The 444629-nt window shown below is 62.1% G+C and carries 465 protein-coding genes, 12 tRNA genes, 2 pseudogenes and 1 riboswitch (2 of these 480 running past the window's edge); of the genes and pseudogenes, 325 read left to right on the top strand and 154 right to left on the bottom strand.

Features of this window, described 5'->3' with window-relative positions:
- Positions 1-526, bottom strand: partial view of an ABC transporter permease subunit gene (locus OCA5_RS12650; protein ID WP_012562641.1) — the 5' portion only. It extends 389 nt beyond the left edge of the window; 526 of the gene's 915 nt are visible here — the first part of the coding sequence; its start codon is at positions 524-526; the stop codon falls past the left edge of the window.
- A 228-nt stretch (positions 527-754) separates the two neighbouring features.
- Between OCA5_RS12650 and OCA5_RS19300 the strand changes: the two genes are divergently transcribed.
- Positions 755-898 carry a hypothetical protein gene (locus OCA5_RS19300; RefSeq protein WP_012562642.1) on the top strand — a complete coding sequence of 48 codons (144 nt, stop codon included), beginning with the start codon at positions 755-757 and terminating at the stop codon, positions 896-898.
- 178 nt (positions 899-1076) lie between these two features.
- Positions 1077-1589, top strand: a complete 513-nt coding sequence (locus tag OCA5_RS12640) for a hypothetical protein (RefSeq protein ID WP_012562643.1) — start codon at positions 1077-1079, stop codon at positions 1587-1589.
- Positions 1590-1598: 9 nt separating this feature from the next.
- Here OCA5_RS12640 and pcaD read toward each other — a convergent pair whose 3' ends face one another.
- A complete protein-coding gene (gene pcaD, locus OCA5_RS12635; protein WP_012562644.1) occupies positions 1599-2381 on the bottom strand; it encodes a 3-oxoadipate enol-lactonase in 783 nt (260 codons plus the stop codon).
- A 170-nt stretch (positions 2382-2551) separates the two neighbouring features.
- Here pcaD and OCA5_RS12630 point away from each other — a divergent pair, with 170 nt between their 5' ends.
- From OCA5_RS12630 to OCA5_RS12615, 4 genes are all read left to right on the top strand, one after another.
- On the top strand, positions 2552-2884 hold the full coding sequence (locus OCA5_RS12630) for an XdhC family protein (protein ID WP_012562645.1): 333 nt from the start codon (positions 2552-2554) through the stop codon (positions 2882-2884).
- A gap of 2 nt (positions 2885-2886) precedes the next feature.
- Positions 2887-3603: an XdhC family protein gene (locus OCA5_RS12625; protein WP_012562646.1), complete on the top strand. Its 717-nt coding sequence runs from the start codon at positions 2887-2889 to the stop codon at positions 3601-3603.
- The gene (locus tag OCA5_RS12620) at positions 3600-5207 is read left to right on the top strand and encodes an NTP transferase domain-containing protein (RefSeq protein ID WP_012562647.1); all 1608 of its coding nucleotides are present in this window, start codon (positions 3600-3602) and stop codon (positions 5205-5207) included. Before OCA5_RS12625 ends, OCA5_RS12620 begins: the two co-directional genes overlap by 4 nt.
- Before the next feature lie 75 nt (positions 5208-5282).
- On the top strand, positions 5283-5663 hold the full coding sequence (locus tag OCA5_RS12615) for a DUF4189 domain-containing protein (RefSeq protein WP_012562648.1): 381 nt from the start codon (positions 5283-5285) through the stop codon (positions 5661-5663).
- A gap of 6 nt (positions 5664-5669) precedes the next feature.
- On the opposite strand, the gene bcsS is transcribed toward OCA5_RS12615, so the two are convergent.
- From bcsS to OCA5_RS12600, 3 genes are all read right to left on the bottom strand, one after another.
- The gene (bcsS, locus tag OCA5_RS12610) at positions 5670-6416 is read right to left on the bottom strand and encodes a cellulose biosynthesis protein BcsS (protein ID WP_012562649.1); all 747 of its coding nucleotides are present in this window, start codon (positions 6414-6416) and stop codon (positions 5670-5672) included.
- Between the two features lie 121 nt (positions 6417-6537).
- On the bottom strand, positions 6538-6999 hold the full coding sequence (locus OCA5_RS12605; protein ID WP_013913238.1) for a DUF488 domain-containing protein: 462 nt from the start codon (positions 6997-6999) through the stop codon (positions 6538-6540).
- A gap of 24 nt (positions 7000-7023) precedes the next feature.
- Complete coding sequence (locus tag OCA5_RS12600) at positions 7024-7827, bottom strand: DUF72 domain-containing protein (protein ID WP_012562651.1); 804 nt, start codon at positions 7825-7827, stop codon at positions 7024-7026.
- A 321-nt stretch (positions 7828-8148) separates the two neighbouring features.
- On the opposite strand from OCA5_RS12600, the gene OCA5_RS12595 reads away from it, so the two are divergent.
- Positions 8149-9285 (top strand): glycosyltransferase, encoded by a 1137-nt coding sequence (locus OCA5_RS12595; protein WP_012562652.1) that lies wholly within the window; start codon positions 8149-8151, stop codon positions 9283-9285.
- Positions 9286-9303: 18 nt separating this feature from the next.
- On the opposite strand, the gene OCA5_RS12590 is transcribed toward OCA5_RS12595, so the two are convergent.
- On the bottom strand, positions 9304-9756 hold the full coding sequence (locus OCA5_RS12590; protein ID WP_012562653.1) for a carboxymuconolactone decarboxylase family protein: 453 nt from the start codon (positions 9754-9756) through the stop codon (positions 9304-9306).
- Between the two features lie 133 nt (positions 9757-9889).
- On the opposite strand from OCA5_RS12590, the gene OCA5_RS12585 reads away from it, so the two are divergent.
- Positions 9890-10210: a hypothetical protein gene (locus tag OCA5_RS12585; RefSeq protein ID WP_013913237.1), complete on the top strand. Its 321-nt coding sequence runs from the start codon at positions 9890-9892 to the stop codon at positions 10208-10210.
- 67 nt (positions 10211-10277) lie between these two features.
- Here the strand turns inward: OCA5_RS12585 and OCA5_RS12580 are convergent, their stop codons facing one another.
- Both OCA5_RS12580 and OCA5_RS12575 read right to left on the bottom strand, forming a co-directional pair.
- Positions 10278-10526 (bottom strand): hypothetical protein, encoded by a 249-nt coding sequence (locus tag OCA5_RS12580; RefSeq protein WP_012562655.1) that lies wholly within the window; start codon positions 10524-10526, stop codon positions 10278-10280.
- A gap of 172 nt (positions 10527-10698) precedes the next feature.
- Positions 10699-11778: an acyltransferase family protein gene (locus OCA5_RS12575; RefSeq protein ID WP_012562656.1), complete on the bottom strand. Its 1080-nt coding sequence runs from the start codon at positions 11776-11778 to the stop codon at positions 10699-10701.
- Positions 11779-12034: 256 nt separating this feature from the next.
- Here OCA5_RS12575 and OCA5_RS12570 point away from each other — a divergent pair, with 256 nt between their 5' ends.
- The 6 genes from OCA5_RS12570 (at position 12035) to OCA5_RS12545 (ending at position 16000) form a co-directional block, all read left to right on the top strand.
- Positions 12035-13138, top strand: a complete 1104-nt coding sequence (locus OCA5_RS12570) for a transporter substrate-binding domain-containing protein (RefSeq protein WP_244396158.1) — start codon at positions 12035-12037, stop codon at positions 13136-13138.
- A 914-nt stretch (positions 13139-14052) separates the two neighbouring features.
- Positions 14053-14361 (top strand): Lrp/AsnC family transcriptional regulator, encoded by a 309-nt coding sequence (locus tag OCA5_RS12565; protein WP_013913235.1) that lies wholly within the window; start codon positions 14053-14055, stop codon positions 14359-14361.
- A 2-nt stretch (positions 14362-14363) separates the two neighbouring features.
- A complete protein-coding gene (locus OCA5_RS12560; RefSeq protein ID WP_012562659.1) occupies positions 14364-14570 on the top strand; it encodes a hypothetical protein in 207 nt (68 codons plus the stop codon).
- A 5-nt stretch (positions 14571-14575) separates the two neighbouring features.
- Positions 14576-14782: a lipoprotein gene (locus OCA5_RS12555; RefSeq protein WP_012562660.1), complete on the top strand. Its 207-nt coding sequence runs from the start codon at positions 14576-14578 to the stop codon at positions 14780-14782.
- A complete protein-coding gene (locus OCA5_RS12550; RefSeq protein ID WP_012562661.1) occupies positions 14779-14958 on the top strand; it encodes a helix-turn-helix domain-containing protein in 180 nt (59 codons plus the stop codon). The genes OCA5_RS12555 and OCA5_RS12550 overlap by 4 nt, the downstream gene beginning before the upstream one ends.
- Positions 14959-14962: 4 nt before the next feature.
- Positions 14963-16000 (top strand): CHAT domain-containing protein, encoded by a 1038-nt coding sequence (locus OCA5_RS12545; RefSeq protein ID WP_012562662.1) that lies wholly within the window; start codon positions 14963-14965, stop codon positions 15998-16000.
- A gap of 120 nt (positions 16001-16120) precedes the next feature.
- Here OCA5_RS12545 and groL read toward each other — a convergent pair whose 3' ends face one another.
- Together groL and OCA5_RS12535 are read right to left on the bottom strand one after the other, a co-directional pair.
- Positions 16121-17764 (bottom strand): chaperonin GroEL, encoded by a 1644-nt coding sequence (groL, locus tag OCA5_RS12540; protein ID WP_013913234.1) that lies wholly within the window; start codon positions 17762-17764, stop codon positions 16121-16123.
- A 161-nt stretch (positions 17765-17925) separates the two neighbouring features.
- Positions 17926-18240, bottom strand: coding sequence for a co-chaperone GroES (locus tag OCA5_RS12535; protein WP_012562664.1), 315 nt, complete (start codon positions 18238-18240; stop codon positions 17926-17928).
- 479 nt (positions 18241-18719) lie between these two features.
- On the opposite strand from OCA5_RS12535, the gene OCA5_RS12530 reads away from it, so the two are divergent.
- On the top strand, positions 18720-19031 hold the full coding sequence (locus tag OCA5_RS12530; protein WP_012562665.1) for an usg protein: 312 nt from the start codon (positions 18720-18722) through the stop codon (positions 19029-19031).
- Positions 19032-19188: 157 nt separating this feature from the next.
- Here OCA5_RS12530 and OCA5_RS12525 read toward each other — a convergent pair whose 3' ends face one another.
- On the bottom strand, positions 19189-19941 hold the full coding sequence (locus tag OCA5_RS12525; RefSeq protein ID WP_012562666.1) for an SDR family oxidoreductase: 753 nt from the start codon (positions 19939-19941) through the stop codon (positions 19189-19191).
- Between the two features lie 137 nt (positions 19942-20078).
- Positions 20079-20828: a proteasome-type protease gene (locus OCA5_RS12520; RefSeq protein WP_012562667.1), complete on the bottom strand. Its 750-nt coding sequence runs from the start codon at positions 20826-20828 to the stop codon at positions 20079-20081.
- A 210-nt stretch (positions 20829-21038) separates the two neighbouring features.
- Here OCA5_RS12520 and OCA5_RS12515 point away from each other — a divergent pair, with 210 nt between their 5' ends.
- From OCA5_RS12515 to OCA5_RS12485, 7 genes are all read left to right on the top strand, one after another.
- Positions 21039-21785: a competence/damage-inducible protein A gene (locus OCA5_RS12515; RefSeq protein WP_012562668.1), complete on the top strand. Its 747-nt coding sequence runs from the start codon at positions 21039-21041 to the stop codon at positions 21783-21785.
- A gap of 209 nt (positions 21786-21994) precedes the next feature.
- Positions 21995-22498: a xanthine phosphoribosyltransferase gene (gpt, locus tag OCA5_RS12510; protein WP_012562669.1), complete on the top strand. Its 504-nt coding sequence runs from the start codon at positions 21995-21997 to the stop codon at positions 22496-22498.
- 274 nt (positions 22499-22772) lie between these two features.
- Positions 22773-23831, top strand: coding sequence for an NAD(P)-dependent alcohol dehydrogenase (locus tag OCA5_RS12505; protein WP_013913233.1), 1059 nt, complete (start codon positions 22773-22775; stop codon positions 23829-23831).
- A 137-nt stretch (positions 23832-23968) separates the two neighbouring features.
- Positions 23969-24055: transfer RNA gene (locus OCA5_RS12500), tRNA-Leu, on the top strand.
- A 22-nt stretch (positions 24056-24077) separates the two neighbouring features.
- Positions 24078-24848 (top strand): glycosyltransferase family 25 protein, encoded by a 771-nt coding sequence (locus tag OCA5_RS12495; RefSeq protein ID WP_012562671.1) that lies wholly within the window; start codon positions 24078-24080, stop codon positions 24846-24848.
- Positions 24849-24858: 10 nt separating this feature from the next.
- Positions 24859-25452, top strand: coding sequence for a GNAT family N-acetyltransferase (locus OCA5_RS12490; protein ID WP_012562672.1), 594 nt, complete (start codon positions 24859-24861; stop codon positions 25450-25452).
- Positions 25453-25526: 74 nt separating this feature from the next.
- Positions 25527-25895, top strand: a complete 369-nt coding sequence (locus OCA5_RS12485; protein ID WP_012562673.1) for a hypothetical protein — start codon at positions 25527-25529, stop codon at positions 25893-25895.
- A 4-nt stretch (positions 25896-25899) separates the two neighbouring features.
- Here OCA5_RS12485 and OCA5_RS12480 read toward each other — a convergent pair whose 3' ends face one another.
- Together OCA5_RS12480 and OCA5_RS12475 are read right to left on the bottom strand one after the other, a co-directional pair.
- On the bottom strand, positions 25900-27084 hold the full coding sequence (locus OCA5_RS12480) for an FAD-dependent monooxygenase (RefSeq protein WP_012562674.1): 1185 nt from the start codon (positions 27082-27084) through the stop codon (positions 25900-25902).
- 5 nt (positions 27085-27089) lie between these two features.
- A complete protein-coding gene (locus tag OCA5_RS12475; RefSeq protein ID WP_012562675.1) occupies positions 27090-27335 on the bottom strand; it encodes a zinc-finger domain-containing protein in 246 nt (81 codons plus the stop codon).
- A 341-nt stretch (positions 27336-27676) separates the two neighbouring features.
- On the opposite strand from OCA5_RS12475, the gene OCA5_RS12470 reads away from it, so the two are divergent.
- From OCA5_RS12470 to OCA5_RS12455, 4 genes are all read left to right on the top strand, one after another.
- Positions 27677-28813 (top strand): hypothetical protein, encoded by a 1137-nt coding sequence (locus tag OCA5_RS12470; RefSeq protein ID WP_422836355.1) that lies wholly within the window; start codon positions 27677-27679, stop codon positions 28811-28813.
- A gap of 84 nt (positions 28814-28897) precedes the next feature.
- The gene (locus OCA5_RS12465; protein WP_012562677.1) at positions 28898-29650 is read left to right on the top strand and encodes an alpha/beta fold hydrolase; all 753 of its coding nucleotides are present in this window, start codon (positions 28898-28900) and stop codon (positions 29648-29650) included.
- Between the two features lie 106 nt (positions 29651-29756).
- Positions 29757-30581, top strand: coding sequence for a serine O-acetyltransferase (cysE, locus tag OCA5_RS12460; protein WP_012562678.1), 825 nt, complete (start codon positions 29757-29759; stop codon positions 30579-30581).
- A gap of 115 nt (positions 30582-30696) precedes the next feature.
- The gene (locus tag OCA5_RS12455) at positions 30697-30918 is read left to right on the top strand and encodes a DUF3126 family protein (RefSeq protein ID WP_012562679.1); all 222 of its coding nucleotides are present in this window, start codon (positions 30697-30699) and stop codon (positions 30916-30918) included.
- Between the two features lie 104 nt (positions 30919-31022).
- Here the strand turns inward: OCA5_RS12455 and OCA5_RS12450 are convergent, their stop codons facing one another.
- Positions 31023-31721 (bottom strand): hypothetical protein, encoded by a 699-nt coding sequence (locus tag OCA5_RS12450; protein ID WP_012562680.1) that lies wholly within the window; start codon positions 31719-31721, stop codon positions 31023-31025.
- A 210-nt stretch (positions 31722-31931) separates the two neighbouring features.
- On the opposite strand from OCA5_RS12450, the gene OCA5_RS12445 reads away from it, so the two are divergent.
- Both OCA5_RS12445 and OCA5_RS12440 read left to right on the top strand, forming a co-directional pair.
- Positions 31932-32261, top strand: coding sequence for a DUF6949 family protein (locus OCA5_RS12445; protein ID WP_012562681.1), 330 nt, complete (start codon positions 31932-31934; stop codon positions 32259-32261).
- 67 nt (positions 32262-32328) lie between these two features.
- Complete coding sequence (locus tag OCA5_RS12440; protein ID WP_012562682.1) at positions 32329-32859, top strand: gamma carbonic anhydrase family protein; 531 nt, start codon at positions 32329-32331, stop codon at positions 32857-32859.
- 46 nt (positions 32860-32905) lie between these two features.
- Here OCA5_RS12440 and OCA5_RS12435 read toward each other — a convergent pair whose 3' ends face one another.
- Together OCA5_RS12435 and OCA5_RS12430 are read right to left on the bottom strand one after the other, a co-directional pair.
- Positions 32906-34096 carry a glycosyltransferase family 9 protein gene (locus tag OCA5_RS12435; protein ID WP_012562683.1) on the bottom strand — a complete coding sequence of 397 codons (1191 nt, stop codon included), beginning with the start codon at positions 34094-34096 and terminating at the stop codon, positions 32906-32908.
- A 198-nt stretch (positions 34097-34294) separates the two neighbouring features.
- Positions 34295-34942, bottom strand: a complete 648-nt coding sequence (locus OCA5_RS12430) for a transglutaminase-like cysteine peptidase (protein WP_012562684.1) — start codon at positions 34940-34942, stop codon at positions 34295-34297.
- Positions 34943-35434: 492 nt separating this feature from the next.
- Here OCA5_RS12430 and OCA5_RS12425 point away from each other — a divergent pair, with 492 nt between their 5' ends.
- Positions 35435-35770, top strand: a complete 336-nt coding sequence (locus OCA5_RS12425; RefSeq protein WP_012562686.1) for a carboxymuconolactone decarboxylase family protein — start codon at positions 35435-35437, stop codon at positions 35768-35770.
- A gap of 127 nt (positions 35771-35897) precedes the next feature.
- Positions 35898-36431, top strand: coding sequence for a GDSL-type esterase/lipase family protein (locus tag OCA5_RS12420; RefSeq protein WP_013913230.1), 534 nt, complete (start codon positions 35898-35900; stop codon positions 36429-36431).
- Between the two features lie 19 nt (positions 36432-36450).
- Here OCA5_RS12420 and OCA5_RS12415 read toward each other — a convergent pair whose 3' ends face one another.
- The 22 genes from OCA5_RS12415 to OCA5_RS12310 all read right to left on the bottom strand — a co-directional run bounded on the left by OCA5_RS12415 (position 36451) and on the right by OCA5_RS12310 (position 50290).
- Positions 36451-37080, bottom strand: a complete 630-nt coding sequence (locus tag OCA5_RS12415; RefSeq protein WP_012562688.1) for a hypothetical protein — start codon at positions 37078-37080, stop codon at positions 36451-36453.
- Between the two features lie 156 nt (positions 37081-37236).
- The gene (locus tag OCA5_RS12410; RefSeq protein WP_012562689.1) at positions 37237-37851 is read right to left on the bottom strand and encodes a PilZ domain-containing protein; all 615 of its coding nucleotides are present in this window, start codon (positions 37849-37851) and stop codon (positions 37237-37239) included.
- A 138-nt stretch (positions 37852-37989) separates the two neighbouring features.
- Positions 37990-39204 (bottom strand): tyrosine-type recombinase/integrase, encoded by a 1215-nt coding sequence (locus OCA5_RS12405; RefSeq protein ID WP_012562690.1) that lies wholly within the window; start codon positions 39202-39204, stop codon positions 37990-37992.
- A 268-nt stretch (positions 39205-39472) separates the two neighbouring features.
- Positions 39473-39772, bottom strand: coding sequence for a hypothetical protein (locus OCA5_RS12400; protein ID WP_148261430.1), 300 nt, complete (start codon positions 39770-39772; stop codon positions 39473-39475).
- A gap of 186 nt (positions 39773-39958) precedes the next feature.
- Positions 39959-40375 carry an SLOG family protein gene (locus OCA5_RS12395; RefSeq protein WP_012562693.1) on the bottom strand — a complete coding sequence of 139 codons (417 nt, stop codon included), beginning with the start codon at positions 40373-40375 and terminating at the stop codon, positions 39959-39961.
- A complete protein-coding gene (locus OCA5_RS12390; protein ID WP_012562694.1) occupies positions 40372-40671 on the bottom strand; it encodes a DUF4326 domain-containing protein in 300 nt (99 codons plus the stop codon). The genes OCA5_RS12395 and OCA5_RS12390 overlap by 4 nt, the downstream gene beginning before the upstream one ends.
- Positions 40671-41357, bottom strand: a complete 687-nt coding sequence (locus OCA5_RS12385; protein WP_013913227.1) for an ASCH domain-containing protein — start codon at positions 41355-41357, stop codon at positions 40671-40673. Before OCA5_RS12385 ends, OCA5_RS12390 begins: the two co-directional genes overlap by 1 nt.
- The gene (locus OCA5_RS12380; RefSeq protein ID WP_012562697.1) at positions 41354-42277 is read right to left on the bottom strand and encodes a DUF5131 family protein; all 924 of its coding nucleotides are present in this window, start codon (positions 42275-42277) and stop codon (positions 41354-41356) included. The genes OCA5_RS12385 and OCA5_RS12380 overlap by 4 nt, the downstream gene beginning before the upstream one ends.
- A complete protein-coding gene (locus OCA5_RS12375; protein ID WP_244396159.1) occupies positions 42277-42705 on the bottom strand; it encodes a hypothetical protein in 429 nt (142 codons plus the stop codon). Before OCA5_RS12375 ends, OCA5_RS12380 begins: the two co-directional genes overlap by 1 nt.
- Positions 42702-43187: a single-stranded DNA-binding protein gene (locus OCA5_RS12370; protein WP_012562699.1), complete on the bottom strand. Its 486-nt coding sequence runs from the start codon at positions 43185-43187 to the stop codon at positions 42702-42704. Before OCA5_RS12370 ends, OCA5_RS12375 begins: the two co-directional genes overlap by 4 nt.
- Before the next feature lies 1 nt (position 43188).
- On the bottom strand, positions 43189-43887 hold the full coding sequence (gene rnhA / locus OCA5_RS12365; RefSeq protein WP_244396160.1) for a ribonuclease HI: 699 nt from the start codon (positions 43885-43887) through the stop codon (positions 43189-43191).
- Positions 43888-43959: 72 nt separating this feature from the next.
- A complete protein-coding gene (locus OCA5_RS12360) occupies positions 43960-45345 on the bottom strand; it encodes a recombinase RecT (RefSeq protein ID WP_012562701.1) in 1386 nt (461 codons plus the stop codon).
- 26 nt (positions 45346-45371) lie between these two features.
- Positions 45372-46190: a hypothetical protein gene (locus tag OCA5_RS12355; protein ID WP_244396161.1), complete on the bottom strand. Its 819-nt coding sequence runs from the start codon at positions 46188-46190 to the stop codon at positions 45372-45374.
- Complete coding sequence (locus OCA5_RS12350) at positions 46177-47112, bottom strand: YqaJ viral recombinase family nuclease (RefSeq protein ID WP_012562703.1); 936 nt, start codon at positions 47110-47112, stop codon at positions 46177-46179. Before OCA5_RS12350 ends, OCA5_RS12355 begins: the two co-directional genes overlap by 14 nt.
- Positions 47109-47396: a hypothetical protein gene (locus OCA5_RS12345; protein ID WP_012562704.1), complete on the bottom strand. Its 288-nt coding sequence runs from the start codon at positions 47394-47396 to the stop codon at positions 47109-47111. The genes OCA5_RS12350 and OCA5_RS12345 overlap by 4 nt, the downstream gene beginning before the upstream one ends.
- A 73-nt stretch (positions 47397-47469) precedes the next feature.
- Positions 47470-47763 carry a hypothetical protein gene (locus OCA5_RS12340; protein ID WP_012562705.1) on the bottom strand — a complete coding sequence of 98 codons (294 nt, stop codon included), beginning with the start codon at positions 47761-47763 and terminating at the stop codon, positions 47470-47472.
- Positions 47756-47959, bottom strand: a complete 204-nt coding sequence (locus OCA5_RS12335; protein ID WP_013913225.1) for a hypothetical protein — start codon at positions 47957-47959, stop codon at positions 47756-47758. Before OCA5_RS12335 ends, OCA5_RS12340 begins: the two co-directional genes overlap by 8 nt.
- On the bottom strand, positions 47956-48318 hold the full coding sequence (locus tag OCA5_RS12330) for a hypothetical protein (RefSeq protein ID WP_012562706.1): 363 nt from the start codon (positions 48316-48318) through the stop codon (positions 47956-47958). The genes OCA5_RS12335 and OCA5_RS12330 overlap by 4 nt, the downstream gene beginning before the upstream one ends.
- The gene (locus OCA5_RS12325) at positions 48318-48533 is read right to left on the bottom strand and encodes a hypothetical protein (protein WP_012562707.1); all 216 of its coding nucleotides are present in this window, start codon (positions 48531-48533) and stop codon (positions 48318-48320) included. Before OCA5_RS12325 ends, OCA5_RS12330 begins: the two co-directional genes overlap by 1 nt.
- Positions 48533-48829, bottom strand: a complete 297-nt coding sequence (locus OCA5_RS12320; RefSeq protein WP_244396162.1) for a hypothetical protein — start codon at positions 48827-48829, stop codon at positions 48533-48535. The genes OCA5_RS12325 and OCA5_RS12320 overlap by 1 nt, the downstream gene beginning before the upstream one ends.
- A 319-nt stretch (positions 48830-49148) precedes the next feature.
- Positions 49149-49556: a hypothetical protein gene (locus OCA5_RS12315; protein ID WP_244396163.1), complete on the bottom strand. Its 408-nt coding sequence runs from the start codon at positions 49554-49556 to the stop codon at positions 49149-49151.
- Between the two features lie 29 nt (positions 49557-49585).
- The gene (locus OCA5_RS12310) at positions 49586-50290 is read right to left on the bottom strand and encodes a S24/S26 family peptidase (protein WP_013913222.1); all 705 of its coding nucleotides are present in this window, start codon (positions 50288-50290) and stop codon (positions 49586-49588) included.
- 18 nt (positions 50291-50308) lie between these two features.
- Here OCA5_RS12310 and OCA5_RS12305 point away from each other — a divergent pair, with 18 nt between their 5' ends.
- The 23 genes from OCA5_RS12305 (at position 50309) to OCA5_RS12200 (ending at position 67225) form a co-directional block, all read left to right on the top strand.
- On the top strand, positions 50309-50623 hold the full coding sequence (locus tag OCA5_RS12305) for a hypothetical protein (protein ID WP_244396164.1): 315 nt from the start codon (positions 50309-50311) through the stop codon (positions 50621-50623).
- Between the two features lie 38 nt (positions 50624-50661).
- Positions 50662-51264 carry a GcrA family cell cycle regulator gene (locus OCA5_RS12300; RefSeq protein ID WP_244396165.1) on the top strand — a complete coding sequence of 201 codons (603 nt, stop codon included), beginning with the start codon at positions 50662-50664 and terminating at the stop codon, positions 51262-51264.
- A 66-nt stretch (positions 51265-51330) separates the two neighbouring features.
- On the top strand, positions 51331-51567 hold the full coding sequence (locus OCA5_RS12295; RefSeq protein ID WP_012562713.1) for a hypothetical protein: 237 nt from the start codon (positions 51331-51333) through the stop codon (positions 51565-51567).
- Positions 51568-51623: 56 nt separating this feature from the next.
- Complete coding sequence (locus tag OCA5_RS12290; protein WP_012562714.1) at positions 51624-51986, top strand: hypothetical protein; 363 nt, start codon at positions 51624-51626, stop codon at positions 51984-51986.
- A gap of 78 nt (positions 51987-52064) precedes the next feature.
- A complete protein-coding gene (locus OCA5_RS12285; RefSeq protein WP_012562715.1) occupies positions 52065-52589 on the top strand; it encodes a crossover junction endodeoxyribonuclease RuvC in 525 nt (174 codons plus the stop codon).
- On the top strand, positions 52589-55159 hold the full coding sequence (locus OCA5_RS12280) for a DNA methyltransferase (protein WP_012562716.1): 2571 nt from the start codon (positions 52589-52591) through the stop codon (positions 55157-55159). Before OCA5_RS12285 ends, OCA5_RS12280 begins: the two co-directional genes overlap by 1 nt.
- Positions 55159-55437, top strand: coding sequence for a hypothetical protein (locus OCA5_RS12275; protein WP_012562717.1), 279 nt, complete (start codon positions 55159-55161; stop codon positions 55435-55437). Before OCA5_RS12280 ends, OCA5_RS12275 begins: the two co-directional genes overlap by 1 nt.
- The gene (locus OCA5_RS12270; protein ID WP_244405953.1) at positions 55437-57173 is read left to right on the top strand and encodes an AAA family ATPase; all 1737 of its coding nucleotides are present in this window, start codon (positions 55437-55439) and stop codon (positions 57171-57173) included. The genes OCA5_RS12275 and OCA5_RS12270 overlap by 1 nt, the downstream gene beginning before the upstream one ends.
- Positions 57174-57184: 11 nt before the next feature.
- Positions 57185-57391 (top strand): hypothetical protein, encoded by a 207-nt coding sequence (locus OCA5_RS12265; RefSeq protein WP_244396166.1) that lies wholly within the window; start codon positions 57185-57187, stop codon positions 57389-57391.
- Positions 57388-57804, top strand: a complete 417-nt coding sequence (locus OCA5_RS12260; RefSeq protein WP_012562720.1) for a hypothetical protein — start codon at positions 57388-57390, stop codon at positions 57802-57804. The genes OCA5_RS12265 and OCA5_RS12260 overlap by 4 nt, the downstream gene beginning before the upstream one ends.
- A gap of 11 nt (positions 57805-57815) precedes the next feature.
- Positions 57816-59519 (top strand): helicase HerA-like domain-containing protein, encoded by a 1704-nt coding sequence (locus tag OCA5_RS12255; RefSeq protein WP_012562721.1) that lies wholly within the window; start codon positions 57816-57818, stop codon positions 59517-59519.
- On the top strand, positions 59516-59953 hold the full coding sequence (locus OCA5_RS12250) for a hypothetical protein (protein ID WP_012562722.1): 438 nt from the start codon (positions 59516-59518) through the stop codon (positions 59951-59953). The genes OCA5_RS12255 and OCA5_RS12250 overlap by 4 nt, the downstream gene beginning before the upstream one ends.
- A complete protein-coding gene (locus OCA5_RS12245) occupies positions 59946-60314 on the top strand; it encodes a hypothetical protein (RefSeq protein ID WP_013913220.1) in 369 nt (122 codons plus the stop codon). The genes OCA5_RS12250 and OCA5_RS12245 overlap by 8 nt, the downstream gene beginning before the upstream one ends.
- Entirely contained in the window at positions 60311-61153 is an 843-nt protein-coding gene (locus OCA5_RS12240; RefSeq protein WP_012562724.1) for a hypothetical protein, read from the top strand. Before OCA5_RS12245 ends, OCA5_RS12240 begins: the two co-directional genes overlap by 4 nt.
- On the top strand, positions 61150-63408 hold the full coding sequence (locus OCA5_RS12235; RefSeq protein WP_012562725.1) for a DNA cytosine methyltransferase: 2259 nt from the start codon (positions 61150-61152) through the stop codon (positions 63406-63408). Before OCA5_RS12240 ends, OCA5_RS12235 begins: the two co-directional genes overlap by 4 nt.
- Before the next feature lie 8 nt (positions 63409-63416).
- Positions 63417-64085 carry a hypothetical protein gene (locus OCA5_RS12230; RefSeq protein WP_244396167.1) on the top strand — a complete coding sequence of 223 codons (669 nt, stop codon included), beginning with the start codon at positions 63417-63419 and terminating at the stop codon, positions 64083-64085.
- Positions 64075-64398, top strand: coding sequence for a hypothetical protein (locus OCA5_RS12225; RefSeq protein ID WP_041559564.1), 324 nt, complete (start codon positions 64075-64077; stop codon positions 64396-64398). The genes OCA5_RS12230 and OCA5_RS12225 overlap by 11 nt, the downstream gene beginning before the upstream one ends.
- Before the next feature lies 1 nt (position 64399).
- Positions 64400-65251, top strand: coding sequence for a hypothetical protein (locus OCA5_RS12220; protein ID WP_244396168.1), 852 nt, complete (start codon positions 64400-64402; stop codon positions 65249-65251).
- A 199-nt stretch (positions 65252-65450) separates the two neighbouring features.
- Positions 65451-65678, top strand: coding sequence for a hypothetical protein (locus OCA5_RS12215; RefSeq protein WP_041559565.1), 228 nt, complete (start codon positions 65451-65453; stop codon positions 65676-65678).
- Complete coding sequence (locus OCA5_RS12210; RefSeq protein ID WP_013913218.1) at positions 65675-66226, top strand: Lar family restriction alleviation protein; 552 nt, start codon at positions 65675-65677, stop codon at positions 66224-66226. The genes OCA5_RS12215 and OCA5_RS12210 overlap by 4 nt, the downstream gene beginning before the upstream one ends.
- Entirely contained in the window at positions 66223-66561 is a 339-nt protein-coding gene (locus OCA5_RS12205; protein ID WP_041559566.1) for a hypothetical protein, read from the top strand. The genes OCA5_RS12210 and OCA5_RS12205 overlap by 4 nt, the downstream gene beginning before the upstream one ends.
- A 4-nt stretch (positions 66562-66565) precedes the next feature.
- Positions 66566-66736, top strand: a complete 171-nt coding sequence (locus OCA5_RS19295; protein WP_012562730.1) for a hypothetical protein — start codon at positions 66566-66568, stop codon at positions 66734-66736.
- A complete protein-coding gene (locus OCA5_RS12200; RefSeq protein WP_012562731.1) occupies positions 66737-67225 on the top strand; it encodes a hypothetical protein in 489 nt (162 codons plus the stop codon).
- A 9-nt stretch (positions 67226-67234) separates the two neighbouring features.
- Here OCA5_RS12200 and OCA5_RS12195 read toward each other — a convergent pair whose 3' ends face one another.
- On the bottom strand, positions 67235-67474 hold the full coding sequence (locus OCA5_RS12195; protein ID WP_012562732.1) for a hypothetical protein: 240 nt from the start codon (positions 67472-67474) through the stop codon (positions 67235-67237).
- The gene (locus OCA5_RS12190) at positions 67474-67710 is read right to left on the bottom strand and encodes a hypothetical protein (protein ID WP_013913216.1); all 237 of its coding nucleotides are present in this window, start codon (positions 67708-67710) and stop codon (positions 67474-67476) included. The genes OCA5_RS12195 and OCA5_RS12190 overlap by 1 nt, the downstream gene beginning before the upstream one ends.
- Positions 67711-68213: 503 nt before the next feature.
- On the opposite strand from OCA5_RS12190, the gene OCA5_RS12185 reads away from it, so the two are divergent.
- The 32 genes from OCA5_RS12185 to OCA5_RS12035 all read left to right on the top strand — a co-directional run bounded on the left by OCA5_RS12185 (position 68214) and on the right by OCA5_RS12035 (position 93516).
- On the top strand, positions 68214-68747 hold the full coding sequence (locus OCA5_RS12185) for a hypothetical protein (protein ID WP_012562734.1): 534 nt from the start codon (positions 68214-68216) through the stop codon (positions 68745-68747).
- A gap of 236 nt (positions 68748-68983) precedes the next feature.
- The gene (locus tag OCA5_RS19160; RefSeq protein WP_012562735.1) at positions 68984-69547 is read left to right on the top strand and encodes a hypothetical protein; all 564 of its coding nucleotides are present in this window, start codon (positions 68984-68986) and stop codon (positions 69545-69547) included.
- Positions 69447-71396, top strand: a complete 1950-nt coding sequence (locus tag OCA5_RS12175; RefSeq protein WP_244396188.1) for a terminase gpA endonuclease subunit — start codon at positions 69447-69449, stop codon at positions 71394-71396. Before OCA5_RS19160 ends, OCA5_RS12175 begins: the two co-directional genes overlap by 101 nt.
- 5 nt (positions 71397-71401) lie before the next feature.
- Entirely contained in the window at positions 71402-73015 is a 1614-nt protein-coding gene (locus OCA5_RS12170) for a phage portal protein (RefSeq protein ID WP_013913213.1), read from the top strand.
- On the top strand, positions 73015-73269 hold the full coding sequence (locus OCA5_RS12165) for a hypothetical protein (RefSeq protein WP_012562739.1): 255 nt from the start codon (positions 73015-73017) through the stop codon (positions 73267-73269). The genes OCA5_RS12170 and OCA5_RS12165 overlap by 1 nt, the downstream gene beginning before the upstream one ends.
- A 12-nt stretch (positions 73270-73281) precedes the next feature.
- Positions 73282-74580 (top strand): S49 family peptidase, encoded by a 1299-nt coding sequence (locus OCA5_RS12160; RefSeq protein WP_012562740.1) that lies wholly within the window; start codon positions 73282-73284, stop codon positions 74578-74580.
- A 47-nt stretch (positions 74581-74627) separates the two neighbouring features.
- Positions 74628-75302, top strand: coding sequence for a head decoration protein (locus OCA5_RS12155; protein ID WP_012562741.1), 675 nt, complete (start codon positions 74628-74630; stop codon positions 75300-75302).
- The gene (locus OCA5_RS12150; RefSeq protein ID WP_244396169.1) at positions 75224-76399 is read left to right on the top strand and encodes a major capsid protein; all 1176 of its coding nucleotides are present in this window, start codon (positions 75224-75226) and stop codon (positions 76397-76399) included. Before OCA5_RS12155 ends, OCA5_RS12150 begins: the two co-directional genes overlap by 79 nt.
- Positions 76400-76418: 19 nt before the next feature.
- Positions 76419-76817, top strand: coding sequence for a hypothetical protein (locus OCA5_RS12145; protein WP_041559567.1), 399 nt, complete (start codon positions 76419-76421; stop codon positions 76815-76817).
- Positions 76814-77623, top strand: coding sequence for a hypothetical protein (locus tag OCA5_RS12140; RefSeq protein ID WP_012562743.1), 810 nt, complete (start codon positions 76814-76816; stop codon positions 77621-77623). Before OCA5_RS12145 ends, OCA5_RS12140 begins: the two co-directional genes overlap by 4 nt.
- Before the next feature lie 4 nt (positions 77624-77627).
- Positions 77628-78260: a phage baseplate assembly protein V gene (locus OCA5_RS12135; RefSeq protein WP_012562744.1), complete on the top strand. Its 633-nt coding sequence runs from the start codon at positions 77628-77630 to the stop codon at positions 78258-78260.
- Positions 78260-78682, top strand: coding sequence for a GPW/gp25 family protein (locus OCA5_RS12130; protein ID WP_012562745.1), 423 nt, complete (start codon positions 78260-78262; stop codon positions 78680-78682). Before OCA5_RS12135 ends, OCA5_RS12130 begins: the two co-directional genes overlap by 1 nt.
- Positions 78679-79578 carry a baseplate J/gp47 family protein gene (locus tag OCA5_RS12125; RefSeq protein WP_012562746.1) on the top strand — a complete coding sequence of 300 codons (900 nt, stop codon included), beginning with the start codon at positions 78679-78681 and terminating at the stop codon, positions 79576-79578. The genes OCA5_RS12130 and OCA5_RS12125 overlap by 4 nt, the downstream gene beginning before the upstream one ends.
- Entirely contained in the window at positions 79575-80195 is a 621-nt protein-coding gene (locus OCA5_RS12120) for a phage tail protein I (protein ID WP_012562747.1), read from the top strand. The genes OCA5_RS12125 and OCA5_RS12120 overlap by 4 nt, the downstream gene beginning before the upstream one ends.
- An 8-nt stretch (positions 80196-80203) precedes the next feature.
- Positions 80204-82474 (top strand): hypothetical protein, encoded by a 2271-nt coding sequence (locus tag OCA5_RS12115; protein ID WP_012562748.1) that lies wholly within the window; start codon positions 80204-80206, stop codon positions 82472-82474.
- Between the two features lie 10 nt (positions 82475-82484).
- Entirely contained in the window at positions 82485-82655 is a 171-nt protein-coding gene (locus OCA5_RS19290; protein ID WP_012562749.1) for a hypothetical protein, read from the top strand.
- Positions 82656-82751: 96 nt separating this feature from the next.
- On the top strand, positions 82752-83645 hold the full coding sequence (locus OCA5_RS12105; protein WP_244396170.1) for a phage tail protein: 894 nt from the start codon (positions 82752-82754) through the stop codon (positions 83643-83645).
- Between the two features lie 10 nt (positions 83646-83655).
- Entirely contained in the window at positions 83656-84279 is a 624-nt protein-coding gene (locus OCA5_RS12100) for a hypothetical protein (RefSeq protein WP_012562751.1), read from the top strand.
- 75 nt (positions 84280-84354) lie between these two features.
- The gene (locus OCA5_RS12095) at positions 84355-85620 is read left to right on the top strand and encodes a phage tail sheath family protein (RefSeq protein ID WP_012562752.1); all 1266 of its coding nucleotides are present in this window, start codon (positions 84355-84357) and stop codon (positions 85618-85620) included.
- Between the two features lie 49 nt (positions 85621-85669).
- Entirely contained in the window at positions 85670-86203 is a 534-nt protein-coding gene (locus OCA5_RS12090) for a phage major tail tube protein (RefSeq protein ID WP_012562753.1), read from the top strand.
- Between the two features lie 24 nt (positions 86204-86227).
- Positions 86228-86626: a phage tail assembly protein gene (locus tag OCA5_RS12085; RefSeq protein WP_012562754.1), complete on the top strand. Its 399-nt coding sequence runs from the start codon at positions 86228-86230 to the stop codon at positions 86624-86626.
- 96 nt (positions 86627-86722) lie between these two features.
- Positions 86723-88888, top strand: coding sequence for a hypothetical protein (locus OCA5_RS12080; RefSeq protein ID WP_012562755.1), 2166 nt, complete (start codon positions 86723-86725; stop codon positions 88886-88888).
- 6 nt (positions 88889-88894) lie between these two features.
- The gene (locus OCA5_RS12075; protein WP_012562756.1) at positions 88895-89317 is read left to right on the top strand and encodes a phage tail protein; all 423 of its coding nucleotides are present in this window, start codon (positions 88895-88897) and stop codon (positions 89315-89317) included.
- Positions 89314-89535 (top strand): tail protein X, encoded by a 222-nt coding sequence (locus OCA5_RS12070; RefSeq protein WP_012562757.1) that lies wholly within the window; start codon positions 89314-89316, stop codon positions 89533-89535. Before OCA5_RS12075 ends, OCA5_RS12070 begins: the two co-directional genes overlap by 4 nt.
- 4 nt (positions 89536-89539) lie before the next feature.
- Positions 89540-90580, top strand: coding sequence for a phage late control D family protein (locus tag OCA5_RS12065; protein ID WP_012562758.1), 1041 nt, complete (start codon positions 89540-89542; stop codon positions 90578-90580).
- A gap of 54 nt (positions 90581-90634) precedes the next feature.
- Complete coding sequence (locus tag OCA5_RS12060; protein WP_012562759.1) at positions 90635-91432, top strand: glycoside hydrolase family 19 protein; 798 nt, start codon at positions 90635-90637, stop codon at positions 91430-91432.
- Entirely contained in the window at positions 91429-91593 is a 165-nt protein-coding gene (locus OCA5_RS19285; RefSeq protein ID WP_012562760.1) for a hypothetical protein, read from the top strand. The genes OCA5_RS12060 and OCA5_RS19285 overlap by 4 nt, the downstream gene beginning before the upstream one ends.
- A complete protein-coding gene (locus tag OCA5_RS12055; protein WP_012562761.1) occupies positions 91590-91781 on the top strand; it encodes a hypothetical protein in 192 nt (63 codons plus the stop codon). Before OCA5_RS19285 ends, OCA5_RS12055 begins: the two co-directional genes overlap by 4 nt.
- Positions 91778-92182: a hypothetical protein gene (locus OCA5_RS12050; protein ID WP_013913211.1), complete on the top strand. Its 405-nt coding sequence runs from the start codon at positions 91778-91780 to the stop codon at positions 92180-92182. Before OCA5_RS12055 ends, OCA5_RS12050 begins: the two co-directional genes overlap by 4 nt.
- Positions 92179-92613 (top strand): hypothetical protein, encoded by a 435-nt coding sequence (locus OCA5_RS12045; protein ID WP_012562763.1) that lies wholly within the window; start codon positions 92179-92181, stop codon positions 92611-92613. The genes OCA5_RS12050 and OCA5_RS12045 overlap by 4 nt, the downstream gene beginning before the upstream one ends.
- Positions 92597-92899 carry a hypothetical protein gene (locus tag OCA5_RS12040; protein ID WP_012562764.1) on the top strand — a complete coding sequence of 101 codons (303 nt, stop codon included), beginning with the start codon at positions 92597-92599 and terminating at the stop codon, positions 92897-92899. Before OCA5_RS12045 ends, OCA5_RS12040 begins: the two co-directional genes overlap by 17 nt.
- A gap of 35 nt (positions 92900-92934) precedes the next feature.
- A complete protein-coding gene (locus tag OCA5_RS12035; RefSeq protein ID WP_012562765.1) occupies positions 92935-93516 on the top strand; it encodes a TIGR02594 family protein in 582 nt (193 codons plus the stop codon).
- A gap of 127 nt (positions 93517-93643) precedes the next feature.
- Here OCA5_RS12035 and OCA5_RS12030 read toward each other — a convergent pair whose 3' ends face one another.
- Both OCA5_RS12030 and OCA5_RS12020 read right to left on the bottom strand, forming a co-directional pair.
- Positions 93644-94069 (bottom strand): hypothetical protein, encoded by a 426-nt coding sequence (locus tag OCA5_RS12030; protein ID WP_013913210.1) that lies wholly within the window; start codon positions 94067-94069, stop codon positions 93644-93646.
- Between the two features lie 208 nt (positions 94070-94277).
- Positions 94278-94847, bottom strand: coding sequence for a PAS domain-containing protein (locus tag OCA5_RS12020; protein WP_013913209.1), 570 nt, complete (start codon positions 94845-94847; stop codon positions 94278-94280).
- Positions 94848-95391: 544 nt separating this feature from the next.
- Between OCA5_RS12020 and OCA5_RS12015 the strand changes: the two genes are divergently transcribed.
- Together OCA5_RS12015 and OCA5_RS12010 are read left to right on the top strand one after the other, a co-directional pair.
- Positions 95392-96141, top strand: coding sequence for a rhomboid family intramembrane serine protease (locus OCA5_RS12015; RefSeq protein WP_042200972.1), 750 nt, complete (start codon positions 95392-95394; stop codon positions 96139-96141).
- Positions 96142-96307: 166 nt separating this feature from the next.
- On the top strand, positions 96308-96736 hold the full coding sequence (locus OCA5_RS12010) for a CBS domain-containing protein (protein ID WP_012562769.1): 429 nt from the start codon (positions 96308-96310) through the stop codon (positions 96734-96736).
- 67 nt (positions 96737-96803) lie between these two features.
- Here the strand turns inward: OCA5_RS12010 and OCA5_RS12005 are convergent, their stop codons facing one another.
- Positions 96804-97847, bottom strand: coding sequence for a patatin-like phospholipase family protein (locus OCA5_RS12005; protein WP_012562770.1), 1044 nt, complete (start codon positions 97845-97847; stop codon positions 96804-96806).
- Between the two features lie 218 nt (positions 97848-98065).
- On the opposite strand from OCA5_RS12005, the gene OCA5_RS12000 reads away from it, so the two are divergent.
- Positions 98066-99127, top strand: coding sequence for a hypothetical protein (locus OCA5_RS12000; protein ID WP_012562772.1), 1062 nt, complete (start codon positions 98066-98068; stop codon positions 99125-99127).
- 82 nt (positions 99128-99209) lie between these two features.
- On the opposite strand, the gene OCA5_RS11995 is transcribed toward OCA5_RS12000, so the two are convergent.
- The 6 genes from OCA5_RS11995 to yidD form a co-directional block, all read right to left on the bottom strand.
- Positions 99210-99773, bottom strand: a complete 564-nt coding sequence (locus tag OCA5_RS11995) for a nitroreductase family protein (RefSeq protein WP_012562773.1) — start codon at positions 99771-99773, stop codon at positions 99210-99212.
- Between the two features lie 134 nt (positions 99774-99907).
- Positions 99908-101950 carry a threonine--tRNA ligase gene (gene thrS / locus OCA5_RS11990; protein ID WP_012562775.1) on the bottom strand — a complete coding sequence of 681 codons (2043 nt, stop codon included), beginning with the start codon at positions 101948-101950 and terminating at the stop codon, positions 99908-99910.
- 241 nt (positions 101951-102191) lie between these two features.
- Positions 102192-104393, bottom strand: coding sequence for a xanthine dehydrogenase family protein molybdopterin-binding subunit (locus OCA5_RS11985; RefSeq protein WP_012562776.1), 2202 nt, complete (start codon positions 104391-104393; stop codon positions 102192-102194).
- A gap of 11 nt (positions 104394-104404) precedes the next feature.
- Positions 104405-105409 carry an FAD binding domain-containing protein gene (locus OCA5_RS11980; RefSeq protein ID WP_012562777.1) on the bottom strand — a complete coding sequence of 335 codons (1005 nt, stop codon included), beginning with the start codon at positions 105407-105409 and terminating at the stop codon, positions 104405-104407.
- A 9-nt stretch (positions 105410-105418) separates the two neighbouring features.
- Positions 105419-106048, bottom strand: coding sequence for a (2Fe-2S)-binding protein (locus tag OCA5_RS11975; protein ID WP_012562778.1), 630 nt, complete (start codon positions 106046-106048; stop codon positions 105419-105421).
- A gap of 190 nt (positions 106049-106238) precedes the next feature.
- Complete coding sequence (gene yidD / locus OCA5_RS11970; protein WP_012562779.1) at positions 106239-106577, bottom strand: membrane protein insertion efficiency factor YidD; 339 nt, start codon at positions 106575-106577, stop codon at positions 106239-106241.
- 225 nt (positions 106578-106802) lie between these two features.
- Here yidD and OCA5_RS11965 point away from each other — a divergent pair, with 225 nt between their 5' ends.
- A complete protein-coding gene (locus OCA5_RS11965) occupies positions 106803-107765 on the top strand; it encodes a COG3904 family protein (RefSeq protein WP_012562781.1) in 963 nt (320 codons plus the stop codon).
- Between the two features lie 17 nt (positions 107766-107782).
- Here OCA5_RS11965 and OCA5_RS11960 read toward each other — a convergent pair whose 3' ends face one another.
- Positions 107783-108253, bottom strand: a complete 471-nt coding sequence (locus OCA5_RS11960) for an iron-sulfur cluster assembly scaffold protein (protein ID WP_012562782.1) — start codon at positions 108251-108253, stop codon at positions 107783-107785.
- Between the two features lie 271 nt (positions 108254-108524).
- On the opposite strand from OCA5_RS11960, the gene folE reads away from it, so the two are divergent.
- From folE to OCA5_RS11940, 4 genes are all read left to right on the top strand, one after another.
- Complete coding sequence (gene folE / locus OCA5_RS11955) at positions 108525-109208, top strand: GTP cyclohydrolase I FolE (protein WP_012562784.1); 684 nt, start codon at positions 108525-108527, stop codon at positions 109206-109208.
- A gap of 32 nt (positions 109209-109240) precedes the next feature.
- Positions 109241-109678, top strand: coding sequence for a phosphoribosyl-AMP cyclohydrolase (gene hisI / locus OCA5_RS11950; protein ID WP_012562785.1), 438 nt, complete (start codon positions 109241-109243; stop codon positions 109676-109678).
- Between the two features lie 289 nt (positions 109679-109967).
- Positions 109968-110909: a transglycosylase SLT domain-containing protein gene (locus tag OCA5_RS11945; RefSeq protein WP_012562786.1), complete on the top strand. Its 942-nt coding sequence runs from the start codon at positions 109968-109970 to the stop codon at positions 110907-110909.
- A 134-nt stretch (positions 110910-111043) separates the two neighbouring features.
- Complete coding sequence (locus OCA5_RS11940) at positions 111044-112492, top strand: DUF2336 domain-containing protein (RefSeq protein ID WP_012562787.1); 1449 nt, start codon at positions 111044-111046, stop codon at positions 112490-112492.
- 181 nt (positions 112493-112673) lie between these two features.
- Here OCA5_RS11940 and OCA5_RS11935 read toward each other — a convergent pair whose 3' ends face one another.
- The 3 genes from OCA5_RS11935 to OCA5_RS11925 all read right to left on the bottom strand — a co-directional run bounded on the left by OCA5_RS11935 (position 112674) and on the right by OCA5_RS11925 (position 114792).
- Positions 112674-113252 (bottom strand): Hpt domain-containing protein, encoded by a 579-nt coding sequence (locus tag OCA5_RS11935; RefSeq protein ID WP_012562788.1) that lies wholly within the window; start codon positions 113250-113252, stop codon positions 112674-112676.
- A 6-nt stretch (positions 113253-113258) separates the two neighbouring features.
- Entirely contained in the window at positions 113259-113804 is a 546-nt protein-coding gene (locus OCA5_RS11930) for a response regulator (protein ID WP_012562789.1), read from the bottom strand.
- A gap of 208 nt (positions 113805-114012) precedes the next feature.
- Positions 114013-114792 (bottom strand): NAD kinase, encoded by a 780-nt coding sequence (locus tag OCA5_RS11925; protein ID WP_012562790.1) that lies wholly within the window; start codon positions 114790-114792, stop codon positions 114013-114015.
- A gap of 308 nt (positions 114793-115100) precedes the next feature.
- Here OCA5_RS11925 and OCA5_RS11920 point away from each other — a divergent pair, with 308 nt between their 5' ends.
- The gene (locus OCA5_RS11920; RefSeq protein WP_012562791.1) at positions 115101-115349 is read left to right on the top strand and encodes a His-rich protein BRANT; all 249 of its coding nucleotides are present in this window, start codon (positions 115101-115103) and stop codon (positions 115347-115349) included.
- A gap of 94 nt (positions 115350-115443) precedes the next feature.
- Here OCA5_RS11920 and OCA5_RS11915 read toward each other — a convergent pair whose 3' ends face one another.
- Positions 115444-117693, bottom strand: coding sequence for a TonB-dependent receptor (locus tag OCA5_RS11915; protein WP_012562792.1), 2250 nt, complete (start codon positions 117691-117693; stop codon positions 115444-115446).
- A 173-nt stretch (positions 117694-117866) separates the two neighbouring features.
- Positions 117867-118121: riboswitch (cobalamin riboswitch) on the bottom strand.
- A 32-nt stretch (positions 118122-118153) separates the two neighbouring features.
- On the opposite strand from OCA5_RS11915, the gene OCA5_RS11910 reads away from it, so the two are divergent.
- From OCA5_RS11910 to OCA5_RS11900, 3 genes are all read left to right on the top strand, one after another.
- On the top strand, positions 118154-118642 hold the full coding sequence (locus OCA5_RS11910; protein ID WP_013913208.1) for a hypothetical protein: 489 nt from the start codon (positions 118154-118156) through the stop codon (positions 118640-118642).
- Entirely contained in the window at positions 118639-119127 is a 489-nt protein-coding gene (locus OCA5_RS11905; protein WP_012562794.1) for a TspO/MBR family protein, read from the top strand. The genes OCA5_RS11910 and OCA5_RS11905 overlap by 4 nt, the downstream gene beginning before the upstream one ends.
- Before the next feature lie 223 nt (positions 119128-119350).
- A complete protein-coding gene (locus OCA5_RS11900; RefSeq protein WP_012562795.1) occupies positions 119351-120799 on the top strand; it encodes an Nramp family divalent metal transporter in 1449 nt (482 codons plus the stop codon).
- A gap of 392 nt (positions 120800-121191) precedes the next feature.
- Here OCA5_RS11900 and OCA5_RS11895 read toward each other — a convergent pair whose 3' ends face one another.
- Entirely contained in the window at positions 121192-121392 is a 201-nt protein-coding gene (locus OCA5_RS11895) for a hypothetical protein (protein WP_012562796.1), read from the bottom strand.
- 205 nt (positions 121393-121597) lie between these two features.
- Positions 121598-121672, bottom strand: a tRNA-Thr gene (locus OCA5_RS11890).
- A 188-nt stretch (positions 121673-121860) separates the two neighbouring features.
- Here OCA5_RS11890 and OCA5_RS11885 point away from each other — a divergent pair.
- Both OCA5_RS11885 and OCA5_RS11880 read left to right on the top strand, forming a co-directional pair.
- Complete coding sequence (locus tag OCA5_RS11885; RefSeq protein WP_013913207.1) at positions 121861-122322, top strand: hypothetical protein; 462 nt, start codon at positions 121861-121863, stop codon at positions 122320-122322.
- 66 nt (positions 122323-122388) lie between these two features.
- Positions 122389-122955, top strand: coding sequence for a hypothetical protein (locus OCA5_RS11880; protein ID WP_012562798.1), 567 nt, complete (start codon positions 122389-122391; stop codon positions 122953-122955).
- A 63-nt stretch (positions 122956-123018) separates the two neighbouring features.
- Here OCA5_RS11880 and rlmB read toward each other — a convergent pair whose 3' ends face one another.
- The 3 genes from rlmB to OCA5_RS11865 form a co-directional block, all read right to left on the bottom strand.
- Entirely contained in the window at positions 123019-123843 is an 825-nt protein-coding gene (gene rlmB / locus OCA5_RS11875; protein ID WP_012562799.1) for a 23S rRNA (guanosine(2251)-2'-O)-methyltransferase RlmB, read from the bottom strand.
- Positions 123844-124027: 184 nt separating this feature from the next.
- The gene (locus OCA5_RS11870; protein ID WP_012562800.1) at positions 124028-124285 is read right to left on the bottom strand and encodes a GlsB/YeaQ/YmgE family stress response membrane protein; all 258 of its coding nucleotides are present in this window, start codon (positions 124283-124285) and stop codon (positions 124028-124030) included.
- Between the two features lie 208 nt (positions 124286-124493).
- Positions 124494-124567: transfer RNA gene (locus OCA5_RS11865), tRNA-Gly, on the bottom strand.
- Positions 124568-124844: 277 nt separating this feature from the next.
- On the opposite strand from OCA5_RS11865, the gene OCA5_RS11860 reads away from it, so the two are divergent.
- Positions 124845-124930 (top strand) — tRNA-Tyr (locus tag OCA5_RS11860).
- 113 nt (positions 124931-125043) lie between these two features.
- Here OCA5_RS11860 and OCA5_RS11855 read toward each other — a convergent pair.
- Together OCA5_RS11855 and OCA5_RS19590 are read right to left on the bottom strand one after the other, a co-directional pair.
- Positions 125044-125568 (bottom strand): IclR family transcriptional regulator, encoded by a 525-nt coding sequence (locus tag OCA5_RS11855; protein ID WP_244396191.1) that lies wholly within the window; start codon positions 125566-125568, stop codon positions 125044-125046.
- A 69-nt stretch (positions 125569-125637) separates the two neighbouring features.
- Positions 125638-125820 (bottom strand): annotated as a pseudogene (locus OCA5_RS19590) (helix-turn-helix domain-containing protein); the annotation flags it as partial.
- 208 nt (positions 125821-126028) lie between these two features.
- On the opposite strand from OCA5_RS19590, the gene OCA5_RS11850 reads away from it, so the two are divergent.
- Complete coding sequence (locus tag OCA5_RS11850; protein WP_422836354.1) at positions 126029-127708, top strand: cobaltochelatase CobT-related protein; 1680 nt, start codon at positions 126029-126031, stop codon at positions 127706-127708.
- 121 nt (positions 127709-127829) lie between these two features.
- On the opposite strand, the gene OCA5_RS11845 is transcribed toward OCA5_RS11850, so the two are convergent.
- A complete protein-coding gene (locus OCA5_RS11845; protein ID WP_012562804.1) occupies positions 127830-128258 on the bottom strand; it encodes an aconitase X swivel domain-containing protein in 429 nt (142 codons plus the stop codon).
- A 24-nt stretch (positions 128259-128282) separates the two neighbouring features.
- Positions 128283-129560 (bottom strand): aconitase X, encoded by a 1278-nt coding sequence (locus OCA5_RS11840; RefSeq protein ID WP_012562805.1) that lies wholly within the window; start codon positions 129558-129560, stop codon positions 128283-128285.
- A gap of 325 nt (positions 129561-129885) precedes the next feature.
- On the opposite strand from OCA5_RS11840, the gene OCA5_RS11835 reads away from it, so the two are divergent.
- The 5 genes from OCA5_RS11835 to OCA5_RS11815 are packed head-to-tail and all read left to right on the top strand — an operon-like array spanning position 129886 to position 135609.
- Positions 129886-131154 (top strand): ABC transporter substrate-binding protein, encoded by a 1269-nt coding sequence (locus OCA5_RS11835; protein WP_244405950.1) that lies wholly within the window; start codon positions 129886-129888, stop codon positions 131152-131154.
- A 38-nt stretch (positions 131155-131192) separates the two neighbouring features.
- The gene (locus OCA5_RS11830) at positions 131193-132053 is read left to right on the top strand and encodes an ABC transporter permease (protein ID WP_012562807.1); all 861 of its coding nucleotides are present in this window, start codon (positions 131193-131195) and stop codon (positions 132051-132053) included.
- Positions 132050-132814, top strand: coding sequence for an ABC transporter ATP-binding protein (locus tag OCA5_RS11825; protein WP_012562808.1), 765 nt, complete (start codon positions 132050-132052; stop codon positions 132812-132814). The genes OCA5_RS11830 and OCA5_RS11825 overlap by 4 nt, the downstream gene beginning before the upstream one ends.
- Positions 132815-132862: 48 nt before the next feature.
- Positions 132863-134434 (top strand): thermosome subunit alpha, encoded by a 1572-nt coding sequence (gene thsA, locus OCA5_RS11820; protein WP_012562809.1) that lies wholly within the window; start codon positions 132863-132865, stop codon positions 134432-134434.
- 8 nt (positions 134435-134442) lie between these two features.
- Positions 134443-135609 carry a YncE family protein gene (locus OCA5_RS11815; protein ID WP_012562810.1) on the top strand — a complete coding sequence of 389 codons (1167 nt, stop codon included), beginning with the start codon at positions 134443-134445 and terminating at the stop codon, positions 135607-135609.
- 72 nt (positions 135610-135681) lie between these two features.
- Here OCA5_RS11815 and OCA5_RS11810 read toward each other — a convergent pair whose 3' ends face one another.
- Positions 135682-137379, bottom strand: coding sequence for a sensor histidine kinase (locus OCA5_RS11810; protein ID WP_012562811.1), 1698 nt, complete (start codon positions 137377-137379; stop codon positions 135682-135684).
- A 175-nt stretch (positions 137380-137554) separates the two neighbouring features.
- On the opposite strand from OCA5_RS11810, the gene OCA5_RS11805 reads away from it, so the two are divergent.
- The 13 genes from OCA5_RS11805 (at position 137555) to OCA5_RS11745 (ending at position 156766) form a co-directional block, all read left to right on the top strand.
- Positions 137555-137630 (top strand) — tRNA-Trp (locus OCA5_RS11805).
- A gap of 141 nt (positions 137631-137771) precedes the next feature.
- Positions 137772-138506, top strand: coding sequence for a metallophosphoesterase family protein (locus OCA5_RS11800; protein ID WP_012562812.1), 735 nt, complete (start codon positions 137772-137774; stop codon positions 138504-138506).
- A 261-nt stretch (positions 138507-138767) separates the two neighbouring features.
- Positions 138768-138959, top strand: a complete 192-nt coding sequence (secE, locus tag OCA5_RS11795; protein ID WP_012562813.1) for a preprotein translocase subunit SecE — start codon at positions 138768-138770, stop codon at positions 138957-138959.
- A gap of 21 nt (positions 138960-138980) precedes the next feature.
- Positions 138981-139511, top strand: a complete 531-nt coding sequence (nusG, locus tag OCA5_RS11790; RefSeq protein WP_012562814.1) for a transcription termination/antitermination protein NusG — start codon at positions 138981-138983, stop codon at positions 139509-139511.
- A gap of 175 nt (positions 139512-139686) precedes the next feature.
- Positions 139687-140115, top strand: a complete 429-nt coding sequence (gene rplK / locus OCA5_RS11785; RefSeq protein ID WP_012562816.1) for a 50S ribosomal protein L11 — start codon at positions 139687-139689, stop codon at positions 140113-140115.
- 6 nt (positions 140116-140121) lie between these two features.
- On the top strand, positions 140122-140814 hold the full coding sequence (gene rplA, locus OCA5_RS11780) for a 50S ribosomal protein L1 (protein ID WP_012562817.1): 693 nt from the start codon (positions 140122-140124) through the stop codon (positions 140812-140814).
- Positions 140815-141521: 707 nt separating this feature from the next.
- Positions 141522-142040 (top strand): 50S ribosomal protein L10, encoded by a 519-nt coding sequence (rplJ, locus tag OCA5_RS11775; protein ID WP_012562818.1) that lies wholly within the window; start codon positions 141522-141524, stop codon positions 142038-142040.
- A gap of 52 nt (positions 142041-142092) precedes the next feature.
- A complete protein-coding gene (rplL, locus tag OCA5_RS11770) occupies positions 142093-142470 on the top strand; it encodes a 50S ribosomal protein L7/L12 (protein ID WP_012562819.1) in 378 nt (125 codons plus the stop codon).
- Positions 142471-142978: 508 nt separating this feature from the next.
- Positions 142979-147112 (top strand): DNA-directed RNA polymerase subunit beta, encoded by a 4134-nt coding sequence (gene rpoB, locus OCA5_RS11765; RefSeq protein WP_012562820.1) that lies wholly within the window; start codon positions 142979-142981, stop codon positions 147110-147112.
- 126 nt (positions 147113-147238) lie between these two features.
- On the top strand, positions 147239-151438 hold the full coding sequence (rpoC, locus tag OCA5_RS11760; protein WP_012562822.1) for a DNA-directed RNA polymerase subunit beta': 4200 nt from the start codon (positions 147239-147241) through the stop codon (positions 151436-151438).
- A 347-nt stretch (positions 151439-151785) separates the two neighbouring features.
- Positions 151786-153837, top strand: coding sequence for an FAD-dependent oxidoreductase (locus tag OCA5_RS11755; RefSeq protein ID WP_012562823.1), 2052 nt, complete (start codon positions 151786-151788; stop codon positions 153835-153837).
- A 105-nt stretch (positions 153838-153942) separates the two neighbouring features.
- On the top strand, positions 153943-155916 hold the full coding sequence (locus OCA5_RS11750) for an ABC transporter ATP-binding protein (protein ID WP_012562824.1): 1974 nt from the start codon (positions 153943-153945) through the stop codon (positions 155914-155916).
- 34 nt (positions 155917-155950) lie between these two features.
- Positions 155951-156766, top strand: coding sequence for a glycosyltransferase family 2 protein (locus OCA5_RS11745; protein WP_012562825.1), 816 nt, complete (start codon positions 155951-155953; stop codon positions 156764-156766).
- A gap of 70 nt (positions 156767-156836) precedes the next feature.
- Here OCA5_RS11745 and OCA5_RS11740 read toward each other — a convergent pair whose 3' ends face one another.
- Entirely contained in the window at positions 156837-158084 is a 1248-nt protein-coding gene (locus OCA5_RS11740) for an O-antigen ligase family protein (protein ID WP_013913203.1), read from the bottom strand.
- Positions 158085-158355: 271 nt separating this feature from the next.
- Between OCA5_RS11740 and OCA5_RS11735 the strand changes: the two genes are divergently transcribed.
- The 34 genes from OCA5_RS11735 to OCA5_RS11570 all read left to right on the top strand — a co-directional run bounded on the left by OCA5_RS11735 (position 158356) and on the right by OCA5_RS11570 (position 180973).
- The gene (locus OCA5_RS11735; protein WP_012562827.1) at positions 158356-159528 is read left to right on the top strand and encodes a carboxylate--amine ligase; all 1173 of its coding nucleotides are present in this window, start codon (positions 158356-158358) and stop codon (positions 159526-159528) included.
- Positions 159529-160152: 624 nt separating this feature from the next.
- Positions 160153-160524, top strand: a complete 372-nt coding sequence (gene rpsL / locus OCA5_RS11730) for a 30S ribosomal protein S12 (protein ID WP_012562829.1) — start codon at positions 160153-160155, stop codon at positions 160522-160524.
- Between the two features lie 17 nt (positions 160525-160541).
- Positions 160542-161012, top strand: coding sequence for a 30S ribosomal protein S7 (gene rpsG, locus OCA5_RS11725; RefSeq protein WP_012562830.1), 471 nt, complete (start codon positions 160542-160544; stop codon positions 161010-161012).
- Between the two features lie 34 nt (positions 161013-161046).
- The gene (gene fusA / locus OCA5_RS11720) at positions 161047-163119 is read left to right on the top strand and encodes an elongation factor G (RefSeq protein ID WP_012562831.1); all 2073 of its coding nucleotides are present in this window, start codon (positions 161047-161049) and stop codon (positions 163117-163119) included.
- 39 nt (positions 163120-163158) lie between these two features.
- Entirely contained in the window at positions 163159-164349 is a 1191-nt protein-coding gene (gene tuf / locus OCA5_RS11715; RefSeq protein ID WP_012562832.1) for an elongation factor Tu, read from the top strand.
- 105 nt (positions 164350-164454) lie between these two features.
- Positions 164455-164763 (top strand): 30S ribosomal protein S10, encoded by a 309-nt coding sequence (gene rpsJ, locus OCA5_RS11710; RefSeq protein WP_012562833.1) that lies wholly within the window; start codon positions 164455-164457, stop codon positions 164761-164763.
- A 50-nt stretch (positions 164764-164813) separates the two neighbouring features.
- Positions 164814-165545, top strand: coding sequence for a 50S ribosomal protein L3 (gene rplC, locus OCA5_RS11705; RefSeq protein ID WP_012562834.1), 732 nt, complete (start codon positions 164814-164816; stop codon positions 165543-165545).
- Entirely contained in the window at positions 165545-166165 is a 621-nt protein-coding gene (rplD, locus tag OCA5_RS11700; protein WP_012562835.1) for a 50S ribosomal protein L4, read from the top strand. The genes rplC and rplD overlap by 1 nt, the downstream gene beginning before the upstream one ends.
- On the top strand, positions 166162-166461 hold the full coding sequence (locus OCA5_RS11695) for a 50S ribosomal protein L23 (RefSeq protein WP_012562836.1): 300 nt from the start codon (positions 166162-166164) through the stop codon (positions 166459-166461). Before rplD ends, OCA5_RS11695 begins: the two co-directional genes overlap by 4 nt.
- A gap of 12 nt (positions 166462-166473) precedes the next feature.
- On the top strand, positions 166474-167310 hold the full coding sequence (rplB, locus tag OCA5_RS11690) for a 50S ribosomal protein L2 (protein WP_012562837.1): 837 nt from the start codon (positions 166474-166476) through the stop codon (positions 167308-167310).
- 12 nt (positions 167311-167322) lie between these two features.
- Entirely contained in the window at positions 167323-167598 is a 276-nt protein-coding gene (gene rpsS / locus OCA5_RS11685; protein ID WP_012562838.1) for a 30S ribosomal protein S19, read from the top strand.
- 17 nt (positions 167599-167615) lie between these two features.
- Complete coding sequence (gene rplV, locus OCA5_RS11680; protein WP_012562839.1) at positions 167616-168002, top strand: 50S ribosomal protein L22; 387 nt, start codon at positions 167616-167618, stop codon at positions 168000-168002.
- A gap of 18 nt (positions 168003-168020) precedes the next feature.
- A complete protein-coding gene (rpsC, locus tag OCA5_RS11675) occupies positions 168021-168722 on the top strand; it encodes a 30S ribosomal protein S3 (RefSeq protein ID WP_012562840.1) in 702 nt (233 codons plus the stop codon).
- A 32-nt stretch (positions 168723-168754) separates the two neighbouring features.
- The gene (rplP, locus tag OCA5_RS11670) at positions 168755-169168 is read left to right on the top strand and encodes a 50S ribosomal protein L16 (protein WP_012562841.1); all 414 of its coding nucleotides are present in this window, start codon (positions 168755-168757) and stop codon (positions 169166-169168) included.
- Between the two features lie 4 nt (positions 169169-169172).
- Positions 169173-169385 (top strand): 50S ribosomal protein L29, encoded by a 213-nt coding sequence (rpmC, locus tag OCA5_RS11665; RefSeq protein WP_012562842.1) that lies wholly within the window; start codon positions 169173-169175, stop codon positions 169383-169385.
- A 12-nt stretch (positions 169386-169397) separates the two neighbouring features.
- A complete protein-coding gene (gene rpsQ / locus OCA5_RS11660; RefSeq protein ID WP_012562843.1) occupies positions 169398-169646 on the top strand; it encodes a 30S ribosomal protein S17 in 249 nt (82 codons plus the stop codon).
- 124 nt (positions 169647-169770) lie between these two features.
- A complete protein-coding gene (gene rplN, locus OCA5_RS11655) occupies positions 169771-170139 on the top strand; it encodes a 50S ribosomal protein L14 (protein ID WP_012562844.1) in 369 nt (122 codons plus the stop codon).
- Positions 170139-170453: a 50S ribosomal protein L24 gene (gene rplX, locus OCA5_RS11650; RefSeq protein ID WP_012562845.1), complete on the top strand. Its 315-nt coding sequence runs from the start codon at positions 170139-170141 to the stop codon at positions 170451-170453. Before rplN ends, rplX begins: the two co-directional genes overlap by 1 nt.
- On the top strand, positions 170446-171003 hold the full coding sequence (gene rplE, locus OCA5_RS11645) for a 50S ribosomal protein L5 (RefSeq protein WP_012562846.1): 558 nt from the start codon (positions 170446-170448) through the stop codon (positions 171001-171003). Before rplX ends, rplE begins: the two co-directional genes overlap by 8 nt.
- Before the next feature lie 48 nt (positions 171004-171051).
- On the top strand, positions 171052-171357 hold the full coding sequence (rpsN, locus tag OCA5_RS11640; RefSeq protein WP_012562847.1) for a 30S ribosomal protein S14: 306 nt from the start codon (positions 171052-171054) through the stop codon (positions 171355-171357).
- A 10-nt stretch (positions 171358-171367) separates the two neighbouring features.
- Positions 171368-171766 carry a 30S ribosomal protein S8 gene (rpsH, locus tag OCA5_RS11635; protein WP_012562848.1) on the top strand — a complete coding sequence of 133 codons (399 nt, stop codon included), beginning with the start codon at positions 171368-171370 and terminating at the stop codon, positions 171764-171766.
- A 13-nt stretch (positions 171767-171779) separates the two neighbouring features.
- Positions 171780-172313, top strand: coding sequence for a 50S ribosomal protein L6 (gene rplF, locus OCA5_RS11630; protein ID WP_012562849.1), 534 nt, complete (start codon positions 171780-171782; stop codon positions 172311-172313).
- A gap of 11 nt (positions 172314-172324) precedes the next feature.
- Positions 172325-172687, top strand: a complete 363-nt coding sequence (rplR, locus tag OCA5_RS11625; RefSeq protein ID WP_012562850.1) for a 50S ribosomal protein L18 — start codon at positions 172325-172327, stop codon at positions 172685-172687.
- 70 nt (positions 172688-172757) lie between these two features.
- Complete coding sequence (gene rpsE, locus OCA5_RS11620) at positions 172758-173336, top strand: 30S ribosomal protein S5 (protein ID WP_012562851.1); 579 nt, start codon at positions 172758-172760, stop codon at positions 173334-173336.
- Between the two features lie 26 nt (positions 173337-173362).
- Positions 173363-173569, top strand: a complete 207-nt coding sequence (rpmD, locus tag OCA5_RS11615; protein ID WP_012562852.1) for a 50S ribosomal protein L30 — start codon at positions 173363-173365, stop codon at positions 173567-173569.
- An 11-nt stretch (positions 173570-173580) separates the two neighbouring features.
- A complete protein-coding gene (gene rplO, locus OCA5_RS11610; protein ID WP_012562853.1) occupies positions 173581-174072 on the top strand; it encodes a 50S ribosomal protein L15 in 492 nt (163 codons plus the stop codon).
- A 125-nt stretch (positions 174073-174197) separates the two neighbouring features.
- Positions 174198-175529, top strand: coding sequence for a preprotein translocase subunit SecY (gene secY, locus OCA5_RS11605; RefSeq protein ID WP_012562854.1), 1332 nt, complete (start codon positions 174198-174200; stop codon positions 175527-175529).
- Complete coding sequence (locus OCA5_RS11600) at positions 175526-176578, top strand: adenylate kinase (RefSeq protein ID WP_012562855.1); 1053 nt, start codon at positions 175526-175528, stop codon at positions 176576-176578. The genes secY and OCA5_RS11600 overlap by 4 nt, the downstream gene beginning before the upstream one ends.
- A gap of 178 nt (positions 176579-176756) precedes the next feature.
- Complete coding sequence (gene rpsM, locus OCA5_RS11595) at positions 176757-177125, top strand: 30S ribosomal protein S13 (protein WP_013913202.1); 369 nt, start codon at positions 176757-176759, stop codon at positions 177123-177125.
- Positions 177126-177287: 162 nt separating this feature from the next.
- The gene (gene rpsK, locus OCA5_RS11590) at positions 177288-177677 is read left to right on the top strand and encodes a 30S ribosomal protein S11 (RefSeq protein ID WP_013913201.1); all 390 of its coding nucleotides are present in this window, start codon (positions 177288-177290) and stop codon (positions 177675-177677) included.
- A gap of 113 nt (positions 177678-177790) precedes the next feature.
- Positions 177791-178810 carry a DNA-directed RNA polymerase subunit alpha gene (locus OCA5_RS11585; RefSeq protein ID WP_012562858.1) on the top strand — a complete coding sequence of 340 codons (1020 nt, stop codon included), beginning with the start codon at positions 177791-177793 and terminating at the stop codon, positions 178808-178810.
- Between the two features lie 126 nt (positions 178811-178936).
- Positions 178937-179356 carry a 50S ribosomal protein L17 gene (gene rplQ / locus OCA5_RS11580; RefSeq protein ID WP_012562859.1) on the top strand — a complete coding sequence of 140 codons (420 nt, stop codon included), beginning with the start codon at positions 178937-178939 and terminating at the stop codon, positions 179354-179356.
- A complete protein-coding gene (locus OCA5_RS11575) occupies positions 179353-180063 on the top strand; it encodes an ankyrin repeat domain-containing protein (RefSeq protein WP_013913200.1) in 711 nt (236 codons plus the stop codon). Before rplQ ends, OCA5_RS11575 begins: the two co-directional genes overlap by 4 nt.
- Positions 180064-180178: 115 nt before the next feature.
- Positions 180179-180973: an SDR family NAD(P)-dependent oxidoreductase gene (locus tag OCA5_RS11570; protein WP_012562861.1), complete on the top strand. Its 795-nt coding sequence runs from the start codon at positions 180179-180181 to the stop codon at positions 180971-180973.
- A gap of 11 nt (positions 180974-180984) precedes the next feature.
- Here OCA5_RS11570 and OCA5_RS11565 read toward each other — a convergent pair whose 3' ends face one another.
- Complete coding sequence (locus OCA5_RS11565; protein ID WP_012562862.1) at positions 180985-182031, bottom strand: acyltransferase family protein; 1047 nt, start codon at positions 182029-182031, stop codon at positions 180985-180987.
- Between the two features lie 312 nt (positions 182032-182343).
- Positions 182344-183354, bottom strand: a complete 1011-nt coding sequence (locus OCA5_RS11560; protein WP_012562863.1) for a zinc-binding alcohol dehydrogenase family protein — start codon at positions 183352-183354, stop codon at positions 182344-182346.
- A 134-nt stretch (positions 183355-183488) separates the two neighbouring features.
- Between OCA5_RS11560 and OCA5_RS11555 the strand changes: the two genes are divergently transcribed.
- The 9 genes from OCA5_RS11555 (at position 183489) to OCA5_RS11515 (ending at position 191474) form a co-directional block, all read left to right on the top strand.
- Entirely contained in the window at positions 183489-183869 is a 381-nt protein-coding gene (locus OCA5_RS11555; RefSeq protein WP_012562864.1) for a winged helix-turn-helix transcriptional regulator, read from the top strand.
- A gap of 69 nt (positions 183870-183938) precedes the next feature.
- Positions 183939-185339, top strand: coding sequence for a DegQ family serine endoprotease (locus tag OCA5_RS11550; RefSeq protein ID WP_012562865.1), 1401 nt, complete (start codon positions 183939-183941; stop codon positions 185337-185339).
- 34 nt (positions 185340-185373) lie between these two features.
- Positions 185374-186705 (top strand): replication-associated recombination protein A, encoded by a 1332-nt coding sequence (locus OCA5_RS11545; RefSeq protein WP_012562866.1) that lies wholly within the window; start codon positions 185374-185376, stop codon positions 186703-186705.
- Positions 186702-187940: an RluA family pseudouridine synthase gene (locus OCA5_RS11540; protein WP_012562867.1), complete on the top strand. Its 1239-nt coding sequence runs from the start codon at positions 186702-186704 to the stop codon at positions 187938-187940. Before OCA5_RS11545 ends, OCA5_RS11540 begins: the two co-directional genes overlap by 4 nt.
- 9 nt (positions 187941-187949) lie before the next feature.
- On the top strand, positions 187950-188327 hold the full coding sequence (locus OCA5_RS11535; protein WP_012562868.1) for a hypothetical protein: 378 nt from the start codon (positions 187950-187952) through the stop codon (positions 188325-188327).
- 17 nt (positions 188328-188344) lie between these two features.
- Positions 188345-189121, top strand: a complete 777-nt coding sequence (locus OCA5_RS11530) for an ATP12 family chaperone protein (protein ID WP_012562869.1) — start codon at positions 188345-188347, stop codon at positions 189119-189121.
- A gap of 68 nt (positions 189122-189189) precedes the next feature.
- Complete coding sequence (fliK, locus tag OCA5_RS11525) at positions 189190-190851, top strand: flagellar hook-length control protein FliK (protein WP_012562870.1); 1662 nt, start codon at positions 189190-189192, stop codon at positions 190849-190851.
- The gene (locus tag OCA5_RS11520; protein WP_012562871.1) at positions 190848-191123 is read left to right on the top strand and encodes an EscU/YscU/HrcU family type III secretion system export apparatus switch protein; all 276 of its coding nucleotides are present in this window, start codon (positions 190848-190850) and stop codon (positions 191121-191123) included. The genes fliK and OCA5_RS11520 overlap by 4 nt, the downstream gene beginning before the upstream one ends.
- 87 nt (positions 191124-191210) lie before the next feature.
- Positions 191211-191474 carry a twin-arginine translocation signal domain-containing protein gene (locus OCA5_RS11515; RefSeq protein WP_012562872.1) on the top strand — a complete coding sequence of 88 codons (264 nt, stop codon included), beginning with the start codon at positions 191211-191213 and terminating at the stop codon, positions 191472-191474.
- An 81-nt stretch (positions 191475-191555) separates the two neighbouring features.
- On the opposite strand, the gene OCA5_RS11510 is transcribed toward OCA5_RS11515, so the two are convergent.
- Complete coding sequence (locus OCA5_RS11510; RefSeq protein WP_012562873.1) at positions 191556-192416, bottom strand: hypothetical protein; 861 nt, start codon at positions 192414-192416, stop codon at positions 191556-191558.
- Positions 192417-192534: 118 nt separating this feature from the next.
- Between OCA5_RS11510 and OCA5_RS11505 the strand changes: the two genes are divergently transcribed.
- From OCA5_RS11505 to OCA5_RS11495, 3 genes are all read left to right on the top strand, one after another.
- Complete coding sequence (locus OCA5_RS11505) at positions 192535-193356, top strand: isocitrate lyase/PEP mutase family protein (RefSeq protein ID WP_012562874.1); 822 nt, start codon at positions 192535-192537, stop codon at positions 193354-193356.
- Positions 193353-193643 (top strand): hypothetical protein, encoded by a 291-nt coding sequence (locus tag OCA5_RS19390; RefSeq protein ID WP_158306803.1) that lies wholly within the window; start codon positions 193353-193355, stop codon positions 193641-193643. Before OCA5_RS11505 ends, OCA5_RS19390 begins: the two co-directional genes overlap by 4 nt.
- Before the next feature lie 346 nt (positions 193644-193989).
- On the top strand, positions 193990-194919 hold the full coding sequence (locus tag OCA5_RS11495) for a dihydrodipicolinate synthase family protein (RefSeq protein WP_012562876.1): 930 nt from the start codon (positions 193990-193992) through the stop codon (positions 194917-194919).
- A gap of 21 nt (positions 194920-194940) precedes the next feature.
- Here OCA5_RS11495 and OCA5_RS11490 read toward each other — a convergent pair whose 3' ends face one another.
- Positions 194941-195138, bottom strand: a complete 198-nt coding sequence (locus OCA5_RS11490; RefSeq protein WP_012562877.1) for a DUF3606 domain-containing protein — start codon at positions 195136-195138, stop codon at positions 194941-194943.
- A 191-nt stretch (positions 195139-195329) separates the two neighbouring features.
- Here OCA5_RS11490 and OCA5_RS11485 point away from each other — a divergent pair.
- Positions 195330-195406 (top strand) — tRNA-Arg (locus OCA5_RS11485).
- A 227-nt stretch (positions 195407-195633) separates the two neighbouring features.
- On the opposite strand, the gene OCA5_RS11480 is transcribed toward OCA5_RS11485, so the two are convergent.
- The 3 genes from OCA5_RS11480 to OCA5_RS11470 all read right to left on the bottom strand — a co-directional run bounded on the left by OCA5_RS11480 (position 195634) and on the right by OCA5_RS11470 (position 198308).
- Positions 195634-196269 carry an SDR family oxidoreductase gene (locus OCA5_RS11480; protein WP_012562878.1) on the bottom strand — a complete coding sequence of 212 codons (636 nt, stop codon included), beginning with the start codon at positions 196267-196269 and terminating at the stop codon, positions 195634-195636.
- A 67-nt stretch (positions 196270-196336) separates the two neighbouring features.
- Positions 196337-197305 carry an alpha/beta hydrolase gene (locus OCA5_RS11475; protein ID WP_012562879.1) on the bottom strand — a complete coding sequence of 323 codons (969 nt, stop codon included), beginning with the start codon at positions 197303-197305 and terminating at the stop codon, positions 196337-196339.
- A gap of 58 nt (positions 197306-197363) precedes the next feature.
- Positions 197364-198308 (bottom strand): alpha/beta hydrolase, encoded by a 945-nt coding sequence (locus tag OCA5_RS11470; protein ID WP_012562880.1) that lies wholly within the window; start codon positions 198306-198308, stop codon positions 197364-197366.
- Between the two features lie 144 nt (positions 198309-198452).
- Here OCA5_RS11470 and OCA5_RS11465 point away from each other — a divergent pair, with 144 nt between their 5' ends.
- The 3 genes from OCA5_RS11465 to OCA5_RS11455 all read left to right on the top strand — a co-directional run bounded on the left by OCA5_RS11465 (position 198453) and on the right by OCA5_RS11455 (position 202439).
- Complete coding sequence (locus OCA5_RS11465) at positions 198453-199346, top strand: LysR family transcriptional regulator (RefSeq protein ID WP_012562881.1); 894 nt, start codon at positions 198453-198455, stop codon at positions 199344-199346.
- A 174-nt stretch (positions 199347-199520) separates the two neighbouring features.
- Positions 199521-200051 carry a hypothetical protein gene (locus OCA5_RS11460; RefSeq protein ID WP_244396172.1) on the top strand — a complete coding sequence of 177 codons (531 nt, stop codon included), beginning with the start codon at positions 199521-199523 and terminating at the stop codon, positions 200049-200051.
- A 186-nt stretch (positions 200052-200237) separates the two neighbouring features.
- A complete protein-coding gene (locus OCA5_RS11455; RefSeq protein ID WP_012562883.1) occupies positions 200238-202439 on the top strand; it encodes a CHASE2 domain-containing protein in 2202 nt (733 codons plus the stop codon).
- 29 nt (positions 202440-202468) lie between these two features.
- On the opposite strand, the gene OCA5_RS11450 is transcribed toward OCA5_RS11455, so the two are convergent.
- On the bottom strand, positions 202469-202735 hold the full coding sequence (locus OCA5_RS11450) for a PilZ domain-containing protein (protein ID WP_012562884.1): 267 nt from the start codon (positions 202733-202735) through the stop codon (positions 202469-202471).
- 268 nt (positions 202736-203003) lie between these two features.
- Between OCA5_RS11450 and OCA5_RS11445 the strand changes: the two genes are divergently transcribed.
- Positions 203004-203450 (top strand): hypothetical protein, encoded by a 447-nt coding sequence (locus OCA5_RS11445; RefSeq protein WP_012562885.1) that lies wholly within the window; start codon positions 203004-203006, stop codon positions 203448-203450.
- 9 nt (positions 203451-203459) lie between these two features.
- Here OCA5_RS11445 and OCA5_RS11440 read toward each other — a convergent pair whose 3' ends face one another.
- Entirely contained in the window at positions 203460-203933 is a 474-nt protein-coding gene (locus OCA5_RS11440) for a MarR family winged helix-turn-helix transcriptional regulator (RefSeq protein ID WP_012562886.1), read from the bottom strand.
- 138 nt (positions 203934-204071) lie between these two features.
- Between OCA5_RS11440 and OCA5_RS11435 the strand changes: the two genes are divergently transcribed.
- Together OCA5_RS11435 and OCA5_RS11430 are read left to right on the top strand one after the other, a co-directional pair.
- On the top strand, positions 204072-204491 hold the full coding sequence (locus OCA5_RS11435; protein ID WP_012562887.1) for an organic hydroperoxide resistance protein: 420 nt from the start codon (positions 204072-204074) through the stop codon (positions 204489-204491).
- Between the two features lie 34 nt (positions 204492-204525).
- Positions 204526-205569, top strand: a complete 1044-nt coding sequence (locus OCA5_RS11430) for an alpha/beta fold hydrolase (RefSeq protein ID WP_012562888.1) — start codon at positions 204526-204528, stop codon at positions 205567-205569.
- A gap of 35 nt (positions 205570-205604) precedes the next feature.
- On the opposite strand, the gene OCA5_RS11425 is transcribed toward OCA5_RS11430, so the two are convergent.
- A complete protein-coding gene (locus tag OCA5_RS11425; protein WP_012562889.1) occupies positions 205605-206732 on the bottom strand; it encodes an S-(hydroxymethyl)glutathione dehydrogenase/class III alcohol dehydrogenase in 1128 nt (375 codons plus the stop codon).
- 113 nt (positions 206733-206845) lie between these two features.
- Between OCA5_RS11425 and OCA5_RS11420 the strand changes: the two genes are divergently transcribed.
- A complete protein-coding gene (locus OCA5_RS11420; protein WP_012562890.1) occupies positions 206846-207745 on the top strand; it encodes a DMT family transporter in 900 nt (299 codons plus the stop codon).
- 30 nt (positions 207746-207775) lie between these two features.
- Here OCA5_RS11420 and OCA5_RS11415 read toward each other — a convergent pair whose 3' ends face one another.
- Positions 207776-209239 (bottom strand): cryptochrome/photolyase family protein, encoded by a 1464-nt coding sequence (locus OCA5_RS11415; RefSeq protein ID WP_012562891.1) that lies wholly within the window; start codon positions 209237-209239, stop codon positions 207776-207778.
- Positions 209240-209344: 105 nt separating this feature from the next.
- Positions 209345-210004 carry a peroxiredoxin gene (locus OCA5_RS11410; protein WP_013913197.1) on the bottom strand — a complete coding sequence of 220 codons (660 nt, stop codon included), beginning with the start codon at positions 210002-210004 and terminating at the stop codon, positions 209345-209347.
- Between the two features lie 406 nt (positions 210005-210410).
- On the opposite strand from OCA5_RS11410, the gene OCA5_RS11405 reads away from it, so the two are divergent.
- The 4 genes from OCA5_RS11405 to OCA5_RS11390 all read left to right on the top strand — a co-directional run bounded on the left by OCA5_RS11405 (position 210411) and on the right by OCA5_RS11390 (position 213734).
- A complete protein-coding gene (locus tag OCA5_RS11405) occupies positions 210411-211004 on the top strand; it encodes a hypothetical protein (protein ID WP_012562893.1) in 594 nt (197 codons plus the stop codon).
- A 111-nt stretch (positions 211005-211115) separates the two neighbouring features.
- Positions 211116-211415 carry an acylphosphatase gene (locus tag OCA5_RS11400; RefSeq protein ID WP_012562894.1) on the top strand — a complete coding sequence of 100 codons (300 nt, stop codon included), beginning with the start codon at positions 211116-211118 and terminating at the stop codon, positions 211413-211415.
- Between the two features lie 108 nt (positions 211416-211523).
- Positions 211524-213113 (top strand): glycosyltransferase family 39 protein, encoded by a 1590-nt coding sequence (locus OCA5_RS11395; RefSeq protein WP_012562895.1) that lies wholly within the window; start codon positions 211524-211526, stop codon positions 213111-213113.
- A 237-nt stretch (positions 213114-213350) separates the two neighbouring features.
- Positions 213351-213734, top strand: coding sequence for a VOC family protein (locus OCA5_RS11390; protein WP_012562896.1), 384 nt, complete (start codon positions 213351-213353; stop codon positions 213732-213734).
- A 118-nt stretch (positions 213735-213852) separates the two neighbouring features.
- Here OCA5_RS11390 and lipB read toward each other — a convergent pair whose 3' ends face one another.
- Positions 213853-214587: a lipoyl(octanoyl) transferase LipB gene (gene lipB / locus OCA5_RS11385; protein WP_012562897.1), complete on the bottom strand. Its 735-nt coding sequence runs from the start codon at positions 214585-214587 to the stop codon at positions 213853-213855.
- A gap of 54 nt (positions 214588-214641) precedes the next feature.
- Here lipB and OCA5_RS11380 point away from each other — a divergent pair, with 54 nt between their 5' ends.
- From OCA5_RS11380 to OCA5_RS11365, 4 genes are all read left to right on the top strand, one after another.
- A complete protein-coding gene (locus tag OCA5_RS11380; protein ID WP_012562898.1) occupies positions 214642-214884 on the top strand; it encodes a FliM/FliN family flagellar motor switch protein in 243 nt (80 codons plus the stop codon).
- Positions 214885-215016: 132 nt separating this feature from the next.
- Positions 215017-215101: transfer RNA gene (locus OCA5_RS11375), tRNA-Leu, on the top strand.
- A 204-nt stretch (positions 215102-215305) separates the two neighbouring features.
- Positions 215306-216007: an MOSC domain-containing protein gene (locus tag OCA5_RS11370; RefSeq protein ID WP_012562899.1), complete on the top strand. Its 702-nt coding sequence runs from the start codon at positions 215306-215308 to the stop codon at positions 216005-216007.
- Between the two features lie 337 nt (positions 216008-216344).
- Positions 216345-216548 carry a dodecin family protein gene (locus OCA5_RS11365; RefSeq protein ID WP_012562900.1) on the top strand — a complete coding sequence of 68 codons (204 nt, stop codon included), beginning with the start codon at positions 216345-216347 and terminating at the stop codon, positions 216546-216548.
- Positions 216549-216659: 111 nt separating this feature from the next.
- Here the strand turns inward: OCA5_RS11365 and ggt are convergent, their stop codons facing one another.
- The 4 genes from ggt to OCA5_RS11345 form a co-directional block, all read right to left on the bottom strand.
- Positions 216660-218327: a gamma-glutamyltransferase gene (gene ggt / locus OCA5_RS11360; protein WP_012562901.1), complete on the bottom strand. Its 1668-nt coding sequence runs from the start codon at positions 218325-218327 to the stop codon at positions 216660-216662.
- A 73-nt stretch (positions 218328-218400) separates the two neighbouring features.
- Positions 218401-219054, bottom strand: a complete 654-nt coding sequence (locus OCA5_RS11355; RefSeq protein ID WP_012562902.1) for a peptidoglycan recognition protein family protein — start codon at positions 219052-219054, stop codon at positions 218401-218403.
- 123 nt (positions 219055-219177) lie between these two features.
- On the bottom strand, positions 219178-220275 hold the full coding sequence (locus tag OCA5_RS11350) for a polysaccharide deacetylase family protein (protein WP_012562903.1): 1098 nt from the start codon (positions 220273-220275) through the stop codon (positions 219178-219180).
- Positions 220276-220336: 61 nt separating this feature from the next.
- On the bottom strand, positions 220337-221131 hold the full coding sequence (locus tag OCA5_RS11345) for a polysaccharide deacetylase family protein (protein WP_012562904.1): 795 nt from the start codon (positions 221129-221131) through the stop codon (positions 220337-220339).
- Between the two features lie 218 nt (positions 221132-221349).
- On the opposite strand from OCA5_RS11345, the gene OCA5_RS11340 reads away from it, so the two are divergent.
- The 3 genes from OCA5_RS11340 (at position 221350) to OCA5_RS11330 (ending at position 223454) form a co-directional block, all read left to right on the top strand.
- Positions 221350-221667 carry a helix-turn-helix domain-containing protein gene (locus OCA5_RS11340; protein ID WP_012562905.1) on the top strand — a complete coding sequence of 106 codons (318 nt, stop codon included), beginning with the start codon at positions 221350-221352 and terminating at the stop codon, positions 221665-221667.
- 69 nt (positions 221668-221736) lie between these two features.
- Positions 221737-222552, top strand: a complete 816-nt coding sequence (locus tag OCA5_RS11335; RefSeq protein ID WP_012562906.1) for an aldo/keto reductase — start codon at positions 221737-221739, stop codon at positions 222550-222552.
- 107 nt (positions 222553-222659) lie between these two features.
- On the top strand, positions 222660-223454 hold the full coding sequence (locus OCA5_RS11330) for a YdcF family protein (protein WP_012562907.1): 795 nt from the start codon (positions 222660-222662) through the stop codon (positions 223452-223454).
- A gap of 80 nt (positions 223455-223534) precedes the next feature.
- Here OCA5_RS11330 and OCA5_RS11325 read toward each other — a convergent pair whose 3' ends face one another.
- Together OCA5_RS11325 and OCA5_RS11320 are read right to left on the bottom strand one after the other, a co-directional pair.
- Positions 223535-223813, bottom strand: a complete 279-nt coding sequence (locus tag OCA5_RS11325) for a hypothetical protein (RefSeq protein ID WP_012562908.1) — start codon at positions 223811-223813, stop codon at positions 223535-223537.
- Between the two features lie 185 nt (positions 223814-223998).
- Entirely contained in the window at positions 223999-224283 is a 285-nt protein-coding gene (locus OCA5_RS11320) for a DUF3253 domain-containing protein (protein WP_012562909.1), read from the bottom strand.
- A gap of 148 nt (positions 224284-224431) precedes the next feature.
- Between OCA5_RS11320 and OCA5_RS11315 the strand changes: the two genes are divergently transcribed.
- The 4 genes from OCA5_RS11315 (at position 224432) to OCA5_RS11300 (ending at position 227105) form a co-directional block, all read left to right on the top strand.
- Positions 224432-225088 carry a glutathione S-transferase family protein gene (locus tag OCA5_RS11315; RefSeq protein WP_012562910.1) on the top strand — a complete coding sequence of 219 codons (657 nt, stop codon included), beginning with the start codon at positions 224432-224434 and terminating at the stop codon, positions 225086-225088.
- 276 nt (positions 225089-225364) lie between these two features.
- Complete coding sequence (locus tag OCA5_RS11310) at positions 225365-225556, top strand: hypothetical protein (protein WP_012562911.1); 192 nt, start codon at positions 225365-225367, stop codon at positions 225554-225556.
- 87 nt (positions 225557-225643) lie between these two features.
- On the top strand, positions 225644-226603 hold the full coding sequence (locus OCA5_RS11305) for a hypothetical protein (RefSeq protein WP_012562912.1): 960 nt from the start codon (positions 225644-225646) through the stop codon (positions 226601-226603).
- Between the two features lie 64 nt (positions 226604-226667).
- The gene (locus OCA5_RS11300; RefSeq protein ID WP_013913195.1) at positions 226668-227105 is read left to right on the top strand and encodes a DUF1489 family protein; all 438 of its coding nucleotides are present in this window, start codon (positions 226668-226670) and stop codon (positions 227103-227105) included.
- A 139-nt stretch (positions 227106-227244) separates the two neighbouring features.
- Here the strand turns inward: OCA5_RS11300 and panC are convergent, their stop codons facing one another.
- Positions 227245-228099, bottom strand: a complete 855-nt coding sequence (gene panC, locus OCA5_RS11295) for a pantoate--beta-alanine ligase (protein ID WP_012562914.1) — start codon at positions 228097-228099, stop codon at positions 227245-227247.
- A 331-nt stretch (positions 228100-228430) separates the two neighbouring features.
- Between panC and OCA5_RS11290 the strand changes: the two genes are divergently transcribed.
- On the top strand, positions 228431-229264 hold the full coding sequence (locus OCA5_RS11290; protein ID WP_013913194.1) for an alpha/beta fold hydrolase: 834 nt from the start codon (positions 228431-228433) through the stop codon (positions 229262-229264).
- A 65-nt stretch (positions 229265-229329) separates the two neighbouring features.
- Entirely contained in the window at positions 229330-230064 is a 735-nt protein-coding gene (locus OCA5_RS11285) for a DnaJ domain-containing protein (protein WP_012562916.1), read from the top strand.
- Between the two features lie 217 nt (positions 230065-230281).
- Here OCA5_RS11285 and OCA5_RS11280 read toward each other — a convergent pair whose 3' ends face one another.
- The gene (locus tag OCA5_RS11280) at positions 230282-232045 is read right to left on the bottom strand and encodes a D-alanyl-D-alanine carboxypeptidase (RefSeq protein WP_012562917.1); all 1764 of its coding nucleotides are present in this window, start codon (positions 232043-232045) and stop codon (positions 230282-230284) included.
- A gap of 347 nt (positions 232046-232392) precedes the next feature.
- Between OCA5_RS11280 and OCA5_RS11275 the strand changes: the two genes are divergently transcribed.
- Positions 232393-232725: a phasin family protein gene (locus tag OCA5_RS11275; RefSeq protein ID WP_012562918.1), complete on the top strand. Its 333-nt coding sequence runs from the start codon at positions 232393-232395 to the stop codon at positions 232723-232725.
- An 88-nt stretch (positions 232726-232813) separates the two neighbouring features.
- Here the strand turns inward: OCA5_RS11275 and OCA5_RS11270 are convergent, their stop codons facing one another.
- The gene (locus OCA5_RS11270; protein WP_012562919.1) at positions 232814-234616 is read right to left on the bottom strand and encodes a TadE/TadG family type IV pilus assembly protein; all 1803 of its coding nucleotides are present in this window, start codon (positions 234614-234616) and stop codon (positions 232814-232816) included.
- A 545-nt stretch (positions 234617-235161) separates the two neighbouring features.
- On the opposite strand from OCA5_RS11270, the gene clpS reads away from it, so the two are divergent.
- Both clpS and clpA read left to right on the top strand, forming a co-directional pair.
- A complete protein-coding gene (gene clpS, locus OCA5_RS11265) occupies positions 235162-235494 on the top strand; it encodes an ATP-dependent Clp protease adapter ClpS (protein WP_041559644.1) in 333 nt (110 codons plus the stop codon).
- Positions 235495-235721: 227 nt separating this feature from the next.
- Complete coding sequence (gene clpA / locus OCA5_RS11260; protein ID WP_012562922.1) at positions 235722-238103, top strand: ATP-dependent Clp protease ATP-binding subunit ClpA; 2382 nt, start codon at positions 235722-235724, stop codon at positions 238101-238103.
- A gap of 235 nt (positions 238104-238338) precedes the next feature.
- Here clpA and OCA5_RS11255 read toward each other — a convergent pair whose 3' ends face one another.
- Positions 238339-238596: a hypothetical protein gene (locus tag OCA5_RS11255; protein WP_012562923.1), complete on the bottom strand. Its 258-nt coding sequence runs from the start codon at positions 238594-238596 to the stop codon at positions 238339-238341.
- Between the two features lie 170 nt (positions 238597-238766).
- On the opposite strand from OCA5_RS11255, the gene OCA5_RS11250 reads away from it, so the two are divergent.
- A complete protein-coding gene (locus tag OCA5_RS11250) occupies positions 238767-239708 on the top strand; it encodes a lytic transglycosylase domain-containing protein (protein ID WP_012562924.1) in 942 nt (313 codons plus the stop codon).
- Positions 239709-239713: 5 nt separating this feature from the next.
- Here OCA5_RS11250 and OCA5_RS11245 read toward each other — a convergent pair whose 3' ends face one another.
- The 3 genes from OCA5_RS11245 to OCA5_RS11235 all read right to left on the bottom strand — a co-directional run bounded on the left by OCA5_RS11245 (position 239714) and on the right by OCA5_RS11235 (position 242203).
- Positions 239714-240880, bottom strand: coding sequence for a GNAT family N-acetyltransferase (locus tag OCA5_RS11245; protein WP_012562925.1), 1167 nt, complete (start codon positions 240878-240880; stop codon positions 239714-239716).
- A gap of 88 nt (positions 240881-240968) precedes the next feature.
- Positions 240969-241736, bottom strand: coding sequence for a glycerophosphodiester phosphodiesterase family protein (locus OCA5_RS11240; protein ID WP_012562926.1), 768 nt, complete (start codon positions 241734-241736; stop codon positions 240969-240971).
- On the bottom strand, positions 241736-242203 hold the full coding sequence (locus tag OCA5_RS11235; RefSeq protein WP_012562927.1) for a RidA family protein: 468 nt from the start codon (positions 242201-242203) through the stop codon (positions 241736-241738). Before OCA5_RS11235 ends, OCA5_RS11240 begins: the two co-directional genes overlap by 1 nt.
- Before the next feature lie 102 nt (positions 242204-242305).
- Here OCA5_RS11235 and OCA5_RS11230 point away from each other — a divergent pair, with 102 nt between their 5' ends.
- Entirely contained in the window at positions 242306-243166 is an 861-nt protein-coding gene (locus OCA5_RS11230) for a cell envelope integrity EipB family protein (protein ID WP_012562928.1), read from the top strand.
- Between the two features lie 103 nt (positions 243167-243269).
- On the opposite strand, the gene OCA5_RS11225 is transcribed toward OCA5_RS11230, so the two are convergent.
- On the bottom strand, positions 243270-244577 hold the full coding sequence (locus OCA5_RS11225) for a DNA polymerase IV (RefSeq protein WP_012562929.1): 1308 nt from the start codon (positions 244575-244577) through the stop codon (positions 243270-243272).
- Between the two features lie 15 nt (positions 244578-244592).
- The gene (locus OCA5_RS11220; protein ID WP_012562930.1) at positions 244593-244883 is read right to left on the bottom strand and encodes a DUF3572 domain-containing protein; all 291 of its coding nucleotides are present in this window, start codon (positions 244881-244883) and stop codon (positions 244593-244595) included.
- Positions 244884-245012: 129 nt separating this feature from the next.
- Between OCA5_RS11220 and OCA5_RS11215 the strand changes: the two genes are divergently transcribed.
- Both OCA5_RS11215 and OCA5_RS11210 read left to right on the top strand, forming a co-directional pair.
- Positions 245013-245378, top strand: coding sequence for a response regulator (locus OCA5_RS11215; protein ID WP_012562931.1), 366 nt, complete (start codon positions 245013-245015; stop codon positions 245376-245378).
- An 11-nt stretch (positions 245379-245389) separates the two neighbouring features.
- A complete protein-coding gene (locus OCA5_RS11210; protein ID WP_012562932.1) occupies positions 245390-246763 on the top strand; it encodes a PleD family two-component system response regulator in 1374 nt (457 codons plus the stop codon).
- 87 nt (positions 246764-246850) lie between these two features.
- Here the strand turns inward: OCA5_RS11210 and rpmG are convergent, their stop codons facing one another.
- The 6 genes from rpmG to topA form a co-directional block, all read right to left on the bottom strand.
- The gene (rpmG, locus tag OCA5_RS11205; RefSeq protein ID WP_002712167.1) at positions 246851-247018 is read right to left on the bottom strand and encodes a 50S ribosomal protein L33; all 168 of its coding nucleotides are present in this window, start codon (positions 247016-247018) and stop codon (positions 246851-246853) included.
- A gap of 189 nt (positions 247019-247207) precedes the next feature.
- The gene (locus OCA5_RS11200) at positions 247208-247912 is read right to left on the bottom strand and encodes a hypothetical protein (RefSeq protein WP_422836353.1); all 705 of its coding nucleotides are present in this window, start codon (positions 247910-247912) and stop codon (positions 247208-247210) included.
- A gap of 125 nt (positions 247913-248037) precedes the next feature.
- Positions 248038-248769, bottom strand: coding sequence for an NUDIX hydrolase (locus tag OCA5_RS11195; RefSeq protein ID WP_012562934.1), 732 nt, complete (start codon positions 248767-248769; stop codon positions 248038-248040).
- A gap of 13 nt (positions 248770-248782) precedes the next feature.
- Positions 248783-249229, bottom strand: a complete 447-nt coding sequence (locus tag OCA5_RS11190; protein WP_012562935.1) for a DUF983 domain-containing protein — start codon at positions 249227-249229, stop codon at positions 248783-248785.
- Positions 249229-251577, bottom strand: coding sequence for a ribonuclease R (gene rnr / locus OCA5_RS11185; protein WP_012562936.1), 2349 nt, complete (start codon positions 251575-251577; stop codon positions 249229-249231). Before rnr ends, OCA5_RS11190 begins: the two co-directional genes overlap by 1 nt.
- On the bottom strand, positions 251577-254318 hold the full coding sequence (gene topA, locus OCA5_RS11180; protein WP_012562937.1) for a type I DNA topoisomerase: 2742 nt from the start codon (positions 254316-254318) through the stop codon (positions 251577-251579). Before topA ends, rnr begins: the two co-directional genes overlap by 1 nt.
- 231 nt (positions 254319-254549) lie before the next feature.
- Between topA and OCA5_RS11175 the strand changes: the two genes are divergently transcribed.
- On the top strand, positions 254550-254765 hold the full coding sequence (locus OCA5_RS11175) for a hypothetical protein (protein ID WP_012562938.1): 216 nt from the start codon (positions 254550-254552) through the stop codon (positions 254763-254765).
- A gap of 49 nt (positions 254766-254814) precedes the next feature.
- Here OCA5_RS11175 and dprA read toward each other — a convergent pair whose 3' ends face one another.
- The 5 genes from dprA to OCA5_RS11150 all read right to left on the bottom strand — a co-directional run bounded on the left by dprA (position 254815) and on the right by OCA5_RS11150 (position 259441).
- On the bottom strand, positions 254815-255948 hold the full coding sequence (dprA, locus tag OCA5_RS11170) for a DNA-processing protein DprA (RefSeq protein ID WP_012562939.1): 1134 nt from the start codon (positions 255946-255948) through the stop codon (positions 254815-254817).
- Positions 255949-256056: 108 nt separating this feature from the next.
- Positions 256057-256659, bottom strand: a complete 603-nt coding sequence (gene plsY / locus OCA5_RS11165; RefSeq protein WP_012562940.1) for a glycerol-3-phosphate 1-O-acyltransferase PlsY — start codon at positions 256657-256659, stop codon at positions 256057-256059.
- Between the two features lie 4 nt (positions 256660-256663).
- On the bottom strand, positions 256664-257965 hold the full coding sequence (locus OCA5_RS11160) for a dihydroorotase (protein WP_012562941.1): 1302 nt from the start codon (positions 257963-257965) through the stop codon (positions 256664-256666).
- Between the two features lie 3 nt (positions 257966-257968).
- Positions 257969-258922 (bottom strand): aspartate carbamoyltransferase catalytic subunit, encoded by a 954-nt coding sequence (locus tag OCA5_RS11155; RefSeq protein WP_012562942.1) that lies wholly within the window; start codon positions 258920-258922, stop codon positions 257969-257971.
- Positions 258923-259141: 219 nt separating this feature from the next.
- Entirely contained in the window at positions 259142-259441 is a 300-nt protein-coding gene (locus OCA5_RS11150) for a hypothetical protein (RefSeq protein ID WP_148261429.1), read from the bottom strand.
- 173 nt (positions 259442-259614) lie between these two features.
- On the opposite strand from OCA5_RS11150, the gene OCA5_RS11145 reads away from it, so the two are divergent.
- Both OCA5_RS11145 and OCA5_RS11140 read left to right on the top strand, forming a co-directional pair.
- Positions 259615-261258 (top strand): acyl-CoA dehydrogenase family protein, encoded by a 1644-nt coding sequence (locus tag OCA5_RS11145; RefSeq protein WP_013913191.1) that lies wholly within the window; start codon positions 259615-259617, stop codon positions 261256-261258.
- A 23-nt stretch (positions 261259-261281) separates the two neighbouring features.
- Positions 261282-262064, top strand: a complete 783-nt coding sequence (locus OCA5_RS11140; RefSeq protein ID WP_012562946.1) for a CPBP family intramembrane glutamic endopeptidase — start codon at positions 261282-261284, stop codon at positions 262062-262064.
- 2 nt (positions 262065-262066) lie between these two features.
- On the opposite strand, the gene ruvX is transcribed toward OCA5_RS11140, so the two are convergent.
- The gene (gene ruvX / locus OCA5_RS11135) at positions 262067-262555 is read right to left on the bottom strand and encodes a Holliday junction resolvase RuvX (protein ID WP_041559645.1); all 489 of its coding nucleotides are present in this window, start codon (positions 262553-262555) and stop codon (positions 262067-262069) included.
- A gap of 253 nt (positions 262556-262808) precedes the next feature.
- On the opposite strand from ruvX, the gene gatC reads away from it, so the two are divergent.
- The 10 genes from gatC to OCA5_RS11095 all read left to right on the top strand — a co-directional run bounded on the left by gatC (position 262809) and on the right by OCA5_RS11095 (position 269997).
- Positions 262809-263096, top strand: coding sequence for an Asp-tRNA(Asn)/Glu-tRNA(Gln) amidotransferase subunit GatC (gatC, locus tag OCA5_RS11130; RefSeq protein ID WP_012562948.1), 288 nt, complete (start codon positions 262809-262811; stop codon positions 263094-263096).
- 17 nt (positions 263097-263113) lie between these two features.
- On the top strand, positions 263114-263293 hold the full coding sequence (locus OCA5_RS11125; RefSeq protein ID WP_012562949.1) for a hypothetical protein: 180 nt from the start codon (positions 263114-263116) through the stop codon (positions 263291-263293).
- Positions 263293-264768 carry an Asp-tRNA(Asn)/Glu-tRNA(Gln) amidotransferase subunit GatA gene (gene gatA, locus OCA5_RS11120; protein ID WP_012562950.1) on the top strand — a complete coding sequence of 492 codons (1476 nt, stop codon included), beginning with the start codon at positions 263293-263295 and terminating at the stop codon, positions 264766-264768. The genes OCA5_RS11125 and gatA overlap by 1 nt, the downstream gene beginning before the upstream one ends.
- Entirely contained in the window at positions 264768-265064 is a 297-nt protein-coding gene (locus OCA5_RS11115; RefSeq protein WP_012562951.1) for a hypothetical protein, read from the top strand. Before gatA ends, OCA5_RS11115 begins: the two co-directional genes overlap by 1 nt.
- Positions 265064-265363, top strand: coding sequence for a chorismate mutase (locus OCA5_RS11110; RefSeq protein WP_012562952.1), 300 nt, complete (start codon positions 265064-265066; stop codon positions 265361-265363). Before OCA5_RS11115 ends, OCA5_RS11110 begins: the two co-directional genes overlap by 1 nt.
- A 98-nt stretch (positions 265364-265461) precedes the next feature.
- A complete protein-coding gene (locus OCA5_RS11105) occupies positions 265462-266850 on the top strand; it encodes a patatin-like phospholipase family protein (RefSeq protein ID WP_012562953.1) in 1389 nt (462 codons plus the stop codon).
- Between the two features lie 51 nt (positions 266851-266901).
- Positions 266902-268386 (top strand): Asp-tRNA(Asn)/Glu-tRNA(Gln) amidotransferase subunit GatB, encoded by a 1485-nt coding sequence (gene gatB, locus OCA5_RS11100; RefSeq protein WP_012562954.1) that lies wholly within the window; start codon positions 266902-266904, stop codon positions 268384-268386.
- 101 nt (positions 268387-268487) lie between these two features.
- Positions 268488-268904, top strand: a complete 417-nt coding sequence (locus OCA5_RS19150) for a hypothetical protein (RefSeq protein WP_151202188.1) — start codon at positions 268488-268490, stop codon at positions 268902-268904.
- Positions 268905-268915: 11 nt separating this feature from the next.
- A complete protein-coding gene (locus tag OCA5_RS19275) occupies positions 268916-269056 on the top strand; it encodes a hypothetical protein (protein ID WP_012562957.1) in 141 nt (46 codons plus the stop codon).
- A 674-nt stretch (positions 269057-269730) separates the two neighbouring features.
- Positions 269731-269997 carry a hypothetical protein gene (locus tag OCA5_RS11095; protein ID WP_012562958.1) on the top strand — a complete coding sequence of 89 codons (267 nt, stop codon included), beginning with the start codon at positions 269731-269733 and terminating at the stop codon, positions 269995-269997.
- A gap of 217 nt (positions 269998-270214) precedes the next feature.
- On the opposite strand, the gene OCA5_RS11090 is transcribed toward OCA5_RS11095, so the two are convergent.
- Positions 270215-271138 (bottom strand): LysR substrate-binding domain-containing protein, encoded by a 924-nt coding sequence (locus OCA5_RS11090; protein WP_012562959.1) that lies wholly within the window; start codon positions 271136-271138, stop codon positions 270215-270217.
- Between the two features lie 117 nt (positions 271139-271255).
- Here OCA5_RS11090 and OCA5_RS11085 point away from each other — a divergent pair, with 117 nt between their 5' ends.
- From OCA5_RS11085 to OCA5_RS11070, 4 genes are all read left to right on the top strand, one after another.
- Complete coding sequence (locus OCA5_RS11085) at positions 271256-272125, top strand: pirin family protein (protein ID WP_012562960.1); 870 nt, start codon at positions 271256-271258, stop codon at positions 272123-272125.
- Positions 272126-272272: 147 nt separating this feature from the next.
- Complete coding sequence (locus tag OCA5_RS11080) at positions 272273-272959, top strand: hydrolase (RefSeq protein WP_012562961.1); 687 nt, start codon at positions 272273-272275, stop codon at positions 272957-272959.
- A 381-nt stretch (positions 272960-273340) separates the two neighbouring features.
- On the top strand, positions 273341-274513 hold the full coding sequence (locus OCA5_RS11075; protein WP_013913190.1) for an ABC transporter substrate-binding protein: 1173 nt from the start codon (positions 273341-273343) through the stop codon (positions 274511-274513).
- A gap of 73 nt (positions 274514-274586) precedes the next feature.
- Positions 274587-276704, top strand: a complete 2118-nt coding sequence (locus OCA5_RS11070; RefSeq protein WP_013913189.1) for a HAMP domain-containing methyl-accepting chemotaxis protein — start codon at positions 274587-274589, stop codon at positions 276702-276704.
- Positions 276705-276726: 22 nt separating this feature from the next.
- On the opposite strand, the pseudogene OCA5_RS11065 reads toward OCA5_RS11070, so the two are convergent.
- The 3 genes and pseudogenes from OCA5_RS11065 to OCA5_RS11055 form a co-directional block, all read right to left on the bottom strand.
- A pseudogene (locus OCA5_RS11065) lies at positions 276727-277062 on the bottom strand (O-linked N-acetylglucosamine transferase family protein); the annotation flags it as partial.
- A 460-nt stretch (positions 277063-277522) separates the two neighbouring features.
- Positions 277523-278590, bottom strand: coding sequence for a nucleotidyltransferase family protein (locus OCA5_RS11060; RefSeq protein ID WP_244396174.1), 1068 nt, complete (start codon positions 278588-278590; stop codon positions 277523-277525).
- Positions 278577-279704 (bottom strand): PqqD family peptide modification chaperone, encoded by a 1128-nt coding sequence (locus OCA5_RS11055; RefSeq protein WP_244396175.1) that lies wholly within the window; start codon positions 279702-279704, stop codon positions 278577-278579. Before OCA5_RS11055 ends, OCA5_RS11060 begins: the two co-directional genes overlap by 14 nt.
- Positions 279705-279847: 143 nt before the next feature.
- Between OCA5_RS11055 and OCA5_RS18850 the strand changes: the two genes are divergently transcribed.
- Entirely contained in the window at positions 279848-280120 is a 273-nt protein-coding gene (locus tag OCA5_RS18850; protein WP_151202189.1) for a hypothetical protein, read from the top strand.
- A gap of 590 nt (positions 280121-280710) precedes the next feature.
- Here OCA5_RS18850 and OCA5_RS11050 read toward each other — a convergent pair.
- Positions 280711-281067 carry an H-NS histone family protein gene (locus tag OCA5_RS11050; RefSeq protein ID WP_012562969.1) on the bottom strand — a complete coding sequence of 119 codons (357 nt, stop codon included), beginning with the start codon at positions 281065-281067 and terminating at the stop codon, positions 280711-280713.
- A gap of 481 nt (positions 281068-281548) precedes the next feature.
- Here OCA5_RS11050 and OCA5_RS11045 point away from each other — a divergent pair, with 481 nt between their 5' ends.
- Positions 281549-281926 (top strand): H-NS histone family protein, encoded by a 378-nt coding sequence (locus OCA5_RS11045; RefSeq protein ID WP_012562971.1) that lies wholly within the window; start codon positions 281549-281551, stop codon positions 281924-281926.
- A 94-nt stretch (positions 281927-282020) separates the two neighbouring features.
- On the opposite strand, the gene OCA5_RS11040 is transcribed toward OCA5_RS11045, so the two are convergent.
- The 3 genes from OCA5_RS11040 to OCA5_RS19635 form a co-directional block, all read right to left on the bottom strand.
- Positions 282021-283478, bottom strand: a complete 1458-nt coding sequence (locus OCA5_RS11040) for an exopolysaccharide biosynthesis polyprenyl glycosylphosphotransferase (RefSeq protein ID WP_012562972.1) — start codon at positions 283476-283478, stop codon at positions 282021-282023.
- Positions 283479-283597: 119 nt separating this feature from the next.
- Positions 283598-285625 (bottom strand): hypothetical protein, encoded by a 2028-nt coding sequence (locus OCA5_RS11035; protein ID WP_012562973.1) that lies wholly within the window; start codon positions 285623-285625, stop codon positions 283598-283600.
- A gap of 105 nt (positions 285626-285730) precedes the next feature.
- Entirely contained in the window at positions 285731-286279 is a 549-nt protein-coding gene (locus tag OCA5_RS19635) for a hypothetical protein (protein ID WP_012562974.1), read from the bottom strand.
- Here OCA5_RS19635 and OCA5_RS18845 point away from each other — a divergent pair.
- Positions 286262-287403, top strand: a protein-coding gene (locus OCA5_RS18845; RefSeq protein WP_148261419.1) for an IS3 family transposase whose coding sequence is annotated in 2 segments (ribosomal slippage) — positions 286262-286526 and positions 286526-287403 — 1143 coding nt in all. Because the reading frame shifts where the segments join, the coding sequence is not laid out codon by codon here. The genes OCA5_RS19635 and OCA5_RS18845 overlap by 18 nt on opposite strands.
- 71 nt (positions 287404-287474) lie before the next feature.
- On the opposite strand, the gene OCA5_RS18840 is transcribed toward OCA5_RS18845, so the two are convergent.
- Both OCA5_RS18840 and OCA5_RS11015 read right to left on the bottom strand, forming a co-directional pair.
- Entirely contained in the window at positions 287475-288032 is a 558-nt protein-coding gene (locus OCA5_RS18840; RefSeq protein WP_013913186.1) for an acyltransferase, read from the bottom strand.
- A gap of 179 nt (positions 288033-288211) precedes the next feature.
- On the bottom strand, positions 288212-288736 hold the full coding sequence (locus tag OCA5_RS11015; protein ID WP_244396176.1) for a hypothetical protein: 525 nt from the start codon (positions 288734-288736) through the stop codon (positions 288212-288214).
- A 328-nt stretch (positions 288737-289064) separates the two neighbouring features.
- Between OCA5_RS11015 and OCA5_RS11010 the strand changes: the two genes are divergently transcribed.
- Entirely contained in the window at positions 289065-289895 is an 831-nt protein-coding gene (locus OCA5_RS11010) for a hypothetical protein (RefSeq protein WP_244396177.1), read from the top strand.
- Between the two features lie 537 nt (positions 289896-290432).
- Here the strand turns inward: OCA5_RS11010 and OCA5_RS11005 are convergent.
- A tRNA-Ser gene (locus OCA5_RS11005) sits at positions 290433-290524 on the bottom strand.
- A 626-nt stretch (positions 290525-291150) separates the two neighbouring features.
- On the opposite strand from OCA5_RS11005, the gene OCA5_RS11000 reads away from it, so the two are divergent.
- Positions 291151-292593 (top strand): porin, encoded by a 1443-nt coding sequence (locus OCA5_RS11000; RefSeq protein WP_012562979.1) that lies wholly within the window; start codon positions 291151-291153, stop codon positions 292591-292593.
- A 415-nt stretch (positions 292594-293008) separates the two neighbouring features.
- On the opposite strand, the gene OCA5_RS10995 is transcribed toward OCA5_RS11000, so the two are convergent.
- Both OCA5_RS10995 and OCA5_RS10990 read right to left on the bottom strand, forming a co-directional pair.
- Positions 293009-293899: an alpha/beta fold hydrolase gene (locus OCA5_RS10995; RefSeq protein ID WP_012562980.1), complete on the bottom strand. Its 891-nt coding sequence runs from the start codon at positions 293897-293899 to the stop codon at positions 293009-293011.
- A 117-nt stretch (positions 293900-294016) separates the two neighbouring features.
- Positions 294017-296206 (bottom strand): lytic transglycosylase domain-containing protein, encoded by a 2190-nt coding sequence (locus OCA5_RS10990; RefSeq protein ID WP_013913183.1) that lies wholly within the window; start codon positions 296204-296206, stop codon positions 294017-294019.
- 273 nt (positions 296207-296479) lie between these two features.
- Here OCA5_RS10990 and dapA point away from each other — a divergent pair, with 273 nt between their 5' ends.
- Genes dapA through OCA5_RS10970 form a run of 4 tightly spaced genes read left to right on the top strand, consistent with a single transcriptional unit; the run spans position 296480 to position 298963 of the window.
- A complete protein-coding gene (gene dapA / locus OCA5_RS10985) occupies positions 296480-297370 on the top strand; it encodes a 4-hydroxy-tetrahydrodipicolinate synthase (RefSeq protein WP_012562982.1) in 891 nt (296 codons plus the stop codon).
- A 46-nt stretch (positions 297371-297416) separates the two neighbouring features.
- Positions 297417-297833, top strand: a complete 417-nt coding sequence (gene mscL / locus OCA5_RS10980) for a large conductance mechanosensitive channel protein MscL (RefSeq protein WP_012562983.1) — start codon at positions 297417-297419, stop codon at positions 297831-297833.
- Positions 297834-297855: 22 nt separating this feature from the next.
- Positions 297856-298329: an SsrA-binding protein SmpB gene (gene smpB / locus OCA5_RS10975; protein WP_012562984.1), complete on the top strand. Its 474-nt coding sequence runs from the start codon at positions 297856-297858 to the stop codon at positions 298327-298329.
- A 55-nt stretch (positions 298330-298384) separates the two neighbouring features.
- Positions 298385-298963, top strand: a complete 579-nt coding sequence (locus tag OCA5_RS10970; RefSeq protein ID WP_012562985.1) for a peroxiredoxin — start codon at positions 298385-298387, stop codon at positions 298961-298963.
- Between the two features lie 115 nt (positions 298964-299078).
- On the opposite strand, the gene OCA5_RS10965 is transcribed toward OCA5_RS10970, so the two are convergent.
- Complete coding sequence (locus OCA5_RS10965) at positions 299079-299795, bottom strand: uracil-DNA glycosylase (protein ID WP_013913181.1); 717 nt, start codon at positions 299793-299795, stop codon at positions 299079-299081.
- Positions 299773-300414 (bottom strand): LabA-like NYN domain-containing protein, encoded by a 642-nt coding sequence (locus OCA5_RS10960; protein ID WP_012562987.1) that lies wholly within the window; start codon positions 300412-300414, stop codon positions 299773-299775. Before OCA5_RS10960 ends, OCA5_RS10965 begins: the two co-directional genes overlap by 23 nt.
- A gap of 300 nt (positions 300415-300714) precedes the next feature.
- Here OCA5_RS10960 and rpoZ point away from each other — a divergent pair, with 300 nt between their 5' ends.
- The 10 genes from rpoZ (at position 300715) to recO (ending at position 309280) form a co-directional block, all read left to right on the top strand.
- On the top strand, positions 300715-301107 hold the full coding sequence (gene rpoZ / locus OCA5_RS10955; RefSeq protein ID WP_012562989.1) for a DNA-directed RNA polymerase subunit omega: 393 nt from the start codon (positions 300715-300717) through the stop codon (positions 301105-301107).
- Between the two features lie 199 nt (positions 301108-301306).
- A complete protein-coding gene (locus OCA5_RS10950) occupies positions 301307-303571 on the top strand; it encodes a RelA/SpoT family protein (RefSeq protein ID WP_012562990.1) in 2265 nt (754 codons plus the stop codon).
- 17 nt (positions 303572-303588) lie between these two features.
- Entirely contained in the window at positions 303589-304359 is a 771-nt protein-coding gene (locus OCA5_RS10945; protein WP_012562991.1) for a pyridoxine 5'-phosphate synthase, read from the top strand.
- Positions 304356-304769 (top strand): holo-ACP synthase, encoded by a 414-nt coding sequence (gene acpS / locus OCA5_RS10940; RefSeq protein ID WP_012562992.1) that lies wholly within the window; start codon positions 304356-304358, stop codon positions 304767-304769. The genes OCA5_RS10945 and acpS overlap by 4 nt, the downstream gene beginning before the upstream one ends.
- Positions 304770-304938: 169 nt before the next feature.
- The gene (gene lepB / locus OCA5_RS10935; protein ID WP_012562993.1) at positions 304939-305700 is read left to right on the top strand and encodes a signal peptidase I; all 762 of its coding nucleotides are present in this window, start codon (positions 304939-304941) and stop codon (positions 305698-305700) included.
- Complete coding sequence (gene rnc / locus OCA5_RS10930; RefSeq protein ID WP_012562994.1) at positions 305697-306563, top strand: ribonuclease III; 867 nt, start codon at positions 305697-305699, stop codon at positions 306561-306563. The genes lepB and rnc overlap by 4 nt, the downstream gene beginning before the upstream one ends.
- Positions 306564-306582: 19 nt before the next feature.
- The gene (gene era / locus OCA5_RS10925; protein WP_013913178.1) at positions 306583-307497 is read left to right on the top strand and encodes a GTPase Era; all 915 of its coding nucleotides are present in this window, start codon (positions 306583-306585) and stop codon (positions 307495-307497) included.
- On the top strand, positions 307494-307880 hold the full coding sequence (locus OCA5_RS10920; RefSeq protein ID WP_012562996.1) for a hypothetical protein: 387 nt from the start codon (positions 307494-307496) through the stop codon (positions 307878-307880). The genes era and OCA5_RS10920 overlap by 4 nt, the downstream gene beginning before the upstream one ends.
- A gap of 139 nt (positions 307881-308019) precedes the next feature.
- The gene (locus tag OCA5_RS10915; protein WP_012562997.1) at positions 308020-308478 is read left to right on the top strand and encodes a hypothetical protein; all 459 of its coding nucleotides are present in this window, start codon (positions 308020-308022) and stop codon (positions 308476-308478) included.
- Positions 308479-308530: 52 nt separating this feature from the next.
- Complete coding sequence (recO, locus tag OCA5_RS10910) at positions 308531-309280, top strand: DNA repair protein RecO (protein ID WP_012562998.1); 750 nt, start codon at positions 308531-308533, stop codon at positions 309278-309280.
- Positions 309281-309353: 73 nt separating this feature from the next.
- On the opposite strand, the gene OCA5_RS10905 is transcribed toward recO, so the two are convergent.
- On the bottom strand, positions 309354-309632 hold the full coding sequence (locus OCA5_RS10905; RefSeq protein WP_012562999.1) for a hypothetical protein: 279 nt from the start codon (positions 309630-309632) through the stop codon (positions 309354-309356).
- 185 nt (positions 309633-309817) lie between these two features.
- Between OCA5_RS10905 and parC the strand changes: the two genes are divergently transcribed.
- From parC to OCA5_RS10890, 3 genes are all read left to right on the top strand, one after another.
- Positions 309818-312073: a DNA topoisomerase IV subunit A gene (gene parC, locus OCA5_RS10900; protein ID WP_012563000.1), complete on the top strand. Its 2256-nt coding sequence runs from the start codon at positions 309818-309820 to the stop codon at positions 312071-312073.
- Positions 312074-312331: 258 nt separating this feature from the next.
- A complete protein-coding gene (gene tsaA / locus OCA5_RS10895) occupies positions 312332-312826 on the top strand; it encodes a tRNA (N6-threonylcarbamoyladenosine(37)-N6)-methyltransferase TrmO (RefSeq protein WP_012563001.1) in 495 nt (164 codons plus the stop codon).
- Between the two features lie 51 nt (positions 312827-312877).
- Positions 312878-314239, top strand: a complete 1362-nt coding sequence (locus OCA5_RS10890; RefSeq protein WP_422836352.1) for an Nramp family divalent metal transporter — start codon at positions 312878-312880, stop codon at positions 314237-314239.
- A gap of 54 nt (positions 314240-314293) precedes the next feature.
- Here OCA5_RS10890 and OCA5_RS10885 read toward each other — a convergent pair whose 3' ends face one another.
- The 4 genes from OCA5_RS10885 to hemB form a co-directional block, all read right to left on the bottom strand.
- Positions 314294-315283, bottom strand: coding sequence for an HD domain-containing protein (locus OCA5_RS10885; protein WP_012563003.1), 990 nt, complete (start codon positions 315281-315283; stop codon positions 314294-314296).
- A 155-nt stretch (positions 315284-315438) separates the two neighbouring features.
- Entirely contained in the window at positions 315439-316197 is a 759-nt protein-coding gene (locus OCA5_RS10880) for an arginyltransferase (protein ID WP_012563005.1), read from the bottom strand.
- 95 nt (positions 316198-316292) lie between these two features.
- Positions 316293-316832 (bottom strand): RDD family protein, encoded by a 540-nt coding sequence (locus OCA5_RS10875; RefSeq protein ID WP_013913177.1) that lies wholly within the window; start codon positions 316830-316832, stop codon positions 316293-316295.
- 113 nt (positions 316833-316945) lie between these two features.
- Complete coding sequence (gene hemB / locus OCA5_RS10870; protein WP_012563007.1) at positions 316946-318019, bottom strand: porphobilinogen synthase; 1074 nt, start codon at positions 318017-318019, stop codon at positions 316946-316948.
- Between the two features lie 110 nt (positions 318020-318129).
- Between hemB and OCA5_RS10865 the strand changes: the two genes are divergently transcribed.
- The 12 genes from OCA5_RS10865 to OCA5_RS19270 all read left to right on the top strand — a co-directional run bounded on the left by OCA5_RS10865 (position 318130) and on the right by OCA5_RS19270 (position 329156).
- Complete coding sequence (locus OCA5_RS10865) at positions 318130-318624, top strand: DUF6163 family protein (RefSeq protein WP_013913176.1); 495 nt, start codon at positions 318130-318132, stop codon at positions 318622-318624.
- A 281-nt stretch (positions 318625-318905) separates the two neighbouring features.
- Positions 318906-319418 carry a transcriptional regulator LdtR gene (gene ldtR / locus OCA5_RS10860; RefSeq protein WP_012563009.1) on the top strand — a complete coding sequence of 171 codons (513 nt, stop codon included), beginning with the start codon at positions 318906-318908 and terminating at the stop codon, positions 319416-319418.
- A gap of 189 nt (positions 319419-319607) precedes the next feature.
- The gene (locus tag OCA5_RS10855; protein ID WP_013913175.1) at positions 319608-320114 is read left to right on the top strand and encodes a hypothetical protein; all 507 of its coding nucleotides are present in this window, start codon (positions 319608-319610) and stop codon (positions 320112-320114) included.
- A 453-nt stretch (positions 320115-320567) separates the two neighbouring features.
- Positions 320568-321869, top strand: coding sequence for a serine hydroxymethyltransferase (gene glyA / locus OCA5_RS10850; protein ID WP_012563012.1), 1302 nt, complete (start codon positions 320568-320570; stop codon positions 321867-321869).
- A gap of 59 nt (positions 321870-321928) precedes the next feature.
- A complete protein-coding gene (nrdR, locus tag OCA5_RS10845) occupies positions 321929-322405 on the top strand; it encodes a transcriptional regulator NrdR (RefSeq protein WP_012563013.1) in 477 nt (158 codons plus the stop codon).
- Complete coding sequence (gene ribD / locus OCA5_RS10840) at positions 322405-323544, top strand: bifunctional diaminohydroxyphosphoribosylaminopyrimidine deaminase/5-amino-6-(5-phosphoribosylamino)uracil reductase RibD (RefSeq protein ID WP_013913174.1); 1140 nt, start codon at positions 322405-322407, stop codon at positions 323542-323544. The genes nrdR and ribD overlap by 1 nt, the downstream gene beginning before the upstream one ends.
- 11 nt (positions 323545-323555) lie before the next feature.
- Positions 323556-324164, top strand: a complete 609-nt coding sequence (locus OCA5_RS10835; RefSeq protein WP_012563015.1) for a riboflavin synthase — start codon at positions 323556-323558, stop codon at positions 324162-324164.
- 120 nt (positions 324165-324284) lie between these two features.
- Positions 324285-324776, top strand: coding sequence for a 6,7-dimethyl-8-ribityllumazine synthase (ribH, locus tag OCA5_RS10830; protein ID WP_012563016.1), 492 nt, complete (start codon positions 324285-324287; stop codon positions 324774-324776).
- A complete protein-coding gene (gene nusB, locus OCA5_RS10825; RefSeq protein WP_013913173.1) occupies positions 324776-325267 on the top strand; it encodes a transcription antitermination factor NusB in 492 nt (163 codons plus the stop codon). The genes ribH and nusB overlap by 1 nt, the downstream gene beginning before the upstream one ends.
- Before the next feature lie 113 nt (positions 325268-325380).
- Positions 325381-326352 (top strand): thiamine-phosphate kinase, encoded by a 972-nt coding sequence (thiL, locus tag OCA5_RS10820; RefSeq protein ID WP_012563018.1) that lies wholly within the window; start codon positions 325381-325383, stop codon positions 326350-326352.
- Positions 326353-326557: 205 nt separating this feature from the next.
- On the top strand, positions 326558-328678 hold the full coding sequence (locus OCA5_RS10815; protein WP_012563019.1) for a sodium-translocating pyrophosphatase: 2121 nt from the start codon (positions 326558-326560) through the stop codon (positions 328676-328678).
- Positions 328679-329003: 325 nt separating this feature from the next.
- Positions 329004-329156 carry a hypothetical protein gene (locus OCA5_RS19270; protein ID WP_012563020.1) on the top strand — a complete coding sequence of 51 codons (153 nt, stop codon included), beginning with the start codon at positions 329004-329006 and terminating at the stop codon, positions 329154-329156.
- 124 nt (positions 329157-329280) lie between these two features.
- Here the strand turns inward: OCA5_RS19270 and OCA5_RS10810 are convergent, their stop codons facing one another.
- On the bottom strand, positions 329281-330558 hold the full coding sequence (locus tag OCA5_RS10810; protein ID WP_012563021.1) for an MFS transporter: 1278 nt from the start codon (positions 330556-330558) through the stop codon (positions 329281-329283).
- 209 nt (positions 330559-330767) lie between these two features.
- Positions 330768-331307 (bottom strand): amino acid synthesis family protein, encoded by a 540-nt coding sequence (locus tag OCA5_RS10805; RefSeq protein WP_012563022.1) that lies wholly within the window; start codon positions 331305-331307, stop codon positions 330768-330770.
- Positions 331308-331446: 139 nt separating this feature from the next.
- Between OCA5_RS10805 and OCA5_RS10800 the strand changes: the two genes are divergently transcribed.
- The gene (locus OCA5_RS10800; protein ID WP_244396178.1) at positions 331447-332046 is read left to right on the top strand and encodes a helix-turn-helix domain-containing protein; all 600 of its coding nucleotides are present in this window, start codon (positions 331447-331449) and stop codon (positions 332044-332046) included.
- A 93-nt stretch (positions 332047-332139) separates the two neighbouring features.
- Here the strand turns inward: OCA5_RS10800 and OCA5_RS10795 are convergent, their stop codons facing one another.
- The gene (locus OCA5_RS10795; protein WP_012563024.1) at positions 332140-332616 is read right to left on the bottom strand and encodes an outer membrane protein assembly factor BamE; all 477 of its coding nucleotides are present in this window, start codon (positions 332614-332616) and stop codon (positions 332140-332142) included.
- Between the two features lie 125 nt (positions 332617-332741).
- Here OCA5_RS10795 and OCA5_RS10790 point away from each other — a divergent pair, with 125 nt between their 5' ends.
- The 7 genes from OCA5_RS10790 (at position 332742) to OCA5_RS10760 (ending at position 339428) form a co-directional block, all read left to right on the top strand.
- Positions 332742-333287: a ubiquinol-cytochrome C chaperone family protein gene (locus OCA5_RS10790; RefSeq protein WP_012563025.1), complete on the top strand. Its 546-nt coding sequence runs from the start codon at positions 332742-332744 to the stop codon at positions 333285-333287.
- A complete protein-coding gene (locus tag OCA5_RS10785; protein ID WP_013913171.1) occupies positions 333284-333874 on the top strand; it encodes a YceD family protein in 591 nt (196 codons plus the stop codon). Before OCA5_RS10790 ends, OCA5_RS10785 begins: the two co-directional genes overlap by 4 nt.
- Positions 333875-334058: 184 nt before the next feature.
- Positions 334059-335120: a phosphate acyltransferase PlsX gene (gene plsX, locus OCA5_RS10780; RefSeq protein WP_012563027.1), complete on the top strand. Its 1062-nt coding sequence runs from the start codon at positions 334059-334061 to the stop codon at positions 335118-335120.
- On the top strand, positions 335117-336094 hold the full coding sequence (locus tag OCA5_RS10775; RefSeq protein WP_012563028.1) for a beta-ketoacyl-ACP synthase III: 978 nt from the start codon (positions 335117-335119) through the stop codon (positions 336092-336094). Before plsX ends, OCA5_RS10775 begins: the two co-directional genes overlap by 4 nt.
- A 129-nt stretch (positions 336095-336223) precedes the next feature.
- On the top strand, positions 336224-336568 hold the full coding sequence (locus tag OCA5_RS10770) for an integration host factor subunit alpha (RefSeq protein WP_012563029.1): 345 nt from the start codon (positions 336224-336226) through the stop codon (positions 336566-336568).
- Between the two features lie 120 nt (positions 336569-336688).
- Entirely contained in the window at positions 336689-337438 is a 750-nt protein-coding gene (locus OCA5_RS10765) for a MerR family transcriptional regulator (RefSeq protein WP_012563030.1), read from the top strand.
- Positions 337439-337490: 52 nt separating this feature from the next.
- Positions 337491-339428 carry an acyltransferase family protein gene (locus OCA5_RS10760; RefSeq protein ID WP_012563031.1) on the top strand — a complete coding sequence of 646 codons (1938 nt, stop codon included), beginning with the start codon at positions 337491-337493 and terminating at the stop codon, positions 339426-339428.
- A 41-nt stretch (positions 339429-339469) separates the two neighbouring features.
- Here the strand turns inward: OCA5_RS10760 and OCA5_RS10755 are convergent.
- Positions 339470-339547, bottom strand: a tRNA-Pro gene (locus OCA5_RS10755).
- A gap of 206 nt (positions 339548-339753) precedes the next feature.
- On the opposite strand from OCA5_RS10755, the gene OCA5_RS10750 reads away from it, so the two are divergent.
- Entirely contained in the window at positions 339754-340191 is a 438-nt protein-coding gene (locus OCA5_RS10750) for a lipid-binding SYLF domain-containing protein (RefSeq protein ID WP_012563032.1), read from the top strand.
- Between the two features lie 6 nt (positions 340192-340197).
- Here the strand turns inward: OCA5_RS10750 and OCA5_RS10745 are convergent, their stop codons facing one another.
- Positions 340198-341718: an ArnT family glycosyltransferase gene (locus OCA5_RS10745; RefSeq protein ID WP_012563033.1), complete on the bottom strand. Its 1521-nt coding sequence runs from the start codon at positions 341716-341718 to the stop codon at positions 340198-340200.
- Positions 341719-341912: 194 nt separating this feature from the next.
- On the opposite strand from OCA5_RS10745, the gene OCA5_RS10740 reads away from it, so the two are divergent.
- Together OCA5_RS10740 and lptF are read left to right on the top strand one after the other, a co-directional pair.
- Positions 341913-343025: a glycosyltransferase family 9 protein gene (locus tag OCA5_RS10740; protein WP_012563034.1), complete on the top strand. Its 1113-nt coding sequence runs from the start codon at positions 341913-341915 to the stop codon at positions 343023-343025.
- A gap of 29 nt (positions 343026-343054) precedes the next feature.
- Positions 343055-344212 carry an LPS export ABC transporter permease LptF gene (gene lptF, locus OCA5_RS10735; protein ID WP_012563035.1) on the top strand — a complete coding sequence of 386 codons (1158 nt, stop codon included), beginning with the start codon at positions 343055-343057 and terminating at the stop codon, positions 344210-344212.
- A 30-nt stretch (positions 344213-344242) separates the two neighbouring features.
- Here lptF and OCA5_RS10730 read toward each other — a convergent pair whose 3' ends face one another.
- Positions 344243-345766, bottom strand: coding sequence for an undecaprenyl-phosphate glucose phosphotransferase (locus OCA5_RS10730; RefSeq protein ID WP_012563036.1), 1524 nt, complete (start codon positions 345764-345766; stop codon positions 344243-344245).
- Between the two features lie 122 nt (positions 345767-345888).
- Positions 345889-347019 (bottom strand): glycosyltransferase family 4 protein, encoded by a 1131-nt coding sequence (locus tag OCA5_RS10725; RefSeq protein ID WP_012563037.1) that lies wholly within the window; start codon positions 347017-347019, stop codon positions 345889-345891.
- A 136-nt stretch (positions 347020-347155) separates the two neighbouring features.
- Here OCA5_RS10725 and OCA5_RS10720 point away from each other — a divergent pair, with 136 nt between their 5' ends.
- Positions 347156-349267 carry a GumC family protein gene (locus tag OCA5_RS10720; protein ID WP_012563038.1) on the top strand — a complete coding sequence of 704 codons (2112 nt, stop codon included), beginning with the start codon at positions 347156-347158 and terminating at the stop codon, positions 349265-349267.
- 45 nt (positions 349268-349312) lie between these two features.
- On the opposite strand, the gene OCA5_RS10715 is transcribed toward OCA5_RS10720, so the two are convergent.
- Positions 349313-350500, bottom strand: coding sequence for a GNAT family N-acetyltransferase (locus OCA5_RS10715; RefSeq protein WP_013913169.1), 1188 nt, complete (start codon positions 350498-350500; stop codon positions 349313-349315).
- A 148-nt stretch (positions 350501-350648) separates the two neighbouring features.
- The gene (locus OCA5_RS10710) at positions 350649-350864 is read right to left on the bottom strand and encodes a DUF2842 domain-containing protein (protein ID WP_012563040.1); all 216 of its coding nucleotides are present in this window, start codon (positions 350862-350864) and stop codon (positions 350649-350651) included.
- Positions 350865-350972: 108 nt separating this feature from the next.
- Here OCA5_RS10710 and OCA5_RS10705 point away from each other — a divergent pair, with 108 nt between their 5' ends.
- On the top strand, positions 350973-352064 hold the full coding sequence (locus tag OCA5_RS10705) for a COX15/CtaA family protein (RefSeq protein WP_013913168.1): 1092 nt from the start codon (positions 350973-350975) through the stop codon (positions 352062-352064).
- Positions 352065-352225: 161 nt separating this feature from the next.
- Entirely contained in the window at positions 352226-353035 is an 810-nt protein-coding gene (locus tag OCA5_RS10700) for an FTR1 family iron permease (protein WP_012563042.1), read from the top strand.
- Between the two features lie 81 nt (positions 353036-353116).
- On the opposite strand, the gene OCA5_RS10695 is transcribed toward OCA5_RS10700, so the two are convergent.
- A complete protein-coding gene (locus OCA5_RS10695) occupies positions 353117-354397 on the bottom strand; it encodes an O-acetylhomoserine aminocarboxypropyltransferase (protein ID WP_012563043.1) in 1281 nt (426 codons plus the stop codon).
- A 51-nt stretch (positions 354398-354448) separates the two neighbouring features.
- Complete coding sequence (locus tag OCA5_RS10690) at positions 354449-355063, bottom strand: CoA-binding protein (RefSeq protein WP_012563044.1); 615 nt, start codon at positions 355061-355063, stop codon at positions 354449-354451.
- A gap of 120 nt (positions 355064-355183) precedes the next feature.
- Between OCA5_RS10690 and OCA5_RS10685 the strand changes: the two genes are divergently transcribed.
- The 6 genes from OCA5_RS10685 (at position 355184) to OCA5_RS10660 (ending at position 358849) form a co-directional block, all read left to right on the top strand.
- Positions 355184-355612 (top strand): PaaI family thioesterase, encoded by a 429-nt coding sequence (locus OCA5_RS10685; protein WP_012563045.1) that lies wholly within the window; start codon positions 355184-355186, stop codon positions 355610-355612.
- Between the two features lie 151 nt (positions 355613-355763).
- Positions 355764-356228, top strand: coding sequence for a 50S ribosomal protein L13 (gene rplM, locus OCA5_RS10680; protein ID WP_012563046.1), 465 nt, complete (start codon positions 355764-355766; stop codon positions 356226-356228).
- The gene (rpsI, locus tag OCA5_RS10675) at positions 356228-356704 is read left to right on the top strand and encodes a 30S ribosomal protein S9 (RefSeq protein WP_012563047.1); all 477 of its coding nucleotides are present in this window, start codon (positions 356228-356230) and stop codon (positions 356702-356704) included. Before rplM ends, rpsI begins: the two co-directional genes overlap by 1 nt.
- 248 nt (positions 356705-356952) lie before the next feature.
- Entirely contained in the window at positions 356953-358197 is a 1245-nt protein-coding gene (locus OCA5_RS10670) for a GGDEF domain-containing protein (protein WP_012563048.1), read from the top strand.
- Between the two features lie 60 nt (positions 358198-358257).
- Positions 358258-358479, top strand: a complete 222-nt coding sequence (locus tag OCA5_RS10665) for a hypothetical protein (protein ID WP_012563049.1) — start codon at positions 358258-358260, stop codon at positions 358477-358479.
- Positions 358480-358552: 73 nt separating this feature from the next.
- The gene (locus tag OCA5_RS10660; protein WP_012563050.1) at positions 358553-358849 is read left to right on the top strand and encodes an antibiotic biosynthesis monooxygenase family protein; all 297 of its coding nucleotides are present in this window, start codon (positions 358553-358555) and stop codon (positions 358847-358849) included.
- A 45-nt stretch (positions 358850-358894) separates the two neighbouring features.
- Here OCA5_RS10660 and OCA5_RS10655 read toward each other — a convergent pair whose 3' ends face one another.
- The 3 genes from OCA5_RS10655 to OCA5_RS10645 all read right to left on the bottom strand — a co-directional run bounded on the left by OCA5_RS10655 (position 358895) and on the right by OCA5_RS10645 (position 362086).
- Complete coding sequence (locus OCA5_RS10655) at positions 358895-360025, bottom strand: AI-2E family transporter (RefSeq protein ID WP_012563051.1); 1131 nt, start codon at positions 360023-360025, stop codon at positions 358895-358897.
- A 226-nt stretch (positions 360026-360251) separates the two neighbouring features.
- Positions 360252-361661, bottom strand: a complete 1410-nt coding sequence (glnA, locus tag OCA5_RS10650) for a type I glutamate--ammonia ligase (protein ID WP_012563052.1) — start codon at positions 361659-361661, stop codon at positions 360252-360254.
- A gap of 86 nt (positions 361662-361747) precedes the next feature.
- Positions 361748-362086 (bottom strand): P-II family nitrogen regulator, encoded by a 339-nt coding sequence (locus OCA5_RS10645; protein ID WP_012563053.1) that lies wholly within the window; start codon positions 362084-362086, stop codon positions 361748-361750.
- A 296-nt stretch (positions 362087-362382) separates the two neighbouring features.
- Here OCA5_RS10645 and OCA5_RS10640 point away from each other — a divergent pair, with 296 nt between their 5' ends.
- Positions 362383-363882, top strand: coding sequence for a bifunctional ADP-dependent NAD(P)H-hydrate dehydratase/NAD(P)H-hydrate epimerase (locus tag OCA5_RS10640; protein WP_012563054.1), 1500 nt, complete (start codon positions 362383-362385; stop codon positions 363880-363882).
- Here the strand turns inward: OCA5_RS10640 and OCA5_RS10635 are convergent.
- The gene (locus OCA5_RS10635; RefSeq protein ID WP_012563055.1) at positions 363879-365192 is read right to left on the bottom strand and encodes a multicopper oxidase family protein; all 1314 of its coding nucleotides are present in this window, start codon (positions 365190-365192) and stop codon (positions 363879-363881) included. The genes OCA5_RS10640 and OCA5_RS10635 overlap by 4 nt on opposite strands.
- 145 nt (positions 365193-365337) lie before the next feature.
- Between OCA5_RS10635 and OCA5_RS10630 the strand changes: the two genes are divergently transcribed.
- From OCA5_RS10630 to OCA5_RS10605, 6 genes are all read left to right on the top strand, one after another.
- Positions 365338-365422: transfer RNA gene (locus OCA5_RS10630), tRNA-Leu, on the top strand.
- Positions 365423-365587: 165 nt separating this feature from the next.
- Entirely contained in the window at positions 365588-366946 is a 1359-nt protein-coding gene (tig, locus tag OCA5_RS10625) for a trigger factor (protein WP_012563057.1), read from the top strand.
- Positions 366947-367172: 226 nt separating this feature from the next.
- Entirely contained in the window at positions 367173-367805 is a 633-nt protein-coding gene (locus OCA5_RS10620) for an ATP-dependent Clp protease proteolytic subunit (RefSeq protein ID WP_012563058.1), read from the top strand.
- A 357-nt stretch (positions 367806-368162) separates the two neighbouring features.
- Positions 368163-369437: an ATP-dependent Clp protease ATP-binding subunit ClpX gene (gene clpX, locus OCA5_RS10615; RefSeq protein ID WP_012563059.1), complete on the top strand. Its 1275-nt coding sequence runs from the start codon at positions 368163-368165 to the stop codon at positions 369435-369437.
- Positions 369438-369833: 396 nt separating this feature from the next.
- Positions 369834-372257: an endopeptidase La gene (lon, locus tag OCA5_RS10610; protein WP_012563061.1), complete on the top strand. Its 2424-nt coding sequence runs from the start codon at positions 369834-369836 to the stop codon at positions 372255-372257.
- A gap of 96 nt (positions 372258-372353) precedes the next feature.
- A tRNA-Val gene (locus OCA5_RS10605) sits at positions 372354-372430 on the top strand.
- A 407-nt stretch (positions 372431-372837) separates the two neighbouring features.
- Here the strand turns inward: OCA5_RS10605 and OCA5_RS10600 are convergent.
- On the bottom strand, positions 372838-373281 hold the full coding sequence (locus tag OCA5_RS10600) for an SGNH hydrolase domain-containing protein (protein ID WP_244396193.1): 444 nt from the start codon (positions 373279-373281) through the stop codon (positions 372838-372840).
- Between the two features lie 26 nt (positions 373282-373307).
- Entirely contained in the window at positions 373308-374078 is a 771-nt protein-coding gene (locus OCA5_RS10595; RefSeq protein WP_013913164.1) for a class I SAM-dependent methyltransferase, read from the bottom strand.
- Between the two features lie 720 nt (positions 374079-374798).
- Between OCA5_RS10595 and OCA5_RS10590 the strand changes: the two genes are divergently transcribed.
- Positions 374799-376523, top strand: a complete 1725-nt coding sequence (locus OCA5_RS10590; RefSeq protein ID WP_012563065.1) for an outer membrane protein — start codon at positions 374799-374801, stop codon at positions 376521-376523.
- Positions 376524-376560: 37 nt separating this feature from the next.
- Here the strand turns inward: OCA5_RS10590 and pepT are convergent, their stop codons facing one another.
- Together pepT and OCA5_RS10580 are read right to left on the bottom strand one after the other, a co-directional pair.
- A complete protein-coding gene (pepT, locus tag OCA5_RS10585; protein WP_013913161.1) occupies positions 376561-377814 on the bottom strand; it encodes a peptidase T in 1254 nt (417 codons plus the stop codon).
- A gap of 268 nt (positions 377815-378082) precedes the next feature.
- Positions 378083-378159: transfer RNA gene (locus OCA5_RS10580), tRNA-Asp, on the bottom strand.
- Positions 378160-378378: 219 nt separating this feature from the next.
- Between OCA5_RS10580 and OCA5_RS10575 the strand changes: the two genes are divergently transcribed.
- From OCA5_RS10575 to OCA5_RS10430, 30 genes are all read left to right on the top strand, one after another.
- Positions 378379-378678 carry an HU family DNA-binding protein gene (locus OCA5_RS10575; protein ID WP_012563067.1) on the top strand — a complete coding sequence of 100 codons (300 nt, stop codon included), beginning with the start codon at positions 378379-378381 and terminating at the stop codon, positions 378676-378678.
- A gap of 360 nt (positions 378679-379038) precedes the next feature.
- Positions 379039-379344: a hypothetical protein gene (locus tag OCA5_RS10570; protein WP_012563068.1), complete on the top strand. Its 306-nt coding sequence runs from the start codon at positions 379039-379041 to the stop codon at positions 379342-379344.
- 191 nt (positions 379345-379535) lie between these two features.
- The gene (locus OCA5_RS10565; protein ID WP_012563069.1) at positions 379536-380624 is read left to right on the top strand and encodes a tartrate dehydrogenase; all 1089 of its coding nucleotides are present in this window, start codon (positions 379536-379538) and stop codon (positions 380622-380624) included.
- Between the two features lie 206 nt (positions 380625-380830).
- The gene (locus OCA5_RS10560; protein ID WP_012563070.1) at positions 380831-381196 is read left to right on the top strand and encodes an NADH-quinone oxidoreductase subunit A; all 366 of its coding nucleotides are present in this window, start codon (positions 380831-380833) and stop codon (positions 381194-381196) included.
- The gene (locus OCA5_RS10555) at positions 381187-381783 is read left to right on the top strand and encodes a NuoB/complex I 20 kDa subunit family protein (RefSeq protein WP_012563071.1); all 597 of its coding nucleotides are present in this window, start codon (positions 381187-381189) and stop codon (positions 381781-381783) included. Before OCA5_RS10560 ends, OCA5_RS10555 begins: the two co-directional genes overlap by 10 nt.
- A 9-nt stretch (positions 381784-381792) precedes the next feature.
- A complete protein-coding gene (locus OCA5_RS10550; protein WP_013913160.1) occupies positions 381793-382440 on the top strand; it encodes an NADH-quinone oxidoreductase subunit C in 648 nt (215 codons plus the stop codon).
- Entirely contained in the window at positions 382437-382868 is a 432-nt protein-coding gene (locus tag OCA5_RS10545) for a thioesterase family protein (protein WP_012563073.1), read from the top strand. The genes OCA5_RS10550 and OCA5_RS10545 overlap by 4 nt, the downstream gene beginning before the upstream one ends.
- Positions 382865-384082: an NADH-quinone oxidoreductase subunit D gene (locus OCA5_RS10540; protein ID WP_012563074.1), complete on the top strand. Its 1218-nt coding sequence runs from the start codon at positions 382865-382867 to the stop codon at positions 384080-384082. Before OCA5_RS10545 ends, OCA5_RS10540 begins: the two co-directional genes overlap by 4 nt.
- A 77-nt stretch (positions 384083-384159) precedes the next feature.
- Positions 384160-384912 carry an NADH-quinone oxidoreductase subunit NuoE gene (nuoE, locus tag OCA5_RS10535; RefSeq protein ID WP_012563075.1) on the top strand — a complete coding sequence of 251 codons (753 nt, stop codon included), beginning with the start codon at positions 384160-384162 and terminating at the stop codon, positions 384910-384912.
- Entirely contained in the window at positions 384912-386237 is a 1326-nt protein-coding gene (nuoF, locus tag OCA5_RS10530; RefSeq protein WP_012563076.1) for an NADH-quinone oxidoreductase subunit NuoF, read from the top strand. The genes nuoE and nuoF overlap by 1 nt, the downstream gene beginning before the upstream one ends.
- 5 nt (positions 386238-386242) lie before the next feature.
- Positions 386243-388315, top strand: a complete 2073-nt coding sequence (gene nuoG, locus OCA5_RS10525) for an NADH-quinone oxidoreductase subunit NuoG (RefSeq protein ID WP_012563077.1) — start codon at positions 386243-386245, stop codon at positions 388313-388315.
- Between the two features lie 10 nt (positions 388316-388325).
- Complete coding sequence (nuoH, locus tag OCA5_RS10520; protein WP_012563078.1) at positions 388326-389396, top strand: NADH-quinone oxidoreductase subunit NuoH; 1071 nt, start codon at positions 388326-388328, stop codon at positions 389394-389396.
- A gap of 7 nt (positions 389397-389403) precedes the next feature.
- Positions 389404-389892 carry an NADH-quinone oxidoreductase subunit NuoI gene (gene nuoI / locus OCA5_RS10515; RefSeq protein ID WP_012563079.1) on the top strand — a complete coding sequence of 163 codons (489 nt, stop codon included), beginning with the start codon at positions 389404-389406 and terminating at the stop codon, positions 389890-389892.
- A gap of 7 nt (positions 389893-389899) precedes the next feature.
- Positions 389900-390538: an NADH-quinone oxidoreductase subunit J gene (locus tag OCA5_RS10510; RefSeq protein ID WP_012563080.1), complete on the top strand. Its 639-nt coding sequence runs from the start codon at positions 389900-389902 to the stop codon at positions 390536-390538.
- Complete coding sequence (gene nuoK, locus OCA5_RS10505; RefSeq protein WP_012563081.1) at positions 390535-390843, top strand: NADH-quinone oxidoreductase subunit NuoK; 309 nt, start codon at positions 390535-390537, stop codon at positions 390841-390843. The genes OCA5_RS10510 and nuoK overlap by 4 nt, the downstream gene beginning before the upstream one ends.
- Before the next feature lie 7 nt (positions 390844-390850).
- Positions 390851-392950 carry an NADH-quinone oxidoreductase subunit L gene (gene nuoL, locus OCA5_RS10500; RefSeq protein ID WP_012563082.1) on the top strand — a complete coding sequence of 700 codons (2100 nt, stop codon included), beginning with the start codon at positions 390851-390853 and terminating at the stop codon, positions 392948-392950.
- Entirely contained in the window at positions 392950-394455 is a 1506-nt protein-coding gene (locus OCA5_RS10495; protein WP_012563083.1) for an NADH-quinone oxidoreductase subunit M, read from the top strand. Before nuoL ends, OCA5_RS10495 begins: the two co-directional genes overlap by 1 nt.
- Before the next feature lie 15 nt (positions 394456-394470).
- On the top strand, positions 394471-395904 hold the full coding sequence (gene nuoN / locus OCA5_RS10490) for an NADH-quinone oxidoreductase subunit NuoN (protein WP_012563084.1): 1434 nt from the start codon (positions 394471-394473) through the stop codon (positions 395902-395904).
- The gene (locus OCA5_RS10485) at positions 395904-396683 is read left to right on the top strand and encodes a biotin--[acetyl-CoA-carboxylase] ligase (protein ID WP_012563085.1); all 780 of its coding nucleotides are present in this window, start codon (positions 395904-395906) and stop codon (positions 396681-396683) included. Before nuoN ends, OCA5_RS10485 begins: the two co-directional genes overlap by 1 nt.
- Positions 396683-398353, top strand: coding sequence for a ribonuclease J (locus OCA5_RS10480; protein WP_012563086.1), 1671 nt, complete (start codon positions 396683-396685; stop codon positions 398351-398353). Before OCA5_RS10485 ends, OCA5_RS10480 begins: the two co-directional genes overlap by 1 nt.
- 10 nt (positions 398354-398363) lie before the next feature.
- The gene (mce, locus tag OCA5_RS10475) at positions 398364-398765 is read left to right on the top strand and encodes a methylmalonyl-CoA epimerase (protein WP_012563087.1); all 402 of its coding nucleotides are present in this window, start codon (positions 398364-398366) and stop codon (positions 398763-398765) included.
- Complete coding sequence (locus tag OCA5_RS10470; RefSeq protein WP_012563088.1) at positions 398766-399041, top strand: DUF1467 family protein; 276 nt, start codon at positions 398766-398768, stop codon at positions 399039-399041.
- A 520-nt stretch (positions 399042-399561) separates the two neighbouring features.
- A complete protein-coding gene (locus OCA5_RS10465; protein WP_012563090.1) occupies positions 399562-399939 on the top strand; it encodes a DUF2946 domain-containing protein in 378 nt (125 codons plus the stop codon).
- Positions 399940-400024: 85 nt separating this feature from the next.
- Positions 400025-402439 (top strand): TonB-dependent receptor family protein, encoded by a 2415-nt coding sequence (locus OCA5_RS10460; RefSeq protein WP_013913158.1) that lies wholly within the window; start codon positions 400025-400027, stop codon positions 402437-402439.
- On the top strand, positions 402436-403659 hold the full coding sequence (locus OCA5_RS10455; protein WP_012563092.1) for a sialidase/neuraminidase family protein: 1224 nt from the start codon (positions 402436-402438) through the stop codon (positions 403657-403659). Before OCA5_RS10460 ends, OCA5_RS10455 begins: the two co-directional genes overlap by 4 nt.
- 5 nt (positions 403660-403664) lie before the next feature.
- Positions 403665-404159 (top strand): TlpA family protein disulfide reductase, encoded by a 495-nt coding sequence (locus OCA5_RS10450; RefSeq protein WP_013913157.1) that lies wholly within the window; start codon positions 403665-403667, stop codon positions 404157-404159.
- The gene (locus OCA5_RS10445) at positions 404159-404686 is read left to right on the top strand and encodes a copper chaperone PCu(A)C (RefSeq protein WP_012563094.1); all 528 of its coding nucleotides are present in this window, start codon (positions 404159-404161) and stop codon (positions 404684-404686) included. Before OCA5_RS10450 ends, OCA5_RS10445 begins: the two co-directional genes overlap by 1 nt.
- A gap of 130 nt (positions 404687-404816) precedes the next feature.
- Positions 404817-406142 carry a proline--tRNA ligase gene (proS, locus tag OCA5_RS10440; RefSeq protein ID WP_012563095.1) on the top strand — a complete coding sequence of 442 codons (1326 nt, stop codon included), beginning with the start codon at positions 404817-404819 and terminating at the stop codon, positions 406140-406142.
- Between the two features lie 136 nt (positions 406143-406278).
- Entirely contained in the window at positions 406279-407547 is a 1269-nt protein-coding gene (locus OCA5_RS10435) for a lipoprotein-releasing ABC transporter permease subunit (protein WP_012563096.1), read from the top strand.
- A gap of 8 nt (positions 407548-407555) precedes the next feature.
- The gene (locus tag OCA5_RS10430) at positions 407556-408251 is read left to right on the top strand and encodes an ABC transporter ATP-binding protein (RefSeq protein ID WP_013913155.1); all 696 of its coding nucleotides are present in this window, start codon (positions 407556-407558) and stop codon (positions 408249-408251) included.
- A 33-nt stretch (positions 408252-408284) separates the two neighbouring features.
- Here OCA5_RS10430 and OCA5_RS10425 read toward each other — a convergent pair whose 3' ends face one another.
- Positions 408285-408680, bottom strand: coding sequence for a DUF3551 domain-containing protein (locus tag OCA5_RS10425; RefSeq protein WP_012563098.1), 396 nt, complete (start codon positions 408678-408680; stop codon positions 408285-408287).
- A 2-nt stretch (positions 408681-408682) separates the two neighbouring features.
- Positions 408683-408940, bottom strand: a complete 258-nt coding sequence (locus OCA5_RS10420; RefSeq protein ID WP_012563099.1) for a DUF3551 domain-containing protein — start codon at positions 408938-408940, stop codon at positions 408683-408685.
- Positions 408941-409486: 546 nt separating this feature from the next.
- Between OCA5_RS10420 and dnaE the strand changes: the two genes are divergently transcribed.
- The 17 genes from dnaE (at position 409487) to OCA5_RS10330 (ending at position 432499) form a co-directional block, all read left to right on the top strand.
- Positions 409487-412960, top strand: a complete 3474-nt coding sequence (dnaE, locus tag OCA5_RS10410) for a DNA polymerase III subunit alpha (RefSeq protein ID WP_012563101.1) — start codon at positions 409487-409489, stop codon at positions 412958-412960.
- Positions 412961-413035: 75 nt separating this feature from the next.
- Positions 413036-415546, top strand: coding sequence for a caspase family protein (locus OCA5_RS10405; protein ID WP_012563102.1), 2511 nt, complete (start codon positions 413036-413038; stop codon positions 415544-415546).
- A 325-nt stretch (positions 415547-415871) separates the two neighbouring features.
- Positions 415872-416870: a 30S ribosomal protein S2 gene (locus tag OCA5_RS10400; protein ID WP_012563103.1), complete on the top strand. Its 999-nt coding sequence runs from the start codon at positions 415872-415874 to the stop codon at positions 416868-416870.
- Between the two features lie 117 nt (positions 416871-416987).
- Entirely contained in the window at positions 416988-417911 is a 924-nt protein-coding gene (gene tsf, locus OCA5_RS10395) for a translation elongation factor Ts (protein ID WP_013913154.1), read from the top strand.
- 42 nt (positions 417912-417953) lie between these two features.
- Positions 417954-418670, top strand: a complete 717-nt coding sequence (gene pyrH, locus OCA5_RS10390) for a UMP kinase (protein WP_012563105.1) — start codon at positions 417954-417956, stop codon at positions 418668-418670.
- Positions 418671-418686: 16 nt separating this feature from the next.
- Positions 418687-419238 carry a ribosome recycling factor gene (gene frr, locus OCA5_RS10385; RefSeq protein ID WP_012563106.1) on the top strand — a complete coding sequence of 184 codons (552 nt, stop codon included), beginning with the start codon at positions 418687-418689 and terminating at the stop codon, positions 419236-419238.
- 9 nt (positions 419239-419247) lie between these two features.
- The gene (locus OCA5_RS10380; RefSeq protein WP_012563107.1) at positions 419248-420006 is read left to right on the top strand and encodes an isoprenyl transferase; all 759 of its coding nucleotides are present in this window, start codon (positions 419248-419250) and stop codon (positions 420004-420006) included.
- A gap of 8 nt (positions 420007-420014) precedes the next feature.
- Positions 420015-420854, top strand: a complete 840-nt coding sequence (locus OCA5_RS10375) for a phosphatidate cytidylyltransferase (protein ID WP_042200967.1) — start codon at positions 420015-420017, stop codon at positions 420852-420854.
- 4 nt (positions 420855-420858) lie between these two features.
- On the top strand, positions 420859-422082 hold the full coding sequence (gene dxr / locus OCA5_RS10370; RefSeq protein ID WP_012563109.1) for a 1-deoxy-D-xylulose-5-phosphate reductoisomerase: 1224 nt from the start codon (positions 420859-420861) through the stop codon (positions 422080-422082).
- A 47-nt stretch (positions 422083-422129) separates the two neighbouring features.
- Entirely contained in the window at positions 422130-423278 is a 1149-nt protein-coding gene (gene rseP / locus OCA5_RS10365; protein WP_012563110.1) for an RIP metalloprotease RseP, read from the top strand.
- Positions 423279-423446: 168 nt separating this feature from the next.
- Positions 423447-425966, top strand: a complete 2520-nt coding sequence (gene bamA / locus OCA5_RS10360) for an outer membrane protein assembly factor BamA (RefSeq protein ID WP_013913152.1) — start codon at positions 423447-423449, stop codon at positions 425964-425966.
- A 140-nt stretch (positions 425967-426106) separates the two neighbouring features.
- Positions 426107-427186 carry a UDP-3-O-(3-hydroxymyristoyl)glucosamine N-acyltransferase gene (gene lpxD, locus OCA5_RS10355; protein ID WP_013913151.1) on the top strand — a complete coding sequence of 360 codons (1080 nt, stop codon included), beginning with the start codon at positions 426107-426109 and terminating at the stop codon, positions 427184-427186.
- 5 nt (positions 427187-427191) lie between these two features.
- Positions 427192-427650 (top strand): 3-hydroxyacyl-ACP dehydratase FabZ, encoded by a 459-nt coding sequence (fabZ, locus tag OCA5_RS10350; protein ID WP_012563113.1) that lies wholly within the window; start codon positions 427192-427194, stop codon positions 427648-427650.
- Positions 427651-427653: 3 nt separating this feature from the next.
- Entirely contained in the window at positions 427654-428457 is an 804-nt protein-coding gene (gene lpxA / locus OCA5_RS10345) for an acyl-ACP--UDP-N-acetylglucosamine O-acyltransferase (protein WP_012563114.1), read from the top strand.
- Positions 428458-428469: 12 nt separating this feature from the next.
- On the top strand, positions 428470-429324 hold the full coding sequence (locus OCA5_RS10340; RefSeq protein WP_012563115.1) for an LpxI family protein: 855 nt from the start codon (positions 428470-428472) through the stop codon (positions 429322-429324).
- Positions 429325-429326: 2 nt separating this feature from the next.
- On the top strand, positions 429327-430511 hold the full coding sequence (gene lpxB, locus OCA5_RS10335; protein WP_012563116.1) for a lipid-A-disaccharide synthase: 1185 nt from the start codon (positions 429327-429329) through the stop codon (positions 430509-430511).
- Between the two features lie 296 nt (positions 430512-430807).
- Positions 430808-432499 (top strand): methyl-accepting chemotaxis protein, encoded by a 1692-nt coding sequence (locus tag OCA5_RS10330; protein ID WP_012563117.1) that lies wholly within the window; start codon positions 430808-430810, stop codon positions 432497-432499.
- 248 nt (positions 432500-432747) lie between these two features.
- Here OCA5_RS10330 and gltA read toward each other — a convergent pair whose 3' ends face one another.
- Positions 432748-434052, bottom strand: coding sequence for a citrate synthase (gene gltA / locus OCA5_RS10325; RefSeq protein WP_012563118.1), 1305 nt, complete (start codon positions 434050-434052; stop codon positions 432748-432750).
- Positions 434053-434188: 136 nt separating this feature from the next.
- Entirely contained in the window at positions 434189-435610 is a 1422-nt protein-coding gene (gene gltX, locus OCA5_RS10320) for a glutamate--tRNA ligase (protein WP_012563119.1), read from the bottom strand.
- A 387-nt stretch (positions 435611-435997) separates the two neighbouring features.
- Here gltX and OCA5_RS10315 point away from each other — a divergent pair, with 387 nt between their 5' ends.
- Together OCA5_RS10315 and OCA5_RS10310 are read left to right on the top strand one after the other, a co-directional pair.
- Complete coding sequence (locus tag OCA5_RS10315) at positions 435998-437674, top strand: glutamine--tRNA ligase/YqeY domain fusion protein (RefSeq protein ID WP_012563120.1); 1677 nt, start codon at positions 435998-436000, stop codon at positions 437672-437674.
- Between the two features lie 338 nt (positions 437675-438012).
- Positions 438013-440280, top strand: a complete 2268-nt coding sequence (locus tag OCA5_RS10310; RefSeq protein WP_013913150.1) for a ComEC/Rec2 family competence protein — start codon at positions 438013-438015, stop codon at positions 440278-440280.
- On the opposite strand, the gene aat is transcribed toward OCA5_RS10310, so the two are convergent.
- From aat to accC, 5 genes are all read right to left on the bottom strand, one after another.
- Positions 440277-440960: a leucyl/phenylalanyl-tRNA--protein transferase gene (gene aat, locus OCA5_RS10305; protein ID WP_012563122.1), complete on the bottom strand. Its 684-nt coding sequence runs from the start codon at positions 440958-440960 to the stop codon at positions 440277-440279. The genes OCA5_RS10310 and aat overlap by 4 nt on opposite strands.
- 51 nt (positions 440961-441011) lie before the next feature.
- A complete protein-coding gene (locus OCA5_RS10300; RefSeq protein ID WP_012563123.1) occupies positions 441012-442100 on the bottom strand; it encodes a sensor histidine kinase in 1089 nt (362 codons plus the stop codon).
- On the bottom strand, positions 442097-442537 hold the full coding sequence (locus OCA5_RS10295) for a response regulator (RefSeq protein ID WP_012563124.1): 441 nt from the start codon (positions 442535-442537) through the stop codon (positions 442097-442099). Before OCA5_RS10295 ends, OCA5_RS10300 begins: the two co-directional genes overlap by 4 nt.
- Positions 442530-444068, bottom strand: a complete 1539-nt coding sequence (locus OCA5_RS10290) for a sensor histidine kinase (RefSeq protein WP_013913149.1) — start codon at positions 444066-444068, stop codon at positions 442530-442532. The genes OCA5_RS10295 and OCA5_RS10290 overlap by 8 nt, the downstream gene beginning before the upstream one ends.
- An 83-nt stretch (positions 444069-444151) precedes the next feature.
- Positions 444152-444629, bottom strand: partial view of an acetyl-CoA carboxylase biotin carboxylase subunit gene (gene accC / locus OCA5_RS10285; protein ID WP_012563126.1) — the final stretch only. It continues 878 nt past the right edge of the window; 478 of the gene's 1356 nt are visible here — the last part of the coding sequence; its start codon lies beyond the right edge, outside the window; its stop codon occupies positions 444152-444154.

Genomic DNA, 444629 nt, shown 5'->3' with positions numbered 1-444629 from the left:
GCCGCGTGCGCGTCACCACCCACGAGAAAATTGCGAGCAACACCACGGTCGTCAGCACGACGATGATCTGGATGTTGGAGAGTCGCACCACGAAGCCGTTGCTCTCAAAGAGCGTATAGCCGCCGGTCACGATCGGCGGCACCGGCTTGACGCGTGCGCCCTGGGCGACCTGCGAGAAGTTCGACAGCACGAACGACATGCCGATGGCCGAGAGCATTGGCGCGAGGCGGAAGGATTGGCGTAGCGGCCGATAGGCGATCCGCTCGACCGTCCATCCATAGAGTGCGGTGATTGCCATCGCGATCAGCACGACGAGCAACAGCACGAGCGGCACGGCAGTCATGCCGAGCGAGACCAGCACCAGAAACGAGATCAGCGCAATGAAGCCGCCGATCATGAAGATGTCGCCGTGGGCGAAGTTGATCATGCCAACGATGCCGTAGACCATCGTGTAGCCGATCGCGATCAGCCCGTAGATCGAGCCGAGAACCAGTCCGTTGATGAGTTGCTGGGCGAAATAATCCATCGGCTGCCGTGTTGGCGTTGTCGTTCGGCGTCACCGGCTCCGGCAGCCAAGACGTTGGAATGGGACATTTTTTATCAGCGGGAACCGGGTGCGGCAACTGCGGCGGCGTGTCTGATGCGGTGTTGTGGAGGATATCGCGGGATCACGCATTCCTGAGACGGAACCTGATTTCGTTCGGAACGAAGTTTGCGGATGGCAATTGAGGGGGCGTTCAACAGGAGATTTCCTATGTCGAACCAGAACCAGCAGTCCCAGCAGAACCAGAAGCCCGGCCAGCAACAGCAGGGCGGTGGCCAGAAGGGTGGCCAGCAGCAACAGCAGCAGGGCTCCCAGCAAGGCGGCCAGAAGAGTGGTCAAAAAGGCGGCCACTAGCCGGCTGTGGAAAACTTCACTGAAAAACTTGAGGAAAACCCCGTTTCGCACGGGGTTTTTTTCTTGGTCTCGGCCATTGGCCCAGCCCGTTAACGTAAACAGACGGTTTATATTGCCCGCTCCTGGCCTGCGTGGCACCTGCGCTAGAGGCCTTCTCAGGGGCGCGAAGGGGTGGGCGATGAAGGAATGGCGGCTTGGCATATTCAACGGAATAATGCTCGCCTGCTACTTCATCCCGGCCTGGACCATTGCCGCGCTTCGCATTGTGATGTCGCCCGTTCGCGGGATGTATGAACCCGCCAATATCGCACCTGCGATGTTCGCCAGCGATCACCTTGCGTGGTCGGCGCTGGGGCTCGCGCGCTTCGCGTGGCTGTTTGCATTGTCGCGCGTTCTGGTCGTGGCGTTTTTCTTCACGTTTCTGCTGCTCGTCATTCGCGAAGCGCTCTCCCATAAGCGCGGCGCGGAGGAAGCGCTCGGCTTTGCGCTCGTCTTCGGCAGCCTCCTTTGTTTCGGCTGCATGGTGGCGGCGTCGCTCGTCGGTGAGGCGGCTGCCGTCAGGCTGCACGCGACCGAACTTTTGCTGCTGCTGGCAGCAGGCATCGTGATGATCGTCGAAGGCAGTGCGCATGAAGCGCCGCGCACGATCAACGTGCCGGAGCGCGTATTCCCTGCCGGCCGGCCGGCTTGATCCGGTTCTCTATTGCTGCGTGAGAAAGCCCGTCACGGCTTCGTTGAAACCGTAGGCCGCTTCGATATTGGAGAGATGCGCCGCCTCCAGAATGGTCAGGCACGCATTCGGAATTCCCGCACGGATCGTTGCGGCCATCTGCACCGATGAGGACATGTCGTAGCGCCCAGCGATCACCATCGTTGGCGCCTTGATGCTTGGCAGGAGATCCCGCAGATCGAGCCCGATCAGCGCGGCGCAGCTTGCGGCATAGCCGGCGGCGGGATTGGAGACGAACATGGTGCGGATGCGGTTCACCGCTTCCGGGTCGCGGTCGCGGAACTCATCGGTGAACCAGCCGGCCATGACGCCGTCGACGATGGCGTCGAGGCCTTTCTCAGTGACCGTTTTGATCCGCGCATGCCAGGGCGCGGCATCGGGGACATGACAGGTGGTGTTCGACAGCACCAGCCGGTCGATCCGCTTCGGAGCGTTCGCTGCGACCCATTGCCCGACCGCGCCGCCGATCGAGAGGCCGCACCAATGCACCCGGGCGATGTTGAGGTCGTCGAGGATCGCGAGCGCATCGCGCCCGAAATCCGCGATGCTATAGGGTCCCGGAGGGGCGCCGGACTTGCCATGGCCGCGCCGGTCATAGCGGATGACGCGGAAGAACCGGGTGAGGGCGGCGATCTGCGGGTCCCAGACGGCCAGCGTCCCCCCAAGCGGATTGGAGAGCATCAGCGTCGGCCCGCCGTCGCGTCCTTCCACCGAGACGTTGATGAGGCAGTCCCCGGTGTCGATCATAGGCATGGCGAAAGTCTCTCACCGGCTTTGGCAAATGGCATATCTGCTAGCTTTAACAAGTAGTTATAGCTGTATATCCAATTGCGTCGGCGGCTTATATAGTTGATGTGGAAGAGGGTATCTGTGGCGTGACTCGAAGCGCAGGATATCATCGGGGAGGGCGGCTGGAACAAATCATGTTGGAGCGTGATGAGGACCTTCTGCAGACGACAGAAGGTTGGGTCAAAGCCGGCCATAGCGCAGCGCTGGCAACAGTCGTAAAAACTTGGGGTTCGGCGCCTCGCCCGGCGGGCTCGAACCTCGCTGTCAGGGCGGACGGCGTGTTTCTGGGCTCGGTGTCCGGCGGGTGCGTCGAGGGTGCGGTGATCACCGAGGCTCTCGATGTCATTGCGAGCGGGGAACCGAAGCTGCTTGAATTCGGGGTCGCCGATGAGGCGGCGTGGAAGGTCGGTCTGTCCTGTGGTGGGACCATCCGGGTGTTCGTCGAGAAGATCGAAGTGAAAGACTGATTGTGAAACGGGAAACGCTCTCGCAATTGAATGCTGAACGCAGTGCGCGCCGTCCCGCGATCGTTGTCACCAACATCGCGACCGGAGAGCAGCGCCTCGTCAAGGCTGCCGATATTGCGAAGGACCCGCTGCACGCCGAGCTCGACAAATATCTTCGGATGGGCCGCAGCGAGCTTATTCAGGTCGGCGACGATAATCTGTTCCTGAACATTTATGCGCCCACGGCGCGTCTCATCATCATTGGTGCGGTTCATATCAGCCAGACGCTCGCGCCGCTCGCGCAGTCGCTCGGCTATGACGTCTGTATCGTCGATCCGCGCACCGCGTTCGCATCACCCGAGCGTTTTCCTGACGTGCAGGTCATTGCGGATTGGCCCGAGGCCGTGTTGCCGTCCATGAATGTCGATCGCTACACGGCGCTCGCCGCACTGACCCACGATCCCAAGGTCGACGACTTCGCGCTCCTGCATGCGCTTGAGCGGGGCTGCTTCTACATCGGCGCGCTTGGCTCGCGCAAAACCCATGCAAAACGCCTCGCGCGCCTCAAGGACGCGGGCGAAAGCGACAACTCGCTGTCCCGGATACGATCGCCGATCGGCATCGATATCGGGGCAGTGTCTCCCTCCGAGATCGCGGTCTCCGTTATGGCCCAGATCACGGCTTCATTGCGATTGCCGACCGCTGGCGTTGGCGTCCCACGAGAGAGTGTTCCGGCATGAAATTTGGACCTGTTTCACCCAAGGAAGCAATCGGCGGGGTTGCAGTTCATGCGATCCGCCAGAGCGGTGTCGTCCTCAAGAAGGGGACGCTGATCACCGGCGCAGATGCCGAGGCATTGGTTCATGCCGGCGTCAAAGAGATCGTGGTTGCGCGGCTTGAGGCGAACGATGTCTCGGAAGACGAGGCAGCCTCCGGTGTCGCGCAGATGATTGCGGGTGAGGGCATCCATGTCGAGAAGGCCTTTACCGGCCGTTGCAATCTGTTTGCTGCCCGTCCTGGTATCTTGATGGTTGATCGCAAGGCGGTCGATGAACTGAATCGTGTCGACGAGTCGATTACGTTTGCGACCCTGCCGGCTTTCAAGGCCGTCACCGAAGGCGAGATGATCGCGACCGTGAAGCTCATTCCTTTCGGTATCGACCGTGCGGTCTACGACAAGGCGGTGGACGCTGCGCACCAGCGCCGGATTGATGTCGTGCCCTTCACCGTGAAGCGGGTCGGTGTCGTGTCGACAATGCTGCCCGGCCTCGCGCCCAAGGTGATCGACAAGACCGTGCAGGTGACGAAGGAGCGCCTTGCGCGTGCCGGTGCCGAGGTGATCGCCGAGCGGCGCGTCCAGCACACCGAGCCGGCGCTGCGGGAGGCCGTCAAGGAGCTCGTTGATCTCGGCTCGGAGCTTGTCCTGATTTTCGGCGCGTCCGCGATTGCGGACCGGCGCGACATCATTCCGCTGGCAGTCGAAAATGTCGGCGGCAAGGTCGAGCATTTCGGCATGCCGGTCGATCCGGGCAATCTGCTTCTCGTCGGGCGCATCGGAAAGGTGCCCGTGATTGGCGCGCCGGGCTGCGCCCGTTCGCCGAAGGAAAACGGTTTCGACTGGGTACTGATGCGCCTTCTCGCGAACCTCAAGATGACCCGCGAGGAAATCACTGCGATGGGCGTCGGCGGGTTGCTGATGGAAGTTATCCAGCGTCCGCATCCTCGTGTACCGGAGCCGGATGTGATCGAAACCGATGTCACCGCCATCATTCTCGCCGCCGGCCGCTCGACGCGGATGGGCGGGCCGAACAAGCTCCTCGAGAAGATCGACGGCAAGCCGCTGGTGCGCATCGTCGCCGAGCAGGCGCTGGCCTCGCGGGCGGAGTCCGTCGTTGTAGTGACAGGTCATCAGCACGAGCGGATCGAGGAAGCGCTGTGCGGCCTCGATGTCGGCTTCGTGCACAATCCTGATTTTGCGGAAGGGCTGGCGACGTCGCTCAAGGCCGGTATCAAGGCGGTGCCGTCGTCGAGTGGTGCCGCGCTGGTCTGCCTCGGCGACATGCCGCTGGTGGACAGCAAGGTGCTCGACCGCCTCATCGAGTCTTTCGCGCCGGAGAAGGACGGTTTGATCGCCATCCCGGTGGCGGAAGGCCGTCGTGGCAATCCGGTGCTGTGGTCGCGTCGGCTGTTCAAGGAGTTGCTGACGCTCGAAGGCGATATCGGTGCGCGCCACATCATCATGAAGCATAACGAACTGGTGGTCGAAGTCCCGACGACCGGCGTCGGTGTCTTCCTCGATGTCGATACGCCCGAGGCGCTGGCCGACGCGTTGAAGCACCGCTGAGGCCCGGTGACGGTTTATTCACCAAGTTGAAACCGGTTTTCGGATAGCGTTGCCCCCGCTTTTGGGGGAAGCGATATGCGAAGCACCTTGACCTTGCGTTTTGCCGGGCTGTTTCTGGCCGCGCTGTGTTTCAGCGGCGTGTTGCCTGCATCGTCTTATGCGGCCGGTGCGCTCGCGGTCGGCAAGTGCGGCGCTTACGGGCAGGCCTTTGACCATGCGCGGCAGGAGGCAGCCATCGCCTCGGCGCGCAAGCAGTGCAAGGGCGACTGCACGGTGGTGACGATGCGGCGCGCCTGTGCCGCTTTCGTCGTCGATATGAAAAATCCCTGCGGCGCCTTTGGCTATGCGGTCGAGCCGCGCATTTCGAGCGCGCTCAACGCTGCAAGCAAGAAGTGCTACGCCTATGGCGGCCAGGAATGCGTAATCCGCGCCTGGGCCTGCGATGCGCGCGGCTGAGATTCGTTATCGCCGTATCAGGACGCTGAAGCGGCCGTAAAGGCCGGAGCGGCGGCTGTTGTCTTGAACGTAGCCTCCGCCGAATGCCCATTCGTAGCCCGCAAACTGCAACGATGTGAGATGCGCGCCCACGCGGTATTGCTGGTAGTTACGATCACCTGACGTTTCGATTTCGGGCCCCGCCCAAAACCGATCGAGCAGCCGCCAGCCGGTGGCCGCACGCGCACCATAGCTGCCGCCGATTGTAGAGGCCGTGAGCGTCGTCGCCACCATCATCCGGGCGGGCAGGGGCTCCCACCAAGCGTCGAGATTGACGCGTGCGCCGAGATGGGTACCGCGCAGCCGGTTTCCGGGATCATCCGGCAGCGTCCAGTGGTGCTGGACGTCGAGCCCGGCATAAATTTTCACTTCGAGGTCGCCGCGCTTGATGCGATAGCCGGGCAGAACCGAGGCGGCGAGGCCGATGCCGCGGATGTCGGTGGTCCACGACCGATAAAGGTAGTCGCCGCCCGCGAGCAGCATTTTCAGGGTGAAGCCGTCGGCGTTGAGTCCGCCGGGCGACCACAGCGCGCCGCCATAGCTCGTCCCACCCTTTCGCCAGAGGTCGGCGCCGGTAAAATAGAGGAAGGTCGCATCGCGATGGTTTGTCGCGTCGGCTTCTCCGTCATCAGGTAAAGGCTCGCCGAGCGCCGGTCCTGCAAAGACCGAGGTTACGCCAATCCACGCCACTGTGAGACTGCGGACGCAACGCATACTGCCCTGGCTCTCGGGCTATGTGAAAAACTTACGTAGAATTACGTGAGCCAGTAAACCGGCAGCGCGTGCTGACGTCCAGCAGCAAGGGAAGAACGTCTAAGGAACGAACGGAAAAAATTTAAAACTGCGGCGCAACAAGATGTTCGGGAGTGACGTCATCGCGCTCCTCGATGATCTCGGCAATGAAGTGGCGATGGCAGTTGGTATGATCGCGTTCGAAACATAACAGGCACACCGGCCCCGTCTTTTTGACGAGCTCCGCGAGTTCGTCCATTTCGTGCTTCGCTTCTGCTGTCTTCAGATGCGCGGTGTAGATCTTCTTCATGGTGGCGATATCGCCTTTGCGCACGGCCTCGCGGCCTTGCTTCGGCGTGCCGAGCCCGCGGAATTGGACGTAGCCGATGCCGCGTTCGTCGAGACTTGCGGCAAGCTGGTTCTTCGAGAAGCCCGCGCGGCGCGACGAAGCGATGGCGCGCACGTCTGCAAGGATCTTGACGCCGGCGCGCTCCAGTTCGTCGAGCACGGCGCGGGAGCTGACATGCTCATAGCCGATAGTGAAAATCTTTTTCTTCTTTGCCATGGTCATGGTCCTTCCGGTCTTCAATTACTTTTCGGAAACGCGGCCGATCAAATCCATTGCGCCGGCCGGCGCATGAACTTTTCCTCCGTGAATGATGTAGGCGAACACGTCGCGGGGCTTCTTCTTCGCGGCAGGCTTACCGATGCGGGGCAGATCGTCCGGCTCACCGCCGTCTGCCCAGGTCCGCAGGCGCTCCGCCCATTGCCCGAGCTGTTTCGGAGGATAAGCTGTTTTCACGCTATCCTGTCCGGTCTGCAAGCGGGCATAGACGAAATCGCCGGTGATATCCGCGATTGCGGGGTAGGTCGCATGGTCGGCATAGACGACCGGGACCGCGAATTTCTTCAGAAGCGTGATGAAGGCGTCGCAGCAGAAGCTGTCATGACGGACTTCCACGACATGCCGCAGTTTGCGCCCGTTGAGCTCGCGCGGCAGGAGTTCGAGGAATGCGCCGAAATCCGCCTCATCGAAGCGCTTGGTCGGCATGAACTGCCAGAGCACCGGGCCGAGCTTGTCGCCGAGTTCGAGCACGCCGGAATCGTAGAACCGCCGTACGGAGTCGCCGGCTTCGGCCAGCACCTTGCGGTTGGTGGCAAAGCGCGGCCCTTTCAGTGAAAAGATGAAGCCTTCGGGCACCTCGGAGGCCCATTTGCGGAAGCTCGCGGGCTTTTGCGAGCCGTAATATGTACCGTTGATCTCGATCGAGGTGAGCTTCGAGGCCGCGTAGCCAAGCTCTTTCGATTGGGCGAGCTTTTCCGGGTAGAACACCCCGCGCCACGGGGCGAATGTCCATCCGCCGATGCCGATGTAAATTTTGCCTTTATTCATGCGGTTCCCCTGCGTCCTTTTGGCCCCCTTGCGGAAGGGGTCCTGCGCCCCCATCTCCCATTCAACGGCGATGTTGTTGCCCCCGCACCGTCGCCGAAACGACCACGAAAGACCGGCAAATCTTCGTGATTTGCCCGGGCGAGCGCCGGATGTACGCGCAGCCCGCGTCATTCGTGGTCGTTACCATTTTCAACCCTAAATTTACTCTGCGCCACCGCGATTTCCGCGGATTACCATTCTGGCAACGTGTTGCTGCGAAGGTGAAGGTCACATGGCCGCCCACGGGCGAGGCCGATCGTCTGCCCTGGACCTGCCAACGACATGACTTCGCTCGCGCCCCTCAGTGCCAATCCCGCAGCTATTCGTGCTGACAGTGTCGCGCCGCAGCTTTGCATTGTGGTGCCGACCTTCAACGAGCGCGACAACGCGCCGGTACTGTTCGAAAAGCTCGACGCTGCGCTGCAGGGCATTCCTTTTGAGGTCATCTTCGTCGACGACAATTCGCCCGACCGCACCTGGGAAGTCGTACGTCGCCTCGCGCAGCAGGACACTCGCGTGCGCTGCGTTCGCCGCATCGGCCGCCGTGGCTTATCTGGCGCGTGCATCGAAGGTATTCTGGCTTCCTCGGCGCCGTTCGTTGCGGTGATGGACGCCGACTTGCAGCATGACGAAACGCGACTGCCGACAATGCTTGCGCTGCTGCAGAGTGGCGAGGCCGAGCTCGTGGTCGGGAGCCGCTATGTCGGCGGTGGCAGTGCTGACAGCTTCAGCAGCACCCGCGCAGGCGGCAGCAAATTCGCGACCGTGCTCGCCAAACAGCTTCTGCACATCGAGATCGCCGATCCGATGAGTGGGTTCTTCATGGTCCGCCGCGATCGTTTCGAGGCGATTGCACCCTCGCTCTCCGAGCAGGGGTTCAAGATTCTGCTCGACCTGATCGCGTCCGCGAAAGGTCGCCTGCGCACGGTCGAAGTTCCGTTCACGTTTGGCACACGACTGCACGGCGAGAGCAAGCTCGATTCGCTCGTGGTGATGGATTTCCTCGGCCTCGTGTTGGCGAAGCTCACCCTCGATACCGTGTCGCTGCGGTTTCTGATGTTCGCCTTCGTCGGTGGCATCGGCCTTCTGGTGCACCTGGCGACGCTCTACCTCGCGCTTGCGATGAACGCGCCGTTTGCGGTCGCACAGGGGATTGCGGCGTTTACCGCGATGACCGGAAACTTCCTCCTCAACAACCGCCTGACCTATCGCGATCAGCGGCTGCGTGGCGCGAAGCTCATTCGTGGATTGATCGCGTTCTACATCGTCTGCAGCGTCGGGCTGCTCGCCAATGTCGGCGTTGCTTTCTCGGTCTATGACCAGAACGCTGTGTGGTGGCTTGCGGGTATCGCTGGCGCGTTGATGGGCGTGGTGTGGAACTACGGCATCTCGAGCCTTCTGGTCTGGCGCAAGCGATAAACGCATCGGTCGCGAGCCTCAGCTCGCGACTTTGATAGCTGGCGCGAGCCGCTGGCCGATGCCGAGCCGGTTCATCGCATTCATCAGTGCGATGACGACGGTAACGTCCGCGATTTCCTTCTCGCTGAAATGCGCTTTCATCTCCTCATAATCGGTATCCGGCGCGCCGGTATCTGCGACGAGGGTGAGGCTCTCCGCCCAGTTCAGCGCCGCGCGCTCGCGTTCCGAGAAGAACGGCGCCTCGCGCCAGGTGATGATGCTGTTGAACTTGCGGGCATCGTCGCCGGCCTTCATCGCGTCGCGCCAGTGCAGGTCGACGCAATAGGCGCAGCCGTTGATCTGCGAAATACGCATGAACAGCATGTCGATCAGCGCGCGGTCGAGACCGCACGCGCCGACATACTGATAGAGCGGGCCGAACGCTTTCATGGCATCCGGCGCGACTTTCTTGATTTCCACGCGGTGGGACATCACTGATTCTCCGGTTGGGGATGACGTATTTTAGCACCATGCGGAACTGTTGCATCGGCAGGCGAGGGGCTTTCGCGCAAGCGATGAGCGTGTTTAGCTTGGCGTCGACATCGCAAAGCCTTGGGAGACCATGATGGGATTCGGACTGGGATCGCGTGCGGCTGGATGGGTAACCGCTTCGATGCTGCTATGCGTGCCGGCGAGCGTGCAGGCGCAGGGTACGACAGATGAGCGCGAGGCCTGTACACCGGATGTCTTCCGGTTGTGCAGCCACTACATTCCGAATGCCGATCACATCGCGAACTGCCTGCAGCAGGCAGGGCCACGATTGAGCCCGGCATGCCACGCGGTGTTTTATCCGCCGCGTACCTCAGCGCGAAATATCCGTGCCACCAAGCGTCGCTATGCACCGCCGCCGCGCCGGAGCATTGCCGATGACGACGATGACGATTGAGATTTGATCCTGTGATTGAATAAAGAACGCCACGCATGATGCGTGGCGTTCTTCTTGAGGACTGCGATTAGCGGCAGAAACGCTTCGTGGTGACGATGCGCTGCCCGTAAGGACCACGGCGCACGATCTTGCGCACGGTACAGTGCGGGCCACGGCGAACGACACGACGCGTAACGTAGGCATTCGTGACGCCGGGATGCGGGATGTTGGTCAGGCCGAATGCAGGCGCTGCCGCCGGAGCAGCTGAGGCCGGAGCGGCAAGGGTGGCAAGGCCCAGCGCAAGGGCTGCAGCAAATCCGAAAGCAATTTTTTTCATGGCGGGTCTCCTCGGTGAGGTGGACGAATAATCGTGTGACGATATTAATCATCGCCGCCGGCCATTGTTTCTGAGTGGTGATGACCGGAGCATGAACAGGCGATACAGGATGGGCGTGCTTGCGATAAATGTGCGTGAACGAATTTTCATGTTCGTCGTTTGTCGCTCGCATTCATCGCGTTGAAGCTGCGAATTCAACGGCGGCCTCTCGGGTACGAGATGGATGCTTGCCGATGTGCCGGCATAGTGCGAGCAGGGGACGCTCCAGCACGATGTTGAGCGCAAGGCCCGCGGCGATCACCAGTGTGCTTGCCAGCAAGACCAGTGACCATGGATGGATCGTCGGAGACAGCGCCGCCACGCTCTGCGCGGCGAACACGACGAGCGGCGCCTGCACCAGATAGATCGAGAACGATGCATCGCCGAGCCGCTCGCATGCATGCTCGATCCGCGACGGCTGCGTGCGCTGGCGGCTGATCCACGCTGCGATGAGCACCAGGGCAGCCGACGGCAGACCATAAATTAGCGCGCGGTTGGTGGGTTCTGTCGCCAGCAGCACAATCGTCGTGCAGGCCGTGGCCACCAGCAACGCGCGATGACTTTTGTTCGCGCGCATACCCTCGATGAACAGAATAGCTGCAATGATGCCGTAGATGAATTCCAGAATCAGCGGATCGGTGAAGAACGTGTAATGCCCCAGCGCCTCCGCGACCCCGGGAATTTTCCCGATCATGACGAGACCGCAGAACGTCACCACCACGGCGCGCCATGCATCCTGCGTCAGTGCCATCAACAGCGCGAGTGCGAGATAGAAAAACATCTCGTATTCGAGCGACCAGCCGACGAACACCACCGGCATCTCGCCGCTCGTGAAGGAGATGAAGGCGAGCGACTTCAGAACGTGAGGCAGCGTGTACCAGCCCGGCGCGTCAAAGATGGCGGGCAGCACCATCGCAAGCGCCGTCATGATGACGATCATCGCCGCGTAGAGCGGCACGATGCGTTCGACACGGCGACGCAGGAACGCCGATGGCGTGAGTGGCTTGCCGCGCGCAAGGGCTGCCTGCGTCGCGTAATACATGATGAAGCCGGAGATGACGAAGAACAGATCGACGCCATGGCCGAAATGCCAGAGGCCGAGCGTGGGTGTCTCCGCGGGTACGTTGATGTGGTCCGGCGCGATGCCCCAGACATGAAACGCCACCACGGCGGCTGCAGCGAGAAATCGCAATATCTGGATGTGGACGAGCATGCGCCTCCTTGCGCCCGGAGGGACACGCGAAGTGGAATGAATGGGGGCGGGCATTGTTCCGCGCGGAATCGCATGGGACGAATGTCGCCAAAGCTCCTTTGTTAAAGAGGCTCCACTGTTAAATTGCCGGTCAGCATGTTCGCGGGTGCAAGATTGGCAGTCATGCAGGGTTCCCGTAACATGCGCGAATCCGACCTTTCGCGATAAAGGCCTCAAATTGAACATTTCACGGTTGCGCGGTGCTTGCCGGTGCTGGTTGGCTCTTTTGCTGTGGCTCGCGCTGATGCCGGCTGCGATCAGCCTCTTGTCCGCAACGCCATCCTTCAGTCAGACGCGCGCCGCCAATCCCGCGCCGGTGGATCGTGAGCTCGTCATCGGCACCAAGGTCGCGCCGCCATTCGCGATGAAGGACGAGAACGGCAACTGGAGCGGTGTCAGCATCGAACTCTGGCAGCATCTCGCCAGCCGGCTGAAATGGAATTACCACTTCGTCGAGGCCGATACTGTGCCGGCGCTTCTGGACGGTGTGAAAACCGGACAGTTCGATGTTGCCATTTCCGCGATCAGCATCACGGCGGAGCGCGAGCAGGCGCTTGATTTCACGACGTCGTATTTCCACGCCGGCACCGGCGTTGCCGTTCAGGCGGACCGCATCACCAACTGGATTCCGGTGATCAAATCCATCGCATCGTGGAGCTTCCTGCAGGCGGCACTGACCTTGCTCGGACTCGCGGTCACTGCGGGCGTGGTGATCTGGCTGTTCGAGCGCAAGGCGAACGATGGATTCGGCGGCACCGTGGTGCGCGGCCTGTCCTCCGGCGTGTGGTGGTCGACCCACACGATGACGCAGCGCGCGGCGGGCGGCATCATGCCGTTGACGCTGCCGGGGCGCATCATCGCGATGATCTGGATGGTGACGTCGGTCATCGCGATTGCGGTGTTCACCGCAGGCATCACTTCGTCGCTGACGACGAAACGGCTGCACGGCATGGTCAATTCGGTGGCCGATCTGTCGTCCATCAAGGTCGGCGTGCCCGGTGGAACGTCGTCGCAAGACGGGCTGACGCGGCTGCGCATCGTTCACTCGGTGCTGCCGTCGCCGCAGGATGGGCTCAAAGCGCTGCGCAGCGGCAAGATCGATGCACTTGTTTACGATCGTCCGCTGCTCGCCTGGATGATCCGCCAGCAGGGACTGTCGTCGCTCGATCTGACCGACCTGATGCTGGAGCCGCAGCGTTATGCGATCGCCATGCGCCCGAACAGCAAGCTGCGCAAGCCGCTCAACGTCGCGATGCTGCAGGTCACCGAATCCGACTGGTGGCGTGACACGCTGTTCCGCTATCTCGGCTCGACGTATTAGACGCACGCATTCTCGCCCCTGTTCTTTGCGGCGCGTGCGTAGGGGCTTGCCCCGTTCGCACCAGAATCAACCGCGCCATTGACAGGATATGCAACATCGCCTCTGTTCTTTGCGGCCGTGCGTAGGGGCTTGCCCCGTTCGCACCAGAATCCAACCCGCGCCATTGACAGGGTATGCAACATCACCCCTGTTCTTTGCGGCGCGGGGACGCCGTCGCTCTCAAACCAATCGTTCACGCCCAAGAAAGAGGGCGCGCGGAACGCCGGATGCTCGCCGCATCCGCAGCCTCGCGTGCGATATATAGTTGTGCACACGAGCTTCAGTCACCACGGTTGCGCCGGAGACATCCGGCGTTCCGCACGCAATGGTTTTAACGGCTTGCTTCGTGCTCTCCCCGGCGAACGCCCGCAGGCTGTCACCGTCGTCTCCGCTGAGGCCGACGCCTCCGGTTGGAAGCGAACGGGGCAGGGCGGATTTCGCAGGACCACACGACTTGGGCCGTCCGCACAGCGCCGCCGTCAGCGCATTCTCCGCAGGTCACGCCGCCCGTTGAAAACAAGGCGACGCCCTCCCGCTTCAAACCGCGCCTGACGCTGCCGCGTCCACCGCATCCCGCCTCGCGTTCGTGACGATCGCGATCCGCCCCTCGAGTGAGACGGGATGAATAGGAATATAAACCTATATATCTCATTGTCAAGTCCGCAAGAGTAGGCGATCCACTATATCTTAGAGCGACTATTCGTGTTGATAACTAATGACCGAATCGGTACAAATATTTTATGCAATAAATACAATAGATTATGAAGTAATAACAACCATAGGTAGGTTACCCAAAAAGGAGATTGAATAAACTCTGCCTTGAATTGTCTACCCGCATGCTTATGTCGAAGAAATTCTATTCATAGGAGGGTTGAGTGAATACGACAGATGCACTGTTGAAGGGCATCCTAGCCACGCTGGGCCGCACAGCATTTCCTCCGGAAGTGCTTCGCAAAATCGTCGCTCCTACCAAAGGCAGCGCCAAACAAGTCTTGGCATACAACTTGTGCGACGGCGAGACGCCGCAGGCCGACATCGGAAAGCGCGTCAAGCTCGACAGCGGAAACCTTAGCCGCACAATTGCGAAATGGGTTGAGGCGGGCATCGTAATTCGCATTGGTGCGGACGACCATCCGCTGCATCTTTATGCTTTGCCCCTCAAACCCGAGAAAGAAACTGCTTAGTCATGGCCGATGATATTTCCTCGAAACTCGACATCCTCATCAAACTGCAAGCTGCCGCCCTGACGGCCTCGATGCCGTCCAGCAAGGACAAAATCCTGTTCTTGGATTCCGCAGGTTTGCGGCCAACGCTGATTGCCGAAATCCTGGGTACCACCGCAAACCACGTCAACGTGACGCTCTCGAAGGGGCGCAAGCCAAAAGGGAAATAAACGCCATGGACAAGAACTCTGGGAACGAAGTCGTCGAAGAACTTCGCTCCGTCAAAATGCTTCTCATTTTGCAAGCGCTGGCGATTGGTTGTCAGCAAAAGCATATTGCCGCCGCGCTATGCGTCAGTGAAGCCACCCTGAGTCGCATGTTTCCGAAAGGCTTCGCCAAGGAAATCGCCAAGATTGCCGGGCGTCCGGAGGCGCGCGCATGATGACTGAAGAACAAGCCGCCGCTATCCTCAAAGAGCTTGAGATATTACGGAAGCTAAAATTGCTTGAATTCCTCGATAAGGGATACTCGCAGGGGCAACTTGCGAAGGTGCTAGGCGTGAGCCAGCCGACCATCAGCCGTATGGTGCCGAACGTCACGTTGAGCAAAAAGGGTTGAGCCAGTGATTCGCCAATCCGTCATCGACCCGACAGGCAACCATGAAGAGAATGTCGAACGTCTCGGAAAAGACTTGGGCAAGGCGCAACTGCGCCGCAAACTTTTCAATACCGTCTATGGTCGCGGTTCTAGACCCCGCTCGAAAAAGGAACTTATGGCTCAGGCGCACATCAAGGCCAAGGATTCCCAGCAGGCACAAAATGAGATTGAGTACCTTTACAAAAAACACCTCATCGACCGGGCAAAGAACGAGGGTTACGCTGCCGACAGGAGCCAGTACGTTTATTCAAAAAACGAGTTTGTCCGCGCCAATCGGGAAAAGATCGTCCGTGTTGCCGATAACCCAAAATTCGCTGCAAGGATTCCGACCAAACGTAAGCCGGTAGTTCGGGGCGGAAAGACAATCGTCGTCAAAACCATTACACGCCGCGCTTTGAAGGGAAAAAAGCGCCTCGACGTTCTTTATTCGACTGCGAACCCCGACCTGCAAAGTCCGCTACGCGTCGATGCCGAAATACGCCAAGTGCAGGAAGTCGTTCGTGGCTCCAAGCTCCGTGACAGCGTCGCGCTTCACTATCGGCCTGCTGCGAATTTGACATCTATCATGGATGGTTTGAATGACCTTGAGCCGGGCATTGTTCATTTTTCTGGGCACGGCTTCAGCGGTGGCATCGCTGTGGATCATGCCAAAGTAAAGCCGGCGTTGGGCAAGGTCGTAACCTTCGATCTTCTCGCGAAAGCCGTTAGCGCAGTCGATAACCCGCCTCAGGTTATTGTTCTGAACTCCTGCCATAGCGCTGGCGCGAAGAGCGCGTTTCTGCCGCCGGCGAAGGCGATTGTAGTAATGGGGGACTCAATAAGCGATTTAGCGGCGACGGCGTTTGCCGCCCGCTTTTATGCCGCTATCGCTTCGGGACAATCACTGCAAGCCGCTTTCGAGCAGGGCCTCGTAGCCATCGAGGCGGTTTCTATCAGCGAGGCTAAAACGCCCCAATTGTTGGTGGCGAATGGCGTAAACGCAAAAAAACTAGTTCTTGCTTGATCGAGTTTGGAATATGAAGGGCGCGGTTTGCACCGCGCCCTTCATGTTTTGTGGAGCGAGATTCCGGGTCTGCGGAGCGGCATGAAGAATGCCGCACCGCGCCCGGAATGACCGGATTTCTTAGAAATCCATGCCGCCCATGCCGCCGCCGGGCATGCCGCCCGGTGCGCCGGCGCCGCCCTTCTTGGGCAGTTCGGCAATCATCGCTTCCGTCGTGATGAGGAGCGAGGCAACCGAAGCCGCGTTCTGGATCGCAGCGCGCACGACCTTGGTCGGGTCGATGATGCCCTTCGAGACCAGGTTGCCGTACTCGTGGTTCTGCGCGTCGTAGCCGTAAGCGTACTGCTCCTTCTCAAGCACCTTGCCCACGATCACCGAGCCGTCGTCGCCGGCGTTGATGGCGATCTGGCGGGCCGGCGCGGAGAGAGCCTTGCGCACGATCTCGACGCCGGTCTTCTGGTCGTCGTTCTGGGTCTTGATGCGCTTCAGGCCTTCGCTGGCGCGCAGGAGAGCGGTGCCGCCGCCCGGAAGAATGCCTTCCTCGACAGCCGCGCGGGTCGCATGCATCGCGTCGTCCACGCGATCCTTGCGTTCCTTCACCTCGACCTCGGTCGCGCCGCCGACGCGGATCACCGCGACGCCGCCCGCGAGCTTGGCGAGACGCTCCTGCAGCTTCTCACGGTCGTAGTCCGAGGTGGTCTCCTCGATCTGCGCCTTGATCTGCGCCACGCGCGCCTCGATGTCGGCCTTCTTGCCGGCACCGTTGACGATCGTGGTGTTCTCCTTGTCGATCATCACCTTCTTGGCGCGGCCGAGCATCTGCAGGGTCACGTTCTCAAGCTTGATGCCGAGGTCTTCCGAAATCGCCTGGCCGCCGGTCAGGATCGCGATGTCCTGCAGCATGGCCTTGCGGCGATCGCCGAAGCCCGGCGCCTTGACGGCGGCAACCTTCAGACCGCCGCGGAGACGGTTGACGACGAGGGTGGCGAGAGCCTCGCCTTCCACGTCTTCAGCGACGATGACGAGCGGCTTGCCGGTCTGCACCACGGCCTCGAGCAGCGGCAGCAGCTCGTTCAGCGAGGAGAGCTTCTTCTCGTTGATGAGGACGTAGGCGTCGTCGAACTCGACGCGCATCTTGTCGGCGTTGGTGACGAAGTAGGGGGAGATGTAGCCGCGGTCGAACTGCATGCCTTCGACGACGTCGAGCTCGGTGTCGAGGGACTTCGCTTCCTCAACGGTGATGACGCCTTCGTTGCCGACCTTCTGCATCGCCTTGGCGAGGAACGCACCGATTTCGGTGTCGCCGTTGGCCGAGATGGTGCCGACCTGGGCGATCTCGTCGTTCGAGGTGACCTTCTTGGAGTTCTTCTGCAGGTCCGCAACGACAGCCTCGACCGCGAGGTCGATGCCGCGCTTGAGGTCCATCGGGTTCATGCCGGCGGCAACCGCCTTGGCGCCTTCCTTGACGATCGCCTGCGCGAGCACGGTCGCGGTGGTGGTGCCGTCGCCGGCGAGGTCTGCCGACTTCGAGGCGACTTCGCGCACCATCTGTGCGCCCATGTTCTCGAACTTGTCCTCAAGCTCGATGTCCTTGGCGACGGTGACGCCGTCCTTGGTGATGCGCGGCGCGCCGAACGACTTGTCGAGCACGACGTTGCGGCCCTTCGGGCCGAGGGTGACCTTCACCGCGTTGGCGAGAATGTCGACACCGCGCAGCATCTTGTCGCGCGCGTCGACGCCGAATTTTACTTCTTTGGCTGACATAGTTTGATCTCCTGAAATCTCGATTGCGACGTCATGGCCGGACTTGTTCCGGCCATCCACGTCTGGATGCGTGGAATGAAGGGAAGACGTAGATCACCGGGATATCGACGCGAAGACGTGCTTCGCACTTCAGCCCGGTGATGACGGCTCCCGTAAATGCGTTAGGCCGCCTTCTTCTTGGAGCCGACGTCGGTGAGGACGCCGAGAATGTCGCTTTCCTTCATGATCAGGAGATCCTGACCGTCGATCTTGACCTCGGTGCCGGACCACTTGCCGAACAGCACGATGTCGCCGACCTTGAGATCGATCGGGATCAGCTTGCCGGCCTCGTCGCGGCCGCCGGGGCCCACCGAGAGGATTTCGCCCTGCGAAGGCTTTTCCTTCGCGGTGTCGGGAATGATGATGCCGCCTGCGGTCTTCTCTTCGGCGTCGATGCGCTTGACCACGACGCGGTCGTGAAGCGGACGGAATTTCATGCAGTCCTCCTAAGATATTGAAATTGTTGTCTGTCTTTAATTGGCAGTCGTTCAGTGGGAGTGCCACCGCCGACCCTCGGGACATAGGCGAGCTTTTGTCGCCGACAAGAGGAACATAGCAAATTTTCTGGCACTCAAAAATGACGACTGCCAGAAATCGTTAATGCGAGGCGCGGGGAGTCCTGCGGCGTGGGGACAAGGCCGGAGCGCGGAAGGCTACATCGCTCCGGGCCGTGACCGGCCGCCTTGATCCGTTTGTCAGCAGTATTGCTGGCCTGCTGCTAATTTATTGATATTTAACAATTTATTTAACTTTGAGGCTTGAGATCAGGGAAGTTCATGCGTCAGATTCACCTGTGCGTCGCGAGGGGCACGGGCTTGAGGCGAGACGCGGAGCCATTCCGAAGCTTTTCGGAAGGCTCGCGCCATCGGCGGCCCGCCGCCCTCCCGGGATGCACGTCCCCTGAACGGAGGCTGGAATGGCGTTGCAGAAGGCATCGGAAACAAGGGCATCGGAGACATCGGTCAGCTCCGATTTTCAGAAGCAGCTCAAGGGCTACGGGCTGACCACGGCGGAGATTCTCTATCGCCGGCCGGACCATCACTGGCTGCTGCAATCCTACGTCTGGCAGAACTACGACCTGTTTCCGAACTTCCCGGCGCTCAACGCCTTCCTCGAATTCTGGCGCGACAAACTCGAGGGGCCGCTGTTCGCGGTGACGGTCGCGCATTCGCGGCTGATCAAGCCCGCCGAGATGAAAGCGATCGACGGCGTGTTTCGGCTGCATTGAAGTTTACCCGTGTCCCGAGCGCAATGCAGCGCGCAAGCGCTGCGTTGCAGAACCGGGACCGTCTCGTATCCGGTCTGGCGCGGCCCCGGCTCTGCGGAGCGGCATGAAGTATGCCGCACCGCGTCCGGGGCACACCCGTGTAATTGGCAGGGCGGTCCTAACCCCGCCCGACGAACGGCATCTTGGTCGCCATCACGTTCATGAACAGCACGTTGGCGTCGAGCGGGCGCGTGGCCATGAACACCACCGCGTCGGCGACGTTCTGCACATCCATCGTCGGTTCGACCATCACGTCGCCGCGCGGCTGGCGGATGCCTGCCGCCATCGGCTTGGTCATCTCGGTCGCGGCATTGCCGATGTCGATCTGGCCGCCCGCGATGTCGTAGGCGCGGCCATCAAGCGCGATCGAGCGGGTGAGGCCGGTGATCGCGTGCTTGGTGGAGGTGTAAGGCGCGGAGAATGGCCGCGGCGCATAGGCCGAGATCGAACCGTTGTTGATGATGCGGCCGCCGCGCGGCGTCTGGTCCTTCATGATGCGGAAGGCATGCTGTGTGCACAGGAACGGAGCGGTGAGATTGGTCGCGACCGTTGCCTGCCACTGCGCCAGCGTGAGTTCTTCCAGCGGCACCGGCGGCGTGCCGACGCCCGCATTGTTGAACAGCACGTCGAGCCGTCCGTATTCCTTCACGATGCGCGCGAACAGCGCATCGATCGCGGCCGGGTCGGTCATGTCGGCGGGCACGGCGAGACAGGTGCCGAGCTTGCTTCCCTCGGCTGCCGCTTCATCGAGCTTGTCCTTGCGGCGCGCGGTCAGCACCACGGTGAATCCCGCCTTGATGAGCGCGAGCGCGCAGGCCTTGCCGATCCCGGCGCTCGCACCGGTGACGAGGGCGACTTTGAGTTCAGACATGTTTTGCTTCCCGATTATATTTGAAGTTATTATTTCGCATTTCACTTTGTCATGGCCGGGCTTGTCCCGGCCATCCACGTCTTTCATTTTGAAAAGAAGACGTGGATGCCCGGCATTAAGCCGGGCATGACGAAAAACTACGCTTTGCTATGCCCATAAGGCGGGCGCGGAATGCTCTGATAGGCCGCGCGCAACGCTTCGCTCCACTGGCGGCGCAGCGCGCGGAAATAGGGATCATCGTCCTCAATGCGTATATTGAGTTCGGCCGTGCAGGCATCGTTCCGCAACAGCAGGGCGTCGATCGGCGGGCTGACGCCGAGATTGGAGCGCATGGTCGAATCCATCGAGATCAGGCCGATCTTGAGCGCATCATACAATTCGACATCGTAGGAGATCGCGCGGTCGAGCACCGGCTTGCCGTATTTGTGCTCGCCGATCTGCAGGTAAGGCGTATCGGTGGTGCAGGCGATGAAGTTGCCGGCGGGGTACACCATGAACAGGCGCATCGGCGCGCCCTTGATCTGGCCGCCGAACAGGAACGACACATCGAAGTTGATGTCTTCCGCCTTGAGCGCCGGACCCTCGATGCGGCTGACGGTGCGGACCGCGCGGCCGATGCGTTGCGCGGCCAGAAACAGGCTCGGCGCGTTCATCAGGGTTTCGATCTCGCCGGTCAGCGGATTCTCGATACCGTCGGTGAGCACCGTGAGCACCGACTGCGTGATCGCGAGATTGCCGGCGGAGGCGAGCGCCATCACCCGCTCGCCCGGCTGTTCGAACACGTGCAGCTTGCGGAAGGTCGAGATGTTGTCGAGTCCCGCATTGGTACGGGTATCGGCAAGCATCACGAGGCCGTCCTTGACGAGGATGCCGCAGCAATAGGTCATGAGGGGTCTCCGCGCGGTTTTTTACGCAAACCCGCGGTGGCGGGCAACCGTCGCCGGTGTTGTCGTTCCGGTAAAGAGAGGTGGAATGCCGCAAACGGACGGTGGAAAGAACGCGGGCCCCGCGATATGCAAGTGGTGGAACAATCGCGGGTTGCTCCGCTCCGGAGCATGCAGGTGCAGACGCGCCGCCCGTTTTAATCGAGGTGCGACATGACCGAGATCGTCACTGCCGGCATTCTGGTGATCGGCGATGAAATTCTGTCCGGCCGCACCAAGGACAAGAACATCGGCTTCATCGCCGAGTACCTCACCAATCTCGGCATCGACCTCAAGGAAGTGCGTATCGTCGCCGACGACGAAGACGATATCGTCGCCGCGCTCAATGCACTGCGGCAGCGTTACGATTACGTGTTCACAACCGGCGGCATCGGGCCGACGCATGACGACATCACCGCCGACGCGGTGGCGAAGGCGTTCGGCGTGCCGATCGATTATCACCCCGCGGTGGTGGCGCGCTTCCGCGAGCGGTTCGGCGATGCGCTGAACGAAGCGCGGCTGCGGATGGCGCGGATTCCCGAGGGGGCGGAGCTGATCGAAAGCGCGACCATTCTCGCGCCGGGGTTCAAGGTCGGCAACGTCATCGTCATGGCGGGCGTGCCCTCTATCATGCAGGCGATGATGGATATCGTCGCGCCGCGGCTGCGTGTCGGCCAGCGCATGCTGTCGGATTCGGTGCGGGCCAATGCCAAGGAGGGCGACATCGGCTCGCCACTGCGCATGATCGCCACCGCCCATCCCGAAACCAGCATCGGCAGCTATCCCTATATCGACGATGCGGGCCGGCCGAACACCAACGTCGTGGTGCGCGCGCGCGACCCTGAGAAGCTGAAGGTCGCGATGGACGAGGTCAAGGAGATGCTGGCCGGACTGCATGGTTCGCGCAATCCGGTGCAGTGAGCGGCTTGTCACGCAGGCATAAGAGCGCCGTCGGGCACGATATACTCCCTCTCCCCAGTGGGGAGAGGGTTGGGGTGAGGGGGGCTGGATTTAGCGAGAGCGTACGCCCTCACCCGGATTGCCATAGCGCGGCGCAAACGCGCGTCAACGCGCTTATGACAATCCGACCTCTCCCACGGGAGAGGTGAAAGAAAGTCTGGAGTCGAACGATGAGTGAGAACGCCGCGCAAAAGCCGTTTCCGGTGTCGTGGGATCAGTTTCATCGCGATGCCCGCGCGCTGGCATGGCGGCTCAACGGAGCCGGGCCGTTTCGTGCGCTGGTGGCGGTGACGCGCGGCGGGCTGGTGCCGGCGGCGATTGTCGCACGTGAGTTGGGTCTGCGCGTCATCGATACGCTGTGCGTGGCGAGCTACGAGCACACCACGCAGACCGAGATGCGGGTTCTGAAAGGTCTGTCGGAGACGGTGACGCGGCTCGGCGGCGACAACGGCGAGGGGCTTCTGATCGTCGACGATCTCGTCGACACCGGCCGCACTGCGCGCATCATTCGCGAGACGGCGCCGAAGGCACATATCGCCGCGGTCTATGCCAAACCGATGGGCAAGCCGCTGGTCGATACCTTCATCACGGAAGTGTCACAGGACACCTGGATATTCTTTCCGTGGGACACCGGGCTGTCGTTTCAGCCGCCGATCCGCGAGAACGGCGCGTAGGCGTTTCCCACTCCCATTCCCTCCCCCGCAAGTGGGGGAAGGTTAGGATGAGGGCGTTCGCGCTATCTGCATCGAGTGATCGATAGTGGGCGTGATGAGTCACCATTGCTGCGCGCGCTCGATGATCCCTGTTGCTCTTTGGTCGCTAGCTCTTTCGTAGCTCTTGGCGATGCCAAGTGGCGTTCCTATCTCAGGCGCGGCTGGCGGGCGCTGCGTGAGCGCGCATCGCGTTTTTGCGGAAGGCGTTCCGTTCATTCATTTGTGGGGAAGTTCTATGCTGAAGGTGCGCGGTTACGCAGTTCATGATTCCAAATCGCCGCTGGTCCCGTTTTCGTTCGAACGCCGTGATGTCGGGCCGGGCGATGTCCAGATCGAAATTCTCTATTGCGGCATCTGCCATTCCGATCTGCATCAGGCGCGTAATGATTGGGCGAATTCGCTCTATCCGATGGTGCCGGGCCACGAGATCGTCGGCCGCGTGGTGCGCGTCGGCGCCAATGTGACGAAGCTGAAGGCCGGCGACTTTGCCGGTGTCGGCTGCATGGTGGATTCCTGCCGCCGCTGCTTCGCCTGCGACGAGGGGCTCGAGCAGTATTGTGAGCATGGCGCGACGCTGACTTACAATGCCCGCGAGCGGGGCAGCGATGCGCTGACCTTCGGCGGCTATTCGGAGCAGATCGTCGTCGAACAGCGCTTCGTCGTGAAGATTCCCGACACGCTCGACCTCAAGGCGGTGGCGCCGCTGCTGTGCGCGGGCATCACCACCTATTCGCCGTTGCGCCACTGGCGCGTCGGGCCGGGGCAGAAGGTCGGCATCATCGGCCTTGGCGGGCTCGGGCACATGGGCGTGAAATTCGCCAAGGCGTTCGGCGCACGCGTGGTGATGGTCACGACCTCGCCGGAGAAGGGCAAGGATGCGCGGCGTCTCGGCGCCGACGAAGTGCTGGTCTCGCGCGATGCGGAGGCGATGGCCGCTCATGCCGGGACGTTCGACTTCCTGCTCGACACCATTCCGGTCGGCCATGACGTCAATCCGTATATGAGTCTGCTGAAGCTCGACCGCACCATGGTGCTGGTCGGCGCGCTGACCGAACTTGTGCCGCCGGTGGCTGGCGCGAGCGTCATCCTCGGCCGCAAGAATCTCTCCGGCTCGGCGATCGGCGGCATGGCCGAGACGCAGGAGATGATCGATTTCTGCGCGCGCCACGACATCGTCAGCGATATCGAGATGGTGAAGATGCAGGACGTCAACCAGGCCTATGAGCGGCTGGTGAAGAACGACGTGAAATATCGCTTCGTTATCGACATGGCTTCCCTGAAAGAGGCGGCTTAGGCCAGTCTGCGGCGGATCGGGGCATGGGTTTGCCTCGGTCGCCCCGGCAGCGGCCGGACGTTCGTCCCTTCGTTGCGGATTTCGGCGCTCCGCATCGCTTTTCCTTTGGGGGGAGCGGGTGCTACAAGGCGCGACGTGCGGACGTGGCGGAATTGGTAGACGCAAGGGACTTAAAATCCCTCGATGGCAACGTCGTGCGGGTTCGATCCCCGCCGTCCGCACCACCTCTTGGACTCGCCGGCCTTCATGACCATCCCGCCCTATCTCATCAATCTCGCGCGTGATCCGGAGCGGCTTGCCGAGATGCAGGCGCGTTTCCGCGCGCTCGGGATTGCATTCACGCGTGTCGATGCGGTCGATGGAAAGGCGATGACCGCTGCGGAGCTCGACACCGTGCGCGCGCCTCATCCGGCGTGGCTGCCGCTCAAGCCCAACGAGGTCGCCTGCGCTCTCAGCCACCGCAAGTGCTGGCAGATGATCGCTGATGGGGCGGCGAGCCATGGCTGTGTGTTCGAGGACGACATGCTGTTCTCGCCGCGGCTGCCTGCATTTCTGTCGGATACAGCGTGGATTCCGGTGGATGCGGATATCGTCAAGATCGAGGAAAGCTTCAACCGCGTCTGGATCGACGTGCCGCCGCGCGAGGTCGGGCAGGGCTTTCGGCTCGGGCGGGTACGCAGTACGCATTATCGCGCGGGCGCCTATATCGTGTCGCGAACGGGTGCGAAGCGGCTGCTTGCGATGACGGAGCGCATCAGTCTGCCGCTCGATCTGATCATTTTCGATTATGCGCTGGGCAAGGCGTCGCGTCTTGCGACCTATCAGATGTTTCCCGCGCTCGCCGTGCAGAAGAAGGGTCCTGCACTGGAGGAGGCCGGCAGCGCGGTCGGGCGCAGCGACTTCAAGCGCCGGGGCGAGCTTGCGCGTCAGGGCCGCCGCTATGCCGAGGAGTTGCGCAAGCTTGGGCACCGCTTGCGTGGCCGCCGCCGCACCGCGATCGGTTTCGACGAATCCTGAGGATTGAATCATGACGACGCCAGCACCCGCTCCCGATCTTGTCGGCGCTCACGTCCGGCTCCGCCTGATGCGCGAAGACGACGCGGACGCGCTGGTGCAGGCGGCATCCGACGGCGAGTTGTGGACGCTCAAGGTCACGACGGTGCCCTCGGCTGCGACTGTTGCGGATTATATGGCCCCCGCGCTCGACGGCTGGCGCAGCGGCTCGGTCATTCCTTATGTCATCGAGCATCGCGCGAGCGGCAAGCCGATCGGCTCGACGCGGTTCTGGAGGCTGGATCACAAGAACCGGCAGGTGGAGATCGGTCACACCTGGATATCGGCGTCGCATCAACGAACGGTGGTCAACACAGAGATGAAGCTTCTGATGCTGACCTATGCCTTCGAGACGCTCGCCTGTGTCCGTGTGCAACTGGAGACCGACGAGCTCAATGCGAAATCGCGCGCGGCGATTGCGCGGCTCGGCGCGAAGGAGGAGGGCATCCTGCGCAATGAGCGCATCATGCCTGACGGGCGGGTGCGCAACACCGTGATGTTCAGCATCATCGATAGCGAATGGCCAGAGGTGAAGCACACGCTGACGGCCCGGCTGGCGTTGCGATAGGACGCCCGATGGATTCCATCGGACACGATAATGCTCTAGGGTGCCATCCTCATTTGCTTCGGATGATTGAACGCATGCGCGATCGGACGTCTCTCTTTCTTGCTGCCATCCTCGTGTGTGGCGCGCCCGCTGCCGCGCAGGCGGCGAGCTTCTTTGTCGATCCCGCGCATTACGCGCTCTACAACTGCGAGCAGTTGAACACCGCGCGCAAGGCTGTCGCCCAGCGCGTTGCCGAGTTGCAGGGGTTGATGGCGAAGGCCGAGACCGGCTTTGCGGGGTCGCTGATGTCGGGGCTTGCCTACCAGAGCGAGTTCGTCACCGCGCGCGGTCAACTCGAACAGATCGACGAGAACCGGCAGAAGCTGAACTGCGGCCCGGTGCCGATCGAAAAGCCGGCCACGCCCACGCATCCGGACAGACGCAAATCCCATCCGAAACGCTGATGCCTCAGGGGCGCCAGCCGTAAATCCAGTTCTGCCGGGCGAGCAGGCGCTTGCCGCCGAGCAGCCGCATGGTCTGGTCGCGCGCGGTGCTGGCGACACCCTTGAGGTGGTAGATCTGCCCGTTCTGGCGCGACAGGCGCTGCACTCTTGAGACACGCGCACGGCGCGCCGTCTCGTAATGGCGGAAGGCGGCTGTGAGATCGTCGGGATGCGTCTCGATGCTGCGTGCGAGCACGGCTGCGTCCTCGATTGCCATCGCCGCGCCCTGTGCCGCGAACGGCAACATCGCATGGGCAGCGTCGCCGAGCATCGCAACAGCGCCTTTGGCGAAAACCGGGTTCGGGACCTCGAACAGCGCCCATTTGCGCCAGCTCGGCGTCGCGTTGATGAGCGCGCGCGCGAAATCGTCCCAGGGTTTTGTGAAGTGTCGGGCAAGTTCGGCGGCGTGGCCGGGCTCGCTCCAGCCCGGCTTGTTCCATTCGCCGGTGACGATGGCGACGAGATTGATGCTGCCGCTGCCGACGACCGGATAGGCCACGAGATGCGCGTTCGGCCCCATCCACAGATGCACGTTGCGCTTTTCAAAGAAGCGGGGCGCATGCGCCGCATCGATCATGCCGCGCCATGCGATGCGGCGACTGAACCGCGGGCCAGCCTCGGGGAATACCTGCTGGCGCACGGCGGACCAGACACCGTCGGCGCCGATCAGTGCCTGCACACGCTCTGCCCGGTACGACATCCCGCGCCGCTGGATGACGGTGACGCCGCTTGCCTCATCCGTTACTTCGTCGAAGCGCCAGCCGAGCCGTAGTTCGATGCCGGGCGTTGCGCGCACTTTCGCGGCGAGCGTCGCCTGCAGGGCGGCGCGGTGGATCAGCCAGTAGGGCGCACGGAAGCGGGTGGAGACGCGCTCGCCGAGCGGCAGGCGCGCAATGTCACGACCACTGCGCGCGTTGATGACGCGGATGGCTTCCGGTGTGATTGCGGTGGAGGCAAGGCTTTGCTCGAGCCCAAGATCGATCAGGACACGGCTTGCATTGGGAGAGAGTTGAAGGCCGGCGCCTGCTTCGGTGAGTTCGGTTTCGCGTTCAAGAATGATGACGCGATAGCCGATGCGGTTCAACGTGAGCGCGGCGGTGAGGCCCCCGATGCCAGCCCCCGCGATGGCAAGCGTGCGGGCGGGCTCCACGCCGCTCAGAGAACCTTGTCTTCCACCACGCACTGCGGCGGCCGCGCTTCACCGGCCGCGAGATCCGGTGCGAAGCGATACAGCGTCGAGCAGTACGGGCAGATGATCTCGTCGTCATTGCCGAGATCGAGGAAGACGTGCGGGTGATCGAACGGCGGGTTCGCGCCGATGCACATGAACTCGCGCGATCCGATTTCGATGACGCTGACACCCGGGCCATTGTGGAAGTGAGGAACGATGTGGTCGGCCATTGGATTTAACCTTGGGATTGCCTTGGAACTTTCCGGGTCGTCGAAGCGCTTGGTGAAGCAGAGCGTCCAGATTGTCGATGAGTGCGTAGTCACCCGCGAGGGCGGGAACCTCTTACCCCTATGATACGCGCAATACCAGATGGGTCAGCACGGGTCCCGTCGGATTCACAACAGAAATCACGAGGGCGGAGTAAATTGTTCGATCAGGATTCCATACGCTCTCCAGGGTTGCGGAAAGCCCTCCTTTCGGAGGGACTGCTTTCGACGCACGTCTGAAGGGGGAGCTCTGGTGAACCCGCCGCAGAATTGCCACATCAATACGCATGACCTTTGGCTTGTGCATGCAAACCAATAAAACCGGCCTTGCGATTGGATGCGTTGGCGCTCTGGCCGTCTGTGTGACGGCCCTGGCGCTGCTGTTTCCGCGCGCCGAGACCTCCCTCGCCATTCTCATGGCGCAGGACGACCCTGCGCGATTGTCGGATGTCCGGCTGGAGCAGGCTCTCCCGGTAGGTGAGACGCGCGCGTCCGTGATCGACGGACATATTCGCCAGGCGCTGGAAGCGGGCGATCCCGAGCTTGCGGAGAGCTTCGTGGCTGTCGCGGCTGCGAAGGGCATTGCTCTCCCGGAGCAACTGACGGATGAGGTTCGCGCGGCGGTGGCCGCGCATGATGGAGCCTCTGCGGTCGCCGGGCGGTTTGCGCGCGGACTTGTCACCGGCGAGGGTGACGATGCGGCGAGCCTGTCGGGTACGCTCGTGGGCGATCTGTTCGTGTTCGGCGACGTGCGCGATGTGTTGCGCGAGGGCAAGCGGCTTGTGATGGGCGAGGAGGCCGACAGGCTGATCCTCGGTCTTGCGGCGACCGGCATCGTGGTGACGGCCGCGACTTATGTATCGGCCGCGGGCGTCGCACCTTTGCGCGCCGGGCTTACCCTCGTGAAGGATGCACGCAAGACCGGCCGCCTCGGCGCGGGTCTCACGGCATGGACGGGCCGCGCCGCGCGCAACATGATCGATACGCCCGCTCTCACGCATGCTGTTCAGAACGTCTCGCTGACGCGCCCGGCACAGAGCGCGCATCTCATCAAGGCCGCGTTCAAGGCGGAGAAGGCGGGCGTGCTTGTTCGCCTTGCCAAGGACACCGGTCGCGTCAACGCCAAGATCGGCGCGAAGGGCACGCTCGATGTGCTACGCATTGCCGATGGTCCGAAGGATGTTGCGCGCGCGGCGCGACTTGCGGAAGCCAAGGGCAAGGAAACCCGCGCGACGCTCAAGCTTCTCGGGCGCGGTGCGCTGTTGCTCGCGAGCGGCGCATTCAATCTTGCATGGTGGGTATTCGCCGCGCTGATTGCACTGATCGGCACGCTCGCTTCGATCAAATCGACGACGGAAAGACTGACGCTCGCCTGGCTTCATCGCCGCAAGCGCGTGAAAGCCCGGCGCCTCTTCCTCGCAACGCAAGCCTCATCTGCATAAATTGCCGGGCGTCAAGCACTGGCAAAGCCCTACCGACGCGGTTAGAACGGCCGCCGTCTTGTTTTTACCTACACTGGAAGTGCCATGCCGAGTTTTCACAACGGCCCCGTCGAGATTGCCTATATCGATGAAGGCGAGGGCAATCCGATTTTCCTTGTCCACGGCTTCGGTTCGTCTGCGGGTGTCAACTGGGTTTATCCGGGTTGGGTCTCGGCGCTGACCAAGGCAGGCCGCCGCGTCGTCGCGCTCGACAATCGCGGCCATGGTGCGTCCAGCAAGCTTTATGATCGTGCGCAATATTCGCTGGAGATCATGGCGAGCGACGTGCGCGCGCTGATGGATCATCTCGATATTCCGCACGCCGACATCATGGGTTATTCGCTCGGCTCGCGCATTGCCTCTGTACTCGCGCTGCATCATCCGGAGCGGTTGCGCACGCTCATCATCGGCGGCCTCGGTTATGGATTGATCGAAGGCGGTGGGCCCGGCGAGGATGTTGCGGTGGCGCTCGAGGCGCCGTCGCTTGAAGACGTCACCGATCCGATGGGCCGCATGTTTCGCGCATTCGCAGAGCAGACCCGCTCGGACCGCCGCGCGCTTGTGGCCTGTCTGCGCGGCTCGCGCCAATGGCTGACGCCGGAGCAGGTTGCTTCGATCAAGACACCGGCGCTGATCGCGGTCGGCACCAATGATGATGTGTCGGGTTCGCCGCAGCGGCTGCATGAGGTGATGCGGGGTGCGGAAATGCTCGACATTCCGGGCCGCGACCACATGCGGGCGGTCGGAGACCGGGTTTACAAGGAGGGCGTGCTCGCCTTCCTTGCCCGTCATGATTGAGGTTTATTATCCGTATGGGCCGGACGGTGGCATTGTAGCGTTGCCATCGGCCATTATGTGGTAAACTGCGCCTCCCGCAGGCGGGCACAACACCCGGAAGAAACCTATGGCTAAAGTCCACGTCGATGCAAAAGCAGCCCTCTCGCGGGTCGATCCGGTCTGGAGCCGGATTCGCGAGGAGGCAGAAGAAGCAGCCCGGCACGAGCCCGAGCTTGCGACCTTCCTTTATTCGAGCGTCCTTCATCATGACACGCTCGAAGATGCGATCGTGCATCGCATTGCCGAGCGGCTCGATCATGCGGCGCTGTCGGCAGGCTTGATCCGTCAGGCGTATCAGGATGCACTGCGCGACGATCCCGATCTCGGCAACGTCTTCCGCGCCGATCTCGTAGCTGTTTACGACCGTGATCCGGCGACCTCGCGCTTCATGGACCCGCTGCTGTACTTCAAGGGCTTCCATGCCATTCAAGCGCACCGTCTTGCGCATTGGCTGCACAAGCAGGGCCGCAAGGATTTCGCTTTCTACATTCAGAGCCAGTCGTCGTCGGTGTTTCAGACCGACATCAATCCGGCGGCGCGGATCGGCCGCGGCATCTTCCTCGATCATGCAACTGGCTTCGTCGTCGGCGAGACGGCGGTGATCGAAGACGACGTTTCGATCCTGCACGATGTCACGCTCGGTGGCACGGGCAAGGAGAACGAGGATCGCCATCCGAAAATCCGCCGCGGCGTGATGATCGGCGCGGGCGCGAAGATCCTCGGCAATATCGAGGTCGGGCATTGCGCGCGCATCGCGGCCGGTTCGGTCGTGGTGAAGCCGGTGCCGAACAACGTCACGGTGGCGGGTGTGCCGGCGCGTGTGGTGGGAACGGCCGGTTGCTCCGAGCCGTCGCGCACCATGGACCAGATGCTTACCGCGCTCGGCTTGTAAAAGACATTCTCTGCACTTGGTTCATGACGCACGTTGCGCTATTGGCGTGCATGAGGCCCGGCGCTAAGCTTGGCCGCGCGTAAGAGGGGCGCCGTCGCCCTCACTGGAGATTGCCGTGGACGTTACCGAAGTCAGAAAGCTCGACGCTTACCTCAAGCGCACGTTCGGCAACTCGAAGATCCGCGTCGTGCCGCGCCCGAAGAAGGACGATTCCGCCGAGGTCTATATCGGCGAGGAGTTCATCGGCGTGCTGTTCGTCGACGATGAGGACGATGACCGTTCCTATCAATTCCAGATGGCGATCCTCGAGGACGATCTCGCCGATCAGGAAGACTGACGCTGCCTCACGAAAGGCGATGCGGTGGCCGGTTTTTACCGGCCATTTTCATTTCTTGCTTCACCTCTCCCCAACGGGGAGAGGGAGCGCATCGCGAGCGCCGCCTATTTCCTCGGCCCCTGCAGCTGTCCGGCGAGCTGGTCCATCGCATCAGCGACATCCTGCCATTGCGACAACCATGCGCGCGGGAAGCGGAAGTGCAGATCGGCGTCACCGATCCGGCGTTCGCTGAGACACATGCCGGGCGTGCGCGCATCGCGTGAGCAGCGTGCGGTGAAGTGCGCACCGTCCGCCATGAACAGGTCCTCGCCCGCATAGGGCGTGCCCTCACGGAAGGACTGCATCATCAGCACGCCTTCGACACTCGTCGCCTCGGACTCGAGATAGCGCGGATAGATCGTGGCGGTGCGCTCCTTCGGCGACAGCGCGTCATGGTGCGCGATGAGGGAGACGAAAATCCGGTCGATCGGCTCGGGCTTCTCCACGGCATCGGCGGCGGCGGTCTGCGGCCGCGGCGGTGGCGGCTGTAGCGAGGGGTAGAGGAACGACAGGTCGACGCGCTCCTGCGGCCCGGTGCGCTTCTGCAGCTTCACCCGGATCGCGGCGGTCGGCACGTTGAATAGCGTCTGCCCGATCGTCACTGGCAGGGTGTCGGGCTCGGCGCCCTGCTGCTGCGGACGCCAGGTCGGCTGCAGGAGGTAGATGATCGCGGCAAGCGCGCCCGCCCCGAGGAGCACCGAGGCGACGATCGGCCCATAGGGGCGGCGGGGTTTGCGGGGGCGCGGCGGCGGAGAGGCGGCCATACGGGAGGAGTTCCAGAGCGGAGCGAATCGCGGCGGACAATGCCCTGTCATAGAGCAGCTTGTGTGGCGATGGCGAGACGGCCGTGCGGCTATGTTTGCTCCGGCCGCGGGAGGGGCAGGCCGATGCTGTTAACCCTTTCTTAAGGATGAAGTGGCAGCCGAACCGGGGTTCTGCGAAAGCGAAGGGCACGTCTTGCGTGAGGCTTGAAGATGTCGCCCGAGGCCCTGAGTTCCTTTTTCGCGTTGATGATCGGCTTTGCCGTCGCCGGTGCGCTGGTGAGTGGCTATCAGGCCTTCGTGGACCGGCCCGCCGGGTTCGGTCTCCTCGACGACGGCGAGGCCTCGCGCGCGATGATCGCCGTGCCGTTCCTGGTCTTCGCCGCGCCCTTCATCATCATGCGGAACACGATCCGCGGCCGGCGGATCGAGCAGCGCCACATGCTGTTCGTGATGATGGCTACGGTCATTGCCGGTATCTGGAGCCTGATGTCCGGCACTTGCGTCGTTATGCTGCTCCAAGCCACTGGAATCGTAGCCTGATCTGCCTTTCGCCGCTCGCATCGCCGGTCTGTTCGTGGCATAGTGGTCTGACCACAAGGAGAACAGAATGGCGACCTACGAGCTCGACGGCGTGAAGCCGCAACTGCCGGCCGACGGCGACTATTTCATTGCGGAATCTGCCGAGGTGATCGGCAACGTGCGGCTGCAGAAGGGGGCGAGCGTCTGGTTCGGCAGCGTGATCCGCGGCGACAACGAACTGATCGATATCGGCGAGGGTTCGAGCGTGCAGGATAACTGCACCTTCCATTCCGATCCCGGCTTTCCCCTGACCCTCGGCAAGGGTGTTTCGGTCGGCCACAACGCCATTCTGCACGGCTGCACCATCGGCGACGGCGCGTTGATCGGCATGGGCGCGATCGTGATGAACGGTTCGCGCATCGGCAAGGAAAGCGTCGTCGGCGCAGGGGCACTGGTGCCCGAGGGCAAGGAGTTTCCCGAGCGCTCGCTCATCATCGGCTCGCCCGCCCGCGCGGTGCGCACGCTTGATGACGAACAGGTCAAGCACCTCACGCGGGCCGCGCCGCATTACGTCGAGAACAGCCGCCGCTTCAAGGCCGGCTTGAAGAAGATCAGCTAAGCGATCATTGGCCGCAGCGGACTGCCTGACGCCGCGATGCGCGGCGTCAGCGCGCGTCCGCCTGCGGCGTGATGTTCAATGCGCGGCTGACTGCATCCCACACAGCCTCGATGCCGATCTGACTCACGCAATAGAGCGGCTCGTCGTCGGCGCGTGGATAGATGCATTTCCAGCTGCAGTTGAAGCACGGCATCTGCTCGAACACCGCGAACATCACCGGCGTGTCGGCGGTTGCGAGTGTCGGGTAGGGCAGGAAGCGGCCGTAGTGATAGCCGCCGCACGGCACCACCACGGGCGTATCGACGGCGGCCGCGATATGCGCCGCGCCGGTGTCGTTGCAGAGCAGGAGCTTTGCGTCGCGCAGCACGCCCGCGAGCGCGGGAAGATCGGTGCGGCCGCAGGCATCGACGATGCGATGCCGGCCGGTGAGGTCGAGGATCGCCTGCGCGTCACGCTTCTCCGCATTGGTGCCGCAGATCACCGCGATCCAGCCGGTGCGCTGCTGCAGCCGTTGCAGAATGGCGGCGAAACGCTCGGCCGGCCATTTCTTCTTCACGGACGCGCTGCCGGGGAAGACCACGAAATAGGATTCATCCGGCAGCCAGTCCGGACGCGCGATCAGGCTTTTGTCGAGACGCGGACGTCTGGGCGGCATCGCCGGATCGAAAGTGCGCGCGACAATCGCATTCGCCTCGATCTCGTGAATGCCGGGCGTGATCCGGATAAGGTCGGTGTACCAGAGATCGGACTGTTGCTGCTTCTTCTCGGTCTGCGCCTTCGGGTCGCCATCGACGCCGATGCGCGTCGTCGCGCCGCTGACATGGACGAGCCGGTCGCCGTAACGGTCGCGCGAGATGCCCGGATTGATTGCGACCTCGGCGCGCAAGGCCGCAACGCGCTTCAGGATTGACCGGCTGTAGGTGTTGTCGTCGATGTAACGCTTGGTATCGACCGCGATCACGTCGTCAAACAGGCCGGTCGAGGCCGCGAAGTTGCTGAACACCGACGAGGCGATGAGCGTGATGCGATAGTCCGGCTGCGGGTAGCGCACGCGGATCGCCCGGGCGCAGGCAAGCCACAGCACGAAATCCCCGATGCCATCGAGCCGCACCACGACGACGGAGCCCTTGTCACGCGGCAGCTTGCGGCTGCGCCGGGCCTCGATCGTGAGATCGAGCTTCTGCCGGTTCTTGCCGAGCTTGCGGAAGAGTTTGCGAAGCGGCTTCGACAACGCCATGCGTCCGGATAGGGCTGCGGGAGCCGGGGATAATCGGGGCACAGGATTCGCATGGCGGCGCGCCCGACATCAAGCCTTGTCTGGCTTGACGCGGGCGGGACAAAAAAGTGCGGCCAACTTCCGGGGGAGAAGCTGGCCGCGCGCGACCCGGTCGGGGACGGGAAGGGGTGGGGATGTGACCGGACGCGTTTCTAAACCTCAGTTCGATGCGGCGGTGACGGCTGCGGGGCGGCTGTCGCCGAGCGAGACCCACACATTCGGGTCGGTTTGCGACTGGCGTTTGACGAAGCGATAACCGGTGTCGGTCCAGGCCAGGACGTCCTCGTTCTGGTTGTCGAGAACGAATTCGCCCTTGTCGGACTTCACAGTCAGCACGGCATGGCCTTCGCCCTTCTTGTCGCGCACCACGGTGATGAGCAGCGCCTCGCGCGGCCAGCCGGCATCGACCAGCATCTTGCGCTTCAGGAGAACGTAATCCTCGCAATCGCCGTAGCCGTCGGTGGGGTACGACCACTTCTCGATCACGCCCCAATGCTCCATGTCGGTCATCGGCTTGATGGTCTCGTTGACCCAGCGGTTGACGCGGACGAGATCCTTCCAGGCGGTCTGGGTCATGACGATGTCGCGCGCTTCGCTCGGACGGCTCATGCAGTCGGCGGCGTGCGCGGTGCAGAACTCGGTCCAGCCGATCGGCGCACGTGCAGTGTCGCCAAGGCTCGCATAGAGCACGCGTGCGTGTGACATCGCGGGCTTTGCCGCCGCACCTGCAGCGAGCGAGCTTTGCGGAAAACCTGCGAGCCCGACGAAGATCGCCAGACACGTACCCCATCCACGGATCGAAACCATTTGCGGCCCCTCTTTTTTTGTTGGGGCCACCTTCCCATGGAGGCTTTGCGCCGCAGCTAAACCGCGGCAGGGCAATTGAGTGAAATGAAAATCAAATCAAAGGCTTGTTTGAATCAAATGCAGTTCAAATAAAGCTCAAATTTTAACTATCCGGATTTGATTCAAATTTGAATCATCACCCGCTAACCGCTTGAACGGACAGGCACCGGCGTTGCTTTAACGAGGCGGGAGGCTGCGCTCTCATCCATGCAGCGGGCCGAAAGACGCGGTGTCCGGCAAGGCAACGCGGCTTGAAGGAAGCGCGTGGTGAGAAAGCGCTAACCGAGCGGCTTTACCGCGCGGTGACGCTATCCGGAAAGCACACGCTGAACACATCCGAGCAAGCAGCATGCTGTGAGCCGCATGTTGCGATCGCCACGCGATTTCTTGGGGGACGCGCATCGATGATCTACCATGCCGATGGCTCCAAAGAGCCGCGAAAGGAAGATCGAGATGTCTGAAGGAATGTACCCAACCGCAACCGGCGAGTTTTCAAAGATGCGCCGGGAGCTCACGCCCGAAACCCAAGCCGCCTTTGAGGCCTTCAGCCAGAAGGTTTTTGCCGAAGGTGCACTGCCGGTGAAGGTGAAGCAGCTTATTGCGGTGGCCGTCGCGCATGTCACGCAGTGCCCTTATTGCATCAAAGGCCATACCAAGGCGGCTATGCGCCATGGAGCGACGCAGCAGGAATTGATGGAGGCGATCTGGGTCGCCGCGGAGATGCGGGCCGGTGGTGCCTATGCCCATTCGGTGCTTGCGCTCGAACAGGCCAAGGCTGCCGGCGGCTGAGCGACGCCGATCCGGCTCCGGGGCGGCCGATCGCCTTCCCGTTATCGTGAGGCGACACTTCATCCCGCCGTCTTTACGGCTTTTTCGACGAGGCCTAGCGTTCGGGACGGGCTAAGGGGGCTGTCTCATGAAGGGCTGGGCTTTGGGCATGGTCGCGGCTGTGGCGCTGTTTGCATGCGCCGCGGAGGCGGCGGAAGTAAATATCGTCGCGCTGGGTGCGAGCAACACCTATGGGGCGGGGCGAGGGCGTACCAACGGCGGTGTGCCCTCGTCGCAGGCTTATCCGGCGCAATTGCAAGCGCTGCTCGCAGCGAGGGGCGTGAGCGCCCGCGTCACCAATGCCGGAATTCCCGGCGACACCACGGGCGGCATGCTGGCGCGGCTCAATTCAGCCGTGCCCAACGGTACGAAGATCGTCATCTTCCAGCCGGGCGGCAACGATGCGCGGCGGGGAGAGGGCGCGTCGCGACAAAGCAATATCGCCGAGATCAAGCAGCGGCTCGCCGCCCGCCATATCAAGGTGATCATGCTCGGCCATCTCGGTCAGATCGCGCCGACGGGCACGCGCGATCCCGACGGTCAGCATTTCAATGCGCAAGGGCACGCGGCGTTCGCAGCATGGCTTGCGCCGAAAGTGATCGCGGCCGCGCGCGGGCAATAATGAAGCGAGGCGAGGGCTCTTAGGCGGCCGCCGCTTTCCACTCCTCGACCTGCACCAGTGCCGGATCGTCAGCATGCTGGATCAGCATCCGCTCGACGCGATCCTGCCAGAGCGCCGCGAAGCGGGCCTCTTCATCCTCGCTTGCCTGCTCCGCGACAACGCGCGGAAACACTGCCTGCATCTCGGGAGCAGCGGGCACTGCGGCGGTGTTGAGGTCGAGCGTAACGCCACGGCCGTTATCCTTGCGCCGCAGCGCCATCAGGCCATCGATCGCTGCTCCAAAATGCTGTAGGTCGCGCCGCGCAAAACGGCGCTTGGCACCGATGCCGCCGAAGCCTGTTTCAGGTGCTGCGCCGGTGAGAAGCGTTGCAACAGCGGCGATGACGCCCGTCGTGCCTTCGTCGCGTGGCTCGCGGAGATAAACCTCGATGTCACCGCGCTCGGGCATCTCGTTGCCATAGAGCGCGCGCAGACCGCCGCGCACCATCAGGTACGCACCGGCAACGGTCGGGCAGGAGTGGCCTGCGAGTTTCACGGCATCGGCGTAGGTGTAGGTGATGACGCCATCGTCGGAGGCGCCGAGAAAGATGGCCAGAGGATCACGCAGTGTGATCGTCGGGGCATCGGCAAAGAAGGCGGGAAAACCCATCGCGTCCTCCGGAAGTGGTCGAGAGGTGTCAGGCCGCGCTCGGGCGTGGGAGCGCGGGTATAATATGTATTTTTAATGAATGTTTATGCGGCCGGCAATAAGGCGCCGGCGTTTCCGGGCCTGGAATCGCCCGAAATGACCCGGAGTCGGGGAGGTTTAGATGCGGGCGGTGACGTTGTCCTCGACAGTCTCGAGCGACTGCGGGTGATTGAACTCGATCGCGAAGCCTTCCTCGAGGTGACGCACGACGCGCGCGGCCACTCGGCCGAGCATGACGTCGGTGCCGACGAGGGGCCGCATCGCGCCGGAGAGCGCTGCACCGGAGAGCGACAGGTCGATGATGCGGCACGGCATCTCGCTGCCGTCGGAGAGTTTGAGCAGGCCCGAGGCGTTGCGCGGCACGATACGGTCGTGGCGGCGGTCTTCGGGCAGGTTGAGGATCTCGCGGTTGGCAAGCCAGGTGAGCTGGGCGGCAAGCTTCTCGCGCTTGCGCGGCGTCGCGTTCACCGTCATGGCGAAGCCGTTGTCGAGCAGGCGCGTGATCTTGCCTTCGACGCGGCCGATATGATCGAGATAGGCGACAACCCGCTCGCCGATGCTGCCGATGCCGGGCGCCAGCAGCGCAAGACCGCCGGGTGACATGTTGATGGCCTGACAGGGATATTCGCGCCGATCCGACAGCATATAGCGGCCGAGCAGGTGAATCCTCACCCGCTGGAAGCGACGACGCTCTTCAGCCTGAGGCTGAAATTTTCGCTGGACCAATGCCATGAAACGCCCGGGACACGGTAAAAGCGAACCATACGGGCGTCAGGGTTAATGCGGAGTTAAGAAAATTTGTCGCTAACGTATTGATTTTTCGTGTTGTTTTGCGCCGATGTGCGCCGCGTGTGCGGCGACGACAACGCACTATTTCTCGGTAGTTTTCCGGAAGGCGACGCGCGACGCGGCGATCCGCCGGTGGGCCTCAAGATCGGCAAGGTCGTACACATCCTGCGTCACCTTGCTGCCCTCGACATGCCCCATCAACTTCTGAAGGTCATCGACCGATGCGCCGGATCGGCGCGCCTCTGTCGATCCCGATTTCCGCAGATCGCGGTTCCAGACTTTCTTGCTGATACCGGCAGCGGTGGCGGCCTTGCGCCATATCGTTTCAAAGGGCTGGCTCAGAAACGGCTGGCCTGTTCGGCGATCTACCACCAGCGGTCCGCTCAAAGGCTTTCCGGCCGCCAGCGTGAGCTCCAATTCCTCCATGACCATCGGGCATGCGCGGAGGTCGATAACGATCTCTTCGCCGGAACTCTCTTCTGTCTTCGTCGGCTTCCAGCGCAGGATCAGATTGTCATCGACATCGTTCCATGTTGGACCGAACCACTTCTTCCCGTTGTGGTGGATTGCTGAGGGTCGTGGGTCCGACATATCGACCCACTGGCCGATAACATCCCACTGTCGAAGCGTGCCTTCAAACTGCAGGGCGTAGGCGAGCGCGGCTCCGGGCTGTTGTTGTTCGTGCGCGGCGGCGCGCGCCTTCGCAACTTGCCCGGCAGGAATGGCGAACCTTCGCGCCTTCGGCTTCTCGAGGTTCTTAGGAATGCAGGCCCGGAATTCGACGCATCCCGGCTTACGGCATTCGATGGCGAACTGAAGCGATGATTTCAGGACCGCAAGCGCCATATTCGCTTTCGCGATGGTTCGCGGATCGCCTTCCTTTTCCGGCTTTGTCCATTCCTTGAACCAGTCCCGAACGTCGCGGCCGTCGGTTTGGTCGATATGACAGTGACCAATATGCGCGCGCATCATCCGCATATAGGTCTTGTAGGGATGCTTTGTCCCCGGCTTCAGTCTGTGAAACGGGCTCTGCGGATCGGTTTCGTATAGATCGAATACGCTCCGAAACGTGCCGTCGAATTCGATGATGGAGCGCTTAACGCCGGTGATCCATTCCAGCATTTCGCGCTGAAGCTTGGCGCACCGTTCGCGCAACAATCGCTCGTCGCCGGCAAGGGCTGTCAGGTTTGCTGACTTGACCGGGTAGCCCTTTGCAATGGCGGCCTTCGAAGCTCTCCAAAGGAGGCGCGAGCCCTGCCGCCTCAAGCCGGGGATTGGTTGCTTCGCTTCTTCCATGAACTGGCGAACTCCGCAGGACGGTGGGGTTCTCTCGCGGGCGGCCCATCGCTCCTTACTCGGTACTGTGCATCATAGAATGCCCGGATGGCTGGAACGTACCGCCCGCCGTGAAGGCCATCAATCCCCGGGAACCCTCGTTTTTCGAGAAGTGGGGCTATCCCACGCCAATCGACGGTCCGTCCCGGCCCCAAAATGGCGGCTGCGATCTGCTCTTCGCTGGCGAAAAGCGGCAGATCATCCAGCTTTTTGAAGCGGGCGGTCATGATCAGAGCCCCATCGCCCGTTCGGTGGCCTCGCGCTTGCACCGTCGCCAGAGCGCAGCGGATAGGTCTGTGGCCGCGAGCGCGCGGTTGAGTTGGATTTCCGCCCAGCCGCCCTGATCCCGGTATTGCTGTTCGAACCGACGATTTGCGCGATCCTTCGCGCGAACGGCGAGCCGACGGCGGCGCTTCGTCGTCTTCGACACCAGCGCCCAATGCTTTCCGCAAATCCATTCGGCGAAGCCGCTGTCGTTCCGGCAGGTGCGCCGGCAGTACGGGACGCAGCATGCAATCCGGTCAGGCATTGTCGTTGCCTCCGCACTCCGGGCACGGCTCGTATTCGATGGTCTCTTCTGGAATAGGGATGGCGTTGCCGCAGCAATCGCCCGTTCTAGTCGGGTTACCGCAGCATCCGGCAACCGCGATGACGCGCGTCACCGGGACGGCCCCGACGCCATGACACGTCAGGCATTCTGCAGTCTTCGCCGGCGTCATGCGAATGTCTCCCGATAGTCGATGACCTCGACGCCAGCCTTCGTCGCCTGGCGCACCATGTCTGCCGTCCCCGTGCGGCCGGGGAAGGCGACGACGAAGTCGGGTTTCAGGTCGAGCATCTTGCCGTTGCGGATCGGCCCCGCCGCGTGGCCGTACCGACGCCATTCGGCTTTCACGACGATGCAGGCGAGGCAGCGAGAGCGCGCCCAATGGTAGGCCGTGGCATCCGCGCCGGTGGCGCCGCCAGAAATGACTTTCGTTACGCCACGCCCCTGCCGAAGGTGGTCGAGCGCCTCGCGCATCATGAAGTTCTGCTTCGCCGCGCGCTCCATTTCCGCGCGCAGATCCTCCCGCGGCGTCAGGAAGTGGACGTGCCCGAAATATCGGCCGCCGCATACGATCATCGTCGTCATTCGGCGGCCTCGCTATTTGCGAGTTCAAGCAGAACGTCCGCATGGCATGGTTGGTCGAGCGGACACCAGCAAGCGAGGTTCTTGCCGCGGAGTATGCGCCTCGCTGCGGCCGCCAGCGGGCTCTTCGGAGGGCAATACTGCCGGAATTGGATGACCGCGTGCGCGCGCCCCAAGGCGTCGCGTGTCAATGCCTTGTGCGGATTGCCCCAATCCGAGCCGCGGCCGACGTAGGCCGTGTTCGGCGGCATCGTCCAGCCCTTGGTGCGCTTGCGCTGGATGCGGACCGGCTTCGCCATCACCAATTCCAGAAGCCCTGCGCGCCAGCGGCCTTCACAGGCTTCTTCCACGCGTCGATGTCGGTCAGCGGCCATGCATACATGTGCTGGTCGATCCGGTCGCTGTCGGCCACCTTGTCGAACAGCTTCGATGCCTTGACGGGCTCACCGATGACGGCTGTCCCCAGCGCCGCGGCGAGCGGTGCGCCGCCGACCTTCTTTTCCAGAATGGCCCAATGCAGCCCTTCGAGCCATGGCCGGGCGCGATCAGCTTCGAGCGCGCTTTCGCCGCCTTCGATCCGGGCGAGAATGTCGCGGACCTCGCTCGGCTTCGGCGGACGCGCGCCGGCATGGATGACGATGCGCTGGCCGACCAGCTTTCGAAGCCCGGGCCGGTCGGTGAACGACCATCTCCGAAACTCCCAAGGCCTCGCGCCGATCATCACCAGCGATGCCCACGGCTGCCAGATCGTTAGTGCTTTCGTGCCAGTGGGCAGATCGGGCGCGATACCGCCTTCGAACTCGCCGATAATGCGGATCGCCTCGTCACAGTTTGCGCGGTACGGGCTGCCGCCCCCCATGGACCAGCCTTCGCTGATCGCCTGGCGGAGCGGCTTCGGCAGCGCGCGCCAATGGCGCGCGCACATGAAGACGTTGTGCGGTACCATGGCTGAGCAGTTGGGGGCGTGACAGCGGTGCTCCGTCATGGGCTGCCTCCGACGTCGGCAGCAAAGGCGGTCCGCGGTGCCGGAGAAGCTTCCAACGCGGCGGGAAATTCCTTGTGTTCGCGGCCGTCGAGCAGGTCGCCTGCTCGCTTCTTTCCAACGCGATCCATCTCCGCGCCGCCACCGCCGTTTTCGTTCGCTCCGCCGATGCCGGCGCCTTCGCGCCCGTTCGGCCAAAGACAAATCTGACCGCGGCTTCCCGGCGAGATCTTATGCGGGGCCCATTCGCCCCATTGCTTGAAGTGGAAGGCGACGCCGGCTGCGGCGCACTGATCGCGCAGCGATCGAGGCCACGATGGATGCATCGGCCGCGCGTGCGGGCCGCTCTCGCCGCCGCAGATCACCCAGTCGAGGCCGATGCCCTCGTGCCCCGTCAACCAATGCGAGATGTCGACTGGCCCAAGCATCGGCTCGATCGAAAGGCCGCGCCACGTAGCCGGCGTCATCATCAACTTCGGAATGTCGCGATCAGCCTCGGCCTGATTAACGACCGTCGCCATCAATCCCGCGTTCGGATAAGGCCAATCCGGCGGCAGCATCTTTGCCGCGTTGCCGATGCGTTTGGTCAGCAGCATCCACCGCAGGTTCGGTGTGGCACGGATCAGCGCCCATAGGTCAGTGCGCCAAGCCTGCTCGACCTCGTTGTCGAACACGTCGGCCAGTGACGCGCAGAAGACACGCGGGCGCTGCCCCGAAAGCGCAGCGGCTCGATCCCATCGAAGCGGAGCATCCCACGTCTTGGTGCGCCGGCGCGGCACGCCCGGGCCCCAGCCATCCACCCATTTACGCCTGCCGTTGTCGCGCTCGGCGTAGCAATGGTCGCAGCCCGGCCCGACCTTGGTGCAGCCGATCCACGGATTGAACGTCGCATCGGCCCATGAGATTTCGGTGCGCTCAGCCATTATGCGACCTCACGCTCGAACCGACTGCGATGATAGCAGCGGGCGCATTCCCACTTGATTTTGCGGAGCGGTTGCTTCGGATCAACGGCGATGCCGAAGACATTCTCCTTCGCACCGCATGCGCAGACGCCACGCTTCAGCTTACCGTCGCGGATCGCATTGTTGATCGCGTTCTGCGCAAGGTAGAGGTCCGGGTTGACCTCGCGCCAACGGGCGACAAGGGCTTTCGCCATGGCTCGCCGGTGCGGCTGCTTCGCGCGCGCACGGTCCCGCTCTTGAACGTCAGGGTTTTCGCGGCGATTGCGCTTCATCGCGGTTTTGTGGCATTCTTTGCAAATGCCTTGCAGCCCGTCTGATTTGTGCGGGTGCTTATAAAAGCTGGTTCGAGCCTTCGTCTCTCCGCAAGCTGGGCAAAATTTCCCCATCATCGGAATTCCGGGCTGAAAGGGATGTCGTCGTTCATGTCGTCGTTGCCGCGGTAGCCGCTCGAAGATCCTTTCCGCGACGTTTGCCGCTCGCCGAAGCCGTCGTCGTCATCGTCGCTGCGATTGCCGCCGTTGCGGCTGTCGAGCATCGTCAGCGTCGAGTTGAAGCCCTGCAGCACGACCTCGGTCGTGTACTTGTCGCGGCCGTCCTTGTCCTGCCACTTCCGGGTCTGCAGCGCGCCTTCAACGTAGACCTTCGCGCCCTTGCGCAGGTATTGCTCTGCGACCTTTGCGAGACCTTCGTTGAAGATCACGACGCGATGCCACTCGGTCTTTTCTTTGCGCTCACCGCTGTTTTTGTCCCGCCAGGTCTCCGACGTCGCAATGCTCATGTTGGCGATCGCACGTCCGTCCTGCGTGCGCCGAATGTCCGGGTCGGCACCGAGGTTGCCGACCAAGATCACCTTGTTAATCGATCCGGCCATTTCAAAATCCCTTCGTGATGTTGTGGCGAGCGAACTTTGCGAGCTCGTCCGCTCGCTCGTTCAGGCGAATGCCTACGTGGGCCTTGACCCATTTCCATGTGACTGTGTGGCTTAGGCGCGCGGCGTCGAGCCGCCGCCAGAGGTCTTCATTCTTCACCGGCTCCCGCGCGACCGTCAGCCAGCCGTTGCGCTTCCAGCCATCAATCCAATTCGTGATGCCGTTGCGAAGATATTTGCTATCCGTGTGCAGTTTGACGACGCACCCGGCGGGCAGGATTTCGAGGGCAACAACGGCCGCGATAATTTCCATGCGGTTGATGGTTGATGCTTCCGCGCCGCCGAATATCTCGACGATGTCGAACCCGGCACGGATGATCGCAGCCCAGCCGCCGCGGCCCTTGCCGCCGCGCTCTGCTGAACCATCCGTGTAGACGATGGCTGTCTTTGCCTTCGCGAGGCGTTCGCGCGCGCAGGCGTGATCGACGACGGGCAAGGTAAGCGTTGTGATCGTCGCCACGCGAGGTGGCTTCGGCTCTTCGCCGGCGGGCGAGGCCGCCAGAGCCTTTCGAAAGTTGATGAAGTGCTGCGACGCTTCGCCGGAAAGCGTCAGGCTGCCGTTCTTCCGGCGAGAGACCGCGCCGTATGACAGGCCGAACCGGAAGCGCAGCAACTCCCCGGCGGGGCCGTGCGCTTCCAGCATGTCGCACCCCGCGGCTTCGAGAAAGCCGCGGAACGCGTTGATATCGAGTGATGCTGCGGAAAGGCGCATCTATCAGCCCTTCAGCAGTTCGGTTTTTCGTGACGCCGCTTTGTTGCGCAGTTCGTCATGACGCTGCTTGCTGATACCGCAGGCCTCGCGCAGCTTCTTTTCTTCCGCCGACTTCCACCAATCGGGGATTTTATCGGCCGTCTCGCGCGTATAGTCCGACAGCTTCGTCTCGACATAGAACTCGTATTCGTCGGGATCGGACGGGACTGCGCCAGGCGGCCAGCGGCGGACCTCTTCACCGACGTGAGGATCGAATTTCGCAGCGGGCTTGCCGTCGTTCGCGGTGGTCTGCTCGGCCTGCGTCTGCTGCTGAGGCTCCGCGTGCTGCTGCTGTTCGTCCTTGCTGTTGACGGCCGCTTCTTCGCGCTGATCGGCCGCGCCGCCAGTCTCGGGCTTGCTGTTGGCAGACGTCCGGTCGGTCTCATCCGCGCCGGTTTCATCATGGCTCGGCTCATCTTCGGCGAATTCGTCGTCGCCATCCTGATGAACAGGATCGGAAGCCCGGTGATCGATCGTTTGCCCGTTTCGCGCAAACTCATCGAATGCTGAAGTCGTGGACACGAGGCGGCGATGCTGGCGCTGCTGCACCAAGGCTTCATCTTGCCGGTCGAAGTCGTAATCGTCGTCGTCGCGCTGGATCAGCTTGTCCATCCCAGCGGAATGCGGAAGCTGCTTGTAGTGGCGGCGCGCAACCACCTTCTTGCACATTTCAGGATAGAAGGCGCTGTCTTGCCACGGACCGTTCTTCGCCTTCGATTTTGTGCGGACCTTCTCGATCTCCTCGATCCACATAACTTCAGGCGCGGACTTTGACCCGTCAGTGAAGACTGCGATTGAATACGCCGCGACAATCCCGTGGAACGGCGTGTTCGGCGTTCGCTGGCTTGGCGGAACAGGTTCATGCTCAAGCCGCGGATCATCGCCCTTGCGATAACGAAAGAAGTCGCCGGCGTAGACCAGTTCGACATACCAGTCTTTGATCTGCCCGCTGTTGCGGACCTTCTTGCGAAGTCCCTCGACCATCGGCATCCACGTGGCGATTTCAGCCACGCGTTTGCCGTCAGCGTTTTCGCCATAGGGAACGATCGCGCCTTCGCGTCCATCGGGCAGAAGCCCATCTTGTGCTGCTAGAACACAGGCATTCCAAAGAGACTGTGGCGTGCACCTCATCAGGTCTGGCTTGCGCTGGATCGCAGTGAGCGCAACGCTTAGAAGTTGCTGCGGATCGATGTGGGGCAGTTCCTGCAGAGTGCTGATACGCTGCATCGCGTATTCCCTGAATACCGCGACCGGATGGTTGCTCTTCTGAGCCGGAACATTCACGTTCGGCGCGGGCTCTGCCGAGCGGTGGTCCGCTTGAGTGCGCTCTCTCGTTTCAGTTTTTGCCATGCGGCATTCTCCTATTCGGGGTGGGGTTAGCGGCGACGGAACGTCGCCTTCTCGTCTTCGAAGAAGCGGACGCCTTCGATTTTCGCGGTATTCTTGCGAAGCTTGACGTAGGCCTTCAGCGCCTTGTCGACCGCTTCCGGCGCGATGAAATCGCGCAGCGCGTTCAGGTCGATCTTCGAGAAATCTTCAATCTCGAAAGCCCACTCCGTGCGGGAGCGTGCAGTGCCGCCGCTCGCGCCGCGCACGGTCATGTCTTCGGCCGGGATGGCAGGCGCCGACGCAACTTCCTCGATCTTCGTTTCGACCGTGGCGGCGGTCTGCAGATGCTCGATCGCCTCGTCCTGATCGCCAAACTCAGCGGCCTCAGCCGCCTTCTTGCGGGCTTCTTCAGCCTCGCGTTCAAGTCTCTCGCGTTCGACGCGAGCAGCTTCCTCCGCCTTGCGCCGCTTTTCGCGGTTGTAATCGGTGGCGCGCTTGGCGAAGGCGTCCTTGATCCGGGTCAGGCGCTGCAGCGGTGGGCGGAAGAAGTCATCGACTTCCTCGCCGCCGCGCTTAAACGGGTCCTTCTGATTTTTCCGCAGCTTTTCGAACTCGTTCCACGCCGCCTGTGCGTCGTTCACAATCTCGGTCGCTGCCGCCAGGTCTTCATCGCTGGCAAAACGCTCCGGGGCCTCGTTCGCGCGGTTCGCGATCGGTTCGACTTCGTCGGCGATACGTTTTGCGAAGGCCTCGGCGAGTGTGGCTGGCAGGGCAGTGACCAAGTCCTCCAGCGAGAATTCGGCTGGCGGGTTGTTGCCGCCAATCCCAAGCCGAGGATCTTCAGTAGCGGTGTCAGAAGGGGCCATTGTTCAATTCCTCTTTCGGTCGAGTTTCCTTGATGCGCAGCACGCGAGAGCGGCTTTCGGCGTGGAAGCCGGCCTTGCGCGTCTGTTCTTTGAGGGTCAGGCGGAAGCCATCGATCATCGCGATCTCGGCGTCGCCCATCTTGAAGCGAACCTCTGTTTCGATGGCATCGATACGATCGAGGTCGGGCTTCACACGCGCCTTGAGCTCCGCGCGCTCCGCGAGCAGGACCGGCAGGTGATTGTCGCCGGTCAGATCGATCCGCTTGCCTTCGATCACGTCGGGCTCAATCGCGGCGAGCAGGTCGGCGTCCTTGCTGAAGTCCGGGTTGGGGACCTCGCCGAAGGCCACGGCATCCCAGAAATCGCTTACGCCTTCTCGAATGCGCTGCTCGACGCCGGCGTGCCGCGGGATATCGAAGATCGGGCATTCGAGCTTGTAGGGATCGATCACGAGCGCCGCGACGGCGCCGAACGCTGCGTTCTGCTCGAGCATGAGCTCGGTGGCGTTCTGCAACGCTATCCAGAATGGCGGCTGTTCCTGCCAATGGAGCCTGAAGCCGCGGGGATCGACAGTCTTCGTCTGTAGAACCCCGAGCCCGCGCGGGTCGCCGTGAATGTAAAAGTCCGGCGTCGCGCCGATGCGTGTCTCGGGATCACGCAGGTACTCCGTCGCCTTTACGATCTTCCATTCCGGCCGCTGACGCTCGACCGCGGCTGCGACCGCGCTTTCGAGGATCAGTCGCCACTCAAGGAACGGCGTCTGCTCGTCCGCAGGCGCGCCGCCGGTCTTCTCCAGAAAGAGGCCGTACAAGCTCACATACGGGTGGCAGCCGAAGAGGGCGCCGACCACGGACGCGGTCACGTCCTGCTTACGCAGGACGAGCCAGCTATCGCGATCAGTGACAGGGATGCGCTGGATCACTGACGTTTCCCCATCGTGTGAGCCTTGGCGATAGCGGCATCGAGCTTTGCGCGCGCCGCCGGCGGCATCTGCGGCAGCCCGTCCTTCCGACAGTCTTCGTCAGCGTCGCGAACCATTTCGACTGCCTTCAAAAGACAGGCGATAACTCCGTCGCGCTTTTTTAGTGTTTGGGTTACGGCGAGCGCGGCCTTGCCTTCAAATACGACAGCTTCATTGTCGAGCCGAAGGGCCACGGTCACGGGCGCGGCTCTCGCTGCTGTTTTGTGACTGCGGATCACGCCCATAGCCGCTGATCCTCGCGAATAACGTCCATGAAGGTTGCGTATTCGTGGCCGCGCGGGCAGTGAGTTAGGACCCTCATGACGCAAGCTGCCTGCGCTGCCAGAGGAAGCCTCGCGCGGCGTTGCCGGTCTGGCGCAGGATGTTCCAAGCGGCCCGCGTCTCGGGTTCGGCAAGGCCGCGATTGTCCGCGATCACGCAATAATTGTATTGGGCGCGCTGCAGGCCATCCAGCAGGCGAACGAGTTGAGCGTTCTCGCACTTCGCGCCGAGGCTTTCGCTAGCGATGCGTCGAAAGCGGATAGCAGTAAGCCACACGCCGGCAATGAGGCCAGCACCGAGGCCGCAGAGATAGGTTGCGAGGTCAATCATGATGCAGCGCCTCGCTGCTCTGAGCGTCGATGCGAGCCTTCTCGACCGCTCGATCCATCAATGCGATGACGTCGCCAGACCTGAAGCGCGCGCCGACCAGCGCTTGAATTACTTCGCGCTCATCGCCGAGATCAGTCCCCATCGTTCGCAGAAGGATCGACATCTGCAGAACGAGATCGCCGTTGGTTTCTGTCACAGCTTGCCCCCACGTTGTTCAAAGACGCGACGATGCCCACGCTGCCGAGCAATGCTGTCGGCCTTGTCCCGGGCTGCGAACGCCTCGCCCTCTTTGGTCAGAAACACCTGGCTTTCGTCGACATCGACCAGCGGCGGTTCTTCCATCGCGAGTTCGATGCATCGTTGCCGGTACCACTCACCCATGCCGGTGAGGTCGAGCGGTCCATTGTCGAGGATCTTGCGAAGCACCATGCACTTCGCCAGCGTCACGTCAGAACGCCAACGCGCATCGAGTTTGCGATCATGGGTTTCGCTGACGTACTGGCGTGCCGGCCTGCGGCTCGCACGCATTTCAACGTGGTTGCTGTGCGGAGGCATCACGCACCGCCCGTCTTGGCGAGGGCGGCGCAGTGGTAGCAGCGACGGCGCTTCGCTTTGGAAGGCTCCATCGCAAATTCACCGAGCGAAAGCGGGCGCGTGATCGAGTGGCCGCATTCGAGCGTTTCGGTGTTCGCGATCAAATTTCGCGAGACGATGCTGCGCAATGGATCGGGGGCCGTCCGCGCGCCCGCTGCTGTGGTTTGGCTGGTCATCACGCGGCCGCCTTTCCGTCGCCGGGCAGATCGCTGATGCGACGGTCGAGATCGGCGATGGTTTCGACAAAGTCAGCCGCCGTCGGCCAGCCGAAAATGGGATCGCGCTTCGCCGTCGCGCCGCGCTTTGCAACGAATTCTCCGTACTGCTGTCGGAAAACCTCGCGCTGGCGGATCAAGAACACGCGGCGGGCATGGTCGCTCTGCAGGGTGGGGAGATATCGATCGAGGCGGGCGCGGAAGAAACCGGCGCGGGATGCGAAGTCTGCTTTGGAAAGGGCGCTGCTGGCGTCCATGGTTGCCTCCGATGCCCGGGGTTGGGCAGGGCCGCGGGATGCGGCGTCGGAGGTAACCATAAAACCGGTTTTCTAACCGGGTCAACATAAAACCGGTTTTCTAACCGGATTATTTTTTTGTCCGATCGATCGAAGGGACGCCGTCAGGCGTCCGCCCCGTCTGGAAATGTCCCCTAAGTAGCGATCAATCTTCTACTACAGGGGGCCTCTTACGAGGCCCCTGTAAGAATAGAATATAAAATCCGCGCGCTCGCGCGCGTAGCACTTCTCGTGCCATGTCCCTCTGTCCCCGGAAAATGTCCCCCGGATTGTCCCCTGCCTATGACGCGGTTTTTCTGGTGATGAGGACCGTGACGAAGCCGTTCGCGCCGGATTTTGCATTGCATGTCAACTCCAGCCCAAGACTGTCGAGGTGATGCAGGCCGTCTGGGTCTTTCAGTGCGAGACGCGTGCACTTCACTGCGGCATCGCGGAGCTTCTGAGGGCGAGCCTTAACCACGATGGAGCCGGCGGCGCCGATGAAATCGAAGAACGTTCCCTGTGGATAGGCGGTGTCGATGGTGGCGTCGAAGCCTGGCTTCGCCGTGGCGCAGTAACTCACGCCCGCACTCCCCACCCATGGATGCTTCACGGTGAGAACGTTCACTTTCCGCTCGACCACTGCGTTAGTTCTTTGCGATAGGTCGAGGCCAAGCATGTCGCACTGGTCCGCTTGCGCTGCGGTCATCGTCGCAAGCGATCCGAACAAAGAAATCGCTACTGCGGTGAGAGTTGTTTGACCCTTGCTGCCCATTCTACTTGCACTCCCTCAATGGGCGGTTCGGTCTCGGAAAGAAGATCGAACCGTCCCTCTGTTTTTGCCCGTTTGATTTTTTTCACCAGAATTCGATCATCGTTAAGCCCGACGACACAGAGCCGGCCGATTAAGTCGTGGGTCACGGGCGAGCGCACGTCGTCGTAATAGACCAGCCATCGATCGAACATCGACCCGATGCTCGTTCCGCGAATTTCAACGCATACCGTCGACGGCGTGGCATCGGTAGGTGCGGGCGCAGTGTCGAGGCTTCCCTGCGCGACTGCGTAGAAGTGAGCTGCGGCGCCGGCTCCAACGTAGCCGACAATCGGCACCGTGGCGGGCCTCGCGCGGCTCGAGTCCATTTCTGCTGCTATCTGAGAACTGTCGACGTGCCCAGCGTCACCGCTAACGAGCCAATCCGTGGTGGTCTCAAGTTCTCTTGCCAACGCAATAAGCTTCTCCGAGCCAGGTGAGTGGCGCTTCCCCTCTGCCTCTTTGCGAAAAATGTTCCTGATGAAGTCTTCCTTCGCGCCTATTGCGAGGCTGACAGACATCGCCGAGCGGTCGAGCGCGGTTAGGCGTTCTTGAATTCGGCTGCCCAAACTCGGCTGCGATACGTGCGGCCGCTTCAGGCCGGTTTTCTTTCGCTGCACAGATTTTTTCATAACGGTCATCCTACCGGCTTGCGGGCGGTTAAAAAACCGGTTAATAAACCGGTAACGCAACCGCGATTTGAGAAGATCATGCACTCCATTGAGAACCTGACGGCCGTGGCGAACGCGTATTCGGGTGCCACGGACACCCCGCTCAAAACGCTCTCGTGGCGCATCTTCAACGACGGAAAGAAGCTGGACGCGGTCGTTTCAGGCAAAAGCGACCTGACGACGTCGCGGTACGACCTTGCGATGCAGTGGTTTTCCGACAACTGGCCGCCGCGCTGCGCTTGGCCGAAGGGCATCGCACGCCCGGCAAAGAAACCGGCTGAGGCTGAGCAATGAGCGTTCGTCAAGATCATAACCGGTTTATCAACCGGAAAGTGGACGAGGCGCAAGCCGAGCCGCCTGCCATGGTTACCAGCGGCTTGCCGCTTAAACCGATTTGGAACGAGCAATTCGATGCGTTCCTGCGTGTGAACGGGCCGTGGAAGACGGCAACTGAACTCACTCGTGCTCTCAACGCCGCGCACGGCACGGAGTTTACCCGCAGCGCTGTGCTTGGCCGGTCGTTCCGGATCGGCGTGAGGATAGGCTCTGCGGTCCCGAGGGCACCGCAACCCGAACCCGCTCGCAAGGCTGCGCCGTCGAGCAAGGGTAACAACTATAGCTCGGAGGGCGCGAAGGCCGCCGGCGTGCTGGCGCGGATCGAGCAAGCGAAAAGCGGCGAGGTGCCGAGCTGCGATTTTAAGCCGCGCACGGCGGACGCTCAGTCGCGTCACGTCCCGCTGCTCAACCTCGGGCCGTTTGGACTTGAATGCCGCTGGCCCGACAACGAACTCAACGATGCCAGTCAGCAGACCTTCTGCGGCGCGCCAACTGCACATGGTGCAAGCTACTGCTGCGCGCACATGGCGATTGCGTGGGGCATCGGCACCGCGTCCGAGCGCAGCGCTCTGAAGACGCTTTTGGAGGCATCGCGATGATGCCTGTCGCTCCGACGAGCCGCGGCGCTGATCGCGCGCACCAATCCATCTCAGGAGGCAAAGCTCATGGCTAAGAAGGCAATGACGGCCGCTGCGCGGCGGAAAAAAACGCGCAACTCAGCAAAATCAAGCAATCCACCGACGTTCAATCGTCTCGACCCGGTTCGCCTGGTCGCAACGGGTGAAGTCGGGACCGTGACCGGTGCTGCGCAGTACGACGTTCCTGCGGCGACCGAATACCTCGTCCGCTTCCCCGACGGGAGTTCCACGTGGGTGAAGTGCCGCGACCTGACGGCGGCCTGATGTCGGCGAGCCGCGCGATTGCGGCTTCGCTCCAACCCTGAATACGAGAGGTCCAAATGGCATCCGAAGCAAAGCCGTCGAACGGCTACGACATCAAGAAGATCGACGGGTATCTCGACCGCATGCAGAACATCGAAGATGAGTGCGCTTCGATCATGGGCAAGGCGATGCAGGAATGCAAATCGCTGCGCGAGGATCAGAAAGAGATCAAGGAAGAGGCCAAGAACGCCGGCATCCGGTCGAAGGTCTTCAACGAGCTCTGGAAGGCTCGAAAAGCCGTGTTGAAATCGGAAAGCAGCCTCTCCGACCTTGACGGAGACGATCGCGAGCAAATTGAGGAAATCCTCCGCCACGCCAACGACGACAAGTCGTTCGGCGACACGCCGTTCGGCGCGCATCTGCTGTCCGTTTTTTCCTGACATTCGAACAACAAACGCCGCGGCGAAGGGCGCCGCGGCCGCGAGGCGGCTCTGGCTGTCTGGGGGAAGTCGCATCCAATGCGCATCGACGGCATCATCCTTTCGCTTGACGTGGCAACGAACACCGGATGGTGCGCGGGCGAGCCGGGTAACCCCAATCCTGACTTCGGACATTTCACGATCCCGCCGACCGGCGACGATGTCGGTACGTACGGGCTCAAATACTCGGCATGGCTGAAAGGCCAGCTTGAAGGGCTAAAGCCCGCGCTCGTCATTTTTGAAGCTCCGATCCTGCCGAAGAAGACAACGCCGACAACGGCGCGGAAGCTGATGGGCCTCGCCATGCTGACAGAAATGGCGGCCCGTCATCGCGGCATCACCGTGCGCGAGGGCAGGGCATCGACCGTCAAAAAACATTTCACCGGCAACGGGTGGGCCAAGAAGGCCGACACGATGGCGATTGCTCGCCGTTACGGATGGGCTGTGCGTACCGATGACGAGGCGGATGCCTGCGCCCTCTGGGCGTACGCGGTCTGCTGCTACGCCCCTGAGCACGCCACGCGCTTTGCGCTCGGCCCGATTGCAGCGAGGCAGATGTTCTGATGAACGACTATCGCTCATTCATCGAGGGAAAGGTGGCGGTTGCGGGTGAGGCAGGCTTCGACGTCGCGCCTCACGAAATCAACCCGCAGCTTAAAGACTTCGTTCGCGCCATCGTTGCTTGGGCGGCGCAGGGCGGCCGCCGCGGAATTTTCTCAAGCTTCGGCCTGCACAAGACTAGCGCGCAGATCGAGTTGGCGCGGCTGTGCCGGATCAAGACCGGCTCTGTGCCGCTGATCATCCTGCCGCTCGGTGTCAGACAGGAGTTCTTCGACGATGCCGAGCAGTATTTCAAAGGCGATTATCGTGTCCGTCTCAAATTCATCCGGTCGACCGTGGGCGAGCTCGAGGAAGGGAACGAACAAGATCTTCCTCTGATCTACCTGACGAACTACGAGAGCGTTCGCGAAGGAAAGATCGATACGTCGAAGTTTGGCTTCGTATCGCTCGACGAGGCTGCCTGTCTGCGCGGCTTTGGCGGGTCGAAGACGTTTCGCGAGTTCATGGCGCGGCTCGCCGGCGACGCGCGCGGTGGCGCGGTGGAGAACGAAATCCGCTATCGCTTTGTTGCAACGGCGACGCCTGACCCGAACGAGCACATCGAACTGCTCGCGTACGCCGCGTTCCTCGGCATCATGGATGTCGGGCAGGCCAAGACCCGCTTCTTCAAGCGCAACAGCGAGAAGGCGGACGAACTCACGATCCATCCGCATAAGGAGCGTGAGTTCTGGCTTTGGGTGGCGTCGTGGGCTCTGTTCGTCTCGAAGCCGTCCGACCTCGGTTTTTCGGACGAAGGCTATGTGCTGCCCGAGCTCGATATCCGCTGGCACGAAATCCCGGCAGATCACACCAAGGCGGGCACGGAGCGCGACGGCCAGGCGAAGTTTTTCGCCGATGAGGCGATCGGCGTTCAGAACGCCTCGAAGGTCAAGCGAGACAGCCTGCCGCAGCGCATAGACTTGATGGCTGGCCTGATCGCTTCCGATCCTGATGATCATTGTCTGCTCTGGCACGACCTCGAGGCCGAGCGGCTTTCGATTGAGAAGACGATCCCGTCGGTGCGCTCGATCTTCGGATCGCAGGACCTCGACGTGAATGAGGCCAACGCCATCGGCTTCAAACGCGGCGAGTTTCCTTATCTCGCAACGAAGCCTTCCATGAGCGGGGCCGGGTGCAATTTCCAGTATTTCTGCCACTGGATGATCTTCCTCGGCATCGGCTTCAAATTTCACGACTTCATTCAAGCCGTTCACCGGCTGATGCGTTTCGGCCAGACCAAGAAGGTCCGCCTTGATCTGATCTACACCGAGCAGGAGCGGTCGGTTCGGCGCAAGCTGGAAGAGCGCTGGAAGCGCCATGACGAGCAATCGGCCATCATGGCCGACATCATCAAAGAATATGGCCTGACGCGGATTGGCATCGCGGGCGCGCTGAAGCGGACCATCGGAGTGAACCGGGTTGAGGTGCGCGGCGATCGGTTCGTGTGCGTGAACAACGACTGCGTTGAGGAAACGCGTTCGATGGCCGGCGACAGTGTCGACCTGATCGTGACTTCGATCCCCTTTTCGACGCAGTACGAATACACGCCGAGCTACAACGATTTCGGTCACACCGATGATGACGTGCACTTCTTCCGTCAGATGGACTTCTTGACGCCAGAACTGCTGCGCATTCTGAAGCCGGGCAGGATCGCCATGATCCATTGCAAAGACCGCATCGTACCAGGCGGCCTGACCGGCCTCGGCTTCCAGACCGTTAGTCCGTTCGGTGCTGAGACCATGCTGCATTTTCGCAAGCATGGCTTCGCCTACATCGGAACGAAGACCATCATCACCGACGTGGTCAGGGAGAACAACCAGACCTACCGGCTGGGGTGGACCGAGCAATGCAAGGATGGCACCCGGATGGGCTTTGGCCTGCCGGAATACGTTCACGTCTTCCGCAAGCCGCAGACCGACCGCTCGAAGGGCTACGCCGATGATCCAGTGGTCAAGGACAAGGCGGAGTACAGCCGCGGTCGCTGGCAGCTAGACGCGCACGGCTTCGGAAGGTCGAGCGGCAACCGTCTTCTGTCGCCAGTTGAACTTCTGGGGCAGGAAGCCAAGGTCATATATCGTCGATGGCGCGAGCATTCCCTTTCGCAGGTCTACGACTTTGAGCATCACGTCGCGGTCAGCGACACGCTCGACGCGAACAACCAGCTCCCGCCGACCTTCATGCTGCTGCCGCCGCATTCGTGGCACCCCGATGTCGAGACGGACGTGGCCCGCATGCGGACGCTCAACGGCTTGCAGCATGCCAAGGGTCGAGAGCTTCATCTGTGCCCGTTGCAATTCGACATCGTGGATCGTGCGATCACGCAATACACGATGCCAGGTGAGACGGTTTTTGATCCGTTCGGCGGCCTCATGACCGTGCCCTACCGAGCCATCGCGTTGAAGCGCCGCGGGATCGGCGTCGAACTGAGCCCGTCATACTTCCGCGACGGCGTCACCTATTGCCAAGAGGCGGAGCGCGAGGCCGACGTGCCGACGTTGTTCGACCTTCTCTCGGAAGAGGGGGCGGCAGCCTGATGAGCGACTATCCCGCCATCGACAAGATGATTGCAGATGCCGTTGAGCAGGCCGGCAACCCGAAGCCGAAGCTTGCGGACATGATGATGGCTGTCACCTTCGAGGCGCTGAACCTCGAAATGTCACAGCGCGCTTTCCTGATTGCGGCACTTCGCTCAGAGCCGTCCGCCGCGGAAATCAAACGCATCGCGCTGCTGCGCTCGACCGCACGCTTTCTCGATGCCTGCCTGTATCAGCCAAACGAAGTCGCCAAGCGGCTCAGCAAGAAAAAGGCCTGATGGTGGACACAGAAGTGACAAGCCCGCCCACTGAAGACGCGCCTGTCGAGCTTCCGACCGGCGATCTGTTCGACGCCGGCGGCGCGCCGCTGACCGATATCGAAGGTGAGCGCCTGCTGCTCGGTTACCTGCTGATGTCTCCTGACGCCATCGGTGACGTCGTTCAAGAGGTGACAGAAGGCGACTTCTTTGACGTTTTTCACCGCCGCATCTTTTCGACCTTCGTTAAGGCTGCCGAAGAAGGCTGGAAGGCCACCATGCCGTCGGTTGCGGCCGCGCTCGGCATCGATCCGACCGAAGTCATCGTCGGTGGACTGACCGTCAATCAATATCTCGCCCGCCTCATGGCGGCGTCTGACATGACGATCGACGTGGGCGAGCTTGCGGGTCATATCCAGCAGCTTTCCGAGCGGCGAGCCATCGGTGCCATCAGCAACGAAGAAATGCAGGTCAACCTGCCGTTCGTCTCGAAGATGGGGCTGACGCTTTGGACCGATCAGAACGACCCCGGCGAAGAATACGAATACCTGGTCGAGGATCTTATCCCCGAGCATGAGGGCGCGCTCATGATGGGCGAAAGCCAAACGGGCAAGTCTTTCCTGACCTATCACCTTGCTATGTGCGTCGCGCGCGGCGTCCCGTTCTTCGGCCGGCGAGTGCTGCGGCCGCGCGGCGTGATTTGGTGTGCCTACGAGGCGTCACGTGGCGCGAAGGCGCGCATGCGAGCCTACCGCAAGCACCACGGCTTAGAAGTCGCGGACCTTCCCTTTGCCGTCCTGACCAAGCCTCTTTCGATGTGGCCAGCGGACAACGTCGTCGAGCGGCTCTCAGAAGAGATGAATGGGATTGCGCGGACCTATTTCGGGGAGGCCGGGCTCGGGTTGATGGTGTTTGACACCTACAACGCGGCAACGCCAGGCGCGTCAGAGATCGACAGCGAAGTGGTGTCGAAAATCCGCGTAAACTTCGATCGGCTCCGTGAACTCACGGGCGCTGCATCGCTTCTTGTCGGGCACACCAATTCCGTCGGTAAGCACCGTGGCAACGAGCAGCTTACGAACAACATCGACACCGTGATCGTCGTGTCTCGAAAGATGGGCGGTAACGCCCGTCAGCCGGTGCAGTTGAAGGACGACGACGGTCGCGATCTGCGCGCAATGAAGGTCAGAAAGCAGCGCGAAGGTAGGGATGGCGAAGAGACAGAGTTCGTTCTGCGCGAGGTTGCGGACGGGACGTTCAATAAATTCGGACGGGAGCGCACATCCTGCGTCGTCACCTCGCCGAACATCGCCGAGCCTCTGAAAGACGGTGAGGGCGCTCGGCGCGAAGACGGCCAGCAGGGCGCGCACGCGACGAAGCAGGAGCAGCAGTTCGTTGAGGTGCTTCTTGAATGCCTCGATGAACAAGGCATCGCGCCGCCGGCGGAACTTGGTTTGCCCAAATCGATCGGCAAGGTCGTGGACTACGACATTGTGAAGCGAGAGATCGCGAAGCGCATGCTTCGCGAGGATGACAACACGCCTGAAGGCGAGAAGGCGCACCGCGAGCGCGTCAAGAAGGCGTTGAAGCGCTGCCGCCAGAACATGATGCACGTTCGCGTCGTCGATGGCCGCGACCAGCTCATCTGGTGGACCGGAAAACCGGTGCGCGGGATCAAGCGCACCCAGCCAAAGAAAAGCAGGGACATGTTTGCTGACGAGCCCCCGATGCCTGTCGGCATCGAGGACTTCTTCTGATGGGAGCCGCCATGAAGGAATTCACGCTCGAAGAGAAGCTGGAAGAGATAGAGCGCGAGATCGCGCAGCGGCATCGGGTCTATCCGCGCCTGGTCGCAGCCGGGAAGCTACGACAGACGAAGGCAGACAAGCAGATGGCTCTGATGATCGCGGTTCGCGACGACTATCGAACGAAGATCAGTCAAGGCCCGCTCTTTCGTGAAGGAAACGCACTATGACGCTTGAAACGCTGACTAAAGACGAGCGGAAAGAAATTCAGGCCATTGTTGAGGGTCTGGACAATGCCGCCGAAGAAATCCGCAAATCGATTGCTCCGCAGGTTCACGCGATTGGCGCCATTGAAGGCATCCGCGATGAATTTCTGATGGCTAGGGGAGACCTTGAGGTCGCCGGATATTGCGTCGGGTGCGAATGCATCCTGTTTCACGGAGACCGTGGCTACCACTACGAGGACGGCGAAATTTCTTGCATCGATTGTTCGCCGACATGGGCCGATGCCGAGGAAAGCTTTAAGGCAGCCGCCGGCGACGATGAAGAACACGCAGAGGCCTATGCGGACTTCAAGTCGCGCATGGAAGAGCACGTCGCCGGCGGCGGCAGCGTCAACGAAAAAATCCCGTACATCATTTGAAAGGGGCGACCATGTCGAGCGAAGTCGCGCTATTGCCTGAAGCGTATCTGGAAGAAGATGTCGCTGTTCTCGGACGGAAGGGCGGCGGCAAGACGTACACGTCGAAGGGCATCGTTGAGCGCCTGCTCGAGGGGAAGCGTCGCGTCCTGATACTCGATCCGCTCGGCGTCTGGGCCGGATTGCGTACGGCAGCGAACGGCCGGGACGCCGGCTTTCCGATCGCGATCTTCGGCGGCGTGCACGGCGACCTGCCGCTCGAGCCTGCCGCCGCCGTGCCGATGGCGGACGTCATTGCGCGGAACAACATCCCTGCGGTGCTGGATATCTCGGACCTGTCGAAGACGGCGCAGCAATCGTTCTTGCTCGCGTTCCTGCGGGAGCTCCGCCGCGTCAACACCGAAGCCCTGACGCTGGTGCTGGAAGAGGCTGACGTCTTCGCCCCTCAGAACCCGATGGGCGATGACAGCAAGGCGCTCCATGCAGAGATCGACTGGATTTGCCGACGCGGCCGCTTCCGCGGCTTCCGCCTCATCACCATCACGCAGCGGCCTGCTCGGCTCTCCAAGGACGTGCTGACGCAGGCGGCCACGCTGATCATGCACCGCTTGCCGGCGCCGCAGGATCGCGACGCGGTCAAGGCGTGGGTTGATGGAAACGGCGACCGCGACCAGGCGAAAGAGGTGTTTGACACGCTGGCCCGCCTCGATGTCGGCGAGGCGTGGGTGTGGTCCACCACGGACAACCAGCTTCAGCGCATGCGCTTCCCGAAAATCAAGACGCTCGACACCTCGGCCACGCCGAAGGCTGGAGAGAAGCGTGTCGAGCCGAAGACGCTGGCGCAGGTCGACCTTGGCCCGATCAAGACGGCGATGGATGCTGCAGCCGCCGAACGGCTCCAGAGAGCCGAGCCTAAGTCTGGCGGCAAGAATGGAAGTGCGATCGATCCGGCCGCCCTGAAGGCGGCGGAAGATCATGGCTATGCGCGCGGCCTTGCCGATGGTGGGGTTCGATCGGCGCGGGCCGTGTTCGATGCGTTGCTGAGTTACATGGCACAACCTCAGACCTATGAAGAGGTCACCCGGAACCTACTGACCGACCTGCCTAGCGACGTGGCGGTCCCCTATGGAAAAGGTGGACATGGCCGTGGTTTTATCGCGCTCGATCTACCGAGGGTAGTTACCAACCCGGCCGATCTGCCAAAACCGACGCCGCAGGCACCATCGAAGCCGAAGCCTGCCGCGAGCGGCGAACTCGACGGCGGGGCGATGAAGCTGCTGGCAGCGATTTGTCGTTACCACGACCTCACGTGGGATAACGCCTGCATCGTCGCGGGCATCCTCCCGGGTAACGGCTACTTCTATAAGGCGAAGCGATCTCTCGTCGACGGTGGCTATGTGCGAGAAGCCGAAGGGATGGTTGCGCATTCCGCCGCAGGTCGCAAAGCGAATGGCGGGACCGGGTCGCCTGCGACGCTCGGTGAGCTCGTCTCGCTGTGGGCCGGGAAGGTCGGCGCGCCTGGCGGCCAGATGCTGCAATTCATCGCGAACCATCGCGGGCACCAAGTCACCACCGAGCAGATGTCCGCGGCGATCGGCGCGAAGCCCGGTAATGGATACTGGTACAAGGGCGTCAAATCGATCCGAAAAGCCAATCTGATCGACCAAGACAAGGGCTCGTTCAGGCTCTCGGCTTTCCTCTGTGAGGCGCCGCGATGATCGTGAACGATTACGATCCGATCCTTCAGGAGATCGAGCGCCAGGCGCAGGCACGCAACGCTCGCGTGCGCCAGCTTCTCGTGGAGAGCGGCCGAGACGACGTACTTGCCGAATTCGACTTGGCGATGCGCGAGATCGCCAACGGCGTCATGGGCGCGCGGGCGACGTGGCACAGCCTGTCGAGCGTTCAGCGGTTCGTGCTGCGCACGATGGCTGGCGGCCGCTATCTCTCCCGCGCAATCCGATCCAAGGCGCAATACGACGCGATCGGTCGGGCCCCGGTTGTTCTCAACATCTGCAAGCTCTCGACTGCACGAAAGCTTTGCGCGCACGGGCTGATCCACGTCAACGGTGGCGCTACCGACCCAGAGGCGGCGTTTCTCGTCACCGAGCGCGGCCGCTTCGTTTGGAGGCATGGCGAGGCCAATGGTTGACACGCGCATCCATATGACCGACGCGCAGCGCGCCGCCGCGGCCGATGTTCGGCGGCTTCTGGTCCGCCTGCAGAACGGCGAGGGCGAGGACAGGGCGCTTGGCGCCGACATCCTCAATGCACTCGATGCGCCGAGCCTGACGCTTTGTCCGGTCAGCTTCATGGATGGCGCGGCGCAATTGACCGGGCTTCTCGGCTATCCGCGCACCGAAATCTGTAACGCCGCAGCGAAGGTGCTGCGCGAGCGCGTTCTGTCCGGCTGGAAAGACGGTCGCGATATCACGGCCGCCGACCTGGCGCGCGCGATGACAACGGTTCTCCTGAAACTTCACCTCGCAAAACTGGAAAGGGCGCCGGCGTGACCAAAGCCCCGCCCACGGCAGACGATGAACTGAAGCGTACCGCGCGCGAGGCGCGGCGTGCGGAAATCCGCCTTGAGAAGGCCGCGAAGGCAAAGCGGAAGGCCGCCAAGGAAGCGAAGCGGAAGGCGCGGGCTGCCGCGATGGAGCGGCACGCGGCGATCATGGCTGCGCAGCCCCATCCGCAGGCGCATTGGGATGAAGAGCGCGAGGCTGAGGCAAGGCGGATCAAGAAGCTGAAGCGACAACTCGAGCGGCGCACGTCGAAGGACAAGTCGCCCCGGTGGTCGATCGCGGAAAAGCCGATCAAGCTTCCCGACCCCATCCAGCAGCCCGATCTCGACAGCGAGGAAGATCCTGCGCCGCCGCCACGGCCCGGGTTGATCCCCGGCACATACCGCGTTGTCGACGCTGCTCGCCTGCGTGGCGGCCTTCTGGATCGCCCGCGGCTGCCTGCGCAATGGACCGCGCGACGCGTCGGTGAGCGCCTTATCGAGGCGCACGCGGTGCTGCGCCGGCTGCCCATGAATGTTTGTCCAAAGGAATTCGGCGCGGCGTGGCCGTCCTATCGCTACGAGGCGGGTGAGCTCGCGCATCAGGCCGGAAATCAGACCCTATCGATCGGTCGCAACGTCATCGCTCGGACCGCCACCGCGGACGAAATCGCGCGCATGAACGAAGCTCTGCCGTGGCCAATGCAATTCCTTAGCGGCGGGTCTGGAGCCGAGACGCTGAATTGGTGGGCCAGCCACACCGAAGAATACGAGCACGAGAAGGCCCCGCTCGGCCTTCTTCAGGTCATTGCCGACATGCTGAACGCTGCAAAGGAGGCCGTTCGATGAATGTGAGAGTTGATCCCGGGTCTGAGCTGATCGAAGAAATCGTCATCGACAGTTTCGCAGGTGGTGGCGGCACGTCGGAAGGCATCGTTGCCGCGCTCGGCCGCGACCCGGATATCGCGATCAATCACGACAAGTTCGCGCTCGCGATGCATCGGATCAACCATCCGGGCACCGAACATCTGATCGAGGACGTCGTGACGGTCGACGCCATCAGCATGTGCGCCGGTCGGCCCGTTGGCATGCTCTGGATGTCGCCCGACTGCAAGGATCACAGCAAGGCCAAGGGCGGCAAGCCGCGCGACAAGAATATTCGCGGGCTGGCGTGGGCCGTGTTCGGCTGGGTGAAGGCGCTTCCGAAATGGCAGCGGCCGCGCGTGGTATTCCTCGAGAACGTCGAAGAATTTCAGGATTGGGCGCCGCTCGACGAGAATGGAAAGCGTTGCGCTCTTCAGAAGGGAGCCATCTTCAAGAACTTCGTCGCCTCGTGGGAAGCGCTCGGCTACGTCGTCGAGTGGCGCGAGCGCCGCGCCTGGCGCGCGGGTCGGAAGATGCAGGCGGCCACGATCCGCAAGCGGCTTTACATGATCATGCGGCGGGACGGCGAGCCGATCGTGTGGCCCGAGCCGACACGCGGCAACCCCAACGATGTCGAGGACGCGGCGAAGATAGCGGCCGGGCTCCTGACACCTTGGAAGACGGCGGCCGATTGCTTGGACTGGTCGTTGCCGTGCCCGTCGATCTTCGAGACATCGGCGGAGATCAAGGCGAAGCACGGCATCCGAGCGAACCGTCCGTTGGCGGCGAGCACCATGGCGCGCATCGCCAAGGGCACCTCGCGTTACGTGCTCGAAGCGCTCCGCCCATTCCTCGTTCCTGTGACGCACAGCGGCCCGCCGCGCGCCAACAGCGCGGATGAGCCGCTTCGAACGATCACGTCGGCGCATCGCGGCGAGATTGCGATAATGACGCCTTTCGTCACGAAATTTCAGACTGGATCGGTCGGCCATCCGGCGAGTGAGCCACTTCATACGATCACCAGCCACGCCAGCGACCACCATGGCGGCGGTGCGGCGCCGCTCGGCATTGTCGCGCCGGTGCTGGTCAGGACAGCGCACGGCGATGTGGGAGCCGATGGCAAGCGGCGCGGTCGCGGCGACCATGATGCTCAGCAGCCGATGCCGACCGTGCTCGCGACCAATGACGTTGCCGTTGTTGCCCCCGTGCTGGTCGGCTGTGGCGGACGTGCCGCGCAGACCGAGCCGCGTGCGGCCGATGATCCGATCATCACCCAGACCGGCAAGGCTGACCTGTGCGTCTCAACCGCGTTCATGGTGCCGCGATATCAGGAGCGGCCCGGACAGGAGCCGCGGACGCGTTCAATCGAACAGCCGGTCGGCACCATCGTTCCTGACGGTAACGAGGGCAGTATCGCTGCGGTCCACCTCGCGACGATGCGGAATTCTCAGAAGCCGTTCAACGACGCGGACAAGCCGGTCCACACGCTGACGGCTGGCGGCGCGAACATCAGCGTCGTGTCCGCCTTCATGGCGCAGCACAATATCGACGGCAGGACCGGGCAGGGTAATCCGGGCCATCCAGTTGACGATCCGGTATCGACCATCACGACAGCCGGTAGTCAGCAATCGGTCGTAACCGCGCACATGATCAATCTGCGAGGCGAAGATCGGCGGGACTCGCCGGCTGATCATCCGACGCAAACCGCCACCGCTGGCGGCACCCATCTTGGCGCTGTGCTCGGCTTCCTCGCGAAGTATTACGGCGAGGGACTTCCGAGCCAATCGGCGGGCGAGCCGCTGCACACCGTCACGGCGAAGCCGCGGTTTGGGCTGGTCGAGGCCTCGGCCGCGCTGCCGCCGTTCGGCCCCGAGCACGAAGCGCGCGCCCGCCAGGTTGCCGATTTTCTGCGCGCGCATGGCTATTGGGATGAGCGCGAGTTCGTCACTGTCGAGATCGACGGCCTCACATTCGTCATCGTTGACATCGGCATGCGCATGCTCACGGCGCGCGAGCGCTTCACCGCGCAGGGCTTCCGGCCGGATTACATCATCGACCGCGGCATCCTCGAGGACGGCACGGTCATCAAGTTCACCGCTGAACAGCAAGGCTACATGTGCGGGAATTCGGTCTGCCCGCCCGAGGCAGAGGATCTGATCTTCGCGAACTACCAGCGGCGCAAGGTGAAGCGGCCGCGGCGAACCGCCAGCGCGATGCCATTATTGGAGGCTGCAGAATGACAGATCATTTGGCGCTCGCCGCCGAGTTAGACGCAATGGCGTCGGAAAAGACGCTGAAATGCTGGGAGCCGCGCCACGGCGCGTGGATGATGAAGATGCGGGAGGCCGCATCAGCGCTCCGCCACGCCGCGCAGTCGCAGGAGCCGGTGGCTTGGCGGTGGCGCTATGAAGGCGAAAGCAATTGGAGCTTACGCAAAGATTGTCCAAGTCACGCCAGCGATCACGATGTGCAATGTGAACCTCTCTACACCGCCCCTCCGCAATCCGCGAGCGACGGCGCGCTGCTGGAGGCAGCGGCAAAGATAGCGTCAACCTATGACGGAGTGAACTTCCCGCCAGCACATAGGCACGCCAACATAATCGCCCAAGCCATCCGCGCACTCGCCGCGAGCGAGGCGACGAAATCTGACGGCGGCGCTCTACCGACCAACCTTGCCGAGATCATCGAACTCGAATTGATGGCATGGCGCGGTGCAAACGGCGGCGTGTACACCATTCGTGCGGCTGCGCTCGGCGTTTCGTGCGCAATCAGATCGGCGGTGTTCCGCGCGATCAATACCAGTTCTGACGGCGGCCACGGCGGCCAGCCTTACGCCTCTACGGACGCGGTAGAGGGAGCGTCGGCACCGAACGCGATATCGGGCAAACAAGAAGGCCGAACCGGGCATGAACGATGAACTGTTGGCGCTGGCGGATAAGCGCATCAATGTCGGATCACGTGTAAAACATTCTGCCAAGTTTATCAGATCGCTTGGAAATATCGGGATTTGGCGCGCCGAGGTAATCGGAACGGTTGTTGAAAAACTTCGACTGCCCGGAATGTGTCTTGCGTTAGTTGAATGGAACGGCGGCAACGGCTTTTCCGAGGTGAACGTCGCAAACCTCGTCGCGATAGCTGATGTGTACAAAGAGGCTCGTCACGTCGAACACATAGATAACATTCCTGGCATAGTCATTGGGAGCAACGCATATGCCAAGACCGCGATTTGATTTGGCAGACCGCCTCGAACACCAAGCAGGCAACGTCGAGAATGACGGGCACCTCAATGCCGCACGTTACATGCGGGAGGCCGCATCCGCCATCCGCCTCGCCGCGCAGTCGCCGGAGCCGGTGACAGTGAAGCCGCTTGTGTGGGTTGATCATCGTCCAGATTCCTTCCCCGAGCCAGCATGGTCCGCGCAAACTCCTTTCGGCTTTTACAACATTGAAGAAGTGTCGGCCAGTGATTGCCCTGCATACGTTGTGCGCCTACATGCCCATCGTTTTGTTGCGGATAAAGACAGCTTGGATGCCGCCAAAGCCGCCGCGCAGGCCGACTACGAGCAGCGCATCCGGTCGGCGCTTGTGAACGTGCCGATGTCGGCCAGCGACGGCGCGCTGCGGGAGGCGCTGGAGCAAATCAGAACGGTCTGCATCGATAACGCTGGCGATACGGTGCGTCATGATCTTGCACTAAAGTTTATTGGCAAGATTGCGAGCCGGGTCCTCGCCGCGAGCGAGGCGACGAAATCTGACGGCGGCATGAAAATTCCCTTCGGCGCGATGAACGATGACCCGTCTGCACCGGGGTTCAAGCCCGTCCCGTCAGACCTCGATGCAAGGCTCGAACGGTTACAGGACGAAGCAACTGACCTTGGCTATGTCCTAACACCAGAGCCCGAGCATCCCGACAGTCCACACTCGTCAGACACCCGCCCCGCCGATGTGACGGTGGATGAGTTGGCGCAACTCATAATCAAAACAGTCGAGACAAGCGCGGAAGGTTGTAGCAACGGCGTTTGGGTGAATGCACACCCAGCCGCCCGCGCGCTTCTCGACACCTACAAGATCGGAGCGAAGTGATGGCGAGCGTAAAAAAGAGCAAAGTCCACACTCTTCAAATCAAGGTGCGCTTCGATAGACCGTGCTCAGTCACTACTGCCGTTCGCGATGCAGGAAATTGTCTCAAAGAAGGCGAGTTCTATCCATCGCCATATCGTGATGGAGAACCAGAGACGATGACCATTCTGTCTATCACTCGTAAGCCGGGAAGAATCCGCCCATGACCGCGAGACCTAAAGAAATGACGCGCCGCGAACGTCTTGAAGATGCCTTCAATGCATATAACGACGGCATCATGTCCGATGAGCAACTAGCGACCGCTTACAAAGCTACGTCCGAAATGGTCGAAACGATGTTCGCTATGGGGATCAAAGGCGCAGCTATTCTCGGATATGTGATGCAAGAGAACACGTTGCGCGGATACATCGACGCGAGGAAGCGCCCATGACCGCGAGCATCAAGGAGACGCTGGAGCTTAAGCCGTGCCCGTTCTGTGGGAGTGCGCCGATCCTATGCGATCAGGGAGACGGCGACTTCGCTGTTACCTGCAAGGAGTGTGGGGCTGGCTCGCGGTTCTCCGACGAGGCTGGCGACGCGGCTAAAGCCTGGAACACCCGCGTCACACCGGCCTCGCTCTCCTGCGGTGAGGCAAGGGAGAGGATCGCGCGGATTATCCGCCGGGCCATGATCGACAACCCCACCGGTGGAACGTCGGAAGAAAGGGCAGCCAAACGCGCGAGTATCGCAGACGAGTACGCTACCGCCTATCTGGCGGACCTCGCGACCGGCTGCGTGCCCGACGAAGCCTCGATCCGCGCCGATCAAATCATCATGCCGCGCGCTCTTGTTGAGCAAGCCCATGCCGCGATGCTCGAAACCGGATGGCACCTTGCACCGGCTCACGCCACGTCTGGCGATGGCGTAATCGAGGCCGCTGTCGCGGAGATCGAGGAACGGTTTGCCGCCGCTATCCGGGCCGGGAGGGGTGAGGGATGAAGCTGGCAGAGGCGCAGCGTTCTGAAGTGGAAAAGTACGTGCGCGACTATCTCAATGACCTATCTCAGCGGGGAAATATCTTCTTCTGTGATCCGACGCCAGAAGCGCTCCGAAGCGGCATACTCACTATTGAGTTCGCACTGTCGCCGGCGTTGCGGTGGATTGGCCCTATCAAGACTGAACACAAGAGCAACCCGTACAGTCGCATTGTTGCGAAGCGATCGAAGCGACGGAGCAGGCGTCTGCGGGCTAAGTTCTTCATGAAGATCAGCCGCGCTCTTGCCGCGACACAGTGCGGAACGCACAGAGCGCCCGCGCCACGTTCGATTGGGTGAGACCATGCCTACGCCGCTTCACCAGTGGGTGCTGAACTGGCACTCAATTCTCGATCAGTTTCCGCGAGGCAATGCGATAGTGGTCGCTACAGATGCGATCTTCGTCGGCACCTTTTCTGACGAATTGATATCGGACCATGACAACGACAACGGCAAGCGGCCGGAGCCCGCGTGAATGCCGACGCGGAATGAACGCCTCGCCGAGCACTACATCGCGCAGACGGGCATCGTGGCGGTGCAGATCGATCGTATCAATTTAGCTTCGTTCAAGGCGACGTGGTCGCCGGTGGTGACGCTCGCACCGCCGCCGACGTCGCGCCGCATTTTCTGTTGTGCCGCTGCCAATGACGCCGCTCACTTGGTCGCTCGCTTGTCGCAGGAGATCGGCTCCGCGAGCGACTTCCCGGCGGCCACGGCGGCGCTGCACAGGATCGCGATCGCGGAGGGGGTCGGCATCACGCCTCACGAGATTGTCGCGGATCGTGCGCGCGCGGTGGTGGCCGAGGTCAACGAACGCTTCGATCTCATGCGGAAGAACTATAAAATCCGGCACATCAACCGCGAGTTCAAAGCGCTCCGCGCAAAGGGCGCGGTGACGAACTACGCCGAGTTCGTCCACGGCAAGAAGGCCGAAATGCTGACGGCGTTGGCCCGGGCTGTCTAAAATATTCTCCTAGTCCGCCGACCTCAGCCGCCGCATCGTGAACGTGATGAGGTCGCCAGGTTCGGCGGACCAACTCTCGACCTCGCTGTCATAGGCGGCCTTGGGCCAGCGCCGGAAGAAGGCCTCGGCCGCCTCGCGGGCCTCGTTCCGCGGCAGCCGCTCATAGCTCTCCCTGACATAACCATCGAGACTGTCGCTGCGCCTGCGGCGCGCCATCCGGTCGGCGAGGTCTCGCGGCGTCCGCTTCATCATGGCTTCCGGCTTCCGATTGCGGACAGCATCTTCCTCATGCCGATCTCGGCTATCATGGGCGGCGCGCCGTGCTCGACGACGACCTGCAGGGCCTCGGCCGCGGCCTGCACGGCTGGGTGGTCATGCTTCTTTTTTGGAAGTTGCAGAAGGTATTCACCCGCCTCTTTCAGGGTGCGGATGGCTCGCCCGTCCGGCAGGGTGATCGGCTTATCGAACTTCCGGTTCCACGACATACGCAACTCCGAACGCAACGCTTACGCGGGGACGGAAGGTGAAAATGTCCCCTTGTCCCCCTGAAATGTCCCCTAAAATGTCCCCGCTGATTTGCGAGTGAGGCCGGTGACCGCCTTAAAATGGGGGACAAAAGGGGGGACAAAAAGCGGTTTTTAACAGCCGATGAAAATAAATTTTGGGCGGTGGTCGGCGCGCGAGGAAATCACCTCATAACGCCCGCAATCATTGGGAAAGTCAGCCGGTGGCGGTGGCGAGGAAATCACCATTGCGCCGGGGACATTCGGGGACAAAACAGCAAAATGTCCCCTTTGTCCCCTTTGACAGGCGCCAAAAACAGGCAGTACACGTGCGCGCACGGTTGGGGGGCGTGTGGGCTAAGCGCAGCGGAGCGCGTCAGCGCTCCCAGCAAGCGGATAGATTGCTCACCCAGCCGATAGCTCAGAGTTTCAGAAGAGGCCCGTTCGTAAGAGCGGGCCTTCTTCGTTCCAGAAGGTCATCGCCGATGGAAATCCGCGTCGATGTCCGCGACGACGTTCTGAAGAGGTTCGGAAACAAACTCGCCGCTCTCGGCGACGGTCAGGCCGCCGTCGTCATGTCCCGCGCTCTCAACCACGAAGGCGACAAGGGGCGCACTCAGGTCAAGCGCGTGCTGGTGAAACAAACCGGCATCAAGTACGGCCTGATCCACAAGGCTATGAGGACGGTCTACTCGACACCGGCGACGCTGACGTACACCCTCGTCGCGCGTGGTGACGAAACGAACATCGCTCTGTTCGGAGCGAGGCAAGGCAAGCGCGGTGTCTCCGCAGCACCTTGGGGAAGGCGTCACGTTTTCAAATCGACATTCATCGTCGGAAGATACGGCGGCAAGGTCTACAAGCGCATCGGCCCCGCTCGCTTCCCGCTGAAGCAAGTCTTCGGACCGAACATTGCCCGCGAACTTCTGAAGGGCGAAACCGTGGCGACGTTCAAGGCGGGGTCATCCTCCATCGCTGATCGAGTTGCGCACGAACTGTCGCGTGTCATCGAGGAATGATACCTCTCCGAGGGACAGAGAGGTCGCGCTGATCGCGCGCCTCTAGGGTGCATTGCGCTGCGGACTTTCAGAACGAACGCACCACGCGCCACGACAGCCCCGAGGCGGTGGCCTCTCGCAGAACTTTTTAGGGACCGTACAAACGGGCGAAAGAGGTGCGGGCGGCGCAGCCCCCGAAATTTGAGCATTTTCGGAAAAGCAAAAATTCGATTTTCCTTTCGGTCGGGCGGGGCGTGATGGCGGTCGACGAGGCGACGACGGTTTCGGCGAAGGTCTTGGGCTCGATGCTCGGTCTGTCGGCGATGCGCGTGCAGCAATTGGTCGCCGATGGCGTGATGAGCCGGGAGGCCAAGGGAAAGTTTCCGCTGGTCGCAAACGTCGCCGCCTACGTTGCGTGGCTGAAGGACGACCAGCGGAGATCGGTGAAGTCTGCGGCCGCATCCGAGTTCCAGCAGGAGCGGGCGGAAGAGGTTCGGCTGCGGAATGCTGACCGCAAGAAGGTGATGATCGAGCAGGCTCAGCAGGAAGCGATCCGCGTTATCGACGAGATCGCTGGCCCGTTGCGGTCCGACCTGATGGCGATCCCTGCGCAGGTGACCGATGACCTGGCCCTGCGCCGGAAGATCGAGGAACGGGTCGATGGAGCTTTCGGAGCCGCAAGCAAGCGGGCCTTCGCTGCAGCAAAGCGCGTTCCAACGGCTGGCAACGCTTTGGGAGCAGCGGGAGCGGAAAAGCCCGCCAGAGTGGGGAAGGGAAAACCGGGTCTATCCGCCAAGCGCAGGCGTTCCCGGGCCGCGTAACCCGGAGCTGACGCCCTACATCATCCGCTTCGAGGAATTCTTCGACGATCCGCGATACGAGGTTTGCGCCCTGATCACCGGGACGCAGATGTCAAAGACGGACGGCATCCTTGACGTGATGGGCTGGCGGCTGGCGACAAAGCCGCGGCCGCAGTTGTACGTCGGTCCCTCAAAGGACTTTGTCAGCAATCAGTTCGAACCGCGGCTGATGAAGCTGTTCGACGAGGCGAAGGCTCTTGCGCCGTTGGTGGCGCGCGGAAAGAGGAACAAGAAGACCCTGAAGACTGTGGCGGGCGTGAACGTCCGCCTCGCATGGGCCGGATCGGCAACGTCGCTGGCATCGGACCAGGCCGGTGATGTCTACATCGACGAATTCGACAAGATGGTCGGTGGCGTGAAGGGCGAGGGCGGCCCGTTCGGCCTCGCGAAGGCGCGCGCCGATACGTACCGCGATCGCAAGATCGCTGTGACCTCGACGCCGAAGCGGGGCTCGGTTGAAACCGAGAGAGATCCTCGCACCGGCTTGGAGTTCTGGAAGATGGCGGACCCGGCCGACATCGAAAGCCCGATCTGGGCGAAGTGGCAGTCGGGGACGCGGCATCACTGGGCTTGGAAATGCCCGCACTGCGGAGAGTGGTTTATCCCGCGGATGTCGCTCCTGCGATACCCGAAGGACGCCACGCCATCACAGGCGCGGGCGAGGACTTGGTTGCAGTGCCCGAGCAGCAACGGCTGCGTCATCGAGGAAGAGGACAAAGCCGCGATGAACGCCGGCGGCCGGTTCGTGGCGCCGGGTTGCACGATCAACGAGGACGGCACGGTCTTTGAGGCCGACATGCCGGACAATTCGATGCTGTCGCTTTGGGTGTCAGGCCTTGCCTCGCCGTTTCTGTCGTGGGGCGAGCGCGTCGAAGAAGTTTTGAACGCCGAACTGAGCGGGGATGCTGAAGAGCGGCAGGGAGCCGTCAACAAAACCGGCGAGCTTTGGACGCCTACGGCGACCGGCGACGTTCCGACCTGGCAGGTCATCTTGAACCGGGCCGAACCGTACGCAAAGGGCGCGATGCCCGATGCTGCGATCCATCCGATCATCACCGTTGACGTGCAGCGCGATCGGCTGGTGTTCGTCATCCGCGGGTGGGGCGCTCGATCATCGTCATGGCTGATCGAGCAGGGATACCTCTACGGCGACACAGCGACTGTCGATGTCTGGAACGACCTCGCGGAGAAAGTCACGACGCCGATCGGCGGCGTTCCGATCAAGCTGGGGTTCATCGACAGCGGCTTCCGTCCCGGTAAGCCGCTGACGCTGCCGCTGAACCGGGTTTATGCGTTCTGCCGTCGTTTCCGCCGCTTCATCTATCCGACGAAAGGTTCGTCGAGGCCGATGCTGCGTCCGCTGGTGAAGGTGAAGCCGGACGTCAACCGTAAAGCGGACGTCGCGAAGTACGGTCTGGAGTTGATCCGCCTCGACACGGATCACTGGAAATCGTTCGTGCACGAGCGTCTAGCTTGGCCGTTGGATCAGTCGGGCGCGTTCCATCTGCATCAGGACATCGACGAGGACTATTGCCGGCAGCTTGTCGCCGAGGTGCGGGTGGTGACCGACAGCGGCAAGCCGCAGTGGGTGGTGAAGTCGACTTCGAACCACTTCCTCGACTGCGAGGCGATGAACGCCGCGGCCGCCTACATGCTGAACGTGCATCACATCCGTGATGGCGCGCGGCGCAAGGCTGACGAGGCGATGTTGCCGAAAGTGGTGGTCCCCGACACGCCGGAAGCGGCGGCCATTGCGAAGTCGGAAAAATTTGCGCGGTTTGCGAATATCGCGGCTCAACTCAATCGGTAATCGGCATGGCGAACGTTACGAAACCGCGGCTGCGCGTGAACACGCGCGGCGCCGTCGTCGGCACGTATGTCGAGGGCGAGCTCGTTCGCCCGTCGCATCAGTCCGGCTATATGCGCGGAAACGCTTCGCCGTTCTTCTTCGACTGGAACCCGGCGCTGCGTGACCAGCGCGATGATGTGTTCGTGAGCTACCAACAGGCTGCGGCGCGTGCGATCGACGCAATTCACAACTCGGGCTGGATTTCCGGCGCTGTGGAGCAGGCGGTGTCGGCAACCGTCGGCGCAGGCGGGCTCCGCCTGGCAGCGCGGCCCAATCCGCAGCGGCTTGGCTGGGATGCGGAGAAGACGAACAACTGGTCCGAAATCGTCGAGGGGCGCTGGAAGGAGTGGTCCGAACGTCCTTTCGAATGCGACGCGGCAGGAAAGTCATCGATCGCGCAGCAAACCGAGAATGTCCTTCGAGCCTATTTTTCTCACGGCGAGGCGCTTGCGTTGCTCCCGTTCATCAATCGCGCGGGCCGCCGCGGCACCAAGGTGCAGCTTCTGCCGCCGCACCGGCTGACGCAGGATACGAACCTCGCCACGCGGATGTTTCAGGGCGTATCGATCGACAGCTACGGCATGCCGGTCAGCTATCGCATCCGCAATCACAAGGACGATTTCTTCCTTGCCTCCTACTCGCCTTGGGTGGACGTGCGCGCGCGTGACGCCGCGGGGCGCCCGCAAGTCATCCACCTCTTCGAGGGGCGCGAGGGTCAGATGCGTGGCATCACGCCGATGGCGCCGGCGCTTCAGACCGTTCGGCAGTACGACCAGCTTTCGGACGCCACGCTTCAGACGGCGCTGATCCAAGCAATCTTCGCTGCGACGATCACCAGCGAGGGGCCCACGCAACAGGTACTCGAGGCGCTGCAGTCTGAGGAAGAGCAGCACACCGACGCTCCGTCGATTGGCACGCTGCTAGGCGCGCAGGCGGCTTGGTATCAGAACACGAAAATCGATCTCGGCGGAGCAAGCCGGATTGCGCACTTGTTCCCGGGCAACAAGCTGGAGTTCCTGCGTTCGGAGCAGCCGAACGGCACCTATGAGGCGTTTGCAAAATTCCTTCTGCGCGAGATCGCGCGCGCTCTCGGGTTGTCGTTCGAAACGATGACCGGCGACTACACTGGCGCGACATATTCGTCTGTGCGGATGGCGACTTCGGAGAATTGGCCGATCATCCTGCGCCGGCGTGCGAATATCTGCGGCCGCTTTTTGCAGATGATCTACGAGGCGTGGCTCGAGGAAGAGATCGATAGCGGTCTCATTCCATTCGATGGCGGCTTGATGGGTTTCATTGCGAACAAGCCCGCGGCCGTCATCGCAAACTGGCGCGGGCCTGCGAAGCCGCAGGCCGACGATCTGAAAACGGCGAAGGCGCACGAGGTCTACAAGAACCTGCGGCTGATGAGCGACGAGCGTATCGCCGATGACCTCGGCTACGACATCGGCGACGAGTACGAGCGCATGGCGCGCGAGGCGGCGCTTCGGAAGCAATACGGCATCCCGGATCCTGTGCCGGTGCAGGATGATCCAGTCGCGAACGCTCTGTTGAATGACAAGCAGAAGGAAGCCGCGTGATGGTCGATTGGACAAACCCATGTGAGCGCGCCGCGGCTCTTCGCGAGGCCTACTTTGCGCGTCTCAATGGGCGCGCGGTGACGCTCATCAAGGAGAGCGCTGGCGGCGGCGAGCGCGAAGTGCGCTACGCCACGATGGATATCTCCATTCTGCGCGCGGAAATGCAGACCGCGGAGGACGAGTGTCGCAAATCTCAAGGCTTGCCGCCGCAGCCGCGTCGCTTTGCGATCACTGCCGGCTCGCGTCGGCGCTGAGGAACATCGATCATGAACGATCTTGTGATGATTGCTGACCTCGTACTGAACCGGCCGCTGCTGGTGACGCCCGACAAGGCCGAGGTCATTCTGTCAGTTCTGGCCGGGCGCATCGGAGTTAACGTGCCGGAGGCGAGCCGCTTCGTCGGCGATGACACGCAATATGACGAGAACGGCCGACCGGTTCTTGGGGATTGGGGCGAGAAAAAGCGGAAGCCCTACAGTGTTACGAAGGAAGGCGTGGGCATCATCACGATTACCGGCTCGCTGGTGAACCGGGGCGCGTGGATTGGCGCGAAGTCTGGCCTTACGTCTTACGAAGGCATTCAGCATCAGCTTAAGAGCGCTCGCGACGATGCCGCAGTGAAGTCGATTATTCTCGACATCCATTCGCCAGGCGGCGAAGCCGTAGGCGCCTTCGAAACCGCAGCGATTGTGCGTGAGGTGGCGTCGAAGAAGAAGGTGGTTGCCGTCGTGAATGGCATGGCAGCTTCTGCGGCCTATGCAATCCCCTCGGGAGCGACCGAGATCGTGACGACCGAGACCGGGGTATCAGGATCGATTGGCGTCGTCCTGCTTCATGCCGACTTCAGCCGAAAGCTCGACCACGACGGTATCACTCCGACGTTGATCCACGCCGGCGCTCACAAGGTCGACGGCAACTCTCTCGAGCCGCTTACGGATGCCGTGAAGTCCGACCTGCAGGCCGAAGTCGACGCCTTCTACGAGACGTTTCTTGCGACCGTCGCCAAGGGCCGTGGCGGTCGCCTCTCTGTTGCGGCCGCGCGCAAGACTGAGGCGCGCACGTTCATTGGCAAGGCGGCTGTCGACGCGGGTTTGGCCGATCGCGTCGGCTCCTTCGAAAGCGTCCTTGCCGAGCTCTCCCGCGCCGGTGCGCGCAACCTTGTCCACGAAAGGAAAACATCCATGGACACCAACGAACAGCCTGCCGCGGACGCCCCGAAGGGCATTTCCAAGGCCGATCATGACACCGCCGTCAAAACTGCGCGCGCGGAAGGCGTGAAGTCCGAGCGCGAGCGGTTCAAAGCCGTGATGGGCTCGGAGAACTACAAGGGGCGCGAGAAGTCGGCTCATCACATGCTGATGAACACCGACCTGTCCGCGGAAGCGATCGACGGCGCGCTCGCAGGCCTCGACGTCGCACAGCCCGCGGCGGTCGCGCCGCAAGGTGATCGTTCCAAGGACGCTATCGGTGGCCTCGTTACTGTCGGCGCCGATGGCGCGAAGCCGGAAGGCACCGCGGCTTCGTGGGATAAGTCCGTCGAGCGGATGAACGCTCGCGTTTCGTAACGCGGGCGCTACTGCAACCAAAAATCTCTCACAAGAAGGAATTCACAATGACCCCCTTCGTTGAAGGCCGGCATCCGGCCGAGTTTGTGCTCGCGGAGGCCAATGGCAACCGCAGCCGCGACAACCTCAAGATCGGAGCTTCACAGACTATTCTCGCGGGCACCGTTCTCGGTGTGAGTGCCGCAAAAGCCATGGCTGCAGCGTCTGCCGTGAAGGCTGGCGGCGCAAACACGGGCGACGGCACGATGACCCTCGATGCGAACACGCCGATCCTGCCGGGTGCGAAGCTCGGTGTGTACACGGTCCGCTGCATCGCGGCCGCCGCAAATGGTGGCACCTTCCGCGTCGAAAATCCGAACGGTGACGTGATCGGCGACGTCGCGGTGGGCGCGACCTTCGCTGACGACATCAAGTTCGTCATCGCCGATGGCGCTGCGGACTTTGTGGTCGGGGATGGCTTCGATGTTACCGTGACCGAGACCGACGCCACGCTGGCCGAGTTCGGCGCCCTCAATCTCGCTGACGCTGCGGGGCTCGCCATCGCCGTGGCGATCGCGCTCTATCCCGCGACCACCGGCGCCGGCGAAAGCGTTGAGATTGCGGGTATCACCCGCGACTGCACCGTCAACGGCAAGTGCCTCGAGTGGCCGGCTGGTATCACCGACCAGCAGAAGGCCGCCGCTGTCTCGCAGCTCGCCGAGCGCGGCATCATCGTTCGCTAACGCTCCCGAAAAGGGCGCTCGCGTCAATCCATCAACACGGCCGCCGCGGGCGGCCTTTTTCATTGGAGCTACCGATCATGTTAGACCTTTTCCGCAATCCGGCGTTCGGCGTTGTCCCGCTGACTGACGCCATCAACAAGCTGAAGTTCGTGCCCGGCCGGATCGGCCAGTTGGGCATCTTCCGCACCCGCTCCGTCGCCACAACTTCGATCCTGCTCGAAGAGAAGAACGGCATTCTGACGCTCGTGGCGCCCACTCCGCGCGGCGGACCGGGGCAGACGGCCGAAAAGCCGAAGCGTTCGGTGCGCTCCCTCGCCGTTCCCCATTTCGAGATCAATGACGCGGTCATGGCGGAGGAGGTGCAGGGCGTCCGTGCTTTTGGGCAGGAGAGCGCTGTCGAGATGGTGATGGACAAAGTGTCCGAGCGCAGCCAAGCGCACTCGCAGTCAATGGACGCGACCGAAGAGTACGCCCGCCTCGGTGCTGTCAAAGGCATCATCACCTACGCCGACGGGTCCACGCTCAACCTTTTCAATGAGTTCGGCGTGACGCAGATCGATGAGATCGCGTGGGACTTCGCAAACAAGAAGGACGGGAATGTCCGCGCGCAATGCGGTGCCGTGTATCGTCTGATGGCGGCCGAGCTCGGTGCGGTGCCGTTCAGTGGCATCCATGCGCTGTGCGGCGACGCCTTCTTTGATGCGCTGATCAAGAACAACGAAGTCCGCGCCACATATCTGCAGCAGCAGGACGCCGCGCAGCTTCGTGAGGCCTATGTCAACAACGGTGCGAGCGGATCCTTCGGCAGCTTCAATTTCGGCGGCATCCACTTCGAAAACTACCGCGGCCAGGTCGGCAATACGGCCTTCGTCGACACCGACAAGGCGCATTTCTTCCCGGTCGGTGCGCCGGGCTTGTTCAGCACCGTCTATGCGCCGGCCGACTACAACGAGACGGTCAACACGATGGGCAAGCGCCTGTACGAGAAGATCTATCCGATGCAGAACGACAAGGGCATGCATCTCGATGTGCAGATGAATGCCCTGTCGTACTGCACCCGTCCTCGTGTCCTCATCAAGGGCAAGCAGGGCACGTAAGGTCTGCGAGGGCAGCGACATGACGTCAGCATTCACCGAGCTCGGAAGCCAGCTTTCGAACGCGGTGGATGCTGCGTTCGGCCAGCAGTTGACGTTCACGCCAAAGCGGCCGACTGACAATTTCGGAAACCCCACAGCTGGAGATAATCGCCAGTCTGGCGTTGTAACCGGATCATTGCTGCGCGGCGTCGCGCAGATGTCATTCGCAGACGGCGATCGGCGGAAAACAGAATTTAACGCTCGCGCTTCGCGGCAAGATGCACATGCCACGTTCGATAGGTCGCAGTTTACGAACGGGCTCCCGCGACAAGGTGACGTCATCGCGACAACGGCGCCAGACCCTATCGAGCGCTTTGAGGTGGTCGACACGTACGACAGCGGGTCGCGCATCATCTGCGCGTTGGTGGTGACGAAATGAGCCTTTCGCAGCTTGTCCTTCGTCACCTGACGGTGCTTGCGCTGCTCAACAAGACGCTTGCCGGGTTAGAGGTCAAGTCTTCGTTGCTTGATCCTAACATCACTGAAGACAGCGCCGCTGTTCCGGCGATCGCTGTGTTCACAGACAGTCGCTCAACCGAGCGCGGCGACATTCATGGCAAGGACATCATCGGCGGGGATAGCACGGTCACGCTGGCGCTCGAGATTGCCTGCGTCGCCAAGGCCCCCGACAAGGATGCCGAGGGCGGCGAGACGTTCATCCCACAGACTGATGAGGGGATGGAAATGACGCTCGATCTGATCGAGCGGCAAGCCGTTGTCGAGCTTCAGGCTGGTCAATCAGTTTGGGCCAACCTGTGGCGGACGTTCGCCTGTGAAGTCATAGGCCTTCGTGCGGAGCGCGGAGCTGCTGCCGAGAAGGGAATTCGGTTTGCTGCACGTCGGCTCGAAATCCAGTGCAAACCGCTGACTGATCCCGTGCCTGGCGCGCCACTGCCGCCAGCTTGGGAGACTGTGTTCGCGGCGTTCGAAGGCGAGGACACGGTGAAGAAATTTGCTCCGCTGCTTCGCGCTGCAGCGACCGGGCAGCCGGTCCCAGATTGGGCGCAGGTGCAGCAGTCGCTTGGCCTCGCGCTCGATGAGGTGACGGCGCTCGGCATCGTGCCAATGGCATCTGAGGTGCCGAGCCTTGCCAGCGAGATCGTGGCCGAGGATGACGATTTGAATGTCGATATCGCCGTGACGCCTGAAGGCTCGAGCGTCGGCGGGGTGCCGACGCGGGAGTAGCGGTATGGACTTTTGGGACCGCATTGCGAACCTCGAGGAAGAACTCACGCGGCTGCTGATGCGCGTGGCTGAGCTCGAGCGAAAGCAAGACAACACGATCCGCCACGGCAAGGTGACCGATGTTGACGCCAAGAAGCACCTGGCGCGCATTGAGATTGGCGAGAGGGACGGGACGCCTCTGAAGTCGGCATGGGTGCCTTACGGGCAGTTCGCCGGCGCCTACAAGGCGCACCGGCCGCCGACGGTCGGGCAACAGATGACGATGTTCGCCCCGAACGGCGAGGCTCGGCAGGCCGTGCTGCTGCCGATGACGTGGAGTGATCAGAACAAGTCGCCTTCCGATCAGCCGGATGAGCACGTCACGACTTTCGGCAAGCTGAAAATCGTCGAGAAGGCGGACAGCTACACGATTTCGATCGACGACAAGGCCACGCTGTCGCTGACTACCAGCGCAGCGACGCTGAAGTTCGGCAGCGCCGAGGTCGAAATTGTCGATGGCAAGGTCAACGTTACCGCCCCGACCGTGAGCGTTGCGGGTGCAACGTATATCGGCCAGCGCGACAAGGGGCGCACGGAAGGCCCCGTCATCATCACGGACGGCGGCCCGGCCGAGCGGGCTTACGCGAAGGTCGGATAATGCCGCAGATCGCTCCATTCCCCGGCGCAGGCGTCGATCGCACCACCGGCAAGGTGATCTCTGGCTGGGCACATGTCGTTCAATCGATCTGCGTGATTTTTACGACGTGCTTCGGTGAGAGGGTGATGCGCCGCTGGTTCGGCTCGTTCGTGCCAAATGTACTCGGCAGAAAGATGGTGCCTTCCACGGTGCTGAAATTCTGGACCGCGGTGTGCGTCGCGATCGACCTGTGGGAGCCGCGGTATCGCGTCACGCAGATCACGCCGTTTGGAGACCCCGACGCTATGCGCCTCGGGAGCTTGGGATGGCAGATTGACGGGATTTATATGCCGCGAGGTCATCTTGGCGATTTTACCCCAGAGCGCGGCGTGCGGACGGTTCGGTTCACTAGGTCCGATATCGGTTTGACGGTGACCCCATGACAGCGCCGACAGCTATCGATCTTTCTCGCCTGCCGTCGCCGCAGGCGATCGAGCCGCTCGACTACGAGCAGCTATTCTCGGCATTTCGCACACGATTTTTGACGGTTTGGGATGATGCGCGCGAGGCCGATCCGTCTTTGCCGCCCTACGACGTTGGTGCTCTGGAAACCGACCCCGTTGTCATCGTCGGTCAGGCGTGGAGCTATCTGCGACTGCTCGACCGCGCACGCGTCAACGATGCCGTCAAGGCGGTTCTGGCACCTCTCGCGAAGGGCGCAAACCTTGATGCCGTAGTGGCGCGCCAGAACATCGTTCGCCTTGAGACCGCGCCAGGCATTCCGGAAACTGACGCTCAGCTTCTCAACCGCTACCTGTTGAGCTTCGACAAGGCATCTGCGGGTAGCGCTTCGAGGCTGCTGTACGAAGCCTACACGGCGTGGCCTGCGATGGCGGCTGCTGCAGTGAACGGTTGGGCGATACATGGTCGACGCGGCGAAACCGATGTCGTCATTGCCGGCGCCGATGGCATCACGACGGCCGACGATATCGCGGCGGTTCGCAATGCTGTCACGAGCGACGCCTCCAAACCGGAGGCGATCGGCATTTCGGTGCTGCCGGCGGAGCGACTGGCCTACACCGTGTCGCAGGTCATTCGCGTCCCGGTCGGTCCGGACGCTGAATTGGTGCGGCTCGAAGCCGTGTCCCGGGTGCGTGCGGCTACGCAAGGGCGTTTTCTCATTGCCGCCACGGTGCAGCGCGATCTGCTCGCTGGTGCAGCCTATGGAGCCTCCATCATCGGCGTCGAGCATATCTCGCCGCCGGCAGACGTTGTCGCATCGCCGTATCAAATCCCGGTCTGCACCGACATCGACATCACGGTCGAGGTCGCCACATGAGCGAGGATCTGTTGCCGGCGAACGCCACAGCCTTCGAGCGTGGCGTTACGCTCGCGATGACGGACGTGTTGCCGGTCCCGATCCGCGAACTGCTCGATCCCGCGCAGACGCTTATTCCGTTCATTCCATTCTTGGCCGAGCACGAGAGCGTCGACCTTTGGTTCGATGATTGGACCGTCGCGCGCAAGCGCACAATGATCGAAGATGCGTTGCGATTGGCCGGGCTCAAAGGAACACGGCTCGGACTGCGCAGCTTTCTGACGTATGTCGACGCCTTGCTTATCTCGACGGTAGCTCATCCGCGACGCTTCGTGCTGGGCCGGTCGGCCCTTGGTGTCCAGCCGCTCAAGTTTCCGGCCTACACCGCGCTCTACCTCATCAAGGTTGGCCTGAAGCGACACCGCCGCGGCCTCGTGCTTGGCCGTGGCGCTCTCGGCCGCCATGCACTCGTCCGTGTCGATCGAGAGCCGATCCGACGCGCGAATATCGCTGCCACGGTCTCGAAAGCGCCAGGCACGCAATACACCGCCACGTTCGCCCATCGCCGTCGGCCTTTTTTTGACGAAATGGCCTTCGGTATGGGCTTCGACGAATTCATCGATCGCAAGAGCTTGTAGGAGCGACCATGTCGCAGCGCATTCTTTTTAATGATGCAGAGGTCCTCGAGAACGAGGATGTCGAAGGTATCGGTGCATCCGCGCAGGGTGCGCTCGACAACGTTGTCAGCGACGCGATCGGCTATCCCGCGCATTGGGCTGGCTTCACCGCGACCCAGCAGTCGGCACAGATCGTGCGCCTGACGCCCGGCCGTTATTACACCGACGATATCGTCTACGCCGCCGACGCCTCGACCGATATCAATCTGCAGGTGCACATCCCGCTGGCCGCCTCGGATCAGCGATGGGTGGCAATCATCATGCGCGGCAACGTCGAGACGGAGACCGCGCTGCGAATCTTCGAGACATCGACCGACGTCGAGACGTCTGTGCCTGTCCAGCAGACCGCGCCGAAGCGCGAGGTGCGAGCAGCGACATTCACCGTTCAGCAGGGCGTGGCGTCGCCGGCGCCGGCGTTGCGTCCGGTGGTCGCCGGCACCGACGCGATCGTCGCATGGGTGTTGCTGTCTTCGCAGGGCATTGCGCTGATCGAGCCCGGAGAGGGCTCTCGTGTCAAATCGCTCTACGAGGTCGAAAAGCGCGTGAGCGTGAACGAGGCTGATCTGACGAACATCAAGCGTCGGACCACTGCGATTGAGACCGACATCGTCAATATCACGCAACGCTTGAGCGATATTCCGCACCCGACGATCATTCGCCAGCTCAAGCGCGACGTCGCTGCCACACGACGCCTGCTCGCCCTTCCGGACGAGGCTCGAGCCTATTGGTACGATCCGGGGTTGCTTCAGGAAGAGTGGGACAAGACGCATGCCAGTTGGCTGGCGCGCGTGCGTGAGGGCATCCGCTTTCCGTGGGCTGCCGAGCGAGACGCGCAACTCGCGTTGCTCGATCCCGGTTCACCGGCAATTCGTATGGCGGGCACGCTGCTGATGCCGGCATGGACGGAGGTGACGCGCCTCGAAGTCCTCAGCGATGGTTCGAACGTCAATATCAGCCAGACCACGCACACCGTCGTTACCGCGATCCGCAAGGAGATTGCGCGGCAGGTCATCGAATACGGCCCGACTGTCACAGTCTGCGAGAACAACGCCGAATGGGCGAACACGGCGCATCTGTCGGTAGGCGAACTGTTCACGCATAACGGTGAGACGTTCGAGGTCGTCAACATCGCTGGCAACGTGGGATGGGCTGGCCATGTGCTCCGTGCGGTCCGAAAAGTCATCACCCGGACCGTCAACGATGTGTATTGGGAGTACGTGAGGGAAGAAATCGGCGTGAACGGGTCGGTTCATGGTCAAACGTGGTTGTGCTCGCAGCCTATGATCTTGACTTCAATCGACCTCGATTTTGCAAAGGTCGGGGCGACCGGCGACGTGCATCTTTTCGTTTGCGAGTGCGACGAAGGCGGCGCTCCGAATTTCAAATCTGTCGTCGTTTCCACGGTCAAGGCGCCAGGCGATCTTTCGCTCGATTGGGTCAACTTCTCGTTCCGGCCGACACTTCTTGAGAGCGGTAAGCGGTACGCGTGGTTCACGGTAACAACCGGAAACCACGCCCTCGGGACGGTCGCAGGCAATAGCTACACGCAAGGTTCGCGCTTCGTCTGCACTGACGGCGTCTGGTCGCAGGTTGTCATCGACAGCGATTTTGCGATGCGTCTCAACGGTGCGTCTTTCGCTGCGACGCGCACCGTCGTCGAGTTCGATGCGCTCACGCTCGAAAACGGCATGACCGAGGTTCGTCTGTTGCACGGCGGCTGGCAGCCGGGCGGCACGTCACTCATCTGGGAAATCCAGCCCTCGGGGTCGGATGAGTGGCAGGCGATGACGTTCGACAATGCGAACGGTGCCGATAGCATGGTCGGCCTACCAGCGCTGGTTCGGCTGCGCGCCATCTTCGTCGGAACGACCGACCTTCAGCCAGCCATCGTCATGGACGCAACGGCGCGCGGCTATACGTTCCGGCCGCGCGGAGACATGGTCGCCGTGTCGGTGGATCATGAGTTCGGTGTCTCGACCACCTCGGTTCAGATCGAGGCTGTTCTCGACTGTTATGATCCCGGTAAGCACACGGCTGCGCCGAAGCTGATCATCGGCTCGACCGTCTACACGCCGACCGCGACTGTGGTGACGCCCGATCTGATCAATTCTGAGAAGCGGACGTTGCTTGCGAGCTTCACTGTGCCGGAAACTACTTCGGCCCGGGCCCGGATCGATATGACATCGAGCGAAGTGACGGATGAGCCATTCGTCCAGAACATCGCGATGTATGCGCTGTAAGGAAATCACAATGACGACAAAAACCTACAAGCCGACGGCGCAGTATCGCGTCGAACTGTCCCGCGTTGTGAAATTCGACGGCCTGTTGCTGCGCGGTGAGATCACGCTGACCGGCGAAGCCATTGATCGTCTGATCGCCCGCGAGGGCGCTGACGTCGTCGTCTCGGCCACGAAGCTTTAAGGGAGAGTAGCGGTGGCAGATATCTCTCCGGGTCCCGAGAACGACTATCAGGCCACGCCGACCCTGACTTTCAGCCGCGAGGTCTGGAACGTCGTCATGGCATCGATCTCCGCGCGCCTCAAGGCGCGCGAACTGCTCGAAGCGACGTTCGAAGCGATGATCGAGGACGGCACGCAAGCGGCGCTCGACCTGATCAGCACTAATGTGGCCCCGCAACTCTCGGAACTTTCGACGCAGATCACATCACTGCAGGGGCAACTCGAAGACCTTCTCGACGCCGGCACGGCGCCGAACGCTTTGCAGTTGGGGGGCGAAGACCCTGCGTTCTACCTGTCTCTCGCCAATGCAACAGGGACACTGCCTGTTGCCAAAGTCGATGGTATCGAGACGTCGATTGCTGCTGCTATCGACGCATTGGTCGCTGGAGCGCCAGGTGCTCTCGACACTCTGAAAGAGATTTCGGACGCGCTCGGCAACGATGCAGATTTCACCGGCACGATGATGGCTGCGCTGGCGGCACGTCTTGTGAAGGCAAACAACCTTTCCGATCTCCCGGACGTGACTGAAGCGCGCACCAATCTCGGGCTCAAGTCGGCGGCGACGAAGGACGCGGGCACGGCTTCGGGCAACGTCTTGCTGCTCGACGCCAACGGCAAGGCCGCGTCATCGGTACTCGACTTCGCATCAACCGTAGAGGCGCAGGCTGGCGTCAATACGGCCAAACCCATGAACGCCGCGCGGGTGAAGGAAGCGATCCAAGCTCTCGCGTCACCACCAACTGACCGCGTGACGCAACTGCGGTTGGCGTATGCGGGCGATAAAACTGCGAACGACTTCGCGACATCGGTTTCAGAGCCGTTTAGTGGGGCTGCGGTAACTGGCTTCTCGGCGACTGGTGACGGGCTGAACAATGTCTATTCTAAGGTTCGCTTCCGCTACCTCCAATACTACACCCCCGCCTCCGGGTGGGTGACATCGGCATTCGCGTAAGGACCACGCCATGAGCCTTTCTTTCGTAGAGGACCACGGCGAGTGGTTCGCATTCATCCCCGATCCTTTCCCAGAGAACTTTCCTCCGGGCGTCATGTTCACCAAGCGTGCCTCAGACCCGAGCGACGGCAGTGGATGGTACGGCTACAAGGAAGCCGCGTTCCAAGCCAACACCCTCAAGATGACGGTAGCGCCGAGCGGCGAAGACTGGATCGTGCAGGCCACGTCGCGCGATCCGTCGATGCTCTTTCCGCAAGGCGGGATGAAGGTTGTCGAGTTCGATGACAGCAGTTCCGATCCCGTCGAGCCCGATGCCTACACCGGGAAGGTCTACGATCCGGTGGCGCACACGATCAGCGATCCACCAGCCGCACCGCCTCCGGTTCTTTCATGCACGCCGTGGCAATTGCGAAGGTCGCTCAACCACTTCGGGCTTCGCGAGGCCATCGAAGGCTTCGTCGCGAACAGCGGTGATCAGGACATCAAGGATGCGTGGGAATTCGCCACGGAGTTTCGCCGCAATCATCCGTTTGTCGCGGCCTGCACGGCTGCGCTCGCACCCGCGCTCGCTATCACGCCGGAAGCGGCGGATACGTTGACCGATCAAATTTTTGAGTACGCGGTGACTGCGTAGCAGCCACGCGCGACGAACAACCCACATTCACCAAAGGCCGTCCGCAAGGGCGGCCTTTTTGCTTGGAGAAAGCCTATGACCGAACCGACTTTTGGCATCACGTTTGTCCGAGACAACAACGAACCGCGTCCGGTTGTCCCGTCCGACCTCTCACCGGTGGGCCTCGTTCTGCCGTCGGAAGACGCCGACGCTGCGGTGTTCCCGCTCAACGGACTGGTTGAGTTCAATTCGAGCGATCAGACCTATCTCACCGCGCTCGGTACCGGCGACCTCTTCAAGGCCGTCTCGATCATCAATGCGCAGCTTGCTGACTTTCAGCTTGCCGCGCGGATCGTGGCCGTCCGCGTCGCCAAGGGCGCCAACGATGCGGCGACGATGACGAACATCATCGGCAACCAGGCGGCCGGCACCGGACTGTACGCGCTGCTGCGCGCGGGGCAGGTCCTCGGCGTGATCCCCCGCATCCTCGGCTTTCCCGGCTATACCGGCATCTTCACGCGTGACGAGGACGACGTGGCGGAAGCGAACCCGATCTGCGCGGTTCTTCCCGCGATCTGCTCGGCGCTGCTCGCACACGCTGTCGTCGGCGGGCCCGGTACCACGAAACAGGATGCTCTCGATTGGCGCGAGACGATCAATTCCGACCGTCTCATTCCGGTCGACAATTACCTCAAGGTCAGCGACGGCACGGACACGACGGAAATCGATGCCGCGGCGTCGGTCATCGGCATCGGCGTGCGCTGCGACTTCAAGCTCGGCGCCGGCGTTCCGTCTCACTCGTGGGCCAACCAGCCCGTTCACGGCATCGTCGGCCTCCGTCGGTATGACGCGTTCAGCCTGACCGACGGCGCCAACGATGCGCAGGAAATGCTCGCGCAGAACATCGGCGTTGTCCTTCGTGGTGAACTCGGTGTCGAGACCGCGATTGCGGAGGCCGGCTTCAACTTCGTCGGCACCGATAACGCCGGCATCGATCCGCTGTGGCAGTTTTATAACGTCACCCGCATGCGCGACTTCATCCACCTCTCGCTGTTGAAGTCGCTTCGCAAGCGGCTCGGCGTGTCCAACATCACGCCGCACGCGGTGCAGGCGCTGGAGAACGACATGACGAATTTCATGTCCGATCTGAAGGCGAACGAGCACATCCTCGGCTTCCGCGTCGGCTTCGAGAAGGACAAGAACTCGCCCGAGAACCTGCGCCTCGGCAGGCTGCGTATCTTCTTCCGAGCGGAAGAACCGCCGGTGCTGCGCCATCTGACGATCGACAGTCGCCGGTACCGCCCAGCGCTCGAGGAAATGCTCGACACCCTCATCACGCAGGCAAACTCGCTGGTCGCTTAACAGCGGCTGGCTTGCGGGCCGCTAACCTCTAACACTTGGAGCAATACCTATGCTTATCATTCACGAAGCCGGCGCCCTGTTTGTTGGCGACGATGGTCCGGACAACGGCAAGCATGTGAACCTGCTGACCATCAAGCTGCCGACACTTGAGGAAAAAACGTCAACCCATTTTGCGGGTGGCGCGATCGGTGAAATCTCGGTGGGCGGGCTAGGCCTGTCGCCGCTTGAGGCGACCTTCAAGCTTGCTGGCTATGATCCGCAGACCATGAGCCAGTTTGGGTTGGGCGCGGCTGGCAGCCGGCCATACACCTACTACGGCGCATTGCGCGACAAGCAGGGCGGTCGCGTGATTGAGCTCAAGTCGATCATGTACGGCCGCTTGACCAAGATCGAGGGTGATGAATACCAGCGCGGCGATCTTCTTGGCCATGATCACGCAATCTCAGAAATTCTGCGCTATCAGGTCTATTACGACGGCAAGGAGAAGTATTTTTACGACTTCTTCAACTCCGACTGGCGCGTCGATGGCGTTTCGCAGAACGCCGACGTCCGCAACATTCTCCGCATCGGCGGCGGCCAGTGAGCGTTGGCATCGGGAGGTAAGAAAATGGAAAATGCTGAGAGTGTGAAAGAGGCGGCGGCTTCGAGCGAAGCCGCCGCAGCGCCGCAGATCGATCCGCCGCGGTTTGTCGAAGAGGCGAGGCGCTTCCGATCGGTCCCGCTTGAGTGGCCGATCACCTATGGCGGCCAGGTCTATGACCAGATTACGATCCGCCGCATGACCGCTGATGAGGTTCGGCAGTTCGTCGACGCGGCGGCCAACGGGCTCAAGCCATCGCTGCCGATTTTCGACGTGCCTGATGCTGTCCTCGCAGCCCTTGATGCCGATGACGATGCGGAGGTCGAAAAGGCGGTGAACGATTTTTTGCCCCGAAGCTTGCGAGCGGAGATCGAGCAGACATCCGCCGCTGGCAGCACTACGTCAGCATCGCAGCCGCAGGATTAGGCGGCGCGAATATTCCTTGGTTGTTGGCCGAGGATTGGTGGTCGTTGTTGCGCTGGTACGAATGCGGTGCCGCGCTTCTGGGGTTGAGGTCGAAGAATGGGTAGTCTGACGAGCAGCCTCATCATTTCGCTGATCGACCGGGTCAGCGGCCCCGCAAAGGGCGTCGGCGCCGCGCTGAAGGGCGTGGCCGCGGCCGAGAAGAAGCTGGGAAGCGGCGGCACGTCGAAGAAGTTCGACGGCCTCGCCGGTTCTCTTGAGCGGGCGCAGAAGGCCGCAAAGGGCTTGGAGTTCGTCGACCTTCGGAAGACGTTCTCCAGCTTCAACCTGACCAGTCGCGAAATCCGGGCCATCACAAAGGACTTCGACGCGCTTCAGCGCGCTGTCCGCGGGATGAAGGCATCCGACCAGCTCGGGGCTCTGAGGATCTGGCGCGACGCGACCGTTCGCGATTTGCGCGCTGTGAGGCACGAAACGCATCGGCTTCAGGCGGTGCGCGAGCGGGCCGCCAGCACGTTCCGCCGAAGCGTTCGCAACGGCGTCGGCTACATGACCGGCGGCAGCCTCACCTATGGCGCATATCGCGCCGGCCGCGCAGGCGTTGAGGCAACCGCCGGCAATGTTCGCGAAGGCGCGCGCGACTATCTCGCTGGCTTGTCGCCGACGGAAAGCGCCCGCCTGAAGGCAACCGCGCTCGGACTGTCTGGTCGGTATCCATCCGTCAGCATGGAGAGCATGCATCAGAGCTTGCGCGAAACGGCGACGTCGATGCGTTCGGTAGATAAGGCCGTCGAGATGGGTGACACGCTCGCCCGCGGGCTGGTCGTTCTGCAGAGCCTCAAGGGTAAGGACGAAGCCTTGAAAGAGAGCGCGAAATTCTTCAGCGCACTCGATACCCTCGGGAAAAATCTTGACCCGGGCGAAGTGCGAGAACTGTTTCACGGATACCTCAAGGCGCTCGGCGTCGAGGGCGTCGACCTGAATATGGCCGATCTGAAGCTGATCGCGCAGAAGTCGAAGTCCGCGGGCCCGGGGCTGTCCAATCGTTTCCTGATGGCGACGGCGCCAGGCCTGCAGGGCGACATGGGCGCTGCGCGGCTCGGCACGGCGCTTGGATCAGAGGTTGCCCAAATCATCGGCGATCGCGCCACGAAGAAGGCGAAGGCGGCGCAGAGCCGGTACGGGCTGCGTAATGGCAGGGGCTGGATCGATAGCCGCAAGATCATGACCGATCCCGACAAGTTCGCTTGGGAAAATCTGATCCCGGCGCTGAAGAAGAAAGGGATCGACCCCGACGACGTCCCCGCCGTCACGAAGGTGATGAACGAGATTTTTAGCAACCAGATGGTGTCCGATCTCTTCACGAAGATGATCACACAGCGGCAGCAGTATCAGGGGAAGTCGGAGCAGTACGAGAAGGCACCGGGGCTCGATGCTGCCCAAGCGCTTCGCGGGAAAGACCCGTTCGTTGCGCTCCAAGGTTTGACGTCGTCGCTTCTCAATTTTGTCAGCGTCGCCGGCGAGGGCGGTATGAAGTCGGCCGTGAGCGGCCTCAACTCGCTGGCCGATGCCATCGGCAACCTGACGCAGAAGCTCGCCGACAATCCGAAGCTTGCGACCGGCGCGGCGCTTGGGACCGGAGCCGCTGCGGTTGGTGGAGGTATCGGTACGGCCCTTGGGTTGCGCGGCCTCTACCGGTGGTTCACGAAGCCAGCAGCTGGCGGTGCAGGCGCTGCGGCAGCAGGGAGTGGCGCGCTCGGCGCTGCCGCCAAGTTCGGCCTAAAGCGGGTGCTTGGCCCGATCGGCCTTGCTTGGGGGCTCTATGAGCTGGTGAACGGTTTCACCGGCGACAATTCCCGCGGTGGCGGGGATGCCTCGAGCAGGGCGGCATCGGCGAGCCGGGCGAAGGCCGCCTACAGCAGCGGCATGAACCCGTGGATGACGGGCGAGACGCTGCCGACTGGCAAGGGGTCGGATATCTGGGGCGGCGGGGCCAAGCCTGTCGATTTCCTCGATGGCTCCGTGAAGGCCGCCGGTGCAGGCCAGAAGACGGGAGAGGCTTTCAAGAGCGCTCTCGAAGCGGAGTTAAGCCGGGTCGATGCAACGATCGCGGCGGCTGTGCAGCGGTGGACCGGGATGCTGGGCTTCAGCGTCAGCCCGACGATCACGCCGAACATCAGCAACCCGCCTGCGCAGCGACAAGGCGGCCTCAGCGGCAGCAAGCACGCGATGCATGCCGACTACGGTTTCGGAACGACGGGGTAGGCCAGCATGCTCTGCCAGCTTGGTGCGACGCAGTTCACCGTCGCTCCCTTCAACATGCACGAAACCGAACACGAGGCCGGCGCCTCGTTCGCCTCGCATGAGGTGCTCGGCAAAATGCCGACGCTCGAGTTCGTCGGCGAGGCTGCCGAGACGTGGACGATCCGCGGCAAGCTATTTCCGAAGCGGTTCGGCGGGATGGACGAACTGAGTGTCCTTCATGCAATGCGCCGATCTGGGGCATCGCAGTTCTTCATGCGCGGCGATGGCATACCGATGGGCTGGGTCGTTATCGAGCGCGTTGTGGAAAGGTCCTCCTACATCGCGTCCGACGGCGTCGGAAAGGTGATCGAATTCGACATCACCTTGAAGCGTGCGGACGGTCCGAGTGCTGACGGCATCTTCAACGCGCTGCTGAGCATCTTCACATGAGCATTGAGACGTACATCGTCGTCGGCGACATGATGCTCGACCAGATCCTCTGGCAGCGCTTTCGCCGGAAGACGCCCGGGCTGATCGAGCGCGTGCTCGACATGAACCCGGGCTTGGCCGGTCTTGGCCCGGTCATTCCGAACGGGACGTCGATTTCGATACCGATAGACACGCCGTCGTCGCCGGCCGCCGTTCCTGTCGTGAAGCTGTGGGATTGACTGGATGCCCCAAGCGATCTTTCAGGCCTTTGTCGGCGGAAATGCCGTCAGCGAAAGCTTCAACCAGCGCCTAGAAAGCCTGACGGTCACGGACAAGGCCGGAACGACCTCTGACGCAGCTTCAGTGACGCTCGACGACAGTGACGGATGCTTGCTGATGCCCGGCGTCGGCGATCCGATGACCCTCAACCTAGGCTGGGACATCAGCGGCGTTGGCTTAGTGTTCGACGGCATCATCGACACGATCCGCTCGGCCGGCACGCACGGCGGCGGCCGAACGATGACAATCACGGCGAAAGGCTTCGATCCGAAGGGGAAGGCGAAAGAACCCCTCGAATTTCACAAGGACGATGCATCGCTTCAGGACTTCATGAGCGAGGCCGCGGGGAAAGCAGGGCTCACCTTTAAGGCGCACGGCTCTGTCGGGTCGATACAGCGCCCGTATTGGTCGGCCGGGACCGAGAGCTTCATTCACCTCGGACAGCGGATCGCGAACGAGATCGGCGCGCAGTTTAAAATCCACGGCACGGTCGGGATTATGTACCCGAAGAATGCCGGTCTGGCCGTCTCAGGGGCGGCGCTGACGGGCATTACAGCGCTCTGGGGCGACAACCTGATTGATTGGGATATCTCGCCGGTGCTCGCGCGTCCGCGCTTTGAGCGCGCTCGGGCGCGCTTCTACGACCCTAACAAAGCGAAGTGGATGGAGAAGATCATCGAAATCCAGCCGCAAGGGCCGTCTTCTTCCGCGACACATACGCACCGCATCACCCGTGCGGACGATGGTGAAGCGCAGGAGGCCGCGACGCAGAACCAGCGTTCATCGGAGCGGGAGCGCGGCGGCGGCTCGGTGACCATCGTCGGCAATCCGGCGGCGCAGCCGGAAGGTTCTTGCACCGTTATCGGTGCCCGACACGGCATAGATGGCACCTACAAGATTGAGGGCGTCGAGCACACGCTGGTACGTGGCAGCGGGTATCGCACGCGGCTCGACCTGAAACACCCCGAAGGGGACGTTGGATCGGACAATCGATCCAACAATTAGCGCCACGCCCGATTGTGCGGGCGCGCGCTCACTTTGCTGCACATGGAGAAATCGATGACCAACACGGCCACGCCGGCGCGCGAGTTCTTTCGCGTGCCGATCGATGTCATGGAAAAAATCTTTCCGCGCGCCTCGGGAGACATCCTGCAGGCATTCGTCGAAAAGCAGGATGTTCTCTCTGCCGTCGGCGTTGATGGAACGCGCCAGCGCCTTGCCTATCTGTTCGCCAACCTTCACGCGGAGACATCGGGCTTCGCGCTGAAGGGCCTGACGGAGAACATCAACTACACGGCGGCACGAATGGCGCAGGTGTGGGATAACCGATTTTCATCGGCAGCGGCTGTGCAGGCCAAGTACGGCACCGCGCCGGGCTGGCAGAAAAAGGCGTTCGACGACATCTATGGCAACCGGATGGGTAACCGGCCCGGCACGTCGGACGGCTCACGCTATATCGGCCGCGGTGGTCCGCAAATCACGGGGCGGGATGGCTACGATCAGATCGGCCGGCGTATCGGCGTTGATCTTGTCTCGAGCCCGGAGCGGGCCTGCGAGGCCGCGCTGCAGCCGGATATCGCCGCAGCATTTTGGGATTGGAAGGGGATGAACCGCTACGCAGACGCTGGCGACTTCCTCGGCTGCGTCAAGGCGTGGAATGGCGGGACAAATGGGCTTGCCGAGCGACAAGCGCAACTCGTGCGCATCACCGGCATCCTGCAGGGTGTGAAGATCGAGCTCGCCCCGCCGGTCACGAAGCCGCCGGCGGCGCCGGTGATTGAGAACGACACCAAGCCGTCCGTCTGGGCGGCTTTTTTCATGGCGATCGCGAACATCTTCAGGAGGAACCAAGCATGAGTGGACTTCAAATCACCTTCAGCATCGCTCTCTTCGTTGGCGGCTACGTCGCGTCGATCTACACATGGACCCGCCTCAAGGTCATCGTGAACGGCGCGCAGGCGGAAGCCGAGAAGCTGCGCGCCAAGGCGAAGGCCATTGTCGAGGCGGCGCAGAAATGATCGGGCCGATCTCCCGCATCCTGCTGCGCTATGTGGTCGGCTACCTGGTCATTCGCGCATTGATCCCGCAGGATATTGCCGACCAGATCGCAAACGATCCTGACATCGCGGCGGCTATCGGCTTTGCGATCGCCGCGGTTGTCGAAGGCTTCTATGCACTGGCGAAAAAGCGAGGATGGCGGACATGACCGCCATCCTGTCGTGGCTTGCGTCGCTGCTGTCCGGGCCAATCGTCAACGGCGTAATCGATGGCTACAAGGCCAAGCTCGCGGCCGGAAACGACAAGGATCGCATTGCAGCCGACCTTGCGCAGCGTGAGCTCGAGGTGCAGCGCGCGGAAATCGAGGCGCAGGCGCAGATCAGAATTGCGACCGTCGGGCGTTTCTACGAACCCGAGAAGATCATGGGCTACGCCGTGGCGATCTACATCGCCAAGCTGCTTGTCTGGGACAAGGTGCTCGGGCTGGGTTCGACCGATCCGCTTGGTGGCTGGATCGAGACCACAGCAAATCTCGTGGTCGCCTTCTACTTCGGTAAGCGCGGCGCGGAGAGCGTGGCGAAAATCGTGACGGGAGCATTGCGCAAATGACCTGTTCACTCCGGGATATCTTGCGGCACTTCGATAATCGTATTTCCGAGGTCGCAACCGCATCGATCATGATCGGGATCGGCCTGCAGATTATCGCAGCGCCGGTGCCCGGCGACTATCGTGCGCTTGATGATTTGCTGCGATGTATGTCAGGTGATTTTATCGCAGCCTTCTTCATCGCCGTAGGAGCGATCCGGGTCGCTGCACTTATCGCGAATGGGCATTGGCGAACTGTCGGGCCATGGATGCGCTCTGCAGGCGCAGCGATCGGTGCGCTGATCTGGTCGCAGATGTTCCTCAGCCTGATCGTGGTTTCGCCCGATGACCTCACGTCACTCGGTGCGCCGGTCTACTTTGTTTTCACATGGATCGAACTGATCTCGATCTACCGGGCACTGGCGATGAGGGGTCATCATGGACGCGGTGGCTAAGCAGGCGTTTGAAGCCCTCGGGCCGTTCATCATCGTTCAGTTCGCTGTTGCGGCTGCCGTGTTCTACGGCATCTGGACTGCCGCCACACGCGGGGTGCGGGACAGTCGAACCGAAGCCGTTCCGCAATGGCTGCTTATCGCGCCCGCGCACGACGCGATCGAGGATTTGTCGGAAATTTCCGAGCATATGCGCCGGCAAACCAAGCTGCTGGAAAAGATCGAGGCAAGCCTAACGGCCTGCAAGGTCGCGCTCGAACTGATCCGCGACGAAAGCCGTCTGCGGTAATCCTCCGCATCCCTCCAACAACCGAAGGACCTCCCATGATCCGCACCGTTATGGTGGCGGCGCTCGCGCTTGCCTGCGTCTCCGCGACTGCTGAAGCTCGCCCGCGGCATTACCGGGCTCAGCCCGTCAATCACTGCGTCGAGACAGGCACCGTCCTGCATCCGGTGTGCGGCAGCACCTCTTTTTCCGTCGAGAAAATTAACACGAGCCGCAGTGATCGTCGGGGCGTCCCCGATCGGCGCGTCGTCGCGACGTCATTCGGTGGCGGCGGCATAGTCGCTTACGCCCGCACCCAGATCGGCAACGGTGCGATCTACGGCCGGCGCAATCTCTGGTGCGCGCGCTTCATGAACTACGTTCTCGAGCGGACCGGATACCGCGGCACAGGATCTGATATGGCGCGCTCGTTTGCGAGCTATGGGCGCCGCATCTCTGGCCCGCAGGTCGGCGCGATCGCCGTGATGTCGCGCGGCCGCCGCGGCGGTCATGTTGGCGTGGTGAGCGGCGTCGATGCTCACGGCAACCCCATCATCATTTCCGGCAACCACAACCGGCGCGTGGCCGAGGCGGTTTATCCGCGCGGCCGTGTCTACGCTTACGTGATGCCGGCAGACTGAAATCGGCGCGCCGCCCGCGCGCCGTAACGAACGTCGTCGGATGCCTCCGCTGACGTAGGGCCGAAAGGCCCCCTCCCTAGACTGGCCCCGCTGTCCCTCGTTGAGGGCGGCGGGGCCTTTTTTGCGTTTAAGGGGTCGCCTTATAGGGCATGCGCAGGCCGAGCAGGCGCGCGCGAAGCTTCCATCGCTGCGGGCCGCAGGTCTTGCAACTTATGCCGGTGTCATCCAGTGAGGCGATGGGCATGTCCGGTGGCCTTCGGATAGCCGCCAGGTCGATTGTCTTGGTGGTCCCGCATTGCTTGCACTGTAGGTCGACGCCCGTGTAACCCGCCGTGATGGCATCCTCCATGGTCGGGGAGGGGTACATCGGTCCGCCTTGGAATATCTGCGCGTGCCATGCGTCGCACTCGAAGCGGGCGGCGGCGCTGCGCGCCTCGGCGGCCTTCAGCTTGTTAACCGAGTAGGCGTGATCGGCCTCGCGGATTGCCTTGGCGAGGGCTTTCCGATCACCGCCGGAAACGGGCCAACGAGGACGGCGAGGGATGCTCTTCAACGATCGTTTCCATGAGCCGGGAAAGCCCGATTTTAACGGGCTTCCGTAGGGAACGCATCGAAAACATCTGGCGCACAAAGGACCCGTCTGGGCGCATCGACTTTAACGAAATCAATGGTTTCGCATTAATGCGGAGTTATCGTCTCCTGGGGTGCGATAAGAGCGCGCTAACCATCGCTTTTGGCGCAGGTCGAGCGACAATCGGAGCCTAGCGCAGTCCCTCATAGACCAGGAGGCCGCGCGCGATTTCGATCTTTCGCAGGATGCGGGGGCCGCGTGGACCGGGGTCCGGCTGGATATGCCGCCAGGAGGTGAGGCTGAACTGCGACAGCGTTCCCGTTACATCGCCCAGCGCCACGATCTGGCCGGTGAGGCTGAGCGGGGTATGGGCGCGGGGAGAAAAAGGCAGCAGCAGAAGTTCGAGGGGCAAGAGGCCGCCATCGCTCGTCATCGCGGTGACGCCTGCCACGGTCGGCAGTGTTTCTTCGGCCACGATGCCGACCAGATCCTCCATCTCCCGATGGGCCTCGCCGGTGAAAAGGGCGGTGAAGCTTTCGCCCTTCACGTCGCGGCCGAGCCGCGCACAAAGGCGGGTGCCTGCGATGCGGAACGGGTATCCGGCCCAGGGCTCGTAAGCGAGGACGAAGATGTCGCTGAGCAGGTGGCGGATCGGCTCAGGGGCAAGGGTGTTGCGGTCGGGTGCGGCGGCGTGCCCCCGCGCCTTGTCCCAATAAGCGAAGAATTCCTGATTTGATGGATGCTTCACGGTCCAACCCATCCGCCGGGTCCAGGGGCGGGACAGGTCTGTCTCGCACCCGCACGCCGCGCGGCCCTTTTGCAGTAGTGCGCAAGGATCGTTGCACCGTCCATGCCGAAAGGCGGATCGGGCCAGTTTAGGCCCATATTTGTCGCGTTAAGATTAATTTAACTATGAAGTTGAGCGTTCCCGGATGCTGGCTAGTATGGATTTACTCCACGGGCGGCGGCGACTTTCTCCAGAAGCGCCGCAGTTCCAGACCTCAAGTTGAAGACCAAGTTGAATAACGGGTGGCTGTCGCAGATCGGCCAATGTGCGGGAAGGGGTGGGGAATTTCCTTCGCAAATGGCTGTCGCCGATCAGGGGAGAACCGGTCAGGTTCTCCCCTTTTTCGTTCCCGGCTCGCTTTTTCGCCCTTCCGCCGCATTCATTGCTTGCGCTAGGACCCAGAACCCGTATCTGAAGGACTGGCCTTGGTCCCTCGCGATCCGGGCGAACCAGGTCAAAATCATTGCTGGCACCCCCCGAACGCACCCGTGAACCGATTTTGACGCTGCCGCGTCCGATGACGCTTCTGCTGGTCGTTCTGTTCGGGATTCACGCGCTGCGTGCCTTGCTGCCGGCCGAGATCGATCAGGAAATTATCTGGACGTTCGGCTTCGTGCCCGCGCGCTACGAGGCGACGCTAATGGCCGAGCAGATTCCGGGCGGGATCGGCGCCGGGGTCTGGAGCTTCGTCACCTATTCGCTGCTGCATGCCGATCTCACCCATATCGGTTTCAACATGCTGTGGATGCTGCCGTTTGGCAGCGCGGTGGCGCGTCGCTTCGGTGGCATGCGGTTCTTCCTGTTCTTCGCTGTGGCCTCGATTGCGGGTGCGATCGTGCATCTGCTGACGCATGTCGGCGAACTCGCGCCGATGATCGGCGCGTCGGCCGCGGTGTCCGGCACCATGGCGGCGTCGCTGCGCTTTGCGTTTCAGCGCGGCAGCTTCCTGTCATTTGGTCGCAGCCACGATGCCGATGAGGCTGCACGCATTCCGGCGTTGCCCCTGTCGCAGGCGCTACGCAACGGCCGCGTGCTCGCCTTTCTCGGAATCTGGTTCGTGCTCGACCTCATGACCGGCCTCGGCGCGATTGAAATCGGCCTGGAGTCGCAACAAAGTATCGCATGGCAAGCGCATGTCGGCGGGTTCCTTGCGGGACTTCTGCTGTTCTCGCTGTTCGATCCCGTCCCGCGCGCCAACGCCGATTCGGCAAACTTATCGTCCGCCGAGTTTCCTTCAGGCGAAAACCCGCCGTCGCGCGACGTCTGATTTTCTTTCCCTTGCGGTGGCAGCCGCATTGATCCATCATTTCACAATCGAGACCGGAAGACTCCTCGCCGGTGATGCAACCAAATCGCGGCTCGGCGGGTTGGTCTGACTGGTGGCAAGATCGCGCGTACCAGAATGCGATCGCATAGATAAGGAGGCGCTGACGATGACGGTTCAGGCAGTTCTCGGTACCAAGGGGTTCGAGGTCATCAGCATCCACTCGGATGCGACTCTCTCCGAGGCCATCGCACTTTTGAGCTCGCGGCATATCGGCGCAGTCCTGGTGATGAAAGACCACCACATCGAAGGCATCCTGTCCGAGCGTGACGTCGTGCGCGTCCTCGCCAAGCGCGGCGCAGAGGCACTCCAGGAGCCGGTCGGTGATGTGATGACGCGCAAGGTCGTGACCTGCAGGCGCGCCGATACCGCCGCCTCGATCATGGAAAAGATGACGAACGGCAAATTCCGCCATCTGCCGGTGGTGGAGAACGATCGCGTCGTCGGCCTGATCTCGATCGGCGATATCGTGAAGTGGCGCGTCAAGGAGTTCGAGCACGAGCAGGAAGTGCTGCGCGACTACATCAAGACCGCCTGACGATCCATCGCATGAGGCTTTGCCCTTGGCATGAGGCTGCGCCCTTGGGCGCGCCTCATGTTGCGATTCATGTCTGCGCGGTGCCGGGCGGCACGCTGACGTCCGCCGGGGCGATAGCCGCATCCGGCGCCAGCATGGTGATGGCGTCCTGAACCGATTCGACGGCGCGCTCGGCTGCACGCGCGCCGAGTGCGATACATTCCTCCGCGCGATGGAAATCGAACCAGCCGATCCGCCCGACGCGCGGCGAGATCAGCACGTCCGGCGGATCGCCCGCGAGGCGTGCGCGCGTAATGCGATCCTGCATGATGTTGAAAGCATCCACCATCACGGTGGAAATGCCGGGGCGGTCCGGCGTGCCGAAGAATTCGCGCTTCATCGTCCGCTCGGCGGAGAAGAATCCGAACCGCTTCTTTTCCGGCGCAGGCTCGGACTCCTGCTGCTCCTCCGGCGTGCCATGCGAGATGATGGTGCCGTGGCCGGTGATATCGGTGGAGACGTTGCAGGCGATCACGATTTCCGCACCGAGTGCCCGCGCCGCCGACACTGGCACCGGATTGACGAGCGCGCCATCGACGAGCCAGCGGTCACCGATCAGCACGGATGCGAAAATGCCCGGCAGCGCGTAGGAGGCACGCATCGCATCGACGAGTCGTCCATGCGTGAGCCAGATTTCGTGACCGGTCTTCACCTCGGTGGCGACGGCCGCATATTTCAGCGGCAGCGACTCGATGCTGGTGTGGCCGAAGGTCGCGCTGAGCTGCGCGGCGAGCTTGTCGCCGCCGATCAGGCCCGAGCCGTTGAGACGAAGATCAAGATAGCCGAACACGCTGCGCGGGCCGAGATGGCGCGCCCATTCTTCGAGAGCGTCGAGATGCCCGGCTGCGTAGGAGCCGCCGACCACCGCTCCGATCGAGGTGCCGGCGATGATGTCCGGCACGATGTTGTTGGCGAGCAGGGTGCGGAGAATTCCGATATGGGCGAAACCGCGCGCGGCACCGCCGCCGAGCGCGAGGCCGATCTTTGGCCGCGGCCGGGGAGAGGGAGCAGCAGGCTCGCTTTTCTCCTCGGGCACGAGCCTGTCGCTGATTCCTTTCAGAACTTCGAGCAACGCTCAAATCTCCCGATGATTGCCGTTGCCTGCCAGCTTGGGGACACGCATCCACACGCCCGCAGGCTGGTTCGTCCGCAGGCAAACGGGGGATATTGCCGGAATGTGACTGAAGCGGGACGTTTTATCCAGATATGTTCGCAACCGCAGGAAGGCGAGGGCCGCCGGTGGCCCAAGAGGCTTGAATTTGCCGCCTTTTCGGGGAAGAAGCTAACGCCATGATGACAATCCGGCATGGCAGTCCTGTCGCAGGATGCATGAGGGGTCTTGGCGCGCGCGTGGGGCGCGCCTGCCTGCCTGTCGTGCTGGCCGGAATGCTGCTCGGCGCGCCTGCCCATGCCCAGTTCCCCGGTGACAATCCGGCGCCGGTTCCGCCGGCGAGTATTCCCGAGGCCGAGCCATCCAGCCCCGCGATCAGCCTCGCACCGCCGTCCGCACTTCCCGTGCCGCCGGATCTTCCGGCGCAGCTTGTGCAGCCGCCGCTCATCCCGCCGCCGTCGGCACAGGCCGCGCCGCAAGGATCGCTCGCTCTGTCGGCCCGCTTCGGCAAGGATCTGCCGGTGATCAATGGCGGACTGGTCTGGCGGATCTATTCCGACAAGCCGAGTCTCAACGGCGCGATGCAACTCGTCCGCGAGGAGCATGCCGCGGGTCCGACGATACCGCTGCCACCGGGTGGTTATGTCGTGCATGCGAGCCTTGGTCTTGTCAGCGACGTGCATTCGCTGACCGTGAAGCAGGATGAGACGGCACGCGAGACGTTCGAACTTCCCGCGGGCGGATTGCGGATCGAGGGGCGTGTCGGCACGTCCAAAATCCCGCAAGGCCAGATCGTGTTCTCGGTCTACAAGGGCAGCCAGTTCGAGATCGGCACCGGCGACCGCGCGCCGATCGCGCAGAACATCCCCGCGGGCGACGTGCTGATGCTGCCGGCCGGAATTTATTATCTCGTTTCGAACTACGGCGACGCCAACTCCATCGTCCGCTCCGACATTCGCGTGCAGGCGGCGAAGCTCACCGACGTCGTCGTCACGCACCGCGCCGCGGTGATCACGCTGAAGCTTGTCGGCGAGAAGGGCGGCGAAGCGCTCGCCAACACCTCGTGGTCGGTGATTACGCCTGCAGGCGACGTCATCAAGGAATCGACCGGTGCGTTTCCGCGCGTGATGCTTGCCGAGGGCGAATATCGCGCCATCGCCAAGAACGAAGGCAAGGTGTTCGAGCGCGACTTCGAGGTGAAGAACGGGGTCGACGGTGAAGTCGAAGTGCTGATCCGCTGAGGGGAAGCAGATTCGTCATTCCTGCTTCGAGACCTGTCATTGCCGGGCTGACCCGGCAATGCATCTTCCAAGCAACTCTGCCTTAGAACCGCGTGACGATCTGATCGAGCGGTGGACGCGGGCGATCCTCGATCGTCCGTGTCGGCTTGCCGATATGGATGAAGCCCGCGATCTTTTCATTCGGCGCAAGGCCAAGCGCATCCATCGCATCGCGGTCGAAGGCCATCCAGCCCGTGACCCAGTCGCAGACGTAGCCGAGCGCAGTCGCGGCGTGAACGATGTTCATCGCGCTCGCGCCGGCCGACAATTCCTGCTCCCACGCGGGCACCTTGAAGTGCTCGACAGTCTTGCTCACAACCGCGATCACGAGCGGGGCCTGCGAGAACCGCGTACGTTCCTTGTCGACCTGGTCCGGCGTCGCCTTCGGATTCTTCTGCGCGAACAGTTTTGCGAAAATTTCGCCCGCGCGATCGCGGCCGTCGCCCTCGAATACGATAAAGCGCCAGGGCGACAGCTTGCCGTGATCTGGCACGCGTGAGCCGATGGTGAGAATGGTGTCGAGTTCGGCGGCATTGGGGCCGGGGCCCGTCATCTCCATGGGCTTGAGCGAACGGCGGGTTTTCAAAAGTTCAAGTGCGTCGGGCATTCACGGCATCCAGAATATGTGTTTCGTCATGGCCGGGCTTGTCCCGGCCATCCACGTTTTCGCGTGACAAAACCAAGATAAGACGTGGATGCCCGGCATAAAGCCGGGCACGACGATTTCATCATGGAATTGCCCTAAGCAAGGCCCTTCACGCGCTTCACGTCCGGCGGAATTGCTTCCGTGGTGAGGGCCTTCAGCGCTTCATCGAGCGGCACCACGCTCGAGCCTTCCTTGCCGAGGCGGCGGATCGAGACCGCGCGCGTCTCGGCTTCCTTCTTGCCAACGACGAGCAGGGCGGGGACCTTTGCCAGCGAATGTTCGCGCACCTTGTAGTTGATCTTCTCGTTGCGAAGATCGATATCGACACGCAACCCCGCGGCACGGCAGGCCTCGAACACCTCGCGAGCGTAATCGTCACCATCCGACGTGATGGTGGTGATAACGGCCTGCACCGGCGCGAGCCAGAGCGGGAAGTGCCCGGCATAATGCTCGATCAGGATGCCGGCAAAACGCTCGAGCGAGCCGCAGATCGCGCGATGGACCATCACCGGCGCGACCTTGTTGGAATGCTCGTCGATGTAGAACGCGCCGAACCGCTCCGGCAGGTTGAAGTCGACCTGCGTGGTGCCGCACTGCCATTCGCGGCCGATGGCGTCGCGCAGCACGTATTCGAATTTCGGCCCGTAGAAGGCGCCTTCACCGGGATTGATCGAGGTGGTGATGCGATTGCCGGACTTTGCCTTGATCTGCTCCAGCACGGTCGTCATCACGCTCTCGGCGTGATCCCACGCGGCATCCGAGCCGACGCGCTTGTCGGGGCGGGTGGAGAGCTTGACCGTGAGCTCGCCTTCGAAGCCGAAATCGGCGTAGGTCGAGAGGATCAGGTCGTTGATCTTGAGGCATTCCTCGGCGAGCTGCTGCTCGGTGCAGAAGATGTGCGCATCGTCCTGCGTGAAGCCGCGCACGCGCATCAGACCGTGCATCGCGCCTGACGGCTCATAGCGATGCACGACGCCGAACTCGGCAAGGCGGATCGGCAGTTCGCGATAGCTCTTCAGCCCGTGCTTGAAGATCAGGACATGGCCGGGGCAGTTCATCGGCTTGATCGCGAACCAGCGCTTGTCCTCGGCTTCGTCGCCGGCGGACTGCGCCGCGAACATGTTTTCGCGATACCACTCCCAGTGCCCGGAGGTCTCCCACAGCGACTTGTCGAGCATCTGCGGCGCGTTGACCTCGTCGTAATCAGCGGCGAGGCGGCGGCGCATATAGGCGATGATCTCCTGGAACACCGTCCAGCCCTTGGCGTGCCAGAACACGACGCCGGGGCCTTCCTCCTGGAAGTGGAAGAGGTCCATCTCGCGCCCCAAGCGACGATGGTCGCGCTTCTCGGCTTCCTCAAGCTGCTTGAGGTAGGCGTCGAGCGCCTGCTGGTTGGCGAACGCCGTACCGTAGATGCGCGTCAGCATCGGATTGTTGCTGTCGCCGCGCCAGTATGCACCCGCGACCTTCATCAGCTTGAAGGCGTTGCCGATCTTGCCGGTTGAGGTCATGTGCGGGCCGCGGCATAGGTCGAACCACTCGCCCTGCTTGTAGATCTTGATCGACTGGTCCGCCGGGATCGCATCGACGAGCTCGACCTTGAAGGCCTCGCCCTTGTCGGCGAACACTTTCTTGGTGTCGTCGCGCGTCCACACTTCCTTGGTAAAGGGGGCATCGCGAGCAATGATCTCGCGCATCTTCTTCTCGATGGCGGCGAAGTCTTCCGGCGTGAACGGCTCGTTGCGGAAGAAGTCGTAATAGAAGCCGTTCTCGATCACGGGGCCGATCGTCACCTGCGTGCCGGGCCACAGCGTCTGCACGGCTTCGGCGAGCACGTGCGCGCAGTCGTGCCGGATCAGCTCCAGTGCGCGCGGGTCGTCGCGGTTGATGAGTTCAAGCGTGGCATCCTGCTCGATCGGATCGGCGAGGTCGGAGACGACGCCGTCGAGCGCCATGGCCACGGTGCGCTTGGCAAGCGAGGGCGAGATGCCCCTGGCGATCTCGAAGCCGGAGATGCCTTTGGGAAATTCGCGCTTGGCGCCGTCGGGGAAGGTGATGGTGACTTTCGCCGCGTGTTCGACTGCTTTGAGGTTGGCGAGGCCGAACTGGAATCCGGGTGCGGGCGTATCTTCAGACATAGTGCTCTCCTGTGGCTCACTCCTGCGAACGGGCGCAGGTAAGCAATAGGAGAGGGATATAGCAGCGGAATCGCCGCGGGCAAAGGTTTGACTCCCTCTCCCCGCTTGCGGGGAGAGGGCTGGGGGTGAGGGGCTCGGCGCTCAAAATAAGCATCGAATCCCCCTCACCCGGATAGCCAGCGCGCGCTATCGACGCGCTATGGCTATCCGACCTCTCCCCGGCGGGGAGAGGTGAAGATCATCAGACAGCCAGCAGATCCTCGATCATCGCAGGCAGCTTGCGCACGCGCACGCCGCTGGCGTGATAGGTCGCATTGGTGATGGCGGCGGCGACGCCGGCGAGGCCGATTTCTCCCAACCCGCGCGCCCCGAGTTCGTTGAAAATCGTATCGGGGTGATCGAGGAAGGTGACGTCGATCTCCGGTGAGTCGGCGTGGGTCGCGACCACATAGTCGGCGAGGTTGCTGTTGATCGGCGCGCCGTTCCGCGGGTCGTACCAGGTGTGCTCGAACAGCGCCATGCCGACGCCCATCACCACCGCGCCCTCGATCTGGTTGGCGGCGGTCTTGCGGTTGATGACGCGGCCGCCGTCGATCACGGTGACAACACGCTCGACGCGGAGCCGTGCGATCTCCGGCTGCCAGCTCACCTCGACGAAATGCGCGCCGAAGGAATGCAGCGAATACTTCTTCTTCAGCGGATCATTGAAGCCGCCCGGACTCTTGCCGTGGCCGGAGACGGAAGCAGAGCCTGCCATTTCGATGGCACGATCGAACGCGATCCGCTCGCTCCCTGCGCCAATCGCGCCGCCGACGAATTCTACTTCACCCGCCTTGCGGTTCAGAAGCGGCGAGTTCTCGGTTTTGATCGCAAGATCGATTGCGGCTTTCTTCGCCTGACGCACCGCCTGCAACACTGCCGGGATGACAGACGCTGTGGCAGCGGAGCCACCCGAGAACGGACCCGGCGGCAGATCGGTGTCGCCAAGCACGACCTCGATTCTGTCGAGGGGGATGCCGGTCTCCTCGCTGACGAGTTGGGCGATCACGGTGTAGGTGCCGGTACCGATATCCTGCGTTGCGCAGACGGCGCGCACGGTGCCGTCCGACTTCAGTTCGACTGCGGCTTCGGTCGGCATCCGAAATGCAGGCCACGAGCAGGCGGCCATGCCCCAGCCGAGAATTTTGCCGTCGCGCGTCATCGAGCCGACGCCCGGCGTGCGTTTGCTCCAGCCGAATTTGTCCGCGCCGGTCTTGAGGCATTCCACCATGTGGCGCGAGGAGAAGGGCAGGTTGCTGCTCTCGTCGACCTTCGGCTCGTTGATGAGGCGGAATTGCACCGGGTCCATCTTGAGCTTGATCGCAAGTTCGTCCATCGCGGATTCGAGCGCGAACAGGCCGGGCACGGCGCCGGGGCCGCGCATCGAGGTCGGCGTGCCGACGTTGCGCTTCACCAGCGCGGTGCGCACCCGCAGGTTCGGCACCGAGTAGAGGAACGGCGTCGCCTCGCCGCAGTTCTCGTGATAATTGTCCGACACCGAAGTATGGTTGAGATAATCGTGGTTGACGCTGACGAGCTTGCCGTCCTGCGTCGCTGCCAATTGCATGTGCTGCTGCGTGATCGGCCGATGCCCGGCCGACTGGAAGTTCATCTTGCGGCTGAGCACAAGTTTCACTGGCTTGCCGAGTTGTTTTGCGGCTGCCGCTGCCACGAAGAAATGCGGCCACGGCCAGAGCTTGCTGCCGAAGCCCGAGCCGATGAAGCGCGAGACGATGCGCATGTTTTCCTTCGGCTCGCCGAGGCCCGCCATCGCCACCGCCTGCGCATTCACCACCGCCTGGCTGGCCTCGTAGATCGTAAAGGCGCCGTGCTCGTAGGTTGCAAGCGTGGCGTGCAGTTCGATCGCGACATGGGTTTCGGTCGGCGTGATGTAGGTCTCGTCGATCTTCACCGGGGCTGAGGCGAATGCCTGCTCCACGTTGCCGCGCTCGCTTTCCGCTTTGAGCTTGTTCGACTCGAGATGTTCGCTGACGTCGAACGGCTTTGCGGCGTAACTCACCTTGATGGCGTTTGCGGCGGCGCTCGCCTGCTCGAACGTGTCGGCCACAATGGCGGCGACATACTGGCCGTAATAGCGCACTTCCTTGTCGGCGAACGGCGGGCGCTTCTCGTCGATCATGATTTTCGGATTCGAGACGCGATAGAGCTTCATCATATTGTCGGCGTGCAGCACGAGACGCACGCCCGGCATCTTCTCCGCCTCGGAAGTGTCGAGCGTGGTGATGGTGCCGCTTGCGATGGTGCTTGGCACCGGTACGGCATAGAGCATGCCGGGGAAATGATGGTCGGACGTATAGACGGCGCGGCCGCTCACCTTCTTCGGCCCCTCGATACGGTTGACGGGGCCGCCGATCATCTTGCCGTTGCGATCCATGTAATTCATGAGCGTTCTCTTCAGGCGAGCTGTGAGGCGGATTGCAGCGAATGGACGAGGCAACGTTTCGCGAGCTCGATCTTGAAGCCGTTGCCGCTTTGCGGCTTGGCGTCTTTCAGGAATAGCTCCGCAGCGGTCTGAAACGCGGCCTTGTCCATCCTGGCACCACGCAGGTGGTCTTCCGCGTCCTTCACGCGCCACGGCCGCGTGCCGACGCCACCCATGGCGAAGCGGACCTCGCTGATGGCGTTGCCCTCGCGGACCAACACGATGGCGGCGGACGCGAGTGCGAATTCATACGACGCGCGGTCGCGCAGTTTGAGGTAGAGCGATTTCGCGCCCGTCGGCAGCGCCGGCAGCGTGACGTGAGTGATGAGGTCGCCGGGCTGCAGCACGTTCTCCTTGTCCGGCGTATCTCCCGGCAGGAGAAAGAAGTCCGCAATCGGCACCGCGCGCCGGCCTTCGGGTCCGAGAATGTGGATGGTGGCATCGAGCGCCATCAGCGCCACGTTCATGTCGGACGGGTTGGTCGCGATGCACTGATCGCTGGTACCGAGAATGGCGAGATTGCGGTTGAAGCCGCCGATCGCCGCGCAGCCGGAGCCGGGCTCGCGCTTGTTGCAAGGCATATCCTGATCGCGGAAATAGACGCAGCGTGTTCGCTGCAACAGGTTGCCTCCCGTGGTCGCCATGTTGCGCAGCTGTGCCGACGCGCCTGACAGCAGTGCCTGCGACAGCACCGGATAGTCGCGTTGCACGCGCGCATCGTTGGCGAGATCGGAATTGCGCACCGTTGCGCCGATGCGCAAGCCGCCGTCGGGGAGGGCTTCGATCTTGTCGAGTGGCAGGCGGTTGATGTCGATCAGCTTCTGTGGGCGTTCGACGTTGAGCTTCATCAGGTCGACGAGCGTGGTGCCACCCGCGAGAAAGCGAACGTTGGCGCCTTGCTGCGCGGTGTTTGCCGTCGCGCCGCCCGAGACGGCCGCGTCGATGTCTTTCGGGTTCTGAATCTGGAAGACGTCCATGGGCCGCTCCTATGTGCCCTGACGCACTTGCTGGATCGCGGCAACGATATTGTTGTAGGCGCCGCAGCGGCAGATGTTGCCACTCATCAGTTCGCGCACGTCGGCATTGGTCGGTCCGCACGGCTCATGCAACAGCGCGACCGCCGACATGATCTGCCCCGACGTGCAGTAGCCGCACTGATAGCCGTCGTGCTCGACGAAGGCCGCCTGCATCTCATGCAGATGCTCGGGCTCGCCGAGGCCTTCGATGGTGGTGATCTCCTCGCCCTGATGTGTGGCGGCGAAGGAGAGACACGAATTGACGCGGCGGCCGTTGACGTGAACGGTGCACGCGCCGCACTGGCCGTGATCGCAGCCCTTCTTGGTGCCGGTGAGATGCATGTGCTCGCGCAGGAAATCGAGCAGCGTGGTCCGCGGATCGATCCGCATCGAGACGGGCTGTTTGTTCACCCGCATCTCGACCTCGACGTAATCGTTCGGCACAGGTAGGGAGGGAGGCGTGGCCGCCTCGGCGCGCGCATTCTCGGCGCGCACGTTGCCTTGCCATGTGGCTGCGACGCCAGCGGCGCCTAATGTTTGCAAAATGGTGCGGCGATCCGGGCCGGATGATGCGCCCGGTTTGGGGGTGATGTCCGTCATGCATCCCTCGATGCTGAGTGAGCCAATTGTCGGCAAGCCGCGCCTCGCGGGCAGCGGCATCCGGGACAAATTTTAGAAGTGTTCTTGGTTCCCTGCCAACCTCCGCCCGAGGGAGATCGTCAGACACAATAATGTGTGGGTGCGCGGTGCAGATGTGCGGTTGGGTGCGAATGCAAGGCGACGCGTCGGCTCAGTCGCTCTTGTCGTTGACGCCGCACCAGCGGCCATAACGCCACGGCAGGTACCAGCGGGAGCGTGGAGGCTTTTGCTTCGGCACGAAATCGAGGCCCGACGTGCCCCAGGGGTGACATCGCAACAGCCGGGCGAGTGTCATCCATCCGCCCGCCCATAATCCGAAACGTCCGATCGCTTCGTCGCCATAGGCAGAGCAGGTCGGAACATGACGGCAGTTGAATCCGATCAGCGGCGAGAACGTCGCGCGATAAAGCCAGATCAGGCCGCGCCCGGCCTTGCGGGGCGCGTTGCGAGCCGCTTCACATGCGGGACAGTGAGAGTGATCGGAATGCATCGCTTTGGCCTTGCGCCATTGTGCATGGTTCCGGTTCCCGGAACCAGCATTGGTTTTTGCGCCACACTTCCACATCATCGCATGTGTTTGAACGCAGCGCGGCAATTGTTTCATGGACGCTGCCGCCCCGGCATGGTTACGGTTTTGGTGATGATCGTGTGACAGGATTCGTCCCACGCTCCGGCTTTGTGCCGTTGCCCATTTGGGCATGGAAGGAACTCGAAGTTGGCTTTCGTGGGGTCGCTCACGTTCGTTGGCTTGGCGCGGATCGGCGCCATGGCCGTTTTGCTGACGCTGCCCGGTGCAGTCGCGCGCGGTGAGGCGACGCATGCACCCACCGCCTCGCAACCTTCTCAGAATGCACATGCGCCGGAGGCGAACCGTGCGACCGATGTGATCGAACCGCGTCGTCAGCCGATGACCTTCACCTGGCATCCCGCGCCGAAGCATTCGTGCATAGGCGATTGCCGCGATTGGATCGAAGCGGTCGGCGTCATCACCAGCGATACGCCAGCGCTGTTCGAGAAGATCGCGAACGGGCACGATCTGTCTTCGGCGACTGTCGTGCTGAACTCGGGCGGTGGCTCGGTGCTCGATGCGATTGCGCTCGGCCGGGTCTGGCGCGCGGCGGGGCTTCACACCACGGTCGGCCATGCCGTCACCTCCGAAGGGCCGAACGGCAAGACGCGCACGATCAAGCCCAACGCCTATTGTGAATCGATGTGCGTGTTCCTGCTGCTCGCAGGCGAGAGCCGCTTCATTCCGAATGAGGCGCATGTCCGCGTGCATCAGATCTGGATGGGCGACCGCGCGAGCGATGCCAAGGCGGCGGCCTATGCGGCGCAGGACCTGATGATCGTCCAGCGCGATGTCGGGCGGCTTGCAAAGTACACCTTCGACATGGGCGGCACAGGCGATCTTCTGTCGCTCGCGCTCAGCGTTCCGCCGTGGGAGCCGCTGCACGAACTCACGCGCGCCGAACTGCGCCTGAGCAACCTCGTCACCGATGAGGCGGTGGCGGAGCATGCTCCGGCGCGGGCGACGGGCGCACAGGCGACAACTGCGCTCACCTCGGCGCAGAAGCCGGTGCAGGAGCGTTTGCCGAAGACGGATGCGGTGGTGAAGTCGACCAAGACCGCGGAGGCTGCGCCGCCGACGGGCGGAGCAGCGCTGACGCCGGAGCAATAAGCCCGGCGCGCGCGGCGTTACTCGGCTGAAGCGGTGGCAGGGCTGGATGGCTCGGCGTTTTGCTTCGCCTCGATCTGATTGATCGCATCGACCACGGCCTCGAAGGTCAGCAGCGTCGAGGCATGGCGGGCCTTGTAGTCACGCACGGGCTCCAGCACCGCGATGTCGGCCCATTTGCCGGTCGGCGGGGCGCCGTTTTCCTTCAGCATCCTGGTGACGGTCTCGCGCAGCTCTCGCAATTCCTGGGCGTTCGAGCCGACGATATGGCGCGCCATGATCGAGGACGAGGCCTGGCCGAGCGCGCAGGCTTTCACATCGTGACCGAAATCGGTCACGACGCCGTCCTTCATGTTGAGGTCGATCTTGACGGTCGAGCCGCACAATTTGGAGTGAGCCATCGCCGACGCATCGGGATGGGGGAGGCGGCCGAGCCGCGGAATATTACCGGCCAGCTCGATGATTTTCTTGTTGTAGATGTCGTTCAGCATCACGTTACCCGCACGGACGGGAGGCGGAAGAGGCGGGGAACCCCTTGGCGCATTTGTCCTGTCGTCCTATATAGTCGCTGGATCGCAGGAATAAACCTGCCTGTTGGCCGGTTAACCCGGAAAATGCCGATCTGACTTCCGCCGATCCGTTTTCGGGAAGCCGTCCAGAACTCACGCAAGGCGTCCGTGGTCCGATTGGGCTTCGTGGCGACCCCGGTGACACTCCGGCCCTGTTTTTTGGCAAAGGGGCCGGTCGAACGGAGAGCCACTTATGGATGCTGTTATCAAGCCGCTGCGCAGCAAGCTCGACAAGACTGAAGTCCCTGCCGCCGAAATCGATCAGGCCGGCGTCCGCCCGGACCAGCCGCGTCCCACGCGCGAGGAGGCCGAGAGCGCGGTCAAGACGTTGCTGTCCTATATCGGCGAGAACCCCTCCCGCGAGGGCCTGCTCGATACGCCGCGCCGCATGGTCGAGGCCTATGACGAGCTGTTTCAGGGGTATCACCAGTGCCCGGCCGAGGTGCTGAACCGCACCTTCGGCGAGACCGCGGGCTATGACGATTTCGTGCTGATCCGCGATATCGAATTTCACTCGCATTGCGAGCATCACGTCATGCCGTTCTACGGCAAGGCGCACATCGCCTATACGCCGGTGGACCGCGTGGTCGGCCTGTCGAAGATCGCGCGTCTCGTCGATGCGTTCGCGCATCGCCTGCAGACCCAAGAGCATCTCACCGCCCAGATCGCCGCGGCGCTCGACAAGGTGCTGCAGCCGCGCGGCGTTGCCGTGCTGCTCGAGGCCGAGCATACCTGCATGTCGGTGCGCGGCATCGCCAAGCACGGCGCCAAGACGGTGACGTCGCGCTTTACCGGAATGTTCTATGACAATCCGGATGAGCAGAACCGTTTTCTCCATATGGTGCGGGGCATTAGCGCGCCATTTGCAGGCGCTTGAAGTTTCGCCCGAACCTTGAATGTTGACCGCAAGTGACGACCGAACCTGCATCGCTGCACGCTCATGATGAAGGTGAAGAAGGCCTGGCCTTCGCACCGCGCTATGATGCTGCGGGTCTCGTGACTTGCGTTGCGACCGATGCGGCCTCGGGCGAGGTGCTGATGGTCGCCCATATGAACGAAGAGGCGTTGCGCCGGACCATCGAGACCGGCGACGCCTGGTACTATAGCCGCTCGCGCAAGGCGCTGTGGCGCAAGGGCGAGACCTCCGGCCACACCCAGCGCGTCGTCGAGATGCGGATGGATTGTGATCAGGACGCGGTGTGGATTCGTGTGACCCAGGCGGGCGGCGCCTGCCACACCGGCCGGCGCTCCTGCTTCTATCGTGCGGTGGCAAACGAGGCCGGTGGGGCGAAGCTCGTGTTCGTCGATGCCGACAAGACGTTCGATCCGGCGGCGGTCTATAAGTAGCGGCTGCTGCCTTTCTTTCCTGCCGAAGCTCTTTGTTATCGTCCCCGCGCAGGCGCGGACCCGGCTTCTCGTCACCGCGAGCTCAGCGAAGCAATCCAGAATCGATCTGATGTGAGGGCGGCATCGAGACGGTGTGCTTTCACCTCTCCCCAACGGGGAGAGGGAGTCGTTCAGTGCCCTGTTAACACTCTATTAACCATAATCTTCCACGGTGCAGACGGGCCGGAAGGCCAAGCGCGCGTCGGGAGCTGTGCGCGTCATCACAGCGTGTCGCCGGGGAGCGGGACACATGGCCATCGACAGCACAGCGGCCGCCTCGGTCCTCGACCAGGCGCGCGCAAAAATCGCCAGCACCATCAGGCAGGCCGCCGACGCGACCGGCGCGAGCTTCGATTATCTCGTTTCCGCGGCCAAGATCGAATCCAACCTCAACCCGAAGGCGCAGGCCTCTACCTCGTCGGCGCGCGGGCTTTATCAATTCATCGAGCAGACCTGGCTCGGCACCGTGAAGCAGGCGGGGGCCGCGTTCGGCTTCGGCCATTATGCCGATGCGATCTCGCAATCGCCTTCCGGCACTTACTCCGTCAACGATGCGGCGACGCGCGAGCAGATCCTCAAGCTGCGCGACGATCCGGCCGCCAACGCGGCGATGGCGGGCGTGCTGACGCAGACCAACAGCTTTCGTCTGACCTCGGAGCTTGGGCGGCGGCCGACCGAGGGCGAACTCTATATGGCGCACTTCCTCGGTGCGGGCGGCGCGGCGAAACTGATCGGCGCCGCGCAGGACAACCCGCGCGCCTCGGCGGTTGCGCTATTTCCGAATGCGGCCGCGGCGAACCGGCCGATCTTCTACAATAGCAACGGCAGCGCGCGCAGCGTCTCGGAGGTCTACGCCGATCTCGATCAGCGCTTTGCCCGTGCCGCGAACTCTCCGGCGGCGCGCTTTGCAATGGCATCCGCCGGTGGCGCGTCCTCGTCCACGATGGACAACGCTGCGTTTCTCGCGAGCTTCCCGCAAGGGAGCCGGGCACCTTCGGCCGCAGGTGCGATGGGTCCAACCTTCCACTCTTTATTTCAGGCGGGCGAACGCGCTGAACCATTGTCGCTGACGGTGCGTCAGCTGTGGGGAAGCGGCGCACAGGCGAGCGCGGAGGAAGCGCAGCCCGCGCCGAACCCCGCGCAATCGCGCTTCAATCTGTTCAGTGATCCGAACGGACGGTTCGCCGGGTGACGCGGGGAGTTAACAAAAACTCAACGGCTGCAGCGGTTTTATGGTGAACCGTTTCTTAAGTGTCATGGTTTACGCTTTCTGACAGTCGCGTCGTATCAGGCGCAGTCAGCAAAGTTGCGTAAGCCGGAACACCCATGATCGTTCGGCAGTTCATTAGTTGGGTTCGCACCGCTCCCGCCGGGGAGCGCGCCGAGGCGACACGGGCGTTAGCCCGCGCCTGGCTCGTTTCAGATTTGTCGGATGACGATCGCCTCGCTGCCGAAGGCGCGTTGCTGATGTTGCTCGACGATGCCTCGCCGTTGGTGCGGCAGGCGATGGCGGACGTTTTCGCAGCGAGCGCCGACGCGCCGCCCGCCATCATCGCAGCGCTTGCGGCCGATCAGCCCGACATCGCGCTGCCTGTTCTCGAATTCTCGCCGCTTCTCGCTGATGCCGATCTGGTCGATCTCGTCGCCACCGGCAGCGCTGCCGTGCAGTGCGCTGTGGCGCGCCGGGTGAATTTGCCGGTGCCGGTCGCTGCTGCAATCGCGGAAGTGAGTGATGCGGCTGCGGCCCTTGAGCTTGTCGAAAATCCGCACGTGACGCTCGCGCCGTTTTCGCTCGCGCGCATCGTCGAGCGTCATGGCGATCTTGCAGCGATCCGCGAGGCGATGTTGCAGCGGGACGATCTGACGGCGTCCGTGCGCGTCGCGCTGGCGACGAAAGTCTCGGCCACGCTCGCAAGTTACGTCGCGGCGCGCGACTGGATCACGCCCGATCGCGCAAGCCGTATGGCGGCGGAGGTGACAGAGCGCTCGCTGCTCGATATCGCAAGCCTCGCCGAGGGCGAGGATCTCGCGGCACTTGTCCATCATCTGCGCGAGAGCGGCGAACTTAATGCGGGCTTGATGCTGCGTGCCTTGTTGTCGGGCCGCACGAATGTGTTCACGGCGGCGCTGGTCGAACTGACAGGTCTACCGTCGCAGCGTGTGGCTGCGCTGGCCTATGGCCGCGGCGCAGGCCTCGATGCGCTGCTGACCAAGGCGGAATTTCCTGCCGCGACAGTGCCCGCCTTCCGTGCGGCGGTGGCGGCGATGACAGAAATTGGTATCGCGGAGCTGCAAGGCGTCGCGCGGCTGCAGCGCGGCCTGGTCGAGAGGGTACTGGCGCAATGCGAGAGCGGGGCAACCTCCGCTCACGATCCGCTTCTGGTGCTGCTGCGGCGCTTTGCGGTGGAAGCCGCGCGCGAGGATGCGCGGCTGTTCTGCGACGATGCGGCGACCGAGATCGACGCCCAGCGCTTTGTTGCGATGATCGAGCAGGCCTCACCGGTCGCGGATGAGATGTCCGAGGACGAGGGTCTTGAGGATCCCGTCACCGACGACTGGATGGGCGAAGAGAGCTTTGTCGAGGATAGAATCTTCGCCGATGCCGAATCCTGGTCCGCGGATGGCGACAGCGAATTCTTCTATGAAAGCGATTTCGACGATTATGCACCGATGGATGAGCATTACGTCGCGCTGAACGATGACAATGCCGCCATTGCCGCGGCCAACCTCGATGCGGAAATCGCTCTTCTTGTCCGCGAGCGCGTCGCGGCCTGAATTTTTGTTGTCATTGCGAGCGCAGCAATCCAGAAGCGCCGTACAAGGTGGAAGTATATGACTCCGTCATGGCCGGGCTCGTCCTGGCCATCTACGTCTTCCTCGGTGAGATTCTAAGACGTGGATGCCCGGCATAAAGCCGGGCATGACGAGTTCCTGACTTCGTCTAAACTACATCCTCTCAGTCGCCCGGAACGATGCTCGGTGCCAGTACGGCTTCGAGATGCTCGGGCCGGTTTTGGTTGGCGGCGATCAGAAATTCGTCGGCAAGCCGGCGCAGGCGGGTCGAGAGTTCGTCCGCCGTATCTTTCGCGCGCGCCCGCGGGGATTCCCGCACGATCGCCTGAATGGCATGAACGTGGTGAGCGATCAGATCGGACGGCACCGTCGTGAGCTCGGGCGCATGTTCGAGGATGCGGCAGAGACTGTCGGCCGCAATCGCCGCCATCGGATAGCCGAACGTCGCGGCATCACCCTTGATGTCGTGCGCCGCGCGAAACAGCTCCTCGCGGTTCGGGCCCGTGAAGCCGTCCTTCGCCACGGTCTCAAACGCACAGGCGAGGCGGTGGCATTCCTCGTTCATCCAGCCCTGGAATTCGCCGGATAGACCAGCCAGCGCTTCCTCGGCGCGGGTGACCGGATCGTCGGCATTGCGCTCGTCCACCCGGCGGATGATCTTCCGGAACGGGTTCGGCTGGGTGATGACCTGATGCTCGGCAAAGGTCTCGACCTTGAGGTCGTTGCTGGTGTCTTTCGCCATCGCCGTTTATCCGGGGCTGCGGGCTTTATCGAGCAGCGAGGGCTGCTGCAGGATTTCAGCCTTGCCGCCATTGCGGCGATCGATGCCGATATAGGTGTTCGTGGTGTTGCGGCGGCGGTCTGGCCCGAAATAGCTCTTGGTGCGGATGAACGGGCGCGGGGAGACCACCACGTTGAGGATGCGCTGGTAGAGGCCTTTCGCGGAGATCGGTTTGGCAAGAAATTCGGTGACGCCGGCATCGCGCGCGGTCATGACGCGCCGCTTTTCGGAGTGGCCGGTCAGCATGATGATCGGCGCATAAGGATTGCCGACGCCATCCGGCTGGCGGATCATCTGCGCAAGCTCGAGCCCGTCGAAGATCGGCATCGACCAGTCGGTGATGACGATGTCCGGCACGTAATGGCTGTACATTTCGAGCGCTGTCGCGCCGTCCTCGGCCTCGTAGACTTCACGCGCGCCGAAAGAATGCAGAAGCGTGCGCAGAATGCGCCGCATATGCGCGTTGTCGTCGCAGACGAGAAACCGCAGCTTGTTGAAATCAATACGAAACATGACTCGCCGGACAGGGTGAGCGAAGACCCGGAAAGTCTAGGCGAGCGGCCGTTAACGCGCGGTTAAGCATAAGCCTGTCGCCCGGGGTTTATGCCTGTTTAGAAAATCGCTGTTTTCCCGGACGCGGCGCGGCATGAAATGCCGCTCCGCAGACCCGGGACAAGGAAGAAAAATGGAGGTCGAGCGTGGCGTTGCTTCGGTGGTCGCCCTAGACGCCGAACTGCTCGCTGAGGATGCGGTCTTCCAGGCTGTGGCCGGGGTCGAACAGCATGCGGATCGAGATGCTTTTGTCGGTCAGCACCTCGACGCGGGTGACGTAGCGCACCTCGTTGTGGTCGGCGACGGCTGCAACCGGCCGCCGCTCATCCTCCAGCACCTCGACGGTGATGTGAGCGGAGCTTGCAAGCAGGGCACCGCGCCAGCGCCGCGGACGGAAGGCGTTGATCGGCGTCAGCGCCAGAAGGTTGGCGGTGATCGGGATGATCGGCCCCTGCGCGGAGTAGTTATAGGCGGTCGATCCGGCCGGCGTTGCGACCAGAATGCCGTCGGAGATGAGCTCGGGCATCCGCACCTGATCGTCGATCAGGATACGCAGCCGTGCCGCCTGGTAGATCTGGCGGAAGAGGGCGACCTCGTTGATCGCGTGGTGCACGTGCACTTCGCCTGCAGCATCGGTTGCACGCATCAAAAGTGGGTTAATGACGGTCTCGCGCGCAGCGTTGAGGCGCTCGATCAGCCCCTGCCGGCTATATTCGTTCATCAGAAAGCCGACGGTGCCGCGGTGCATGCCGTAGATCGGCGTGCCCGTACGCATCCGCTCGTGCAGCGTGCGCAGCATCAGCCCATCGCCGCCGAGCGCCACCACGACGTCGGCGTCGTCGACTTCGCGATTGCCGTAATCGGAGGACAGTTGCGCCAGCGCGCGCTGGGCCTCCAGCACCGGGCTCGCGACAAAGGCTATGCGTTGGTATTTGCTCTCGATGGTCATGGGAAAGGCTGATTGACCCGGCGGGCGGTTCTGGCGCGGACAGGCGTAGTCTATCCGGTCTTTCCGGCCCGCGGTACTGGCGGGACAGCAAACCGCAGGCTGCCCCGCAACAGCGTTAACGCTGTTGCTTCCCTTGCCAGTCTGAAGGGTGAGGCACCGCCGACATTAACAAGATGTCACGCAAATGAACAGAAGCCGTTTGCGGGCTTCAGTTTGAGTTCAGCGCGCCCGCGCCATCATCGCTCTCATGATCACCGCCCCCACCATACGGTTTGAGGCGTCGTGGTCCCGGAATTAAGGAGCTTACGATGTTCAAAATCCTGTCCGCCGCTGTTGTCGCCGCTTCGGTGATGGTTGCTCCGGCAATGGCCGCGACCGTCATCAAGACGGAAAGGACCGTCACGACCTCGCGTATGATGGCGCCGTCAGTCGCGAACGCGCATGCGAAGGTGATCGTCGTGAAGAAACATCACCGCCACGTTCGCCCGCATCATCGCGTCGTCAAGAAGCGGGTGATTGTGAAGCATCCCCGTTACCATCATCACCGCTTCCATTAAGGAGCGGCAGCGGCGCGGTTCTCCCCCAAACCGTTCCCGCTGATGTGAGCCCGCGGCATGCATCGCATGTCGCGGGCCTTTTTATGCGCGCACCTTAGAACGTCGCTCCGACTTTCAGCATGTAAGTGCGGCCCGGAAGAGGGTAGGCGCTGAACACGCCGACATTGGCCAGGCTCGCGCTGGCGACGGCGTAATCGTAATACTGCGCATTGAAGGCGTTGAGTACGCTGAAGGACCAGAAGTAACGCTGATACTCGCCGCTGAGCTTCAGATCGAGCGTGGCATTCGCGGGAATTTCCGGCTGGAAGTTAGCCTGGTCGTTATCCATGCGCCGTTTGCTCCAGGCGCGCAGAGTTGCGTCAAACACCACGTATTTCTGCCAGACATTCCACGAAATGCCGGCGCTGCCCGTGAAGCGTGATACCAACGGCACGTCGTTTCCGGCATACTGACCCTGCTCGAACACTGCGCGCATGTAAGTAAAGCCGCCCTTCAGGCGCAGGCTATCGTTGACGTGCAGCGTCATGCTCGTTTCCGAACCATAACGATGGGTCGGATCGAGATTGTAGTTGACGAAAAACACGGGATCGAAGTGGATCTCGTTTTTCAGATGCATGTCGAAATAGCTCGATTGCAGATCGAAGCCATTACCATGCACCTTGATACCGCCTTCGACGTCATAGGACGTCTGGGTTTTCAGATTGAAATTGGCGTTGAAGTTGGAATCGAGTGCGACGCCGATGCGCTCGTCGACATTCGGCGTGCGGAAGGCGCGGGCAGCACGGGCAAACACGGAGAAGTTCGGGCTTAGCCGTTGCTCGATCCCGATATGCAGCGCGTGCTGGGTTTCGTCATTCTTCAGGGGCAGATGCTGCATGTCGTAGATCGAAGCGCCCGGCGCGGACGGATTGAGCGTGTCTTTGGCGTTCAGGCGCGTGTTCTGGAGTCGCCCGCCGTAGGAGAAGACCGTGCCCGGAAACAAATCGATCGTCTGCTGCCAGTAGCCTGCCAGCGTCTGCTGGTTGAGATCGTAGGCGTGGATTGCGGGCAGACCCAGCAACTGGCTGCGATCGGAATCGTAGCTGGCATTGTAATAGTCGATGCCGGTCAGGATGCTCGAGGGCATTCCGAACACTGGCGTCCGAATGTTGAGGCGTGGCGTCACCGACCATGTCTGCAGCACGGTGTCGACGGCGCGAGGGTAGGGCGCGCGCGGGTCGTCGAAATAGGAGGCCTGCTGGCGTTTGTCGCGAACGCCGGCATCGACGATCAGGTCAATGTCGTTCGACAGGGCTTTAGTGAAGCCAGCAGTAACGTTGATGCCCTGCGTGTCGCCATGGTCGAACGGCATGAACGATGCACGACGGTTGGCAGCAAGCTGGTTGGCATTGTCGAGATAATACCGGGTGGAGAGGGCGCCCGGCAGGCCGAGGTGCTGGTTGTCGCCCGAGACGCTGAAGAACGCTTTCAGGTCAGGCGTGTTGTAGCGCAGTTCGCCGGAGCCGGCCTGTGCGTCGAGCTTGTTGTTGGCGCGGTAGCCATCGGAGTGGATCGCGGTGGCGAATACGGAGGTGGACCAGGGGCCAGTGTTCGTCGTGGAAGAGACGCTGCCGAACCGCTGGCCGAGGGAGCCGATACCAGCTTCGACGCGGCCGCTCAACGGCGGTCCACCGGCACCGGCTTTCGTGACGATGTTGATGACGCCACCCACCGCGTTGTCGCCGTAGAGCACCGCGCCGCTATTGCCGCGCGTGATTTCGATCCGCTCGATCGACTGCAGCGGAATGGTGGAGAGATCGACACCGGCGAGATCGACATCGTTCAACCGCCGTCCATTGACGAGGATAAGGGTATTCGCTGTCGAGAATGCGCCGAAGCCGCGCATATCCACCGATGTGCCAGCACCGTTGACGCCGCCGAACAGGGATCGCAACTGAATTCCCGGCTGCGTTGCCAGAATATCCTGCACCGTCTGGCCGGGCGCGCGCGCGATATCCTGTGCCGTGATGACGGTAGACGATGCACCGGCAATGCCGCCTACCTCAGCGGTACGGCTGGCTTCGGGATTTGGAGAGGCCGCGTTCATGGCGGCGGGAGACCATGCGATTGGCGGAGCTGCCTGCTGCACGCGTGGTTTTGCGTCGACGCGCTTGTTGCGCTTTGGCAGGCGATGATTCGGCTTCTTCGCGGCAGGACTCACCTGAATCGCCGGAAGCGATGGGTCGGCCTGCTGCGCCTGCGCAGATGGCATGAAGGCTACACTCACGAGCGCCGCGAGCAGAGCAGGCGATATGCGCTTGCGTGTGAATAATTGATCTTGCGCAAAGAATTGATGCGATGTCACGTCCAGTCCCCGCCCATAGTGTGCTGGCGGAAACCGAACTGCCTTCCAGACGCATGATGGAGGCGGCTTGCCGCTTCGCATCGCGCCCGGAGAAAGCCCTTCGGTATTCGCCGCAACGATACCCGTTCACGTCATCGCTGCGGAAACCGCTCCTTCGCACACCCCGTGCGACGGATGGATGACCGGAACAGGCAGGTCTCCTGGCTCGCGGGTCGTCGCTGCTGTCCGCCTTCCCGAGCAAAACCTCGCGTGCGCAATATCGCATGCGTGCTCAGTGGCTTGATGGACAGCCGCTCACCGCTGACAGTTGCGGGGGCAGCTTCGGATTTGCCGCGTCCGGCGAGTTGTGCAACAGATTCGCCCGGCGCGGCGGCACCGAATTCCCTATTATGCCGGCTCGCGCCAGCACCTGTGCCGTGTCACCAATCAAGCGGCGCGACGGTGCCATGTCAACGCCACAATGCTTGAGAATCCCCGCGTAATGGACTTCGCCAACCTGCGTTGCAAATCGGAGACAGCGTGCCTGAGCGTGCTACGCCGCGTCGCGCCGCTTTTGGCGGTCGCGGTTGTGCTCGGCGGCTGCGCGTTCGGCAGTACGGACGAGGCGATGATGGCCTACACGACCGATCCGGGCGTGAGCGATCAGCCCTATCCGAAGAACTATCGCGCCGAGCTGCTCGCCTTCCTGCGCACCTATCTCAACGACCCGACCAACGTCCGCAGTGCCGCGCTGATGGAGCCGGCATTGCGCGAGGTCGGCGGGCGGCGGCGTTACGTCACCTGCGTGCGCTACAGTGCGAAGTCGTTCGACGGTGCCTACGGGCCGCTGCAGGATCGCGCTGTGATCTATGTCGACGGCCGACTCGACCGGCTGGTCGAGAAGCCGGAGGATGTCTGCGTCGGTGCGGCTTATGCGGCGTTTCCCGAACTCGAGAAGCTGACGCGATGAAAATCGTGCAGCAATTCCGTACGACGACGCGACTTGCCGCATGCCTCGTGCTCTGCCTTGGCATTGCTGCAGTGCAGGGCGTGGTGACGCGGCCAGAGATTGCAGGCTGGTACGCAGGGCTCGTGAAGCCGTCATGGACGCCGCCGCCGTTCGTCTTTCCGGTTGTCTGGACAGCGCTTTACATCCTGATGGGCGTAGCGTTGTGGCGGTTGTGGGAGCGATGCGAGCCTTCAACAGCGCGCACGCGTGCCATCGCGCTGTTTCTCCTTCAGCTTGTGCTCAACGCAGCGTGGTCGCCCTTGTTTTTCGGCGCGCATGCGATACGCTTTGCACTTGCCGACATCATCGCGCTTCTCGTCGCGATCTCATTCGCAATTGCAGCAAGTGCAAGAGTCGATCGACTCGCGGCATGGATGCTTGTGCCGTATGTCTTATGGGTTGCCTATGCGGCAACACTCAATGCGGGCATCGCCTGGATGAATTAGATTCCGGGCGCATTAGATCGTGTTGAGACATAATTAGAAGTTTTCCACTGCAAAACCGGGAGAATATCGCATCGTTCTGCGACCGATGCGCGCATTCGACTTTGTGAGCCTTGTTAAGGCGCCCTCTTAGACATGTTGATTGGGATTGCGAACACCAGGGTGATAGCCGTGGCCGCAAGGAAATGGCCACTGGTGCAGCTTCATATTCGGAAGGGTATTGCACATGGTCGATCAAACTTCGTCCAACATCGCTACGGAGATATCCAGCAAAAATCTCCCCCCCGTTACCTATCGAGATCTCCCCGAACCGCTACCATTCAAGCAAGTCGTCGGCCCCAGCGTGATCCTGCTCGCCGGCGCGATCGGCTCGGGTGAGTATGTTCTCTGGCCGTACATCACCACCCAGACCGGAATGGCGCTGGTATGGCTCGCAACGATCGGCATCCTGACCCAGTACTTCCTCAATATGGAAATCACCCGCTACACCTTGGCGACCGGTGAGACCGCCATCACCGGGTTCACCCGGCTATGGAAACCATGGGGCTTCCTCTTCATCTTCATGGTCGTGATCCCGTGGATGTGGCCGGGCTGGGCCACGGGCAGCTCGACGGCCATCACCTACACCTTCGGCCTTTCGGAAGCGGCGGTGGTGCCGATCACGATCGCCTCGCTGGTGCTGATCGGAATCGTGCTGACCGTCTCGCCGGTCGTCTACAAGACGGTGGAGAAGATCCAGTTCTTCCTGGTCGGCCTCATCGTGCTGTTCATGATCTACACGGTGTTCGGTTTGCTGACGGGCAAGAGCTGGAGCGCGCTGTTCGCGGGCTTCACCACTGAAATCCCGAATATGCCAGCCGCGATGACCTCGATCCCGGTTGCGCTGCTGCTCGGCGCCATCGCTTTCGCCGGTGCCGGCGGATCGCTCAACCTCGCGCAGTCGAACTGGGTTCGCGACAAGGGTCTCGGCATGGGTGCGCATCTGCCGAAGATCGTGTCGCCGATCACCGGTGACGAAACGAGAAGCGGTGCGATTGGCTACTTCTTCCCGCAGGACGAGAAGAACCTCGCCCGCTGGCGCGGGTGGTGGAACGTGGCCGACCGTGAGCAGTTCATCACCTTCTTCGTGCTGGGCCTGCTCGCCATTCTGTTGTTCATGGCTCTCGCCTTCACCTATGTCGGTGTTGGCAGCAAGGCGCAGAACTTCGACTTCGTCCGCTTGCTGGGTGAGAACCTGAGCGCACAGGTCAGCCCATGGGTGGGTGCCGCGTTCTGGGGCACTGGCGTGGTCGTTCTGATGTCGACCAACCTTGCGGTGATCGACATGGTCAGCCGTCTGGTTGCCGACATCATCAAGACCAACTGGACTCGCGACAGCAAGACCTGGACCGAAAGCCGCGTCTACTTCATCGTGGCCTGGCTGATGATCGCCTTCGGTTCGATCATCCTGCTGACCGGCGTGAAGCAGCCGCTTCTGCTGCTGATCATCGCATCGGCGCTCAACGGCCTCGTGATGTTCGTGTACTCAGTGCTGCTGATCCAGTTGAACCGCGGCATGCTCCCGAGGAGCATCGGGCTTGGTGGTGTGCGCTACGTGGCGTGCCTGTGGGCCGTGCTGTTCTACGGCGGCTTCTCGATCTACCTGGTCGTCACGCAATTCGGAAAGCTGTTCTAGGCAGCAGGCCGAACAACGCAGAGGAGGGAGAATCGGTAGACGGACTCGGAACGGCGTTTTCCGCAAGCCTTACGCGGAAAAACAAAGCACGAGACTCCGACCCCGAATCTCCCTCAAATCTCGGCAACCAAGCGGGGCGATAGCGCGCCCCGCAGATTGCCGAGCAAATCATGATGATGGATCGTGCCCTGACTTTTGCTTTGACCATTGCGGTGGTGACGAATGGCTTCTGCCTCTGGTCCTACCTGTAACGGTGACTACCGCGCCTCGTGGCCAATGGCCTGATTGAAGAGGGGTGCTGCGCAAGGGATAAGTCTTCGTAAGGAAGATGGCCTTGCAGGTTCGATTCCTGGATTGGATTCGTAGCCTCGATATCAGCGAAGCATATTTCGTCAGTGCAGATAGTTCTGACGCGCGCCATCCAGCCGTGCTGAGGCGCGTGCGAAATCCCGGAGCTGGGACACTTCGGCTTCCAGATGCTCGTTAGCGATCAGAAGCGCGCGCACGGCGCTCCGCAGGTTGCCATCGCAGCTTGCGATGGTCTCCTCGACCAGCATCTCGTAGTTGTCTGCCGCACGCTTGGAAGCCGCCATTCGGACTCTCCGTTTTTTCAATCGCCTGTTGATAGAGGCCAAGTCCAACGCCCATGAGGCGGTTCGGCGCATTTTCGCCCTTTGCCCATTATCCACAGCGCGCCTGTGGATAACCGTGACGGTGGGGAGGCGGTATGGCTAAGAGAGCATTTGGGACAGGCTAAACGGCTGATTAACCAGAGGCTTGGTGCCCGACTGGCTTTTATGGTGCCGGCGGAGAGGATCGAACTCCCGACCTTCGGTTTACAAAACCGCTGCACTACCGCTGTGCTACGCCGGCAACGTGGCAACAGCTATCAGCGCTTTCCGAACTGGACAAGACCGGGAATCCGCCGGGCGCCATTGTTTTTGCTTTCTTTTTTTACTCACTGCTAGTGAACGCAGCCTTATGCTTTGCGTTAGCCTTATTGCCTGATGGGGATGGTCCCTTAACGAATGGCAATCGCGGTGGCGTTAGGATTGCGCCAGATGCGGAAGGTGGTTCCGATGCGTTTGCGTATTCTTGCGTCCCTTGCCGTCCTGGTGGGCAGCACGGCCTGCGCCGTGGCCGATAGCGGCGGAGCGTTCGCCATTCCCGGCAAGGCGGGTGTCCCGGTTGTCATCAACGGGCGCATTGCCTCGTTTGCGATGGTGGAAGGCGATTGGGGCCTCGCGCGCGGTGTTCATGTCCAGCCGACGGTTTATGGCGGATGGGATCGTTACGAGCGCCCGCCGGTCGGCCATTATTATCCTTCGCTCGGCCGCCGCCCTGGCTATGGCCGGCTTGAGGTCGAGCCGCCTGCGAACCGCAAATTGCCGCAGCCCGCGGAGAGCTATCATCAGTCATGGTCGGCGCGATCGGCTCCGCCGGCACCGCCGCCTGCGGCCGTACCGATGGACCCGCCCGCCGTCATCGTCGCGCCACGGCCGTATCAGGAGTTCAGGAACTGACGTCGCGCGCCCGCGGCGGACACAACAATAAACAGACCACAACAGATGGCTGACAGGAGAGTGCGTATGCGTTTCAAGGTTCTGGGCCTCGCCGCGATGGTCGGGGCAATGGTCAGCGCCGCCCCGGCAATGGCCTGTTACACCGGCTGCAATGGCGGACTGTTCGTGTCCGGTGCCGGTTATGGCTGCGGCTATGTCGCGAGCGGTTGCGGCGTCGCATTCCGCGAGCATCTGCCGAGCCTCGATGGCGTCTCTTACGGCGGGCCGCAGTACTATTACGTCAACCAGGGCCCGACCTACACCGGCCCGGGCAACGTCGCGCCGGTGCCGACCTATCAGGAGCGTTCGGTGTCGGGCTGGGCCGCTTACAGCCAGCCTTATTACTACGGCTACAATGGCGGGCCGTATGCTCATGCCACCAGCCATTATTACGACGGGGCGCATCTGCGCGGGCCGGTGGTCTATTCCTATCGCTGGGGGCATCGGAAGCGTGTTCACCGCGTGCATCAACGTCCGCATCAGCAGCGCTACCAGAAACCGCGCACGCGCTACTACTACACCGAGCGTCCCGGCGTGCAGCGCGGCACTGTTGCACAGCGCTCCAGCCAGCGGGCCCATCCGCACAAGATGTGACGGCCTGACAGGCTCGATATTATCTCGCCTCTCTTCGCTGCAAGCGGAGGGAGGCGGCTTGTTTTAAGGCTGCTTCATCAGGCCGAGCCGCGTCGCGCCGATGTAGAGCGCAAGGGCGGTCGCGTTCGAGACGTTGAGGCTCTTGATCTCGCCCGGCATGTCGAGCCGGGCGACGGTGCCGCACGTCTCTCGCGTCAACTGGCGCAATCCTTTGCCCTCGGCACCGAGCACGAGCGCAAGCGGCGCGCGCAGTTCCGTCTCGGCAAGATCGGCGCTGCCTTCACTGTCGAGCCCGACGGTGAGGAAGCCGTGCTCCTTCATCTCGTTGAGCGCGCGGGCGAGGTTCTGCACGGTGACGAGCGGCACGAGTTCCAGCGCGCCGGAAGCGGATTTTGCGAGCACGCCGGTCGCCTCCGGGCTGTGGCGGGCAGTCGTCACAACGGCCTTCACCGCGAACGCCGCCGCCGAGCGCAGGATTGCGCCGACATTATGCGGATCGGTGATCTGGTCGAGCACCAGCACGATGCCGTCTTGCGGCAGCTTCGCGATGTCGAGCGCGGGCAGGGGATCGGCTTCTGCGAGGAGTCCCTGATGCACGGCGTCCGGCCCCAGCCGCTGGTCGATGACGCTGGGGCGCACGATCTCCGGCGCAGGCCGCAGCGTGATGTTTTCCTCGGTGAGACGGCGTAACGCGTTCTCGGTCGCGAACAGCTTGCGGATCTTCCGCTTCGGATTGAGAAGCGCGGCGGTCACAGTGTGCCAGCCATAGAGAATGACGGGGGCATTGTGGTCGTCCCGATCGCGCCAGGCTGGCCGTCCGCCGCGGCCGTGCGGCGGTTTGCGATGCGAGCTTTTGCCTTTGAAAGAGGAGTATTCGCGCTTGCCCATGGGCGGCTTGTCTCACGCCGCCTTTGCCATGGCAATTGGGAAGACATGGCAATCTCGAAGGTTTGGCAATCGAGAGGAAAGGGGCGCTGTTTTACACGCACGAAAAAAGCGCACGGGCGTGTGCGTCGCGCCGCGAGGTTTTGCAGTCCGGCCGCACTGTCACTGCAGCCGGACCGAAAGAGGGCTAATTGCGTCCCTTGATCGCGCGCCAGACGAAAATGAGGATGCAGGCGCCGATGAAGCCGGCGATCAGGTAGCCGATCCATCCGCCGAGGCTGACGCCGACAAGGCCGAGCAGAAAGTTGGCCACCGCCGCGCCGACAATGCCGAGCACGATATTTGCCAGAATGCCGGTGCCGGTTTTCATGAACATTCCGGCAAACCAGCCGGCGAAGCCGCCGACGATGATTGCAGCGATCCATCCAATCTGAGCGTCTTGCATCGCGATTCTCCTTCGGTTGAGAACGAGAATGGGCACACTCACTGGCCCTGCAGGGCTTTGACAACCGTCCCACGCCCGCCCATCCACAAGAATGGATTTTATCGCGTCTTTGGCGCGCGCACATCAAGCGGACGTGACAGGCCGGTTACCTGAATCGGCATGGCAATACCGATTCGTGCACGGATTATGTCGGCGATGTCCGGAAAAATGGAGCGGGTGAAGGGAATCGAACCCTCGTATTCAGCTTGGAAGGCTGCTGCTCTACCATTGAGCTACACCCGCATGCCGCAAGATATGCAATGCCCCCGGCACAATGGCAACCGGGGAATTCCCGCACGGTTTCGCCGATCGTATCGGCGAGGCGCTCACCCTGGCCGAGGCGCTCGCGGAGCCTTCCCACAGGCCGCATTCCCGAAATAACCACACTGGATTGGTTGACTTTTCCCCGCCGCTTCGCTCATAAACGCGCCGACCGGGCTGCCCGTGAACGGGCTCGCTTTTCACCGTCATGCTGGATTGTCTTACCGCCTTGCGGCGGAGCGCTCCGATGACGCTGATTGGGGGAGTGTCCCGAGTGGCAAAGGGAGCTGACTGTAAATCAGCCGCCGTATGGCTTCGAAGGTTCGAGTCCTTCTTCCCCCACCATATTGAAAACGCTCGCGAAATTGAATTTTCGCGAGCGTTTTCTGTTTTTGACCTGTAAGCAATCGCGTTTCCGCACCGACCGTGCCGTGGTCGCGGGGCGTGGCGTTGTCTCCCTACGCCGCCCCGATCAGCTTCTGGAACTGATCGGCAAACGGGCGCAGCATGGCGGCGTGCTTTTCCGCATCCTTGCCCTTGACCGAAAAACGGAAGGTTGCGCCCTGCGCCGACAAGGCGGCGCAGAACCTGCCGCGAGAGTCCTTGATGGGAACTGCGACCGCGGCCATTCCCTCCTGCAAAATCTGGTCGTCGACGCTGAAGCCCTGCGCGCGAATGGCATCGAGTTCTTTCTGCAGTTTTTTTCGCTTGTCCGCACCTGAGGACTTGGCGATCGCGGTGAGAATTCGGCTCTTGGAGGCTTTGGGGAGGCTCGACAAAAAGAGTTTGCCGGACGCCGATGTTTCCAGCGGAACGCGGGTGCCGACATCGAAAGCCGCACGCACGGCCCAGTTGGATTCGACGCGATCCGCGATCACCATCGTGCCGTGGTCGTGGACAACGATGTTGCAGGTCTCGCCGATATTCTCGGTCGCCTGTCTCAATAGCAGAGAGCGTTCCGCCATCATGGCGCCGCCGGCCATGATGTCCATGCCGAGCCGGCAGAGCCTTGCACCGTAGGTGTAGCTCTTTCCATCGATGGCGCGCGAGACCAGACCTTCCTCCTGAAGCGTCTGACATAGGCGGACCACGCTGGGGCGAGAGGTGCCTGTCAGGTCGCTCAATTCCGTCGCGCTGAGCGGCGTCGATGAGCGGGCGATGGCTTCCATCAATTTGAAGGCGCGAAGAAATGACTGACCCTTATCCCGATCGCGTTGATCCAGTTTTTTAAGCATTGCCCCATCTTCCGTTACCTTCCGGCACTATAAGCAGAAAAACTACAGAAACGAGCAAAAAGTGTCCAATTTCGTCCATTTCTAATATAGATGAGCGATCCTTGCGTTTAACGGGGTTGAAAGCGGTTTGGAGAGTGGTGAGCGAAGGGCTTCGGCCTCTTTGAACGAGGTCTTGCTGGCTACGGAGAGGTCGCTGGCGCCGCCCGCTGTGTCTGTTGGCGCGGACAAAAAAGCGCCGCGAGTGAACGTCCCGGGAGGCTTGGCGCCGGCGGAAGCTCAAACGCGCGCCGCTCTCGTCCTGCGCGGTCAATCCGACCGAAGCGCGGTCTATCAACTCTATCATGACGAAGAGCTCCACAGCCGTCTGCTCCCGGATGAGAATTCGGCACGGGCCGCTTTTCATGCAGCCGAGCGTGCGCGGGTGGAGAGTTGCGGCACCCGCCGCTGGCCTGGAATGCGCTCCAATTTTCGGGCGCTATTCGCTGCCGAATGTGAGCACGCGATAGCGGATCAGTATTTTTCCGATCGCCCCGAGGCGAAGCTCAGCCTTGCGTTCTCCATCGTTGCAACGGAGAGGCTGCTCGATTTTGCGATCCCTTCGTCGATCCGCGCCGTGCTCGAACCGGAAATTGACGACGTCGAACGTGTTTTCTCAGGGAAAGACATCGGGCTCAGGCACGCTGCCAAAGATCAGTTCGCCTTTGCCTATCTTGCGCATGCGCTTCTTGCGGATAGCGGACTTGAGCGGAGGCGTTACACGAAAGAAGAGCTGCGTCGCAGGGCCGGCGATGGACGTGAGGAGTATGACCCGTCCGAGCTGATGAAAAAACGCCGGAAGACCGAGCAGTACTTCCCCGACGATAGCGGAAAGCTCGAACATGGCAGGGAGGTGCTGCGGCCCCGCAGGGTGCGGCCCGCTATGACGATGGCTGCGGGCGAGGCCAGGCGGTTTGTCTATAAGCCATACACGCGAGACTATGACGAAGTGGTGCGGGCTGTCGATCTGGCCAATGCCAGTGAATTGGCGGAGCTGCGCGCAAAGCTCGATGTGCACCTTCTCTCGGCACGCTCCACCATCGGCGCATTGGCCAATCGCCTTCAGCGCCGGCTGCAAGTCCTGCAACGCAGCGAATGGGACTACGACGTTGAAGAAGGTCTGCTGGATGTCTCGAAGCTGACGCGCGTCATCACCGATCCCGTGTTGTCGGCATCCTACAAGATCGAGAAAGAGTCCGAACTTGGCTCCGTTGTTGTCTGCGTGCTGCTGGACAATTCGGCTTCGATGAAAGGGGAGCCGATCACGGTCGCGGCCTGCTGCGCCGACATTCTGTCACAGGCGCTGGAGCGATGCGGCGTCAAGCTCGAGGTGCTCGGCTTCACCACCGCGGCATGGAATGGCGGGCGGTCACGAAACCAGTGGTCGTCGTCGAGCCGCGAGACCGCGCCGGGGCGGCTGAACGATCTTCGGCATATCGTTTACAAATCCGCGGACGAGCGATGGCGCCGTTCCAAACAGGCCTTCGCCTTGATGATGAAGGACGACATTCTCAAGGAGAACATCGATGGCGAGGCACTGGCGTGGGCGCATGAGCGACTCCTGAAGCGTGGGGAAGACCATCGCATTCTGATCGTGGTGTCGGACGGCGCTCCCGCGGATCATTCGACCCTGACGCTGAACGGCCGTGATTATCTTGCGAACAATCTGCGCGATGTGATCTCACGTATCGAAGGCGAGGGAGCGATTGAACTCGTGGGCATTGGCGTCGGTCATGACCTCAGTCCGTTCTACAAGAAATCGATACGGATCGAGGGTATCGCGACGCTGGCGTCGGCGCTGACCTCGGAACTGGTCGCGCTGCTGGAACGCGCAATCCGCAAGAGGCTGTAGGCGAGCGAGACATAAGAGAGCGATCTCTTATGTCAGCGCGCGCTGTCATAAGCGCGGTCAAAAAAAGGCGTGTACATCGCTGTACACGCCAGTCAAAGCGAGCCTCAGATACAATGGAAGGTTAGGCCCGCTTTGTGACTTCGATCACGCCGCGGTCGGCGTCGATCTTGACCCAGTCGCCGGTCTTGATGAATTCCCACGGCTTTCCTTCCTCGATCTTATGGACGGCGGGAATCCCACTGTAGATCGCGCCGCTTGCACCGATACCGTGAGCCTTGCGCCAGATGATGCCGGCGGGCGCCGAATTGAACACGGTCTTTTTGGTGTAGAGGCTGAGTGTCGCGCCGGTCGTGTAATAGTCGGTGTCGTAGATCAGGATCTTGTCCTTGATGCAGTGACCCGAGAGCGGATGATCCTGGATTCGCACGAAGCCTGTTTCATTGGCGATCGCGCCGGCATGGAGGCTGAGAGCTTTGTCGGTCACCAAGGCCTCACCCTCGGCCACGCCTGCGGACACCATGCGGCCGTGCAATGTGGTTTTTGTCGTCATCTTGTCGTCTCCTGATTGCCGGACTCAGTTCCAGGCGGGCAGTTCGAATTCACCGGTCACGGCAGCGTCGACGCAGTTTGCGAGCGTGCCGTAGCGCCAGCTTGGCTTGCCTTCTCCAGCGACAAGGCGCCGCATCTTCATGCTGTCGGTCGCGATATTGATCTCCGGTCCGAACATCGTCTCGATCGGCATGCAGAACTCGCAGGTGTCGCGGGTCAGAAGCGCGCCGGCCGACTCGATCCTGCTGACGAGACCCATTTCTTCCGCAAGCGAATAGGTCGGGTGGTCGGTGTGGATGTAGAACTTGATCCCGCTCTTCACCTTGCGGTCGCCGAGGAGGTCGGCGACTTCCCGAATTTCTTCGATGGTTTTGAACGGGCAACCGGAGACCACGACGTCGACCTTGGACTTCTTGGTCGTCGAGAGATCCTCATACATGCGACGAAGCGCTTTGCGGTCGACGTAGAGAGTGTCGATGTCCTTCGGCACCTTGCCGCCGAATGCCGCTTCCAGAGTGGGCGCCTCGGGGCTGACGCCGACATACAGCAGCAGGGTGGTTGTCATGGCCGGTGAACAGGCCGCACTGAGCGCTTTATATTCTTCCTTGCCGAGCCCGAGCGGCATGCCGCTCACCACAGGAATGCGGTCATAGGCAAAGTCGCCGATGATCGCACCAAGCGCTTCGAAGTCGCCGGTCTTGGCGCCTTCGCCGCCGATCGAGGCCATCAGTTCGGGATCGAGCTTGACCAGGCATGAGCCCACACGATTACGTGGATCGAGCATGCCGTGCTTCGGAATGCGCTTGGTGATGCTGGCCATCGGGCAGTTCACGCTGTCTTCGCGGTTTCCGCGCGCGCCGATCAGGGAGTTGGCAAAGCCTGTCGCGTTGCCCTCGATCCAGGCGATATTTTCTCCGAAGCGAACCAGATTCTGGGTGAGGTAGGGGGTGCAGGTGTAGGTTAGCACCACGTTCATGCGACGCAGGCAGTCGATGATCGCGTTCTGTTTTTCCTCGTAGCCCTCGGGCCAGTTGAATTCGTGCTTGTGCTTCAAGTCCATCGAAATGGGCTCGCACGTCGTCATAACGCCCATCTTCGCGCCCATGTCGGCTAGTCGCTGATAGAAGGCCAGCCCGCCATCTCCGATCGTGCGGTAATCGGAGAAGATATGCGCGCTGTGGCAGTCGACCATTTCCTCTGCTTCGAAGGCCTCGCCGAATTTGACGAGGTGTTCCATCGCATGCTGCACGGCCGGACCGTATTTACCGTCCAGTTTTCTTTTGTCTTCGTCGGTCAGTTTCATCGTGCGCTCCTTGTGAGTTCCCAGTCGCAGTCGCCGTTTTTTCCGGCGGCTGGAATATTGTCGATTCGGTTCCGAGATATGCAAAACCAAACGCAATACGATTAATGTTGCATCAAAACGCGACGCATGCAACAGTTGGCTTGTCGGGGCCTGGCGTGGACCTCGTGTCACAGGCTGCGGGAGTTGGAGAAGGAGCAAGATTGTTCGATTGAGTCCGGTCGTCAGAAGAGACTCATTGCAAAGCTAAAACTCGGAGGAGGGAACCATGGACACAAGAAGCGCGACATCCGATCGTCAGAGAACGAAAGGGCTTTGGGACATGATCATGGACGATCAGGTCTCGGAGACGGACTTCAGAAAACTCCACCGCAATTATCTCGCGCACCGCGACGAACTCGAGCGCATTTCGAAGCGCCGAATTTCCCGGCGCGAGTTCGCGCAGATCTCGGCGTCGATCGCTGCAAGCTTCGGGATTGCATCGACCATCGGCAATCTCGGGCTCGGTGTGTCGAAGACCTACGCAGCCGAGAAGGGCGCGAAGAAGGGCACCATCCGGATCGGCTACATCAACACGCTCGACTGCTGCCTCTTCGACTACATTCTCGAGAAGAAGGGCATCTTCCAGAGCATGGGTTGGGACGCGAAGTTCCTCGGCGCTGCAGGCGGTCCTCAGGTGATGGAAGCCTTCATCGGCAACGAGATCGATTTTGCTTATGTCGGCTCGAACACGCCGGGCCTCGCTGCACAGAAGGGCATCAACTCGCGGCTGATCGTTGGCGGCATGTTCGGCATGGGCGGTCTCGCCGTGAGCGACAAGCTCTACAATGAAGGCGTCACGGATATTCCGAGCTTCTTCGAGAAAGCAAAGAAGCGTGCGGCCGAAGGCAATCCGATTGGCATGTCGACCCAGGTCCCGGGCACGTTGACGCATGCCTGCGCGATGATTGCCGCGAAGGACAACGGTCTCGATGCCGACAGGGATCTCGACCTGAAGTATCTGCCGCCGCCGGAAGTCTCCTCATCCATGATGTCGGGCGTCGTTGAAAGCCAACTGATCTGCGAACAGTTCGGCTCGTATCCGGAATATTTCAAGAAGGGCAAAGTCATCGCGCACTGCCTCGACAGCGGCAAGAACATGATGCCTTGCGACGGACTTCCTGAGCAGACTTACACCCAATGCACGGCGCTCGCCGCGCGTCCCGGTCTGCCGGACGAAATGGTGCAGGCCTGTATCGAAGGCCACCGGCGGGCGGCGCAGTTCATGAAGGATAATCCCGCGGAGACGATCAAGATCGCCGCGGCGGTGTCCGGCACGAAAGGCCCGCTTGAATACGTTGCGATGTTCAATCGTGCGCGCTGGCACTACGGCATCAACTGGGAGTCGTGCGACAGCGTGTGGAACAACACGATGCGGAAGATCGGCTTGGCGAAGAAGAACCTCAAGCTCGATGAACTCATCGATACCAAGAACTCGATGGAGCTGAAGGCCGGTTTCGAGTCGACCGCCGGTGTCACCCAGAAGGGCCCCGTGGATGTGACGTCCCAGGATTTCCGGAATCGGGTCTGGGCCGAGGCCATGTCTAAGTTTGGATAATGCAGCCAGGCGCGAGTTGGATGAAGGAAAGGAAGGTTATGAGTTCACAATCTCAAGCTGCATCCGCGACGAAGGATGTCGCCAGTCTCGCCTCGCCGACGCAAGAGGCTGATCCCGCCCAGGTCGCTCGCACTGCGAGGATCTGGGGGAATGTACGAATCTACGGCGTTCTCACAGGCCTGATCGTGGTCTGGGAAATCCTCGGCAAGTCGGGTCTGTTCGAACCCATTATCCTCCCGGCTTTCACCGACGTGTTGAAGTCGGTCTGGGTCAATGCGGTTGAGGGCGATCTCTTTCTTGCGATTGGATGGAGTTGCTATCGCGTCTTCATGGGCTTCGGGCTTGGTATGCTGCTAGCCGTTCCACTCGGTGTGGCCATCGGCTGGTCTCGCGTTTGTGAGGATCTGTTCAACCCAATTGTCGAAATCTTGCGGCCCATTCCTCCGCTGGCATGGATTCCGCTCAGCATCATCTGGCTTGGCGTAGGGTTCAAGTCGGTGCTGTTCATCACCACGCTGGGATCGTTCTTCCCGATCCTGGTGGCAACGATCGCCGGCGTTCGTAACGTCGATCGGCGGATGATCGAGTTCGCCAGAACGCTCGGCGCCAGCACGGGGCAGATTTTGTTGAAGGTCGTCATTCCCGCCGCGATGCCTCAGACATTTGTCGGCATGCGGATCGCCGTCGGCTTTTCGTGGATGGTGGTGGTTGCGGCGGAGATGATCTCGGTGAAGTACGGCCTCGGCTGGTTGATCTGGAAGGCACGCTTCTCCTTCGACACCGCGACCGTCATGGCCGGCATGGCGATCATCGGCCTGCTCAGCGTGCTGATGACAAAGGCCATGATCTACCTTGAGGGTATGCTGTTCTCCTGGAAGAAAGGGATCGTAAAAGGATGATGATGGAACCAGCTATCAGCGTTCGCGGCGTCAGCAAGATTTTCGGAGGCTTCCAGGCGCTCCGCGACGTCGATCTCGATATCCGGCAGGGGGAACTTCACATCTTCCTCGGACCCAGCGGTTGCGGCAAAACGACCTTGATGCGGATGATTTCCGGATTCGAGCTTCCGTCCAACGGACGGATTCTCCATTGCGGAACGCCGATCACGGGCCCCGGTCCGGATCGTGGCCTGATCTTTCAGGAAGGCGTCAACTTTCCCTGGCGTACGGTTCGCCGCAACGTCGAGTTCGGTCTCGAAATGAAGGGTATGCCGAAGGCGCAGCGCGCCGAGGTTGCCCAGAAATTCATCGACCTCGTCGGGTTGACGGAATTTGCGTCACATTATCCGTCGCAGATTTCCGGCGGCATGAAGCAGAAAATGGCTCTCGCCACTGCGCTTGCCAACGATCCTGAAGCGTTGCTGATGGACGAACCGTTCGGCGCACTCGATGCGCAGACGCGCTCGGTGATGCAGCGTGAGTTGCTGCGAATCTGGAGCGAGACAAACAAGACCATCATCTTTGTCACGCACTCGATCCGCGAAGCGCTGTTGCTCGGTAACCGGATATCGTTGTTCAAGACCCGCCCGGGCGAGATCGCCAAGATCTACGATCTGGACGAAGAACTCGGCAAGCCGAATATCGAGCGGGATTCAACGGACCGCAAACTGGTTGACATGGAGGGGGAGATATATCGTGTTATGCGAGACGGGGAATACTGAAGCAGACTGATCGGTATTCCGCATTTCACGAGTGGTGTTGGAGACAAGATGAGCGAATCTGAATCGTCGGTAGGTCGGACCAAAGGTAAAGACGCTCATCGCACCAACATCGCCGTGGTTTGCAGCCTCGCTGACGATATCCGCTCGACGATGGGCCCCAAGGGCATGGACAAGATGATTGTCGATGGCCTTGGGGACATCATTGTCACCAACGACGGCTATACGCTGTTGACGAACATGCGGATCAAGCATCCGTCGGCCAAGCTTGCGATCGAAGCGGCGATTACCCAGCAGGAAAAGGTCGGAGACGGCACGACGTCTGTCGTTGTGCTGGCTGGCGAGTTGCTCCGCAGGGCGCAGCATCTTCTGGAAATGAACATTCATCCCTCCCTCATTGCCCAGGGGTATCGTCTGGCCGAAGGGATGGCACAGACCATTCTCAAGCAGATCGGCGAGCCTGCATCCATTGACACGCCGCAGCTGCTTCTGTCGGCCGCGCAAACCGCCATGATCGGAAAAAGCGCGGAGAGTGCCAAGGATCATCTGTCCCAATTGGCGCTCAAGGGCATCGAGCAGACGATAGATACCAAGGCGGGGCGACAGGATGTCGACCTGAGGTCGCTCAAGCTCGAGCGCATGATCGGCGGGTCTCTCGATCAGAGCGAATTGTTGAACGGCGTGCTGATTTCGCGGGAGCGTGCGCATCCGCATATGCCGCGGGAAGTCCGGCAGGCGAAAATCGCGATCATCGAGCAAGCGCTGGAAATCCGAAATCCCGAAATCACCGCGCAGATCCAGATCAGCGATCCGGCGCAGATGCAGGCTTTCATCGAGCAGGAACAGCGCACGCTGGCCGAGATCACGGCCAAGTTGGTGGCGACGGGCTGCACGGCGGTGTTCTGCCAGCAGAATATCGAGGAGCCGGCCGATTACTTCCTGAGCAAAGCGGGCGTGCTCGGCGTGCGGCGAGTGCCGCAAAGCGATCTCATCCGCATCGCGCAAGCAACGGGCGCGCGCATCGTCACCAATGCGGTGTCTGTCGAGCCGGACGATCTCGGCTTTGCCGGGAGAATCCGTGAAGACAACCAAAGCGGTCGCGCGATGATCTTTGTCGAGGAGTGCAAGGATCCGAAAGCGGTGACACTGGTGATCCGCGGGGCGACCGAACACGCCGCCGAGGAAGCTCGCCGCGCCATGGAGGATGCGATCGGCGATATCGCCAGCATTCTGAGCGACGGCAAGGTGGTGGCCGGCGCCGGCGCTATCGAGATTCGATTGAAGCGTGCTCTCGATACCTGGGCGAAGAGCAGCCTGAAGGGAAAAGAACGGCTGATCGTCGAAACCTTCGCGCAAGCTCTGCTCGTCATTCCGAGGACCCTGATCGAAAGCACCGGGCAAGACCCTATCGAGGTGATTTCCCAGATCGAGGACGAGCACGAGAAAGGACGCGAGTGGGCGGGCTTTGACGCGGTCGAGGGTGACGTTGCCGATTGCTGGAAACGGGAAATTCTCGAGCCGTCCAAGATCAAGGCGCAGGCGCTCGTCTCTGCCACCGAGGTGGCTGTGACGATCCTGCGCATCGACGACATGTTTATCGGAGATACGCGCGACCGGGCGTAGGAGACATCATGTGCGATCTTCATACGATGATGTTGCGGATCGGGCAGATCATTGGCTGCGCACTGTTGCTGCTGGGCCTTGCTGTGCCGGGACACGCAAGCGCCGTAGAGGATTTGCGGCGCTACGCCTATGTCAGGACCGATTCACCTTATGTGATTTTGATCGATACAAAATCCGACAAGGCTGTTCAGGAGATTCGGTTCGAGGACAAGCCGCGCGCGATCTACGTCATTGAAGACGAAAAACTGCTTTTATCGATTCCGGACAATAGCCGTCAGGTTGAAGTCTATGATCTCTCGGCAGGCCGGCTTGCGAGGCCGATCAATATCGGCTCCGAGATTGGTTTCTTTCAGTACGACGCCAAGAGCGGGGTTGTTGCGATTGCCGACACCGAAATCGGGCGGGTGACGCTTGTCGATCTTCGCAGCCGCGCGATCCTCGGCAAAGTCGCCGGGCTTAGCGATATCAGTTCACTCGGCTTTGATCGGACTGGCGAGGAAATTCTCATCACTAGGAAATCGTCGCCCGAGGTGAGTGTCATCAACGTCAGGAATGTGCAGATCGTCGATGCGTTCGCAGCCACGCGCGACGACGTGCGGCGGGACGATAAGAGTCTTGGGCTTCGGTCGCTGGACAAAACCCCAAACGGCCGGTTTGCGCTTGCGATTGCAGAGAACTCGCCGAACGTCTCCGTTGTCGATCTTACCGAGAAAGGTGCGGTCAAGGATATCCGCGTCGGCAAGGGGGCGGTCGATCGGGCCTATAGCACGGCAGACGGTGCCTTTATTCTATTGTCGAGCGACAGGAATCAGAGCGTGTCGCTCGTTTCGATGGCTTCGCAATCGGAAGTCGCCAATTTCCACATCGGCCCGAAAATAGCGAACGTCAGCACGGCGTGGTTCGAGACGATGGCGTTTGCGGTCGATCAGGCCGACAGCAATATCGTGGTGCTCGATCTGGTGAATCGGAGAGTGGCTTCGGTCATCCACCTGTCAGGGCAGCTTGGGAAATCGGCTACTACCCCGGACGGATTAAGAGTGTTCATCCCGTCAAAAGACATGCGATCGATCGCGATCATCGATGCAAGAAAAAATCAGCTATCGGGGATGATCACCGAGCTCAGCTTTGCGCCGGAAGAAGTGGTAATGGCGGGATCGATCGCGTTTTGCCACTGATCGGGGACTTCCTCACAATCGCGTGGTGATCGTAAGGCAGAGCCAGATGCGGCGCTCGCACGTTTCGCGCGATCAATCGCTCGCCGGTTCGCTCTCCGCTGCGACATTGTCGGCGCGGGTGACGAGGCGGATATCGCAGACGACACCGGCAGCCGCGTAGTTCATCTCGTAGCTGCCGCCCATTTGCCGCGTCAGACTGGTGAGGAGGCGGGTACCAAAGCCTTCGCGCTCTGGCGGCTTCACTGGCGGCCCGCCGTGCTCGCTCCAGATGAGGTTGATGAGATTGCCGCGTTCGTCCGGCTGTTTGGTCCACCGCACCTCGACGTGGCCGGTATCGTTACAGAGCGCGCCGTATTTCAGGGAATTGGTGCATAGCTCGTGGAAGATCATCGCGATCGGAACCACGATTGCCGAGCGGAGATCGACGGGCGGCCCGGATAGCGTGAAGCGATGGGCGAGATCCTCGCGCGCGGGCGCAAGCGCTGCTTCGGCGACCTCGCGCAGATCGGCATGCTGCCAGTTGTGGCGGGTGAGCAGATCATGGCTGCGCACCAGCGCCTGCAGTCGCTCCTGAAAGCCGCGCAGCGCCTCCGGTCCCTGATTGTTGCGGAAGCTCATGGTGGCGATGGACTGCACCGTCGCAAGGGTGTTCTTCACGCGGTGGGCCAACTCGTGAACGAGAATCTCACGTCGCGCTTCGGAGAGCTCGCGTTCCTCCTCGCGCCGTGCATTTTCGTCCATCAGGCGATCGAAGGTCTGGCCGAGCACGCCGATCTCGTCATTGCGTCCGTCGAGGTGGTTGCGCACGCTGTCATCGCCACGCCGCCAGCTCTCGGCGGTTTCGACCATCTGCATCAGCGGGCGACGGATGATGCTGTTGCCGACAAGCCATGCGAGCACGAAGGCGGCGGCGCTGCCGAGCACGAACAGCATGATGCTGCTGCGAAGCGCGCGATCGACCGGTCCAAAGGCTTCCGTGCGTGCGATGCCGCTCGAGACGTAAAGTCCGAACGGCGTGTAGGGTGCGGGCACATAACCGACGACGCGCCGAATTCCGTCGCGGCTGCGGATGTCCGCCGTGCCCGGTTCCTCCGATAAAAGATACATATACTGCGTCGGGAAAGTCGTGCCGATGAAACGCTCGGGATTCGGCTCGCGCGCGAGGATGATGCCGTTTCGGTCTGCGACGGTGACGGCGCTGCCGCGCGCAAGCCCGCGCTCGCGCAACTGCCGACCGAGCCATTCGAGATTAATGCCGGCGGCGACGATGAAGTCGACATGGTCGCCGGTCACGGCGGGCAGGGCGACGGGCACGATCTTGCGGTTCGAGAGCCGGCTCGGCGTGTAATCGCCGACGGAAAACTGCCGCGTTGCGAGCGCCTCTTGGAAGTAATAGCGGTCGCTGAGGCTGACGGTCGGCACGGTGCCTTCGCTGAAGCAGCGGCTGTAACCGTCGCGGTCGAGAATGACGATCGACGTCAGCGGCGCGAGTTGGGCGCGCACCCGCGTGAGATATTCCTGACACTGGGTGATGTCATTGCCGCGCACCTCGGCCGCCTGGCCGACGGCGTGGAGCACGCCCTTGATGCCCTCGAAGACCTGGTCGAGCTCCGAGACGGCAAAATGAGCGTTGCGCAACGCCTCGGCGTTGACGTCGTGATAGCGGGTATTGCGCAGGTCGATCGAGGAATAGATCAGAGCGGCGAGGCCCGGCAGGCAGGCGACCAGTACGAGCGACAGGAGGCGAGACACGAGCGACATGCGGCGCATGGAAGGAAAGCTCAAGTCGCGGTTCCCATACTTCCGATCGACCTCATGACCTCGATTCATTAAGAAAGCCGGGAACGGGCGAGTCAAGCCGCGTATCCGCCGGAAATGGCACCGGAAATTTCCGGCGGGAAAGGCGTGACGAACGTCGAACGGTCGGCTATAGAAACCCGCCTGTAGGGGTGTAGCTCAGTTGGTAGAGCATCGGTCTCCAAAACCGAGGGTCGCGGGTTCGAGCCCTGCCGCCCCTGCCAGTTTCCGTTTCCGCCATTCGTTGGTGTGTCTCCACTTGGAGAGCGGATTTGGTTGGCCGGCGGCTGTCCCGCCGATTTGATATCAGCGTTACACGAATCCCTTATGCGGTTCGCCGATTGACTGGCGGACCGGGACACTTTATGACGACTTCAGCTCAACCCATTCCTTCCGGATTTCGCGCGCCTGACGGCATGCGCATCTATGCGGTCGGCGACATCCACGGCCGTGCCGATCTGCTGCAGGAGAAGCTTGCGGCGATCGAGGCGCATCATGCCGCTCACCCCGGCGTGGACGCGTTGCGGGTGTTTGTCGGTGACTACATCGACCGCGGCGCAGATTCGTGCGGTGTCGTCGAGATGCTGATTGAACTTGGCCGCCGGGAGCGCTGCGTCTTCCTGCGCGGCAATCATGAAGCCTATGTGCTGGATTTCCCGCACAACCCGAAGATCATGACGGCGTGGCGCACGCTCGGCGGCATCGAGACGCTGGCCTCCTACGGCATTGCGGCCTCGCCGGAGCCGGACCCCGCAGAATCGCTTGAGCTTGCCAATGCGTTCGAGCGCTCGCTGCCGGAAAGCCACCGCGTGTTCTATCGCGATCTGCTGCTGTCCTATGAGGCGGGCGGCCTTTATTTCGTCCATGCCGGCGTGCGGCCCGGCATTCCGCTTGCGGCACAGTCGGTCGCGGATCGGACCTGGATCAGGCATGAGTTCCTGAACCATGAGGGGCTGTTCGAGAAACTCATTATTCATGGCCACACGCCCGCGACCGAGCCCGAGATTCGGCCGAACCGCATCAATATCGACACCCGGGCCTTTGCCTCCGGCCGCCTGACCTGCATCTGGCTCGAAGGCGGGAATTTCGGCTTTGTTTGAAGAGGCTTGAGACGCCTCAGCCCGCAGCATGGGCGGCTTTGGGCCGAGGAGGGTACCTTGACCTTGCCTCGCGGCCGCAGTAGATAGCTGCGACCTGCTGCCGGCCCGTTTGACGGATATCCGGCGCGGCTTTAACTCCCCGGACAATCGAGCCCGCCTGGCGGCTCTTCCTTCACTTGAGGGTTGGGCGCCGCGAACGGCTGTCCGGAATGCCAAGCATCCGGCCCGACACTTTAACTCATGCGAGTAGGTACACAGACGATGGCGTTCAGCCCTCTCAAATTCCTGCAGGAGGTCAATTCCGAGACCTCCAAGGTGATCTGGCCGACCCGCCGGGAAACCCTCATCACCACCGTGATGGTGTTCGTGCTGGTGATCGTGGCAGCACTGTTCTTTTTCGTGACCGACCAGGTGATCCGGATGCTGATCACCTTCGTCCTCGGTATTCGCTAACGGCGGCGTGGAACTGACATCATGAGCATGCGCTGGTACATCGTTCACGCCTATTCCAATTTTGAGAAGAAGGTTGCGGAGTCGATCCGCGAGCAGGCGAAGCAACGCAATCTTGAAGACCTGTTCGAGCAGGTTCTGGTCCCGACCGAAAAGGTCACCGAGGTGCGCCGAGGCCGCAAGGTCGACACCGAGCGCAAGTTTTTCCCGGGCTACGTTCTCGTGAAGATGGACCTCACCGACGAGGCGTTCCACCTCATCAAGAACACCCCGAAGGTGACGGGCTTCCTCGGCGCCGAAAACAAGCCGATGCCGATTTCGGAAGCCGAGGCGATGCGCATTCTGCATCAGGTGCAGGAAGGCGTAGAGCGTCCGAAGACCTCCGTTTCGTTCGAGGTCGGCGAGAACGTGCGTGTGGCCGATGGCCCGTTCGCTTCGTTCTCTGGCGTGGTCGAGGAAGTGGACGAGGCGCGTTCGCGCGTGAAGGTCGCGGTGTCGATCTTCGGTCGTGCGACTCCGGTCGAGCTGGAATTCGGTCAGGTCGAGAAGGTCTGACCGTCACTGGATGTCATTGCCGGGCTTGACCCGGCAATCCATCTTGTTGATGGATGCGCGGATCAAGTCCGCGCATGACGTTAAGAGGAGGTGGCGAAAGCTGTTTCCTTAAATCCGTGGGAGGTGAAAGGCGGTCGCCAGCCGTCCGGAGCCGAACCACTAACAGGAGTATGATATGGCAAAGAAAGTGACCGGATACCTGAAGTTGCAGGTGCCGGCCGGTGCGGCGAACCCTTCGCCCCCGATCGGTCCCGCGCTTGGTCAGCGCGGCCTCAACATCATGGAGTTCTGCAAGGCGTTCAACGCGCAGACCCAGAAGATCGAGAAGAACACCCCGATTCCGGTGGTCATCACGATTTACGCGGACCGCTCCTTCACCTTCGAGATGAAGACGCCGCCGATGTCCTTCTTCCTCAAGCAGGCCGCCAAGGTGCAGTCCGGCTCGAAGACGCCGGGCCGCGACAGCGCCGGCAAGGTGACGAAGGCGCAGGTGCGCGAAATCGCCGAGAAGAAGATGAAGGATCTCAACTGTGACACCGTCGAAGCGGCCATGAAGATGGTCGAGGGCTCTGCCCGTTCGATGGGTCTGGAAGTGGCAGGGTAAGCGGTCATGGCTGTTGGCAAGAAGCTCGTGAAGGCCCGCGAGGGTATCGACCGCGAAAAGCTTTACGCGATTGCGGACGCGATCAAGCTCGTCAAGGAACGCGCCACGGCGAAGTTCGACGAGACGATCGAAGTTGCGATCAATCTCGGCGTCGACCCGCGTCACGCCGACCAGATGGTGCGTGGCGTCGTCACGCTGCCGAACGGCACCGGCCGCACGCTGCGCGTCGGCGTGTTTGCGCGTGGTGCCAAGGCCGATGAGGCCAAGGCGGCGGGCGCCGATGTCGTCGGTGCTGAAGATCTGGTCGAGATCGTGCAGGGCGGGAAGATCGAGTTCGATCGCTGCATCGCGACTCCGGACATGATGCCGCTCGTCGGTCGCCTCGGTAAGGTGCTCGGCCCGCGTGGCATGATGCCGAACCCGAAGATCGGCACCGTGACCATGGACGTCGCGGGCGCGGTCAAGGGCGCCAAGGGCGGTTCGGTCGAGTTCCGCGTCGAGAAGGCCGGTATCATCCAGGCCGGCGTCGGCAAGGCCTCGTTCTCGGAGGAAAAGCTCGTCGAGAACATCAAGGCGCTCGCCGATGCGGTGGTGAAGGCGAAGCCCGCCGGTGCCAAGGGCACCTATGTCCAGCGCGTGGCCGTGTCGTCGACCATGGGCCCGGGCGTGAAGGTCGAGCCGGGCAGCCTGAACTCCTGATCAGGCAGCTTGAAGTAAATTGCGGGCGGGGCGGATAACATCCGTTCCGCCCTTTGCTTTTTGGAGCTGCTAGCTTTCGGAAGTAGCCCTTAAGTGGTATTATTTGCCTCCAAAAAAAGTTTTGGAAGGCGGGGCTTTTTGGCCCGAAACCTGCTTATCGATCCCAGAATCCCCTTGGCAAAGCTGTCCCGACTCGTTAAGTATCTCTTTCCGGGCGTGCTGGCTGTTGCTGGCGCGTCTGTGCATGCTTTCCAAAACACCCAGCAATAGGAGTCCTTTCCTCGTCGATCAATCCGTTTGGTTTGTTCGATCCGGAAACGAACGATTGTTGGTGCGTCCAGGAAGGCGGCAGAGGCTGCCAATGATGGGTTCGCCCAAGGCGGTGGCTTCGAATCCTGTCCAAGACTGCGGGTGTCTTATCCCTGCTTTTGCAAGGGTTTGACTTAATTTCCTGCACAGACGGGTGAAGACCAGATTTGCATTCCGTCGCGTCATGGCGGCGGGCAGCGGATCGGGTTCGACCTCGACACCTCGAAGGCCCATCGGCGCAAGCCGGATCGGTCCGACGGGAGGGCAGGCTATGAGATGTCGTCCGGCCCGGACGTGTCGAGAGATGTGAGTGTCTCGAGATCTGAGCGGGCAGGACGATCGGTGCAACCCGGCGGCCCTGCTTCCGAGCGAAGGCCGCCAACCGGAAAGAGCTTGCTGTGGAACGAGCGGCAAAAAAAGAGGCGGTCGATGCGCTGAAGGGGACTTTCCAGTCCACGGGCGTTGCGATCGTCGCTCATTATTCCGGCCTCACGGTGGCCCAGATGCAGACTCTGCGTACGCAGATGAAGCAAGCTGGCGCTTCGGTGAAGGTCTCGAAAAACCGTCTCGCCAAAATTGCTCTTGAGGGCACGGATGTTGCCTCCATCGGCTCCCTTCTGAAGGGGCCGACCGTGATCGCCACGTCAAACGATCCGGTGGCAGCACCGAAGATTGCCGTCGAGTTCGCCAAGACGAACGAACAATTCGTCATTCTTGGCGGCGCGATGGGAACGACGGTTCTGAATCCCGACGCGGTGAAGGCGCTTGCCTCGCTGCCGTCGCTCGATGAACTGCGCGCGAAGATCATCGGCCTCCTTGTGGCGCCGGCGACCAAGATCGCTCAGCTCACGAACGCACCCGCGGCGAAGGTCGCGCGCGTGGTTCAGGCCTATGCCTCAAAGGGTGAAGCGGCGTGATGCCATTCTCCATCTCAACTGGTTCGAACTGATACGCTGAAGGAAAACTACAATGGCTGATTTGCAGAAGATCGTGGACGACCTCTCGAGCCTCACCGTGCTCGAGGCTGCCGAGCTCGCGAAGCTCCTCGAAGAAAAGTGGGGCGTGTCCGCTGCCGCTGCCGTGGCGGTTGCTGCCGCTCCGGGTGCTGCTGCTGGCGGTGCTCCGGCTGAAGAGAAGACCGAGTTCCAGGTCGTGCTGGCTGCCGCCGGCGACAAGAAGATCGAGGTCATCAAGGAAGTCCGCGCCATCACCGGCCTGGGCCTCAAGGAAGCCAAGGACCTCGTCGAGGGCGCGCCGAAGCCGCTTAAGGAAGGCGTTGCCAAGGACGAGGCCGAGAAGATCAAGGCTGCCCTCGAGAAGGCGGGCGCCAAGGTTGAGCTCAAGTAATCGCATCAGCGATTGCTTTAAATTCCCGGGCGAGCGTCAGCGAAACCCGGGAATTGCTTCGCCAGAGAAGGTCGGGACCGGAACGCGTCCGGTCATGACGGGAAGGGCGGGGTAAACGGAAATGTGGCGGCCGGGCTTGTCCCGGCCATCACCGTCAGAGCGGGGCCGCAAGGAGCGCCTGACATGGTCGACACAATAAAGTGTAGCGGATCGGGCGACGAGTTCCTCGAAACGCTGCGAAAAGCCACCATATGGGTGGCAGCACGAAAGGGCGTCCCGGCCGGCAAGGCCACGGGACATGGGCGTCGGAGACGAAAGCTATTTCGGGCTGTTCGAGAATTTAGGGTTTGAGTGACGGGCAGACGCGCCAGCGCCTTGCACGTCATTTTGCGTCTTGGGTGCCGCGCATGAGCGCGCAACTCAGGCGATCGATTGAGGTTCAAGCCGGAGGGCGGCCAGGCCGCGCCCGGAGGATGCCGCCGATGAGGCGGCGAAATGAGAGGCCACGATGGCGCAGTCGCAGCAAACGTTCACCGGTCGCAAGCGTGTTCGCAAGTTCTTCGGACATATCAGGGAAGTGGCGGAGATGCCGAACCTCATCGAGGTTCAGAAGGCGTCCTATGACCAATTCCTGATGGTCGAAGAACCCGAAGGCGGGCGGCTGGACGAAGGTCTGCAGGCAGTATTTCGCTCGGTATTTCCGATCAGCGATTTTTCCGGCACCTCGCAGCTCGAGTTCGTGCGCTACGAGTTCGAGCAGCCGAAGTATGACGTCGACGAGTGTCGCCAGCGCGGCATGACCTTTGCCGCGCCGCTCAAGGTGACGCTGCGCCTTATCGTGTTCGATATTGATGAAGAAACCGGCGCGAAGTCGGTGAAGGACATCAAGGAGCAGGACGTCTACATGGGCGATATCCCGCTCATGACGATGAACGGCACCTTCATCGTGAACGGCACCGAGCGCGTCATCGTCTCGCAGATGCACCGTTCGCCGGGCGTGTTCTTCGATCACGACAAGGGCAAGACCCACTCGTCGGGCAAGCTGTTGTTTGCCGCACGCGTGATTCCGTATCGCGGCTCGTGGCTCGACATCGAGTTCGACGCCAAGGACATCGTGTTCGCGCGTATCGATCGTCGCCGCAAGATTCCGGTGACGTCGCTGATGCTCGCGCTCGGGCTCGACGGCGAAGAGATCCTGTCGACCTTCTACAAGAAGATTCAGTACAAGCGCGCCAAGGAAGGCTGGCGCGTGCCGTTCTCGGCCGACCGCTTCCGCGGCTACTCGGCTGCGACCGACCTCATCGATGCCGACTCCGGCAAGGTGGTGCTCGAAGCTGGCAAGAAGCTCACCGTGCGTCAGGCTCGCCAGTTGCAGGAGAAGGGCCTCAAGGCGTTGCGCATGAGCGACGCCGATCTCGTCGGCATGTTCCTCGCCGAGGACCTCGTCAATCTGAAGACTGGTGAGATCTACGCCGAAGCGGGCGAGGAGATTACCGAGAAGTCGCTGAAGGCGCTGATCGAGCAGGGCTACAAGGACCTGCCGATCCTCGACATCGACCACGTCAATGTCGGCCCCTACATCCGTAACACGCTCTCCGCAGACAAGAACGTCACGCGGGAAGACGCGCTGTTCGACATCTACCGCGTGATGCGTCCGGGCGAGCCGCCGACGCTCGAATCCGCGCAGAACATGTTCCAGTCGCTGTTCTTCGATTCCGAGCGCTACGACCTCTCGGCCGTGGGTCGCGTCAAGATGAACATGCGCCTCGAACTCGATGCGCCGGATACGCACCGCACGCTGCGCAAGGAGGACATCCTCGCCGTCATCAAGACGCTGGTGGACCTGCGCGATGGCAAGGGCGAGATCGACGACATCGACCATCTCGGCAACCGCCGTGTGCGTTCGGTCGGCGAACTGATGGAAAATCAGTATCGCGTCGGCTTGCTGCGCATGGAGCGCGCCATCAAGGAGCGCATGTCGAGCGTCGATATCGACACCGTGATGCCGCAGGACCTGATCAACGCGAAGCCTGCCGCTGCCGCGGTGCGTGAGTTCTTCGGCTCCTCGCAGCTTTCGCAGTTCATGGACCAGACCAACCCGCTCTCCGAGATCACCCACAAGCGCCGCCTCTCGGCGCTTGGACCGGGCGGCCTCACCCGCGAGCGCGCTGGATTTGAAGTCCGCGACGTGCATCCGACGCACTATGGCCGTATCTGCCCGATTGAGACGCCGGAAGGTCCGAACATCGGCCTCATCAATTCGCTCGCAACCTTTGCGCGCGTGAACAAGTACGGTTTCGTCGAGACGCCTTATCGCAAGGTCAAGGACGGCCGCGTCACCGACGAGGTCGTGTACCTCTCGGCGATGGAAGAGGGCCGCTACCGTGTCGCACAGGCGAACGTGCCGCTCGATAACCGTGGCCGCTTCACGGAAGACCTCGTGGTCTGCCGTCATGCGGGCGAAGTGATCCAGCTCACGCCGGATCGCGTCGACTACATGGACGTGTCGCCGAAGCAGCTCGTCTCGGTCGCCGCGGCGCTGATCCCGTTCCTCGAGAACGACGACGCCAACCGCGCGCTGATGGGCTCGAACATGCAGCGTCAGGCCGTGCCGCTGGTGCGCGCTGAAGCGCCGTTCGTCGGCACCGGCATGGAAGGTGTGGTGGCGCGTGACTCGGGTGCTGCGATCGCGGCACGCCGTTCGGGCGTGATCGACCAGATCGACGCAACCCGTATCGTTATCCGTGCGACCGAAGATCTCGATCCGACCAAGTCGGGCGTCGACATCTATCGCCTGATGAAGTTCCAGCGTTCCAACCAGTCGACCTGCATCAACCAGCGTCCGCTGGTGAAGGTCGGCGATGTGGTGAAGAAGGGCGACATCATCGCTGACGGTCCGTCGACCGATCTCGGTGAACTCGCGCTCGGTCGCAACGTGCTCGTCGCGTTCATGCCGTGGAATGGCTACAACTTCGAAGACTCGATCCTGCTCTCCGAGCGGATCGTGAAGGACGACGTGTTCACCTCCATCCATATCGAGGAATTCGAGGTGATGGCGCGTGACACCAAGCTCGGCCCCGAAGAAATCACCCGCGATATTCCGAACGTTTCGGAAGAAGCGCTGAAGAACCTCGACGAAGCCGGCATCGTCTACATCGGTGCGGAAGTTCGCGCCGGCGACATCCTGGTCGGCAAGATCACGCCGAAGGGCGAAAGCCCGATGACGCCGGAAGAGAAACTGCTCCGCGCGATCTTCGGTGAAAAGGCCTCCGACGTGCGTGATACTTCGCTCCGCGTGCCCCCGGGTGTGCAGGGCACCATCGTCGAAGTGCGCGTGTTCAACCGTCACGGCGTCGACAAGGACGAGCGTGCGCTCGCGATCGAACGCGAGGAAATCGAACGCCTCGCCAAGGACCGCGACGACGAGCAGGCGATCCTCGACCGCAACGTCTACGGCCGTCTCGCTGATCTTCTCGAAAACCGTCAGGGCATTGCTGGGCCGAAGGGCTTCAAGAAGGACACCAAGATCACCCGTGCGGTGCTCGATGAGTATCCGCGGTCGCAGTGGTGGGCATTCGCTTCGCCGAACGACAAGCTGATGGCCGAGATCGAGGCCATGCGGAAGCAATACGACGAGTCGAAGAAGGGCCTTGAGCAGCGCTTCCTCGACAAGGTTGAGAAGCTGCAGCGTGGCGATGAACTGCCTCCGGGCGTGATGAAGATGGTCAAGGTCTTCGTCGCGGTGAAGCGCAAGATCCAGCCGGGCGACAAGATGGCCGGCCGCCACGGCAACAAGGGCGTGGTGTCGAAGATCGTGCCGATCGAGGACATGCCGTTCCTGGAAGACGGAACGCATGCCGACATCGTGCTGAACCCGCTCGGTGTGCCGTCCCGCATGAACGTCGGCCAGATTCTGGAGACGCATCTCGGCTGGGCGTGTGCCGGTCTCGGCAAGCGAATCGGCCAGGCGGTCGATGCTTATCTCGCCAAGGGTGACGGCAAGTCCGACACCAAGGCGCTGAAGAGCACCCTGAAGGAGGTCTACGGCGACGACGAAGTCGTCAAGTCGCTCAACGACAACGAACTCCTTGAACTCGGCCGGAACCTGAAGCCGGGCGTGCCGATTGCCACTCCGGTGTTTGACGGTGCCAAGGAAGGCGACATCGAGCAGATGCTGGAACTCGCAGGCGTCGACAAGTCGGGCCAGTCGGTCGTCTATGACGGCCGCACCGGCGACCGCTTCGATCGCAAGGTGACGGTGGGCTACATCTACATGCTTAAGCTGCACCACCTCGTGGACGACAAGATCCACGCGCGTTCGATCGGTCCGTACTCGCTCGTTACCCAGCAGCCGTTGGGCGGCAAGGCGCAGTTCGGCGGCCAGCGCTTCGGCGAAATGGAAGTGTGGGCGCTCGAGGCTTACGGCGCGGCCTACACGCTGCAGGAAATGCTGACCGTGAAGTCGGACGACGTCGCGGGCCGCACCAAGGTGTACGAGGCCATCGTGCGTGGCGACGACACCTTCGAGGCGGGCATTCCCGAAAGCTTCAACGTGCTGGTCAAGGAAATGCGCTCGCTCGGCCTCAATGTCGACCTGCACAATTCCAAGATGGGTCCGGCACCGTCCGAGGCGGCCGAGTAACGGAAATTATCTGCTCGGCCGCGAGGCCGGGCATTCGCGCCTCCTGTCACGGGATGCGAGGCGCGTGAACTGACGAGACATTCTCGAATTCGCTGCCGGTGACGATCGGCATGCAAGGAGAAGACGATGAACCAAGAGATTATGAATCTTTTCAATCCGACGACGCCGGCCCAGGTCTTCGACCAGATCCGGATTTCGATCGCGTCGCCGGAGAAGATTCTGTCGTGGTCCTACGGCGAAATCAAAAAGCCGGAGACGATCAACTACCGTACGTTCAAGCCGGAGCGTGACGGTCTGTTCTGCGCCCGCATCTTCGGGCCGATCAAGGACTATGAGTGCTTGTGCGGCAAGTACAAGCGTATGAAGTACAAGGGCATCATCTGCGAAAAGTGCTCGGTTGAAGTGACGCTGTCGCGCGTTCGGCGCGAGCGCATGGGTCACATCGAGCTCGCGGCGCCGGTTGCGCACATCTGGTTCCTGAAGTCGTTGCCGAGCCGCATCGGCCTTCTGCTCGACATGACGCTGAAGGATCTCGAGCGCATCCTGTACTTCGAATATTACGTCGTGCTGGAGCCGGGCCTCACCGCGCTCAAGGACCGTCAGTTGCTCTCGGAAGAAGAGTATCTGAAGGCGCAGGACGAGTACGGCCAGGATTCGTTCACGGCGATGATCGGTGCGGAAGCGATCCGCGAGTTGCTGCGGGGTCTCGACCTCGAGAAGCTCGAGGCGCAGCTGCGCGCCGACATGGCGGAGACGGACTCCGACATCAAGCACAAGAAGTTCGCCAAGCGTCTGAAGATCGTCGAGGCCTTCCGCAATTCGGGCAACAAACCCGAGTGGATGATCATGACGGTTGTGCCGGTGATTCCGCCGGATCTGCGTCCGCTGGTGCCGCTCGATGGCGGCCGCTTTGCGACCTCCGACCTCAACGATCTGTACCGTCGCGTCATCAACCGCAACAACCGCTTGAAGCGGCTGATGGAGTTGCGCGCGCCGGACATTATCATCCGTAACGAAAAGCGCATGCTGCAGGAAGCTGTGGACGCGCTGTTCGACAACGGCCGCCGCGGCCGCGTCATCACCGGCGCCAACAAGCGTCCGCTGAAGTCGCTCGCCGACATGCTCAAGGGCAAGCAGGGCCGCTTTCGCCAGAACCTCTTGGGCAAGCGTGTCGACTACTCCGGCCGTTCGGTCATCGTGGTCGGTCCCGAACTGAAGCTGCATCAGTGCGGCCTGCCGAAGAAGATGGCGCTCGAACTGTTCAAGCCGTTCATCTATTCGCGGCTCGACGCCAAGGGGCTGTCCACCACCGTGAAGCAGGCGAAGAAGCTTGTCGAGAAGGAGCGTCCCGAGGTTTGGGATATCCTTGATGAGGTGATCCGCGAGCATCCGGTGCTGCTGAACCGCGCGCCGACGCTGCATCGTCTCGGCATTCAGGCGTTCGAGCCGACGCTGATCGAGGGTAAGGCGATCCAGCTTCACCCGCTGGTCTGCGCCGCGTTCAACGCCGACTTCGACGGCGACCAGATGGCCGTGCACGTTCCGCTGTCGCTCGAAGCGCAGTTGGAAGCGCGCGTCCTGATGATGTCGACCAACAACATCCTGCATCCGGCGAACGGTCAGCCGATCATTGTGCCGTCGCAGGACATCGTGCTTGGTCTTTATTATCTCTCGATCATGCGCGAAGGCCTCGCGGGCGAGGGCAAGGTCTACGGTGAGATGGCCGAGATCGAGCACGCGCTCTACTCGAAGGTCATCCACCTCCACACCAAGATCAAGTATCGCTGGCACGGAGTGGGCGAGGACGGCAAGCCGGTGACGAAGTGGTATGAGACCACGGCCGGCCGCGTCATGCTTGGTCAGGTTCTGCCGAACCATCCGAAGATTCCGTTTGACGCCATCAACAAGCTGATGACCAAGCGCGAAATCTCGGGCGTGATCGATCAGGTCTACCGCCACTGCGGTCAGAAGGAGACGGTGATCTTCTGCGACCGGATCATGGCGCTCGGCTTCCACAACGCTTTCAAGGCGGGCATTTCGTTCGGCAAGGACGACATGGTCGTGCCGCAGGGCAAGTGGAAGGTGGTCGACGATACCCGCTCGATGGCGAAGGAGTTCGAGCAGCAGTACAACGACGGCCTGATTACGCAGGGCGAGAAGTACAACAAGGTGGTCGACGCCTGGTCCAAGGCGACCGAGAAGATCGCTGACGAGATGATGAAGGAAATCTCGTCCGTGAAGAAGACCACCAAGGGCAACGAAGCGCAGATCAACTCGATCTACATGATGGCCCACTCCGGTGCGCGTGGTTCGCCGGCGCAGATGCGCCAGCTGGCCGGTATGCGCGGCCTGATGGCCAAGCCCTCGGGCGAGATCATCGAAACGCCGATCATCTCGAACTTCAAGGAAGGCCTGTCGGTTCTCGAATACTTCAACTCCACCCACGGCGCCCGTAAAGGCCTTGCGGATACCGCGTTGAAGACTGCGAACTCGGGCTATCTCACCCGCCGTCTCGTCGACGTTGCGCAGGACTGCATCATCAATGCATCCGACTGCGGCACCAACCTCGGCATCAAGATGCGGGCGATCGTCGATGCGGGCACCGTTGTGGCTTCGCTTGGCTCGCGCATCCTCGGCCGCACCGCGTGCGAGGACATTCGTGAGCCGTCGACCAACAACGTAATCGTCCCGCGCGGCACGTTGATGGAAGAGAGCCATGTCGATGCGATTCAGCGCGCCGGCGTGCAGGAGGTGAAGATCCGTTCCGCGCTCACCTGTGAGCTCGTCAACGGCATCTGCGCCATGTGCTACGGGCGCGATCTTGCTCGCGGCACCCCGGTCAACCACGGCGAGGCTGTCGGCGTTATTGCCGCGCAGTCGATCGGCGAGCCGGGCACGCAGCTCACCATGCGCACGTTCCACATCGGTGGTGCGGCGCAGATCAACGAGCAGTCGTTCGTGGAGTCGAACTTCGACGGCAAGGTAACGATCCGCAACCGCGGCATCGCCACCAACTCGGAAGGCGCCAGCGTCGCGATGGTCCGCAACATGGTTGTTGCGATCGTCGATGCCGACGGCACCGAGCGCGTCACGCACCGCGTCCAGTACGGTGCGCGCATGCGCGTCGACGAAGGCGATACCATCAAGCGTGGCCAGCGCATCGCGGAGTGGGACCCCTATACGCGCCCGATCCTCACCGAGGTCGAGGGCACGATTGGGTTCGAGGACCTTGTCGAAGGTCAGTCGATCTCCGAGACGCTCGACGAGTCGACGGGTATCGCCAAGCGCGTGGTCATCGACTGGCGCTCGACCGGCCGTGGCGCGGACCTGCGTCCGGCGATCGTGGTCAAGGGCAAGGATGGCAAGGTGCTGAAGCTGCAGCGTGGCGGCGATGCACGCTACATGCTCTCCGTCGATGCCATTCTGTCGGTGGACATCGGAAGCCAGGTGAAGCCGGGCGACATTCTTGCGCGTATCTCGACCGAGAGCGCCAAGACGCGCGACATCACGGGCGGTCTGCCGCGCGTGGCCGAATTGTTCGAGGCTCGTCGGCCGAAGGACGCCGCGATCATCGCGGAGACGGCCGGCACCATCCGCTTCGGACGGGACTACAAGAACAAGCGCCGCATCTCGATCGAGCCGACCGACAAGACCGAGGAGCCGCGCGAGTATCTGATCCCGAAAGGCAAGCACATCCATCTGCAGGATGGCGATATCGTCGAGAAGGGCGACTTCATTGTCGAAGGCAACCCGGCACCGCACGATATTCTCGCGATCAAGGGCATCGAGGAGCTTGCGGCCTATCTCGTCAACGAGATTCAGGAGGTTTATCGCCTCCAGGGCGTGCTCATCAACGACAAGCACATCGAGGTGATTGTCCGTCAGATGCTGCAGAAGGTGGAGGTCACCGACCAGGGTGATACCGACATGATCTCGGGCGAGCAGGTCGACAAGATCGAGTTCGACCAGAACAACGACAAGGCGAAGGAAGAGGGCAAGAAGCCCGCGACCGGAACCCCGGTGCTGCTCGGCATTACCAAGGCGTCGTTGCAGACCCGGTCGTTCTTCTCGGCCGCCTCCTTCCAGGAGACGACGCGCGTCCTCACCGAAGCCGCCGTCAACGGCAAGGTGGACCCGCTCGAAGGCCTCAAGGAGAACGTCATCGTCGGCCGTCTGATCCCGGCCGGTACCGGCGCCTCGATGGCCAAGATCCGCGAAGTCGCCATGAAGCGCGACAAGCTGATCCAGGACGAGCGCGAAAAGCAGGCGGCGATTACGCCGGCTGCGCCGGAAGCCGAACCGCTGGCGCTTCCGCCGGCCGAATAAAACGGCACTCCGATCTGAAAAGGCCGCCCCTTGGGGCGGCCTTTTTCTTTGCTGGGTTGAGGTGGTGAATGGCCGAGGAGCGCTTTGTCTTGGGCCTTTTCCGTGGGCGTGGGATAGGGTGCCCCCTACATGGTTGCTCCGATTCCTCCCCGAAAGCAGGTCGGCCTCCTTGGCTGCGAAGCTCCGGCGGAGCGAGGGGTTGGGGAAATATATTTTCGAGGTTTCGGGGCGGTTTTGAGGGGCAGGTGAGTTTTGTTCATCTGCCTTTCATGGGAAAGAGGCTTTGAATACTTTGGCATTAGGCCGAACATCCGGCCGGCCGGGGGACGGGGCAAGCAGCTAGAACAATGATCAATCTCGCGATTATCGGGGGCGGGCCTGGCGGTCTCATGTCGGCCTGGTACCTCAGGAAGAAGCTTGGCCCGCTGTGCCGGGTTTCGATCTATGAGGCCTCGAACCGCCTCGGCGGAAAGGTCCAGACGGAACGGTTCGACTCATCCCCTGCGATCTATGAGGCGGGGGTCGCCGAGATTTACGACTACTCGATGACGGGCCCCGATCCGCTGCGCGAACTGATCCAGCATTTCGGGCTGCAGACCGTGCCGATGGATGCGATGCAGGTGCAGCTCGACGGCGAGCTGCTCGACGACATTCCGGGCATGCGCCGCAAATACGGCCCGCAGACTGCGAATGCGATCGCGAACTTCCGCAAGCGTTGCGCCGAGCTCGTTTCGCCGATCGAATATTACGAAGGCGTCGGCGCTCACGACAACGAACACCCCTGGGCGTTCAAGAGCGCCGAGGAAGTGCTGGACGAGGAGGTTTCCGACCCCGTCGCCAAGCGCTTCATCAAGGTGATGGCGCGCTCCGATATCGCGACCGAGAGTCACAACACCAATGGCCTCAACGCGCTGAAAAACTACGTGATGGATATCGATGGCTATATCGGGCTGTACTCGATCCAGAACGGCAACGAGCAGTTGATCCATAGCCTGCGTTCGGAGATCGATGCCGAGATCCATCTCAATCATCGCGTGCTCAAGGTCGGCAAGGCCGATTCCGGCAAGTACGCGCTCGAGATGATGAACGGCAAGGCACCGGTGACGAAGGAGTTCGATCTCGTCCTGATGTGCCTGCCGCATTCCTGGCTCGCGACGATGCGCTGGGACGGCGAGTTGCTGCGTCACTCGATGGTGCGCCACGTCGCATACTTCGACCGGCCGGCGCATTATCTGCGGGTGTCGATCCTGTTCGACGAGCCGTTCTGGGGCGAGAAGATTCCGGGCGCCTGGTGGATGTCGGAAGCATTCGGTGGCTGCTGCGTCTATGTCGAGGGCGCACGCCACGACGTTGGCCGCAATGGCGTTCTGAACTGGCTGATCGCGGGCTCCGATGCGCTCGCCTTTGCGAATCTCTCCGACGAAGAGCTGATCGATGCGGCACTGAAGTCGCTGCCGGCCTCGTTCGGAAAGGCCAAGCCGCATTTCCTCGAAGGCAAGATTCACCGCTGGCTGTCGGCCGTGAACGCGATTCCCGGCGGATTGCCAGTGCGCGATGTCATGACCAACCATCGTCCCGAGCCGAAAGAGCATCCGGGCTTTGTGGTGGTTGGCGACTACCTGTTCGATTCGACGCTGAACGGGCTTCTCGATTCCTCGGACGCGGCGACCGACATCATCACCACCCAGATGATCAAGCTGCGCTACGAGCGCGGCGAGACCGGCAACAAGCCGAGCACCAAGATCGATCGCGGCTATTTCGAAAACTATCGCAACCTCGGCCCCTATCGCGAGGTATGGCAGAAGTTCACCGATCCCGATTATCTGATGGAGACGATCCGGATCGTCTGGGGCGTGAAGAAGGGCTATCGCCTGCTGGTTGCGGGCTCGGCGAGCGGCGAGCTTGTCGGTGCGCTGCGCGAGCGTGGCATCGACGCCTGGGGGGTCGAGAACAACCGCTACATTCACGGCCGGACGCCGAAGGCCCTGCGCAAATACAACAAGCTTGGCTCCGTCACGAAGCTGCCGTTCAAGGCGAATGCCTTCGATTTCGTGTTCGAGACGAGCCTGTGCCATCTCTCGGACAAGCAGGTGCTCAAGGGTGTCCGCGAGATCAATCGCGTGGTGAAGACGGGATTCGTGTTCGGCTCGGTCACGAGCGACATGGCGCCGGGTTTGATCGACCAGTACGACCTTCTGCGCGGCGTGAAGAAGCTTGGAACGTGGTGGGAGTGGTCCGAACTGTTCTTCGGCAACGGGTTCGATCTTGCCGCCCATCGCGAGGACCGCACCGACGAGGTCTGGGACGCGACACTCAAGGCGGGCAAGGGGCCGGGCGATTGGTATGCCGACGCCGACTCCTTACGCTATTCCTTCTTCGACAAGGTTGAGGACGATTGATCGCGTCGCATGGCCGCGCATGACGGTGGCTAGGATGGCGGGCGTTCTCCCGCTATCAATGCCGGAACCGCGCAAGCCGAAACCGCGTATCTGGACAGCCCTCTGATGTCTCCAAAGCCGGACAGCACTGACCCGGTCTCCGCCGCAGACAAGCTTCCCGGCGCGAGCGCGGACGATATTGCCGCTGCGGCTGAGCATTCCGAACCGATTCCGGAGCCGATTGAAGTCGATCTCGACGACGATGACGACGAGGACCTCGTCGCCTTCACCGCGAGCGAGGCGGCGGGTGCGTTCGTCACCATCTATCGCTTCACCTGGCCGTTGATGCGCAACTACAAGCGCTGGATCACCTTCGTTGGTATAGGGCTGTTTGTGGAGACGCTGTTCAACGTCATCATGCCGCTCAGCCTGAAGTATCTGATCGATGATGCGCTCGGCGAAGAGGACTTTCACGCGCTCTACGTTATTCTCTTCGTGCTCGCGGTTGCGGGCATCGTGACGTCGATTGTCGCGGTCTGGTACGAGCTGTGGGATGCGCGCCTTTCCGCCGCAGTGATCTCGGACGTCCGGACCCGTCTTTTCGATCACTTGCAGAGCCTGCCAGCCTCCTATTTCGGCCGAACTAAACGTGGCGAAATTCTGTCCCGCTTCTCGGTGGACATGGCGGGTTATGAAAGCTCGGTCAAATCCTTCGCCAACAGTGCATTGCTGCCGTTGCTCGAACTCATCGCCGGCATTGGACTGATGATCTGGCTGAACTGGCAGCTTGCGGTCGTAGCGCTGCTGATTTTCCCGATGACGCTGATCGGTCCGCGCATTCTCACGCCGAAGGCGGTGCAGGCGAACTACGACCAGAAGGTCAACGAGGCCGCGATCCTCGGCGTGGTGCAGGAAAACATCGCGACACAACTCGTGGTGAAGGCATTCGGCCTGCAGCGCAAGGCGCTCGGCTGGTTCACCTTCCGTAACCTCAACGCCCGCCGCTCGATTGCCGATGCGACGTTCCTGTCCTCGATGGTGGAGCGCACGGTTACGGTCTCGGTGCTGCTGCTGCACCTCGTCGTGCTCGGCATCGGCGCCTATCTCGCGACCAAGGGCCAGATCACGGTCGGCACGTTCGTCACGTTCGAGAGCGCGTTCTGGGAGATTTCCTACAATATCGCGCATTTGATGCACTTCATCCCGCTCGCGATCTCCTCGGCCGCCTCGGTGCAGCACATGCAGGAAATGCTCGACGAGCCGGTGCGGGGTGCTGATCGCCCCGGTGCGCCCGATATGCCGCCGGTTGCGAATGACATCACCTTCGACCGCGTCAGCTTCCATTACGAGGGCAGCGACACCAACGTGATCGAACACCTCACGCTGAAGCTCCAGGCGGGCAAGAGCATCGCCATTGTCGGGCCAAGCGGTTCAGGCAAGAGCACGCTTCTCAACCTCATCCTGCGCCTCTACGAGCCGACGGAGGGCCGTGTCACGATCGACGGCGTCGACGCCCGCAAGGTGACGCGCGATTCGCTGCGCAGCCATATGGCAGTGGTGTTCCAGGAAAACATGCTGTTCAACATGTCGATCCGCGAGAACATCCGGCTTGGCAAGCAGGACGCGACCGATGCCGAAGTCGAGGCGGCGGCCAGAAAAGCCGAGATCCACCGCCACATCATGACGCTGCCGGAACGCTACGACACGCTTGTCGGCGAGCGTGGCGACACGCTGTCGGGCGGCCAGCGCCAGCGCATCGCGATCGCTCGCGCCATGGTGCGAAATCCCTCGGTGCTGCTGCTCGACGAGGCGACCTCGGCGCTCGACCAGACTACGGAGGCCGCAATCAACCACACGCTCCTCAAGGTCGCGCAGGGCCGCACCATGATCTGGTCGACCCATCGCCTGACGTCGGTGGTGGAGATGGACGAGATCATCGTGATGAGCGAGGGCCGGGTGGTCGAGCGTGGCTCGCATCTGGAGTTGATCGCAGGCAACGGCCTCTATCGTCATCTCTGGGACGACCAGATGCATCAGCCGCATCGTGATGAGAGCGATGAAGGCGAAGACGATGATGATGACGAGGATGACGATGAGTGATCCGATCTCATCAGTGGGAGAGACGGAGCCTGCCATGACCGGCCATTCTCGGGTCGCCGCTCTTGTGGCTGCCTACAACGCGGAACGAACGATCCGGGAGGCGATCGATCCTCTGCTTGCGGCGAAGCCGGGTTGTCAGGTTTATGTAGTTGACGATTGCAGTCGTATTCCGGTCAGCGAATATCTTCAAAACACGGATGGCCGCATCACAGTGATCCGGCTTGAGAAGAATGCCGGACCGGCTGCGGCGCGCAATGCTGCGCTGATCAAAATTCTCGCCGCCGGTTTCGATTATGTCGCAATTGCCGACGCGGACGATATTTCAAAGCCGGATCGCATCGCAAAGCAGGTGGCCTTCATGGACGCGAACCCCAAAGTGGGGGCTTGCGGAACATGGACGCGCCATTTCTACGACGACATAGCTGACTCGACCTTTATCAATCGCCGTTCCGGCGATCCGCGTGCGGTCCGCAGACTCATGTTCTTTAACATGGGCGTTTCGCATGCGAGCGCCATGATCCGGTGCGAGGCCTTGCGACGCGCAGGTCTCTATTCACAGGATTATCCGGCTGCTGAAGACTACGATTTGTTTCGTCGGATCGGTCAGCGCTATGAGCTTGCGAATGTCGAAGAGTGCCTGCTGAACTACCGCATCTCGCCGGGCGGACAGTCGATGACGCGCCGACGGCAGCAATTGTATGATCGACTACGGATTCAGCTGCGATATTTCGAAGCTGGAGCCTGGCAGGCGTGGGTAGGGATAGCGCGGACGCTCGTCACGTTGCTGATGCCGAGCGGTTTGTTTCAGACCATCAGATCGGGATTGCGCGCAAGAGGCGGTGGCAGCTAACGCCTGTGAGGGAGTCGCTTCTGTTGGGTGTCGAGGTCGTGTGCGATTTAAATCGTAAGCGAATTGCACGTCAGCTGTGAAGCCGTGCAGCGGTTTTAAACCTGTGTCCAGCGATCACGGTGCCCCAGACCAGGCCGACCAGCAGGAAATAATGACGCCAGTGGTCTGTATCGATGATGAAGCTTTCGCCTAGGGTGACAAGGAAAGTCGCAAATACCGCGATATAGATTGATCGCCACGGTGTGCGCACGAACAATCCGCGAATGGCATAAATCAGAGTGGTGAAAAAAAGCGCCGGGTAAACGACGCCGCTGAGCCAGCCGCCCGACATGAAGGCGTTCAGGAACGAGTTGTGCGTGTCCTCGGGAAAGAACTTGTGAAACTGCAGCGGCCCGATCCCGAATGGGTAGTCGAGCGTCATGACCGCACCGAGAATGTGGCGTCCGAACCGGCCATATCGGCCGCTGTCGTAAGGTTGACTGAGGCTTGCACGTTCACTGAACAAATCAGCTGTCGAGCTGAATGACAGCATGATGAAAATCGCCAGGGCAGCCAGTGCCACGGCGGTGAGAACCAGCATGACGATCTTCACGCGCCGCTTGCGGGTCGTTGCCGTAAGATACATCAGTGTCGTCGTAATAATGCTGGCCGCAACAAAAATTGCCCAGGCGCCGCGCGAGAATGCAAGAAAGATCGCCATACAGATGATGCAAAGAGCAAACGTATTGCGGGCCGCCTTCCAGAACGGCGACTCGATGATCTGGCATATACAATAGATGGCCGGATACACCAGAAATGCGCCGAGCACGTTCGGGTCCTTGAATGTGCCGCGTGCACGAGAGGCGAAGGTGAGAAGGTCGGTGACGCCGGGAATGACTTGGAAATAACCGGCAATGCCTGCAAGAGACGCGATGACGGCACCGATGACATAACCGCGGCTTAATGCGTCGAGGCGCTCTTTTGTATCCTCGAGCATCACGACGGCAAAGAAGATTGCCGTGAGTGCCATGTAACAGGACGTGAGAATCCAGAAGATGATGGCCTGCTGGTCCATCAGCTTGATAGCACTGATCGCATAACCGGCATTCAGAACGATCAGCAATACGGTTGGCACGAGAAGTGGCGGCGCAAATTTCAAACCGGTGGCGACGAAGAAGATTATCGCCAAAAGGACCATGACCTCATAGGGGCTCGGCTCGATGAAGACGATCGAACTGCTGATGCCGATCAGCCAAAGCATGCGCCGCTGCCATACGCGGATGATAGGACGCTCGATGTCTATGGTGAAGCTGGGAGGGGTTGCGGTGGTTAGGCTCATGGTCGCATCAGCCACCGTCGCTGGATTTTGGAATGACTTTCAGCATGGCGCCGATCGCGCGCGGAGGTATGCGCCAGATTCTTGTAGGCAAGCACCGCTTTAACCTTGCTCGACTAAATCTAGGCAGGCGCCATTAACGACTGGTTAAACTTGTGGTGAGCGAACTGCGGCCGGCATGCTCTTATGTCGCAACTGCTGTTAATTCATTTTAAGAAAACGAAACTAATACTTGTCGCGATTGCATGCCGAGAGGGATGCCCCGAGGGGTTCAATGATTAACCAGGCCGCACCGCCAGGTGTTGTTCTTCTTGGCGGTGTTCACGGCGCACTCGCGGCGGCACGCAGCCTTGGCCGCAAGGGGATTCCCGTCATCTACCTGACGGACGATCATCCGCTGCCGAAATTCTCCCGCTATGTTCGCGAAAGTCTGACGTGGCCGGGGCCGCAGGCGCCCGATGCTGCGCAACGCCTACTCGCCATCGCCGCGGAGCGGGGCCTTCGAGACTGGCTCCTTCTGCCATCCGCGGATGGGGACGCGCGGCTCATTGCCGAAAATCGTGCCCTGCTGGGGGAGCGGTTTCGTATCGTATCGCTCGACTGGAGCGCCTTGCAGCAACTTGCCGACAAAAACCATCTTGCCGGACTCGCCGAGCAGGTCGGAATTCCGTTTCCGCGCAGCTATCGTGTGGACACGGTGACCGGGATCGCAGCGCTTAATCCTGCCTTTCCGGTTCTCCTGAAACCGGCCCAGCGCGAGGCGCGCAACAGCTTCAGTCAGGACAAGGTCTGGCGCGCGGAAAACCGCGAAGAACTCACGGCCCTTTATAAGGACGCGGTTGGTTATTCGGGGTCCTCGGGTGTGGTGATACAGGACTATATTCCCGGCGAAGGCAGCCAGTATTCCTACGCGGCCCTGTGGTCGGCCGGTGAACCAGTCGCGGCGATGACGGTACGGCGGACGCGCCAGTACCCGTCCGATTTTGGCATCAGCTGCTTTATCGAGACAGTGGACGAGCCGAAGATCTGCGAGGTTGCGGAAAAGCTATTGCGCACGGCCCGTTATGAGGGGCTTGTCGAGATCGACTTCAAGTTTGACGTCAGGGACAACGAGTTCAAGCCTCTCGATGTCAATACAAGGGTCTGGGCGTGGCTCAGCCTCGGGGAGGTCGCAGGCCCGGATTTTGTGGCGATGCTTTATGACCTCGCGCACGGCAAGGTACCGGTGGTGCCGGCTAGGGTACGCGATTGCCGCTGGATGCACTTTAGCCGCGATATCCTTGCCGTGATGCGGCAGGGGACCGGGTCAGGGCTCTCAAGCTACCTCGCAAGCTTCCGAAGGCCGATTGCCTGGGCGACTTTCGCCCGGGACGATGTCTGGCCGGCTCTGGTCGAGGTTCCGGTGACGGTTTTGCGTATCCTGCGGCGGCGTCTATCCGGCGGTTGAAGGCACTTTCAAACTACCATAGTACCTAATATTGTGATTTCAATTTGTTAGGAAGCTCACACCCGGGCGGTGTTCGAAGCGGCCTGCATCTGCCGCTGTGCAGAATCGGAGAGGAAGCGATTCTGCGCCATGCGGCCCTTGCCGCTGGCGGCGATGTCACCAGTATGACAAAAACGCCGGAATGGCGCGGGCTTTTGAGATAGTGTTTCGCCTTGACTTGGCCCTGCATGGCTTATACAAACCGGCCACTTCACGGCAGGCGGTGAGCTTCCCTGTGTCGGAACGGACCACCTTTCATCCTTTGGGTTTCGGCCCGGTTTGAAACGGCACCAACCTCGACCCATGACGCTCAGACGCTGTCGACACTAACAGGCAATGCCAGAACGAAACTCAATCTCGGGCGCTTGCTGAGATTGGATTTGGATGCATGACCTTGGTGGTTTCGGGTCCTAACCCGGGGCAGGCTACGGTCCTCTGTGGTGTTTCAGCGCTTTCCGGTCAGTGATGGTCGGTTGGCGCGATTTCGTTTTGCGTGGGCGTTTGGCCCCGTGAAGAGAGTGGGGCATCCGCCCCGAATGAATTTGCGGGGCCGCAAGCCTCGCGCGAACAAGGGTGAAGGCGAATATGCCGACGATCAACCAGCTGATCGCAAAACCGCGTGTCCTGCAGAAGTCGCGCAAGAAGGTGCCGGCGCTGCAGCAGTCTCCGCAGAAGCGTGGTGTCTGCACGCGCGTCTACACGACGACGCCGAAGAAGCCGAACTCGGCGCTTCGTAAGGTCGCCAAGGTGCGCCTGACCAACGGCTTCGAGGTCATCGGCTACATCCCGGGTGAAGGCCACAACCTTCAGGAGCACTCGGTGGTCATGATCCGCGGCGGCCGCGTCAAGGACTTGCCCGGCGTTCGCTACCACATCCTCCGCGGCGTCCTCGATACGCAGGGCGTCAAGAACCGCAAGCAGCGCCGTTCGAAGTACGGCGCGAAGCGTCCGAAGTAAGCAGGAGCGGAAAACCCATGTCTCGTCGCCACTCCGCCGAAAAGCGCGAAGTCAACCCGGATCCGAAGTTCGGGAATATCGTTATCTCGAAGTTCATGAACTCGATCATGTACGACGGCAAAAAGTCGGTCGCCGAAAATATCGTTTACGGTGCGCTCGACACGATCGAAGCCAAGACCAAGCAGAGCCCGCTCTCGGTGTTCGAGCAGGCGCTGGAAAACGTGATGCCGACCATCGAGGTGCGCTCGCGGCGCGTCGGCGGCGCCACCTATCAGGTGCCGGTCGAAGTGCGCTCCACCCGCCGTCAGGCGCTTGGCATCCGCTGGATCATCGCCGCCGCGCGTGGCCGTAACGAAAAGACCATGACCGAACGCCTGTCGGCCGAGTTGCTCGATGCGTCGAACAACCGCGGCAACGCCGTCAAGAAGCGCGAAGACGTGCACAAGATGGCGGAAGCCAACCGTGCCTTCTCGCATTACCGCTGGTAACGGCGAAACGAACGGACATTAAGGAAAACGAGCCATGGCCCGCCAGCATCCCATCCAGGACTACCGTAACTTCGGTATCATGGCGCACATCGACGCCGGCAAGACCACGACGACCGAGCGTATCCTCTACTACACCGGCAAGAACCATAAGATCGGCGAGACCCACGAGGGCGCCGCGACCATGGACTGGATGGCGCAGGAGCAGGAGCGCGGCATCACCATTACGTCGGCTGCGACCACTGCGTTCTGGAACGGCAAGCGCCTGAACATCATCGACACCCCCGGCCACGTCGACTTCACCATTGAAGTCGAGCGTTCGCTGCGCGTGCTCGACGGTGCCGTGTGCGTTCTCGACAGCAACCAGGGTGTTGAGCCGCAGACCGAGACGGTCTGGCGCCAGGGCGACAAGTATCACGTGCCGCGCATCGTATTCTGCAACAAGATGGACAAGACCGGCGCCGACTTCTTCAAGTGCCTGTCGGACATCGTCGATCGTCTCGGTGCGAAGCCGGTTGCGATCCAGCTCCCGATCGGTGCCGAGAACAACTTCAAGGGCATGATCGATCTCGTCCGCATGAAGGCGCTCGTTTGGAATAACGAGTCGGCCGGTGCGATGTACGACGTCGAAGAGATTCCCGCCGATCTCGCCGATAAGGCGAAAGAATATCGCGAGAAGCTGGTTGAGGCCGCCGTCGAGCTCGACGACGACGCCATGGCTGCCTACCTCGACGGCAAGGAGCCGGAAGAGGCGACCCTCAAGACGCTGATCCGCAAGGCTGTGATCTCCGGTGCGTTCTATCCGGTGCTGTGCGGCACTGCGTTCAAGAACAAGGGTGTGCAGCCGCTGCTCGACGCGGTGGTTGATTATCTGCCGTCGCCGCTCGACGTGCCCGCGATCAAGGGCGTCGATGCGAACGGCAACGAGGTTCTGCGCCATGCGGACGACAAGGAGCCGATGTCGCTCCTCGCGTTCAAGATCATGGACGATCCCTTCGTCGGCACCATCACCTTCTGCCGCATCTACTCGGGCATCCTGCAGAGCGGCACAGGCGTCATCAACTCGACCCGCGAGAAGCGCGAGCGTATCGGCCGTATGTTGCTGATGCATGCGAACAACCGCGAAGACATCAAGGAAGCCTATGCCGGCGACATCGTCGCGCTGGCTGGCCTCAAGGAAGCGCGCACCGGTGATACGCTGTGCGATCCCGAGAACCCGGTGATCCTTGAAAAGATGGAATTCCCCGATCCGGTCATCGAGATCGCGATCGAGCCGAAGTCGAAGGCCGACCAGGAGAAGCTCGGCGTCGCACTCGCGAAGCTCGCTGCGGAGGATCCGTCCTTCCGCGTGACGACCGATCACGAGTCCGGCCAGACCATCCTGAAGGGCATGGGCGAACTCCATCTCGACATCAAGGTCGACATTCTGCGCCGTACCTACAAGGTCGACGCCAACATCGGCGCACCGCAGGTGGCGTTCCGCGAGAAGATCACCAAGCCCGCGGAAGTCGATTACACCCACAAGAAGCAGACCGGCGGTACGGGCCAGTTCGCGCGCGTCAAGTTCCAGGTCGAGCCGGCTGAGCCGGGCGCGGGCTTCCAGTTCGAGTCCAAGATCGTCGGCGGCGCGGTGCCGAAGGAATACATTCCCGGCGTCGAAAAGGGCCTCAACAGCGTGCTGACCTCCGGCGTCGTCGCGGGCTTCCCCGTGGTGGACGTCAAGGTGACGCTGATCGACGGCGCCTTCCACGACGTCGACTCCTCGGCGCTGGCGTTCGAAATCGCATCGCGCGCGGCTTTCCGCGACGCGCTGCAGAAGGGCAAGTCGGTTCTGCTTGAGCCGATCATGAAGGTCGAGGTGGTGACGCCGGAAGACTACACCGGTTCGGTGATCGGCGACCTCAACTCCCGCCGTGGCCAGATCCAGGGCCAGGACATGCGCGGCAACGCCAACGTCATCAACGCGATGGTGCCGCTCATGAACATGTTTGGTTACGTGAACAACCTGCGCTCGATGAGCCAGGGCCGCGCGACCTTCACAATGCAATTCGACCACTATGCTGAAGCGCCGGCCAACGTGTCGGCTGAAGTCCAGAAGAAGTTTGCCTGATTGTCTTTGGCGAAAGCTGAAGTCTGAACGGAGAGTGTCATGGCTAAAGAGAAATTCGAACGTAAGAAACCCCACTGCAACATCGGCACCATCGGTCACGTCGACCATGGCAAGACGTCGCTGACTGCGGCGATTACGAAGGTTCTGGCCGAGGCTGGTGGCGCTACGTTCACGGCTTACGATCAGATCGACAAGGCGCCGGAAGAGAAGGCCCGCGGCATCACGATCTCGACCTCGCACGTCGAGTACGAGACGCCGAACCGCCACTACGCGCACGTCGACTGCCCCGGCCACGCCGACTACGTGAAGAACATGATCACCGGTGCTGCCCAGATGGACGGCGCGATCCTCGTCGTGTCGGCCGCTGACGGCCCGATGCCGCAGACCCGCGAGCACATCCTGCTCGCCCGCCAGGTCGGCGTTCCGGCGATCGTCGTGTTCCTCAACAAGTGCGACATGGTCGACGATCCGGAGCTCCTCGAGCTCGTCGAGCTCGAAGTTCGCGAGCTGCTCTCGAAGTACAACTTCCCGGGCGACAAGATTCCGATCATCAAGGGTTCGGCGCTTGCCGCTCTTGAGAACTCCGACGAGAAGCTCGGCCGCGATGCGGTTCTCGAGCTCATGAAGAACGTCGACGAGTACATCCCGCAGCCGGAGCGCCCGGTTGACCAGCCGTTCCTGATGCCGGTCGAAGACGTGTTCTCGATCTCGGGCCGCGGCACCGTCGTCACCGGCCGTGTCGAGCGTGGCATCGTCAAGGTTGGCGAGGAAATCGAAATCGTCGGCATCCGTCCGACGCAGAAGACCACCGTCACCGGCGTTGAAATGTTCCGCAAGCTGCTCGATCAGGGTCAGGCTGGCGACAACATCGGCGCGCTGCTGCGCGGCACCAAGCGTGAGGACGTCGAGCGCGGTCAGGTTCTGTGCAAGCCGGGTTCGGTCAAGCCGCACACGAAGTTCAAGGCCGAGGCCTACATCCTCACCAAGGAAGAGGGCGGCCGTCATACCCCGTTCTTCACCAACTACCGTCCGCAGTTCTACTTCCGCACGACCGACGTGACGGGTGTGGTTCATCTGCCGGAAGGCACTGAGATGGTGATGCCGGGCGACAACATTGCGATGGAAGTGCACCTGATCGTGCCGATCGCGATGGAAGAGAAGCTTCGCTTCGCGATCCGCGAAGGCGGCCGCACCGTCGGTGCAGGCGTCGTAGCAAGCATCATCGAGTAACCAGCTTTCGTCATGCCCGGCCTTACGGCCGGGCATCCACGACTTCTTTTCGAGACGTAGATGGCCGGATCAACCCGGCCATGACGGAACAGAGAGATCAAGGCAATGAACGGCCAGAATATTCGCATTCGTCTCAAGGCGTTCGACCATCGGGTTCTCGATACGTCGACCCGCGAGATCGTGAACACGGCAAAACGCACCGGTGCGCAGGTTCGCGGGCCCATCCCGCTGCCGACCCGCATCGAGAAGTTCACCGTGAACCGTTCGCCTCACGTCGATAAGAAAAGCCGCGAGCAGTTCGAGATGCGCACCCACAAGCGCCTTCTCGATATCGTCGATCCGACACCGCAGACCGTCGATGCTTTGATGAAGCTCGACCTCGCCGCTGGTGTCGATGTCGAGATCAAGCTCTAAAACTTTTACGTTAGTCCGGTGTCCGGACAGAAAGAATAGGAAGCACGCCGATGCGCTCCGGAGTGATCGCACAGAAGGTCGGGATGATGCGGGTCTTTACAGAGGCCGGCGAACATATTCCTGTGACCGTGCTGAAGCTGGGCAACTGTCAGGTTGTCGGCCACCGCACCAAGGACAAGAACGGCTACACCGCGCTGCAGCTCGGCGCGGGGGCCCGCAAGTCCGTTTACATGCCGAAGGCCGAGCGCGGGCAGTTCGCCGTCGCCAAGGTTGAGCCGAAGCGCAAGGTGGCCGAGTTCCGCGTGTCCGAGGATGCGATCATCCCGGTCGGCGCCGAGATCCAGGCCGACCACTTCGTCGTCGGCCAGTTCGTCGACGTCACCGGCACTTCGATCGGTAAGGGTTACGCGGGCGGCATGAAGCGCTGGAATTTCGGCGGTCTTCGCGCAACGCACGGCGTCTCGGTCTCGCACCGTTCGATCGGTTCGACCGGCGGCCGTCAGGATCCGGGCAAGACGTTCAAGAACAAGAAGATGCCTGGTCACATGGGCGTTGATCGCATCACCACGCTGAACCTTCGCGTCGTCCAGACCGACGTCGAGCGCGGACTGCTGCTCGTCGAGGGCGCCGTTCCGGGCTCGAAGGGTGGCTGGATCACAGTGCGCGATGCCGTGAAGAAGCCGCTTCCGAAGGAAGCTGCGAAGCCGGGCAAGTTCAAGCTCGCCGACGGTGGCGATAAGGCTGCTGCTGCGCCGGAAGCGACGGCCGGGGAGGGCGCGTGATGGAACTGAACGTCACAACTCTTGAAGGCAAAGCCGCAGGTTCGGTGAATCTGTCGGACACGATCTTTGGTCTCGAGCCGCGCACGGACATCATCCAGCGCGTCGTCAACTGGCAGCTCGCAAAGCGCCAGGCTGGCACCCACAAGACCAAGGGTCGCGCCGAAATCGCCCGCACCGGCAAGAAGATGTACAAGCAGAAGGGCACCGGCGGTGCTCGTCACGGCTCGGCCCGCGTGCCGCAGTTCCGTGGCGGTGGCCGCGCGTTCGGTCCCGTCGTACGCAGCCATGCGTATGATCTGCCGAAGAAGGTTCGCGCGCTTGGCCTGCGCCATGCGCTGTCGGCGAAGGCGAAGGATGGCAGCCTTGTCGTTCTCGACAATGCCGAACTGAAGGACGCCAAGACCAAGGCGCTGATCGGTCACTTCTCGGGCCTCGGCCTCACCAGCGCGCTGATTGTCGATGGTGCCGAAGTGAACAACGGTTTCGCTCAGGCCGCCCGCAACATTCCGCACATCGACGTACTGCCGATCCAGGGCATCAACGTCTATGACATCCTGCGCCGTCAGAAGCTCGTGCTGACGAAGGCTGCAGTGGACGCGTTGGAGGCGCGCTTCAAATGAGCACTCAGGACCCGCGCCATTACGACATCATCGTCGCCCCGGTGATTACCGAAAAGGCGACGACGGCTTCCGAGCACAACAAGGTTGTGTTCAAGGTCGCCGCGAAGGCGACCAAGCCGCAGATCAAGGAAGCGGTCGAGAAGCTGTTCGACGTCAAGGTGAAGGGCGTCAACACGCTGGTCCGCAAGGGCAAGACCAAGACCTTCCGCGGCCAGTTCGGCTCTCAGTCGGACACCAAGCGCGCTGTCGTGACCCTCGAAGAGGGTCACCGCATCGACGTGACCACCGGACTGTAAGGTTCAACGACGATGGCATTGAAAACATTCAACCCCACGACGCCCGGCCAGCGCCAATTGGTGATGGTCGACCGCTCGGCGCTCTACAAGGGCAAGCCCCTGAAGAAGCTCACCGAGGGCAAGCACTCGAACGGCGGGCGTGGCAACACTGGCCGCATCACCGTGCGTTTCCGCGGCGGCGGCCACAAGCAGACCTATCGTCTGATCGACTTCAAGCGCACCAAGGTCGACGTTCCGGCGACCGTGGAGCGGCTTGAGTACGATCCGAACCGCACTGCGTTCATCGCGCTCATCAAGTACGCCGACGGCGAACTGTCCTACATCCTGGCGCCGCAGCGTCTCGCGGTGGGCGACACCGTGGTGGCCGGCTCCTATGTCGACGTGAAGCCCGGCAATGCGATGCCGATGGGCAACATGCCGGTCGGCACCATCGTCCACAACGTCGAGATGAAGATCGGCAAGGGCGGTCAGATGGCGCGCTCCGCCGGCACCTACGCCCAGATCGTCGGTCGCGACCACGACTACGTCATCCTGCGTCTCAACTCGGGTGAGCAGCGCATGGTGCATGGCCGCTGCATGGCGACCATCGGCGCGGTGTCGAACCACGACCACATGAACACCTCGATCGGCAAGGCCGGTCGCACCCGTTGGCTCGGCCGTCGCCCGCATAACCGCGGCGTCGTGATGAACCCGATCGACCATCCGCACGGCGGCGGTGAAGGCCGCACCTCGGGCGGCCGTCATCCGGTCACTCCGTGGGGCAAGCCGACCAAGGGCAAGAAGACGCGGTCGAACAAGTCGACCAACAAGTTCATTCTCATCAGCCGCCACAAGCGGAAGAAGAAGTAAGGATCGCCGGACATGGTACGTTCAGTCTGGAAAGGCCCGTTCGTCGAGGGTTCTCTGCTCAAGAAGGCAGATGCCGCGCGGGCAAGCGGCCGTCACGACGTCATCAAGATCTGGAGCCGTCGCTCGACGATCCTGCCGCAGTTCGTCGGACTGACCTTCGGCGTCTACAACGGCCAGAAGCACGTTCCGGTCGCCGTGAACGAGGAAATGGTCGGTCACAAGTTCGGCGAGTTCTCGCCGACCCGCACCTTCCATGGCCATGCTGGCGATAAGAAAGCCAAGAAGTAAGGCTTGAGGACTAAGTCATGAGCAAACCAAAGCGCGAACGCGCCCTTCCGGAGAATGAAGCAAAGGCGGTTGCCCGCATGCTTCGCGTGAGCCCGCAGAAGCTCAATCTCGTCGCGCAGTTAATCCGCGGCAAGAAGGCGGCGTCTGCGCTCGCTGACCTGCAGTTCTCGCGCAAGCGGATCGCGGTCGACGTCAAGAAGTGCCTCGAGTCCGCGATCGCCAATGCCGAAAACAACCATGACCTCGATGTCGACGCTTTGGTCGTCTCCGAGGCGCATGTCGGCAACGGCATGGTGATGAAGCGTTTCGCACCGCGCGGCCGTGGCCGCTCGGGCCGTATCTACAAACCGTTCTCGCAGCTGACGATCGTTGTTCGTCAGGTCGAGGCCGAGGCGAGCGCTTAAGAGGCGCAGGACAAAACGATGGGTCAGAAGATCAATCCAATCGGGCTGCGTCTCGGCATCAACCGGACCTGGGATTCCCGTTGGTTCGCCGGCAAGGGCGATTACGCAAAGCTCCTCCACGAGGACGTGCGCATTCGCGAAGTGCTGATGAAGGAGCTGAAGCAGGCGGCTGTGGCGCGCATCGTGATCGAGCGCCCGCACAAGAAGTGCCGCGTTTCAGTTTACTCGGCACGTCCCGGCGTGGTGATCGGCAAGAAGGGCGCCGACATCGACAAGCTGAAGAAGAAGGTCGCGGAGATCACCGAGTCCGACGTCGTCATCAACATCGTCGAGATTCGCAAGCCTGAGCTCGATGCGACGCTGGTCGCCGAATCGATCGCCCAGCAGCTCGAGCGCCGCGTGGCCTTCCGCCGCGCCATGAAGCGCGCCGTGCAGTCGGCGATGCGTCTCGGCGCCCAGGGCATTCGTATCAACTGCTCGGGTCGTCTGGGCGGCGCGGAAATCGCCCGCATGGAGTGGTACCGCGAGGGCCGCGTGCCGCTGCACACGCTGCGTGCCGACGTCGATTACGGCGTGGCGACGGCGTTCACCACCTTCGGTACCTGCGGCGTCAAGGTCTGGCTCTTCAAGGGCGAGATTCTCGAGCACGATCCGATGGCACAGGACAAGCGCCTGAACGAAGGCGGCGGTGACAGCCGCCCGCGTCGCGACGCGGCTTGATCGAAAGAAGAAAAGGTTTGAGGGCGTAAGCCATGATGCAACCAAAGAAGACAAAGTTCCGCAAGGCGCATAAGGGCCGGATTCACGGCGTCGCCTCGTCGGGCGCGACGTTGTCTTTCGGCCAGTTCGGCCTGAAGGCGATGGCGCCGGAGCGCATCACTGCGCGCCAGATCGAGGCTGCCCGTCGTGCGCTGACGCGCCACATGAAGCGTGTCGGCCGCGTCTGGATCCGCGTATTCCCCGATGTCCCGGTGTCGAAGAAGCCTGCCGAAGTCCGCATGGGCTCGGGCAAGGGTTCGCCGGAATTGTGGGTGGTCCGCGTCAAGCCCGGCCGCATCCTGTTCGAGATCGACGGCGTCAACGATCAGATCGCGCGCGAGGCGTTGACCCTTGCCGCCGCGAAGCTTCCGATCAAGACGCGCTTCGTTGCGCGCATCGCGGAGTAAAGAGATGGCACACAAGGCTGAAGACATCCGCGCGATGAGCGCCGATCAGATGGAGGATGCGATCCTCAATCTGAAAAAGGAGCGGTTCAACCTGCGCTTCCAGCGGGCGACCGGGCAGCTCGAGAATACCTCTCGGCTGCGCGAGGCGCGCCGCGACATCGCGCGCATCAAGACCATCGCTGCGCAAAAGCGCGCCGCGGACAGCAAGAAGAAATAAGGGGCGATCCAGATGCCGAAGCGTACTCTCCAGGGCGTCGTCGTCAGCGACAAGCAAGACAAGACTGTTGTCGTGCGCGTCGATCGCCGCTTCACCCACCCGATCTACAAGAAGACCATTCGCCGGTCCAAGAACTACCATGCCCACGACGAGAACAACGAGTTCAAGGCGGGTGACACGGTCTGGATCGTCGAGAGCAAGCCGCTCTCGAAGCTGAAGCGCTGGACGGTTGTCCAGAGCGAGAAAGAAAAAACCGCCTGAGATTAGCCCGGCCTCGCCGGACTGATTTCAAGCAAACTGTTTAAGAGGGCGTGATCTCGCGGGTTGGTTTCCGGGATCATGCCGTTAAGCGCTCTAGCGCATAGAAAGAGGACGAGGTGCATCAATGATTCAGATGCAGACCAACCTCGACGTGGCCGACAATTCCGGCGCGCGCCGTGTCATGTGCATCAAGGTGCTTGGAGGCTCCAAGCGTCGTTACGCCACCGTCGGCGACATCATTGTCGTGTCCGTCAAGGAAGCGATTCCGCGCGGCAAGGTGAAGAAGGGCGACGTCATGAAGGCGGTCGTCGTTCGCGTCGCGAAGGACATCCGCCGCGCTGACGGCTCGGTGATCCGCTTCGACCGCAACGCTGCCGTGCTGGTGAACAACCAGTCCGAGCCGGTCGGCACCCGTATCTTCGGGCCGGTGCCGCGCGAACTGCGCGCCAAGAACCACATGAAGATCATTTCGCTGGCGCCGGAGGTGCTGTGATGGCTGCCAAGATTCGCAAGGGTGACAAGGTCATCGTCCTCACCGGCCGCGACAAGGGTCGCACCGGCGAGGTGTTCGCGGTGCGCCCCTCCGAGGGGCGTGCGCTGGTTCGCGGTGTCAACATGGTGAAGCGTCACCAGAAGCAGACCCCGCAGCAGGAAGGCGGCATCATCTCCAAGGAGAGCCCGATCCACCTGTCGAACCTCGCTCTGCTCGACAAGGACGGCAAGCCGACCCGCGTTGGTTTCAAGATTGGGAAGGATGGCACCAAGGTGCGCATCGCCAAGAGCTCGGGAGCTGAGATCGATGGCTGAGACCGCATACATTCCTCGCCTGCGCGAGGTGTACGACCGCGATATTCGCAGCAAGCTGACCGAGCAGTTCGGCCTCACCAACGTGATGCAGGTGCCGCGGCTTGATAAGGTCGTGATCAACATGGGCGTCGGCGAAGCCGTCAACGACCGCAAGAAGGTCGAGCTCGCCGCGGGCGACCTCGCGCTGATCGCCGGCCAGAAGCCGATCGTCACCCATTCGCGGAAGGCGATCGCGACCTTCAAGCTGCGCGAAGGCCAGGCCATCGGCGCCAAGGTCACGCTGCGCAAGGCGAAGATGTACGAGTTCATCGATCGCCTGATCAACGTGGCGCTGCCGCGCGTGCGTGACTTCCGCGGCCTCAACCCCAAGAGCTTCGACGGCCGTGGCAATTACTCGCTCGGCCTGAAAGAGCACATCGTGTTCCCGGAAATCGACTACGACAAGTCGGGCGAATCCTGGGGCATGGACATTACGGTCTGCACCACCGCCGCCACCGACGAGCAGGCGAGGGCACTGTTGACCGCATTCAATTTCCCGTTCCGGCAGTGAGACGCTGAGCCAGGCGTTTCAAACGCGGAAAGGTATGGAGACTATCGAATGGCTAAAAAAAGTTCGGTCGAGAAGAACAATCGGCGTCAGAGAATGGTGAAGAATGCTGCGGCCAAGCGTGCGCGGCTGAAGGCCATCATCGCTGACAAGACGAAGCCGATGGAAGAGCGTTTCGCAGCGACGATGAAGCTCGCCGAGATGCCGCGCAATTCCTCGGCGACCCGCATCAAGAATCGCTGCGAGATCAGCGGCCGGCCTCACTCGGTCTATCGCAAGACCAAGATGAGCCGCATCGCGATCCGTGACTTCGGGTCCCGGGGTCTGATCCCGGGTCTCGTGAAGTCGAGCTGGTAAGGAGGGGCGCATGTCAACGCACGATCCGATCAGCGATCTCATCACCCGTATCCGCAACGCGCAGATGCGCTCGAAGTCCAAGGTTTCGACCCCGGGCTCCAAGATGCGCGCGAGCGTCCTCGAAGTTCTGAAGAGCGAAGGCTACATCCGTGGCTACGCCAGCGTCGAGCACGCGAGCGGCCACAACGAGCTCGAGATCGAGCTCAAGTATTTCGACGGCGAGCCGGTCATCCGCGAGATCGAGCGCGTCTCCAAGCCGGGCCGCCGGGTTTACGCATCGGTGAAGAACCTGCCGCGCGTCAACAACGGTCTCGGCATTTCGGTGCTGTCGACGCCGAAGGGAATCATGGCCGACCACGCCGCCCGTGAGGCGAACGTGGGTGGCGAAGTTCTCTTCACGGTGTTCTGAGGAAGGATAGAAGATGTCACGCGTAGGCAAACGGCCCGTCGCGATCGCCTCGGGCGTCACCGCGAATGTCGAAGGCCAGACCGTCAAGGTGAAGGGCCCGAAGGGAACGCGATCGTTCACCGTGCACGACGACGTGTCGGTGGAGCTGAAGGACAACGTGATCCGCGTCGCGCCGCGTTTCGAGACCAAGCGCGCGCAGTCGCTCTACGGCACGGCGCGTGCCCAGATCGCGAACCTCGTCGAGGGCGTCACCAAGGGTTTTGAGAAGAAGCTGGAAATCACCGGCGTCGGCTACCGCGCGGCCTTGCAGGGCAAGAACCTGCAGCTCTCGCTCGGCTACAGCCACGACGTGGTCTACCCGGTTCCGGAAGGCATCACCATCACGGTGCCGAAGCCGACCGAGATCACGGTTGCCGGCATCGACAGCCAACGTGTCGGCCAGGTCGCGGCCGAGATCCGCGGCTATCGCCCGCCCGAGCCTTACAAGGGCAAGGGTGTGAAGTACGCCAATGAATTCATCTTCCGCAAGGAAGGCAAGAAGAAGTAACGGAGCCGGTCATGTCGAAGCTCAAGATCACGAATGCCCGGCGCAAGCAGCGCGTGCGCATTGCCCTGCGGCGTGCCGCCGGCGGCCGTCCGCGCCTGTCGGTGTTCCGCTCCTCGAAGCACATCTACGCTCAGGTCATCGACGACCAGAAGGGCGAGACGCTTGCTTCCGCATCGTCGCTCGAGAAGACGATGCGCGAGGGTGGCAAGACCGGCGCCAACATCGACGCCGCGAAGGCGGTCGGCAAGCTCCTCGCGGAGCGCGCTGTGAAGAATGGCGTCAAGGAAGTTGTTTTCGATCGTGGCGGGTATCTCTACCACGGTCGCGTCAAGGCCCTGGCGGATGCGGCGCGCGAAAGCGGGCTCAGCTTCTAAAGGCTGATTGAAGTCACGGATTACGGACACAAGGACAGAAGCGCGAGCTTCTCAAGGATTGGACAGAACAATGGCAGCTGAACGCGAACGCGGTGGACGCGAACGGGGCGGTCGGGATCGGGACGAGCGCGACAGCGAGTTCGTGGACAAGCTCGTCCACATCAACCGTGTGGCGAAGGTGGTGAAGGGCGGTAAGCGTTTCGGCTTTGCTGCGCTCGTCGTCATCGGCGACCAGAAGGGCCGCGTCGGCTTCGGCCACGGCAAGGCTCGCGAGGTGCCGGAGGCGATCCGCAAGGCAACCGATTCCGCCAAGCGCAACCTGACCCGCGTGCCGCTGCGCGAGGGCCGCACGCTGCATCACGACATCGCCGGCCGCCACGGCGCCGGCCGCGTCTATCTGCGTGCTGCTCCGGCTGGTACCGGCATCATCGCCGGCGGCCCGATGCGCGCCGTGTTCGAGACGCTCGGTATTCAGGACGTGGTCGCGAAGTCGGTCGGTTCGTCGAATCCCTACAACATGATCCGCGCAACCTTCGACGCGCTGAAGCATCAGGATTCGCCGCGCTCGGTCGCCAACCGCCGCAACATCAAGGTTTCCGTGCTTCAGGCCCGCCGCGTCGGTGGCGATGCCGAGGCGAGTGCGGACTAACCACTCGCTGATTGGAGTTTGAGAACATGGCCAAGGCTGCCACCAAATCCGCAAAGACCGTGAAGGTCGAACAGATCGCGAGCGCAATCCGCCGTCAGAAGGCGCAGCGCGAGACTCTGATCGGCCTGCGCCTCAACAAGATCGGCCGCGTTTCCGAATTGCAGGACACGCCCTCCGTGCGCGGCATGATCGCGAAGGTTCAGCACCTCGTTCGCGTCGTCGACGAGAAGTAAGGATCAAGACAATGAAGCTCAATGAGATCGCCGACAACGAAGGCTCGCGCAAGAAGCGCACGCGCGTCGGCCGTGGCATTGGCTCCGGCAAGGGCAAGCAATCCGGCCGCGGCGGCAAGGGCCAGACCGCGCGCTCCGGCGTGCGTATCAAGGGCTTTGAAGGCGGCCAGATGCCGCTGCATCGCCGCCTGCCGAAGCGTGGTTTCAACAACATCTTCCGTGTCGAGCTGTCCGAGGTCAATCTCGACCGGCTGCAGGACGCGATCGATGCCAAGAAGCTCGATGCGTCGGCCACAATCAACGCCGAAGCGCTGGTGAAGTCCGGTGTACTGCGTCGGGCCAAGGGCGGCGTGCGGCTGCTCGGCCGCGGCGAACTGAAGTCCAAGGTTGCGATCGAAGTTCACGGCGCCACCAAGTCGGCGATCGAAGCGGTCGAGAAGGCCGGCGGGTCGGTGAAGATCCTCGCGCCGAAGAAGGACGAGGGCGAGGCGAAAGCTTCGTAATGAAGGGCGTCCGGCATTGCGCCGGGCGATCTCGTTGTTACCTCTTGGCCGACCTCGAATTGGCTGACCTCAAGACGGCGATGGCGGACGCAAGCCCGCCATGGAAGTGAAAGGACCGATACTCAATGGTCTCCGCAGCGGAACAACTCGCAGCCAACCTCAATTTCTCCTCGTTCGCGAAAGCCGACGAACTCAAGAAGCGCATCTGGTTTACGCTAGGTGCGCTCGTTGTTTATCGGCTGGGGACCTATATCCCGCTGCCGGGTATCGATCCGAACGTCTGGAGCCAGGTGTTCCGTTCGCAGGCCGGCGGCATCCTCGGCATGTTCAACATGTTCTCCGGCGGCGGCATCGACCGTATGGCGGTGTTCGCGCTGAACATCATGCCCTACATCTCGGCCTCGATTATCATTCAGCTTTTGCAGACCGTTTCCCCTCAGCTCGAAGCGCTGAAGAAAGAGGGCGAGGCCGGGCGCAAGATCATCAACCAGTACACCCGTTATCTCACCGTCGTGCTGGCCGCCTTCCAGGCCTATGGCATCGCGGTCGGCCTGCAGAGCGCGGGCAACGTCGTCTCGAACCCCGGTTACTTCTTCCTGATCTCGACCGCGGTGACGCTGACCGGCGGCACCATGTTCCTGATGTGGCTCGGCGAACAGGTGACCTCGCGCGGCATCGGCAACGGCATCTCGCTCATCATCATGGCGGGCATCGTCGCGGAATTGCCGTCGGCGATCGCGAGCACCCTCGAGCTTGGCCGGCAGGGCGCACTGTCGACGGTGCTGATCCTCGCGATCCTCGCGATGGCGGTCATCGTCATTGCCGTGATCGTATTCGTCGAGCGCGCACAGCGCCGCCTCCTGATCCAGTATCCGAAGCGTCAGGTCGGCAACCGCATGTTCGAGGGCCAGTCCTCGCACCTGCCGCTCAAGCTCAATACCTCGGGCGTGATCCCGCCGATCTTCGCATCGTCGCTGCTGCTGCTGCCGACGACGATCGCAAGCTTCAATGCCGGCAAGGGGCCGGAGTGGTTTCAGTGGTTGAACACCGAGCTCGGCCACGGCCGCCCGCTGTTCCTGATGCTCTATCTCGGCCTGATCGTGTTCTTCACGTTCTTCTACACCGCGGTCGTGTTCAACCCGACCGAGACCGCCGATAACCTGAAGAAGCACGGCGGCTTCATCCCCGGCATTCGTCCGGGTGAGCGGACGGCGGAGTATATCGACTACGTTCTGTCGCGCATCACGGTTGTCGGCGCGATTTATCTGGCGCTGGTGTGTCTGGTGCCTGAAATTCTGATTTCGTATGCGTCCGTGCCGTTCTATCTTGGTGGCACCTCGCTCCTGATCGTCGTCAGCGTGACGATGGATACGGTGTCGCAGGTGCAGGGCTATCTGCTGGCCCACCAGTATGAAGGCCTGATCCGCAAATCGAAGTTGAGGGGCCGCCGTAAATGAGACTTATCCTTCTCGGGCCGCCGGGGGCGGGCAAGGGAACGCAGGCGCAACGACTGGTTCAAAGGCACGGAATCGTTCAGCTCTCCACCGGAGACATGCTGCGCGCCGCTGTTGCAGCGGAGACCCCGACGGGTCTGATCGCCAAAGACATCATGGCAAGTGGTGGCCTGGTGCCGGACGAAGTCGTTGTCGGTATCATCGCCGATCGAATCGAGCAGGACGACGCCAAGGGTGGCTTCATTCTTGATGGCTTCCCGCGCACCGTGGCGCAGGCCGAGGCGCTCGACGAACTTCTGAAGAAGAAAAAGCTCAAGCTCGACGCCGTGGTTGAACTGCGCGTCAACGAGGGCGCGCTGCTCGCTCGTGTCGAGAATCGCATCGCCGAGATGCGGGCCCGCGGCGAGAACGTCCGTGCGGACGACACGCCCGAAGTGCTCGCCAAACGACTCGCGAACTATCGTGAGCAGACAGAACCGCTGGTCCACTACTACGCGGACAAGCGTGCACTAGTCACCGTCGACGGCATGATGCCGATCGAGGAGGTGACGGGGGCGATCGAGCGGGTGCTGTCGGCAATCACCGAGCCGAACGAGCCGGCTCAGGCCGCGACCCGGAAGACGACCGTCAAGCGTGCCGCGACTCGGGCGACCAAGACCCGTTCGGCGAAATCCGCCTCGAAGGCCCCTGCGAAGGCCCGTTCGGCCAAGAAGGCTGCCAAATCCGCGAAGAAGGCCGCCAAGTCTGCAAAGAAGGCCGGGAAGGCAGCCAAGAACGGCGCCAAAAAGGCTGCCAGCGCTCGGAAGACTGCCAAGAAGGCGCCTCGCAAGGTCGCCAAAAAGACTGCGAAGAAGGTCACTAAAAAGGTATCCAGTGGTGGTAAGAAGGCCGCAACGGGTGCCAGCCGGGGCGGTCGCAAGGCTGCCGCGGGAACCAGCCGGAACTCGACCGGGCGGGCCGTCAAGGCCCGGTCGGCAGGGACCCGGAAGGCCGTGAAAAAGCTCGTGAAGGGCCGTTCCAAGACCGCCAAACGGTTGACGAAACGACGGTGAATCCATTAATACCCAGCATCCAGTCGGATAGGTTTCAGACGATGCCGGGCCCCAGATGGAAACGGGCAGGGCGTCGTGTTTGCTTTTGGGAGTTCGATTACTTGAATTCGAAGAGCTGACAGGCGCCCCGACGAAATAAAGAAACAGCTGCCGTGAGGCGGCGACAGGAGTGAAGACCGTGGCCCGCATTGCAGGCGTCAATATTCCGACCAACAAGCGCGTCATCATTGCGCTTCAGTACATTCATGGCATCGGCCAGAAGAACGCAGCCGACATCGTCGAGAAGGTGAAGATCCCGCTCGACCGTCGCGTCTCGCAGTTGACCGACCAGGAAGTGCTGCAGATTCGCGAAATCATCGACCGCGACTATCTCGTCGAGGGTGACCTCCGTCGCGAGACCGGCATGAACATCAAGCGTCTGATGGACCTCGGCTGCTATCGCGGCCTGCGTCATCGCCGCGGTCTGCCGGTGCGTGGCCAGCGCACCCATACCAACGCGCGCACCCGCAAGGGTCCCGCCAAGGCGATCGCCGGCAAGAAGAAGTAATCCTGACGGCTTGACCGTATCATCCCCGGATTGCGCGAGAGCGAACCGGGGACGTCAGGACGACAGGAATGCGCGCATGGCCGGGGAAGGGTCCGGCCATCGTGAAGTGAATATCAATTTCCCCAGCGTCTGGAATTACGGACGCGCTTGAAGGAAGACAAAATGGCTAAAGAAGTTGCTCGTGTCCGCCGCCGCGAACGTAAGAACATCGCGTCCGGCGTCGCGCATGTGAATTCCTCGTTCAACAACACCACCATCACCATCACCGATGCACAGGGCAACACCATTGCCTGGTCGTCGGCCGGTACGATGGGTTTCAAGGGTTCGCGCAAGTCGACCCCGTATGCGGCTCAGGTTGCCGCCGAGGATGTCTCGAAGAAGGCGCAGGAACACGGCATGCGCACGCTCGAGGTTGAAGTGGCGGGCCCCGGTTCGGGCCGTGAGTCGGCGTTGCGCGCGCTGCAGGCGGCGGGCTTCACCGTCACCTCGATCCGCGACGTGACGACGATCCCGCACAATGGCTGCCGGCCGCGCAAGCGCCGCCGCGTCTGATGCTTTCTGGTCGCGGCCGTTCTCGGCCGCGATTGTTTTGAATTGATGCCGCGCGGAATGAACCGCGCTCTCCAACGCCGAAGCTCGAGCTTCGGAATGTCAGGGGTGAAAACGTGACGATCCAGAAAAATTGGCAAGAACTCATCCGTCCGAACAAGCTCCAGGTTACGCCGGGCTCCGACCCGTCCCGCTTCGCCACGCTGGTGGCGGAGCCGCTTGAGCGCGGCTTCGGCCAGACGCTCGGCAACGCGCTGCGTCGCGTGCTGCTGTCCTCGCTGCAGGGTGCGGCGGTGCAGTCGGTGCACATCGACGGCGTGCTGCACGAGTTCTCCTCGATCGCCGGTGTGCGCGAAGACGTCACCGACATCGTGCTCAACATCAAGGACATCTCGATCAAGATGCAGGGCGAAGGCCCGAAGCGCATGGTGATCAAGAAGCAGGGTCCGGGCGTCGTCACGGCAGGTGACATCCAGACCGTCGGCGATGTCGTCGTCCTCAATCCCGAGCTGCAGCTCTGCACGCTCGACGATGGCGCCGAGATCCGCATGGAGTTCACCGTCGACACCGGCAAAGGCTATGTCGCGGCTGATCGCAATCGCCCCGAGGATGCGCCGATCGGCCTGATCCCGGTCGACAGCCTGTTCTCGCCGGTGCGCAAGGTTTCCTACAAGGTCGAGAACACCCGTGAGGGCCAGATCCTCGACTACGACAAGCTGACGCTGACGATCGAGACCAACGGCGCGATCACGCCGGAGGACGCGCTCGCTTACTCCGCGCGCATCCTGCAGGACCAGCTCAACGTGTTCGTGAACTTCGAAGAGCCGCGCAAGGAAGTCGTTCAGGAGATTATCCCGGACCTCGCCTTCAACCCGGCCTTCCTCAAGAAGGTGGACGAGCTCGAGCTGTCGGTGCGCTCCGCCAACTGCCTGAAGAACGACAACATCGTCTACATCGGCGACCTCGTGCAGAAGTCGGAAGCGGAGATGCTTCGCACCCCGAACTTCGGCCGCAAGTCGCTGAACGAGATCAAGGAAGTGCTGGCCCAGATGGGTCTGCATCTCGGCATGGAAGTGCCGGGCTGGCCGCCGGAGAACATCGACGAGCTCGCCAAGCGCTTCGAGGATCATTACTGAGCAACTGTCATTCCGGATGTCGCTGACGCGGCGTCCGGAATGATGAATACCCACCGGGCGAACGCAGGAAGCCCACCTGAGAAACATCTCCGGCATGCCGTCGGAAGAGATTGAGGATCAAGTCAAATGCGTCACGGAAAAGTTCACCGCAAGCTCAACCGCACGGCCGAGCACCGCAAGGCGATGTTTGCCAACATGGCGGCTTCGCTCATCAAGCATGAGCAGATCGTCACTACGCTGCCAAAGGCGAAAGAGCTTCGTCCGATCGTCGAGAAGCTCGTGACGCTCGGCAAGAAGGGTGGCCTCGCGCTGCGCCGTCAGGCCATCAGCGAGCTGCGTGACCATGATCAGGTCAAGAAGCTCTTCGACGCCCTCGCGGCGCGCTACAAGGACCGCCAGGGCGGCTACACCCGCATCATCAAGGCCGGCTTCCGCTACGGCGACAACGCTCCGATGGCGGTGATCGAGTTCGTCGATCGCGACGTCGATGCCAAGGGCCAGGATTCGGGCCCGGTGCAGGAGAAGGCCGACTCCGAGGCGGCATGATCCGTCACATCACGGCAAGTTTTTCACGGGCGGCGCATTGCGCCGCTCGTTTTGTTTTGGCCGGTTGTCTTGTTCTTAGCTTGAGCGGAGCGTGCATGGCGGCAGCGGGCGCAGAGATCAATTCGCGGTTGCTCGAAGCTGCCGCGCGCGGTGACGCTGCGCAGATCAGCGCTTTGCTGTCGGAGGGCGCGGATATCGAGGCGCGGGATGGCTCCGGCCGCACCGCGCTTCTGCTCGCGACCCAGGGCGATCGTGTCGATGTTGCGCGACGGTTGATTGCCGCCGGCGCCGATGTGAATGCGCGGGATTCGATATCTGATACGCCGTATCTCTATGCCGGTGCGGAAGGGCGCAACGAGATCCTGAAGATGACACTGGCGGCCGGCGCGGACCTTGCCAGCACCAATCGCTACGGCGGTACGGCGCTGATCCCGGCCGCGCATCACGGCCATCCCGAGACAGTTAAAATCCTGCTCGGCACCGCCATCGATATCAATCACGTCAACCGGCTCGGCTGGACCGCCCTCATCGAGGCGGTCATTCTCAGCGATGGCGGGCCGGTTCATACCGAGATCGTGCGTCTGCTGGTGGAAGCCGGTGCGGATGTGAATATCGCGGATCGCGATGGCGTAACCCCGCTCGCCCATGCACGCCGTCGTGGCTATGCGCAGATGGTCGCGATGCTGGAAAAGGCCAGCGCAAAGTAGGGCCCGTTCTGGAAATCGTACGCGGCGCACGGCCTCGTGAAGGCGTTTTCCTGTTCTCCGTATGGCGGTCGTGTCTGCGCCCTCCATATGAAAGAGCACAGCGAAGGAGGCATTCATGAAAATCGATTTGTCCGGCACAACCGCGCTCGTCACCGGCTCGACTAGCGGCATCGGCCACGCCATCGCAAAAGGCCTCGCGTTGGCCGGGGCAGACGTGATCGTCAACGGTCGCGGACAGGCGAAAGTGGATCAGGCCGTTGCCTCTCTCGGTAAGGCTGCAACTTCTGCGAAGGTGAGGGGCGTTGCTGCCGATGTCTCCACAGCGGAGGGCTGCGCCGCACTGGTGAAGGCCGTGCCGAAGGTCGATATCCTCATCAACAATACCGGCATCTTCGAACCGAAACCGTTCTTCGATATTCCCGACGAGGACTGGCACCGCTTTTTCAACGTCAACGTGATGTCGGGCGTCCGGCTGTCGCGCGCTTACATGCCGGGCATGCTGGAGCGCAATTGGGGTCGCATTGTTTTCATCGCCTCCGAATCCGCGATCATGATTCCGAAGGAGATGATCCACTATGGCATGACCAAGACGGCACAACTCTCCATCTCGCGCGGGCTCGCGGAGATGACCAAGGGCACGGCCGTGACGGTAAATGCAGTGATGCCGGGGCCGACGATGTCGGAAGGCGTCGAGACGTTCGTGAAGGATCTCGCGAAGCAGAACGGACAATCGGTGGAGACCGCGGCTGCGGAATTCATCAGGCAGCATCGGCCGTCGTCGCTGATCCAGCGCTTTGCCAGCGTGGACGAGATCGCCAATATGGTGGTCTATGTCGCCTCGCGCGAAGCATCCGTCACCAATGGCGCGGCGCTGCGTGCCGAGGGCGGACTGGTGCCGACCATCGCATGATCGCGGGCAGGTTATTTCGCGAGCATCTTGGTTGAGCCGGTGACGGTCCGGCGCGCGAGGTCGTGACCCAGCCGGATCAAGGGGCGCTCGATGAGTGGCTCTGTGATGAAATAGCTGACGCACAGCGACAAGCTTGTCACCAACAGGAACATCAGGCCAAGGTCGAGCGACGTCGTACGGAGCGCCCAGACGAATGCGAAGTGCACCAGGTAGATCGCGTAGGAATGGCGGCCGATCAGACCCACAAGAGGGTTGGCGATATTGAGAGCCAGCACGGCGAAGGCGAGGAGCGCGAGAACGGCGACCTCGCATGTCCACTGCGAGGCGAGGCAGGCGCCGATCAGCAGGATCGTTCCTTTGGTCGGGCGGTTTTTCAGCTCGATATAATCATAGAGCAGCATTCCGAACCCGAAGCAGATCAACTGGTGCGGCAGCCATGCGTAATAAAAGGCATGCACCAGATGGCTCTGGTTCGCGGGGAGCGTAGCAGCCAGATGCGGCTCCAGAATGGAATCGGCTACGAGCTTGGCGACGATCGTGGTCGCGGCGATGAGTGTGTAGCAGAGGATTGGCCCGTTGCGCTTCCTGAACAGATAGAGAAGAAGCGGGAACAGAGCATAGAACTGCATTTCGACGGCAATGCTCCAGCCGCCGGGCACAACGGAATTGAATGCCGTGACACTCGTCCAGTGCAGGAAAAAGAACGTCAGGGCCACCTTGGATGAGTCGATGCCGTTGGGAGCCCACACCTCCTGATCCGGCGCGGCCGGCAAGATCAGATAGAAGAGGATGGCGGCCCAGAATAGCGGTGCGATCCGAAAGATCCGCCGAAGATAGAACGAGCGCGTCGAGGTCGCATCCACGTTGTCCCCGAACGTCAGCATCATCGTGTAGCCGCTGACGATGAAGAAGAGCTGCACGCCCAGTTTGCCGTAATGCCAGGAGAAGAATCGGAGGTCGGGGATGACGCTGGCCGCCGTGTGGCTGCAGTGGGTGAGAACGACCATTGCGATCGCAAGTCCGCGCAGCAGATCGAGCGATGGATTGCGCCGGATCATGAGGCGCGCTCGCTCGCAGCCGGAAAGCCACAGCCTGCCGTAGCCCGGATTGCGCTGGGCATTGGGCCATCCGAGGTGCGATGTCCTCGGGTTACGATGGTGTCGCGAATTGTCATGGATTGGCTCGAATAGCTCAAAGCCTATCGAACCGGCCATAATTTCAAGTAAATCGAATGCCGTAATTTTGAGGGAGTTAACCAGCGCGGCGAGGCGTCAGCTTTTGCACGCTGCAAAACCCGGACGCTCTCCAACAAGGTAATACCTAAGCGGTGGATGGCCTTATTTGTCACCGGCGTGGCGCTCGCGGGCTCCCTACCAGCCCTCGAGCACGATCTTGCCGATCGACTTGCCGCTTTCGATGGTGGCGTGGGCGCTACGGAGATTGGCGGCATTGATCTTGCCGAACACCTTATCCAGTGTCGTCTTGATCTCGCCGGCATCGATGAGATCGGCGACCCGATCGAGCAGGTGATGCTGAGTGATCATGTCCGGCGTCTGGAAGGTCGAGCGCGTGAACATCGATTCCCAACGCAGCGAGCCTGCCTTGCCCTTGATAAGGGTGGTCTCAAGCGGCGGCGGATCGTCGATCAGGCCGATCACACCCTGAGGCGCAAGGATGTCCGCCATCGCCTTGAAGTGCGGTTCGGTCGCAGTCAGCGATGCGATCCACGCGACCGGCGGCACCTTCAGCTTCTCGATTTGCTCTTTCATCGGCTTGGAGTGATCGACGACATGATGCGCGCCGAGATCGAGACACCATTGGATCGTCTCAGGTCGTGACGCAGTGGCGATCACGGTGAGGCCGGTCAGCTTGCGCGCGAGCTGGATCATGATGGAGCCGACGCCGCCAGCGCCGCCAACGATCAGAAGCGTACGCGTATCGTCCTTGCCCTGTGCGATTCCCATCCGGTCGAACATCAGCTCCCATGCCGTGATCGAGGTCAGGGGGAGGGCGGCAGCTTGCGCAAACGACAGCGTGCGCGGTTTGCGCCCGACGATGCGCTCATCTACCAGATGAAATTCGGAGTTGGTGCCCTGCCGCACGATCGAGCCAGCGTAGAATACTTCATCGCCGGGTTGAAACAGCGTCACCGAAGAGCCGACTGCATCCACCACACCGGCAGCATCGAAGCCCAGCACCTTGGTCTCGCCCGCGGGCGGTGCAGCGCGCATCCTCACCTTGGTGTCGATTGGGTTGACGGACACCGCCTTCACCGCGACGCGGATATCGTGTGGTCCCGGCTCGGGCTTCGGCAACTCGCAATCGACAAGAGAGCGTTCGTCCTCGATCGGCAAGGATTGCTGGTATCCGATGGCCTTCATCTGCATCTCTCCCACGGGCTTGGTGGACCCATAAGAGCCTCATAGACGACATTTGCAAGTACTGCCGGTTATGTGTGATAGTATCATATTGGATACCATCAGATTCCGACACGGAGCAGGCGCGAGGATCGCTCATGAAGCGCAAGGAGAATCACACCGGCATGTGCGCGGTCGAGGTCACGCTCGGGCTGATCGACGGCAAGTGGAAAGGTGTGATCCTGTTTCACTTGCAGGAAGGGCGGCTTCGCTTCGGTGAGTTGCGCAAGAAGATGCCGGGCATCACCCAGCGGATGCTGACCAAGCAGTTGCGGGCGCTGGAAGGCGACGGGCTCATCACCCGTACGATCTATCCCGAGGTGCCGCCGCGAGTGGAATATGCTCTGTCGCAGACGGGTCAGCGCCTTCGCCCGGTGATCGATGCGCTGCGGGCGTGGGGCATTGAGCACAAGGCCAGGCTGGAGGCGGCGCAGGCAGCCTCGCAAAAACCCAAAATCACCCGCAAACGTGCGGCCTGACAGCTTTCCCGGCTCGCATCCTGTGCGCCGCACCTTTATATCAAGGCTCCCTGACAGCGGAATTCGTGCATGACCCTTTCTCGTTCTCTCGGTATCGCCGTCCTCTCGCTTGCGATCCTGGGCGCCGCGCCCGCGATCGCGCAGGAGAGGGTGGTACCGTCGTCGCTTAACCAGTTGCGGCTGTCCTATGCGCCGATCGTGCAGCATGTTCAGCCTGCTGTGGTGAATGTCTACGCCGCGAAGGTCGTGCAGAACCGCAACCCGTTCCTCGACGATCCGATCTTCCGCCGCTTCTTCGGCGTACCGGGTGGCCAGCAGGAGCAGATGCAGCGCTCGCTGGGCTCCGGCGTGCTGGTCGATTCCTCAGGGCTTGTGGTGACGAACAATCACGTCATCGAAGGCGCGGATCAGGTGAAGGTCTCACTTGCCGACAAGCGCGAGTTCGAGGCCGAGATCGTGCTGAAGGATAGCCGCACCGATCTTGCAGTGTTGCGGATCAAAGGCTCGCACGAGAAATTCCCGACGCTGGACCTTGCCAACTCCGATGAACTGCAGGTTGGCGACGTGGTGCTTGCGGTCGGCAATCCGTTTGGTGTCGGCCAGACGGTGACGCACGGCATCGTCTCCGCGCTGGCGCGCACACAGGTCGGGATCACCGATTATCAGTTCTTCATTCAGACTGATGCCGCGATCAATCCCGGCAACTCCGGCGGCGCGCTAACTGATATGTCCGGTAAGCTTGTCGGTCTCAACACCGCGATCTTCTCCCGCTCGGGCGGTTCGCAGGGTATCGGTTTTGCCATTCCCGCCAACATGGTGCGGGTGGTGGTGGCCTCGGCCAAGAGCGGTGGCAAGGCGGTGCGACGCCCGTGGCTGGGCGCTCGGCTGCAGGCGGTGACGCCGGAGATTGCTGAGACGCTCGGCATCGCGCGCCCGAGCGGTGCGTTGGTTGCCAACGTTACGCCGGGCAGCCCGGCGGCGCGCGCGGGCTTCAAGCTGTCCGATCTCGTGGTGAGCATCGATGGCCAGACGGTCGAAGATCCGAATGCGTTCGACTATCGCTTTGCGACGCGCCCGCTCGGCGGCACGGCGCAGATCGATGTGATGCGCGCCGGTAAGACCGTGCGTCTCAGCGTTCCGCTCGAAGTGGCGCCCGATACCGGACGCGACGAGATCGAATTGAAATCGCGCTCGCCATTCCAGGGCGCGCGTGTCGCCAACATTTCTCCGGCGCTGGCCGATGAGTTGCGGCTCGATTCCAATGTCGAGGGCGTTGTCATGATCGATGTGCCGGAGAGTGCGCTCGCCTCGAATGTCGGGTTCCAGAAGGGCGACATCATCACCGGCGTCAACGGCAAGGCGATCACGAAGACAAGCGACCTTGAACGCGCCACCAGTGAACAGGCGCGGCTTTGGCGCATTACCCTGATCCGCGCTGGCCAGCGTATCAACGTGACGCTCGGCGGGTGAGGGCAGGGTCCAAGAGAAGCAGGCAGGTTCTTTCATGAACGCAAAGCGCGCCGCCCCATCTGCGAATCTCTTCGCCGCTGCGGGGCTGGAGCAGGATGCGCCGCGCCCGTTGCCGGAGCGGCTGCGGCCGCGTCAGCTATCCGATGTGGTGGGACAGGATCACATCCTCGGCCCCGACGGTGCGCTGACGCGGATGCTGGAGACGCGCACGCTCGGCTCGCTGGTGTTCTGGGGCCCGCCAGGCACCGGCAAGACCACGGTAGCGCGGCTTCTGGCGGACGCGACCGAACTGCACTTCGAGCAGATTTCGGCGGTGTTTTCTGGCGTGGCCGATCTGAAGAAAGTGTTCGACACCGCCCGCGCACGGCGCGAGACCGGCAAGGGCACGCTCCTGTTCGTCGACGAGGTGCATCGCTTCAATCGCGCACAGCAGGATTCGTTTCTGCCGGTGATGGAAGACGGCACGGTGGTGCTCGTCGGTGCGACGACTGAAAATCCCTCGTTCGAACTCAACGCGGCGTTGCTGTCGCGGGCACGCGTTTTGGTATTTCATTCGCTCGACGATGCGGCGATCGAAAAACTCTATGCGCGCGCGGAAGAGATCGAAGGCCGTCCGCTGCCGCTCGATGCCGACGCGCGGGCCGTGCTGGTGCGGATGGCGGATGGTGACGGCCGTGCAGCGCTGACACTTGTGGAAGAGGTATGGCGTGCCGCACGCGCGAACGAAGTGTTCGATGCCGCGCAGTTGCAGGATATTCTGCAGCGCCGTGCACCGATCTACGATAAATCGGCCGATGGTCATTACAACCTGATCTCCGCGCTGCATAAGTCGGTGCGTGGCTCCGATCCTGACGCTGCGCTCTATTACTTTGCGCGGATGCTCGATGCCGGTGAGGATCCGTTATTCCTCGCGCGTCGCGTGGTGCGGATGGCGGTGGAAGACATCGGCATGGCGGACCCACAAGCGCTGGTTGTCGCCAATGCCGCCAGGGATGCCTATGATTTTCTCGGCTCGCCCGAGGGTGAACTTGCGATTGCGCAGGCCGTCGTCTACGTCGCGACCGCGCCGAAATCGAACGCGGCCTATCGGGCTTTCAGCGCGGCAATGCGTACCGCGAAGGAGGCAGGCTCGCTGCTGCCGCCCAAGCACATCCTCAATGCGCCGACCAAGCTGATGAAGTCCGAGAGCTACGGCGAGGGCTACGAATACGATCACGACACGCCGGAGGGTTTTTCCGGGCAGGATTATTTCCCCGAAGCGCTTGGCCGCAAGACCTTCTACAATCCGCCCGAGCGTGGCTTTGAGCGCGAGATTCGCAAGCGCCTCGATTACTGGGCGAAACTGAGAAAAGATAAATCGTCATGAGCCGCCGCTTTCGTAAACCTCTGGAAAAGAAATCGGTGCGTGACGCCAAGAAGGGCGAACGCGGCGAGAAGCGGGGCGGTAAGCCGACCTTCGCAAAGAAGCCATCGGAGAAGCGCGGCCCCGGGCAGCGTGCATTCGATAGGCCGGATGCGCGCTTTGGCGACCAGAAGCCGCGTCGCCCGGCAAAGGCCTTGCACGAGGCGTTGCCTGAAGTGCGAGAGGAGAAGGTCTCCGCACCTTTGCCGACCAAGGTGCAGACGGTTGTCGTCACCGCCGACGAGAACAACATGCGGGTTGATCGCTTTCTGGAAGCGCACTTTCCGGGGCTGTCGTTCTCTCACATCCAGCGCATCGTCCGGAAAGGCGAACTGCGCGTCAACGGCAAGCGCGCGGACAGCAAGGATCGTCTGAACGAAGGCGACAATGTCCGCATTCCGCCGCTCAAGCTCGATGCGCCGAAGACGGGCGGCAATCTCTCCGAGGCCGGGTCGAAGGTGCTCGACGAACTGCGCAAGATGGTGCTGTTCGAAGACGCCGACGTCATGGTGCTGAACAAGCCAGCGGGCCTGGCCGTGCAGGGCGGCTCCGGCCTCACGCGCCATGTCGACGGCATGCTTGAAGTGATGCGCGATGCCAAGGGCCAGCGGCCGCGGCTGGTGCATCGACTCGACCGCGAGACGTCCGGTTGCCTTCTGATCGCCAAGACGCGCTTTGCCGCCTCGACGCTGACAGGCTCTTTCCGCCATCGCTCGGCGCGCAAGATCTATTGGGCGCTGGTGGCCGGCGTGCCGAAGCCGAAGCAGGGACGGATCTCGACCTACCTTGCCAAGGAGGAGAACGAGGAAGATTCAATCATGCGCATCGCCGCGCATGGCGACGAGGGTGCTGCCCACGCGGTGACGTACTATGCGGTGGTCGAGGCTTCCGCGCAGAAACTTGCCTGGGTGTCGCTGAAACCCGTCACCGGGCGCACGCATCAGTTGCGCGCCCACATGGCGCATATCGGCCATGCCATCGTCGGTGACCCGAAATATTTCAACAAGGAGAACTGGCAGCTTCCCGGCGGGTTGCAGAACAGGCTGCATCTTCTGGCGCGGCGGATCGTTATCCCGCATCCGCGCGGTGGAGTGATCGATGTCACGGCGCCGCTGCCGCCGCACATGCTGCAGTCGTGGAATTTGCTCGGGCTCGAGGCCGACAGGTTCGACCCGATCGAGAACGCGCCGGAGGAATAGGAGTGCTCGATGCGCAGGCTGCCCGTTGTTGTCGTGCTTGGCCTCGCGCTGGTTGGGGAGGGGGCGTTCGCGCAAGATGCGTTGGCGCAAGTCTTCACCGGACCCGGCATGACCCCGGTCATTCCTTATCCGACCGCGCCTCCGCCACCGCCGCCACCCGCGATCACGGTGCCGCAGGTGCCGAAAATGGAATCGCCGCCGCCGTTCGAGCTGCAGAACACGAGGCCCGGCTATGTGAAGCCGGGAAAGCCGCCGGCGCCGGTGCTCAAGCCGCAACGGCAACGGCCCTTGAGCGATCGCGTCGCGCGTTGCCTCGATAAGGGCGCGATGCTCGGCCTCAGCCCCAATGAACGCGCGGCTTATTCCCGAAGCTGCGCCTTGCGATAACGAAAGAAGATCAAGCCATGCGTGAACTGTTCGATGAGGTGGCCGGCCAGTCGCCGCTCGATCCGCAGGAGGCTTCGCGCAAATCCTCGCGTACGCCGCTACGCAAGCGGTTCTATCAGGCGGCCAGCGTCGACGAGATGCCGGAGGGCTTTGCCGTCACGCTCGACGGCAAACCGGTCCGCACGCCGGGCAAGCGGTTGCTGGCCGCTCCGGTTCGGACATTGGCCGACACCATGGCGGCGGAGTGGGGCGCGCAGAAGGAACAGATCGACCCGATGTCGATGCCGATGACGCGGCTTGCCAACAGCGTGATCGACGGTGTCACGGAGAACGCCGTCGCCGTCCGCGACGATGCCGCCCGCTATCTCGGCACGGACCTCCTGTTCTATCGTGCGAGCTTCCCCGAGCAGTTGATTGCCAATCAGACTGAGCATTGGGACCCGGTGCTGCGCTGGGCAGCCGACAATCTTGGCGCACACTTCATCCTCGGCGAGGGCGTGATGCACGTGGCGCAGCCCGCGCGTGCCGTTCAGGCGGCGCAGCAGGCCTTGCCGGAAACGCCTTGGCCCGTCGGCGCTTTTCATATCGTGACCAGCATTACCGGTTCGGCCTTGCTGGCGCTCGCCTTGCAGCACAAGGCGCTGACGGCCGATGCGGTCTGGCAGGCCGCTCACGTCGATGAGGACTGGAACAGCAGGCAATGGGGCGAGGACGACGAGGTGACCCAGCGCCGTGCCATGCGCCGCCGGGATTTCGACGCCGCGGCCGCCGTGCTTGCCGCGATCCCGCGCTGACACGCTCGCGGGGGTTAAGAAGGGATTAACGAGGCGCGGCTAGCGTGGCGCGACGTAGCGGAGCGCCCATGGCCGTCACCATCACCCCGACCACGCCGGTTATTGCCGCGAGCCCTGCCGCGCCCGACGTGGCGCTGCAGCCCGGCAGCGTGATCGACGCCAAGGTGCTGGAGGTGCTCGCGAACGACTTTGTGCGCATCGCTGTCGCATCGCTGTCGATCGAGGTCGCCTCCGAAGTGCCGCTGCAGCCGGGGCAGACCTTGCAACTGGCGGTCTCGCAGACTGCGGATGGCCTGCGGCTGCAGATCGTGCCTCAAGCGGGGAGCAATTCGGCACAAGCCGCCCAGCCTGCCACCGTTCTCAGCCCATCCCTTGCGCCTGACGCGGCCGCATCCGTGGCCGAAAGCAACACGGGTGTCTCCATCACGCGGCCGCTGACGCTGCTCGAGGCGATGGCGGTGGCGAAGGCGATGCAAACGGCAGCCGGAAAGCAGGGCAGCCTGTCTCCGCTGTTTGCCAACCTCACAGTGGCGGCAGGCTCGACCCAGATGCCGGAAGCGTTACAGCAGGCCGCCCACGCGCTGCTCGCAGGCCGCCCGGCACTGAATGAGAATTTGAACGGCGAACACATCGCAGCGGCGTTTCGTCAGTCCGGGCTGTTCCACGAACAATCCGCGCGGCTGGCCGCGACGACACCCAATGCCACGGCCACGCAGACGATGCCTGACCTCAAGGCCGCGCTTGTAGTGTTCAAGCAGATCCTCGGCTCATGGCTTGGTGAAACGTCCGAGCCGCCCGAGCAGGCGCCGTTGCCGGGGCAGTTTGCCCAGCAGGGGCAGGCGCGTGCGCAGGCCACGATCGCGCCACCGCCTTCGTTGCCATCGCCCATGCAGGCGGAAGAGGTTCTTCTGCCGGGCGCGGTGGTGACGGTGACAAGCGAGGTTGAAGTCGAAGACCTCGGCGATCCGGCTTTCCCCACGCGCGATGCATCGTCATCGCTCGTTGGCAAACCCGGCCAAGCGTCGCCTGGCGATGCCGATGCCTTGCAGGCGATCCTGCGTGCGTTTCCCAAGGGCGTTCAGGATGCCGCCGTGGCATTGCTCGCCAGGGAGGGCGCAAGTGTGCGGCCGCCGTTGGCGAGTGGCACGACGACAGCCGGTGATGGTGTGCCGCCGCCATTCCGTGGTGGCGCGCCGTCCGCGCAGCCTGCCGTGCCACCGACGATCAGTCAGGACATGCCGCCCCATGCGGCGGCCCATCGTTTGCTCGACGACACCGATGCCGCTCTCGCGCGCCAGACGCTGTTGCAGATTGCCTCGTTGCCCGATCAGTCCATGCATGCAAAATTCGATCCGGCAGTACGCTGGAATTTCGAGATTCCGTTCGCGACAGCGCAAGGGACTATGGTTGCACAATTTGAAATTGCACGCGATGGCGGTGGTGATGCGGCTGCATCCGAGGCGCCGGAGCGGGTCTGGCGCGCGCGCTTTTCCATCAATCTCGAGCCGGCAGGGCCCGTGCATGCGCAGGTGTCGCTCGCGGGCGAGCGGACATCAGTACGGATGTGGGCGGAGCGCAGCGCCACGGCAGCACGTCTGCGCGCCGAAGCGACGCTGCTCTCGCAAGCCCTGCGCGACGCAGAGTTAACGCCCGGCGATATCGTGATCGGCAGCGGTGCGCCACCGGCGCAACCCGCGCCGAGCGGGCATTTTCTGGATCGCGCGCTATGACGACATCGACAACGCCGATCCAGAATACGCTTGCCGTTGCGCTGCATTACGACCGCAAGGGTGCGCCGCGCGTCGTCGCCAAGGGCAAAGGTGAAATCGCCAGGAAAATCATCGAAGTCGCAGCAGAACATGATGTCGCGATCGAGGAAAACGAGATTCTCGCGGGCGCGCTGTCGAATGTCGAGATCGGTGATGAGATTCCAGCGGAGCTTTATAAAGCTGTCGCAGAAGTCCTGATTTTCGTTTTGCGGCTCTCAGGTCGCGTGCGCTGAGGTTAATTCGGGAACCGTTTCAATTCAGCGTGCGTTCATGCTGCAGCGGTCAACTTGCCGCTGGGGTACAACGAAAGGGATTCAAACATGGAAAGACGCGACTTCCTGAAAATCGCTTTTGGCGTGGCCGCTGGTGCGGTCGTGACCGCAGGCGCAGCCCAGGCGATGCCGCCAGTGGCGCCAGCACCAGCAGGCGGGCCGTTGCCCGAAACCGAGGCGAAACCGGCGGTTGCGACCGCGCAGGACGTCGAGCAGGTCAAAGCGGAGAACGTGCATTGGCGCCGTCGCCATCACCGCCGTCGGCATTGGCACCGTCGCCGTCATTGGCACCGCCGCCGTTATTACTACTGAGTTTAGTGATTTCGAGCGAGTGACTGAAAAGGCGGGGACATTCCCCGCCTTTTGCATGTGGTATCGCGTAGAAACGAAGTCTTAGAGTCTTGGCGCATTCGCTGTCGATGTCTTCGAGTTGCCGCTTTTCGCAGCGGCGCGTGCGACCGCATCGATCTTCGCGGCACTTGCGATGCGCTTCAAATCGGCGAGGGTAAACACCGCCTTCGCGACGCGATCAGCCGCATTGCCGGGCGATAACGTGACATCGAGCAGGCCGTCGCAATTGGCGCTCTTCGCCTCGCTCTCCAGGCGATCGAGCGATCTGTCGGTTTCTGCCTGAATATGTTTCAGAACGGCGACACAACTGCCACGGCCGTTGGAGTCGTTCAGCGCTACCGCAGCCTTCGGATTGATCGGCTGGTTGAGCGCAGCGACCGCGCTGTCAGGTGTGTACTTCTGTTTGACCGAAACGATCTTGCCCTTTTTGTAGAAGTAATAGAGCCGGCCGTCGCCGATCGCGGTCGGTTTGCCATACTTGTCGATCACAAGTTGAATCATATCGCGCTGCGTCGGCTGCTTGTCTTTCGCAAAGCCGAGATCGCGGGTGATATAATAGGCAAAATTACCGCTAGCGGGCGATGTGAAATGCGCCTGCATCGATTCGGCGCCATGCTCCGTTGCGGCTGGGACGTTGAAGGTCATCTCGGACACATAGACGGTGTCCGTATTGCCGAACTTCTGCTGCTTCGCCTGTGGCTTGGCGTTGGGAAAATCCTTGAGATAGCTCTCATAGACGCCGCCGGCCTTTGCGGCATCGTCATCGCTGGAAATACCAATGATGTCCGGATGCAGCTTTCCGGTGAATGCGGTGTCTGGCGTCTGGACCTTGATGTCAAAGCCCATCGCCGTGGTGGCGGCTGCCACCAGTGCTACGCCGGCGAGCATCGTCGATCGCAACATGAATTGCCTCAAATCCTGTAAGCCCGGTTGAAACCCGGCGATTACGCCGAATCTTGCCGGGTGCTGTCAACTGCGCACCTTCAGGATATATTGCGAGCCAACAGGGAGGACGATCAGGATGCCGGTGTCGTTGGAGCGCAAGCGCGCACTTTTCCGCAGTCTGCATGAGGGCGGCTGCTTCGTATTGCCCAATCCGTGGGATATCGGTAGCGCGAGGATGTTCGCCGCGATGGGCTTCAAGGCACTGGCCTCGACGAGCTCGGGCTATGCATGGTCGCGGGGGCGGGCCGACAACTCCATGACCTGCGACGACATTCTCGCGCATCTGACCGAGCTGTGCGCGGCGACCGATCTTCCGGTGAATGCCGATTTCGAGGCCGGTTTTTCGGATACGGCCGAGGGCGTCGCCACCAATGTCCGCCGCTGCATTGGCACTGGCGTTGCGGGGCTTTCGATCGAGGATGCGACGGGTGATGCGCGCAAGCCGCTTTACGACTTTCACGAGGCCGTGGAACGCATGGTCGCCGCCCGTAGTGCGATCGACGCGAGCGGCGCTGACGTCATGCTGATCGGGCGGTGTGAGGGCTTCCTCACCGGTGAAACCGATCTGTCCAAGGTGATCCGTCGCCTTGTCGCTTATTCGGAGGCGGGTGCCGAATGCCTCTACGCGCCGGGGGTGACGCGCCGTGATGCGGTCGCCGAAGTCGTCCGTGCGGTGGCGCCGAAGCCGGTGAATATCCTGATGGGCTCGCCGGGCTTGAGTGTGGCCGAACTCGCGGCACTGGGTGTGCGGCGGATCAGCGTCGGCGGCGCGATGGCGCGGGTGGCATGGGGCGCGGTGGAGCGGTCTGCGCGTGAAATTCTGGAGCAGGGCACGTTCGATTCGTTCGGGCAGGCCGCGAAATACGCCGACCTCAATCATCTGTTCGACATGAAATGAAAAACCCCGCTCCGGCGTGGAGCGGGGTTCACACGCAACGCATCAGGGTACGCCGACGTTACTCGGACGAAGCGCCGCTCGGTGCGTTGCTGCCGGCAGCATTGCCGCCCGGCGAAGGAGCGGCCGCCGGGGGAGCTGGCTGCGGCGTCATCGACGAGCCGGTCGTCTGGCCCGGCCGAGTGTTCGGTGAATTCGGCATCGTCGCCGGTGGTGTCGTGCTCGAGCTGTTCGCCGTCGTTTGGGACGACGGATTCGACGCCATATCACTCGTGCTGTTCAATCCGTAGAGCACAACGCCCAGAATCGCGAGCACAGCTATCGCGAACAGCGCGATCCGGCCGCCGCTTGCAGGGCCTTCCGCGAGTTCGGGATCCGGCTGCAATTCCCGTTCGAGTCGTTCACGCCGCCGCATTGCCGCTTCGGTCGCCTGATCGTTTGGGTCCTGTTCAAAAGCCATGGTTTCATCCTCCTTTTGATGGGCCGTGAAGGTAGAACCACAACAATGGATGCCAGTTCCTGCTTTCGTCGGTGGTTGCGATATGTTTGCGGACGCGGATATTGGGTTCCCGTTGCGGCGAAATGTGCTAACGCAGGGAACCATTTCCGCTCGCATCAATCCTGCCGAGAATCACCATGAAGCTTACGTCTGCCGCGCACGGCACGTTCACGATCGCGCCCACGCCTTTTCACGAAGATGGCCGGATCGATGAAGCCTCGATCGATCGCCTCAGTGAATTTTATGGTGAGGTCGGCTGCGCTGGCGTCACGGTGCTCGGTATTCTCGGTGAGGCGCCGAAGCTCGATGCCGCAGAATCGCTGGCGGTTGCGACACGCTTCATCAAGCGCGCAGGTGACAGACAGGTGATCGTCGGCGTGTCTGCACCGGGTTTTGCCGCGATGCGAGGGCTTGCCCATGCCGCGATGGATGCGGGTGCTGCGGGCGTGATGATCGCGCCGCCGCCGTCGCTTCGTACCGACGACCAGATCGTCACTTACTTCCGCCAGGCGGTGGAGGCGGTTGGCGCCGACGTGCCGTGGGTGCTGCAGGATTATCCGCTGACGCTGTCGGTGGTGATGACGCCTGCCGTGATCAAACGTATCGTGTCGGATAATCCGTCCTGCGTCATGCTCAAGCATGAGGACTGGCCGGGACTCGAGAAGATCACCGCGCTGCGCAACTTCCAGAAGGACGGATCGCTGCGGCCGCTGTCGATCCTCACCGGCAATGGCGGATTGTTTCTCGACTTCGAGATGGAGCGGGGCGCGGATGGTGCCATGACCGGCTACGCCTTCCCGGACATGCTGGTCGACGTGGTGCGGCTGTCGAAAGAGGGCAAGCGCGATGCGGCCCACGATCTGTTCGACGCGCATCTGCCGTTGATCCGTTACGAGCAGCAGCGGGGCGTCGGCCTTGCCGTGCGCAAATATGTTCTGATGAAGCGCGGGCTTCTTCCCTCGGACGCGCAGCGCAAGCCGGCCGCGAACTTGACGGCAGCGGCGCGGGCGGAAGTCGATTATCTGCTGTCGCGGGTGGCGCGGGTCGACAAACGCGCCGCGTTATGAGGTGCGTGTCGCACTGATGCGTCAGGTCTTGAGATGTTGCCGCACGGCGGTGACGGCAGGACCGACCTTTTCGATCGCGGCCGCGAGATCCTGCGGTGAGACATTGAGCCGATAGGCCCAATAGGTCATCGCGGTCTTGTCATTCGTGTCGATGGTGGCAGGGGCGCGGACGCCGACATTGGCGGCTAGCACATCGGCAACCTTCACGAGATGGATCATGGGCGGCCTCCGTCCCGAATTTACGGCAGCGAAGGCCCATCCCGAACCGTGGATTGCGGTTGGCGTTAAGGAACCGTTTCTCTGATGAAGGGTGGCACCCGATAATGAGATGCTGTGTGCGGTGGATCGCGCCTTCATCAACCTCGGCCAGAGTTGAAAATGGCCTGTCTTTCAGAGATAAACGGGCCCAGGCGCTCCTAGCTCAGCTGGATAGAGCATCGGATTTCGATTCCGAGGGTCGGGAGTTCGAATCTCTCGGAGCGCGCCAAAACCGCCGATTGCCCTCTATTGCCGCCGATAACCGCCGAAATTACGCTCCATGCGAAGAGTGCGGGATGGCTGTGCTGACAAAAGCGTAGAAACGGCGGCGTTTGGCGGTGAAAAAGTTCGAATCGCTTCCGGTCGAATGGCGATTTCTGATCCGAAACGAAGCGGAAAAAGTCTCCTGCCGTCTCTCCCGCGTTTCGCAGAGACAAGCGAACTCTGACATCCCGCCTACATGAAGTAAGGTTTGTCACCATCGGTCCCCGGTTTGTTGACGCCGAGATTGCCGCGCAGATGAAGGCTGGGAGAGCGGATGACCTTCACGATCAGGTCGGCCACGCTCTTGCGCGAGACAACAGTGCCCTTGAACGGCGCATCACGCTCGGTCAGCTCGTAGTCGACCTCGTCTTCATCCGTGAGCCAGGCAGGGCGCAGGGTAGTGTAATCGAGCTTCGAGGCTTCGATGGCATCGGCGGCGCGACGGAATGGTTTCAGCTCCTCGCCGATGGTCGCGTTGTTCCACTCGCCGAATTTGCCCGGCACTTCGTCATAGATGCCGAGCGCCAGTACGAAGATCAGCCGCTTCACATTCATGGCCTGCATCGATGCGATCACGCTTCTGGCCTGAGCATCGAGATCCTCACCGGTCAGATTGGCGTAGACGATGTCCCGTTCTTTGATCGCTTCGTCGAGCTTCGCGCGGTCGCGCACATCACCCTGAACGATCGTGGCGTTCGCAGGCGTTTGCGTCAGTTTCTCCGGGCTGCGAGCGAACAGCGTCAGCGCGATATTGGCATCGCTACTCAGCATCGCGACCGCGTGGCGGGCAATCTGACCGCCGGCACCCAGAACAAGAAGTTTCGTCATTTTTCATCCTCGCAAAAATTCGGAGCGGCGCGGAAATCCGACGCCGCTCCGTCGAAAAAGCACACGCTTACTCCGCTGCCTGCGACCGGCTTGCGGCGGTCGCGCCGCCGAGATGCGTCTTGAAGAACGGCACCAGCTTCTCCAGAGCCAGGCGCACCGGCTCAGGCTTGTCGTAGAGATCGTAGTGCGACCAGTCTTCCAGCGAGACGATCTGGCGGTCCTTCGAGGCCGTGGAGCGGCCGTAGATTTCCATGCCGTCGCGATAAGCGCCGAACGCGCCGACCCTCTCACCGATCACGACCATCATCGGCTGGGTCATCAGCATTTCCGCAAAGGCAAATGCATCCCAGCCCAGCGTGTTCTGCGCGTGGCTGAACAGCATCCGCGTCCAGCCGCCGGGCTGTTGGCCGCGCGGCGTCTTGTAGTAATCCGTTGCCTCAAATACGTCTCGCTCGGTCAAGCCGTTCGCTTTCGCGACGTCAGGACTTGCCGGCAGCAGTTCATTGACCTGCAACTCGCCGCCGCGCGCTTCTTTAGTGCGCTGTGCAGCCATCGCATCAAGCGCGCCGAGCGGATCGTAACTGCTGAAACCCTCGCGAAACAGGCGGCCGATATTGACCGGCGTGATCGCGACCACCGCCTTGATGCGCTTTTCGGTGAGCGTGGCGTTGAGTACATAGCCGCCGCCACCGCAGACACCGATGACACCGATCCGGTCGGCATCGACATAGGGCAGCGTCACCGCGTAGTCGATGACATGGCTGATATCCTCGACCCGTTGGGTCGGGTCCTCGATCCAGCGCGGCTCGCCGCCGGATGCGCCCTGGAAGCTCGCGTCATAGGGGATGACGACAAAGCCCTGCTCGGCGAGCGCCTTGCCGTAAACGTTGCCGGAGGTCTGTTCCTTGCAACTGCCGAACGGATGAACGCTGACGATCGCTGGATACTGCTTTTTCTCGTCGAAGTTCGGAGGAAGCAAGGTGTTGGCTGCAATATGCCACGCCATGTCCCGGTTCTTGATCTGAACGGATTTCATGATCTTGTCCTTGTCTGGAGGGCCGGGAGCGCAAGGCGCCCGACGCATGCGCTTCGCGTTATTCGGCCGCCTGCTTCACGGCAGCGCCGGTTAGTTTCTGCCGGAAGAACGGCGCAAGCACCGACACCGCTTCATCGACAAACTTCTGGCCGTCGTAGAGATCCATGTGGTTGGCGCCGTCGACGATGTGGAAGGACTTGTCCGTGCTGGCGGCGCGATCGAACAGGTCGTCGCTCATCCACTTGCTGCCCGCGATGCTGCCGGCCACGATCTGGATCGGTTGGGTCAGATAAACGTCGGCCATGTGATAGGCGTCGTAGGTGATGATCTGGTTCAGGCTGCGTAGCGTCGCGACACCGGGGGCGGTGGCGCATTCGGCGCGTGGCGTGTGGTAATACTCCCAGGCTTGGCGCAATTCCTCGTTCGGCGCGTCCTTCTCCGTCAGCGGCGCGAGCGGCATCGTCGTGTATCCTTTGCCTTCGGCGTCCGAGGTGCGAGCGTTCGAGCCGGCCTCGACCAGCGGCAGCGCATCGATCGACCTGACGGTGTTCTCCCAGCCGTTGCGGAACATCGAACCGATATTGACCGCGCTGACGGTGCCGACCGCCTTGATGCGGCGATCCTGGATCGCGGCGTTGGCGGTGTAGCCGGCACCGGCGCAGATGCCCATCGCGCCGATGCGATCCTTGTCGATGTAAGGCAACATGGCGAGGTAATCGATGGCGGCGCTGACGTCCTCGGTGCTGATGTAGGGGTTTTCAAGCTGGCGCGGCTCGCCGCCACTCTCGCCCTGGTAAGAGCGGTCGAACGCGATGGTGACGAAGCCCTGCGCGGCGAGCTTCTTCGCATAAGTGCCCGCGGTCTGTTCCTTCACGCCGCCGCCGGGATGCGAGACGACGATGGCGGGATAGTTCTTCTTCTCGTCAAAGCCCGCAGGAAAATCGATCACAGCCGACATGGCGATGGTCTTGTTGTTGGAATTGGCGAAGCTGATCTTGCCCATGGTCCGGTTCCTTTCCGTTCACCGTTTCGCGGCCCGTTGCCGCGCTTTTGGGGAAGTCCCCCTTGCTGATGAACGCAATCTAGGTCAGAAATATTGTTCCTATTAGACAGGTAATTTGTCTTGGGCTTATCATTGAGGTGATGAATGCGTCGCGACGAGATTGCCGATCTCGCGGCCTTCGTCGTGGTCGCCGAGGAGCGCAGCTTCACCAAGGCGGCGGCCCGCCTGGGTATGGCGCAATCCGCGCTGAGCCAGATCGTTCGGCGGATCGAGGAACGACTGGGGCTGCGACTGTTATCGCGCACGACGCGCAGCGTGGCGCCGACCGATGCCGGCGAGCGGTTACTCGCGACACTCGGTCCCATGCTGCATGAGCTCGATTCAGCGATCGCCTCACTGAGCGAACTGCGCGATCGACCCTCCGGCACGATCCGGATCACGACCGTCGAACACGCCGCCAAGACTATCCTCGTGCCCGCGATGAAGCGGCTGCTGACCGGCAATCCCGACGTCACGGTGGAGATGACCATCGACTACGGATTGGCAGACGTTGTGGCCGATCGTTTCGACGCCGGCGTTCGTCTCGGCGGCGAGATGGCGAAAGACATGATCGCGATGCGCATCGGTCCCGACATTCCGATGGCGATCGTCGGCGCGCCGGATTACTTCCGCACACATCCCGTTCCGGCATCGCCGGCGCAACTGATCGATCATCGCGCGATCAATCTACGACTGCCGACCTCGGGCACGCTCAATAGCTGGCGGCTGAAGCGCGGCGGCCGCGACGTGCGCGTGCGTGTCGAGGGACCGCTCATCCTCAACACCATCGACCTGATCCTCGATGCCGCGCTCGACGGTCATGGGCTGGCCTATCTGCCGCTGGATCAAGCGCAGAGCTATCTGGATAAAGGCCGGCTGGTGCGGGTACTGAGCAAGTTCACACCCGACCTCCCCGGTTATCACCTCTACTATCCGCACCGCAGGCATGCTTCGTCCGCATTCACGCTACTGGTGGAGACGCTGCGGTTTCGGGCGTGAGAACGATTGTCCGAGGGCTCGCTCCGAATATGATGAACACCCCTTGATGATGGCGGATTCTTTAAAACGACTATCGATTGGCTTTGGGAGGGTCTTAGAGGGCTATGGAGTAGACATAGTTCGCATCATCACCTGAGGCGGTGCGCCATTCCCTCAGATCCGCTTTGGTTGTGAATGCCCCAGGTTGCCCTGCGGAATTGTATCGCGGGGAACGAGGTTGATTTCGAGATGTGGCGGCCCCATCGCTCGAACGTGTTCTGCCACGTTCCGGACGCTGCCCTCGCAGCAATTCGGTGGGAGGAACCGGGCCAGCTTTTGTCTGGAAGGGTGGGGTGGATGTCAGCTTCGCAAAAGCCGATTGTGGTCGGAGAGCGCTTCACGCCACTCGCGACCTTCAGCGGATTGAAACGCGTCCCGTTTTTGGCTGTGTCGCGTAACTCCCTGATGGCGTCCCTTGTGATCGGGCAGGATGCGCTGGCGATCCGCGTCATCCGCCTGCATGTCTTGAGGTTCGAGGATATCGAAGCCGTCAGTTGCGGACAGCGGCTCGGTGTCAGTATTCAGTTTTCGCCGAAACGGGGCATCCGCACATTCTCCGCAAACTTCCGCAGCAAAGACCCGGCGGCGAAAACCGTTCTGAGGAGACTGGCGGCGGCTGGCGTGCTCCTTGACGCCAGCGCGCAGGCGGTATTGCAAGCTGAATGATTGTCCTGAGATAGCAACGGAGTCGCGCCGAGGCACTGCACCCGATATGATGATGACCGCTTGCGGCGATCCGCCTTCCGGCAGCGTTTTGCAGGCGAAGGCGCTTTCGTTTTTTGCAGATTTAAACTCCGTCCCGCGGCATCAAAGTGACTTGCGTTTCCGGGCAGGGATGGCGGCAGGATTTCGATGAAGCGAATTTTGCGGCTGGCTCGTTCGTTTGGTCTTTTCCGATGCCTTTGCCTCGGCCTGCTTGTTTTTCTCCTTGCCGTGCGGCTCGGGGACTCGCGCGTGCTGGATGAGCTTCGGCTCCGCGTCTTCGATATGTATCAAGTACTGCAGCCGCGGCCCGCGGGCGAAAAGCCGGTCAGGATCGTCGATATCGACGAGAAGAGCCTCAGCGAACTTGGCCAGTGGCCATGGCCGCGGACTTATCTGGCCGATCTTGTCACCAGGCTCACCGACCTCGGCGCTGCGGTGGTGGCCTTCGACGTCATCTTCCCGGAGGCCGACAGGCTGTCGCCGGTAGCCGCGTTGAAAACCTTCCGCAGTCTCGACGAGGTGACGCGCGAAAAACTGAGCGAGCTTCCCGACAACGATCGTGTCTTTGCGGAAGCGGTTCACAAGTCCCGCGCCGTGGTTGGCGAATCCGCGCTTTCAACGGCTGTTTCGTCCGAGACATCCGACACCACGATCGGGATCGCGACGTTCGGTGATCCGAAGCCGTTCCTTCTGTCCTATCCCGGGCTGCTGCGAAACATTCCTATTCTGGAGCAGGCGGCGGCAGGGCGCGGCGTCTTCACGATCCAGAATGAACGCGACGGAATCGTCCGGCGCGTGCCGCTGGTGATGGAGGCGCAAGGTCAGATCAGGCCATCGCTTGCCTTCGAGATGCTGCGCGTTGCAACGGGCGCGAGCACCATTTTGATCCGCGCGAGCGAGGCTGGCATCGACAGCGTTGCGATTCCGGGCTTCAGGATCGCAACCGACAAGAACGGGCAGTTCTGGGTGCGCTTCGGTCGTCATGATCCGTCACTTTATATCTCCGCGGCTGACGTTCTTCGCGGCCGTGTCGATCAGGCAGCGCTCAAGGACAAGCTGGTGATTATTGGCACGTCCTCGGTCGGCCTGCTGGATATCAAGACGACGCCGATCGATGCAGCGATGCCGGGCGTCGAGGTGCATGCGCAGATTCTCGAAAGCATGCTGAACGGCGAGATTCTTGCGCGTCCCGATTATGCGCTCGCGCTTGAGCTCATTGCTACGGCGGTGATCGGGATTCTGATTATCATGCTCGCGCCGGTTTTGAGCCCGCTCGTGATGGTCGGTCTCGGTGCGGCCGTTCTGGTGTTGCTGGTCGGCTCATCGTGGCTTTTCTATACGCGGCAAGGCCTGCTGATCGATTTCACCTTTCCGCTGGTGTCGAGCGCGCTCATCTACATGACGCTCACCTTCGCGAACTATTTCAAGGAGCGCTCGCAACGCCGCCGGATCAGGTCCGCGTTCGGACAATATCTCGCACCCGCGCTGGTCGAAGAGCTTGCACGCTCGCCGGAGCGGCTGGTGCTCGGCGGCGAGCAGCGCACCATGACGGTCATGTTCAGCGACGTTCGCGACTTCACCACGATCGCAGAGAGTTACAAGAACGATCCGCAAGGTCTGACGCGGCTGATGAATCGCTTTCTCACGCCGCTCACCAATACAATCATCGCACATAAGGGTACGATCGATAAATACATGGGTGATGCCATCATGGCGTTCTGGAATGCGCCGCTCCATGACGATGCCCATGAGATCAACGCCTGCGCGGCCGGGCTCGATATGCTCGCCTGTCTCAAGGTGGTGAATCGCGAGCGCAAGGCTGAAGCCGCGGCAAGCGGCGCGCCTTATGTGCCAATCCGGATCGGCATCGGGCTCAACACCGGCACGTGCGTTGTCGGCAATATCGGCTCGGAGCTGCGCTTCGACTATTCTGTGCTGGGCGACAGCGTCAATCTTGCCTCGCGCATCGAGGGCCAGTGCAAGACCTACGGCTTGCCGATGGTGATCGGCTCCCGTACCGCGCGGGCGGTCGAGGGTGCTTTCGCCATCGTCGAGATCGACGTCATCGCCGTGAAGGGCAAGGCCGAGCCGGAGACGATCTATGCGGTGCTGGGGCGCGAGAAGACGGAGCGGTACGATAAGGCCCACGACAGTATTGCGGCCATGCTTCGTTGCTATCGTGCCCGCGACTGGGACGGCGCGCTTGTCGCGCTTGAAGCAGGGCGGGGTGCGGATTCCGATGGAGTGTTTTCGGAATTCTATCGGGTCTATGAAAAGCGGATCTTAGCGTTCCGCGATGATCCGCCGCCTGAGGGCTGGAACGGTGTTTTCGTCCTCGAGACGAAATAGCGGTTCGCCAACGCGCCATCCCGACAATCCTAGCTCGCCTGCACGAACTCGACACCGATCTCGTCGCCGCGCTGCCAGACGAGCCGGCATGGCGTGAGCTTGCCGACGTCCTTGGTCAAAGCAAGCGCCAGCTTGTTACCGAGCTTGCCGCTGTTCGACACCGCCAGGCGTGCGCCGGACGTTGAGAGATCGAGGATGGTGCATGGCCGCTTGGCGAAGCCGCCATCGAGCGTGAGCCATACCCCGAGCTGAATCTTGTGGCGCGGTTTGCGCGCTTCCCGCTTGAAAATCGACACCAGGCTCTCCCGTTCCTCCTGGAAAGAACATGGTGGTTTTATCCGATGGAACTTTCTGAAAATTTGATGGAAAGGCGACCTTAATGGGTGAGGCGGCTACCTTTTGTTAACCCTGCCGGGGCGGCCGGCGGGTTTCCCCATGGGCGGCCACAGGGATGCGGGTTTTCTGTTCACGGGACATGATTAACGGAATGCAAACACACTCCCGCCAGAGTCCTGTCGTCTGGTGGCCGTGGTGTTCGCACGGCGGGGTGGAATCATTTTCGCGATGCGTGGTCTGGCGTTTCTGGTCTTGGCGGTGCTGGCGGTGGGTGCGACGCCGGCAGAGGCTGTGCTGCGTATCACGCGCGACCACGGCGGCTATGTCGAGGAATACAAGGCGAAGTACGAGCGCGTTCGCGCCAAAGGCGAGCGCGTCGTCATCGATGGTATCTGCAATTCGGCCTGCACGCTGGTGTTCGGCATCGTGCCGCCAAGCAAGGTCTGCGTGACCCCGCGGGCGAGCATCGGGCTGCATCAGGCCTATTACGACAAGGCTTTCACCTTCGGCATCAAGGTGACGAGCGTCGAGGGGACATCGGACCTGATGTCTTATTACCCGCAGACGGTGAAGGACTGGATTCGCCGCAACGGCGGGCTCACCCACGACATGAAGAAGATCAAGAACGGGCCGGATCTCTGGAAGATCGTGGACCCTTGTCCGGAAGATTTTTAGCAGGCGATCTTAGCCTCGTTGTTTCTGCGCCGCCTTGATGAGGTTGTCGCGTAGCGCGACGATGCCTTTCTGCATTTTTGCAAACTCCTCCGGCGCGAGCCCGGATTCCTTTACGAGGTTGAGGGGCAGGGCCTTTTCGCGCAGGCGCCGCCCGGCCTCCGTCAGGCTTACGGTCACCTGCCGCTCATCGTTCGGATCGCGCGCCCGCCGCAGATAGCCGAGCTGCTCGAGTTTCTTGAGGATCGGTGTCAGCGTGTTGGATTCGAGAAACAGCTTTTCACCGAGGCCGCCGACGGTCTGGCTGTCGTGCTCCCACAGCGCGACGATGGTGATGTACTGCGTGTAGGTGAGGCCGAGCTCGTGCAGGATCGGCTTGTAGGCCCGCCCATAGGCGAGATTGGCCGAATAGATCGCAAAGCAGAGGAAGTCTTCCAGCCGTGGCGCCTTCTTTAGAGTGTCCGCCGTGGACTTTGCCGGTTTCATCATCTGCCTCCACACGAAAACGTGAGCGTCATACGTCTAATATAACGTATCCGATTTAATCGCAAGCGTTGACAGGGAAGATCTGGGGTTTATAAACGCGTTCGATTTAATCGTATACGATTTAAATGGAGGTGCACGATGGCAAAGTCAGTCGAAAAGGTTCTCTACACCGCGAAAACCCACACCACCGGCGGTCGCGCCGGCGCGGCGCAGTCCTCGGACGGACGGCTGCGGATCGAACTGTCGCCACCCGGCAGCAGCGGGGCCGGAACCAATCCCGAGCAATTGTTTGCTGCCGGCTGGTCGGCCTGTTTCATCGGCGCGATGGAACGTGCCGCCCGCAAGCTGGATGTGAAGCTGCCGCGTGATGTTGCAGTCGATGCCGAAGTCGATCTCGGCACCGTGGGAGAGGATTTCCAGCTTCAGGCCCGGCTGAACGTCAGCCTGCCGGGTGTCGATCGTGCCACCGCTCAGACGATCATCGATGCCGCGCATCAGCTTTGCCCATATTCGCGAGCCACCCGCGGCAACATCGTGGTCGAGCTCTCGGCCGCTTGAGGCAGCTATCAGTCAAAAACGTTTGGAGGTCGTCATGACACAAGCATTGGATCAGACTCGCCGCGGTTTTCTCGGAGCGGCCGTTTTCGCAGTGGCCTCGGCTTCTTTCGTCGCTCGAGGAAGGGCGGCGGGGGAGGTCTCCGCGCCGGCGTCACAAAAGCCGCTGTCGCCGCTTCCGGCAGCATTCGCGACGCCGCGCGAAATCAAGGCGGGCGTTCTCAGTGTCGGCTATGTCGAGGCGGGGCCGTCGGATGGTGCGCCGGTGATTCTTCTGCACGGCTGGCCTTACGACATTCACAGCTATGTTGATGTGGTACCGGCGCTGGCGGCACGAGGTTATCGTGTCATCGTGCCGTATCTGCGCGGCTACGGGACGACGCGCTTCTTATCCGATCAGACGATGCGCAATGCTGAGCCGGCCGCACTGGCCGTCGATGTGATCGATCTGATGGATGCGCTCAAGATCGAGAAGGCCGTGATCGGTGGCTACGATTGGGGCGCGCGCACCGCGAACATCGTCGCGGCACTGTGGCCGCAGCGCTGCAAGGCGATGGTGTCGGTCAGCGGTTATCTGATCGGCAGCCAGGAGGCGGGACGGATGGCGCTGCCACCCAAGGCCGAGTTGCAGTGGTGGTATCAGTTCTACTTTGCAACTGAGCGCGGCCGTGCGGGTTATGATCAATATCGCCGAGACTTTGCGCGGCTGATCTGGGAGACGGCCTCGCCGCAATGGCATTTCGACGATGCGACGTTTGAGCGGAGCGCAAAGGCCTTCGACAATCCCGACCATGTCGAGATTTCGATCCATAATTATCGCTGGCGGCTTGGTCTTGCAGAAGGCGAGGCGAGGTATGAGGCTTTTGAAAAACAACTCGCTGCCGCGCCAGTCATAATCGTGCCGACAATTACGCTCGAGGGCGACGCCAATGGCGCGCCGCATCCGGAGCCTGCAGCTTACGCAAAGAAGTTTACTGGAAAATATCAGCACCGCATGCTCAAGGGCGGTGTCGGCCACAACCTGCCGCAAGAAGCACCGCAGGCATTCGTGCAGGCCATCATCGATGCCGACCGCCTGTAAGGCGATCGGCTGCGCTGCAGAGGTGAAGTGATGTTTTAAAACGTCACCACGCCGCGGATCGATTCACCGCGCTTCATCAGATCGAACGCCTTGTTGATGTCGGTAAGCGGCATCACGTGAGTAATCATCGGATCGATCTGGATCTTGCCCTGCATGTACCAGTCGACGATTTTCGGCACGTCGGTGCGGCCGCGCGCACCGCCGAAAGCAGTACCCTTCCAGACGCGACCGGTCACAAGCTGGAATGGGCGCGTTGAAATCTCCGCACCTGCCGGTGCCACCCCGATCACGATCGATTGGCCCCAGCCGCGGTGGCAGGATTCCAGCGCCTGCCGCATCACCGTGACGTTGCCGGTGCAATCGAAGGTGTAGTCCGCGCCGCCGATCTGGTCCGCACCGGACTTTGTCATATCGACGAGGTAGGGCACGAGGTCCTTGCCGACTTCCTTCGGGTTGACGAAATGCGTCATGCCGAAACGCTCGCCCCACGCCTTGCGGTCGTTGTTGAGATCGACACCAATGATCATGTCGGCGCCGGCAAGCCGCAGCCCTTGCAGCACGTTAAGGCCGATCCCGCCGAGGCCGAACACGATCGCCTTCGCGCCTTGCTCGACCTTCGCGGTGTTGATCACCGCACCAATGCCGGTGGTGACGCCGCAGCCGATATAACAGACCTTGTCGAAAGGCGCGTCCTCGCGGATTTTCGCGACCGCGATCTCCGGCAGCACGGTGTAGTTCGCAAATGTCGAGGTGCCCATGTAGTGGTGCACCGGTTTGCCTTCAAATGAGAAGCGCGATGTGCCGTCCGGCATCAGGCCCTGACCCTGCGTCGCACGGATCGCGGTGCAGAGGTTGGTCTTGCGCGACAGACAGGAGGGGCACTGCCGACACTCCGGTGTATAGAGCGGAATGACGTGATCGCCCTTCTTCACGCTGGTGACGCCGGGGCCGACATCGACGACGATACCTGCACCCTCATGGCCGAGAATGGCCGGGAAAAGTCCCTCAGGGTCGGCGCCTGACAGCGTGAATTCGTCGGTGTGGCAGATGCCGGTCGCCTTGATCTCCACCATCACTTCGCCTTCGCGCGGGCCTTCGAGCTGCACGGTGACGATATCCAGCGGCTTGCCGGGGGCGGTAGCGAGAGCGGCGCGAACGTCCATATCGAAAATCCTTGGAGTAGGTAGGGGGATGACGCTTTTGTTACGCGGGCGCAGTGCGTCCCGCAAATTGGCTGATTGCCTCCCAGCATAGGTTCGGGCAATCAGAACGGCAAATGAATCAGAGATGGGACGATCTGGCCGCGCGCGTTGCGCCAGCGGTATTTGTCGTGCTGTGGAGCTCCGGCTTCATCGGCACGAAGTATGCTGTCTCGGGTGCCGAGCCGCTGACCTTTCTCACCATCCGTATGTCTTATGTCTCCGTGCTGCTTGCGATCATCATTGCGATCTGGCGGCCGAAATGGCCGAACCTCCGCGAGGCGGCGCACAGCGCGGTTGCGGGGCTTCTGGTCCACGGCTTTTATCTCGGCGGCGTGTCGATTGCGATCTATCTCAACGTTCCCGCAGGTCTGTCGGCGTTGATCCCCGGTCTGCAGCCGATCCTGACCTCGACGCTTGCCAACCGCTTCCTCGGCGAGCGCGTTTCGGCACTGCAATGGGGCGGGCTTTTGCTCGGCCTCGCCGGCGTACTGTTGGTGTTGCGTTCGCGCCCGATGACGGGCGACCTCGGGTGGGGCTGGTTCGCGACCTGCATAGCGCTCGTCAGCATTACGCTCGGCACGCTTTACCAGAAGCGCTTCTGCGGGCGGATCGACTGGCGCACCGGCAACATCATTCAGTATGTGACCTGCGCGATTTTCTACGCGATCGGCGCGTGGCTGTTCGAGACACGGGTGGTGAACTGGACTGCGGAGTTCATTCTCGGCGTAAGCTGGCTCGTGATCGCATTGTCGATCGGCTCGATCAGTGTGCTGTACTGGCTGATCCGCCGCTCGGCCGCGACGCAGGTTGCGAGCCTGTTTTATCTCGTACCCGCGACGACGGCCGTGATGGCCTATTTCCTGTTCGACGAGTGGCTCGACTGGGTTGGCATTGTCGGCATGGCGATCTGCGCAGCCGGCGTGCTTCTGGTCAACAAACCGGCGAAGGCTGAACCGGTCTCGCCCGGCAGTTAGTGGATCAATTTCGCTTATGTCTTCGTGCGCTCACGGCCGCATTTTCCGATAGGCGGCAAGCGCGCGTTCGCGGGCGGCCTTGTGGTCAACGATCGGTGCGGGATAGGTTTTGCCAAGCGTAATGCCTGCAGCCGCAAGCTCCATCGGCGTGGCTTCCCAAGGCTGATGGATAAGTTTCGGCGGCAGCTTCGCAAGCTCCGGCACCCACTTCATGACATAGGCGCCGTCGGGGTCGAATTTTTCGCCCTGCAGAACCGGATTGAAAATACGGAAATAGGGCGCGGCGTCGGCGCCGCAGCCGGCCACCCATTGCCAGTTGCCGGGATTGCTGCCGGGGTCGGCGTCAACCAGCGTGTCCCAGAACCAGCGCTCTCCCTCGCGCCAGTCGATCAAGAGGTGTTTGACGAGGAAGGAGGCTGCCACCATTCGAACGCGGTTGTGCATGGTGCCGGTGTGCCAGAGTTCGCGCATGCCGGCATCCACGATGGGATAGCCGGTGCGGCCTTGCTGCCAGGCGCTCAGCGCCGCGCGATCGGTCCGCCACGGAAAATTATCGAACGAGGGTTGCAGGTCCTGTCGATGCAGGTCCGGTTGGTCGAATAGCAGATGGCGGCAGAACTCGCGCCAGCCCAGTTCGCTCAGAAATTTCTCGACATCGTGTGAAAGCGCCGGGTTGTGCGCGGCGGCGAAGCGTGTGGCATGAAATACCTGCCGCGGCGATATTTCGCCGAAGCGTAGATGTGCGGAGAGATGCGAGGTCTGGTCTCGCGCAAGATCATCCCGCCCCGATGCATAGCCATCGATCGCATCATCGAGAAAGGCGTCGAGCTTTTTGCGGGCGCCTGCTTCGCCCGGCTTCCATCGTGCACGCAGCCCACCCGCCCAATCGGGGTGGAGGGGTTCAAGCTGCCAGTCCTCAATCGATTCACTTTCGACCGACGCAACAGAAGGCGGCAGCTTTTTCATGGCCGGGAGCGGGGGAGGCGGGTCGCCGAGCGCGCGCACACGTTTCCAGAACGGCGTGAAGACACGCAGGCCGTGGCCTTCCTTGTTGCGGATCATCGATGGAGATGCGAGCAGGTCGCTCCGACTGATATGTGTCTCCACGCCGATCTCGTGCAGGGCGGTGATGACCTGCCGTGCGCATGCCGCTTCCGCGGGAATCTCGCTGTCGAGCCAGAACACGGCTTTGGCTTTTGCCTCTTGTGCGATCTGTACAAGAATGGTGGCCGTGTCGCCCCGCCGAAGGATAAGCCGCTGGCCGCGTTTTCGTAGCTCACGATCAAGAGTGCGAAGCGAGTTCGCGAGCCACCATTTTGCGGCTGCGCCAAGCGGGCGCCGAGCCGATTGCGCGGCTGCCTCATCAAGGATGAAGAGACAGATCAAAGGCGCGCCGGTGCCAGCGGCTGCCGCAAGTGCGGCATGATCGGAGAGTCGCAGGTCGTTACGAAACCAGACGATGACAGAAGAAGCAGAGGCCATCAGGAGCAGCATTCGTGTTGGCGGGATGAGAGCAGCGCACGTCTGTTAATGCCCCACAACAAAAAAGGAGCGCGAGGCGCTCCTTTTTCACGGAATGTTTGATGAAGGCCGAGTGCGTCAGTGCGGCTGCGGCACGATGCGGATATAGGGCTTCGGTGACTTCCAGCCGTTCGGATAAAGCTTCTTCGCGTCTTCGTCGGAGACCGAGCCGCCGAGGAAGACGTCCTCGCCCTGCTGCCAGTCGGACGGGGTCGAGACGCTGTGCTTCGCGGTGAGTTGCAGCGAGTCGATCGCACGCAGGATCTCCTGGAAGTTGCGCCCGGTGCTCATCGGATAGACCAGCACGAGCTTGATCTTCTTGTCGGGGCCGATCACGAACACGTTGCGCACGGTGGCATTGGTCGCCGCGGTGCGGCCTTCCGAGGTGCCCTGGGTGTCCGCGGGCAGCATGTTGTAGAGCTTCGACACCTTGAGGTCGGTATCACCGATCATCGGATAGTTCGGCGCAACGCCACCCACATCCTTGATATCTTCGCCCCAGAGCTTGTGCTGGGACACCGGATCGACCGACAGGCCGATCAGCTTGACGCCGCGCTTGTCGAATTCGGGTTTGAGGCGTGCGAGTGCACCGAGTTCGGTGGTGCAGACCGGTGTGAAATCTTTCGGGTGCGAAAACAGCAGCGCCCAGTTGTTTCCAATCCAGTCATGAAAATGGATGTGGCCTTCCGTGGTGTCGGCCTCGAAGTCGGGAGCAGTCGCGCCAATCTGGAGTGTCATGGTTAAATCTTGCCTCGTTACAAGTTGTCGCAGGTTGTCGTGAGAGTTGCTGCCGCGAATATAAGCGGAGAGAAGCGCGGCGGAAACAGCGTCGCGAAAAGGATGATAAAGTTCTCCGCGTAGAGCCTGGAACGATAGAAACGTTCTCATTTTTAAGCGCGCCAGCGTTGTTATTTCCGTGCGCCGCCGACGGGCACGTTTGCGTGATTAACTAAAATGCCCCGAATCCGCCTTCACGAGGCCCCACGCACGCCCGAACGCCTTGAGAGAAGAACACCCGTCCGGTTGTCGAGAGTCATCTCGCCGACATGGTGAGCCGGTATGTGGTGAAGCGCCGCCTGCCAATCTTTAACGTAACCTTAAGCCCCATCGGCGATGCTGTGGGGTCCCTAGATGAGTTAGTACAATGTCTGTCCAGGACAGTCCCGCCGATCTCTCCGAATTGATCCGTCAGGTTGAAACGTTACAGAACGAAGCGGCCCGCGCTTCCGCAGTCAGCGCCCTCGGCGTCGTCCGCGATGGCGTCATCACCGGCGAGGGGCCGACCACCGCAGGACGCATTCATTTCTCCCGCTCGCTCGATGCCGATGATGCCGCCTGGTGCAGGCGCATCCTCACCGCCGCCGGCGTGCGTGATCTTCCCGTGAGCCGGGCCGAAGCCGAGACGCTTTTCCAGATTGGCGAGGCGGGTGCCGACCGCACCGACGACGGTCTGTTCGACGACCTTCTGGCGAAGGCTGTGGTGCATCATGCAGCTGCTGCTTCCGGCCTGCCGGTGCCGCCGCGCTCCGTTGCCTTGCAGCCCGGCACGGCGATCGAAAGTTGGGCGCCGACCACCGCGGTGGGCGTCAATGTCGAAGTGCTGGAGTGGATCGCCATGCAGATGCGCGGCAAGCGGCGCAACAGCCGCGTGCTGAAGACGCTCGTGGCGTCCCTGATCGGCGCCGCGACGCTGCCGGTGGTCGCATCGCTTCCCGGCATGATCGATCTCGTGAGCTGAGCGTACAGCTTTTCTGCCATAGGCCTTGAATCTTGCCGCCCGCGAGCCATGCCAATAGCGTGGCTCGCGGGCGGCTTTGCATTGTCCGGCAGGCGAGACTAGGCAGGCCTCATGGCGCAGGTGACGAGACATCTTTTCATTCATGGCCGCGTGCAGGGCGTCGGCTACCGCGCATGGGCGCAGGATACGGCGAACCGGCTCGGGCTCGATGGCTGGGTCCGTAACCGTCGAAGTGGCGAGGTCGAACTTCTGGTCTCCGGCCGGCCAGAGGTTGTGGCCGAAATGATCGAAGCCTGCCGGGCAGGGCCGCCGTTCGCCCATGTCACCCGCATCGACGAGGCGGATGCCGCGCCCGAGGAGGCGCACGCCGAGGGCCGGGTGGCGGGCTTCATCAGCCGTCCGACCGTCTGATTGAAAGAAAGCCTGCGCCAAAAGGAAACGCAGCTTGTAAAGCTACGGCCGGCCATTTAGCAGTGACGTGTTTCACGATTTATTGATTCCTCTCCTTTCTGGGACATCGTGCGCGATCTCTTGATTCTGGCGCCTCTTCGCAGCGTCCGGACCTTGCTGGTCCGGTGGCTCGACAAAATCGAGACCGGCTGGTCTATTCCAATTTTCCTCATTGGATTTGTCGGCCTCGCGGCGCTCGGGTTCAGTGTCGCCTACGTCCATGGCATGCACATGGACATCCTCGAGGCGTGGGCAGTCGGACGGACGTTTGACTGGGGATTCTGGAAGCACCCGCCGCTGATGGGGTGGGTCGCCCATCTCTGGACCGATGTTTTCCCGCTGACCGACTGGTCGTTCCGGCTGCTCGCGATGGTCAATGCCGGGCTTGCGCTGTTCGCGGTGGACCTGCTCGCGCGCCGCTTCATGCAAGGCGACAAGCGGGCCGTGATCCTGTTGTTGCTGCTGTTGACGCCGGTCTATCTGTTTCACGCCGAGAAATATAACGCCAACAGTATTATGCTCGCGGTCTGGCCGTTTGCGACCTATTGCTTTCTGCGCTCGTTCGAGGAGCGCACGGCGGGCTGGGCGGCTGCAGCGGGCTTCCTTTGCGCGCTGGCGATGCTCGGCAAATATTATTCGATCTTTCTGATCATCGGATTTGTCGCCGCCGCCTTCCTTCATCCCGACCGCAAGCGATACCTGCTGTCGCGCGCGCCATGGATCTCGGTTGCCTGCGGGCTGATCGGGATCGCGCCACACGTCTACTGGCTCGCGCAGAACGATTTTCTGCCGTTCCAATATGCGGTCCATACGCACATCGCACGAGATGGTAATCAGTCGCTTCGGGATGCGGCGCTGTTTGCCGTGACGAATATCGCTTACCTTCTGTTTCCCGTTATCAGCCTCTGCGTCATGCTTCGCTCCCACCTGCGGGAGTGGGGGCGCAACCTGAAAGAACTTCCTTCGGGGTTGTTTCTCCTCCTGCTTGTTTTCGCCGCGAGCATCCTGATGCCGATCGTGATGGTCGTTGGTGTCGGCAGCGATCTGCCGGCGACGTGGCACTTCCAGGGCCTGTTTCTCGTCATCCTGATTCTGGTTGGCGCCTTGCGGTTCGAGATTCCCCGCCGCGAGACGGTTAATCTCGCGACCATGGTCGGAGGCTTGTTTCTGTGCGCCGTGCTTGCATCGCCATTGCACGCGCTTTATCGGAATGCGCATCCGAACCAGAGTGGTCGGGATTTCTATCGTGGTGCGGCGCTGGAACTCGCCTCCGCATGGCGTGAGGCGTACGGCGTGCCGCTTGCGCGCGTGAGCGGGGACGATGGCCTCGCCTTCGCCACGGAGTTCTATAGCCCCGATCATCCGCTTTACGGACGATCGTTTGCCTTTGCTGCGCTCCCGGCGGACGGCACCTTCGCCAAGGGTTGGAGCGCGCTGTGTTTCGCCGGCGAGCCGCGCTGCGATGCCTGGATGGCGGAGATCGCGCGGAAAGTGCCCGGCACCCGCCGCTGGACCTTCCCGGTGACGTTGTCGCTGTGGGGCGTGACCGGCGCCACGCGCGAGATCGCGGCGATCATGGTTGGTCCATCTGCCACGCCGGGCAGTCCCGATGGCCCGAAGCGGCTCGACGATGTCGGTGCCCGCCGACGCGGCCCCTGAGTGTCAAACCTGCAGCCCGCGTTCTGCGGTGAACGCGCGGGCGAACCCTCACTGCGTGGAGTTTCATCGCGGCACGAGAGATAAGCGCGGTCTTCCGCTAGCGAGGTCTGCTACGCGGGGAAGGCGCCTGCGACTTTGAGTTTTCCCTTGGCGGTCTCTTCCGTGTTGTCTCGCGCGTTCAGCAAGAATATGCATGGGGCGTAGATCATTTCACCTGCAGAAATGGGAGTTTGGAATATGTTCTGTCACGTTATGGTAGGTTCGAATGACCTCCAGGCGGCCAAGAAATTCTATGACGCGGTGTTCACCGCGGCCGGCGGGGCGGCCGGGGAGATCGACGCCAAGGGCCGCGTTGCGTACAGCAAGGACGGCGCGCGCTTTCTGGTGACGAAGCCAATCGACGGCAAGCCCGCGAGCTCCGCCAATGGCGGCACTATCGGCCTTTTGATGAAGGACCCGGCGGTGGTGGATGCGTGGCACGCCGCGGGCGTCGCCAACGGCGGCACCAGCATCGAGGATCCTCCGGGCGTGCGCGTCTCCGGCGGAAAGAAAGTGTACCTTGCCTATCTGCGCGATCCCGACGGCAACAAGCTCTGTGCCCGCGCACCGTTCCCGGGCTAAGCCCTCGGCGAAACTAACGAGGAACTCATCAAAGCCAGGCCGCCGCGTGCGGCCTTGGTTTTTTTATTGAAGCTTCGTTGGGCCACGTGAGAGGCGGGCAGGGCAGTCGGGGCGAAACTCAATTCGTCGTCTCAGCCATTTGATCGGCCACGCCATGCACCTCTCCGAACACCTGCTCAAACGCCTGCCGAAGCGCGATGTCGACATCATGCATCGTGACCGGTAGCCCGAGATCAGCGAGGCTGGTGACGCCGTAACGCGAATCCTCGATTCCGCACGGCACAATGCCGGCGAAATGCGACAGCTCCGGCTCAACGTTGATGGCGATGCCGTGCATCGACACCCAGCGCTTCAGCCGCACGCCGATCGCGGCGATCTTGTCCTCATAGCCATCGCCCTTATCCGGGCGTTTCACCCAGACGCCGACGCGATCCTCCCGGCGCTCGCCGCGGACGTTGAAGGCCGCGAGCGTCGTGATGATGAGCTCTTCGAGGTTGGCGACATAGGCCCGCACGTCCGGTCGGCGGTGCTTCAGGTCGAGCATCAGATAGACGACCCGCTGGCCGGGGCCGTGATAGGTGAACTGGCCACCGCGCCCGGAGGGAAACACTGGAAAGCGCGCCTCGATCAGATCAGACGCTTTGGCGCTGGTGCCGGAGGTGTAGAGTGGCGGGTGCTCGAGAAGCCAGACGAGTTCGGGCGCGGTGCCGTCCGCGATCGCCGCGGCGCGCGCCTCCATGGCGGCAAGGGCGTCCTCATAGGCGACATACGAGTCCGTGATCCGCCACTCGACGCCGGGGCCCGATGCGGCTGAAAAGGGCAATGAAATGAGGGTGTCGCGCGCGTTAACCATTGGTTCACCATAGCGTGGTGATCTGCGGAAAGCAGTATTTTTGGGTCTGGGCCAGTGGCGACACTCGATAACGTATCCGTCGATCTCATGGTGGTGCTCGGCACCACCAAAATGCCGATTCACCAGGTTATGCGGCTGAGCCGCGGCGCCATCATCGAACTTGACGCCACCGAGCAGGACGAGGTCAAGGTGCTGGCCAATAACCTGCCGGTCGCCTCGGGGGCCGTTGTCGTCAACCGCAACCGGATTGCGGTCGAGGTCAAGCGAATGCTGCCGAAAATGGCGGATCACCGCTAGTCAGCCGTCATTCCATGTGGCTGTGGGGCAAACCTCTACAAGCCCTTGTCCCGGCATAATCCATTTGTTACATCGGCGCCGTGACGAAGCAGGCTTTGACCTGTGAAGCCCGGTTCCGGGCTGGTCGCAAAAGCGCTCGTGGCGGAATTGGTAGACGCGCTGCCTTGAGGTGGCAGTGGGTAACACCGTGGAGGTTCGAGTCCTCTCGAGCGCACCAAATTAAAAAGCCCCGTGGCCGTAATGGCTTACGGGGTCTTTTTATATATATGAGCATGACGTTGGCCATGGGACGGGCCGCAGAAGCCATACGTCGCGCGGGCCTGCCTTGAACCGCATTTGAGCTGTGTTTTGCCGCCTCGGCTGCTCTTTGCATGGATAAGGCGCTTCCCGTTTGCTCAGGGCGCGCGCGGGCACAGGACGAATGCCGGATTTCCAGATTCTCGAATTGCGGACCGGGCGCGTGGGACCGCTGGGCTCGTCAGGCGCGATGAGCGCCATCGACAAGCAGAAGGTCGAAGGGGCGCTTCCTGTCGGCGGCCTTGGCTTCGAGGGCGACGAGCAGGGTGACACCCGGCACCATGGCGGCCCGGACAAGGCCATCCACGCTTATTCGGTGTCTCACCTTCCCGAATGGATCAGCGATCTGCCTACGCGCGCCGATCGCTTCCGCCCCGGCGCGTTTGGCGAAAACCTTGTGGTCGAGGGAGCCGACGAGGCCGACCTCTGTCTCGGCGACCGTTGGCGGATCGGCTCGGCGCTGGTCGCGGTCAGCCAGGGCCGTCAGCCGTGCTGGAAATTGAACATTCGCTTCGACGTGCCGGACATGGCGCGCCGTGTGCAAGATAGCGGGCGCACCGGCTGGTACTTCCGCGTGATCGAGCCGGGCCTCGTTGCGGCAGGGGATCGCGGCACACTGGTGGCGCGGCCCAATCCGGCGTGGACACTCGCGCGGACGTCGCATCTTCTCTATCACGACCGAATGAATCGCCCGGCGCTCGCCGAGCTCGCAAGCCTTCCCGGTCTACCGCCGAACTGGCGGCGGCTTGCGGAGGCGCGGTTGTCTTCAGGGCGGACTGAGGACTGGTCGCGCCGCCTCGGCACATCGTCCGCAGACGTATCATGAGCGGCGCCGCAAGGGCGGTGCGTCAAATCGAGGCGATTGTCTTAACCGCTCATTAACCACGGAAGCTCAGCCTTGGTCTCAATGAAGCGGCGGAATCGGATCTTGAGCCGACAGTCGCGTGGGAGAGCCGCACGGCGTAACGCCCGGGCGGCTCTGTCATTTTTTACAAGATTTGCAAGAGACGTTTGCTTGCTCCTGGACGCAATAGGGGCGTTCGCTGCGCGCCGATCGCGCGACCTCGTAGCGGCATCCGCGGCCCGCATTGAAGCCGACAGAAATGGAACTTTTCCAACGCCGAGTCCGTTAGCCCCGTGTTTGGGCGAAACAGGAGCTTCGGATGTCGGTAGCCAAAGTCATCGAAATTACGTCGTTGTCGCAGAAGAGTTTTGAGGATGCGATTACCGAGGGGATCAAGCGCGCGGCGAAGACGGTCAGCAATATCGAAGGTGCCTGGATCAAGGAGCAGAACGTTCAGATCAAGGACGGCAAGATCACCGGCTTCCGGGTCAACATGAACGTGACGTTCCTCCTCGACGACTAGGTCGTCGAGTTTGCCGATCACTCGGCGCGTTATCCTTCCTTCCAGATAGCACTGCGGCGGAAGCGCAAAGGCTGCCGCCGCAGTTCGTTGTTCAATCCAGCATTCCGTTCATTACAGCGCGAGCGCGCGGCCATCGCTGCGCGGATCGTGCGCACCGGTGATGGTGCCGTCCTCGTCGATCTTGATCGCGCCGGGGTGGCCGGCGAGTGGGCTCTGTGCCGGGATCGGACTCATCTCGTGCCCGCGCGCGGCAAGCTCCTTGAACACGGCTTCGCCTGCATCCTGCTCGAGCTTCAGGCTGTCGCGGGTGTCGGAGAAGGTTTTGCCGAGCAGGAAGCGCGGCCGCGCAAGCGCGGTGAGCGGGTCCATGTTGTAGTCGATGAGACGCGTGAGCACGGCGGCGAGCGTCTGCGGCTGGCCGTCGGCACCTTGCGTGCCGTAGAGAATGCGCGGCTTGCCGCCCTTGAGATACATGCCCGGGTTGAGCGTGTGGAACGGCCGCTTGCTGGGCTCGAGCCGGTTCGGACTCTTCGGATCGATTCGGAACGAGGCGCCGCGGTTGTGCCAGAGAATGCCGGTGTCGCCGGCGACGAAGCCGCTGCCCCAATCGTAATAGACGGTCTGCAGCATGCTCACGCAGTTGCCGTTGGAATCGGTCGCGCCGATGTAGACGGTGTCGGCCTTCTTGAAGACGTGCGGCCACGCGGCCGCCTTCGCAAGGTCGATCGCCTTGGCGTGAGCGTCGAGGTTCTCCTTCGAGAGCAGGAAGTTCACCGGCACGTCGACAAATTCCGGATCGGCGATGTAGCGGTTGCGGTCGATAAAGGCCGGTTTCACCGCCTCAACGAGCAGGTGATAGAAGTCAGCGCTGCCCTCGGGATATTTTGAAAGCTCGAAACGCTCGAGGATGCCCATGATCTCCAGCGTCGTGATGCCTTGCGTCGGCGGGCGCAGGCCGAGCAGTTCGCCGCCACGATATTTGACACGGAGCGGCGCCTCGTCGCGCGCCCGGCACCGCGCCAGATCGCTTGCGGTGAGAGGCGAGCCCATCGCCTTGAGACCGGCGGCGATGCGCTCGGCGAGCTTGCCCTCATAGAAATCGCGGCCACCGTTCTTGGCAAGCATCTCCAGCGAATTCGCAAGCTGCGGCTGCGCGAGCTTTTCGCCGACTTCGGGAATCTTCCCGTTCGGCATGAAGATGCGCTGGATGTCGGGCCAATCTTTGAGGTTCTTTTCCTGAAACGTCTGCCAGAACTTCTGCGAAGGCGTGACCGGAAAGCCGTCGCGCGCATATTCGATCGGACGCTTGAACAGCGACTCCCAGCTTTGCTTGCCGCCCCACGATTTGCGGCTGAAATCGAACGCCTGATCCCAGGTGTCGACAGCGGCAGCCGCGGTGAGCGCGGATTGCGGGCCGCGGATTGGGATCGAATCCTTGTAGTCGGGAGGATTGGCCGCGGCCTGACCGACGCCGGAGAGCGTGCGGACATTGCCGTTGCGGTCGCTGATCACCATGAAGGCGTCGCCGCCGAGCCCGCAGAAATGCGGGTAGGTGACGGACAGCGTCGCGCCGATCGCGATCGCTGCCTCGATGGCGTTGCCGCCGTTCTGCAGCACTTCGAGACCTGCGCGCGTCGCGAGTTCGTGCGGGCTCGTTACCATGCCTTTCTTGGAGCGGGCGAGGGCGGAGGCGTCCGGTGCGGCCCAACCTGATTTCGGCAGAGTGGTTGCGGCCATCAGTGCGGCCGAACCGAGAAGCGTGTCTCTGCGTGAGAGCATGAGGGAGGCGTTCGCGAAGGGATGAAGGTTGGGCATGGTGTTTCCTCCGTTTGTTATTGTGTAGCGGCTGCGATCACTCCGTCGTTTTCTGCAGAGCGATCTCGGCGCCTTGCGTGCGCGCCATGGTGGCGAGCGCGCAGCCTTCGCAGTAGCGGCGGTCCTTATAGTCCACCCAGTTGTGCGCGAAGATGCGATCGGTCGGGATACCGTAGCGGATCTGCAGGACACGCACGAGAATGCGCCATGCCTCGACCTGCGCATCCGTCACCGGTTTGCGGACATTCGGATAGTTGCCTGCGAATTCGATTCCGATCGAATTGTTGTTCGGCGTCAGGCGGAACGTGTCGCCATTGTCGATATATTTATTGTCGTTGCGGTTGCCGCTGTGCCGCACATGCTTGGGCGTTGCCCATTCGCCGACCGCCCAGTAGACGGTACCGTCGGTCTCGACCCAGATCGTCGTGCCCTGGCCTTCAGGGTCGCGGGCCTGACGTAGCGCGCCGCGATAGGCAGAGCCTGCGGGGCCTTCGGTCTGATGCACGATGATGCTGTGCCAGAGGTTGGCATCGGCGCGGTCGCCCCACGGCACTAGCCAGACCATGTTGAGACCGGGAATATCCGGTGTGCCGCTCGCGCGTGCGGCAGCCTCGAGTGAGGTGAACGACTGTGCCGCAACCGGCGCACCACCCGTAACGAGACAGATCAGCAACAGAACGAGGCGACCCATACGCCATCCGATCAAGACAACCTGATCGAAGCTTAGTGAGACGCGGGGTGGCGTAAAGGGCTTTTACGTCACAGGTGGATGAAAAGCTTTTCGCATGCAATCGAGACGATGCTCGCTGTGCCGTCATTCCTGCGGGAGGGCGGACGCGGATTTGAGGCGCGACCATGGTCCGGCAAGTAGCGTCTCGTCGAACCGGAATGTGCGAACGGCGGGCGACAAGAGTGCCATCGCCGCATCCTGAGCGGACGCGTTGGCATCGTTGCGCCACCACAGAGCGCCAGTGCTGCCGTGATGCACCGGCACCGACGTCGCGGCAGGCGCCGTCGTCATCGTCGTGGACTTTGCCGCGCGCTGTGGTGCCTTTGGTGCGAAGTGGAAACGCATGGTGTTTGCATCTGCGGTCGCAGGCGCGGCCGGATGTAGCCGCCATTGCCACGGCTCACTCGGCGTCTTCGGCAGATCCTTGGTGGCCGGCACGACATGAACCACGCGATAGCCGCGCGTCTTCAATTCGTGCAGGATGATCGGCAGTGCTTTCTCGGTTCGCCCCTGAATATCGTGCAGCAGGAGAATGCCGCGACCCTTCGCTTCAAGCCGGCTGATCGCAAGCTGCGCCACGCGGGCAGGCGAAATACGATGCCAGTCGTCGGCGGGGAAATCCGCGCTCCAGGTCTGGATGCCTTTCGACACCAGATAGTCTTCGACATCGCGCGAACGCAACAGGCCCGGAATGCGCAGGAACGGCGCGACCTGCGCGGGATCGCCGAGTGCCGCGGCAGTCGAGGCGATGCCGTCATTGATCTCAGCCTCGTTCTCCTCAATCGTCATGCGATTCATCCGCAGCGGATGATTCTGCGTATGCGTGCCGATGGTGTGCCCGGCGTCGCGAATCTCGCGCAGCGCCTGCGGGTAAGCGGTGGCCATCCGTCCGACGATGAAGAACGTGGCCTTCACGCATTGCGCGGAAAGAATGTCGAGGACAGGCTTCGTGTGCTTTGGCAGCGGGCCGTCGTCGAACGTCAGCACGACCTCATGGTCGTTGAGCGGCAGCGTCTCCGGATATTGCATCGTACCGATGCGCGGATGCTCGGCCGGATCCACCACGAGCGTGCGCGAGGTGCCGAGTGCATCGGGATAGCCGGGGCATTCGGCGGCCTGCGCGAGTGCGACAGGCATCGTGAGCAAAACGGCAGCGGCGGAGCGGAGAACGAGAGAGCGCATGAGTGTCAGGACGAATGTGTGAAAGCCGGAGAAGGGTAAGGGATTCGCGATGAAGGGGAGCTTAATTCGTCGCGGGCTTGCCGGAAGGCGATAACCCGGCACCACTGCCTGCCGGGACGACATGCACGACCTTGTAGCCGTTCTGTTTCAGATATCGCAGGAAAGCAGGCAGCATTGCGGCGGTGTGCGATTTGGTGTCGTGCAGGAGAATGATTCCCTTGCGGGCGTGCGCAAGCCGCGTCGTCAGCAATTCGAGTTCCTGCTGTGGCGTCATGGTCAGCCAGTCGCTCGCCCACAGGTCTGCGCCGAACACGACAACGCCGCGGCTTTCGAGATTGGCGAGCAACGCGGGCGTCGAGGCGAAATAGGGAAAGCGGAACAACCGCACCGTGCCGGGCTGCGCCGGTGCAAGCGCTGCGTCGTCGGCCGCAAAGCCCTTGTCGATATCGGCGAGCGCCTTGTCCTTGGCGATGCGGTCGAGCATCGGATGCGACCAGGTGTGGTTGCCGATGCTGTGGCCGTCGCGGACCATGGTTTTGAGCATATGAGGCAACGACTGCGCGTTGCGGCCGACCACGAAGAAGGTTGCCCGCACGCATTCGGCCGTGAGCGCCGCGAGAATCTTGCCGGTGGTCGCGGGAAGTGGGCCGTCATCGAAGGTCAGCACCACTTCCTTGTCGGCGAGCGGCAGGGTCTGCGGAAAGCTCTTCAGTCCGACCCGCGGCGTCGTTTTAGCGTCGACGGTAAGAATGCGCGCCGTGCCGAGCGCGTCCGGCCGCGGGCATGACGCCGCCTGTGCCATGTGCGGCACCGCGATGAGCGCAGCGGCAAGGCAGGCCGGGAGAAGCAGGTTCATCCGTGAAAATCCATGTGCGGGCCGGGGCCGGCTGCGCCGGGCCACTCTGCACCGCGCCGCTTCGTATTGCGCCCGCAGCGGCGAGGCAATGCCGATTTTTGCGGGGCAGGGCTTACCCACTGCATGCTCATGGATCGCCCCGATGCGGCAATAATTTAACCGCGCCTTAACCATAAAGGACCGACCATGCGCGCATCCAAGAATGCGCGGGACGGCAGATGAAGCGGTTGCGGCTGAAGGCAGACGGACGGATCGTCGAGGTGGTCGACGGCGAGGAGGCTCCTTTTGTCGTGGAGACTGCTCCGGCGTTGCCGTCCGAGGCGGCTGTGACGCCTCATGTGCGTGAATTGCGGCTGCGGGCGAAGCTCACCCAGGCCGAATTCGCGACCAAGCTATGCGTCCCGATTGAGACCATTCGCAACTGGGAGCAGGGCAAGCGCTCGCCGCGCGGGCCTGCGCGTGCGCTTCTCGCCGTGATCGCCCATGCGCCGGACATGGTATTCGCCGCTCTTGCGGCAAACAGCCCGCGAGCCTGAGCGCCGATTGCGCCGGCCTCGGATCGACCCCACATTTCTATCGTATGCTGAGATGTTGCAGGAGCTGCCATGCAATTCGTCGAAGCAGGTGGAGCGCGCATACCGATCCTGGGTCTCGGCACTTTCGGGATCGAGGGGCGTGATTGCTCGCGCGCGGTGGAGCAGGCGCTGCGTCTCGGCTATAGGCTGATCGATACCGCGCAGATTTACGACAACGAACGCGAAGTGGGTGACGGCATCCGCGCCTCGGGCGTTCCGCGCAACGACGTATTTCTTATCACGAAGGTCTGGACCACGCGGTTTGCACCGAACGAGCTCGTGCGCTCTGTCAAGGATAGCGTGTCGCGGCTGCGCGCGGAGATCGACCTTCTGCTGTTGCACTGGCCGAACCCGCAGGTGCCGCTTGCGGAAACGCTGCAGGCGCTGGCGAAGGTCAAGGAGCTTGGGCTTGCTCGCCACATCGGCCTGTCGAATTTCACCGTCGCGTTGATGGAGGAGGCGGTCGCGTTAAGCCGCGAGCCGCTGATCTGCGATCAGGTCGAGTATCATCCCTATCTCGACCAGACCAAGATCATCAACGCATGCCGCGCGCATGGCCTTGCGGCGATCGCCTATAGCCCGCTTGCGAAGGGGCGCATCAAGAACGACGAGACGCTCATCGGGATCGGTCGCAAATACGGCAAGTCGCCCGCGCAGATTTGCCTGCGCTGGCTGATCCAGCAGAATGTCGTGGCCATTCCCCGCACCTCGAAGGTCGAGCGCCTGTCGGAAAATCTCGACGTGTTCGATTTCGTGCTCAGCGAGGACGACATAGCGCGACTGTTTGCGATGGGCTCGCCGGAAGGACGCATCACCAATTTCGGATTCGCACCGCAGTGGGATTGACGCGTTCACACTCCATTGCGAGCAATCGTCGCACGCATCATACCGTGCAAAGCGGGGACACGCCGAGAAAGCGCTGGGCAGTCGCGTGCGAGCGGCTATAAGCAGGCATGTCTTATCTCGCCACGCGCCTCTTCGGATTTCTCGTCACACCGTCCAATCTCGTTGCGACGATCTGTCTGCTCGGGCTTCTGCTCACGCTCGTGCGCTGGAGAAAGGCAGGAGCACGCATCAGTGCGGCCGGCATCGCGTTGCTGCTGGTATGCGGATTTTCACCGCTCGGAAACTGGCTGCTGCTGCCGTTGTCGGAGCGTTTTCCGGCCTGGCATGACGATGGCCGCGCACCGGACGGAATCGTCGTGCTTGGCGGCGCGATCAGCCCGGATCTCACGGCAGAGCGCGGGACGGCTGAACTGAATGCTTCGGCGGAGCGAATGACGGCAGCGGCCGAACTCGCGCGCCGCTTTCCGAATGCAAAGATCGTGTTGAGCGGTGGCAACGCCAATGTCTTCCATCCGCTATCGACCGAAGCGGAAGTGGGGCGCGTGCTGCTCGAGAATCTCGGCGTCGCGGCGGATCGTATCGTGAGGGAAGATCGCTCGCGCAATACCTACGAGAATGCGATTTTCACGCGTGACGTTGTGAAGCCCAAGCCAGGCGAGCGCTGGCTTCTGGTGACGTCGGCTTATCATATGCCGCGCGCAATCGGCGTATTCCGCGCGGCGAACTTTCCTGTCGAGGCTTATCCGATCGACTGGCGCACCAGCGGCTGGAAGGAGGCGGGTCGGCCTTTCCTCAAGTTGAGTGCAGGACTCGCGCGGCTCGATACCGCGGCGCGTGAATGGGTCGGCCTGATCGGCTATCGGCTTGCGGGCCGCACGGATGAATGGTTTCCCGCGCCGTAGCATTTGCCGAGCGGCTGCTCACACGTCTCAAAAGAAAACCCGCTTGCAGAACAAGCGGGCTCTCTCGTCGCTCGGCAGGCTTAGCCGCCGCCGGCCTTGGCTGCGCCCGGCGCAGTCGATTTCGGATTCGACTGCGAACCGTCGCCGCCCACAGTGTTGTTGCCCGGTACGCCGCGCTTGCTGTCCATCGACGAGCCGGTGGTGGCTGCGTTCGGGTCGACAGGCTTCATGGTGTTTTTCTTCACGGCATCGTTCTTGTGAATGGCGGTGCCGGAGGAACTCCTGTCCATGGACGATTGCGCCATCGCGGTCGCGGACATGGCGAACACACAGGCGGTGGCGAGAAGAATCTTCTTCATCATGATCTCCTGATGTCTTTGGGCGGTTTCAACACGGCCCCAACAACGCCCGGCAGATCGCGTTCCGCGGGAACGGCAAAAGCGAGACGGGTGTTGCGCATTTGTTGGGAAGACATCGGAGTTTCATCGTGACGCGCGATTGCAGGCGCGATGCCGCCGCAAGCGTGCCGCATTTGCGGAACGTCTCAGTCCTGCCGCGGCAGACCCAGCCGGTAGACGCCACGGAAATCGTTCGGATCGACCGGCTTGCCGTGCCGGTAGATCACGAGCCGCCCCGCTTGCGCGAGCGCGACGGCCGCGCGGCGGATCGGAACGAGCAGTGCATGCCATTCGCTTCCCTCGGCGATCGCATGAGCGATCTCCGGTGCGCTCAAGGTTTTACGATCCGCGCCGCGTAGGATCGCGAGGATCGCATCTTCAAGCTTGAGGGCTGGTGCGGAGGGCGTGAGGGCGGGCGAATCGAGAGGCATGATTGATCATCGCCTTGCCGCATCGGCTGCGCGAGAGCAAGTCTGCAATGGTACGGATCGAATGACACTCATGCCGCGGCTTTCGTTTGCCGATTGCAGTTGGAGTGGTGCGGGCTGCGTGGCAGAATCGATGTGCAGGAGGCTGCACATGAGTCTCACTCTCTACATCGGCAACAAGAACTATTCGTCATGGTCATTCCGGCCATGGCTTGCGATGAAGGCGACGAACATTCCCTTCGAGGAAGTGTTCATCCCGATCTACACCGACGCGAAGGACAAGCAGCGCCTCCTCGACGTCTCGCCTGCAGGCAAGGTGCCCATCCTGGTCGATGGCGAAGTCACGGTCTGGGACTCGATTGCGATCATCGAATACCTCGCCGAGAAGTTTCCGCAGGCACGGCTGTGGCCACAGGATTCCGCTTTGCGGGCTCATGCGCGCGCCATCAGCGCCGAGATGCATGGCGGGTTCGGTAGCCTGCGCCGGGAGTGCGGCATGAACATCCACCGCCCGATCCGCGCCAAGGCGCTGTCGGAGGAGGCGAGGGAGAACATCGCGCGCGTTCAGGAGATCTGGACCGACTGCTGCAAGCGGTACGGGGAGGCGGGACCGTTCCTGTTCGGCACGTTCTCGGCGGCGGACGCGATGTATGCGCCCGTGGTGCATCGCTTCCGAACCTACGACATCGAGGTCACCCCGCCGGTCCGGGCGTATATGGATACCATGTTGGTCCATCCGGCCTTCGCGCAATGGACGGCGGAGGCGCTTGCGGAGACCCTCATGATCGAGCGATTCGAGGCCGATTGAGGCGGGGAACTCGGCCGCGGGATTCAGTCATTTTCTTAAATTGTTGAAATCTATGGGAAAATTATATCGCAGAGCCTCGTTCACCAAACCGGAGAGAGCCGTCAAAACCTCGCTTCTGCCGATCTATCCTACTGAAATGATTGCAATATTGGTTTACTTGCCATGCGTCCTTTAGCTGGCAAAAACGGCCCTTCCGTGCTATACAACCGCCATCATCAAACCTGCCGCCCGCGTTCCAAGGCGGCGGTTTTGCGTTTCGAGTGATGGAGCAGAGCGTTGAAGCACAAGTTCGGAATTGGTGAGTTCGTCTACTTCACGGCGAGCAATGTGTCGCGCCCCGCGGCGAGCGGCACCTATGAAGTTATTCGTTTGCTTCCCACCGATGGCGACGACTGCCAGTACCGCATCAAAAGCTCGACCGAGGCGTTCGAGCGCGTGGCGCGCGAGAGCCAGCTCGCGGGCACTTGATCGATCAGGTTGCCGGGGCCGCGCCTTGCGGCCCTTTTCGTTGCCCGGTGGTGAGCCTGCGATTGCAGGCAGTAAAGGTGATCGCGGATGAACCGGGCTTTCGCCGCCGGCCTTGCCGATATCCCGCAGTCACTGGGGCTGCCGGTGGTGATTATCCTTGCGGTCGCGGCGGTCTTTGCACTGATCTCCATTGTTGCGCTGCTTCGCGCCGAGCGGTCGTTTGCCAACGGCGCGCTTGCGGTCGTCGCGTTGCTCGCGGTGGCGTTGGCCGCTGCTCTTGCGCTTGATGGCTCCAGCCGGAAGGGACCTGCGGCCTCGTCCGAGACGTTTGCCGGGCCGGCATCGCCTGCACTGACCTGTCTTGACGAACTCGCTGGCGAGATCGTCGGCACCGGGTGTGAGCAGGCAGTCTTCGCTTCGGCTGAAAGCACCGCCGCGGCGGTGTCGTACACCGCATCGCAAATCTCCCGCCTTGCCGCCCATGGCGACGCTGCGTCCGCCGACCGGGCGATGACGCCGTCGTTGCAAGCGTTGCGTCGCGCTATCGAGCGCGACCGTTACGGCCTTGTCGCCCATGTGCTTGCCGTGCGGGAGGGCTGCAAGCTGTCGGAGTGTGCGTTCTTCACCTCGCTTACCAATACGGCGCAGATCGCCAACAACATGAACGAGCGGGTCTATGAGAGCCTCGTGGCACGGCATGCGCCGCTGTGGGGCAAGCTCGGGCAACAACCCGGTGTCCTGCCGCCCGCTGCCGCGATTGCGCCCACGGAGCCAGAGCGACCGACCGGCAAGCCGGTGTCGGGCGACTTCCCGAGCTCGGCCTCGATCCCGCCGATCAGCATCATGGCGCCCGAGCCCCCAACGGCATCGACTCCCTCTGCCGCTCCTGCGCCCTCTGCCGCGCCGGTCCGGCCTGCGGAGGCAGCGCATCCCGCGCATCAGGCACCAAAGGCCGCCGCGAAGAAGCCACCGGCTGCGCCTCCCGCGCCGCCGCGCTCGCTGACGCCGCCAGCAGCAGCCACACCCGACGCTGGGAATAACCGGTAAAACTTCAAGGAAAACCTTGCGGCAGGCGTTGCAGCGACCTGCCGATCCGGCCTATCTGCGGGGCATGCCGCTGCATCTCGTCAAACTGTCCGTCGGCTCGACGTCGTTTCGTGATCTGAAGGAATGGATCGACGCGCGCGCGAAAGCTTCGCGCACCAAGACCAAGCCCATCCGCCACACCCACGTCACGCGCATGACGCCGAAGCGCGAGGCGGAACTGCTCGACGGCGGCTCGATCTACTGGGTCATCAAGGGAGAGATCACCGCACGGCAGAAGCTCGTTGCAATCGAGCCGTTCCGCGACAAGGACGGCATTGGGCGCTGCCGTCTCGTGATGGAAACCAAACTCATCCCGGTCTCGCCACGACCAATGCGCGCGTTCCAGGGCTGGCGCTATCTCGATGCGAAAAGTGCGCCGCCGGATTTGCGCGGCTCGCCGCAGGGGCTCGCGGACATGCCCGAACCGATGCGCCGAGAGTTGCGCGAACTCGGGTTGCTGTAAGGGCGACATACGTTCGAGCCCGAATGACTAGAGTGTCATCGCCGGGTTTGACCCGGCAATCCATCCATTTTTTAGATGGATGCGCGGATCAAGTCCGCGCATGACGAGCAGTCGATTGGGGCGGCGATCAGAGCTCGAGCTAGATCTTCATATTGTCGATCAGCCGCGTGGTGCCGATCGTCGCGGCGGCGAGGAGCCGTCCCGGCTCGCGGCCGATCTGCGACAGTGGTGCCAGCGTCTCGGCGTGGCGCGCTTCGAGATAATCGAGTTTGAAGCCGGCATCGGTGATGAGCTTGGCGCCGGCTTTGAGCGTCGCGGCGGGATCCTCGCCCTGGCGCAGCAGCCGCACGACTTGCTTCATTGAACGGTGCAGCGCGGGTGCAGCCTTCCGCTGCTCCGGCGACAGATAGAGATTGCGCGAGGACATCGCGAGACCATCGCGCTCGCGCATGATCGGCGCACCGACGATGCGCGGACCGAGATTGAGGTCGCGCGTCATCTGCGTCACCACCTTCAACTGCTGATAGTCCTTCTCGCCGAAGATCGCGACGTCGGGGCGCACCTGCGCAAGCAGTTTGGCAACGACGATGGCAACGCCGCCGAAGAAATGCGGGCGGAAGCGATCCTCAAGCCCGGCTGTCGCGGGGCCTTCAAGGTGAATGCTGGTGGCAAAGCCTTCCGGATACATCAGTGCGGCGTCGGGATTCCAGATCAGGTCGACGCCCTCGGTCGCGAGCTTCGCCGCGTCAGTCTTCCAGGTCCGCGGGTAGGAGCCGTAATCCTCATGCGGCGCAAACTGCGTCGGGTTGACGAAGATCGAGACCACGACCTTGTTCGCCCGGCGCTTGGCAAGCCGCACCAGCGAGATATGTCCGTCATGGAGCGCGCCCATGGTCGGTACCAGCGCGACGCTCGCGTGGCGTTTGCGCAGGGTCTCGAGGCTGCGCTGCAGCGCGGGCAGGGTACGGGCAACGAGGGGAGAAGAAGAGGCCATCTTGATTCAGCACCGGTTCAGGGTGAAAGGCGCGGTCCGTCCGGGCCGTATGTGTGCGCTATCACGATTTGCGCATTTTGGCGGTTTACGCATTTTGATTGACCGCGGCCCGGGCTGATTTGAAGATATCCACAAAGGGAACTGCCGGAAGAACAGGTTGGCAGGGCGGTGTGCTCACTGGTTCCGCACAGCGAATACGGTGCCGAAATAGCCGCAGGCGTGTTTTGCCTCATGGCAGGAACATGATTAGCTAAATGGCATGACGTCCGACATCGCCACACCCGTTGGGAAGGACGCTTTCCGGCAGCACCGGAAGGGCGGCCATCCCTATGTGCGGCGAACGATCACGACCATCGCCGCTTTGGTCGCGCTCGCGGGCGTTGCCTATTTCGCGGCTGTCACCTGGGGTGTGAAGCATGAGGCCCTGGCGCTTTATGACGCCACGCGCCAGCGCCCGGTGGAAGCCGACGTGGCGGTGCGGCGCGATGTCGAAATGCGGGCCGAGGCCGGCCTGACGACGATGCCTGTCGTTGTCATCAGTCACGGCAATACCGTTCGCTTCAACGAATATTCCTTCCTGTCGAATTTCTTTGCTGGACGTGGCTACCTCGCGATCTGCATCCAGCATGACCTTGCGAGCGATGCGCCGCTCGTCACCAGGACGGGCGAGCCCTATGCCGGCCGTGAACCGGTCTATACGCGAGGCGTCGCCAATATTCGCTTCGTACTCGATGAGGTCGCGAGGCGCTACCCGCATGCCAATTACAGGCACCTCACGCTGGTCGGCCATTCCAATGGCGGCGACATCGCGATGTACTTCGCGAAACGATATCCCGACCGGGTGGCCGACGTCGTAACGCTCGACAATTTACGCGTGCCGCTGGAAGGTGCGTTCCGGATTCTGACCTTCCGCTCGAAGGACCCGGAGTTCGTGCCGGACGTGGGGGTGGTGCCGCGTGTGAACGGGGAGCGCATCACGGTCGTCAACACTCAATTCCGCCATAACGACATGTCGGACCGGGGACCGGACAGCATGAAGCTCAGCATCGAGGATACGCTCGGCAAATTTCTGGATAAAGATAGCGAGCTTGCGCCGGTCAACACCGATAAGATCAACGTGCCGCCGCCCGCGAGCGATCCGCTTGCCGAGGCCAGACGAAAGTGAAGTTGGGGAATGCCTGAATTTCGATGCGCCGCTGTGCGCGCTCTTAAAGCCCGGCCGGATGCATCATGGTTAGCCTGATCGCCGGGATTTCCGCTCTCATCCTGATCTACTTCGCGCTCAAGTCGTTTCGTGCGACCGACCCGAAGGTGCTGGCGCGACTGCTGCGGCGCATCGGTGGTTTCGTCTCGCTGGCGGCGGCCGCCTATATCGGCATGCGGGGGCGGTTCGAGATCGCCGTGCCGCTCGGCCTGTTCGGTGCGGGGCTGCTCGGCTACTCGGTGCTTGGTGCGGAGCTCGCTGCAAAATTCGGGCTGGGCGGCCCGTCGGTGAGCTCAGACGGGCAGCAATCCCAGATACGAACGCAGTTTATAGAGCTGACGCTCGACCGCCGCACCGGTGCGCTTGGCGGACGTGTGATCGCCGGATCCGAAGCGGGGCGCGATCTCGGCACCTTCGCCCTCGCTGAACTGCTCGGGCTTGCACGGAGCCTCGACGAACAGAGCCGGGCCCTTCTGGAAAGTTATCTTGACCGCCGGTTTGCCGGCTGGCGTGAGAACGCGCAGGACGCAGCGGCAGGAGGGGGTGCTCGCCAGCATCGCAGCACGGCGTCGGGCGGCAAAATGACGGCGGAGGAGGCCTATCAGATCCTTGGCCTGCAGCGAGGCGCGGGGCGGGACGAAATCAGCAGCGCCCATCGCAGGCTGATGAAGAAACTGCATCCCGACCAGGGGGGGACGACGTACCTCGCGGCCCGTGTCAACGAGGCCAAGGATACTCTTCTTCGCACGCATCACCACTAAACTCCACGCAACACGACGCCATTTCGTCGAGCGTGCTCGCTGTGTCTCTGGATGATGCCGTCGCCCGCCGTAGTCCGGCGTGGTCGCTTGTGGTTAAGGTTTTAGAGACCAAACCTTGAGAAAGGGTTGTCGTCGCAAAAATTCTACCCGCGTCACCCGCATACGAAAACGCCCGCGATGATCGCGGGCGTTTTGAATTACGGAGCGTTCAGATTGCTCAGTTGCGGATCGTCATGCAACCGATGTCGGAGCGCTTCAGCATTTTACAGGCGGCTTCCGCGGAGTTCTGGTCGAGACCGGCGAAGCGGGCGCGGTAGTAGGTCTTGCGGCCCTTCGAATAAACCTCGGTGAACGAGTCGGCGTTGTTGAGATAGCGGCGGGCGCTTTCGCGCGCCGCTTCAAGGCGCTTGTGCGCTTCCGACTCGGTCTCGAGCGCGCCGACCTGAATGATCCATCCGCTGTGGCTGATGGCGGTGGGCTTGGTGTTTGCAGGCGTTGCGGCTTCAGGCGCGGGAGCAGGCGATTGCGCCTGTGTGCCGGCCATCGCGCGGGCCTGAGCGCCCAGCGTCATCGGAGGCGGGCCGCGATTGGGATCGGCATAAGCCATCGTGGACGACGGCGAGGGGACGGGGCCGACGGTGCCTTCGCCAAGGCCCGGCGTGGTGCGGGTGACGACGATCGGCAGCGGCGCGGGGAAGGGCTGGGCCGCAGGAGCGACAGAAGCCGTATGCGAGGCCGGCTCGGGCGTTGCTTCAGCAACACGGATCGGCGCCGGCGGCTTGGTGTTGGCCTTGGATGGCGCCATGCGGACTTGCACGGTCTTCACGCGCACCGGCTTCATCGGCTCCGACGATCCCGGAATGGCGGCGAGCGGCGAGGAGATTACGCCGCTGGTCAGCGGAGCAGGCTCAGGCTTTGCAGCCGGCTCGGCAGCGGCCTGTGCAGGAGCCGGGACGGGAAGAGGAACAGCCTCGGGTTGGGCGGTTGCGACCTGAATCGGAGCGGGACGCGGCGACGGCTTCGCAGCGACCGGCTGCTCCATCTTGGCAGGCGTGGTGCCGGCCGGAGTGCGCTCGGTGATGGCTGCGACCGTGCGGCGCGTCGAGGCGTCGTCGAGGTAGGTTGCGAGCAGCTTGCGCATCGTCGCGTCGCGCGCGCCGCTGGTGCGGCCGCCGAGGACGACGCCGACGAGATGGCGGTTGCCGCGGCGGATGTTGGACACGAGGTTGAAGCCTGATGCGCGGATGTAGCCGGTCTTGATGCCGTCCACCCCTTCGACACGACCAAGCAGGTGGTTGTGGTTACGGATCGGGCGGCCGCGCCAGGTGAAGACCGAGGTCGAGAAGTAGCGATAGTATTTCGGGAAGCGATCCTGGATCGCACGGCCGAGCGTCGCCTGATCACGCGCGGTCGTGATCTGGTCGCTGTCGGGCAGGCCCGAGGCATTCACATAGGTCGTGTTGTTCATGCCAAGCGCGCGCGCCTTGCGCGTCATCATCTTGGCGAAGCCTTCCTCGCTGCCGGCGATCGCTTCGGCAACCACCACGGAGGCGTCATTGGCGGAGCGAGTAACGATGCCCTTGATGGCGTCCTCGACGCGAATGGTCTGGCCCGGGCGCAGGCCGAGCTTGGTCGGCGCCTGCGCGGACGCATGGCGCGAGACTTCGAGTTGGGAATCGAGCCGCAGCTTGCCGTTCTCGATCTGCTCGAACAGCATGTAGAGCGTCATGATCTTGGTCAGCGACGCAGGATGACGGGTCGCGTCGGCATTCGTGGACTGCAGCGTCGCGCCGGAATTGGCATCGACGATGATCGATGCAAACGGCGGGTTGTAGACCGAGCGCTCCACATGCGCGCGATGGTGGTGGTGACGGCGCCGTGCGTCGGCGTGATCCGTGAGCATGACCGTAATGGAGACGGTGGCGAGTGCGAGTGTGAGGTAACGTGCAATCCCGCCGGACGCGAAGGTGACACCGAACATGAACTTCCCCGTCTCGATTTCGAGTTCTTTGACCTCGTTCTGAGGCCAAATTGGGCCGTCTTCCGCACGGGCCGCGGGGCGGGCATCGCCGCTGGCGGGCGGTGAAGGTTCCGCTCGCCGGACCATAAGCCGTTGAACAGACGCTGCTTTTGTTCCCGGCCGACGTGAAAGACACTTTGTCCAAAAATACGGGGCGGCAGTTGCCAAAGCCTTAACGAAGCGTTTCCGCGATAGGCCGGATTTGTCATGAATCCTTGTGCGTCGCACAATTTCCTTGACCTTCATTGTGCGACGCGATATCCCGATTTCGTGATCGGATGCCCCATCCGCCTTTGAGAGGACGAGTCATGTTCAAAGTGGAAGATTTCCAGCAGCAGAGCAAAGAGCAGCTTGATGCCACGGTGACCTCTGCGCGTAACGTCGCCAACGGTTTCCAGGCGATTGCTGCCGCTTACGGTGACTATTCGAAGAAGTCGTTTGAAGACACCAAGAGCTACGTCGAGAAGCTCTCCGGCGTGAAGTCGTTCGACAAGGCGCTCGAAGTTCAGAGCGAGTACGCCAAGACCGCCTACGAGACGTTCGTCGCTGAGGCCCAGAAGATCGGCCAGCTCTATTCGGACCTCGCTAAGGAATCCTACAAGCCGTTCGAAGGCCTGGTCTCGAAGTACACCGCGCACTAAGCGCGACGCCTTTCAGGAATTAAAAAAGCCCGGCTTTATGAGCCGGGCTTTTTGTTTGTGCCGCCTCATCGGCGGCGGATCGGGTGCGTTACTGCGCGATGCGCAGCTTGGCGATCTTGTTGAGCACGTTGTCGAAGGCGGTGGCGGTGTCGTTCGCAGACGTGATGAGCTGGAAATAGCCGGAGCCCGATGAGGCGCAGTCTTTCAACACCTGGGATTCCGGGTCCTTGCTGTTGATGTTCACCTGAATGGTGAAGATGGTGATCTTGTCGGCCTTGATGTTGTCGCACAGCGTCTTTTCACGTCCGTCGATCGTTGGGCAGGGGCCTGCGTTCGGGCAGGTGTACCATCGGTTCTGCGTATTCAATCCGTCTGACAGAATCACGATGTAATCTTGGTAGACCCAGTTCGGGTCCTTCGAGGGCGCCTTGAACGGATCGTTGGCGGTGTTGAGCGTCTGCCAGCCCCAGAACAGGCCGATCGCCTGGTTGGTGTTGCCGCTCGGGTTCATGGCGTTGACCTTGCTGTTCAAGGTGGCCCATTGGTTGCTCATCGGCGTGATGGTCGCTGACAGGCAATCCTTCCATTGCTCGGGGTAAATGCGCCCCGAACCCGACATGACGGCGTTGGTCGTATCGGCATCCTGGTCGCGATCGTTGACGCACCCGGTCCAGGTGCTGTGTGCGGGGGCGGCCGCAGCAGCCTTCGTGGTATCGCTCGGATGATCGCGCCAGTAATGCTTGTATTTGGCCTGAACGCATTTCCGGCTGCTGCCGGTGCCGGTGCATGAGCAGTTGGGTTTGTTGCTCGGGCACTGCGCATTCGACCCGGTCGCGAGAACGATGCTGGCGTCTGGATCAACAACGCTCGTATAGCAGCCATTGTAGTAGACGCCGGTTTTTCCCGGGTAGTTCGCGCCGCCATCGATGCCCGGGCAGATCATGCCCTCATAGGTACCGCTTGACGGGATGAGGTACCTGTCGGTGCTGTTGTTGCTGAGATCCGTAGCCCCGGACAGAGAGCCCGGCCGGTCCATGCAGGCAAAGCTGAATTTGCTCACGCTGCTTTGCTGGGATGGACGCGGATTTCCGTTGCTCTTTGTATCGAACGGGCAAGGCGCACCCGGGCCGATATCGGCCCACTCGTAGGTGATGTTGTTGTATTTGACTTTGATTGGATAGCTGTTGTCGGTGAGAATCCGCGGCGCGGCTTCCCATTCGCTCCAGTTCAGCCAGGACGCGCCCACGTTGGAGGTGCCGACGTTCACGTCCTTCGCGAAGGGTACGACGGAGATATAGACGTCGCCTTCGTTGGTGTTGAAGGCCGACAATTTCTTGATCAAGCCGGTGGTGGCATTGGCGGCTGCTTTTTTCAGCGCCGTCATTTTTCCGTTCTGGTCCATCGACCCGGTATTGTCGAGCACCAGCGCGACGCGCATGCGCGAGCTGCCCCATTTCGTGGTCGAGGCGGTGTTAATCGGCAGCGTGCTGAAATTGGTGCCGACAATCTTCATGAAGTAGGTCGGCATGTTGCCGCCGGCGTTCAGCAGGATTGTCGCGCCGCTTCCGTTGTTCGGGGTGTAGACCGCGCTGAACGTTTGGATCGGCGTTTCGGTGTTGGTGTAGAGCGAATTGACGTACTGCCGGGCGCGCGTGGTGATTTCACTGTCGCTCATCGTCGCCGCGTCCTTGGAGATCATCAGCGCGGCGCTGTCGAGCGCGCTCTGCATGGCGGTACGGGCGGAACTGACGCGAGTGTAATCGACGGCTGCGCCGACCAGTGCGACGAGCGGGATGGCGACCAGTGTGAAGATGATGGCGACGTTGCCGCGGGCATCTTTGCGAAACCCGTTGGCGAGGCTGGCGAAACGCTTGATTGAGAGGGGGCCCATTGCCGTTTACCAGAGTGGTTGTATCTGGAACTTTGCTTACGGGCGGCCTAGTGAAGAGGTGGTAAAGTGCTCCGAGTAAAGCCGGGGGCATTATTAAAATGCCGTCTTTTTGGCTCCGGTCCGTATGTTATGCTCAATGGAGCGTTGCGGACTGCTCGTTCTTTCGGGGGATGCCGTTAAGGAATCGTCAGGAGAGCGCCGGCGGCCTGTCGCGCCGGGCAAGCTGAGCGCCGCCGTCATTTACGGACAGGAGCGTGCCGCGATCACGCGAAAAACGGCGGATAACGCATCGGCCTGTGCCGATTTTCCCTTTATTCCGAGAGGGGTAGGGATTTTCCGTGCAGCTTGCGGCGCAGCCGGAGCAGCGCCATATTGTGCCCGATAATCGGCGCGGCGTTGCCGCTGCCACCGCGACATCGAGGCTGATCGAAGCCGGGACTGATCGAAGCAAGGCCATGCCGCAGAAGCTTTCTACCGCCATGACTGGATGGGACGAGACGGGGAGGGACGGGGAGAGCGTCCGTCGCGCCGCCGCAACCGTGCGAATGTCGAAGAACGACGATCGCCCGGACGGGACGTCCGGCCCCGGCACCTCCGTCATCACCAGAACGAAGCCGCGCGCCAAGCGGCCGAGTCTTTATCGCGTGCTGATCCTCAACGACGACTACACGCCGATGGAGTTCGTCGTTCATGTTCTAGAGAAATTCTTCCAGAAGGATGTTGAAGCAGCAACCAAGATCATGTTGCATGTTCATCATCATGGGATCGGCGAGTGCGGTGTTTTCACCTACGAGATTGCCGAGACCAAAGTGACGCAGGTGATGGATTTTGCGCGTAAGCATCAACACCCTTTGCAATGCGTGATGGAAAAGAAGTAGCCTGTTGGCAAGGAGTGATTTGCAAGAGCGGACGCCGGAAATTGTTTTGGTGGGGAACCTCATGCCAGGCAGTAGCGTTCGCTTCGGGATACACTAGATAGCCTCTCAGACGTCGAGCGCATTCGGCACCATTCAGAAGAATTCCGAAACACATCATGCGAGACGACGAAGGAAACAACTGAGGGATACTCGAACGGCCAGAATGGCGGGGGCCACAAAGGAAGCGAATGCCGACTTTTTCTCAGAGCCTTGAACAATCCCTGCATCGCGCGCTCGCGATTGCAAATGAACGCCACCATCAATACGCGACGCTTGAACACCTCCTGCTTTCGCTGATTGACGACACGGATGCTGCGGCCGTGATGCGCGCCTGCAGCGTGGATCTCGACAAGCTGCGCGGCAGCCTCGTCGGCTATCTCGAAACCGAATTTGAAAACCTGATCGGCGACGGTGTCGATGACGCCAAGCCGACAGCCGGATTCCAGCGCGTGGTGCAGCGCGCGGTGATCCATGTGCAGTCGTCCGGTCGCGAGGAAGTGACCGGCGCCAACGTGCTGATCGCAATCTTTGCGGAGCGCGAGAGTCATGCCGCCTATTTCCTGCAGGAGCAGGACATGACGCGCTATGACGCGGTCAATTACATCAGCCATGGGATTGCCAAGCGTCCTGGCGTCTCCGAGGCGCGGCCGGTGCGCGGCGTCGACGACGACACCGACACCAAGGGCGGCGAGGATTCCAAGAAGAAGGGGGAGGCGCTCGAGACCTATTGCGTCAACCTCAACAAGAAGGCGCGCGACGGCAAGATCGATCCGGTGATCGGCCGCAACGCCGAGATCAACCGTGCGATCCAGGTGCTGTGCCGCCGCCAGAAGAACAATCCGCTGTTCGTCGGCGAAGCGGGCGTCGGCAAGACTGCGATCGCGGAAGGGCTCGCCAAGCGCATCGTCGATAGCGAGGTGCCGGAGGTGCTTGCCGCCGCAACCGTGTTCTCGCTCGACATGGGCACGCTGCTTGCGGGCACGCGCTATCGTGGCGACTTCGAGGAACGGCTGAAGCAGGTCATCAAGGAGCTGGAAGCGCACCCCAACGCGATCCTGTTCATCGACGAGATCCACACCGTGATCGGTGCTGGCGCGACGTCGGGCGGGGCGATGGATGCCTCGAACCTGTTGAAGCCGGCGCTCGCCTCGGGCGGCATCCGCTGCATGGGCTCGACCACCTACAAGGAATACCGCCAGCACTTCGAGAAGGACCGCGCGCTGGTGCGTCGCTTCCAGAAGATCGACGTCAACGAGCCGTCGGTTGAGGATGCGATCGGTATCCTCAAGGGGCTCAAGCCTTACTTCGAGGATTACCACAAGCTGAAGTACACCAACGACGCGATCGAGGCGGCGGTGAACCTCTCCGCGCGCTACATCCACGACCGCAAGCTGCCGGACAAGGCGATCGACGTGATCGACGAATCCGGTGCGGCGCAGATGCTGGTGCCCGAAGGCAAGCGCAAGAAGACTATCGGCATCAAGGAAATCGAGACGACCATCGCGACGATGGCGCGGATTCCGCCGAAGAGCGTGTCGAAGGACGATGTCGAGGTGCTCAAGCATCTCGAGGCGACCTTGAAGCGCACGGTGTTCGGTCAGGACAAGGCGATCGAAGCGCTGTCGGCGTCGATCAAGCTCGCGCGTGCGGGTTTGCGCGAACCGGAGAAGCCGATCGGCTGCTACCTGTTCTCAGGACCGACCGGCGTCGGCAAGACCGAAGTGGCCAAGCAACTCGCGGCCTCGCTCGGCGTCGAACTCCTGCGCTTCGACATGTCGGAGTACATGGAGCGGCATACGGTGTCCCGCCTGATCGGTGCGCCTCCGGGCTATGTCGGATTCGACCAGGGTGGCTTGCTCACCGATGGCGTCGACCAGCATCCGCATTGTGTGGTGCTCCTCGACGAGATCGAGAAGGCGCATCCCGACCTTTACAACGTGCTTCTGCAGATCATGGATCACGGCAAGCTCACCGACCATAACGGCAAGCAGGTGAACTTCCGCAACATCATCCTGATCATGACCACCAACGCCGGTGCGGCGGATATGGCGAAGGCGGCGTTCGGCTTTACCCGAAACAAGCGTGAGGGTGAGGACCACGAGGCGATCAACCGGCAGTTCGCGCCGGAATTCCGCAACCGCCTCGATGCCATCGTGTCCTTCGCGCATCTCGATGCCGATGTAATCGGCATGGTGGTGGAGAAGTTCGTGATGCAGCTCGAAGCGCAGCTTGGCGACCGCAACGTCACTATCGAGCTGTCCGAGCCCGCCAAGGCATGGCTGGTGAAGGAAGGCTACGACGAGCAGATGGGTGCGCGGCCGATGGCCCGCGTGATTCAGGAGCACATCAAGAAGCCGCTCGCCGATGAGGTTCTGTTCGGCAAGCTCAAAGGTGGCGGCCATGTCCGTGTCGTTCTGGTGAAGGACGAGGCGGCAGGCGAGGGCAAGGAGAAGATCGGCTTCGAGTTCCTCGATGGCCCGATTACGCCGAAGCCCGAAAAGCTGCCGGGCGCGCGCAAGCGCAAGCCCAAGGCTGCGAACAAGGCGACGAAGGAGCCCGCCAAGGCCTAGTCAAAGGCGCAAGCTTCTTCGCAGACAATCATCAAAGCCCGGCGCACGATCGCCGGGCTTTTTGTTGAGTTATCCTTTCTCACCTCTCCCCGCTGGGGAGAGGTCGCGAACATAGTGAGCGGGTGAGGGGGCCTAAAAAAACAATTTGAGGCACCGTATGCTCCGCTGCCGCCCCGCCTCTTACCTCCCCCCTAGGAGAGGTGTGGCTCAAATACATGCGGGTTATTGATTCCTCTTACGTTCCGAAGCGTCGGATGATGCGCGCAAGATCGTCGAACATCTCGACCAGAATGCCGGATGCCGTTCTTGATACGATGACGGCGGCGAGCACGGCGAGGAGCAGCACAATGAAGTATTGCGACAGCATGATCGCGACGAATGGCCGGAGTATGCGGCCGATGAACGGCAGAAGCCCGCGGCGGCGATGAGGCTCCGGGTGGAGTGGAAATACGTCGGCGTCGTGCGCCCGGTCTGCGCCGGAGAGCACAATCATTGTGGTCTCTTCGGAGGGCTCTGGAGCAGACTCGCCGGGGGACATGTCCTCTGGCCCGGTCGGCTCGGATGCGACCATGGCGTCGTTGGGACGTTCTTCCATGGCACCGGTTTAGGTGAGATCGGGAAGTGAAGCCAAGCGGTAACGGACAAAGGCGTCATTTAAGGTAAATGCGCGGGCGGATCGGAGCATATTCAAAGGGATGGGCTGTCGCGGCGGTGCTTGTCGCGCTGGCCTCGTTCGCTCACGCGCAAACGCCGCCAGAGGGCGAGGTGAAAGCGAGCGAGGCAAGGCGGGTGGAGGATAATGCCGCCACCGGCGAATCCATGTGCCTGATGATCGAATCTGCGGCGAAGGCGAACGGCCTGCCGCTCGAATTCTTCGCGCGCGTGATCTGGCAGGAGAGCCGGTTTCAACCGGACGCCGTCGGCCCGGTGACGCGGAATGGTCAGCGTGCGCAAGGCGTCGCGCAGTTCATGCCGGGCACGGCGAGCGAGCGGCGGCTGCTCGATCCGTTCGATCCGGTGCAGGCGCTGCCGAAGGCGGCCGAATTCCTCGCAGAGCTGCGCCAGCAGTTCGGCAATCTCGGGCTTGCGGCCGCCGCCTACAATGCCGGGCCACGCCGCGTGCGCGAATGGCAGGCGGGCACGGGGCCGATGCCGGGCGAGACGCGTGCCTATGTTCAGGCGATCACAGGGTTGAGCGTTGACGATTGGGCGAAGGAGGGGATGGGCGATGGCGAATGGAAGAAGAAACCATCCGGCTGCCGCGAGTTGATGGCATTGCTGCGTCAGGCGCCGAACCAGTTCGTCGCCAAGCTCGAGGAGCATGTGCGGCTTGGCGCGGCGAGCCCGTGGGGCGTGCAACTCGCCGCCGGATTCTCGCGTGACAAGGCGCTTGAGATGTATGCGCGTGCGATGAAGCGGCTGAGCGGTACGATCGGCGAGCACGATCCCGACCTGTTACGCACCACATTCCGCAGCCGCGGCACGCGCGCATTCTATCAGGTGCGGATCGGCGCCGAGACGCGACAGGCGGCGAACGATCTGTGTACGAAGATTCACAAGGCCGGGCAGGCCTGCATGGTGCTACGAAATTCCGGCAAACGTTAACGCCGTTAGCTGGACTTGCGGAATGGGCCGGCCTCGGTCAGTTCGCGGCCGACCGCTTCGACATAATCGCGCTCGCGGGCGAGATAGTCGCGGACCGCGCGCCGCAGGCTCGGGTTGACAATATAATGCGCGGAGCGCGTCGTTTGCGGCAGGTAGCCGCGCGCGATCTTGTGCTCGCCCTGCGCACCGGCCTCGACGGATTTCAATTCGTGGCGGATCGCGTAATCGATTGCCTGATAATAACAGATCTCGAAATGCAGAAACGGATGATGCTCGATCGCGCCCCAGTGGCGGCCGTAGAGCGTATCGGAGCCCTTGAAGTTGATCGCGCCGGCGATCCATCGGCCTTCGCGCTTCGCCATGATCAGCACGACGTCGTCGGCCATGGTCTCGCCGATCAGTGAATAGAACGCGCGGTTAAGGTAGGGTCGCCCCCATTTGCGCGAGCCGGTCTCCATGTAGAAGGCGTAGAACGCATCCCATGCATCCTCGGTGATGGCCGCGCCACTCAGCGCGTGAATTTCGATGCAGTTGGCCACGGCCTCGCGACGTTCGCGCCGGATTGCCTTGCGGTGGCGTGAGGCGAGCGAGCCGAGGAAGTCCTCGAAGCTGCCGTAGTCCTGATTGGCCCAGTGATATTGCTGGTCGGTACGTTGCAGGAATCCGTGCGCAGCGAGCTGCTCCCATTCCTCACGTAGCGCGAATGTCACATGCACCGACGAGACGTCGAGCTGCTTGCACAGCGCGATCAGGCCGGCAATCAGCGCCTCGCGCGTTTGCGCCTGGTCGACATCACCACGCACCAGAAGGCGCGGGCCGGTCACCGGCGTGAATGGCACCGCGACCTGCAGCTTCGGGTAATATGAGCCACCTGCGTGCGCGAATGCCTCTGCCCAGCCATGGTCGAAGACGTATTCGCCCTGCGAGTGGCTTTTGAGATAGCAGGGCGCGACACCGACGACGCGCTCGCCTCGCCGCACCACGAGATGACGCGGCAGCCAGCCGGTGCGCGCAGTGGCGGAGCCGGACTCCTCCAGCGCTGCAAAGAAGGCGTGAGCGAGAAACGGATTGTACGGCGTGCCGGGCGGATGCGCGCAGGCGTTCCAGTCGTCCGCCGCAATCTGGCTGACGGAGGCCACGGCCTCGATCGTGATGTCGGGCGATATTGTCAATGGCAGGTAACCCGGCGAGCGGCGTGAAAAGAGAGTGGTCCGGCGCGCGGCTCGGTCTTTGTCTTAGATCGTGATTGTTGCTGGCGCTTCAAGGGCGTGCAATGGAGGGCACGAAACCCTCGAAAATGATCTGGTCGGCGTAACGTGCCGCGCGGGCACGCTGCTCCGCTGTCCGCACGGTCCAGGTAAGCAGTGCACAGCCGAACAGGTGCCGCGCGATCAGTGGCGCAGGGGCGGGCAACTCATCGATCCAGTAGGCGACGAAATGCGGGCGGGTGTGGAAGGCGTGACGCAGGCCGAGCATCCCGCGCACTTTCTCCGGCGGCAGCATCTGCCACTCTTCCTCACGATAGGTTCGTTCGGCGACGATGCCGCGCGTGATGTTCGGCAGATGATCGCGCACTGCGCACACCTGATCGGGGTCGAACGACATCAGCGCCAGCGGCCCCTGATAGTTGCGCACCACCTCCGCGATGCGGCGGACCAGGCGACGGTCGCCATCGAACCGGCTCTTGATCTCGACCACCAGCGGCACGCGCCCGGCAGTCATCTCGCAAAGCTCGGCGAGCGTCATCATCCGGTCGGAGGTAGTTTTGAAGCATACCTCTTTCAACTCCGCCGTCCGTAACGTGCGAATATCATCGTCGCACTCGGTGAGGCGGGCGAGGGTGTCGTCGTGGAACACCATCGCCTCGCCGTCTTCGGAGAGCTGCACGTCCGTCTCGATGGCAAAGCCACCCGCAATCGCGGCCACGAATGCGGAGGCCGTGCTCTCGACAATGCTTTTGGCGGGATCATGCAGCCCGCGATGCGCGACCGGGGCTGCCGTCAGCCAGCGCGGTGCGCGAAAGGGCATCATGCCACCTCGAACTGGCCTTCGACTTCGACCGCGCAATCGCCCGGCAACGCCGCGACACCGACGGTCGAGCGCGCATGGCGGCCCTTGTCGCCGAGTACCTCGACCATCAGGTCGGAGGCGCCGTTCATCACCTTCGGCCCTTCGGTGAAATCGGGCGCGGAGTTGATGAACCCGCCGAGCCGGATCACCCGCACCACGCGGTCAAGATCGCCCAGTGCAGCTTTGACCTGCGCGAGCAGGTTGATGGCGCAGGCGCGCGCAGCAGCCTGGCCTTCCTCGATGCTGACGTTCGCGCCAAGCTTGCCCTTGGCGACGAGCTTGCCGTTGCCGTCGAAGCAAACCTGTCCGGAGACGGTGAGAATGTTGCCGGTGCGCACGAACGGCACATAATTGGCAACCGGCGTGATGGGGGTAGGCAGCGTAACGCCGAGGCTTGCCAGTCTCCGTTCGATTTCTCCCGCCATATTCGGTCCTCCGTGATGATAGGCGTGATACAATTTATGCCCCAGTTGCGGCATAATCCCAGCGCCAATATCTCCCGATTTCCGGATTGGCAAGGAGAGACGATGAACGGCTCACACGCGGTATTGCGGATGTCCATGATAGTCGGCACTGTTGCGGGCTTTGTGTCGCAGGCTTACGCGCAGGCAGCCCCCGCCATGGGGCTGATGGCGCACGAGGCGAGCTACGAGCTCAGCCTTGCCAAGGCGCGCGGGAACGCCGCTGTGAGTTCGGCGAACGGTCGCATTCTCTACAAATTCGGCGGCAATGTCTGCGAAGGCTATTCGACCGATTTCCGTCAAGTCTCTCGGATCGAAGCCGGCGAGGACAGGGCGACGACGAGCGAGATGCGCTCTTCCAACTGGGAAGATGGGCAGGGCAAAAAGTACCGCTTCAATGTCGTCAACCAGACCAACGACGATGCGCCCGTTCTGGTGAACGGCACTGCCGAGCGCGGGTCGGATGGTACCATCACCGTGAAGCTGAAGCAGCCGCAGGCGAAGACCTTCACGCTCGACAAGGAGATTGTTTTCCCGACCGAGCAGACGCGGCGCATCATCGCCGCCGCGAAGGAAGGGCGCCGCTTTGTGGAGCTTGGCGTCTATGACGGCTCGGACAATGGCGAGAAGGTCTACAATACCTTCGTGGTGATCGGGCAGCCGGTTTCAGCGGGACGTGCAGCGGAATCGTCCGATGTTGCGACCGCCAACGACAAGCTGAAAGCGGTAACGCGCTGGCCGGTGACGGTGAGCTATTTCGACCGCGCGGCTAAACCCGGCAGCGGCGAGCAGACGCCAATCTATGGCATGTCGTTCGAGCTTTACGAGGACGGCATCTCGCGTGCGCTGGTGCTCGACTACAACGATTTCGTCATCAACGGTAAAATCGACAAGCTCGAAGTCAGCGACAGCAAGCCGTGCAAGTAATCTTGCGAGGATGCGCTCCCTCTCCCCGCTGGGGAGAGGTGAAGGGACGTTGCTGCGAGATCGATCATTGAATGGGCGAACCTGCACAGCAATGTCGGGGTTGTCACGAATCCTTCCGCCGCAGCGATGACGGGCTCGCGGGCCTCGGGGTATAGGCGATACCGCGCACCACTGCGTTGTCACCGAAGCGTTTGCGCACATCATCCATCGCGCGTTCGGCGTGAGCAGAGCGCGCGTTCAGAAAGTCCTCGTCGTCGCTGCCGCTGGCAGACCGCAGCGCACTGACGCCGACGCCGATCAGGCGGAACGCGGTGCCGTCCGTCTCGCGCGCCAGCATGTCGCGGGCGATGGCGAAGATCCGGTTAGCAAGCTGGGTCGGTGCGACGATTGACTGCGAGCGGGTCCGCTGGCGGAAGTCTGCGCTTTTCAGTTTGAGCGTAATGGTCGAGCCGGCAAGGTCGCCTGTCTTGAGGCGGCGCGAGACGGTCTCGCTCAAATCCCACAGGATGCGCTCCAGGGGCGTGAACTCGCGAAGGTCGTTCTCGAAGGTGGTTTCGCTGGAGATCATCTTGGCGCCGCGATCCGCCACCACCTTGCGGTCGTCGATGCCGCGGGCGAGCCGCCACAACCGGCGGCCCTCGCCGCCGAAGGCGCGGATCAGGTCGATCTCGTCGGCGCGCTGCAGATCGCCGATCAGGCGGAAACCGTGGTCGCGCAGTTTGTCCTGCATCGCAGGGCCAACGCCATGAATGAAGCCGACCGGCTTGTCCGTCATCAATGCCTGACCGTCGCTCGGGCTCAGCACCGCAAAGCCGCGCGGCTTGTCGAGGTCGGACGCCATCTTGGCGAGAAACTTGTTGGCGGAAAGCCCGACCGAGGCGGTGATGCCGATCTCGCGCTCGACCTGGTTTGCGAACCGCGCCAGCACCTTTGCCGGGATCATGCCGTGCAGCCGTTCGGTGCCGGACAGATCGAGAAATGCCTCATCGATTGAAATCGGCTCGACCAGCGGGGTTAGCGCCCGCATCGCCTGCCGTACCTCGCGGCCAACCTGAACATAGCGCGCCATGTCGGGGCGAATGACGATCGCGGACGGGCAGAGGTCGAGCGCCTTGTACATCGGCATCGCCGAGCGCACGCCGTAGGTGCGGGCGATGTAGCAGGCAGCGGCGACCACGCCGCGCTTGCCGCCGCCGATGATGACGGGTTTGTCGGCGATCTCGGGCCGGTCGTGCTTGGCGACGGTCGCGTAGAACGCATCGCAGTCGATATGGGCGAGGCTCAGTTCACCGAGCGCGGGGTGCCGCAACAGGCGCGGCGAACCACACGCCGTGCAGCGCATCGCCTGCGGCGCGGCATCGGTCAGGCAATCCCGGCAGAAACCGGGGGCGGGGTGAGGGGCCTCATCCATCGGGTCGTGCCCGTCTCAGCCATGAACGTTCCCGCCCAGCGCCTCGCATGCGGCGGCGATGGTGGGTGGGGGAAATTGCGAGAAATCTGAAAACGCCTTTACCGTTGCGTCGTCGCGAACGATGAAATCGAGCACGCCTGCGAGGAAGCGCGGATCGGTGGCGGCGGTACGCAGCGTCTGCGGGCCGATACCGCTCTCGGATAGGAATTGCCCCAATCGCTCGGGATCGCCGGCAAGAAAGGCGAGCGCGCGAATCGCCACGATTTCAGCGACTTCCGCGGAAGTCCGGCCGGGTTTTTCAGCCATTCCTATTTGCCTTTCCGTAACTTATGGCCACTAATTTCAACTATCATGCCCGAGTCATTCCGGCGTGGCGACGCCTAATCCAGGTGCCAGGCGGCGGAGCGAATCTCGAGCGGAACCGGGAGAAGTCGGGTGGCCAAAACTGTCCTGATCGTGGAGGACAACGAGCTTAACATGAAGCTCTTCCGCGATCTCCTGGAAGCCCATGGCTATCAGACGGTCGGCACCAGCAACGGCCGCGAGGCCTTGAGGCTGGCGCGCGAGCATCGCCCCGATCTCATTCTGATGGATATTCAGCTCCCCGAAGTTTCCGGTCTCGAAGTGACGCGATGGATCAAGGACGACGCCGAATTGCGGGCGACGCCCATCGTGGCCGTGACCGCGTTTGCCATGAAGGGCGATGAAGAGCGCATCCGCGAAGGCGGTTGCGAAGCTTACCTGTCGAAGCCGATCTCGGTCGGAAAATTTATTGAAACGGTCCGGCGGTTCGTCGGCTGAGGGGATTTTAGATGTCCGCGCGGGTTTTGGTTGTCGACGACGTGCCGGCGAACGTGAAGCTGCTGGAAGCGCGTCTGTCCGCGGAATACTTCGATGTCGTCACCGCGAGCTGCGGGCGGGAGGCGCTCGATATCTGTCGCCGCGCGGAGTGTGATATCGTTCTCCTCGATGTGATGATGCCGGATATCGATGGCTTCGAGGTCTGTCGGCAGCTCAAGTCCGATCCGCGCACGCATTTCATTCCGGTCGTAATGGTGACGGCGCTCGACAGCCCCGCCGACCGCGTTCGCGGCCTTGATGCCGGGGCGGACGATTTTCTCACCAAGCCGGTGTCCGACGTCGTGTTGATTGCGCGCGTGCGCTCGCTGACGCGGCTGAAGATGATGACCGACGAGTTGCGCATGCGTGCGCTCACCTCTTGCGAGATCGGCGTGCAGGCGCCCGAGCGCGAAGTGATTGCCGATGAGGGCAAGGGTGGAAGGATTCTGCTGGTTGAGGACCGGCCGTCGTCCTACGAGCGGCTTGCGCCGATCCTCGCCGAAGAGCACACGGTCGATGTCGAGCCCGATCCCGCGCAGGCGCTGTTTCATGCAGCCGATGGCAATTACGATCTGCTGATCGTCTCGCTCAACCTCGAGAATTACGACGGCCTGCGGCTTTGCAGCCAGGCTCGCTCGCTGGAGCGCACTCGCAATGTGCCGCTGCTCGCGCTGTCGAATGCCGACAACAATGTGCAGCTTCTGCGCGGGCTTGAAATCGGTGTGAACGATTATCTGCTGCGGCCGGTCGACAAGAACGAGTTGCTGGCGCGTGCCCGCACGCAGATCCGCCGTCGCCGTTATACGCACTACCTGCGTGACAGCGTGCAGAGCACGTTCGAAATGGCGATCACCGATCCGCTCACCGGTCTGCACAACCGCCGCTATCTCGAGGGCCATCTCGCGACGCTCGCAGAGCAGGCGGCTGTGCGTGGCAAGCCGTTGGCGCTGATGATTCTCGATATCGACTACTTCAAGTCGATCAACGACACCCATGGTCATGACGCGGGCGATGACGTGTTGCGGGAGTTCGCATCCCGTATCCGCAAATCGGTCCGCGGCATCGATCTTGCCGCGCGCTACGGCGGTGAGGAATTCGTGATCGTCATGCCGGAAACCGATCAGCATGTCGCGGGCATCATTGCCGAGCGGCTGCGTCGCGCGATCGCCAACGAGGCATTCCCGATCGAGAAGGGGGCCAAACAGATCGAAGTGACGATCTCGGTCGGCCTTGCGACGCTCGAGACGAAGCACGAGCCGGTGGGGGATGTGCTCAAGCGCGCCGATCAGGCGCTCTATCGTGCCAAGCACGATGGCCGCAATCGCGTCGTGTCCGCTGCCGCATAACGCGCGCTAGAGCGTTTTCAAAAACAGAAGCCCAAAAACAAAACGGAGCCGCAAGGCTCCGTCGTGGTCGTCCGTTGCGTGCGAAGTTTACTTGATCTTCGCCTCACGGAATTCGACGTGCTTCTTCGCGACCGGGTCGTACTTCTTCTTGACCAGCTTGTCGGTCATGGTGCGCGAATTCTTCTTGGCGACGTAATAGAAGCCGGTATCCGCGCTGGAGACGAGCTTGACCTTGATCGTGACCGCTTTGGCCATGTGCGAAAAACCTCAGGTGGCAGAGAATCTGAAGCGGGCCGGACGAGGCCGACCCGCGTTTCGGCGCAACCTATCGTCGAATGCTCCAAAGTCAAGGATTTCGGGCGGGTTGAGGGCCGGTTTTCCGTGCTGTTCCGGAAAATATCCGGATTTTCCAGTGGCTTACCTCTGTGGGAACAACGGTGACTTTTAACCGTGGCCAAAGCCCGCCGGGGTGAATTCCAGGTCGAGTTGCCGCCATTCCTTGTACTTGTCCGCCGGCAGCATCCCATAGGGCTGGCAGGCCTCCAGCGCGTGGATCGCGGCCTTCATAATAAGCGGCCCTTTGGGCGAGGCCTTGGCCTCCATCAGCGCGGGCGTCGCGGCTAACCGGCCGTCAGGCTTGAGGGCGACCCGCAGCACGATGCGGGCGTTATCGGTCGGCGCGACGCCTGCGGGCAGCTTCAGGCAGGATTTGAGATGCGCGCGGAATGCCGCGACGATGTCCTTCTTGAGATGGGCGGCTTCCTTCTCCTCGGTGAAGCCGCCGCCGGTGAGGAACGGATCGCCGTAGAGGTTCATCACGTCGGGCTCGACCACCGGCGCGCCGGACAAGGCGGTAACTTCGGCCGGTGAGGGCGCAGGCTCTGCCGGGGTGGGCGCGGGCGTGATGACTTGCAGAGGAGTCGGAGCTTCTTCGGGCTTCGGAGGCTCGGGTGTCTCTGTCGCTTGTGCGGATTCGGTCTCGGCTGGAGGCGTCGGATCAAGCTGCGGAAGGCTGAGGCCTTCCGGCGGAGCCTCGCTAGGCGGAACAAGCTCGACATCGATCGAAGGCGGCGGTGCGTGATCGTAAAGCTTCACGCCCGACCCCATGATAATCAAGCCGAGCAGCCCGAGGTGCACGAGGATGGACACGGCGCCGCCCGCGCGCCGTAACCAGCTCTGGCTTGTGGGTTGAGGCGTGGCCGGGGTCATGACGGCGGCAAATCTAACGTCCACCCGGATGCCCCGCTATCGGTTTCGCAATGCGTGCCGCCGCGTCACAGCGTGTCGCGCAGCTTCTCGCCATTGCGGAAGTGAAAGAACGGAACCTCGGCCCGGTGGGTGAGGGGCCCCTTGGCAAGCCGCGCCTCGAGTTCGCTCAGCACGCTTCGGGTCATGTGGTGCATGTCGGCAAGCGGCGAGGCGCCGAGCTCGAGCCAGATCAGTTCGACGAGTTCGGCATTGGCATTCACGACACCGCCGACGGAGTGTGCGATCGCCGACGCATCTGCGGTGAAGAAGCGCGTATCGAAGCGCCGGATCAGCCCTGGCGGCGTGATGGCGCGCGCGATCAGATAAAGTTGCGACGGATCGGGGAGCAGTCCTGCTTGCGCGAACGGCGTCCACTCGCCCTTCAGCGCCGCCATTTGTGACGGTGTGAGTGGCGACGACGGCTTGCGGCCAAGGCACAAACCGGTTTCCTCGCACGCCTCACGAATGGCGGTGACAGCAAGAGCGCGGGCGCGGGCAGGCGCCGTCTTCGGGCTGCCGGCGACAAGCTTCTCGGTGAGGGCAGAGGGCAGATCGGCTGCGAGCGGAATGCGATGGTCGGTCGACTCGACGCTGCCGCCGGGAAAGACGAGCTTGCCCGGCATGAACACGACCTTTTCGTGCCGCCGTCCCAGCAGCACCTTCGGCACCGAGCCGCTGCGATCCACCAGAATGAGCGTCGCGGAGTCCCGCGGCCGGCAATAGGGATGGTGAACGGAATTTGCAGCGGGAGCGTTCATGCGACGTGCGGCGTCAGATGTAGGGGTTCTTTGCGTCCGCAGCGCCTTCGTCGAAGCCGTGCATCCGCAGCGCCCATTGCAGGCCGACCACCGCGCCCTTGATCGGCTGCAGCAGCACAAGCGACATGATCAGCGTGAACGGCAGATAGATCGCAAGTTGCACTGGAATCGGTGGCGCGAAGTTGGTTTCGGTCCACAGGATCATTGGGACCACGAGGTGACCGACGACCACAATGACGAGATAGGCGGGCAGATCGTCGGCGCGATGATGACTGAACGTCTCGCCGCAGGCCGAGCAATGGTCGTGCGTTTTCAGGAAAGCACGGAACAGTTTGCCTTCGCCGCAGTTCGGGCAACGCCCGCGCGCGCCGCGAAGCATCGCAGTCCAGAGATCGCGCTTTTCCGGTTCCGCAGCGGCCGGTGTCCAGGTCGTCGGGCGTTGCGCGGTCGCGCTGTCCATTACTTGCCTCGTTTCGGTTTGCCCGGCTTGGCTTTGCCGCTCTTGCGCGCCTTGCCCTTCCGGCTTCGTTCCTTGGCCTTCGACGCGGACTTAAGCTTGCCGCGCCGCTTGTTGTCGGCATGGTTTCGCCCATTGAAAGCGCGCTTGCCGCGAGGGGCGGGAACCGCTTCGGACAGAAGCTCGAACCGCAGCGCGCCTGCAACCGGCGCTGCTTCTACCAGACGAACCTCGACGGCGTCACCCAGTCTGTGCATGGCACCGCTGCGTGTGCCGATCAGGGCATGGCGGGCTTCATCGAAGTGGAAGAATTCGCTGCCGAGCGAGCGCACGGGAATAAGGCCATCGGCGCCGGTATCGTTCAGCTTGACGAACAGACCCGCGCGCGTGACGCCCGAGATGCGCCCCTGAAACGTTGCGCCGACGCGGTCAGCGAGGAAATGTGCAATCAGGCGATCGGCTGTCTCGCGCTCCGCCTTCATCGCGCGGCGTTCGGTGAGCGAGATCGCGGCCGCAACTTCACCGAGTGTCTGCAGCGTCTCGTGCTCGGGCAGGGCGCCGTCGCCGAGGCCGAGCGCGCGGATTAATGCGCGATGCACGATCAGGTCCGCATATCGCCTGATAGGCGATGTGAAATGCGCATAACGATGCAGGTTGAGACCGAAATGGCCGTAGTTCTCGGAAGCGTATTCGGCCTGCGCCTGTGAGCGCAGCACAACTTCGTTGACGAGAGATTCGGTGTCGCGGCCTTTCACCTGCGCGAGGATGCGGTTGAACACCGCGGGCCGCAGCGCACCGGACTTGGTGAACGGCATGTCGAGCGTGCGCAGGAATTCATGAAGGTTGTGTACCTTCTCCTGCGAGGGCTGGTCGTGGACACGATAGATCAGCGGCAGCGCCTTCTTCTCCAGCGTCTCGGCGGCGGCGACGTTGGCGAGGATCATGAATTCCTCGATCAGGCGATGCGCATCGAGCCGCTCCGGTGTCACCACGCGGTCGACGTGGCCATCGACCTTCAGAAGAATCTTGCGTTCCGGTAACTCCAGTTCGAGCGGATCGCGCTCGTCGCGCGCGCGCTTCACAAGCCGGTAGGCAGCATAGAGCGGGGCGAGGATCGGTGCGAGCAGGGGGGCCGTCGTCTCGTCGGGGCGGCTGTCGATTGCAGCTTGCACCTGCGCGTAGGCCAACCGCGCGGCGGAGCGCATCAGGATACGATGGAAGCTGTGCGAGCGTTTGCGACCGTCCGCGCCGATCACGAGACGCACGGCAATGGAGCCGCGCGGCTCACCCGGCTTCAGCGAGCAGAGATCGTTGGAGATGCGCTCGGGCAGCATCGGCACGACGCGATCCGGAAAGTACACCGAGTTGCCACGCTTCAATGCCTCGCGGTCAAGCGCGGAATCCGGCCGCACATAGAATGCGACGTCGGCAATCGCAACGGTGACGATATAACCGCCCTTGTTGGCAGGATCGTCATCGGGAGTGGCATGCACCGCGTCGTCATGATCCTTGGCGTCGGGAGGGTCGATAGTGACGAGCGGCAGATCGCGCCAGTCCTCGCGGCCCTTCAGGCTTGCCTGCTTCGCGGCTTCCGCCTCAGTGACCGCGGCGCGGGGAAATTCCAGCGGAATCTCGTGGGCGTGAATCGCAATCAGGCTGATCGCCTTCTCGGTAGCGATCGAGCCGAGACGTTCGCGCACGCGTCCCGCCGGCAGACCATAGCCGCGTGAGCGGATCAGTTCGACGCCGATGAGGTCGCCGTCCTCGGCATTGCCGGTGTCGGCAGCGGCGATGGCAAGTTCGCGCCCGGCCTGCTTCTTGTCGATCGGAATCATCCGGCCGCCACCCTGCGGCTGCGAGCGGAAGATGCCGAGCAGGCGGTGGCGCGTCTTCTCGAGCACCTTGATGACGCGGCCGACATAAGGCGCAGCCTTCGCGCCACGCTCGCGCGTCTCCAGCCGCAGCAGCACGCGCTCGCCGATGCCGGCAACGGTGCCGGGCTTCGGTCGCCGCGGCGTATGGATTTCGATCACGGGGGCGGGGCCGTCGATATCCTCGGCCCATTCGGCTGGCACGGCGATCAGTTCGCCATCCGCATCCTGTTTAACGATGTCGGCAACAAGGGTCGGCGGCAGTGAACGCGCGTCCTGAATGCGGCGGCCTTTCTTGGCGATCACGCCGTCGTCGACGAGTTCGTGCAAGATCTTGCGCAGCGCCGCGCGGGAGTCGTTCTTGAGGCCGAAATGCCGCGCGAGTTCGCGCGTGTTGGCCTCGCCAGGATGCTCTCTGATGAACGCGACGATACTCTCCCTGTCGGGAAAATCATCGTTCGCGTCATGCTGCTTTTTCATTATCCGCGTGCTTTTCCGGCGCTCTTCTTCGCCGTGGGCTTGGCCTTCGCAGCCGTTTTGGCCGCAGGTTTCGCGGTGCTGGTGCGGGCCTTGGGCGCCGTGCGTGTGGCTGCCTTCTTGGCAGGTTTCGCGCCGCTCTCAGGCTCGCTGTCGGCTTTCTTTTTGGCGGTGGCCTTTTTCTTGGGCGCGGCTTTCTTCGCCGCGGCCTTCTTCGGCGCACGCTTGGCCTTGCCGCCCTTTGCGGCGCGAGCCTCGATCAGCGCGATCGCCTCTTCAAGGGTGATCTGGTCAGGCTCCTTGTCGTCGGGGATCGTGGCATTGATGCCGTCGATCGTGACGTACGCGCCGTAGCGGCCCTTCTTGAGCATGATCTTGCCGCCGCGCGCCGGATAGTCGCCGACTTCCTTGCCGGGGTCGGCACCGAAGCGGCGGCTCGGGCCCTTGGCGATCTTCTCGGCAATCAGCGTCACCGCGCGATTGAGACCGATCGTGTAGACGTCATCGCCAGCTTCGAGGCTCGCATAGGTCTTGCCGTGGCGCACGAACGGGCCGAAGCGGCCGATGCCCGCGGTGATGATCTCGCCATCCTCGGGGTGAGGACCCACATCGCGCGGCAGCGACAATAGCTTGATCGCGAGATCGAGCTCAACGTCGGCAGGCGACATGTTCTTCGGAATGCCCGCGCGCTTGGGCTTCTCGCCCTCAGCGTAATCATTGGGCTCGCCGAGTTGGATGTAGGGGCCAAACCGTCCGGCTTTCACCGCAACGTCGAGGTTGGTCTTCGGATCCTTGCCGAGCACACGGTCGCTTGTGCCGCTGGAAGCAGCGAGCGGACGAGTGTAGCGGCACTCGGGATAGTTCGAGCAGCCGACGAAGGCGCCGAACTTGCCGGCCTTGAGGTTGAGCCGACCGGTGCCGCAACTCGGGCACTGGCGCGGATCGCCGCCATCGGCGCGCGGCTCGTAGATGTGCTCACCGAGCATGGCGTCGAGCACGTCGAGAACTTCGCTGACCTTGACGTCCTTGATCTCGTCGACGGCGCCGATGAAATCGCGCCAGAAGTCCGAGAGCACGTTCTTCCAGGCGACTTCGTTGTTGGAAATCTTGTCGAGCTGCTCTTCGAGATCGGCGGTGAAATCGAACTCGACGTAGCGCGCAAAAAACTTCTGCAGGAACGCGACAACGACGCGGCCCTTGTCCTCGGCGGAGAGGCGTTTCTTCTCGAGCTTGACGTAGCCGCGATCCTTCAACACCTGCAGGATCGACGCGTAGGTCGAAGGCCGGCCGATGCCGAGCTCTTCCATGCGCTTGACGAGCGAGGCTTCGGAGTAGCGCGGCGGCGGCTCTGTGAAGTGCTGCGTCACCGCGAGGCTTTCGCGCTTCAGCGCCTCGCCCTCGCTCATCGCGGGCAGGCGGCGGCTTTCTTCGTCTTCCGGGTCGTCATCGCGGCCTTCCTGATAGACTGCAAGAAAGCCGTCGAACTTCACGACCTGACCGGAGGCGCGCAGTTCAAGCGTGCGCGCACCAGCCTTCGCGGTGATGTCGACGGTGGTGCGCTCGAGTTCAGCGGATTCCATCTGGCTCGCGATCGCGCGCATCCAGATCAATTCGTAGAGACGATACTGATCGTTATCGAGCCGCGCCTTCAGCTTGGCCGGGCGGCGCGAGACGTCGGTCGGGCGGATCGCTTCGTGCGCTTCCTGCGCGTTTTTCGCCTTGGAGGTGTACTGGCGCGGCGCGCTCGGCACGTAATTGCTGCCATACTCCTCGGCGATCACCTTGCGCAGCGCCGGAATGGCCTCGGGCGCGATCGAGACGCCGTCGGTTCGCATATAGGTGATGAGACCGGTGGTCTCGCCGCCGATGTCGATGCCCTCATAAAGGCGCTGGGCGATCCGCATGGTGTGCGAGGGCGCAAAGCCGAGCTTGCGGCTTGCTTCCTGCTGCAGCGTCGAAGTGGTGAAGGGCGCCTGCGGATTGCGCCGCGCGGGCTTCGCTTCCACCAGCGAGACGGTGAAGGCAGCCGTCTCCAGCGCCTTCTTGAAGTCTTCGGCTTCCGCGCCGGTGCCAATGTCGAGGCGCTGGATTTTCTTACCGTCGGCGCCGACGAGCCGCGCCTCGAAGGTGTCGTTGCGCGGCGTGGCGAGCGTCGCCACCAGCGACCAGTATTCACGGGCGACGAATTTCTCGATCTCGATCTCGCGGTCGCAGACGAGGCGGAGCGCCACCGACTGCACGCGGCCGGCCGAGCGCGCGCCCGGCAGCTTGCGCCACAGCACCGGGGATAGCGTGAAGCCGACGAGATAGTCGAGCGCGCGGCGGGCCATATAGGCATCGACCAGCGCGCCATCGATCTGGCGGGGGTTGTTCATCGCCTCGGTGACAGACTGCTTGGTGATGGCGTTGAAGACGACGCGCTCGACCTTCTGATCCTTCAGCGCGCGCTTCTGCTTCATCACCTCCAGAACATGCCAGGAGATCGCCTCGCCCTCGCGATCAGGGTCGGTTGCGAGGATCAGTTTGTCCGCGCCCTTGAGCGCCTTGGCGATATCGTTGAGCCGGCTCGCCGCCTTGGGGTCTGTCTCCCAGATCATCTGGAAATTGGCGTCCGGGTCGACCGATCCGTTCTTGGCCGGCAGGTCGCGGACATGGCCGTAGGAGGCCAGAACCTCGTAGGAGGAGCCCAGGTACTTATTGATCGTCTTGGCCTTCGCAGGCGACTCCACAATGACGAGATTCATTTGAATCCAATGAGTTAGGCTGAAAATAAGCCTCGGAATCACCGCGAAGGGCCGAGGCTTTCGGAGCGATACATGGGTAAACTGGGGGATGCTGTCAAATCAGGGCCAATTGAACAGCGAACGGGAATATCACTTAAAGTTGTATATTTTATTCAAATTAATCTAAAGTTGCGTAAATCGAGGATTACGCTATAAGAATATTATCCTGATTCCGAGCCAGGATAAGTGCAAATGTCATCTCGCCAAAACAAGCCCACCGAACCGGAGCCGGACAGGCAAAAGGAGGCGGATGGGGTCGAAGAAGCCGCGGGTTTTGTCGCCGAGACACTGCTCGATCTGGTCTCGATTTGCCGCCGGCATCGCCTCGATACACTCGGCTACCTCTTGAGCATGGCGCATATGGAGGCCGAGGACATCGCGCAGCATCCGAAGACCCCGCACTCCTGAGCGGATCTCGCAAAGTGATCGCCGCAATGAGGCTATCAGCGGTGCCGATTTAGCGGTCCCAGTTCAGCGACACCAACCCGGCGCCATGACGATCGAGCCGCCCGGCGAGTTCGAGTTCAAGAAGAACAGTGCGGACCACGGCAGGCGAGCTATCGGACAGCCGTACCAGATCGTCGATGCCGATCGGCGAGGGACCAAGCAGGCCGACGATGCGCGCGCGATCGCTGTCCTCCGGTTCGCGGCTTTCATCTCTCCCGCTGTCGTCTTCCTCGAAGGGCAACTCGATCGGCCGCGCCATGATCGGCGTGACGGCATTAATAATGTCTGCGGCGGATGTCGTGAGCGTCGCGCCCTGCTTGATGAGATCGTTGGTGCCGGCGGCGCGCGGGTCGAGTGGTGAGCCCGGCACGGCGAACACCTCGCGGCCCTGTTCGTTGGCGAAGCGTGCGGTGATGAGCGAGCCCGAGCGGTGCGCGGCCTCGACGATGAGAACGCCGAGCGCGGTTCCTGCAATCAGGCGGTTGCGGCGAGGGAAGTCACGGGCGCGCGGACTGTGCCCAAGCTGCATTTCCGAGATCGCGCCGCCGTTCGCGGCAAGGATGGCATCAAGCAAGCTCTCATGCTCGGGCGGATAGATCCGATCATGCCCGCCAGCGAGCACCGCGACCGTGCCGCCGGAAAGGCTTGCGCGATGGGCCGCCTGATCGATGCCGCGCGCGAGCCCCGAGGCAATGACGAATCCGGCCTCGCCAAGATCGTGTGCGATGGTCTGCGCGAATTTCAGTCCGGCACCGGAAGCATTGCGCGAGCCGACGATGCCGATCGTCGGGCGCATGTGAACGTCGGGCGCACCACGCACGCCAAGAATGGGCGGTGGATCGTCGATCAGCGCAAGACGCGGCGGATAGCCGTGTTCGCCCGGTGCGAGCAGCATCACGCCGATGCGGCGGCTCGCTGCGATTTCACGCTCCGCATCTTCAATCGAGCAGATCCGGCCTAGCCGGCTCGCACCGCCGCGTCGCGCGAGTTCGGGCAGCCGTTCAAGCGCCGCCCGTGCGCTGCCGTAATGATTGACGAGAGAACGGAAGGTACGGGGGCCGACATTGTCGCTGCGGATCAGCCGCAGCCAGTCGATGCGCTGCGCGTCCGTCAACCGCGTGGGTACCGGCGTCTGCCTCTCCACAACCCGCCTCCGTTATGGCGAGTGTTGCGCAACTTGGCGGTGCAGACAATGAAAAGAGAGCAAAAGAGAGCAGGGCGCGCAAAATTTCGCGTTTTGCGCCTTCGCGCTTTAGCCCTTGGCGCCGATCCTGCCCTCGCTCCCGTCGAGGAGGCGGCGGATATTGGCGCGGTGCTTGAACCAGAGGATGGCGGAGAGGATCGCAAACAGTGCCGCCAGCGGCATCTGCTGCTGCCACAATAGAAGCGGCGGTGTCACCGCGCTGGCGATCAGGGCTGCGAGCGACGAATAGCGGGTGATGATCGCGACTGCGAGCCACACCGCGCAGAACACGAGCGCGACCGGCCAGATGAGGCCGAGCAGCAAGCCGATATAGGTCGCAACGCCTTTGCCGCCCTTGAACTTCAGCCAGATCGGGAAGATGTGGCCGAGGAATGCCCCGAGGCCCGCAGCGATCGCGGCATCCTCGCCGAACAGCCACCGTGCGGCGATGACGGCAAGCGTGCCCTTCAGCATGTCGCAAAGCAGCGTCGCGGCGGCGAGTTCTTTGCGGCCGGTGCGCAGCACGTTGGTCGCCCCGATATTGCCGGAGCCGATCGAGCGCAGATCGGCGGTGCCCGCACGTTGGGTAATCAGCAGGCCGAACGGGATCGCGCCGAGCGCATAGCCGAGAGCGAGAGCGAGGGTATTTGCGGCGGCGGGCGACAGATCCATGCGCTCACACCTGTTCGAAGACGGTGCGGCCGCCGACCAGCGTGCGGACGGCGCGCCCGGTGAACCGCGCCTCGTCGAACGGCGTGTTCTTGCATTGCGATTTGAGATCGGCCGGATCGAGCACCCACGGCGTATCGAGATCGATCACCACGATGTCGGCGGGGCGGCCGGTGCGTAGCGTGCCGCCGGGCAGGCCGAGCAGTTCGGCCGGGCGCGTCGACATCGCGCGAAGGAGGCGAGAGAGTTCGATCTCGCCGCTATGAACAAGGCGCAGACCCGCGGACAGCATCGTCTCCAGTCCGATCGCGCCGGGTGCGGCTTCCGCGAACGGCAGCCGCTTCACCTCGACGTCCTGCGGATTGTGATCCGACATGATGACGTCGATGAGGCCGGAAGCCACCGCAGCGACAAGCGACTGACGGTCGTCCTCGGTGCGCAACGGCGGCGAGAGCTTGAGATAGGTACGATAGGGGCCGATGTCGTTTTCGTTGAGCGCGAGATGGTTGATCGAGGCGGAAGCGCTGACGGCGAGACCATTGTCGCGGGCTCGCCTGAGAATTTCGAGCGAGTCGATGCAGCTCACGGAGGCCGCGTGATAGCGCCCGCCGGTCAGGGCGACGAGCCGCATATCGCGCTCCAGCATCACCGCCTCGGCGGCGCTCGGCGCGCCGATCAGCCCGAGACGCGATGCAAGCTCGCCTTCGTTCATCACGCCTTCGCCCGAGAGGTTAGGGTCCTCGGTATGATGGACGATCAGCACATCGAAGTCGCGCGCGTAGGTGAGGGCGCGGCGCATCACCTGCGCGTTGATCACGCTCTTCGCGCCATCGGTGAAGGCGACGGCGCCCGCGGCCTTGAGAAGGCCGAACTCGGTCATTTCATCGCCCGCAAGACCCTTGGTCAGCGCGGCCATCGGATGGATGTTCACCACGGCAGTGTCGCGCGCGCGGCGCAGCACGAAATCGACCGTCGCGGAATTGTCGATCGCAGGCCGCGTCTCGGGCTGGCAAACGATAGTGGTGATGCCGCCGGATGCTGCTGCCTGACTTGCCGAAGCGAACGTCTCGCGATGACCCGCGCCGGGTTCGCCGATGAAGGCGCGCATGTCGATCAGGCCGGGGGCGACGATCTTGCCGCTGCAATCGATGATCTCGGTGCCATCGGGCAGGCTGCTTTGGCCGACGCCGGGGCCGGCATCGGCGATCACGCCGTTTTGGAGCAGCACGCTGCCTGCGCTATCGAGATCGCATGACGGATCGATCAGGCGGGCGTTGGTGAGAAGGATGGGGCGGCTATCTTTCGGCATGGCTCACGCATTCGGCAGGTTGCGGGCAAGTGCTTCGAGCACCGCCATGCGCACCGCCACTCCCATTTCGACTTGCTCGCGGACCAGAGACTGCGCGCCGTCGGCGACGATGGAGTCGATCTCGACCCCGCGATTCATCGGGCCCGGATGCATCACCAGCGCATCGGGCTTGGCATAGGACAGCTTCTTCTGGTCGAGGCCGAAGAACTGGAAATATTCAGAGCTCGACGGCACGAACGAGCCACTCATCCGCTCGCGTTGCAGCCGCAGCATCATCACGATGTCGGCGCCGTCCAATCCTTCGCGCATGTCGTGGGCGACTTCGACGCCCATGCGCTCGATGCCGGGCGGCAGTAGCGTCGAGGGACCGACGACGCGCACCCGTGCGCCCATCAGGTTCAGCAGGATGATGTTGGAGCGGGCGACGCGCGAGTGCAGGACATCGCCGCAGATTGCGATGAGCAACCCTTCGAGCCGGCCCTTGTTGCGGCGGATGGTGAGCGCATCGAGCAGCGCCTGCGTCGGGTGCTCATGCGCGCCGTCGCCTGCGTTGACGACGGAGCCGTCGACCTTGCGCGCAAGCAACTCCACCGCGCCGGACGCGTGATGGCGCACCACGAGAATGTCGGGATGCATCGCGTTCAGCGTCACGGCCGTGTCCATCAGCGTCTCGCCCTTGCGCATCGAGGAGGAGGAGACGGACATGTTCATGACGTCCGCCCCGAGCCGCTTGCCGGCGATCTCGAAGGAGGACTGGGTGCGGGTGGATGCCTCGAAGAACAGGTTTACCTGGGTGCGTCCGCGCAGCACGCTGCGCTTCTTGTCCACCTGGCGGTTCAGTTCGACATATTCGCCGGCGAGGTCGAGAAGGCCGGTGATATCGGCGGCGGAAAGGCCTTCGATGCCCAGCAGATGCCGGTGCCCGAGGACGAAACTCGATTTTGGTGCGGAGGTCATTAAAGCCAAAGCTATAGGGACTGCGCCAAAAGGGAGCAAGGCCGTTTTCGGCCATTCCGGGTTATCCCCCACATCCGGGCGGCGAGGCTGCCCCGGTCGCGGGGAGCCTCGCTCGATTATAATAATGTCGGATGGCAATCGGCCGATGTGGTGGGGCGCCCGCAGGCTGTCCGTTGCACGACGGTCACCCCGCACACGTTATCGGCGGAAATGGACGCGCTACTTTTTGTCCTTGCCGTGGATGTCCTTGAAGTCGCCGCTCGCCTTGCCTTCGGTCTTGGTGGCGTTCGGGCCGGTCTCCGGCTGACCGGCTTGGGCATCGTGCCCAGAGACTTGCGGCGCTTCGGCCGGTGCGGATTGCTGCGGGGTTTTATCGCTTGGTGACGCCGGCTGCATCTTGCCCGGCGGGGAGGTTAGCGTTTGGTTGTTTTGCGCCGGGGGCGTGGCGCTCTGTGCCCAGGCGCCGCTGCTGGAAATGATTGTTGCGACTGTTGCCGCAAAAATAGGCGTCATTCGCATCTGTTGCTCCGATCCTGTCGGTGAATGTGGCGGAAAAATCGCGGGCGGCGGTGCAAGTTCCGGAAAATTTGTCGTTGCGGCGATTTTCCGCGCCGCGTCACCGGCGCTAGACTTGCCGAAATTGTCGCCTGCATCGGAACGCCGACCCTTCCGTCTTCGTCAGGAGCATTGCCATGCGGTCTGTCGCGTCTCCCCGAACTGAGGTGTTGAACCAGTCGCCGCCGTTCTGTGACGTCGATCTGTTCGCGTGCGATGTGCCGCTGAAGGAGGCAGTCGCGGCTTATGGTGCGAAGGATCACACCACGGAGCTCTCGGCCTTCGGCAAGCTCTGGGGCTCTGCGGAGATGGCCGAGCTTGGACGGCTCGCCAACGAGAACTTGCCGAAGCTGCAGACCTTCGACGCGCGCGGCTTTCGCCGCGACGAGGTGGAGTTTCATCCGGCTTATCACGAACTGATGGCGGTGAGCGCCCATGCCGGACTTCACAACTCCACCTGGGCTTCATCGGGAGCGGCGGCAGGGGGCAATGCGGAGGTTCTGCGTGCGGCGAAATTCTTCATCGCGGCGCAGGTCGAGACCGGGCATCTGTGCCCGATCACGATGACGCGGGCATCGGTCGCGGCGCTTGCGAGCAACGAGGCGCTCCGCGCGCGGATCATGCCGGTCCTGAGTCAGCGCGCCTACGATCCCGGCTTTGCGCCATGGTGGGGCAAGCGCGGCATGACCATCGGCATGGGCATGACCGAGCGGCAGGGCGGCACCGATGTGCGCGTCAATATCTCCCGTGCTGAAAGGGACGGCGAGGCTTATCGCATCATCGGCCATAAATGGTTCATGTCGGCGCCGATGTGCGATGCATTTCTGGTGCTGGCGCAGACCGACGGTGGTCTCACTTGCTTCTTCATGCCGCGCTTTACGCCGGACGGCGAGATCAATGCGCTGCATTTCCAGCGCCTCAAAAACAAGCTCGGCAATCGCTCCAACGCATCCTCCGAAGTCGAGTTCGAGGCGGCCTATGCGCTGCGGCTCGGCGAGGAGGGGCGCGGTGTTGCAACGATTATCCAGATGGTGTCGCTGACGCGTCAGGATTGCGCGATCGCCTCCGCAGGCCTGATGCGCTCGGGGCTTGCCCATGCGCTTCACCACGCGCGCCATCGCAGCGTTTTTCAGAAACGCCTCGCCGACCAGCCGTTGATGCGCAGCGTGCTTGCCGATATGGCGCTGCAGGTCGAGGCGGCGACAGCGCTGGTGATGCGGCTCTGCCGCGCCTTCGACCGTGCGTCCACCGATCCCAATGAAAACGCCACTATGCGATTAATGACGCCGGTGGTGAAATACTGGGTGTGCAAGAGCGCACCCGCCTTTCTCTACGAGGCGATGGAATGCCTCGGCGGCAACGGCTACGTCGAGGAGGGTATTCTGGCGCGGCACTATCGCGAGGCGCCGGTCAATGCGATCTGGGAAGGCTCGGGCAACGTGATGTGCCTCGACGTGCTGCGGGTGATGACGCGCGAGCGTGAGGTGGCGGAGGCGGTGCTTGCGGATCTGGAGCGGCAGACACGCGAGTTGCCGGAATGCGCGGATGCGCTCACCCGCATCAGGGTCACCTTGCAGGCGCCGGAGGCGGAAAGCTATGCCCGCGATGCGGTGGAGCAGCTCGCTCTGGTAGCCGCTGCCGATGCGCTCGCGCCGGTCCACCCTGGCCATGCGGCGTTGTTCGCGCAAACGCGACTGGCGCAACGTCACTCGCTGATGTATGGCGCGAGTGGCCTTGCGCCCCGCGACGTCGAAGATCTGCTCGCGCGGGCGCTGCCTTGAGCCTCTCGAACGAAAGCGCCCCGATGAGCTTGCCCGATACCGTCCCCGATCAGCTGGACACGCTGTCCGCGGAGACGCCGCGCGTCTGGAAATTCTGGGGTACATCGCTCTGGGGCGTGTTGATCTTCGTCGCGCTGTTCATGGGGCAGGGCGCGGTGATCGCGGCCATGCTGTTCAGTTCGGGTGCGACCGATCTGTCTTCGTTCGCGGAGGCACTGGGGAGCGCACTCACCGGCGGCAAGACCCTGTCGCTCTCGATCATGACCGGACTTCCGGCCGTGCTCGCCGCGATCTGGATTGCGACGCGGGTCGCGCGCCAGCCGTTTGCGGATTACCTCGCGCTGCGTTGGCCGTCGTGGAAATGGATCCTGATCGGCGTCGTCAGCCTCGCAGTACTGGTCGAGAGCTGGGACCTGTTGTCCAAGTCGCTCGGCCGAGAGGTGATGCCGAGCTTCATGATCGACACGCTGAAGGCTGCGCAGGCCGACAACACGCTGTGGCTGCTTGTGCTCGCCGTGGCTGTCGCGGCGCCGATCACAGAAGAACTCTTCGTGCGCGGCTTTCTCTATCGCGGCTGGTCGGAATCATTTCTGCGCCCGGTGGGTGCGATCGTGCTGTCCTCGGCGGTGTGGACGCTGATGCACCTGCAATACGACTGGTTCTTTCTGGGGCAGGTGTTCACTATCGGCCTGCTGCTCGGCTATTTGCGCTATCGCACGAATTCGACCTGGCTCACCGTGATTATCCACGGGCTGAACAACTTCGCCGCGCTGGTGCAGACCTACTGGCTTGCCTCGTTCACCTGACGTCAGGGCTGGGCCTGCCGCCGCAAAGCCGTGAGGCGATCGAGCGCGCCTTGCAGGATGAAGATCGCAGCGTGCTCGTCGATCACCTCGGCACGCCGCGCACGGCTCACGTCATTGGCGAGCAGTTCGCGCTCGACGGCAGCGGTGGAGAGTCGCTCGTCCCACAGGCCGATGGCCAACTCGGTGAGTTTTGCGAAATTGCGGGCGAAAGCGCGGGTCGATTGCGCGCGCGGCCCCTCACTGCCGTCCATGTTGATCGGCAGGCCGAGCACGAATCCGGCGCAGGCGCGTTCGCCGGATATCTTGAGAAGCTCGGCGGCGTCCTTGGTGAAATTCTTGCGCTGAATGGTTGTCACCCCGGTCGCGAGTCGCCGATCAGGGTCGGAGACGGCGACGCCGATGGTCTTGGTGCCGAGGTCGAGCCCGATCAGCGCGCCGCGTGGCGCCCAAAGCGCGGCGGCGTCGATCAGGGGAAGGATGGGAGCTGGCATGGTCCCGCTTAGCATGGCGGCGAAAGCCGATGCAAAGGCCCAAGCCATCCCCATCTCAGCCGCGGTGGAGCTGCCGTTGCCCATAAAGTCCGCAAATGCCGGGCTTTCCGGCACCGGGGCAGGCATGCGCCGGCCGATTTCCACTTGAGCGGAAAATGCTTTATAGGCAGGCCATTGGAGCCGCCGGCCGGTCCCGACGCTCTGTCCGGAACCTTATCTGGATTCTTGCTTCCCAGTCTGGAGCCATAATTTTATGTCAGTCGATGCAGCCACCGTTCGCCGGATCGCGCAGCTTGCGCGGATCGCCGTCAAGGACGAGGAGGTGCCGCACCTCCAGGGCGAACTGAACGCGATGCTCGCCTTCATCGAGCAGTTGTCCGAAGTCGATATCGAGGGCGTCGAGCCGATGACCTCGGTGATTCCGATGGAGATGAAGAAGCGTCAGGACGTCGTCAACGATGGCGAAATCGCTGACCTCGTGCTGGCGAATGCGCCGGCCACCGAGGATCACTTCTTCCTCGTGCCCAAGGTCGTCGAATAGCAGCACGGTGGACTGCGATGTGTGAATTCTGCAGCGATGAAGACTTCTATCAGGCGTTCATGGACTACCTCGACGATATGGAACGGCAGGGCAAGACGCCGGACCAGGACGAGGGCCACATGATCGCGATGAAGGCTGCCGAAGCTGCCCGCCGCGCCCGACGATCTCCCTTCATTTGCGATCCGATTGAGACATAATGACTGACCTGACTGCACTGACGCTGGCCGACGCCAAGGAAGGCCTGGCTGCGAAATCCTTCACCGCGCTCGAACTGACCGACGCGCATCTCGCCGCGATGGAAAGCGCGCGCGTGCTCAACGCCTATGTGCTCGAGACGCCGGACAAGGCACGCGCCATGGCGAAGGAGGCTGACACCAGGATCGCGAAGGGCGAGCGTAGCAACCTTCTCGGCATTCCGCTCGGCATCAAGGACCTGTTCGCGACCCGTGACGTGCGCCTCACCGCCTGCTCGAAGATCCTCGACGATTTCAAGCCGCCGTATGAATCGACCATCACCTCGCAGCTCTGGCGCGACGGTGCAGTGCTGCTCGGCAAGCTCAACAACGACGAATTCGCGATGGGCTCCTCGAACGAGACATCTGCGTTCGGCAACGTCATCAATCCGTGGCGGCGCGAGGGATCGGACACGGCGCTGGTGCCGGGCGGTTCGTCGGGCGGTTCGGCGGCGGCGGTCGCGGCCGGGCTTTGCCTTGGTGCAACCGGCACCGACACCGGCGGCTCGATCCGTCAGCCCGCGGCCTTCACCGGCATCGTCGGCATCAAGCCGACCTATGGCCGCTGCTCGCGCTGGGGCGTCGTCGCGTTCGCATCCTCGCTCGATCAGGCCGGGCCGTTCGCGCGCACGGTGCGCGACAGCGCGATCCTGCTGCGTTCGATGGCCGGACACGATCCCAAGGACACCACGTCGGTGGATCGGGATGTGCCCGATTACGAGGCTGCCATCGGCAAGTCTGTGAAGGGCATGCGGATCGGCATTCCGAGGGAATACCGCATCGGCGGCATGTCCTCCGAAATCGAGAAGCTGTGGGCGCAGGGCGCGGAGTGGCTGAAGGCAGCCGGCGCCGAGATCGTCGAGATTTCGCTGCCACACACCAAATATGCGCTGCCGGCCTATTACGTCGTTGCGCCGGCGGAAGCCTCCTCGAACCTCGCGCGCTATGACGGCGTGCGTTACGGCGCGCGCGTCAACGGCAAGACCATCGCCGAGATGTACGAGAACACCCGCGCCGCTGGCTTTGGCCCGGAAGTTCGCCGCCGCATCATGATCGGGACCTATGTGCTCTCGGCTGGCTACTACGACGCCTACTATCTGCGCGCGCAGAAGGTGCGCACGCTGATCAAGCGCGACTTCGAGGAAGTCTTTGCCAAGGGCATCGATGCCATTCTCACGCCCGCGACACCGTCGGCCGCCTTCGGCATCGGCGAAAAGGGCAAGGCCGATCCGGTCGAGATGTATCTCAATGACATCTTCACGGTGACGGTGAATATGGCGGGTCTGCCGGGCATCGCGGTGCCGGCCGGCAAGGACGCGCAGGGCCTGCCGCTCGCGCTGCAACTGATCGGCCGTCCGTTCGACGAGGAGACGCTGTTCTCGCTTGGCGAGACGATCGAGCAGGCGGCGGGGCGCTTCGAGCCGAAGAGGTGGTGGTAATGAGTGTGTCGGATTTGAAGGCGAGCCTCGCGGAGGCCACACCGCCAGCTAATTTGTCACAGCCGCTGATGGCACTGTGGTGGGTTGCAAAGGGCGACTGGGAACAGGCGCACGCGCTTGCGCAAAAGACGCCGACGGCGGACGGTGCGTGGGTGCACGCGCATATCCATCGGGCCGAAGGCGATCTCGATAATGCGGGCTACTGGTATGGCCGTGCGGGCAAGCCTGCATCGTCCGAGGCGCTCGAAACCGAATGGGATCAAATCGCCTCAGTATTGTTGGGCAAGCAGGACTGATGTCATCCGAGCCGAAAAACATGTCGGAACTGCGCGAGGTCATCGACCGGATTGACCGCGATCTTGTTGCCTTGATCGGCGAACGGGTGCGCTGCCTCGATCAGGTCGTAGCCGTGAAGCTGCGCGAGGGGCTGCCCGCCGCGATTCCGGAGCGGGTCGAGGAAGTCGTCGCCCATGTCCGCGCCGAGGCGGAGGCTGCCGGCGTGCCGCCGGATCTTGCCGAAATGCTGTGGCGTAATCTCATCGGCTGGTCGATCGCCTATGAAGAAGGACACCTGAAAAACGGGTCCAAGCCCTGACGACGGCTCAAGGCCGTTAACCCTGTTGCCGGGAAGCTGCCGGCATTAGGGAAAAAGCGACATCCACCCATCAAGACTTCGGCCTTGGGGAGGGGAGCATGGCACGCGCGCAGCCAATTCTTGCAAGTCTGTCGGTCTGTGTGCTGCTCTTGGGCTGCGCCACCATCCGCAACGATCCGGTCAACGTCGCCGGAACGCCGGATACGCTCGCCAATCGCCTCGATCTCGGTTTTCAGGAAGACGCCGTCGAACACGACGTCGTCATCGGGCTGTCGTTCTCGGGCGGTGGTACGCGCGCGGCGGCATTCTCTTACGGCGTGCTCGCCGAAATGGACCGCATCCCCGTGCGCGGTGCGCGCGGACCAATGCTCGACCATTTAGGTTTCATCTCCGGCGTCTCGGGTGGCGCGGTGACGGCCGCCTATTACGGCCTCAAGAAGAAGGCGGGCCTCGCCGACTTCCGCGAAAAATTCCTGCTGAAGAACGCCGAGGAAAACCTGCAGACCGATATCTCGCTCGCGACGTTGCCGCGTGCGATGGCAGGCGGTATCAACGATTCCACCGGCTTCCCGCGCTGGCTCGATGCCAACCTGTTCCACGGCGCCAACTTCGGCCAGTTCCGCGCCGAGGGACGCCCGCGCGTCTGGATCAACGCCTCCGACATCTACAACCGCACGCCGTTCGTGTTCGGCGCCACCGCCTTCCGCGCGATGTGCAGCGACCTGTCGGAATACCCGCTGGCCGATGCGGTGGCAGCTTCCGCCGCGGTGCCGGTGGCGTTCGCGCCCGTCGTCATCAAGACCTATCCCGGCCGCTGCAACAATCCGCTGCCGTCCTGGGTTGTGAAGGCACGCGACAATCCCAATTCGCCGCCGATGCTGAACGCCTTCGCTAAGGCGATCAGCCGCTATCATGACGGCTCGATGCCCTTCATCAAGCTGCTCGACGGCGGTCTTGTCGACAATTACGGCCTTTCGGGTTTCACCATCACGCGGCTGTCGTCGGCAACGCCCTACGAGCCGCTGACGCCGGGGCAGGCGGTAAAGTTGCGGCGCGGCCTGTTCCTCGTCGTGGACGCGAAGTCGGGTACTACCGGCAACTGGATCAACACCGTCGAGGGGCCGAGCGGGTTCGAACTCTTCCGCGCGGCTGCGGATACCGCGGTCGATGCGAGCGTCGCCGGCAGCTACACCGCGTTCGAGCGGGTGATGAGCGACTGGCACAGCGCGCTGGTGAAATGGCGCTGCGGGCTCTCCGCCGCCGAGCGCGCCCGTTACGGCGCGGGACCGAAGTGGAATTGCCGCGACATCAAGTTCTTCATCGGCCGCGTCGGCTTCGACCAGCTCGATCCCGAACGCGCGGAACGACTGAACAGGGTGCCGACCCGGTTCAACCTGCCGCGCGAGCAGGTCGACGACGTGATCGAGGCCGGGCGGGATTCGCTGCGCGCCAACCCGGCTTTCAAGACCTTCGCTGCCAGCCTGTAGCGCCTGTCGCGGGGGTTTTCTCCCGCACGCCGGCGGGGTAAAAGCCGCCCCATGAACGTAATCGTCGATCCCAAAAAGCTCATCAAGGGCGCCACCGGCGACTGGGAAGTCGTCATTGGCCTCGAAATCCACGCCCAGGTCACCTCGAACGCCAAGCTGTTCTCGGGTGCCGCGACCGCATTCGGCGGCGCGCCCAACGAGCACGTCTCGCTGGTGGACGCGGCGATGCCCGGCATGCTGCCGGTGATCAACGCGGAGTGCGTCGCGCAGGCGATTCGCACCGGGCTCGGCCTCAAGGCGCAGATCAACCTAAAGTCGACCTTCGATCGGAAGAACTATTTCTATCCGGATCTGCCGCAGGGCTATCAGATCAGCCAGTACAAGCAGCCGATCGTGGGCGAGGGCGTCGTCATCGTCGATATCGGCGACGGCGAGAGCATCGAGGTCGGCATCGAGCGGCTGCATCTCGAGCAGGATGCCGGCAAGTCGCTGCACGACCAGCACCCGACCATGTCGTTCGTGGACCTGAACCGCTCCGGCGTCGCGCTGATGGAGATCGTCTCCAAGCCGGACATGCGCTCCGCCGATGAAGCCAAGGCCTACGTCACCAAGCTGCGGACCATCCTGCGCTATCTCGGCACCTGCGACGGCGACATGGAGAAGGGTAACCTGCGCGCGGACGTCAACGTCTCGGTGCGCCACCCCGGCGAGCCGTTCGGCACCCGCTGCGAGATCAAGAACGTCAACTCGATCCGCTTCATCGGTCAGGCGATCGACTACGAGGCGCGCCGCCAGATCGGTATTCTCGAAGATGGCGGCACCATCGATCAGGAAACCCGCCTCTACGACCCTAACAAGGGCGAGACGCGCTCGATGCGCTCCAAGGAAGAGGCGCATGATTACCGCTACTTCCCCGATCCCGACCTGTTGCCGCTGGAATTCACCGCAGGCTACGTCGAGGAACTGAAAGCGAAGCTGCCGGAGCTGCCGGACGAGAAGCGCGCGCGCTTCATCGCTGATTTCGGCCTCACGCCTTACGACGCGGGCGTTCTCGTCTCCGAGCGCGAGAGCGCCGACTTCTACGAAGCGGTGCTGGCGAAGCTTGCGGACGGCACGCGCGACGGCAAGCAGGCCGCCAACTGGGTGATTAACGAACTGTTCGGGCGCCTCAACAAGGAAGGCGTCGCCATCGACGCGTCGCCGGTGTCGGCGGATCAGCTGGCCGCGATCGTCGATCTGATCGGTGAGGGAACGATTTCCGGCAAGATCGGCAAGGATCTGTTCGAGATCGTCTGGACCAAGGGCGGCGATCCGAAGGCGCTGGTGGAAAGCCTTGGGCTGAAGCAGGTCACCGATCTCGGCGCGATCGAGAAGATGGTCGACGATATCGTCGCCGCCAATCCCGACAAGGTGGCGCAGGCGCGCGCCAAGCCGCAACTGATCGGCTGGTTCGTTGGTCAGGTGATGAAATTGTCGGGCGGCAAGGTCAATCCGCAGGCGGTGAACGACCTGCTCAAGTCCAAACTTGGCATCTGAACGCGTCACGCGACGTGCGAAACGGCGTCACGCACCAGGCGGCGTGACGCCATTTTCGTATCGGGCGGCGCGCGCTGCGATTCGCGAATCGGCGGAGTGAAATGTCGAAACGCCTGCAAAGGCGAGCGCGGATCGCCTCCAAAGCGAAAATCCACGAAAATAATTTCGTTGCCAAAAAACCCGACTCAGAGTTAGGCGCGGCGTTTTTTTCTGCACAGCGACGGCGCGCGCGATGTTGTGCGCATCAATTCGCGATGTTTTGCGCAGTGAAAGAAGTGCGCATCTATCAATGGCTTTTTTCATTTCTGATAACAGAGATGTTTTTCGCCTCGTGCATGAAGGCGTTGTGTCCGTGCGATGCGATTGAATCTCTCGTGCCGTTGCGGCTGACGCATCGCGCGCGTTGCGTCAACACTTCCTTAAGCGGGACACTGTTTTTTTTAATGCGTTGGTGTAATCCAAATGCAGTGCATTTCGATTCCCGGGTGCACGACAGCGACACAGCCATCTCACTTTAACGGAGGGCAACATGGCTAAGAAAGCTAAGAAGGCGAAGAAGACTGCGAAGAAGGCAACGAAGAAGGTTGCCAAGAAGGCGAAGTCCGCCGTGAAGAAGACTGCGAAGAAGACCCGCAAGGTTGCCAAGAAGAAGGCTGCCAAGAAGAAGTAAGGCTTCGCCTTACGAATTGTCGGCAGGTTCAAGCCGGCAACGTCATCAGGGGCCGGTATCGGCTTTGGCGGATAGAACGCCCCGGATCGACGACAGAGGGTGTCGGCGAGACATCAGGAGAGACGGTCGGACAGGCAGCGGAATTCAGTTCTGCAGCCGACCCGGCAGAAGGGCGTCAGCGCTCTTCGTACGTTGCGGATTTCGTTTCCGCAGTTCACCGGGCAACCGGATGAATCTCAATCCTGACGTGTTCACCGACGCCCTCGTTTCTTTTTTGGGGAGGGGCATCCCCAAAACGAATCCCGCGGATATCCCGGCGCGCATACGATCTTTCTCCACGAGCGCTTTGGTCGCTGATCGGCTCCGCCATTCCCACCATCCGCCGCGTATAATTAGAGACCACCTGAGGCGATGGTTAGCAGCCTCCCAAGCGGCAGCCTGAATCGTCTCTGAACGCCGCGCGAAGCCTTTGAAAATTCACGCCTTCTGCGCCCGCGCTTTGAAGCGGGCGTTGCGCGTTGAGATTCGATTCATCGCGATACTTAAACCACCATTCAAATTTTAGCGGTCAGATCGCCTCATAAGCCGGTCAACCGGCAAGGGGACGTGACAGACGGAAATTTGGACAGGAGCCGCGGCCAACCAGCGCCGCGGCACAGGTGAAGGAGGGTGGCATGTTTCAGATGGCGATCGATCAGACGGGTGCCCTGCCGGTGGAGGCAAGCGCGAGCGGCGACGTGCTGTTCGATCTCGGGCTGATGTTTTCAACCGGCCGCGATGGCATCGTCGATTTCGTGGCCGCGCATAAGTGGTTCAACCTGGCGGCGCTCAAGGGGCGTGTGGATGCAATCCAGCTTCGCCGCGAACTCGCCGAGCAGATGTCGGCGGATGAGATTGCGCTCGCCCAGCGCGAGGCTCGCGCCTGGATGACCGCGCACTAATCTTATTTTGGCGCGTTTCTTCATGCCAACCGGTTTTCATTGGCGGGTGGAGCCCGAGAGCATACCTCGCTTGAAAGCGTTCTAAGTATTTTTGCGTGGTGGGTGCCCGCTGACCCGGGGGCAGTTATTGCTTGTTGCGACCAGACACGGGTGAAACACACGCCGCCGCATACCGGATCTCGCGTGAGCGCTCGTGCGCGCCAGCTCTTTCCGACCGTCAGTGCTTTTTGAGTTTCCCGGCCGCCTGCTGACGCTGGGTGACGCACTCGCTTGCGAGAAAATCGAGAAACGCCCGCACCGACGGCAGCAGACCTCTCCGCGACGGAAATACCGCGTGGATGATGCCGGCGCGCGGACGCCATTGCGGCAGCACAGGCACAAGCCGGCCGGCCTCGATATCCTGCCAGATCATCATGGTCGGCAGTTGCACGATGCCGACGCCTTCGATCGCCGCCTGTCGCAGCACAGCCATATCGTCGGTGACGAGGCGAGGGCGATGCGGCACCGATGCGGTCTGCCCGTCTGCTGCCTCGAGTTGCCAGTGATGTCCCTCATAGGCCGGGCCGAGATCGAGGCTCGGCAGGCCGTGAAGATCGGCGGGGGATTGCAGCGAAGCGGAGATCAGACCCGGGCTTGCGACGAGGCACTGGGTGCTTTCATCGAGTTTGCGCATCACGAGATCGGTCGGGTTCAGCGGCGGAAAGCGCACCCGGATCGCGATGTCGAAACCTTCGGCGATCACATCGACATGGCGGTTGGTGCTTTCCAGATGCACTTCAACCGCGGGGTGCTTCGCCATGAAGCGCGCGATCAGATCACCGAACTGAAAGGAGAGCAGAGCGACCGGACAACTCACACGGATCACACCGCGCGGTTCGGCGCGAACTTCCGCCACGACCTGTTCGGCGGCTTCCGCCTCGACCAGTATGGCGACGCAGCGGTTGTAGAATTCGCGACCGATCTCCGTCACCGAGAAGCGGCGGGATGAGCGGTTGAGAAGGCGCACGCCGAGCCGCTCCTCGAGCAGCAGAATGCGCCGGCTTAGCCGCGACTTCTGCAGGCCGAGCGCCCGGCCGGCCGGAGCAAAGCCGCCGTGATCGACGACTTGCACGAAATAATAGAGGTCGTTCAGATCCTGCATCGTCCTATTGATAGGACGAAGCGTCGGATATGGCAATCTCCTTGCCCGGACGTTGCGGTGCTACCTGTCACTCCAACGGCGATCGCTTCACAGACGGATCGCCCAAGGAGAATGACCATGACCAAGAAAGTTCTCGGCCGTTACGGCAACAATCAGCGTCACTGGGTCGGCGACGGCTTCCCGGTTCGCTCGCTGTTTTCCTACAACACGCTCGGCCAGCACATCAGCCCGTTCCTGCTGCTCGACTATGCCGGCCCGCATTACTTCGAGCCGACGGAGACGCGCCGCGGCGTCGGTCAGCATCCGCATCGCGGGTTCGAGACCGTCACCATCGTTTACGACGGCGAGGTCGAGCACAAGGATTCCACCGGCCATGGCGGCGTCATCGGCCCCGGCGACGTGCAGTGGATGACGGCGGCGGGCGGCATTCTCCACGAGGAGTATCATTCGCCGGGCTTCGCCAAGAGCGGCGGCCCGTTCCGCATGGTGCAGCTCTGGGTGAATCTGCCGGCGAAGGACAAGACCGCGCCCGGAGGTTATCAGAGCATCGTCTCGGCCGATATTCCGGTCGTGGAGTTGCCGAATGCAGCCGGCAGTGCGCGCATCATCGCGGGCGAGCTTCTTGGCGCGAAAGGGCCCGCGCGGACCTTTACGCCGATCAACGTCTGGGACGTGCGTCTGAATAGCGATGCGGACCTGACGCTCGACCTGCCCGAAGGCCACACGGCGATGCTCGTGGTGCTGAGCGGCCATGTCACCGTCAACGACAGCCAGCAGGCTGGCGAGGCAGAAGTCGTTCTGCTCGATCGCGACGGCAGCGGTGCCGCCGTCCACGCCGACGGCGACGCCACCTTGCTGGTGCTGACCGGCGAGCCGATCGATGAGCCGATCGCAGGCTACGGCCCGTTCGTGATGAACAGCGAGGCCGAGATCAAGCAGGCGATCGACGACTTCAACAACGGCAGGTTCGCGCAGACGGCCGCCTGATCGGATGTCCCGGCTCCCCTTGGGGGCCGGGACTTTCTTTTGAAGACATCGTTTTGAATCGGAGTGGCGGGAGCCCGTGCCGCCGTCCGCCGCGCGATCGTGCGCGGAAACCACCGCGGGCCAATCTAGCGATAAAGGAGACCTCTCATGTCCAGCGAACCGATCCGCGACCCGAAGGCTGATCATCTGCTGACGCCGCGGAACGCTGCTTTCATCATCATCGACTATCAGCCGATCCAGATCAGTTCGATCCGCTCGATGAGTCAGCAGGAACTGGTGTTCAACATCGTCAGTACCGTGAAGGCTGCGGTGAACTACAAGCTGCCTATCATCCACTCGACAGTGAATGTCGCGACCGGCCGCAACAAGCCGCCGATCCAGCCGCTGATGGATGTGATCGGTAGCTATCCCACCTATGATCGCACCACGATCAACAGTTGGGAGGATGTCGAGTTCAAACGCGCCGTCGAGGCGACCGGCCGCCGCAAGCTGGTGATGACCGCGCTGTGGACCGAGGCGTGTCTTGCCTTTCCCGCGCTTGATGCCTTGAGGGAAGGCTATGAAGTCTATGTGCCGGTCGATGCGGTTGGCGGCACGTCGGTCGCCGCGCATGAAGCGGCCCTGCGTCGCATCGAGCAGGCGGGCGGCAAGCTCATCAGCAAGACCCAGCTTTACTGCGAACTGCAGCGCGACTGGGCGCGCGAGGAAACCGTCCCCGGATTCATGAATGTGTTTCAGAACGCCGACGGCTCCAACCCGGAGAAGGACTTCAAGGGTGAGGCGATCTCAGCCGCCTTGCTTGAAGGGCTCGGCACTGGAGCAGGGCGGCGGTAGGCGTGGAAACCCGTGTGATTGATTCGTGGTCTGTAAGTTCGCCGGCAAATGTCGGTGTGCGACATTCTGTGCCGTGCGTGGTGCGACGTTCTGACTCGGGAGCGGATTATGTTGCCGGCGAGACCGCACCGCTTCGGCCTACCGTGCATCTCTCTCCTGGAGGGAGACTCAAGTCCTTGTTTGAAAACGGGTGATTGGCGCGCAGGGCCTGTAAAAATAGGCCGTTGCGTGACTCTCTATATATAATCGTGAGCCGATACGAATGAGGCGCCTCGGCCGCTTTCGGGCCGTAATGGTTAATTTAAAATACACGTTTTTACCTAATTATGCAGATCACAACCTATTTTCGCCGTCCCGAATTGAAATCCAAGGATGTTGCCGATGCGCCCGTTGCTCAGAATGACTCCGATTGCGCTGGCTGGTTTCATTGCCGCTCTTTCCATGGCCTACGCCGAAGATGGCGTTTCATCGGAGAAGATCCTGCTCGGCCAGTCGGCGGCGTTGACCGGCCCTTCGGCAGCGCTCGGCGAAGGCATGAAGGTCGGCCTCGAAGCCGCGATTGCCGAAGTCAACAAGGCAGGCGGCATCAAGGGGCGCAAGCTTGAACTCAAGAGCGTCGATGACGGTTACGAGCCGACGCGCTCGATCGGCGTGGTGAAGAAGCTTCTGAACGAAGACAAGGTCTTTTCCATCATCGGCACCGTCGGCACGCCGACGGCCGCAGCCATTCAGCCGATTGCAAGCAATGCCGGTGTGCCGCTGATCGGCGCGTTCTCCGGCGCTGAATTCCTTCGCGAGCCTCATAAGCCGTTGGTGATGAACATCCGCGCCTCCTACTTTCAGGAGACCGAGGCGATGGTTGAGCATCTCACCAAGGATCTCGGCTATACCCGTATCGGCATCATGTATCAGGACGATGCTTACGGGCAGGCGGGTCTCGCCGGACTGCAGCGCGCGCTGGAGAAGCGCAAGATGAAGCTTTTCGGCGAGGGCACTTATGAGCGTAACACGGTTGCGATCAAGGGCGCGCTGCTCTCCGTGCGCAAGGCGAAGCCTGAAGCCGTGGTGATGATCGCCTCCTACAAGTCGGCGGCCGAGTTCATCAAGTTGGCGCGCCAGATCAAGTTCGATCCCACCTTCGTCAACGTCTCGTTTGTCGGCTCCGATGCACTCGCCAAGGAGCTTGGCTCGGGCGGGGAAGGCGTCGTCGTGACGCAAGTGGTGCCGTTCCCGCTGGACAGCAAGATTCCGGTGGTCGGCCGCTATCAGGCCGCGCTCAAGGCCGTGGCGCCGGATGCGAAGCCGGGCTTTGTCTCGCTGGAAGGCTATGTGGTTGGCCGCACGCTCATTGCCTCGCTCGAGAAGATCGATGGCGAACCGACGCGCAAGGGGTTGATCGAGGCGGCGCAGAAGGCGAGCCCGATCGATCTCGGCGGCCTGAAGCTTTCCTACAGCGCCATCAGCAACCGCGGCTCCGGCCAGGTGTTCCTGACGGTCATTCAGGCCGACGGCAGCATGAAGGCCGTCGACAAGCTGCAGAAGGCCGGAATGTAACGGCCGAGACTTCACGCGATAAGGCTTCACTCAATACTGCAACAACGGATCAAGCGAACATTCGGGGGACATGATGAAGGCCGCACTGTCGAAACTGAATCTTGGGTTGCGGGGCCGCCTGTTCCTGGCGTTCGGATTGGTCGCGGCGCTGACCGTCGTTGCAAGCCTGAACGCGATCATCTCCTATGTCAGCCTCGATAACTCGCTTGGTGTGATCGCCGAGCAGAGCCTCCCCGAACTGACGCGATCCTCCAAGGTCATCAAGGCGGCGGGCGATGTCAGCGCAGCAGCGCCGACGCTGCTGGCCGCGGCCAACAACGCCGAGCGCAGCGATGCTCTCAAGGCGCTCGAGACGGCGCGCACGGAAATGAAGCAGGCGTTGAGCCTTCTCAGTGCGAAAGACGCCGCCAAGCTCAACGAAACCACCGGCCGCATTTTCGAAAACCTGACGCTGCTGGAAAAATCCGTCACTGAGCGTCAGTCGATTGCGGAAAGCCGTCAGGCGCTGATCGGTGAACTGCGCAAAGCGCACCAGAAGCTTGCCGAGAAGCTGATTCCGATTGCGGACGATGTTGCCTTTGATCTCACCATGGCGCTGGAGAGCGCGGCGGACGGCAACGACACCGCGAACATCCATAAGACCCTGCTGGGTCTCGCCGACAACGAGCTCGGCGCACTGCAGGCTGTGCTGGCGCTGCGGGCCGAGTCCAACCTGATGCTTGGTGTTCTCGTCGAGGCCGCGGATCTGGCATCGGCCGATCTGCTGCCACCGGTCAAAGACCGCTTCATGGCGGCAGCCAACCACGCCAACAAGGCGGCTGTGATCCTCAATAATGCGGATACCACGAAGCTCGTCGGCCAACTCGTTGCTATTGGTAAGGGTCAGAACAACATTTTCGATCTGAAGCAGAAGGAAATCGCGGCGACCCGGACCGGCGTCGACGTGGTGGCGAAGAACCGCGTGTTCGCTGCCGAGTTCGCGAGGGAAGTGGCCGGGCTCGGCCAGCGCAGCGAAGCTGCCGCTGCCGAGGTGGTGCAGACTTCGCAGGCGGAAATCGGCCAGGGCCGGGTGGTCCTGATTGCGATTGCCGTGGCGAGCCTGCTTGCAGCGCTGGTGATCGGCTGGTTCTACGTCGGCCGTGGTGTCGTGCGCCGCCTGGTCGGGTTGCAGACCAACATGAAGGCGATTGCGGCCGGCAACCTTGCGGTGGATGTCGCCACCAATGGCTCGGATGAAATCGCCGCGATGGGCGAAGCGCTGCAGGTGTTCAAGGACAATATGGCGGAATCGAACCGTCTGCGGGCCGAGCGCATCGAGAACGAAAAGCAGGCGGCCGCCCAGCGCCGTGCCGAAATGGGCCGGCTTGCCGACGAATTCCATGCGGCGGTCGGCGAGATCGTGCAGACGGTGTCCTCGGCTTCGACCCAGCTTGAAGCCTCGGCAAGGACGCTGACGGACACCGCCGCGGAGACGCAGCAATTGTCGGCGATGGTGGAGACCGCATCGAGCGATGCCTCGCGGAACGTGGATTCGGTTGCCGCTGCGACCGAGGAGATGACCGCCTCGATCGCCGAGATCAATCGTCAGGTGCAGGAATCCAACCGCATCGCCTCCGACGCCGTGCGTCAGGCCGAAATCACCGACGGTCGCATCAACGAATTGTCCCAGGCGGCGATGCGTATCGGCGACGTCATTAATCTCATCACCACCATCGCCGAGCAGACCAACCTGCTGGCGCTGAACGCGACCATCGAGGCGGCGCGCGCCGGTGAATCCGGCAAGGGGTTTGCGGTCGTCGCGCAGGAGGTGAAGACGCTCGCGACCCAGACCAGCAAGGCGACCAACGAGATTAGCTCGCAAATCGCCGGCATGCAGGTTGCGACACAGGAGTCGGTCGGCGCCATCAAGCAGATCAGCGCCACCATCGCCCGCATCTCGGAGATCGCCACGGTGATCGCGGATTCGGTCGGCCAGCAGAGCAGTGCGATCCAGGAGATCGTCAGCAGCGTGCAGGGCGCGGCGGAATCGACCGGTCAGGTCGCGACCAGCATCACCGAGGTGAATAAGGGCGCCAACGAGACGAGCTCGGCTTCCTCGCAGGTGCTGTCGTCGGCGCAGTCGCTGTCCGGCGAGAGCAATCGCCTCAAGCTCGAAGTCGACCGCTTCCTCGAAACCGTCCGCGCCGCTTAAGGGCCGGCTTTGAAGCGTGGCTTCAGGCCTTGGCCGGAAGCGCCTCGACCAAGAAAGAGGCTGGCGGCTCGCCTCGTTGCACGCGCGCGTGCATCGTGTGGTAGGCCGCCTCCAGATGCCGGGCGAAGCGCGCGGTATCGAACAGAGGCGCTGTAGAGCGGTTTTCCGCGAGCCTGGTCTTGATCGAAGCAAGTAAAGCCGGATCGCGCGCGAGCTTGAGCGCCAGCGCCTCATAGTCCTCCAGCGATGTGGTGACGAGCTCCGGCAACCCGATGGCGCGGAGCAGGGAGGCGGCAACACGGCTGGCGAAACTGCCGCCCTCGCATGTCACGATCGGAACGCCGCAGCGCAGCGCATCGCTCGCGGTGCTCCGGCGGAGTCACCGTTGGGGTCGGCGATGAGGAGGACCATATATAATTATCGCAGGTGCCGAAGACGAAACGAAGGAACTCTCGCTGCCGGCCTTCGTCGCCTTAATCTGAAGGATCGGCTTTCGGCCCTGGCAACAATCTCTCGAAGCTCATGGAGATCTCTCATGAGATTCTTCATCTGGACGGAAACATCAGCCAAACGCTGGGTCGCATCCGTAATACGCGCAAATGATTTCACGGTCGCCACCGATGTAAAAAGTCTGCTTGTCGATCAATAAGTTAGAAGTATATTAAACGGTCTTTTTTGAACGACAAACTGTTGCGCTACAGACTAAAACTACTAAATTTTTATAAAAATATAAATGGGAATTTTTGGTATCTTTTACTTATGATAGTCTGCTGTCGATCTGGCTTAACTGCCTCTCTATGAGGCTCCGTTGCTCATTCTTAAATCTTGCCGGTACGATATTTGTGCGACAAGGATATCAGAAAATACAGGGTGCTTAGCTTTGGAAAATAGCGCCGATCCCGCTCATCTGGCGCGGGCAATCCGGCTCGGGCGCGATGGTGGCGATAGTCAAGGAATCCCATCGGGAGAAGAAAATATCGGATCAGCGGAATGCGAGCCTGCAGCAATTGCCGCCAGACTTGCAGCCTTGGCACCAGCCGTTTTGGATGGTGGGTAGGCCACTGAATATCGAATAGTGTAGTGAGGAGCAGCAATCGCGTCTCCACCGCATTTCGCGCCAGCGTCCCAGATACCATTGCCATTAGTTTGTCCCATTGCATGCCATTAGGCGCGGTGAGGAGATCCCGCAGATCTAGCAAGTGTCTGAGATCGATGCTTCCGGTCCAGTAATCGTAGTCCTGGAATTGATCGTGCCCCAAGAGGACCAGCGCCCGTAGCTCCAGCGAGGGCACAAGGGCGTTGGCTGTACCTATACGGATCGGGTGCAAGTGAGATCGAAGATCATCCGGCGTCTGGTTAAAACAAGAGCGGTCGGGAAATCCTTGGTGCAAGTCGATCATGCCAACGTCGCAAGGACGCTTGAGGTCCGCGTACCATTTCGCTTGCTGTCCATCCGACTCGTGATCAACATGGTATCCGATCGATGCCAGTGCCTGCTTGGCAGCGTCCATCTCATCAGGATAAACGATGAGGTCCAGATCGCACATAAGCCTGAGTGCGCGAGCCGATGGCGGGCTGGTTGCCAGCATCGCTGCGCCTTTGATCAGGAGCGGGGTTATTCCGGCGTCATTAAGCGTAAGAATGGCTTCCTCGAGCTGAGTGTTCAGGCGTTCATTCCGGATCGCGTTTCGATCGTGCAGCTCCTCGACATAGGAAACGACGTCCTTTGGTAGGGCGGCACGATGCGAGCGGACACATGCGATCAGGGATGGTGTCGTCAATGTGTGGTTTGCAAGGGCAATAATGGCCTTCCAATCGCCACGGTGAGGAGGCCTGCCACAGAGGCACTCGCAGAGCGGCAGCAACGTGTGGCTATAGCTTGCCATTGCAAAGCTCGATCAACTTGTTTGTCGCGCCCTCGGCTTCCGCATAACGAAGTACGAAAGAGCGTGCCTCGGACGCCACCTTTTTGAGCGTATGAAAGCTTTCCGTGGTCAGTTTGCCATGGGTTGCGAACGAAGCGCCAACGATCCGTCTGATAGTGTCGAGCTCACTCAACGCCCTGAGTGTCGGAGGTGTTCCGCCGGACGTGCGTTCAAGAAAGACAATCCAGTTAACCCGGATAGGTCCTTTGTAGACATCGGCTTCAACGTTCAGGTACCGGACCGCTTGACCATCCAGCCGATTATGAATGGTAACGCTGTACACGTCGGGGCGAAAACCGCTCACCAGCGACCAGGAAGCAGATTTCAGAGTTGGTGCAAATGGCGCACCTTGGATCGCGCCGTCCGGGCCGATGATCACGATGTCGTCCGCGGCATATCCGAAGTCGGCATTCAACAGATGCATCGTCAGGGTGCTTTTCCCCGTGCCAGGAGGAGCGCTGATCAGCAGTGCCCGGTCTCCCGACACGACGGCGGCGGCGTGGAAGACAACGTTACGTGTATCCCCGGTCAGCAATAGCTGCTCGGTGATATAGGCTTTGAATGTGGGCGCAAGCTCGTTTGTCCCGCAACTCAGGACCTTGCGGCCTTCATGGATCACTATGGATGTACTGCCGGCCCGATGAACCGCGAAAATTGTCTCCGCATCGGCTTTCGGAGCAGTCGTTGCAATGAAGATGGACCGAAGGTGATCAAGAACCCGAGCATCCGACGCGCGGATCTGAACCAATCGTTGCCCGACCACCGTACAGAAAGCGAAGTCCAAGGTGTCGATGTGGGGGACGATTAAGCCGGCGCCAAGCCATTGGTTGAGGGCGTCTCTGAGACTTTCGCGGGCACCGGTCGAACTCAGGCCACGATTGACCAGTTGATCTGAGATGGTTTCGAGCGGAACAGCATTCTGCATGCTGCACCAAATGAAAGCTGCGACGTCATTGAGTTCAAACAGTTTCTGCTCATCATCACTGAACAGCACAGGTATCTGGTTGATCAGCGCGAACGAAGTCCCGGCTGCCGGACGAAGGGAGCCGAAAGACGGCTGAAACCGTGAAGGCACGACTATGTTCATCGTGAACGGGAGGTTTGAGCGTGAGCGTCTCACAGATCTGGCGCAAGTCGGAAGTCCGCTTGACATTTAAATATTAATGATATTTAATTTTAAACAAATAGCAAATTATAAATTAAATGCAGGAGTTCACGATGACAGCCGAAAACGACCCAAAAGTCGAAGGTCAGGATTCGATGGACGAAGATCGGCGCAAGTTTTTGGCCGTATGCGGAAAATTCGCAGTGGTCACTCCGCCGACCCTGACTGTCTTGTTATCGACTTCGCTAAATTCGACGGCCGTAGCGAAGTCTGGCGGTGGAGATGGTGGATCCTCGCCCGGTCGTCGAGATCACGGACACCGAAATGGCGGCCGGGATTTTGACTTCTTCGTATGGCTGGAACGACTGTTTGGCAAATTCCTCTGACAAAGGAACTTGCGTTGCTTTCGAAGGTTCAATGCGGTGGTTTAGCGGCGCAGGATATACGGAGGGGTCCGGTATTTTCGCGCATCTTCCCGAGTTATGGTGTGAGCGGCGAACTCATCTTCCATTATCAGTATAGCCCGATTCCTCATCACGAGTTGGCGTTTGCGTGAGTTACACAGACAGACACAGTGAGTGCTGCCGACCTCGAGATTTGGCATTTTGAGTATGTCCATGTTGGACATTGTCGGCGTGGTCGCGTCTTGATCGGTTGACGGTTCATATAAATGTTGATCGACCGAAACTGGGAATTGGAGCGCCAATTAATGCCGACCCATGAAACGCCGGTCGATAGAATTGTCGTGTCGATTGTCTGTTTGCGGAATGCCAGAGCTGGGCTAGCTCATGTGTCGCGGCCGTGCGACCAATCGTCTCTCAAAGCGCAAATCCATATCTACGATGAGCTAATTAATAGGGTCGTGGAGATTGATCAGAATCTTCGACAGTTATTATCTGATGCGAGTCGCACAAAAGGGAGTGAGGCTGATTAGTTCATCAGCGCTCATCATCATGGGAACCCTTCGGGGCCCCGATCATGATCTATCCTCGTCTGCTTTCTTGATCTCGAAATCTTCCAGGGCCCGCCCTTCTTGCAAGGCGAGGGTGAGCCAGCGGGGCTTTTTGCCTCGTCCCGACCACGTTTCACTGGGCTCCGAGGGGTTGAAGTACTTTGGCAACACCTTGGGGTACTTGCGGCGTGGAGGAGGTTTTCGAAGATTGTTACCGTGCCCTTCGACAACGGAGGTCTGATTAAGTTTTGCGAGCCGCTTCTCGAGCTCGCGCTTTTCCCCGAGAATTCGATCAGACAGAATCTTCGTGAGCTCCTCGTGGATAGTCCAGAGTTCATCGAGGTTCATGGCGTCTAAATCTGGCAAATCTCGTTTTTGCATTTAATTCTCCGCGCCTTTGTCGAAATGAATTATCCAAAATCGTTAGGCCGCGAGGAAAAGCTCTATATCTTCGGCGCTTTGGTAACTCCCATGATCGAGATGACTTAAGTCGTTTTATAATAGCACTTTATAATTAAAGAGTTTTAATTATTTCGGTGCTGGTGATTATATATTTTACGTCCAGACGACTGGACAATAACCGGAAAAACAAACAGTCCGCGTCAGCGGGGACGCGAAGGCGCCCCATGAGGTGTCATTTGTGAAGGTGGCGCAGTTATACACATTGCGCGATGAATGAGTTTTATTGTCTCTTCAAAGAAAATTCAATGATTCCAGATGATTGGCTTAATTCAGATTTATTTTAGATAACTTCGCCACAATTATCGTCGATTAAGACTTGTTCGACTCAATGAATAGTCTTATTTGGAAACTAAGAATTGTGGGGTGGGGTGGTTTGTTGAATTGAATTGGGGCAAGCCTGATGTCGATCAAGAAACTTGAACTAGAATCTATGCCGATTGACGACCTGTGGTCGTTTCATGAAAGGATCAGCAAGATCCTGGCCGAGCGAATTACTTCCGAAAAACAGGAGTTGGAGGAGCGCTTGGCGGTTCTGAACCGCGGACGAAATGCGTTCGGCGGCGATTTGGCTCACTCGCTGGATTCGAATAACAAGGTTCGGCGGAAATATCCCAGAGTATTTCCGAAGTACCGTAATCCGGCTGCACCGTCCGAGACTTGGTCTGGTCGCGGCAAGCAGCCGCGATGGCTGGTCGCTGCGATCAAGTCTGGTCGCAAGATCGATGATTTCCGTATTCGTGACCAGGCCAGTGCAAAGGGACGGCGCCAGCGCGCTTGAGCTGATCCGCCGTTCTCTATGTTGCTCTGGCGTCGAGGGCGCCGGTTTGTCTTCCTGGAACGTCTTCGCTTCGGTGCTACAAGCTGCCGGAGCTTCACAGGGCATTTCGTCCCCGAAACAGCTCGATCGGGGTCTGCATGAGGATCATCAGGTCCAGTGCGAGGCTCCAGTTATCGATATAAAGCAGGTCATGTTGCACGCGCCGCTCAATGGCAGCGGGCGTTGGTGTAGGGCCGCGGAAGCCTTTGATCTGTGCGAGGCCGGTCAGTCCAGGCTTAACCCGGCGCCGATAGGCATAATTGCTCACTGCTTTGTTGAATTCATTGTCGTGGGCGATGGCATGCGGCCGGGGCCCGACGATGGACATACTGCCCTCCAGCACATTGAGGAGTTGCGGAATTTCGTCGATGCTCGTCTTGCGGAGCCATCCGCCAAGTCGGGTCACCCGCGCGTCGTTGGTCTGCGCTTGCACGATCGTTGGTCCATCTTCAAGGACCGACATTGTCCGGAACTTGTAGATCGTGAAACGGCGGCCATTAAATCCACAACGTTGCTGTTTGAAGATCGCCGGGCCGCGTGAATCCAGCTTGATAGCGATAGCCACGAACAGAAGCAGGGGCGATAAAATCGCGAGCACGGTAGTCGCTAGACCGATGTCGAGAGCGCGCTTTGCGAACAACGCCACCGGTGATAACGGCCCGTGCTGAAGTTCGACGCACCGTGCGCTGCCAAGCTCCGTGGAGGGGCGGTAAAAGAGGTCCGAGCTTGCTCCGGTCGGGATCAGCCTGACGGGCAAGGGTAGCACCCGAAGAGCAGCCACGACGTGTTTGGTGCGAGACCAATGATCGGGGCTGACGCCAAAGAAGATCTCTCGGATTTCAGTTTCGCGGGTGCGGTCGATGATCTTGCCGATCAGTTCCGCCTGTCGGCGCTGGGACGAGCGAGACACGGGCAACGTGAAGTGCTTTTCCACGAAGAAACCGAGATCGCTCAGCGTATTGACCAGGTCGCGACCGGCTCCATCGGTGATCAGGATAATCTTGCGACCCGAGAAGCGCCGCTCTACAAGGCCCTTTCGCAGCGTGTCACGAAGGAAAACGCGTTGGGCCGACAAGGCCGCTAACCCGACGACTCCAAAGATGAGGGCAAAATCGAGGGGAATAGCGCCCTTCATCTGCAGGGTCAGTGTGGTGGCTACGAGGAGGCCGAAAACGCCGAACCAGATTATGCATACGCTACGAACTTGGCTGCGGAGTTCGAGCAGCGCTTTGGGCTGATACATATTGCAGGATTTCGCCACTGCAGCGAATACCACCGAGGTCGGCAGCGCAACGCCAGCCAGCCTTGCCATCCCTTCTGGCGTGCCAAGCAACAACACATAGAAAAATGCGGCAATAAGGCTCGCGGCAAAGATCGTGGAGATATCCGCAAGCAATGCCAAAAACTCTACGGAATCGTATTGAACCGGCCATCTCTTGTCGCGGGTTATGCTATTGGCTGCGCCCGAAATCGACGCGGTACCGAACTTGAACCGGCTCCTGAGGAAACGCATGACCGCGGCCGATTATTATAAAATTAACTATTTAATATTCTACGCGAGAAATTAATTTGCAAATTAATTATTAAATAATTTGACAAAAATTAAATAATTTTCGGGAGCGGCTCTGGAGGTTATTGCGTCAAGCGGGTGCGAGCGGCATCGAGGTACTGTCTATCGATCGGAGCAACAGTCTGTTCGACCAGCTGTTTGCCCGCAGAAGAGGCGGCTCGGTAGGCTGCGATCAAGGCGGGTCGCAGATCGGCGGACTTCGTGAGCACAAACCGGATATCCCGGCGCACCATATCGGCAAGCTCGTCGTCGCTGGAAACGTCTTGCGAGCGCAACGCCTGCGCCAGCCGTAACGGTAGCAACCCGATCTGATTAGGGGCCGTGTAGTACGACATTTTCAGCAGCGCGCCGATATTGCAGACGGGCAGCTTCAGCTGTTCGCAGGTCGAAGCCAACATCAGCCACGCGTCTCCGCGGTGCGGCGCATAGCGCAAGGTCTTGAGCAGGCTTTGCGAGGCGAGGGCGGTTTGATCTCGATCTACTTTGATCTCGAATGCCTGATCGGTCGACAGTAGGCCCGCATAGGAGAACGCGCTCTCCGCCCACAGGTCGCCTCGCACACCAGCCAAGGCAGCAGCTCTGGTTGCTCTCTCCTGATCCTGTCGTGAGATGGTGGCGTGTCGCTGGTCATTGGCGAAACCGATCGGGTCTGGGCGGAAAAGCTCGGGCAGAAGAATCCAGGCTCCTTGTGCTATCAGGAGCAATCCAAGAGCTGCCCAAGCGCCGTACAAGTATCGTTTCGACGAACGGGATTTGGACGCTGCGGCAGATGATTGCTGCCGGGCGGAGATCGCGGGCTCCACGGACGGCTCGCCCTTGCTCTGCGCAATAGCAAGCCCGAGCGTGGCGCTCAGGATGATGCACGGCGCAAGTGAGAGGCCGCCTCCGGTCAACGGCGCGGAGATCAGCAGCGCGGCAAGACAACCGGCGCCGGCCGCCGGGTAAACGTAATCCCGTCCGCGCTGAAGTGAATCTCGCAGCAGGATGACGGCCCACGCAACGGTGATCAGAAAGATCGACCACAAGAATGGCCGGCCCATCTCGATGGTCACCGCTGTGACCGTCGAAATGTCCGAGGCTGCTGATGAATTGCCATAGATAGGCGCCAGCGCCAAAAGCGTTCCGGCGCCGGCGCCCAGTAGTCTGGCATCCTCGATCATGCCTGTGATCAGTTCGTTTTCGGTGTGGCCGGGCATGAAGGCAATGAATGTTGCGAGCGCTAGCCCAAACACTGCGGCAGTTCCGGCGTAGCCCCATCCGCCAAGGCGGCCCTTGCGAATGACCAGAATGGCGATCAGCACGCCCGCACCGAACAATGCAGCGAACGACAGGCCGGGAATTTCGCCCAAGGCTATCGCGGTCAGATTGACGAACAGTGCCGAGAGGGCCGCCAGGATTTCGATGGTGACGGGCGCCGTGGGCTTATGGCCGTGCGATCGGTTGGAGTAGGAGCGGTCGTGTCCACGAATGGCCACTGCAGCCGTGAGTATGACACCGTACATGCTGATGATTTCTGCGGTCCCCCGCGCGGCTAGCGGCACGAGTTGAAACGAGTCCGGCAGTAAAAAGAGACTTGTGATCCGACCCAGCGAGACCAGCGTCGCAGTCCCGGCCAACACCAACAGGAGTCTTTCCGCGTGCTGGCGAAGCTGTCCGATCAGGGCAACCAGCAGGGCAATCGCGACCATGCAGGTGAGGCGGCAAACAACCAGCAAGGTCATTCCGGTATCAATCGTAATGGAGCCGGTCGGCTTTTCTCCGATAGCTGCCGCGGCGCTGTTCCAGATCGGATTGATTAGCGGGCCGCCCGGCATAGGGACGATCTGAAGCAGCATGATGAGGAAAATGCCTGCCAGCCCGACGAGGACGACGGGGTTCACAAGGCGCGGGAGTCGGGATTGCTCCCGGGAGAGGGATGCGGCGGCGGCGATGGAAATCGCGGTGATGAGTGAGACAATGCCGCCAGCAACAGCGTTCTGGATAAACAGGTACGCTGGAATGGAGGCGATCAAGCCGCAATACACCCACAGCACAACGGTTGCGTTCATGCCGACACCCGAATGAAAGCCGATGGCGGGATCGCTCGCCATGATATTTAATAATTAAATAAATATAATATAATTAGGCGCGCGCAAATCCGGACAGATGACATATCTGTCCGGATGGCAAAATGATCAGGGGATCGGTCGCGGGACCTAGGGTGCGGTGCCGGTGATCGGTGTCGGCGTGGTGATGATCGTCGACGTCGCGCCGTTGATTGCAGCCTTCAGGGCATAGGCGTTGGTCGCGTAGAGGACCGGGTCGTTTGCCGTGGCCATGATCGTGCGCAGGAAGTTCAGGAACTTGGTGGTTTCGACCGAGGTCGCATTCGAAACGAAAACCACGTCCTTGTTACGCATCTCAAAGGACTGCGTGAGGAAATATCCTCCAGGATCTCGCAGATTCACGAGATAGATTACCGGTATGATCGGGCCTTCGAAAGGCGTGACATCGATGCCGAGCTGGCGGGCGACCTCTCTGGTTTCTCCCCGATAGAGGAAGACGGAGCCCGGATCGGCCTGACCGTCTGACAGTCCACCAACCTTGCCGATCGCCTCGGCGAGCGAAATACGCCACGCATCGAACTTGAATTGCCCCTGATTTCCGGCCGCGCCGAAAGCGACGTGATCTGCCCCCTTTGAAGTGGTCCTCCCTGAAGTATGATTTTCGGATGGAGGATAAGATCGATGGCAAGGAAGAGGCATACGGCTGAAGAGATTGTTGCGAAGCTGCGGCAGGTTGATGTGCTGATGGCACAGGGCCGGCAGGTAGCAGACGCAGTCCGAGCGATAGGCGTGACGGAAGTCACGTACTATCGATGGCGGAATGAGTATGGCGGCCTGAAGGGCGACCAGGTGAAGCGACTGAAGGAGTTGGAGACCGAGAACACCCGGCTCCGGCGAGCGGTGTCGGATCTGACGCTGGACAAGCTGATCCTGGCGGAGGCCGCAAAGGGAAACTTCTAAGCCCCTCCCGACGCCGTGCGTGCGTGGATCATGTGATAACCGAGCTTTGCATATCTGAGAGACGGGCGTGCCGGGCATTAGGTCAGCATCGATCGACGCAGCGCAAGATTCCAACGACACCCGATGACGAGGTAGCATTGACTGCCGACATCATCGAGCTTGCCCGCCAATATGGCCGCTACGGGTATCGCCGGATTACGGCGTTGCTCCGCAGAGCCGGCTGGACGGTGAACAAGAAGCGTGTCGAGCGGATCTGGCGATGTGAGGGGCTGAAGGTCCCTGCTAAACAGCCTAAACGCGGGCGTCTGTGGCTCAACGACGGCTCGTGCATCCGCCTGCGGCCGGAGCGCCCCAACCATGTCTGGTCCTATGACTTCGTCGCTGACCGCACCCACGATGGCAAGGCGTTCCGGATGTTGTGCATCATCGACGAGTTCAGTCGTGAGAGCCTGGCCATCCGTGTCGCACGGAAGCTCAAAGCGACGGATGTCATCGAGGCGCTATGCGAGCTGTTCGTCTCGCGGGGCATTCCTGCGCACATACGGTCGGACAATGGGCCCGAGTTTGTCGCCCAGGCTCTGCGCGATTGGATCGTCGCCGTCGGCGCCAAGACGGCCTACATCGAACCCGGAAGTCCGTGGGAGAACGGCTACTGCGAAAGCTTCAACGGCAAACTGCGCGATGAACTACTCAACGGCGAGATCTTCTACACATTGAAGGAGGCGCAGATCGTGATCGAAAACTGGCGCCGTCACTACAACACGGTCCGTCCACACTCATCGCTGGGATATCAACCACCCGCACCCGAGGCTCTCGTCTGGCCAGCACCAAAGGAGATAGGCAAAATGCAATCCCTAAACTAACATTCTGACCGGACCACTCCGTGGGGGCCAGTCATAATCAGGAAAAGGTATTTAATTCTTCAGCGTCGAGTCTAACTATGAACGCGTGCCGGCGTGCCAAACACCCTGAGCCCGGTGCCAACATCGCGATTTACGAATGAGTTCGCCCCAACAACCACTCGATCTCCGATCGTAACACCCATCTGTACAATAGCGTTCGGCCCGAGATAAACACCGTCTCCGATAATCGTTGGTGCATACTCGATGGGCTCCACTCCCATCGAGAGAGATCTTTTTACCGTATGATGTGTATAGATCTGGACTCCTGCCGATATGGCGCAGTGGTCGCCGATCCGAAGGCCGCCCCCCGAGCCATCCAATATGCATCCAGGCCCAATCCATGTGTGGCGACCCACGTAGACCTCGCCAAGGACGAGGACGTTATCATACATAGTGGTTCCTTCACCGAAGCCATAGGCTGCGGCATTATCTGCCCGCTCCGTCAATAGATCTCCGATAGAAACACGGCGATCGAAGTGTTGCCGTTTTCGTAACGTCAGCACACGCAGATGTCGACGCACACGCGTCAACCATGCGTCGGCTTCTCTCTCTTCGCTTAAATCGCGCGTGGTCGTAAGGGAATCGGCCATCAACACAATTCCTTCGCGTAAATCACGACGGCATTGAACTCACGCGCCAACAAGGCAGCGGTTTTCGAATTCAAACGATCTCGGATTTTACTCGAGCAAATAACCCGGACCGCGATCGCCGATTTATCGGAGTCATCGCTGTTCTCGATAGATCATACAAAATACAGCCTCGTTGTCAGTTAGTGCGAGGACTCCGGCGGGCGCTCCAATGCATCGGCAATATGTGCCAGCGTGTCCTGATCCGTCACAGGTGGCTCAGGGGTCGGTTGTGGCGCTGCTGGTTCGAGCGGTTCATTCGATGTTTTCGCATGATCCAGTGCAGCGTCGGCTTCTCTGATCGCGTCGATCATTTGCGACTTTGGGTGAGTCTGCGCAACAATCAGCCCCTTGAAATAGATGAGGCGCAGGTCGGATTGCTTTGCATCGCGCAGACTTTCTGCTCGTGAGATCGCACTCAGCGCGACTGGATAGAATTCGACGATAGCGCTTGCCAAAAGCTGCTGCGACCTTGGTAATAATGTTCTCTGGTGCAAGAGCCACATGATCGCAATCTCGGTTACGCTGAGATTCAGGAGTTCATTTATGCTGCTTGAGGGCGGCGGCGCCTCTGGGGTGGCATCAGGTCGCAAAAAATCTGTCCTGCGAGGCAAGGCAACGCTGCCTCCGGTGTGGTTTCGATCTTCTCCTTGCTGGTCCGACGGCATATCAACATCGGCTTTCGCGCATAGTCGGCGGTTCAAGCGGCAGCCGACTGCTTCCGATCCTTTCCATCGTCGAGCGCATCTCGCCTTCGAACGGCGTATCGCTGCCTATCCGATCGCCTGCCAGGAGGCTCTGTCCGCAATTAATCGAAATCTTGACATTTAATATTCAATTATTTAAATATAAACAAGTCAAGAAATATACTGGCTACGATTAATTCCTGCGTTGTTTCCTGACTGACGCTCCCGTCCTTGGCTGGCGCCTTTTGGCTGCGGAAATTGCCGACGAAATTGATCCTTGAGGAGTTTCATTGTGAATCTCCAAAGAGTCGTGACCAAGGTTTTCAATGGTGACATTCACTATGCGCTTGGCCGATTTCGCACCGTACGTCTGGCCTATGGCGGCGTCAGGCGATTGACGGACAGGCGTGTTTCGGTGGGGCAGGGTGGGAGCCCAACTCTTTTCCCGAACGCGGATATAGAGCATATTGTTAGGACCATCTCGGCCGAAGCGGTTTTCCTCGGTTTGAATCTTCCTGCGAAGATAGTCGCCGATATTGATGCCTTTGCGCGCTCAGAACCGCTTCATGCCAATTATGATCCGCATGGTCCCACCTTCTTATATGCGGAAGTCCACCGCGGAACGGCGGCTGACGGAAGATTCGTCTCGATAGGCGGCGTGCGCGAGCCAACTCGCTGTTCTGCTGTGCAGGCTATCGTGAATGACCCGGTCTTGCGGTCCATCGTGCGAACTTACTTGGGGCACGAACCGCACGAAGTGATGACCATCCTCAACTGGAGTTTCGCGTCAGACTTTTCTGATGACCAGCGTCGGCGCCTTAAGCATCACGTGATCGATTATCATTACGATGTTGGCGGATATAATTTCGTTTATGCCAACTTCTACATAACTGATACGGACCGCTACTCTGGCGCGCATGTCATGATGAAGCGATCACACAATCGGAAGCCGCTTCGGATGCTTCTCGGTTCGGCGTCTGCAAGCGAAGAGAGTGTGCGGAAGCAATTTGGAATTGAGAATGAAATCACCATCGAGGGTCCTGCAGGTACCGGCTTCGTTCAGGATACATCATGTTATCACCGTGCGACGCCACCAACCCGCGGGGACCGGCTCATGCTTGCTGTGCGTTTCATCAATTGAGTAGTTTAGAAAATCACCCACCCCAGCAAGTCTGTTGAACCGGAATTTCTCGATTGGTTCTCTTGAGAGACCAATCATATTTGTCCTGAAGCAGATTGCGGTCGGCTGGGCATTTGCAGAGGCCTGATCGAAGCCATTTGGGAAGCCGCTGCGATAGAAATTCGAAACCGGGATACAGAGGGCGTCAGTCTCATCAAGAGCAGCACGACCAGCGCGTCTGGCACCGGATATCCTCCAGCGTGAGTTCTGCCGGCACTTAAATCAGGGTGGGCAGTAGGGAGTTCTCGGATTCCTTAAAGAATCCGGAAGGCAGCTTCGCATTACCCTTGATTGTGCCCGTACAGATCAGTGGCTCTCAGCGAGCCGCGCCAATCATCGGCGCAGAGTATCGGGCGCAAATACGGAGCCGATACATTTCCCCGCCCGAAAGCTTCATGAGTACCCCCTGGCTGTAACGAAATCCTGTGACAGAGGGGGGCGCTGGACGGTAATTTGAATTAAATCAATAAAAACAAATTCTTACATCGATTCCAAAGATGGCGGAGACGATGGGATTCGAACCCATGATACCCTTTTCAAGGTATGCTCATTTAGCAAACGAGTGCCTTCAGCCGCTCGGCCACGTCTCCATGCGCCCGATATGCCTGACGAAATCTCCGCCCGCAAGTCAGTGATTATTCCGGTGCACGGGAAGGCGGTTCCTTTACATAATCGGGAAGGCGGTTCCTTTACATAATATAGGGTCTATCGCTCACATTTGCAGGTAATAAGAAACCGTTTTTTGGCCTCCTGCAGACACCGTTTTCGATAGAAAAGTGTGGGGACGGGGAATCGTTTGATTCGTCGGAAAAGCCTGATCAAGGGGCGATCCGAGGCGGTGATGCAGAAATGCAACGCAGCAATTCAAAGCTTGGGATATTCTGAATATCACTTATAAATCAATGTATTGCTCCATTTCCTCACAAAATGGTAAGTGATTTTTGTGCAACAGTTATTTGGAAACGATCCAATCCACCTCGGGATCGGGCTGGTCTTTGTTGCTTGTGCAGGAACGTTAGGTAATTCTGCCCATGCGACGGAGGGGGGCATCCCGAGGTCGTCCCGTTTGGAAGTTTCGCTTAAGTCGCTCGCGTTTGTGCGGGAGTGTCCGAAAGCGCGAGGCGACCAGGCGGTCACGGGGATAAGGGGACCAAACGTCAGGTGTGACTTACACCAGCGGGCCGGAACCTTCCCTACACATCATATTGGAGGTTTTATGACCAAGATTAAGAGCCTTGTCCTCGGATCGGCAGCGGCAATCGTTGCGATCGGTGGCGCACAGGCGGCTGATCTTCCCGTCAAGGCCAAAGCGGTCGAGTACGTGAAGGTTTGTTCGCTGTACGGAGCCGGCTTCTACTACATCCCCGGCACCGACACCTGCATTCGTATCGGCGGCTATGTCCGTGCGGAAGTGAACATTGGCGGCGCTTCGACCGACGCGACCTACATCTCCGGCACCGCCGGCAACAACGATGTTTACGCGAACTACTACACCCGTTCGCGCATCATGATGAACATCGACACCCGTACCGCAACTGAGTACGGCGTGGTCCGCACCTTCGGTGCGTTCGGCCCGCAGTTCAACAGCGGCAACGTCGACGGCCCCGATACGCAGGCCGCTGGCTCCATGCGCGTTGAGGCGGCGTTCATCCAGTTCGCCGGCTTCACCTTCGGTCGTTCGGCTTCGGCTTACGCCCTGCCGTGGAACGGCGCTCCGGGCAACCTCAACTCGACCCTCATGGGTGGACCGAACTACGACGCCGGTGTGAACAATATCCAGTACACCTGGCAGTTCGGCAATGGCGTTTCGGCCAGCATCGGTGTTGATGCGCAGGAGCAGGCTAATCGCGTTGGCGTTTACAACGCCAATGGCACGATCAATGCGGTCGGCGCTTATAACAACGCCTATCAGGCGGGAACGGCTGTGGACGTGGTCGGTAACATCCGCCTCGACCAGGCTTGGGGTCTGATCCAGTTGTCGGCTGCTGCCCATCAGGTCACCGGCAACTACTACAATGGCGGCGCCACGGGTAACAGCGGTACCATCATCAATGGCCATCCGGGCGACAAGTGGGGCTTCGCTGTGACCGGTGCGTTGCAGCTCAAGAACCTGCCAACCGGACCCGGCGACGACATCAAGATCAGCGGTACCTACACCGAGGGTGCGCTGCGTTACGTGCTCGGCCAGTCCGGTGCGACGCCGCGTAACTTTGTCCGCTACGATGGTGGTGGTCTCACGTTTGCTGGTGTGCCGGTTGCTGATGGCGTGTTCGATGTCGGTACTGGCATCGAGCTGACCAAGGCCTATGGCTTCAACGGCGCCTTCAACCACAACTGGAACAAGAACTGGTCGTCCAGCGTGTTCGGTTCGTGGTCGCATGTTGATTACAATGGCAACGCCACGACGATCATCTGCAACGCTGGGTATGCTGCCAACGCTACGACCTGCAACCCGGACTTCAACATCAGCCAGTTGGGCGTGAGCACGACCTGGAAGCCGGTGAAGAACCTCGCGTTCATCGCCGAAGCGACCTGGGTCAACATCAAGCAGAACAACGTTGGTGTGGAGAACGGCGTCGGCACGCGTGCTGGCCAGGGCTACGCCTACGGCGATCAGGACGCTTACTCCGGCGTTCTCCGCGTTCAGCGCAACTTCTGATCGCATCACCTTCGGGTGAAGCCATCGAACGAACCCCGGCAGGCGACTGCCGGGGTTTTGTTTTTGGGAAGGGCACTCCCTCTCTCCGCCTTGACGAAACTACTCCCTCTCCCCGTTCTTACTGGGTGAGGGACGAAGGTGAACATGGACGCAGGGAGTGAGTGAGGGCGAGGGAGTCTCCGTCATTGCGAGGAGCGCTCGCTTTCTTCACCTCCCCCCAGCGGGGAGAGGTCGGCGAGCCATCAGCGCGTTTACGCGCGTCTTCAACGCGCTATGGTGAGCGGGTGAGGGGGCTCCTGAGTCTACTTGAGAGATTGTACGCCCTCACCCGGAGGCGTTCACTATCGTTTTCGCCTCCACCTCTCCACACGGGAGAGGTGGACCTCAAACATCGCTGGCGATTAAAAGGTGCGCTCTAAAAACCACCTGCCCCATCGCATCTTTTGCAAAACGCCTTGATCCGCGCGATGGTCGGTTCATCCGCCAGCAAAGGCGCATGGCCCTGCAGCGGCACGTCCCATGTCTCCATATCCGGTCGCCGCCGCTGCATTTCGCTGACGCAAGCGGCTGACAGCAAATCCGAGAGTGCGCCGCGAATCGATAACAGCGGCAGCTTTGCCATCGAATCGAACAGCTCCCACAGCGCCGGTGGTGGCGTGTCCGGCGTGATCGCATCGAAGGCGCGCGCGAGCGCTACATCATGCGTCCGGATCAGTTGGCCGTCGCTATCCTCGCGGAAGGCGCGATGCGCCCATGCGCTCCACTCCGCATCGGTGAGCGCGGGAAACACGTTCGCGAACAGCCGCCGCATGCCGTCTTCCGCCTCGCGCCAGGTGCGCGGCGTCGCCCCCACGCCGAGATAGCCCTTGATCTTCATCAGTCCCCTCATCTTGAGCACAGGGCCGACGTCGTTGAGGATGACACCCGCGACGAGATCCGGCTGCGTCGCCGCGAGTCCCATTGAGATCAGCCCGCCGCGCGAAGTGCCGAGCAGGATCGCGCGTGAGACGCCCGCAGCGGCAGCGAGCGTCAGGACGTCGGTCGCCTCGATCGGCACGGTGTAATGGGCAGGGTCAGGATCGAAATCGGACTGGCCGCGGCCGCGATAGTCGATTGCCACCAGGCGGCGCGGCTGCCGCGGATCGGTGGCGAGTGCCTGTGCGACCGCGTCGAAATCCTCCGTCGTCCGCGTCAGGCCGGGTAGGGCCAGCACCGGCAGTGCCGCCGCATCTTGAGGACCGATGGTGCTCGCGTGCAGCCGCAGGCCATCAGCGGAGGTGGTGAAGATGTGTTGGAGGGCGGGCATAGCTGGTGCTTTCGACAAGTCGTCTCCGCGCAGGCGGGGATTCATTGTAAGCAGAGTAAGCATTTTAAGAGAGGCGAGAATGCTGGGCTCCCGCTTTCGCGGGAGCGACGACAACGCTTACTGCACCGCGCCACGGCGCAGGTCGGCTTCGATCAGCAATTGGTGGCTGCCGCCGAAGCGGGCGCGATAGACCTGCAGGTTCTCCATCACCCGCTGCACATAGTTGCGGGTTTCCGAGAACGGGATCAGCTCCACCCAGTCCACCGCATCGATGCTTGCATCGCGCGGGTCGCCGTAGCGCGCGACCCATTTGCGCACGCTGCCGCGTCCCGCGTTGTAGCCAGCGAACGTCATGATGTAGGAGCCGCGATAATCCTCGATCAGCCCGCCGAGTTCGGCCGCGCCGAGCATTGCGTTGTAGGGCGGGTCGCCCTTCAGCCGCGCGAGATCATAGGTGCCGCCGTACTTCTTGGTGACGTATTTGGCCGCGCCCGGCGTCACCTGCATCAGGCCGTAGGCGTTGGCGGGCGACACGACGGTGGGGTTGAAGGCGCTTTCCTGCCGCGCGATGGCGAAGACGATGGCCTTCTCCACCTGCGGGCCGAGGTTGCGATAGGGCGGGATGCCATTCACCGGATAGGCATAGTGGTCGAACGGCAGGCCGCGGTTTAGTGCCGCCTTGCCGGCGATCAGCATGCCGCGCGGATCGTTGTTGCGCTCGGCGAGGTCGCACAGCGCAGCGAGCGCGTCGGGATCGGCGTTCTCGCCCATGTCCGACATGATCGGGATGATGTAGTTGCCCTCATCCAGCGCGTAGAGAAGCTCGACCGCGCGCACCACCTCGAGCCGCGACGCGCCGCGCGGGGTCGCGGGTTTTCCGGCGAGGCTCAATTGCGGCAAATGCAGCTTGGCGCGTGCAAGCTGGCCGTAATAGCTGGTGGAATGCACGGCCGCCGCCTGATAGGCGGTGCGTGCCTCCTGCGAACGTCCGGCGGCCTCCGCTGCGCGACCCTGCCAGTAGCCCGCGCGCGCCTGCGCGGTCGGGTTGGTGGTGTTGATGCCGATGCGGGCGAAGTGCTGGGCGGCGGTGGCGGGGTCCTTCAGGAAACGCAGAGCAATCCAGCCCGCAGTGAACTCCCGCTCGGTCTTGTAGATGCCGCGTTCGGGGATCGCCGCGTCGCGCGCCACGCGATAGGCGGTGCGGTGCTCGCCGATGTCGATCAGCTTGCGCGCCAGCAGCCGCCGCTCGATCCACCATTCGTTGGTGTTGACGAGGCGTGCCGGGTCGCGCGGCGCGTCCAGCATCAGCCGCGCGGCCTCGGTGATCTTGTCCTCGCGCCGCAGATATTGAATCCGGCTCAGGACGTAGAGCGGGTCGCCGCGCAGGTTGGCCGGCACGGCGTTGAGCAGCGCGCGCGGGTTGCCGGTCCTGCGGTTGAGGCCGATCCGCGCCTTGGTGAGTGCGACATAGCCGCCGCCGAGATGCTTTGCCGCGCGCAACGCGCCGTCGGTGTCGCTGCCGTAGGCAAGCTCTTCCATCCGCCGCTTGTAATCGCCGCCGCTGAGGAGTGCGGAAAATTGCGAGAGGGCTGCGTCCTCCACGGCCGAGGTGAAGAAATCCTCATGCCAGGCCGTGCGAACGAGCCGCGCGGCGCGTGCCTGATCGCCGCGGTTGAGCAGCGCGCGGGCGAGCGCGAAACGTCCCTTCGCCGAAAGCGGCTGCTCGTTGCCGAAGAAGGCGAGGATGGTGCTGTCGTCACGGCGGTCGTCCCACAGCGCGGCCTCGCCGCGGCGGCGGAAGAAGGTCTGGCTCGGCCAGCTCGGGTTCTCGGTGATGAAGGCGAGGTAGCGGTCGGAGGAGGCGCCATTGTCCTCGCTGCGCAGGATGATCCATTCCGACAGCTTGCGCGCCAGCGGATCGCTGATCGAGCTCTGCATCTGCGTCGCGTCCTGCTGACGCTTGGCGCGGACGAGGTCGATGATCTGTTGCAGCGTCTGCAGGTCGGCGCGCGAGGTGGTCGAGGTCGGGGCGACCGCAAGCGGCGCACGCGACTTCGAGGCCAGCGGGCGCGGCGGCGGTGCGGCCTGCACCGGCGGCTTCGCGGCCAGGGGGGCGGGCGGCGGCGCGCCGTTGAGCTTCGGCTGGGCGGGAAGCTGCGACAGCGACTTTGCGGTCTGCGGGATCACGTTGCGCGGGATCGGGCGCGGCCGCGGCAGGGGCACCGCTTCGACAGGAGCGGGCGCGAGCGTCACGATCATCAGGGCCCCGCCTGCGAGCGCGGCCGTTTTGAAGAGAAGAGATGCCACGGCCATCCTTCGCTGCGAATCACCCCGTTGCCGTTTCAGACGGGTCTAATCTATTGGATTCAGGCCCCAAACAGGAATTTGCAGGGAACCGGCACCATTCCCGCAAAGGGCGGCGGATTCGAGGCCGCAGCAGCCACACATGCCTGCAAATCGGGCCGGAATGCTTGCTGCGCCCTTTCATCGCGGCGCGGGAGCCGGTATCTAGTCAGCCTTGCCCGCGCGTTCGGGCGAGGCGCAATTGCGCGCGATACAATGGATCTGCGGAGAAAGACGATGACGGCCAAGAGCAAGTTTCGGGGTTCCTTTACGGCCTTGGTCACGCCTTTCAAAAACGGCGGCCTCGACGAGGCGGCGTTCCGTGGCCTTGTGAGTTGGCAGATCGCCGAGGGCACCCATGGCCTCGTGCCGGTGGGGACGACGGGTGAGAGCCCGACGGTCACGCATGACGAGCACAAGCAGCTTGTCGAGTGGTGCGTGGACGAGGCGAAGGCCCGGGTGCCGGTGATTGCCGGTGCCGGTTCAAACTCGACCGCGGAAGCGATCGGGCTGGCCAAGCATGCCGAGAAGGTCGGTGCCGCGGCGGTGCTCGTCGTCACGCCCTATTACAACAAGCCGACGCAGGAAGGGCTCTACCAGCACTTCAAGGCGGTCAACGATGCGATCGGAATTCCGATCATTATCTACAACATCCCCGGCCGCTCGGTCGTCGACATGTCGACCGACACCATGAAGCGCCTGTTCGAGCTGAAGAACATCTCCGGCGTGAAGGATGCGACGGCGAACATCGCGCGTGTCTCGGCGCAGCGCGCCGCGATGGGCGAGGACTTCAACCAGCTCTCCGGCGAGGACATCACCGCGCTCGGCTATATGGCCCATGGCGGCCATGGCTGCATCTCGGTGACATCGAACGTCGCGCCGCGGCTGTGCTCGGAATTCCAGACTGCGTGTCTGAAGGGCGACTATGCGACGGCCCTGAAGATTCAGGACAAGCTGGTGCCGCTGCACACCAACCTGTTCATCGAGGCCAACCCGGCGCCGGTGAAGTACGCGCTGTCGCTGCTCGGCAAGATGTCGAATACGCTGCGGCTGCCGATGGTGGAATTGTCGGAGGCGAACAGGGAGATCGTGCGCCAGTCGATGGTGCACGCCGGTCTGCTCAACTGACGTCGACGGAATTGCGAAGGCCACAGGCCAGAGAGGGGAGGGCTCGATGCTCAAGGAGTTTCGCGAGTTTGCAATGAAGGGCAATGTCGTCGACCTCGCGGTCGGCGTCATCATCGGCGCGGCATTCGGCGCGATCGTGTCCTCTCTCGTCGGCGACGTCATTATGCCTGTGATCGGCGCGATCACCGGCGGCCTCGACTTCTCGAACTACTTCATCGGCCTCTCGAAGGAAGTCACCGCGACTAATCTCGTCGACGCCAAGAAACAGGGCGCGGTGCTCGCCTATGGCAGCTTCCTCACGGTGACGCTCAACTTCCTCATCATCGCCTTCGTGCTGTTCATCGTGATCCGCCTCATCAATCGGATCAAGCGCAGCGAGGAAGCAAAGCCCGCCGAAGCGCCGGCGCCGACCAAGGATCAGGTATTGCTCACGGAAATTCGCGATATCCTGAAGACCAAGTAAGGAGTGCCGCCAGGCGGCAGCGATGACTGAGAAAAAGGCGCGCCCGATCAAGGTCGTTGCGGAAAACCGCAAGGCGCGGTTCAACTATTCCATCGAGGACACCTTCGAGGCCGGCGTGATGCTGACCGGCACCGAAGTGAAATCCGCGCGCAATGGCAAAAGCACGATCTCGGAATCCTATGCCGATTCCAAGAACGGCGAAATCTGGCTCGTCAACGCCAACATCCCCGAATACCTTCAGGCCAACCGTTTCAATCACGAGCCGCGCCGACCGCGAAAGCTGTTGCTCCACAAGCGGCAGATCAACAAGCTGATCGGCGCGATCGAGCGCGAAGGCATGACACTCATTCCGTTGAAGATGTACTTCAACGAACAGGGGCGGCTTAAGCTCGAACTCGCGCTCGCCAAGGGCAAGAAGCTGCACGACAAGCGCGAGACCGAAAAGAAGCGCGACTGGTCGCGCGAGAAGAGCCGGCTGTTGCGGGCGAGGGGATAAAGGCGCCGATCGTCGTCGCCTTGGGAATAACGAGACCTGAACGGGACGATGGACGATGAACCAGCCAAACCTGATGGGAGTCGATTGGAGCGCGATCCCGGCGCCGGAAGATGACGGCGCGGCTGCGCACCTCAAAGGAAAGCCGCTCCCGGACATTGCCATGGAGGGCACCGACGGCACGGCCTGGACACTGGCCAGGCAGAAGGGCCGGATCGTCGTCTTCGCCTATCCGCGCACCGGCAAGCCCGGCGAGATCAGCCTCGTCGCGGACTGGGACATGATCCCCGGCGCGCGCGGCTGCACCCCGCAGACCTGCGCGTTCCGCGATCTTGCGCACGATATGAGGGCCGCCGGCGCGAGTGCCGTGTTCGGATTGTCGACCCAAGACCCGGCCTATCAGCGCGAGATGGTGGAGCGGCTGCATGTGCCGTTTCCGGTGCTCTCAGACCACAAGCTCGAACTGACACGCGCCTTGAAGCTGCCGACCATGGAGGTCGCGGACATGACGCTGCTGAAGCGGCTTGCGTTCATCGCCGACAACGGCGTCATCACCCACGTTTTCTATCCGGTGTTTCCGCCGGACCGGAACGCGGGCGATGTGCTGGAATGGCTGAAGGCGAATCCGGTGCGCTGAGGGGCGCGGTTCTTCACCTCTCCCCGGCGGGGAGAGGTCGCGCCCTCTCACCCGGAGGCGTTCGCTATCGCTCCGCCTCCGACCTCTCCCCACGGGAGAGGTGAATGAGATCGCTCTACCGATCCAGATAATCCCGCACGCTGGCAAACACCGCGCGAAACATCGCGGGCGTCAGCACGCCGGTGTTGGTGTTGTAACGCGAGCAGTGATAGCTGCTGAACACGCGCAGCGCGCCGTGCTGGAATTCGCCGCCATGCTTGAACGGCGCGGCGCGCAGCGGCAGGCCGAGCGCCTTCAGCGTCGAGTCGTGCGAGATGCGCCCGAGCGTGACGATCGCCTTCAGGCGCGGCATGTCCTTGATCGTCGAGACCAGAAACTGCCGGCAGGTGTTGATCTCGGCCGGTGTCGGCTTGTTCTGCGGCGGCACGCAATGCACGGCGTTGCCGATCCGGCAATCGACGAGCTTCAACGTATCGTCCGGTCGCGCCTCGTACCGGCCGCTGGCAAATCCGAATTCGAGCAGCGTCGCGTACAGAAGGTCACCCGCATAGTCGCCGGTGAACGGCCGCCCGGTGCGGTTCGCGCCTTGCAGCCCCGGCGCGAGGCCGACGATGAGCACCGCCGCATCACGCCCGCCGAGCGGCGGCACGGGGCCATTGAACCAGTCGGGATGCGCGGCGCGGTTCGCTTCGCGGAATTCGACAAGCCGCGGGCAGAGCGGGCAGTCGTGGCCGGGATGCGATGTGTCGGAAAGGGAAGGGGAGGAAGCGCGGCGCGAGGCGGTTCGCCGCCCCGCGCCGGATCTGGCTTCAGTCGTCGAAATCTTCGTCATCGCCCCGCGGTGCAATCGTGCTGGCGCTGCGCTGCAGGAATTGCGGCGTGTGCTGGCGCTCGCGGGGTTCGCGCACCTGCGTGCGCTCGCCGGGGTCGCGGCCGATCTTCGATTGCAACTGAACGAGATCAGTAAAGACATCCGCCTGGCGGCGCAACTCGTCCGCGATCATCGGCGGCTGACTCGCAATGGTGGAAACCACGGTGACACGCACGCCGCGGCGCTGCACGGCCTCGACCAGCGAGCGGAAATCGCCGTCGCCCGAGAACAGCACCATCTGGTCGATATGTTCGGCCAACTCCATGGCATCGACCGCGAGTTCGATGTCCATATTGCCTTTCACCTTGCGGCGGCCGCTTGCGTCGATGAATTCCTTCGTCGCCTTGGTGACGACGGTATAGCCGTTGTAGTCCAGCCAGTCGATCAACGGGCGGATCGAGGAGTACTCCTGATCCTCGATGATCGCGGTGTAATAGAAAGCGCGCACCAGCGAGCCACGGCTCTGAAACTCAAGCAGGAGGCGTTTGTAGTCGATATCAAACCCCAGAGTTTTCGCAGTTGCGTAAAGATTGGCCCCATCAATGAAAAGAGCGATTTTGTTCGAAGACGATGGTGTCATCAAAAGGTTTCTCGTTCGCTTGTTTTGACGTTATTGGCGCGAATTCTTCGCACGGGTGGTTCGTCACGATATATTGAGTTCGCATTGAAGCAAAAGCTTGTCCGTCAATGGAAAGAGTGGGGCAAAACGACCCTGGGTCGAAAATGTGAACCACATTGGGACGCATTGCCTCCTGGAACCCCTCTCGAGCCGCAAAAAGGCCCGTAAATACGGGCAAATTTGATGGTTGCGATTCTCGCGCATTCCTTGTATTCAGTGCGGCATCGCAACAATTTTTTCATCAGTTTACGGAGCGGCTTTATGGCGCGCGTGACCGTCGAAGACTGCATCGACAAAGTCGACAATCGGTTTGATCTGGTGCTCCTGGCCGCGCATCGTGCGCGCATGATTTCGTCTGGCTCGCCGATTACCGTTGATCGCGACAACGACAAGAATCCCGTCGTCTCGCTGCGTGAGATTGCCGACCAGACCATTGCACCGGAAGACCTCAAGGAAGAGCTCGTGCACTCGCTCCAGAAGTTCGTCGAAGTCGACGAGCCGGAGCCGGATACGATTCCGTTGATCGGTTCGGCCGGTGCGAGCGTCGATGCCGACGACACCGAGGTCGCCGTCGAGCGGATGACCGAGGAGGAGCTTCTGAAGGGTCTCGAAGGCCTCGCCCCTCCGGAAGAGCAGCCCGAAGAGGAGGAGTGATCCTCCCGCCGAGGTCGCCTTGCGAGGCGACCAGGCCGAGTGCGCGACAGGGATCGTGCAAGACGAGGTCCGGGGCTTGCTCCGGGCCTTTTGTTTTTGATCCCATTAAAGATTTCACAACAACCTTGCTTGCGAATGGAACCGGGGGCAGCGATATTCCTGTGGAGGGATGATCCCGAATCCCGGAGGTGAAACGAAGATGGCGGTCGGTGGGCGCAGCGCAGGTCAGACGCAGGCAGATGCCGGCGTGGCCGGGGCCGCGGTTGCGCCGCGGCGCCCCGCGAAGGCCAATCGTGCGGGTATGATGCGCCAGTACGACCTCGTCGACCGGGTGCGGGCCTATAACCCCAACACCGACGAGGACCTGCTCAACCGCGCTTACGTCTATGCCATGAAGGCGCATGGGGAGCAGAAGCGCGCCTCGGGTGACCCGTATTTCTCCCATCCGCTCGAAGTCGCGGCGATCCTCACTGACCTCAAGCTCGACGACGCGACCATTGTCGCGGCGCTGCTGCACGACACAATCGAGGACACCGAATCCACCCGCGCCGAGATCGATCAGTTGTTCGGCACCAAGATCGGTGCGCTGGTCGAGGGCCTGACCAAGCTGAAACGGCTTGAACTCGTCTCGCGCGAGGCGAAGCAGGCGGAGAATCTGCGCAAGCTCCTACTCGCAATCTCGAGCGACGTGCGCGTGTTGCTGGTCAAGCTCGCGGACCGGCTGCACAACATGCGCACGATGGAGTTCATGCCGCCGGCCTCGCGCAAGCGCATTGCCGAAGAGACGCTCGACATCTACGCGCCGCTCGCCGCCCGCATGGGCATGCAGGAAATGCGCGAGGAGCTCGAAGACCTCTCATTCCGCGTGCTCGATTCCGACGCGCATGAGGTGGTGACGCAGCGGCTCGATGCGCTGACCGACCTCAACCGCAATCTGATCGGCGAGATCGAGACGCAACTGTTCGCGAGCCTCGAAAAGCACGGCATCAAGGCGCTGGTGAAGGGACGGCGTAAGCAGCCGTATTCGATCTGGACCAAGATGGAGCGCAAGTCGGTCAATTTCGAGCAATTGTCCGACGTGTTCGGTTTCCGCATCATCGTTGAGACGCCGGAGGAGTGCTACCGCGCGCTCGGCGTCGTGCACACCTGCTGGCCGGTCGTGCCCGGCCGCTTCAAGGATTACATCTCGACGCCGAAGCAGAACGACTATCGCTCGATCCACACTACGGTGATCGGGCCCGGCAACCAGCGCGTCGAACTGCAGATCCGTACCGCAGAGATGGACCGGATCGACGAATACGGCATCGCCGCGCACGCCTTCTACAAAGAGGGCGCAGATTCTCCGGCCGAGATGCTCAAGCGTGAATCGAATGCGTTCGCCTGGCTGCGCCACACCATCGAGATGCTCGCGGAAAGCGCCAATCCGGAAGAGTTTCTCGAACACACCAAGATGGAGCTGTTCCACGATCAGGTGTTCTGCTTCACGCCGAAGGGCAAGCTGATTGCGCTGCCGCGCCATGCCAACGTGATCGACTTTGCCTATGCGGTGCATACCGATGTCGGCAACAGCACGGTGGGCTGCAAGATCAACGGCCAGTTCTCGCCGTTGTCGTCGGAATTGCACAATGGTGATGAGGTCATGGTGTTGACCTCGCGCGCGCAGTCGGCGCCGCCATCGGCGTGGGAGCAGCTCGCCGTCACCGGCAAGGCCAAGGCCGCGATCCGCCGTGCGACGCGCGCCGCGGTGCGCGATCAGTATGCTGCGCTTGGGCGGCGCATCGTCGAACGCCTGTTTACGCGCGCGAAGATCGTCTACGCCGACGACAAGCTGACGGGCGCGCTGCCGCGCCTTGCGCGCAGCTCTATTGAAGAGGTGATGGCGGCGGTGGGTCGGGGCGAGATCAAGGCCGCCGACGTCGCGCGTGCGATGTATCCTGATTACAAGGAGGAGGCGCGCCAGAGCGGCCTCAAAGCTGCCAAGGCCAAGGCGCCGGTCGAGCCAGCGAAGACCGCGATCCCGATCCGCGGCCTCAATTCCGATTTGCCGGTGAAGTTCGCGCCGAACGGCGGCGCGGTGCCGGGCGATCGCATCGTCGGCATCGTCATGCCGGGCGAGGGCATCACCATTTATCCGATCCAGGCGCCTGCGCTGAAGGACTTCGAGGAAGAGCCGGAGCGCTGGGTCGACGTGCGCTGGGACATCGACGAGAGCGCGCCGCCGCGGCGCTTCCCGGCGCGGCTGCACGTTCAGAACGTCAACGAGCCCGGCAGCCTCGCACAGATCGCGGGCGTCATCGCCGAGCATGACGGCAATATCGACAATATCGGCATGAGCCGCCGCTCGCCGGATTTCACCGATCTCATCATCGATCTCGAGGTCTATGACCTCAAGCATCTCAACGGGATCATCAACCAGTTGCGCGCGAAAGCCGTGGTCGCGAGCGTCGAACGGGTCAACGGCTAACCTTTCGGATCATCGCGATGTCTGTTCCGCCGCTCCGCCTTGGGGTCAATGTCGATCATGTTGCCACGCTGCGTAACGCGCGCGGCGGCCTTCTGCCCGATCCGGTGCGCGCGGCGCTGCTCGCGATCGAAGCCGGAGCCGATGGCATCACCGCGCATCTGCGCGAGGATCGCCGTCATATCCGCGACGACGATATGGCGCGGCTGAAGCGCGAGATTTCCAAGCCGCTGAATTTCGAGATGGGCGCGACCGGGGAGATGATCGGGATCGCGCTCGCCACCAAGCCGCATGCGGTATGCCTCGTGCCGGAGCGGCGACTGGAGATCACCACGGAAGGCGGTCTCGATGTCGTCGGTCAGCAGGGGACGCTTGCGCCCGCGATCGCGCAATTCAATGCCGCCGGCATCCGCACTTCGCTGTTCATCTCGCCTGATCGTGAGCAGATCGAAATGGCGGCGCAGTTGAAAGCGCCGGTGATCGAACTGCACACCGGCACGTGGTGCGATGCGCTCATAGCGGGAAGCAGCAAGGCGGACGCCGAGTGGAAGCGCATCGTCGAAGGCGCGAAGCTTGCGCATTCGCTCGGGCTCGAAGTCCATGCGGGCCACGGTCTCGACTATGCGAGCGCCGAGACGATTGCGGCGCTGCCGCAGATCGTCGAACTCAACATCGGTCACTTCCTGATGGGGGAGGCGCTGTTCGTCGGCCTGAAGCAGGCGATCGGAACCATGCGCGCGGCGATGGCACGCGGCCGGGCCAAAGCGGAATCCAACGTGGGGCAGGCATGATTCTCGGAATCGGGTCCGACACCATCGATATCCGCCGGGTCCAGGAGGTGATCGAGCGTCACGGCGCGCGCTTCATCGACCGCATTTTCACGGAGGCCGAGCAGGCCAAGGCGGAGCGCAGGGCGAAAGCGCCTCGCGCGTGGGTTGCAACCTATGCCAAGCGCTTCGCCGCCAAGGAGGCCTGCGCCAAGGCGCTCGGCACCGGCATCCGTCAGGGGGTCTGGTGGCGCGACATGGGGGTGGTGAACCTGCCCGGCGGCCGGCCGACCATGCAGCTCACCGGGGGCGCGCTGGTGCGACTCGAATCACTGCTGCCGCCCGGCCATGAAGCCCGGATCGACCTCACGATTACCGATGATTGGCCCACGGCACAGGCCTTTGTCATCATTTCCGCGCTTCCCAGGGGGTAGCGGCGGAACCGCCGGGGAAATTTCTCTCTGGCTCTATTTCCAAAGAGATATCAACTATTTGCCAGATTGTCAGGCGGCACTTGATTGCGCCCGATGCGGCAAGCGTCTAAAACCCGCGCAGGTGCTTCGATCGATCGCCGCGCCTGTTTTTCGAGGGACTTGAGACAGTATGAGCGCGACATCCGGCACCAAATCCGAGGGTGGAATCGGCGAGGCCATCCGCGTCGTCATCCATGCGCTCATCATCGCGGCGGTAATCCGCACCTTTCTGTTCCAGCCCTTCAACATCCCGTCGGGCTCGATGGAGTCGACGCTGCTCGTCGGCGACTATCTGTTCGTCTCGAAATACTCGTACGGCTACAGCCATTACTCGCTGCCGTTCTCGCCGCCGCTGTTCTCCGGCCGTATCTTCGGCTCTGCACCCGAGCGCGGCGATATCGTCGTGTTCCGTTTCCCGCGTGAAGACAACATCGACTACATCAAGCGCGTGATCGGACTACCGGGCGACCGCATCCAGTTGAAGGAAGGCCAGGTCTTCATCAACGACGCCGCGGTGAAGCGCGAGCGGGTTGCCGATTATGTCGGCGAGGATCCCTGCGGCTCGGGCGATGCGACTGCGCGCGTCAAGCAGTGGCAGGAAACGCTGCCGAACGGCGTGAGCTACAAGACGCTCGATTGCGTCGATAACGGCTTCTACGACAACACCGCGGTTTATGTCGTGCCGGACGGGCACTACTTCATGATGGGCGACAACCGCGACAATTCGAGCGACAGCCGCGTGATGTCCGGCGTCGGCTATGTGCCCGAGCAGAATCTGATCGGGCGCGCGCAACTCATCTTCTTCTCCGTCGATAGAGGCGAGCAGGCATGGCAGTTCTGGCGCTGGCCCGTCAGCGTGCGCTGGGGCCGCCTGTTCTCGGTCGTGAGATGACAGACGAAGTCGTGAGCATCGCGCAGGTGCAGGACGACAAGCCGCCCGAAACAAAGCCCGCGGCGACGAAGGCGGCTGAGCGCAAGGCTGTGCCGGAGCAGCCGGTTGTCGCGGAGCAGCCTGCCGCGGAAGCCTCGCCGAAGAAGGTGCGGCGGCCGAGCGCCAAGGCGCTCTTGCGCGAGATCGAACAGCGCATCGGCCACACCTTCAAGAATCCAAATCTTCTCAAGACCGCGCTGACGCATGTTTCGGCGCTCAAGCCGTCGCAGAATCGCACCGACAGCTATCAGCGGCTCGAATTCCTCGGCGACCATGTGCTGGGCCTCATCGTCTCGGACATGCTCTACGGCGCCTTCCCGAAGGCCGACGAGGGCGAGATGTCGAAGCGCCTTGCCGATCTCGTACGCAAGGAAGCCTGCGTCGATGTCGCGAAGTCGCTCGGCCTGCACGAGAACATCAAGCTCGGCACGGTGGGCGCGGGTGTCGGTGCGCGGCTACGCAACTCCATCGTCGGCGATATCTGCGAAGCGGTGATCGGCGCGATCTTCCTCGACGGCGGCTATGACGCAGCCGAGCAGTTCGTGCTGAGCAACTGGACCGAGCGCATGCGCCGCCCGGTGCGGCCGTTGCGCGATCCGAAAACCATTTTGCAGGAATGGGCGCAGGGCAAGGGTCTGCCGACGCCGGTCTATCGCGAGGTCGAGCGTACCGGCCCGCATCATGATCCGCGTTTCCGCGTCGCGGTCGATCTGCCGGGGCTTGCCTCGGCGGAGGGCATCGGCTCCAGCAAACGCGCGGCGGAAAAGGCGGCGGCGTCTGCCTTGTTGAACCGCGAAGGCGTGACCGGCGGCAAGGACGCCTGAACAAAGGATGCCTGACAATATGCCTGAGGAACAGGCGCACCCCACCCGTTGCGGCTTTGTCGCGCTGATCGGCGCGCCCAATGTCGGCAAGTCGACGCTCGTCAACGCCCTCGTCGGCTCGAAGGTCACGATCGTCTCGCGCAAGGTGCAGACGACGCGCGCGCTGATCCGCGGCATCGTCGTCGAGGGCAATGCGCAGATCGTGCTGGTCGATACACCCGGCATCTTTACACCGAAGCGCAGGCTCGACCGCGCGATGGTCTCGACCGCCTGGAGCGGCGCGCATGATGCCGACATGGTCTGCGTGCTGCTCGATGCGCGCGCGGGTCTGGACGAGGAAGCCGAGGCGATCTTCACCAAGCTCGAAGCCGTGAAGCATCCGAAATTTCTCGTCATCAACAAGATCGACCTTGTCGCGCGCGAGAAACTGCTGGCACTCGCGCAGCGCGCCAACGAGCGGATCGCGTTCCGCGAAACCTTCATGGTCGCGGCGCTGTCGGGTGACGGTGTCGACGATCTGCGCCGTGCGCTTGCGGCCGCGATGCCGGAGGGGCCGTATCTCTATCCCGAAGATCAGATGTCGGATGCGCCGCTGCGTCATCTCGCGGCGGAAATCACCCGCGAGAAAATCTATCGCAACCTGCATCAGGAATTGCCCTACCAGTCGACGGTGGAAACCGAGAGCTGGAAGGAAATGCGCAACGGGTCGGTCCGCATCGAGCAGACGATTTTTGTCGAGCGCGACAGCCAGCGCAAGATCGTGCTGGGCAAGGGCGGGGCCACCATCAAAGCGATCGGCGCCGATGCGCGCAAGGAGATCGCCGAGATTGTCGGCCAGCCCGTGCATCTGTTTCTGTTCGTCAAGGTGCGCGACAATTGGGGCGACGACCCGGAGCGTTATCGCGAAATGGGACTGGAGTTTCCGAAGGAATGAGGGGCGATGAGATCGTGGTGCCGGAGAACGTGCGGCGGTTCGAGATCTGTCTCTACGCCTCGCTTCTCGTCGACACGTTGTCGTTTCCATTCCGGACCATTCCGGAGGATGTGCCGGAGTCGGTGATCGCAATGTCGGCGCTGATGTCGGCAAGCCTGATCCTGCTGCTCTGCCATCTGGTGTGGCTCGCCGCGCGCCAGCGCCGCAACTGGGCGCGCTGGCTTCTGGTGATGGCGCTCGGCCTCTCGGTGCTCACCCTGATCGGCATCCTCAATCAGGAAGGCTGGTCGCTTGTCACCGTGATCGATGCCGCATCGGCCGCGCTCACCATGGTCGGGCTGCGGCTGTCGTTCACCGGCGATGCGCGCGGCTGGTTCGTCTAGCCGCCGCAGAAACTGCCGTGCTGGCAAAATCTGCCGCCCGAGCGGCGACCGATCCATACCGCCATCATTGAAGCCGCAGGCGTTTTTCGCTGGCGCTGGACTTGCTTGAAAGCCCTGATACGGGACGGAGAGGGCGGGAATGCAGGTTCAGTCGGCGATAGCGGCTTTCGGTGCGCGGCTCGTGTCGGGAACGAATGCCTCGCCGCGGCAGGAGGGGCAGGACACGGCCACGTCCACAGCCTCACCAGAAGCGTCCGGCACGCGCCGCTACGATTTCTCCAATATCTCGCCGGGCGAGCTGCGCGAGGCGGTGAACCGGCTGATCCGCAGCGGCGATCTCGATCTGCACGAGACCAGCAGCCTCCTTGGCATCATGGCGCCGCCGGAGGCGCGCCTGCGGGTCGATGGAACACCGCTCTCCAAAGCTGAAGGTGAGCAGATCGACGCGACGCCGATTGATGTGTTCGCCAAACTGCGCGAAGGCGTTGCCGGGGCGCGCTGGCGGCACGACGACGCCGGCGAGGCGGCGCTGGCGCAGGCCATGGCGGCGCTTCAGCGCGTGCAGGGCATGGTGTCCGCGGTCGATCTGCGGGCGTAACGCACGGCGGCATCACCCGGACGGAACGGGCCGGATCGTGTAAGATTGATTCATGGAGTGGACGGACGACGGCATTATTCTCGGCACGCGGCGGCATGGCGAAGCAAACGCCATCGTCGAGTTGCTGACGCGCAGCCACGGCCGTCACCTCGGTCTCGTGCGCGGGGGGGCGGGCACGCGGATGCGGCCGCTGTTGCAGCCGGGCAATTCGGTCGGCGCGGTCTGGCGTGCGCGGCTCGACGAACATCTCGGCTATTACGCCTTGGAAGGCACGCGGCTGCGCGCGGCAACCATGCTCAGCTATTCGCATGCCGCTTACGGCATCACCCATCTGGCGGCGCTGGCGCGGCTGTTGCCCGAGCGCGCGCCCCATGACGGCATCTACGAGCAGTTCGAGGCGATCCTCGAGGATTTCGACGATCCCGTTATTGCCGCGACCCATGTCGTACGCTTCGAGATGGCGATGCTGGAAGAGTTGGGTTTCGGCCTCGATCTCTCCTGCTGCGCGGCGACGGGCACGCACACCGATCTCATCTACGTCTCGCCGAAATCCGGTTGCGCGGTGTCGCGCTCGGCGGGCGAGCCCTGGCGCGAACGGCTGCTGCCGCTCCCGGCGTTTCTGCGCGCCGGGAATGAGGAGAGCAGCCCCGACGGCGAGGCCGACATCATGGAAGGCTTCCGCCTCACTGGGATGTTTTTGTTGCGCAATGTGCTGGAGCCACGCGGACAGGCGCATTCCGACGCGCGGGCCGGCTTCATCGCGGCGGTGGCGCGCTCGCGGGTGACGCTCGCCGCGGAGTGAAGTTTCAGTTTTCTACCGCCCATAAAAACGGGCCGGCGAACCGGCCCGTTTCGGATGCTCGACAGGCGAGCGATCAGTAAAACCGATGGCGGTAGTAATGCGGCCGGTACGGCCGATAATGGGGCCGGTAGTAGGGGCGCGGCGCGTAGTAGCGCGGGCCGGTGCGGTAGCAGCTTCGCACCCAGCGGTAGCCGTTCCAGACCCGGCGGCAGACCAGCGCCACGTCTTGGGCCTGGCTGGCCGGAGCGTGGGTGATGCCGGGCAGGGTCATGGCCTCGGCACGGGGGGTGCCAAGGGTCGCGGCGCCCGCGATAGCAACGGCGGCGATGACCGCCAGAGCAAGACGATGCATTCTCTTCCTCCTCAAAGTGTCACGCGGCAACCCGTCCGCGCCGCTGATTGTTCCATGGAACCCAAACCCTGTGACGATATCAGGGCGATTCGCCACAGAAAATTCAGCGGTGGGGCGCTTCCGGGTGAGGAGCGGCCCGCGGTTCGTCCTTGTCCCGCCCCGGATGAGGCGTTAACCCCTGCGGCATGGGCAAGACACTGATTCCTCCTGAGCCGCAGGACGTGCAGGAAGTCGCGCTACGCGAGGCGCTGGAAGAGCGCTACCTCGCTTATGCGCTCTCCACCATCATGCACCGGGCGCTGCCGGATGCACGCGACGGGCTGAAGCCGGTTCACCGGCGCATCCTCTACGGCATGCGGCTGTTGCGGCTCGATCCGAGTTCGCCGTTCAAGAAGTCCGCCAAGATCGTCGGCGACGTGATGGGCGGATTCCATCCCCACGGCGATCAGGCGATCTATGACGCGCTGGTGCGCCTCGCCCAGGATTTCTCCTCGCGCTATCCGCTGGTCGACGGACAGGGCAATTTCGGCAACATCGACGGCGATAACCCCGCCGCCATGCGCTACACCGAATCGCGCCTGACCGACGTCGCGCGCCTGCTGCTCGAAGGGCTCGACGAGGACGCGGTCGAGTTTCGTCCGAGCTACGACGGCAGCGACAAGGAGCCGACCGTCCTGCCGGGCGGCTTCCCGAATCTGCTCGCCAACGGTGCGCAGGGCATCGCGGTCGGCATGGCAACGGCGATCCCGCCGCACAATGCAGCCGAGCTTTGCGACGCCGCGCTGCATCTCATTGCCAAGCCCGCGACCAAGACGCAGGGCCTCCTACGTTACGTCAAGGGACCGGACTTCCCGACCGGCGGCATCGTCGTGGACGGGCAGGAGTCGATTGCCGAGGCCTATAATACGGGCCGTGGTGCCTTCCGCGTGCGCGCGAAGTGGCATCAGGAAGATGGCGCGCGCGGCACCTGGCACATCGTCGTCACCGAAATTCCGTGGCTGGTGCAGAAGTCGCGGCTGATCGAGCGCATCGCCGAACTGCTCAACGAGAAGAAGTTGCACCTCGTCGGCGACATCCGCGATGAATCGGCGGAAGACATTCGCATCGTCATCGAGCCGAAGTCGAAGAACGTCGATCCCGAAGTGCTGATGGAGACGTTGTTCAAGCAGACCGACCTCGAGAGCCGGATTCCGCTGAATCTCAACGTGCTGGTGAAGGGCCGGGTGCCCAAGGTGCTCGGCCTTGCCGAGTGTCTGCGCGAATGGCTCGATCATCTGCGCGACGTGCTGGTGCGCCGCTCCAACCATCGCAAGAACCAGATCGAGCACCGGCTCGAAGTGCTGGGCGGTTACCTGATCGCCTATCTCAACCTCGACAAGGTCATCAAGATCATCCGCACCGAGGACGAGCCGAAGCCGGTGCTGATCCGCACCTTCAAGCTCACCGACCTGCAGGCCGACTCCATTCTCAACATGCGGCTGCGCAATTTGCGCAAGCTCGAGGAAATGGAGATCCGTGGGGAGGACAAGAACCTCCGCACGGAGCTGAAAGGCATCAAGGCAGTGCTGGCCTCCGAGGAGGAGCAGTGGAAGAAGGTCTCCGAGCAGGTCAAAAAGGTCCGCGACCTGTTCGGGCCGAAGACCCCGCTCGGCAAACGCCGCACCCAGTTCGCCAATGCGCCTGAACACGATCTTGCCACATTAGAGGAAGCCTTCGTCGAGCGGGAGCCGATTACCGTTGTGGTGTCGGACAAGGGCTGGGTCCGCACCTTGAAGGGGCATGTTGAGGACCTCTCGAACCTCACGTTCAAGACCGACGACCGCCTGGGCATTTCGTTCTTCGCCGAAACCACCTCGAAACTGTTGCTGCTTGGCACACATGGCCGCTTTTACACGCTGGATGCACAGAAGCTGCCCGGCGGCCGCGGCCATGGCGACCCAATCCGCAGCTTCATCGACCTTGAAGGCGATGCCAACATCGTATCGCTGTTCGTCAATACCGGTGGTCGCAAGTTCCTGATCGCGAGCCATGACGGGCAGGGCTTTGTCGTCAACGAGGACGATTGCGTCGGCAATACCCGCAAGGGCAAGCAGGTGATGAACGTCACCATGCCGAACGAAGTCGCTGCGATTGCGACTGTCGAAGGCGATACCGTTGCGGTGATCGGTGAGAATCGCAAGATGCTGATTTTCCCGCTCGAGCAGGTGCCGGAGATGGCGCGCGGTCGCGGCGTGCGGCTGCAGCGTTACAAGGACGGCGGCCTGTCGGACGTCACCACCTTCACTGCGAAGGAAGGCCTGACGTGGAGGGATTCCGCGGGCCGCGAGTTCTCCGCGTCCTGGAAGGAATTGTCGGACTGGCGCGGCAACCGCGCCGATGCCGGACGCCTGCCGCCCAAGGGTTTCCCGAAGTCGAACAAGTTCGGCAAGACCATCGGCTAAAGCGTTTTCAAGCGAAGTGGAAACCGGTTCGCGTGAAGAAAACGCGTCAGATAAAAATCTAAAAACGTTGCACCTCTCCCTGCTGACGGGGAGAGGCCACTTGCCATCAGTGCACATCTGCGACGCGCAGTGATGATCGGGCAAGGGCGTTGCGCTTTCTCAATGCCTGGCACCACGCTTCCTGTTTATGATTGCCTCTCCCCGCGGGCGGCGCGAGGGAGTAAGGTTCTGCTGTGCTTGAAGTCTGGGGGATGCCGCATGGTTCGTCTGAATGAAATCCGCGAAGGTGAGGTGGCCATTACGCCGCCGCCGCCGACCGATGCCGGGTTGACCTTCATCGGTCGTATCCACACCCCGTGGACCGATCGGATGATGACCCCGCGGCAGGGGCGGCAGAACGGCCCCGAATGCCAGCTTGAGATTTTCGAGCCGTGGGTCGCGGCGCTGAGGGGGCTCGAGAAATATTCCAACGTCGAGGTGCTGTACTGGCTGCACCAGTCGCGGCGCGACCTCGTGCTGCAAAGCCCGGCAAGCGACAAGAACGTACACGGCACCTTCTCGCTGCGCTCGCCGGTGCGGCCCAATCCGATCGGTACCTCGGTCGCCAGGCTCGTGAAGGTCGAAGGCAACATCGTCACGGTGCAGGGGCTCGACTGCCTCGACGGGACGCCCCTGATCGACCTCAAGCCCGACCGCTGCCAGTTCACGCCGATTGCTCCGAAACAGCCGGGTGACGACCAGAAAGCAAGCTAACGCTTCTGCAAATCACTTGCATATGGTAACAGGGTCATGCATCCTATGGGCATGGATGCGCGGATTCCCCAAAAAACGGACCCTGCGGTGGCAGGGCGCGGCTGGCGCTTGGCGAACAGCGAGCCGTCGCTGTCCGACGTCTTCGGCTCGATCCGCGTGCGCCGGAGCGGCACGTTCTGGGGCAAGCTGCTGGCGTTCCTCGGGCCGGGCTACCTTGTCGCCGTCGGCTACATGGACCCGGGCAATTGGGCGACCTCGCTCGCCGGTGGCTCGAAATTCGGCTACGCGCTGCTGTCTGTCGCGCTGATCTCCAACATCATGGCGATCATCCTGCAATCGCTGTGCGCACGGCTTGGCGTCGGCGCGGGCCGGGATCTGGCGCAGGCCTGCCGCGACGCGTTCCCGAAATGGGTGAGCTGGCCGCTATGGCTGTTCGCGGAGATTGCGATCAGCGCCACCGACCTTGCGGAGATCATCGGTACCGCCATCGGATTGAACTTGTTATTCGGCATTCCGCTCGAGATCGGCGTTCTGATCACCGCGCTCGACGTGTTTCTCATCCTTGCATTGCAGGCGCTGGGCTTCCGCTGGGTGGAAGCGTTCGTCGTCGCGCTGCTCGGCGTCATCGCGGCGTGCTTTGCGATCCAGATTGCGCTGGCAAATCCTGATTGGGGCGCGGTGATCCGGGGCTTTGCGCCGACGACCGAGATCGTGCGCAATCCCGACATGCTCTATCTCGCGCTCGGTATTCTCGGCGCCACCGTGATGCCGCATAACCTTTATCTGCACTCGGGTCTCGTGCAGACGCGTGGTTACGGCTCGAGCGAAGCGGAGAAACGCGAGGCGATCAAGCTTTCAACCATCGACTCGACGTTCGCGCTGTGCCTTGCGCTCACCATCAATGCCTCGATCCTGATCCTCGCGGCGGCAACCTTCAATGCGGCAGGTAATCATGACGTGGCGGAGCTCGATCGCGCCCACGCGTTGCTTGCGCCGATGCTGGGCTCAGCGGGGGCGCCGACCTTGTTCGGCATCGCGCTGTTGTGCTGCGGACTGAACTCGACGGTGACGGCCACGCTCTCTGGCCAGATTGTGATGGAAGGCTTCATCAATATCCGCATCGCGCCGTGGATGAGACGGCTGATCACGCGTGCCATCGCCATCGTGCCGGCGGCATTGGTGACGATCTGGTACGGGCCGAAAGGCTCGGGCGAACTCCTGATCCTCAGTCAGGTGATCCTGAGCCTGCAATTGCCGTTCGCAATCGTGCCGCTTGTGATGTTCACCGGCAGCCGTGCCAAGATGGGCGTGTTCGTCGCACCGCGCTGGCTTACATTGGCGGCCGCGGTGACGGCGGCGGTGGTGATTATCCTGAACGCGAAGCTGGTCCTCGATTTCATCGCCGGTGGCTGACGAAATCGAGGAGCAGGCTTGGTTGATGTGAGCGATGCTGACGCAAGCGCGTTTTTAGTTTGAGAACACCGCTGGTACGCCGAGCACCTTGGTCGGATCCTCGCCATCCTTGAGGCCTGTGAGCTTCACAAGGGCAGGGGCGATCTGATTCCATCGTTCGCGCGCCATCTTCTTGCCGGATGGAGTCTTGGCTTCGTCAAACAGACGCTGAAAGACGTAATAGACGATGTGGCCTTCCTCCTGAGGCGTCTTGGCGCCCCAGCGCTTCTTGGCGAGCTCGCGCCACTTGCTGCCATCCGGCACCACGGATTCAGGCACGAACTGCGAGATCAGGTCGGCATCGTGCGTAAATTTTGCGATGTCGTTTTCCGGCTCGGGGTAGACGCTTTCCCAGGCGCCTTGCTTGCCAGCCGCTTTGTCAATCGAGGCACGGAAGTACCAGTAACCGGTCGAATGCTCGACGATCGCAGCCTGAATGGCTTCGATGTCGGCCTTCTGGAAACTGCCGATCTCCTTCAGCATCTCGCCGGCCATGACGGCACCGGTGATGTGGTGGATCAGCGCGCGGTTGCCGCCGATCTTGGGATTGGTCAGAACCTGCTCGTCACTCCAGAAGCGCGGCGAGTTTTTCAGATAGCCGGCCTGCTTCAGGGCGGTGACCATGTCGCGTGCCTTCGTCAGTTGCGCCGTGTCGGTCAGCACGGCTTCCTTCTCCTCCTTGGCGATGTTGTGCAAGAGGTCGCCGGCAAGGGCCTTCTTGCGGTCGGCATCCGGCATCTTCTGGTCCATCGCCATCTTGTAGACGAAGGCCGCGCACAGCCGGTTGTGCAGGATGTCCTGCGTCGGATCCTTCACCTGCCGTTCTTCGGTCGCGATCATGACGTCCATGACCTTCTGAAGATCGGGCATTTCCGTGAGGTAGGCCTTTTCCATGCCGAGATAGGGCTCAGGTAGCGTGTATTTGTCCTGCGAGGCTGCGAAGGCGGGAATGGCAGCCGTCAAACTCAGCGCAAGGGTTGCGAGGGAAATATATCGTCTGATCATGATTTCTCCCGTGAAAAGCCTGTGTGATCCGAACGGCGAATTGTTCACGAGCGGACGCCGCGTGACAAGACGCCGCCCAAGGCAATGGATGCGCGGCGAAAAGACGCTTGACGTTGGGGGAGAAGCTGCGGGCGATTGATCGGGAGACGTGCGGCTCAGTCCTGAGTGGCAATGCCGGTGGCGTCGACGCGCAGCCATCCGTTCGGCGACAGCCGCTGCTGGGGCAGAAAGCGGGCCTTGTAGCTCATCTTGCTGGAACCCTCGATCCAGTAGCCGAGATAGACGTACGGCAGGCCCATGCTGCGCGCCCGCGCGATGTGATCGAGGATCATGAAAGTGCCGAGCGAGCGGTCGTCCACGTCGGGATCGAAGAACGAATAGACCATCGACAGCCCGTCGCCGAGAACATCGGTGAGCGCAGCAGCGACAAGCTCGCCACCTTGTTTGCCACTATCTGTTCGCCTGCGATATTCGACGATACGAGTGGTGACGTGGGTATCCTCCACCATCATCGCGTAGTCGAGCACGGTCATGTCCGCCATGCCGCCATCGTGGTGGCGGGCATCGAGGTAGGCGCGGAAGATCGAATATTGTTCGGAGGTCGGAACCGCGTTGCGCATCTCGCCGACGAGGTCGGCGTTGCGGTGGAGCACCTTGCGCAGGTTCCGTGACGGTTCGAACTCACCGGCGATGACGCGAACCGAGACGCAGGCGCGGCAGAGATCGCAGGCGGGGCGATAGGCGATCGACTGGCTGCGACGGAACCCGCCATGGGTCAGAAGGTCGTTCAGCTCGCCGGCCTTGTCGCCAACGAGGTGCGTGAAAACCTTACGTTCCTGAAACCCTTCAAGATACGGGCAGGGTGTCGGCGCCGTCAGATAGAATTGCGGCGTATTGCGCGAGTGCTGCGTCACGTCAGGCCGTCAACTCCGGACCGGAGGCGGCGCGCTCTCGCGCCGCCAGATTTGATTCACGAGACAAGCATCGCTCGCGCGCTTTCACCCGTCAATCAGAACGAACGGGGAGGCTGGGTTGCCGCCGTGTTCACGAGCACCGTGCCGAGCACGAGGTCGTGCAGCAACTGGCCGCGCCGGTTGAAGAACCCGACCAGCACGATCAGCGGCGTCAGGAACGACACCGAGAACCAGTAGGCGAGCGCGTGGATCACGCCGAGCAGGAAATAGGGCGGTTCGCCGGACAGGGTTTCCATATGGATTCCCAGCATCCGCATGCCAACTGTGGCCGAGTGCGCTCCACCGAGCGAAAGGCCGTAATAGAGCAATGCCCAGACGATCGAGAATGGCGACACCAGCCAGAACAGCGCCCAGCCGAGCCCGAGCGTCACCACGCCGAACAGCGCGATGAAGATCGTGGCGAGGATGATCGGAACCGACAGCACCAGAAGGTCGATCAGGAAGGCGACGAAACGCTTGGTCAGCACGCCGCTGTAAAGCGCGAGGTTGCTTTGCGTTTCGGCTTCGTAAGCACGCGAGCCATAGGGCTCGTTCCGCCACGACGCACCACCATTCGAGTCTTGCGTATTCGACATCATCGCCTCCTTGCCCCAAGAGGGGCTTCCTGCGACATGGCGATGCATTTCCGCAGCGCAAGATGGCCTGGGACGGCGCGACAAAAATTTTGAGTGTGGCCGGCGCTTGGGAGTTAGCCCCTGGTGCGCAGCTTCTCGGCCGCTCGCGGCGCGAAGTAGGTGAGAACGCCGTCAGCACCGGCGCGCTTGAACGCGAGCAGGCTTTCCATCATCGCGCGTTCGCCGTCGAGCCAGCCATTGTTCGCCGCCGCCATCAGCATCGCGTACTCGCCGGACACCTGATAGGCGAAGGTCGGCATCGCGAAGGTGTCCTTCACTCGCCGCAGGATATCGAGATAGGGGAGGCCCGGCTTCACCATCACCATGTCCGCGCCCTCGGCGATATCGAGTTCGACCTCGCGCAGCGCTTCGTCGGAATTGGCCGGGTCCATCTGATAGGTGCGCTTGTCGCCGGTGAGCGCCTTCGCGGAGCCGACCGCATCGCGGAACGGGCCGTAGAAGGCGGAGGCGTATTTCGCCGCATAGGCCATGATCTGCACATCGCCGAATCCCGCAGCGTCGAGCGCATCGCGGATCGCGCCGATACGGCCGTCCATCATGTCGGAAGGTGCGATGACGTCGCAGCCGGCTTCCGCCTGCACCAGCGCCTGACGCGCAAGCACGGCGACCGTCTCGTCGTTCATGATGACGCCATCGTCGCGCAACAAACCGTCATGGCCATGGCTGGTGAACGGATCGAGTGCCACGTCGCACAGCACGCCGAGATCGGGAAACTCTTTCTTGACGGCGCGAACAGTCCGGCACACCAGATTGTCCGCGTTCAGCGCCTCGGAACCCTGCGGATCGCGCAAGGCAGGATCAGTGTAGGGGAACAGGGCAATGCACGGGATGTCGAGCTTGGCCGCGCGCTCCGCATCGCGGACGCATTGATCGACGCTGAGCCGTTCCACGCCCGGCATCGAGGCAACCGCCTCGCGCCTGTTGTCGCCATCTGCGGCAAACAGCGGCCAGATCAGATCGTCCGTCGTCAGCACATTTTCGCGCACGAGCCGGCGCGCCCATTCGCTCTTGCGGTTGCGGCGCATCCGCGTGGTGAGATGCAGCGCTGCGGGCGAGGCGTCTGTGCCGGAGGTGAAAGAGGGCGCAGTGTCGCGGGCTTCGATCGGTCGTCCGAATTTGATTGCCATGAAGTCGGTCTCCTGACGTGAGCTTTATCATTCCGTCCCGCCCGCGTCACCGCGAGGCGGCCGAATATCTGGATTGATTTTATGGCGGCGACCGACCAAAGCTGTGGCCCATGAACGACGATTTCGAGCCTTCGCGGAAAGTGCACAGGGTGCGCGTCAACGATCCCGTCCAGCAGACGGCGAAGCGTGGCCGGCTGGCCTCGCTCACCGGTGAGGTCGAGACCGGCGAGACGACATGGACGACGCGCCTCGTCATGTTCCTGCGCGCGATGGCCGTGATCGCGATGATCATGGGTCTCTACAACTGGGCGCAGATCACCGGGTTCCTCGGCGGACAGGACGGCGCGTTCGAAGTGCAGACGATGCAGTGGCAGGCAGCCACCGTTTATTTTGCGGTGATCGAACCTGTCGCTGCTGTCGGGCTGTGGCTCGCAACGCCATGGGGCGCAGTGGTGTGGCTCACCACGATTGTATCGCTTGCCGTTGTCGAGATCATGTTTCCGTCGATTTACGGCGGACACTTTCTCGTCGTTGTGTTCGCGGCGGTGTTGCTCGCCGCTTATCTCGCGCTCGCATGGATGGCGGCGCGCGAACGGCCGCCATAGCGCGTGCCTTGATCCTTGACGAAACCTTTCAGCGTTGTGCCGCTTTCGGTTCAGAATGCGACAGAGTCCGGAGCGAAGCGTGAACAGCGGCTTTCGTTCCTGAATCAAATGTTACGAAAACCCCTGAAAACGCTGGCTAAATCAAATGTTTACGCAATCAAATAAACCTTCTCTTTATTGTGTTATTTAAGCTCATCTTCAAATGCACCCCCTAATTTGCGGTCATCAGGCGGGACAAAAGTTTCGTCGAATAAGTCGTAAAAAACGACAGGGGAAGTGTCATGATGAAATCCGCAGCCAAAGCTGTGATGCCTGCCGCCAATGAAACGTCGGCGCCGATCCAGCCGCTTTATCTCGAAGCTCTCACGCTCGTCGAACGTCTGCATCGTCGTCTGCTCGACGTCATCAAGGACGAATTCGATCGTCGTGGCCGCTCCGATATCAACTCGGTGCAGGCGCTCCTCCTCTACAACATCGGCGACAAGGAGCTCACGGCTGGCGAACTGCGCACGCGCGGTTACTATCTCGGCTCGAACGTCTCCTACAATCTGAAGAAGCTTGTCGAGATGGGCTTCCTCGATCATCAGCGTTCACGCGTTGATCGCCGTTCGGTGCGCATCAGCCTGACCGAGCAGGGTCAGGAGATTCGCCGCATCGTCGACGCGCTCTACCAGAAGCACGTCAAGACGGTGGAGCAGGTCGGCGGCATCTCGAACGACGAGTTCGCCACGCTGAACAAGTCGCTGCATCGGCTCGAGCGTTTCTGGACCGACCAGATCCTCTATCGGCTCTGATTGCCTTGAATTGCAGGATGGCGTGAAGGCGCACGGAAGGGCTGCAAAGCTCCTCACGTGCTCCGGCGGAAAAGCCGGTCATGCGCCGCCTGTTTAAAACTGGATGACCTCCAAGGAAACGGCCTCCTCGCATGAGGAGGCCGTTTGCTTTTTCGGCAGGCCATAGTAGCCCTAGCCTGCGGAGGGACCATGAACAGAGTTCAAATCGGCGTCCTTGGGACGGCCGCGTTTCTTGGGGTGGCGATATTCGGACTGACGCGCCAGGCCTACGACAAGCACGACCTGCTCGGGGTCATTCCCGGCATGACGTACAAGCAGGCCGAGTCGCTCAGCCGCTCGCGGAAGTGGACCTGTCAGGATCAGCCGGCGGCGCATGAAGCTGTCTGCAGCACATCCCGTGGTAATTTTACGCTTCAATATCTGCCGGACGGCGATCAGCCGATTTCGCGTGCCACGCTCGAACTGACGAAGCTCACCGATACGGCGCAGGTGCTGGCCGACGATCTGTCCGGCCAGTACCGGAAGCAGCCGGCCCGTGTCGAAGGGCAGGAGCCGGTCATGACGTTCACCTGGGATCTCGGTGGCGGGATCACCTTGCAATTGCAAAAGACCGCGGCGGATAAGGCCGATCTCGTCATCGGGAACGAGAGCCTGCAAAAGCGCCGGGATAGCGCGGGGCAGGGTGCCCCAAAGTAGCGGCGAGGGCCTCCGAGGGGAGAATCGACTGGTAAACGAGTCCTGAATCCGGGGGCGCACCTTTCAAAAATAAAGCGCGGGACTCTGGCCGGGACTCTTTCCATCATCATGGCCATGAGACAGCCGATTCTGAAAACCGACCGTGAGCGTGTGGGCGTCGTTCTGACGCTTGTGCTGCTTGCGGCCTGTTCGCTGAACCTGATCGTCTTCTGCGCCCGCCTGTAGGCGCCCCGGCTGCCCGGGCGGGTATGCCCGTTGAATGTCCCTGAAGACGCCTTTTGGGGCCGGGGGACCGCGGGTGGGGGACAGGCCGCTATCCCCTTACCATATAGGGCGTTACGGCCCCGAAACTTGGCCCCGGGGGCCATATATGGTATGTCCCGCAGCGTTTCTTCCGACTTTGTCCTCACCTGACCGCGCCGATCGATCGGCCGCGGTGGAGATCATTCTTCAATGCCGTCTTCCGCGCAGAACGCCTCGACCCCCAATACGTTTTTCACCGCCTCGCTGGCCGCGGCCGATCCCGAGATCGCCGATGCGATCAAGGGCGAGCTGGGTCGCCAGCAGCACGAGATCGAGCTGATCGCCTCCGAGAACATCGTGAGCCGCGCCGTGCTCGAGGCGCAGGGCTCGGTGATGACCAACAAGTACGCGGAGGGTTATCCCGGCAAGCGCTACTACGGCGGTTGCGAGTGGGTCGACGTCGCTGAGACGCTCGCGATCGAGCGCGCCAAAAAGCTGTTCGGCGCGCAGTTCGCCAACGTGCAGCCGAACTCCGGCAGCCAGATGAATCAGGCGGTGTTTCTCGCGCTGCTGCAACCCGGCGATACCTTCATGGGTCTCGATCTTGCTGCGGGCGGCCATCTCACCCACGGCTCGCCAGTCAACATGTCCGGCAAGTGGTTCAAGGCCGCGCACTACACCGTGCGCCGTGACGATCAGTTGATCGACATGGACGAAGTGGCGAAGCAGGCCGAGCAGGTGAAGCCGAAGCTTATCATCGCCGGTGGCTCCGCTTATTCACGTCCGTGGGACTTCAAGCGCTTCCGCGAGATCGCCGACAGCGTCGGCGCCTATTTCATGGTGGACATGGCGCACTTCGCCGGTCTCGTTGCGGGCGGCGTGCATGCTTCGCCGGTGCCCCATGCTCACGTCACGACGACAACGACGCACAAGTCGCTGCGCGGTCCGCGCGGCGGCCTGATCCTCACCAATGATGAGGACATCGCCAAGAAGATCAACTCGGCGATCTTCCCCGGCCTACAGGGCGGGCCGCTGATGCACGTCATCGCCGCCAAGGCAGTTGCCTTCAAGGAAGCGCTGCAGCCCGACTTCAAGGTCTACGCGAAGAACATCGTCGAAAATGCCCGGGCACTTGCGGAAACGCTGCGCGGCCATGGTTTCGAGATCGTCTCCGGCGGCACCGACAATCACCTGATGCTGGTCGACCTTCGTCCCAAGGGGCTGAAGGGCAACATCTCGGAGCGGGCGCTGGTGCGCTCGGGTCTCACCTGCAACAAGAACGGCATTCCGTTCGACCCCGAAAAGCCGTTCGTGACCTCGGGCCTGCGCCTCGGCACGCCGGCAACGACGACGCGCGGTTTTGGCGTTGCAGAGTTCAAGCAGGTCGGCGCGCTGATCGCCGAAGTGCTGAACGCAGTTGCGCAGTCGCCGGATGGTGCCGCGCCGGGCGTCGAGGAATCGGTGAAGAAGCGGGTACGCGAACTCACCGATCGGTTCCCGATCTATTCGTAGGAGTGTTTCGTCGTTGCGAGCAAAACGTGCGCGCAATGACGGCCACATAGGATGACACAATGCGTTGCCCAAGCTGCGGCAGTCTCGATACCCAGGTGAAGGACTCCCGACCCACGGAGGACTCCTCCGTGATCCGCCGCCGCCGCGTGTGCCTGACGTGCAACTTCCGCTTCACGACCTTTGAGCGGGTGCAGTTGCGCGAGCTGACCGTGATCAAGCGCAACGGCCGCCGGGTGCCGTTCGATCGCGATAAGCTCGTGCGCTCGCTGCAGATCTCGCTTCGCAAGCGGCCGGTGGAAACCGAGCGGCTGGAGAAAATGGTCTCCACCATCGTGCGAGAGCTTGAAAGCAGCGGCGAGGCGGAAATCTCGTCCGAGATGATCGGTGAGATCGTGATGGAGAATCTGCGCCAGCTCGATGACGTCGCCTATGTGCGCTTTGCCTCCGTCTATCGCAATTTTCGCGAGGCCAAGGACTTCGAGACGGTGTTGGGCGAACTCTCCGACGAGGGTCTGCCGACCAACGTGCGCAAATGATGGCGCAGGCCAGCGCTTCGGCGGCCGTTTCTTCTGAAGACCATCGCTTCATGCAACTCGCGCTCGCGCTCGGCCGGCGCGGGCAGGGTGCGACTTGGCCGAACCCCGCTGTCGGCGCGGTGGTGGTGAAGGATGGCGTCATTCTCGGGCGTGGCTGGACACAGCCCGGTGGCCGCCCGCATGCCGAGCCGCAGGCTTTGCAACGAGCGGGCGAAGCAGCGCGAGGTGCAACGCTCTATGTGACGCTCGAGCCGTGCTCGCATTACGGTAAGTCGCCGCCTTGCGTGGATGCGATCATCGTATCCGGCATCGCGCGCGTGGTGTCGGCGATCGAGGATCCCAATCCGCAGGTGGCGGGACAGGGCCATGTGCGATTGCGGGATGCAGGGATTACGGTAGATGTCGGGCTGTGCCGGGACGAAGCGGCTCAGGCGCATTCGGGGCATTTCCTGCGGGTGCGCGAGGGCCGGCCGCACGTCACACTTAAGCTCGCGGTCTCGGCCGATGGCAAGATCGCAGCCGCGGGCGGCAAGCCGGTACGGATCACTGGCGAGGCCGCGAATGCGCGGGTTCACCTTTTGCGCGCGGAAAGCGATGCGATCCTGATCGGCATCGGCACAGCGCTGGCCGACGATCCGCTGCTGACCTGTCGTTTGCCCGGCATGGAGCATCGCTCGCCAGTGCGTGTGGTGCTTGATCGCGCGCTGCGATTGCCGGGCGCGAGCCGCCTTGTGCATTCCGCGCGGCAAACGCCGCTGTGGATCATTGCCGCTGAGACGGCGGAGGCCGCGGCTGCGGCCAGACTCGGCGTCGCCGGGGCGCATCTGTTCCGTCTGCCGGTGGAAGATCGCGCGGCCGGTCTCGATCTGAACGCTGTGTTGCGGACCTTGTCGGAGCAGGACATCACGCGACTGCTGGTCGAGGGTGGCGCAAAGGTGGCGTCGTCGTTTCTAGCCGCCCGGCTCGTCGATGAGTTTTGGCTGCTGCAAGGCGCGAAAAGCATCGGTGACGATGGTTTGCCGGCGCTGGAAGGGCAGGACCTTGATGCCGTCACCGCATCGTCCGGCTGGCGCATCGACGCAACGCAAATGTTGGGCGATGATCGGCTGACAATCTCCCGGCGCGTCGAATCCATCTGAGAGACTATTTCATGTTCACAGGAATCATCACCGACGTCGGCGAAATCCTCTCGATCACGCCCACCGCGCAGGGGCAACTGCATCGTCTGCACATCGGCTGCCATTACGATCAGACAACCATCGCCGATGGCGCATCGATTGCCTGCAATGGCGTCTGCCTCACCGTGGTGCGTTCCGGCGTGGAGGCGGGCCGTACCTGGTTCGAGGCAGATGCGGCGGCTGAGACGCTGCGCCTGACGACTGCGAGAGACTGGACGCAGGGCTCCCACCTCAATCTCGAGCGCGCGCTGAAGATTGGTGACGAGCTTGGTGGCCATATCGTATCCGGCCACGTCGACGGCATCGCCACAGTCACGCTGCGCGAGGACCTGCCGGATATGGCACGGTTCGAGCTGCGCGCGCCCCGTGACCTTGCGAAGTTTATCGCCGCCAAGGGCTCGGTGACGCTCGATGGCGCCTCGCTGACGGTCAATACGGCAGTTAATGACACTTTTTCGGTGCTCATCATCCCGCACACGCTGCAAGTGACGACGCTGCAGAGCTGGCAGGTGGGCAGCGAGGTGAATATCGAGATCGACGTTATGGCCCGTTACGCCGCCCGACTTTCGGAGATGGCCTAAAGTCGTCGCGAGGAGGCCTGACAAGACTCGATATTTGCAGCCTTTCCGGCTTGGAATTGCCCGGCGTTGCGACTACAACCCGCCCGGACATTCAATAAAAACTGACTGACGGATTTTGCGATGGCGACCCCCCGCCGGGCCCAACTGGACGACAAGACCGACATCACCGGCGCCCGCGTCGTGATCGTCGAGGCGCGCTTTTACGACGATATTCAGGACGCTCTCCTGGAAGGCGCGAAGACTGAACTCGATGCGGCAGGCGTCGCTTACGATATTCTGAGTGTGCCGGGCGCGCTGGAAATTCCGGCTGCGATCGCGATTGCGCTCGATGCGGCGAAGAAGAACGGTCGCCCCTATGAAGGCGCGGTGGCGCTGGGTTGCGTCATTCGCGGCGACACCATCCACTTCGAGATCGTTTCAGCGGAATCCGCGCGTGGGCTGATGGATTTGTCGGTGTCGCGCAGCCTTGCGCTCGGCAACGGCATCATCACCGTCAACAACACGGAGCAGGCGTGGGAACGCGCCCGTGCCGACGACCTCAACAAGGGCGGAGATGCGGCGCGCGCTGCGATCCAGATGATCCGGATCAAGCGCAAGCTGGCGAAGCCGTGATGGCCGACACTCCTAAAACTGTGGCTTCCAAGACCGAAGGCAAGGCGAACCGGCGTGGCGCGGCGCGGCTTGCGGCCGTGCAGGCGCTGTACCAGATGGACATCGCCGGCGCAGGCATCAACGACATCTTCGCGGAGTTCGAGAGCCATTGGCTCGGTAACGAGGTCGAAGGCGACGAATATCTTCCGGCGGAGGCCGCGTTCTTTCGCGACATCGTCTCCGGTGTCGTGCGCGATCAGGGCCGGATCGACCCGATGCTCGACGAGGCACTGAGCCGAGGCTGGCCGCTGAAGCGGATCGAGGCGATTCTCCGCGCGACGTTGCGCGCCGGTGCCTATGAGCTCGGTCATCGCAAGGACGTTCCCGCACGCGTCGTCATCAAGGAATATGTCGATGTTGCCCATGCCTTTTTTGAGGCCGATGAGGCTGGGATGGTGAATGCCGTGCTCGATCAGATCGCGCGGCAGACGCGGGCCGGGGAATTCCACTAGAAGTCGTCATGCCCGGTCTTGTGCCGGGCATCCACGCCTTGGATAGTCTGTCGAGACGTCGATGGCCGGGACAAGCCCGGCCATGACAACGAACGGTATGGCTGGACGTAACAATGGCCTCTGCCGAAGACGATCTGATTGCGCGTTATTTTCGCCCGGTCGCCACGCATGCGGGCGCGCTCGGGTTGATCGATGACGCCGCGATTCTGGCCGCATCGGGCGAGGATGTGGTTATCACCACGGACGCCGTTATCGAAGGCGTGCATTTCCTGCCCGACGATCCGCCGGAGACGGTGGCGCGCAAGGCGCTGCGGGTAAACCTGTCCGATCTCGCGGCCAAGGGGGCGAAGCCCGCAGGCTTCGTGCTGACGCTTGCGCTACGCGGTGTCAGCGAAGCGTGGCTTGCGCCGTTCACTGCCGCGCTGGCGGAGGACGCTAAAGCGTTCGGGTGTCCGTTGCTCGGTGGCGATACGGTCTCGACGCCGGGACCGCTCATGATCTCGGTGACGATCTTCGGCAAGCTGCCAGCCGGCACCATGGTGCGGCGAAGCACCGCCCGGCCGGGTGACATCGTCGCCGTGACCGGCACGATCGGCGATGCGGCACTTGGCCTTGCCTGCTTGAAAGGGCACGCGCCGCTCGACAATGTGGAGGCCCGTGATGAGCTGATCGCGCGCTATCAGGTCCCGCAGCCACGCAACGCGTTGGCGGAAGCCGTTCGTACCCATGCGAGTGCGGCGATGGATGTCTCGGATGGTCTTGCCGGTGACCTCGCCAAACTTTGCGCTGCCTCAAATGTTTCGGCGACGGTGGAAACTTCGGACCTGCCGTTTTCCGACACCGCGCGTCAGATTCTATCGCTTGGCGCAATCGGGCCGGAAACGCTGATCGCTGGCGGGGACGACTACGAGATTCTCTGCACCGTTCCGCAAGGGCGCTGGGCGTCCTTTATGGACTCGGCAGAACGCGCGGGCGTAGCGGTCACGGCGATCGGGCGGATCACAAATGGACCGTCCGCACCGGTATTTCTCGATGCAGCGGGCGCTCCGATGCATTTGAAACGATTGTCCTACAGCCATTTCTAGGATTGCTGCGTCGCACGCAGGCGTATTGAACTTTGGCCTCATTCTAGCGATTGGCCGCGGCTTCAATCGTTGCGTCTCGAAAGTGGATTTGGCAGAGTTCGCGCGGACTTGAAGCGGGTCGATCATTCGGCATCTGTCTTCATTTCTACGTGCCGTCCGCGTCCTGCGGAGAGCCGGCCGTTTCGGGGAACATCAGGGGCCATTCATGACAGCTTTGTGGTTGATCGTGCTCTGTGGAGCACTTTCCGTCGTTTATGCGGCGTGGGCAACGTCGTCGGTACTGGGGGCCGACGCAGGCACTGCGCGCATGCAGGAAATTGCGGCAGCGGTCCGCGAAGGCGCGCAGGCTTATCTGCGTCGTCAGTATCTGACGATCGCCATCGTCGGCGTCGTTATCTTCGTGCTGCTTGCGTACTTCCTTGGCATCCTGGTTGCGGTCGGCTTCCTGATCGGCGCCATACTCTCGGGCGCAGCGGGCTTCATCGGCATGAACGTCTCGGTGCGAGCCAACGTCCGCACCGCGCAGGCGGCGACCAAGTCGCTCGCCGGCGGCCTCGAGCTTGCTTTCAAGGCAGGTGCGATCACCGGTCTTCTCGTGGCTGGCCTCGCGCTGCTCGGTGTCACGCTCTACTTCATCTATCTCACTCAGTTCCACGGCTTGAAGCCGAATGACCGCGTCGTCATCGACGCGCTGGTCGCGCTCGGCTTCGGCGCTTCGCTGATCTCGATCTTCGCCCGTCTCGGCGGCGGCATCTTCACCAAGGGTGCGGACGTCGGCGGTGATCTCGTCGGCAAGGTCGAAGCAGGCATTCCGGAAGACGATCCGCGCAACCCGGCGACCATCGCAGACAACGTCGGCGACAATGTCGGCGACTGCGCCGGTATGGCGGCCGACCTGTTTGAGACCTATGCCGTGACCGCGGTCGCGACCATGGTGCTCGCGGCGATCTTCTTCGGCGCCACGCCGGTCGTGAAGGAGGTGATGACGCTGCCGCTCGCCATTGGCGGCATCTGCATCATCACCTCGATTATCGGCACGTTCTTCGTGAAGCTTGGTGCAAGCCAGTCGATCATGGGCGCGCTTTACAAGGGCCTGATCGCAACCGGCGTGCTTTCGCTCGCGGGTGTTGCGATCGCCGTGCACTACCTCGTCGGCTTCGGCCAGCTCGCGGGCGTGAGCTACTCCGGCATGTCGCTGTTCCTGTGCGGCGTCGCGGGCCTCGCGGTGACGGGTCTCATCATCTGGATCACCGAGTACTACACCGGCACCGACTATCGCCCGGTGAAATCGATCGCGCAGTCCTCGGTCACGGGTCACGGCACCAACGTGATTCAGGGCCTCGCGATTTCGATGGAAGCGACGGCGCTGCCCGCCATCGTCATCATCGCGGGCATCCTCATCACCTATAGCCTCGCCGGTCTGTTCGGCATCGCGATTGCGACCACCACCATGCTGGCGCTCGCCGGCATGATCGTCGCGCTCGACGCCTTCGGTCCGGTGACGGACAACGCGGGCGGCATCGCGGAAATGGCGGGCCTTCCCAAGGAAGTCCGCAAGGCGACCGACGCACTCGATGCGGTCGGCAACACCACCAAGGCAGTCACCAAGGGCTACGCGATTGGTTCTGCCGGTCTTGGCGCGCTGGTGCTGTTTGCCGCCTACAATCAGGACCTGAAGTTCTTCATCGCCGACTCTGCGAACCATCCTTACTTCGCGGGCGTCTCGCCAGACTTCTCGCTCAACAGCCCATATGTCGTGGTGGGCCTCCTGTTCGGCGGTCTGCTGCCCTATCTGTTCGGCGCGATGGGCATGACCGCGGTTGGCCGTGCAGCCGGTGCGATCGTCGAGGAGGTGCGTCGCCAGTTCCGCGAGAAGCCCGGCATCATGCAGGGCACCGACAAGCCTGACTACGGCAAGGCGGTCGATCTTCTGACCAAGGCGGCGATCAAGGAAATGATTATTCCGTCGCTGCTGCCGGTGCTGTCGCCGATCGTCGTCTACTTCGCGATCTATGCAATCGCGGGTGGTGGCGCAGAGGGCAAGTCGGCTGCATTCTCCGCGGTCGGCGCGATGCTGCTCGGCGTTATTGTCACCGGCTTGTTCGTCGCGATCTCGATGACCTCGGGCGGCGGTGCCTGGGACAACGCCAAGAAGTACATCGAGGATGGCCATTACGGCGGCAAGGGTTCCGACGCTCACAAGGCGGCGGTGACCGGCGACACCGTCGGCGATCCCTACAAGGATACGGCTGGCCCCGCAGTGAACCCGATGATCAAGATCACGAACATCGTGGCACTCCTGCTGCTTGCAGTCCTCGCGCATTGATCGCGATACGATACGAGAGCCCCGCTTTGATAGAATCAAAGCGGGGCTCTCGCTCATTGTTTTGACGCGTTTTCTTCACGCAAACCGGTTTCCACTTCGCTTGAAAATGCTCTTATGAAAAGCCCGCGGCTTGCCGCGGGCTTTTTTGTTGAAGCGAATTGCTGGCGTTACCTGCCTGGGTTTGCAAATGAATTTTTGATTTCCGCAGACGCGTTATCAGCGAGAAAAGAAAACTCAAAAAAATGTGCAAGGGAGATGAAACCGGACCGTGCCTTGCGCGTTGTTGCTCAGGGCCGGACTACACCGGTGTTCAGGGAGCGATGTCATGGCAGCAGACGACAACGACCCGTTTGAACAGGGCAAACTTGCGCGTTTCAATCAAGAGCCGCGGAAAAATCCCTATCCCAAGGACAGTGAGCAATATGCGCGCTGGGAACAGGGATATGACTTTGTCGCGCGGGGGTTCGTTGCAGTCTAACTGAGCCGGCGCGATATCGTTCACGTCTTATTCGAACTGGGCTTTGAGTGGCCCGTCAGACAGGTGCATAAGGGCGCCCGGCGGAGCTTTGCCGAGCGCCCTTGATGCGTTTATCGGTCGATGTCTATCGATCGACGATCCGCGGCACGCGCGTCGCGAGAAGCGCTGCGATCAAGACGGCTGCAGCTATGACATAGAGTGCGGGGCTTGTGCTGTGCGTGGCGTCCTTGATGAGCCCGACCATGTAGGGGCTGAGGAAGCCGGCGAGGTTGCCGACCGAGTTGATCATCGCGATGCCGCCAGCCGCGGCGAATCCGCCGAGGAAGGCAGACGGTAGCGACCAGAACAGCGCCAGTGCGGTGATGCATCCCATCGTCGCTAGCGTCAGGCACGTCACTGCGATGTAGACGTTGCTTGCGAAGATGCCGGACCCGACAAGACCGAGCACGCCGAGAACAGCCGGAAGTGCGACATGGAGGCGCCGTTTCCCTGTCGCGTCTGCCGAGCGCCCCATGATGATCATGAAAATTGTCGCAGCGAGATAGGGGATCGCCGTCACGAAGCCGACGACGGTGTCGGACGTGAAGCCCGAGCTTTTGACGATGGTCGGAAGCCAGAAGCCTATGCCGTAGACCCCCATCTGGATGCCGAAATAGACGAGCGACAGCAGCCACACCCGCCAGTCCGTCATCGCGGCTCCCACCGAGTGGGAGTCATGCTGCTTGGCTTCGGCAGCAAGGTCGGCCTCGATGCGGTTGATCTCAGGCGCCGTCAGCCAACGGGCCTGTGCCGGCCGATCCGTCAGGAAGAAAAACAGGATCACGCCAAGAATGCATGAGGGCAGGGCTTCGATGATGAACAGCCATTGCCATCCGGCAAGGCCGTGCGTGCCGTGCGACATGTCGAGGATTATGCCGGAGATCGGGCTCCCGATCAGACCGGACACCGGAATGGCGGCCATGAACAGCGAGATGATGCGGCCACGCCGCTCTGCCGGATACCAGTAGGTCAGGTAGAGAATGATGCCCGGAAAGAACCCGGCTTCGGCCACACCGAGCAGAAAGCGCAGGATGTAAAACATCGTGGGCGATGTGATGAAGGCCATCGCCGCCGAGATGATGCCCCACGTCACCATGATCCGCGCGATCCACAGTCGCGCGCCGACGCGATGGAGGATCAGGTTACTCGGGACTTCGAAGATGAAATAGCCGATGAAGAATATGCCGGCCCCAAGTCCGTAAACAGCTTCGCTGAGCTGCAGGTCGGAGAGCATATGAAGCTTTGCAAATCCGACATTGACGCGATCGAGAAACGCAAAAAAGTAACATACGAATAAGAAAGGAACGATGCGTAGCGTGGCTTTGCGGTATCCGCTGGTCGTGGTCGCTATCTGACTATCCATGTTGATATCCTCCCCGAGCTTGCTTGGTAGTCTCTCTCCTCGTTGACCGTTGCTTCCCAAGACTCGCGCGGTGCTTTCTCGTGAGCGCGCAGGCGATCGCTATGCCTGCGCGAAGCTCGCGCAGGACATTGGGAAGCTCTCTCTTGGTCGGCGTGATCCGTTAGAGGTCAGGCCCGGATCGCGCCGGCCAGTCTTCAGTGCAGCTTGTGTTAGATGCGGGCGTGCGGGCGCGTGCCGGATGCCATTCCGACCGCAACGACGATCTCGTCCGGATGAGGCGCGTCGGGAATGGAGAGGGAAATGGTGTGGTAATAGTTCTGGTTCTTGGCGTCGACCTTGTGCGCCATTGGCAATTCCAGCGTCAGGCCGACAGGTGAAATCTTCTGGTTGCCGACCATCCACGCCGAACCGTTGATCGATTTGCGGCAGGGGTCGCCAAACAGCGTGGTGTGAATGAGGGCGTTGGCGTGCTCGTATTCGCCGGCGGTGCCGACGGCGGCGGCTTTGCCGAAGGCTTCGACCTTGTCGGCGCCGCCCATGATGGCTACCGCGCGCGAGGCGAGAAGCTCGCCGAGCGGTGCCGCGGTCTCTTCGATCAGCGGCTTGAGGTCTTCGACATACCCGCGTCCGGCCCAAGGATTCTTGATGACGGCGGCCACGATGACGTGCCGGAACGGCTTGGAGAGGGGACGTTGGTCGTAGTTAACTTCTTCCTGAAATGCGCAGATCTTGCGGATCGATATAGCCATGGCGACGCTCCTCCTTAGTTATGTTTAGTGGTATTTGTCCTCTATGGTGGACATTATGTCCACTTTTGTCAACGATTCTCGAATTTTGACGTTGGGAGAATGCTGGTCGTAGGCGCGGAGGAGGCGATAAGTAGAGACGTTGCTGCAGATTGGTGATGAGGCCTTTGAAATGACTGCTGTTCTCGCGACCAGGTTCAAGGAATTACGAGAAGGCAGGCGCTGGTCGCTCCGCGAGGCTGCGGACAAGACTGGTGTGAGCAAGTCGATGCTGTCGAAGATCGAGCGCGGGTTGACCTCGCCGACCGCGACGGTGCTCGGCAAGCTTGCGGAGGGCTTCGGGATCAGCATCTCGCAACTGGTGGGTGGAGAAGAACTCAGCGGCGATGTGGTGGTCATGCCCCGTGCCGAGCAGGCCGTCTTTCGGGTCCCGACCACTGGTTTTGAGCGGCGGTCGCTGTCTCCGCTTGCATCTCAGAACTCGGGCGTCGATTTCGTCGTCAACGTGCTGCCGCCTTTGCAAAGCTCCGGTACGTTTCCGCCACATCGCGCAGGGGTGGAGGAGACGCTCACGGTGGCCTCGGGCCGATTGGGCTTACAGCTCGGAGATGAGAAATACGATTTGAAAGCAGGTGACGCGATCTTCTATCGCGCCCATGTGTCTCATCGGTTCGACAATCCCTCGGATAGCGAGCCTGCCGTCTTCTTCATCGTCATCAACAATGTTGGCGGACGCAGCTGAGTTTTCGCTGAGACTTCCGCTTCACGCGGGAACCGAAACGGCGCGCCAGATTGCTGGGCGCGCCGTTTTTAGAAACTAGTCTGCCTGCCGGGTTTAGTCGCGGAAGCTCAAGAGCTTGAAGAGCGGCGTGAGATAGCTGATCTCCTGACCGCTCGTCGGTGTGGTGCGGCTGATGAAGTCGAAGATCTTGCCGTCCTTCAGGCCGTAATTCGCCACGCGCCGTACCATGCGGTTCTTGTCGAAATAAACGGCGATCACGCGCTGGTCGATCACCTGCTGGTGCATGAAGGCGACCTTACGCTCCGTGCGCTGGGAGATGTAGTAGAACACGTCGCCGTCGAGCGTCGCGACTGTCGATGGCGTGCCGAGCACCACCAGCACCTGATCCTGGCTCGCGCCGATCTGGATTTGCTCCAGAGCGCCCGGCGGCAGGATGTAGCCCCGCTGGAACTGCTCGCCGGTGCATCCGGCGAGTACGATGCCGAAAGCGAGCGCGGTGAGCGCGCCGCGGACGGCGCCTGCCTTCAGGCGGGGGGTGCGGAAAGACGGGAAGGGGACACGAAACGTCATGTCAGGCGGAGGCCTTTATCTCGTGAGGTTCTTGCATCGCCGGAGCGGTTGACGTACCCGGCGGCACGCCCCAATGCAACCATGGAACGCGGGCCCGGCCCGATGGGCTGATAACGGATCGAACGATGTTCTCATTCCTCAGGAAATCGACCTCATCGCAACGCACCATCGAAGCCATCTATGGCATGATCGTGACGCAGGCCCGCCAACCCGTATTCTATGCCGGGTATGGTGTCCCGGACACCGTCAGTGGCCGCTTCGACATGGTCCTGCTGCATCTCTGGATGGTGCTGCGGCTGCTTCGGAGCGTGCCGGGCGGAGAGGGGGCGTCTCAGGCACTGTTCGACCGTTTCTGCGGCGATATGGATGACAATCTGCGGGAAATGGGGGTCGGCGACCTCACGGTCCCGAAACGGATGCGCAAGTTCGGCGAGGCCTTCTATGGCCGCTCGGCAGCCTATGATGCCGCGGTCGAGGCCGGGGAAGCGCAACTCGCCATCGCGCTCGATCGTAATATCTTCAACGAGGCCAACGCCGCAGGGGCGGAGCGGCTGGCTGCCTATGTGGCGCAGACGCTGACCGGGCTCGCCGGCGTCGCGCCCGCAGCCTTCGCCGCCGGCAAATGGAAATTTCCGGCCCCCAATGCGCCAGACAGTAAGGTGACGGCATGAGCGAGAGGCACGAATCCTTTCGGAATACCCCTTCTTCTCGCAATAACCCCTGGAGCCATCCGGTGGTGGTGGCACAGATTCCGGCGGCCGGCATGCATGTGACGTTTGCGGCCGATGTGGGGGAGCGCGCGGCGCTCGCCGAGGTTGCGGGGCTGCGGGAGGTTCTGGAGGCTAAGGCGGACTTCCACCTCACCCACGTCCGGGGCGGAGGCATCGAGACGCGGGGCCATGTCAGTGGGCTCGTCGGGCAGGAATGTGTGGTCACGCTGGAACCGCTCGAAAGCCGGATCGATGAGGACGTCGAGGTGATCTTTGCCGAGCCGGATACGGCTGCTGCGGCGAAGCCACGGGTCGATATCGACGGCGAGGAGCCGGATCCGCCGGAACTCATCGTCAATGGCACGATCGATCTCGGCCGCCTTGCGACCGACATCCTGTTTCTCGGGATCGACCCTTATCCGCGCAAGCCGGGGGTAGCGTTTGAGCCGGCCGCGGAGGCCGCCAGCCCCGAGGATCACCCCTTTGCGGCTCTCAAGGCCCTGCAGGAGCCGCCGGGCAGGGGACCGAAAAAATCCAAAAAGGGCTGATTCACGCCGTTCGAGAAACGAGACAGGCCGGGCAAGATATTGTATCGGCTTCTGAACCGGCTATTGTTGAGGGACGGCGGTATGATCACCCTCACCGGCCGTTTCGCATTGCCAATCATAGCTTGCGTCCCGATCCGCTGAAGGCTCATCGGGGTCGCTGCCCAATCAGGTTCTGACATCGGCCATGGCCCAGAAGGTTCGTATTGCGCTCGATGCCATGGGCGGTGATTTCGGTCCTTCCGTGGTGGTTCCGGGTGCAGGGATTTCGTTGACCCGCCATCCCGACACGGAATTCATCCTGTTCGGCGACAGCGCCGCGATCAATCGCCAGCTCGACAAACACCCGGCGATGAAGGCGGTCTCGCGCGTAGTCCATACCGATGTCGCGATCACCATGGAGGAGAAGCCGAGCCAGGCGCTGCGGCGTGGCCGCAAGACCTCCTCGATGTGGCTGGCGCTCGATGCCGTCCGCAAAGGCGAGGCGGACGTTGCGGTTTCAGCCGGCAACACCGGCGCTCTGATGGCGATGTCGCGCTTCAATCTGCGGATGCTGCCGGGGATCGATCGCCCGGCGATCGCCTGCGTCTGGCCGACCATCCGCAGCGAGTCGGTGGTGCTCGACGTCGGCGCCTCGATCGGAGCTGATGCCCGCCATCTCGCCTCGCTCGCGATCATGGGCAGCGCGATGGCCCGGGTGCTGTTCGATATCGAACGGCCGACGGTGGGGCTCCTCAATATCGGGGTCGAGGAGGTCAAGGGCGTCGAGGAGGTGAAGGAGGCGGCCGAGCTGCTGCGTTCCATGGACCTGCCGGAGCTCGAATTCATCGGCTTCGTGGAGGGCGACGGCATCGGCAAGGGAGCGGCGGACGTCATCGTCACCGAGGGCTTCTCCGGCAACATTGCGCTCAAGACCGCTGAGGGGACCGCTCGTCAGATTGCGGAATATCTGCGCAGCGCGATGAGCCGGACCTGGCGCTCTAAGATCGGTTACCTGTTCGCCAAAAGCGCCTTCAAGGCGCTGCGGGACAAGATGGATCCCCGCAAGGTCAATGGTGGGGTGTTTCTCGGCCTCAATGGCGTGGTCATCAAAAGCCATGGCGGCACCGACGCCGAGGGCTTTGCGTCGGCCGTGGATGTTGGCTATGAGATGGTCCGCTACGATCTCCTGACAAAGATCAATCAAACTTTCAACCGTGACGGCGGATCGCTCACTCGCATGCCGACCGCGCAGGAGGCTGTTTCGTGAGTGTGATGCGTTCGGTTGTGATCGGCTACGGTGCATACCTGCCCGAGCGCGTGATGACCAATGCCGAATTGGCAGGCATGGTCGATACCTCGGACGAATGGATCGTTCAGCGCACCGGCATTCGCCAGCGCCATATCGCGGCGGAAGGCGAGTTCACCTCGCATCTCGGCCTCAAGGCGGCGCAGGCGGCGATTGCCAATGCCAAGATCGATGCCCAATCGATCGACTTGATCGTGCTTGCGACCTCGACGCCGGACCATACCTTTCCGGCGACGGCGGTGCAGGTTCAGAACGGCCTCGGCATTCATCATGGCGCGGCGTTCGATATTCAGGCCGTATGCAGCGGCTTTATTTTTGCGCTCGCAGCGGCGGACAATTTTCTCAAAAGCGGTGCTTACAAGCGTGCGCTGGTGATCGGCGCGGAGACCTTCTCCCGCATTCTCGACTGGACCGATCGCGGCACCTGCGTGCTGTTTGGCGATGGCGCCGGCGCGGTGGTGCTTGAAGCACAACAACAGCCCGGAACCAGCGCGGACAGGGGGATTCTCACCACACATCTGCGCTCAGATGGTCGTCATAAAGACAAGCTCTATGTCGACGGTGGGCCTTCGACGACCCAGACCGTTGGCCATCTGCGCATGGAAGGCCGCGAAGTATTCAAGCATGCCGTTGGCATGATTACGGACGTGATCGTCGATGCTTTCGCGGCCACGGGAACGACCGCGCAGGACATCGACTGGCTGGTTCCGCATCAGGCCAACAAGCGGATCATTGATGCCTCCGCGAGAAAGCTCGATATCGCGCCGGAAAAGGTGGTGCTGACGGTCGACCAGCACGGCAATACGTCGGCGGCGTCCATTCCGCTCGCGCTTGCGACAGCGGCTGGCGACGGACGCATCAAGAAAAATGATCTCGTGATGCTGGAAGCGATGGGCGGGGGGTTCACCTGGGGCTCGGCGCTGCTGCGCTGGTAAAAATTAGCTCGAATGCCGGCTTTTCGGGCATCGCAATATCACGCGGTTACACGTATGAGCATGGTTGACCCGTTGCAACTAACCTCTTATTTTTAAGGATAATTTGCACGCTGGAGCTGGGGTCGGATCATGAGCGAGAGCGGAAAAACAGTCACGCGAGTCGATTTGTGCGAGGCGGTTTACCAAAAGGTGGGCCTGTCGCGGACGGAGTCGGCAGCTTTTGTCGAGCTCGTTCTGAAAGAGATTACCGACTGCCTGGAGAAGGGCGAAACGGTGAAGCTTTCGTCGTTCGGCTCCTTCATGGTTCGCAAGAAGGGCGAGCGGATCGGACGTAATCCCAAGACCGGGACCGAAGTCCCGATCTCTCCGCGCCGGGTGATGGTGTTCAAGCCCTCGGCCATCCTGAAGCAGCGAATCAATAACGGCGCCGCTGCCAAGACGAATGGCGACGTCGCCAAGGTCGCTGCCGGTTAGCCTGCCTGTTACGGGCGGCCGCACGCAGCACCGCCAAATCGATTTCCGGGAATCACAAAAACACGTTACCCTTGCGGGGAACGGTGATTCATCGCGGGACTTCGACAGGGGGCTTGCCTTTTGGAAAAGGCACCGGACGCATTTCGGACCATCAGCGAAGTGGCTGACGATCTCGATATCCCGGCTCATGTGCTGCGGTTTTGGGAAACGCGCTTCGTTCAGATCAAGCCGATGAAACGCAGCGGCGGTCGCCGGTACTACCGGCCTGACGACGTCGAACTGCTGCGCGGAATCCGTCGTCTTCTGTACGGCGAGGGCTACACCATCCGTGGCGTGCAACGCATCCTGCGCGAGCATGGCGTGAAGGCCGTTCAGAACCTCGACGAAACCGCGCTCGCACCGGCCGCGCTGTCGAGTCCCTCATTCGAGCCCACCGCGCGCCGTACCTCCGAAGATCATGTCGATGATCACGAGGATGAGGAGGTGCTCGAGGCCGAAGAGGATGAGGCCGAGGACAGCCTCGACGAAGCGGACGAGGAAGACGAGGCAGAGGACATCGAGATCGAGACCGAAAGCCCACCGCTCGGCCCGTCGATGGACTTCGTGCCGTCGATGTCGGAGCGGATCGGCCCATTATCGCCGCGCGCTGTGCGGCCCGCGCCGGAGATTCCCGTCGCAACGGTGACGGCCCCGGCCGGCATGCGTGCTTCCACGCATCACAGCAATGGGGCGGACGCTTACGCGCCGCCCGGCGTGCGTCAGGAACTGCGCCGCAAGAGTCTGCATACGGACGATCAGGCGAAGTTGCGTTCTGTGCTCGACGATCTCGTAGGAGCCCGCGCGCTGCTTGACCGCGCGATGAACACTTGACCGGGCAACTGACGCTATCGTTGCTCGGTTAAGCCTTGCGGGATTGATCAACGTGTCATTGCCTTATCGACGAGACGTTGACGGCCTGCGCGCCATTGCCGTCCTGTTCGTCATCGGCTTTCACTATTTTCCATCGGCGTTTCCCGGCGGCTTCGTCGGCGTCGATGTTTTCTTCGTCATCTCCGGCTTTCTGATTACCGGCCTGATCCGTCAGGACATCGCTGCCGACAGGTTCAGCATCGCCCAATTCTATGGGCGCCGGATCAGGCGCATCTTTCCGGCGCTCATTCTCGTCCTGCTCGTCGCGTTGGGGATGGGCTTTCTGTTCATGCTGCCCGATGCCTTCCGGACACTGGGCCTCAACGTTGCGGCATCGGCGGGCTTCGTCGCCAACATCGCATTATGGCTGCAGCAGGATTATTTCGCGCAGAGCGCGGAGTTCAATCCGCTGCTGCACATCTGGTCGCTCGGTGTGGAGGAGCAGTTCTATCTGGTCTGGCCGCTAATCCTGATGATGCTGGCGGTGCGTCGTTCAGCAATCCCGGTAGCGGTTGGGCTCGCTGGTCTGTCGTTCGTCGTCAATGTCGTGCAAAGCGGAAATGATCCTGTCTCCGCATTCTTCCTGCCGTTCAGCCGCTTCTGGGAATTGGGAGCGGGCGCTGTTCTCGCGCTGCTTCATGCCCGTGCCGGACGTCCTGTTCTCGAGCGGGAATGGGCCGGTTGGGTCGGGCTGCTGCTGCTCGCGGTGGCGATGGTCGTGATCGATCGCGACCGGGCCTTTCCCGGCTGGTGGGCGCTGTTGCCGGTGGCGGGTGCGACGCTCCTGATTGCAGCAGGTGAGAATGCGCGGCCGAACCGCGTTTTCCTGAGCCAGCCTGCGCTCGTTTATATCGGGTTGATTAGTTACCCGCTCTATCTGTGGCACTGGCTGCTTCTCGTTTTCGCACGCATCATCCGCTTCCAGAAAGAGCCGACGTTCATCATGTCGATCGGCTTGATCCTTGCCGCCGGCGTTCTTGCGCATCTCACCTACAGATTTGTTGAGCGTCCGATTCGCTCGGCAGGGCGTCTGTCGCCGAAAGCTGTTTCTCTCGCTGCAGTTCTCGCTGTTGGCGGCGGCCTTGGCCTCGTGGTGTACGCGAAGGAGGGGCTGCTGGATCGTTTTCCGCACGAGATCCAGAAACGCATGATGACGACGGAGAAGGAGTCCGAGGACGCCCATGTATGCCGTTATGACGTCGATGTCCGGCCATCTCCGCAATGCGAAGGTGAGGGACCAGCAGGTGCGCCGCTCGCTCTGGTCTGGGGCGATTCACATGCATTTCATCTGATCGCTGGCCTGCGCGCTCTGCAGCAGGAAAGGCAGGACTTCCGGCTCGCGCGCTACATTTCATTCGCCTGCGCCCCGATGGTGGATGCCGTGGCGTCGCGTCCGCGCTACTGCAACGATGCGAATGCATTCGCGCGGCAGAAGATCGAACTGTTGCGTCCGGATACAGTAATCCTTGCGGCGCGCTGGTCGGCCTATGACGGTACGCGCGGTTATGCGTTGCTGAACGAGGAGAGGCTGACACGAACTCTCGAATGGCTGAAGACGATCGGCGTGCAGCACATCGTTGTTATCGGGCAGTTTCCGCACTGGAAGCTCGCGCCGTCGGTTATCCCGTTGCGGGATTTCCAGTTCAGCATCTTCAACCGTCCCGCTTTGACGGAGAAAATGCCTGAATGGGATTCGGCCTATCTCGATGTGCCTGCGTTTGCGGCGGAGAAGATGGTCCGGCATGTTGCGACAGCGGAAGGGGCGACGTTCATTTCACCGGCCGCAACACTATGTGACGGCGACCGCTGCCTGATCACCGTTCCCGACAGCGGTGGATTGCCGATTTCCCGCGACGATGGCCATCTGACGCCGGCGGCGTCGACATTCTTCATCGCGCGAAACGCGAGCGTTATCAGGCCGGAGTATCGGAAGGAGACACCGCCTCGCTGAGGGCGGCGGTGGGTTGCCAAAGCGGGGTTTTGCAAAAAAAATGGTCGGAGCGGCGGGATTTGAACCCACGACCCCTAGTCCCCCAGACTAGTGCGCTAACCGGGCTGCGCCACGCTCCGACAATGGCGACTGATTAGGGAAATTGGCGGCATAAGGCAAGGCAAGAACTGAGCAAAATGGCTCGGGGCCACCGTTCCCATAGGGCCGTATTCGCCTTCTTGGCCCCGACCCGGGCACGGCGTGGCGGTTGCCCCGAATCTGCGGCGGGCCTTATCCTTCACCATCAGCGGCGATTGATTCTCCGCGCAAATGAAAGGTGGAGGCGATGTTTTCCGTCCGGATGCCGAAATGGATACTTGTGTTGGCCGTCGCCTTGATGGCCGGGCTCAGCTCCGCAGCCTATGCGGATAGCGGCACCATCCGCATTTCCGTGCTGAAGGGCGGCTGGTTCATCGGCGCGTCGGGCGGAAGCGGCACGCTGACCTTCCACGGCCGGCGCTATCCGCTGTCGATCGGAGGCCTGAGCGCGGGCTTCGTCTTTGGTGCCTCGAAAACCGATCTCGTCGGCACGGTCAGCAACATTCGCCGTCCGTCGGACGTCGCGGGGGTCTATGGCGCAGCCGGAGCCGGTGCGGCCGTGGGGCCGGGCGTCAGCGCCATCGTTCTCACCAACGAGAAGGGCGCGGTGCTGACCATGCAGGGTCGCCAAGCCGGCTTGATGGTGAATGCCGACCTCAGCGGGCTTGCGATCTCGCTACGTTAAACAGCTTTACGAACACCGGCCGAACGGCGGCGTGCCGTTCGCGCCGGAGAGCATGAGCGCACGGTAGCTGCGCTGCGAACGCGGGCCTGTCGACACCGTGATATCGGGCAGCGCTTCGACGGCGTCGTAACTGTTGCGATAGCGCGCAGGTGAGCCACACTCCACCACGGCAAGCACCGGCTGCGGCGCGGACGGCGTCAACGGAATATCCATGTCGTATTGATCGCTTGCCGCCGCCTGCGAACGCCAAGCGTAGATCGGCAGGTTCGCGTCGCGCAGATAGTAGAGAAGCTCGGCGGTGGCCGCGCGCTGGTCCGTCACGATGCTTTTCGCGCCGGTCTTTTGTGTAACCTCCTTCACCGCTTCGGCGAGGTTTTTCCAGCCGAGGGTGCGGCTGTAGACATCGCCGCGCGCGAGGAAGGGCAGGCTGACTTTCGGGGCGTAAGCATCCGCGATGATGAAGAGCGTCTGCGCGGACAGGCCGAGTGCGATGGTTGTCGTGACGAGTTTCCAGCGCGCCTCGCGGATCAGAATCGCAGTCGCAAAGATCGTCACCGAGATCGCAGCGGTGGCGGCCCAGTTGGCGTTGTAATGCGTGATCATTGCGGTGCCCGCGATCAGCACGAGCGGCGGGATCGCAAATGCAATCAGCAGACGGTCCTCATGCGTGAAGGTGTTGCGCCATAACTTTGCAAGCCCCACGAGGAAGACGCCGAAGGTGATCGGCCCGATGACAGCAAATTGACTCGCGAGGAACGATAACGCCTGTCCGGGACGGAAGCTTGCGCCGCTGCCCTGGACGTTGTCGGACGTGTGCTTGAAGGTGACGAAATCGTGCTGCGCGATCCAGATCACATTCGGGATCAGGCAGGCGAACGCGATGAGAACGCTCACCCAGAACATCGGCTGGCGCAGCAGCGTGCGGGTATGCGGGGCGAGCCACGCGCTGAGCACGATCCCGAGATAGAAATAGACCATCGCGTATTTGGCAAGCATGCCGAGGCCGACGGCGAGGCCGAGCACGATCGCAAAACTCCAGCGCGGCTTCTCAAGCAGTTCGACATAGGCCAACAAGGCAAGCGACCAGAACAGCAGAAGCGGCACATCCGTGGAGATGATCCGCGTCGAGAAGATGACGCCGGTCGCGAGCACAATTGACAGCGCACTCCAGAACGCGGTGCGGGCGTCGTAAAGCCTGTGCGCGATGAGATAGACGACGATTGCGATGAGCGCGTAGATGATCGGCGAGGGCGCGCGTACGCACGCCTCTCCGCTGCCACAGACAGATTGCGCGAGCGCGATCACCCAGGCGAGCAGCGGTGGCTTGGAAAAATAGCCGAAGGCCGGCGCCTGCGCCCACGACCAGTATTGTGCCTCATCGAAAAAGAGATCGACCTGGGAGAGGTTGAGCCCGACCAGCCGCACGGCGGTGAGCGCGAGCAGGATCGCTATCAGCACGGGAACGGCAGCCGTATCCGCCGACGGCCGGGTCGGGTTCCTCGATGCGTCGTGCGATTGATCGGTCATGCGGTGGGTCCGGTGGGCTTGCCGCCCTCTATGGCCGCAGCGCGGTGGGGCCTGTCAAGGAGCGCGGCTTGAGGCTTTCGCCATGTGCACGGTTTCATTATCGACAGGGGCCCTGTCCCGGAGACGATATTGATTAGACTTGTATTTTAATCTCAGAGCCTTATAGGCAGGACGGTCGTCGGATAACACGGTTCATGGCGCTCTCAACCTTTGATCGCGGAGTCTGGCGATCGACCAAACGGCTCTATTCGTTGGCCCGCCGCGTACGCTTTGCGTTCACGCGAACGCAACGTGCGACGCCTGAGACGATCGGGCAGGTCGACCGGATTCTGCTGATCCGCACCGACAAGATCGGTGATGCCATCATCTCGACCGCCTTCTTCAAGGCGTTGCGCGATCACTTTCCAAACGCCCAGATCGATATCGTGCTCGGCCGCAAGAACGCCGCGGCGGCATCGCTGCTGCCGCATCTCGACGGCGTCTTCATCGCCAGAAAAAATCTGATCGAGCAGGCGCGCCTCATCCGCCAACTGCGCGAGCGCAACTACGACGTCGTCATCGATATGTTGACGGGCGACTCCATGACGGCCGCGGCCTATGCGGTGTTGGCTGGTGCGAGGCTGAAGATCGGATTCGATGATGATGGGACCGGGCTTTACGATGTGCCGGTGCCGCGTGCGAGAGAGCCGGAGCATCAGGCGGTGCAGATGCTGCGCTTGATCGCGCCGCTCAAGCTGATGCTCGAGCCCGAGGATATTCACCCGGCCATCGTCTTTTCTCAATCGGCTGCCAGGGCAGTCCGCGAAAGGCTTTTCCCGGAGGAGAAGGATGAACGGAAGCTGATCGTCGTCAATCTGTCGGTCGATCCGGCCCGGTATTGGGACGATGAAAAGTTCATCCGTCTGGTGAGTGATCTTAAATCGCCGTCGGTGCGCGTCGTGCTGATCTCCGCGCCGTGGGACCTGGCGCGACTGGAGGCGATCGGCAAAGCCTCTGAGGCTGAATGGCTGCCGCCTTCGGCCGATATTTCGGAGACGGTCGCGACGGTGTCCTGCGCCGATCTCGTCATCAGTCCCGATACCTCGATCGTGCATATCGCTGCGGCGCGGGGCAAGCCGGTAGTAGCGCTCATGCCCAACACGACCATAAAGGAGTGGTATCCTTTCGGCGTACCCCATCGGGCATTGCATTGCGCGACGAGGGTGGCCGATATTCCCTATGACGAGGTGCTGGCGGCGGTCCGGGAGCTTCTGGCGGGTCTCGACAGCGCGCAACCGGTGCCTTCAACGGACAAGGTGGTCTCCTGACGGCTCTCTCGCTCATATCGCCGCGACGATTGCTCGGCTCGATCGACGCTTATGTCGTCCGGTCGACCCTGCTGTCGTTCCTGATCGTGCTGATTTCCCTGACCGGCGTGATCTGGGTGACGCAGGCGCTGCGCGGCATTGATCTGATGACGGCACAGGGGCAGACCGTGCTGGTGTTCCTCGGCATCACCGGTCTTGCGATCCCGGTGCTTGCGCTGATCATTGCGCCGCTCGCGATCCTGCTTGCGGTGACGCATACGCTGAACCGTCTGGCGACCGATTCTGAAATCATCGTCATGAACGCGGCGGGGCTGTCGCCATGGCGGTTTCTGCGCCCGTTCATGTATTCGACCGTGATTGTGGCGTGCCTGATCTCGTTTCTTGCTGTGTTCCTTGCGCCGGAGTGTCTGCGGGCGCTGCGCCGCTGGCACACCGAGATCGGCGCCGATGTGCTCGCCAATGTGCTTCAGCCGGGGCAGTTCATCCGGCTCGACAAGCTGGTGCTGCGGGTGCAGGAGCGCCGGCCGGGCGGCGTGCTGGTCGGCGTCTTCATCGACGACCAGCGCAACCCGGCGGAGCGCATCAACATCACCGCACAAAACGGCGTGGTGCAGAAGACCGACAAAGGGTCGTTCCTGGTGCTGAGCGACGGCAATCTGCAGCGCTTCCAGGCCGACAAGAAGGATCCCTTGATCGTCGCTTTCAAGAGCTACGCTTTCGACATGTCGCAGTTCTCGCAGGCACCACAGACTTATAATTACAACGCGCGCGAACGCTTCATCAGCGAATTGATCTCGCCGCCGAAGGACGATCAGGTCGCGCAGCGCAGTCTCGGTCAGTTCCGCGCCGAGTTGCATGATCGTCTGCTCGCAGGACTCTATCCGTTCGTGTTCGTGATACTGGCATTCGCATTTCTCGGCCCGCCGCGGACGACCCGGCAGGGACGGAATTTCGCAATCTCCATGCTTATCCTGGTCGTTCTCGTGGTGCGCATCGGCGGCTATGCGTGCTCGACGATCGCCGTGTCGCAACCGGCGGCGATCGCCGTTCAATACGCGATGCTGCTTGCAGTTGCGGCGCTCAGCGGATGGATGATCGTGAAGGGGGTCATCGTCGACCCGCCCGCCAATATTGTGGGTCAGATCACGCGGTTGTGGGCGCGTCTGCCGCGGTTCGGTCGACGATAAAGCTCAAGGCTTCAGCAGGTAGGGGTGAGCTTAATAAGCGTTTTCGCCCTTGATCAAGGCCCACGGTGTTTTGAAGAGAATGTAGAGGTCGAACAGCAGCGACCAGTTCTCGATGTAATAGAGATCGAACTCGACGCGCTTCTGAATCTTCTCCTCGTTGTCGATCTCGCCGCGCCAACCATTGATCTGTGCCCAGCCAGTAATGCCGGGTTTGACGCGATGACGCGCGAAATAGCCGTCCACCGTCTCGTCGAACAGGCGGCTGTGAAGTTTGCCTTGCACGGCGTGCGGCCGGGGGCCGACGATCGACAAATTACCCTTGAACACCACGTTGAAGAGCTGCGGCAGTTCATCGAGGCTCGTCTTGCGAATGATGCGCCCGACGCGCGTCACGCGCGGGTCGTTCTTCGTCACCACTTTGGCCGCAAGCGGGTCGGCCTGGTGGTGATAGAGCGAGCGGAATTTCAGAACGTCGATGCGCTCGTTGTTGAAGCCGAAGCGCTTCTGGCGAAACAGCACCGGGCCGGGGCTGTCGAGTTTGATCGCAAGCGCCGTGAGCGCCATCACCGGTGCCAGCAGGATCAGCAGAATGGCGCCGACACCACGGTCGAATGCCCATTTCAACACCATGTCCCAGTCGGTAATCGGCTGCTCGAACATGCCGAGCGTCGGTACCGAGCCGATGTAGGAGTAGGAGCGCGGACGGAAGCGCAGCTTGTTGGTGTGGGCGGAGAGGCGGATATCAACCGGCAGCACCCACAGTTTCTTCAGCATCGCGAGGATGCGGCTCTCGGCCGAGATCGGCAGGGCGAACAGCACGAGATCGACGCGGGTGCGTCGCGCGAATTCGACAATGTCGTTGATCTTGCCGAGCTTGGGCAGGCCGGCGCAGGTATCGAGCGCGCGGCCGTCGTTGCGGTCGTCGAAGACGCCAAGCAGCTTGAGGTCGGAGTCGTGCTGCTGACGCAGCGCCTTGATGAGCTTCTCGCCGTTCTCATCGGAGCCGACGATGACGGTGCGCCGGCCGAGCCGGCCTTCGCGTGCCCATCGCCGCACCAGTGAGCGCAGCACCATGCGCTCAACAACGAGCGTGACGAAGCCGCTGACGAAAAATGTCGCAAGCCAGACGCGGGAGACGCTGTCGCCGAGCTTGGCGAAGAACGACGCGCCGATGAACAACAGAAACACCAGCGTCCAGCACGAAATCAGGCGCGTGAACTGTCGCAGCCGTCCGCGATAGATCTGGATATCGTACATCTCCGCTGCCTGGAAACTGATGATGGCAACGAGCGACATCGCCAGCACGGCGAGAATTGCGTACCAGGAGAATCCATCGATCGGGACCACATAGCCGAGATAGGAAGCAATGCCGACGATGCTGAGGAGAGTGAAGTCGAGGGCGCGCACGACGCCGTTGATGACGACGGTCGAGTAGGCGGGAAGGACCTTTTCGTTGGTGACGGCGAGCGCGGCGGGCGAAAGGCGGCGCCTGCGCTCGAACGGATAGGGCCGGCCCGTGGTGACAGATACGGCAGCCGCTGCAGATCCTTCCATTTTGGCTTGAATGCTCCTCGTTTCCACGCCCGAATCCCGTTCGATTATCGTTGCGCGCGCTCGCGCGTTCTCGTTCGGATACCGAAGAAAACAGAACAATCCGTTATTGGATTCGGACGAGGTTAACGAAGGCTGAAGGCGTCCCGATAGGCGTCGAGCACGCCGTCGACCATCGCCTTCTGCGAGAAGTTTGCGAAGATGCGTTCGCGCAGCGATTTTGCTCGTTCCCGCGCACCGTCGAGATTGTCGAGCGCGTTCGCGATGGCATCGGCCATCGCGCCGGGATCGTTCGGCTGGAACAGCGCATCGCCGAACGGCCCGAAGATTTCCGGAATGCCGCCGACATTGGCCGCGAGCATCGGCACGCCGGCGGCTGCGGCTTCGATCGCCACATATGGCATCGAATCCCCGCGCGAGGGCACGATAAGCAGGCGGCCTTTGGCAAAGCCGGTACGCGCCTTGACGTGACCGATGAAGCGCGCAGCGTCTGTGAGTTGCAGGCGCTGAACCAGTGCCTTGAGAGTTGCCGTTTCCTCGCCGTCGCCGGCAAGCGTCAGCGTCACTGGCCTGTCGTTCGCACGCAGCCGGGCCAGCGCTTCGATGAGAATATCCGCGCCCTTGATGTGGCGGAATTCACCGACGTACGCGAGATCGGTGGCGTCCGTTGCGAGCGGCACCGGATCGAATTCATTGGCGCTGACGCCATTGAAAACACAGCGCACGAGGCCCGCGGGCTTGCCGACGACGCGCTGATAAGTGTCTCGTGCAAAGCCGCTTTCAAACAGGAACAGGTCGGTGCGGTTCATCAGCGCGCGCTCGAGGCGAGCATAGAACGTGCCTTTCAGCGTCTCCGGGCGGTAGTGCAGCGATCCGCCGTGCGGCGTGTAGACGCGGATGGTTGTCTGTGAGGCACCCTTGAGCCGCACGAAGGCGCCGGCTTTCGCGCCATGCCCATGCAACACATCCGGTTTCAGCGCGCGCACAAGCTTCAAGAGGCGTAGGGCGGTTGCAGGATCGGCAGGGTGCGGCTCGCGGCGGATGGCGATGCGGTGGATGCCGAGCTTCATCTTCGGCGCGATCTCGCTCAACGCGGCATCGGCACGCTCACCACCGGTCAGGCTGTCGGCGAGAATGCCGACCTCGTGCCCGCGCTCGGCCTGGCCATCGGCGAGGTCAAGAATATGGCGGATGATGCCGCCAACGGGGGCGCGGACGGCGTGCAGAATGCGAAGGGGGCGATCAGGTAAGGGCATGGCTCTGGCTTAAAATCATCCCTTCATTAGGGCCCGCGCGTTTACAAAGCATGACGCCGCGACGTTAACCGCACAGCAACCTTAATGGATTGTAATCGCCGCAGTGCCAGTTGTGTGAGCGTGGCGGGAGCTGTTGATGCGTGTGGCGTATGTGCGTGACCGGCTGAAAGAGGCCGCTAGCGCTGTTTGGCGGTTCATGGCTCCCGCAACACCGCCTGCACCTCGGCAGGCGGCCAAGTCGCAGCATGGCGATCTCGATCTGCGGGTGATCTGGCAGGCGCTCGTCGACAAGCGCAAATGGATTCTGGTGCCGACGGCTGCGGTGTTTGTGCTGGCGATGGTCGGCGTGAACACGGTGACGCCACGCTATAAGTCCGAGGCGCGCATCCTGATCGACGGGCGGGACAACATCTTCCTGCGCCCGACCGGCGAGCGCAGCGAAGAGCGTGGCGCGCTCGACGATGCCGCCATCGCAAGCCAGGTGCAGCTTCTGCTGTCACGCGAACTTGCGCTTGAAGTCATCAGGAAGAACAAGCTCGACAAGCTGCCGGAGTTCGATCCGGTCTTGAACGGTATCTCACCGCTGAAATCACTGCTGCTGCTGGTCGGCATCGGCCGTGACCCGCTCCGTCTGACGCCGGAGGAGCGAGTGCTCGGCGCCTATTACGATCGTCTGACCGCCTATGCGGTCGATAAGTCGCGCGTCATGGTGGTCGAGTTTCTGTCAAGCGATCCGAAGCTTTCGGCGAAGGTCACGAACTCCATCGCCGACGGCTATCTGGTGATGCAGCAGGCTGCCCGGCAGGAGCAGGCCAAAACGGCGGGGCAGTGGCTGTCGGGCGAAATCGATAGCCTCCGCAAGAAAGTCTCGGAAGCGGAAGATCGCGTCGAGGCATTCCGCTCCAAGTCGAACCTGTTCGTCGGCACCAACAACACCACGCTGTCCAATCAGCAACTTGGCGAGCTGAACACGCAGCTCAACAATGCCCGCGCGCAGAAGTCGGATGCGGAGACGCGTGCGCACGCGATCCGCACCATGCTGCAAAGCGGGCGGCCGATCGAAGCGTCCGAGGTCCTGAATTCGGATTTGGTGCGGCGGCTCAGCGAGCAGCGCGTCACGCTCCGCGCGCAGCTGGCTGAACAATCCTCGACGTTGATGGATCGCCATCCCCGCATCAAGGAATTGAAGGCGCAGATTGCAGATCTCGATCGGCAGATTCGCGAGGAAGCCGGCAAATTGTCCCGCGCCTTCGAGAACGACGCCCGCATCGCGGGTGCGCGCATGGACGGACTGAACGCAAGTCTCGATCAGTTGAAGTCGCGCGCAACGTCCACCAACAGCGAAGAAGTGCAGTTGCGCGCGCTTGAACGTGAGGCCAAGGCGCAGCGCGACCTTCTGGAAACCTATCTCGCCAAGTATCGTGAAGCGACGACGCGCGAGACCATCGATTCCGCACCGGCTGATGGCCGCATTATCTCGCGCGCTATTGTTTCCAATACGCCTGCTTATCCGAAGAAGTTGCCGATCGTGCTGATCGCGACTCTGGTGACGCTGCTGCTGACCAGCGGCTATATCGCAACGGCCGAGCTTCTGAAGATGACAACCCCATGGGGAACGTCGGATGATGGCGTCGCGGTCAGCGATATTGTCAGAGGCTCTCCTGCGATGCCGTTCACGTTGCAGATCGAGCAGCTTGCCGCGGCGCTGCGCCAAAGCGGCGAGCGGGCGCGCAAGATCACATTGATCGGCGCAGGTGAGGGGAGTGATGTTTCCAACACTGCGCTTACGCTGGCGCGACAGCTTGCGCGGGATTCGAGGGCCTTGCTGATCGGTCTGTCGCCTTCAGGGATGGACGGTGCGGCGCATGTGCCCGGTCTCAGTGATCTTGCACGAGGCGTTGCCTCATTCGGGCAGATCATCAACCGCGATACGCGCTCCTCGCTCCACGTCATCAGTGCGGGCGTTCAGCCGGAGCGCGCGCTTCTGACATCGCCCCGTGTCGTGATGGCGCTCGATGCGCTGTTGCACACCTATGACCATGTGGTGCTCGATGCCGGGACGGCTGCCGATCTTCCGTCGTCCCTGATTGCCAGCCACGCTCATGCAGTGATCCTGCCAGCACCCGGTTTGTCGGAGGCCGCGAAGGCGACCATGCGGTCGCAGTTGCTGGCGTCGGGATTTGTTGGAGTGAGCATTCTCGAGCCGGCCGCAAGCGAAGCTCCGCAGGCGGAAGTCGCCGCTGCTTGAGATGAATTTCCAGACGAGTGTGGGTGTTCGCTGAGCGTCAGCGTGTCAGCGATGAATTGCGGCGCGCAGCCGATTCGCCATGCTTACAAGTGTCGGATTCTGCTTCACGATCCGCTTGGCATGGTTGAGCGACGACATGCCGAGCGCCGCCAGTCGACCGCGGGCGGTAAACGGAATGAAGCAATCGAAAATCTGCTGCTCACCCTTGCAGAAGTGAAGCTTGTAGCCCGCCGCGCCGATACCGAGATCGAAGCCGGTGAAGCCCCGCGCAACGTCATGATCGATGACATTGCGCAGCAGCACCATGCCCGGGCTGTGCCTTGCATTCTCGGACATGGTGTAGGTGTTGAACATCATCGAGTAGCGATGACCATCGGCGACACCGCCGAACATTGCGAGTATCTCGTCGCGGCATTCGATGGCGTGAACATCGATGGCGCGATAGCCGCCCGCGATCTCGGTGAGGCAGGCAGCACGAACGAACGCTTCGATATGCGGTGCCGCAAAGACGTTCGGCAGGTTCTGTGCCGCCATGCGCAGCGGCTTGGTGGCGAAGAAGTAGTCGAGCGCACGGGTGATGTCTTCGTCAGTGCGGGCCACGAAATAGCGATAGCCGGGCAGGACACTGAGCTTGCGCTCCTTCTGACGGATGCGATAGCGCATGCCGCTGCTGATAACTTCTTCGCGGGTGGCGCCAGGCCGGACCTGCAATAGCGGGCAGGCGTTCGCGGAAGGTTGGCCCGGGAGCTGCGCGAACGGATTGGCGTTGCCGTGCCATTCTTTCGGCTGCTGGGTCAGAGCCAGAATGTCGATGCCATGTGCGGCGACGGATTGGAACACGAGATCGAGATCGGCCTTGGTCGCGCGGGCAGCGAAGTCGCGCCGCCAGATCGGCATGTTGAAGGTCGAATGCTTGCCGCCAAGGAAGCGGGCGACATGGACGCCGTTGTCCCGCACCGTCGCAAGCGGCATCAACATCAGCGGGCGGTTGTCGGCGTCAAGCGCGACGACAATGAGCGGCGTCGTGTGTTCGAACGGGCCGGTATGGATCTGCCAGACGTTCAGGAAATCGAAGCGCTGGAACGGCGTATAGAAATGGTCGCGCGTCTCCATGCCGCGCCAGATCACTTCAGCTTCGGCAAAGCTCTGATAGAGGCGGACATGGGCGATGGCGCCGCCGTTCCCAACGCCCGCACTGGCGGATGGGTAGTCGTGCTCGGCGGCCATTGCCATTGCGGACCCTGTTTTGAGAACGTGAGACGGGCGGCGCCCAGGCCGCCTTCCGGCCGACCTTTCCAAACAAACGTCAATAAAAAGTAATGCCCGGTGGCCGTTGGCGGAATCGCCTTGAAATCACAACAGGATTAAATGTGACGGGGGCTCAGGCCGAAGGGGCGTCGGGCCGCGACATCCATGAAATCAGCGGCATGGCGGGCAGAACCCAGCCAAGACCCGCCACCACATAGAAAATGCCCTGCGCGAGCTTGGAGGAAGCAAGCCACGGCGTCTGGGCGATCGTCATGCCGAGCAGCGACCACACCACGACGAGAATGAGCAGGCCTATGGTTCCAATGAACTTTCGGGTCCGGATCTTCATGGAGAACTGAATGGCTGCGGGGTTGTGCGCTTTGCGCCGGAAAGCGGGGGCGACTATAAGGGCCGCGCCCGGCCGATCAAGCCTCCCTCCATATAACCACGCATGGCAATGACCCATTCTCCTGACATCCCCGCCAAGACCACGAAATCGCATAAGGCGATCCGTATCTGGCTTGGATTTGTCGCAGCGATGATCGTTTGTACGCTTCTGGTGGGCGGTGCGACGCGACTCACCGAATCCGGCCTGTCGATCACGGAGTGGAAGCCGGTTTCGGGCATGATGCCGCCGCTGAGTGCGCAGGCGTGGGACGCCGAGTTCGAGGCCTACAAAAAGATCCCGCAATATCGCGAGATGAATTCGGGCATGAGCCTGTCGGAATTCAAGACGATCTTCTGGTGGGAGTGGGCGCACCGGTTGCTCGCACGCAGCATCGGCGTGGTGTTCTTTCTGCCGTTCCTGTTCTTCCTGATCCGCGGCGGCCTCGATGCCGCGCTGAAGCGGCGGCTATGGGTTCTGTTCGCGCTCGGCGGCCTGCAAGGCGCGGTCGGGTGGTGGATGGTGAAGTCGGGCCTGTCGGAGCGTGTTTCGGTTTCGCAGTACAGGCTTGCGATTCATTTCCTCCTCGCGCTCCTGATTTTCTCCGCGACGGTGTGGACCATGCGTGGTCTGGCGCCGCGCGTCTCCAGGGTCGCCGCGACGGCAAGGGCAGCGCTGACCAGCCGGATCTTGCTCGGGCTTATCTTCCTGCAACTTTATTTCGGCGCGCTCGTCGCGGGCCTGCGGGCCGGCAAGATCTACAACACCTGGCCGGAGATCGATGGCGGGTTCATTCCGCCGCTCGATCAATTGTTCTTCGAGAAGCCATGGTGGCGGAATTTCTTCGACAGCACACTGACGGTGCAGTTCACCCACCGCATGATCGCTTATACGCTGTTCGCAGTGGCACTCTATCATCTCGTCGACGTGATCCGGACCAAGGCTGCGCCTGCAGCCGTGCGGGGTGCGGTCTGGCTGATGGCGGCGATGAGCCTCCAGCTCGTCATCGGCATCTTCACGCTGCTGCATCAGGTGCCGATCTCGCTCGGTCTTCTGCATCAGGCGACAGCGATCGTGGTGTTAACGCTTGCGCTGTTGCAGACGCATCGTCTGCAGCCCGGCGAGCCGACGATGGCGCAGGGACTCGTTCCCACGTTCCGGTAGGCGTTGTCTCGACGAATTCTAAATCGCCGACGTGCCGGGAAGGCCCGCTTCATGCGGCCTTCCGCGCTCGCATGACAGCCTCTCCGTTTCGTGGGGAGAGGTCCGCTTTACATCCGAAGACCCGGGGCTAATACAATCGGCGTCGTTGCTTTGGGATCGCGATGTCGAACGCATTCATTCAGGCGGCCGTCATTCTACTCCGCGAGGGGCTCGAGGCGATGCTCGTCATCGCAGCGCTGGCGGCGTACTTGCGCAAGGTGGGCGGCGAGCATCGCGTCAGCGCGCTCTATAGCGGTGCGCTTGCGGCGATTGGTGCGAGCCTGATCGCGGCCTGGCTGTTTGCAACGCTCAATTCCGGTGAGCATAGCGACCTTCTGGAGGGCTGCGTCATTCTCCTTGCGGCCGTGCTGATGCTCTATGTCAGTGGCTGGCTGCTCAACAAGCAGGATCCGAAGGACTGGAAAGAGTATCTCGCCGAGAAGGCTAACCACGCTCTCGCACACGATACCGGCTGGGCGGTGGGGCTGCTCGCGTTCTTTGCGGTGTTCCGCGAAGGCGCGGAGACGGTGCTGTTCATCACCGCGCTGGCTGCGACCGAAGGTGGCTGGAGTCTCGGCTTGTTCGGTGGCTTGCTTGCTGCGACGCTTGCGCTCGCCGTGTTGTTTTATTTCATCAATCTGGTGGCGCGGCGTATTCCGCTGCGGCCTCTGTTCATTGTGACGTCGGCGTTTCTGTTCCTGATGGGCATCAAATTTATCGGCGAGGCGATGCTTGAGTTCCAGGAGCAGAACATTGTGTCGTTCACCGAACTCAAGGGGTTCGGCTGGATGGAGACGATCGGTCTTAACCCGACGCTGGAGGCCGTGTCCGCGCAGCTTCTGCTGATCCTGACTTCGATTGCGACCTTTGCAGTGGTCCAGCGCAACAATCGCCTTTTGCGCGCGCATAAGGCGGCGGTGCCGCGAACCTGAACCACGAGAACAAGGCCTGCAAAAAAAGGCGGCGCCATGCCCGGCGCCGCCTTTCCATAATTGCGTTTTGCGAACGAAGGATCAGGCGTTCATCGCCTGATCGAGATCGGCAATCAGGTCTTCCTTGTCCTCGATGCCGATCGACAGCCGCACCACGTCCGGGCCTGCACCGGCCATGATCTTCTGCTCGTCGGTGAGCTGGCTGTGCGTAGTCGAAGCCGGATGGATGATGAGCGAGCGCGTATCGCCGATGTTGGCGAGGTGAGAAAACAGCTTGACGTTCGAGACGAGACTGACGCCCGCGTCGTAGCCGCCCTTGAGGCCGAAGGTGAACACGGCGCCTGCACCCTTCGGCGTGTATTTGCGCGCGAGGTTGTAATAGCGGTCGCCCGGCAGGCTCGCATAGTTCACCCACGACACAGCCGGATGCTTCGACAGCCATTCGGCGATGGCCTTGGTGTTGTCGACATGACGCTGCATGCGCAACGCCAGCGTCTCGATGCCGGTCAGGATCATGAAGGAGTTGAACGGCGAGATCGCGGGGCCGAGGTCGCGCAATGCCAGCACGCGGACGGCGATGGCGAAAGCGAAGTTGCCGAACGTCTCGTGCATGCGGATGCCGTGATATTCCGGCCGCGGCTCGGTGAGCAGGGGATAGCGGTTGTCCTGCGACCAATCGAAGGTGCCAGCATCGACGATGATGCCGCCGAGCGAGTTGCCGTGGCCGCAGAGGAACTTGGTCAGCGAGTGCACCACGATATCGGCGCCGTGGTCGATCGGTTTCAGCAGGTACGGCGAGGCGAGCGTGTTGTCGACGATGAAGGGCACCTTGGCCTGACGCGCGACGTTCGCGACAGCTTCGAGATCGGTGATCGCGCCGCCGGGGTTCGCAACCGACTCCGCGAAGATCGCCTTGGTCTTCGGCGACACCGCGCGCTCGAACGTGCTGATGTCGTCGGCGTCTGCCCACACGACCTTCCAGCCGAAATTCTTGTAGGCGTGCGTGAACTGGTTGATCGAGCCGCCGTAGAGACGGCGAGAGGCGATGAATTCGTCACCGGGCTGCAGCAGCGTGTGGAACGCCATCACCTGTGCAGCGTGGCCGGAGGCAGCGGCAACCGCGGCCGTGCCGCCTTCAAGCGCCGCGACGCGCTCTTCCAGCACTGCCGTCGTCGGGTTGCCGAGACGCGTATAAATGTTGCCGAAGGTCTGCAGGCCGAACAGCGAGGCGGCGTGGTCGGCGTCGTTAAAGACGAAAGAGGCAGTCTGGTAGATCGGCGTGACACGCGCGCCGGTGGTCGGATCAGGCGCCGCGCCGGCATGAATGGCGAGGGTTGAAAATCCGGGCTGCTGGTCGGTCATGGAATGTCCTTATGGGAAGACGTCGGGAATTGTCGGAAGCGGAAAGGAAGGTCAGGAGCTCGCGTTGCCGTCTTTCTCGGCTTTCTCGCGTGCGGCGCGTTCACGCGCAACGCGATCGGCGGCCGCGGTCGATCCACCGATCACGCTCGGGCGGTTGAGCGACAGCCGCATGCCTGTCGTCGGGATAGGCGCACGCTTGGCGCTGATGGTGCGGGAATTCACGCCGACCCACTGGATCTCCGAGGTGAGGCGGCCGTATTCGATTTTCGGGCAGCGGTTCATCACGACCTGAATGCCGGCAGCTTCCGCCTTGGCGGCAGCAGCATCGTCGCGCACGCCAAGTTGCATCCAGATCACTTTCGGCAGAACCGGCAACGACAATGCTTCCTCGACGATCGGCATCGCGTGCGATGAGCCGCGAAAGATATCGACCATGTCGACAGGGCGGCCAATCTCTCTCAGCGAGCCGACGAACGGTTTGCCCGAGATCGTCTTGCCGAGCTGGCCGGGGTTCACGGGAATCATGTCGTAGCCGCGCTGGTCGAGGTATTTGAATGCGAAATAGCTCGGCCGTACGTTCACCGGCGAGGCACCGACCATGGCGATGGATTTGATGTTGGTGAGAATGCCGCGGATGTAACTATCGGGGTAAGTATTATGATCCATCAGCAACAATCCTCATGTGGATATTCGTCTTTAGTCCGAGAGCGCACGCGCGTCGCGGTTTTTATTGTCACGGCGCGGTGATACAGGCGTCATATATGGGATCGGGACGGAACGGGCCACATGGCAAATGCAAAAATGACGGTGGCAGAGCTCGAAGCGTTTCTGCACCGCGAGTTTCCGCAGGCGTTTTCGGCTGGCCACATCATGATCGAAAGCGCTGACGGCACGAGCAGCCTGCTGCGTCAGCCTTATAGCGAACAGATGTTACGGCCCGGTGGCACGATATCGGGCCCCACGCTGATGGCACTCGCCGATTTCGCGATGTATGTCGCGCTTCTGTCCGCGATCGGCCCGATCGGACTCGCATTGACGACCAATCTCACCATCAATTTTCTCCGCAGAGGCCAGCCGGGGCAGGACATCGTTGCGGCGGCGCGCCTGTTGAAGATCGGCAAGCGGCTGGCGTTCAGCGAAGTGCATCTGCTCTCGGGGACCTCGCCCGATCCAATTGCGATCGCAAGCGCGACCTATTCCATTCCAAATACATAGTGATTTTTCAGGTATTATAACACCATAATTTTAAATCATTGAAATATATGATGTTATTTCGCCGTGAGAACGTTGACGGGAGAAGGGCGGTTCTCTAGAAACGCGCCCAGTCCGGCATCTCCGCCGCACGCCATTTTCACGGATATCTCACATGAAGACGTTTTCGGCGAAACCGGCCGAGGTCAACAAGAAGTGGGTGATTATCGACGCCAAGGGTCTGGTCGTCGGCCGTCTCGCCACCTTGGTCGCGATGCGTTTGCGCGGCAAGCACCTGCCGACCTACACCCCTCACGTCGATTGCGGTGACAACGTCATCGTCATCAACGCCGCGCAGGTCGTCCTCACCGGGCGCAAGCGCGACAACAAGATGTATTACAACCACACCGGTTTCATCGGTGGCATCAAGGAGCGTTCCGCGAAGTCGATCCTCGAAGGTCGCTTCCCCGAGCGCGTTCTCGAGAAGGCCATCGAGCGCATGATTCCGCGCGGGCCGCTCGGCCGCATTCAGATGGGTAACCTGCGCGTCTACGCTGGCGCGGAGCATCCGCATGAGGCGCAGAATCCGGAAGTCGTCGATATCGCTTCACTGAACCGCAAGAACACGAGGGCCGCGTAATGTCCGATACCATGCAGTCCCTCGATCAGTTGTCGGCGCTGAAGACGGCCGCGCCGGACGCTCCGAAGCGCGAGAAGAAGGTCGACAAGCAGGGCCGCGCCTACGCGACCGGCAAGCGCAAGGACGCGGTCGCCCGCGTCTGGATCAAGCCGGGCTCCGGCAAGATCGTCGTCAATACCCGCGACGTCGAAGTGTATTTCGCCCGTCCGGTGCTGCGCATGCTGATCCAGCAGCCGATCGTCGCTGCCGCCCGCCAGGGCCAGTACGACGTCGTTGCCACCGTCGCCGGTGGTGGCCTCTCCGGTCAGGCCGGTGCGGTTCGTCACGGCATCTCGAAGGCGCTGACGCACTTTGAGCCCGATCTGCGTGGCGTGCTGAAGAAGGGTGGTTTCCTCACCCGTGACTCGCGCGTCGTCGAGCGCAAGAAGTACGGTAAGGCGAAGGCCCGCCGCTCCTTCCAGTTCTCGAAGCGTTAATATCTGGTTTTGTTTGCCCTCCGGGGCGGGACACGAAAGGGCGCCTTTTGGGCGCCCTTTTTGTTTTTGACCGCTATTTGCGGCGGCGTGGGCGCTACATATCGACCGGTTCCGGATGGCGCAAAATCTCGATAATTTTCGAGAAACTTTCCATTGCATGCAAATAAACCACCAAGATTCGGATGGTAATCGTGTGAGCGCTGAGTGAGCTATTTCGGCTCCTTGCAGCGGAGAGCTGACGTCTTTTTATGCCCGGCAACAGCTTGTCTCTCGATATCTCGACGCTCTACCTCGTGGCGACGCTCGTTGCCGCGATGCTCGGCGGTCTGCTGATCTATTTCTGGCGACAGGAAAAGATCGCAGCGCTCGGCTGGTGGGGTGCGGCCTATCTTCTGGGCGCAGCCTCGATTGCCTTGTGGATCGCTGGCGGCGACGACCTCGGATTCGGTCTTTTGCTCGCGGTGAATGCGGTCGGCTTCATCGCCTGTGGGCTTGTCTGGGATGCGGCGCGCGTCTTTCACGGTCGTACGCCAAGCATCGTCGGCGTCGTCGCTGGCGCGATGGTGTGGCTCGGTGCCGTGCTGGTGGCCGATCCGCTCTCGGAACATGTGCGGCTGTTTCTTGGAGCAGGCATCGTTGCGGCCTATGCGGCGCTCACGGCGTCCGAACTGTGGCGCGAGCGGCGCAAGGCGATGCGCTCGCGCTGGCCCGCGATCTTCGTGCCGATCCTTCATGGCGCCGTGCTGATGCTGCCGATCGTGCTCGGCGATATTTTGAGCCCGGCGGGCACCGGCCCCTATAATGCGATCTGGGTGGCTGCCTTTGCGGCCGAACTCGTTTTCTACGCCATCGGCACGGTGTTCATCATCTTCATGCTGGTGTCGGAGCGCACACTTGCGATCCATAAGACCGCGGCTTCGATCGATCCGCTGACCGGGCTGTTGAACCGCCGCGGCTTCCGCGAGGCAACGACGCGCATGATTGAACGCGAGGCGAAAGCCGGGCGGCCGATCACGGCGATGATCTTCGACATCGACCACTTCAAGGCCGTCAACGACACTTATGGCCACGCGACGGGTGACGATGTGTTGCGTGTGTTCGCAAATGTCGCCGTCGGCGCGCTGCGTGTCACTGATCTTCTCGGCCGTGTTGGCGGCGAAGAGTTCGCAGCGCTTCTGCCGTGCGGAATGGAGGAGGCGCTCGTTGCCGCCGAACGTGTTCGCGACGCGTTCGAGCAGGCGGGGATTGCGGTGGACGGCGCACCGCTGGCGACAACCGTCAGCATCGGCGTTGCAGGCGGTCCGGCTTCCACGGAGCTCGATGTGCTGCTCGCCTCCGCCGACACAGCGCTCTATCGCGCCAAACGCGGCGGCCGCAATCGCGTCGAGGCCGTGCTTGAGGAGCCGCTTGAGCTCGACCATGCCCGCCGTCTTGCGCAGGCGGCGCGGGGAGACAACACCAAGGTCGACGCTGTCTCGGAAGCGTACGTCTGAGCCGAAAAACCGCGCAACCCTCTAACGGTCTGTTTACCAAGCACGGCCTACGATACCGTCATGGCTGATCGTGTTCACACCGATATCTCCGCTCTTGAATCCGCCGCTGCATCGGCGCGTGCGGGCTTCGCCTGCATGTTCTCGACATCGGACGAATACGAGCGGGCGTTGATCGCGGAGCGCCGCCTGCAGGGCCGCTACCATCAGACGCGCGACTGGCAGCCGATCCTTCTCGTCGGTTGTGTGTTCGTCCTCACCGGCGTTCTTCTTCTCACGCTCTGACGCCTTCCCTGCATTTTGACTTGATCGGGCGGCTTCTTGTCCGCTACAGCCCGTGAAACAGGGGAGGTAGCCGATGATTACCGAAGTCGTGCAGGTCGATATCAAGCCCGGCCAGGAGAAGGATTTCGAGCAGGCGGTCGAGATGGCGCAATCCATCTTCAAGCGCAGCAAGGGCTGGAAGAGCCTCGAAATCCACCGCTCGATCGAGAAGCCGTCGCGCTACCGGCTCTTCATCAAGTGGGAAACGCTTGAGAGCCACACGGTCGACTTCCGCGAAGGACCGAACTTCACCGAGTGGCGCGCGCTTGTCGGGCCGTATTTTGCGGCCCCGCCGGAGGTCGAGCACATGACCGCCATCGGAAAATTCTGACCACGGGCTCTCGATGAGTTCTGCTCGCGCCCTCGCGGCGCGGGCTCAAGCCTGGATGGTGGTGGTTTGCGGTGAATCCTCGCGCAGATAGACGAGGATGACCTTCACGATCGCCATCACCGGCAGGGCGAGCGCAAGCCCCCAGACGCCGAACACCACGCCGAGCAGGATCTGGAACGCAAACAGCGTCGCCGGAGGAATGTCGATCGCCTCGCGCTGGATGATCGGTGTGAGGATGTAGCTCTCAAGCGCATGCACCGCCATCAGCAGCACGAAGGCAGAGCCCACCGCGACCCAGCCTGATGAGATGCTCGCGAGCAGGATGACGATGCCGGCGACGAGCGCGCCGACCGTCGGGATAAACGTGAGCAGCCCGGCCTGGACGCCGAGAATGAACGCGCCGGGAATGCCGATCGCGAGCAGGCCGAGCCAGGTGACGACGAACACCACCGACATGGTGATCATCTGCGCGATCAGCCAGCGCTCGAGCGTCGAGCTGATGCGATCGATGAGAGCCTCCATCTGCGGGCGCACCGCGGCGGGCGACATCGCGATCAGCCCTTTGCGATAGACCCCGGGCTGCGCCGCAAAGGCGAGGCCTAGAAACAGTACGATGAAGAAGTTGCCGACGGCGCCAACCGTGCCGAGGATGATTTTCAGCGTCTGGCTGACGATCGCGCCACCGCCCGAGGCAATTGCGCCTGCGCTCGGCAGGTTATGTGACACGTTTGGCGAGGTTGGCGTGGTGGTCGCGGCGGTGCCGTTCGGACTTGCGGCGATGGCGCTGAGATCGAGATAGCTCGCGTCGAAGCCGTGAGATTCGAGGAACGTCTTGAGATTGACGACCTGTGCCTTGAGGGTGCCGCTGAGCACCGCCGCCTGACTTGCGATGGTTGAGCCGCCGAGCGTGAAGATGCCGGCCAGCATTGCGGCAAGTACGACGCAGATGACGAGAAGCCGGCCTGCGTGCGGCCCCGGCATCACCCGCTTAAGGAGCTTGGTCATGGCGGTGAGCGCCACGCCGAGCAGAATGCCGGAGAAAATGAGGAACAGCGTTGCCGCGAATTCCCACGCAAAGATCAGCAGGGCGGCGAAGCTGACGGCCAGAATGCCGCCGACGGCAATCGCCCAGGCGAGGTCCTGACGCTGGTGTTTCCGCTCGGTCGATACGGTCACTGGCGATTCTCTGAAACGACTGTCGTGTCGCACTCTTTCCGAATCCGGGCGGGCGATCAAGTGGAGCCAGGGCGGGGAAGGCGGCCCGCGTACCCGATAACCGGCGTCTCCATTTGGGTGCTGACAGCCGTGGCACAGGTGCGTCCGCTCGCCGCAGCGAACGGGCACTATGAAATGAAAAGGGCGCCCCGAGGGGCGCCCTTTGTTTGTATCGGAAATCTGCCGCTTACAGCGAGTAGTAAAGCTCGAACTCGACCGGATGAGGGGTCATCTCGTAGCGCTCGACCTCGGTCATCTTGAGTTCGATGAAGCTGTTGATGAAGTCGTCGTCGAACACGCCGCCGGCCTTCAGGAATGCGCGGTCCTTGTCGAGGTTCTCAAGCGCCTCGCGGAGCGAGCCGCACACGGTCGGGATCTGCTTCAGCTCTTCCTTCGGCAGATCGTAAAGGTCCTTGTCCATCGCCGGGCCCGGATCGATCTTGTTCTTGATGCCATCGAGGCCGGCCATCAGCATCGCCGCGAAAGCGAGATACGGATTGGCGGTCGGATCGGGGAAGCGCACCTCGACGCGCTTTGCCTTCGGCGACGTCGTGTAGGGGATGCGGCAGGACGCCGAGCGGTTGCGCGCCGAATAGGCGAGCAGCACGGGAGCCTCATAGCCCGGCACCAGACGCTTGTAGGAGTTGGTGGACGGGTTGGTGAAGGCGTTGATCGCCTTGGCGTGCTTGATGATGCCGCCGATGTAGTGGAGGCAGGTGTCCGACAGGTCGGCATACTTGTTGCCGGCGAAGGTAGGCTTGCCGTCCTTCCAGATCGACAGGTGCACATGCATGCCCGAGCCGTTGTCGCCATAGACCGGCTTCGGCATGAAGGTGGCGGTCTTGCCGTAGATGTGCGCGACCTGATGGATGCAGTACTTGTAGATCTGCATCTGGTCGGCCATGTGGGTCAGCGTGTCGAACTTCATGCCGAGCTCGTGCTGGGCGGAAGCGACCTCGTGGTGATGCTTCTCCACCTTCACGCCCATGCGGGCCATGGCGCCGAGCATCTCGGAGCGCATGTCCTGGATCGAATCCTGCGGTGGCACCGGGAAGTAGCCGCCCTTGGTGCGGATGCGGTGGCCGAGGTTGCCGCCCTCATATTCGGTGTCGGAATTGGTCGGAAGCTCCGAGGAGTCGAGCTTGAAGCCGGTGTTGTAGGGCGTGGTCTGGAAGCGCACGTCGTCGAACACGAAAAACTCGGCTTCGGGGCCGACATAGACGGTGTCGCCGATGCCCATCGACTTCACCATCGCCTCGGCCTTCCGGGCGATGCCGCGCGGATCGCGGTTGTAGGGCTGGCCGGTCGACGGCTCGAGAATGTCGCAGGTGATGACCATCGTGGTCTCGGCGAAGAACGGGTCGATTGTCGCGGTCACCGGGTCGGGCATCAGCGTCATGTCGGACTCGTTGATGGCCTTCCAGCCGGCGATCGAGGAGCCGTCGAACATCGTGCCTTCGGTGAAGATTTCCTCGTCGATCATCGAGACGTCGAAGGTGACGTGCTGCCACTTGCCCCGCGGATCGGTGAAACGCAGGTCGACGTACTTCACGTCGTTGTCCTTGATGGCCTTCAGGACGTCTTGGGCGGTCTTCATGTAAACCCCTTGTGCTACTTGGATTGGGTTGGTCGTTTCATTGTTTCGCTCGGTGGCGGCGCCGGCCGAGCGAGGAGGTGGCGGTGTCAGATCGCGTCGAGGCCGGTTTCTCCGGTACGGATGCGGATCGCTTCTTCGATGTTGGAGACGAAAATCTTGCCGTCGCCGATGCGCCCGGTCTGTGCCGCGCGGCGGATGGCATCGATCGCCTTGTCGACGAGATCATCGCCGATCACGATCTCGATTTTAACTTTCGGCAGAAAGTCCACGACGTATTCGGCCCCGCGATAGAGCTCGGCATGGCCCTTCTGCCGGCCGAAGCCCTTGGCCTCGGTCACGGTGATGCCCTGAAGGCCGACCTCCTGAAGCGCTTCCTTCACCTCGTCGAGCTTGAACGGCTTGATGATCGCCTCGATTTTCTTCACCTGCACGCCTCCGGCATTTCGAAACTTCTGTTGGCCGCATGGACGGATGCGGCGCGGCCGATCGAGGGGCTTCCCGGCCGCCTTCGATCGCGGCCCTCTTAAAGCAGAGTCCGTGCCAGTTCGCGCGGCTATCGATTGTATTGGATTATCAAGATGTTAAAGTCGGACTTGCATCAAGGCTCGTAATTCCTTCCGACTGGATGGCGTTGAAATATGCAGATGCACAATTTTGAGGCAGTCAAGCTGCCGCTGCTTTGGGCGGCTTTGCCTGCGCCGCGTGCGAACGGAGATCGGCAATGGAACTCCTGAGCGTCGCGGAGATGGCGCGGGCCGACACGCTTGCGGTCGAGGCGGGGGTCGTAAGCTTTGCGCTGATGCGAAGCGCGGGCGAAGCGGTGGCGGAGGCTGCGCAGGCGCTCGCGCCGACCGGCGATATCGTGGTCGTGGCCGGGCGAGGTAACAATGGCGGCGACGGTTTTGTCGCCGCCACCGATCTCGCCGCACGCGGCCGCAAGGTGTCCGTGATGCTGCTGTGCAAGCCGGATACGCTGAAGGGCGATGCCGCGCGTGCGGCCCAGCAATGGCGCGGGCCGGTTCTATCGTTCTCGCCAGTTGCGCTCGGCAAGCCCGCGCTCATCATCGATGCGTTGTTCGGCGCGGGGCTCGATCGCGACGTGAAAGGCGAGCCGCACGCGATGATCGAGGCGATCAACGCCAGCGGTGCCCCGGTGCTCGCGGTCGATCTGCCGAGCGGCATCAACGGTTCGACCGGCGAGGTGATGGGCGTTGCCGTACGCGCTGTCCGCACCGTGACCTTCTTCCGTAAGAAGTCTGGCCATCTGTTGTTGCCTGGCCGCCTGCATTGCGGCGACGTGAGCTTTGCCGATATCGGAATTCCGCCGAGCGTGCTGGAGACGATCCGGCCGCAGACCTTCGAGAACATCCCCGAATGGTGGCGCGGCCATTTTCCAGTTCCAGACGCCGCCGGTCATAAATACGGGCGCGGTCATGTCGTCGTCACGTCCGGTGGTCTCGCGCATACGGGCGCGGCGCGGCTTGCCGCGCGTGCGGCGTTGCGCGGCGGCGCAGGGCTCGTCACGCTGGCCTCGCCACGCGATGCGCTGGCGGTCAATGCGGCTGCGCTGACCGCCGTGATGGTGCGCGAGGTCGAAACGCCTGTCGATTTTGCCGCATACTTGCAGGACCTGCGGCTCAATGTCTGCATTCTCGGTCCCGGCGCGGGCGTCGGTGCACGCACGCGCGACATGGTGCTCACCGCGCTATCGGGTCCGCGCGCCGTGGTGCTTGATGCCGATGCGCTGACGAGCTTTGCGGCGGAGCCGCAGACCTTGTTCAAGGCCATCGCAACGCAGGCGAATGGGCAAGCTGTTCTCACGCCGCATGAAGGTGAGTTCGCGCGGCTGTTTGCCTCACTCGCCGGCAAGGATCATGCGCTCTCGAAGCTGGAGCGTGCGCGTCTCGCTGCGAAGGAGTCAGGCGCGGTGGTGCTGATCAAGGGTGCCGATACGGTGGTGGCCGCGCCGGATGGGCGTGCGTCGATCGCATCGAATGCGCCGCCATGGCTCGCAACCGCAGGCGCAGGTGATGTGCTTTCGGGCATGATCGGCGGGCTTCTTGCGCAGCATGTGCCGGCGTTCGAGGCGGCATCCATCGCGGTGTGGATGCATGGCGAAGCCGCGCGCCATTTCGGCCCCGGCCTCATCGCCGAGGATTTGTCCGAGGCGCTGCCCGCAGTCGTTTCCGATCTCTATCGGCGTTTCGACGTTCGCCTTTAGCTGACCTCGTACCAGCGCAAATGCCGCGGCGAACTCCACGCCGTGGTGATGAACTGCATCAGCCAGCGGCCGGAATGCGCGGCGTGGAAGGCGATGCGTTGCGTCTGGCTGGAATTGAACGCGAGCGTATCGAGCGAGTAGGGCTTCCAGCCGTCGTCGAGACGATCGAGCAACCGGAAGTGGTGACCGTGCAGGTGGAACGTCGCCACGGACGGCGTGCGGTTGGTGATCGCGAGCACCACGGTGCGCCCGGCACTGCTGCGGAAGGCGGGTGCCGACGTCGTGTCGAACGCAGCCGCTGCCGCCCATTGCGCCGGATCGAGCGACAACTCGATGCGCTGTGCGTTCTTGAGATCGATGCGCGGGGCGGGCGTCTCGGCTGCACGCGGCAGTGGGAGCGGCGTGGCCCGCTCTGGCGCCGCGAAGGAGGTGATGACCCGGCCGACCAGAATCGGCTGCACGCCGTCATGCAGCAGGATCGGCGCATGGGTGCCGACGTCCCGGGTCGCATCCAGCAATGCATCGATCCGCGTGCCGGGCGCGAGGATGATCTGGCTGTCGCGCGCGACGAAGGGTTCGGCCGGCTGCCCGTCGATGGCCACGACGCTCAACTGGCAGTCAGAGAATTTCAACGCGATCACGAGGCGCTGGCAGCCGTTGGCGATCCGCAGCCGCACGCGCTCGTTGGGGCGCACCGTAATGTCGTGGGTGCTCTTGCGGTTGACGGTGTAGAGCGAGGCAATGCCCCCGTCGGCGCGGCCCGCAAGCCGCGCAGCACCGTCCGGGCCGATCTTCCAGTCCTCGATCAGCAACACGTCTTCGCGGTCGGCCTGATACGTCTCGCCGCCGTCGATCACCAGCACGCGCGGCAGGGCCGGGCGATCTTCCTCGCCGTGCATGAAGCGCGGATCGATCAGGAAGGTGCCGGGTTGGTTTGGCAGGTCGAACGTCATGGCTGCGCCGGGCGCGAGCGGGCGTTGGGCGAGCAGCGGCTCCGCGCTTGCCGCGGCGTCGAGGCCGTGAAGGCAGATCAGGGCCGGATGGGAGGTCTCATTGGTCACCGCGATCTTGGCCGGTGCGCTGGCGCGGGTGATCGGCGTGAAGGTGGTGTCGCCCAGTTGCCAGACCGGAGTGGCCGGACCCTCGGCGCGTAGCCGCAGTGTCTGCGGGCCCAGTTTCAGCGCCGCCTCCGACGACGACTCGGTCGCTGCCTTCGCAAGGCTCGGCCGGATCAGGGCAGGGCCAATGGCCGAGCCCGCAAGGGCCTGCAGAGCGCGCCGGCGCGGTGCCGAAAAGGACAAAGGTTTCATAGGGGATGCGGACCATTTTCCCGTGGCGGAGTAAAGGCGGCAGGCTGCGACCGAAAGCGCTTTTTTTCTTGCCGCGATTGGCCGGCACCATGTTATAAGCCCGCCGCTCGCGGCTGTGCCGCTAACACTCGAGGATGTGCGCTGCGCGGGCGTGGCGGAATTGGTAGACGCGCTGGATTTAGGTTCCAGTGACGAAAGTTGTGGGGGTTCGAGTCCCTCCGCCCGCACCATCCGTGGTCGCTCCGCCGGTTTCGGCCAAGACGTGCTCACGCCGCCATGACTGGAATTTGGGCTGAGATTTTGGAGCTTTGGACTTTCACGATGCGGCCTTGCGCGGCATCCCAACAACGATAACAGCCGACGATGGGTCGGCAAGCCGGAAGAAGATTGACGCTATGCAGGTGAATGAAACCCTTTCCGAGGGACTTAAGCACGAATTCCAGATCAGCATTCCCGCCGCGGAAATCGATGCCAAGGTGAATGAGCGCCTCGCTGGCATGAAGGACAAGGTCCGTCTCAACGGCTTCCGCCCCGGCAAGGTGCCGGTGGCGCACCTCAAGAAGGTCTACGGCAAGTCGGTGGCGGCCGAGACTCTCGAGGAGACGATCCGCGAGACCAACCAGAAGATTTTCACCGATCGCGGCTTCCGCCTGGCCAACGAGGCCAAGGTGACGATGCCGACCGATCAGGCCGAGATCGAGGGCATTCTCGACGGCAAGAAGGATCTCACCTATTCGGTCGCGATCGAAGTCGTGCCGCCGATCACGCTGGCTGATTTCAAGACCTTCAAGGTTGAGAAGCTGGTGGCCGACGTCACCGACGCTGAGGTTGACGATGCGATCAAGCGGATCGCCGATCAGAACCGTCCCTATGCGCCGAAGAGCGAAGGCGCGAAGGCCGAGAACGGTGATCGCGTCACGCTCGCGTTCAAGGGAACGATCGACGGCGAAGCCTTCGAGGGCGGCTCCGGCGAGAACATCCCGCTGGTGCTGGGTTCCAACAGCTTCATTCCGGGCTTCGAGGATCAGCTGACCGGCATCGGCGTCGGCGAGACCCGTGTGATCAAGGTACCGTTCCCGAAGAACTATGGCGCGGCGCATCTGGCCGGCAAGGATGCCGAGTTCGAGACCACCGCGACCCTGATCGAGGCGCCGCAGGACGCCACGATCGACGACGAGTTCGCCAAGACGCTTGGCGTGGAATCGCTCGACAAGCTCAAGGAAGCGATGCGCGAGCGCCTCACTCAGGAATACGCCGGCGCGACCCGTCAGAAGCTGAAGCGCGAACTGCTCGACCGCCTCGACGAAACCCACAAGTTCGATCCGCCGGAATCGCTCGTCAACGACGAGTTCGATCTGATGTGGAAGTCGATCCACGCCGAGATGGAGTCGGCCGGCAAGACGTTTGCCGATGAAGACACCACCGAGGACGAGGCGAAGACGGAGTATCGCAAGATCGCCGACCGCCGCGTGCGTCTCGGCCTCGTGCTCTCCGAGATCGGCGACAAGAACAAGATCACCGTCACTGACGACGAAGTGAGCCGCGCCGTGATCGAGCGCGCCCGCCAGATGCCGGGCCGCGAGAAGGAAGTCTGGGATTACTATCGCAGCAATCCCGGCGCCGTCGCCCAGCTCCGCGCCCCGATCTTCGAGGACAAGGTTGTCGACTTCATCCTCGAACTCGCCGAAGTGAGCGAGAAGAAGGTTTCCCGCGAGGAACTGTTCAAGGAAGAGGACGACAAGGCCGCCGCCTGATCGCGGCGCCTGGCCGAACCGGATTTCTGACCGTCCCCGCTGGTGCGGGGACGGCTATATTTGCGCGAGGGACGGCGTTATGGCGTTAACCTCGCCGTGCGAGAGCGCTTGGGAAGCGGCTCCGAATCGGCTTGAACATCCTCTTGCCGGGGAGCAATCCTCGCTTATCTTGGCCGGTACGGGCGTGCCGGCCCTGTCTGATTTTCCCGAGAACCCTAGGTGACCTATGCGCGATCCGGTTGAGACTTACATGAACCTTGTGCCGATGGTGGTCGAGCAGACCAACCGCGGCGAGCGGGCTTACGACATCTTCTCGCGCCTGCTGAAAGAGCGCATCATTTTTGTCACCGGGCCGGTCGAGGACGGCATGTCGACGCTGATCGTGGCGCAGCTTCTGTTCCTTGAAGCCGAGAATCCGAAGAAGGAAATCTCGATGTACATCAACTCGCCGGGCGGCGTGGTGACGTCGGGCCTTGCGATCTACGACACCATGCAGTTCATCCGCCCACCGGTCTCCACGCTCTGCACCGGGCAGGCGGCCTCGATGGGTTCGCTGCTGCTGGCCGCAGGCGAAAAGGATATGCGTTTCTCGCTGCCGAACTCGCGCATCATGGTCCACCAGCCCTCCGGCGGTTTCCAGGGCCAGGCGACCGACATCATGCTGCACGCGCAGGAAATTCTGAATCTGAAGAAGCGGTTGAACGAGATTTACGTCAAGCATACCGGCCAGAGCTATCAGGCGATCGAGGACGCGCTTGAGCGCGACAACTTCCTCACCGCTGAGAAGGCGCGTGATTTTGGCATCGTCGACAAGGTAATCGACAAGCGGCCGGAAGATCCGGTGGCAAAAGCTGCGTAATTGACGTCGCCAGCGGCAGATTTTGCCTGCCACCGGCAACTGGAAGGCGAGTGGAGGCGCAGGTGCGCCTCATTCTCGTGTCATTCCCGCAACGCCGGGGTGGAATTGCGGTTTAGCTGTCGTGAAACCGCGGCAAATCGGTCTAGTGTGGTGGTTCGGCCCGTCCGGGGTTAGCGAATTCTTGATCCTCGGGTGCCAGCATGGTTCGCTGGTTGGGTTGAGTCAGTTCGGGTCGAGGATTCGTCGAAGGCCTCGATTCGGGCATATCTCGAATGCAACGTCTTTCTGGTACGAATTTTGCTCATATCTTGATCAGATGGAAGCAAGCCGGACGGAAAGCGGAAGACGGAGACAGGAATGAGCAAAGTCGGAACAGGCGACTCCAAGAACACTCTTTATTGCTCATTCTGCGGAAAGAGCCAGCACGAGGTCCGCAAGCTGATTGCCGGACCGACCGTGTTCATCTGCGACGAGTGCGTCGAACTCTGCATGGACATCATCCGCGAGGAGAACAAGTCCTCGCTCGTGAAGTCGCGTGACGGCATCCCGACGCCGAAGGAAATCTGCAAGGTGCTCGACGACTACGTCATCGGGCAGGCGCATGCCAAGAAGGTGCTCTCGGTCGCGGTGCACAACCACTACAAGCGGCTGAACCACCAGACCAAGCACAACGACGTCGAGCTTGCGAAGTCGAACATCCTGCTGATCGGCCCGACCGGTTCGGGCAAGACGCTGCTCGCGCAGACGCTCGCGCGCATCCTCGACGTGCCGTTCACGATGGCGGATGCGACGACGCTGACCGAAGCAGGTTACGTCGGTGAGGATGTCGAGAACATCATCCTGAAGCTTCTGCAGGCGGCCGACTACAACGTCGAGCGCGCACAGCGCGGCATTGTCTACATCGATGAGATCGACAAGATTTCGCGCAAGTCGGACAATCCCTCGATCACCCGCGATGTGTCGGGCGAGGGCGTGCAGCAGGCGCTTCTGAAGATCATGGAGGGCACCGTCGCTTCGGTGCCGCCGCAGGGTGGCCGCAAGCATCCGCAGCAGGAATTCCTGCAGGTGGATACGACGAACATCCTGTTCATCTGTGGTGGCGCGTTTGCGGGCCTTGAGAAGATCATCTCCTCGCGTGGCCGCACCACCTCGATCGGCTTTGCCGCCAGCGTGCTGGCGCCGGAAGATCGCCGCACCGGCGAAATCTTCCGCGAGGTCGAGCCGGAGGACCTTCTAAAGTACGGCCTCATCCCCGAGTTCGTCGGCCGTCTGCCTGTGGTGGCGACGCTCGAGGATCTCGACGAGGCCTCGCTGAAGAAGATCCTGGTCGAGCCGAAGAACGCGCTGGTGAAGCAGTACCAGCGGCTGTTCGAGATGGAGAATGTCGAGCTCACCTTCGCCGACGAAGCCTTGGGTGCGGTCGCGCGTAAGGCGATCGAGCGCAAGACCGGCGCGCGTGGGTTGCGTTCGATCCTTGAAAGCATCCTGCTCGAGACCATGTTCGACCTTCCGGGTCTGGAAGGCGTCGAGGAGGTGGTGATCTCCCGCGAGGTGGTGGAAGCGACCGCGCGGCCGCTCTACATCTACGCCGATCGCACCGACCGCGCCGGCGAGAGCAGCGCAAGCGCCTGACGCCTCGCTCTGGAACTCAAAACAGCACAACGGCCGTTGGGATTACCGGCGGCCGTTTTGATTCGTCTCAACCCTGAAAACACCTGCGTTTGTCAGAGTTTGACAGCCGCTTGACACCCCCTGCGGGGATAGCCACCTAATGGGCTGCGGCGAAGCCTGTCGGAAGGCAGATTCGCCGCAAGTGGAGCGGATTTAATGTTCATCTCCCCGCGCAGCACTTGCTGCAACGGGATGTGAATGTTGGAATTGAGCCACTAGCACGATCCGGAGGGAAAGACCGTCCCTGCGGCGGATGGTTCACCCGAACCCTTTGCTCTCCGGCTGTTCTGCACCTTGCTGCGGTTGCATCGTACGATGGACTGCGCGCAGGGGGGCGCAAAGAAAAGGAAGTAGGGCATGACTGCCTCCACTAAGCCTCGTCCCACGATTGTCGCTGGCGAAAGCCATCAGTACCCCGTTTTGCCGCTGCGCGACATCGTCGTTTTCCCGCACATGATCGTGCCGCTGTTCGTTGGCCGCGAGAAATCCATTCGCGCGCTCGAAGACGTGATGAAGAACGACGCGCTGATCCTGCTCGCGACGCAGAAGAATGCATCGGATGATGATCCGGCCGCGGATGCGATCTATGAGATCGGCACGCTCGCCAGTGTACTGCAGCTCCTCAAGCTGCCCGACGGCACCGTGAAGGTGCTGGTCGAGGGCCTGGAGCGCGCGCGCGTCACCAAATATTCCGACCGCACCGATTACTACGAAGCCGAAGCGGTTGCGCTCGCCGACACTGGCGCCGAGAGCGTCGAGGCGGAAGCGCTCGGCCGCTCGGTCGTGTCCGACTTCGAGAGCTATGTGAAGCTGAACAAGAAGATCTCCGCCGAAGTCGTTGGCGTCGTTCAGCAGATCACTGATTACGCGAAGCTCGCCGACACGGTGGCCTCGCATCTCGCGGTCAAGATCGCCGACCGGCAGGACATTCTGGAAACGTTGTCCGTCTCGCAGCGCCTTGAGAAGGTGCTGGGGCTGATGGAGAGCGAGATCTCTGTGCTGCAGGTCGAGAAGAAGATCCGTTCGCGCGTCAAGCGCCAGATGGAGAAGACCCAGCGCGAATACTACCTGAACGAGCAGATGAAGGCGATCCAGAAGGAGCTCGGCGACGACGAAGGTCGCGACGAGCTGGCCGATCTGGAAGAGAAGATCGCCAAGACCAAGCTCTCGAAGGAAGCTCGCGAGAAGGCGCAGCACGAGTTGAAGAAGCTGCGGCAGATGTCTCCGATGTCGGCCGAAGCGACCGTCGTGCGCAACTATCTCGACTGGCTGTTGTCGATTCCGTGGGGCAAGAAGTCGAAGGTCAAGAAGGACCTTGCTGCCGCGCAGGACATCCTCGACGCCGATCACTACGGGCTTGAGAAGGTCAAGGACCGCATCGTCGAGTATCTCGCGGTGCAGTCGCGCGCCAACAAGCTGACAGGTCCGATCCTGTGCCTTGTCGGCCCTCCGGGCGTCGGCAAGACCTCGCTCGGCAAGTCGATCGCCAAGGCAACGGGGCGTGAGTTCGTGCGCGTCTCGCTCGGCGGCGTGCGCGATGAAGCGGAAATCCGCGGTCACCGCCGCACCTATATCGGCTCGATGCCCGGCAAGATCATCCAGTCGATGCGCAAGGCGAAGACCTCGAACCCGCTGTTCCTGCTCGATGAGATCGACAAGATGGGCGCCGATTTCCGCGGCGATCCGTCCTCGGCCTTGCTCGAAGTGCTCGACCCCGAGCAGAACGGCACGTTCAACGATCACTACCTCGAGGTCGACTACGATCTCTCCAACGTGATGTTCATCACGACCGCGAATACGCTGAATATTCCCGGCCCGCTGATGGACCGCATGGAGATCATCCGGATCGCCGGCTACACCGAGAACGAGAAGATCGAGATCGCGCGCAAGCACCTGATCCCGGCTGCGGTGAGCAAGCACGGCCTGTCGTCGAAGGAGTTCTCCATCGACGATGAGGCGCTGCTGCTGGTGATCCGCCGCTACACCCGCGAGGCGGGCGTGCGTAATCTCGAGCGCGAGCTCTCGACACTGGCCCGCAAGGCGGTGAAGGAGCTCACGATCTCGAAGAAGACGTCGGTCAAGGTGACGGAAGCGGTGGTCGAGGAGATGCTCGGCGTACCGAAGTTCCGTTACGGCGAGATCGAGAGCGACGACCAGGTTGGCGTCGTGACCGGCCTTGCGTGGACGGATGTTGGCGGCGAGTTGCTCACCATCGAAAGCGTCATGATGCCCGGCAAGGGCCGCATGACAGTGACGGGCAACCTGCGCGACGTGATGAAGGAATCGATCTCGGCGGCGGCGTCCTACGTCCGCTCGCGGGCGATCAATTACGGCATCGAGCCGCCTCTGTTCGAGCGGCGCGATATCCACGTCCACGTGCCCGAGGGCGCAACGCCGAAGGACGGCCCGTCCGCTGGCGTGGCGATGGCGACCACCATCGTCTCGGTGCTGACCGGCATTCCGATCCGGCACGATGTCGCCATGACCGGCGAGATCACACTGCGCGGGCGGGTGCTGCCGATCGGCGGCCTGAAGGAGAAGCTGCTTGCGGCCGCGCGTGGCGGCATCAAGACGGTCTTCATTCCGGAAGATAACGCCAAGGATCTCACCGAGATTTCCGACGCCATCAAGGGCGGACTGGAGATCATCCCGGTGAGCCGGATGGACGAGGTGCTGAGCAAAGCTCTGGTGCGCGCCCCGACGCCGATCGTCTGGGAGGAGGACACCGCGGTTCCGCCTCCGGCAGAGCCCTCCGATGAAGCGGGCCTCACCGCTCATTAACGGCCTTAGGCAATATGAAATGGCGCCCTTCGGGGCGCCATTTTCATTGCGGACGTTGCATTCTTCCGCGGAATATGAGACGCCTCGCGCGTTTTCGGGCGGCTAGCTCAGCTGGTTAGAGCATCTCGTTTACACCGAGAGGGTCGGGAGTTCGAATCTCTCGCCGCCCACCATCACTTAAGCGGTGCTCAACGATTCATTCCGCCAGCTTCCCCGACAGAAACGTGACGTTTCCAAAGCCTGCGCAGGATAATCCAGGCGCCGCGTAACTGCTCCGTCTTTGCAGGCGATGCTTTCTTGAAATATCCGAAGCGACGTTTTGAGGGGACACTTTGCCCCATTCAATTCGCGCCGTGCCATGGCCAGATGTGCCGAAACATGGAGCGAGGTGAAATGTCGAAAAGTGCAAAGACAAATCTCCGCCCCTTCGTTGTGGGCTGGGCATTGGTTCTGGCGGTCCTTTGCGGTGTCCTTGTCTGGAAGGTGGCAAGTTAAGCCACCTCGCAAAAATCCTTTCCGACTCGTCTGAGATATCTCTGCGCCGCGGCTACGCTGTCTGGGCTAGCGGCGTGGCGTTCGCTTAGTTTCGCAGCAGATCGACAAGCATCGGTTGTGCGCGCGTGATGGCGTAGCGAGAGCCCACGACGTTGAAGTGGCCCACATCGAGATAAAGCCAGGTGCCGTCCTTTACTGTCGCGCATGTCTCGCCGCAGAAGATATCTGCGGGGATGAGAAGTTGGGCGCGGTCGGGGAATTTTGCCACCACACGCGCCAGTGCGGCGTTGATCTTGGCGCCCTCGCGCAAGGCCTGCTCACGTGGTTTCGGCGGGCACGATGGAGGCGGTGCATGCGGCAGCGGCGCGGGTGCGAGGCGCTCGTTGCTGAAGGTGCATTGGTTTGCCGTGACCTGCGCACCGATCACGACAAAAGACCGGCCTGCACGTTGGCGTACTCCAAGCCAGTCGGCTATAAATGCGAACAATCCGGAATCTGTCGCGTTCGTACGATATTGGAGCTGATCCAGCTGTGGTGCTGACGCCAGAGTAGTTGCTATTTGTGACCAGTTACCATGAATCTTTGAAAGTCATGTCGCGGAAAATAGCTGTCGTTTATGCCCTTGAATCCTGCGGATTCAAGGGCACGTAGAACCTCATCCTTATACGGCCAGAAAGACCGCGTATTTCCCCATGAATTCCAATGCGCATTATCGTTTCTGTTGTCTTTTCCGTCTTCGTACTCTCGGTACCACCGACCTGATAAGCCTTCGTGCGTTGCAACTTCATCGAGCTTGAGCGTCTCGTGGTCATTCTCAACTGTAGCGTAGTGAGTATCGAGAATGAGATGGTTGCAAGAATCCGCCAACATGCCGATGAACTTCCTCGGCTCTGATAGATGATACAGAAGTCCGGAGCAAAAAATTACATCGAAGGAATTTCCGTACTGCTTGAAATTCCAGCAATCGTCCTGAACAAAATTGAGGTTCGGAAGACCTAGTTTTGATTTGAGATAGAAGCATTTTTTTACATTGCTTGTACGCACTTCGAGGCCTGTTGCGCGCATCCCGAGGCGGGCAAATTCGACACTGAAGCCCCCTTCTAGGCAGCCGAGGTCGAGAATCGATTTACCCTCTAGCTGATCGCCAAATGTGTCCGTAAGAAAGCTCTTTGCTCCTAGAAATACGGGGTGGGCTGACATCTCCCAATCAGCGCCAGGCATTGTCAGTGATCCATCCGGAAGGCGCACCGAGTAGTAGGCAAAAGCGTTTTTCTGCGCTGCACGGCTGTTTCGGTATTTTCTAACAAGTTGGGTAAGTCTGCTCATAACATTTCTGCCTTTGTACGCTCTCGCGTCTCATCTGGCGTTGTCGTGGATCGTACTGCTGACCGCGAGAAGCCAAGTACTACTCAATATTCTCGCAGCCGACACGCCGCGTCATGCAGCTTCGCTCTGGAGCATATTTTGTCTTTCGCTCAACCTCGATAGGGGCAGGACAAACTTCACGCTTTGGTCGATTTGTTGATAGAGCCAATTGGACCGCAGCCGATAACATGACAAATGCCCCGCTTCAACGAAGCGGGGCATCGAACAGGGAATTGAAAAGCTCTGGGTGCCGCTAAGGCGGGCTACTCAGCCGTGGGCTAAAGGCTGATGATCGAGGCTGCGATGATGGTGGCCACGGCGAAAGGCACGCCGATCACTGTGATCGCAACTGCCGCCAGCGCGGTCTGGAGAGACGGTTTCATCCTCTTCTTTCCTTCGTATTTGCGCCAAGATTTAGCCTGATTTTGTGGCGCTGCAAGCAACGCCGCACGTCAAGCTAACCGGATGGCGACGTGCGGGTTCGCAATTGCAGGGACGGAATTAACGCCCGATTCACGCTATCGTGTCGGAACGCCGGAAGACGTCTGCTCAGGGGGGCGAATCGCGCGTGACGCTGCGGGTGCAAGCTGATGCTTCAGTGTCATAGGGCCGCGCTTTGCAGGCTGGTGGCGCCACGCCGTTTCGCTCAAATTTTCAGAGAATGATTCGTGGCGATTTCCGATGGGACGGGGCGTGGTCTTTAAAACAAAAACAGCGTTGGCTTGTCTCGCAGTCTCTGCGCTTGCCTTCACGAACGTAGAGGCGCGGGAGGCGCGCGTCGTGCCGGTGAGCGCGAGCCCTGTGCTGTGGAATTGGACCGGATTTTATCTTGGGGCGCATCTCGGTGCGGGCTTCGGCACCTCGAAGGTCGATAATCCATATGGCCCTTCGATCTACGGCGATACGATCCGGCTGCCGGGCGGATTTGCAGGCCTGCAGGGCGGCTATAACTGGCAGGGCGCGGGTTCGCCCTGGGTGTTCGGCGTGGAGGCCGATGTCTCGGCCGTGAATGCCGATGGCACCAATACGTGCCTCGCTTATTCCGGCCAGTTCGTCTCCGCGAACTGCCGTGCGCGCCAGCAGGCGATGGGCAGCATCACCGGGCGCATCGGCCGCACGATCTCGCCGGATGGGCGCACGCTCGCCTATATCAAGGGCGGTACCGCGTTCATGAGCGGTGACCTGTCGCTCACGACAAATGCTCCTGACTACATTTTACAACCCTCAAGCGAGCGGCGGGATACGCGCTGGGGTTGGATGCTCGGTGCCGGTCTTGAGCATGCCATCACAGGTGCATGGTCGGTAAAGGCCGAATACGCCTATGCCAATTTCGGCCATCGCGACGTGATGGCGCCGGGCGGTGGGTTTCTCATGACGCCCTTTGACCCGGGCTCGTTGGTGAACACCACAGGCCTGCCGACGCGTGCGAGCCTCGACAGCCATCTCGTCAGGCTCGGATTGAACTATCATCTCGGGCGTGGTGCAGGGCCGGGAGAGGGGATGGTTTTCTCCGCTCCAGCGCGGCCGCAACCCGCCGCCTGGCACGTCGAGGTCGGCGCCCGCTATTGGTACAGCCATGGCCGCTACCAGAACGACCTCGCGATGAACACAAACATGGCGCAGCAGAACCATCTGATCTCGCGCCTGACTTATGAGAGCACCGGCCATTCCGGTGAAATTTTCTGGCGGGCGGATGGTCCACGCGGCTTTTTCCTGAAGGGATTTGCCGGGGGTGGCGGGCTCACCTCCGGACACATGAACGATGAGGACTGGTTTCCGACCGATCCGAGCGGTGCCATGGCCTATTCGAATACGTATCACGGCAAGGTCACCGGCAAGATCGCCTATGTAACGTTCGATGCGGGTGTGGATCTGCTCGGCGATGCCGCCAATAAGATCGGTGTGTTCGCGGGCTACAATTTCTATCGCGACCGGAAGGATTCGTTCGGTTGTGCACAGATTGCGTTGCCGGATGCCCGCTCGATTTGCGGCGTACACATGCCTTTGACCTCGATTGCAATCTCGCAATACGAGGACTGGCACTCGCTTCGCGTCGGCGTGAACGGCACGCTCACGATTGCGCCGGGCCTGAAGTTGAACGTCGATGCCGCGTATCTGCCTTATGCGCATGTCACTGCGCTCGACATCCATCACCACCGCACCGAGATGCCGTCGCCTAAATCACCGGCATGGGGTGTCGGGCAGGGCGTCCAGCTCGAGGCGATCCTCGGATACGATATTACGCCACGCTGGACCGTCGGCATCGGCGGGCGCTATTGGGCGATGTGGTCGAGCAAGATACTGACCGCAGGTTTCGGCAGCGCGACGGCGACGGAGGCGTTGCCGATCCGTGTGGAGCGTTACGGTACCTTCCTGCAGGCATCGTACAAGTTCGGCACGCCGTAGTTCGACGATCCAGGGATTCCGTTAGAACGGGAAGTCTTTAGGCCCGCTCCTCCCAGATCGCGGCAAGGTGCACGATGGTGCGGACCGCCGCTTCCATGTCTTGCACGCTCACCCATTCGAGCCGCGAATGGAAGGCGTGTTCGCCGGCAAAGATGTTCGGGCAGGGAAGCCCCATGAACGACAGGCGCGACCCGTCGGTGCCGCCGCGAATGCTGCCGCGTACGGGCTTGAGGCCCGCGCGACGGATCGCTTCCATGGCGTGATCGACGATGTCCGGTTGCCGGTCGACGATTTCCTTCATGTTGCGATATTGCTCGCGGATATCGATACGATAGGTCGAGCGCGGAAAGTCTTTCATCACTTCGGCGACGGTGCGCTCCAGTAGCGCTTCCTTCTCTTTTAGCCCCGCTACGGTGAAATCGCGCACGATGTAATGCAGCGTCGCTTCCTCAAGCGCACCGGTGATGCCGACCGGGTGGAGAAAACCCTCGCGTCCTTCGGTCGTCTCAGGTGTCAGCGTATCCTGCGGCAACCGTTCGACAATGCGCGCGGCGATTTTAATCGCGTGCTCCATCTTGCCCTTGGCCATGCCGGGATGGGCGCTGACGCCCTGAATGTGAATGGTTGCCGCATCGGCGGAAAAGCTTTCGTCCTCGATCGAGCCCGCGCGCTCGCCATCGATCGTATAGGCGACATCGGCGCCGAGCTTCTTCAAGTCGACCTTGTCGACGCCGCGGCCGATCTCTTCATCGGGCGTGAACAGGATCTTGATCGGACCGTGCTTGATCTGCGGATTGGCGAGCAGAACCTGCACCGCGTCCATGATCTCGGCTACGCCTGATTTGTTGTCGGCGCCAAGTAATGTGGTGCCATCGGTGGTGACGATGTCGTGGCCGATCTGATCGGCGAGGGCAGGGTGTTCAGCGAAGCGGATGACTTGTGAGGAATCCGCCGGCAACACGATGTCGCCGCCCTGATAGTTCTTGACGATCTGCGGCTTCACATCCTTGCCGCTGCAATCCGGCGAGGTGTCCATGTGCGAACAGAAGCACACCACCGGCACGGTCTTGTCGGTGTTGGCGGGCAACGTCGCATAGACGTAGCCGTGTTCGTCGAGATGGGCGTCGGCAAGACCGAGCGCGCGCAATTCCTCCGCGAGTATCCGGCCGAGGTTTTTCTGCTTGTCGGTCGACGGCGTCGTTGGCGATTCCGGATCGGACTGTGTGTCGATCTGCACATAGCGCAGGAATCGCTCGAGAACGGTGTGATTGAACTTTGGGGTATTCGTCATGGCGCCGGGGCTTTGTGTTGATGGCACGGCATTGATCCGCGCGTGTCGATTCCGAAAAGACTAATCACAAAATCAAAAGCACAAGCGAGATGATTCGAGGGTGGCGACTGCCTGCAAACCTCGACTTCGGAGGCTGTGAAGGGTGCCGTGTTCCTTTCAGTCATCGGGAGGGGAGCTGCTCCAGCAAAACAGGCCAGCCAAACGCCCACAATGGCTCATAGCCATGGGCGGCGTCTTTTTTAGATTTCTGCTAAGTCATTGAAAAGAATGGCGCGAGAGACGGGGCTCGAACCCGCGACCTCCGGCGTGACAGGCCGGCGCTCTAACCAACTGAGCTACTCCCGCGCGGGCCGATCAGGTCGATCCGCGAGAGCCCGGGACTTAAAGGGGCGGACCCTACAAGTCAAGGACATTGCAAATGTCCTTATCCACCGGCCATTTGTCCCCCAGCGATGCAAAATATCGCCTATTTACGGGCTAAACATCATAGTCAGATCCATGCCGAATCAACTAATCCCTGTCGGATAGTCAGTTCTCAAGCCAGTACCAACGAGGAGGGTAATCATGGCGAAGAAAGCAGCGACTCCAGCGACTGTTACGCTCAAGCACCTTGCCGCCGCACTCGCGGAAGAACACGAACTCTCCAAGAAGACCGCGGAAGCGATTCTGACCGACCTCGTCACCAAGGTCACCAAGCACCTCAAGAAGGGCGACCGCATCCGTATCGTGGGTCTCGGCATCCTCCAGGTCCGCAAGCGCGCCGCCCGCATGGGCCGCAATCCAGCCACTGGCGAAGCGATCCACATCAAGGCCAGCAAGAAGGTTGCCTTCCGCGCCTCCAAGGAGCTGAAGGAAGCGATCTAAGCGCCTTCCGGATTTTCCGAACGCCATCCCGAAGCCGCTTGAGCGGTTTCGGGGTGGCGTTTTCTTTTTGTTTGCTGAATTTTTCTATGATCGAGTTTCGCGAAATGCGTCTGCAGTGAGCGCAGCTCCAGCGCCCCATGAATGATCCGATACGATACTCAGCCGGGAACCGTTCGGGGCCTTCTGCGTTAACGGTTGCTTCTCATCCGGAAATTATTGTGCAGTCCTCGAGAAGCAGCAGCTTCGCTGCAGCTTTGCATCGCACCCCTTCGACGCAATCATGACATGGTTGCAGGGTGCTATTCCCGCCGCCGATTCCCGCGCCACGACGGGATTGGAAATCCACCAGAAGGAAACAGCATGAAAATCATGAAATGCCTTGCTCCCGCACTTTTTCTTTCGTTTTTTGCCATGACGCCGGCGTCCGCTCTGCCGGCTTCCCCTGCTGCGGGGCTCGACACTGTAACGGCTTCGAACCTCGTTCAGGTTCAGCATCGTGGCCGTCATCATGCGCGCCCTCCGGTGCGTCACCATCGGCCGCCGGCCTATCGTCCGGGTGGCCGCTACTCCACCGCGCCGCGTGGCTATCGCCGCTATGGTGCACGTCCGCATGATTGGCGCGCCCGCCGCTGCGTGATGGTGGGTCCGGTCTGGTTCTGCCCATAAGACGTTCGAAGCCCCGGCCGAAAGCCGGGGCTTCTTTTTAAGTGGTCCCTGCTTTTGAGCAGTCTCCGGCGGTAGCCAGGGACTGTTTTTTTATGTCCAGTCGGCCTCCGCGAGAAACACCGGCCTTGCCTGCCGCTGAAGGAGGGGAATAATCCGGATTACCCTCCATCCATTCTTTTCAGGAATTTCCCATGGCCAGCCACGCTTCCGCGAACCGCTCATATCGTCTTGCCGTCATTCCGGGAGACGGGATCGGAAAGGAGGTCGTGCCTGAGGGCCTGCGCGTGCTCGAAGCCGCAGGGTGCAAGTTCGGGTTCGATCTGCGTCAGGATCATTTCGATTTCGCCTCCTGCGACTACTACCAGAAGCACGGCCAGATGATGCCGGACAACTGGAAGGATTTGGTCGGCGGTCACGATGCGATCTATTTCGGCGCGGTTGGTATGCCGGCGATCGTGCCGGATCACATTTCGCTGTGGGGCTCGCTCATCAAGTTTCGCCGCGAGTTCGATCAGTATGCGAACGTCCGGCCGGTGCGATTGATGCCGGGCGTGCCGTCGCCGCTCGTTGGCCGCAAGCCGGGCGATATCGATTTCTTCGTCGTGCGCGAGAACACCGAGGGCGAGTATTCCTCGATCGGCGGGCGGATGTATCCCGACACCGACCGCGAGATCGTGATGCAGGAAACGGTGATGTCACGTGCGGGCGTCGATCGCATTTTGAAATATGCCTTCGAGCTTGCCCGCAAGCGCCCTCGCAAGCACGTTACCTCGGCGACGAAATCCAACGGCATCTCGATCACGATGCCGTATTGGGACGAACGCGTGGAGGCGATGGCGAAAGCTTATCCGGACATCAAATGCGACAAGTATCATATCGATATTCTGGCCGCGCATTTCGTGCTGAACCCGGACCGCTTCGATGTCGTCGTTGCCTCGAACCTGTTCGGTGACATTCTCTCCGATCTCGGGCCGGCCTGCACCGGCACCATCGGCATTGCGCCTTCGGGAAGCCTCAATCCGGATCGCCGGTTCCCCTCACTGTTCGAGCCAGTTCATGGCTCAGCTCCCGACATTGCGGGGCAGGGCATTGCCAACCCGATCGCGCAGATCTGGTCCGGTGCCTTGATGCTCGATCACCTCGGCGAGACGGAGGCGAGCAAGGCCGTGATTGCTGCCATCGAAAGTGTGCTGTCGGAGGAGAAACTGCGGACCCGTGACCTCGGCGGCAGCGCTGGAACGGAGGCTTGCGGCAAGGCTGTTGCGGCTGCTCTCGGTTAAACGAGAGCGCCTCAATGGTGCCTGTCTATGAGGCAGGTCAAAGGAACATGAACCCGAGTTCTTCTTTCCACCGCGTCTCGCGGTGGGAGAGCGTCTGGTAGACGGTATGCCTGTCTTGCCCTTACCGGTGGGCTGCGCTATTCCCCCCTCGAATTATTCCAATGTTCGCGAATCCGCGGACATGGCCACCGGACCGGGGAGTCCCTATGAACGGGATTTTGCAGAACTATCTGCCACTTGTGGTGTTTATTGGAGTGGCTGCCGTTATCGGTCTGGCGTTGCTGATCGCGCCGTTTCTGGTCGCCTACCAGCAGCCCGATCCGGAAAAGCTGTCGGCCTACGAATGCGGTTTCAACGCCTTCGACGACGCCCGCATGAAATTCGACGTCCGGTTCTACCTGGTGGCGATCCTGTTCATCATCTTCGATCTGGAAGTCGCGTTCCTGTTTCCGTGGGCGGTGGCGTTTGGAAAGCTCGGTGCAGCCGGTTTCTGGTCGATGATGGTGTTTCTGGGCGTCCTCACGATCGGCTTCGCCTATGAGTGGAAGAAGGGTGCGCTCGAATGGGATTGAACCCGACCCAGGTTTCTACATCCGGATCACCGCAGGTCTCGCAGCCGGCGACGGGTGTACTCGACCCGCGGACCGGCCAGCCGGTCGGCGCGGATGACCGCTATTTCCTCGAGATCAACCACGAGTTGTCCGACAAGGGGTTCTTTGTTGCGGCGGCGGATGATCTCATCACCTGGGCGCGCACCGGCTCGCTGATGTGGATGACGTTCGGCCTCGCCTGCTGCGCGGTCGAGATGATGCAGGTGTCGATGCCGCGCTACGACGTCGAGCGTTTCGGCTTTGCGCCGCGTGCTTCGCCGCGCCAGTCCGACGTCATGATCGTCGCCGGCACGCTGACCAACAAAATGGCCCCGGCTTTGCGCAAGGTCTACGACCAGATGCCAGAGCCGCGTTATGTGATCTCGATGGGATCGTGCGCGAACGGTGGCGGCTATTATCACTATTCATATTCGGTCGTGCGCGGGTGCGACCGCATTGTACCAGTGGATATTTACGTGCCGGGCTGTCCGCCGACCGCGGAAGCGCTGCTCTACGGCGTATTGCTCCTGCAGAAGAAGATCCGGCGGATCGGAACGATTGAACGCTAAGGCTGAATGATGGACGACGCCAGACTCGACGCTCTCGGTCAGACGATTGTTGGTGCGCTGCCAGGCGCAGCCCTCGGCCATGCGGTCGAGGTCGGCGAGCTCAATATCGCGGTCGATCTTGAGCGGATCGTCGAGGTGGTGCGCTTCCTCAAGACTGATCCGCGCTGCCGCTTCGTCAACATCATCGACGTAACGGCGGTGGACTATCCCGGCCGCGAGAACCGCTTCGACGTGGTCTATCATTTCATGTCGCCGACGCTGAACGCGCGGCTGCGGCTGCGCGGGCAGGCCAACGAGGACACTCAGGTGCCCTCGATTATCAGGGTCTTCCCGGGTGCCGACTGGTTCGAGCGCGAGACCTACGATCTCTATGGCGTGATCTTCACCGGCCATCCCGACATGCGCCGGATTCTCACCGATTACGGTTTTGAGGGTCATCCGCTGCGCAAGGATTTCCCGCTGACGGGCTTCGTCGAGGTACGCTACGACGACCAGGAAAAGCGCGTCGTTTACGATCCGGTCCGTCTCAATCAGGAATTCCGTCAGTTCGATTTCCTCTCGCCGTGGGAAGGCGCGGAATATCTGCTGCCGGGCGACGAGAAAGCATCGGGCGTGCCGAAGCCTCCGGGCGAAGAGAAGAAGGCGTCCACGCCATGAAGCCGACGCTGGTTGCCGGAGCGACGCATCGCTTCACCTATCGCGTGCCGGAGAACAAGACCGTGCCGGATCTCTTTCCGGAAGCGCACGACTTTCAGATCATGCCGCACGTCTTCGCCACGGGTTACATGGTCGGCCTGATGGAGTGGGCGTGCATGGACCTGATCCGTCCTCATCTTGAGGATGGCGAGGGCACGCTCGGCACGCTGATCGACGTCAACCACACCGCGGCAACGCCGCCCGGCCTCACCATCAATGTCGATGTCGAATGCCTCGAAGTGAAGGGCAAGTGGTCGCGCTTCAAGGTCAAGGCCCATGACGGCATCGACGTGATCGGCGAGGGTTTCCACGAGCGCTATGCCGTGATGTGGGACAAGTTCAAGGCGCGGGTTTCCGAGAAGGCCGTGAAAGCGGGAGTAGCCGCATGAGCATCACCGAAGCCAACGCTCTCGCAGACGCGCCCGGCACGCGCAATTTCACCATCAATTTCGGCCCGCAGCATCCGGCCGCGCACGGCGTGCTGCGCCTCGTGCTCGAACTCGATGGCGAAGTCGTCGAACGCGTCGATCCGCATATCGGCCTCCTGCATCGCGGCACCGAAAAGCTGATCGAGCAGAAGACCTATCTGCAGGCGATCCCGTATTTCGATCGCCTCGACTACGTCGCGCCGATGAATCAGGAGCACGCCTTTTGCCTCGCGGCGGAGAAGCTGCTCGGCATCACCGTGCCGCGCCGTGGGCAGTTGATCCGCGTGCTTTACAGCGAGATCGGCCGCATTCTTTCGCATCTCCTCAACATCACCACGCAGGCGCTTGACGTCGGCGCGCTGACGCCGCCGCTGTGGGGCTTCGAGGAGCGCGAGAAGCTGATGATGTTTTATGAGCGCGCCTCCGGCTCGCGCATGCATGCCGCGTTCTTCCGTATCGGCGGCGTGCATCAGGACCTGCCGCCGAAGCTCATCGGCGATATCGACATCTGGTGCGATGCCTTCCCCGAGAAGCTCGACGATCTTGAGATTCTGCTGACCGACAACCGCATCTTCAAGCAGCGCAACGTCGATATCGGCGTGGTGACGCTCGATCAGGCGTGGGAGTGGGGCTTCTCCGGCGTCATGGTGCGCGGCTCCGGTGCTGCGTGGGACTTGCGCCGGGCGCAGCCCTACGAGTGCTACGACGAGATGGAATTCGATATTCCAATCGGAAAGAACGGCGACTGCTACGACCGTTACTGCATCCGCGTCGAGGAGATGCGGCAGTCGGTGCGGATCATGAAGCAGTGTATCGCGAAGATGCGCGCGCCGGACGGGCAGGGGCCTGTCGTGATCGAAGACAACAAGATCACCCCGCCGCGCCGTGGCGAGATGAAGCGCTCGATGGAGGCGCTGATCCATCACTTCAAGCTGTACACCGAAGGCGTCCACGTTCCGCCCGGCGAAGTCTACGCCGCGGTCGAGGCGCCGAAGGGCGAGTTCGGCGTCTATCTCGTCGCTGACGGCACCAACAAGCCTTACAAGTGCAAGATCCGCGCTCCCGGGTTTGCGCACCTGCAGGCGATGGACTTCATCTGCAAAGGCCACCTCTTGGCCGACGTCTCCGCCATTCTCGGCTCCCTCGATATCGTGTTCGGCGAGGTGGACCGGTGATGGCTGCGCATATCCGTAGTTTGGGCAAGAGCCGGGCGGCACATGCCGGCTTCCCGATGATCGAGAGAACGTAAACGATGGCCGTTCGGCGTTTGGCACCGAAAGAGCTGCAGCCCGAGAGCTTCGTCTTCACCGACGAAAACCTCGCCTGGGCGAAGCAGCAGATCGAGAAATTCCCGCCGGGCCGGCAGCAGTCGGCGGTGATCCCGATCCTGTGGCGTGTGCAGGAACAGAATGAAGGCTGGGTCTCGGAAGCCGCGATCCGCGCTGTCGCCGATCTGCTCGGGATGGCGCACATTCGCGTTCTCGAAATCGCGACCTTCTACACCATGTTCCAGCTCTCGCCGGTCGGTAAGAAGGCCCACGTGCAGGTTTGCGGCACCACGCCGTGCATGCTGCGCGGCGCCAAGGATTTGGTCGAGGTCTGCAAGCATCGTATCCATCACGATCCGGGCCATGTCTCGGAGGACGGCGACTTTTCGTGGGAGGAGGTCGAGTGCCTCGGAGCCTGCGTCAACGCGCCGATGGTGATGATCTGGAAGGACACCTACGAGGATCTCACGCCGGAGACCCTGAACAAGGTGCTCGATGGCTTCGCCTCCGGCAATCCGCCGAAGCCCGGCCCGCAGATCGACCGTCAGTTCGCAGCGCCGGTGGGCGGCCCGCGCGTTCTCAAGGACATCACTGCATCCGGTGACGGCCGGGGCCCGGTCAAGGAACCGGTGCTCGCCGATGCCGAATCCAAGAAGCCGGGTGCTGCTGCCAATGTGCAAGAGCGGCCTTCACCGAAGCCGCCGGCCGATGACGCGACCAAGAAGGGCAATATGTGATGCTCGAGGACAAGGATCGCATCTTCAAGAATCTGTACGGCCTCGATGACTGGGGTCTCGCGGGCGCGCGGCGTCGCGGCGCCTGGGATGGCACTAAGTCGATCATCGAAAAGGGCCGCGACTGGATCGTCAGCGAGATGAAGGCCTCTGGCCTGCGCGGGCGCGGTGGCGCGGGATTCCCGACCGGCATGAAATGGTCGTTCATGCCCAAGGAATCGACCGATGGCCGCCCGAGCTATCTCGTGGTCAACGCCGACGAGTCCGAGCCCGGCACCTGCAAGGATCGCGAGATCATGCGGCACGATCCGCATCTTCTCGTTGAGGGCTGCCTGCTCGCAAGCTTCGCGATGGGCGCGCATGCCGCCTACATTTATGTCCGCGGCGAGTTCATCCGCGAGCGCGAGCATCTGCAGGCCGCGGTTGATCAAGCCTATGAGGCGAAGCTGATCGGCAAGGACAATGTCCACGGTTGGCCGTTCGACCTCTATGTCACCCACGGCGCCGGCGCTTACATCTGCGGCGAAGAGACTGCGTTGCTCGAAAGCCTCGAAGGCAAGAAGGGCCAGCCGCGCCTGAAGCCGCCGTTCCCCGCGAATGTCGGCCTCTACGGCTGCCCGACCACGGTGAACAATGTGGAGTCGATCGCGGTTGCGCCCGATATTCTGCGGCGCGGCGCGGCATGGTTCTCCTCGATCGGCCGTCCGAACAATGTCGGCACCAAGCTGTTCGGCATCTCCGGCCACGTCAACACGCCTTGTGTGGTGGAAGATGCGCTCGGCATTACCTTCCGCGAGTTGATCGACAAGCACGCCGGCGGCGTCCGCGGCGGCTGGGACAATCTGCTTGCGGTGATCCCGGGCGGTGCATCGTGCCCGTTGATCCCGGCGGCCGATTGTCAGGACCTCATCATGGATTTCGACGGCACCCGCGCCGTGAAGTCGAGCCTCGGCACCGCCGGTGCGATCGTGATGGACAAGTCCACCGACGTGATCGCCGCGATTGCGCGCATCTCCTACTTCTTCAAGCACGAGAGTTGCGGCCAGTGCACGCCGTGCCGCGAAGGCACCGGCTGGATGTGGCGCGTGCTCACCCGCATGGTTGAGGGCCGCGCCCACAAGCGCGAGATCGACATGCTGCTCGAAGTGACGAAGCAGGTCGAAGGCCACACCATCTGCGCGCTCGGCGACGCGGCGGCCTGGCCGATCCAGGGTCTGATCCGCGCCTTCCGGCCGGAGATCGAACGGCGCATCGATGATTTTACGCGCAAGGCAAGCCTTGATGATCAGGGTGTGCTTGATCCCGCTCACATGATTGCGGCGGAGTGAGGCGGATGACCAAGATTCTCGTCGACGGAAAAGAAATCGATGTGCCGCCCGAGTACACGCTGTTGCAGGCGTGTGAGGCCGCGGGCGCCGAGATTCCGCGCTTCTGCTATCACGAGCGGCTTTCGATCGCGGGCAACTGCCGCATGTGCCTCGTCGAACTCGCAGGCTCGCCGAAGCCGGTCGCAAGCTGCGCATGGGGCGTGCGTGACTGCCGTCCGGGCCCGAATGGCGAACTGCCGTCGGTCAAGACCAAGTCGCCGATGGTGAAGAAGGCGCGCGAAGGCGTGATGGAGTTCCTGCTCATCAACCATCCGCTTGATTGCCCGATCTGCGACCAGGGCGGCGAGTGTGACCTGCAGGACCAGGCGATGGGCTACGGCGTCGACACCAGCCGCTTTGCTGAGAACAAGCGTGCGGTCGAAGACAAGTATATGGGCGCCCTCATCAAGACCGTGATGACGCGCTGCATCCAGTGCACGCGCTGCGTTCGCTTCGCCAACGAGGTTTGCGGCGTGCCGGAGATGGGCCTGATCGGTCGCGGCGAGGACGTCGAGATCACGACGTATCTTGAAAGCGCGCTGACCTCCGAGTTGCAGGGCAACCTTGTCGATATCTGCCCGGTCGGCGCTCTGACCTCTAAGCCGTACGCCTTCACGGCGCGCCCGTGGGAGCTCGGCAAGACGCAGTCGATCGACGTGATGGATGCAGTCGGCTCCGCGATCCGCGTCGATACCCGTGGCCGCGAAGTGATGCGCATCCTGCCGCGCGTCAACGAGGCGGTGAACGAGGAATGGATTTCGGACAAGACGCGGCATGTCGTCGACGGCCTGCGCACGCAGCGTCTCGACCGGCCTTATCTGCGCGAGAACGGCCGGCTGCGCCCGGCCTCGTGGAACGAGGCGTTTGCCGCCATCGCCGCGAAGAATGCGCGCGGCAATCGCGTCGGCGCTATCGCAGGCGACTTGGCTTGCGCCGAGGACCTGTTCGCGCTGAAGGATCTGCTGGGCCGGCTCGGCTCCGCCAATCTTGCGGCTGCAAACGTTGCGGCGTTCGATCCGAAGCTTGGCCGTGCCTCCTATCTGTTCAATCCGACGATTGCGGGCATCGAGGAAGCGGATGCGCTGCTGATTGTCGGCGCGAACCCGCGCAAGGAAGCCGCGATCATCAATGCGCGCATCCGCAAGCGCTGGCGCACCGGCGAGCTCAAGATCGGGGTGATCGGCGAGAAGCCGGATCTCACCTATAAATATGAGCATCTCGGCGCAGGCGCCGATACGCTCGCGGAAGTCGCTGCGGGCAAGCATTCGTTCGCCGAGGTGCTGAAGGGCGCGAAGCGTCCGATCGTGTTGGTCGGCGCGGGCGTGTTCGGCCGCAAGGACGGCGCGGCGCTGCTGGCGCAGGCGGCTTCGCTCGCGACCGCCATCGGCGCGGTGAAGGACGGCTGGAACGGCTTCGGCGTGCTGCACACGGCAGCGTCCGCAGCCGGTGCGCTTGATCTCGGCTTCGTGCCGGGAGAGGGCGGGCTTGGCCTCGAGCAGATGCTGGCACCCCAGGCGCTCGACGTGTTGTTCCTGCTCGGCGCCGACGAGGTCGAAGTGCCCGCGGGCACCTTCGTCGTCTACATCGGCACCCATGGTGATCGCGGCGCGCATCGTGCTGACGTCATCCTGCCGGGCGCCGCCTACACCGAGAAGAGCAGCATCTACGTCAACACCGAGGGACGGGCGCAGATGGCGAACCGCGCCGGCTTCCCGCCGGGCGAGGCGCGCGAAGACTGGGCGATCCTGCGTGCGCTGTCGGAGGTGATCGGTGCGCGGCTGCCTTACGACTCGCTGCAGCAGTTGCGGCAGGCGATGTTCAAGGCCGTGCCGCATCTGATGCGGATCGACCAGATCGAGGCCTCGGATGATGCGGCTGCCTTGAAGGCACTGGCTGCGCGTGGCGGTACTGCCGATAAGGCGGCATTCAAGAGCCCGATCGCGGATTTCTATCTGACCAACCCGATTGCCCGTGCCTCTGCGGTGATGGCCGAATGCTCGCGGCTTGCCTCCGGGCAGGTCTTGAGCGCAGCGGAGTGAAAGTGAGCTGATGTCCGAATTCTTCGCAAGCTCTGTCTGGACCGGGCTCCTCTGGCCGCTCATCGTGATGCTGGCGCAGAGCCTTCTGTTGCTCGTCCTGCTGCTGGTCGCGATTGCCTACATCCTGCTCGCCGACCGCAAAATCTGGGCAGCAGTGCAGATCCGGCGCGGCCCGAACGTAGTCGGCCCGTGGGGATTGTTCCAATCCTTCGCCGACCTTCTGAAGTTCGTGTTCAAGGAGCCGACCATCCCGGCGGGCGCGAACAAGGGCATCTTCCTGCTTGCGCCGCTCGTCACCTGCACGCTCTCCCTTGCCGCGTGGGCGGTGATCCCGGTCGATCTCAACTGGGTGATCGCCGATATCAATGTCGGCATCCTCTACATTCTCGCGATCTCCTCGCTGTCGATCTACGGCATCATCATGGCGGGGTGGTCGTCGAACTCGAAATACCCGTTTATGGCAGCGCTGCGCTCGGCCGCGCAGATGGTGTCCTATGAAGTCTCGATCGGCTTCGTTGTCATCACCGTGCTGCTCTGCGTTGGTTCGCTGAACCTCACCGCCATCGTCGAGGCGCAGCATCATCGCGGCCTTGCAGCCGCCATCGGCCTGCCGTGGCTTACGATCCTGAACTGGTACTGGCTGCCGCTGCTGCCGATGTTCGTGGTGTTCTATGTCTCGGCGCTGGCTGAGACCAATCGTCCGCCGTTCGATCTTGTTGAAGCGGAATCCGAACTCGTCGCCGGCTTCATGGTCGAGTACGGCTCGACCCCGTACCTCCTGTTCATGCTGGGTGAGTACGTCGCGATCTGCACCATGTGCGCGATGGGCGCGATCCTGTTCATGGGTGGCTGGCTGCCGCCGGTCGATCTGCCGCCGTTCACCTGGGTGCCGGGCGTGATCTGGTTCACGCTGAAGGCATTCTTCTTCTTCTTCCTGATCGCGATGGCGAAGGCGATCGTGCCGCGCTACCGCTACGACCAGTTGATGCGCCTGGGCTGGAAGGTGTTCCTGCCGCTGTCGCTCGCGATGGTCGTTATCGTTGCGGGCGTCCTGCAATTTGCCCAGTGGGCGCCGAAGTGAGGGCATCATGGGAATAGCATCCGCCGTCAACTCGCTTCTGCTCAAGGAATTCGCCGCGGCTTTCGTCGTGACGATGCGTTATTTCTTCAAGCCGAAGCCGACCGTGAACTATCCGTTCGAAAAGAACCCGATCTCGCCGCGCTTCCGCGGCGAGCATGCGCTGCGCCGTTACCCGAATGGCGAGGAGCGCTGCATCGCCTGCAAGCTGTGCGAGGCGATCTGCCCGGCGCAGGCCATCACCATCGAGGCGGGGCCGCGCCGCAACGACGGCACGCGCCGCACGGTGCGCTACGACATCGATATGGTGAAGTGCATCTATTGCGGGCTGTGCCAGGAGGCCTGCCCGGTGGATGCGATCGTCGAGGGACCGAATTTCGAATTCGCCACTGAGACGCGCGAAGAACTCTATTACGACAAGGCTCGATTGCTCGCGAACGGCGACCGCTGGGAGCGCGAAATCGCCAGGAACATCGAACAAGACGCGCCTTACAGGTAACCCCCTCATGATCCTTCCCGCGCTGTTCTTTTATCTGTTTGCCGGCGTCTGCGTCGCTTCGGCCGTGATGGTCGTCACCGCACGCAACCCTGTGCACTCGGTGCTGTTCCTGATCCTCACCTTCGTCAATGCGGCGGGGCTGTTCGTGCTGCTCAACGCCGAATTCCTCGCGATGATCCTGATCGTCGTCTATGTCGGCGCGGTCGCGGTGCTGTTCCTGTTCGTCATCATGATGCTCGATGTCGACTTTGCAGCGCTCCGCCAGGGCTTCATCGAATACCTGCCGGTGGGGCTTTTGGTGGGCGCGATCTTCCTCGTCGAACTTCTGCTTGTCGTCGGCGGCTGGGTACTGAGCCCGGATGTCGCGCATTCGATCACGGCGCCGATCCCGACCACCGTGACCAACACCGAGGCGATCGGCCTCGTGCTGTACACGCGCTACATCCATTACTTCCAGTTGGCGGGCCTCGTGCTGCTGGTGGCGATGATCGGCGCGATCGTGCTGACGCTGCGTCACAAGCCGAACGTCAAACGGCAGAACATCAGCGTCCAGAATGCGCGCGGCAAGGCAACCGCGATCGCAATGCGCAAGGTCGCGCCGGGGCAGGGGCTGCAGGACGCCGATGCCGGGGAGTGGGTGAAATGACGATCGGTCTCGGACATTATCTCGCGGTCGCCGCGATCCTGTTCACGGTCGGGATGCTCGGCATCTTCCTCAACCGCAAGAACGTCATCATCATCCTGATGTCGGTCGAACTCATCCTGCTGTCGGTCAACATCAATCTCGTATCGTTCTCGAGCTTCCTCAACGACATCGTCGGCCAGGTGTTCGCGCTGCTCGTTCTGACGGTGGCGGCGGCTGAGGCCGCGATCGGGCTTGCGATCCTGGTCGTCTACTTCCGCAACCGCGGCTCCATCGCAGTCGAAGACATCAACCTGATGAAGGGCTGATAGGGTTATGATTCAGGCGATTGTTTTCCTGCCTCTGATCGGTGCGCTGATCGCGGGCCTCATCACGCTCATCGGTGCGCGCGGCCGTCACCCCGGCGGCGACGAGATGGAGCATGCCCACGGCGATGCGCATGGGCATGCCGTTTCCGCGCCAATCGGCGGCGATGCGGCGGTGATCCACGAGACCCACCACGAGCCGGGCGATGGCCATGACGATCACGGCCCGGTCGAGCCGCCTGCGGCAGGCTCGCGCCTTGCCGAAGTTATCACCACCGCGCTGTTGCTCACGTCGGCGGCGCTGTCATGGGTGATGTTCGTCGATGTCGCGCTGATGCATCACGACCTGCGGGTGGTGCTCGCGAGCTGGATCAACTCCGGCGACCTCAAGATCGCCTGGGCGCTGCGTGTCGATACGCTGACGGCAGTGATGCTGGTCGTGGTGACGACGGTGTCCTCGCTCGTGCATCTCTATTCCATCGGCTACATGCACGAGGACCCGCATCGCCCGCGCTTCATGGCGTATCTGTCGCTGTTCACCTTCGCGATGCTGATGCTGGTGACCTCCGACAATCTCGTACAGCTCTTCTTCGGCTGGGAAGGCGTCGGTCTCGCGAGTTATCTCCTGATCGGCTTCTGGTACCAGAAGCCATCCGCCAACGCGGCCGCGATCAAGGCGTTCGTCGTCAACCGCGTTGGCGACTTCGGCTTCGCGCTCGGCATCTTCGCGATCTTCGCGCTGGTCAACTCGACCGATTTCGAGACGATCTTCGCCGCTGCGCCGAGCCTCGTCGGCAAGACGATCAACCTGTTCGGCTGGAACGTTGATGCGCTGACGCTGACCTGCCTCCTGCTGTTCATGGGCGCGATGGGCAAGTCCGCGCAGTTCCTGCTGCACACCTGGTTGCCGGACGCGATGGAAGGCCCGACGCCGGTCTCCGCGCTGATCCACGCCGCGACCATGGTGACGGCAGGCGTATTCATGGTGGCGCGGCTGTCGCCGTTGTTCGAACTCGCACCCGACGCCAAGGCGTTCGTGATGCTGATCGGCGCGACCACGGCGCTGTTCGCGGCGACCGTCGGCCTCGTGCAGAACGACATCAAGCGCGTGATCGCTTACTCGACCTGTTCGCAGCTCGGCTACATGTTCGTGGCGATGGGGGCGGGGGCTTATTCGGTCGGCATCTTCCATCTGTTCACGCACGCCTTCTTCAAGGCGCTGCTGTTCCTGGGCTCGGGCTCGGTCATCCTCGCGATGCATCACGAGCAGGACATGCGCGCGATGGGCGGGCTGTGGCGCAAGATTCCCGTCACCTACGCGACGATGGTGATCGGCACGCTGGCGCTGACCGGCTTTCCGCTCACCGCCGGCTACTTCTCGAAGGACGCGATCATCGAGGCCGCCTTTGCCGCGAACAGCAACCCGTTCGCGTTCTACGGCTTCCTCTGCACCGTGTTCGCTGCAGGTCTGACGTCATTCTACTCATGGCGTCTCATTTTCATGACCTTCCACGGCAAGCCGCATGATGAGCATCATTATGAAGCGGCGCATGAAAGCCCGCTGGTGATGCTGATCCCGCTCGCGGTGCTTGCGGTCGGCTCGTTTGCCGCCGGCTTCCCCTTCAAGGAATTGTTCGCGGGCCACGGCATCGCGGAATTCTTCCAGGGCGCGTTGAAGGTCGACGGCCATGTGATGGAAGAGATGCACCACATCCCGCACTGGATCGCGCTGTTGCCGACGGTGATGATGTTCGGCGGTCTCGCGATGGCGTACCTGTTCTACATCGCCAAGCCATATCTGCCGGTCGAGCTCGCCCACCAGCAGCCGCTGCTCTACAAGTTCCTGCTCAACAAGTGGTACTTCGACGAATTGTACGACATCATTTTCGTGCGGCCCGCAAAGTGGCTCGGCTACACGCTCTGGAAGAAGGGCGACGGCATGCTGATCGACGGGCTCGGGCCTGACGGTGTCTCCAAGCGCGTGCTTGACATCACGCGCGGCGCGGTCCGGCTGCAGAGCGGATACCTTTATCACTATGCCTTCGCGATGCTGGTCGGCGCCGCAGGGCTCGTCACCTGGTTCATGTTCGGCGTCGGGGGCCAGCAATAATGACCACCTGGCCTGTTCTTTCCGTCATCACCTTCCTGCCGGCGGTCGGCGCGCTGCTCGTCTATCTGGTGCGCGGCGACGACGAAGCGGGGAAGCGCAACGCGCGCTGGATCGCGTTGTGGACGACGCTGATCAACTTCGCGATCTCGCTGGTGCCGCTGCTGCGCTTCGATGCCTCGCAGCCGGGCTTCCAGTTCGAGGAACACGCGCAGTGGCTCGGCGCGGCGATGAACTATCACATGGGCGTTGACGGCATTTCGCTGCCGTTCGTCATCCTCACCACTGCGCTGATGCCGTTCGCCATTCTGGCGAGCTGGAAATCGATCCAGGTCCGCGTGCGCGAATACATGATGGCGTTCCTTGTTCTGGAAACGCTGATGGTCGGCACCTTCTCGGCGCTTGATCTCGTGCTGTTCTACCTGTTCTTCGAAGGCGGCCTGATCCCGATGTTCCTCATCATCGGTGTGTGGGGCGGTCCGCGTCGCGTCTATGCGAGCTTCAAGTTTTTCCTCTACACGCTGCTCGGTTCGGTGCTGATGCTGCTCGCCATCATGGCGCTCTATGCGCAGGCGGGCACCACCGACATCCCGACGCTGATGACGACCAAGCTGCCGCACAATCTGCAGATCTGGGCGTGGCTCGCGTTCTTCGCGTCCTTTGCGGTGAAGATGCCAATGTGGCCGGTCCACACCTGGCTGCCGGATGCGCACGTCGAGGCACCGACTGCTGGCTCGGTGATCCTGGCCGCGATCCTGCTGAAGATGGGCGGCTACGGCTTCCTGCGCTTCTCGCTGCCGATGTTCCCGCTGGCCTCGCATGACTTTGCGCCGCTCGTCTGGACGTTGTCGGTGATCGCGATCATCTACACCTCGCTGGTCGCGCTGATGCAGGAGGACATGAAGAAGCTGATTGCGTACTCGTCAGTGGCGCATATGGGCTTCGTCACCATGGGCATCTTCGCGGGCACTATGCAGGGAGTCGCCGGCGGTGTGTTCCAGATGATCTCGCACGGCATCGTCTCGGGCGCGCTGTTCCTTTGCGTCGGCGTCATCTACGACCGCATGCATACCCGCGAGATCGCGGCCTATGGCGGCCTCGTCAATCGCATGCCGCTGTATGCCTTCACGTTCCTTCTGTTCACCATGGCGAACGTCGGCCTGCCGGGCACCTCGGGCTTCGTCGGCGAGTTCATGACGCTGCTCGGCACCTTCAAGGTCTCGGTCGCGACCGCCTTCCTTGCCACCATCGGCGTCATTCTGTCGGCGGGCTACGCGCTGTGGCTCTACCGCAAGATCGTGTTCGGCGAGCTGACCAAGCCGTCGCTTGCCAGCATCAAGGACATGACGGGGCGCGAGATCACGCTGTTCGTGCCGCTCATCATCCTCACCATTCTGTTTGGCGTCTATCCGAAGCCGGTGCTGGATCTGTCGGCGGCGTCGGTTCACCAACTCGTCGAGAATTACGGTGCGGCGATCAGTGCCGTTAAAGCCGCGGCATTACCTTAAGAGCAGGGCGCAGGAATGAACTTCAACCTCGCAGATTATTCGCTGCTTCCGGTTCTGCCCGAGATCGTGCTCGCGGTTGGCGCGATGGCGCTTCTCATGCTCGGCGCGTTTCGCGGTGAGCGTTCGGTCACCATCGTCACGGGGCTTGCGGTCGTCCTTCTTGCTGTGACGATCGTGCTCGAATGGTGCCTGCCGGCCGGCAAGCTTGTCACCTTCGGCGGCAGCTTCGTCGTCGACGATTACGCACGTTTTCTCAAGACGGTGATGCTGATCGCCTCGGCTGCGACGCTGATCATTTCACGTGGCTTCCTCACCAATCAGGCACGGATTTTCGAATATTCGATCCTCGTTCTGCTCTCGAGCGTCGGCATGATGGTGCTGATCTCGGCAGCGGATCTGATTTCGCTCTATCTCGGCTATGAACTGATGAGCCTTCCGCTCTACGTCGTCGCCGCAAGCCATCGTGATAATCTGAAGTCGACGGAAGCAGGCCTGAAGTATTTCGTTCTCGGCGCGCTGTCCTCGGGCATGATGCTGTACGGCGCCTCGCTGATCTATGGCTTCACCGGCACCGTAGACTTCGCCGGCATTGCCGCCGTGGCGAAGACCGGCAGCATCGGCGTGATGTTCGGCATCGTGTTCCTGCTGGTCGGGCTCTGCTTCAAGATTTCGGTCGTGCCGTTCCATATGTGGACGCCCGACGTTTACGAAGGCGCGCCGACGCCGGTCACGGCCTTCTTTGCGTCCGCCCCGAAGGTCGCCGCTCTCGCGATGCTGGTGCGCGTGTTGCTCACCGCGTTCCCGAACGTCACGCACGACTGGCAGCAGATCATCACCTTCGTTTCGATCGCCTCGATGGGGCTCGGCTCTTTTGCTGCGATCGGCCAGAAGAACATCAAGCGCCTGATGGCCTATTCCTCGATCGGCCACATGGGTTTCGCATTGGTGGGCCTTGCCGCCGGCACGGCGCAGGGCGCGCAGGGTGTTCTCATCTATCTTGCGATCTATGTGGTGATGACCTTCGGCAGCTTCGCGTTCATTCTGTCGCTGAAGCGTAACGGCCAGTCGTTCGAGCAGATCAGCGATTTTGCCGGCCTGTCGCGGACCAATCCGTATCTCGCCTTCATGTTCGCGATGCTGTTGTTCTCGCTCGCGGGCATTCCGCCGCTCGCAGGCTTCTTCGCGAAGTTCTACGTTTTCCTCGCGGCCATTCAGGCCGGGCTCTATCCGCTCGCGGTGATCGGCGTGCTGACGAGCGTGGTGGGCGCCTTCTACTATCTCGCCATCATCAAGACGATGTACTTCGACGACTCGCGCGGCGCAGTCGATCCGATGGCCGGCGAGCTCCGTACGGTGCTGACGGTCGCGGGTGTCTTCAACCTTCTGTACTTCGCTTATCCGGGTCCGCTTGTCAGCGCGGCCACGGCGGCTGCGAAGTCGCTGTTCTGATGGTCTTCGCGCTCGGACCCCGGGCACGATCAGCACAATACCGCCTTGCCAGCTTCGAGAGCGCAGGCTCGACCAATGCCGAGGCGCGCGCGCGCGTGCGGGACGGCGAGCGCGGGCCGCTCTGGCTTGCGACCGCGCATCAGACGGCGGGGCATGGGCGGCGGCAGCGGGCATGGATCTCGCCGCCGGGCAATCTGGCTTGCAGCGTCATCGAGACAATCGAGACGGATCAGGCCCACGCAGCCACGCTTGGTTTTGCGGCCGGGCTTGCGCTCGAGACTGCGCTGCGGCGCGTCTGCGGAGAGGCGGCATCCTTCCAACTGAAGTGGCCGAACGATGTGCTTGCGGGTGAAGCGAAGCTCGCTGGCATCCTGATCGAGGCTGAGCAGAGCCCCGACGGCCTTGCGGCCGTAGTCGGGATGGGCGTCAACATCGTGGTCGCACCGGACGATACGCCTTATCCGGCGACGTCGCTGGCCGCGCTTGGCATCACCGCGGATGCGCCGGCGCTGTTCGCGGCGCTCTCCGATGCCTGGGCCGAATGGTTCGCGCTGTGGGATCACGGCCGTGGCTTTGCGGCAATCCGCGCGCAGTGGCTGACACGCGCCGCCGGACTCGGCGCGCCGCTCAAGGTGCGGCAGGGCGAGCGGCTGGTGGAAGGTTATTTCGAGACCATCGACGAGGGCGGCCATCTGGTGCTGTCGCGCGACGGGCAGCAGACACGGATCGCCGCGGGCGATGTTTATTTCGGTGCGGCGGCGTCCGCGGGGGCAGCGTAATGGCGCGTGCTGATGAATTGAGTTTTGTGCCGCTCGGTGGCATCGGCGAGATCGGCATGAACCTGTCGCTCTACGGCCTCGGCAAGGGCCGGCAGCGTTCGTGGCTCGCGGTCGATCTCGGCGTCTCCTTCGGTAATGAGGAGCATCTGCCCGGCATCGAGATCGTGATGCCGGATATTCGCTTTCTGGAATCCGAACGTAAGAATCTGGTCGGCCTCGTCCTGACCCACGCTCATGAGGACCATTTCGGCGCGATCATCGATCTGTGGCCGCGCTTGCAATGCCCGATCTACGCCACGAAATTCTCTGCGTCGCTGTTCGAGGCGAAGTGCGCAGCCGAACGCACCCCGACGAACATTCCTGTCACGGTGGTCGAATCCGGCGCACGGATCGATGTCGGGCCGTTCAACGTCGAATTCATCGCCGTGCAGCACTCGATCCCGGAATCGCATGCGCTGGCGATCCGCACCTCCGAAGGTGTCGTGCTGCATACCGGCGACTGGAAGCTCGATCCGACGCCGCTGATTGGCGAGCCGACCAATGAAAAGCGGCTGCGCGAGATCGGCGACGAGGGCGTGCTGGCGCTGGTCGGCGATTCCACCAATGCCGTGAGGGAAGGCCGCTCGCCCTCGGAGCGGGAGGTCGCTCGCAGTCTCACCGAGATCATCAAGGCCGCGAAGGGCCGCGTGGCGGTGACGACGTTCGCCTCCAACGTCTCGCGGCTGCGCGCCGTGGCGGAGGCCGCCCGCGAGGCCGAGCGTGAAGTGGTGCTGATCGGCCGGGCGATGGAGCGCGTGGCGCAGGTCGCGCGCGAGACCGGCTATCTCGATGGCGTCGCGCCGTTCCGCGGGGCGGACTATTACGGCCATTTCCCGCCGGACAAGGTGCTCGCGTTGTGCACCGGCAGCCAGGGCGAGCCGCGCGCGGCACTGGCGCGCATTGCGAACGACGATCATCCCGACGTGACGCTCAACAAGGGCGACACCGTGATCTTCTCCTCGCGCACCATTCCCGGCAACGAACGAGCGGTCGGCGGCATCATCAACAATCTCGTCACCCGCGGTATCAAAGTGATCACCGACCGGACGCATCTCGTGCATGTCTCCGGCCATCCGCGCCGCGAGGAACTGCGCGAGTTGATCTCATGGGTGCGGCCGCAGCTTCTCATTCCGGCGCATGGCGAGGCGCTGCATCTGTCCGAGCACGCCGACCTCGCGCGCGCCTGCGGCGTGCCCAAGGTGATGATCTGCAAGAACGGCGATCTGGTGCGGCTTGGGCCGGGCGAACCGGCGATTGTCGAAGAGGTGCCGGCAGGGCGGCTCTACAAGGACGGCAAGATTCTGGAGGACCAGAATTCTCGCGCCGTGGTTGCACGTCGCCGTTTGGCTTTCGCGGGAAGTGCCTTTGTCGCGTTGGCGCTGACCGAGAAGGGCGAGCTTGCCGACGACCCGCAGGTCGACCTGATCGGTATTCCGGAACGCAACACCGCCGGTGAATTGATCGACGAACTGGTGTACGACGTCGCGGTTTCGACCTTCGAGAACCTGCCGCGTGCCAAGCGGGGCGATCCCGATGCGGTCGGCGAGGCGGTGCGGCGTGCCGTCCGGTCGGCGATTGCCGAGCAGTGGGGTAAGAAGGTCGTCTGCGTCGTTCACGTTCTTGAGGTCTGAAAGGCGAGGGATGCTCGGCCGGCTTAACCATGTGGCGATTGCCGTGCGTGATCTGCAGCAGGCGGCGGCGATCTACGTTGCCGCCGGTGCGGACGTCTCCGCGCCGGAGCCGTTGCCCGCGCATGGCGTGACCACCGTGTTCGTGACCCTGCCCAACACCAAGATCGAACTGCTTGCGCCGCTCGGCGAGGCCTCGCCGATCGCCAGGTTCCTTGAACGGAATCCCGATGGCGGCATCCATCACCTTTGCTTTGAGGTTGATGATATCATTGCCGCGCGGGACACGCTGGCGGCGCAGGGCGCGCGGGTGCTGGGTGACGGCGAGCCGCGCACCGGCGCTCACGGCAAGCCGGTGTTGTTTTTCCACCCGAAGGACTTTTCGGGAACGCTGATCGAGATCGAGGAGGCATAGATGGTCCAGACCATCGGGTCGGCATTCGCGATCTATTTCATTGTTTGGTGGCTCGTGCTGTTCACCGTGCTGCCGTTCGGCGTGCGTGGCCAGCACGAGGGCGAGGGGATGGCGGCGGGGACCGATCCCGGTGCACCGATCATGGCCCGGATGGGCCGCAAGCTGATCTGGACCACGCTGATCTCGTCGGCCCTCTTTGCCTGCCTGCTCTATGCCTATTACGCGGGCTTCCTCAATATCGACCGCGTGAGCAAGGCGGTCGGCATTCCCTTCTGATCGTCGCACGGTTCCCTCGCGGAATTAGCTCGTGGCACGAGATGTGTTCGCGAGTCGCAAACGCATGGCCGCTCCGCAAGCCATGCCGATCGAGACGCATTTGATCCAAAGCAAGGTGGGTGAGGGGCTGCAGGCGCAGGATTGCTTTATGAAACGAGCAGACAAAAAAAAGAGCAGGGCCCGATGCCCTGCTGCTTAAACGTCACGACCCTGAGTCCCCGATGCGATTGAGATCTATCGTTGTTTAGACGGGGATGACGCTGCGTTGTGCGCGTCGGGCCTCCTCCCAAGACTTAGACCACAGCAGGAGCGGCTTGTTGCCGTCTGCCCGTCTGTCGAACCTGTCTAGCGCAAGATTATCGGCTTGTCATCTTTTTTGGAAACAAAATTCATATTGGAGTCAGGCTTTGAATTTTTATTTCGCGATGAGAATTTTCCTAGCCAGAGAGCGGGATATCGACATTTCGAGATCGCCGTGCTTAGTCAGGACGTCCGGTTTTCTCGCCGGGTAGGGAATGCCATGCGCAAGCGGCTGGGACGTCTCGCTCCCATCGTCATGATCGCGGTGTTGGTGCAGCTTCTTGCGCCGATCGCGATGATGCGTGTCGCAAGCGCCGCGATGCAGGACCCGTTTGGCGGCGCGATCATCTGCGCCGGCACGCATGGTGATATGGCTGGCGATACGGCCGCTGACGTTGCACCGAATGCCGTCCACCAGACCTGCTGCCCGCTCTGCGTGCTCGCGCATGTTGCGACGCCGCTCGATCATCCCGAAGCTCCCTATGTCGTCATTCAGCGCGACTATCAGCGTGTCGTCTGGCTCGAAAGCCTGACGCCGGACTCTGATAATGGCCTGCATGACCGGCCGCATGCGCGCGGCCCGCCTCTCTTTTCCTGATCGTTGACCTCTCCGTGCGAACGGCGGTGCAAGCCTGCTGTTCGTTGTTCGACGCGGCCGCTGAGCGGCCATCAGGAATTATTCCGTGTCCAGACTTCATTCCTTTGGGAGCGTCACGCTCCTTGCCACCTGCGGCGCTATCTTGGCCGCTCCATCATCCGTTCTCGCTGACCACGAGGCGGGGCATGTTCTGCCCGAGCTGACGGTCGAGGCTCCGCGTGCCGCGCGGGCCAAGCCCAAAAAGCCGCGCGTGCGAGCCGCGACCGCGCCACGCGCGTCGCGCTCCGCCGCCGACGCGTCAACAACGCCTCCGCGAGTCATTGTCACGGGTGGCAGCGTCACCCCGGCGGGAGCGCTTGCCGGTCTTACGCAGTCGCCCTCCGGGCAGACCGCGACGACTATCGATCATCGCCAGTTCGACAATCGTCCATCGTTTTCGGTAAGCGACGTGTTGCGCGACAGCCCCGGTATCTCCGTGAAGCAGGGCAACGGTCCGCGCGATTTCGGCATCTCGATTCGCGGCTCGAATGCGCGCAACGGCTTCGCCATCCGCAACATGGTGATCTTCGATGACGGCTTTCCCGTCACGCAGCCCGATGGCCTCTCCCGAAGCGATCTGATCGATCCGCACGCCTATGGTGCGATCGATGTGATCCGCGGTCCATCCTCGGCGCTCTACGGCAATTACGCCACCGGCGGCGCGATCAATTTCCGCACCCGGCCGGGGCGGGAGATCGACGGCGTCGAATACGGTGTCGATGGCGGCAGCTTCGGTTATCTCAACAACTATCTCGCCGTCGGCAAGAAGGTTGGCAACTTCGAGGCCTCTTTGTTTGCCAGCGATGCACGCGGTGACGGCTTCATCGGCAATAGCTGGTTCAACACCCAGACTGTGAACTTCCTCGGCACCTATCAGGCGACGCCGGATGACCGCTTCACGCTGAAGATCATCAACAACAACCTGGATGCGCGGCTGCCGATCCGGCTGTCGCTCAATCAGTTCGGGGTGAATCCGTTCCAGCGCGGCTGTTCTGCGGCTGTAGGCGGCGTCGCGCCGCAGGGTTGCGCGACGGTGTCGCTGTTCGACAACGGCTTCAATGGCTCCCGTACCAACCAGACGGCGGAGCAGGCGGGTCTTGGCCGCACCGACCGCCGCACCATCATCGGCGCACGCTGGGAGCATGACTTCGACAACCAGACGACCTGGCGCAACCAGCTCGTGTTCGACGATCGCAACATCAACCAGCCCACCGGAGCAACGAGCGCGATCGGCGATTATCCGTCCTACAATTTCATCAGCGACATCACCCGCCGCGGCGAATTGTTCGGATTCGAGACGACAAGTTATTTCGGCGGCTTCTACAACACGCTGAACTGGTCCGGGAACACCTTCAACGTGATGCCCGGCGGCGATGCGACGCTGGGGCTATTGTCTTCCAACGTCACCGGCACCCACAGCAATTTCGGCTTGCGTGCGCGCGAGGAGGTCAAGCTCACCGACGCGCTGACCGCAATCGGCGGGCTCGGCTGGGAGGTCACGCATCTCAAGGGCGTGAACACCGCGCTGAGATATCCGGTCGCCGGCGATCCGACAGCGGTGCCCGCGCTCACGAGCGTCGACCGGCAGTTCACCAATCTCGCACCGGAGCTAGCGCTGCTCTACAAATTCAACAATGAGTGGCAGGGCCGTGCGCGTGTCGGCACCGGCTACGGCACGCCGCAGGTCGGCAATCTGTTCGTGCTGGCGGACGGCAGTAACGGCAACAACACCGGCCTGATGCCGCAGCGGAATGTCGGCTACGACCTCGGCCTCGACTGGACGCCGAACAAGACGTTCAAGGTCAGTCTCACCGGCTTCTACGAGTTCTTCCGCAACGAGCTTGTCTCGCAGGCAACACCGGTCGGTGCGGCGAATGCGAGTTACATGTTCAACGCGCCGCGCTCGGAGCATCGCGGCATCGAGCTTGCCGCCGACTGGCGTTTCCATCCCGGCTGGCGCGCGACGCTCGCCTATACCTATCTCGATCAGATCTATACCGAGTACACGGAGGTCATTCGCGGTGGCGTCACCGCCTATAGCTTCGATCGTGCCGGTAACAAGATTCCCGGTATCTCGCCGAACGAACTCACAGCGCGTCTCGGCTATGACGAGACGGCGGGCATCTATGCCGGGCTCGGCGCGTTCGTCGAAGTCCAGTGGAAGGACGCCTTCTACATGGACAACGCCAACATCCTGAAAGCGCCGGGCTACGAACTCGTCAATCTCAACGTGCACTACAAGACAGACGTGAAGTCGGACGTCTTCAAGACACTCAATGTTTACTTTGAGGTCCGCAACCTGTTCGATAAGACCTATATCGCCTCGGCCAACAACATCGGCAACAGCGTGACGAGCGCTGGCGTTCAGGACCCCGCGAACATTCTGGCGAACCGGACAGGCTCGATCTACGCGGGATCGCCGCGTACGTTCGTTGCCGGCATGAAGGTGGCGTTCCGATGAAACAGATTCTCAGAAATGGATGGATCGTATGTGCTGCGGCCGTGCTTGGCCTCGGTGCGGTTCAGGCGCACGGCCACAAGAGCGGGTCGCATGGTGATGCGGCGGCTTGTGCGGAAGTGGCGTTGCGTTGCGCGACCAAGGTGACGCCGGCGTTCGGGCCGGACGGCAAGCTCTGGGTCGTGATGATGGCGGGTGGGCGGATTGCAGTCGCGCATTCCGCCGATGCTGGCAAGACATTCAGCGCGCCGATTGCCGTGACGAACAAGACCCTCGATCTCGACTGGGGGCCGGATGCCCGGCCGAAGATCGTCGTCGACAAGCAGGGCGAACTCATCGTGGCGTTCGCGGCGTTTCGTGACAAGGCGTTCAACGGCGAGGTGTTCACCACACGCTCGATCGACGGCGGCGCGAGCTTTGAACCAATGAAGCCGATCACCTCCGACAAGACGAGCCAGCGCTTCGCCGCGCTGGCGCTCGATTCCGACGGCTCGGTGTTTGCCGCGTGGCTCGACAAACGCAACCGTGCGCCGGCGAAGAAGAAAGGCGAGGCCTATGACGGCGCGGCGTTGTTCTTCGCCACCTCGAAGGACGGCGCGGTTTACTCCAAGGCGAACCTTGCCAAAGACAACACCTGCGAATGCTGTCGCATCGGCGTTGCCTTCGCGGGGCCGGGACAACCGGTCGTGATCTTCCGCAATATCTTTGACGGCAGCGTGCGCGATCATGCCGTCATCACCTTCAAGGATGCGGCGACGCCTGGGCCGCTCCATCGTGTCAGCAACGACAACTGGAAGATTTCGGCCTGTCCGCATCAGGGGCCGAGCCTGTCGATTGCATCGACCGGCACCTATCACGCGACGTGGTACACCAACGGCAAGGCGCGGCAGGGGCTGTTCTACGCCCGCTCGACTGATGGCGGAGCGACCTTCTCCGAACCCGTCGCGCTGGGCGATCCCGCGCGCAATCCTTCGCGTGGCATCGTGCTGGCGACCGCCAAGGGCACTTATGTCGCGTGGAAGGAGTTCGACGGCGAGAAGACCACGGTGAAGGCGATGCAGTCAGCCGACGACGGCAAGACATGGTCGCCGCCGCAGGTGATCGCCACCACGGCGGACACCTCGGATCATCCCTTGCTCGTGAGCTATGGCCGCAACGTCTTCCTGTCGTGGATGACGAAAGCGGACGGCTACCGCTTCCAGCAGATCGGGCAGGGCTCATGACACAGATGATGCGATATGCGTTTGTGGCTCTCCTTGGGCTGCTCGTTCTCGCGAGCAACGCCACGTCTGCCTCGGCCACGGAGATCAAGCCGTTCGAGCGGGGAAGCTGGCAGGCGATCCGCGCCGCGCATGCGGGCCGCCCGACACTGGTGCATTTCTGGGGCGTCACCTGCGGGCCCTGCAAGGTCGAGTTGCCTGAGCTCGGCAAATTCGCGAAAGCGCATCCCGGCATCGATGTCGTGATGATCGATGCCGATCTGGTTCCGAACAGCATCCAGGCCGTAACGGCGATGCTCGACAAGGCAGGGCTCGACAAGACCGAGCGCTGGATGTTCGGGGATTCCTATGCCGAGCGGCTGCGCTACGAGATCGATCCGAAATGGCAGGGCGACATCCCCCGTACGCTCCTGATCACCGCTGATGGCACGATCACCACGATCGAGGGATCGGCGGACATTTCAAATCTGGAAAAATGGGCAGCAAGCGAAGGAAAGAAGTGATGCAGAAGATGATGCGCATCTTTGGAGGCGCAATGATGGTTCTCGCGGTTGGTGTGGTGACACCGGCCTCCGCGCGCGACGTCAAGGCTGGCGATTTGACCGTTGTCCAGCCCTGGGCACGGGCGACACCGGCCGGTGCCAAGGTCGGCGGCGCGTATCTCTCGATCACCAACAACGGGAAGACCGCCGACCGGCTGACGGGCGTCTCCATGTCGAGTGCGGATCACGTCGAAATCCATGAGATGAAAATGGATGGCGGCGTCATGAAGATGCGCCCATTGCCGAATGGCGTCGAGGTCAAGCCGGGCCAGACCGTGAAGCTCAACCCCGAAGGCAATCATCTGATGCTGATGGGGCTGAAGGCACCTCTCAAGCAGGGCAGCATTATCGAGGGTACGCTGCACTTTGAAAAAGCGGGAGCGGTCGATGTCGGGTTCACGGTCGAATCCATCGGGGCCAAGGCGCCGGGTGCCGGAGATCACGGCAGCGGCGCGATAAAGGGAGACAGCACCCACAAGGGGCATTGATCCGGTCTGAAAGGAACGTCGGCCTGCGGGCCGGCGCTTCGGCCGGCTGCGCTGGTAAAAGCCTTGTCTTTTGCCCGCCAATCCGGTTTCAGTGACGGCTCTCCGTCCCTCGATTCCAGAGTGCTTTCCCATGCGGCTCACGCGCTATTTCCTCCCCATCCTCAAGGAGACGCCCAAGGAGGCGGAGATTGCTTCCCACCGCCTGATGCTGCGCGCCGGCATGCTACGGCAGGAGGCGGCGGGTATCTATGCCTGGCTGCCGCTCGGCTTCCGGGTGCTGAAGAAGATCGAGCGGATCGTGCGGGAGGAGCAGAACCGGGCGGGCGCGATCGAGCTTCTGATGCCGACGCTGCAACTGGCCGACCTGTGGCGCGAGAGCGGGCGCTACGATGCCTACGGCCCGGAGATGCTGCGCATCGCCGACCGCCACAAGCGCGAACTCCTCTACGGGCCGACCAACGAGGAGATGATTACGGAAATCTTCCGCAGCTATGTGAAGTCCTATCGCAACCTGCCGCTCAATCTCTATCACATCCAGTGGAAGTTCCGCGACGAGCAGCGCCCGCGTTTCGGCGTCATGCGTGGCCGCGAATTCCTGATGAAGGACGCATACTCGTTCGACCTCGACGAGGCGGCGGCACGTCTGTCTTACAACAAGATGTTCGTCGCTTATCTGCGGACTTTCGCGCGTATGGGGCTGAAGGCCATTCCGATGCGTGCTGAAACGGGTCCGATCGGTGGCGACCTGTCGCACGAGTTCATCGTGCTGGCGGAGACGGGTGAGTCCGGCGTGTTCTGCAACAAGGACGTGCTCGATCTGCCGGTGCCGGGCGAGGATGTCGATTACGACAGCGACCTCACGCCGATCATCAAGCAGTGGACCGAGCTTTATGCCGCGACCGAGGACGTGCATGACGCCGCGCGCTATGAGACGGAGGTCCCGGCCGAGAAGCGCGTCAACACCCGCGGCATTGAAGTCGGCCAGATCTTCTATTTCGGCACCAAATATTCCGACTCGATGAAGGCCCTCGTGGTGGGTCCGGACGGCGTTGAGAAGCCGGTGCACAGCGGCTCCTACGGCGTCGGCGTGTCGCGTCTCGTCGGCGCGATCATCGAGGCCTGCCATGACGAGAACGGCATCAAGTGGCCGGAGGCGGTGGCGCCGTTCACGGTGGCGATCCTCAACCTCAAGCAGGGCGCCTCGGATACCGATGCCGCCTGTGAGAAACTCTATCGGGCACTCACGGCAAACGGCGTCGATGTTCTCTATGACGACACCGACCAGCGCCCCGGCGGTAAATTCGCGACCGCCGATCTGATCGGCATTCCGTGGCAGATCCTGATCGGGCCGAAGGGTCTCGCCGAAGGCAAGGTCGAGATCAAGTGCCGCGCCGATGGCAGCCGCGAACTGATGAGCCCTGAGGACGCGCTCGCGCGGTTTGGCGCGAAAGCTTGAGCTTGCGGTAAAGCCGCAGCCCGAACGACGCGAAGCAATTGAGCGGTGAATCATTGTGCCGCGGGGGCGGCGCAATGAGGCGCGTGGACTACAATTTGCCTGATTCGCATGAAATCCGGGGCGATGGACAGATTTGATGAGTGAGCCGGTTCGGACTGCGCCCTTTGCCGCCTTCGAGTGGCTGATCTCCGCCCGCTATCTGCGGGCGCGGCGCAAGGAAGGATTCATCTCCGTCATCGCCGGCTTCTCTTTTCTCGGCATCATGCTGGGCGTCGCGACGCTCATCATCGTGATGGCGGTGATGAACGGCTTCCGCAAGGAACTGCTCGACAAGATCCTCGGCCTCAACGGCCACCTTCTGGTCCAGCCGCTGGAATCGCCGCTCACCGACTGGAAGGATGTCGCCGACCGCATCAACGGCGTCACCGGCGTTCGCCTCGCCGCGCCCATCGTCGAGGGGCAGGCGCTGGCGTCCTCGCCGTTCAATGCCTCGGGCGTGCTGGTGCGCGGCATTCGCTCCGCCGACCTCGACAAGCTCACCTCGATTGCGAAGAACATCAAGCAGGGCACGCTTGAAGGTTTCGATGAGGGGCAGGGTGTCGCCATCGGCCGCCGCCTCGCCGACCAGCTCTCGCTGCGCGCCGGCGATACCGTGACGCTGGTGGCCCCGCGCGGCGCGGTGACGCCAATGGGCACCACGCCGCGGATCAAGCCTTACAAGGTCGCCGCCGTGTTCGAGATCGGCATGTCCGAATACGATTCCTCGTTCGTGTTCATGCCGCTTGTCGAAGCGCAGGCCTATTTCAACCGGCCGAGCGACGTCACCGCGATCGAGATTTATACCGATAACCCCGACAAGGTGGATGCCTATCGCAAATCTGTGGCGGAGGCAGCCGAGCGGCCGATCTTCATGGTCGACTGGCGGCAGCGTAACTCGACGTTCTTCAACGCGCTGCAGGTCGAGCGCAACGTCATGTTTCTGATTCTCACCTTGATCGTGCTGGTGGCGGCGCTCAACATCATCTCCGGCCTCATCATGCTGGTGAAGGACAAGGGCAGCGACATTGCGATCCTGCGCACCATGGGGGCGACGCAGGGCTCCATCATGCGCATCTTCCTGATTACGGGCGCGGCCATCGGTGTCGTCGGCACGCTGGTCGGCTTCCTGCTCGGCGTCGTGGTCTGCCTCAACATCGAGACGATCCGCCAGTTCATCTCGTGGCTGACCAACACCGAGCTTTTCTCGCCCGAACTCTATTTTCTGTCGAAGCTGCCCGCCGAGATCAGCGCCGGTGAAACCGCCGCGGTGGTCATCATGGCGCTGACGCTGTCGTTCCTCGCCACGCTCTATCCCTCATGGCGCGCGGCGCGGCTCGATCCCATCGAAGCCCTAAGGTACGAGTGAGCGCGCCGATGCAAGTGGATCACGATGCGCCGGTGGTGTTCCTCCACGACATCCATCGCCAGTACCGCCAGGGCGAGACGACGCTCACCATCCTGTCGGGTGCAAAGCTTGCGCTGTGGGCCGGGCAGTCGGTGGCGCTGGTGGCGCCGTCTGGCACCGGCAAGTCGACGCTGCTGCACATCGCGGGGCTTCTCGAGCAGCCGGATTCCGGCGAGGTCTATGTCAACGGCGCACCGACCTCGACGCTGTCGGATGCCGAGCGCACGCAGATTCGCCGCACCGATATCGGCTTCGTCTATCAGTCGCACCGCTTGCTGCCGGAATTCTCGGCGCTTGAGAACGTGATGCTGCCGCAGATGATCCGCGGTCTCTCGCGCAAGGAGACGGTGCAGCGCTCCCGAGAGATTCTGGCCTATCTCGGATTGTCCGAGCGCGTTACCCATCGCCCGGCAGAGTTGTCGGGCGGCGAGCAGCAGCGCGTCGCGATTGCTCGCGCGGTTGCAAATGCGCCGCGGGTGCTGTTTGCGGACGAGCCGACCGGTAACCTCGACCCGCACACGGCCGCTCACGTCTTCAACGCGCTGATGCAGCTTGTGCGGGCGACGCAGGTCGCGATGCTGATCGCGACCCATAACATGGAGCTCGCCAACATGATGGACCGCCGCGTCTCGCTGGCGGACGGTCAGGTGGTCGAGCTCGATTGATCTTCGATTGCGGTTAGGGATGACGATCGCGCGTCACTGCGCGCGATGCGTTTTGCGCTTCGGCTTGCGGTGGATATGCCGCGACGGCGGAGGAGCGACCGTGGCGCGGTAGGGATTGTAATAGGGATCGATATTGCCGAACGGCGAGTAGGGCACGCGCGGCTCGCGCACCACGTAAGCCGTACCGGGCGCGCCGCGATAGAATGGGTCGCGGTAGCACATCGCCGAGCGGCCGGAGGCGCTGAGCTGGCACTGCGCGAGCGTCGAGTAGCTGCAATCCTCATACTGATCACGCGTATAGACCCTCATGCAGTACGGGTACTCGATCAAGGCTTGTGCCGGGACCGGCGCCAAAACCGAGCCCCCGCAGGCAAGCACCACCACCGCCACCGCGTGGCGAGCGCTCAACCCAAAAGGCAGCTTGCTCATGCTCAATAGACCTCGCGATAGATGCGGCGGTGAGGCCGGCGAACCTCCGGCGAGCGATTGTAGAACGGGTTGATGTCGCAATAGGCGAAGCGCCCGGATGCCGCCGCCTGGCAGGCCGCGTAGCTCGGAAAGCTGCACTCTCCATAACCCGTATAGTCGCGGCCCCGGATGCAATAAGGATATTCCTGCGCGGCAGCGGGCGTCGTGTCGATGCTGGTGATCGCGGCCACGGCAGCGAGGGCGAGGAAAAGGTGACGCATGGAGCTCTCCTGAACGTCCGGAATCGCGAAACTGCCTGTTCGTGAACGGGTTCCGCAGGTTGGTCAATACAGATCGACCGACTTGGTTCGATGCTGGCGGGGCCTGTCCTGTCAAACCTTCGTTAAGACTGTTTGCCACCTTCCGGCTGGTCTGTCGGCCTGTGCTTGACGATAGAACAAATATCGAACATTGTTCTGTATATGTTCTTTGGCAGAAAACGCCTCGAAACGTGTCAGGAGAAGGAGCCGGTCATGTTGAAGACGTTCGTTGAGGAAGCCGCCGCTTTGGCCTCTCTCGTGCTGTTCGTTGGGACTGTAGCGGTGTGGGCGCACCTCATTCCGCAGCTCTGAGGGCGGCCTGGCCAGAAGGCTGGGGAAAGGGATGATAGCTCCGCCCGATGTGCGGTTGCACATGGACAGGGCGGGGCGCGGGCGGCACCGTGAGGTGAGTTGAGTCGCCCGTGTGAGCGGGGTTCGGAAGCTCGCTTCTGACCGCCACACGGGGGTGCGGCTCCCAAAAATCTCCCAGCGCGAAAGTCTGCCCGGATGGCGTCTCCCGGATTTATCCATCTTCACGTTCACTCGGCCTATTCGCTGCTGCAGGGCTCGATGAAGACCGAGAAGCTCGCGGCTCTCGCCAAGGCCGACAACCAGCCCGCGTTGGCGCTGACCGACCGCGACAATATGTTCGGCGCGCTGGAATTCTCCGAGAAGCTTGCGGGCCTCGGCATCCAGCCGATCATCGGCTGCGCGCTTGCGGTCGATTTCGGCGACGTCGATCCCGCCGCGCGCAATGCGGCCGCCCTCGCGCCCGCCCGGATCGTCCTGCTCGCGCCGACCGAGGACAGCTATCGCAGCCTGATGCGGCTCAACTCGCGCGCGTTCCTCGAAATGCCTGCCCAGCAGACGCCTCACATCAAGGCCGAGTGGCTGGAGCAGGAAAGGACCGGCCTGATCGCGCTGACCGGCGGACCGGAGGGGCCGATCTCGCAGGCGCTCATGGCCGAGCATCCCGAACTTGCTCTCCAGCGGGTGGAAAAGCTCGCGGACCTGTTCGGCGACCGGCTTTATCTCGAACTGCAGCGCCACGGCCTCGACAGCGAACGGCGGATCGAGAGCGCGCTGATCGACATCGCCTATGGCAAGGGGCTGCCGCTCGTTGCGACCAACGAGCCGTATTTCGCGACCGTCGAGGATTACGAATCCCACGACGCGCTGCTGTGCATCGCGGGCGGGCGGCTTCTCGCGGAGACCGAGCGCGCGCACCTCACGCCCGATCATCGCTTCAAGACTCGCGCCGAGATGGCGGTGCTGTTCGCCGACCTGCCGGAAGCGCTCGCCTCGACGGTCGAGATCGCGCAGCGCTGCGCCTTCCGTCCGCGTAAGCGCAAACCGATCCTGCCGCACTTCACCGTCGACAGCGATCACATGGCCGATGCGGTCAGCAAGGAAAACGCCGAGCTTCAGAAGCAGGCGGAGGAAGGTCTCGCACGGCGGCTCAAGGCGCACGGCCTCGCCGAGGGCAAGACTGAAGAAGACTACCGCACGCGCCTTGCCTACGAGATGAGCGTCATCACCCGCATGAATTATTCGGGTTACTTCCTCATCGTGTCCGACTTCATCAAGTGGGCGAAGTCGCAAGGCATTCCGGTGGGGCCGGGGCGCGGCTCGGGCGCAGGCTCGCTCGTGGCCTACGCGCTCACCATCACCGATCTCGATCCGCTGCGGTTCGCGCTTCTGTTCGAACGCTTCCTCAATCCCGAGCGCGTGTCGATGCCGGACTTCGACATCGATTTCTGTCAGGACCGCCGCGGCGAGGTGATCGATTACGTGCAGCGCCGCTACGGCGCCGACCATGTCGCGCAGATCATTACCTTCGGTACGCTGCAGGCGCGCGGCGTGTTGCGCGACGTCGGCCGTGTGCTGCAGATGCCTTACGGCCAGGTCGACAAGCTGACCAAGCTCGTGCCGCAGAATCCGGCGGCCCCCGTGACGCTCGCCAAGGCGATCGAGGGCGAACCGAAGCTGCAGGCCTTCCGCGACGAAGACCCGGTGGTCGCGCGTGCCTTCGACATTGCCCAGCGTCTCGAGGGACTGACGCGCCACGCCTCGACCCACGCCGCGGGCATCGTGATCGGTGACCGGCCGCTCTCCGAACTCGTGCCGCTCTATCGCGATCCGAAATCGGACATGCCGGTCACCCAGTTCAACATGAAATGGGTTGAGCCCGCGGGCCTCGTAAAATTCGACTTCCTCGGCCTCAAGACGCTGACGGTTCTCGACGTCGCGGTGAAGCTCTTGAAACAGAGCAACATCCACGTCGATCTTGCGCACCTGCCGCTCGACGACAAACAAACCTACGACATGCTGACCCGGGGCGATGTGGTCGGCGTGTTCCAGGTTGAAAGTCAGGGCATGCGGCGCGCGCTCGTCGATATGCGGCCCGACCGCTTCGAGGACATCATCGCGCTCGTCGCGCTCTATCGTCCGGGCCCGATGGCGAACATCCCGACCTATTGCGCGCGCAAGCACGGCGACGAGGAGCCCGAATATCTGCACCCGGTGCTGGAGCCGATCCTGAAAGAGACGTTCGGCGTCATCATCTATCAGGAGCAGGTGATGCAGATCGCGCAGGTGATGGCGGGCTATTCGCTCGGAGAAGCCGACCTGCTGCGCCGCGCGATGGGCAAGAAGATCCGTGCCGAGATGGAAAAGCAGCGCGTGCGCTTTGTTTCGGGCTCGGTCGAGCACAGCATCTCCAAGTCGCAGGCTGACCAGATTTTCGAACTGCTCGCGAAGTTCGCCGACTACGGCTTCAACAAGAGCCATGCTGCGGCTTATGCGCTCGTGTCCTACCAGACCGCCTACATGAAGGCGCATTATCCGGTGGAGTTCATCGCCGCGTCGATGACACTCGATACCGGCAACACCGACAAGCTCTCTGAATTCCGCGCCGAAGCGCAGCGCCTCGGTATCAAGGTCGAGCCGCCGTCGATCAATCGCTCGGAAGGCACCTTCACTGTCGGTGAGAACACGATCTTTTATTCGCTCGCCGCGCTGAAGGGGGTGGGAACGCATGCCGTCGACATGATCGTCGAGGCGCGCAAGAACGGCGGGCCATTCACCTCGCTGTCGGATTTTGCCGCGCGCGTGCCGCCGCGCGCGATCAACAAGCGCGTGCTGGAAAGCCTTGCCGCCGCCGGCGCGTTCGACACGATCGAGCCGAACCGTGCTGCGGTGTTCGCGGGCGCCGATGCGATCCTCGCTGCCTGTCAGCGCAGCCACGAGGAGGCAGTGCTCGGCCAGAGCGATATGTTCGGCGGACAGACCGGCGGGCCGGTCATCACGCTGCCGCATGTCGAGCCGTGGCTGCCGGCCGAGCGGCTGCAGCGCGAATACGGCGCGGTCGGCTTCTTCCTCTCCGGCCATCCGCTCGATGATTACAAGGTCGTGCTGCAGCGGCTCAACGTGCAGTCGTGGGCGGAGTTTGCGAGCGCCGTGAAGAATGGCCGCACCGCGGGCAAGGTTGCCGCGACGGTGGTCTCGCGCATGGAGCGGCGCACCAAGACCGGTAACAAGATGGGGATCATCGGGCTCTCCGATCCCACCGGACACTTCGAGGCTGTGCTGTTCTCCGAAGGACTCGGCCAATTCCGCGAATTGCTGGAGCCGGGGCTGGCGGTGCTTCTGCAGCTCAGCGCGGAGTTGCAGGGCGAGGACGTGCGCGCGCGCATCGCCAATGTTGAGCTGCTCGATCAGGCGGCGGCGAAGACCTCGATGGCGCTGAAGATTTTTCTGCGCGACGACAAGCCGCTGGAATCGATCCGCCGCCGTCTCGAGGATCATGCGCGCGGAGGCGGCGCGGGATCGTCCGCACGCGCGGGCGAAGTCACGCTGGTGATGATGCTTGATCTTGAAACCGAGGTCGAAATGAGGCTGCGCGACCGCTACAAAGTGTCGCCGCAGATTGCGGGCGCGCTGAAGGCGATTACCGGCGTCGTCGATGTACAGACGCTTTAGAGGCCGTTCAAACAATATTCAGACAGCACGCTGCGGAATATGCCATGATCGCGAAGTATCGGATCGGAGATCGCTATGGCGTTTCGCACCTTGGGACTGTTCGCTGCCGCTGCGCTGCTGGCTGTGACGGCGTTGCCGGGGTTGGGACAGGCTCAACAGCCTGAGCAATCCAACGGCCCGCAGGAGAAGCGCATCGCGCTCGTCGTCGGCAACGGTGCCTATGCCAAGGCGCCGCTTGCGACCGCGGCGAACGACGCGGGCCTCATCGCACAGACGTTGGAAGCGGCAGGCTTCGAAGTTGTCGGTGCGCGCGATCTCGACGGCGATACGCTGCGTGGCAGCTTCCGCGATTTCATCCAGAAGGCGCAAACCTCCGGCCCCGATACGGTGGCGATGGTTTATCTCGCGGGCTACGGCCTGCAGCTTGCGGGCGAGAATTATTTCATCCCTGTCGATTCCAAGATCGAGCGTGACACCGACATTCCGACCGAAGGACTGCGCCTCGGTGATTACATGCGCCAACTGGCGGCGCTGCCGTTGAAGACCAGCATTATCGTGCTCGACGCCGCGCGCCAGCAGCCTTTCATCGATGGCGATGTGCAGATCGCGAGCGGTCTTGCGCTGATCGAGCCTGAGCCGAAGATGCTCGTTGCCTTCAATGCGGCGCCGGGCACCGTCGCGCCGGAAGAGCAGGGTGCTTATGGTGCTTACGCGCAGGCGCTCGCCGAGATGATCCGCGCGGGCGGCTTGCCGCTGCCGGAATTGTTCGATCGCGTGCGGCTGCGCGTCAACGAGACGACCAAGGGTGCGCAGGTGCCGTGGGATGCCGCGAAGGTGGAAACGCCGTTCGTGTTCTTTGATCGTGCACCCGATGCGCCGCCCCAGCCGACGGCTGAGCAGGCAGAAGCCGCGCGCAAAAAGCCGATCAAGGAGATGGGGCCGCAGGACGCTTATGCCGCGGTGCTCGAGCGCGACACGCTGCAGGGTTATGAGGATTTCCTCGGTGCCTATCCGGACGATCCGATGGCGAAGCGCGTGCGTGTGATCACGGCTGCGCGGCGTGAGGCGATCACCTGGCGGCGGACGTATCGGACCGATACGCCGGATGCCTACTGGTCGTATCTGCGCCGCTATCCGCACGGTCCGCACGCGGCCGACGCTCGCCGCCGTTTGGCCATATTATCTGCAGCGCTGGAACCGCCGCAGTCGTTCGCGATGATCGACTACGACGTGCCGCCGCCACCGCCGGATGAGATCGTCTATGTCGATCGGCCGGTGCTGATGTTCTCTGATCCGGATTTCGATTTCGCACCGCCGCCACCGCCGCCGGTCTATTACCTGCCGCCGCCGCCGGAAGATTTCATCGATCTGCCGCCGCCGTATTATTCGGATGACCTGTTCATCCTGCCGCGGCCGATTTTCATTCCGATCCCGATCTTCGTGCGTCCGCCGGTCTATGTGCGGCCGCCGCAGCACAACTTCCTCTTCACCAACATCCATAACCGCGCGGTGATCGATCGCGATATCAACCGCCGCGGTCCGGGTGGCTTCAACCGGCCGGGTGGGCCGGGTGGTGCGATCGTCCCGCCGGGTGCGAAGGGGCCTGCGATCCAGCGTCCGTTCGGGCCGATGCTGCCGGGTGCTGCGCAGCGCCGTGCTACGCTCATTTCGGAAGGCAAGGCGCAACGGCCCGCGAGCTCGCTCATCAACCCGCGCGCCAATATCGGCAATGTCGATCGCCGTGCACCGCTGCCGGGTCCGCGCAAGTTTGGCCCGTCGGCGACCTCGCCGCGGCCGGCTCCGGGCGCGCGTCCCGCTCCAACGACCATGCCCAACCGCAATGCGTTGCCGGTGCCGGGCAGGGGCAACGTGCCGAGCGCGCCGCTCGATGCGCGTGGACCGGGGAATGGTCAGAGGGGGGCTGGTCAAACGCCCGGTCCACGTCCTGGCCAGCCGCCGGTGCCCGGTCAGCCCGGCCCGCAGGTTCGTCCGGGTCAGCCCGGTGGCCCCGGTGCGTCCGGCCGTATGGGACCGGGCCCGGGCCAGCGTGGACCTGATGCAACCCGGCCCGGCATGACCCGGCCTGACGTCAGTCGCCCCGGTATCAACCGGCCGGACGTCAACCGTCCGGGCATGAACAGGCCGGGAATGAGTGGGCCGAGGCCGGATGCGGTGAGGCCGCCGCCGTCGGCACGCCCGTCCGCGCCGCCTGCTGCCGCGCGTCCTGCGCCGCAGATCCGGCGGCCTGCGGCACCGCCGCGCCCCGCGCCGCAGATGCGTCCGCAGGCGCAGCCGCAGCCTCGGGTAGCTCCGCCGCCGCGGATGGCACCTCAGCCGAATCGGGCGATGCCTCAGCCGCAACGGATGGCTCCGCCGCCACAGCGCATGGCGCCGCCACCACAACGGATGGCTCCACCGCCTCGGATGTCTGCACCTCCGCGGGCGGCTCCGCCGGTGGCCCGCCCGGCACCCCCGCCGCGCATGGCCGCGCCCCCGCCGAGAATGGCGGCGCCGCCCCGGCCAGCGCCTCCGCCACGGGCAGCTCCAGCCCCCAAGCGGTGCCCGCCGAACGTGCCGAGGTGCTGACAGATAAGGTGCTGATAGAAATGAGGCCGGCGGACGCTCCGCCGGCCTTTTCCTTGGGGTGCGGGAACCGGGCAGGGCGGGCGCGAAAAGGACCGCCCAATCCTTGCCGAATCTTTCCGCCAATCCTTCGCCTGATCGGTCGCTGAATCCTTGGCCGAATCCTTGCGTTATGGCCCTTTTGTGGGTATAAGCCGCGCCATCTCACACGGAAACATGGCTGTTACAGGCCGTCCGGTGGCAGCCGGGCCGCACGATCCGTCCATTCGGATATCGCGCCAAGCTCGTCTGCTCACACGTTTCCGGAGGCACAACCGGAGAATACATCATGGCGCTACCCGACTTCACCATGCGTCAGCTCTTGGAAGCTGGCGTGCACTTTGGCCATCAGGCCCACCGCTGGAATCCGAAGATGGCCGATTTCATCTTCGGGGCTCGCAACAACATTCACATCATCGACCTCGCGCAGACCGTGCCGCTGATGCACCGCGCGCTGCAGGCGGTGAGCGACACCGTCGCCAAGGGCGGCCGCATCCTGTTCGTCGGCACCAAGCGCCAGGCGCAGGACGGCGTTGCCGACGCGGCGAAGCGTTCGGCGCAGTATTTCGTCAATTCCCGCTGGCTCGGCGGCACGCTCACCAACTGGAAGACGGTGTCGGGTTCGATCCGCCGTCTGCGCCAGCTTGAAGAGATGCTCGGCTCGGCCGAAGGTAGCCAGTACACCAAGAAGGAGCGCCTGACGCTCCAGCGCGAGCGCGACAAGCTCGACCGCTCGCTCGGCGGCATCAAGGACATGGGCGGCTTGCCCGACCTGATCTTCGTGATCGACACCAACAAGGAAGACATCGCGATTCAGGAAGCCCAGCGTCTGGGCATTCCGGTTGCGGCGATCGTCGACACCAACTGCGACCCGAAGGGCATCACTTACGTCGTTCCGGGCAATGATGACGCGGGCCGCGCGATTGCGCTCTACTGCGACCTCATCGCGCGTGCGGCAATCGACGGCATTTCGCGCGCCCAGGGCGATGCGGGCATCGACGTCGGTGCGCTCGCTGCGCCGCCGCAGGAAGATGCGGTCGAGGCTTCCAAGACCGAAGGGTTCCAGGGCTTGGCGGGTCCGCGCGGCGTTGCCGACGACCTCAAGAAGCTCTCCGGCGTCTCCGGCGCGATCGAGAAGAAGCTCAACGATCTCGGCATCTTTCACTACTGGCAGATCGCCGAACTCGACTCCGCCACCGCGCACAAGATCGGCGAAGAGGTCGGTCTTCCGGCCCGCGTCGACGGCTGGGTCTCCCAGTCGAAGTCGCTCACCGCAGACGCGGAATAATTCGTATCAAATCTGCGGCCGGCTCTGCCGGCCGCGTCATTTTAGACAGGAACGCCCTGTAAGGACGATGGCATGCGGCACCGCGGCCGCGGCATTGCAGGCGAGAGGATATTGACGATGGCAACGATCACGGCAGCGATGGTCAAGGAACTGCGCGAAAAGACCGGCGCAGGCATGATGGATTGCAAGCAGGCGCTCACCGAAAACGATGGCAACATCGATGCCGCGGTGGATTGGTTGCGCAAGAAAGGCCTGTCGAAGGCTGCGAAGAAGGCCGGCCGCGTTGCCGCTGAAGGCCTGATCGGCGCGCTCGTCTCCGGCAACAAGGGCGTTCTCGTCGAGGTCAACTCCGAGACCGACTTCGTCGCCCGCAATGAACAGTTCCAGGGCCTCGTCAAGATGATCGCGCAGGTCGCGCTCGATGCCGGCACCGACGTCGAGGCGATCAAGGCCGCGAAGGTCGGCGGTGTTACCGTCGAGACGGCGATCTCGGATGCGATCGCGACCATCGGCGAGAACATGACGCTGCGCCGCGCTGCCGCGCTCTCGGTCAGCAACGGCGTCGTTGCAAGCTATATCCACAATGCGGTCACCGACGGCCTCGGCAAGATGGGCGTGATCGTCGCGCTGGAATCGACCGGCAAGGCTGACGAACTCGCTGCACTCGGCCGCCAGATTGCGATGCATGTCGCCGCCGCGAATCCGCAGGCGCTCGATGCCGCAGGGCTCGACCCGCAGGTCGTCGCCCGCGAGACCGACGTGCTCGCCGACAAGTATCGCCAGCAGGGCAAACCGGATAACGTGATCGCCAAGATCGTCGAATCCGGCCTCAAAACCTACTACAAGGAAGTGACCCTTCTTGAGCAGGCCTTCATTCACGACAGCGGCAAGAGTGTCGCGCAGGCTGTGAAGGAAGCAGAGGGCAAGGTTGGTGCGCCTATCAAGGTTGCCGGCTTTGTGCGCTATGCTCTCGGTGAGGGAATTGAGAAAGAAGAAGCCGATTTCGCCGCCGAAGTCGCTGCTGCTGCCGGACAGGGCTAAGCGGAGACTCCGCAACAGCCGATCTGGAAGGGACAACGCGTCATGGGTGAGCCGCTCTATCGTCGCGTCGTGGTGAAGATTTCCGGCGAGTATCTCGCCGGGGCCCAGCCTTTCGGGATCGATCAGTCCGTGCTCGACCGCGTTGCGTCCGATGTCATCGACGCCACCGCACGCGGCATCGAAATCGCCCTCGTCGTCGGTGGCGGCAACATCTTCCGTGGTGTCGATGTCTCCTCGCGCGGCGTGTCGCGGCCGACCGGCGATTCCATGGGCATGCTCGCCACCGTGATGAATTGCCTCGCGCTCGAATCCGCGATCGAGCGCAAGGGCAAGTCGGCGCGTACGCTGTGCGCGCTGGTGATGCCGCAGGTTTGCGAACTCTTTACCCGCAAGACGGCGCTGCGATACCTTTCCGAGGGCCGCGTCGTGCTGCTCGCGGGCGGCACCGGCAATCCGTTCTTCACGACCGACACCACCGCCGTGCTGCGCGCAAGCGAGATCGGCGCACAGGCGGTGCTGAAAGCCACCAATGTCGATGGCGTCTACAGCGCCGATCCGAAGGTGGACAAGAACGCCAAGCGCTTCGAGCGGCTGACGCATTCGCAGGCAATCGAGGGCGGCTACAAGGTGATGGACGCGACAGCGTTCGCGCTTGCCCGTGAAACCTCATTGCCTATCATCGTGTTTTCAATCGCCGAATCCGGATCGATCGGTGCGATTCTGGATGGCACCGGCCGCGGCACCATCGTAGCCGGCTGACAGGGAGCGGGAGTTCATGACGACGAACGGTTTCGACATCAACGATCTGAAGCGCCGCATGGATGGTGCCAAGGAATCGCTGAGGTATGAGCTCGGCGGGTTGCGCACGGGCCGGGCCGCGATCTCCATGCTGGAGCCGGTGCAGGTCGAGGCCTATGGCAGCCATATGCCGCTCAATCAGGTTGCAACCGTGAGCGTGCCGGAGCCGCGGCTTCTGTCGGTGCAGGTCTGGGACAAGAGCATGGTGAAGGCGGTCGAGACCGCGATCGTCAACTCGAACCTCGGCCTCAACCCTGCGACCGAAGGGCAGGTGATCCGCCTGCGGATTCCCGAACTCAACGAAGAGCGCCGCAAGGAACTCGTGAAGGTCGCGCATAAATATGCGGAAGCCGCGCGGGTTGCGGTCCGCCATGTCCGGCGCGATGGTCTCGACATCGTCAAGAAGGACAAGATGTCCGAAGACGAGCAGGAGCGCGCATCGGGTGAAATCCAGAAGGTCACCGATGCAGCTATTGCCGATATCGACAAGCTGCTCGCTACCAAGGAAAAAGAAATCCTCACTGTTTGAGAGGGCGCGATGTTAAAGGGCGATCTGCCGCAGACAGGGGCGCCGGCGAATGCCGGATCGCCGCGGCACGTCGCAATCATCATGGACGGCAACGGACGATGGGCGGCTGCGCGCGGATTGCCGCGTGCGGAAGGCCATCGCCGTGGCGTCGAGGCGTTGCGCAAGGTGCTGCGCGCCGCGCATGAACTTGGCATTTCCTATCTCACGATCTTTTCCTTCAGCTCGGAGAACTGGTCGCGCCCGGCGAGTGAAGTCGGCGACTTGTTTGCGCTGCTGCGCCGCTTCATCCGCAATGACCTTGCGAGCCTGCATGGTGACGGCGTCCGCGTCCGCGTGATCGGCGAGCGCGATGGGCTCGAGCCCGACATCAAGGCGTTGCTCGAAGAAGCCGAGGAACTGACGCGCCACAATACCAATCTCACGCTGGTCGTCGCGTTCAACTATGGCTCGCGCCAGGAGATCGCTCACGCCGCGCAGCGGCTTGCGCGGGAAGTGGCCGACGGCAAGCGCGACCCCGCGACGATCACCGCCGACACGCTCGGCAGCTATCTCGACGCACCCGACATTCCCGATCCTGATCTCATCATCCGCACGAGCGGTGAACAGCGGCTGTCCAATTTCCTGATGTGGCAGGCCGCCTATAGCGAACTCGTGTTCGTGCCGACGCTGTGGCCGGATTTCGATAAAGCCGCGCTGGAAGGAGCCATTGCCGAATATGCGACCCGTGAGCGCCGCTTCGGCGGCCTGATCGCAAAGACGGGATCGTGAACGGCACCATGCCGGATTCATCCGCGCCAGCCCCGGCGAAAAGCTCGCGCGACCTCGTGCTGCGCATTGCCGCTGCCGCGCTGCTTGCGCCGCTTGCCCTCATGTTCGTATTTGCGGGCGGCTGGCTGTGGGTGCTGCTTGTCAGCGTGATCGCGATCGGGCTGTTCTACGAATGGCACGAGATTGTCGATCCCGCGCGCAACCCGCGTACCTTTGCCGCCGGAGTTATCGCGCTCGAACTCATCGGTTTGTCGCTGTGGTTCGGCTGGGATGGCATCGCCTGGGCGGCTGCCGTGCTCGGCGTCACGCTGGTCGCCTTCATGGCGACGACGGAGCGGGCGTGGCTCACGGTGGGCTTTGTCTATGCGGCGGCAGCGCTTGCGGCCTCGGCACTGATCCGCCTCGACGGCGCGATGGGTTTTCAGGCGCTGATGTTCACGCTGCTCGTGGTGTGGGCGAGCGACATCGGCGGCTATTTCGCGGGCCGCGCCATCGGCGGGCCGAAGCTGTGGCCGCGCGTGAGCCCGAACAAGACATGGGCGGGTTCGGGCGGCGCCGTGGTTCTGAGCCTCGTGGTTGCGCTCGCCGTCGCCTGGCTCGGCTGGGGACGGCTCGTGCCGGTTCTCATTCTTGCGGTTGCGGTGTCGATCGTGGCGCAGCTTGGCGACCTGTTTGAATCGGCGTTGAAGCGCCGGTTCGGGGTCAAGGATTCGAGCCAGATCATCCCGGGCCATGGCGGGCTTCTGGACCGCCTCGACGGGTTTGTTGCCGCGATTGTTTTCGTGGCGCTGATTGGCTATTTGCGCGCCGGTGCCGATGGTATCGGTCGCGGTTTCATGATTTGGTGATGCGATGAATGCCGTGCCTTTACGTCAAAGTGAGCCGATGCCGCAGGGCGAGCGTGTCGTCACGATCCTCGGCGCCACCGGCTCGATCGGGCAGAGCACGGCCGATCTCGTGCGCCGCGGGCGCGGGCGTTACCGCGTCGAGGCGCTGACCGCGCACAGCAACGTTGCCGAGCTTGCCAAGCTTGCACGCGAGCTCGGTGCGCGGTTCGCTGCGGTCGCCAAAGAGGAATGTTACGCCGAGCTCAAGGCGGCGCTCGCAGGCTCGGGCATCGAAGTCGGTGCGGGCGAGAGCGCACTCGTCGAGGCGGCGCTGCGGCCTGCGAACTGGGTGATGGCGGCGATGAGCGGCGCGGCCGGGCTGAAGCCCGCAATGGCTGCCGCCGGTCGCGGCGAGATCGTCGCGCTTGCGAATAAAGAGTGTCTCGTCTGCGCGGGTGAAGCGTTCATGCGTCACGCGGCAGCGAACAACGCGACCGTGCTGCCGGTCGATTCCGAGCACAACGCGATCTTCCAATCGCTCGGCGCGGGCCGGCGCGAGGATCTCGTGCGCATCATCCTCACCGCATCGGGCGGACCATTCCGCACCGCGACGCGCGAGCAGATCGAAAACGCGACCGTGGAACAGGCGCTCAAGCATCCGAACTGGAGCATGGGCCGCAAGATCACCATCGATTCCGCGACCATGTTCAACAAGGCGCTCGAGATTATAGAGGCGTTCCATCTGTTCGAACTAAAGGCCGACCAGATTGACGTGCTGGTGCATCCGCAGTCGATCATTCACGGACTCGTCGAATTCGCCGACCGTTCGGTGGTGGCGCAGATGGGGGCGCCCGACATGCGCACACCGATCGCGCATTGCCTCGGCTGGCCGCACCGGATCGACGGTCCGGCGACGCAGCTCGATCTGGCGAAGCTGACTCAGCTTACCTTCGAGGCACCGGACCCGGTCCGGTTCCCGGCGTTGCGGCTGGTACGGGAAGCGCTCGTTGCTGGAGGCGCTGCGCCGACCGTGCTCAATGCGGCGAACGAGGTCGCGGTCGCATCCTTCCTCGATCGCAAGATTCCCTTCGGCGGCATCGCACGGCTTGTCGAGGCGACGCTCGAGGCGCTGGTTGCGAAGGGAACGGCGAAGGCGCCGCAAAGCGCTGACGAGGCTTTGGCTGTTGACCATACCGCGCGAAAAACCGCGGCGGCCCTCTTGCCTGAAATTGCCTTAAAGGCATCCTAGAGAGTTGGGGAGCGAGCCCTTCGAGGCTTCGCGCGCGAGGGACGGTTGTGGATTTTTTCCTGAATATCTTCAATACGCTAAGCCACGGTCTGCTCGGCTACATCATTCCCTTTCTGTTCGTCCTGACGATTGTGGTGTTCTTCCACGAGCTCGGCCATTTCATGGTCGCGCGCTGGACCGGCGTGAAGGTCCTGACCTTCTCCTTGGGCTTCGGCCCGGAACTCTTCGGCTTCTTCGATCGCCACGGCACCCGCTGGAAGCTCTCCGCGATCCCGCTCGGCGGCTATGTGAAGTTCTACGGCGACGCCAGCGAGGCGAGTACGCCGGCTTCCGAGATGCTGGCCTCGATGTCCGAGAAGGAACGCCGCGGCAGCTTCCACCACAAGAACGTTGCGCGCCGCGCCGCCATCGTGGCCGCGGGCCCGTTCGCGAATTTCATTCTGGCAATCGTGATTTTCGCTGGTCTGTTCACCTTCTACGGCAAGCCCAACACCTCGGCCCGCGTTGATGCGGTGCAAGCGGACAGCGCCGCCGCGGCCGCCGGCTTCCAGGCCGGCGACGTCGTCACGGCGATCGACGGCGAGGCCATTGCGACCTTCGTGGAGATGCAGCGTATTGTGTCCACCCGGGCCGGCGAGGCGCTCCGCTTCACGGTCAAGCGCGGCGACCGCACCGAGACGCTGACGGCGACGCCCGAACTGCGCGAGGTGAAGGACAACTTCAACAACGTGCACAAGATCGGCGTTCTCGGCATCAGCCGCTCGGCGAAGCCGGGTGAGGCGGCCATCGAGCGGGTCGATCCGGCAACCGGGCTCTGGCTCGGCGTCAAGGAAACCTGGTTCGTCACCAAGAGCACGATTCTCTACATCGGCGACGTTTTCACCCGGCGGGCAGGGGCGGATCAGCTCGGCGGCCCGATTCGAATCGCCCAGATTTCGGGGCAGGTGGCGACCATCGGTATCGCCGCACTGGTTCACCTGACGGCGGTCCTGTCGGTCTCGATCGGCTTGCTGAACCTGTTTCCGATCCCGATGCTCGATGGCGGTCACCTTTTGTTCTATGCGGTGGAGGCCATTCGGGGCCGTCCGCTGTCCGAAAGGTCGCAGGAAATGGGCTATCGGGTGGGGTTGGCGCTGGTCCTGATGCTGATGGTGTTCGCGACCTATAACGACATCCTGCATCTCGCTGGATCGTAACGGTTTTAACACCCGTGGCCGATAGGCAACGTCTTGGTGGGATTTTGGGTTTTCGGTGCTAAAGGACGTTTGCCCGGCTGTTAAAATTGGCTACAAGCGGTGCAATCTTTGGGGAATCTCCCGGCCTTTTCATGGGGTCGGCTTTGGAATGATAAGGGCGCCTGGCGCATGATGGTTGGATTGCGGGGATTGCGGGGCGGCTTGGCTGCTGCCCTGGTTATGTTTGCTGCGCCCGCCGCAACGGTAACTGCCGTCGGTCTTAGCGTGACCGTGGCATCCACGGTCGCTTCGGCCCAGACGGCCTCGTCGATTGTGGTCGAAGGGAACCGGCGAATCGAAGCCGATACGATCCGCTCCTACTTCAAGCCGGGCCCGAGCGGCCGCCTGGACAACGCCGCGATCGACGACGGCCTCAAGTCACTCGTCGGCACCGGGCTGTTCTCCGACGTCCGCGTCGACCATCGTGGTGGCCGTCTTGTGGTCGTCGTGACCGAGAACGCAGTGATCGGCCGCGTCGCCTTCGAGGGCAACAAGAAGGTCAAGGACGAGCAACTCACCGCCGAGGTGCAGTCGAAGCCGCGCGGGGCGCTGTCGCGCGCGACCGTGCAGTCCGATACCCAGCGCATCATTGAGATTTACCGCCACAGCGGCCGTTACGACGTGACGGTGACCCCGGAATACATCGAGCGGCCGAACAACCGCGTCGACCTCATCTTCGTCATCAACGAAGGCAAGAAGACCGGCGTCGAAGCGATCCGCTTCATCGGCAACAACGCGTTCTCGAGTTATCGCCTGCGCGACATCATCAAGACCCGCGAATCGAACATCCTGTCGTTCCTGACCTCGGGCGACGTCTACGATCCAGACCGCGTGGAAGCTGACCGCGATCTTATCCGCCGCTTCTACCTCAAGAACGGCTACGCCGATGTGCAGGTGATCGCCGCGCTCACCGAATACGATCCGTCGGTGAAGGGCTTCATCGTCACCTTCAAGATCGAGGAAGGCCAGAAGTACCGCGTCGGCTCGATCGAGTTCTCCTCGACCATTCCGTCTTTCGATGCCAATGCGCTGCGCGGCCTGTCCCGTGTCAGCGTCGGCTCGGTCTATAACGTCGAGGCGGTTGAAAAGTCCGTCGAGGATATGACGGTCGATGCCTCCCGCCGTGGCTACGCGTTCGCGCAGGTTCGTCCGCGCGGCGATCGCAACTTCGAGAATCACACCGTCTCCATCGTGTTCGAGGTGACGGAAGGCGCTCGCGTCTACATCGAGCGCATCAACATTCGCGGCAACACCCGCACGCGTGACTATGTGCTGCGTCGTGAGTTCGATATCGGGGAAGGCGATGCCTATAACCGTGCGCTGATCGATCGCGCCGAACGCCGCCTGAAGAACCTCGATTACTTCACCACCGTGAAGATCACGCAGGAGCCGGGCTCCTCGCCGGATCGCGTCATCGTCAATGTCGACGTGGAAGAGAAATCGACCGGCGACTTCTCAGTGTCGGGCGGCTACTCGACCGCGGACGGCTTCCTTGCCGAAGTCGGCGTGTCCGAGCGTAACCTCTTGGGCCGCGGCCTCTACGCCAAGGCGTCGGTGCAGTACGGCCAGTACGCGCGCGGCTACACGCTGTCGTTCGTCGAGCCTTACCTGCTCGGCTATCGTGTGGCGCTGGGTCTCGACCTCTATCAGCGCGAGCAGCGTGCCAACCGTTACATCTCGTACAACTCCAAGACGTTCGGCTTCAGCCCGCGCCTCGGCTTCCAGCTTCGCGAGGACCTGTCGCTGCAGGTGCGTTACACGATCTCCTCGCAGAAGATCACGCTGCCGGCTTGGTACACGAACTGTAACAATATCAATCCTGACTTTGTGAACAGCTTCCCGACGTCATTTGGCGTGGGTCCCAACCCTGCGGCAACTACTCCGCCGATTGGCTACACGGGCATGGCAAGCTGCTTTGACGATGGTGAAGCGTCTGTCCCGGTGAAGGCTGGGCTCGCTATGGGCTCGGTGCTGACATCGTCGATGGGCTATACCCTGACCTACAACACGCTCGACAATAACAAGAACCCGACCTCTGGTATTCTTGCGACCTTGGGTCAGGACTTCGCGGGTGTCGGCGGCGATACGCGTTATCTCAAGACCACCGGTGACGTGAAGCTCTATACGCCGATCGTCTCCGACATCGTCGGCTTGATCCACCTGCAGGGCGGTATCCTCAATGGTTGGGGCAATGGCGGCGCGGCAAATGCCGGCAATCCCAATGGCAGCGTCCGTATGCTCGACAACTTCCAGATGGGGCCGAACCTTGTGCGTGGTTTCCAGCCAATGGGCATTGGCCCGCGCGACATGGCTTCGACCACGCAAGATGCGCTGGGCGGCACCAAGTACTGGGGCGCGAGCGCCGAACTGCAGATGCCGTTCTGGTTCCTTCCGAAGGAAGCTGGCCTGAAGGGTGCCGTGTTCGCGGATGCTGGCTCGCTTTGGGGGTATGAGGGCATCACCTCTTACTTGGGTCAAAACGTCGATCTCCAAGGAACGGACACCATGAAAGTCCGTACCTCCGTCGGTGTCGGCCTGATCTGGGCCTCGCCGTTCGGTCCGCTGCGCTTCGACTACGCCGTGCCGATCAACAAGGTGACGGGCGACCGGATCCAGCAGTTCCGGTTCGGTGGCGGTACCTCTTTCTGATCGGGCTTGAGCCACAGCCCGTTTTCATCGAAATTGAAGCGGCCGGATCACCTCCGGCCGCTTGATTTTATGGCCGATCTGGCCCGGACTGCGCTCATTATGACATTTCAGGATAATTCACCCTCAAGGCGGCAGGCGGCATGACGCAGCCGGGCTTTTTCAAACAACCGACCCCGATGACCCTCGGCGAGGTCGCAGCCCTCACCGGTGCGGAGCTTGCCGATCCCACACGGGCTTCCCAGGTCGTCAGCGCGACGGCGACGCTCGATCGGGCCGGGCCGAAGGACCTCGCGTTCTTCGACAAGCGCAAATACGGTGACGAACTGCATCATTCGCACGCCGGCGCGTGCTTTGTGAGTGCGAGCCTGCAGGCAGAGGTGCCTCCGCGCATTGCCGTGCTGCGCGTTGCGCGTCCTTACGAGGCCTTCGTCGAAGTCGCCCGCGCGCTCTATGCGGATACGCTGCGGCCTGCCTCGACCTTCGGTAACGAAGGCATCGCGGAGAGTGCCATCGTCCACCCCGATGCCTTGCTCGAAGATGGCGTGGTGATTGATCCGCTCGCCGTGATCGGCCCCGATGTGGAGATCGGCACGGGCACTGTGATCGGTGCAGGCGCAGTGATCGGTGCGGGCGTCAAGATCGGCCGGAACTGCAGCATCGGGCCGGGGTGCTCGATCCTGCATTGTTACATCGGCAACGACGTCATCATTCATCCCGGCTGCCGGATCGGGCAGGACGGTTATGGCTTCGTCTCCGGGCCGAAGGGCCACCGGAAGGTGCCTCAGCATGGCCGCGTCCTGATCCAGAACGATGTCGAGATCGGCGCGGGGACCACCGTCGATCGCGGCGCGTTGCGCGATACCGTGATCGGCGAGGGCACCAAGATCGATAATCTGGTGCAGATCGGCCATAACGTCGTGATCGGGCGGCGCTGCATCATCGTCAGCCAGAGCGGCGTGGCGGGCTCATCGACGCTCGGCGACGGCGCGGTGCTCGGCGCGCGCGTTGGCGTCTCCGATCATGCCACCATCGGGGCCGGCTCGATGCTTGCCGCGCGCTCGAGCGTCGTCGGCGAGGTGCCCGCGAACGTCAAATGGGGCGGCTCGCCCGCCAAGCCGATCAAGCAGTTCTTTCGCGAGTTGTTCGAGGTCGAGCGGCTCGGCCGCGAGGGCCTCAACGGCGGCAAGTCGAAACCGCCGCGTGCGAGTGAAGAAGGATAACAACAATGGAAGCTCAAGCGCCGATACGCTTGGAGACGGTGGATATCGCCACCATCATGAAAACCCTGCCGCACCGCTATCCCTTTCTCCTGATCGACCGGGTGGTGGATATCCGGACTGATTTCTCCGGGATCGGCGTCAAGAACGTCACGGTGAACGAGCCGTGCTTCCAAGGGCACTTTCCGAACCGGCCGATCTATCCCGGCGTGCTGATGATCGAGGGCATGGCGCAGACCGCGGGCGTCATCGGCATGCTGTCGACCGAGACCGAGCGGCCGACGGCGGTTTATTTCCTCACCATCGACAATTGCAAGTTTCGCAAGCCGGCGGGACCGGGCGACGTGATCGAGTATCACCTCCGGCTCATCAACCGGAAGCGCGCGATGTGGTGGTTTCACGGCGACGCCAAGGTGAACGGCGTGACCGTCGCCGAAGCCGACGTCGGCGCCATGCTGGCGGATTGAGCGATGGCGAAGATCGATCCTTCCGCACGCGTCGAATCCGGCGCCGTTCTCGCCGCTGACGTCACCATCGGCCCGTTCTGCACGGTGGGCCCGCATGTCGTGATCGGCGCGGGCACAACGCTGATCTCGCACGTGCATGTCGCGGGTGCGACGACGATCGGCGAAAGCTGCACGGTTTATCCGTTCGTTTCGCTTGGCACCGCGCCGCAGTCGACCGGTTACAAGGGCGAGCCGACGAAGCTTGTGATCGGCAATAACTGCACGATCCGTGAAGGCGTGACGATGAATCTCGGCACCGTCTCCGGCGGTGGCGTCACCACCGTGGGCGACCGCGGCTTCTTCATGAACAACTCCCATGTTGGTCACGACTGCCATGTCGGCAACGACGTGATTTTCGCGACGTCCGCGACGCTCGGCGGCCACTGCATTGTCGGAGATTTCGTGTTTATCGGCGGGTTGTCCGCGGTGCATCAGTTCGCGCGCATCGGCTCGCAGGTGATGATCGGCGGCATGTCCGGCGTCACCTACGACATCATCCCCTATGCCATCGCCAACGGCCAGCGTGCGCATCTCGAAGGCCTGAACGTCGTCGGCATGAAGCGGCGCGGCTTCACTCATGCGCGGATGAAAGCCGTGCGCGGCTTCTATCAGAAGCTGTTCTTCGGCTCCGGTGTTTTTGCCGAGCGGCTCGCCGCGCTGCAGGGCGAGCGCGAGAGCGATCCTGCAATTGCCGATATCCTCGACTTCATCGCGGCTGATCGGCACCGCTCGCTGTCTATTCCCATGGCTCACGCCGAGCAGTCGTGATCGGACATCGCGATGACCGATCAAACCGACAATGCCAAGCCGGTCGGATTGATTGCAGGAGGGGGCACGCTTCCCTTCGCGCTGGCGGATAGCCTCCGCGCGCGCGGCCGTGTGCCGGTGCTGATCGGTCTCAAGGGATACTGCGACCCCCAGCGCATCGCAAACTATCGCCACCATTGGTATTCGGTCGGTCAGTTCGGCAGCATCATGAGCGCGCTGCGCGATGAAGGCTGCTCCGACATTACGTTTATCGGCACGCTGGTGCGGCCGGCATTGCGCGATCTGCGGTTCGATTGGACGGCGGTGCGGCTGATCCCGCGCATTCTGCGGGGCCTGCGCGGCGGCGATGACCATCTTCTGTCCGCAACTGCGCGGGTATTCGAGCAGGGCGGCTTTCGCGTGCTCGGCGTGCGTGAGCTTGCACCCGACCTTCTGATGCCGGTTGGTTGCCTCACCAGCACGCAACCTGATGCCGCGAGCCTTGCCGATGCGGTGACCGGCCGTGCACTGCTCCAGGCCATCAGCCCGTTCGATGTCGGCCAGGCTGCCGTCGTCATCGACGGCCATGTCGTCAGCATCGAGGATATTGCGGGCACGGATGCGTTGCTTGCGCGGATCAAGGAATTGCGCGCGAGCGGACGGCTACGTGCCAAGCCCGGCCGCGGTGTGCTCGTCAAGGCACCGAAGCAGGGGCAGGATCTGCGGCTCGATCTGCCCGCGCTCGGGCCCGTCACCGTCAAGGGCCTCATTGATGCTGGGCTTGCCGGTATGGCGGTGGCGGCCGGGCATTCCGTCGTCGCCGAGCCGCAGGCGATGGTGGCGGCCGCGGATGCCGCCGGGCTCTTCATCGTCGGGCTGGATTCCTGACGATGGCGCAGGCAACCGGGACGCCGCGCAAGTTCTTCCTGATCGCCACGGAATCTTCGGGCGATCATCTCGGCGCGGCACTGATGGCGGAGTTGCGGCAGCGGTTCGGTGCTGACGCGCAGTTCGTTGGCATTGGCGGTCGCGAGATGGAAGGCGAAGGCCTCGCCACGCTGTTTCCGATCGGTGATCTTGCGATCGTCGGACTTTCCGCCGTTGCGCGGCAGTTGCCGATGCTGTTGCGGCGCATTCGCGAGGCGACTGCGGCGGTGCTGCAGGCGCGGCCCGACATTCTTGTCATCATCGACAGTCCCGATTTTACCCATCGCGTCGCAAAGCGCGTGCGCAAGGCGGACCCGTCGATCCCGATTGTCGATTACGTTTCGCCGTCGGTCTGGGCGTGGCGTCCCGGCCGCGCCAAGGCGATGGCACGTTACGTCGATCATGTTCTGGCACTGCTGCCGTTCGAGCCGGAGGAGCATCGCAAGCTCGGCGGGCCTGCCTGTACCTATGTCGGCCATCCGCTGATCGAGCGGCTTGCGACGCTGTGCCCCGATGCGCAGGAGACTGAGCGACGACAGTCGCCGCCACCCGTGCTGGTGCTGCTGCCGGGCAGCCGTCGCGGCGAAATCCGCAACCACATGGCGGTGTTCGGCGAAACGCTGGCCGCGCTGAAGGAGCGGGGCGTTGTGGTGGACGCGGTGCTGCCGACCCTTCCGCATCTCGCGGACATGGTGCGCGAGGCGGCCGCGCAATGGCCGGTCGCGCCGCGCATCGTTACCGGCGAGGCGGAAAAGCGCGCGGCGTTCCGCAGCGCGCGTGCAGCACTTGCGAAGTCTGGCACCGTCACGCTCGAACTCGCGCTCGCCGGCGTGCCAATGGTCACGCTTTATCGTGGCACGGCGATCGAAGCCTGGGTGGCGCGGCGCGTGGTGCGCGTGCCGTCGATCATTCTCGCGAATCTCGTGATCGGCGAGAACGTCGTGCCTGAATTCCATCAGGAAGAGTGTACCGCCGCGAATCTTGTACCGGTGCTGCGGGATATTCTGAGTGACACGGCTGCGCGAAAGCGCCAGCTTGAGGCTTTTGCAAAGCTCGACAAGATCATGGATACCGGCGCGTGCTCACCGAGCGAGATCGCTGCCGATGTGGTGATCGACGTGCTCGGTAAGCGCAAACCGCACAGATAAGCGTTTCCACGACAAGAAATCGCAATCATCTACCGGAAACGGTTGAATTTCACCTGAACTGATTGCGCTGATGTGGTAAATGCACGCATCATTCATTCCGTACGATATATTTTCTGATCGAGCTCAAACAATCAAAGCACAAACTGATTACAGTGCGCGTGCGCGCGATCGAACGCGCGCCAACCAAAGTTGGTTAAGCAAAAATAAATACATAAAATATATCACGACAAATGCTGAGGAAGGTCGCACGCGTCATCATACATGTGATTCTGTGCGAGACTTTATGAGGGCTGGGAATGCGGAAGAACTTTCCGGTGACGACAGACGAATATCCCGTCACCGATGAAACGCTGATTGTCTCAAAGACGGATCTCAAGGGAAAACTCACTTACGTCAATGCGGATTTCATCGACGCGGCTGAGTACACGTCGGAAGAATTGCTTGGGAAGCCGCACAATATCGTTCGCCATCCGGATATGCCGGAAGAGGCGTTTGAAAATCTCTGGGACACGCTGAAGGCAGGAAAGCCCTGGCTCGGCGCGATCAAGAACCGCCGCAAGAACGGTGGATTCTATTGGGTGCTCGCCACGGCGTCGCCCGTTCACGAAAATGGACAGCTCGTCGGTTACGCATCGGTGCGGACCAGACTTCCGGCTGACCAGCGCGCGCAGGCCGAGGAGGCTTATGCCGCGATCCGCGAGAAGAAGCCGCATCGCTATCGCATCGATGCCGGCGTGATCCGCAAGCGCTCCGTCTTTGACCGCTTTTCGATCTTCACGCGCACGCTGACGGCGCGGCTCACCACGATGATTGCCATTCAGATGATCGTGCTGGGCGTCCTCGGCGTCTGGAGCGTCATCGGTCACGGCATGTCGGGATTGGTGATGGCCGGGCTCGCCGGTGTCGGTATGCTGGCCAGCGCCATTGTCGGCCGCCAGACGGTTCGCGCCATTCAGGGGCCGATGCAGCATTTGAATGACGTGCTGCGGAATCTGGTTCAGGACAAATTCGACAACCGGATCGAAATCAAGCGCGATGACGAGATCGGCGAAGCACTCCGCAATCTGCAGACGGTGCAGACCGTCATCCGCTTCAGCCGCACGGAAGTCGAGGCAACCCAGCGCCGGTCGAGTGCCGAGCGGCGTGCGGACATGGCACGGGTTGCGGATGCGTTCGAGTCCGCAATCGGCGAGATCGTTGCGGCCGTGGCTTCGTCCGCGACCGAACTCGAAGCCTCTGCCACGACGCTTGCTTCCACTGCCGATGGCGCGCAGGAGTTCGCCTCGCGCGTCGCCACCGGATCGAACGAGGCCTCATCCAGTGTCAGTTCGGTTGCTACCGCGACGGAGGAAATGACTTCGTCGGTGCAGGAGATCGGCCGGCAGATGCAAGACTCTGCCAGCATGACGAGTGCCGCCGTCGAGCAGGCTCATTCGGCAACGCAGCGCGTCAGCATGCTGTCGAGCGCAGCAGCCCGGATCGGCGACATCGTCGAGATGATCAACAACATTGCGGGTCAGACCAATCTTCTGGCGCTCAATGCGACGATCGAAGCGGCGCGTGCTGGCGACGCCGGCCGTGGATTCTCCGTGGTGGCCTCGGAGGTCAAGGCGCTGGCCGAGCAGACCGCGAAGGCGACCGGCGAGATCGGGCGGCAGATCAATGACATTCAGGGCGCCACCCACGAGTCCGTTGCAGCGATCAACGAGATCAGCAGTTCGATCGAACGGCTGTCTGAAATCTCGGCGGCAATCGCATCGGCCATCGAGGAGCAGGGCGCGACCACGCATGAAGTTGCCCGTAACGTGCAGCATGCCGCGGAAGGTGCACAGCAGGTGACCTCGAATATTGGCCATCTGCAACGCGGCGCGGTAGAGACGGGGACGGCATCGTCGCAGGTGCTGTCGGCTGCACGCGAGCTCGCGCAAGACAGCCAGCGTCTCAAGCTCGAAGTGGACAAGTTCCTGAACTCAGTCCGCGCGGCCTAGAGCGTTTTCGTTCTTAATGGAAACGAGATCTGTCCTTGCCGGGCTTGACCCGGCAATTCATCTTCTTAAGGAGATTTTTCTTTTTAGATGGATGCGCGGGTCAAGCCCGCGCATGACGGTTCCGAGTAAACCTAAAACGCTCTAAGCGGCATCCGATCGCTACGGGTACCCCTAGGCACAAGGCAAAATCTCTAAATAAAAATGGCCAGAGATTTTCTCCGGCCATTTTGCGTTCTGATGTCTGACGATTACTTGCGCTTGTCGAGCGGCACGTAATCGCGCTTGGTCGCGCCGTTGAAGAGCTGGCGCGGGCGGCCGATCTTCTGCTGCGGATCCTCGATCATCTCGCTCCACTGGCTTATCCAGCCGACGGTGCGGGCGACAGCGAACAGCACGGTGAACATCGAGGTCGGGAAGCCCATCGCCTTCAGCGTGATGCCCGAATAGAAATCGACGTTCGGATAAAGCTTGCGCTCGATGAAATACGGATCGTTCAGCGCGATCTTCTCGAGCTCCATCGCGACGTGCAGGAGCGGGTCGTCGCCGTGGCCCATCTCCTGAAGAACCTGGTGCGCGGCCTTCTGCATCAGTTTGGCGCGCGGATCGTAGTTCTTGTAGACGCGGTGGCCGAAGCCCATCAGGCGGACGTTGGAGTTCTTGTCCTTCACCTTGGCGATGAATTCCGGAATCTTGTCGACGGTGCCGATCTCGGCCAGCATCGCGAGTGCGGCCTCGTTGGCGCCGCCATGCGCGGGGCCCCACAGGCAGGCGATGCCTGCCGCGATGCAGGCGAACGGGTTGGCGCCTGAGGAGCCTGCGATGCGCACGGTCGAGGTCGAGGCATTCTGCTCGTGGTCGGCGTGCAGGATGAATATCTTGTCGAGTGCGTCGGCGAGAACCGGGTTGACCTTGTATTCCTCGCACGGCACCGCGAAGCACATGTGCAGGAAGTTCTCGGCGAAGTGCAGCCGGTTCTGCGGATAAACGAACGGCTGGCCGATCGAATACTTGTAGGCCATCGCGGCGAGCGTCGGCACCTTGGCGACCATGCGCATCGAGGCGACCATGCGCTGGTGCGGATCGTTGATGTCGGTCGAGTCGTGATAGAACGCGGCGAGGGCACCCACGGAAGCGACCATCACGGCCATCGGGTGCGCGTCGCGGCGGAAAGCCTGGAAGAAGCGCGCCATCTGCTCGTGCACCATGGTGTGACGAGTCACGCGCTTGTCGAAATCGTCCTTCTGCGCCTGGGTCGGCAGTTCGCCGTACAGAAGAAGGTAGCAGGTCTCGAGGAAGTCGCCGTGTTCGGCGAGTTGTTCAATTGGATAGCCGCGATACTGGAGAATGCCGGCGTCGCCGTCGATGTAGGTGATCTTCGACTGACAGCTCGCCGTGGAGGTGAAGCCCGGATCGTAAGTGAACATTCCGGTCTGGGCGTAGAGCTTGCTGATGTCGATGACATCCGGCCCGACGGTGCCGGCGAGGACAGGTAAGTTGACGCTTTTCTCGTCGATGGTGAGCGTCGCTGTTTTCTCGTTGGATTTTACATCCATCGTGGATCCCCCGATGTTTTTCTTGGCATTAAACGAGGGGGCGGACGAAGCCCGGCGGAACCCTCGAAAAGCTCGGCGAAAGGGGTAACGTATTGCTATGTGCACTGCAAGATGGCGGCCCTAGGCCTTGGTAGGGTCATGCCGCCTGATCTTGCAGCCGTGCCAGCGCATCGTCGCGCCCCAGAACCGCCAGAACGTCAAAAATACCGGGCGAGGTCGTGCGTCCAGTCAGCGCCGCACGCAGCGGCTGTGCGACCGCACCGAGTTTCAGGTTGTTCTTCTCTGCATAGGCGCGCATGGCGGCCTCGGTATTCGCGGCGTTCCAATCGGTGACGTTGGCGAGGCTGCTGCGAAGCTCGCCCAGCAACGCACGCACCTGCGGCGTCAGAACGGCGCTCGCTTTCGCATCCAAGGCAAGCGGCCGGTCAGCAAAGATGTAGGCAGCGCTGTCGATGAGCTCAAGCAGCGTCTTGGCGCGTTCTTTCAGGCCTGGCATGGCCTGCAGCAGTTGCGCGCGCGTGGTGTCGTTGAGTTTCGCTTGCAGAGCAGGGCCTTGCGGCAGGAACTGAAGGATGTCCTCGAAGGCCTTCACGAGTTCGGCGTCGCCCGACGCGCGCATGTAATGGCCGTTCAGGTTTTCGAGCTTGGCGAAATCGAACCGCGCGGCGGAGCGGCCGATGCCGGAGAGCTCGAACGCCTCGATCATCTCGGAAGTGGAAAATATTTCCTGATCGCCGTGGCTCCAGCCGAGCCGCACCAGATAGTTGCGCAGCGCTGCCGGGAGGTATCCCATGGTGCGGTAGGCCTCGACGCCAAGCGCACCGTGACGTTTAGAAAGCTTCGAACCGTCCGGCCCGTGGATCAGGGGGATATGCGCCATGGTCGGGACGGTCCACCCCAGCGCATCGTAGATATGCTTCTGGCGCGCGGCATTGATCAGGTGATCGTCGCCCCGGATGACATGGGTCACGCCCATGTCATGATCATCCACCACTACGGCGAGCATGTAGGTCGGCGTGCCGTCGGAGCGCAGCAACACGAGGTCGTCAAGGTTCTCGTTCTGCCAGACCACGCGACCCTGCACCTGATCCTCGATCACGGTCTCGCCGGTCTGCGGCGCCTTGAGGCGGATCACCGGCTTGACGTCGGCCGGCGCCTCGGAGGGATCGCGATCGCGCCAGCGGCCGTCATAGCGCACGGCGCGGCCCTCGGCCCGTGCCGCCTCGCGCATTTTCGTCAGCTCTTCGGGCGTCGCGTAACAGCGATAGGCCTTGCCCTCGGCCAGAAGCTGCTCGGCCACCTCGCGGTGACGCGCCGCGCGGCTGAACTGATAGATCACCTCGCCGTCCCATTCGATGCCGAGCCAGTTCAGGCCATCGAGAATGGCCTTGATCGCCGCGTCGGTGGAGCGCTCGCGGTCGGTGTCCTCGATCCGCAGCAGCATCTTGCCGCCCTGCTTGCGGGCGTAGAGCCAATTGAACAGAGCGGTGCGCGCGCCGCCGATGTGGAGGAAGCCGGTCGGAGAGGGCGCAAAGCGGGTGACGACGGGTTCGGTCATTTCGGGTGGTTCAATCGCTCTCGGAGGGGGTGGTTGGGCGGCGGTTTTAGGGCCCTCGGCGCGCCTTTATCATACTGCCAGCAGGCTGTCTCATCGTCCTGGCGAAAATGCTGGTCTGGTTGACGAAACCTCGTCGTGTCCCGGGCGCGATGCAGCGCGTCAGCGGTGCGTCGCAGAACCGGGACCGTTCGGGAGATTCCGCATGGGATGGCCCCGGCTCTGCGGAGCGTCGTTGCACGCCGCACCGCGTCCGGGGGCATGTGCCTCGACCCTCTCCCCGCATAAGAGCGTTCACGCTCATCTTCGACGAGCTATGCGGGAGAGAGAGCGCCCCCTTGGCGCGGCGGCGCGGATTTGGCACATAAGGCGCAACGTGAAAGGGCGAAAATGACTGACGAATCGACGCCGGACGTGGGCCGCGACTTCATCCGCGATATTGTGGCGGCGGACCTGGAATCCGGGAAGCACAAGGGCGTCGTGACGCGCTTTCCGCCGGAGCCCAACGGCTACCTGCATCTCGGCCATGCCAAGTCGATCTGCCTGAATTTCGGCATCGCCGAGGAGTTCGGCGGGCGCTGCCATCTGCGCTTCGACGACACCAACCCGGCCAAGGAAGAGCAGGAATTCATCGACGCCATCCAGCGCGATGTCCGCTGGCTCGGCTTCGACTGGGGCGAGCACCTGCATTTCGCGTCCGACTATTTCGAGCAGCTTTACGCTTGGGCGCAGGAGCTGATCCGCGCCGGCAAGGCCTATGTCGACGACCAGTCGGCGGAGGAGATCCGGCTGACTCGCGGCACCCTGACCGAGCCGGGACAGAACAGCCCGTTCCGCGACCGCTCCGTGGCAGAGAACCTCGACCTGTTTGCGCGGATGCGTGCAGGCGAATTCCCGGACGGCACCCGCGTGCTGCGCGCCAAGATCGACATGAGCTCGGGCAACATCAACCTGCGCGATCCAGTGCTCTACCGCATCCTGCATGCGCACCATCCGCGCACCGGCAAGGCGTGGAGTATCTATCCGAGCTACGACTTCGCGCACGGCCAGTCGGACTCAATCGAGCACATCACGCATTCGATCTGCACGCTGGAGTTCGAGGATCACCGGCCGCTCTACGACTGGTTCCTCGACAATCTCCCGGTGCCATCGCATCCGCGCCAGTACGAATTCGCGCGGCTCAACATGACCTACACGCTGCTGTCGAAGCGCGTGCTCACCGGTCTGGTCCGCGAGGGGCACGTCTCCGGCTGGGACGACCCGCGCATGCCGACGCTCGCGGGCCTGCAGCGGCGCGGCGTCCCGGCAGAGGCGCTGCGTGATTTCGTCAAACGCATCGGCGTCGCCAAGGCGAACTCGACCGTCGATATCGGCATGTTCGATTTCGCGGTTCGCGAGACGCTGAACCGCACCGCGCCGCGCCGTATGGCGGTGCTGCGACCGCTGAAGGTGGTGATCGAGAATTATCCGGAAGGCGAGGTCGAGGAGCTCGAGGCGATCAACCATCCTGACGATCCAGCACAGGGTACGCGCAAGATTCCGTTCGGTCGCGAACTCTACATCGAGCAGGACGACTTCATGGAGGAGCCGCCGAAGAAGTTCTTCCGCCTCGCGCCGGGGCGCGAGGTGCGGCTGCGCTACGCCTATTTCATCACCTGCCGCGAGGTGATCAAGAACGCGGCGGGCGAGGTGGTCGAACTGCGCTGCACGTATGATCCGGCGACACGGGGCGGCAATGCGCCGGACGGCCGCAAGGTGAAGGCGACCATTCATTGGGTCAGCGCGGCGCACGCGGTGTCGGCGGAAGTGCGGCTCTACGACAATCTGTTCGCCACGCCGCAGCCGGAGCCGGGCAATTTCGCCGCGCAGCTCAATCCGAACTCGCTTGAGATTCTGACGGACAGTAAGGTCGAGCCCGCGTTCAAGAACGATGCAGCGATTGGCGCGGTGCAGTTCGAGCGGCAGGGCTATTTCGTCCGTGATCGCGACTCGACGCCGGAGCGGCTGGTGTTCAATCGCACCGTCGGCCTGCGCGACAGCTACGCCAAGGTCGCCGCGGCAGGATAAGGGTCGCTGGGTGCATGCCCCGGATGCCGCGTAGCGCGCAGCGGTGCGCTGCTGATCCGGGGCCGTTCCGGACTTCGAATGTGGGACGGTCCCGGTTCTGCGAAGCAGCGTTGTACGCTGCATCGCGCCCGGGACATGCTTTAACTCCCGGATCGTCATGGCCGGGACAAGCTCGGCGATGATAGTGCAGGGGCCTAAGTATGCTCCGCTCTTCACCTCTCCCCGCAGGCGGGGCGCGGGAGCTCGCTCAGCCAATACAGATTCCCCATCCGTTCCCTGTCGGGGCCTAATCCCGTCCGCTAGCATGGCGGCAGGGCAGCCGACACACGAGCGGCGGTATGACGGACGGGGGCTGGGAGCAGAAGCGGTCGCGCGCGGGCAGGGCCATCGCATGGCCGCCGCGCGAGACGGAGGCGACGTCTGCCGTTTTTCCTCTCAGCCCGTGGCGCTCTTTCCTTGAGACAATCTCTGGCTGGATGCGCGCCGAGGCTGGCCCCGGACGGCTGCTGCCCTGGATTCCGATCGCGTTCGGTGCAGGCATCGCAGTCTATTTCACCGCCGCACGTGAGCCGGTGGCGGCCATCGTGGTGCCGGTCGCGGCGGGCGCCTGCGTCGTCGCATTTCTCGTGCGGCGTCACGCATTGTTTCCGATCCTCGCGCTCTTTGCAGCGATGCTTGCGGGCTTTGCCACCGCGACGCTGAAGACCGCGCGTGTCGCGCATCCCGTGCTGCTTGCGCCGGTCGGCATGGCGACGCTGGAGGGTTTCGTCGAGACGCATGAGGAACGCGAACGCACCGACCGCTTCGTGCTGCGGATCACGAAGATCGACGCGCGCGGTGCGCCGCATCTTGAGCGGGTGCGGCTCTCGGTGCGCAAGGGTACCGCACCCGCGGTCGGCCAGTATGTCGCCCTGAAGGCGCGACTGTTGCCGCCGCTGCGGCCGTTGCGCCCGGGTGGTTACGACTTCGCGCGCGATATGTATTTCCAGGGCCTGGGCGCCTCCGGCTTCGTGCTCGGCGCGATCAAGCTTACTGACGCGCCGCAAGAGGGCGACCTGATGCTGCGCTACTGGACCGCCGTGCAGGGCATGCGTGACGGCGTCGATGCTCGCATCCGCACAGTGCTGTCTGGCGACGAGCGCGCGATTGCGACCGCGCTTCTCACCGGGCGGCGGGATGCGATCTCCGCGCCGGTCAACGATGCACTGTTCGTCTCCGGGCTCGGTCATGTGCTGTCGATCTCGGGCTATCACATGGCGGTCGTTGCGGGCGTGGTGTTCTTCGCGATCCGCGCATTGCTGGCATTGAGCGTAACGCTCAACACGCGTTGTCCGATCAAGAAATGGGCGGCGGCCGCGGCGCTTGTTGCGGCGGCGTTCTATCTTCTCCTATCGGGTGCGGAAGTTGCGACCCAGCGCGCCTTTGCGATGACGGCGCTGGTGCTGATAGCCGTCATGGTGGACCGCCGCGCGATTACTTTTCGTACCCTCGCACTCGCTGCCATGCTGGTGCTGCTGATTGCGCCGGAAGCGCTGGTGCATCCGAGTTTCCAGATGTCGTTTGCCGCAACGCTCGCGCTCGTGATGCTTGCGCAGAACGGATTGCCGGGCTGGTTCACCGACAACGATGGCGCGCTTGGCCGCTTCGCCGCGTGGGGCGGGCGCGAATTGTTTGTGCTGGCCGCCGCATCCTTCGTCGCGGGCCTTGCGACCACACCGTACGCGGCTTTTCACTTCCACCGGATCGCGCCCTACGGTGTGATTGCCAACCTCGTGGCGATGCCGGTGGTGTCCGTGCTGGTGATGCCCGCGGGCCTTCTCGGTATCGTTGCGATTCCCTTCGGGCTCGATAGTCTGTTCTGGCAACTGATGGATGTCGGTATCGACTGGATGATCGCGGTGTCGCAATGGGTCGTGGCGCTGCCGGGCGCGTTCGGCCGCGTTCATGCCTTCGGCGTCGGATCGCTTCTCGTCATCAGCGCCGGCATTATCGTGTTAGGTCTGTTGCGTACGCCACTGCGCTGGGCGGGTGCAGCATTGATCGGTGGTGGTATCCTTCTCGCGGCGCAGGCGACACCGCCGGATGTTCTGATCGCGCGAGATGCCGCAAGCGTCGCGGTGCGCGGCAGGGACGGGCAATTGCGCATCATGCCCACGGCGAAGAATGCATTCGTCGCCCGCGAATGGTTGGCGGCCGATGCCGATGCGCGCGTAACGACGGACCCGAGCCTCACGCTGGGCGTATCGTGCGATGCGACGGGGTGCGTAGTCGAAGGCAAGGGCGGCGACCTCGTTGCGCTGGCGCATTGGCCTGAGGCGCTGACGGATGATTGCGCGCGGGCAAAGATCATCGTGACGTCCCACGCCGTGCCGGCCGATTGTGCTGCGCGGATCTTCGATCGCGATAGCCTGCGGCAGCTCGGCGGCATGGCGCTGGTCCGAACGGACGACGGCTACAGGATGATCGCAGGCGAGCCGCAGGGCCTCGACCGGCCATGGGCACCGGCAATTGCGGTGGAGGTCTCAGGCGTGCACCGCCGTGCGGAGCAAGCGGCGATACCTGTCGATGCAACGCCCGCGGAGGCTGACCGGCAAGCTGACGACTAGGTGGCGGTCGTCCCGCGCACGATTGCGAGCACGTCCGCACCGCTCACCGGGCGGTCGGCGGGCAGAGCAAAAAAGTCGCCCGGCAGTTGCAGCGCGCGGTCGAGCAGCGCGCGATATTTTCTCCGCGGAACTTCGGTCGCGCCGAGACTGCGCAGGTGGTCGGTGACGAATTGCGTATCGAGCAGCGTAAAGCCGCCAATGATCAGCCGTGCCGCAAGGTGGACGAGCGCGACCTTGGAGGTATCGCGGCTGCGATGGAACATGCTCTCGCCGAAGAACGCGCCGCCAAGCGAGACGCCGTAAAGTCCACCCGCGAGATCGTCGCCATCCCACGCCTCGATGCTGTGGCAATGGCCGATCTCGAAAAGCCCGCTGTAGAGTTTACGGATGCGGTTATTGATCCAGGTGTCCTCACGTCCCGGCGCTGGCGCGGCGCATTCGCCGAGAACGCGCTCGAAGGCAGTATCGATCGTGATGCGATAACGGTCGGAGCGCACGGTGCGGGCAAGGCGGGAGGAGATGCGCAAGGCTTCGAGCGGGAAGATGCCGCGCTGCTCGGGCTCGACCCAGAACAGGCCGGGGTCGTCGGCGCTTTCCGCCATCGGAAAGATGCCGCAGGCGTAGGCGCGCAGCAGCACCTCGGGCGTGATCTCGGAAGCGGCGGAGTCGCGTGAGCTCATGCCTTAGCCTAGCAAAGGATCGTGCCGCCGTCCCGTGGCGATAAAGCGGCGTCAGGCCGAGGGAGCGTGCGGGACGTTCCGCGAGGCATTGAACCGGATCACGATCCGCGTGCCCGCATGGGCGGGATCACGCTCCACGCTCGCCTCGAGCTTGGTGGCCATCGCGCTGACAATACGTTGCCCCATGCCGGTCGAGCGCGGGTTGTCCTGCTTCGCCTGCAGGCCGACGCCTTCGTCGGAAATGGCAAGCTCGATGCCTTCGCCGTTCGGGCGGCGCAGATCGACATGGATCGGTCCGGAGCCTTCGGGATAGGCGTATTTGACGGCGTTCATGACGAGTTCGTTGACGATGATGCCGATGCCGACCGCGCGGTCCGGATCGATCTCGACCGGCTCCGCCTGCAGCGTCAGGCGCGACATGCGGTTGCCCTCGGTGGAGCGCCGCAGATCCTCGAGCAGCGCTTCGAGGTACTGGTTCAGCATCACGCTCTTGAGGTCATGCGATGTGTAGAGGCGGCGGTGCACCTGCGCGACGGCGGCGACGCGCCCCATCGCGCTCGTCAGCGCGGCCTTGACGTCGTCGTCGTTCGTCGACGAGGCCTGAAGGTGAAGCAGCGAAGCGATGATCTGCAACGAATTGCCGACGCGATGGTTGACCTCGCGCAGCAGCAGCTCGCGTTCGGCCGCCAGCGCCGCATAACGGTCGCGCGAGGCGTGGACCTCGGCTTCCGCCTCATCGCGGGCCTTGCGCATGCGCGCGGTCTCCAGCGCGCCGGTAACCGCGGCGTGGAGCTGGGGGACGAAGTCGCCCTTGGTGTCCTTGACGATATAATCGATCGCGCCGGCCTTCAGGGCCGCAATGGCGACCTGGCTGTCCTCGGAGGCGGTGACGAACACGATCGGCGGTGTCGCCATCGGCAGGCGATAGATTTGTTCGAGGGTCGCTAGGCCATCGAGTCCCGGCATGTGCTGGTCGAGCGCGATGACGTCGATGCCGCCCTGCAGAAGCCGGGTGATGCCGTCTTTGCCGTCGGCGGCGTGATCGACGTCGATGCCGTGGCGTTTCAGGCCGCGTTCGACCAGCCGGGCAAGGGCCGGGTCGTCGTCGACATAAAGCAGTCTGGGATTCTGGGCTGTCATGCTTTGACCGGCGGAACCTGTATCACGGAGAAGAACAGGCCAAGCTGGCGGATCGCGTTGGCGAAGTTTTCGTAGTTTACGGGCTTCGTAATGTAGACGTTACAGCCAAGCTCGTAGCAGCGCTTGATCTCCTGCGCATCGTCGGTGGTGGTGAGGACGACGACCGGCGCGGATTTCAGCGTGGCGTTGTCCTTGACGCGCTTGAGAATATCGATGCCCGTCATGTCGGGCAGGTTGAGGTCGAGCAGGATCAGCAGCGCTTGTCCCTTGTGCTGGTTGGCAGTTCCATCAGCGCCGAACAGATAGCTCACGGCATCCGTCCCGTTGGTAAACGGCATGATCTCGTTATTCACGCCCGAGCGGCGGATGTTGCGCTCGATCAGACGCGCATGGCCTTCGTCATCTTCGATCATCACGATTTTGACAGGATTACCCATAACTTTTTCCTTGTCGTGACAAATTCCACTTTGAAGGCAGCGTTATCGTAAAGGTACTGCCTTTGTCGAGTTCGGATGAAACCGTGATGGAACCGCCGAGGCGGCGGACCAGCGCACGCACGTGCGCGAGGCCAATGCCCTGACCGGGCTTGTCCTGCGTACCCGCGCGGCGGAATAAGTCGAAAATGCGGTCATGATCGTTCGGATCGATCCCCCGGCCGTTGTCGGTGATATCGTACACCACGAAACCGAGTTTGGTGCGACCGCGAATGGTGATCTCGCCGGGGACGCCGTTGCGTAAGTATTTCAACGCATTTTCGATCAAATTGGAGAAAATCTGCTCCAGGGCGAGGCGGTCGCTGACCAGGTTGGGCAGGGGGTCGATCGAAATCTCCGCCTGCGCCTCGGTCGCCTGATGCGCCGTGGCATTGACGATCTCCTGAACCAGCGCGCGCATGTCGACCACGACGGGATTGAATTCGCGGCGGCCCTCGCGCGTCAGTTTGAGGATGGCGCTGATGAGGCGATCCATCTTGCCGATCGAGGATTTGATGAAGCCGAGCGCCTCGGAGAAGTCTTCCGAAAGCTGCTGGTCTTCGGGCGGCAGTACCGGTTCGTCGGAGGAGGTGCTGTCCGGCACGGATTCGGGCGGAGCCGCGGCGGCCGCGCGGCTGTAGCGCGCGATGCGATTGAAGATGTCGCCGCGCAGCTCTTCGAGCTCGCTCGTGAATCCCATGATGTTGACGAGTGGCGAGCGCAGGTCGTGACTCACGATATAGGCGAAGCGCTGGATTTCCTGGTTGGCCTCGCGCAGATCGGTGGTGCGTTCGTCGATCGTGGATTCGAGATTGAGGTTGATGTCGCGCAGCTCCTGCTGGGCCTCATCGCGTGCCCGCGTCGAGGCGCGCAGGAGAACGATCGACAGGATCGCAAGCAGGACGACGAGCGCGCTGCCGGAGGCCGTGACGACTGCGGAGAGAAAGCGCGTGCGCTCGGAGGCCTCGGTGCGTTGCTCGAACAGCCGGTTTTCCTCGAGACGCATATCACGCGAGATATCGCGCATGCGGTCCGTCGTGTCGCCGGCCGCCGTTTCCAGAAGCAGACTGCGGGCCTCGCCGGCCGCGCCGCTCTTGATGCGTTCGCCAACGCTGCGTAACTGCTCCAGCCGCTGGTTGGTGAGCGAGCGTAATTCGGAGACTTTCTCCTGCTCGTACGGATTGTCGCGCGTGAGCGCTTCAAGCCGGGCGAAGGAGGGCGCCATCAGAGCGTCGGCTCTGGCGAAATCGTTGAGGTAATTGTCTTCGTGCGAAAGCAGATAGCCGCGCATCGCACTTTCGGCGCGCTGAAGCTGAAGCTGAACGGTGGAGATCTGGCTTTCGACCTCCACCGTATGCGTCACCCACAGCGCATCGGTGCGGGCGCGATTGCTGAGGTAGAGGGAGCTCACGCTGACGGCGACAAGGATGATGAAGCCGGCTGTCAAAAGGCCGACCTGCCACAGCGTGCGAAGGCGCGCGCGTTCGATCGTCACGTCGGCCTCTCGATCACGTTCGTCAAGCACGCTCCGTTCGCTGGGCGGTTGGCGGTCCCGTATGCCTGTGAGGCGATACGGTCTTAGTTGGTTTTGCTGCCCCCGCTGGCAAGATACTGCTCAAGCCAGTGAATATGGTAGTCGCCGTCGATGATGCTGCCCTCGCGCGCGAGTGCGCGGAACAAAGGCAGCGTCGTCTCGACGCCGTCGATGACGATCTCGTCGAGCGCGCGCCGCAGCCGCATCAGGCATTCGCCGCGCGTCTTGCCGTGAACGATGAGCTTGCCGACGAGAGAGTCATAATAAGGCGGGATGACGTAGCCCTGATAGACGGCGGAATCGATCCGCACGCCGAGGCCGCCCGGCGGATGGAACTGGGTGATCTTGCCGGGCGAGGGCCGGAAGCTCACCGGGTTCTCGGCGTTGATGCGGCACTCGATGGCGTGGCCGTTGATCTTGATGTCGTTCTGCGCGCAGGGCAGGTCGCCGCCCGCGGCGATCCGGATCTGTTCGAGAACGAGGTCGATCCCGGTGATCATTTCCGTGATCGGATGCTCGACC

Origin of the sequence: Afipia carboxidovorans OM5 (assembly GCF_000218565.1) — a bacterium.
Classification (GTDB): Bacteria; Pseudomonadota; Alphaproteobacteria; order Rhizobiales; family Xanthobacteraceae; genus Afipia; species Afipia carboxidovorans.
The sequence above is the reverse complement of the archived record's forward strand: the minus strand, read 5'-3'. Positions and strand labels throughout refer to the sequence as shown.

Bases quoted from the DNA above. Each gene is read 5' to 3' on its own strand.
- OCA5_RS10375 (WP_042200967.1), top strand. From the start codon at position 420,015: ATGCCGGATTCATCCGCGCCAGCCCCGGCGAAAAGCTCGCGCGACCTC.
- OCA5_RS11320 (WP_012562909.1), bottom strand. From the start codon at position 224,283: ATGCCTCTCGATTCGCCCGCCCTCACGCCCTCCGCACCAGCCCTCAAG.
- OCA5_RS11870 (WP_012562800.1), bottom strand. From the start codon at position 124,285: ATGCAAGACGCTCAGATTGGATGGATCGCTGCAATCATCGTCGGCGGC.
- OCA5_RS10295 (WP_012563124.1), bottom strand. From the start codon at position 442,537: ATGGGTAATCCTGTCAAAATCGTGATGATCGAAGATGACGAAGGCCAT.
- OCA5_RS11435 (WP_012562887.1), top strand. From the start codon at position 204,072: ATGGCAAAGTCAGTCGAAAAGGTTCTCTACACCGCGAAAACCCACACC.
- OCA5_RS11090 (WP_012562959.1), bottom strand. From the start codon at position 271,138: ATGCAGGATCTGAACGACCTCTATTATTTCGTGCAAGTCGTCGATCAC.
- rplD (WP_012562835.1), top strand. From the start codon at position 165,545: ATGGAACTGAACGTCACAACTCTTGAAGGCAAAGCCGCAGGTTCGGTG.
- OCA5_RS12485 (WP_012562673.1), top strand. From the start codon at position 25,527: ATGCGCGATCGGACGTCTCTCTTTCTTGCTGCCATCCTCGTGTGTGGC.
- OCA5_RS12620 (WP_012562647.1), top strand. From the start codon at position 3,600: ATGAAATTTGGACCTGTTTCACCCAAGGAAGCAATCGGCGGGGTTGCA.
- OCA5_RS10450 (WP_013913157.1), top strand. From the start codon at position 403,665: ATGATGCGATATGCGTTTGTGGCTCTCCTTGGGCTGCTCGTTCTCGCG.
- OCA5_RS11800 (WP_012562812.1), top strand. From the start codon at position 137,772: ATGACGACTTCAGCTCAACCCATTCCTTCCGGATTTCGCGCGCCTGAC.
- OCA5_RS11085 (WP_012562960.1), top strand. From the start codon at position 271,256: ATGACCAAGAAAGTTCTCGGCCGTTACGGCAACAATCAGCGTCACTGG.
- OCA5_RS10950 (WP_012562990.1), top strand. From the start codon at position 301,307: ATGGCGGTCGGTGGGCGCAGCGCAGGTCAGACGCAGGCAGATGCCGGC.
- OCA5_RS12440 (WP_012562682.1), top strand. From the start codon at position 32,329: ATGGCGACCTACGAGCTCGACGGCGTGAAGCCGCAACTGCCGGCCGAC.
- OCA5_RS10730 (WP_012563036.1), bottom strand. From the start codon at position 345,766: ATGGAAGGATCTGCAGCGGCTGCCGTATCTGTCACCACGGGCCGGCCC.
- OCA5_RS10685 (WP_012563045.1), top strand. From the start codon at position 355,184: ATGGCAAATGCAAAAATGACGGTGGCAGAGCTCGAAGCGTTTCTGCAC.
- rplX (WP_012562845.1), top strand. From the start codon at position 170,139: ATGGCTGCCAAGATTCGCAAGGGTGACAAGGTCATCGTCCTCACCGGC.
- OCA5_RS12395 (WP_012562693.1), bottom strand. From the start codon at position 40,375: ATGACGACGATGATCGTATGCGGCGGCCGATATTTCGGGCACGTCCAC.
- OCA5_RS11465 (WP_012562881.1), top strand. From the start codon at position 198,453: ATGCGTCGCGACGAGATTGCCGATCTCGCGGCCTTCGTCGTGGTCGCC.
- OCA5_RS11925 (WP_012562790.1), bottom strand. From the start codon at position 114,792: ATGACCATCGAGAGCAAATACCAACGCATAGCCTTTGTCGCGAGCCCG.
- OCA5_RS12285 (WP_012562715.1), top strand. From the start codon at position 52,065: ATGCGCATCGACGGCATCATCCTTTCGCTTGACGTGGCAACGAACACC.
- OCA5_RS12375 (WP_244396159.1), bottom strand. From the start codon at position 42,705: ATGATGGGGAAATTTTGCCCAGCTTGCGGAGAGACGAAGGCTCGAACC.
- OCA5_RS11910 (WP_013913208.1), top strand. From the start codon at position 118,154: ATGCTTGAGAATCCCCGCGTAATGGACTTCGCCAACCTGCGTTGCAAA.
- OCA5_RS10770 (WP_012563029.1), top strand. From the start codon at position 336,224: ATGAGCGAGAGCGGAAAAACAGTCACGCGAGTCGATTTGTGCGAGGCG.
- OCA5_RS12290 (WP_012562714.1), top strand. From the start codon at position 51,624: ATGGCATCCGAAGCAAAGCCGTCGAACGGCTACGACATCAAGAAGATC.
- OCA5_RS11270 (WP_012562919.1), bottom strand. From the start codon at position 234,616: ATGGGCCCCCTCTCAATCAAGCGTTTCGCCAGCCTCGCCAACGGGTTT.
- lpxB (WP_012563116.1), top strand. From the start codon at position 429,327: ATGGCGCAGGCAACCGGGACGCCGCGCAAGTTCTTCCTGATCGCCACG.
- OCA5_RS12245 (WP_013913220.1), top strand. From the start codon at position 59,946: ATGGTTGACACGCGCATCCATATGACCGACGCGCAGCGCGCCGCCGCG.
- OCA5_RS12145 (WP_041559567.1), top strand. From the start codon at position 76,419: ATGACGTCAGCATTCACCGAGCTCGGAAGCCAGCTTTCGAACGCGGTG.
- ggt (WP_012562901.1), bottom strand. From the start codon at position 218,327: ATGCTCTCACGCAGAGACACGCTTCTCGGTTCGGCCGCACTGATGGCC.
- rnr (WP_012562936.1), bottom strand. From the start codon at position 251,577: ATGAAAAAGCAGCATGACGCGAACGATGATTTTCCCGACAGGGAGAGT.
- OCA5_RS10960 (WP_012562987.1), bottom strand. From the start codon at position 300,414: ATGACACCATCGTCTTCGAACAAAATCGCTCTTTTCATTGATGGGGCC.
- OCA5_RS11285 (WP_012562916.1), top strand. From the start codon at position 229,330: ATGGTTAGCCTGATCGCCGGGATTTCCGCTCTCATCCTGATCTACTTC.
- OCA5_RS11550 (WP_012562865.1), top strand. From the start codon at position 183,939: ATGACCCTTTCTCGTTCTCTCGGTATCGCCGTCCTCTCGCTTGCGATC.
- OCA5_RS12130 (WP_012562745.1), top strand. From the start codon at position 78,260: ATGCCGCAGATCGCTCCATTCCCCGGCGCAGGCGTCGATCGCACCACC.
- fabZ (WP_012563113.1), top strand. From the start codon at position 427,192: ATGGAAGCTCAAGCGCCGATACGCTTGGAGACGGTGGATATCGCCACC.
- OCA5_RS11515 (WP_012562872.1), top strand. From the start codon at position 191,211: ATGGAAAGACGCGACTTCCTGAAAATCGCTTTTGGCGTGGCCGCTGGT.
- OCA5_RS11190 (WP_012562935.1), bottom strand. From the start codon at position 249,229: ATGGACAGCGCGACCGCGCAACGCCCGACGACCTGGACACCGGCCGCT.
- OCA5_RS10720 (WP_012563038.1), top strand. From the start codon at position 347,156: ATGCGTGTGGCGTATGTGCGTGACCGGCTGAAAGAGGCCGCTAGCGCT.
- OCA5_RS10660 (WP_012563050.1), top strand. From the start codon at position 358,553: ATGATTACCGAAGTCGTGCAGGTCGATATCAAGCCCGGCCAGGAGAAG.
- OCA5_RS12355 (WP_244396161.1), bottom strand. From the start codon at position 46,190: ATGGCCCCTTCTGACACCGCTACTGAAGATCCTCGGCTTGGGATTGGC.
- ldtR (WP_012563009.1), top strand. From the start codon at position 318,906: ATGATGAAATCCGCAGCCAAAGCTGTGATGCCTGCCGCCAATGAAACG.
- OCA5_RS11545 (WP_012562866.1), top strand. From the start codon at position 185,374: ATGAACGCAAAGCGCGCCGCCCCATCTGCGAATCTCTTCGCCGCTGCG.
- OCA5_RS10805 (WP_012563022.1), bottom strand. From the start codon at position 331,307: ATGGCTATATCGATCCGCAAGATCTGCGCATTTCAGGAAGAAGTTAAC.
- OCA5_RS10710 (WP_012563040.1), bottom strand. From the start codon at position 350,864: ATGAAGATCCGGACCCGAAAGTTCATTGGAACCATAGGCCTGCTCATT.
- OCA5_RS11405 (WP_012562893.1), top strand. From the start codon at position 210,411: ATGTCTGTCCAGGACAGTCCCGCCGATCTCTCCGAATTGATCCGTCAG.
- OCA5_RS10315 (WP_012563120.1), top strand. From the start codon at position 435,998: ATGACTGACGAATCGACGCCGGACGTGGGCCGCGACTTCATCCGCGAT.
- OCA5_RS11240 (WP_012562926.1), bottom strand. From the start codon at position 241,736: ATGCCCTTTCGCGCACCGCGCTGGCTGACGGCAGCCCCGGTCGCGCAT.
- OCA5_RS10750 (WP_012563032.1), top strand. From the start codon at position 339,754: ATGTTTTCCGTCCGGATGCCGAAATGGATACTTGTGTTGGCCGTCGCC.
- OCA5_RS11490 (WP_012562877.1), bottom strand. From the start codon at position 195,138: ATGATCCATCTCGTGAAGGTTGCCGATGTGCTAGCCGCCAATGTCGGC.
- OCA5_RS12185 (WP_012562734.1), top strand. From the start codon at position 68,214: ATGGAAATCCGCGTCGATGTCCGCGACGACGTTCTGAAGAGGTTCGGA.
- OCA5_RS10810 (WP_012563021.1), bottom strand. From the start codon at position 330,558: ATGGATAGTCAGATAGCGACCACGACCAGCGGATACCGCAAAGCCACG.
- OCA5_RS11460 (WP_244396172.1), top strand. From the start codon at position 199,521: ATGCCCCAGGTTGCCCTGCGGAATTGTATCGCGGGGAACGAGGTTGAT.
- OCA5_RS19150 (WP_151202188.1), top strand. From the start codon at position 268,488: ATGTCGAAACGCCTGCAAAGGCGAGCGCGGATCGCCTCCAAAGCGAAA.
- OCA5_RS11145 (WP_013913191.1), top strand. From the start codon at position 259,615: ATGCGGTCTGTCGCGTCTCCCCGAACTGAGGTGTTGAACCAGTCGCCG.
- OCA5_RS10560 (WP_012563070.1), top strand. From the start codon at position 380,831: ATGAACGGGATTTTGCAGAACTATCTGCCACTTGTGGTGTTTATTGGA.
- OCA5_RS12560 (WP_012562659.1), top strand. From the start codon at position 14,364: ATGGCCGATGATATTTCCTCGAAACTCGACATCCTCATCAAACTGCAA.
- OCA5_RS11345 (WP_012562904.1), bottom strand. From the start codon at position 221,131: ATGAACCTGCTTCTCCCGGCCTGCCTTGCCGCTGCGCTCATCGCGGTG.
- OCA5_RS11110 (WP_012562952.1), top strand. From the start codon at position 265,064: ATGTCATCCGAGCCGAAAAACATGTCGGAACTGCGCGAGGTCATCGAC.
- bamA (WP_013913152.1), top strand. From the start codon at position 423,447: ATGATGGTTGGATTGCGGGGATTGCGGGGCGGCTTGGCTGCTGCCCTG.
- OCA5_RS19275 (WP_012562957.1), top strand. From the start codon at position 268,916: ATGGCTAAGAAAGCTAAGAAGGCGAAGAAGACTGCGAAGAAGGCAACG.
- OCA5_RS12475 (WP_012562675.1), bottom strand. From the start codon at position 27,335: ATGGCCGACCACATCGTTCCTCACTTCCACAATGGCCCGGGTGTCAGC.
- OCA5_RS12250 (WP_012562722.1), top strand. From the start codon at position 59,516: ATGATCGTGAACGATTACGATCCGATCCTTCAGGAGATCGAGCGCCAG.
- parC (WP_012563000.1), top strand. From the start codon at position 309,818: ATGGGCAAGACACTGATTCCTCCTGAGCCGCAGGACGTGCAGGAAGTC.
- OCA5_RS12105 (WP_244396170.1), top strand. From the start codon at position 82,752: ATGGCATCGATCTCCGCGCGCCTCAAGGCGCGCGAACTGCTCGAAGCG.
- proS (WP_012563095.1), top strand. From the start codon at position 404,817: ATGCGGCTCACGCGCTATTTCCTCCCCATCCTCAAGGAGACGCCCAAG.
- OCA5_RS10745 (WP_012563033.1), bottom strand. From the start codon at position 341,718: ATGACCGATCAATCGCACGACGCATCGAGGAACCCGACCCGGCCGTCG.
- OCA5_RS11810 (WP_012562811.1), bottom strand. From the start codon at position 137,379: ATGCGCCGCATGTCGCTCGTGTCTCGCCTCCTGTCGCTCGTACTGGTC.
- tsaA (WP_012563001.1), top strand. From the start codon at position 312,332: ATGGTTCGTCTGAATGAAATCCGCGAAGGTGAGGTGGCCATTACGCCG.
- rlmB (WP_012562799.1), bottom strand. From the start codon at position 123,843: ATGGGCAAGCGCGAATACTCCTCTTTCAAAGGCAAAAGCTCGCATCGC.
- OCA5_RS11520 (WP_012562871.1), top strand. From the start codon at position 190,848: ATGACGACATCGACAACGCCGATCCAGAATACGCTTGCCGTTGCGCTG.
- OCA5_RS12165 (WP_012562739.1), top strand. From the start codon at position 73,015: ATGGTCGATTGGACAAACCCATGTGAGCGCGCCGCGGCTCTTCGCGAG.
- nuoI (WP_012563079.1), top strand. From the start codon at position 389,404: ATGGGAATAGCATCCGCCGTCAACTCGCTTCTGCTCAAGGAATTCGCC.
- thsA (WP_012562809.1), top strand. From the start codon at position 132,863: ATGAGCGAATCTGAATCGTCGGTAGGTCGGACCAAAGGTAAAGACGCT.
- OCA5_RS10570 (WP_012563068.1), top strand. From the start codon at position 379,039: ATGAAAATCATGAAATGCCTTGCTCCCGCACTTTTTCTTTCGTTTTTT.
- OCA5_RS10555 (WP_012563071.1), top strand. From the start codon at position 381,187: ATGGGATTGAACCCGACCCAGGTTTCTACATCCGGATCACCGCAGGTC.
- OCA5_RS12425 (WP_012562686.1), top strand. From the start codon at position 35,435: ATGTCTGAAGGAATGTACCCAACCGCAACCGGCGAGTTTTCAAAGATG.
- OCA5_RS11255 (WP_012562923.1), bottom strand. From the start codon at position 238,596: ATGATTGTGCTCTCCGGCGCAGACCGGGCGCACGACGCCGACGTATTT.
- tuf (WP_012562832.1), top strand. From the start codon at position 163,159: ATGGCTAAAGAGAAATTCGAACGTAAGAAACCCCACTGCAACATCGGC.
- OCA5_RS11060 (WP_244396174.1), bottom strand. From the start codon at position 278,590: ATGGCAAGCTATAGCCACACGTTGCTGCCGCTCTGCGAGTGCCTCTGT.
- OCA5_RS10725 (WP_012563037.1), bottom strand. From the start codon at position 347,019: ATGCCCTTACCTGATCGCCCCCTTCGCATTCTGCACGCCGTCCGCGCC.
- OCA5_RS11175 (WP_012562938.1), top strand. From the start codon at position 254,550: ATGTCATCTCGCCAAAACAAGCCCACCGAACCGGAGCCGGACAGGCAA.
- OCA5_RS12075 (WP_012562756.1), top strand. From the start codon at position 88,895: ATGCTCTGCCAGCTTGGTGCGACGCAGTTCACCGTCGCTCCCTTCAAC.
- rpoC (WP_012562822.1), top strand. From the start codon at position 147,239: ATGAACCAAGAGATTATGAATCTTTTCAATCCGACGACGCCGGCCCAG.
- rplO (WP_012562853.1), top strand. From the start codon at position 173,581: ATGAAGCTCAATGAGATCGCCGACAACGAAGGCTCGCGCAAGAAGCGC.
- folE (WP_012562784.1), top strand. From the start codon at position 108,525: ATGGATGCTGTTATCAAGCCGCTGCGCAGCAAGCTCGACAAGACTGAA.
- OCA5_RS10835 (WP_012563015.1), top strand. From the start codon at position 323,556: ATGTTCACAGGAATCATCACCGACGTCGGCGAAATCCTCTCGATCACG.
- OCA5_RS11855 (WP_244396191.1), bottom strand. From the start codon at position 125,568: ATGGCCGGCGGCGCCATGATGGCGGAACGCTCTCTGCTATTGAGACAG.
- OCA5_RS10405 (WP_012563102.1), top strand. From the start codon at position 413,036: ATGGCGTTTCGCACCTTGGGACTGTTCGCTGCCGCTGCGCTGCTGGCT.
- rpmD (WP_012562852.1), top strand. From the start codon at position 173,363: ATGGCCAAGGCTGCCACCAAATCCGCAAAGACCGTGAAGGTCGAACAG.
- era (WP_013913178.1), top strand. From the start codon at position 306,583: ATGCCTGAGGAACAGGCGCACCCCACCCGTTGCGGCTTTGTCGCGCTG.
- OCA5_RS11905 (WP_012562794.1), top strand. From the start codon at position 118,639: ATGAAAATCGTGCAGCAATTCCGTACGACGACGCGACTTGCCGCATGC.
- rplP (WP_012562841.1), top strand. From the start codon at position 168,755: ATGATGCAACCAAAGAAGACAAAGTTCCGCAAGGCGCATAAGGGCCGG.
- OCA5_RS10635 (WP_012563055.1), bottom strand. From the start codon at position 365,192: ATGAAACCTTTGTCCTTTTCGGCACCGCGCCGGCGCGCTCTGCAGGCC.
- OCA5_RS11390 (WP_012562896.1), top strand. From the start codon at position 213,351: ATGTTCTGTCACGTTATGGTAGGTTCGAATGACCTCCAGGCGGCCAAG.
- mscL (WP_012562983.1), top strand. From the start codon at position 297,417: ATGCTCAAGGAGTTTCGCGAGTTTGCAATGAAGGGCAATGTCGTCGAC.
- OCA5_RS12420 (WP_013913230.1), top strand. From the start codon at position 35,898: ATGAAGGGCTGGGCTTTGGGCATGGTCGCGGCTGTGGCGCTGTTTGCA.
- OCA5_RS10420 (WP_012563099.1), bottom strand. From the start codon at position 408,940: ATGCGTCACCTTTTCCTCGCCCTCGCTGCCGTGGCCGCGATCACCAGC.
- OCA5_RS11015 (WP_244396176.1), bottom strand. From the start codon at position 288,736: ATGCCGTCGGACCAGCAAGGAGAAGATCGAAACCACACCGGAGGCAGC.
- OCA5_RS18850 (WP_151202189.1), top strand. From the start codon at position 279,848: ATGACAGCCGAAAACGACCCAAAAGTCGAAGGTCAGGATTCGATGGAC.
- OCA5_RS12370 (WP_012562699.1), bottom strand. From the start codon at position 43,187: ATGGCCGGATCGATTAACAAGGTGATCTTGGTCGGCAACCTCGGTGCC.
- OCA5_RS10495 (WP_012563083.1), top strand. From the start codon at position 392,950: ATGACCACCTGGCCTGTTCTTTCCGTCATCACCTTCCTGCCGGCGGTC.
- OCA5_RS12050 (WP_013913211.1), top strand. From the start codon at position 91,778: ATGACCGCCATCCTGTCGTGGCTTGCGTCGCTGCTGTCCGGGCCAATC.
- OCA5_RS10380 (WP_012563107.1), top strand. From the start codon at position 419,248: ATGTTAAAGGGCGATCTGCCGCAGACAGGGGCGCCGGCGAATGCCGGA.
- OCA5_RS12385 (WP_013913227.1), bottom strand. From the start codon at position 41,357: ATGACGGAGCACCGCTGTCACGCCCCCAACTGCTCAGCCATGGTACCG.
- OCA5_RS12115 (WP_012562748.1), top strand. From the start codon at position 80,204: ATGTCGCAGCGCATTCTTTTTAATGATGCAGAGGTCCTCGAGAACGAG.
- OCA5_RS12520 (WP_012562667.1), bottom strand. From the start codon at position 20,828: ATGACCTATTGCTGCGGCATCCTCGTCAAGGACGGCCTCGTGATGCTT.
- OCA5_RS10905 (WP_012562999.1), bottom strand. From the start codon at position 309,632: ATGCATCGTCTTGCTCTGGCGGTCATCGCCGCCGTTGCTATCGCGGGC.
- rpsK (WP_013913201.1), top strand. From the start codon at position 177,288: ATGGCTAAAGAAGTTGCTCGTGTCCGCCGCCGCGAACGTAAGAACATC.
- OCA5_RS12580 (WP_012562655.1), bottom strand. From the start codon at position 10,526: ATGAAAAAAATTGCTTTCGGATTTGCTGCAGCCCTTGCGCTGGGCCTT.
- OCA5_RS12535 (WP_012562664.1), bottom strand. From the start codon at position 18,240: ATGAAATTCCGTCCGCTTCACGACCGCGTCGTGGTCAAGCGCATCGAC.
- OCA5_RS11035 (WP_012562973.1), bottom strand. From the start codon at position 285,625: ATGGCGAGCGATCCCGCCATCGGCTTTCATTCGGGTGTCGGCATGAAC.
- OCA5_RS11975 (WP_012562778.1), bottom strand. From the start codon at position 106,048: ATGACGGACATCACCCCCAAACCGGGCGCATCATCCGGCCCGGATCGC.
- OCA5_RS11335 (WP_012562906.1), top strand. From the start codon at position 221,737: ATGCAATTCGTCGAAGCAGGTGGAGCGCGCATACCGATCCTGGGTCTC.
- hemB (WP_012563007.1), bottom strand. From the start codon at position 318,019: ATGGCAATCAAATTCGGACGACCGATCGAAGCCCGCGACACTGCGCCC.
- lepB (WP_012562993.1), top strand. From the start codon at position 304,939: ATGAGCGCGACATCCGGCACCAAATCCGAGGGTGGAATCGGCGAGGCC.
- OCA5_RS12470 (WP_422836355.1), top strand. From the start codon at position 27,677: ATGCAAACCAATAAAACCGGCCTTGCGATTGGATGCGTTGGCGCTCTG.
- OCA5_RS10565 (WP_012563069.1), top strand. From the start codon at position 379,536: ATGGCCAGCCACGCTTCCGCGAACCGCTCATATCGTCTTGCCGTCATT.
- rplF (WP_012562849.1), top strand. From the start codon at position 171,780: ATGTCACGCGTAGGCAAACGGCCCGTCGCGATCGCCTCGGGCGTCACC.
- rpsN (WP_012562847.1), top strand. From the start codon at position 171,052: ATGGCTAAAAAAAGTTCGGTCGAGAAGAACAATCGGCGTCAGAGAATG.
- OCA5_RS12550 (WP_012562661.1), top strand. From the start codon at position 14,779: ATGATGACTGAAGAACAAGCCGCCGCTATCCTCAAAGAGCTTGAGATA.
- OCA5_RS11415 (WP_012562891.1), bottom strand. From the start codon at position 209,239: ATGCTGCTCCTGATGGCCTCTGCTTCTTCTGTCATCGTCTGGTTTCGT.
- OCA5_RS12255 (WP_012562721.1), top strand. From the start codon at position 57,816: ATGTCGAGCGAAGTCGCGCTATTGCCTGAAGCGTATCTGGAAGAAGAT.
- OCA5_RS11750 (WP_012562824.1), top strand. From the start codon at position 153,943: ATGTCTCCAAAGCCGGACAGCACTGACCCGGTCTCCGCCGCAGACAAG.
- OCA5_RS19160 (WP_012562735.1), top strand. From the start codon at position 68,984: ATGGCGGTCGACGAGGCGACGACGGTTTCGGCGAAGGTCTTGGGCTCG.
- smpB (WP_012562984.1), top strand. From the start codon at position 297,856: ATGACTGAGAAAAAGGCGCGCCCGATCAAGGTCGTTGCGGAAAACCGC.
- OCA5_RS11565 (WP_012562862.1), bottom strand. From the start codon at position 182,031: ATGATCCGGCGCAATCCATCGCTCGATCTGCTGCGCGGACTTGCGATC.
- OCA5_RS10400 (WP_012563103.1), top strand. From the start codon at position 415,872: ATGGCGCTACCCGACTTCACCATGCGTCAGCTCTTGGAAGCTGGCGTG.
- OCA5_RS10920 (WP_012562996.1), top strand. From the start codon at position 307,494: ATGAGGGGCGATGAGATCGTGGTGCCGGAGAACGTGCGGCGGTTCGAG.
- fusA (WP_012562831.1), top strand. From the start codon at position 161,047: ATGGCCCGCCAGCATCCCATCCAGGACTACCGTAACTTCGGTATCATG.
- OCA5_RS12555 (WP_012562660.1), top strand. From the start codon at position 14,576: ATGGACAAGAACTCTGGGAACGAAGTCGTCGAAGAACTTCGCTCCGTC.
- OCA5_RS11305 (WP_012562912.1), top strand. From the start codon at position 225,644: ATGAACCGGGCTTTCGCCGCCGGCCTTGCCGATATCCCGCAGTCACTG.
- OCA5_RS11840 (WP_012562805.1), bottom strand. From the start codon at position 129,560: ATGAAACTGACCGACGAAGACAAAAGAAAACTGGACGGTAAATACGGT.
- OCA5_RS12260 (WP_012562720.1), top strand. From the start codon at position 57,388: ATGACGCTTGAAACGCTGACTAAAGACGAGCGGAAAGAAATTCAGGCC.
- OCA5_RS11740 (WP_013913203.1), bottom strand. From the start codon at position 158,084: ATGAGCCTAACCACCGCAACCCCTCCCAGCTTCACCATAGACATCGAG.
- rpoB (WP_012562820.1), top strand. From the start codon at position 142,979: ATGGCGCAGTCGCAGCAAACGTTCACCGGTCGCAAGCGTGTTCGCAAG.
- OCA5_RS11825 (WP_012562808.1), top strand. From the start codon at position 132,050: ATGATGATGGAACCAGCTATCAGCGTTCGCGGCGTCAGCAAGATTTTC.
- OCA5_RS12235 (WP_012562725.1), top strand. From the start codon at position 61,150: ATGAATGTGAGAGTTGATCCCGGGTCTGAGCTGATCGAAGAAATCGTC.
- OCA5_RS11815 (WP_012562810.1), top strand. From the start codon at position 134,443: ATGTGCGATCTTCATACGATGATGTTGCGGATCGGGCAGATCATTGGC.
- nuoH (WP_012563078.1), top strand. From the start codon at position 388,326: ATGTCCGAATTCTTCGCAAGCTCTGTCTGGACCGGGCTCCTCTGGCCG.
- groL (WP_013913234.1), bottom strand. From the start codon at position 17,764: ATGTCAGCCAAAGAAGTAAAATTCGGCGTCGACGCGCGCGACAAGATG.
- OCA5_RS12360 (WP_012562701.1), bottom strand. From the start codon at position 45,345: ATGGCAAAAACTGAAACGAGAGAGCGCACTCAAGCGGACCACCGCTCG.
- OCA5_RS10575 (WP_012563067.1), top strand. From the start codon at position 378,379: ATGGCGAAGAAAGCAGCGACTCCAGCGACTGTTACGCTCAAGCACCTT.
- OCA5_RS10885 (WP_012563003.1), bottom strand. From the start codon at position 315,283: ATGATCAGACGATATATTTCCCTCGCAACCCTTGCGCTGAGTTTGACG.
- OCA5_RS11560 (WP_012562863.1), bottom strand. From the start codon at position 183,354: ATGAAGGCCATCGGATACCAGCAATCCTTGCCGATCGAGGACGAACGC.
- OCA5_RS12270 (WP_244405953.1), top strand. From the start codon at position 55,437: ATGGTGGACACAGAAGTGACAAGCCCGCCCACTGAAGACGCGCCTGTC.
- OCA5_RS11210 (WP_012562932.1), top strand. From the start codon at position 245,390: ATGTCCGCGCGGGTTTTGGTTGTCGACGACGTGCCGGCGAACGTGAAG.
- OCA5_RS11050 (WP_012562969.1), bottom strand. From the start codon at position 281,067: ATGCAAAAACGAGATTTGCCAGATTTAGACGCCATGAACCTCGATGAA.
- OCA5_RS10595 (WP_013913164.1), bottom strand. From the start codon at position 374,078: ATGAGCAGACTTACCCAACTTGTTAGAAAATACCGAAACAGCCGTGCA.
- OCA5_RS10795 (WP_012563024.1), bottom strand. From the start codon at position 332,616: ATGACGTTTCGTGTCCCCTTCCCGTCTTTCCGCACCCCCCGCCTGAAG.
- OCA5_RS12575 (WP_012562656.1), bottom strand. From the start codon at position 11,778: ATGCTCGTCCACATCCAGATATTGCGATTTCTCGCTGCAGCCGCCGTG.
- OCA5_RS11080 (WP_012562961.1), top strand. From the start codon at position 272,273: ATGTCCAGCGAACCGATCCGCGACCCGAAGGCTGATCATCTGCTGACG.
- rplR (WP_012562850.1), top strand. From the start codon at position 172,325: ATGTCGAAGCTCAAGATCACGAATGCCCGGCGCAAGCAGCGCGTGCGC.
- OCA5_RS12100 (WP_012562751.1), top strand. From the start codon at position 83,656: ATGAGCCTTTCTTTCGTAGAGGACCACGGCGAGTGGTTCGCATTCATC.
- OCA5_RS10540 (WP_012563074.1), top strand. From the start codon at position 382,865: ATGAGCATCACCGAAGCCAACGCTCTCGCAGACGCGCCCGGCACGCGC.
- OCA5_RS11945 (WP_012562786.1), top strand. From the start codon at position 109,968: ATGGCCATCGACAGCACAGCGGCCGCCTCGGTCCTCGACCAGGCGCGC.
- OCA5_RS11045 (WP_012562971.1), top strand. From the start codon at position 281,549: ATGTCGATCAAGAAACTTGAACTAGAATCTATGCCGATTGACGACCTG.
- OCA5_RS12070 (WP_012562757.1), top strand. From the start codon at position 89,314: ATGAGCATTGAGACGTACATCGTCGTCGGCGACATGATGCTCGACCAG.
- OCA5_RS11505 (WP_012562874.1), top strand. From the start codon at position 192,535: ATGCCGGTGTCGTTGGAGCGCAAGCGCGCACTTTTCCGCAGTCTGCAT.
- OCA5_RS10300 (WP_012563123.1), bottom strand. From the start codon at position 442,100: ATGACAGCCCAGAATCCCAGACTGCTTTATGTCGACGACGACCCGGCC.
- OCA5_RS12405 (WP_012562690.1), bottom strand. From the start codon at position 39,204: ATGGAAGAAGCGAAGCAACCAATCCCCGGCTTGAGGCGGCAGGGCTCG.
- OCA5_RS11900 (WP_012562795.1), top strand. From the start codon at position 119,351: ATGGTCGATCAAACTTCGTCCAACATCGCTACGGAGATATCCAGCAAA.
- pyrH (WP_012563105.1), top strand. From the start codon at position 417,954: ATGGGTGAGCCGCTCTATCGTCGCGTCGTGGTGAAGATTTCCGGCGAG.
- rplK (WP_012562816.1), top strand. From the start codon at position 139,687: ATGGCAAAGAAAGTGACCGGATACCTGAAGTTGCAGGTGCCGGCCGGT.
- rpmC (WP_012562842.1), top strand. From the start codon at position 169,173: ATGGCACACAAGGCTGAAGACATCCGCGCGATGAGCGCCGATCAGATG.
- OCA5_RS12490 (WP_012562672.1), top strand. From the start codon at position 24,859: ATGACGACGCCAGCACCCGCTCCCGATCTTGTCGGCGCTCACGTCCGG.
- OCA5_RS11400 (WP_012562894.1), top strand. From the start codon at position 211,116: ATGGCGCAGGTGACGAGACATCTTTTCATTCATGGCCGCGTGCAGGGC.
- OCA5_RS11535 (WP_012562868.1), top strand. From the start codon at position 187,950: ATGCGCAGGCTGCCCGTTGTTGTCGTGCTTGGCCTCGCGCTGGTTGGG.
- OCA5_RS11445 (WP_012562885.1), top strand. From the start codon at position 203,004: ATGCGTGGTCTGGCGTTTCTGGTCTTGGCGGTGCTGGCGGTGGGTGCG.
- lpxA (WP_012563114.1), top strand. From the start codon at position 427,654: ATGGCGAAGATCGATCCTTCCGCACGCGTCGAATCCGGCGCCGTTCTC.
- OCA5_RS12465 (WP_012562677.1), top strand. From the start codon at position 28,898: ATGCCGAGTTTTCACAACGGCCCCGTCGAGATTGCCTATATCGATGAA.
- OCA5_RS12085 (WP_012562754.1), top strand. From the start codon at position 86,228: ATGGAAAATGCTGAGAGTGTGAAAGAGGCGGCGGCTTCGAGCGAAGCC.
- OCA5_RS12160 (WP_012562740.1), top strand. From the start codon at position 73,282: ATGAACGATCTTGTGATGATTGCTGACCTCGTACTGAACCGGCCGCTG.
- dnaE (WP_012563101.1), top strand. From the start codon at position 409,487: ATGGCGTCTCCCGGATTTATCCATCTTCACGTTCACTCGGCCTATTCG.
- OCA5_RS11250 (WP_012562924.1), top strand. From the start codon at position 238,767: ATGCGCGGGCGGATCGGAGCATATTCAAAGGGATGGGCTGTCGCGGCG.
- OCA5_RS19300 (WP_012562642.1), top strand. From the start codon at position 755: ATGTCGAACCAGAACCAGCAGTCCCAGCAGAACCAGAAGCCCGGCCAG.
- OCA5_RS10890 (WP_422836352.1), top strand. From the start codon at position 312,878: ATGGATGCGCGGATTCCCCAAAAAACGGACCCTGCGGTGGCAGGGCGC.
- OCA5_RS19295 (WP_012562730.1), top strand. From the start codon at position 66,566: ATGCCTACGCCGCTTCACCAGTGGGTGCTGAACTGGCACTCAATTCTC.
- OCA5_RS12135 (WP_012562744.1), top strand. From the start codon at position 77,628: ATGGACTTTTGGGACCGCATTGCGAACCTCGAGGAAGAACTCACGCGG.
- OCA5_RS19390 (WP_158306803.1), top strand. From the start codon at position 193,353: ATGAAAAACCCCGCTCCGGCGTGGAGCGGGGTTCACACGCAACGCATC.
- OCA5_RS10545 (WP_012563073.1), top strand. From the start codon at position 382,437: ATGAAGCCGACGCTGGTTGCCGGAGCGACGCATCGCTTCACCTATCGC.
- OCA5_RS19270 (WP_012563020.1), top strand. From the start codon at position 329,004: ATGGCAGCAGACGACAACGACCCGTTTGAACAGGGCAAACTTGCGCGT.
- OCA5_RS11350 (WP_012562903.1), bottom strand. From the start codon at position 220,275: ATGCGCTCTCTCGTTCTCCGCTCCGCCGCTGCCGTTTTGCTCACGATG.
- OCA5_RS12600 (WP_012562651.1), bottom strand. From the start codon at position 7,827: ATGAATAAAGGCAAAATTTACATCGGCATCGGCGGATGGACATTCGCC.
- frr (WP_012563106.1), top strand. From the start codon at position 418,687: ATGACGACGAACGGTTTCGACATCAACGATCTGAAGCGCCGCATGGAT.
- OCA5_RS12225 (WP_041559564.1), top strand. From the start codon at position 64,075: ATGAACGATGAACTGTTGGCGCTGGCGGATAAGCGCATCAATGTCGGA.
- OCA5_RS12195 (WP_012562732.1), bottom strand. From the start codon at position 67,474: ATGAAGCGGACGCCGCGAGACCTCGCCGACCGGATGGCGCGCCGCAGG.
- rplB (WP_012562837.1), top strand. From the start codon at position 166,474: ATGGCATTGAAAACATTCAACCCCACGACGCCCGGCCAGCGCCAATTG.
- OCA5_RS11540 (WP_012562867.1), top strand. From the start codon at position 186,702: ATGAGCCGCCGCTTTCGTAAACCTCTGGAAAAGAAATCGGTGCGTGAC.
- OCA5_RS10915 (WP_012562997.1), top strand. From the start codon at position 308,020: ATGCAGGTTCAGTCGGCGATAGCGGCTTTCGGTGCGCGGCTCGTGTCG.
- OCA5_RS12515 (WP_012562668.1), top strand. From the start codon at position 21,039: ATGACCGAGATCGTCACTGCCGGCATTCTGGTGATCGGCGATGAAATT.
- OCA5_RS12415 (WP_012562688.1), bottom strand. From the start codon at position 37,080: ATGGGTTTTCCCGCCTTCTTTGCCGATGCCCCGACGATCACACTGCGT.
- OCA5_RS12605 (WP_013913238.1), bottom strand. From the start codon at position 6,999: ATGGCAAAGAAGAAAAAGATTTTCACTATCGGCTATGAGCATGTCAGC.
- OCA5_RS12340 (WP_012562705.1), bottom strand. From the start codon at position 47,763: ATGATTGACCTCGCAACCTATCTCTGCGGCCTCGGTGCTGGCCTCATT.
- OCA5_RS11410 (WP_013913197.1), bottom strand. From the start codon at position 210,004: ATGACACTCCAGATTGGCGCGACTGCTCCCGACTTCGAGGCCGACACC.
- lpxD (WP_013913151.1), top strand. From the start codon at position 426,107: ATGACGCAGCCGGGCTTTTTCAAACAACCGACCCCGATGACCCTCGGC.
- OCA5_RS11340 (WP_012562905.1), top strand. From the start codon at position 221,350: ATGAAGCGGTTGCGGCTGAAGGCAGACGGACGGATCGTCGAGGTGGTC.
- lipB (WP_012562897.1), bottom strand. From the start codon at position 214,587: ATGGTTAACGCGCGCGACACCCTCATTTCATTGCCCTTTTCAGCCGCA.
- rpsG (WP_012562830.1), top strand. From the start codon at position 160,542: ATGTCTCGTCGCCACTCCGCCGAAAAGCGCGAAGTCAACCCGGATCCG.
- OCA5_RS12205 (WP_041559566.1), top strand. From the start codon at position 66,223: ATGAAGCTGGCAGAGGCGCAGCGTTCTGAAGTGGAAAAGTACGTGCGC.
- OCA5_RS12430 (WP_012562684.1), bottom strand. From the start codon at position 34,942: ATGGTTTCGATCCGTGGATGGGGTACGTGTCTGGCGATCTTCGTCGGG.
- OCA5_RS12210 (WP_013913218.1), top strand. From the start codon at position 65,675: ATGACCGCGAGCATCAAGGAGACGCTGGAGCTTAAGCCGTGCCCGTTC.
- OCA5_RS10965 (WP_013913181.1), bottom strand. From the start codon at position 299,795: ATGACGAAGATTTCGACGACTGAAGCCAGATCCGGCGCGGGGCGGCGA.
- panC (WP_012562914.1), bottom strand. From the start codon at position 228,099: ATGGCCTCTTCTTCTCCCCTCGTTGCCCGTACCCTGCCCGCGCTGCAG.
- OCA5_RS11115 (WP_012562951.1), top strand. From the start codon at position 264,768: ATGAGTGTGTCGGATTTGAAGGCGAGCCTCGCGGAGGCCACACCGCCA.
- rpsI (WP_012563047.1), top strand. From the start codon at position 356,228: ATGTCCGATACCATGCAGTCCCTCGATCAGTTGTCGGCGCTGAAGACG.
- OCA5_RS12590 (WP_012562653.1), bottom strand. From the start codon at position 9,756: ATGTCCCACCGCGTGGAAATCAAGAAAGTCGCGCCGGATGCCATGAAA.
- OCA5_RS11280 (WP_012562917.1), bottom strand. From the start codon at position 232,045: ATGTTCGGTGTCACCTTCGCGTCCGGCGGGATTGCACGTTACCTCACA.
- rpsH (WP_012562848.1), top strand. From the start codon at position 171,368: ATGTCAACGCACGATCCGATCAGCGATCTCATCACCCGTATCCGCAAC.
- nuoG (WP_012563077.1), top strand. From the start codon at position 386,243: ATGACCAAGATTCTCGTCGACGGAAAAGAAATCGATGTGCCGCCCGAG.
- OCA5_RS10875 (WP_013913177.1), bottom strand. From the start codon at position 316,832: ATGTCGAATACGCAAGACTCGAATGGTGGTGCGTCGTGGCGGAACGAG.
- OCA5_RS11895 (WP_012562796.1), bottom strand. From the start codon at position 121,392: ATGGCGGCTTCCAAGCGTGCGGCAGACAACTACGAGATGCTGGTCGAG.
- OCA5_RS10640 (WP_012563054.1), top strand. From the start codon at position 362,383: ATGGAACTCCTGAGCGTCGCGGAGATGGCGCGGGCCGACACGCTTGCG.
- OCA5_RS12380 (WP_012562697.1), bottom strand. From the start codon at position 42,277: ATGGCTGAGCGCACCGAAATCTCATGGGCCGATGCGACGTTCAATCCG.
- OCA5_RS12090 (WP_012562753.1), top strand. From the start codon at position 85,670: ATGCTTATCATTCACGAAGCCGGCGCCCTGTTTGTTGGCGACGATGGT.
- OCA5_RS11325 (WP_012562908.1), bottom strand. From the start codon at position 223,813: ATGAAGAAGATTCTTCTCGCCACCGCCTGTGTGTTCGCCATGTCCGCG.
- OCA5_RS12505 (WP_013913233.1), top strand. From the start codon at position 22,773: ATGCTGAAGGTGCGCGGTTACGCAGTTCATGATTCCAAATCGCCGCTG.
- OCA5_RS12585 (WP_013913237.1), top strand. From the start codon at position 9,890: ATGGGATTCGGACTGGGATCGCGTGCGGCTGGATGGGTAACCGCTTCG.
- rplE (WP_012562846.1), top strand. From the start codon at position 170,446: ATGGCTGAGACCGCATACATTCCTCGCCTGCGCGAGGTGTACGACCGC.
- OCA5_RS12325 (WP_012562707.1), bottom strand. From the start codon at position 48,533: ATGACCAGCCAAACCACAGCAGCGGGCGCGCGGACGGCCCCCGATCCA.
- OCA5_RS12020 (WP_013913209.1), bottom strand. From the start codon at position 94,847: ATGGGTTGGACCGTGAAGCATCCATCAAATCAGGAATTCTTCGCTTAT.
- ruvX (WP_041559645.1), bottom strand. From the start codon at position 262,555: ATGCCAGCTCCCATCCTTCCCCTGATCGACGCCGCCGCGCTTTGGGCG.
- nusG (WP_012562814.1), top strand. From the start codon at position 138,981: ATGAGCATGCGCTGGTACATCGTTCACGCCTATTCCAATTTTGAGAAG.
- OCA5_RS10705 (WP_013913168.1), top strand. From the start codon at position 350,973: ATGACCCATTCTCCTGACATCCCCGCCAAGACCACGAAATCGCATAAG.
- yidD (WP_012562779.1), bottom strand. From the start codon at position 106,577: ATGCATTCCGATCACTCTCACTGTCCCGCATGTGAAGCGGCTCGCAAC.
- OCA5_RS11315 (WP_012562910.1), top strand. From the start codon at position 224,432: ATGAGTCTCACTCTCTACATCGGCAACAAGAACTATTCGTCATGGTCA.
- OCA5_RS12055 (WP_012562761.1), top strand. From the start codon at position 91,590: ATGATCGGGCCGATCTCCCGCATCCTGCTGCGCTATGTGGTCGGCTAC.
- OCA5_RS11475 (WP_012562879.1), bottom strand. From the start codon at position 197,305: ATGAAATCCGTTCAGATCAAGAACCGGGACATGGCGTGGCATATTGCA.
- OCA5_RS11960 (WP_012562782.1), bottom strand. From the start codon at position 108,253: ATGCTGAACGACATCTACAACAAGAAAATCATCGAGCTGGCCGGTAAT.
- ribH (WP_012563016.1), top strand. From the start codon at position 324,285: ATGGCGACCCCCCGCCGGGCCCAACTGGACGACAAGACCGACATCACC.
- clpX (WP_012563059.1), top strand. From the start codon at position 368,163: ATGAGCAAAGTCGGAACAGGCGACTCCAAGAACACTCTTTATTGCTCA.
- OCA5_RS12330 (WP_012562706.1), bottom strand. From the start codon at position 48,318: ATGCCTCCGCACAGCAACCACGTTGAAATGCGTGCGAGCCGCAGGCCG.
- OCA5_RS10665 (WP_012563049.1), top strand. From the start codon at position 358,258: ATGGCTGATCGTGTTCACACCGATATCTCCGCTCTTGAATCCGCCGCT.
- OCA5_RS12035 (WP_012562765.1), top strand. From the start codon at position 92,935: ATGATCCGCACCGTTATGGTGGCGGCGCTCGCGCTTGCCTGCGTCTCC.
- OCA5_RS12450 (WP_012562680.1), bottom strand. From the start codon at position 31,721: ATGGCCGCCTCTCCGCCGCCGCGCCCCCGCAAACCCCGCCGCCCCTAT.
- nuoN (WP_012563084.1), top strand. From the start codon at position 394,471: ATGAACTTCAACCTCGCAGATTATTCGCTGCTTCCGGTTCTGCCCGAG.
- OCA5_RS11745 (WP_012562825.1), top strand. From the start codon at position 155,951: ATGACCGGCCATTCTCGGGTCGCCGCTCTTGTGGCTGCCTACAACGCG.
- OCA5_RS12040 (WP_012562764.1), top strand. From the start codon at position 92,597: ATGGACGCGGTGGCTAAGCAGGCGTTTGAAGCCCTCGGGCCGTTCATC.
- gatA (WP_012562950.1), top strand. From the start codon at position 263,293: ATGACTGACCTGACTGCACTGACGCTGGCCGACGCCAAGGAAGGCCTG.
- OCA5_RS11495 (WP_012562876.1), top strand. From the start codon at position 193,990: ATGAAGCTTACGTCTGCCGCGCACGGCACGTTCACGATCGCGCCCACG.
- OCA5_RS12630 (WP_012562645.1), top strand. From the start codon at position 2,552: ATGTTGGAGCGTGATGAGGACCTTCTGCAGACGACAGAAGGTTGGGTC.
- OCA5_RS11040 (WP_012562972.1), bottom strand. From the start codon at position 283,478: ATGCGTTTCCTCAGGAGCCGGTTCAAGTTCGGTACCGCGTCGATTTCG.
- OCA5_RS10695 (WP_012563043.1), bottom strand. From the start codon at position 354,397: ATGACCGACCAGCAGCCCGGATTTTCAACCCTCGCCATTCATGCCGGC.
- OCA5_RS10445 (WP_012563094.1), top strand. From the start codon at position 404,159: ATGCAGAAGATGATGCGCATCTTTGGAGGCGCAATGATGGTTCTCGCG.
- OCA5_RS11370 (WP_012562899.1), top strand. From the start codon at position 215,306: ATGCCGGATTTCCAGATTCTCGAATTGCGGACCGGGCGCGTGGGACCG.
- OCA5_RS12125 (WP_012562746.1), top strand. From the start codon at position 78,679: ATGACAGCGCCGACAGCTATCGATCTTTCTCGCCTGCCGTCGCCGCAG.
- OCA5_RS12000 (WP_012562772.1), top strand. From the start codon at position 98,066: ATGATGACAATCCGGCATGGCAGTCCTGTCGCAGGATGCATGAGGGGT.
- OCA5_RS10310 (WP_013913150.1), top strand. From the start codon at position 438,013: ATGACGGACGGGGGCTGGGAGCAGAAGCGGTCGCGCGCGGGCAGGGCC.
- OCA5_RS10945 (WP_012562991.1), top strand. From the start codon at position 303,589: ATGTCTGTTCCGCCGCTCCGCCTTGGGGTCAATGTCGATCATGTTGCC.
- OCA5_RS11300 (WP_013913195.1), top strand. From the start codon at position 226,668: ATGCCGCTGCATCTCGTCAAACTGTCCGTCGGCTCGACGTCGTTTCGT.
- rpsQ (WP_012562843.1), top strand. From the start codon at position 169,398: ATGCCGAAGCGTACTCTCCAGGGCGTCGTCGTCAGCGACAAGCAAGAC.
- OCA5_RS12215 (WP_041559565.1), top strand. From the start codon at position 65,451: ATGACCGCGAGACCTAAAGAAATGACGCGCCGCGAACGTCTTGAAGAT.
- OCA5_RS11420 (WP_012562890.1), top strand. From the start codon at position 206,846: ATGAATCAGAGATGGGACGATCTGGCCGCGCGCGTTGCGCCAGCGGTA.
- rplM (WP_012563046.1), top strand. From the start codon at position 355,764: ATGAAGACGTTTTCGGCGAAACCGGCCGAGGTCAACAAGAAGTGGGTG.
- OCA5_RS12265 (WP_244396166.1), top strand. From the start codon at position 57,185: ATGAAGGAATTCACGCTCGAAGAGAAGCTGGAAGAGATAGAGCGCGAG.
- rnhA (WP_244396160.1), bottom strand. From the start codon at position 43,887: ATGCTGGAAGCGCACGGCCCCGCCGGGGAGTTGCTGCGCTTCCGGTTC.
- OCA5_RS11140 (WP_012562946.1), top strand. From the start codon at position 261,282: ATGAGCTTGCCCGATACCGTCCCCGATCAGCTGGACACGCTGTCCGCG.
- OCA5_RS11830 (WP_012562807.1), top strand. From the start codon at position 131,193: ATGAGTTCACAATCTCAAGCTGCATCCGCGACGAAGGATGTCGCCAGT.
- gatC (WP_012562948.1), top strand. From the start codon at position 262,809: ATGTCAGTCGATGCAGCCACCGTTCGCCGGATCGCGCAGCTTGCGCGG.
- OCA5_RS11885 (WP_013913207.1), top strand. From the start codon at position 121,861: ATGCGGAAGGTGGTTCCGATGCGTTTGCGTATTCTTGCGTCCCTTGCC.
- OCA5_RS12295 (WP_012562713.1), top strand. From the start codon at position 51,331: ATGGCTAAGAAGGCAATGACGGCCGCTGCGCGGCGGAAAAAAACGCGC.
- OCA5_RS10690 (WP_012563044.1), bottom strand. From the start codon at position 355,063: ATGGATCATAATACTTACCCCGATAGTTACATCCGCGGCATTCTCACC.
- clpA (WP_012562922.1), top strand. From the start codon at position 235,722: ATGCCGACTTTTTCTCAGAGCCTTGAACAATCCCTGCATCGCGCGCTC.
- pepT (WP_013913161.1), bottom strand. From the start codon at position 377,814: ATGACGAATACCCCAAAGTTCAATCACACCGTTCTCGAGCGATTCCTG.
- OCA5_RS10620 (WP_012563058.1), top strand. From the start codon at position 367,173: ATGCGCGATCCGGTTGAGACTTACATGAACCTTGTGCCGATGGTGGTC.
- OCA5_RS10790 (WP_012563025.1), top strand. From the start codon at position 332,742: ATGTTCTCATTCCTCAGGAAATCGACCTCATCGCAACGCACCATCGAA.
- OCA5_RS11000 (WP_012562979.1), top strand. From the start codon at position 291,151: ATGACCAAGATTAAGAGCCTTGTCCTCGGATCGGCAGCGGCAATCGTT.
- OCA5_RS12095 (WP_012562752.1), top strand. From the start codon at position 84,355: ATGACCGAACCGACTTTTGGCATCACGTTTGTCCGAGACAACAACGAA.
- OCA5_RS12060 (WP_012562759.1), top strand. From the start codon at position 90,635: ATGACCAACACGGCCACGCCGGCGCGCGAGTTCTTTCGCGTGCCGATC.
- OCA5_RS10785 (WP_013913171.1), top strand. From the start codon at position 333,284: ATGAGCGAGAGGCACGAATCCTTTCGGAATACCCCTTCTTCTCGCAAT.
- OCA5_RS12345 (WP_012562704.1), bottom strand. From the start codon at position 47,396: ATGGGCGTGATCCGCAGTCACAAAACAGCAGCGAGAGCCGCGCCCGTG.
- OCA5_RS11440 (WP_012562886.1), bottom strand. From the start codon at position 203,933: ATGAAACCGGCAAAGTCCACGGCGGACACTCTAAAGAAGGCGCCACGG.
- OCA5_RS12190 (WP_013913216.1), bottom strand. From the start codon at position 67,710: ATGTCGTGGAACCGGAAGTTCGATAAGCCGATCACCCTGCCGGACGGG.
- dapA (WP_012562982.1), top strand. From the start codon at position 296,480: ATGACGGCCAAGAGCAAGTTTCGGGGTTCCTTTACGGCCTTGGTCACG.
- OCA5_RS12065 (WP_012562758.1), top strand. From the start codon at position 89,540: ATGCCCCAAGCGATCTTTCAGGCCTTTGTCGGCGGAAATGCCGTCAGC.
- OCA5_RS11880 (WP_012562798.1), top strand. From the start codon at position 122,389: ATGCGTTTCAAGGTTCTGGGCCTCGCCGCGATGGTCGGGGCAATGGTC.
- OCA5_RS11160 (WP_012562941.1), bottom strand. From the start codon at position 257,965: ATGCCGAAAGATAGCCGCCCCATCCTTCTCACCAACGCCCGCCTGATC.
- nuoE (WP_012563075.1), top strand. From the start codon at position 384,160: ATGGCCGTTCGGCGTTTGGCACCGAAAGAGCTGCAGCCCGAGAGCTTC.
- rpsC (WP_012562840.1), top strand. From the start codon at position 168,021: ATGGGTCAGAAGATCAATCCAATCGGGCTGCGTCTCGGCATCAACCGG.
- OCA5_RS11755 (WP_012562823.1), top strand. From the start codon at position 151,786: ATGATCAATCTCGCGATTATCGGGGGCGGGCCTGGCGGTCTCATGTCG.
- OCA5_RS10670 (WP_012563048.1), top strand. From the start codon at position 356,953: ATGCCCGGCAACAGCTTGTCTCTCGATATCTCGACGCTCTACCTCGTG.
- aat (WP_012563122.1), bottom strand. From the start codon at position 440,960: ATGAGCTCACGCGACTCCGCCGCTTCCGAGATCACGCCCGAGGTGCTG.
- OCA5_RS11075 (WP_013913190.1), top strand. From the start codon at position 273,341: ATGCGCCCGTTGCTCAGAATGACTCCGATTGCGCTGGCTGGTTTCATT.
- OCA5_RS10470 (WP_012563088.1), top strand. From the start codon at position 398,766: ATGGTCCAGACCATCGGGTCGGCATTCGCGATCTATTTCATTGTTTGG.
- OCA5_RS12445 (WP_012562681.1), top strand. From the start codon at position 31,932: ATGTCGCCCGAGGCCCTGAGTTCCTTTTTCGCGTTGATGATCGGCTTT.
- OCA5_RS12320 (WP_244396162.1), bottom strand. From the start codon at position 48,829: ATGGACGCCAGCAGCGCCCTTTCCAAAGCAGACTTCGCATCCCGCGCC.
- OCA5_RS11995 (WP_012562773.1), bottom strand. From the start codon at position 99,773: ATGCCCGACGCACTTGAACTTTTGAAAACCCGCCGTTCGCTCAAGCCC.
- rplL (WP_012562819.1), top strand. From the start codon at position 142,093: ATGGCTGATTTGCAGAAGATCGTGGACGACCTCTCGAGCCTCACCGTG.
- OCA5_RS12525 (WP_012562666.1), bottom strand. From the start codon at position 19,941: ATGTCTGAACTCAAAGTCGCCCTCGTCACCGGTGCGAGCGCCGGGATC.
- OCA5_RS10715 (WP_013913169.1), bottom strand. From the start codon at position 350,500: ATGGCAATGGCCGCCGAGCACGACTACCCATCCGCCAGTGCGGGCGTT.
- rplV (WP_012562839.1), top strand. From the start codon at position 167,616: ATGAGCAAACCAAAGCGCGAACGCGCCCTTCCGGAGAATGAAGCAAAG.
- OCA5_RS11150 (WP_148261429.1), bottom strand. From the start codon at position 259,441: ATGCGAATGACGCCTATTTTTGCGGCAACAGTCGCAACAATCATTTCC.
- OCA5_RS11425 (WP_012562889.1), bottom strand. From the start codon at position 206,732: ATGGACGTTCGCGCCGCTCTCGCTACCGCCCCCGGCAAGCCGCTGGAT.
- OCA5_RS12615 (WP_012562648.1), top strand. From the start codon at position 5,283: ATGCGAAGCACCTTGACCTTGCGTTTTGCCGGGCTGTTTCTGGCCGCG.
- nusB (WP_013913173.1), top strand. From the start codon at position 324,776: ATGGCCGACACTCCTAAAACTGTGGCTTCCAAGACCGAAGGCAAGGCG.
- OCA5_RS10590 (WP_012563065.1), top strand. From the start codon at position 374,799: ATGGGACGGGGCGTGGTCTTTAAAACAAAAACAGCGTTGGCTTGTCTC.
- bcsS (WP_012562649.1), bottom strand. From the start codon at position 6,416: ATGCGTTGCGTCCGCAGTCTCACAGTGGCGTGGATTGGCGTAACCTCG.
- OCA5_RS10700 (WP_012563042.1), top strand. From the start codon at position 352,226: ATGTCGAACGCATTCATTCAGGCGGCCGTCATTCTACTCCGCGAGGGG.
- OCA5_RS11125 (WP_012562949.1), top strand. From the start codon at position 263,114: ATGTGTGAATTCTGCAGCGATGAAGACTTCTATCAGGCGTTCATGGAC.
- tig (WP_012563057.1), top strand. From the start codon at position 365,588: ATGCAGGTGAATGAAACCCTTTCCGAGGGACTTAAGCACGAATTCCAG.
- dxr (WP_012563109.1), top strand. From the start codon at position 420,859: ATGAATGCCGTGCCTTTACGTCAAAGTGAGCCGATGCCGCAGGGCGAG.
- OCA5_RS11070 (WP_013913189.1), top strand. From the start codon at position 274,587: ATGAAGGCCGCACTGTCGAAACTGAATCTTGGGTTGCGGGGCCGCCTG.
- rpsL (WP_012562829.1), top strand. From the start codon at position 160,153: ATGCCGACGATCAACCAGCTGATCGCAAAACCGCGTGTCCTGCAGAAG.
- OCA5_RS12120 (WP_012562747.1), top strand. From the start codon at position 79,575: ATGAGCGAGGATCTGTTGCCGGCGAACGCCACAGCCTTCGAGCGTGGC.
- OCA5_RS11835 (WP_244405950.1), top strand. From the start codon at position 129,886: ATGGACGATCAGGTCTCGGAGACGGACTTCAGAAAACTCCACCGCAAT.
- OCA5_RS19290 (WP_012562749.1), top strand. From the start codon at position 82,485: ATGACGACAAAAACCTACAAGCCGACGGCGCAGTATCGCGTCGAACTG.
- OCA5_RS10430 (WP_013913155.1), top strand. From the start codon at position 407,556: ATGCAAGTGGATCACGATGCGCCGGTGGTGTTCCTCCACGACATCCAT.
- OCA5_RS11940 (WP_012562787.1), top strand. From the start codon at position 111,044: ATGATCGTTCGGCAGTTCATTAGTTGGGTTCGCACCGCTCCCGCCGGG.
- OCA5_RS12400 (WP_148261430.1), bottom strand. From the start codon at position 39,772: ATGCCTGACCGGATTGCATGCTGCGTCCCGTACTGCCGGCGCACCTGC.
- OCA5_RS11510 (WP_012562873.1), bottom strand. From the start codon at position 192,416: ATGTTGCGATCGACGATGCTCGCCGGCGTAGCACTGGTGGCAGCCGCC.
- gltA (WP_012563118.1), bottom strand. From the start codon at position 434,052: ATGGATGTAAAATCCAACGAGAAAACAGCGACGCTCACCATCGACGAG.
- nuoK (WP_012563081.1), top strand. From the start codon at position 390,535: ATGACGATCGGTCTCGGACATTATCTCGCGGTCGCCGCGATCCTGTTC.
- thiL (WP_012563018.1), top strand. From the start codon at position 325,381: ATGGCCTCTGCCGAAGACGATCTGATTGCGCGTTATTTTCGCCCGGTC.
- OCA5_RS11365 (WP_012562900.1), top strand. From the start codon at position 216,345: ATGTCGGTAGCCAAAGTCATCGAAATTACGTCGTTGTCGCAGAAGAGT.
- pcaD (WP_012562644.1), bottom strand. From the start codon at position 2,381: ATGCCTATGATCGACACCGGGGACTGCCTCATCAACGTCTCGGTGGAA.
- lon (WP_012563061.1), top strand. From the start codon at position 369,834: ATGACTGCCTCCACTAAGCCTCGTCCCACGATTGTCGCTGGCGAAAGC.
- nrdR (WP_012563013.1), top strand. From the start codon at position 321,929: ATGCGTTGCCCAAGCTGCGGCAGTCTCGATACCCAGGTGAAGGACTCC.
- rpsJ (WP_012562833.1), top strand. From the start codon at position 164,455: ATGAACGGCCAGAATATTCGCATTCGTCTCAAGGCGTTCGACCATCGG.
- OCA5_RS10455 (WP_012563092.1), top strand. From the start codon at position 402,436: ATGAAACAGATTCTCAGAAATGGATGGATCGTATGTGCTGCGGCCGTG.
- OCA5_RS10970 (WP_012562985.1), top strand. From the start codon at position 298,385: ATGAACCAGCCAAACCTGATGGGAGTCGATTGGAGCGCGATCCCGGCG.
- nuoL (WP_012563082.1), top strand. From the start codon at position 390,851: ATGATTCAGGCGATTGTTTTCCTGCCTCTGATCGGTGCGCTGATCGCG.
- OCA5_RS19285 (WP_012562760.1), top strand. From the start codon at position 91,429: ATGAGTGGACTTCAAATCACCTTCAGCATCGCTCTCTTCGTTGGCGGC.
- OCA5_RS10425 (WP_012563098.1), bottom strand. From the start codon at position 408,680: ATGAGCAAGCTGCCTTTTGGGTTGAGCGCTCGCCACGCGGTGGCGGTG.
- gatB (WP_012562954.1), top strand. From the start codon at position 266,902: ATGAACGTAATCGTCGATCCCAAAAAGCTCATCAAGGGCGCCACCGGC.
- OCA5_RS12310 (WP_013913222.1), bottom strand. From the start codon at position 50,290: ATGAAAAAATCTGTGCAGCGAAAGAAAACCGGCCTGAAGCGGCCGCAC.
- OCA5_RS12010 (WP_012562769.1), top strand. From the start codon at position 96,308: ATGACGGTTCAGGCAGTTCTCGGTACCAAGGGGTTCGAGGTCATCAGC.
- plsY (WP_012562940.1), bottom strand. From the start codon at position 256,659: ATGGATCTGTCGCCCGCCGCCGCAAATACCCTCGCTCTCGCTCTCGGC.
- OCA5_RS10855 (WP_013913175.1), top strand. From the start codon at position 319,608: ATGAACAGAGTTCAAATCGGCGTCCTTGGGACGGCCGCGTTTCTTGGG.
- OCA5_RS10480 (WP_012563086.1), top strand. From the start codon at position 396,683: ATGGCGCGTGCTGATGAATTGAGTTTTGTGCCGCTCGGTGGCATCGGC.
- OCA5_RS11735 (WP_012562827.1), top strand. From the start codon at position 158,356: ATGATTAACCAGGCCGCACCGCCAGGTGTTGTTCTTCTTGGCGGTGTT.
- OCA5_RS12435 (WP_012562683.1), bottom strand. From the start codon at position 34,096: ATGGCGTTGTCGAAGCCGCTTCGCAAACTCTTCCGCAAGCTCGGCAAG.
- OCA5_RS12495 (WP_012562671.1), top strand. From the start codon at position 24,078: ATGACCATCCCGCCCTATCTCATCAATCTCGCGCGTGATCCGGAGCGG.
- OCA5_RS11695 (WP_012562836.1), top strand. From the start codon at position 166,162: ATGAGCACTCAGGACCCGCGCCATTACGACATCATCGTCGCCCCGGTG.
- plsX (WP_012563027.1), top strand. From the start codon at position 334,059: ATGGCCCAGAAGGTTCGTATTGCGCTCGATGCCATGGGCGGTGATTTC.
- OCA5_RS11155 (WP_012562942.1), bottom strand. From the start codon at position 258,922: ATGACCTCCGCACCAAAATCGAGTTTCGTCCTCGGGCACCGGCATCTG.
- rpoZ (WP_012562989.1), top strand. From the start codon at position 300,715: ATGGCGCGCGTGACCGTCGAAGACTGCATCGACAAAGTCGACAATCGG.
- fliK (WP_012562870.1), top strand. From the start codon at position 189,190: ATGGCCGTCACCATCACCCCGACCACGCCGGTTATTGCCGCGAGCCCT.
- rplQ (WP_012562859.1), top strand. From the start codon at position 178,937: ATGCGTCACGGAAAAGTTCACCGCAAGCTCAACCGCACGGCCGAGCAC.
- OCA5_RS11095 (WP_012562958.1), top strand. From the start codon at position 269,731: ATGTTTCAGATGGCGATCGATCAGACGGGTGCCCTGCCGGTGGAGGCA.
- OCA5_RS11980 (WP_012562777.1), bottom strand. From the start codon at position 105,409: ATGGACGTCTTCCAGATTCAGAACCCGAAAGACATCGACGCGGCCGTC.
- OCA5_RS12595 (WP_012562652.1), top strand. From the start codon at position 8,149: ATGACTTCGCTCGCGCCCCTCAGTGCCAATCCCGCAGCTATTCGTGCT.
- OCA5_RS11430 (WP_012562888.1), top strand. From the start codon at position 204,526: ATGACACAAGCATTGGATCAGACTCGCCGCGGTTTTCTCGGAGCGGCC.
- glnA (WP_012563052.1), bottom strand. From the start codon at position 361,661: ATGAAGACCGCCCAAGACGTCCTGAAGGCCATCAAGGACAACGACGTG.
- OCA5_RS11845 (WP_012562804.1), bottom strand. From the start codon at position 128,258: ATGACGACAAAAACCACATTGCACGGCCGCATGGTGTCCGCAGGCGTG.
- OCA5_RS12280 (WP_012562716.1), top strand. From the start codon at position 52,589: ATGAACGACTATCGCTCATTCATCGAGGGAAAGGTGGCGGTTGCGGGT.
- rplC (WP_012562834.1), top strand. From the start codon at position 164,814: ATGCGCTCCGGAGTGATCGCACAGAAGGTCGGGATGATGCGGGTCTTT.
- secE (WP_012562813.1), top strand. From the start codon at position 138,768: ATGGCGTTCAGCCCTCTCAAATTCCTGCAGGAGGTCAATTCCGAGACC.
- OCA5_RS12155 (WP_012562741.1), top strand. From the start codon at position 74,628: ATGACCCCCTTCGTTGAAGGCCGGCATCCGGCCGAGTTTGTGCTCGCG.
- rpsE (WP_012562851.1), top strand. From the start codon at position 172,758: ATGGCAGCTGAACGCGAACGCGGTGGACGCGAACGGGGCGGTCGGGAT.
- rpsS (WP_012562838.1), top strand. From the start codon at position 167,323: ATGGTACGTTCAGTCTGGAAAGGCCCGTTCGTCGAGGGTTCTCTGCTC.
- OCA5_RS11985 (WP_012562776.1), bottom strand. From the start codon at position 104,393: ATGAATTACATGGATCGCAACGGCAAGATGATCGGCGGCCCCGTCAAC.
- nuoF (WP_012563076.1), top strand. From the start codon at position 384,912: ATGCTCGAGGACAAGGATCGCATCTTCAAGAATCTGTACGGCCTCGAT.
- OCA5_RS12080 (WP_012562755.1), top strand. From the start codon at position 86,723: ATGGGTAGTCTGACGAGCAGCCTCATCATTTCGCTGATCGACCGGGTC.
- OCA5_RS11105 (WP_012562953.1), top strand. From the start codon at position 265,462: ATGGCACGCGCGCAGCCAATTCTTGCAAGTCTGTCGGTCTGTGTGCTG.
- OCA5_RS11330 (WP_012562907.1), top strand. From the start codon at position 222,660: ATGTCTTATCTCGCCACGCGCCTCTTCGGATTTCTCGTCACACCGTCC.
- acpS (WP_012562992.1), top strand. From the start codon at position 304,356: ATGATTCTCGGAATCGGGTCCGACACCATCGATATCCGCCGGGTCCAG.
- OCA5_RS10995 (WP_012562980.1), bottom strand. From the start codon at position 293,899: ATGCCCGCCCTCCAACACATCTTCACCACCTCCGCTGATGGCCTGCGG.
- OCA5_RS11470 (WP_012562880.1), bottom strand. From the start codon at position 198,308: ATGGGCAAGATCAGCTTCGCCAATTCCAACAACAAGACCATCGCCATG.
- rpmG (WP_002712167.1), bottom strand. From the start codon at position 247,018: ATGGCCAAAGCGGTCACGATCAAGGTCAAGCTCGTCTCCAGCGCGGAT.
- glyA (WP_012563012.1), top strand. From the start codon at position 320,568: ATGCCGTCTTCCGCGCAGAACGCCTCGACCCCCAATACGTTTTTCACC.
- OCA5_RS10465 (WP_012563090.1), top strand. From the start codon at position 399,562: ATGCGCAAGCGGCTGGGACGTCTCGCTCCCATCGTCATGATCGCGGTG.
- OCA5_RS10340 (WP_012563115.1), top strand. From the start codon at position 428,470: ATGACCGATCAAACCGACAATGCCAAGCCGGTCGGATTGATTGCAGGA.
- OCA5_RS11480 (WP_012562878.1), bottom strand. From the start codon at position 196,269: ATGACGAAACTTCTTGTTCTGGGTGCCGGCGGTCAGATTGCCCGCCAC.
- OCA5_RS11555 (WP_012562864.1), top strand. From the start codon at position 183,489: ATGAAGCGCAAGGAGAATCACACCGGCATGTGCGCGGTCGAGGTCACG.
- OCA5_RS12015 (WP_042200972.1), top strand. From the start codon at position 95,392: ATGACGCTTCTGCTGGTCGTTCTGTTCGGGATTCACGCGCTGCGTGCC.
- rnc (WP_012562994.1), top strand. From the start codon at position 305,697: ATGACAGACGAAGTCGTGAGCATCGCGCAGGTGCAGGACGACAAGCCG.
- OCA5_RS11930 (WP_012562789.1), bottom strand. From the start codon at position 113,804: ATGTTTCGTATTGATTTCAACAAGCTGCGGTTTCTCGTCTGCGACGAC.
- OCA5_RS12315 (WP_244396163.1), bottom strand. From the start codon at position 49,556: ATGACCGCAGCGCAAGCGGACCAGTGCGACATGCTTGGCCTCGACCTA.
- OCA5_RS12410 (WP_012562689.1), bottom strand. From the start codon at position 37,851: ATGGCATTGGTCCAGCGAAAATTTCAGCCTCAGGCTGAAGAGCGTCGT.
- OCA5_RS11195 (WP_012562934.1), bottom strand. From the start codon at position 248,769: ATGAACGCTCCCGCTGCAAATTCCGTTCACCATCCCTATTGCCGGCCG.
- rplA (WP_012562817.1), top strand. From the start codon at position 140,122: ATGGCTGTTGGCAAGAAGCTCGTGAAGGCCCGCGAGGGTATCGACCGC.
- OCA5_RS12530 (WP_012562665.1), top strand. From the start codon at position 18,720: ATGGCGTTGCAGAAGGCATCGGAAACAAGGGCATCGGAGACATCGGTC.
- OCA5_RS18840 (WP_013913186.1), bottom strand. From the start codon at position 288,032: ATGGCCGATTCCCTTACGACCACGCGCGATTTAAGCGAAGAGAGAGAA.
- OCA5_RS11935 (WP_012562788.1), bottom strand. From the start codon at position 113,252: ATGGCGAAAGACACCAGCAACGACCTCAAGGTCGAGACCTTTGCCGAG.
- OCA5_RS11220 (WP_012562930.1), bottom strand. From the start codon at position 244,883: ATGGCTGAAAAACCCGGCCGGACTTCCGCGGAAGTCGCTGAAATCGTG.
- OCA5_RS11600 (WP_012562855.1), top strand. From the start codon at position 175,526: ATGAGACTTATCCTTCTCGGGCCGCCGGGGGCGGGCAAGGGAACGCAG.
- OCA5_RS11455 (WP_012562883.1), top strand. From the start codon at position 200,238: ATGAAGCGAATTTTGCGGCTGGCTCGTTCGTTTGGTCTTTTCCGATGC.
- thrS (WP_012562775.1), bottom strand. From the start codon at position 101,950: ATGTCTGAAGATACGCCCGCACCCGGATTCCAGTTCGGCCTCGCCAAC.
- OCA5_RS12200 (WP_012562731.1), top strand. From the start codon at position 66,737: ATGCCGACGCGGAATGAACGCCTCGCCGAGCACTACATCGCGCAGACG.
- OCA5_RS11530 (WP_012562869.1), top strand. From the start codon at position 188,345: ATGCGTGAACTGTTCGATGAGGTGGCCGGCCAGTCGCCGCTCGATCCG.
- secY (WP_012562854.1), top strand. From the start codon at position 174,198: ATGGTCTCCGCAGCGGAACAACTCGCAGCCAACCTCAATTTCTCCTCG.
- recO (WP_012562998.1), top strand. From the start codon at position 308,531: ATGGAGTGGACGGACGACGGCATTATTCTCGGCACGCGGCGGCATGGC.
- OCA5_RS12140 (WP_012562743.1), top strand. From the start codon at position 76,814: ATGAGCCTTTCGCAGCTTGTCCTTCGTCACCTGACGGTGCTTGCGCTG.
- OCA5_RS11575 (WP_013913200.1), top strand. From the start codon at position 179,353: ATGATCCGTCACATCACGGCAAGTTTTTCACGGGCGGCGCATTGCGCC.
- OCA5_RS11570 (WP_012562861.1), top strand. From the start codon at position 180,179: ATGAAAATCGATTTGTCCGGCACAACCGCGCTCGTCACCGGCTCGACT.
- ribD (WP_013913174.1), top strand. From the start codon at position 322,405: ATGGCGCAGGCCAGCGCTTCGGCGGCCGTTTCTTCTGAAGACCATCGC.
- mce (WP_012563087.1), top strand. From the start codon at position 398,364: ATGCTCGGCCGGCTTAACCATGTGGCGATTGCCGTGCGTGATCTGCAG.
- tsf (WP_013913154.1), top strand. From the start codon at position 416,988: ATGGCAACGATCACGGCAGCGATGGTCAAGGAACTGCGCGAAAAGACC.
- OCA5_RS11225 (WP_012562929.1), bottom strand. From the start codon at position 244,577: ATGGATGAGGCCCCTCACCCCGCCCCCGGTTTCTGCCGGGATTGCCTG.
- OCA5_RS11230 (WP_012562928.1), top strand. From the start codon at position 242,306: ATGAACGGCTCACACGCGGTATTGCGGATGTCCATGATAGTCGGCACT.
- OCA5_RS11235 (WP_012562927.1), bottom strand. From the start codon at position 242,203: ATGGCGGGAGAAATCGAACGGAGACTGGCAAGCCTCGGCGTTACGCTG.
- OCA5_RS11275 (WP_012562918.1), top strand. From the start codon at position 232,393: ATGTTCAAAGTGGAAGATTTCCAGCAGCAGAGCAAAGAGCAGCTTGAT.
- rplN (WP_012562844.1), top strand. From the start codon at position 169,771: ATGATTCAGATGCAGACCAACCTCGACGTGGCCGACAATTCCGGCGCG.
- cysE (WP_012562678.1), top strand. From the start codon at position 29,757: ATGGCTAAAGTCCACGTCGATGCAAAAGCAGCCCTCTCGCGGGTCGAT.
- OCA5_RS12640 (WP_012562643.1), top strand. From the start codon at position 1,077: ATGAAGGAATGGCGGCTTGGCATATTCAACGGAATAATGCTCGCCTGC.
- topA (WP_012562937.1), bottom strand. From the start codon at position 254,318: ATGAATCTCGTCATTGTGGAGTCGCCTGCGAAGGCCAAGACGATCAAT.
- gpt (WP_012562669.1), top strand. From the start codon at position 21,995: ATGAGTGAGAACGCCGCGCAAAAGCCGTTTCCGGTGTCGTGGGATCAG.
- OCA5_RS12170 (WP_013913213.1), top strand. From the start codon at position 71,402: ATGGCGAACGTTACGAAACCGCGGCTGCGCGTGAACACGCGCGGCGCC.
- OCA5_RS10740 (WP_012563034.1), top strand. From the start codon at position 341,913: ATGGCGCTCTCAACCTTTGATCGCGGAGTCTGGCGATCGACCAAACGG.
- gltX (WP_012563119.1), bottom strand. From the start codon at position 435,610: ATGACCGAACCCGTCGTCACCCGCTTTGCGCCCTCTCCGACCGGCTTC.
- OCA5_RS10550 (WP_013913160.1), top strand. From the start codon at position 381,793: ATGGACGACGCCAGACTCGACGCTCTCGGTCAGACGATTGTTGGTGCG.
- OCA5_RS10435 (WP_012563096.1), top strand. From the start codon at position 406,279: ATGAGTGAGCCGGTTCGGACTGCGCCCTTTGCCGCCTTCGAGTGGCTG.
- OCA5_RS11920 (WP_012562791.1), top strand. From the start codon at position 115,101: ATGTTCAAAATCCTGTCCGCCGCTGTTGTCGCCGCTTCGGTGATGGTT.
- OCA5_RS10815 (WP_012563019.1), top strand. From the start codon at position 326,558: ATGACAGCTTTGTGGTTGATCGTGCTCTGTGGAGCACTTTCCGTCGTT.
- OCA5_RS10865 (WP_013913176.1), top strand. From the start codon at position 318,130: ATGAACGACGATTTCGAGCCTTCGCGGAAAGTGCACAGGGTGCGCGTC.
- OCA5_RS12390 (WP_012562694.1), bottom strand. From the start codon at position 40,671: ATGGCGAAGCCGGTCCGCATCCAGCGCAAGCGCACCAAGGGCTGGACG.
- OCA5_RS10485 (WP_012563085.1), top strand. From the start codon at position 395,904: ATGGTCTTCGCGCTCGGACCCCGGGCACGATCAGCACAATACCGCCTT.
- OCA5_RS10330 (WP_012563117.1), top strand. From the start codon at position 430,808: ATGCGGAAGAACTTTCCGGTGACGACAGACGAATATCCCGTCACCGAT.
- OCA5_RS12045 (WP_012562763.1), top strand. From the start codon at position 92,179: ATGACCTGTTCACTCCGGGATATCTTGCGGCACTTCGATAATCGTATT.
- clpS (WP_041559644.1), top strand. From the start codon at position 235,162: ATGTCGAAGAACGACGATCGCCCGGACGGGACGTCCGGCCCCGGCACC.
- OCA5_RS19635 (WP_012562974.1), bottom strand. From the start codon at position 286,279: ATGCCTCTTCCTTGCCATCGATCTTATCCTCCATCCGAAAATCATACT.
- OCA5_RS11355 (WP_012562902.1), bottom strand. From the start codon at position 219,054: ATGGGTCGCCTCGTTCTGTTGCTGATCTGTCTCGTTACGGGTGGTGCG.
- OCA5_RS12275 (WP_012562717.1), top strand. From the start codon at position 55,159: ATGAGCGACTATCCCGCCATCGACAAGATGATTGCAGATGCCGTTGAG.
- OCA5_RS10510 (WP_012563080.1), top strand. From the start codon at position 389,900: ATGATCCTTCCCGCGCTGTTCTTTTATCTGTTTGCCGGCGTCTGCGTC.